This window comes from Mucilaginibacter sp. 5C4 (assembly GCF_034345625.1).
Classification (GTDB): Bacteria; Bacteroidota; Bacteroidia; order Sphingobacteriales; family Sphingobacteriaceae; genus Mucilaginibacter; species Mucilaginibacter aurantiaciroseus.
Map to the genome: position 1 here is coordinate 3,797,212 of NZ_CP133775.1, position 461,373 is coordinate 4,258,584.

Below are 461,373 nucleotides of genomic sequence, written 5' to 3' on the forward strand. Positions count from 1 at the left end.
GCAATACATACCGAAAGCTATCAGCAGGATAAAACAACGCAAAAAAAGCAGATAATTAATCGATGAAAATCGTATGTTAACATGTTATTATTTTAGCTGGGGTTCTGTTATATCTATTAGAATAATAACAGGGCAAAAACTTTACCGTTTTGGCTATTATTATAATAATAGCCCCTTCAGGTTATCTATACGGCAATTATGTGGAAATGATTACGCGAATGTTAAATTTGTAAGCGGGGAAATATTGATATAATTGGGAAATTTTGGCACCCGGCTTACTCTTCCACAACCAGCTGGGCTATCATCAAAATGGTTAGTATAACACTGGCCACCCAACTAATTGAGGCCTTTGCCGACCATGCCTGTAACTCGGGCACACGGCCACTACCTAAAAACAATTTATATTTGCTACGGCTGTATATACCATAAAAAAGACTGCACAAAGCAAATATTGCCAGTGCACAAATTATAATGATCCTAAAATTGCGATTTAACATTGATTTAATATTACCTGAATTGTATAAACGGATTTTGCCGGTAAAAAGATTTGTGAGCGGCTGCCATAATACATAAAAAATCACACACAAACAAGCTATAAATATTATCCGAAGAGCCGGAGGATCGGCTAAAGTATAATAAACCTTTATTAATCAATCATAAAAGGAACTATAGCGGCAAGTATTAAAAAAAAGGTACCTATCCAGCTTATAGTAGATTTCATGGCCCAAGTTTCAACATCAGTTAATCGGCCTTTGGTTGCAGAAGCCAGTGCCCTGTTATGGCAATAAACGGCATAAACCGCCAACATAACAATAAAAGTAGCGGCAGAAAAAATTAGAACTAATTGAAAACTGCTTGTAAACATAAACTGGGGATTTTCTTAATGTTTATTTAACATGCGCGACAAAAAAAGGTTTTCTGGATTTATTTATTTGCTTAATAATTACCGTAATTAACAAATTTGTTACATTACGATTGCAATCCCGGGTTAATACAGCGCTTTTAGGAATAACTGCTTAACAAACGCCGCTATTTAAAACACGCCGCCCTTAACGTTGTTGCATATATATGAAAGTGTTACTTGCAGGTGCTAACGGATACATTGGCACACGCCTTATCCCGGTTTTATTGGAAAAAGGCCATACCGTGGTTTGCCTTGTACGCGATAAACGCCGCTTTCATGAACAAAATGATTACAGCGAACGGGTAACATTGCTAACCGGCGACCTGCTGAAAGAGGAAAGTATTGAAACCATACCCTTAGATATTGATGCCGCCTATTACCTGGTACACTCCATGGCCCAGGCCGATGACTTTGCCATGCTGGAGGAGCTGTCCGCGCATAACTTTGTTGTGGCACTCAATAAAACAAAATGCCGCCAGCTTATTTATCTGAGCGGTATTACCAACGCCGACAACCTCTCCAACCATTTGCTATCGCGACGCCATGTGGAAGATGTTTTAAGGGAAAGCACAGCAGCGCTAACGGTGTTACGTGCAGCTATTATTATTGGTTCGGGCAGTTCATCATTCGAGATCATCCGCGACCTTACCGAGAAACTCCCCGTTATGACCGTACCGCGCTGGGTAAACACCAAATGCCAGCCTATTGCTATCCGTGATGTATTGGGTTATTTGGAAGGGGTTCTAATGAATGAGTCATCATTCCACAAAACTTTTGATATTGGCGGGCCGGATGTGCTCACATTTAAAGAAATGATGCTTACATACGCCAAAGTGCGTAAGCTTGATCGCTACATTGTTACCCTACCGTTCCTGTCGCCCAAGATCTCGTCGTACTGGCTATACTTTGTAACATCAACCAGCTACTCGCTTGCCCAAAGCCTGGTAGATAGCATGAAGAACGAAACCATCATGAAAAACCATGATATTGATAGCGTGGTAAGACGCGACTGCATTACCTACGAGGAAGCGTTGGAACTGGCATTCAATAAAATAGAACAAAACTCCATTGTAAGCAGCTGGAAGGACGCCCTGAACAACGGCTACCTTACCTCCGGCTTTATGGACCAGATAAAAGTACCTCAAAACGGCACGCTGGAGTATAAAGTAAAGCAGCCTTTTAACCGCGCCAGTGCAGAGGTGCTTAAGAACATTATGGCTATTGGCGGTAACCGCGGCTGGTATTACTGGGATTGGATCTGGAGCATACGCGGTTTTCTGGACAAGCTGTTTGGCGGCGTAGGCAGCAGGCGTGGGCGTACCAGTAACGTAAGCGTTTCGCCGGGCGATGTCATAGATTTTTGGCGGGTATTACTGGCCGATAAAACCAACAACCGCCTGTTACTTTATGCCGAAATGAAACTCCCCGGCGAGGCCTGGCTAGAATTTAAAATTATTGAGCGCCACAACCAAACTTTTTTGAGCCAGGTTGCTACCTTTAGGCCCAAGGGCCTTTGGGGCAGGTTATACTGGTATATGATGTGGCCTTTTCACCTTTTTATATTTAAGGGAATGGCAAAAAGGATAACAGATTTTAAGGAGGGGGAATAGTTGATTCATAATTGATGGTTGATAATACTGAACTTCTCATCTTAACTTCAACCATTAATTCCTCACCATGAACTATGATCTATTAACTATGGACAACTACGAACTACAACAAATGAGTAAAAACATCCTCATCACAGGCGGCTCGGGTTTATTGGGCAGGGAATTAACAAAAGCGCTTTTAGCGCTTGGCCACGCGGTGAGCCACTTAAGCCGCAGCGCGGGTAAAAACCCGCAGGTAAAAACATTTTTGTGGGATGTGAATAAAGGGCAGATCGATCCGCATTGCGTAGACGGGGTTGATACCATTATCCACCTGGCGGGTGCAGGCATTGCAGATAAACGGTGGACGGATGAGCGCAAGCGCGAAATTTTGGACAGCCGCACAAAATCCATCGGCTTAATTTACGGGCTCATGAAAAGCAAGGCGCACAAAGTGCACACGGTGATATCGGCATCGGGCATTAATTATTATGGCAACCGTGGTGATGAACTGCTTACCGAAGATAGCACCCCCGCCAATGATTTTATTGGCAACTGTTGTGTTGAATGGGAAAAGGCGGTTGATGAAGGCAAACAGTTTGACCTGCGGATCCTGAAATTCCGTACCGGTGTTGTTTTAACCACCGGGGGTGGCGCGTTACCACAACTGGCCTTGCCTGTAAAACTGGCTATAGGGTCGCCATTAGGCACGGGCATGCAATGGGTACCATGGATTCATCACCAGGATGCTATTGGCATGTACCTGCATGGCCTGGTTAACGAGCACCTTACAGGCGTTTATAATATGGTTGCGCCGTTACCGGTTACCAATAAAGATTTGACCACAGCTGTGGCTAAACAATTACACCGGCCGCTTTGGGCACCCAATGTACCGGCCTTTTTAATAAAACTGTTATTTGGCGAAATGGCAAGTTTGGTACTGGGCAGTACAAAAGCATCGGCACAAAAAATTGAGGAAGCGGGTTTTAAATTTAAATACCCCAACGTAGCTTTGGCTTTAAAAGAAATTTATGGATAAAGATACCCCTATAAGTATTTTTTGGTTTCGCCGCGATCTTCGGGTGGAAGATAACGCGGGCCTGTACCATGCCCTAAAAAGCGGCAACCCCGTACTACCCGTCTTTATTTTTGACAAAGAGATATTGGATAAACTGGAAGATAAAGACGATGCCCGTGTAAGTTTCATTTATAAAGCAATTGAAGAAATCAACAAAGAATGCCAAAAACACCATAGTAGCCTATTGGTAGTTTATGACAAGCCTGAACATGCCTGGAAACAACTCATCAAAGAATATAACGTTGCCGCTGTTTACACCAATCATGATTATGAGCCTGCTTACGCTAAAGACCGCGATGGTGATATTAAAGAGTTACTCGCCAAACACAACATCGAATTTAAAACCTATAAAGACCAGGTAATTTTCGAAAAGGATGAAGTGACCAAAGACGACGGCAAACCCTACACCGTTTATACGCCCTATAAAAACAAGTGGTATCAAAAGCTGAAGCCCTTTTATTTGAAGGCTTATCCATCTGAAAAACACCTGACAAACCTGCGCAAATTTAAAGCCGCGGCAATACCCACTTTAAATGAAATGGGTTTTGTTAAAAGTGAAATAGATTACCCGGAAAAAGAATACGACAGTGTTATTGCAGATTACGCTAAAAACCGCGATTTCCCGGCAATAACGGGCACTTCGCACGTTGGGGTACACCTTCGTTTTGGTACGGTAAGCATCAGGCGTTGCGCGATGGATGCCCACAAAGCACACGAAAAAACCTGGCTTAACGAATTGATATGGCGCGAGTTTTATATGATGATATTGCACCATTTCCCGCAAACCATGGACCACGCCTTTCGCCCGGAGTACGACCGCATTAAATGGATAAACGACGAAGAGCAATTTGAGGCCTGGTGCAAAGGCGAAACCGGTTTCCCGATGGTAGATGCAGGTATGCGCGAACTGAACGCTACAGGCTACATGCACAACCGTGTGCGCATGGTGGTTGCCAGCTTTTTAACTAAAGATTTGCTGATAGACTGGCGCTGGGGCGAGCGTTACTTTGCCCGCCAGTTATTAGATTATGAAATGGCAAGTAATGTTGGCGGCTGGCAGTGGGCTGCCGGTAGTGGTACCGATGCCGCGCCATACTTCAGAATATTTAACCCCGATAGCCAGCTGAAAAAGTTTGACCCGAAATTAGCATACGTAAAAAAATGGGTTCCGGAATATGCCGACTTCAGCAAGTATCCAAAACCCATTGTAGACCACGCTTTTGCGCGCGATAGATGTTTAAAAGTTTTTAAAGAGGCTTTAAGCAAATAATATTATTCAACCTTAGTTACCTGAAACTCGAACCTAAGCGGCGAGTTGGCAGGTATTGTGCTTCGTGGAGCTGTACCATAACCTAATACCGATGGTATAAACAAGGATATAGATGTACCCGTTACCGCATGTTTTATAAGTCCATCCTTTACGCCCTCAATTAAACTAAACGGGGTTAAGGTAGTGGCAGTTGTTTTAGCCGATTCGTCAAAAGCTACGCCATTTAATAAATTGCCGGTATAAGTAGTTGTAACGGTAGAAAATTCGCTGATCTCTCCGGCTGCACCTGTACCACCGGTAGTAACCTTGTACCAGTAATGCCCCTTAACAGAAGCATCTGCCGAGTCTTTTAGATAGCCGGTTAAGTTATTAGCCGCCATGTAATTTTTAATAACCAGGTCGTCGTAAGCATTTTGGTCGCCAATTACATGTACATAATAATCAAGGCTTTGGTTACCTGCAATACGGGTATTTACGTTGGTAATACTACCAGAGCCAAACCCGTTTACGCCGTACGCTAAACGCGATGGTATCAGCAAACGCATACTGCCGCCTTTATATTTAAGCAGGTTATGGATAGCTAATTGTAAACCTTTGGGCAAATTATTGGCAGTTAAGTGTCCTAAAAAATCGTTCATGTGATTATTGATAGTATCAGATGATACGTACTTACCGTCGAAAGATTTCAGGGTATAAACCAATGATACCTTATCGGCATATTTTAAGGTATCGCCACTGCCTGGGGTTAATACTTTATAGTACATACCGGTTGTGCCGGTGCCATCTTTAGTGGTATCAGCTTTAAAATCACTTAAGCCGTTCGCGCTTATATAAGCTTCTATCTGCTGATTATCATACGCCCTGATATCCGGTTGGTTATCCAGTTTTTTGCAAGCTGTTAAGCCTGCGGCAGCTATCAATAAAAAAGTAAAGATCTTTTGTTTCATCTAAAATTAGTTCGTTACATCTAAAAGTTCAATATCAAAATCAACCACGCTATTTGCAGGTAATTTTATCTCGGGCTGGTCATATGGCCCATATGCATAGCGCGATGCCGCTATGATACGGAACCTACCGCCTTTTTTCATATTTGGGATCCCCAGCTTCCAGGCCCTTAACACTTCGCCCAAAGTAAACGATGGGTGGAAGTTATTGCTTTGTGCAAATACTTCTCCTGTTGTAAGTATCTTGCTGGTATAATCTATCGTTATCCGGGTCGAGTTTGTAAATATCGCATTCCCTGTTCCGGCTTTTTCTTCAACGTAATAAACACCGGTTTTAATTCCCACACTGTCAACCTGCTTAATCTTAGCGCTTAAACCGGGTGTAGCGGCAATATAATCCTCAATTACTTTTTGATCAATATCAGCCTGTATTCTTTCTTCGGCAATAGAATCGTAACCCTTTTTGCAAGATGAGAAACAAATTATACTCAAAAATAATATCAACAGTACCCTGTTCATTCAGTTTTCAAAAGGCAAATTTATTGTTTTATATGGCAATTACAGCAGCTTAACACTTTTTAACAATTAGCGGTTGCTAAAAGCTAACGTTCAGGGTTTGTAATTAAGTGTAAGCTGATTGATTTTTTTAAGCATATCTGTTAAATACTGCTTATCTGCATCGCTTATGTGGGCGTTTAGGTAGTTATTAAACTGTTTTACAACGGTTTTAGCCAACTGGCGTTTTTCTTTGCCCAGGTCTGTCAAATATATTTTAACTGATCGCTTGTCGCCTTTGTTTGATTCGCGGTAGATGAGGCCCGTTTGCTCCAGCTGGTTAAGCATGCGCGATAAACTGGTAGATTTTAAGCCAAGCAATGCCGCCGCCTGCGATACGGTTGTACCCTCCTCTTCAATATTGATAAGCAGGTAACCTATAGACTGTGTAATACCAAAATCGGTAACTAACTGGTTGTACCGGTTAGCAACGGTTTGCCAAACGATCTTTAAAAAGTAATCAATTGTTTCCTGGTGTTTTACACTGCTTCGCATAAGTAGACAAACATAACATTTTTTAGTTGATGGTTGATAGATAATGGTTCATAGTAGCTACTACGAACTTTAATCTTCGGCTATAAACCATCAACTATGACCTATGAACCAATCTCAATACCCCACCTTCGTATCATCTCCTCTTGGATCGGCGCCGCCTTCGTAGCCGGTTTTGGTTTTTAAAATACCGTCTACCCGGCCAATGGCTCCGCTCTTGGTTAATGTATATCCTTTTTTAGCAAGCTTATCTTTTACAGGGTCGCTTAGAGCACCGTCCTCGCTTTTGATATCATCTGGCAGCCACTGGTGATGAAAACGCCTGGCAGCCACCGCTTGTTGCATATCCATATCAAATTCTATCACATTTAACAACGTCTGGAAAACCGAGGTGATAATAGTTGAGCCACCGGGCGTGCCAACAACCATAAAAAGCTTGTTATCCTTTTCTACAATGGTAGGCGTCATGCATGACAGCATGCGTTTGCCCGGCTGTATACTGTTGGCCTTGCCCCCTAATAAACCGTACATATTAGGCACGCCGGGTTTCGAGCTAAAATCGTCCATCTCATTATTCAGCAAAAATCCCGCACCTGATACAAATATTTTGGAGCCAAAGCTGTCATTCAACGTGGTGGTAATTGATACGGCGTTGCCATCCCTATCAACTATGGAGTAGTGGGTGGTCTGGTCGCTTTCGTACCCTACAAAAGTACCGGGTTGTATGGTGGTGCTTGGTGTGGCTGCATCCCAGTTAAAATTTCGCATACGGCTATCGATGTATTTTGGCTTTAACAAACTATCTACCGGTACTTTGTAAAAATCGGGGTCGCCCAGGTATTTGGAGCGGTCGGCATAAACGCGGCGCTCTGCTTCGGTAATTAATTGTACTGTGCTGTCGCTGTTAAAGCCATAACGGTGCAATGGATATTTCTGTACCGAGCGCAGTAATTGTAACAAAGCTATCCCCCCGCTTGATGGGGGCGGCATGGTGATGATATTGTAGCTTTTGTATTTACCGGTGACAGGCTTACGCCATACCGAGTGATAATTTTTAAGGTCGGCTTTAGTGAGGATGCCTTTGCCCGCCTGCATTTCGGCAACAATCAGGTCGGCAACCGGGCCTTCGTAAAACCCTGCGCGTCCCCTATCGCGAATGGCAGCCAGCGTTTTGCCAAGATCTTCCTGTATCAATATATCACCTTCTTTATAACCGCCCTCTTTAATTAAGTAACTCTTTCCCGGGTTAAGGCTTTTAAAAACCGAATCATTGCGGTTTATACCTGCTGCCAGGCGTTTGGTCATCTTAAACCCTTTGAAAGCCAGGTTTATTGCAGGCTGCACCAATGTAGCCCATTTTAATTCACCATACTTTTTATGTGCCTGTACCATCCCGTCAACAGAGCCGGGCACGCCAGATGCCTGGTGGGTGTACAGGCTCATTTTAGGGATCACATTGCCTGCTGCATCCAGGTACATATCAGCGCTTGCTTTTGCGGGTGCCTTCTCCCTAAAATCTAACGTATTTGCCTTGCCATTTGCCGGGCGATAAACCATAAAACCACCGCCGCCAATATTACCCGCCTGCGGGTGGGTAACCGCAAGCGCAAATTGTACCGCAATGGCAGCATCAACCGCGGTACCACCTTTTTTCAGGATCTCGAGCCCGGCTTTGGATGCATCGGGATAAGCGCAAACAACCATCCCGCTTTTGTATTTGGGGTTGGTGGCAGGCAGATCTTGCGCGCAGGCTACGTGCCCAAAAGCTATTATAAAAAGGCTTATTTTAAAAGATAGCCGCGGATTTAAACTCATTTTAGCAGGTGTAAATATTTGGCAATTTAACCTATTTTAATATACAATTACAAGCTATCAGCATTCATAATTTTGCGGTTGTTTATCAATGGACTGATAACTTTCTGCATCAATAATTTTGTTAAAAGAGCATAAAAAGGCATTTTCGCCGTTTATAACGCGAAACCAACATTTACACATGGGCAGGCACGGGCGGAATTTCCGTCATAAGATCTACCCCAAAAACACTACCCCGTATGAAAAAATTTACCCTTATTGCAGTATTACTTACTTCGTTTTTATTCATTAGCAAACGCTCTGCCGCGCAGGATTATAACACCGCTGTCGGCTTAAAATTTGGCGGTTACGAGAACGGCCTTTCTGTTAAATACTTCATGAACAGTACCACCGCGATTGAAGGTATAGTAGGCATCCGCAGCCACGGCGCGGTATTAACCGGCTTATACGAATTACATCAGCCTGCCTTTAACACGCCGCTATTGAAATTTTATTACGGCTTTGGCGCGCACGCCGGCTCGGTAGGTAAAGGTGTTTATAAGCGCTTTGGCAGCGACGATAACGTTTACAACGATAACCACATATTACTTGGTGCCGATGGCGTTTTGGGCCTGGAATATAAATTGAAAGACTCGCCAATAGCTTTCAGCCTTGACCTTAACCCCCGTTTAGAACTTGCTACCGGCCCTTTCTTTGACCTTGCACCGGGATTAGGGTTGAAATACGCGTTTTAACGCCGGGCATCCTACAACAAAAAAACCTGCGCTAATAGCGCAGGTTTTTTTGTTAATTCACAATAATTATTTTTTTGGAATATACTTTATCGTTAAGGTTTACTTTTAACACGTAAGTACCGGGCAGGCGGTCTGTAGTATTTATAACTGTACTAAAGTTACCCGCGGCGGCTACTTTTTGGGCTGACCGGTAAACAACCCGCCCTGCTGTGTTCACCAGCGATATTTCTAAATTACCCGCGGCTTTAACTTCAAACACCACATTAAAATAAGTTGTAGCCGGCACCGGGAATACAGTTAAACCAATATCGGTAGACCTATCCGGGTTTTTAGCGACTATGGCATACGCAAATTGATCGGAAATAGCCACACAACCATTAGCAAGCGTAACCTGCACCTGGTAATTACCGCTAACCAACGGCGTATAAGTTGCGCTTGTAGCACCTTCTATCGGCTTGCTATTCAACAGCCATTGGTTGCCTGTGGTTATGTTTGATGTTAATACAGCTACGTTTTGGGTAACCGTTGGCTTGGTAATGGTTACCGGCACACGTGTTACCGATGCGCAACCCAGGCTGCGTACCTGCATATCATAAAAATAGTAGTAGTAAATTTCGGGATCGGGGGTGGCTGTATTGCCGGTAATAGAGAACAGGCCACCCGTGGTGAACGGATAACCTGTAACACCATCCTTATTACGGTATAGGGTTGCACCGTTTTCATAAGTTGGCGTTATAGTATAATTACCAGCAGCAGGTAATGTCAAATTCAGGGCGTAAACTTTGCCCTGGTCGGCAATATCATTAGGCTGGTCGCCGGGTAGGGCTTTGCTGCGGGTAGCCGTAACATTAAGGGTTACTGATGATACCACTTCGCCATTATCATTTGTTGCCGTAAACGTCATTCGGCCCGGGTTACCAATGTATAGCCTTGCACTTTCTATAACCACCGGTATTTTGGTAGTTACATTTACATCTGTTGTAAACTGATTGTAACTACCTGTTGGGAATACATTTTTATTTACAGGGCCAACCTTGCCGCTAAAGTCATTTAAGCCTGCGTAAAAAGTATTATTTACCGGGGCAGCCGTAATTGTAGCCGGCGAACCATAACCAATCGGTACAACATCTGTAAGCGACTTATACCAGAACAATTCACCATCGCCATTGCCGCCCAATAAATAAGCATTGCTGTTTGTACAGAAATAAGCCGATAAGTTGCTAACCTCCGGCGGGAAGCCAATGGATATAGCGCCGGTAGCCTTGTTGTTCGCCGCAAGCGGATCCGCAGTTAGTTTGGTTTCTGCAGTTACCATGTAGGTTGCCCCTGGTGTGGTATTGAACTTTCCGCTCAGGGTAAAATCTGTTTCTTCTTCGGGGTTAAGCGTACTGGTATAGGTTTCGTTAAAGGTGGTTAGCGTATTATTGTTTATGGCAACTGTTACCGTAACCGGGATATTACTAACAGCAGCCCTGCCGAAGTTTTTAAGCCGTACCGTAACAGCAACAGCAGTAGCACAGGTAACACCCACATCAGAATTTGTTATCGCGACAGCACCCACATCAATGGCGGGTTTTAAATATTGTACGCTGTAATCCTGCGTTTCGCCTTTAGCGTAGGTGCCGCACGCTGTAATTGCCGATGCATCATTAGTTTCGTTCAACACAATACGCAACAAGCTAATGTTACCCGGCGAAACCGTAACAGGAACAGCTATATTACCGCTGATGGTGCCCGTAGCACTTACAATTGCGGTGGTTGCGGCAAGTTCATCGGCATCAAATGTCCCGTTACCATTCCAGTCGATAAATATTTTTGCTGCTTTATTAAAGTTTGCGCCGCAGGTACCCAGCGCCAGGCTAAACGGATAGGTTTTACCCGCTTCTAATTGGATAGAAAGCGCGGTGTTATTGGTATACCCGGTACAGCCTGCAGGTGCGGTGTAACTGATGTTTGATAACGAGAAACTATTGATCTTAGAATCGTTGGTAGATGTTGGGGCAGATGCGCAATACGGATTGCCGCCTACACCCGTAACAATAACCGAATAAGCCTGGCTGCCCGATCTTAAAGTACCCTTATGCGATATGGTAATGGTATATTCCTTCCCCGGCACGGCATCCGCAATGTAAACCTGTTCTATATTATCCCTTACATTATCCCCGTTTGTGGCCGGTGCAGACGGATTATCGGGCGTAAGCACCCAGGGCATTGTGGTATTAGCACCATCGCTAACCCTCACATCAAGGTCATTCACCAATTTTGGGGTACGGTCGTTTATGGTTGTGCCGTTGGTTGGGGTACCTTCAGGGTCTGTCCATGATATGGTAACCGCCAGCGGCCCAACGCCCGAAGCGGTCACTTTAATTGTACGGGTTTGCCCCTGCGTTAAAGTAGCCTGGTTAAGGATGCTTTTTGTGCCGTTATCTGTTATTGCCTGCGCGGCTTTGTGCATATCCAGTAATCCCCAGCCGTAAATATAATCGGGCCCAACGTTGCCGGCATCAAACGCGGTATGGCAGGCAAGCCCTTTTAAAGTAGCGGCACGCATAAAATTGCCGTTATTTTTTTGCGCGTAATACTCCTGCAACAGGTATAACGATCCTGTAACGTTTGGCGCCGCCATTGAGGTGCCAGACAAAGTCAGGTACGAACTTGTGCCCTGTACCCCGGTGGATAACACCTGCTCGCCATCGCCAACAATATCGGGCTTTATGCGGCCGTCATCTGTTGGGCCCCAGCTGCTAAAGTATGATATGGCAACATCTGTACGGTTAACCGGCCCGTTTGGCAGCGGCCCTACCGAGCCTACCGTTAGTATATTTTTCGCATTACCGGTGGTGGTGATAATATCGTACCCATTATTACTACTGATGTTTGCCGGCCTTGCCCCCTTATTTACAAAAGCTGGGTTGGTACGGCTTTCAAACCCATAGTATGTATCCCCTAACGCGGGCCCGTTACTAGAGCGGCTGTTACCTGCCGACTCCACAATTAAATAGTACGGCGCGTTATAAGCAACCTGGTCAAACGATTGCACGCGCGAATCGTAAAAGCCAAAATTATAATCTTCGTTATCGCCGGGCAGGCCGTACCATTCCCATCGGGTGTCGGCACTGTTATAATCCCAGCCACCAACATCACCATAAGAGTGGTTGGAAAGCAATAGACCGGAGGCCGCGGCGCTCATTTCAGATACATCGTTATCAAAATCCCAGGCGGATAGTGTGGCGGCACCGTAGGCCATCCCTTTTGCAGGCGCGTACACGCCTTTGGCTATCATGGTGCCGGCCACGTGGGTGGAGTGATCCAGGATGGCGGTATTGTCTTTCGCGGTGATAGTTTTGCCCTCAAACTCGCGGTGCGCCTGGTAAACCTGGCCGCCATCCCAGATACCAAGCTTGTTGTTTAAAAAAGTACTGCTGCCGGTAAGGTTTAAACCCAAAGTGCCGCCGGGTTGTACGGTATTGGTACCGGTGGTAGCGGCAGCTGTGGTATTGTTATGGGTGATCAGATAAACAGGGAAACCGTGGCTGTTAACCCCTTGCAAGGCAACTAGGTTACCGGCTTTGGTGACGCGGCGGACCGCCCAGCCGTTTTGAGGGGCCAATGCTAAAGCCTTTTGATACCCTGTAGTGAAGTTTGCCCGAGAGCTGATCGCCAACGCATCCAGCCGGCTTTTCTTAACCGCGTCAACCGGGATCTGCTGCTGGGCAATGGCCGGGGAAATGCAGCAAAAAAGTAAAATGCTTAAAAGTATTGCTGAATAAAATTTCCTCATAATTTTCAAGCGAAGTATTTACAAGTTTCCGTATTAAATGGCGTATTAAAAAATAATACGGAGCGATTTTTGAACAAATTAATTTATAAAGCAGTATAAATTTATGCGCCAAATCTGTTTAAACATATAATAGTGTTTTTATTCATATTGCTTAGCTAATAAATATTTTTGTTTGTGGACTTACTTGCCCATTTTGGGCATCTTAATACACAAGGACTATTTGCATGTATTTGATTTATTGCACTTTTTTTGCAAAATCTATTTGATTAATTTTCACGTGTATACTGTTGTTTTAAACATTACAAGAATAACAGGCTGATATTAATTATCTAGTACAATTTTTCAATAAATACCTAATATTTTAATCCGTTGAAAAAACTATTATTTAAATGTCTTTTGTGCATAATTTTTACACTTAATATAAGTGTGATTTACGCTCAGGAATATAGCGATAATGCAACTTACTATTACAATAATTTTGAAACTGCGACGGCTGGCAACACAGCGTCTTTAGGTGCCGCGGGTGTTAGTAGCGCCACACGTACAAGTGCTAATGTTACTATCGACGCTTCTACTACATCACCGCTTGAAGGCTTGGTAAGCCTGGCATCTACAAACCTTAGTGCTGTTAGCGCTATTCGCTGGGATTTCTTAGGCAATGGAACTTCGGGTATTAATCTTAATTCAACAGACTACGAATGGAACTTTCTTTATAAAAACACAAGTACCTCAGCAAATGATGACCCGGACGTAATAACTGCCGGCACCAACTCCTGGCGGTATTGGCTTATCGCAAACGGATTTGCCACCAACGGCAACGACATCATGGGCTTTTACATTACACATGTTGCCGGCAATCTAATATTACGGTACCGTTACGATGCGCTCGCCGGTACCGGGCGTTATAATCAAATATTATCTACCCCGTTAGCAAATGATCAAACCGCCTATATGATCAAAGTACAAAGAATGAAGGCCGGGACATGGGCTATATATATGGATAAGTACGTTACCGGTATGACCACTGCTAAAACACTTGTAACTATAAGCAACGGCACAACAGGTAGCACATATAGCACATATTATTATTCATACTTGCAAGCCACCAGCACTACTACAAATCGTTTTCAGTGGGATAAATTTGATATGTACACCCGAGTTTTAAAATTTGTTGGCACAAATGCAAACAGCGCAGCTAATGGCATTACACAACCCCCCTACAGCGAAAACCAAACTGTAATATTTTATGGCTTACAAGTACAAAGCAGAGGCAACTTTCCTATTGCTACCCAAATGTATCTTAATACCAGTGGTGTGGCACTAAATGCCTACTTCGGCCAAAATTCCGGTGGATTATACAAGTCCTTTAATTCATTTTATTCTACAACTAATGATCGCGCACTTAGTACAACTGTACAGTTAGGCGGACCCGGTAATGGCGCTATATACGCCTCTAATATAGCAGACACAATAGCATCAAGTGGCCAAACTGATGGTACGTTATCTACACCGCAATATTATTTTTTTACTGGCACAACAAGCGCTTCCTTAAACTATGGCAGCGCGCCAACAGGAACTATCACCGTTAACGGTGTAAACGACTTTTACGAGCGTCCATATAATACTTCTACAGGTTTAAGTTACACAAACACAAGTGCAACAAGCAACCCTATTACCTTTGGGCGGGGCTACGATTGGAAAGGTAGCTCAGCAGACTTAGTTACTGGCTTATATTATTGGTCTAATAATTTAAATTGGGTCCAGGGCGCGGCACCGGGATCGAGTGATGTTGCCCGGTTTGGGGTTGGGAGTAACACTTTTACTACACAACCTATGCTCACAATTAGCCCAACTGTAAGTAAAATCACTGTTGGGCCAAACACTATAAGCAGCATAAATAATAGCACAAAAATTTCATTAGGTGTGCTAAATTTAACTGCAACTAATGGTATAACAATAGAAGCCGGAGGTAATTTACAATTATCGGGCATAATTGGTTTAACCAAGGGCACTTTAACACTTGGACCATCAAGCTCCACAGTAATAAATTCCACAGGAACATTATCAGCTTCCTCTACAGATATAAATAATGGCGGTACCCTAACATTACTTTCTGATGCCACCGGCTCGGGATCAATAGGGGCATTAGTTGGCTCCACTTTAACAAGCGCGGCTGCAAAAACATTTGTACAGCGGTATGTTTCGGCAGTAAGGGGGGTTCGTTTATTTTCATCGCCGGTAAATACAAGCAGTACAAATTATTCTTTGGCTTATTTAAAAAATAATGCATGGATCACAGGTACAACAGGCACCGGTGGTGGTTTTGACAAAACCGGTAACCCCACCATACATTTCTTTCGCGAAAATATGGCGCCTTCACAATTATCTTTTACCAGCGGAAATTTCAGGGGGGTAAATAGTTTCCCAACACCAAAATATGCTTTTGATGGCGAGGGAAGCACGTATGATATCCCCGTGGGTAATGGCTTTTTATTCTTTTTCAGGGGCGATAGATCGATTTCGACAGTACTTGGAGCCACTATATCATCATACCTCCCTACTGAAACAATTTTTACAGCTACCGGTGCAATAAATACAGGTAGCTATACCGTTACACCATGGTATACACCAGGTAACGCCTTTTTGGGTTATAGCACAGCCACTGCCAATACAGCAATACGCGGATATAACTTGGTTGGTAACCCATACCCATCAACCATTAATTGGGAAAAATACAACCGTAATGGCGCCAATTCATCAATATATGGTAGTAATAACCTCCCTGCAACCATATATATTTATAATACTAATAGTAAACAATACGCCCCTTATCAGCAAAACACCAATATTATAAGTTCTATTGCTGACACTACCACCACAATTAAACCAGGTAATGCGATTTCAAGCGATGGTGTAGTAAATAATATGATAGCCAGCGGGCAGGGTTTTTTTATAATTGCTAATAATACCACACAGGCGCTCACCTTTCACGAAACAGCTAAAACATCAACGTTACCGGCAACTGCCAGTATAGCTAAAATAATGAGCCTGCCATTAAAAAAATTGATGGGTACGCCTGTAGCTACCACAACCGCGAACGATCCTGTTTTTAGAATTAAACTTGCTAAAGATGATATTAATACAGATGCTGTAACCTTTGTTTTAAATAATAAAAATGATACTAAGTTCTCTTTTGACGAAGACGCGTTAGACATTGGTGGCAATGGTGCCAAGGTGAGCTTGTCGGCACGATCATCTGACAATTTTTTATTGAGTATAAACAGGTTACCGCTGCCTAAATTAACTCCGCAGGTTTTACCTTTAACAGTAGATGCCACAGCTACAGGCTTATATACATTAAAAATGGATGCCCTTGAAAACATGCCTGCCTTATACCAGGTTTTTCTGAAAGACGCGTTTAAAGCAGATTCATTAGATATGCGTGCGCATGATACCTATAATTTCAATATAGATAAAGGTAATTCTAACACATATGGCGAAAAGCGTTTTACGATAGTTATCCGCCAAAATCCCGCGCTTGCTTTAAAACTACTTGATTTTAATGGCGTTAAAGTTACAGCCGGCGTTAAACTTAACTGGATTAGCGAAAATGAAAGCAACTACACAAACTTTACTGTAGAGCGCAGCATTGATGGCGGCAAAACTTTTGACATTATTGGCGGCCTGCATGCCGGTAACAATGGCACATATGCTTTAGTAGATGCCAAACCCGTAAAAGGTTTAAACCAATATCGCTTAAAACAAGATGACATTAACGGTACCATCAGTTATTCTAAAACGGTAAATATTATGTACGCTGATGTTGAAGGGGTTACTATCAACGCGTTTAATGTGTACCCTAACCCGGTTAGCAACACTGTAAACGTTAGCGTTATAAACCCGGCAGCTACTGCAACTACCTACAGTATTAAAATATCTGACGGTAGCGGGGCGTTAATAAAAAACGCGGTATCAACCCAGGCTACCTGGCAAGCTAACGTAGGTAATTTATTACCCGGAACGTATTTTGTACAGGTTATTAATAACACTACCAAAGCCGTAATAGGTAATGGTAAATTTGTAAAACTATAATACTTTTGCGGTATTAAGATAAATGATAATGATAAAAAAGATATTTGCCCTGTTTACTCTGCTTACTATTCATACTATCTCATACGCTCAATTGATCAACCCCTGTGGTGGCACTGATGATGACGAACCCTGCCCACTTGACACCTGGGTTTACGTTTTAGTATTTGCCTTTGTTATTTTTGGTGCTTACAAAATGCATCAGAAACAAAAAAACATTTCATTGCTGGACAGTTAAATAACACACAGTTTCTATTGAAGAAATTTATGAAATTTCTAATTAACAATTGGCGAAATATTAACTGTTGCTAAATATCCATTTCGTCGATAAATAAAACTAAACTTTAACTCATTTTCTTCGTATAAATAACAGACTTAAAGCCACATAGTACATCTAATAGTTGTATTTTCGCGACATAATACCTGTAATTTGAAGACACGTTTACACACCCTCCTTTTTATAGTCGCTTTATTATGTATGGGCGGCGGTTTGTTTGCGCAAGCCCCCAGTATTACTTACACTACTCCTCAAAATTTAATAATAAATACCGCGGTAACAATTAACCCCAGCAACAGCGGTGGGCCGGTAACTACAAACCCCGCATATACAGCAACTACCTTTGCAGGCAACGTATCTTCAGGCACTACTGACGGTACAGGTATAGCTGCCCGGTTCAACAACCCCGTAGGAATTGCCCAGGACGCCTCCGGGAACTTTTATATAGCGGATGTAAGCAACAACACGATCCGTAAAATAACCCCGGCGGGTGTGGTAACTACTTTTGCAGGCAGCGGTGTAGCTGGCTTAGCAGATGGCACAGGCACAGGCGCTACTTTCTACTCACCTTTTGATATTACCATCGCGCCATCGGGCAATTTATATGTTGCCGACTATACCAATAACAGGATCAGGAAAATAACCCCTGCGGGCGTAGTAACTACCTTTGCAACTGTTACAGCGCCGGCAGGCATTACATACAACTCGGTAACAGGCACCTTATTCGCCACCAGTTTTACCAGTCATATTATTGTACAAATCACGGCCACCGGTGCGGTTAGTACTTTTGCGGGCGGCTCCCAGGGCTCGGCCAATGGTACCGGAACAGCTGCTATGTTTTTTAACCCTATCGGCATAACTGATGATGGTAACGGCAATATGTTTGTAGCCGACGCGGGAAACAATCTGATCAGGAAGATAACCGCAGGCGCTGTAGTAAGTACCTATGCCGGTAGCGGAACTGCAGGATCGGTTGACGGTACAGGTACGGCGGCCAGCTTTAACCGGCCGGTAAGCGTTTCTATGAGTAATGGAAATATCTATGTAAGCGTTGTTAACGGCAATAGAATAAGAATGATAACTATCCCAGGAGCTGTAGTCACTACTATAGCGGGCACGGGGGCGTCATCGCCGTTAACCAATGGCAGTGCGTTAAGTGCTACCTTTAACGGGCCATGGGGTATTGAGGGAGACGCAAACGGCAATTTATTTATAGCAGATAGGTACAACAACCAGATCAGAAAACTTGCACCTACCAGCGGCTATACTGTAAACACACCTTTACCGGTCGGGTTAAGCCTCAATAATATTACCGGCGTAATAAGCGGTACTCCAACAGTGACAATAGCCACTGCAAACTATATTATTACGGCCACTAACCCCTCTGGCAGCACTACTGCGACTATAGCTATTGGTGTAGGGCTGGCAGTTACAACCCCTACCGCGTTGTGCGGGGCGGGTACAGTTTCTATAACAGCATCCGGCGGTTCGCCTACCGGCGGAACCTACAATTGGTACACCGCCACTACAGGTGGCACGCTTGTTGCCACAGGCGCAACTTATGCCCCTACTTTGGGTGCTACCACAACGTTTTACGTTGATTACACCTACGGCACGTCTGTAAGTACGCGTACTGCTGTTACTGCTACGGTTAATCCAATTGTATCATCGCCTTTAACAAGCGCATACATATCATACCCGTTTAATGGCGATGCCAGAGATGTTTCGGGCAATAGCAATGATGGTATACTACAAAACGCCCCTACATTAACTACCGATAGATATGGCGCCGCTAATAGTGCCTACAATTTTACAGGTACCAGCAATCAATATATACAAACCACTAAATCTGTATTTAATCCACAGCTTTTTACATTAAGCGTTTGGTTTAAAACTAATACTACTACAGGCGGCAGGCTTATTGGATACTCACAAACCCAAGTTGGTGGGGGTGCTTTCGACAGGCATATATGGATGTCTAATAATGGTTCATTAAATTTTGGGGTTTACTCCGGCGCTACTAATATTATAAATTCGGGCACAACAACTTACAACGATGGTAACTGGCACCATGCGGTTGCAACACTATCATCAAACGGTACAAAACTATATGTGGATAATGTTTTAAAAGCATCAAATGCAGCCTATACCACGGCAGAAACCCAAGGCAACGGATATTGGGAAGTTGGTGGTACCAATATGAACAACTGGGGATCCGGGACACCAACCAGTTATTATTTTACAGGCACAATAGATGATGTTTCTATATACAATACAGAACTCTCTGCCGCCAATATCGCTACCCTTGACGACCTTAACCTCATTGGCGCAGCTACAACCTGTACAGGCGCGCCTTTAACACTTTATTCGCCTGCAATTACCGGGGCTACCTACAGCTGGGCAGACCCGAACGGCTTTATACAAAGCGGCACCAGCAACACCGCCACTTTCCCGGCTGCAGTAGCGGGTACTTATGTACTTACCGTAACCGGGGGGCCGGGCGCGTGTGCATCAACAGCAAATTATGTCCCTACTTTATACGCCGCGCCTACCGCACCGGTAATAACTTCACCGGCTACGGCTACACCGGGCACTGCTGTCGCCTTTAGCGCTCCCGTTACCGCCGGTATAGCATACACCTGGACAGTGGATGGCGGCACACCATCTTCTACTACGGCGGCCGCTATAACTATAAACTGGGCTACAGCAGGCTTAAAAACGGTTACCCTTACCGCAACAAATACCAGTGGCTGTTTCACAACTACAACAAAAACAATAATAATTAGTAAAACTTTTGTTGCCGGTAACTATGCATTTAGCCAGCCTATAAGCATGGCGGCGCTTGGTAATACGGGCACTCTTTCTTACTTCCCTATGTTGGTTTATATAAAAGAGGATGCATTAAAATCGGGTACAAATTGTACAAACAATGTACAGTACCCCGGCGGATCGGCCCCAAATGGCTACGATTTTGCATTTACCCAAACAGGTACCACTACCGAGTTATTTTACCAGGTAGAGAGCTTTGATGCCACTAATGGAATTTTAATTGCCTGGGTACAGGTGCCATCGGTAACTAATGCAGCTACACCGCTTACATTCTACTTTGGGTCTACAGCGCCGGCACATGATGCCACTTTTGCTTATGGTACCTGGAGCAGCGATTACCTTGCAGTTTACCACCTTAACGAAACCAGCGGTACGGTGGTAGATGCTACAAGCAACCAACGGTCTGCAACAGCAACAAGCATTACAGCTACAACAGCCGGTAAAATAACGTCGGCGTATGCGTTTAACGGTACAAGCTCACAGGTTATATCTACTATAGCGGCAGATGCTACGGGCAACTTTACACTATCGGGCTGGGCTTATGTTACCGATTTTGCTACCAGTATAGATCAAAAAATTATAACTAATGAAACCAGTTCCGCTACAGGTGGCTACAAACTGGGCTTTTACGGTGGCTCTACCACAACGGTTAAGGCAGAGGTTGAAACCCGTGCATCTAACGGCACCGCTACTTTAAACAGGGCCGAAACCGGTGGTACAAATGTTACAACCGGCCAATGGCACTATGTGCAAGGCGTGTATAATGGTACAAACTTTATTACTTACTATGATGGTGCAACTGACAGAAGCACCACTACCGGGGTGGCAGCCGCCACAGGTGGCCCTATCAATATAGGGTCCGACTTTGGGGCCGCCAACTTCTTTAAAGGGAGCATGGATGAGATAAGGGTTTCTAATACAGTAAAAACGCTTGATTGGATAAAGGCCGAATATAACAACCAAAATAACTATTTAACCTATACAACAACCAATACGGCAATTACGGCTACATCCGCTGATGCGGTATCGGCAGTAGGTGGTGGCATACCCTTCACCTGGAAAACCACTGCCGCCAGTACAGATCCTGCCGCTGCCGCCAACTGGACTTCATCATCCGGCAGTATACCGTCAGTAGCGTCACTTGCACCACCATTAGATGGTACAGCAACACTTACTATCCCTAATACCACTACAACCAACTATCCAAAATTAACAGCTAATGCTATAATATCGGGCCTTACGCTTTCTGCCGCTACTTCAACTTTAGACCTTAACGGCTTTACTTTAAGTGTTGGCTGTAATATATACAATAGCAGCGGTGGTAAAATTACCAGCACAAACACTGCATCCGGCCTATTATGGGCAGGTGCTGTTACGGCGCAAACCTACGCGGGTTCTGCAACCGCAAGCACAGCCAAACTTGGCAACATGACCCTTAACAACTCGGTTAACGGAACAGTTACCGTAAGTGGCGGCCCTGTAGATATTTATACTTCGCTCACTTTTACAAAAGGCAGCCTAACCATAGATCCAACAACAACATTCACATTAAAATCTGATGCTACCGCGACTGCTTTTGTTGGCCCTGTACCTACAGCATCTATCATAACAGGCTTATTTAGTGTAGAACGTTATGTATCCGGAAGCACTGCAAGCCTTGCAAGAAGGGGCTATCGTTTAATCTCGTCGCCTGTTTACGCTGCTACAGTATCGGGCAATAACGTGTACGATCTTAATTTCCTCAAAAATTCCTCTATCGTTACCGGTATCAATGGTTCAGGCAATGGCTTTACAACGGGCACAAGCACTACCGCAAACCCGAGTATTTATCTTTTCAGAGATGATATTGTGCCTAACAATACCACTTTTGCCGCAGGTAATTTTAAAGGGATTACGCAATTAAACAAAACCCCATCATACAGTTTTGGTATAAATGCAGTTGGTACCAAAACAAACACAAACGACTCGCAAACCTATTTACCTGTAGGTAACGGGTTCTTATTCTTCTTTAGAGGAAGTAGTGTACTTGATAACGGCACGCAGGGTGGCACTAAAACTACGTCGCCTTATGATTTCCCTGAAAATGTTACGTTTACGCAAGCAGGTACGTTAAACAGTGGAACAATAGTAGTGAAGCCATGGGCAAGCAGTAGCACAGCTTTATTGTATACAACTACTATCGCTAATAATGTGGCGCCTAATAACATACGGGGCTATAACCTGGTGGGTAACCCTTATGCGGCAACCATCAACTGGGAAAAATTCAATCGTAATGGCACCAATTCGTCTATTTACGGCGGCACAACGCCTGCAGCCACGCCTATTTCAAGCACCATTTATCAATTTAATTCAACATCTAAACAATACGCCAGCTATCAGCAAAAAACTACTGTAACTGCAATAGCCGATACTACATCAACCATTAACACCGGTGCAACTTTTTCAAGTGATGGTGTGGTTAGTAATATGATATCAAGCGGCCAGGGTTTCTTTGTAATCGCTAACGCGCCAAGCCAAACCCTTACCTTCCGCGAATCGGCCAAAACCACTACACAGGCCGCTGCAGCAAACGTTATAACGCTTATGAGCACTTCGTTACCGCCATCCGGCGATCAGTCAGAAGCTTCTATGAGGATAAAACTTGTTAAGGATGACGTAAATTCCGATGCTTTCTCTATTGTATTAAACAACAGGAACCATACAAAATATGTGCTTGATGAGGACGCCATAGACTTTGGTGGCAATGGCGCCCAGGTTAGTTTAACGGCCTATTCTTCAGACGATGTACCACTGAGTATAAACAGGTTACCACTACCCAAATTAACGCCACAGGTTGTACCTGTTTCGGTTTATGCTACAACAAATGGTTTATATGCTTTAAAAATAGAAGCCTTAAGCGGCTTATCTTCTATTTACCAGGTTTGGTTAATGGATAGCTATAAAAAAGATTCGCTTGATATGCGTGCGCACGACACGTATAATTTCAATATCGACAGATCTGTAGCAGAAAGTTTTGGTAAAGCAAGGTTTAAACTGGTTATATGCCAAAATGCAGCCATCTGTTTAAAACTGCTTGATTTTAACGGTACTAAATTAATAGATGGCAACAAGCTGAGGTGGATTGTAGAGAACGAAGCCAACTACACCAACTTTACAGTTGAGCGCAGCACAGATGTCGGCAAAACTTTTGAAGTAGTTGGCGGCTTTATTTCTACCGGCAAGGGCACGTATACTTTAATTGATAAAAACCTGCCAAAAAGCACCGCCCAATATCGTTTAAAACAAGATGATATTAACGGAGCGATCAGCTACTCGAAGGTTATTACCATTATGTACGCAAACACCACTAACCTTACCGACAAAACATTTAACGTTTACCCTAACCCGGTTAGCGATATGGTTAACGTATCGGTTACTAATCCCAACCAAAATCAAGAGGCAACCTTTACAATTAAAATAACTAACGGAAGCGGTATAGTTGTACGTTCAACTAAATCTGCAAAAGCCAACTGGCAGGATAATGTTGGTAACTTTTACCCGGGCACCTATTTTGTGCAGGTGATAAACAACAACACCAAAAAAGTGATTGGGAACGGAAAATTTGTAAAATTATAATTAAAAAAGGTAAGAGAACAAATGAAGAAGACTTTAGTGTTATTTACACTACTAATTATAAATACAGTATCGTACGCGCAGATAATTAACCTGTGCCTTGGCGTCGATAACGAGGAAACCTGCCCCCTTGATACCTGGGTATATTTATTAGTACTTGCCTTCATTATATTCGGCGTTTATAAGATTCAGCAAAAACAAAAGAAACTGAGCGTTTAAAGGGCGTTTTAAAACGTTACAGGGGCGTAACATGCTTTATAATGTTCACCTAAACTACTAATAACTTATTATTAGTAGTAACCATCTGATTATCAGATTATTAATAACTGCTTGTGGTGTGTTCATTGCGTGAACATGAACACTAAAGGCCTTAAATACGGTAACCAAAAAGGGGATGCAAATTGCATCCCCTTTTTGGTTATATAAAATCCTTTTATGATTTACGCATCGGCGGGGTTAACTCCAGCTGTTTCATAATACCTTCTACCACCTTAGGGATATCGCGCATGGTTTGTTTTGGGTTATGCAATTCGCCAACGCCATAACCTCGCCATACTACCTGTTGGGTTTTGCTATCAATCAGGTCAATAATAATCGTACCTTCTTTATAATGTACTTTCTCGGCAAAAGTTGGCCCTCCCCAGCCGCCGTAGCCCCAGGGGCCTCCCCAGCCAAAGCCGTATCCCCATGGGCGGTACCAGCCACCACCAAAACCGCCGTAAAAGCCACCACCGTAGTAAGGTGAGTAAAACTCTGTTTTAGTACCACGGCCGCTAACCGTTAAATAACGCACCAGCAAGTCGGGATTTTGGTTTTGAAGTACAAGGCCTTTGCCAACCAGTGCTTGCCTTGTAGCTTCTTGTACTTTGCCGCTTCCAATCTCGTTGAGTGGGCGCCACTGCTTGTTTGGGTTAGTTTGCTGTGCTGCCCATGCAAAGGTTTTGTAGGTTGATAAGTTTGTTTTGTTTTGGGCAGCTGTGTAGTAATTGTAGCTGCTACAGGCCGATAGTAGCGATACGACAGCCACAGTCAGCGTTAAATAGATATTTTTTTTCATTGCCTCACCAGTTATAAATTGTGTATTAGACTAATTACTTCGCAAAGGTTTAATCTGTTTTATCAAAAATTAAACTATTTTTTATGTTAGGTATTTCCCTACTATTGGCATACGCCTGCCCATTCCAAAGGCTTTAGGCGATACGCGGAGTATTGGCGGAGTTTGATAGCGTTTATGCTCGGCCATATTAACCAGGCGCAGTACTTTGTGCACTACGGCGTCCTCAAAACCTTGTTTAATGATCTCGGCAGATGAACGGCGGTGTTCTACATATTGCGACAATATCGCATCTAAAATATCATATTCGGGCAGCGAGTCGGTGTCTTTTTGGTCGGGACGTAGTTCTGCAGATGGTGGTTTAACAATGGTGTTTTCGGGGATGATCTCGCGGTCGCGGTTAATATGGCGTGCCAGTTCAAAAACCTGTGTTTTAAACACATCGCCAATAACCGAGATACCGCCACACATATCGCCATAAAGCGTACCATAACCTACGGCAGCCTCGCTTTTGTTTGATGTATTGAGCAGGATATAGCCAAACTTATTGCACATGGCCATCAGCAATACAGCCCTGCTGCGCGATTGGATATTCTCTTCGGCAATATTAAAAGGCAGGTTATTGAATTGTGGATGTAACGAACTTTCAAAAGCATCGGTTATTTTTTCGATAGCGATAGTTTCTGATTTACAACCCAGGTTGGTCACCAGGTCTTCGGCATCTTTAAGGGAATGGTCGCTGGAGAATTTTGACGGCAGCAGTACCGCCATCACATTCTCTGCACCCAGTGCCTCGGCAGCCAGGGCACATACCACGGCAGAGTCTATCCCACCCGATAACCCTAATATTGCCTGCTTAAAGCCCGATTTATAAAAGTAGTCCCGTATCCCCAATATCAGCCCCTGGTGAATCTGATCTATATCACTTGGGCGATCTGTTTTTTGGGTGGTTTGATGCTCAAAGGTAATACTCGCATCATCCTGCAAAGTATAGTAAGCGGTATTCTCGGTAAAGTAAGGCAGCTCATCGGCTATCTCACCGGTATTGCCAAACACCAAAGATCCACCATCGAATATCAATTCGGTTTGCGCGCCTACATGGTTCACGTAAAAGAGCGGCAGGTTATACCTGCGGGCGTTATCGCTTAAAATAGCAATCCGCTCCTCATCATGGTTATAAGCAAATGGTGATGCCGCGATGTTGATCATCACATCAGGTTTTTCCTGGATCAATATATCCATAGGGCGGGTAACATACAGCGGGTTCTCAATGGTGTTCCACAAGTCCTCGCAGATGGTTAGCGCTATGCGTTTACCCTTAAAATCAATACAGCTAAACTGGGTCGACGGTTCAAAATACCGGTATTCATCAAAAATATCATAATTGGGCAGCAGGGCTTTATTTACCACCGCTTTTACTTCACCGTTCTCTATAAAATATGCAGAGTTATTCAGGTCCTTACCCTCCGGATTGTTGTTTGAGGTTGGTAAGCCGATAATACACGCGATGCCGATACACTCGGCTGCTATTTTTTTAGCAGCATCACCACAAAGACTGATAAATTCGTTAAACTCCAGGAAATCACGCGCGGGGTAACCGCAAACACATAACTCGGCAAAAACCACCAGGTCGGCCCCGTTTTGTTTTGCTTCGCGGATGCCGGTTATGATCTTATTTGTATTAGATTCGAAGTTACCGATGTGATAATTAAGCTGGGCTAATGCTATCTTCATGTTATTTTGAGTGGTAATTGGTTATTTGACAAGTGGTTAATAAGCTTATAATGAAACAAAACCATTCACTACTCACCACTTAACTACTCACTAATCCCCCTAATGCAAATAAAAAAATTATTTTTGCTAAAACGCTATTAATGATGTCTAATTCATGTAAAACAACGCTTATTTATACAAGTTTCTTTTTGTGCCTGGCTTTTACGGCCTGCAAGCGCAATAAAAAGGTTGATGTAAGCAATATACCTGTTGATGTTAAGATTGAACGCTTCGACAAGGATTTTGATTTGCTGCATACAAAACCACTTAACCCGCAGATAGCTGCCTTGCAAAGCAAGTACCGCGTATTTTACCAAGATTTTATTGAACGCGTTTTAAAGATAGGTAGTACTGCCGATACAAACTATTACAAAAACCTGCGCGATGTTTTTGCCGGCAAGGCATATACCGATCTTAAACATGATGTGGATGCTGCTTACCCCAATACCGATAAGCAGGATGCAGAACTAACGGATGCCTTCCGCAGGATAAAATATTTTTACCCGCAAAAGAAGCTGCCAAAAGTATACGCTTACTTCTCAGGCTTCCAGGCGCAAACTACTATTGGGGATGGTTACTTTGGTATCGGGCTTGATCTTTTTTTGGGTGCCGATTCTAAATTTTACCCGGCGTTGGTAGAGAGCTTTCCGCATTACCTGTCGCGCAGGTTTACTTCCGATAATATTGCCCCACGCGTGGTAGAAGGTTTAGCCCGCGAGGATATGTTCCCCGAAGATGACCGCGATAATTCATTACTTGCCAAAATGATATACAACGGCAAGATACTATTCTTTATGGACCAAACCCTGCCCGATGTGCCCGATTCTACCAAAATAGGCTACACGGCGCAACAACTAAAATGGTGCGAAGACTTTAAAGGTAATATCTGGGGATTTTTCCTGGAGGAGAACCTGCTTTACGAAACCGATTTCCAAAAGATCCAAAAATACCTTAACGAGGCGCCCTTCACCCCCGGCCTTGGCGATAAAAATGAATCGGCACCAAAGCTTGGCGTTTGGACGGGCTGGCAAATTGTTAAGCAATATATGGATAAGCATCCCAACGTTACCCTGCAACAGTTGATGAACGACAGGGATGCTCAAAAGATCCTCAATGAAGCTAAATATCGGCCGAAGAATGTCAAAGAATAAAGACCCAACACTTCATGTCTTTGAAAATTGCAATAAATTGCGAAGTATCACATCTACACAAAAATTTAAACAACAAAAAAAGCGCTGCCGAAACCGGTAGCGCTTTTTAATTATTGTTATAATTACTTACTTCAGGATGCCGAAAACTGCTCTAAGACAAATGATAGCAGCAAATAATAATATGATGTTAGATACTAATGTAGCGTGTGGAAAATCTACAAAACGTAAGTATACACCTACTAAACCGATCATTACGGTAATAACTAAAAACGTATAGTGACTTACTGAATTGGCGTTCTCTGTTGAATTTTGCATTTGCTTTTTTATTTGCCACAAAAGTATAAATGTTTACCGAAAAAGCGATAATTTTTTTTACGAATTAAACGGCTTTTCTTTCTTGCTCCAACCCTGTGGCAGGTTCTCCTCTATCTCGATATTCTCAAACTCGGCACTGGCGCGTGAGCCAACCACTTTTGCCCAGGCAGCCATCTTGGCAATACCTTCTTCGAGGCTTACGTTTTTGCTGTTACCAAATACGCCGGCAGCCTTAGAATGATCGCTGTGCGCGTGCAATACTTCTTTACGGGCCTCCAGGTGGGTAACTTTGGGTTGTACGCCAAGTTCTTTGGCAACTACCTGTACCAGTTCGTTAACGGTGTAAGGCCTATCGGCACCTACGTTAAATACCTGATTATATGATGCCGGTACGTTAACACAATTTGCAATGTGCGGGGCAACATCATCAATATAACTGAACGCGCGGGTTTGCTCGCCATCTCCAAAAATGGTCATTGGTTTTTCCTGCATGATCTGGTTCATAAAAATACCGATCACGTTACGGTATTTATCGCCAATATTCTGATTTTCACCATAAACATTATGCGGGCGGAAGATAACCGAGTTTAAGCCAAACATATGTTTAGCGGCCTTTAAGTCCATCTCTACAGCATATTTAGCTACACCGTACGGGTCTTCGGGCTGTGGCACCATACTCTCTAACATTGGCAGCTGGCCTGCGCCATACACCGCGATAGACGAGGTGAACACAAAACATTTTACTTTATATAATATAGCAAGGTTGATCAAATTAACAGAACCTATAAGGTTGTTGTTGTAATTAAACCTGCGGATAAAGTGCGATAAACCTTCGGCAGCGTAAGCGGCCAGGTGGTATACGTAATCAAACTTGTGTTTTTCAAACAAACCTTCTAAAAGCACAACATCATTAATAGAGCCTATTATAAACTCAACACCTTCGGGAACGTGGTCTTCAAAACCGCCGCTCAGGTCATCCAATACAACAACTTTATGCCCAAGGCTTAAACAATGTTTTGCTACGTGCGAGCCAATGAAGCCGGCGCCGCCGGTTACTAATGAAATGATCATAATTGTATAAGTAATCTGTTTAGTTTAAATTATTGCTCCGTCACAAATCCATCTGTTCTCAAAGTTAGTTTAATAAATATTCCGTGTAGATATTTACTTACCTCTTTCTGGTTGTGCTGTTGCAGCAACAGCTTGCAAAAACCAGGCCGCGTGCGGAATCCATTGCTCCGTCCATCGCCACTCGTCGCCTTTTGCTTCGGTTTTAAAATCAATGCCCGATCCATCTGCGCTCCCATCTTTGCCCGTAATACCGTTAGAAATGCCCCCACGCTGGCTTCCGTGCCCAAAACTGGATGACATATACGACACATTATTTTTACCGAAACCATAAATAAAGCAGCGATTGTAGGGGTTGCCGCCCATTATCCACGAGAGTTGCTGTGAAGCATATGCACCAAGTGTTGCCTTAATTCCCCAATTACCAGCAGCCGGGTAAACCAAACGGCCACCTATAACCGCCGCTGTTGCCAGTGAGCCAAGCCTTGCGTTTTCGCCCTGCCACCACCAGCCTGTTTCATTTTCATGGGGGATAAAAAAACCATCTTTCACATTGCCTTTAAAAATAAAACTCTGGCGGGCATAGCCAAATGGGTTAGCCACCCTGTTGGTTACAGCTACATTATAATCTAAAGCTTGCTTAATAGTTTTTAATGCTGCTGCGCGATGGGTTTCATCTTTCTCCACATCCAGATAGCGCGATAATGCCACAATAGGCAACCCCGCATCAGATGCATGCCAGTACGGGCGACCGGCATCATTCGCCAAAAAGTAACCGGTTGTGGTTATTCGTTTATTCAAATTATAGGCGCGTTTACGAGCCTCGTCACGGTAAAGATTTTCTTTTGTGGCTATCCAAAGTTCGGTAGCGGCCATCAGGGCGCAGTAATCATCAATGATGTTCTCTTTACCGTCGTCATCGTATTTCGTGTTATTAGCTAAAAGATGGGCGAATGCACGTTTAGCGGCATCTAAATATTGCTGCGAAGTATACTCGCCATGTTTTTGCCATTGCGATGCACGGGCCAAAGCAGCGATCGCCATCCCCCCACCCTCGCGGAAAGCGCATTCATACTGGTTAGTGGTAACACTGTTTGCCAGCAGGCCAACAATGCGGCGGGCGGCAGGGTCTTTATCAAAATAGCTAAACACCGTCATATAAAAATAGCCCTCAGGCGATAGATCGCGCATAATGTAGTCTGCACCGTAAAGCGCTTCGGTGTCTAAAGAATCTTTTAGCTTCCATTTATTAAGCAGGCCAGGGATCTTTTCTGATGTGCTAAGCATGGACCAGGTAACCAGCGGGATCTGCTGGGGCGACATATAATTGGCATAGGCCAGGTGCGAAAAGTATTTGCTTACATCGCCCGAGGCATCGCACCAGCCGCCACGGATGTCAACCGTTTTATCACTGCCGAAAAGTTTCATGTGGGCATCGGCACCTAACTCCTGCGGGGTATTGGCGCGTTGCTTATTATAATAGTGGATAATGGCTGATACCGTTTGTTTAGCCAAAGCGTTCTCCCCGATCTCAAACTGGTATGATGTAAAAACCGTGCTACCTGCCTTAACCTGCAATTTGTATTTACCCGTTTTGTTGTAGGTTGAAAAATCCACTTTGTAAAACACCTTACCCGGGAACCATTCGGTTATTATCTGCGGAGCGGCGGCGAAACCTATAAAGACTATTTTACCGTTAGCATCAATCAAGTTAAAAGAAAGTTTACCTGCAGCCTTGCTATCCAATTCAATCACCGCTGTTTTCGGCGCGTTGCTATCAAAAGCTATTTGGTTTACATAGATAACAGGTTTGGCAAATGCAGCGTATGAGCCTATTAAAAAGCTTATGCATAATATCGCCCGGAAGAAATTTTTCATTTTTTGTGAGATTGATGTTAGCAGCAAAAAAGGCCGCGATACTTTTGGTACCGCGGCCTAAAAATAAGCTATTTTGCCAAGCAATCAATTTTTTACTGCCCATACCGATACAGAGCCGGGGCGTACAAAAAATTCGGCCCAGCCATCGTCGCCAATGGTTATCTCGGCATCGTGCTTGCCCAGGTAGTCTACAAAGGTTTTGCCCGCATGGCGCTGTCCTATTTTCATCTTTTTGTTGCGTTCTTCGCCGTTTGAGATCACGATAGCGCAGCCCGAGTTTTCATGCTCATCGTCGCCTTCACGTGTCCAGCCTATACAGTTGGGGTGGTCAAAGTAATCGCGCTGCTGGCCGTAAGCAATATGCTTGCGGGTGTGCAGCAGGCTTTCCAGTTCGGCAACCGGGGCTAACGTAATTTCGTGGTCGTTACCATCTTCGCCTTTATCGGTATATTTTGAGCCGTACAGGTCGGGGTAAAAAACGCAAGGGTAGCCACTTTTGCGCAGCAAAATAAGGGCGTAGCCAATTGGCTTAAACCAAAAATCTACTGGTTGGGTAAGCGATTGTAACGGTTGGGTGTCGTGGTTTTCCACCAATGTTACCGCCCTATCCGGGTTAGCTGCTACCAGCGAGTTATCGAAGATAGTGGTCAAATCATAATCACTACCCTGCACCGATGCTTCGTGCAGGTTGTTATGCAAAGGCGCGTCAAAAAGCGATATGCGGCCTGCGGTGGCTTCGATATACTCCTGCAGCAAACCTACTTCGTAACTCCAGTATTCACCAACGGTGAACAGTTCCTGCCCGGTTTCGTTGCGCATGTGGTCCAGCCAGTCGTTATAAAAATCGAACGAGATGTGTTTAATGGCGTCAAGGCGCATCCCGCTAAAGCCTACCGTATCGTAATACCATTTGCCCCAGCGTTTCAGCTCATCGCGCACAGCGGGGTTGCGGGTATCAATATCATCAAGCATCAGGTAATCAAAATTGCCGTTCTCGGTACCTACAACATCTTCCCAGGCCTCGCCATATTGGTTTTGGATGCTAAAGATGGCGTTCTCGCCTGTGGCGTTATCATGGTCTACCCCGCTAAAGCATTGCCAATCCCACACAAATTGCGAGTGCTGCCCCTGCCTGCCGGGGAATGTAAACTTGGTAAACGATTCTATCTCGAACGGTTCGCTGATAAATTCGTTGCGGTTATCGGGGTTAACTTTGCGCACGGTAAACTTTTCCACCTCGTCGCCGCCGCCCATGTGGTTTAGCACCACATCAACGTAAACGTTCAATCCGGCTTCTTTGGCAGCGTTAACCGCATCAAGTAATTGCTGTTTTGTACCGTATTTGGTACGTACCGATCCTTTTTGATCGAACTCGCCAAGGTCATATATATCGTAAACATCGTACCCCACCGAATATCCGCCAGCCGCGCCCTTTTGAGCCGGTGGCAGCCATACCGCATCTATGCCTATACCCTTCAACCGCCCCGATTCATTCTTCAAATGCTCCCACAGGCTTCCGTCGCCGGGGTAATACCATTCAAAAAACTGCAGCATTGTAAAATTTTCCATTCCGTATAATTTATCACCGTACAACTTTATAAATAGATTTTAGTTTTGGCAATTATAAAAAGAGCATTGCAACACCTTAAACGCCCTTTACCAGGCCCAAAACCGACCAAAATGTTCACGTTCACGATTGCGGACACACACTAATGTTTATAAAAACCTAATAATCAATAGTTTCAAAATTTGAGTACTGACAAAATGGTGCCACCACGGCTATCAACTATTTTAATATACATATCCCCTGTAACAACGCCCGGCCTTTGGCATCATACTTGTAATTAAACTTAAAAATACATTTACTTAAATTATAATACTATGGGCTTATTAAAATTTATAGCGGTAGGTGCCGCCATTGGATACGGAATAAACTACGTTACTAAAAAAGGACCTGACGGCCGCTCTATCCTGGATGATATTACCGAAGATGCACCGGAGTGGTTTGAAAAAGCAAAAAACTACGCTACTGAAAAAGTTGAACAAGTAGCACAACAAGCCAGGCCCGATACAGGCTACCACGGCGGTCAATAGCAGATCAACAAATATTCATAAGAAAGCCCGTCTGTTAATTGCCAAAATACCTACAAGCCAGTATACTGTTCATTTTGTTCATTGATTTCGAATTGATAAAACAGCTGTTTGAATTTATTAATTTGGCTCAACTTTGGGCTTGTAGCGTTACACTTTAACAATTTGAAGCACACACTTCAACAACTATACATACCCCAAAATTAATCAGAAGTATTATTGTAATTTTTTAACACTTTAAACCTAACCCGTATGCCACTTACTGATCCAGATGGTACCATCCCCGTAGCAACCGCTAAAGAATGGGCCACAAACTGGCGCGATTATCTCCTAACTGCCGACTCTGATTTTATCACACGTTCGTTTGAGATCCCCATTGTAGATTTTCAGAACATTTTACTTTACAACCCTACTGCCCAATCTGTTAAAGCTTTTATAGGCCTTAAAGATATTGGCGCCCCTTTAACCGCACAATTAATGCTGGTGCCTGTTGTTGCAGGCCAGGAGGCGCATACCCTGCAACTTGTAGGCGGCCCGGTTGGCGATACGCAAAGCAATATTTATGATATGACTACGGCCTGCCCGCCAACTTGTTCAACAATTGTAGGCGACACTTTAGACAATTAAAATTTTGTAAGTATTACCCGTTATGTTTATAAGCTTTATATATATTTAAAGCTTATGAACATAACGGCCTTTAGTATTTATGCAATGTATATAGTGCCGCCTACTGTGCTGATACCCATTGTATTTGCATTACTTAACTTTAACCATTTAACAAAACCTTTAAAAATAATTTTTTGGTATTTAATATTTTCGGGGTTGTTTAACCTGGTGGCTTTGGTTTTAATTTCTATGCACCAGACCACCACATGGACGTTACACCTCTATGCTATTATCGAATTTATAGTCCATTCGCTTTTTTACAGCATGTTTTTTAGTAAAAAAAAGCGAAATATATTTATAGTTTTAATGGTTGGGTTTACAACATTGTGCGTTATTAATTACTTTTTTATTCAAAATAAAATTGAGTTTAACACTTACACAAGGCCTTTGGGAGCTATAATTATTATTGCTTATAGCCTGTTATTTATACTTAAAAACCAAAACGACGAGGAAAGCTGGGGCGATAATATTTACAACTGGATAAATGCAGGCATACTTTTATATTTTGCAAGTTGCCTGTTCATGTTCATTTTTTCTAATTATTTACTTGAAAGCCCGGATATTAGCCGGTTGGTTTGGGCCATACATGATACCGTGTTGATATTTGAATACACTTTATTCGCCGTAGGATTTTATAAATGCAGAGCACAACAGACAATATCTTCATATTAGTAGCCCTAGGGATGGCGGGGACCTTTTTATTGGTCGTGTCGTTCATACTCTTTTCTATCCGTAACCAAAACAGGCTATTGAAACAGCGGCAGCAATTTCAACAGGCCCAAATTACGCATCAAAAAGAATTGCTAAAGGCGGTTATCGAATCGCAGGAGGCCGAGCGGAAACGTATTGGGCAGGACCTGCATGACGATGTTGGCACAACTATATCCGGCCTGCGCCTATTGATAGAGATGTTTAAACCCAGTAGTGGCGATGATAAAAACTACCAGAACTTTGCGCAAAGCACCAAAACCATTATTGATAAAATAGTGAAGGATGTACGCAATATATCACACAACCTATCGCCCACAACTTTAAGTTATTACGGGCTTGCAGCAGCCGTTAACGAACATTGCACCATTATCAATCAATCGGGCAAGTTAGAGATAACCCTTAACAACAATGCCGAAAAATTTTTAGAAAACCTGCCCATAACTACCTCTACAGCAATTTACAGGGTAATGGAAGAATTATTGAACAATACCATAAAACACTCGGGCGCAAGCAAGGCCGGTATTGATTTTAAGGTTGATGCAGGGCTTATTATGATAGCCTATACCGATAATGGCAAGGGCTTACCGGCAGATATTGAAACGGCAAAAAAAGGCATGGGTATGCAAAATATAGAAAGCCGCTTGCTAAACATTAATGCAACTTATAAATTGGAGCCTTACGCCGGTAAGGGTTTTCAAATTAAAATTGAATGCCCAATAGTTAACGCATAACCATGGCAGAGATAAGCATAGCTATAGTAGATGATCAAAACCTGTTTAGGCAAAGCCTGGCATTACTGGTAAACTCTATAGAAAACTTTACATTGGTTGCTGAGTGCACGGGCGGGCAAGCATTTATTGATACGCTTAAAACTTTTAAAATAAAGCCCGATATAGCCATTATAGATATGGATATGCCCGGCATAAATGGTATCGGGCTTAATAAATACCTACATGTGCATCACCCGGCTATTAAGGTGATCATATTAACCGTACACGCTAACGAAACACTCATAACCCAAATGATAGATGGCGGCGCAGCATCATACCTGGTAAAAAACTGCGATAAGGATGAATTATTGCTTACTATTAATACCGTATATAAAAACGGTTTTTATTTTAATGCCGATGTAATAAAAGCCTTGCGCAATAGTGCAAACCACCGCTCAAACTCGCAGGATATATTAAACGGTATGCCAATTATGCTATCAAAACGCGAGGGGCAGGTACTTAACCTAATTTGTAAAGAGTTTAATAACACCGAAATTGCTGCCGAACTGTACTTAAGTGTACGCACTGTAGAAGGGCACCGCATTGCTTTGATTAATAAAATTAAGTGCCGAAACACAGCCGGATTAGTGCTTTTTGCGTTAAAACACAGGCTTGTAGATATTGCCCTTTAAAACCACGTACAAACACGCGATTTTAAAAATGCGTATTTGTACTATAACCCCAAATTTCGGACACTATTGATTAGCTTATTGCCCAAAACGTAAATACCATTGCCAAACAATCGTTTATTTATATATTTTTACTCAATAATTAACAATACCATTTTTTATAAAACTCTAAGAAATTTTTTAGTCAAAGTAATGTTTATATTTACGTATAAATTAAAACATTCTGAAAAGTTTTAGCAGATGGATATAGTTTTTATTAGTAACCAGATCAAGTACGATATATTAAATATTTGCGGTTTACCGGTTGATCAGTCTTATAATTTATTGACTAACACCCCTTTAAAATCGATAGGTTATGACAAGGATCAGGAACTATGCAGGCAGCTTGAAGAAAAGCTGCGCATAGTTGCAGAAGAGTATAATACAGGAAAAAGGGTTGAGAAGGGGGATGTATCACAAAACTTAACCGTACGCGAATGTATTCAACTTGTTATAGCATAAGAATCACTAACAAGAAAAGTAGATTAATAATTGCAGTGTATGACTTCATTATTACCTCAATACTACGAAGTACTAAAAACATCCGTTTTAATAACATCGGGGTTTATTACTATTACCCCTTGTGATTGTAAGGTAATATCTAACCAGATATTGGCACAAACTAAGCAAAGTATAAGCGAAACCACGCTAAAACGCGTATATGGCTTTGCTTACAGTAAATTTAAACCTTCCCTTTTTACCATTGATGTGATGGCCAAATTTTGTAGCTACCAGGGCTGGGATGATTTTTGCCAAAAACAAAATAATACATTAGTTAAACAGCCCGATAGCGCCGGCAAAAGTTGGGATAGCCTTAAAATTAACGCGGGCAAAATAACCAACTTTACATTACAGGTGCTGCGCAATAAATCGGGCATCCCGTATGGTCAAACCATCAAACGGAAATTTCTTGATGACCACTTCGAAGAATTTTTAGCAGGCGATTATACAGCTACTGTAGTAGCAGCCCAGGCAGGCTACGGTAAAACTATTGGCCTGTGCCATTGGGTAGAAGAACGGATAGAGCTGAATACACAGGGCAAATCAAACGACATTATCCTGTTTTTTAGCACCAACGCGCTAATGAATGTTTTTTTAAGCGGCCGCGATCTTAACCATTGGCTATTGGTGTTGTTAGGCTACTCGCCGGATGAGGATATATCCGCCCTGGTAGATACGCAGCAACAAAAAGGCGGCAATTTCTTTTTGGTGATAGACGATTTTGATGAACACTTTTACAAACCCGAGCAGTTTAAATTGCTGCTTAATCAACTGATAGACATCTTTTCGTTATACCAAACGGCGCCATGGTTCAAACTAATACTAACCATGCGATCGGCAACCTGGATAAATAATAAGCATGAGCTGGATAACGGCAACTGCAAATGGTTTAAAGGGTTCTTAAACGATGTTAACTGGGCTACCAATGTGCCGCTTTTTAACGTGAACGAAATAAAAGAGCTTTGCCTAAAAATCAACCCGGCAATTAAAACCTTTATAGCGGTTGATATGGCCAATGAATTTAACCACCCGCTATATTTCCAGTTCTATTACAAACAACACAAGGATGATTTTTCGCTAACCGATATAAACTATGTTTGCGCCTATGAATTGATATCTACCTTTATATTAAACAAGGTTTACCTTGGCCACTACTCTGCAGAAAAAGTTTTGTTGCTTAAAGGCCTTGTTGAGCAAATGGATTTTGAAAACGATAAATTTGATGTCGTAAAAACCAGAGTAAATGGCCTTATAAAGCAATCCGCAGCTGCTTATAACGAGTTGATAAGCATTGGTTTCATCCGCGAGTTAAACAACAGTACCCATCTGCATTACCATACCAATATCCAGTTCGTAAATGATAATTTTTTGGAGTATACCATTGCAAAAACCATCCTCCACAAAAACAACTTTATATTTGACCTGGTATTGATCAAAGACCTTAACAACAGGTTTGCAAATAGCATACATAAGTTACCCATTTTAAAATGGTGTGTGATATATGCTATAAAAACAGGACAGCAAAAAAGTTTCGAAATGCTTTCGCAAACGCAGCTAAACTTAAATGAAAAATCGGACCTGATCATTTTCATGGGCGATTTGCTAGATAAAGAATGTGCTGCAGCCAACAAATCAGAATCGCTCATTCAGTACTTTAAGCAAGATTGCAGCCCACAGTTGTTTAATTACTTTTTTGGCCTTGAGTTTATTAAAACAGGCTATAAAAAAACGCTTTACAGCCTGCTTAAGTTTGAGTTATCAAACCGCAAACGTATATTGGTGTATGCCATGTTGGCAAGCTCGGCGGTAATGCGCTTAGATATGGATGACCTGGCTTTATACATAGATAAGCTAAAAAAAATCCCGGCAGAAGATTATCACAATTTTGCCATAAACCCGCTTAAATGTCTCGACGCGTTATACTCCTTCTTCAAACACAACGAAATTAAGAAAGAGGTATTTGCAGACGTAACCAGGTTTTATTTTAACCCATCAAGCGACGGCAACTACTTTGAAGATAACGCCTCAAATGATTTAATATATCTTTTGGCAGCAGATACCCTATTGTTAACACAAACGCATCAAAAAACGCTTCGGTTTGTAAATGCTTTAGAAAAGCATTACAAAAAAAACGATTTGGACACTATTAACAGTTATAGCTACTTTTTAAATGTTGTTATAGCCGATTGTAATTACAGGTTAGGTAATACCGGTGAATTAACAAGAATTTATGAAGCCTTTTCGGCCTGTTATAAAAAGGACACCAGCGCTTTTACCAACTACATGAAAAACATGTTTTACGCGCTAAGGATAAAGAATAATTTACACCTGAAAAAATACAGCCATATTATTGAGGATGTTAAAACACATACACAGGTTGCAGGCGAACACAGGCTGTCAAAACTATTTTTATTAGCGCTTATTTTAAAAGATGAAAATATAGCAGCATTATACCCGCAATTTTATAAAAAATGCCAATACGATGATAATAAGCTGCTTCGCGATTGCGGTTTATTAACCAACCCGATGCTAAATAATGCACCGGTGCACAATACCTAATACCAAACCTAATCAAAATGCAAGGCGGCGTTACTACGGTAACGCCGTTTTTGTTTTATGCGCATCACATGTACCTGTAACATCGCCGAATGTTCGCATGGTTATGTAGCAATCTTTCATCTATAAAAAACACCAGCTTGCCTCATGGTAGTTCCTAAAAGAATCATGGCATACGTACTTTTCCTAAAAGCTTCGCATATAGTTTTTAAATTTCGCCTTATCATGGTGATAAAAAGTTGTTTACACCATTCGGAAATGACTTTTTATCGAAAAAATTTAAAATTTTAAAATAAATCCTATTTTTAGCAAAAAAAATGAACCAAAAAAACGCTTTAAGAGTGTATTGTTATAAAATAAGACTCATTTTGAATTTTTTTAAAAAAACAAAGCCGTCATAAACACAATTATTTAATAATTTAACATTGATTTAAACATTTGTTAACCAAATTGTTGTATTGTTGCAAATGCAATAATTTATTTGGAGTATCTGTAAAAATGTTACAAAAAAATTACAAAAAAACTCTTTGCATATAAAAACTTAGTGTTAATTTTACACTATTAAAAATAACAAAAAAGTCTTCTCATAATTTAGGTTTATAATTGGTTAGTAAAGGCCCCTGCCCATCAGGGGCTTTACTTTTTTAAAAGATTTTTTAAACCTGATAAGATAAAAATCACAACAAGCATTTGACGTTTCACAAATTTTGCTACTTTTGCCATCCCAACACACGGGGGATTAGCTCAGCTGGCTAGAGCGCTTGCATGGCATGCAAGAGGTCATCGGTTCGACTCCGATATTCTCCACACATAATAAAACCCTCTAAAATTGGCTTTTTAGGGGGTTTTTAGTTTGAAAATGGGGCGATAACCGGGGGATTTCAGCACGAAATTAGCACTCGAAAGTCTGATAAAAATGGCGTTTTTACTATCGTTTTAGCACTTTTTTATACAGTTTCTTTTGGTTTCATTGCTCATTTGCTTTGCTAACAACTCAACTTGTTGTGGTCTGGTGAGATTTTCGGGTGCTTTTTCGGGTCAATCAATTCCTTAACCACTTCTGCTACCAATACTTTTACATCTGAGCCTGCCGATGCCTTACACCAATCATGCTGGTACTTAACCATGTCATATCGTTTAAAATTTGGTGAAAGCATCTGAATATGAGCAAGGGTTTTGTAAACTGATATCAGGTACGTGTAGCTATCAAGTATAGATGCCAATAGGGCACGGCCTTTATTGATAATTATAGAGGGCTTTCTTTTATTCAGTTTTGCACTCAGTATATCCAACGTTTCCATTTCCTCCACAACGTTGCTATTCTTAAAAACTATTTGGTACTGGTCAAGTATGCACATCCCAATAATCAAATCTTGTTGTAAATCCGTTTGAATTGATGTTGAAATCTATTTCCAGGTAATGTAAAAGCGTGCAAAGTCATCTTTATACTGTTCAGATACGTTATATGTACCTGTTCCTATACTCACCGAATTTTTGGTTACAGAAGTTACTTTGTCAAGCGATATTATAGTTGATCTATGTATCCGCATAAATTTTTCTTTTGGTAGTTTGTCTTCGATGGCTTTTAACGTAATTAAAGAAAGAACCGGCTTCTCCGAATCTATTAGATAAATTTTCGCATAGTCCTTCAGCCCTTCAATATGGCTAATATTGTCGCATGCTATTTTCACTATTTGAAATTCTACTTTGAGATAGATATAATCGTCTAAGCTTGACGATACCTCTTCTGGCTTAGTTGTCATTTCGGCGAATTTCATTGCCTTAGTTGCCGCACGGACAAAGTCTTCATAACCGAATGGTTTCAGCAGGTAGTCAATCACATTGAGCTTGTAGCCCTCTACTGCGAATTGGTCAAATGCGGTAGTAAATATGATAGCAGGGGCATCCTGCATATTTCTATTGCTTAGTATACGGGCAAGTTCGATGCCGCTTAGATCAGGCATTTGAATGTCCAGAAAGATGAGGTCAACCGGGTTTTTACCAATGAAACTTAATGCCTCGATAGCATTATCAAAACTTTCAGTAAGCTTCAAAAAAGGCGTTTGGCCTATAAACCGGCGTATCAGATCAAGTGCGGGCGGTTCATCATCTACGGCTATACAGTTTAATATCATATCAGTAGCTTTAATTTGGCTTCGTATTCATTCTCAGTTACCATACCCATGCTAAGCGTATATTTATCCGGATATAACAGTTCCAGCCTGCGGTTTGTGTTTCTAATACCGATGCCATTACTTTCATCTTCGTTTGCACGACGGCTTTTATAAACCGTGTTTCTTACAATTAATTCAACGTTCCCGTTGTTTTGTAAAATATGTATTGAGATATAACCTTCCTGGATTCCGCTAACACCATGTTTGAAAGCATTCTCTACAAAAGGCAAAAACACCATTGGCGCGATCATCATGTCACCTGCCTCTTCCGGCACTTCCAAATGTACCGTTGTTTTTCTACCGGTGCGAAGCTTCATCAGTTCAACATATTCCCTGATAAAATTAAATTCTTTGGTTAACGGCGTATGTTTTCCTGCTGCGTCATATAAAACATAGCGCATCATCTTGGAAAGATTTGTTATAGCGGTTCTCGCAATTTCGCCGTCAGACAATGTGTAAGAATAGATGGTGTTCAATGTATTAAAAAAGAAGTGCGGGTTAATCTGCGCCTTGAGAAACGTTAGCTCTGAACTTACCTTTTCCTGTTCTAGTTGCTGGCGCAAATTAACCTCTGCCTGCCACTTCCTGATGAAACTAATAGTGATGGATAGCCCGGTTGTAAGAAGTATCATACCCGGCACAAAAGTATTCCAATGCCCGCCACGACCCTGCCGAAAAGGTATTTCGTTCAAATCAAAAGCTTCGTTGATAACGCTCTTCAGTAGGGTAAATACACCAATAAGCACAATAGTAATTACTACGTATATCAATACCGACCGCTGAATAAGCAAGCGAGGAATCAGCACATAATAATTCAAATAAAAGGTTACGATCAAAATTACAAGTAGCACGCTTTGCTTAATCAGGAAAACCTTAGGTATCTGGTCGCCCCAATCTGCCGGACGAGTATACAGAAACCCAAATCCTAAGATCAGCCAACAGAAAACATGAAGTAGGATGAATATATTATTTCGTTTGAAAACGTTCATGAAGACATTACTATAACACAATGATAAAGATAGTAACTGGAAGACAACCGAAAGATCGCCTATTTTGAGCTAATAATCGACCATTTTGCTGTTTTTAACGATATCCTGTTTTTTCGATGCAGCAGAAGCACTTTTTACCAGCATTTGCCAGGCATGTCGATTAGTTTGCCAGTATGGTCTATCGCAGTTTTTTTAAGCCGCGAGTTTCCTTTCATTTGCTGACAGATAAACAAAACATGAAAAAAATATATCTACTTTTACTACTGGTATCGTTTTTAGCATTAACGGCTAATTCAAAAGACATTTTCTTGTCAACCAAGATACCAAATGTTATTGACGTGGCAATTACCGGCACCATTATCGATTCTGTAAGCGGGAAACCTGTCGATTACGCTACCATAGCCGTTTTCGAACAAGGCACAGGAAAGATAGTATCCGGTTCCATGGCTGACGCCGGTGGCAAATTTACGGTTGACAATTTAGTAGCCGGTACCTATAAGTTAAAAATTACTTTTATTGGCTATGCAGATAAAACGGTTTCAAATATACAGATTACTGAGGGTGGCAGTTTAAAATTAGGTAAGATATTGCTCAGTCCAAGTGCAACTGCGCTAAAGGAAGTACAAGTCACGGCGAAAAAAGCATTGATCGAAGAAAAGATTGACCGCACTGTTTATAATGCCGAAAATGATCTGACAGCCCGCGGTGGAGATGCCACAGATGTGATGAAACGCGTGCCAATGGTGTCGGTAGATATGGATGGTAATGTAAGTGTCAGGGGTAGCTCTAATATAAAAGTCTTGATTAACGGCAAACCATCCGCCATGATGTCGGCAAGCGTTTCTGATGCCTTAAAGCAAATCCCGGCAGACCTGATTAAAAGTGTAGAGGTGATCACATCGCCGTCTGCTAAATACGATGCAGAGGGCTCCGGAGGTATTTTGAATATCGTGCTGAAACAAAATACGCTCCAAGGCTTGTCGCTCAATATTAATACAGGCCTAGGTACACGCGGATCCGATCTTGGCCTGAACGGCGGATACAAAGTGGGAAAATTTAATTTTTCACTGGGCGGATTTGGCCGAAGCATTTACAATACGCCGGGCGAGTTTAACAACAGCCAAACGATTACCAGTCTTACTACAAGTGATGTTAGGTTAACGACACAGTCTGCAACCACGAAAAATAAAGGCCTTTTCGGTCGATATAATTTTGGCGTTGATTATGACATCAACAAACAAAGTTCTTTAAGCCTGGGCATTGTAGTTGGTGCAAACAACCGTCCTATCAATCAGAACAACCTGTTTACCCAGAGCTACCTTAACAATATGCTCAGCAGCTCTACGCTGCAAAACAACAATATCACGAACAGTTCAAATCAGTTTGATGCTACGCTGACCTATACATTGAGCGGTAAAAAGCCGGAACGTGAATTCAGCTTGCTTGCCGGATACAGCCAAAATAACAGGGACAATAATTTTGAAAGCATATTTCTTGATCAAAGCAACCTGGTTACCAATGGGTTAAAAAACATTAATAACAGTTTGAACAAAGAGTTTACGCTTGAAGCGGATTACCAAACGCCAACTTTCAAAAATCAGTTGCTTGAGTTTGGCGTCAAGAATATTTTACGCAAGGTAAATAGCGACTATTCTTCTTTTTCAGCTGATGACGCGACGCTTAATTACCTGCCGCTTTCTTCAGTTAGTCTGTCTAATGCCTTCAATTATCAACAAAACGTAACAGCAGGTTATTTGTCATATACACTCGCGCTTCCAAAAAACTATACAGTTAAGGCAGGCGCGCGTTATGAATACACCAGCATCAATGCAAATTTTCAAACAGGTTCGGCAGTTAGTATACCCAATTATAGCGTTTTGGTGCCCAGCTTTAATATTGCCAGGAAGTTTGATGGCGGTGATATGATCAAGCTGGGTTACAATCGCCGTATACAGCGGCCATCACTGGAGTTCTTAAATCCAAATATCCAGTCGTCAAACCCTTTGAATATTACGGTGGGCAACCCGTCACTTCAACCGGAATTCACTAACAATTTTGAGTTGGCTTACAGCACGCACATCAAAAACAATAGTCTCAATGTATCTGCATTTATGCGTAATACTAATGATGCAATACAAACCATCAGGACAAGCAGCGGCGATACCGTCAGAACAAGCTATCAAAATTTGGGCAGGCAAAATGCCTATGGTATGAGTTTATCTGTTAATATATCACCAATCAACAAATTAAGCATTAATGGTGGTATTGACTTTTACCACATAAGCCTCGACAACCAGGATCCTGATCCAGTTTTCCATGCTTCAAACAGCGGCTGGGTTGCCAATTACCGTTTGTTTGGCAGTTATGACCTGTCCGATAAATATTCGTTGCAGGCATTTGCTTTCCGCCGCTCCAATCAGGTCCAGTTACAAGGCTATCAAGGTGGTTTCGGCGTTTACGCCCTGAGTATTAACCGGTACTTTAACGGTAAAAAGGGGAGTATTGGCATCGGTGCAGATAATTTCCTGACTAATGGCTTTCATATACCTACGGTTGTTAATTCCGGTAACATCAGCCAAAACGCAGTTAACGTAAATTACAACCGCAGTTTCGAAATTAAGTTTAGTTACAAATTTGGTGGTTTGACCAACAAGCCTAAAAAGCCTAAGAAGACCATCAATAATGATGACCTGAAGCAGGACAACAATGGCGGTAATAATTAACAACGGGAATTTCGTCTAAATTTCTATGATAAAATCTTAATTTGTATAGTGGTCTAACAGGCTTGAATATTCTTGTCAAATTAATACTCTGTAATAACTTGATCCTAAAAAGAATATCGTGTCACTGAAAAAATCACGTCGATCACAAAAAACTCAGTTTTCATTGGTAAGTCCATGTTTCCCGTATCGGATCATTTCAAGGATAAATTTAATAGGATTGTAGGTACCTCGCGATGATTGCTATGCAAAGAAAAAAGGTATATCATTTTTACTGGCGACTCCTTAGTGGCTTATCAATCAGATTTTTAGTCTTACGTCGTTAAAAACCAGCCACACGTCTATTATATTATAATTTAGGTCGACTTTAAAACAAACTGATTTCAAGTTTAGATACCTTAGCATAACCAGTAACCACTTATATCATCGAATTTAATCTAAGAATTTACAAACAATTTTTTATTATGAAAACATTCAAATTAATAGCATTATTTACCCTTTTGATTTCGACTAGAGCCTTTGCTCAACAAAAATCCGTGTTCAAAATTTCCGATATTTTTCATATCAAAAGCGGCGGAGATTACGATTATCTTACTGTCGATAGTGCATCCAATAGGCTTTACATATCCCATGGGAACAAAATAAATGTCATCAATAAATTTACAGGCGATTCGATTGCCATAATTTCCTCCAAAAAAGATGTCCATGGTATAGCCCTGGTTCATGAATTTGGGAAAGGCTATATATCCAACGGATCTGCAAAAAGTGTTTTGGTCTTTGATCTGAAAACACTTAAAGTATTGGGGCATGTGCCCGCCGGTGACTTTTCTGACGGTATTTTCTACGATGATTTTTCAAAAAAAGTCATTTGTTGTAATGGGAAAAGTAAAAATTTGACGGTGATAGATCCTCGAACTGACAAAGCTGTGGCAAATATTCAACTAACTGGCTGGCCTGAAACGGCAGTAAGTGACGGTAAGGGAAAAATATATGTTAATAATTCAGAAAAGGCAGAAGTTGATGTTATAAATGCAAGCACTTACAAGGTAATTCATAGGTGGCCTAATAGGCCAGCAAAAGCGGCCGCGGGTTTGGCTATTGACCGAAAAAACATGCTTCTTTTTGCAGGGTGCGACGAAAAAAAATTGATTGTTATAAACGCCCGGAACGGAAAGACCATTGCAACCTTGCCAATTGGGGATGAATCGGATGCAATCGGTTTTGATGAAAAGTCGAAACTCATATATTCTTCTAATGGTGAGGGAACATTGACCGTTATAAAAGAAATATCGCCAATCAAATTTGCTGTTGCCCAAACTTTAAAAACTAAAAAAGGTGCAAGGACTTTAACTGTAGATCAGGTTACGCATAAAATATATTCGACAACGGGCGCTCCTGCACCAAAGAAAAAGGGGGAATTCAGACCTTCTGTAATACCTGGAACTTTTGAAGTGTTAGTTATCAATAGATAAGCTCCCAACCGGTTCCCATTGTATGCATTCAGGACTCATTCAGTTTAAAAAACCCAATCTATTAAAGTGGATAACAAAACAATTCCGCAGGCTATAGCGAAAGTAGTAGCGTTTAAGTATTAAAAAAATGAAAAAAAAAATTTTAGCGATAGTATTGTGTGCCAGCTTTTATGGCTTTTCAAGCGCTGATTTGCCGTCGGACAAAAATGAACACCTTTTTGTTGACGACTATGAAAATGTTCTTGGAACCTCCCTGGAGATAAAAATTGCCGCTGCGGACGATGGGCAAGCCGCAAAAGGGGAAATTACTGCTTTGGATGAAATTGAACGGTTGAATAAGGTTTTAAGCGGTTATGATCTTAACAGCGAATTCAGACGCTGGATGAACGCCCCAAAGGCCCCGCTGAAAATATCACGGGAGCTCTTTGACGTTCTTTCTTTATTTGAAGACTGGCGTATCAAAAGCGGCGGAGCACTTGACGCGTCGGCAGAAACGATTAACAGCGTTTGGCGGAATGCTGCAAAACACAACAGAATTCCTTCTGCTACCGAAATTTCAACTGCACTTTCATTAGTTCGTGAACGACATTATATCCTCAACGCTGAAAATCAGACAGCCTTTCGCACTAGCGATGCTCCGCTAATGCTCAACTCCTTTACCAAAAGCTATATCATGAACAAGGCCACGAATGCAGCACTGGCAATTTCCGGTGTTTACGGGATTGTACTGAACATTGGCGGCGATATTGTTATACGCGGTAAACATACCGAAGAGGTTGATGTGAGTAATCCAAAGGCGGACGCCGAAAATGACCCTCCAATGTCAAGACTTCAGCTCCAAAACAAGACGATTGCGACCAGCGGCAATTACCGGAGAGGCGAATTGATCGGCGGCAAATGGTATTCCCATATTGTTGACCCCCGTACCGGTAAACCGGCTGGCAGCGTGATCAGCGCAACGGTTATTACTAATAACTCTGTAGACGCTGGCGCACTGGCAACCGCGTTGAATGTGCTATCGCCTGAAGAAGGTAAAAGATTGGTTTCCACTGTCCCGAATGCCGAGTTTATGCTGATCACTGCTGACGGAAAACGGATAGAAAGTGACGGCTGGAAAAAGTATGAGATAGGTAATGTTAATCAAAAGGCGGATTTGGCGACTACAGTCAAAAGCGATAAATTATGGGATCCCGCTTATGAGTTGGCTATTAATCTTGAACTTGCAACTTTAGAAGGCATGCGAGTGCATAGGCCATTTGTCGCTGTTTGGGTAGTTGATGCTAACAAGAAGCCCATTAAGCAGATCGCGTTGTGGTACAGTAAACCCCGGTGGCTGGACGAAATGGCAGCATGGTATGCAACTTATTATGACACATTCGCTTCGGGGAAAAATAGTATCAGTTCAACCACGAGCGCAACAAGGTCCGCCGGAAAATACACGTTGAAATGGGACGGGAAAGACGACAAGGGCAATTACGTAAAGCAGGGCGCATATACTATTTATATAGAAGCTGCGCGAGAACATGGTAGCCACCAACTTATGACCCAGGAGATCGATGTAAAAAAGATGCAGCATATAAATATTCAAGGGAACCCGGAAGTTGCATCAGCATCACTTGACTACCGTAAAAAATCAGATGGAAACTAACAACGTAAAAAACAAACAAGCAAACGGAAATAACAAGGACTTGAAGCGGCGTACAGCCGTTTTTTCACGTTGGTTGCATATTTATCTCTCCATGCTGAGCTTTCTTGTAGTTCTATTTTTTTCAGTGACTGGACTTACCCTTAACCATGCAGACTGGTTTGACGGCAAACAAGTTGAACAGAAATACAAAGGAAAACTTTCACCTGCATGGGTAACGATGAAAGACACAGTCAAGATAAGGAAACTTGAAATTGTCGAATTTCTGCGCAAGAATTACAATATTAAAGGATTTGTGAGCGATTTCCTGATACAGGATGACCAATGTACGGTCTCATTCAAGGGGCCAGGCTACAGCGCAGATGCATTCATCAGCCGCAAAGATGGAAACTTTTATCTAAGAGAGGTAAAACTGGGCATGGTCGCGGTACTGAATGATTTACATAAGGGACGCGATAGCGGTAAGCCGTGGGGATGGCTAATTGATATTTCTGCAATATTTTTAACACTAGTTTCCTTAAGCGGACTTGTAATGCTTTTTTTTATTAAAAAAAAGAGAGTAAACGGATTAATACTATTAGGTATTGGAATGGCAATTTGCTGGCTTGTTTATGTGTTCTATGTAGGCTAGTCCCGCTAAAAACACTTTGGCATGCCCTTAATTGGATAAGTTATTTAAATGAAATATTCTTAGCTTCATATGCTTGATCGACAACCTTGTTCGTTATAACTCAAAAAAACCTTCTCCGATAACTTGCCCAAATTCACCTTGCCAATCAATTTAGTTGAGGGAATTGGGGAGTTCCTGATATAATGCTCCAAGCCAAGCATGGCTTTGTAAGCGTCCGGCTCTAGGTCTTCAATTGATATTCTGTCCATCTGTCGTTATTCAATCCCTCCAATGCTGAATATGGGTTGGATCTTGACAGCGAATGAGTAGCATCAACTATAATGGATTTGAATCGGATAATGCCCTTCTCAATGGCTATAGAGACCGTTTTGCCTATCAACAGGTTCAACGGGTCAGCACCCTTCAATCGCAGCTTCCGGAATTTTGTCAATGAACCGGGGCTATTACTTCCTGCTCAGGGGGCATTTCTAAAGGACTTTTTCAGTGACCTCCTAATTAGTCGGCCTTTTTTGTTTTTATTTGATTATACGAGCCTATTCGCTACCTGCCGCTATGGTAAACAGCGCTAATACGTTCCGGGGAAATCGGGATTAACTATTATGCTGCAATGGCTTTATATAATGCCGATAGCTTTTCTACCGTGTAATCAATTTCTTCGCCAGTATTAAATTTGCTGAAAGAGAACCTGACGGTGTTTCTTGACAGATCTGCACCTATGGCTTTTAGCACATGTGATGCCGTACCTGTTGAACATGCGCTGCCTCCCGATACCGAGATATTATTCTGATCAAGGTAAGTCAACAGATTGCCGGCTACGTGGTTATCAGGCAAGCTTGCACTTAGTACAGTATAAAGGCTTTTATCTGCAATGGCCGAATTGCCGTTGAAATATACATCCCCTATTTGTTCCTGCAGTTTAGTTATCATCCTGTTTTTTAATTTTTGGATATAAACATGGTGCTCGTCAATATCTCGGTAAGCAACTTCTAAAGCTTTTGCCAGGCCTATTATACCGTGGATATTTTCGGTACCGGCACGTAGCTTGCGTTCTTGTGTACCGCCGTGTAATAATTGTGATAACTGCACACCATCACGGCAGTAAATAAACCCTACCCCTTTGGGCCCGTGAAATTTATGTGCCGATGCCGCTATAAAATGCGTGTTTAGTTTCGACAGATCGTGCCTGTAGTGACCCATGGTCTGTACCGTGTCTGAGTGAAAAAGTGTGCCCCTGCTTTTACAGACCTGGCCAATCAGTTCGATGTTGTTAAGATTACCAATTTCGTTATTGGCATGCATTACCGATACCAGCGAGCGGCTACTGCTTCTTAACAAAGCATCCAGGTGGTTAATATCCAGGTTACCGTGGCTATCGGTATTGATGAAGCTTAGTTTTATTTCGCCGTTATTTTTCAATACTTCTAAAGTATGCAGCACGGCATGGTGCTCAAACGGGGTGGTAATAACATGTTTTATTTGATGGGAGCGCACGCTCGACAGGATGGCGGTATTATCAGCCTCGGTGCCGCCGCTGGTGAATACAATTTCGTTTGGCGATGCATTCAACATGTCGGCTATAGTAGCACGCGCACCTTCAATAGCTTGCTTCACCTCGCGGCCATGCTCGTGGTGTGACGACGGGTTACCGTAATACTCTAATAAATATGGGGTGATGGCTTTAAATACTTCGTTATCCAATTGGGTAGTGGCTGCGTTATCCAAATAAATTCTCATCGTGTCTGTTTTTAAAAATGTTACCGGCGTTGCTTTAGTAACTTATCTCAAAAAAAAGAGGACACAAAGGATAAAGCTATTAACTTTTAATGTATGGTCATCTTATCTCTCTCCCAATTGTTCGGAGCAGGAATTAGCACCTTTTACACACTTGTTAAAGCGGTACAGGTTGCTAAGACGTCGTAGGGCCTTTCCCTCTGTCTTTCTGGATAAGTTATTAAAAGAACGAATTAATGATGCAAATATATAATATATTCTATAATGCCCATGGTTTTAATAGAATTAATTTGAAATATTTTAATTTGGAGCTTAATTAGCCAATTATCGGATACCCTTCCGAACAACCCAAAATTTAAAAACGGACACTTATTTGGCCATTAAACGACGTGTTGACTATTCTTTACAACAGCGTGTACTGCTTTTGCATACACCTTTGCTAAATACTGTTTTAATATTCGGTCTAAAACTTACGTTTCTGCACATTTTTGGTTTTAATGTAAAAATATATCGTACCTGATGTCATTTTTTTTCATTGTGATGAAAAGTTTGGCATTAGTTTGGAATAGTATATATAAAACGGAGATAAATTATGATCGACGAAACAACTGAAAACCCGGACGAAGAGAAAGAGTGGGAAAACCCTAAAGCTCCTGAAAATACATCTGACGAGCGGGACGAAGAGCAAATAGCAAGGCAATACAAAGAAGCTAAACGCAGACATGATAACCTTAGCGAAAACCAGGACAAAGAGAACAACGAAGAACAAACTAAAAACTAAAAAAACTTTAAAATATTGAATTATGAAAACTCACCAAAAACCATCTACCAGCAAATTAGTTAACCGTTTCGATAAAGAGTTAATGAACATTTTGATGAAAGACCTTAAAAAATTAAAAATTGCAAGCCGCATAGCTGCATAGTTAATCAAACAAAACTTAACTCATACACAACTATCTACTATTAAAGCTCAATACAAACCTGCAACAAGTAAATTAGTTACCCGTTTTGATAACGAATTAAAAAACTTATTAATGGAAGACCTTAAGGCTTTCAGAGAGAGAAATCAGTTTATATCAAGCAACAAACAGAAAGTTGCACAACAACAGTTGGAGCCGCCTGATCAATCATATAATCTACAACATCTATTTACAACATTCCTTTAAGAAAATAAAGCCTTGCTATTTTAGCAAGGCTTTATTGTTTTGGGCGTATTTTACAATAAGTTTAGCCGTTTTGGCCGAGGCGCCGGGCGCGCCCATCCGCTCATCAAGCACATCATAATCGGCTAGCATTTGTTGGCGATGGTGGGCGTTGTGCAGCAGGTTATTCAGTTCTTCAGTAATATTCAATGAGGTACAATCTTTCTGGATCAGTTCTGCCACCACTAGCTTGTCCATAATAAGGTTTACCAGCGATATGAATTTTATCTTAATTAGCATACGGGCAATGCCAATGGTGAGCGCGTTGCCCCTGTAAACCACTACCTGCGGCACATTAAATAAAGCGGCTTCTAATGTTGCTGTGCCAGATGCTACAACCGCGGCTTCTGCATTGGCGAGTATATCATAAGTGGCATTAAATATCACGGGGATATTTTTATCGCCAAGGTATTGTTTATAGTATTCGGCATTGAACGACGGCGCGCCTGCCACCACAAATTGGTGATGGGGGAATTTTTCTAATGCGCCCAGCATTTCGGACAGTAAGCGGCTTATCTCCTGCTTGCGGCTGCCGGGTAAAAGGGCAACTATTTTTTTACCGGTAAGGTTATTATCTACAATGAAATTAGGATTGGGTTTAAAAGCATCAACAGCATCCAAAAGGGGGTTGCCTACGTAATCGATCTCCATCCCCCAACTCTTGTAAAATTCCACCTCAAACGGCAGGATGCAGAACATGTGGTCGACAACCTTTTTAATCTTCAATACACGTTTCTGGTTCCAGGCCCAAACTTTTGGGGAGATGTAATAATACACTTCAATTCCCTGCGCTTTGGCAAACTCAGCTATCTTCAAATTAAAACCTGGGAAATCTATCAGTACCAAAACATCCGGTTTGTAAGCCATGATATCCGCTTTGCATTTCTTTAAATTTTTGAGGATCGTATTCAAATTGATAACCACCTCTACAAAACCCATAAAGGCCATATCGGCGTAATGCTTTACGAGGGTACCACCTTCGGTCTTCATCAGGTCGCCGCCAAAAAAGCGGAAATCGGCCTGCTCGTCTAGCTCTTTTAAAGCTTTCATCAGGTTCGCGCCGTGCAAATCGCCGGATGCCTCGCCGGCTACCAGGTAGTACTTCATTTATCGGTATACTTTTAAGATGAATATCAACAGCGTGCACACAAAGGTAGCTATCATTATCCCGGTTGAAGTTTTATCCAGGTAGGCCCTTGCAGAAAACCGCAGCATCACCAAATTTATCCCAATGGCTATAAGATACGGCATAGCTGGCTTATCCATTATCACAGCGTCATTCTTCAACAACACCACGAATATCACCCATGCAAGCACTGGTGGTATCATGCCATATAATATACCTACAAAAAGATTATTCTTTGGCGAGAACTTTAAAGTCTCCTCTTTCGGGAGAGATTTAGAGGTGGTTGAAAGGTTATTCTTTTTAAACATTAAACGTCCAGGTATTTAAAACGGGTATAGCGTGGTGCGCGGTCATATCAAATTGCACGGGCACAACAGACGCGTAATTATGGTCGAGTGCCCAAACATCGGTATCCTCGCCGTGGTCGTTATTCTGGAACACACCCGTTAACCAATAATAAGGGCGTTTGTAGGGATCCATCCGCATATCAAATTCTTCAGCCCATTTGGCGTTGGCCTGGCGGCAAATTTTAATGCCCTTTATCTTATCCCTGGCCGGGAAATTCACATTAAGCACTGTACCCACAGGCAGGCCGTTGGCCAGCACCTGCTGCGCTATCTCTTTCACATATTTTTGGGAAGGCTCAAAATCGGCCTGCATAGAGTAATCGTCTAAAGAAAAACCAATAGACGGGATGCTTTCTATAGCACCCTCAACAGCCGCCGACATGGTACCAGAGTACAATACATTGATGGAATTATTAAGTCCGTGATTAATCCCCGACACACAAAGATCGGGCTTTACGCCATTGAATACTTTGGTTACGGCAAGTTTAACACAATCTACCGGTGTACCGCTGCAACGATACATTTCTATGCCTTCGTAAATATCAACCTCATCTAAACGGAGCGGTTTACCAATGGTAATGGCATGCCCCATGCCCGATTGCGGACTATCGGGCGCAACAACCACAACCCTGCCAAGCTCTTTCATGGTGTGCATCAGAGCTTTTATGCCCGGCGCGGTTATACCATCATCGTTTACTACAAGTATCGTGGGTTGTTTAGACTTAGCCATGCGGCAAAAATAACTATAATTGAATTAAGCTTTGGGTAGATGTTTATTAAATTATTCTGTTCACAACCGCTGTTTTATTAGTTGGGTGAAAATATGAGGCCAAAAAAAAGCCCCGAAGAATCGGGGCTCATATACTATAAACTTTTCAACCAGTCTATCAGATCTTCGCGGCTTTTGCCTGTTTTTTGTTGCAGGCGGCCAAGTGTTTCATCGTCCTTACCCTCTTCGTGCGCCAAGTCATCGTCGGTTAAATCGCCGTATGCTTGCTTTATTTTACCTTTTAGCTCGTTCCAGCCGCCTTTTAATTCTAACTTATCCATTATTTGTTTCTCCTTAATTTAGATGTATAAGAATAACAGGTGGGGGTTAGTTTGGTTTTCAAATAAGCAAAAGATGAGGGATTAGAATAAATTATACCCCCAAAATCTCTTTTACCACTACCCGCTCAAACGCTTCAAAACATTCCACATGCGGGAAATGGGCGGCATCGGGAAATGCATAAAATCGCTTTTGCGGTGCGGTCAGTTTTTCGAAGTAGTTTTTCGCGCCCTCATAATACGTATGGTGGTCATGTTCACCGTGGAAAAAATAAACGGGTATTTGGTAGTTAGTTATGTTATCGCTGATGTGGGTAGTGATAATACCATCCCAAAGTTTATCTAAACTCAGAGATGCGCCCTTCATGTAGTTAAGCTTATCTTTTAGAGAATATTCTTTAAAAATAATTAGTTTCCATATCGCAAATAAAAAGATGTTTTTCTTGCGCATGCTACCGCTATAAACCGCCACATACCATCGCTGGAAATTCAGATATGCCGACCATGCCTTGATCCCGGCATCCCTCGCAGGAACAGGGTATTTATTCAGCTTACCAAGCACACTTTTATCCTTACGGATAGCTGCTTGCTCTTTTACAAATTCGTAAGATTCCAGTTCGGATCGATACTGATCTGTCACCTGCCCAACGCTTAAATAGGCGTGAAACAGTTCCGGGTGGCGGTTCACCAGTTGCGACCCAAGAAACGTACCCCATGATTGACCTAAAACATAAATCTTACTTTGTCCAAATTTATCTGCCAGGTAGCGGGTAACCACTTCAGCATCCAAAATCATCTGCTCAAGTGTTAGCGAGTTCTTATCCTGAAGTGTTGCATAAGACCGGCCTGCGCCCCGCTGCTCCCAATAACAAATGGTGAATAGTTTTTCTAATGGCTTGAGCGTATCCCGTACAAAAAAGAAATCCGGTGTCCCCGGCCCGCCATGCAGGTACAGTAACACCGGATTATCGTGGCTTTCGCCGCTAATAAAAATATATTGTTTATTGCCATTGATGATGGGGGTATCGGTCATGTTCAAGGCCGTTCTTTTTCAGTTCCTGTTAATAATGAAACCGCAACTGAGCGATAAATAAAGTATCGTTTTCTACCTTATATACTAAACGATGCTCGCTTGTTATCCGCCTCGACCAATATCCTGTCCAGTTATGTTTTAAGGCTTCCGGTTTACCTGTCCCTTCAAATGGAGTTATTTGTATCTGTTCTATCAGCAGTTTTATTTTTTCAATAGCTTTTTTATTTCCGCTTTTCTTCCAATACTGTAGTTGCTCTAAAGCATCGGCAGAGAAAACTATTTCCATAAATCTTCTAAAGAGACTTTAATTCCTTTTCCAGCTTCTAATTCATCTATACTTTTATCTAATGCCTTGACATTAGCCTCAGTTGACATTAAGTATTCTGTTTCGTTAAGTTCTTTTTCATACTTCACGCTAAACGCATCGAAAATAGCTTTAAGCGCATTTTCTTGCTGTTCGTTCTTTGGATGTACTGTTAAAGTCGACATAGTATTTTGTTTGGTACAACAAATTTACGCTATTCAAATTAAAGAAAAAAGCATAGCATATTTATCTAACACCTCCTTACAAAGCCCCTTCCTTTATCTCCTCCACAATCGCAGGGTCAAGCAAGGTGCTGGTATCGCCTAAGTTGGAGGTATCACCTTCTGCTATCTTCCTTAAGATACGGCGCATAATTTTGCCGGAGCGTGTTTTTGGCAGGCCGCTTACAAACTGGATCTTATCCGGCCTGGCAATGGCACCAATTATACGAGATACGGTCATCATGATATCTTTCTTCGTCAGTTCCGCATCGTCGTGCAGGTTGGGGCATACCACAAAGGCATAAACACCCTGCCCTTTAATATCGTGCGGATAACCCACAACAGCACTTTCTACCACGGTACTGTGCATGTTAATGGCATTCTCCACCTCGGCAGTACCAATACGGTGGCCGGATACATTCAGCACGTCATCTACACGGCCGGTAATGCGGTAATAACCATCCTCATCGCGTAAGCAACCATCACCCGTAAAATACAAGTTGGGATAGGTAGCAAAATAAGTGGTTCGGCAACGCTCGTGGTCGCCGTAGGTGGTACGCAGCATCCCCGGCCACGGGAACTTGATACAAAGATTTCCGCTCACACCGTTTCCGTCTATCTCCTTGCCGTTCTCATCAACCAGCACAGGTTGCACGCCCGGCAATGGCAAAGTAGCGTAGCCCGGCTTTAAAGGCGTAACGTTGGCAATTGGCGAGATCATGAAACCACCTGTTTCGGTTTGCCACCAGGTGTCTACAATAGGGCAGTTACCTTTACCTATCTTTTCATCAAACCAATGCCAGGCTTCCTCGTTAAGCGGTTCGCCTACCGAGCCCAGCTTTTTCAACGAGCTAAAATCTTTTCCTTTCACCACATCGTCACCAAAACTCATTAACGAGCGTATGGCGGTTGGCGCGGTATATAATATGTTAACTTTATGTTTTTCTACAATGTCCCAAAGGCGGCCTGCATCCGGCCAGGTCGGGATGCCCTCGAACATTACCGAGGTTGCGCCCTGTGTAAGCGGACCATAAGCAATATACGAGTGACCGGTGATCCAGCCGATATCGGCCGTACAAAAATAAACTTCGCCCGGCTGGTATTGGAACGCGGTACTAAAAGTATAGCCCGTGTAAACCATATAACCACCACAAGTATGCACCACACCCTTCGGTTTACCGGTCGAGCCTGATGTATACAGGATAAAAAGCATATCCTCGGCATCCATTTCTTCGGCGGGGCAATCCGGATTGCCCTGGGTCTCTACTTTTTTAACTTCATCTTCCCACCAAACATCACGGCCCTTTATCATAGATACCGGCGTATGACTGCGGGTAAGCACAATTACTTTTTTAATTGACGGGCATTGTACCAGCGCATCATCTATAATAGATTTCAGCGGCACCTCTTTAGTCCCGCGGAAACTACCATCAGCAGTTATCACGATGTTACATTCAGCATCCTTGATCCTATCCGCAATAGATTGTGCCGAAAAGCCCCCAAACACCACAGAGTGGATAGCGCCGATACGGGCACAAGCCAAAACGGCTATGGCCAGCTCCGGTACCATAGGCATATAAATACAAATGCGGTCGCCTTTTTTGGCGCCATTGTTCTTAAGCACATTGGCAAACTGGCACACTTTATCGTGCAGTTGTTTGTAGCTCAGTATGCGATGATCTTCCGCAGGGTCATTTGGTTCCCAAATAATAGCGGGGGTGTCACCGTTCTTTTCTAAATGACGGTCAAGGCAGTTTTCGGTGATATTTAGTTTGGCACCTTTAAACCATTCTATTTTTGGTTCGGTAAAGTTCCAGTCTAAAACCTTGTCCCACTTCTTTTTCCATAAAAAATTATCGGCTATTTCCGCCCAAAATTGCTCGGGTTGGTCTACACTTTTTTTGTAAACCTGCTGGTACTCTTCAAATGATTTAACTTGCATGGTGGTATATAATGGTGGCGTAAATTAGTTATTTTTAACAATATAGTTACACCGAATTAAAATCTTTTTAAAAAAATTTAAAAAGTATTATGATAATAGATTTAGCTTGCTAAAAGGTTTTACTAACGCTAATATGCGGATTTATTCTAATTTTAGTTTAAATTATGCAATTCAACATACAGGTAATATAATTAAGGCAAACGTTTGCGCCATTTTATATTCGTTTTGAAACAATAATATTTTCAAATTATAATATCCCATTAGTATTCAATATTGATTTGTGTTAATTATGCCAAGCATTAAAAATCCTCTTAATTTATTTTTCTGGTTATCGATGACAATAATCTTAAGTAGTTCTTGTAATCAAAAGAATACAACGGCAAAAACTTGGTATTACAACGAGGGATATGATGGTCGGCCTTTCTTTGAGAAATTAGATGGCAGAATAAAACGCTTATCTATAAGCTATAGCCGTGCTATGAAAGGCGATTACAATGTAACTGATTTTGATGAGCAGGGTAATATGTCTTTTTCGATAATGAAATCAACGGATATCGCCTCATTAGGAGGCAAAACCGATACCACAGTGCAAACGACGAAAGCGTCCTATAAAACCCTTTACAAAAACAACCAAGTTGTTGGATTAATGCAAACATTATTTAATCGGTATAATTTCTTTCATTATCCAGACCTTTCTAAAAATTATACCGATACCGTGCAATTGAGATATGAAATTTACAAATTAATTAAGTCAGACACTATCAGTTTTCCTGACCAGCACAGAGAGCCGGATATTTATACATTCAAGTATGATAGTAGCAAACGTATTATAGAAGAAAATTTGTTTGAGACTGGTAGAGATTTACCATTATCTAAAAACACCTATACCTATTCAAATTTCGATTATAATGGTAATTGGCAGAATATGATCTTACGCAGGCATAGTTACCCCCCTTTAGTACAAGGCACTTTTATAGATACCGTCACCCGCAAAATCATCTATTATTAGCTATCTAAATCTTTTTTGAAATATTTTAAAAACACCGTTGTTTATTTCAGTTAAAAAGCTGATATTTGCAAACTCTTTTTAGGAAAAGAACGAGAATTAAAAAATATTTGTCATGTCAAGAATTTGTGATTTAACAGGAAAAGGCTACATGAATGGCTTTAACGTTTCTAACTCAAACGTTAAAACTAAACGCAAGTTTTATCCAAACTTAAAACTTAAAAGGTTTTATATCCCTGAAGAAGATAAATGGATCACTCTAAAAGTATCTACTTCAGCACTTAAAACTATCACCAAAAATGGTATTACTGCTTGTATCAACAAGTTTGTAAAAAAAGGCTCTATTTAATATTAATAGATTGTTGGGGCTACGGTAAAGATGTGATATCTTAACGATTGGCAGGCAACTCAAAACATAAAAGAAAATGGCTAAGAAAGGCAACAGGGTTCAGGTAATTTTAGAATGCACAGAGCATAAAACCAGCGGCATGCCGGGTATGTCTCGTTACATTACCACCAAAAACAAAAAGAATACAACTGAAAGACTGGAAATGAAAAAATTCAACCCGGTTTTAAGGAAAGTAACTGTACATAAAGAGATTAAATAATCTAAGTTTATTTGCTGTAGATAGCGGGTTGATTTTTTAACCTGTAATTGTAAGCACAACTTATAAAAACATAAAAACATGGCTAAGAAAGTAGTTGCAACCCTAAAAGTACAGGGTAAAGGTAAAGAGTTTTCAAAAGTGATCACGATGAACAAATCAGCACGTACCGGTGCTTACTCATTCAAAGAGCAGATCGTTCCAAACGATAACATCAAAGATGCTATTACTGGTAAACAGTAATCACTTTTAGTAAAAACATAAAAGCCGTCTTGTTCATAACGAGAGGGCTTTTTTTATTATGAATGGACGTTTGACGGAAAGTTGCACGAATATGTTTATCCGGCATCAAACATCCCGCTCCGAATTGTTAATTTGCAAATCTGCACATTTAAAATCTGCACATCTGACTTATGGGACTATTTGATTTTTTCAAGAAAAAGGAAACCACGCAGCAGGAACAGCAGGCGCTTGATACCGGCTTGGAAAAAACCAAGGACAATTTCTTCTCCAAGATAACCAAAGTAATTGCCGGTAAAAGTACCGTTGATGATGATGTGCTTGATGACCTGGAAGAAGTACTGGTAACATCTGATGTTGGCGTAAGCACCACGTTAAAGATCATCGAACGCATCCAGGCGCGTGTTGCAAAAGACAAATACGTTAATACCTCCGAACTTAACAACCTGTTAAAGGACGAAATTCAAAACCTGCTTGCCGAAAACAACAGTAACGATTTCCACACTTTTGAGTACGGCTCGCAAAAGCCATACGTAATAATGGTGGTCGGTGTTAATGGCGTAGGCAAAACTACTACCATTGGCAAGCTGGCCCACAAGCTAAAACAAGCCGGCAATCAGGTAGTATTAGGTGCTGCAGACACCTTCCGCGCGGCGGCGGTTGACCAGATAAAGCTTTGGGGCGAACGTGTTGATGTTAAAGTGGTAGCACAAGCCATGGGCAGCGACCCTGCCTCTGTAGCATATGATACGTTGCGTTCGGCAGTTGCCAATGGCGACGATGTGGCAATTATTGACACCGCAGGCCGTTTACATAATAAAGTAGGTTTGATGAACGAGCTTACCAAGATCAAAAATGTGATGCAAAAGGTAGTCCCCGGCGCACCGCATGAGATACTGCTTGTACTGGATGCATCAACCGGGCAAAACGCCATTGAGCAATGTAAACAGTTTACCGAAGCTACTGCTGTTAACGCCCTTGCCCTAACTAAGCTTGACGGAACGGCAAAAGGGGGTGTGGTGATAGGCATTTCGGATCAGTTTAAGATCCCGGTAAAATATATAGGCGTAGGCGAAGGTGTTGAACATTTGCAGTTGTTTGACAGGAATGAATTCGTAAACAGTCTGTTCAAGTAAGAAATAAATGAGCGCCTAAGCGCTAATAAAATAAAAGCGTCATTGCGCGGTATGAAGCAATCTCTACAGAGGACAAGCCGCCCCTGTAAAGCAAAGAGATTACTTCATACCTCGCAATAACAGCGTGGGAATAGAGCAATGAGAACAAAAGAAATTACAAAGCCGATACTTAAAAAGAAGCCCCGTGTAAACGTGGTTACTTTGGGCTGTTCAAAAAACATATACGATAGTGAGGTACTTATGGGCCAGCTTAAGGGCAGTGCCTATGATGTGGTTCACGAGTCTGATAAAATGCGAAGCGATGATATCATCGTCATCAATACCTGTGGCTTTATAGATAATGCCAAGCAGGAATCTATAGATACCATCCTGCAATACAGCGAGCTTAAAGAGCAGGGCAAGGTTGGCAAAGTGATCGTTACCGGTTGCTTAAGCGAGCGCTACAAGCCCGAATTAGAGGCCGAGATCACCAATGTTGACGCTTATTTCGGCACAAATGACCTTCAAAACATACTGCAAAGCATCGGCGCCGACTACAAACACGAATTAATTGGCGAGCGTTTATTAACCACGCCATCGCACTTTGCTTACTTTAAAATTGCTGAAGGTTGTAACCGCCCATGCTCTTTCTGCGCTATCCCATTGATGCGCGGCAAACACGTTAGCACACCGATGGATCAATTGGTTAAAAACGCCGAGAGCCTGGTAAAAAATGGCACAAAAGAATTGATCCTGATAGCACAGGACCTTACCTACTACGGCCTCGACCTATATGGCAAACGTAACCTGGATGAACTGCTGCGCCGCCTTAGCGACGTTAATGGTGTGGAGTGGATCAGGATGCAGTACGCTTATCCTTCGGGTTTCCCTATGGAAGTTTTGGATGTGATGAACGAACGCGATAACATTTGCAAATACCTGGATATGCCGCTACAGCACATTACAGATAACATGCTAAAATCAATGCGCCGTGGGTTGACCAAGCAAAAAACCATTGATGTGGTGAACGAGATCCGCGACCGGGTGCCCAACATCGCCATGCGTACCACACTGATCACTGGTTACCCCGGCGAAACGCAACACGATTTTGAAGAAATGGCACAATGGGTAGCAGATACTAAGTTTGATCGTTTGGGCTGTTTCACTTACTCTCACGAGGAAAAAACACATGCCCATAGCTTGGTTGATGATGTTCCTGAAGAAGTAAAACAGGAACGCGCCGATGCCATTATGGAAATTCAGCAAGGCATTTCTTTCGACAAAAACCAAGAGAAGATCGGCACCACTTATAAGGTGCTTATCGATAAAAAAGATGGTGGTTATTTTGTTGGCCGTACCGAATTTGATTCGCCCGAGGTTGATAATGAAGTTTTGATCGACGCGTCTATAGATTACGCGGCAGTTGGCACTTTTGTTAACGTAAAGATCGACACCGCCGAGGACTTTGACCTTTATGGACAAATTGTAAAATAAAACCAATTTTACAGGCCACGTGTTGCTATTAAAATATTAAAATCTAATTTCGACATTCATTTTTAGATATCTGATTTTGGTTAAATCCGAAATCGAACATCCGAAATCCGAAATTCACAAACAATGGACGCAGCCTGTATTGACTATAAAGACACGGGGTATTTTTCCCAAACGGTTATCGATTATCTGGAGAATGTTCCGGAGTTAAGGTCATTTTACGGCGAGCGCCCTACTCTTGAAGGTTTCGCGAAGTTTTTTGAGCACAAAAAAGTTATTGCCAACCGCGACCTGCTTGCCGAAGTTTTATTGGAACAATACTTTAGCAACTCGCAAAATGGCGAGCCGGAATTGGAATCTGCCGATTTTATCCGCAAACGCATCGAACTACTTAAACACAACGATACATACACCGTTACCACAGGTCACCAGCTTAATATATTCACAGGGCCACTCTACTTCATTTACAAAATAGTTACCGCCATCAAACTGTGCAGGCAACTAAAAGAAGCCCATCCCGATAAGAATTTTGTCCCGGTTTACTGGATGGCATCTGAGGATCATGATTTTGCCGAAATAAACTATACCAATATTGGTGGTAAAAAAGTGCATTGGTGGTACGAGGCTTCGGGCGCTACAGGGCGTATCAATCCCGATACCATGCGCCAGGCACTAAACCAGTACAAGGGTGTGCTTGGAATAGACGGACACTCGTCTGAACTGGGCGAAATGGTAGAAACCGCTTACACCAAGTTCGATCACCTTGCCGATGCTACCCGCTACCTGGTGAATGCTCTTTTTGGCCGCTACGGCTTGGTTATTATCGATGCTGATGATCATCGCCTTAAAGAGTCCTTTGCTCCTATTATCGAGCAGGACATCATCCAGCAAAACAGCTTTAAAAATATTACCGCCGTTAACGAGCAATTGCAAAAGCTTGGCGTGCATATCCAGGTAAACCCGCGCGAGATCAACTTCTTTTACCTGAAAGATAACCTGCGCGAACGCCTTGTTTTTGAGAACGACCGTTACAACGTAATGAATACGGACATCAGCTTTACCGAGGCGGAGTTGAAACAGGAAATTAAGACAGCGCCTGAAAGGTTTAGTCCGAATGTGGTGATGCGCCCCTTGTATCAGGAATGCATCCTGCCAAATATAGCCTACGTAGGTGGTGGTGCCGAGGTAATTTACTGGCTGGAGCTAAAATCAAACTTCGCCCATTATAAGGTTGATTTCCCAATATTGATCCTGCGTAATTCAGGCCTGGTTATCCGCAAGGAAACCGCTGCCAAAATAAAAAGCATGGAACTTGCCCCTGCCGAGATCTTTAAAAGTGCAGATGAAATTAAAAACGGCTGGGTAAAAGCACATAGTAACCACGACCTTACCCTTGCCGAGGAATGGCGCGAGTTGGAACGTGTTTTCGAAAAAATAAAATCACGGTCGCACAAGATAGATCCTACCCTCGAGCCATCTGCCGGTGCGGTACAGGCACGGCTGAAACATGCTATTGATAACCTGCAAAAGAAAATGGTAAAAGCCGAAAAACGCAACTACCATACCCGCCTGGAACAAATAGAATCCATCAAAGCGGATATCTTCCCAAACAACAGCCTGCAGGAACGTTCAGAGAATTTTGGCTTAAGCTACGTAAAATGGGGCCAGCTTTTCATTGACGAACTTATCCGCAATTTTGAACCGTTAGATTTTAAGTTTACGGTGCTGACGGAGTAGGTCTCTTATTTACAAGCGTCATTGCTGTGAGGCACGAAGCAATCTCTACATAGGCAGAGCCGCTCGGTATAGCAAAAAGATTGCTTCGTACCGCGCAATGACGGATTTTTATTCCGTTTCCTAAAAACTAAAACTCGTATCCGAATCCGGCGCGTCAAGCTTGGTGCTTTTGCGGTTGCCGCCAATAGTTACATGCAGCATGTTGATCTGTTCGGGGTGCAGGGTGTTTAACAGATCGTCGTGGATGTCTATCTTTTTTACAGACGAAATGCCTTTTACTTCAAAATAAGCCCAGGCGCCATCTTCCTGTATTTCGTAACCCACATAGCTCAGGTTTAATACCTTGCCATCCGCACGGATGCTGAGGTGCCTTTTAACGTACTCGTTTATGAAACGATTAAGCTGGGCTTTATCTTTAGGCTTTACAATATCCAGCGCAACTTTGTTATCTTTTTCGAGTGCATGCTCCAGGTCGTCATAAAACATGCGGCAGCTTACCTCAACGGCTTGCGTTTTGGGGTTGTGTTTAATCTCGGTGACGCTCACATAAAAGGGGTGCATAAATCCGAACCAAAGAATGAATAAAGCCTGCATATTGCTTGTAAAATATATCTTTACGCAAAAAACGCTATTTTTATTGTTAAACGCTAATTAATATCCATGCAGGATTTTGGCTTATACTTTCAGCTTGGCTGGCAACACATTTGCGACTGGCAGGGCTACGACCATATACTTTTCGTTACCGTGCTTTGCGGCACCTACCTCCTTGCCGACTGGCGCAAAGTGCTGGTATTAGTAACCGCCTTCACCATTGGCCATTCCATCACTCTTGCCCTAAGCGTGTTAAACGTGGTGAGGGTAAACACATCCCTTATAGAGTTTCTCATCCCGGTAACCATTGTGCTTACCAGTTTGGTGAACATCCTCAATAAAGAACGCTCTGCCAAAACCGTCCGCTTCAGCTATTTTTTAGCGCTGATATTTGGGTTGATTCACGGGTTGGGCTTTTCTAATTATCTAAAAAGCCTGCTGGGTACCAGCACCAATATTACGGCGGAGTTATTCGCTTTTAACGTGGGATTAGAGTTTGGGCAGGTATTAATTGTACTTACGGTACTTATTTTAGCCCATGTAATCATAAAATTACTAAAAACGCCCCGCAGGGATTGGGTGTTGTTCCTTTCATCAGCTATATTTGGGGTAGCTTTCATTATGTGCATCGAGCGCTTTGTATTAATCAAATTCAGATGAAGAAAATTTACTACGTCCTTTCACTTTGTCTTTTCGCCTCTGCACCCGCGGTAGCGCAAAACGAAAACAACCCCGGCTCCAACCACGGCAACAAATTTGAACAACTGGGCACCATGATAACCGACCCCAACGAGTACCGCTCGGCATCGGGCGCGCCGGGGCCAAAATACTGGCAGCAAAAGGCCGATTACGAAATAACCGCCAAACTGGATGATGACAAGCAACGCCTTGACGGTGTGGAAACCATCACCTACACCAATAACTCGCCCGACCCGCTTACCTACCTTTGGTTACAACTGGACGAGAACGAACATAAAAAAGATGCTGAGAACCTGAAGTTCGACGAAAGTAAAATGCAAAGCAAAATGAGCCTCCTCCAGTTGCAGGGCATCATGGGCCACAACCTGGACTTGGGTAACCATATCGTGAGCATTAAAGATATTAACGGCAACCCACTTACCTACACTATTAACCAAACAATGATGCGTGTAGAGCTGCCTGCTACTTTGCAGCCGGGCCAGAAATTTAAGTTTAAAGTTGTATGGTGGTATAACATCAGCGACCGCTTAACCATAGGTGGCCGTGGTGGGTACGAGTTCTTCCCCGAGGATGGCAATTACCTGTACACAATGGCGCAATGGTACCCAAGGATGGCTGTTTACAGCGATTTTCAAGGGTGGCAAAATAAACAATTTACCGGCCGTGGTGAATTTGCCCTAACGTTTGGTGATTTTAAAGTAAACATTAACGTACCTGCCGACCATCTTGTTGGTGGTACAGGCCAGTGCAGCAACTACGCGCAAACGTTAACCGCGGCACAGCTAAAACGCTGGAACGACGCGCAAAACGCTACCCAACCTATTGAAGTAGTAAACCTGAACGAGGTTAAACAACTGATGAAAGGCCACTCAACCGCCCGCAAAACCTGGACCTTCCACGCAGAGAACGTAAGAGATTTTGCATGGGTAAGCTCGCGCAGGATCGTTTGGGACGCCATGTCGACCCAAATTGATGGCGGTAAAAAAGTAATGGCGATGTCGTACTACGGCCCCGAGGCCTATGCTTTGTACCGCCGTTACTCAACCAAGGTTGTTGCGCATACTCTGCGTACTTATTCAAAACATACGTTCCCTTACCCGTACCCGGTGGCTATTTCTGTCGAGGCATCAAACGGTATGGAATATCCGATGATCTGCTTTAACTACGGGCGTACCGAAAAGGACGGTACCTACAGCGAGGCTACCAAAAACGGCATGATCGGTGTGATCATCCACGAAGTTGGGCATAACTTTTTCCCGATGATCGTAAACTCTGATGAGCGCCAGTGGACATGGATGGATGAAGGCTTAAACACCTTTTGCCAGTACCTGACTGAACAGGCCTGGGACCCTAACTACCCATCGCAGCGCGGTCCGGCTTATAAGATCGTTGATTACATGAAGCTGCCAAAGAACGAGTTGGAGCCCATCATGACCAACTCGGAAAACATCACCCGTTTTGGCCCTAATGCTTATGCTAAACCGGCAACGGCATTAAATATCCTGCGCGAAACCGTTATGGGCCGCGAACTGTTTGATTACGCCTTTAAAACTTACGCGCACCGCTGGGCGTTTAAACACCCTACCCCTGCCGACCTGTTCCGTACCATGGAAGATGCATCGGCGGTTGACCTGGATTGGTTTTGGCGCGGCTGGTTCTACGGGACCGACCCTGTTGACATATCCCTGGATAGCGTAAAATATTACCGCATCAACACCAAAAACCCGGCTAACGAAGCTACATTCGACCGCGCACAGTTCGACCGCAATATGGAGAACATCAGCAACAAACGTAACAAAGCCGCGGGCGATAAATTTACGGTGGAGGCCGACACCGCCCTGCAAGATTTTTACAGCAAGTGGGACAGATTTGCCGCTACGCCGATGACCACCCAAAGCTATCAGGCTATGTACAACGGCTTAAGTGCGGACGAGAAGAAAATGTACGACACCAAAAACTTCTTTTACGAGCTTAGCTTGACCAACCGTGGAGGCTGTGTATCGCCATTAATTATAGAGTGGACGTATGCTGATGGCAGTAAAGAAACCGAAAAGATCTCGGCCTACATATGGCGCCATAACGAACAAAAAATAACCAAGGTATTCGCTAAAAACAAAGAGGTGCGCTCCATCAAACTCGACCCTGAACGCGAAACCGCCGACATTGACGAAGGCAACAACAGTTGGCCAAAGGAGTTTGCACCAACACGTTTCGAACTGTTTAAACAGCAAACCCTGCCACGTGGTGCTACAAGCGGCGCCAACCCAATGCAGGAATCAAGAAAAGTTACGCAATAACAAAAAGCCTCCCGGGAATATTTCGGGAGGCTTTTATATCGGTTTCTGTAGCTAATCGCTACACCGTTTATTAGCTATCAAGCGTTATATTAAACTTACCGTTGGTAATTGCTCTGTCACCAAAAACCGGATTCTGACTATCCAACGAGCCGGTAAGGGTGCCGTTAAAAGTGCCTTGGGTGTTATTTGACTTCGCGATTGAAACTGCAACTTTTACTATGTTCGAAATATCTCCGTTATTGGTTAGATAGGCCGATCCGTTTGCAGTTGTATATTTTACAACAGGCTTATCCGCATCATTAGCGGCGTTAGATGCAAATATTTTATCGGCATTTACCTCACCTGTTAATTTTATCATTAATGTATTACCCTTGTCATCGGTAGCTTGTATAGATGTGTAGCTACTTCCGTTTAAAGAACCGGTAACACCTGAAACGTTTTGTCAAAAGTTGTTAATGTACCATCGATATTGGTAGTAATTGTCGCAGATGCTGCAACATTATTGTCATCATCTTTAGTACAGGAACTAAATGCTACAGTACCAAGTGCTACTACTGATAGCATCAATGTTTTGAAAAGTTTCATAGTGTGTAAATGTTTTAATTAAAAGTATGCGTATATATTCTTAAACGCTACACACAAATTAAGCCATAAAGGCAACATTTACAAAGCAGCAGAGCACAGAGGTTAACTAAATCTCACAAAAGAAACCACCCATGCCCTCTGCTATATTTTTAGAATGGTGGAGGGCCGCACGGGCCACCACCCATTGGGCTGCTTACTGTATAAAGATGTACGCTTTGTTGCCGTACTCTTCGTACACGTGCAGTTGTTTGGTTATAGTAGTATTGTTGTTGTTAATGGTTACGGTGTAGTTACCATTCTCTAATTCAGACAGGTTGTAGGCCTTCTCAACCGATTTACCTCTACCTAAATTATCAGCTAATATTACATTGTTGTTTTTATCGATAATTGTAACGGTAGCTTTCGCCGGGTTTTGGATACTAACGCCGAAACCTAAAGCGGTGCGCATGGCCTGGATAAGCACGGTGCCGTTTTCATCGCCCTCGTTTTTAAATGTTTTGGCAGGTGATGCTGCGAATAAACCGGTGCTTAATACTAATAATAATGCTGCTAATGTAAATGACTTTTTCATGATGTTTCTTTTTTAAATTATGTTTCTTTAAATTTTGTTATTGACTTTCAATACCCAAAGAAACAGCGGTTTATGCGAATAAAAAAACGCGATAGACCGGCAGCAAAAAGAAGTAGACGAAGGGCGGATTTTGGTCTTTAAAAGTCGGTTTGTGGTGATAAATAACGCCTGGATTACCTACAACGGTTAAAAATAGGTGCCCGTCGATAAACTTTACCCGCCTGTAGATTTCAATTGGCATTATGGCTATATCCTTTGTAATATTGTGATATCCTGTTAATTATAAACCCAAGGGAAATGATAGTTCAAAAATCTAAAAGCAAGCTGGTAAGCATCCTTATCCAAACCTTAATATGGGTGGTGCTGGGCATTGTATTGCTGTTTAATCAACCCATTGGCTGGGGTATTGAGGTACCTCACGAATTTTGGGTAAAGCAGAATTACACTTTTGGGCTATTGGTCGCAGCATACTATTTAAATGCTTACTACCTCGTTCCCAAGTTTTTACTCAAGAACCACATGGGTTTTTATTTCCTATCGGCTATACTGGTTGTAGCTGTAATCATGATCACCACCAGTTGGTTAGACAGATATTTAGAACTACCGCGCCTTTTCCGCGAAGCCTTTATGAAAATGGGGCCACCCAAAGGTGGCGAACGCAAGCATCACGGTTACGATATACTTACCCTGGCAATTTCTGCATTGGTGATAGGCATCAGCACCAGTATCACCACCACACAGATCTGGCAGAAGGACAAGCAGCGCCACCAGGAGATGGAGCAGGAAAAAATAAGCTCGGAACTGTCATTCCTTAAAGCGCAGATCAATCCACATTTCTTTTTCAACACCCTAAATAACATCTACGCCCTTACGGTGGTTAATGTAGAGACATCGCGCACCGCTATTCACCAACTATCCCGAATGATGCGTTATGTACTTTATGATACCCAAAACAGTACCGCCCTGCTTAGCCAGGAAATTGCCTTTATAAAAGATTATATCAGCCTGATGCAGCTGCGGTTGACCGAAAGGGTAACCGTAAATTTCATCACCCCAAACCCTTTAAAGGATTTTGCCATAGCGCCAATGCTGTTCCTGACTTTTGTAGAGAATGCCTTTAAACACGGGGTAAGCGACACCCAGCCCAGCACCATTGAGGTAATTATCGAACAGAATGACAACAAAGTAAACCTGATGGTGAAAAACGGTATTTTTAAAACCCAGGGCACCAATATCGAAGAGAACCAGGGCATCGGTTTAAATAATACCATCCGCAGGTTAGACCTGCTATACCCCGGCCAATATACTTTAAAGGTAGCTAAGAGCATCGATGATAATACGTATCTTGTTAACTTAACCATCAACCTGTAAGCACCATGACCATAAATTGCATCGCCGTTGATGACGAACCTTTAGCCCTTGGGCTCATATCCGCTTTTATTGAGCAAACACCTTTCCTTAACCTGGTTGGCCGCTACGGCAGCGCCGTGGAGGCTTTGGGTGGATTGCAGGACCACAAGGTCGACTTGATATTTTTAGACATCCAGATGCCCAACTTAAACGGGATAGAGCTTGCCCGGGTGCTGGATAGCCGCGGCCCAAACAAGCCGCGCATCATTTTCACTACTGCATATAACCAATTCGCTTTGGAGGGCTATAAAGTAGATGCGCTTGATTACCTGCTTAAACCTTTTAACTACGAGGAGTTTTTGCATGCTGCAAACAAGGCCCTCGCTTATGTTGAATTAGTGCATAAATCAAATGCTACGCCTACAGTTGTAGAAACTCCAGCAGCTGCACCCGAGCGTGTGGAAGACGATTACTTATTTGTAAAAGTGGAGTATCAGTTGATACGAATAGCCCTCAGCGATATTTTATATATGGAAAGCCTGAAAGATTACGTAAAGATATTTTTGAAAGATACCGAAAAGGCCATCCTCACCCTCAGCAGCCTGAAAGCGCTGGAAGAAAAGCTACCTGCCAAACGTTTTATGCGGGTGCACCGCTCCTACATCGTATCGTTAGATAAGATCAACTCTATCACCCGTAACGCCCTGCACATCGGCAAGATCAATATCGCCGTTGGCGACCAATATAAGGATGAGTTCAGTAAGTTTTTGAGTAAGTGGGTATAAGCCGCCATCGGGACACAAAAAATAAAACACAACGAAAATCATTCAAATATTATTTGCTTTTAAACACAGTTCATTTCGAAACGATAGTGAGAAATCTTGTTATTCTATGCAAGTCGTCCACTTGTCTATCTAACAAGATTTATCTATGATGAGCTCCCTACGGTCGGTTCTCCTCGTACCTCGTTCGAAATGAACTGTGTTTATTTCTATATAAACCAAAGCCCTCATATCACCGTTTATCATACAATGAACATTCAGAAAATAACATTTGCCAACGGTTGCTTTTGGTGTACCGAGGCTATCTTTCAACATATAAAAGGTGTAATATCGGTAGCATCGGGCTATACGGGCGGGCATACTGTAAACCCAACCTACATGGAAATCAGCAATGGTAAAACCGGCCATACTGAAGCGATTGAGGTTGAATATGATGCCGATGAACTTTCATTTGATGAGCTGCTGCTGATCTTCTTTAAAACGCACAACCCCACACTACTAAACCGACAGGGCGGCGATGTGGGCACGCAATACCGCTCGGCCATATTCTACAATACAGAAGAGCAAAAACAGCAAGCCGACGCCATAATCAAGAAATTGACCAACGAACAGGTTTTTGACAGACCCATTGTAACCGAAGTTAGCCCTTTAAGCGAATTTTATAAGGCCGAAGATCATCTTCAAAATTATTACAATGATAACAACCTGAAGCCTTACTGCGCCTTGGTGATCCAGCCCAAATTAAATAAGTTTGTGAAGGAATTTACCGATAAAATAAAGCCAGAGCTTTTGTAACCGGTTAAACGCATTTACATGAAAAGATCACTAACCGCCCTGATGGCCGGCACTATTTTATTAGCCGCCTGTTCAACCCCAAAGAAAACCGAAAGTACCGCTTACATCGCCAACAATGGCAAAGTTTGGGCCTCGGTATGGCAGCAGCGTGCGGCGGAGTATAAAGCACTTTGTTTCCAGGCTTACAACACCGCCAAATGGCGCTTGGATGAAGCGCTAAAAAACCCGGGAAGCAAGCCATTAGCTGTAGTTACCGATATTGATGAGACCGTTTTAGATAATAGTCCGTATGATGCCATGCGCGCTGCCAATAATCAGGAATATAGCCTTGCCACATGGAAAGTATGGACGGCCAAAGCTGAGGCTGATACCGTGCCAGGCGCACCCGCGTTTTTTAAATACGCGGCATCAAAAGGTGTAGCCGTATTTTACATTACCAACCGCGATGAGGACGAACGCGCGGGAACCATTAAAAACCTGCAACGTTATAATATGCCAAATACTGATAATGAGCATGCGCTGTTAAGACAAACCGCATCCAGTAAAGAAACCCGCCGCCAACAGGTGCTGAAGAATTATAATATCGTACTCCTTTGCGGCGATAACCTGCCCGATTTTGATGCCCTTTACGATAATAAACCCGATGAAATGAACCGGTCTGCTGCTACCGGGCAATTAAAAAAAGAGTTTGGCAATAAATACATTGTGATACCTAATCCGTCATACGGCGATTTTGAAGGTTCGCTTTTCAATTACAACTATAAGCTAAGCGGCGCGCAAAAGGATTCGATTATTAGGGCAAAGGTAAAGGTGGATAGACAGTAGCCATATTAAGTTTTTGTTAAGCCCTCTTCATTTACCAAGGCGTTACGTACTTTTGGGTACACAGCCTTGATATGAAACAGCTATTTTTACTTTGGATCCTTACTTTTACCTTAACGGTTACCGCATCAGCACAAAACAAACCCGGTAAACAGCCAACCGGCCAGGTACTTTTGCCTAACGGGTGGAAACTTAGTCCGGCAGGCCGCTCGCTGCCCTTGGGTGATCTGCCGCTTAACATTCAATTATCTGCTTCGGGCAAATTACTTGCCGTAACCAACAACGGCCAAAGCACACAATCGTTACAATTGATAGATCCGCGAAGCGAGACATTGCTGGATCAGCAGGAATTAAAAAAATCCTGGTATGGCATCGTGTTTAGCAGCAATGAAAAAAAGCTCTATGCATCCGGCGGTAACGATAACTGCATCTTAACGTTTAACATCAATAACAATAAGTTAGGGATACCCGATACCATTAAACTTGGCGCCCCCTGGCCAAAAAACAAAATATGCCCAACAGGTATAGCCGTAAATAAAGCAAATACCCGCCTGTATACGGTTACTAAAGAAGATAGCTCACTTTATGTGATCGACCCCGGCAACAATTATGTCATCAATAAGGTAAAGCTGCCTGCCGAAGCCTATAGCTGCGTTTTATCGCCCGATGGCAAAACACTGTACATATCATTATGGGGAGGTGATAAAGTAGCCTTTTATAATACTGTTGAGCAAAAGCTAAGCTTTATTAAAACCGGCAGCCACCCTAACGAGCTGTTGCTAAATAAAAAGGGTTCGCTCCTTTTTGTAGCCAACGCTAACGACAACTCGGTTTCGGTGATCAGCACAGCTACACGCAAAGTTTTAGAAACGGTTGCCACATCCTTATACCCTACGCATTTAACAGGCTCTACAACTAATGGCTTCGCGTTATCTGCAAACGAAAAAACAATTTACATAGCCAATGCCGATAACAATTGCCTGGCTGTTTTTGATGTAGCTAACCCGGGCAACAGTAAAAGCCTGGGCTTTATCCCCGTAGGCTGGTACCCTACCAATGTTAAGGTTTTAAATAAAAAGATACTGGTTTCTAACGGAAAAGGTTTTACCTCAATGGCCAATCCGCAAGGCCCGCAGCCGGTTAAAAAGGTTGATAACAGCGGCTACCAAACCGGGGCTACCAACAGCCGCGACCAATATATTGGTGGGCTATTTAAAGGCACACTATCATTTATTGACGCGCCAAACGACATTCAGCTTAAAGCATATACCAAACAGGTTTACGCCAACACACCTTTCAACACCAAAACTACCGCGAAAGCAAATGGCGAAAATGGCAATCCAATACCGCGCCGAAAAGGCGAAAAATCGCCCATTAAACACGTTTTTTATATCATCAAAGAAAACCGCACATATGACCAGGTGATGGGCGATGTTACAGCCGGTAACGGTGATACCTCCCTATGTATTTTTGGCAAACAAGTAACCCCAAACCATCACGCTATAGCAAATGATTTTGTGCTAATGGACAACTTTTATGTAGATGCAGAGGTTAGCGCCGATGGCCACAACTGGAGCATGGCAGCATACGCTACCGATTATACTGAAAAAACATGGCCAACCAGCTACGGTGGCCGCGGCGGAACTTACGATTACGAGGGTACCCGCAAAATAGCATACCCGCGTGATGGCTACATTTGGGATTATTGCAAGCGTGCCGGGGTAAGCTACAGAACGTATGGCGAGTTTGTTACCGATGGCGAACCTTCAAAAGCCAGCCTAAAATCGCTTGAGGGGCATTATTGCAAGCAGTCGCCGGGCTTTGATATGGATGTAAAAGACGTTACCCGTGTAGCTATCTGGAAGCACGATTTCGACTCGTTATTAACCATTAATGCTGTGCCACAATTTAACAGCATCCGTATTTCTAACGATCATACCAGCGGGCAAAAAGAAGGTGCTTTTACACCTATCGCCTGTGTTGCCGATAATGACCTTGCCATCGGTCAATTTTTAGAACATTTATCTAAAAGCAGTATCTGGAAAGAATCGGTTGTGTTCATATTGGAAGATGACGCCCAAAACGGCCCCGACCACATAGATGCGCACCGCTCGCCGGTTTTTGTTGCCGGGCCGTATGTTAAACGCAATATGGTTAACCATAACATGTATTCTACATCCGGCGTACTGCGCACCATCGAACTTATTTTGGGCCTGCCGCCTATGAGCCAGTATGATGCCGCCGCCGTACCATTGTACGATTGCTTTACAGCTACCCCAAACCTGCAGCCCTACACCGCTAAACCTGCGGAGGTCGACCTGGAAAAACGCAACATAGCCGTTAATAAAAGCAGTGCCAAGTCGGCAGCGTTTAATTTAAAAGAAGCCGATGCAGCACCCGACCTTGACCTGAACGAGGTAGTGTGGAAATCTGTTAAAGGCGAAGATGCCGTAATGCCGGCCCCTAAGCGCAGTGCCTTTGTAATTTTGGAGAAAAAGAAACATGACGACGATTAAATTGTTAAGTTAGCCTAAACCAAAAAAATACGTAATGACTATCCTTGAGAATGAATTTTTAAAGGTTACCATAGACAGCAAGGGCGCACAATTAAGCTCGTTATTAAATAAGGAAACCTGTGTTGAACAAATGTGGCAGGCCAACCCTGATGTTTGGGGCTACCACGCGCCAAACCTGTTCCCTATTGTAGGCGGATTGCTGAACAACGAACTGCATGTAGATGGACAAACCCATCCTATGAGCAGGCATGGCTTTGCACGTACTTCGGAGTTTATTGTTTTGGAGAGCGATGACGTGCATGCAGGCTTATCGCTGCCATATTCGGAAAAAACACTGGCGGTGTACCCCTATAAATTCGATTTTCAGGTGCTGTACACGCTGATAGATAACGCACTTAGGATCACTTATAAACTCATTAATCGCGATAAAAAACCTGTTTACTTTTCGGTGGGTGGGCACCCCGCGTTTAACGTACCTTTTAACGCGGGCGAAAAATATGAGGATTATTATATTGAGTTTGAAACGCAGGAAAACCTGCAAAGCCACGAGCTTAATAAAGACGGCCTTTTTAACGGCGAAACGCATCCCGTACCCACTCCAAACAAGCAGCTTGCCCTAACCCGCGACCTGTTTGCCGCAGACGCACTGGTGTTTAAAAACCTAAAATCGCGAATGGTGACTATAAAAAGCACCAAACACGATCAATCACTTTCGGTAGACTTCCCACATTTTAACTACCTGGGCTTGTGGTCTAAACCGGGTGCCGATTTTTTATGTATCGAGCCATGGCTGGGCTGCGCCGATAGCGCCGGTGAACCAAAGGATATTACCGTTAAGGAGAATATACAAAAAGTGGTTGCAGGCCATGTTTTTGAGGCATCTTTTTATATAAGTGTATAAAAACTTAACATTTTTTTAGCTTTTTTAAAACATTTGATTTGTTTTTAAGCTTATCTGTAAAATAACAACTTACAACATTACAACTATGAAAAAGAAAATCTATTTAATTGCCATGACGATGCTACTGACTGTAGCTGCCTTTAACAGTAATGCTGCTACAATTAACGACAAGAAAGACGTTTACAAAGAAGCTGCTGCCAACATGACCAAAGAGCAGAAAGAAGCTCGTGTTGAAGAAATAAAGCTACGTGTTAACGAGATCAAATCAATGGATAAATCTCAGTTAAACAAAGCTGAAAAGAAAGAATTAAAATCTGAATTGAAAGAACTAAAATCAGAAGCCCAGGCTATGGGTAGCGGTGGCGTTTACCTTTCAGTTGGTGCAATTATCATCATCATATTAGTGTTGATCCTGATCTTGTAATCATCCAAGACATTTACAAACAAAAAAGGGCGTCAAAATGGTGCCCTTTTTTGTTTGCTTATAACTTCGTGTTATTCTTTAACAACCTGGTTTAATACGGAATGGTCAAGTGTCGACAATTCGGTATGGCCGCCTTTTAGCTGGTCAAACAAAACCACTTCGTTAACTCCCTTTTTTAACCATGCGGCAGGTACATATAAAGTTTGCTGCGGGCCTATGTTCCAATATTTGCCCAGGTTATGCCCGTTGATAAATACAAACCCTTTACCAAAGCTTTTCATGTCCAGATAAGTATCAACTACTCCGCGAAGCGAGAATGTTCCGCGATACAAGGCCGGTTGTAATTCCGTTTGATTTTGCACAGACAGATATTTAAACCCTGCCGTTGTAGTGAACGGGAACTTGTACATTTTCCAGCCAAGCAGTTCCTGGCCGTTTAAAGTTACTTTTTCGGTGATTCCCTGGCGGTTATCGGTCAAATACGGGCCGTAATTAATACGTCCATTGTTCTCTACCAAAATATCCAGTACGCTGTTTGGTGTGGTACTGTTCAATTGCAGCGAATCCAGCCTTAAACGGCGGTCTAATACGCTGATGCGTTTGCCGTTCAGATAAACGGTTGCATAATCTCTTAGTTCTTTGATTTTCAACAAACCGCTTGCTGCATTTTTTAATGTGGTACGGTAAAGTACAAAGCCGTATCCCTGGTCAATGTCCTCAAAGCTCATAGGCTTTTCGGCTTCTACAGACTTCCCCAAATTGCTGAACAGGTTTGCCACACCGCTAAATTTGATCACCTCTAACCCAAAAGTGCGGTGCTTGCGCTCGGGTACATCAGGCAGGGTTTGTCCTGCGGGTAAATGTTTAGCAATTACCGCCCTTAACTTGTAATATTTTGGCGTGGGGTTGCCCGCTTCATCAAGTGGAGCATCATAATCGTAGCTTGATGTCTGGGGCGCGTAGGCTTCCGTACGGCTCATGTTTGCACCATTCATAAAATCGCGTGTGGTACCGCCGTGGAACATATACATATTGATAGAGATACCTGCCGATAAAACCTCATCCAGTTTTTTGGAGTCTTCATCGGCATTGCTGCCAGTGTGCGGCTTGCCCCAGCTATCAAACCATCCCGGGTACCATTCGGCTATATAATAAGGGCCTTTACCGTTATGATACTTATTGATCAGCTCTTTTACCTTGGCAGGGTTGTCCTCGCCGTTTACAGCCGGTAAAAAGCCCGGCAAATAACCCGCAGGCATTTGGGTTGCACCATCGCAGGTAAATAACAGGCCGTCAAATCCCGCCTCGCGGAAAATCTTTTCGTTTTGAGCCAGGTACTCCTTATCGTTACTGAACGAGCCATACTCGTTCTCTATCTGCACCATCAGGATGTTACCGCCATGGTTTACCTGCAGCGGTGCCAGTTGCTTGCCAACCTCCATCATATAATTACGATAGGCGTTGATAAAGGCGGGCTCTTTACTGCGCACCTTTAGGGTTTTATCTTTCAACAGCCACCATGGGTAACCGCCAAATTCCCATTCGGCGCAAACGTAAGGGCTTGGGCGCATTACTACCCACATTCCTTCTTCTTTGGCTATGCGTACAAATTCGGCTATATCATTATTTCCTGTAAAATCGTACTTACCCTGCACAGGCTCGTGCGCGTTCCAGAAAACGTAGGTACCAATCGTATTTAAGCCCATAGCTTTGGCCATCTTAATACGCTCGCGCCACGATTCGCGGGGGATGCGGGTATAGTGCATCTCGCCCGAGATCATTTGCAGGGGGTTTCCATCCAGCAAAAAATCGTTATCGCCAAAGGCGAAAGTATGGCTTACCTCCTGTGCATTAACCGCTATAACGCCGCTAAACAACAGGGCGCAATAAACTAATATTCTCTTCAACATAGTTTTTTCGTATTAAAACAATCCCAACTGTCCTTTATCGTCTATATCAATATCATCCGGGTTGGTTATTTCGAAATCTATTTTTTTGGGTGATTCCACCGATTTTATTTCTGGTGATTTCAACGATTCCTCTGATGGCACTTCTGGCTTTATTGCTGCAGTTTCAGTCGGTTTTTCCTGCTCTATAACGAGATTTTTTGGCTCAGATTGCGGGGCCGCTACTATGGGTGATACCGATGCAGTATCTGTAACTTCCTTATCCTCGCCGGTGATGGTGATCTCGGTATCCTCAACAGAATCTGGTGCCGGGTCTGGTACATCGGCTTCATCATCGTGTTCGGCTAACAGCTCCACACTTTTTATTTGGTGGACGGATAAGCGGTTACCCATGGCCTTCATACCTTTTACATCTATCAAATCGGTAAGGTTAAGGTCGGCCTCTTCAGGGATCAGCGTTTTGCCTTTTAGCTGTTCTATTTTTACAATAGGCTGTGTCGCGCCCGAAATCAATACTAATTTAGAGCCGCTTTCGTCGCTGATGATGCTGGTTTGTTTACCAATAACCGTATTCTCGAACACAAAGCGTTTCACCATGTAGTTCTTCGATTTGCCATCGTAATGCACCACGGCAAATATTTTAGCAGCATCATATTTTTCGATGATGATCATCTTATCATCAAAGTGATTGTTAAGGTCAAAGCTGGTTAACTCGTAATTACCGTTACTTAATACATTCAAGATGCGGTCGTCACCGTCAAATTCACCCAGGTATTTACCACGTCCATCGGCATTAAGGCGCTTCAGGATCTCGTCGTACCAGATCTTACGGCCGGCCAATGTAGATATCCCCTTACTTTTCAGTATCACCTTTTTAACCGGGTATTTGGTAACTATGTTACCTATAGACGCACGGCCTTTTATAGCAATTGCCGCGAAGTCCTCATCAAACTGTAGTTTCTTTAACTTTTGGTGCGGTTTCAGTTGCACATTAATTATCTCGGCCTCGCCGTTAGGGTTAGCGGTAAAATATAGCGTTTTAGAGCCCTTGCTGCCCTTGGTCAAATCGTATTCCTTATCGCGGGTTACGCCCGTTACCGAAAAACGTTTGATATAGCTCACGCCGCTTTGCCCGTCTTTATAGATCATGTTATAAACGGTGCGCTCGTCGTTCTTTTTAAACACGGCAACGTGCTCAATATCCTTACCTACAAATACCTTGTCCTGCACCTTGGTCACCACAAATTTACCATCGCCACGGAACACGATGATCTCATCGATATCCGAACAATCGCACACAAACTCGTCTTTCTTTAAGCCCGATCCGATGAAACCGTCCTCGCGGTTCACATAAAGTTTCACATTTGCCAAAGCAACCTGCGAGGCTTCCACCCTGTCAAATGTGCGTAGCTCGGTTTTACGACCACGGTCCTTTCCGTACTTTTCACGTAGTTTCTCAAACCAGGCAATGGTGTAATCGGTAAGGTGTTTTAAGTGGTTTTTAACCACTTTTATTTCGGCCTCTAAAGCCTTTATCTGCTCATCCGTTTTCTTCACGTCGAAACGGGTGATGCTGCTCATCGGTTTATCTATAAGCTTCTTGTAATCTTCCGGCAGGATGGTACGGTAAAACTGCGGAAAGAATAGCTCGAACAACCTGTTCAAAACCACTAATACGCCTTCAAAATCTGATGATTGCTCATAGTCGGGGTGTTTGTACATCCCTTCCTGGATAAATATCTTCAGTAACGAACTGAAAAAGATCTTCTCCATTAACTCTTTCAGCTTTATTTCCAGCTCCTGCTTTAACAATTCTTTGGTGAAGAAAGTACTTTCGGTAAGCATATCGTTCACGCTCATAAAGCGCGGCTTATCGCTCTGGATCACACAGGTATTTGGCGATATGGATACCTCACAATCGGTAAATGCATAAAGCGCATCTATAGTAACATCGGGAGAGATGCCTGGCGCCAGATGGATCACAATCTCTACATCCTGCGCGGTGTTGTCCTCAATCTTTTTTATCTTAATCTTACCCTTATCATTAGCAGATATCACGCTATCGATAAGGCTGCCTGTAGTGGTGGTAAAAGGAACCTCAGTAATGGCAAGGGTTTTCTTGTCGCGCTCTACAATTTTAGCACGCACACGCACTTTGCCGCCACGCTGGCCTTCGTTATATGCCGAAGCATCTGCCATACCCCCTGTCGGAAAATCGGGCAATAAATTCGGCCTTACGCCGGTTAGTGCAGCAATGGATGCATCTATCAGTTCAATAAAATTATGCGGTAGTATCTTGGTAGCCAAACCTACAGCAATACCTTCGGCACCTTGTGCAAGTAACAGCGGGAACTTAACCGGCAGCGTTATCGGCTCGCGGTTACGGCCATCGTAACTGGCCTGCCAAACAGTTGTATCGGCATTAAAAACAACATCCAACGCAAATTTAGAAAGGCGTGCTTCGATGTAACGCGGGGCTGCTGCCGAGTCGCCGGTTATAGGGTCGCCCCAGTTACCCTGGCAATCAATCAGCAGGTTTTTCTGGCCTATTTGCACCATGGCATCGCCAATAGAAGCATCCCCATGCGGGTGATATTTCATGGTGTTACCAATAACGTTGGCGGCTTTGTTAAATCGCCCGTCGTCCATTTCCTTAAGCGAGTGCAGGATGCGGCGTTGTACAGGTTTTAAACCATCATTTAAGTGAGGAACGGCACGGTCAAGTATTACATAAGATGCATAATCCAGGAACCAGTTTTCGTACAGGCCGTCAAGAGAAGTAACTTTATTGAGTTTATTTTCGTCGTTATTACTTTCAGGGATATCAGGAGTGTTCAGATCGTCGCTCATTCTGTAGCTAAAAAATTATGGATTGGTAAAGATAGGCAAATGCGCAGAAAACAGGGTGTGCTAAAAGGTTGTTTTTATACACAAAACCGACTATTTTAACACTGTGAAAAAGGAATCTCAACACAATGCCAAAGTCACCAGGTTCAGGAAAATAGTAGAGAAACTTAAACCTGTAAAAAACTTAATGTATGATAAACACATCTACTATTCCCACAAGGTTAAAATATCGGACGTGGAAATGGAAGGTATAAAAGCCGGCCTCAAATACATAGAAGAAAGCAGAATTTTCACCCATGAAGAAGTGACTAATAGAATAGCAATTCAAAAGCTTTGGTTTGACCGACTAATCTTTACAAAAGACACCAATCAATAACTTCCTAAACATTTTATTATCAGTATCTTAATTTCATTTTGTACATTAGGTCAAATTAAGCTCAAACCCTTCGCAATATGAAAAAGATCTATTTTCTGTTTTTTGTGCCCATAATATTTGCGGCATGCCAAAGTAAACCCGCTGCTAATATCGCCGAAGTAAAAAAGGACACGTTTACTTATCCCTTCGGTGTTAAAACGCCCGACCAGTGGGATATGAACCACGATACCAAAAATTCGTTGCTGGCCCTTAACCTGCTAAAGGCATTTGAAAGCAACGATACTGCCAAACTAAGAAACTACTTTGCGGATAGCGTTGAACTTTGGTACGATGGCGGCCAGTTTAACGGCAAGGTAGGCCAACTGAATAAAATGATAAAAGAAGAGCTTGCCCCATACAGCGAAGTAAAACTGAGAATAGTTGATGTAGAATCTGTTAAAGGCAAAAAAGCACCTAATGACGAGTGGGTATCTATCTGGTACATCCAAAAAACTAAAGACAAAGCGGGCAGGGCAGATTCTGTCGCCCTTGTAAATGATATGCTGATCAAAAATAATAGGGTGACCAAACTACATGAATATGCAAGGCACTTTAGTATGAAGAAATAATAAACTGAAAAACACAAAAGCCCGGCCCTGCCGGGTTTTTTATTCTCTTAACTTTTTCTGTTCGCGCAGTATAGCGCCGTAGTCCATTCGCCTTATGGCGGCGTTGATGGTTTTGGCAATGCGATTAGCGCGGGTATCCTCGGTTTTGGCATCGGTTATCCATTTTATAAAATAGCCCTGGTGCGATTTTGCCAGGCTATTAAAGTACTCAAACGCTTCGGATTGCTCATAATCGAAGCAATCTTTCAGGTCATCGGGCATTTCTATCTTAAAATCTATGTCGTGCTCCAACTGTACCCGCAGAGTTGCGCCCTTAGTTTTGCGGATGCCCTTACGGATATCCTCGCGCAACGACATAAAGAAGTTGCCGCTCCCCACCGGCATTAAGGCCATCCCGGCTATCTCGAAATTATCCAGTTTACCACGCACCCTGAACGATTTTTTATTGCCCGGTAATAACTGCTGCGCAACATCGGCAGGGACTTCAATATAAGTCCAGCCCATTCTGTCGCCTTGCTCGGCTACCTGTAGTATAATGGTGGTAAAATCAACCATAGCCAAATATAAAATCATTAAGGCCTAAATATTAAATGTTTGTTAAAAGCCGCTTTTAACATTTCGAGGTGTAACTATTCGATAACCGCTTTCATCTTATATACAGAAATTAACTGATAGGTTTCAAACATAAAAAACACAAATCATTTGCAATTTTAATTTACATCATCATGAAAACCTTCCAATCAGTTAAACTTACATTAGCCCTTTTAATTACCTGCAGCTTCGCAAAAGCTAAAGGTGTACCATCAGAAAACTTAACAAAAACCCACGCCATTAATACCTACATAGACGCCATGACCCGAGGCCGTGTAAGCAACCTGAGCCAGGTGATAGACCAGTCGGCAAAGTTTGATATACAACGCGGCAATACCGTGTTAGCTACAATAAAAAAGAAATGACCGACTTTTTAAAAGCCGGCAAAAACGTTGAGCAGGCCTGCACTACCAGCACACTGTAGTAGAGAACAACGCGTATATGGCCGTAGTAAAAAGCAGATATATAGTTTGACCAATTTACCCGCAGCAACTACGCAACCTTAGCCAAAACCGGCAACGGCTGGAAGATCACCAACGTGTACAGCGTTTATAAATAATATATAGTTTGTGTTTGAGTGTGACGGGTTCCCCAGTATATTGGGGGGCCTTTCTAATTAAAAAGAATATCGAATAATGAATTTCGAATGTCCAATATCGAAGTTTTTCTATTTCATCATTCGAAATTCAACATTCGATGTTCGATATTGATTTTACTTTACATAAGGGAGTAACACTGCCTGCCATTTATCATAGCCTTTACTGTTCAGGTGCAGCATATCGCTTTCGAAAAGGCTGGTATCAGGCGTTTTGGTGGTTGGATCTAATATCACCGAAGCCACATCAACGTAGTGGGTTTTCTTACGGGTTTTAATGAAATTACGCACCATTTCGTTGGCGATCCTAACTTCCGAAAAATATTTAGCGCGGCTTGGGCTTTGCTTGATGGCCATATAATAGATCTCTGCATTAGGTAGGTTTTGTTTGACCATAGCCCAAAGGGTATAAAACTGACGGGCGGTAAATTTACCCGTTTTACCTGCGGCGATATCGTTCTCGCCGGCGTAGATAAAGATTTTACGCGGATGGTAAGGGTACAAGATGTAAGGTGTATAATAGCTTACCAACTGCTCTATTGTGCAACCGCCAACACCACGGCGAATAATGGGCTTATCGCTAAAGCGTTGCTCCAGGTCAGTCCATTTGCGGATGGATGAACTACCGATGAACAGGATGCCATTTTTGGCGGGCATTTTCAGGCTGTCCTGGTGTTTAAAATCGCGGATCTCGTTATCAAACGGGAAACCTGTTTGCGCGTGGGCAGCTAAACCAAAGGTTGCTAAAACTAAAAGTAATATTATCCTTATCTTCATACCGGTTGTACTAAACGTTCTTCAAAAAACATAAAAGGCATCATGCTTTTTACATCATCAATAACCCACACGGGGCCATCTATGCAATACAACAACACCCTTAACGGACTGTTTTGCCTTTTCTCAACTTCAGCCATTACCTGCAGGCACGCGCCGCATGAAGTAACGGGTTTCAATAAAGCAAAATCGTCGGTATGCGCGGTTACCGCCATGCTCACAATCGGATCATCGGCATGGCTTGCCCCCCAATGAAACAGCGCTACCCGCTCAGCACAAAGCCCCGATGGGTAAGCCACATTCTCCTGGTTACTGGCATGGATAATTTTACCGCTTTGCAATTGCAGCGCCGCCCCCACCCTAAATTTCGAATACGGCGAATGCGAAGTTGCCATCGCTTTTACAGCTTCTGCACAAAGGGCCTGGTCTGTGGTATAAAGTTCGGTAATGGTATCGTATTCTTTAAAAGATACTTTTATATCGTGTTCTGTCATGGTAGCCTCACCCTGCCCTTTCCAAAGGAGAGGGTTCTTTATAATTTATGAAATAAAAATCCCCAATCTTAAACAGATTGGGGGATACAAGTTAAGGCTTATTTCTTTAATATCAAACTACACCGCTACCGGCAATTCCACCTCATCCAAATTTTCGGCTATTAACGGATTTACGCTTTCGTCGTCTTTTTCTACGCGCAGGTTATTTACAATATGTTGCTGGCGGGTTGGCGTATTTTTACCCATAAAATATTCCAGCAGGGCTTTGATGTTGGCATCTTTCAGGAACACAGGGTCTAACCTGATATCCTTACCTATGAACAAACCAAACTCATCGGGCGAGATCTCTCCCAAACCCTTAAATCGGGTTATCTCGGGTTTAACACCCAGGCTGGCAATGGCATTACGGCGCTCTTCGTCGCTGTAACAGTATATGGTTTGCTTTTTATTACGCACCCTAAACAGCGGCGTTTGCAGAATATGCACGTGCCCGGCCTTCACCAGATCTGGGAAGAATTGCAGGAAGAAGGTCATTAGCAGCAAACGGATGTGCATACCATCCACATCGGCATCCGTGGCAATTACAATATTGTTATAACGCAGTCCATCAATGCCGTCTTCGATATTGAGCGCGTGTTGCAGCAGGTTAAATTCTTCGTTTTCGTAAACCACTTTTTTGGTAAGGCCAAAACAGTTTAGTGGCTTACCCTTTAAGCTGAATACCGCCTGGGTTTGCACATCCCGCGATTTGGTGATAGACCCGCTGGCCGAATCACCCTCGGTAATAAACAGGGTTGTTTCCTGCTTACGTTCGTGGTTATCGTCAAAATGCAGCTTACAATCGCGTAGCTTACGGTTATGTAACGATGCTTTTTTGGCGCGGTCGTTAGCCAGCTTTTTAATGCCCGCAATGTCTTTACGCTCACGTTCTGACTGTAGGATACGTTTTAATAATGCATCGGCAGCAGCCGGGTTTTTATGCAAATAGTTATCCAGTTCCTTTTTCAGGAAATCGTTAATAAAACCACGTACCGAAGGGCCTTCCGGACCAACGTTTTGAGAACCCAGTTTGGTTTTGGTTTGCGATTCAAAAACAGGCTCCTGTACCTTTATCGCGATAGCAGCCACGATGGATGCGCGGATATCCGAAGCATCAAATTCCTTTTTATAAAACTCGCGGATAGTTTTCACCACCGCCTCGCGGAAGGCAGCCTGGTGTGTCCCACCTTGGGTAGTGTGCTGGCCATTCACGAATGAGTAATATTCTTCACCGTATGATTGCCCGTGCGTCATGGCTAGTTCTATATCCTCGCCTTTTAGGTGAATGATAGGGTAGCGCAGGTTTTCGGCATCGGCGTTGCGTACCAGCAGGTCGTACAGGCCACGTTCCGACAGGTATTTTTTCCCGTTAAAGCTTAGTGTTAACCCGGCATTCAGGAACACATAGTTCCAGATCATGTTCTCTACAAACTCGGGTATAAAGCGGTAATGGCGAAAGATGCTATCATCAGGGATAAAATTGATAGCCGTACCATTACGCTGCGAGGTTTCCTTTTCAGGTTCGTCACGGATCAGTTCGCCTTTTTCAAATTCGGCAATTTTGGTTCGCCCGTCGCGGTATGATTGCACGGTGAACGAGTTTGACAAAGCGTTAACCGCCTTGGTACCCACACCATTTAACCCTACCGATTTTTGGAACGCCTTACTATCGTATTTACCACCGGTATTTATTTTAGATACACAATCTATCACTTTACCCAACGGGATGCCACGGCCATAATCACGTACAGAAACTTTATGATCGCTCATGGTGACTTCAATGGTACGGCCAGAACCCATTACAAACTCATCTATCGAGTTATCAACGATCTCTTTAAGCAACACGTATACGCCGTCGTCATAAGCAGAGCCATCGCCCAGTTTACCAATGTACATACCCGGCCTTAAGCGAATGTGTTCCTTCCAGTCTAACGACCGGATACTATCATCATCATAGTTTACTGTTTCTGCCATGTTAAGATCAAATGTTTTTGGTGCTGATTTAGCCCGATACGCAAAAATAAAGTTATGCCACTTAAATTAGTATTTAAATGTGCCAACTTATTAACATTTGCAGGGCTATTGTTTAAATTTAATGCAGCTGCTGGCCTTATCAATGTCCTTGAAAAACTCGGGGCCTTTTTCGTTACTAAAGCAAACCGCCAGTATGGTACCGGTGTGGTCTTTTTGCAGGGTTAACAACAATGCGTATTTATAGTGCTTTGTTACCTGTTCATCAGGCAGGTTTAGCAGGTATGTTCTACCCGCATCTCCATTATACTTCGCCAGGTATTTTGGCGGTATATTACGCATCAAATAATTATTGTCACCGGTAAAGGCCTGTGCCTGTGCGGTGCCCATACCTATGTATAACGAATCGGGGTTGGCCTGTGCTGTATTCTTGTTACCGATAGAGTTCTGGTAACTGGCGTAATTCTCTTTTTGTGATTTTACCTGGAACCAGATCTCGAATTCCTTGCCCGGTATTTCCATAGCATAGTCGAAAGAAAGGTCCTCATTATCGGGGGCTTTTATCTCTCTGAAACCCTTCGGGAATATAAAATTAACGTTAGCCGCCGCCGTTAATGCCAGGAAATTTTTAAGTTGTAGACTGATGGGTGCCGCTGGTTTTTCGGTCGGTTTAGATGTAATTGTATGTTTAATACTTACTGATTTTTGGCGAACAGACTTCCTTTTTACCTGCGCAAACAGTGCAGGTGTAATACAAAACAACAATATCCCCGTAAGTAATATTTGTTTAAATTGCTTCAAATTGTAAGTTCGGCTAATTAGGGTAACTAAATCAATGAACGAATTTAAATGATTTAGAACATTAAATAAAAATTAAATTATAATATAAATTTAAAAAATAAACGCACAGGTAAATATGAGTATACAACCCCGCCTTAACCGCTTCGACCTCAGTATGATAGTTATCAGTTTGGTGATTGGTATGGGCATATTTGGCACGCCCAGCGATGTAGCGGTTAAAGCCGGTAGTGCGCCTATATTCTTTGGCGCATGGATCTTTGGGGGCATTGTTACCCTTTGCGGCGCGCTCACCTTTGCCGAAATTGGCGCACGCTACCCAACTACCGGTGGCTTTTACAAAGTGTTTTCTTTTTGTTTCCACCCGGCCTTCGCCTTCATGATCAACTGGGTGTTGGTGATCAGCAATGCCGCATCGGTGGCAGCAGTGGCGCTTTTAGGTGCCGAATACATTAACCCGATATTACTACCGCAAAACCTGCAAAACAGCACCGGCACCAGGCTAACCACCATTGCAACCGTGCTGGCTTTATATGGTATTAACTTTTTAGGTATAAAACTGAGCGCCCAAACACAAAATGTGCTCACAATATTTAAAGTGGTGATGATCCTGCTGCTTTGCACCGTAGTTTTTAAAAGTGATGCGCATGCAGTAAACCCTGTTGCTGCAATTCCGCATACAGGCAGTGGGATCACCGCTTTTGGCTTAAGTTTGGTGGCCGTGTTCTTTACTTATACAGGCTATGCTCAAACCATTAATTTTGGCGGAGACATTATTAATGCTAAAAAGAACATCCCCAAAGCTATATTTTTTGGAATGGCGGTGATCATCAGCCTTTACCTGGCTATCAACTACGCTTACTATTATGTTTTAGGCATTGGCGGCCTGCAGCAAAACCATACGCTGGCGGCAACACTGGCCGGGATTATATTCGGCACTACCGGTTATAAGATCACTTCCATCCTGATGTTCGTATCGGTAGTGGCCTATGTAAATGTAAACATCATGTCGAGCCCGAGGGTATATTACGCCATGGCCGAGGATGGCATCCTGCCGCCGATATTTAAAAGAATAAACCCAAAAACACAGGTGCAGGAATTTGGCATGAGCTTTTTTGTAGTGGCTATCCTCATCATCTTATTTTTTGTAGGCTCGTTCAGCGATATGCTGAAATACGTAATGTTCTTTGAACTCATCGGCATATCCTTAGCTGCCATCGCCATTTTTATCCTTCGCAAAAAAACGAAGTATTTAGATGTTTCGGATATTTATACCATTAAATGGTTCCCGCTTATTCCCATTGTATTTATTCTGGCTTACTGGTTTGTAACCATTAACATCTTCATCACCTTTAAAGAAAACCCCTTCGCGGCCTTTTGGTGCCTTGCGGCTTATGCCCTTGGGCTTACCATTTATTATATTGGTAAACGTAAACAAGCCCCTCTGTTGCCCGATAACTAAAATGGCTCATCCTTCAATTTAATCTTTTTAAATTATTTTAATAAGTATTTTGATTTTATGATTTATCTTTATTAAGTTTGTATCGATAATGAAAGAAAGATCATTAAAATATGCATACTTTTTATCTCTTCTGGAGGGGATAAATTTTATAGTTAATTGGTTGGTAAATCCTCGCTTCGGTGAGGATTTTTTTTGTACCGATTTTTTGAAAAGATAAAACTGAATACAGCAATATATTAACCTGATTATGGCAAGATTAAATTTATTAGAAGAAACACGTTACGAGAAACTGCCCGTTACGGTATATCCCGACCAGCGCGCCGCATCGTTAGCGGTAGCCGGAAGGATCGCGGCACTCATCCGCAAGAAACAAGCGGCAAGCGAGCCAACCGTTTTAGGTTTGGCAACAGGTGTTACACCCATACAGGTTTACGCCGAACTGATCCGCCTGCATAAAGAAGATGGGCTTTCTTTTAAAGGCGTTATCACGTTTAACCTCGATGAATATTACCCCATGAAACCCAACGCAGCCCAAAGCTATGTTACTTTCATGAACGAGAATTTGTTCGACCATATAGACATTGATAAAAACTTAGTACACATACCTAACGGTACCCTTCCACAAGATGAGGTAGCCGCTTTTTGCCTGGAATACGAAAGGCAGATAGAGGAACTGGGCGGACTTGACCTACAGATCTTGGGTATCGGCCGTACTGGCCACATCGGGTTTAACGAACCGGGCTCGGCACCAAACTCGGGCACACGTTTGGTTACGCTGGATGACCTTACCCGTAACGATGCATCGCGTGATTTTGGGGGTAAACAAAACGTGCCTACAAAAGCCATTACCATGGGTGTGGGTACTATTTTTAAAGCCCGCGAAATTATCCTGATGGCCTGGAGTGCAAAGAAAGCGCCAATTGTTCGCAAAGCGGTAGAAGGCGAGATCTCAGGTGAAGTACCTGCTACCTTCCTGCAGTTATCAGATAATGTGGAGTTTGTTTTAGATGTTGACGCCGCATCGGGCCTTACCCGTTTTGATACCCCTTGGTTAGTATCTGACTGTGTTTGGGATAACAACCTGAAGAAAAAAGCGATTATATGGCTTTCAGGCTCGGTTGGTAAACCCATACTGAAACTTACTGAAGAAGATTATAACAACAACGGTATGGCGCAACTTGCGGTAGAGCAAGGCCCCGTTTACCAGATCAACATTGATATTTTCAACCAGGTGCAGCACACCATTACCGGGTGGCCGGGAGGCAAACCAGGGGCTGATGACAGCCAGCGCCCGGAACGTGCCGAGCCTGCCCGCAAGCGATCTATCGTATTCTCTCCGCATCCCGATGATGATGTTATCTCAATGGGTGGTACATTCATCCGCTTAGTTGACCAGGGTCATGATGTACACGTGGCCTACCAAACATCGGGCAACACCGCTGTGTGGGATGATGACGTGCTGCGATACATGGAGTTCGCTATCGACTTTAAAGCCAGTGTAGGCGAGGATACCGTCAAACTACAAGGCATTTATGAAGACATGCGCAAGTTCATCGATCAAAAACTACCTAACCAGGTAGATACTATCGAGATCCGCGATGTAAAAGGTTTCATTCGTAAAACAGAGGCTATCTCGGGTGCACGCTTCGCGGGTTTGCCGGATAGCAATATCCACTTCCAGGCCCTGCCATTTTATGAATCGGGCAAAACCAAGAAAAATTCGGTTGGCGAAGAAGACATCAGGCTAACTATGGAGCTATTACAAAGAGTAAAACCACAACAGGTGTTTACCGCTGGAGACTTTGCCGATCCGCATGGTACACACGTAGTATGTTTCAATATTATTATAGAATCGTTACAGCGCCTTCGTAAAACAGAAAGTTGGGTAAATGATTGCTGGGTGTGGATGTACCGCGGTGCATGGCACGAGTTTGCCACCCACGAAATTGAAATGGCCGTACCGCTTTCGCCAGCCGAAGTGCTGCGTAAACGGAACGCCATCTTTAAACACCAGTCGCAAAAGGACCGCCCTGTTTTCCCCGGCGATGATGCACGCGAGTTTTGGGTACGTGCCGAAGACCGCAACCGAGAAAGCGCCCAAAATTACGACCGCTTAGGCATGGCAGAATATGCCGCTATGGAAGCGTTTGTAAGGTTTAATTACTAATTTAACTAAACCAATATAATGCAAAGAGCCGCGACGATATCACGGCTCTTTTTGTTGTTTTATCCTACCGCTGTGTCATTTCGAACGAGGTACGAGGAGAAATCTTGTTAGACATGACAAGTTTGCGACCTGTAAGAAATAACAAGATTTCTCCTCGCTATCGCTCGTTCGAAATGACATTTTTTTATGTTTATAATTTATTCTATCTTCTCATTAACCAAAGCAATTATCTCCGCCTCGGCAGCGATAGTTTTTTGCTCTATCGCTTCACCGCGCTTTAAAACATCATCCACAAATGCTTTATCCTTATAGCCTGATGCGTTGATCTTCACATTCATAAAAGCACCCATCACAGCCGAACGTACACAAAGTGCTGCCACACCGGCGTCTGTTACCGAATTTGGGTTACCACTTTCTACCATTGCCCGTATAAGCGTTAAACTTTCATAAGCGGTTTCCATTACCTTGAACGGGATATCGATAGCATATTTGGTAGCATCCTGAATGGCTTGGTCGCGGGTTGCTTTTTCCTGCTCGTTGCCTTTTGGCAAGCTAAACGCTTCCATTATTTTATTAAAAGCAGTGGTATCTACATCAACTAATCGCAGTAATTCATCTTTTAAAGCCTGCCCTTGCTCGGCCCAATTGCTAAACTCTTCCCAACGATTATCCCAGCCTTTTTTGTGTGATGACAGGTTAGCCACCATGGTAGCCAGCGATACTCCCAATGCACCCATATAGGCAGATATAGAGCCACCGCCAGGCGCAGGGCTTTCGCTCGCGGTCTCGTCGGCAAAGGCGGTTAAGGTCATGCCTACTAACTTGCCAGCGCTTGCATCGCGGAGCAGATACTCAACAATACGCTCATCCGGGTTAAACGGACCAAGCTCATCCAACCCCATCGATTTAATGGCGATCTTGATAATTTCCGCTTCGCTCACTCCTACCGAACGCTGTTGTTTTTTCAGGAAATATTTACCCGCATCCAACATCGCTTTCAGCGGGATCAATCCAACCAGTTCGCTACCCGTTACACGGATGCCACGCTCGGCCGCTCTTTTGCAAACCTCATCAAAAGCTACATGTATCGGGGTCAGTTCGATATTGGTCAGATTCATCGAGATCTGGGCAACGCCGTATTCTTCAATATACCAGCCTATCGCCTTTACACTTTTTAGCGTGCCGGGAATAGACTTTGGTTTATCGTTCTCGTCATTAATAATCTTGCCGTTCACCGGGTCGCCTTCGCGCATTACACGACCAGCTTCGCGCACATCAAACGCAATGGCATTTGCCCTGCGGGTTGATGTGGTGTTGAGGTTGATATTATAGGCGATCAAAAAATCGCGCGCACCAATAACCGTTGCACCACGTTTCGCATCCATTTCTGCAGGGCCAAAATCGGGTTTCCATTTTGGCTCCTTTATCTTTTTAAAGAAACTTTCGTACTCTCCTGCTCTAATAACAGATAAATTATCACGGGTCTTATCTGCCTGCGCATGTTGGTACAGATATGCAGGGATGCCCAGTTCCTCGCCAACCCGTTTAGCCAGTTGCTTAGCGTACTCAGCAGTTTCATCCATGCTGATATTAGCGATAGGTATCAGCGGACAAACATCGGTTGCGCCCATCCTTGGATGCTCGCCTTTGTGCTTGCTCATATCAATCAGTTCTCCGGCCTTTTTTATCGCCAAAAAAGCCGCTTCAATCACCTGCTTCGGCTCACCCACAAAAGTCACTACTGTACGGTTTGTGGCCTTACCGGGGTCAACATTCAGCAGGCGAACACCTTCTACAGTTTCAACCTCATCCGTTATTTGTTTAATGATAAGCAGGTTTACACCTTCGCTAAAATTAGGCACACATTCTATTAGTTGGTTCATTTCTTAGATTTGAGATGTTAGACATGAGAGTTTCCTGCAACCCAAACGTGGTTGGGCTTCAATTTTCCCTGGTAATATAATATTTCGCGGTAATCGGCACATGGGTAGGCCTGCATATCGGCGGCCATCCCGGGGCCTAATATACCACATTCAATTTTTAATGCCGATGCCGCACGGAAGGTTAACCCCGCAAAAACTTCGGCAGCAGATAACTTTTCTGACGCGCTCATTACCGCGGCTTGCATTAGTAAATCGCCCATGGGTGCCGAGCCTGGGTTCCAGTCGCTGGCAATTGCAAAGCATGCACCGGCATCAAGCAGTTTGCGGGCGGGTGCATAAGGCATACCCAAGCCTAAAGATGCACCCGGTAGTGTCACCGCAACAGTATTCGATTTAGCCAAAAGGCCAATTTCTTTTTCACCGCTTGCCTCCAGATGGTCGGCAGATACCGCACCAACCTCAACGGCAACAGCGCTTCCACTTGTTGTAAACTGGTCGGCATGTACGGTTATATCAAAGCCTAATTGGTTTGCTTTGTTGAGGTAAACCAAAGCATTTTTAGTATCTATAGCACTTTGTTCAATAAATATATCTACGCGGTTAGTTAGGTTCTCCTGTTTGATAATAGGCAGCAGATCATTCACCACATACGCCAGATATTCAGCTTGCGATCCGTTAAAATCTTTTGGCACCATGTGGGCTGCAAGGCAGGTAGGTATCAGTCTTGCTTTGGTTTGTGCCGATGCATTCTTTATCGCACGAAGCTGTTTTAGTTCCTCCTCAACACTTAAGCCATAACCGCTTTTCACTTCAATGGTAGTTACGCCGTCGGCTAAATGTCGGTTGGCACGTTGCATCAATGATTGCACAAGCGCTGCCTCATCAGCCGCGCGTGTTTGTGTAACAGTATCCCAAATACCACCTCCGGCTTTAGCAATTTCCAGATAGGTTTTGCCCGCGATCCGCATGGCGTAATCCTTAGCACGGTTGCCGCCGAAACAGATATGCGTATGGCAATCTATAAAGCCTGGCAGCAACACCTGCGGACTTGTAATTTCTTCTATTTGTACCGATGGATTGGTTTTTCTTAATTTATCAAAATCGCCAACCGCTAAAATCAGTCCACCCTCAACCAACACACCACCGTTGGGGATAATGTGCAGTTGCTCATCCTTCAGAGCGCCTTTTAAGGGTAGCCCTGTTAAGGGTGCTATTTGTATGAATGGACCTATTAGTTTTTTCATTTATTAATTTCTTTATTGTCATCCTAAACTTGTTTCAGGATCCCTCTTGCAAAGTCGCCATCTGTCCTGTGGGATACCGAACAAGTTCGGCATGACGGTTTGGTTTTGAATTTCAACTACTCACCAATAAAACATTCTCTACTCACCATCCAGCTACCACACCTTCAATCCAAACCTATCCGCCCAATCCTGCGCTTTGTCATAACCTGCATCCGCATGGCGGAAGATACCCATGGCAGGGTCGTTGTGCAGTACGCGTTTAAGGCAGGTTGCAGCGCGTTCGGTACCATCTGCAACTACTACCATACCCGCGTGTTGCGAGTATCCCATTCCTACACCACCACCGTGGTGGAATGACACCCATGTTGCACCACCAGAGGTATTAGCCATAAGGTTTAACAATGGCCAGTCGGATACTGCATCCGAGCCATCTTTCATGGATTCGGTTTCGCGGTTTGGCGATGCTACCGAGCCGCAGTCCAAATGATCTCGACCTATCACTATAGGTGCTTTTACTTTGCCGCTTGCTACCAGTTCGTTAAATATCAGGCCAGCCTTTTCACGCTCGCCCATGCCCAGCCAGCAAATGCGTGCAGGCAGGCCCTGGAATGCAATTTGTTTTTGCGCTTTTTCAAGCCAGTTGATTAGTGGTTTATTTTCGGGGAAAGCCTCCATTAACGCCCTGTCGGTTGTATAAATATCTTCAGGATCGCCGGATAGGGCTACCCACCTGAACGGCCCTTTCCCCTCGCAAAACAACGGACGGATAAACGCCGGTGTAAAGCCGGGGAAATCATACGCATTTTGTTCGCCGCCTTGTTTCGCAAACTCGCGCAGGTTATTACCATAATCGAAAGTTACCGAGCCAAGCTTTTGCAACTGCAGCATAAATCCCACGTGGCGGGCCATGCTTTTTAGCGAAAGGTGCTTGTATTGTTCAGGATCAGCCTTTCGCAGATCGAGCGCTTCTTCCAACCTTAACCCGTTAGGGATATATCCGTTCAGCGGGTCGTGTGCAGAGGTTTGATCGGTCACGATATCAGGTACAATGCCATCGGCAATTAATCGTTCCAGCATATCCCCTGCATCACTTACCAACCCTACCGACAGGGTTTCGCCTTTGTTCATGGCATCCTGCACCCAGCTAATTGCTTCCTCGTACGAGTGGGTTAGCCTGTCGATATATTTACTGTCGATACGTTTTTGGATCCGGGTAACGTCTACATCGGCTCCTAAAAATACACCGCCTGCCATTGTCGCAGCCAATGGTTGCGCGCCACCCATGCCGCCAATACCGGCGCTGACAATCAGTTTACTTGTAAGGTCATTATTAAAATGCTGTCGGCCTGCCTCCACAAAGGTTTCGTAGGTTCCTTGTAAAATACCCTGCGTGCCTATATAGATCCAGCTGCCCGCGGTCATTTGCCCGTACATCATCAGGCCATCGGCGCGCAGCTTGTTAAAATGCTCCCAGGTTGCCCATGCAGGAACCAGGTTACTATTGGCTATTAAAACCCTTGGCGCCTGCGGATGACTACGTATGATCCCTACTGGTTTGCCGGATTGCACCAACAACGAATGGTCGTTATCGAGTTCCAGCAAAAGTTCTATGATCTTCCTCAGCGATTCCGGGTTACGGGCGGCCTGACCGATTCCGCCGTAAACCACCAATTCGTCGGGATTTTCGGCAACCTGCCCGTTAAGGTTATTTAACAGCATGCGCAAGGGCGCCTCTGTTTGCCAGCTTTTGGCGTGCAGTTGGTTGCCAACCGGCGCGTAATAAACCGGGTGGTTGGCGTATGTATTAATAAATTCCGAATTCGTCATCGTCGTTTATATTGATGTTGTTTTTTTGAGCGGTTTCGTTGGCAACCGACTGGAACTGCCCACTAATAATTAATTGATGTAAGGCGTTGATATCATCTGCAAAGATCCTGTCCTCTTTAATAAAGGGCACATGCTGCCTTACCAATTGGTGCAGGGTTTCTATCACCGAGGTACTTTGCAAAGGCCTCCTAAAATCTAATGCCTGCGAGGCATAAAGCAATTCAATAGCCTGGATATATTCGATATTATCCAACACCATGTGCAGCTTGCGCCCGCTGATAGATCCCATAGAAACATGATCTTCCTGTCCAAGTGAAGTAGGTATGCTATCGGCACTTGCCGGGAAACACAATGTTTTATTTTCGGTAACCAAGGCTGCTGTGGTGTATTGTGGGATCATCAAGCCCGAATTGAGGCCGGCATCATCCGTCAATAACTTTGGCAAACCATAACGGCCTTCGCTCATGAGGTAGCAGCGGCGGTCGGCAATGTTGCCCAACTCGGCGGCGGCTACGGTGGCATAATCTAAAGGCAAAGCCAGCGGTTGTCCGTGGAAGTTACCACCACTTATGGTATCATCGGCATTAAAAATTACGGGGTTATCGGTAACAGAATTTAATTCTATCTCCGTAAGCTCTTTTAAATGCAACCACGCATTGCGTGATGCACCATGCACCTGCGGCATGCAACGTAACGAGTATGGATCCTGCACCCTATCACAATCCACATGCGAACTGCCGATAGATGAACCTTCCAGTAATGTAGCCAAGCGTTTAGCAACCAGTTTAGATCCTTTGTACGGGCGAATGGCATGTAACCGCGCAACAAAAGGGCGGGCGGAGCCCATAAGGCCTTCTAAAGATATGGCGCCTATCAGGTCGGCAACGTTAAGGGCATTATTTAAACGCTCTACCGCTTTTATCGCGAAAGCCAATATAAACTGGGTACCATTGATTAATGCAAGCCCTTCTTTGGGGCCTAATACCAACGGCTGCAAACTATGCTGTTTCAGGATTTCTCCCGCAGGATGTTTTTCATCACCAATATTCACATACCCCAAACCAATTAAAGGCAAAAACAGGTGCGAAAGCGGCGCCAGATCGCCCGATGCGCCAACAGAGCCTTTCTCGGGCACAACCGGGGTAACATCATTATCGATATGCCAGATGATCCGCTCTAATGTTGCAGCTGCAATACCCGAGTAGCCCTGCGCCAAAGCATGTACTTTGGTTATCAGCATCAGCTTGGCAATTTCCTTTGGGATGGGATTACCCACACCTACGCTATGGCTTTTTAAAATATTGCTTTGCAATAGGCTGGTATCTTTCTCAGAGATGCGGGTATCGCAAAGCGGACCAAAACCTGTATTGATGCCGTACACCGGCAAATGCGCGTGCACAATCTTTTCAACTTCTTTCCAGGAAGTATGGATGCAAGTGGCAGCAGCCTCATTTATAACACCTTTAACCTTACCCGCTGCAATATCTATGCTAAGGCCTATGGTTAGGTGCTCAATACCGTAATTAAAGTTTTTCATTGGGTATTGGATTTAGTTTTTCGCCAACCTTACCGGATAGGTTGTAAGCGCGGAATGTATTTTCTAATGCGGAAATGGCAGGCAATATCTCAGCGATTTTAGCGTCGCTTGCTTCCAGCTCGTTCATGCCCGCAGTAATGGCTTCCCAAACGGGTAGTATCTGTTTTAGCAGTTCGCGACCCTTGTCGGTAAACTGCACCATTTGCCTGCGGCCATCATCGGCATGCGTTGTAGTTTCTACCAATTTGCGGTTTTTCAGGTTGGTTATTAGCTGGCTTGCCGCCGGGTGTGATACCTCGGTTTGTTCACTTAATTCTTTGATGGAAAGCGAATCGTTATTTGATAGCAAATAGAACACCGGGAACCAGCTGGCATCAAACTCGATGCCTTCGTTCTGGTATATGCGGTTTATTTCGGCAAGGAAGGTTTCGCTCATCCGCCTTAAGCGACTTCCCAATACCAGGTAACCTAAACTTTGATACAAATTCATGAATGCAATTTATATAAGTACTTATATAAATGCAAATTTTATTTTATTAATAATTGGTAATCAATCATCTTCTTGTCCCGATTGGCCTTTTATCTTGTCGCATCCACACCCCCATGCGGTATCTATTTAACGCCCATATTGTATTATAAACTTAGCAATCATGAAAGAGCAATTTAAGATCGTCATTAACTCGCCACATAAAAAAAATTTGGGAAACACTTTGGGGCGATGAAACTTACCCGAAATGGACTGCCCCATTCTGCGAAGGCTCAAAAGCTGTAACAAATTGGCAAGAAGGCAGTAAGGTTTTATTTACAGACCATGAGGACCGGGGCATGATCTCATTAATAGTACGGAACACCCCGTACGAACATATGTCGTTTAAAATGTTGGGGCAACTTGTTAATGGTGTTGAGGATTTCACGAGTGAAAATGCAAAGAAAATTGCAGGTGCCTTTGAAAATTACACATTAACGCCAGATGGTGATAAAACCTTGCTGGTAGTTGACCTGAACGGGCTAAATATGGACAAAGATATAATGGATTATTTTACGGCAACATGGCCAAAAGCACTGGACGCCTTAAACGCGATTTCTGAACAATAGCATTGTATCAGCCTTTTTACGGATAAAATGCCCGTAATTGCTCATTAAAGTTATTTTTGATTTATGAAAAAATTAGCATTGGTACTTTTAACCAGCTTAATATGCGGAGTAAGCTTTGCTTCCGGGCCTGATACCATAAAACGTAACGGCTACACGCTGATTGTACATGGTAACGACGAGTATTTTGATAAAGCTATTACTGATAAATTGATTAGCACGTTTTTTATCGTTTATCCAAAAATCGTGAACGAGTACAATAAGAAAAGCCTTAAACAGGTTGAGTTTTTTATTGATACCGCTTACAAAGGTGTTGCAGCTACAGATAACGGCCGCGTGGTTTTTAGTCCGGCTTATATGACCAAGCACCGTAATGATATTGATGTGGTTACACACGAGGTGATGCACATTGCCCAAGATTACGGCAGTTTTGACGGGCCCGGATGGTTAACGGAAGGCATTGCCGATTACGTTCGTAACGAGCAAGGCGTAGCCAACAAAGCCGCGAAATGGAAACTACCCGATTTTAAACCCACTCAAAATTACGATAACGCTTACCGTGTAACCGCCCGCTTTTTAGTTTGGATAGAAACCAAGGTTAAAAAAGGCACCGTTAAAAAATTGGACAGCCAAATGCGCAACCATACTTACACCGCTGAGTCATGGAATAAACTTACAGGCAAATCGGTTGATGACCTGTGGAAGGATTACGCGGCTAACCCAGCATTATAATAAACAACAGTCATTGCCAGGTACGAATCAATCGCTATATAAGCAAAGCCCTTATGCAGGGTGTATAATTATCCTAAAGAGATTGCTTCGTATCGCAATGACGCGTGGAGTACAAATAAGAAAGGCTTTCCAATATGGAAAGCCTTTCTTATTTGTATGTCTTCGGCTAACTCAAACTGACAATCGTTGTCATAGTGAACCTGTCGAACTAATCAACCACCTAATGCTGCTGCACCACTCACGATCTCGGTAAGCTCGGTAGTGATGGCGGCTTGGCGCGCCTGGTTGTATGAAAGCTTAAGAGCTTTCAACATGTCGCCTGCGTTTTCGGTTGCTTTATCCATCGCGGTCATACGTGCGCCATGCTCAGATGCATTCGAATCTAAAACGGCACGGTACAACTGTATTTTAATATTTTTAGGAATCAATTGCTCTACTATATCTTCCTGCGAAGGCTCTAAGATATAGTTAACCTGCGTTTCAATAACAGCATCCTTTGTTTTAAAGGTTTCTTCTTTAGGTTTAGCTTCAGCCATTGGTACAGGCAATAATTGCTCTGCAACCTGAAACTGTACAGCAGCGTTACGGAAATGGTTATAAACCAATTCAACACGGTCGTAATCGCCATTAATAAAGCCTTGCATAATGCCTTCGGTAATTTTTGAAGCATTTATGAAGTTCAGGTCAAGGTATAAATCGTTATTGTTACCAATAACGTTAAACTTACGACGCTGAAAAAACTCCTGGCTCTTTTTACCAATAGCAACAATAGAAACGTTACCAGCCCTTAACTGCTCGCTGTATTTCTCGGCGATTAAATTATTGGCAGTTTTAATAACGTTGGTATTAAAAGCACCTGCTAAACCACGGTTTGATGATACAACAATAACCAATACACGTACCGGTTCGCGCTGTTGCAGGTATGGCGATGCACCATCCTCTAAACTTGCCGATAAGTTTGACAAAAGGTCTTTCAACTTATTAGCGTACGGGCGTAATTGAACAATAGCATTGGTTGCCCTTTTCAGCTTTGCTGCCGAAACCATTTTCATGGCCTTGGTGATCTGCTGTGTTGAGCTTACGGATGCTATCCTGTTTCTTACTTCTTTTAAATTAGCCATTCTTTTGTTTTAGTATCAAGTACCGAGTATCATGTTTCTGTCTTGATACTCGCTACTAATTACTTACTACTAATTAATATTTACCTGCCAGTTCTTTAGCTACTGTTTCCAGTACGCCGGTTAACTGGTCATCAAATTTACCTGCTTTAAGGGCTGCCAACACTTCAGGGTGGCGTTGCTCTAACTGGCTGGTATATTCTGCTTCAAACTCACGGATCTTGTTAATAGGTACGTTACGCATTAAGTTTTTAGTACCTAAGTAGATGATAGCCACCTGCTTTTCTACCGTTACCGGCGAAAACTGGCCTTGCTTTAACACTTCTACGTTACGTGCACCTTTGTCAATAACGTTTTTGGTTGATGCATCTAAGTCCGAACCGAATTTAGAGAATGCCTCAAGCTCGCGGTATTGTGCCTGGTCAAGTTTAAGTGTACCGGCAACTTTCTTCATAGATTTGATCTGAGCGTTACCACCCACACGTGATACCGAGATACCTACGTTAATTGCGGGGCGGATACCTGCTAAGAACAAGTTAGACTCCAGGAAGATCTGACCATCGGTAATCGAAATTACGTTGGTTGGTATGTATGCAGATACGTCACCAGCCTGGGTTTCGATAATTGGAAGAGCGGTTAATGAACCACCACCTTTAACGATATGTCTGATAGACTCCGGCAAATCGTTCATTTGCTGCGCGATGTTATCATTGCTGTTAACTTTAGCGGCACGCTCTAATAAACGGCTGTGAAGATAGAACACATCACCTGGGTAAGCCTCACGGCCCGGTGGGCGGCGTAGTAACAACGATACCTCACGGTAAGCAACCGCCTGCTTAGAAAGATCATCATAAACGATTAACGCAGGGCGACCTGTATCACGGAAGTACTCGCCAATTGCAGCACCTGCAAACGGAGCAAAGAACTGCATGGTAGCAGAGTCTGAAGCATTAGCCGCAACAACGATAGAGAAAGGCATAGCACCGTTCTCTTCTAATGTGCGTACAATGTTTGCAACGGTTGAAGCCTTTTGGCCACAAGCTACATATATACAATATACCGGCGCGCCGGCATCGTAAAATTCTTTTTGGTTGATAATGGTATCGATACAAACGGCAGTTTTACCTGTTTGGCGGTCACCAATAACCAACTCACGCTGGCCACGGCCAATCGGGATCATCGCGTCGATAGCTTTGATACCTGTTTGTAATGGCTCAGTTACCGGCTGGCGATAGATAACACCCGGTGCTTTACGCTCCAAGGGCATTTCGTAAGTTTCGCCTAATATTGGGCCTTTACCGTCAATTGGTGTACCTAAAGTGTCTACAACACGGCCAAGCATGCCTTCGCCAACGTTGATAGAAGCGATGCGGTTGGTACGTTTCACATTGTCACCTTCCTTGATATCGTCAGACCTACCCAACAATACCACACCCACGTTATCTTCTTCAAGGTTTAATACAATACCTTGTAAACCGTTATCAAATTCAACCAGCTCACCTGATTGTACTTTAGTTAGTCCGTAAACACGTGCAATACCGTCACCCACCTGGAGTACGGTACCCACTTCTTCTAATTCAGATTCTGACTTGAAGCCGGCTAATTGCTGACGCAAAATTGCTGATACTTCGTCTGGTCTTACCTCTACCATTTTTGAATTTATTTTAGAGTTTTAATTTAATACTATTTAATTGCAGCCTGTGCAAATTCCTTTTTTATTCGTTTTAAACTGCTGGCAATGCTGGTATCAACCTGCCTGTCGCCTACAGTTAGTACAAAACCACCAATTAACGATGGGTCTACTTTATCAGCCAGCTTAATAGTACCGCCAATTGCTTTCTGTACATCGTCAAGCATTTTTTGCTTGTTCTCGGCAGATAGCGGTGATGCTGTTACCACTTTAGCATTGGTGATGTGGTTCTTAATATCGTACAAGCCAATAAACTCATTGGCGGTGGTAAATAATACTTCGCCACGGCCTTTATTAACCATGATGTTTAAGAACGCTATAGTAACCTTGCTTACTTTGTTTCCAAAAATGTCGGCAAGTATGTTTACTTTTTTGCTGTGCGATATTATAGGATTGCCTAAAACAGCTGCCAACTCTGCGCTACCTTTTACAGTATTCAGAAAAAGCTCCATATCAGTCTTAACCGCTTCAAGGGCATTTTGCTCTTGGGCAAGGTCAATTAGTGCTTTCGCGTATCTTAATGCTACTGTTATTTCTGACATCGTTCTTGAGATTTGAGATGTGAGATGTGAGATGTGAGACTATTGTATTTTGTCTCATGTTTCAAATCTAATATCTCATGTCTATTATTATAATTTCACTTCTTTCAACAACTCTGCAACTAATGCATCCTGTTTGCCCTGGTCTTCAAATTGCTTGCGTAATACTTTCTCAGCAATTTCTATTGATAAAGCAGCAACCTGGTTTTTAACATCTGCCATAGCAATTGTTTTTTGGTTGTGGATATCAATACGGGCAAGCTCGATCTGGCGTGCACCCTCTTTATGTGCAGCATCTTTAGCATCAGCTATGATCTGGTCTTTAACCTTTTTAGCTTCCTGCAAAATCGCGTCACGCTCTATACGGGCTTGTTTTAAAAGAACTTCGTTCTCGTTTGTTAAACGAGACATTTCTTCTTTAGCTGCCTCGGCTTTTGAAAGCGCATCTTCTATAAAACGCTCGCGGTCGTCAAGGGCTCCCATAATAGGTTTCCAGGCAAATTTGGCAAGTAAGAAAAACAGTACTGCAAATGATACCGTTGTCCAAAACACTAAACCAATCTCGGGGGTAACTAATGGATTCATTATTATATGATAATATATTTTAAAAAATCAATTTAATAACCGTGCCCACAGCCAATCGCTGCGGGAACGGTTAATTTTTAAATCCTCTTAAAGGGATGAAATATTATTTCAAGCCTAAGAAAGATACAACCACAGCAAACAAAGCAACACCTTCAACAAGTGCAGCAGCGATGATCATTGCAGTTTGGATCTTTGAAGCAGCTTCTGGCTGACGGGCGATACCTTCGCAGGCTTTACCACCAATTTGACCGATACCGATACCGGCACCAATTACTGCTAAACCTGCACCAAGTGCAGCGATACTTCCAATCATTGTTTTAAATTTAAAGTGAATATATAGTACATAATTATTTACAAATATTAATGGTGGTGCTCCTCAATAGCTGTACCGATAAACAAAGCGGTTAACAACGTAAAGATGAAAGCCTGCAATGCCGCTACCAGCAATTCCAATACATCCATAAACACCACAAAAGCAACTGATACCGGTGCAATAGCAAAAGACTTGAACACAAATATCAATGATATTAAACTAAGCACAATAATGTGCCCTGCCGTAATGTTGGCAAACAAACGTATCATCAAGGCGAAAGGCTTTGATATGATACCTACCAGCTCGATAACCCACCACAAAGGCCAGATCCAAACGGGTACATCACCCGGCACAAAAACGTGTTGCCAGTAATGTTTGTTACCGTTAAGGTTAACCACTAATAAGGTGATAATCGAAAGCACCAGCGTAACCGCTATATTACCCGTTAAGTTTGAACCACCGGGGAAGAAAGGCACCAGGCCTATCATGTTATTTATCCAGATAAAAAAGAACACGGTTAACAAGAACGGCATAAAGCGCTGATATTTGTAACCGATGTTTGGGCGGGCAATATCATCCCTTACAAAAAGAATGATAGGCTCCATAAAAGATTGTAAGCCTTTTGGTGCTTTACCCTGTCGTTTCTTATAGGCTGATGATACACTAAGGAATACAATTAAAAGCACAACGATAGACATCCACATACTTACCACGTTACGGGTAATAGAGAAATCATAAAGTTTGCTTGAGGCAGCCTCATCAACTTCGCCGGCTTCGTTAACTATTTTAACTTTATCGCTAACCAGCTTATAGTTATAGTTGCCTTTATATATGCCTGCAGCTTCCGCTTCGTGTCCGCCTGCTTCATGAGCAAATTTGGCCGATGAGAACATCTCTAAACCCTTATCGGTATAAATAATAACCGGCAAAGGCAAATGGGTATGACCAATAATATGCAGTGAATGAGAGTCGGCAATGTGCTCTAAAATAACCTCGCTTGGCTCAAACTTTTTTTCAGCGCCTTCGGCATGTTCTGCGTGCTCATCTTGCGAAAACGCCGGTATTGAAAATGCGGTTAGTGTTAAAAAAACGGCACAAATTCGTAAAAGTGTAAAAATTTTTGATTTCAAAATTGAGCTTTTATATATCTAAATAAAGTTTTTTACTTTGAATTTTGGTTGCGCAAGTTACGTAATAACACGTAAACTTCAAAGGCCGTATTTAAGAAATATAAGTAAAAGAAATTGCCTGCAAAAACGCCCTTTTCTACCTTGTTTTTCAGCAAAAATATTACCATAAATGCCAGGCAGGCCAATATTTTAAAAGTGGTTCCGGCCAAAAAAACCTGGGCGTAGTTTTCGGGGTTTATTTTTTGGGTAAATAATATTGCTATAACTATTAAAAAAGTAAGGCCTGTAATGTAGGCGAACATCCCCCAAAAATAAGGCATTAGTAAATTAGTATGCCCGGCAAAAGCAAGGGCTAAAGGCAGCGATGCCAGTGCCGCTACAAAAATGGCGAAGGCAATAAGCGTTGGTTGGAGTTTCAATTTTTTACAGATCTGATAACGATGAACAATGATATAAACACCCCGGCAAGCGACAGTGCTGCTGTTACCCACATGGTATGGTGTTGGTAGGCCTTATCTATTTTATAACCGGCGAATGCAAAGATGCCAATAATAGCTATCATCTGGAACGCCATACCTGTATATTTGGCGTAAGCATTTACCGCTTTGCCCCCATCATTGGGTTGTTTTTGTTCATTTTGTGCCATGCGGCAAATTTATTAAACCTATTGCATAATCTTTAGTATTTTAGCAATGCATTTATAAACCTTAGTAAGATCATTTAGGATACCAATAATGGAAACGGTGGTTAACATTATTAAGCAGGATGAAGAAGAAATGCTTTATATAGAGCATTGGTTAAAACAACCTGTTATTGAACGTTTAAGGGAAGTAACACGCCTTAGACATAATTACTATAAGTGGCTTAATAAATTGTTTCCCGGTAAAATTGAAAAGGTTGTAAATAGGGGATTATTACAATATCAAACCGGATCTACATCTGATTAAAGCAGATAAAATCGCTAACAAGCCATTATAAATATTAACCTATACCCCATTGAGGCATACGTCTACCCTTTCTGTACCAAAGTTATTGTTGCTCGCCATTATACTGGTTATTGCCGGCTGCTCGCTTGAGAAAAAGAGCGGCCTTAACCGTGGCCTGCAAAACCTTACTGCCAAATATAATATACTGTTCAATGCCAAAGAGATCCTTCGCCAAAAACAGGAAGGTTATGAGGCCGGGTACGTTGACGATTACAGCGAATTGCTAAGCGTTTACCGAGATACCGTTACCAAAAGTGACGTGCCCGATAAAGACCTTGACCTGGTTAAGGAAAAAGCCAATACCATCATCAGCGTTAAAGAACAAAGCCATTACCTGGGCGATGCCTACTTTTTGTTAAGCAAAGCCAATTACCTGGATGGTAATTATTTTGACGCGGTAGAATATGCCAACTATGTGATTCGCTCGTTTGGCAAAAACACCGAATTGAAACAGGAAGCGCTTGTTTATAAAGCACGTTCTTTATTATACATCAATCAGCCTAATGATGCCAAGGCTGCTTTAGACAGCGCTTTTTCTGATATCAACCCAAAAAAGAATATCACCGGCGATGTTTACGCCACAAAATTGCAGTATGATATAAACATACAGGATTATGTGGATGCCGAGGCCATGGCTAAACTGGCGGTAGAGAATGCGCACGGTAAAGAACGTGAATTACGCTGGACATTCATCCTGGCCCAATTGCAGGAGATGAACCACAAGCCTGCTGATGCCGTTGCTAATTATGATCGCGTGAGCAAAAGCAATGTAATATTTGACATGGCCTTTAATGCCAACCTTAACCGCATCCGCATAGAAGATATGCAGAATGGTGTAAAGGTTAGTCGGCTTACACGACTGCGCTCGTTGCTAAAAAACTCAAATAATAAAGACTTTACCGACCAAGTATATTTCCAGATAGCGCAGATCCAATATAATGATGGCGAGATTGAAAACGCTTTGAAAAGCTACAGGCAGTCCATCAACTACAGCACAAAAAACCAGAGCCAAAAGGGCCTGTCTTATCTGCGTATGGCCGATGTTTATTTTAAAAACAAAGCGGACTATACCGGCGCCAAAAACTTTTACGATAGCGCGCTGGTGAGTTTATCGCCAAATTACCCTAACTACCAGGTTATTAAAAAGAAGGCCGAGAACCTGCAGGTGCTGGCCGATAGGTTGCAAATTATAGACCGCGAAGACACCCTGCAAATGCTTGCCAAGCTTGATGAGCCAACCCGCCTTACCCGTATCGATAAGATGGTGGAGGCCAAAATACTAAGATCACAACCGACACAAGTAAGCAACGCGCAGGCAAGTGGCGCCGTCAACGTAAACCAGCCGGCGCAAGAAAGTTTACCCAACGGAAATAACTTTTATTTTAGCAATGCCAACGCGGTAAGCCAGGGCTTTAGCAGTTTTAAAAAGGTTTGGGGTAACCGCCGTTTAGAGGACAACTGGCGCAGGGCCAACCGCGCCGGCAGCGACATCACACAAAATAACTCTGTAGCCATACAAGCCACCGACCCGGATGGTGGCGCTAACGACCTTTTAAGCAACGTTAATAAAGTGAATGCCGGCAATTACAGGCAGGAGTTGTTACAAAATTTGCCGCTTACCCCCGGCCTGTTGGCGCAATCTAATAAACGCATGTACGATGCTTATTTAGATATAGCCAATTTTTACCGCGATGTATTGGACGATAAAAAGGAAGCTATTGCAGCCTATGAATTGATTTTAAAACACTTCCCTAATAACGATAATACCGCGGCTATCTATTATAACCTATACCGTTTGTACAGCGATACAGATCCGGCATCGTCAAACAGGTATAAAGATCTGCTGGTGAAAAATTATCCGCAAACGCCTTTCGCCAGAATCATCCTCGACCCGGAATACAGCAAACACATTAATGATGAGGACAACGGTTTTAGCATCTTATATAATAATATATACGACCTATATGCTACCCACCAATATTCAAGGGTGATCACTGCATCTGATGCCCTGCTGGCGCAGTATCCGAATAACAGGTTTGCATCACAGATCTACTACCTGCGTACTTTCGCGGCCGGCCACCTGGAGCCACTTACTGCTTTTATTACCGACTTGCAAAGCATAGCCACCAAATATCCCGATGATAAGTTGATCACCCCTTTGGTTAATCAGCATGTGGCCTACATAATTGCAAATCAATCAGAACTGGCGTTACGCAAGGTTATAATATCTGACCGCGAAACGAATGACCCGCAGTTTACCCTGCCCATCGTTTACCAAAAAGAAACAGAATTTAGGGTGCCTGCCGAAAAATACATACCCGGACCCGACGTTCGCAAGCCCGAGCCAAAGCCGGTTACGCCACCATTAAAGGCGGAAGACAAAGCATCGGCCATAACAGCTACATCTGTGGAGGTAAAAAAACCAGCTGAAGTTGCCACAGTTAAAGAAGCTTTAAAAGAAGAAAAACCGGTTGAAACCAAAACCGATATTTTGCCTCTGGTAACGCAATCGGCACAGGTTGCGGCACCAATTACCGCGGCATCAACAGTAGCGCCGGTAAAACAAGCGCCATCCATATTTAGCATGCGCGATAGCACCAACTATTACCTGGTGATAAATGTAAGCAGCGGTGCAATCAATTTATCATCGTCGCGTTTTGGTATTGGGCAATTTAACAGGGTTAGTTATAATAGCGCAGGTATAAAACACCAGCTTAAAGCCGTTGGTTATGATAACCAGCTGATTTACATTGGCCGCTTTAATAACCTTGCCGGGGTTAAGGATTATGCCCGCAAAATTTTACCGCTGATGCCCGATATAATGAAGGTGCCAAAGGATAAATACAGCTTTTTTATCATAACACAAGAAAATCTGGATAAATTAGCCGACCGAAAAAAACTAGATAGTTATACAGACTATTATCAACAAAACTACTAAACAGAGATGATCAATAAAGTTCCGCAACAGGATATAAAACGTTACAACTGGTATATATGGCGTTTTGTAATTGCCTGTTTTTCGTTTTTCGTAATTATGATATTGCTCATAGCCTTCCAGGTGTTTGGCCCGCTGCCATCTTTCCGCGAGCTGGAGAACCCAAAGAGCGATCAGGCATCAGAGATCATCTCATCCGACAAAGAGATCATAGGTAAATATTACATCAAAAACCGTTCGAGCGTTCCTTATAAGCAGATCTCGCCAAATGTTATCAATGCGTTGATAGCTACCGAGGATACCCGCTTTTACCAACACTCGGGGATTGATTTTCAGCGTACTTTCAGTATAGTTTTGTATAACCTTATAGGTAAAAAGCAGGGTGGCAGTACCATTACGCAGCAACTGGCACTTAACCTGTTCTCGGAGCGGTCGCACAACCCTTTTAAGCGTATTATCCAAAAATTACAGGAATGGATCACAGCAGTTAAGATAGAACGCAACTACACCAAAGAAGAGATCCTTACCCTGTACCTAAATACCATTGATTTTGGAGCATATAATACTTATGGTATCAGCTCGGCGTCGCGTACTTATTTTAACAGCACCCCCGATAAACTTACACCGGACCAGGCCGCGCTATTGATCGGCATGATAAACGGGCCGGGTATTTACTCGCCCATAAACCACCCCGAAAACGCCAAAAACCGCCGTAATTTCGTCCTGCGACGTATGGATGAAGAGGGCTTTTTAAGCTCGGGACAGGCCGATGAATATAAAGCGAAACCACTGGGTTTAACGTTTAGTCCGATAGATCATAACGAGGGTATCGCCACCTACTTTAGGGCAGTCCTAAAAAAACAGGTACAAAAGATCTTAGTTGATAAATCGATCCTAAAACCTGACGGCACCACCCCTTATGACCTTGACCGTGATGGCCTGAAAATATATACCACCATTGATGCCACCATGCAAAAATATGCCGAGGACGCGCAGAAAGAATACATGCGCATCCTTCAGGCACAATTTAACGCGCACTGGAAAGGCATCAGTCTTTGGAAAAGCATCCCGACATTCAAAAGCCTGCTTGATAAGGGCATGTATAGGTCTGACAGGTACATCGCCCTAAAATCGCAGGGAGCATCCGAAGAAGAGATCCGTGCCGATTTTAACAAGCCCGCTAAAATGAATTTGTTTACCTGGCGAGGCGATATCGATACGGTGATGAGGCCTATCGATTCGATAGTATATTGTAAAATGATGTTGCGCAATTCGTTGATGAGTATGGACCCTACTACCGGCTACATCAAAGCATGGGTGGGCGGCATAAACTTCGAGCATTTTAAATACGATCAGGTAAAAATGGGTACACGCCAGGTGGGCTCTACAGCTAAGCCATTTACTTATGCCGTGGCTATCGACGATGGGATATCTCCTTGTCAGCAAGTAGCCAACGAGCCTATCACCATTACCGGTTATGGCGCCGACTGGACACCACGTTCATCGCCAGGCGAAACTGTGCCGGGTGTTATTACACTGCGCACTGCTCTGGCACGTTCGCAAAACTGGGTCACCGCGTATGTTATGAACGAGGTAAAACCAACGCCCGTTATGGAATTGATCAAAAAGATGGGTATCACCAGTAATGTACCGCCATACCCCTCTATCTGCCTGGGCACGTTTGACGCTTCGGTATTTGATATGACGGGGGCTTACTCGGCATTTGCCAACCAGGGCGTTTGGACGGAGCCTACCTATTTGTTACGTATCGAAGACAAAAACGGTAACGTATTATACAACAACTCGCCGCGCATTGTGCAAGCTATGAACGAGCAAACCGCTTACGTAATGACCTATATGCTTAAAGGCGTTATCGACGAAGGCACAGGCTATCGCTTACGCGGCAAATACGGCTTAACAAACCCTATTGGTGGCAAAACGGGCACCACGCAAGATAACTCCGATGGTTGGTTTATGGGCATTACCCCACAACTGGTTACCGGCGTGTGGACAGGCTGCGAGGATCGCGATATCCACTTCCGATCTACCCGCCTTGGCGAAGGTGCAAACACCGCCCTGCCTATTTTCGCAGGGTTTATGAAGCGGGTTTACGCCAATACATCCCTCGGCATAAAAAAGAACGTAGACTTTGTACCGCCAAAATCCGGCGTATCCATCACGCTCGATTGTGGTGCCTACAGCCAACAGCAAAAAGGCACTAACGAGGTGGATAAGAAACTTGATTTTTAGACATTTGTTGTAAAGTTTAAATGTTGTAAGGTTTAAAGGTTGTTTTTATCTATTGGCTCAACATTACAACTTTAAAACATTGCAACATTCTAACACCAGATGGAGAAATTCGATTACAAGGAAGCTTTAAAAAATATACCGCACAAACCGGGTGTATATCAGTATTGGGATAGCGAGAAACAGCTGATCTATATTGGTAAGGCAAAGGACCTGCGTAACCGTGTGGGCTCTTACTTTAACAAAGATACGCAAATTAATGCTAAAACGCGGGTACTGGTATCCAAGATCCGCAACATCACGTTCACTATTGTAGATACCGAGGTGGATGCCTGGCTGCTGGAAAACAGCATGATAAAGAAGCACCAGCCGCGCTACAATGTGATGCTGAAGGATGATAAAACCTACCCGTGGATCATCATCAAAAACGAAAATTACCCCCGCATTTTTTGGACGCGCCGCATCATTAAGGATGGCTCTAAATACCTTGGTCCCTACGCTTCCGTAAGTATGATGCACACTATTTTGGGGCTGATCAAAGAAACCTATTCCCTGCGTACCTGCAACCTTAACCTTACCCGCGAGAATATCGAAAAAGGCAAGTTTAAGGTTTGCCTGGAGTACCAGTTGGGTAACTGCAAAGGCCCTTGCCAGGATTACCAGTCAGAAGCCGACTATGACAATAATATTGGCGAGATAACAGATGTACTCAATGGCAAGATAGGAAACGTTGTACGCGGCTTAAAAAGCGACCTTGACAAAGCTGTTGGTGACCTCAACTTCGAACTGGCCCACCGCATAAAACGGAAACAAGACCTGCTGGAGAACTACCAGAGTAAATCTACCGTAGTAAACTCTTCTATTACTGATGTAGATGTGTTCAGCATTGCATCCGAAGAAAAATACGCCTTCGTAAACTTCCTGAAAGTGATGAACGGTACCATCACCCAAACACAAACCATCGAGCTTAAGAAACGCCTCGACGAAACCGACGAGGAGTTGCTAAGCATCGCCATAACCGAATTTAGGACCAGGTATAACAGTACCTCTAAAGAGATCATCGTACCGTTTAATATCGACGTAGAGGATGAGAAGCTAAAGTTTACTGTACCCAAGCTAGGCGAGAAACGTAAGCTGTTGGATCTGTCGCAAAAGAATGTGATGTTCTTTAAAAAGGAAAAGATAGACCAGTACGAAAAGCTGAACCCGGACGTGCGGATAGATCGCCTGCTTACGCTAATGATGAAGGACCTGCGCATGAATACCCTGCCACGCCACATCGAATGTTTTGATAACTCCAACTTCCAGGGCGCGTACCCGGTATCTGCCATCGTGGTGTTTAAGGATGCCAAGCCATCTAAGAAGGATTACCGCTTTTTTAACGTAAAAACGGTTGTCGGCCCGGATGACTTTGCCACTATGGAAGAGGCCGTGCACCGCCGTTACCGCCGCATGCTGGATGAAGGCACCGAGTTGCCGCAACTCATCATCATTGACGGTGGTAAAGGGCAGCTATCATCAGCCATGAAAAGTTTAAGGCTATTGGGGATAGAAAAGAAAGTAACTATCATCGGCATCGCTAAACGCCTGGAAGAATTATATTACCCCGGCGACCAGTACCCGCTGTACCTGGACAAACGATCTGAAACACTTAAAGTGATCCAGCAGCTGCGCGATGAGGCCCACCGTTTCGGTATCACCGCTCACCGTAAAAAACGCGACAAGGGCACTTTAGCAACGGAATTGGAATTGATCCCCGGTATCGGCAAAACCACCGCCGAGAAGCTTTTAAAATACTTCAAATCCGTGAAAAAGATCCGCGAAGCAACCGAAACCGAGTTGCAGGAAGTAGTGAACTTAAAGCAAGCGAAAGCTATTATCCAATACTTCAATCCGGCGGTAAGTGATGTTACGGGGTTGCAGTAGATCCTAATAATCACAGCATATTTTTCTGCGCGTCATTGCGAGGTACGAAGCAATCTCTTTAGGACAATTATACACCTTGCTTGCCGGACTTGCTTAAAGAGATTGCTTCGTACCTCGCAATGACGCTATGGCAACAAAAAAGCCCGTATGCTTACGCAAACGGGCTTCAATATTTTAAGCGGACTAATTATTCGCCGTATTTCCAAAGGTTAAGCTCGTAATCCAGGATCGTTTTTTTGATCCTTTCAGATTCGTATAGCTTATCAATACCTTGCGCGTAATCGCGGATGCGTTCGTCTTTATCGTTAGATTGTTTAACAATGTAACTGGTAAATATGCGTTTCACAAAACAATCATCAAAGCTTAGCCCTGTTGCATCGTTGTTACGGCTAACCGCTTCTTTAACGGCCAAAACCTTGCGTGCTTCATCAAAATAGATCCAAAACGCCGGTTGATAATCCAGGTCCATACCTGCTGCCTTGGGTTTGTAAAGCGGGGCTATACCGATGATGCGTGGTTCGAAAACCGAACGCTGTTTGTCAAAATACCAATCTTCTTTAATACGGAATTTAACAACGCTATCCGGGTTAAACTCGCCGGCCTGCACCCTTGATCCTATCTTGTTACCATCCTTATCAAACTGATCTACAACAGCACTATCTGCCATACGGGCACGTGCCTGTCCTGTAGCAAGCGGCCTGCTAAATCCATCACCGTTAGGGTCATCTTTAGTAGGCGCCGGGTCGTAAGCGGTAAGCTCACCCAAATCAATAGCTGCCATTAATACATCAATTAACCTGCCTTTTGGCGAACCCAAGTATTGGTTCATTTTTTCGCGAAGGTCTATCTCGCGCCAAACACGTTTAGCAAACATTACGTCGGCTTCGCGCAGGTTGGCGTAAGGGGTTACCTTAGCGCTAAGGATATTATTTTTCCTGTAATAACCGTCCATAGGGCGGTCAAAAGGCTTTTTCCTAGTGGTATCAACACGTGATAAACCCGCGTTTGCGGCACCGGAAACCTGTTTATTCGGGTTTACACCCGAAGCAACAGAGGCCTGTGTTTTTGCCCTCGTACCAGCTTTTTTGGTTGCCTTTTTTTTGGTTTGCGCGAATGAAGCGCTGCAAGCCAGACAAAGTACAATGATCAAAAATCTTGTTTTCATAATCTTCTTAATTAGCCTGTAATACTATACCGTCAAGTCCGCGCTGTGTGCCATCAGGGCCAACAGCTATAATATCCTGGAATACTACGGTTGTACCCGGTGTAACACTACCCATAGCAGCACGCATAGGGCCCGATAGTTCGCCACTTGTCGCGGTGTAGCTAACAGCATCCTGGCGTGGTTTTATGATGACCAGGCTAAACCTGGTAACGTTAAATTTAGCGTCAAACTCAAATCCGTCCAATTTGGCAAAAAGCCTGTCTTGCGCGCGGATGTTGGCTGCACTGGTTTTACCACCGCTTTTGCCGGCAAACATCGCTTTAGGATCCGGGATCCGTTTAACACGGAATTCCGAAGCACCCAATACCATGCCTTTATCGCCCAATACTGTTACCTTCGCGGTACCTATGGTAGTTACATTTGCAGTATAATGGCCGCCTGAACCGCTTACCGAGCCACCGCTCATGCTTACTTTTATACTTTCTTTAGGTACACCCGGTGCCGAAATTGACAAAGGGTTTGGTACACCAATGTATAATACGTTCATTTTATCCGGCGATACTACTGCCGATGGTCTTGCAACCATGTAGCTACCATCAACCGTGTAAGGTTTTGCCGGGCCATCTACCTGTTTAACTAATAACGAGGCTGTCCATTTGTGCATCCCTTCACCACTTGCTGTTGTGGTATATGTACCAATACCATTGGCAATTGGTACTGGCGAACCACCGACGGTAATAACGGGGTTAGATTTATCGTCATATGCGGTTAAATAGATGTCGGCTTTGTATTGCTGGCCTGATAATACATAACCGGTGGGTGCAACGATAACAGCCCGAAATTGATTAAGGGTTACCTGCGCCTGGTCAACTTTGCCTAATATTTTTTTAACTACTTCGTTCTCGGCATTTTTATTATCAGCCTGTATTTTAGCCAATGTGGTTAAAGCCGCTCCCAATGGGATGCCTTCGCCAAAATAACCTGTCTGGAAGGTTTTACCGGGATAACCCGGGCGCATGGGCGGGTCGTTAGCGTTTAATGAAAAATTAACACCCGCTGCGTCTTTACCCAAAAGAGAGATCAGTTTCGCTTTAGTAGCCTCGATCTTTTCTTTTAACACATCGGCCTTTTTATCGTTTATCATCACCTCTGATGATATATCAAGGCTTTCTCTTGCATTAACATCATTGATCTCGGGGTTTATGCCGCCACCTTTTTCAACAAGTTCCTTTTTAAGTTCTTCGATATACGCGTTAAGCTCGCCAGATGTTTTAGTGGCTTCTTTTGCATTAGCTAATAATTTACCTGCTTTTTCGGGCTGCTCTCTTAGTTTAGTAGCCTCGAAAGCTGAATACGTATTATCTAAACCAGTAGTAACGTTTACACGTGATTGATCTAAGCTGTTTGTGATATTTTTGAATGAGTCCAATAGGCTGTCCGGAACGTTTAGCGCTATAAGCCCTAAAAGTACCAGGTACAGTATACCTATCATCCGCTGTCTTGGGGTTTCTTTACCTCCGGCCATGCTTTATATATTCTGTGTTGGTATACTTAAATATGTTAGTTAACCCTTGGCTGGTTCATTGCTGTAAGCATGTTACCATAAACTGAATTTAACGAAGCAAGGTTTTTAGCTAAACGGCCAACCTCCTCTTTAAACTGTTTCGAATCATCTAACGATTCGTTAAAGTTATTCATCGTTAACGACAGATTTTTGTAGAAGCTGTTCATCGCTTTCAAATGCGCGCTTGAATCCTGTAACTCCAGTTCGTATACCGCGTTTAATGACGATAGGTTTTTAGCCAAATTGTTAACCTGGTCATGGTAAGCCTTTGAATCGATATTGGTGTTTGCCATTTCGTTAAGGTTGGCAGATGCTTTTTCAAATGCCGCGCTTAAACCATCGTAGCTTGCAGTTGCCTGTTTTACTTTGTTTGTAAAAGCGACAGTAGCGTCGCCTGCGTCAGTTACCCTTGATATAGCGTTAACCTTATCACCAAAGGTGCGAAGACCATCGCCTAAGCTGCCGATAAGCTCGGGGCCAATTTTAGCATCAGACAGCATTTTGTCTAAAGCGGCCGTGTTTGAAAAATTATCGCCGCCTGATATTGCCGGCCTTGAAGATGATTTTGGCAATTCGCCCGAAAAGTCTTCATTCAATTCTGGATATACACGTACCCAGTCCACTTCTTTGTCTTCGCGTTGTAAACCGAGGATAAAGAACAATATAGCTTCAGTACCTAATCCAAGTGTTATAAATTCAGAAGCGAATTTCCAGTGTTGAATTTTAAACAGCAACCCAATTATAACAACTGTTGCTCCAATTGATATAATATTCCCAATTCCGAAAGGTTTCTTTTTCCCAGCCATAAACTTTTGTAAAGATGATTTTGTATTATTTTAGTTTGATTTGTTTAGCGTTTGTCCTTGATATCGCGGCCAAGGAATGGTGTTACACAACGGAAACCGATGTATGATTTCGCGGTATCCTGGTACTCGAAAGTACGGGTAGAGTTTTGAAGAAAGTAACCGATATCCTTCCATGAGCCGCCGCGTACAACTTTACGTTTCAGTACTTCGGGGTCATTTCTTTTTGCTTCGTAATCGAATGTTGGCGATAAGTCATGCACGAATGTTGATGCAGATTCATCATATGCAGATGATGTCCACTCGGCAACGTTACCGGCCATATTGTACAAGCCATAATCGTTAGGGAAATATGATCTTACATTTACTGTGTATGCGCCACCATCATCGGTATAATTACCACGGCCGGGTTTAAAGTTGGCCATTAAACATCCTTTCGCATTTTTAATATACGGACCGCCCCAGGGGTAATCGGTACCTATACGGCCACCACGTGCGGCGTACTCAAATTCAGCATCGTTTGGTAATGCATAAGGTTGATTGTGCGGGATATGGCGTTTGTCTTTAGCACCATCGCTTAAACGTGTGCGCCATGCGGTAAATGCACGGGCCTGGCGCCAGGTAACACCTACAACAGGGTAGTTACGGTATGCCGGGTGAGAGAAGTAACCCTCAACCATTGGCTCGTTAGCAGCGTAAGAGAAATCGTTAAGCCAAACCAGTGTATCCGGATAAACCCCTACAGTATCACGTAAAATAAAATCCGAACGTTTTTTTGTTTTATCGTTACGATAGTTTGATGCATCGCGCAGTGTAAATAAAGCGTAGTTGTATTTTAATAACTTAACGTCAATTTCGTTACGGTCAAATACCCGGTCATCGCCCTGGTAGTATAATCCCTGTAGTTTTTGTTGGTTTGCTGATGCATTTTTACCACGTGTGCTAAACACCGGGTTATTCTCAACATATCCCCAGTTGATGTATTTCCTGCCGTTTGGATCCGCCGCAGCGCCTTTTTTAGGCTGGTAATAATACTTTGTGTCGTTTAGGTAGTTGGTGATGGCAATAGAATCGCGCACCCAAAATACAAACTGCTTATATTTTGTGTTGGAGATCTCCGTATCGTCCATAAAAAACGGAGGTACCGTTACCTGTTTTGTTTGAGCTGTTTGGGCAAAGGTTACATCCTGGTCTGTTTGGCCCATTAAAAATGTACCCCCTTTAATATAAACCATGTTTAAGGGGGTTGTTGCCCTGAAAGATCGTTGCCTTACCCCTATAACCTCGCCACTTGAAGCGCCGCCGCCGCCGCCTATGCCGCAGCCTGTTAATATAGTACCGGCCAAAACTATTATTAAAAAGTATACTTGTTTCATTTTGTATCCAAAATCAGTAATATCTATTAATCCTATTTAACAGAACGCACCCCCGAATATATCACTTTTACACTAACCAAACAGAAAAAAATGTTTTTATATATAACAGTTGCTATTATTAGTTATAATAAATCGCCTTCTATATTGGTAAAAAAGCAAAGAGTACGATAAAAATATTTCGTTATTGCATAAATATTTTCACCGTTATACGGGGTTTTTCTGAAGAATGTTGCAGTATTACAACTGTTAAAATTTATTTATTTGTTGGCTTGCTTAACATATTGGTCAATTGCCATGGTCATAGAAGGTGCAGCAGGTGTTGGCGCAGGGATATCCAGGATCAATCCGGCTTCTAAAACTGCTTTGTGGGTTGTGGCACCAAAAGCCGCTATACGGGTATTATTCTGCTGAAAATTGGGAAAGTTTTTATATAACGACTGGATGCTAGACGGGCTAAAGAATGCGATAACGTCATAAAACACCTCGGCAAGGTCGCTCAGGTCGCTACATACGGTGCGGAAAAGAACTGCAGGTGTAAAATCGTAACCGTTATCTAACAAGAATTTTTGGGTTTCCTCGGCAGCTACGTCAGAACAAGGACATAGGAATTTTTCGGCAGAGTGTTTTTTCAAAACCTCGGCCAGGTCGGCAGCGGTTTGTTTGCCAAAAAATATCTTCCGCTTACGGTATTGAATGTATTTTTGAAGATACAGGGCGATAGTTTCTGAAAGGCAGAAGTATTTCATTTCTACCGGTACCTCAAAACGCATCTCCTCGCAAATACGGAAGAAATGGTCTGCAGAGTTACGGCTGGTGAAGATCACTGCGGTAAAATCGGCCAGGTTAATTTTTTCCTTACGGAAATCCTTAGCAGGCACCCCCTCTACGTGAATAAACGACCTAAAGTCAATTTTTAAATTAAGCTTTTTGGCCAATTCAGCATAAGGATTTTTATCATTCTCAGGTTTTGGAAGCGTAACTAATATGCTTTTAACCTTTTTCTTTCTATCTTCCAATGCCATATGTATCTACCTAAATCCTATATTAAGTGCCTTGATCAATATCAATATGGGGCAAATTTCAAGGGCACAAAGATAGATAAATAAATAAAATTTATGAAATCGAAAATTTGAAATAATACTTACGCTGCTGCGCAGGTATTGCCATATAAATATCACTACTACAAACAGTAATGTTAACACCAGTAAAAAGGGGATGAACTTATCTGAGATGAGGCTGAAACATAGCGCTACAGGCAAAAAAACAAAGGTTATATTAAAATAGGTAAGTGATAGTGCCGATATATAATCGGTCACCAGCTTATTAATATCAAACACAAAACCTAAGAACTTTAATACCAGGAACTTACTGGCAAACAACGCGATGATAACTAAGGACAGCGTCGCAAAAAGCTGGAAACCGGCAATTGTATAATAAACTTTATAGTAACCTGTAGTTAATAAGTACAGGAACAAACCGCAGGTAAAACCAAATAGCAGGAACAAACCCACAAACGTCCAAAAGTTGATGGGGCTATCCTCCTTCCCTGCCTGGGCGCTGCTTTTACGGTTGTAAAACGACTGGAAAACATTGCTCATATCCTTACTGGAGAATATGTTCAATCCCGATGTAAATAGCAATAAAATGATGATAATGGCAATAACCCAAATATCGCGAGATGGACGCGTATGACCGTAACCCTGCTTTATCCGCGCTTTGGTGGAGAGGCTAAAGTAGTGGTCGCCTTTGTAGGCATTGGCCTTTAAGATACTATCCACAAACATATTAGGGCGATTAGGATCGGGGGCCTGAACGTATAGCATCGCCAGCGAGTCCGACTCGAATTTTTCGCGTACTGCTGTTGCCTGTGCTACCGAATCCAGGAAAGGCAGTGGCCCTTTAAACCTTGGCCGGGCGCGGATACTATCTATGGGTTTCTGTACAGAATCTGCCTGTGCATACGCGGCAGTGCATCCTGTAACAACCATAAATAAAAAGCAAATAAACCAGCGCATGTATATAAACCCTTGTAATAGGCGCAAATTTAGGCAAATAAAAGCGGTTAGGCTAAAGCATGCGTAATTTCATTTACTTACCAAAATTGCCTTAGGTGATGGTCGGTGTGTTTATATTTAGCGGCATTATAAAGTTCAGTCAAACAAGTAATTCTTAACTTCGGAACATGAAATTAGATCTGTTCCAGATTGACAGTTTTACAAGGGAAACCTTTAAAGGCAACCCGGCTTGTGTTGTGCCGTTAGATTTTTGGCTTAGCGACGATGTGTTAATGAATATCGCAAAAGAGAACGCCGTAGCCGAAACGGCATTTTTTATCATCGAAAAAGACCACGTACACCTAAAATGGTTTACCCCCGAAATTGAAATGGACCTATGTGGCCACGCCACTTTAGCTGCGGCACACGTACTTAAAACATGTTTGCATTACCCGGAGAAAGACATCCTGTTTAAAACCCTAAGCGGCGATCTGTTAGTGTCGGAGCGCGATGGCTTATATACCTTAGATTTCCCCTCCAGGAAACCTGTTTTAAGTGAGTTGCCCGAGATTATCAAGAAAGCATTAAATATACAACCTGCAATTGTGCTTAAATCGCGCGATTATGTGCTGATTTACAATAGCGAAAAAGAGGTAAGGGATATTCAGATTGACCGCCAGCTGTTTGACCAGATCAACCTTGATCCCGGTGGTGTGGTGGTTACGGCAAAAGGTGATGTATATGATTTTGTTTCAAGGTATTTCACCTCGCAATCGAGCATCTTAGAAGACCCGGTAACCGGCTCATCGCACTGCTCTTTAATACCCTATTGGGCAGAGCGGCTTCAAAAAAAAGAAATGAAGGCCATCCAGTTATCCGACCGGACGGGCGAACTATATTGCGTTGATAAAGGAGACCGGGTACTAATTTCAGGCTATGCCAAAACTTATGCTATCGGGGTGCTTTGGACCGAATAATAAAATCAATAATCCGGGCAATTCTATTAGATACTAATTTGGTTAAACGCTTACCTTTGCCCCATGGCAGGTATTTACATCCACATCCCTTTTTGCAAGCAAGCCTGCCATTACTGCGATTTCCATTTCAGCACATCACCTAAGTATAAGGATGAGATGGTGGCGGCCATCCTGAAAGAGATAACCCTGCAAAAAAACTATCTCACCAACGAAACTATCGAAACCATTTATTTTGGTGGCGGTACCCCGTCGGTACTTTCGGCAGACGAGATCATCCGCATTATTAATACCATTACAGAGCTACATACCGTTAGTGCCGATGCCGAGATAACGCTGGAGGCTAACCCGGACGACCTGGACCATCATAAAATAAACGCTTTCCGCCACACGCCGGTAAACCGTTTCAGTATAGGCATCCAGTCGTTTTTTGATGAGGACCTGCAATGGATGAACCGCGTGCATCGCGCCAGCGAAGCCGAAGCATCTGTAAAACGCGCGCAGGATGCAGGCTTTGAGAATATAACTGTCGACCTTATTTATGGCTATCCTTTACTCACAGATATTAAGTGGAAGCATAACCTCCAAAAAGTTTTTGAACTGGGCATCCCCCACGTATCCGCTTACAGCATGACGGTTGAACCGCAAACCGCGCTGGCAACCTTCATCAGCAAAAAAAAGCAGCAGCCCATGAGCGAGGCCCAAAGCGCCGAACAATTTAACATGATGCTGGAGGCTATGCAAACCAACGGTTTTGAGCAGTACGAGATCTCTAACTTTTGCAAGCAGGGCCATTACTCGCGCCATAACTCTAATTATTGGAAGGGTGTAAAATATCTGGGCATCGGCCCATCGGCACATTCCTTTAATGGCGATACCCGCCAATGGAATATTGCTAATAATACTAATTACATAAAAAGTTTAGCAGAAAACACTATCCCGGCCGAAATTGAGATCCTGACAGAAACCAACCGTTTGAACGAATACATCATGACCTCGCTCCGCACCAGCTGGGGCATGGACCTTGACAAACTTGACAGCATTGCATCCGGCGCTAAAAACGATGTTTTAAAAGCTGCCAGGCCATATTTTGATGATGGCAGCCTTACCCGAACGGGCAATATTTTAACCCTTACCCCCCACGGCAAGCTCTACGCAGATAATATTGCGGCGAATTTGTTTTTTTAACTTTTCATTACTTTCTCATTTATACTTTCACGGCGATCTTATTCTTTTATTTCATTACCGTCCCTTAAAAGGGACGGGATAGCAATTAATTTAAATGGCTTTAGCCAAATATTACTGTCCTGTTTCGGCTAGAGCCGGGCACGCTTACTTGTTATCCGTTGGCTAAAGCCAACGGCAATAATATTCTGTTTACCCTCTTTCCGCGCAGCGAAGGTCGGCGAGTTTGTTGCGATAGCTATTGGTATTGGGGTGAGTAAATATATTATAGCGAATGGTTGTTAGAAATATATTAACCAATTAAAAACCGCCTGCAATTTTACTGCGTATCTTCTTACAAATAAATTCACCCAAAAAACATGAAAAAATTAATCATCGCGGCCTTTGCTTTAGCAGCTATAGCAATAGCCCCAAAAGCAAATGCACAAACTAAAATGGTTGGTGGCGCAGCAATGTACCCAACAAAAAACATTGTAGAAAACGCAGTAAATTCTAAAGACCACACCACATTGGTTGCTGCTGTTAAAGCTGCAGGTTTAGTAGAAACTTTATCATCTGCAGGCCCGTTCACCGTGTTTGCACCAACTAACGAAGCTTTTAACAAATTGCCAAAAGGCACTGTTGAAACTTTGGTAAAACCAGAGAACAAAGCAACACTTACCAAAATTTTAACTTATCACGTTGTAGCAGGTAAAGTTAGCGCTAAAGACCTAATTGCTAAAATCAAAGCGGGCAAAGGTACTGCCGAATTAACTACCGTTAGCGGTGGCGTACTAAAAGCGAAAATGGCCCACAAAAAAATATACATTGTTGACGAAAAAGGTGGCAAAAGCTGGGTAACCATTGCTGATGTTAACCAAAGCAACGGTGTTATCCACGTAGTGAATGCTGTGTTGATGCCGAAATAAAAGTGGCAGTAGCGGCTGCACTTAATACTGCCACTGCAACTACTTAATACTACCTATCAAGCCCGGTTGCAAAAGCGCCGGGCTTATTTTTTTGTCAAAAAACATCACAAATGGCGTTTCAAATGTTATGCCTATGTTAAATAATTAATTTTGTATCGTTTTTTAGTATAGCATAGCATATGAGCTTGTCCCTTACCCCTATAGACAGCGTTGATAATATCAGCAAAGAAGATTTTATCAATAATTATTTAAAGCCACGCAAGCCGCTGGTTATCCGCAAGGCTACCCAAAACTGGCCTGCCCTGCAAAAGTGGACCTTTGATTATTTAAAGGAAACTGTTGGCAACCAAATGGTGCCGCTTTACGACAGCTCGAAAGCCGATCCGTCTAAACCCATCAACGCGTCTGCTGCCGAAATGAAGTTTGGCGATTACATCGACCTGATCCAAAAAGAGCCTACCGATCTGCGCATCTTTTTATTTGACCCCATAAAGCACGCGCCGGGTTTGCTGGATGATTACCGCTCCCCTACCAACTTGATGGGTGGTTTTTTAGATAAATACCCTAACATGTTTTTTGGCGGGAAAGGCTCCGTTACATTTTTACATTACGATATAGACCTGGCGCACATCTTCCATACGCACTTTAATGGCCGCAAGCACGTGATATTGTTTGATAATAAATGGAGCGAGCGACTGTATAAGATTCCCTTTGCTACTTATGCATTGGAGAATTATGATATTGAGCATCCCGATTTTAAAAAGTTCCCGGCGCTGGATGGCATAGAAGGGCATAAAACTATTTTAGAACACGGAGACACTCTATTTATGCCCACCGGTTTTTGGCATTGGATGAAGTACCTGGATGGGTCGTTCTCTATTTCGTTACGTGCATGGGATAGTTCCTGGGTTATCAAGGCAAAAAGCCTTTACAACCTTACTATACAGCGCAAGTTTGATGATATCATGAAAAAGAATTTCAGGATAGGGTATATGGACTGGAAAGAAAGGCTGGCCGTTAAACGTGCAGATAAAGCTTTGGCTGCGGGTAAACCGTAAAACAGTTTTCGTAGAGACGCGATACTTCGCGTCATTTTGCGTTTATAAATGCCCATAACATATTCTTAATATCTCTATCTGCTTTTTATTTTGTTATTTTGATAACTTTCGGGCAATAGTTACGTCCTAAAAGTAACTATTTGTAAAATCCGATACGTTAGCGATATGAGCTTTATACTGCACCCGATTGATACTGTTGAGAACATAAGCCCCGAAGATTTCAAGAAAAACTACCTTGACCCACGCCGCCCGCTGGTTATTAAAGGCCTGACCAAAAGCTGGCCCGCCCGCGATAAATGGACGCCCGAATACCTAAAAGAGGTAGTAGGCAAAAAGGTGGTGCCGTTGTACGATAACTCTAAGGCCGACCCGTCCAAGCCCATCAACTCATCGGCGGCAGAAATGCCTTTTGATGATTATATCGACCTGATCAAATCGCAGCCAACAGAACTACGTATCTTCTTCTTTAATATATTTAAACAAGCGCCGCAACTGCTGGATGATATCGTTTTCCCTAAAGATCTGATGGGTGGCTTTATCGAAAGCATGCCATCTATGTTTTTTGGCGGTTCAAACTCGGTTACGTTTTTACATTACGACATCGATCTTCCGCACATTTTCCATACCCATTTTGGTGGGCGCAAGCACGTAATATTGTTCGAGAATAAATGGAAACGCCGCTTATATTGTATCCCTAATGCTACTTATGCTTTAGAGGATTATGATGTACAAAACCCCGACATTAAAAAATTCCCTGCCCTTGAAGGAGTAGAAGGCACAGAGGTGTTCATGGAACATGGCGACACCCTGTTTATGCCCACCGGCTACTGGCACTGGATGAAGTATATCGATGGCTCGTACTCGCTTAGCCTGCGCGCATGGGACGCTTCCATCACCCGCAAAGCTGCCAGTATTTATAACCTGGCAATAAAAGGCGGTGTGGATAGCCTGCTGAAAATGGCCTTTAAAGAAAAATACGCTAAATACCGCGAACACATCGCCATTAAATGGGCCGAGCAGGAACTGGCTGCCGGCAAACCATATTAAGGGAGATTTGATTACATATTAATAAAAGAGAAGTCCAGGCTACGTATATAAACCGGAACTTCTCTTTTTTCTCTTCAAGCTAATTACATTACCAGTTCGCCAAGGGCTTCTTTGGTGAAACCTTTAAGCTCACCGGTGCGACCTTCGCGGATCTTTTGAGTCCAGAATGGGTCTGCCAATAAAGGCCTGCCCACTCCAACCAGGTCAAAATCGCCACGGTCAAACCTTCTTAATAATTCATCAAGCGAGCTTGGTTGTGAACTTTCACCTGCAAAAGCGGCCAAAAATTCGCCCGTTAAACCTACCGAACCAACGGTTATGGTGGTTTTACCACTTACCTTTTTGGCCCAGCCGGCAAAGTTTAGGTCGCTGCCTTCAAATTCGGGTTCCCAAAAACGGCGTTGCGAGCAATGGAAAATATCTATACCGGCATCGGCCAATGGGTTTATCCAGGCTTCCATTTCCTGCGGAGTTTTAGCCAGTTTGGTATCGTATGCGGATGGTTTAAACTGTGACAGACGGATGATCACAGCAAAATCTTCACCCACGCGTTTGCGTACTTCCTTAATAACCTCAATGGCAAAACGGCTGCGCTCGGCAAGGGTTTTACCACCGTAAATATCAGTACGCTGGTTGGTAGCGTCCCAAAAGAACTGGTCTATCAAATAATCGTGAGCGCCGTGGATCTCTACGGTATCAAAACCTAAAGCTTTGGCATCTGCCGCTGCCTGGCCATAAGCCGCGATGGTATCGGCAATATCTTTCTCGGTCATGGTTTTACCGTTACTGTTGCCCGGCCTGTTTAAACCCGACGGGCCTTCGAACGGTTCTGATGGAACCCAGCCTGAAGCGTGGTTATCCATAATACCCATGTGCCATATTTGCGGGCCCATAGCGCCACTTTCGGCGTGCACGCCATCGATCACATTTTTCCATCCGGCCAAAGCATCGGCACCATAAAAATGCGGAATGTTGGCATCGTTTGATGATGCTACGCGGTTGATAACCGTACCTTCCGACAAGATCAAACCCACCTCGCCTTCGGCACGTTTACGGTAATAAGCGGCAACATCCGCCGTTGGTACACCGTTTGGCGAAAATGAGCGCGTCATAGGCGCCATAACGATGCGGTTTTTGATGTTTAATGATTTCAGGCTGAACGGCCTGAATAAGCTATCTGTGTTCATAATATATATATTCTTGTTGATTAAATTTCTGATTGAATAAGCCGGCTTAAAGCGGCAAACGTTTCTTCGTTACGCTTATAGTAGGTCCACTGCCCGGCACGGGTAGCCGTTACCAAACCGGCACGCTGCAGGCTGGTTAAATATTCGGACACGGTAGATTGGGTAAGCCCGGATTTTTGGTGGATTTGCCCCACGCAAACGCCGTTTTCAAAACCATTTTCCTTTTGCTCGGGGAAATGCAATTCGGGGTCTTTTAGCCAGTTGAGTATCTGTAGCCTGGTCTTATTAGAGAGTGCCTTAAAAATTTCTACCTGATCCATGCCACAAAGATATATCGGCTTTTCCCGATATACCAATTAATATGTAGGATATGACAGTGGGTTGATAATAGAAAAGTCAGCTATCCATTCAGGCTGTGGTCATATTATCACCTCACCAACCAACTCAATACTTCTTCATAATCTTCACCAGCATATAGGCTATGATGCGATGCCCAGCCTGATGGGTGCAGGCCATTGTAGGTAATGTTCATGGGTTCTACAATGTAAGGGTATTCATCTGTTTTTGCCTGTTCGAGCGTCCACGCTGTTTATTAGGTGTGGACGCTTTAACAGACTGCATTTGTCATTAGTCAATTACTATGCTATCAATCGCTTTTTGCATAGCGTGTTCCTTTACGCCCGGCACTTTTAATCCTTCTCCACGGAACACCTTAAGATCTGTCATCCCCAAAAAGCCAAGAAAGGCTTTCAGATAAGGGGCAACAAAATCATTCGCTTTGCCCGGCCCTTCACTGTAAACACCGCCCGACGACATGGCCACATAAACTTTTTTGCCGGTTACCATCCCAACCGGGCCGTTTTCGCCATAGCCAAAAGTTATCCCGGGGCGGGTAATATGATCTATCCAGGCCTTTAATGCCGAGTGAATGGTAAAGTTGATCAGCGGCGCACCAATCACGATAATGTCTGCAGCAAACAATTGCCTGATCAATTCATCAGAAAGATGCGTGAGCCCCTTTTTATCTGCCGGGAGTTGGTCGCCTGGCGTGAACATCGCTATAAGGACATTGGGCGTAAGATGCGGTATCTCACTATCCACAACATCTAATTCTTCTACTTTGCTTCCCGGATATTTATCCTGAATTTTCCCGACGATGGCGTTACCTAGTTGAAGGCTGTATGATGTTTTACCTTGGATGCTCGATTTTAAATGAAGGATGTGTTTCATAATTTTACTTGCTTATTTCAATGCAAAACTATGGTTACCAACTCTTAAAAAGTCAGTAGTTACCTAAAGGAAAGCGGTTACATGGAGGTAAGTGGTTATCTTTGCAGCTATGAAAGTGATTAAAAATGAGGCCCTTCCAAATAAAGCAGAATGCGCGGGATCGCTCAGGAATATCCTTGATGCCTTGTATGTACTTAACGGAAAATGGAAGCTTGCTTTGATCCTTTCGCTGGTGCAGTCATCAAAACGTTTTAACCAAATTCAGACTGAGGTATCCGGTATATCCCCCAGGGTATTGGCTAAAGAATTGAAAGATCTGGAGCTGAATGACTTTATTGCACGCAAAGTTTACCCCACCACCCCGGTAACTATTATTTATGAAGCAACGGAATACAGCCGTACTTTAAAAAACGTAATAGGCGAACTAGGCGCCTGGGGCGAACAGCACCGCGAAAAGATTAAGCAAAGCATGCGCAAACAATCTTAGCACAGGAAGACAGCAAGCAACTGTAAGATCAATACTTCTTCATGATCTTTACGAGCATATCGGCTATAATGCGGTGCCCTTTGTCTGATGGGTGCAGGCCGTCGTAAGTCATGTTCATGGCTTCTATTGGGTATGGGTAATCATCGGTAGCAGTATTGTAAGATATGATATTAAGCGGTGATTTAATATTCGTCATATTCCCTAACTCGTATGGTCGCAAACTATTTTCCACTCACCGTTTATCTTTCTAAACCATAAGGTAAAGTATCCGCCGGGTGCGTCCTTTTCGCGGGCGAGGCTCCAGGCGCCCATCACAAAGGCGTCGGCTTTGCTGAGGAGTTGTACCTTATCTATCCTGAAGGTAAGCTTGCCCATAGCGGCTTTATCGGGATAACCTTTCTTGTAACCATCCAGCGTTTGCTGCCAGCCATAAGTTGGGCCACGCTTCCCTATGAACATCAGCGAATCCGATTTCCAATAACCTTGCATAAAGCCATCCAGGTCGCCGTTGCTCCAGGCAATTTGCTGGTTGTGCATCAGTTTGATAATGGCTTCCCTGTCTTGTGCCTTAATAACAAAGCAGGTGATAAGCAGCAGGAAACAGGATAAGATAAGCTTTTTCATAGGGATAAATATAATTGTTTTGAACCATGATTTACTTGATTAATTGATGACATGATTTATCTAATAACAACATAATTGGAATCAAGCTGATCCAGAAATCCTTCAATCATGGTTCAGAAACTGAAATCTAAACCTAAGGGTATTCAACCCCATTGTTAAACAATTGTTAACAAATGATACAAGCTATTATTACAAATTTAACATGGTTTACCATAAATCCTTTTTAGCTTTGCGGCCTTACTGTTCCACTATATATGAAAAACAGGGTACTGTGTTTTGGTGAAGTTTTATGGGATGCCTTTGGCGATGAAAAAAAAGCCGGCGGCGCGCCAATGAATGTTGCAAGGCACCTGGTGCAGCAGCATGTGGATGTTAAGTTTGCCAGTCGCGTTGGCAGCGATGCTTCGGGCGATGAACTGGTAACATTCCTTAAAGGCAATGGCCTGTACTCGCCTATGATCCAAAGGGATAATACCCTGCCAACCTGCGAGGTTACCGTGAAGCTCGACGATAAAAACCAAGCCACCTATATTATACCCGAGCCTGTTTCATGGGACAATATCCAGCTGGATAACAACCTTAAAGAGGGCGGAAAAGGTGCTTCTATCATTGTTTTCGGCAGCCTTGCCTGCCGCGAAAAAATCACGCACTATACCCTGCTTAACCTGCTGGACGAAACCGACGCTATTAAAATATTCGACGTAAACCTGCGCCATCCGCATTATACACTGGCAACTATAGAGACCCTTGCCGCCCGTGCCAGCGTTATAAAAATGAACGAAGAAGAGGCCGACCTGCTTATTGGCGGCGGCAGTGGCGATTTAAAAGGCAAAATAAAAGAGTTCCAGAAAAAGTACCACACCAAAACCATTTGCGTAACCCGTGGCGAGAACGGCGCCATCATCTGGCACGATCACGAGTTTTTTGAACACCCCGGTTTTACGGTTGATGTTGTTGATACTGTTGGTGCCGGCGATGCCTTCCTGGCTACTTTTATCGCAGGTATAATTGACAATAAACCCTTCCCTAAAATATTACTGAATGCCTGCGCTATTGGTGCATACGTTACTAGCCAGCGCGGTGCAAACCCGGTTTATGTACAGGACGAGATTGTGAGGATCAAAAAAAGTTAAACCGTTAAGCGTTTCGGCCCCCTATTGTCATGCTTAGTTAACAATTGCGCTAAATTGGCGCGGGTTCAAACTTTTCAATCAAATAATTCGTTACTTTATACTCATACGAAAGGGTAACATATGCGTGGTTTTGGATTTTCACAGTTTAAACCAAACCAGATCCCCAAAGGCGGATTTGAAGAATTACTAAAACTATTCCTGGAATTATTGAACTATACCGCCGGTGATGCCGGGGAGGCTTTGGCGTGGCTAAATGAGTTGGATAAGCAATACAACATCACCAATGACGAGTATGGCATGGGCGATTTTATTGACGAGCTAAAGCAAAAAGGTTACCTGAACGAGGATAACCAAAGTGGCGATTTTAGCATCACGGCCAAAACGGAACAAAGCATCCGTACTTCGGCTTTAGAAGAGATCTTTGGGAAACTAAAAAAATCGGGCAAGGGCAACCACCGTTCGCCGCAAAGCGGGCAGGGCGATGAAAAAAATGCCGAACGCCGCGAGTTTGAGTTTGGCGACAGCCTGGACCAGATAGACATGACGCAATCCATCCAGAACGCGCAGGTTAACCACGGTATAGGCGGCGATTTTATGATGACCGAGCGCGATTTGGAAGTGGAGGAAATGGATTATAAAACCCTCACCTCTACTGTGCTGATGATAGATATATCGCACTCCATGATCCTTTATGGTGAGGATAGGATAACCCCTGCCAAAAAAGTAGCGATGGCCTTGGCCGAACTGATCCGCACCAAGTACCCTAAGGATACTTTGGATATAGTGGTGTTTGGTAATGATGCATGGCCTATTAAGTTACAGGATCTGCCTTATTTGCAAGTCGGGCCGTACCATACTAACACTTATGCGGGGCTTGAACTGGCTACCGATCTGCTTCGTCGCCGTAAAACGCACAACAAGCAAATTTTTATGATAACCGATGGTAAACCAACCTGTTTAAAGGAAGGCACCAAGTATTATAAAAACAGCATCGGGCTGGATAGAAAAGTGGTGAACAAAACGCTGAACATGGCTGCGCAGTGTAAGAGGCTTAAAATACCTATCACTACATTTATGATAGCAAAAGACCCCTACCTGCAGCAGTTTGTACGCCAGTTTACAGAAACCAATGGCGGCAAGGCGTTCTACAGTTCGTTAAACAATCTTGGCGAATACATTTTTGAGGATTACGCCAAGAACAGAAGGAAAAACGTAAGATAATTTGACGATTTGAAAATTGGTTAATTTGAAAATTATCCATATTCATACATCTTCAAATTCTCAAATCATCAAATTTTCAAATTTATAACATGAGCAAACAATTAGATATAAAAACCCTTGGCGAACTTAAGAAAAGCGGTTACAAAAGCCGTTCTGTTAAGGATGAGTTAAGGGCTAACTTAATTAAACAATTACAGCAAAAAGAAGGTGGGTTTGAAGGTATCATCGGTTTTGAGGATACCGTTATTCCCGATCTGCAGACTGCTATCTTATCTCGCCATAACATTTTATTGTTAGGCTTACGCGGACAGGCAAAAACCCGTATCGCGCGTTTGCTGGTAAACCTTTTAGATGAATATGTACCTTACATCGAAGGATCAGAATTATTTGATGACCCGTTGGCACCCATCAGCTGGTTTGGGCACAGCACGGTAGAAAGCAAGGGCGATGATACACCAATCGGCTGGATTCACCGCAGCGAACGTTACACCGAAAAACTGGCTACGCCCGATGTCACCGTTGCCGACTTAATTGGTGATGTTGACCCGATAAAGGCAGCTACTATGAAGCTAACTTACTCCGATGAGCGTGTTATCCACTTCGGTTTGATCCCGCGTGCACACCGAGGCATCTTTGTGATAAACGAATTGCCCGATCTGCAGGCACGTATCCAGGTATCATTATTTAACATTTTACAAGAGCGCGATATCCAGATCCGTGGATTTAAACTGCGTTTGCCTTTGGATATCCAGTTTGTATTTACCGCCAACCCGGAAGATTATACCAACCGTGGTTCGATAGTTACGCCACTTAAAGACCGTATAGAAAGTCAGATTTTGACCCACTACCCGCGCACGGTAGAGATCTCTCGTAAAATCACCCAGCAGGAAGCGTTGTTAACTGATGAGCAGCGCAGCACTATTGAGGCTGATGGTTTGGTGAAGGATATGGTAGAGCAAATTGCGTTTGAGGCGCGTAACTCCGAATATATCGACAAAAAATCTGGCGTATCTGCCCGTTTAACCATATCATCATACGAAAACCTGATCAGCAACGCCGAGCGCCGTATGATCATCAATGGCGAGAAAAGTACGTTCGTCAGAATCTCCGATTTCCTGGGTGTTATCCCGGCCATAACCGGTAAAATTGAACTGGTTTACGAAGGCGAACTGGAAGGCCCAGGTAAAGTGGCTAACATCCTGATAGGTAAAGCCATCAAAACATTGCTGCTACAATTCTTCCCCGATCCGGAGAAAACCAAGAAAGCCAAAACGCCGAACCCGTATGCTGAGATCATCAATTGGTTTAGCGATGGTAATACGCTATCGTTGGTGGATGATTTATCGTTAGTGGATTACAAAAAAGGCCTGAACGCTGTACCGGGGTTGAAAGATGTTGTTAAAAAATTCCATCCAAAACTAAGCGAGAATCAAACACTACTATTAATGGAGTTCATATTGCACGGGTTGGCCGAGTTTTCGCAGCTGAATAAAGGATTTTTAGATAATGGGTTTGCTTTTTCGGATATGTTTAACAGCTTGTTTAACTTAGAGCCGGACGAAGATGACCTTGACCGCGACGACCGCTACTAATCTTTTTATTCATCAGTTTTAATATGTAATGCAGGGAAACACCCTATACTTTGTAATTGTACCGCTTGTACTTATCATCATAGACTACTACATTTTACGGGGCATCCAAACCGCTTTTATTAAACGGCAGTTTACCCGTAAAAAGTGGTTTTTAAGCCTGTATTGGTTTGGTTCGCTATTCCTGATCACTATTTTGCTGCTGAGTATTTACAGCAAAATGTCTGTTGGGGCACGCGGTGCGTTCCTGTTCCTGTTCTTTATTACGTTTCTTTTCAAGATCTTTTACGTACTGTTCATCGCGGTTGATGATTTGCGCAGGTTTATCATCTACCTCATCCATAAAAACAAAACCGCGCCCGATCCTGAAAAGGATAACGGCTTTAAATCTATCCCGAGGTCGGAGTTTTTGATGAAGGCGGGGATACTCGCCGGTGCTGTTCCGCTGTATCTGATCAAACACAACATGTCTAAAGGGTTGTATGATTACCATGTGATCAATGTAGAACTTTATCTGCCCAACCTGCCAAAAGCATTTGATGGCATGCGCATTGGGCAAATTTCCGACATCCACTCGGGCAGTTTCCATAGCGTGCATAACATGCAGGGCGGCGTGCAAATGCTGCTTAACCAAAAAACAGATGTTATATTTTTTACCGGCGATTTGGTTAACGGCCAAACATCAGAAGTGAACCGTGTTATTGATGTATTTAAAAAAGTGAAAGCCCCATTAGGTGTTTACGCTATATTGGGCAACCACGATTATGGCGATTATCTCAACTGGCCTACCCCGGCCGCGAAAGCTAAAAACCTGCAGGACATGCACCAGGCACATAAAACTTTGGGCTGGGACCTGTTGACCGATGAACATCGCCGTCTAAAAATTGATGGCCAGGAACTGGGCATTTTAGGCATAGGTAACTGGGGCGAAATGAGCCGCTTCCCTAAATATGGCAATATGGAAGAGGCCATAAAAGGCACGGATGACCTGCCGGTAAAACTCCTGCTCTCGCATGATCCATCGCACTGGCGCGCCGAGGTAATCCCTAAATATCCGCAGATTGATGTAATGTTTAGCGGCCATACCCATGGGATGCAGTTTGGTGTCCGCACACCGGATTTCCAATGGAGCCCAATCGAATACGTATACTCGGAATGGGCGGGAATGTATCGCGAAAAGCACCAGCAAATTTACGTGAACGTAGGCTACGGCTTTTTAGGCTACCCGGGCAGGATAGGTATGTTACCCGAAATTACGGTGTTTACCCTTAAAGCTGGTGAAGACCCTGTCTTAAAAGCTTAAGACCTATTTTTTGTTCGCGCAGGATCTCACATCGTGGGCCCTGCGTTGATTTGCCTAAGTACGCAGGGTCTCTTTCAGAAGACTCTACGAGGACGTTTTAAATAATTGTTCCTTTTTAACCTGCATTGCCGTATTTTAGCAAAACCGATGAAAAAAGCCTTCCAAAGCGCGTTTGATTTTTTGCTATTCAGTAACATCTTCATGTCGTTGTGCGCGGTGGCGCAGGCTTTGGTTACGTTTCATCTTATCGATTCCAAACCGGTTTATGCCATATTAGCGCTGCTATTCACTTCCACCCTCGGCATCTATAACTTTAGCATTTTATTAAGCAAACCAAAGCACCCCGAGCGGTCGCCATACAAGCGTGTACGCTGGTTTTTTGCGCATTACAGGTTGATGATAACGTTCACCATCATCTCGCTACTATCACTTATTCCGCTGTTCTTTTTACTGTCGATGGAATCGCGGATCCTGCTGGTGTTTTCAGCTATATTAGCTTTCAGCTATAGTTTGCCCCTGTTTACCGTGGGTGAGCAAAAGTTTGGCCTACGCAATATCCCCGGGCTAAAAACCTTTTTAATAAGCCTGGTTTGGACATTAAGCTCGGTACTATTACCAGTGTTGGAAGCAAAAGACCTGCACATGGCAGATATAACTACAAGGGATATCACCATTATGATGGCGAAGCGCTTCCTGCTGATATTTGCTTTGGCTATCCCCTTCGACATCCGCGACCTTTTCAGCGACCGCCAGGCAGGTCTTAAAACCATCCCTGTTGCCTGGGGCGAAAAAAACGCGTACCTGTTTTGCCAGTTTCTGCTGGCCGGTTATATTGTACTGCTTTTCTTATTCAGGAATAATGGCTTCAATGTTGATTTTTTCGCGCTTACTACTACAGCTGTTTTAATGGGTTGGCTTATTTTCAAATCTAAACGGGAGAAGAATGAGTATTACTATTTTTTCTACATGGATGGCGTACTGATCCTACAGTATGTGATCTTAATAGGTTTTAGTTTGATGTATGGACACTATGCCGGCTAATTACGATAACTCGGCAAGTTTTTATGACCGCTTGTCGCGGTTGTTTTTTGGTAAAGCTTTGATAAACGCCCAAGTTTACCTGTTACCACACATCCCGCAAAATTCAACGATCCTCATTGTTGGCGGCGGTACCGGCTGGATATTGGAAGAGATTAGCAAAATACATCCCTCCGGCTTAAGCATTACTTATGTGGAGATTTCGGCCAATATGATGGCTTTATCGCGTAAGCGAAATATTGGCGGCAATAATGTTATTTATATTAACCAGGCCGTAGAACAAGCCCATCTTGTACAGGACTTTGATGTGGTTATTACCCCCTTCCTGTTCGATAATTTTACGGAAGCAAACCTGCTTCTAATTTTTACTCACATCCATCAAACCCTAAAACCCGGCGGGCTTTGGCTTAATACCGATTTCCAGCTAACGGGCAAATGGTGGCAATACGCCATGCTGAAAAGCATGCTGTTATTCTTTAAAATACTCTGCGGGGTAGAATCCTGGCACTTGCCGGATGTGGCGAGGGAGTTTAATGCGACTGGCTATAAGGTGTTGGAAGAAAAAAACTTTTTCGGGGATTTTGTGGTGACGAAAGTTTGTAAAAAACTTATTTAAACCTGTCATCGCGAGCGATAGCGTGGCAATCTCATCATATCCGCTTGTCCTCTAAGATTGCCACGTCGCTATGCTCCTACAGCAATGACATAGTGAAATATTAATAAACAAACTTATACCCTATACCCCTTACCGTTTGCAGGTAGGTTGGCGAATCGGGGTTGTTCTCTATCTTTTTGCGAAGGCGCACAATGTGCATATCAAGTGTACGGGTGTTAACATCGGCGTTGTAGCCCCACACTTCCATCATCAGTTCTTCGCGGTTTATTACCTTATTTTTGCTTTTTAAGAAATACAGCAGGATGCGATTCTCTAAAATGGTCAGCTCTGTTTTACGGCCATCGCGAATAAGCAAATGGGTGTTTGGCAGGTGCTCCATATTGCCAAACTTGTGAGATTCGGCTTTCTCATTATTCAGCGAGAATTTGATCTTACTGTCTATCATAGCCACCAAAACATCCATATTAAATGGCTTGGTAATGTAATCGCTTACGCCAAAGTTATAGGCGCCTATCTTGTCGATATCTTGTGCCTTAGCCGTCATCATGATGATCAGCTTATCAAAACCTTTTTCGCGCAGGCTGGCGCATACCTCGCTGCCCTGTTTGCCGGGAAGCATCCAGTCAAGCAAAACAATATCGGGTTGCTCGGCAACTATCATAGCTTCGGCTTCTTCGCCGTTACCGCTTTCTAAAACTTTATATCCTTCGCTTTGCAGGCGTTCAGATACTAAAAACCTAAGGTTCTCATCATCTTCAACCAGCGCTATTTTAATTTCTTTATTCATTTTTAATGATTGTCTAATTGTCTAACGGTAACGTTACTATAAACGCCGAACCCACATTAAGTTTGCTTGTAACGTCAATTTCTCCGTTCATAAAGTTAACCAGTTCTTTGCAAAAAGCAAGCCCCAGGCCAACACTCCCGTTTTGGTTGTATTGGTTCTCTATCCGGTAAAATTTTTTAAATACATCGCCCTGTTCATAACGGGCCATGCCAATGCCTTTGTCAGTGAATGACAATACAATATTGCGCTTTTCGGGCTTAATATTTATAAATAATTCCTTTTTGCCGGGGTGCGAATATTTGTAGGCATTCTCCATTAAATTCTGGAATACGCTACCCAGTAACACAGGGTCGCTGTGGAACTTTGTTACACCTTCAATATTAAACTCCAGCTTAAAATCGGGGTATTTTATTTTAAAGGTTTCGATGTATCCTTGTACAAAATCTTTAAGGACAATTTCCTCGCGCTTAACGGTTATCGATTTATTCTCCAATTGCGTAAACGACAGTAGCTTGTTCATCAGCTCGTTCAGCTTATCCGCTTCCTCATCCAATATCTTACCGTAATGCCTGCGCTGGCGCTCGCTCAGTTCGGCATCGCCCTTAAGGTTAGATCCCGCGATCTTGATCACGCTAACCGGCGTCTTAAACTCGTGTGTAAAGTTGTTGATGAAATCGTACTGGAGCTTAAACACTTTTAAGTTGACATTTAAGTTTCGATAGATCAACCAGCTTATCAGTACCAAAAAGAAATAGATGAGCAGTACAATGGCCCCTATTGGCAAAAAGCGACGGTCAATCTCGCGGCTAAGGTGTTCATCCGTTGATATAAAGTACAGCTTAAAGTTGGAGAACGCGCCTGTAAGCGCAGCCTCCGTTACTTTGCGGCCTTCTTCCACATCAAGTGGGTCGTACACCACGGGTTGTATGGTAACCTGCTGGTACAGTTCCGGGTGGGTGTTTTTTACTTTTAACTGGTGCGCATCCAGCAAAAAGGTCATCATGTTTTGTTTGTAAAATGCCTTGATGTTCTCGTTCTTCAATAACGATTTATAGATGCGGATATCCTCGCGTCGGGGGATGTTCAGGTAACTGATCTTATCGGGCGTTACATTATAAAACGTACGGAAGATCTCGTCCTGCGTAGGCAACCTCGAGGTATCGGCCACGCTGATAAACTCACTCAGCTTTAAAGCCATCTGCCTAAAGTCGTCGGTATTGGACCATGCCATATCTTTAACCCCCCTTACTTTGCCCCGTTTGGGCTTGTATTGATAGATGGCTTTTACCGATATCCCCGCGTTATTACTAAATTTCGTTTTTGATGTGGGGTTACCAATCTGCATATCGTAAAACAAAACACGGCGCACAAACGGGTAGCTTTTAAACACCGTAGCCGAATAATTTGCCGCGGATGACGAATCTAAAAAGCCCTGGTAAGACGTTATCTCTGGGATTTTTATCTGGAAGAAATCATAGTAAGGTTTGATAGTTTGGTCGAGCACCTCTATTTTTTTGGAGGCAAACTCGTTCTCTACATACTTGGCGGTAAGGTTATAGGAAATGATGACCGCTATAACAAGGCTCACGGTTATCAGCACCAGGAAAGCGGTTATCAGCGAAAAATTTTTGCGATATATATTTTTCTGCCCTTTCATAACAGGTTAGGGTTTAACCTGCATGTTGGTGTTCAGGAATGTCTCTATTTCGGCATACATCTCCATACGGTTATGCTCGCTTTTAAAGTAGGCACGTTCATTTTCCTTTAAGCGGTAAATTACCGGCACGTTACGTTTATTCAGCTCGCGCACAAACTGGTTAAGCTCGCTGATGTTGGCCCTCGGGTCTTTTGCCCCCTGGAATATTAATAGCGGACTTTTGATCTTATCGGTATGAAAGACCGGCGATATAGCCCTTAGTTGCTCGGCGTCCGTTTCGGGGTTGCCAACCATTTCGTAGGTCATTTTTAAGAAGGGCTTAAAAAATGGCGGCGCATCTTTTAAATAGGTAAAAAAGTTGATCAACCCGTATTTTACAATAGCACAATTATATAGTTCCGGGTGGAAGGATACGCCATACAAGGCCGAGAACCCGCCAAAACTACCACCAAATATGGCTATCTTTTTAGGATTAGCAATTTTATTCGCAATTAGCCATTTTACGCCGTCGGTAATATCCTGCTGTATTTTGCCGCCTACCTGCTTAAAGCCCGCGGTACGGAAAGCCTTACCATACCCTGCCGAGCCCCTAAAGTTTACCTGGAAAACCGCGTAACCACGGTTAGCCAAAAACTGCACCTCAGCATTATAATCCCACGAGTTACGGCCCCAGATCCCGTCATGTGGCATCACCACCACCGGCAGGTTCTTACGTTCTTTCCCTTTGGGGATAGTTAGGTAACCGTTGATCATAAGGCCATCGCTTGCCTTAAATGATATGGGTTGCATATCCGATAACTCGGCCGAGTTTATCTCCGGGTTAATGTCCGCCAGCTTGGTTAGCTTATTCAAATTACGTTCGTATAAAAAGTACGATCCCGGGTTTTTATCGTTAGAACCCGATATAATAAATTTATTCTCTGCGCTATCGCGGTCAACTATGTCTAACTGGTTGCCTTTGATCTTATTAGACAGATCGGTGTAAATCTTTTCAATACCCTTATCTAAAAAATATTTTTGGGATTTAGCTTCCTCCCATGATACCAGCTCGATGCGGCGTTTGATCTTGGAATAACCAACATCCAAAATATCAGCCTTATCGCTGGCGTAGATCACTTTATTCTCTTTACCGGTTTTGGCGTTGATCTCAACCAAGGCTGTTTTATCGCGGTTAACGTTTGATAACGCGTAAAAATTATCGCTGTCGCCGGTAAAGGCAATGGGCTCCACCCTATCATTAAAGTTACTTTTGATGATAGATTTAAACGACGCGTTGACGTCCGCGCGGTAAAGGATGCTCTCGTTCACCCCGTCAGATACTTTTACCAAACGGATGTTACCATTCGGGTCCGGGTACCATTTGGTGATGTTGCCGGGGTTAAGCAGGTATGGTTTTAGTTCGCCGGTTTTAACGTTAAGGCGGTACACATCAAAGTTGACCGGGTCGCGCTTATTCATAGCCACGGTGATAACATCGGGCTGCTGGCGGTTGCGGTTAAGGATGCGAATGCGGGCCTTATCAAGGTTTAAAAGATTCTTAAATTTAAGCGTAGCCACATCCAGCGTGTAGATCCTGAACTCATCTACCGCGATGATATCCTGCGTAAATACGATCTGATTATTGTACGTCCAGGTGTAATCGCGTACCGAGTAATCGGTAAAGGTGGTAGCCATTTGTTCGGTGCCATCTGCTAAAGACCGGATGTATATATTTTGTTTATCTTTATAAGGCTTTAAATAGGAGATGTATTTACCATCAGGCGAGATCTTGAAAAAGCTTTTTTCGGGGGTCTTAAAAAAATCATTAACAGGGATCTGCCTTACGTTGTTTTGTTTACAGGCGCAGGCAAATAGTAGTACGGTAACAAATAATAATGATCTTAAACGACCCAGCATTTGGTTTATCCTAATTGTAAAGAGTGGTCAAATTAGTTATTTTAGTTAACCTTTATACAAATGTCACTACAATTTTACCCGCTTTTTACGTTACATAACCTATATGCCGGCCCTGCTAAACTATAAAGAAATAATGAAGCGACTGTATGTACTAATGCTATTACTATTTATTGGCAGCACAAAGCTTTTTGCCCAAAATAACGACCCGCTATTGGCCCGCCAGTATACAGCGAATGGCGAGCAGCAAAAAGCGCTTGATATATACCAGAAGCTGTTTAAACAGGACGGCGAAACTTACTTTCAGCAATATTTTAATACGCTGTTGAACTTTAAGAAATATGACGATGCCGAAACCATCGCCAAAAAAATGCTGCGTAAATATCCCGGTAATAATGAGTACACTATTGCGCTGGGTTCGGCTTATACGCAACAGGGTAATACCGCTAAAGCGGATGCCTTGTACAACGACCTGATCAAAAACCTGCCTACCGATCAAAATGCCATTGCGGGCATCGCTTCCCAGTTTTACCAGAGCGCCAATGCAGATTATGCCATCAAGATCTTCCTGCAAGGCCGCAAACTTCTCCATAACGAATCTGCTTTTGCATTTGAGCTGATCACCCTTTACCGTTACAAACGCGATAAAGAAGAACTGACCAAAGAATACCTCAACTTTTTGCCAACCAACCCGGTATTCATCAGCCAGGCCGAAAGCACCCTGGCCGGCGTTTACGAAGGTCCCGAGGATTACGAAATGCTGAAAGTGGCCTTGCTAAAACGCATCCAGAAAGACCCGCAGCAGATTATTTACCCTAACCTGCTTACCTGGCAATACCTGCATCAAAAAGAGTATGATATGGCGCTTAACCAGTCGCTGGCTTTAAGCCGCCGCCAAAACGATGATGGTTCGGCAATATTTGAGTTATGCCGCACGCTGGTAGCTAACGAGGCCTACGATGCCGCCATCCGTGGTTACGAGTACATTATTGGTAAAGGCGGCGATAAGGGCAATCAAAACTACATCCAGGCCAAAGTAGAACTCATCAATACTAAAAACCTAAAAGTAACATCGGGTAAATACGTACAGGCAGATCTGGTAAGCCTGGAGAAAGATTACATCAGCCTTTTGGACGAGGTTGGCCGCAACCACAGTACCGTTTTCGCGATGGAAAAGCTGGCGAACCTACAGGCCTTTAAACTGCATAAATTAAAAGATGCGCAGGCACTATTGGAGAGTGCCATTGCCATACAAGGCGTTAGGCCCGCGCTTATAGCCGCTTGTAAACTTGATCTTGGGGATGTTTACCTGCTTAACAACCAACCCTGGGATGCTACTTTATTATATAGCCAGGTAGAAAAAGATAACCCCAACAGCAACATCGCCCAGGAAGCCCTGTTGCGCAACGCCAAAATGGCCTACTACACCGGCGACTTTAACTGGGCACGCCGCCAGCTGGATATTTTAAAAGCCGCGACTACACAACTGATCGCTAACGACGCGCTTAATTTATCCTTATTAATATCTGATAACCTGCATGCCGATAGTAGCGGCAATGCCCTAAAGATCTACTCACGTGCCGACCTGCTGATATTTGCCGAACAGCCCGAAAAAGCGGTGATCACCCTGGATAGCATCGACAAAAAATATCCGGGCAATGCTTTAGAGGCCGATATATTGATGGCAAAAGCCCGCATCCTGATCCAGCAGAAGGATTTTACCAATGCCGTTATCGTTTTAAAAACCATCGCCGAAAAACACACCGACGACCTTTGGGCCGATGATGCCGTGTACATGCTTGGCGATATTTACGAAACCAAATTGAACGATGCCAACATTGCCAAAACCTACTACCAAAAAATAATTACCGACTATCCCGCCAGCCTTTGGATAAACGATGCACGCAAACGGTTCAGGTTGCTGAGGGGCGATAAGAATGATGCGAGTTAATAGTGATTAGAGGCTGGTGATTGGCGATTAGTTAAAAAAGTATGTCATTTCGATGCGATAGTGAGGAGAACCGACCGAAGGGAGCTCATCGCAGATAAATCTTGTTAGATATGCACAGCCGCTTGCAGAGTTCGCTTATCTGATCTAACAAGATTTCTCGCTATCGCACCGAAATGACATAGGGTAATTGTAATCCCAAACCCAAATTGTAGCTTTGCAGCATGATCGTATATAATGACACCGTAATTTTAGATGATACCGTTGAGCAGGAATGGCTGGACTGGATGAAGAACGTACACATCCCGTTGGTAATGTCTACCGGTTACTTTAGCTCGTACCGTTTGTTAACCATTGTAGATTCGCCTAACGATGGCATCACTTACTGTGTACAGTTTAACGCGGATACTATTGAGCAGTTCCAGGAATATTACACCAAGCATTTGTTTAAGCATCAGGATTTACACCAGGCGCAGTTTAACGAGCGTTTTGTATTGTTCAATACTTTAATGAAAACGGTAGACTAACCATGGGCTTTACCGAAACCATCATACCCGGCGTATTCCTGTTCGAGCCAAAAGTATTTAGCGACGACCGTGGCTACTTTTATGAAAGCTACAGCAAACGTGCTTTCACAGAGGCGGGTATCGATGCAGATTTCGTGCAGGATAATCAATCCTTATCCCAAAAAAACACCATCCGCGGTTTGCACGCGCAGGCACCGCCGTATGCCCAGGGCAAACTGGTACGGGTGCTGCAAGGCGCCGTGTTAGATGTTGCGGTTGATGCCCGCGAGGGCTCGCCCACTTACGGCAGGCATGTGGCGGTAGAGCTTAGTGCCGATAATAAATTACAGCTATGGGTCCCTCCCGGCTGTGTGCATGGTTTTTTAACCCTGCAGGATAATACCCTATTTGTTTACAAGGTTAGCGGCGGCCTGTACAACAAAGAATCGGAGATCGGCCTGGCCTGGAACGACCCCGAACTGGCCATTGGCTGGGGCATTGCCGAAAAGGATGCCCTGCTATCGGCAAAAGACCAGGAACAACCCGCTTTCGCTACTTTCGACAGCCCGTTTACTTATTAAAATTTACCGCAAAAACCTCCATTAGCCGTCAATACTACATTTCTTAATAATTAACTCAATTAATTTAGGGTTAATTGGCGCCTGCTGCTGCCTTAATATTGACTATTAAACTGCCTCACAGCAATAGTGTTTATTTTTCAAGGAAAAAAAATAATTATTTGTTAACTCAAATGAAACTTTGTTATATTGCTTTCGTATACAATACATAGCTGGCCGGCTACACTGCGTCTATAATTAAAACTTATCAAACACTAAACAACTTTCAAACACATGAAAACAAGATTATTATTCAAAACCGGCGTTATCGCTGCGTTTGGCGCAACCGTTTTATTTGCCTGTACAAAAGACAACAAATCTACTAAAGAAGTAACCGCTGTTTCAAAAACAGAGGTATCTGCTGCCGTATTAAAAAATATTAACGACCTTGGTTTTAGTACAGACCAGGTACGTAAAGTGAATAATGGCTACCTGGTAGAGGGCGACATTTTATTGACCGAATCCAACCTGACCGAGGCAAGCACCAGCCCGAATGTTCGTATTGCAGAAACTGAGCAGTACCGAACAACCAATGTGGTAAAAAACCTGCCGCGTACGGTTACGGTATCAATATCTAACCTGCCAACGGTGTATGGTACGGCTACACAAAATGCAATTGCACGTTACAACGCGCTTAACTTAACCCTAAAATTCCAGTTTGTAAGCAGCGGCGGCCAAATCCAGATCATTGGGTTTAACCAAGGCCCAAGCGGGGGGTACATCACTTTAGGCTCATCAGGCTTCCCAACAAGTTCTGGCAACCCATATAACGAGATCCAGATGAATACCAATGCAGCGGCTTACGGCAGTAACCCGGATGTTAATTACTTAACCTCTGTTTTACAGCACGAAATGGGCCATTGCATTGGTTTCCGCCATACCGATTATTACAACCGCGCTTACAGCTGTGGTGGTACCGCGGTTAATGAGGGCGCATCAAACATTGGCGCAGTACGTATCCCGGGCACACCATCTACTGCTGATGCTGCTTCCTGGATGCTTGCCTGCTCTAACGGCGGCGACCGCACCTTTAACGCGAATGATAAAATAGCGCTTAACTATTTGTACTAAGCCATATCGCTTTTGAGATCAACTAAATAGTGTTACTTTAAGGGGGAGTTTTACCGGCTCCCCCTTGTTTTGTATAAATATGATAAGAAAGACCGCCTGCCTTTTTCTTTTTATTGCCAGCTTCAACATATCATATGCCCAAAAAACACTCAGCGATCAATCGGTAACGCAGATGTATGCCTCGCCTAAGGTGGAAACACTTAAAACCGACAACCTACATTACTATCTTATTAAAGTAAACCAGCCATCCCAGCTTAAAAACTTAAACCTTTTAAAAAGGGTATCGTATAATTACTACATCGCTTCATCGCGAAGCAACATCACCCCAACCGAAAATATCATCAGCGCTGTACCATCAAACGCTTTATGGAAGGCCGACGATAACCTGGCGCGTTTAAACGCCAGCCATCCCAATACCACTAAAGTGGTTAACCTGGTGCTTAAAAAGCATAGCACAGCCACACTTGCCGCAATCACAAAATACGGCACCATTGTTTCCACTAATGGGAACATCATTAACCTGAAAATAAAACTAAACCAACTGCCGGCGCTGTTACAGCAGCCGGATATTGCCTTTGCCGGGCTGGACAGGAAACCCCACCCCGAGCTGGTTATTGACGACCTTGACCTTGGCGCGAACAATATATCGGCAGTGGCCGATAATTTTACAGATCTAACCGGCAGCGACATTAACGTAAGCGTTAAAGAGGAACGCTATGATGAGGATGACCTGGACCTGCTTGGCCGTTCGTTCACCTCCATTACCCCTGCCGAAAACAATTCCGGCCATGCTACCATTATGGCTACGCTGATAGGCGGCAACGGCAATTCATTTATAAAAGGTAAAGGTGCTGCCCCGGCGGCAAAATTCACCTCGTCAGATTTCGCCAGGCTTTTGCCCGATACCATTACCGCTTTTAAAACCTTTAACATCAAACTGCAAAACCACTCGTACGGTACGGGCATCGAAAATTATTACGGCATCGAGGCCGAAGCTTACGACAGACAGGTTTACGGCAACGATGATATTGTCCACGTATTCTCATCCGGCAATATCGGCACAACCGCGCCTGCTACGGGCGTATATAGCGGCATAGCCAATATGGCTAACCTGTCCGGAACTTTTAAGCAGGCCAAAAACGTGCTGGTTGTGGGTGGTACAGGCCGCACAGCTATACCCGAAGCATTAAGCTCTGCAGGGCCGGCCTACGATGGCCGTATAAAGCCCGAATTGGTGGCCGATGGAGAAGACGGCACATCGGGCGCGGCGGCGCTTACATCGGGCGCTGTGGCCTTATTACAGCAAGCCTACAAAAAGCAAAACAACGCGCTGCCATCATCAGCATTAATAAAAGCCATATTAATAAACAGTGCCGATGATATTGGCACAGCCGCGGTAGATTATAAAACGGGATACGGTAAATTAAACGCGTTGGAGGCTGTCCGTACCATAGCCGACGCTCGTTTTAAAACAGGCACCGTTGCCAATAAAGCGCAAACCAGTTACCAGGTAATTGTACCCGCTAATTGTAACGCACTAAAAATTTCTTTGGCATGGAATGATGCGCCGGCGCAGCTTAACGCGCCCTATGCTTTAATAAATGATCTGGACCTGTCGGTTACTACGCCGACAGGCGCTACCCTGCTACCATGGATGCTAAGCACCTACCCGCTTATCGATTCGTTATTAAGCCCGGCTAAAAGGCAACGCGATACGTTAAACAACACCGAGCAGGTAACCTTGCAAAACCCTCCCGCGGGGGTTTACACTATCAATATAAAGGGCAGCAGGGTAACACAAGGGCCGCAGGCTTTTTACATCGCCTATCAAAGCAAACTCAATAACCAGTTTGAGTGGACGGCCCCATCAGGCAAGAATGAGTTTTTGGCGAATGAAGATAACTACCTGCGCTGGCAAAGCACTTTTAGCAACACTACAGGCAACTTAAGTGTGAGTTACGATCATGGGGCTACCTGGCAGATGCTGGCGAACGGGATCTCGCTAAGTGCCAATACCTATGAATGGGCTACGCCCGATAAATTTACGCAGGCGATGTTAAAAATGCACATTGGTACGCAAGATTATATTAGTAAAAAGTTTACCATATCCCAACCCTTAACTATGCAGGTGGGCTATAACTGCACCAGCGGCACTTTACTGCATTGGAACCCGCAACCCGGCGCAACAGGATATGTGATCTATACCATCAAAGATAACCTCCTGCAAAAACTGACCACATCTACCGATACCTCTATTGTTATCCCTGCGGATGTGCAATCTTCCAAATACTTTGCGGTGAGTGCACAAGGCGATGGTTTTGAGTGTGTAAAAAGCTTCACCATTGATTTTACCACCCAGGGTGTGGGCTGCTATATCCGTACGCTATTGGCAGAGGTTAAGGATAACAAAACCATCGGGCTGAGTTTGCAGGTAGGCAGTACCCTCAATTTAAAAACCATCACGTGGGAAAAGTTGACGGGCACAAACCAATACACCGCCTTCGGCACTAGCAATGTTGTTAATGGCGTGTTAGCTTATCAATTTACCGATGCTTCACCCAAAAAAGGCATCAACTATTACCGCGCAAAGCTTACTACTGTAGATGGTACCAACGTTAATTCAGACCTGGCAAGCGCCATACTTTTACAAAGCAACCAGTTTACCTTGTACCCAAACCCGGTGAACGCCCAACTCACTATTTTAAGCGGCGAGGCTAACGATTATGAATTAAAGCTTTATGATGCCATGGGGAAGCTGAGCCTTACAAAAACCTTTAACGGGTTACAAAACACAGTCCCCATCAATGTATATCCGGGTGTTTATACAAGCGTCATCACCCAAAAGGGGGAAATAATTTACAGTACAAAAATTGTGAAGGCACCGTAACAATTATGTTACTGATATGCGATAAACGCAGATTTAACACTTTTTAACAACAAAGGCCTTTCTATTACTAAGGTTTTAGTTATATCTTAGTAGTTCATTAAACCTGTTATGAAATTCACAATTACGGCGCTCGTGTTATGCTGCGTGTGCTCCCTATCTGCGCTTGCGCAAACCAACTATTTGGTAAAAGGCGTATCTGTTGATAGCATTGCTCATGTAAAATTGGCCAATACTTCCATCAGCGTATTAAACGCTAAAGACTCTACACTTCGTAAATTTACAAGGGCTTCGTCCACTGGGTCGTTCAGTTTAACAAACCTTAACAAAGGCAAGTTCATCCTGCTGGTAACCTACCCCGGGTATGCCGACTATGTAGAAAACTTTACGCTTGATTCTGCCAAAACCACTTTTAACGTTGGCAGCATCGCCATGAACCTTAAATCGAGGTTATTGAACGAGGTGCTGATAAAAGGCACCATTGCCGCCATTAAGATCAAGGGTGATACGACCGAATTTAACGCGAAGGCTTACACCATTCAGCCAAATTCCAAGGTAGAAGACCTGCTGAAACAGCTACCCGGCATACAGGTTGATAAGGATGGCAAGATAACCGCCCAAGGCCAAACCGTACAAAAAGTATTGGTAGATGGCGAAGAGTTTTTTGGCGATGACCCCACCCTGGTTACCAAAAACATCCGTGGCGATATGGTAGATAAAGTACAACTTTACGACAAGAAAAGCGACCAGGCTACCTTTACGGGGATTGACGACGGGCAGAAAACCAAAACCATTAACATCAAGCTAAAAGAAGATAAAAAGAACGGCTACTTTGGTAAGGTGGATGCCGGTATTGGTACCGACGGTTATTACCAGGCGCAAGGCCTTTACAATAAATTTAAGGGCAAAAAGAAGTTTAGCGTTTACGGTGTTGGTGCCAACACCGGTAAAATAGGCCTTAGCTGGCAGGACAATAACAAGTTGGGTACCAGTGACGGGATGCAATTTAGCGATGACGGCGGTATGTATTTTAGCAGCGGTGGCAACGATGAGCTGGATTCGTTTGATGGCCGCTACAACAACCAGGGTATCCCTAAGGCATACACAGGTGGTGTGCACTACGATGATAAATGGAAAAACGACAAATACGCGCTAAACACCAATTACAAAGCAGGCTCGTTAGAGGTTGATGGTACCCGCAACAACAAATCACAACAAAACTTACCGGAAAACCCTGCCGACCCAACAGCTAACCGGGTGATAAAAACAGCATCTGACAATACCTTCAACAATAGCATTTTCAGGCAAAAGCTGGATGCAACTTATTCGGTTAAGCTGGATACCACATCAAACCTAAAGATCTCTATGGATGCTACGCTTAAAAATAGCGATACCCACACCAGGGATACCTCTACCAGCAGGCGCGAGAACGAAACACTGCTGAATACCAACCGAAAACGGATAGATAACAGCGTTGATCAGCAATTATATAATGCCTCTGTCTTCTACAATAAAAAATTTAAGAAACCGGGCCGTACCATTTCATTAAACGTAACAGCAGGCCGTACCGAAAACAAGGCAAACGGTTTCCTGAGATCGGAGATTGATTACTTTGACCTTACCAGCGCTCCAACTACGCAGGAGATCATCGATCAGCGTAAAACGGATAATACTAAAACATCCAGATTAAATACCAATTTAACGTACACCGAGCCTATCACCAAAGCTTTGGCGGTAGTGTTTAATTATGGTTTCGGTTTAAATAACAGCGATGCGGATAGAAAATCCTTCGATAGATCGGCAGGCGGCGAGTATGATCTTTTAAATACATCGTTAAGTAACCACTACATATTTAACCAAACATCAAACCAGGGAGGCATCAACTTCAATTACAAAAAAGGCAAAAGCACCCTGCGTTTTGGCACACGCGTTACCAATGTAGATTATAAGCAGGAGAACGAGATCACCAATACATCTATAGGCCGTAATTTTACCAACTGGGCGCCACAGGCAAACTACTCGTACAAGTTTTCTACCTACAGCAATTTAAACCTGGGCTATTATGGTAGCCAAACCCAGCCAACAATAGATCAGTTACAACCCGTTTTAGTGAATACAGATCCGTTGAACATTACCATTGGTAACCCTAACTTAAAACCATCATTCACCAATAGCTTTTATGGCTATTACAACATGTACAAGGTATTAAGCGACCAATCGGTATGGTTAAACGGTAACTATAGCTTTACCACAAACCCCATCGTTAACAACGTAACTACCGATAAAACCTTAGGTAAAAGTACCACCCAGGCGGTTAACCTGCCGGGCCAAAAACCCTACAACTTTAGTTTTGACCTGCAAATGAGCCGCAAACTTGGTTTTGCCGGCATAAGCTTAAACGCCAGGTTAAATACGAATGGTAACACCTACTTTAGTATGCAGGATAACGCGCTGAATAAAACCAAATCAAACACCTATGGTGGTACTTTAGGCCTGTCGAAAAATAAAGAGAAAAAGTACTCGATATATTTAAGCGGTGGCCCTACTTACACCGTTGCGCAATCGTCACTTAACCAGGACGTGAACAACAACGGCCGTGGTTTTAGTGCCAATTACTGGGTACAGGTTTACCTGCCATGGAAGATAGAAGTGAGCAGCGATGGCCAGTACCAGTACACTGCGGCAACGCAATCCTTCGCTACCGATTTCCGCCAGACCATCATCAACGCACGTTTGAGCAAGGCGTTCCTGAAAGGCGATGGTTTAAAACTAACCCTAAGCGGTAACGACTTACTGAACCAAAACGCGGGCTTTACCCGTAGCGCATCAAGCACCTACATTACCGAGAACCGTTACACCACCATCCGCAGGTATTACATGGTATCGTTAAGCTGGGATTTTAGCGGCATGGGCGGCGGTACACCGGCAAAAAAATAAGTTAAGGGAACTATAACACAGAAAATATATAGCAATGAAAAAGCACCTATTACTACTACTAACCTGCCTCATTAGCGGCAGCGCTTTATTTGCACAGAACGCGCATTTCACCACATCGGGCACTATCGAGTTCGAGAAAAGGGTGAACATGTACGGTGTAATAAAAGCCGTAATTAACAAGGATAACGAAAGCTGGTACGCCCCCGCCTTCGAGCAGTACAAAAAAAGCAACCCGCAGTTTAAGGTGCTGAAAAGCACGCTTACCTTTGGCAGCAACAAAACGCTTTACGCCCCCGTTGCAGACAACGCCACGGCATCAAACAGCTGGTTTAGCGATATGCCCCTGGCACAGCAAATAAACACCACGTATACCGACCTCAACACCAACCTGAGCGCCACCAACAAAAAGATATTCGAGGAAACGTTTCTGGTAAAGGATACCGCCCGCAAGATTAACTGGAAGATCACCGATGAAACCCGCGAGATTGCCGGCTACATGTGCCGCCGCGCCAACGCCATCGTGATGGATTCCATTTACGTGGTAGCTTTTTACAGCGATGAGATCCCCCTATCGGGCGGACCCGAATCGTTCAGCGGTTTGCCGGGGATGATATTGGGCCTTGCCCTGCCGCATGAGAACGTTACCTGGTTTGCCACCAAAGTTACCGACGTGCCCGTTGCCGAAACCAGCCTGCGTGCCCCTGTAAAAGGCAAGGTAACTACCTCCGCCGCCCTCAAAACCACCCTCACCAAAGCCATGGAAGGTTGGGGCGAATACGGTAAACGCTTCTTTAAAATATATTTATTGTAGGGATTCAGGCAGTAAGAGACAAGACAAAATAAAAATCCTCTCCTTTGGAGAGGATTTAGGTGAGGCGTAACCCCTTCAAATACCCCATATTCTTCCGCGCGCTTTGCAGCGGGGTTTCGTGGTAGAAGCGGCTTTGCTCTACAAAAAAGTATTGCATGCCGGTATCCTGCCCGGTGGTAATAAACTTTTTAAAGTTGATGATCCCCTCGCCCATGTCACAGGCAGATTCCTCTTTGCTATCCGCAGGGAGGCGCTTCTTCAGCACATCGCGCAGGTGGGCGAGTTTAAAGCGGCCCTTATGGTTGCGCATGTAGGCGTATGGGTCGGCGCCCTCTGTTACGGTGTAGTACACATCCATCTCAAAATCTACCAGTGCCTTATCCGTACCGGCCAGCAGTACATCAATAGGCAGTTGCCCGTCTACCGGTTTGTAGGGGTAATCGTGCGGGTGGTAGCCGAAGCGCAGGCCATGCTTTTTGCAAATAGCGCCACGCTTGTTAAAATCATCGGCAAAGGTTTTAAACGCGTTGATGGTTTTTTGCGGGCCAAGCCAGGGGCATATGAGGTACTTCATACCTATCTCGGCACCCTGCGCGGCAAGCTTGTCAAACTCCTCTAAAGTGCAGGGGTTGTAGTGGGTACTCACCAGGTTAAGGCCATAGCCGCCGGCAATCTTTTTAAACTCCGTGTTGGTTTTGCCCCAAAAAATACCCTTGTCGCTGCCGTAGCTTTCTATTTGGGTGTAACCCATGGCGCCCAGTTGTTTAAGCGTGCCTATAGGGTCGCGCTCCATATCTTCTTTTACCATGTAAAGCTGAATACCACGGGCAGGTTTTGTGCGCCCGATTAGCGGTGCCCCCATCGCAGACGAGGCCGACAGTGCCGCCAGCATCCCGCTGCTGTATATAAAGTTTCTTCTGTTCATATTGATTATTGGTTCTCCCGATAGCTATCGGGATGTTCATTAGTTTATTGTCCTTATTCAAAATCCGTCATTGCTGAGCGATAGCGTGGCAATCTCTTTACTTTACAGAGCCGCCTATTAGTTCTTCGTTAGGTGCGGTAGCGAGTTTCCATCAGCCTGTGGATGTTCATTTTCTTTGCCTTAGCCGCAAAGAAAACGAACCAAAAGAAAAGGCCAAGTCAAAGCGACGCTTCCGCCCGCCCTGCCGGTTCTTAACGCTTTCTCCCGCATGCGCGAGTTCGAAAGCTAAACCGTCATTCCCGCCATACTCCCGGCCCGCCCGCTTTGACGTTTGGGCCAACGCTTTTCAAAACCCTCCCTTACAGCAATAACACGCGGTGAATGGTTGTTAAAGACGCGATACCCGCCATGCAAGCCCTTTGCGTTAGGGATTGCAGTGGAAAGCCCACAGCGTGTGGGGGCCTGTGTGACCGGGCAGGCGAGGACTTGCAACGGAAAGCCCGGCCCGCAGGGAACGCCATAATTGGTGAATGGTTCTTGTATGCGGTAAACGATATATAACTACTAACCATTTAACTACCCTCCACTCACCAATTACAACCACCCACCACTTAACTACTCCCCACTCACCAAACTACACATCCCTCACCACTACCTCCCCGCTTGTTTTATCTTTCAATATCAGTTTGCGCTCGCCGTGGGGCAATATTTCTTCTTTTATTAAATAGTATTGGTCGTTAAAACTGGCAAAGTCTGTTGCTATTTGGGTGTTGGTGCTGCCGCGCCAATCGTCGATCTTCACGGGTTCCCAGGCGCCGGTTTTGGCCGATGCGTAGGCCGCGTCGATAATGGCATTAACGATGTAGCCGTCGTAAAATGTTTCGGCCGGGGGGCGGTTTTGGTCAATGGCGTCAAACATATCGGTAAACATGTGGTTGTAGCCCAGCTCGTTCACCTCGTCGCCCACGGGGAAGAGCCAGCCGCTGCTGCTCTCGGCCTTTTCGGCAACGTAGCCGCCGCCGCCCTTGCCGGTGCTAAACATATCAAACCCGGTGCGCATAAAGTTGTTGATCCAGATGGTGCCCTCGGTGCCCATTACCTCGTCGCGAAGGTCCATACCGCCGCGGAAGCACCAGCTTACCTCAAACTGCCCAATGGCGCCGTTGGCGTACTTTACCATGCCAATGGCGTTGTCTTCGGCATCAATAGGGTGTACCTGCGTGGCCGCCCAACACATCACCTCCACCGGGCGAATGTGCTTACCGATATAGTTCCGGGCTATTTCGATACAGTGGCAGCCCAAGTCTACAATGGCGCCGCCGCCACTTTGCTCCTTATCCCAAAACCAGTTGCTGTGGGGGCCGGGGTGCGCCTCGCGGCTTTTGGCCCACAGTATGCGGCCCAGCGCGCCCGCCTTTACGCTGGCCAGGCTTTTATTAAACTTGGGGGTGTAACACAAATCTTCCAGGTAGCCGCCCATTACGCCCGCCTGCTCTACCATATCCAGCATTTGTTTGGCCTCGGCAGCTGTTCGACCAAGCGGTTTGGTACACAGCACGTGCTTACCCGCTTTGGCGCAGGCGGCAACGGCGGCAAGGTGCAAATCGTTTGGGAGCGAGATCACCACCACATCCACCTCGGGGTTGTTCACCACCTCGTGCATGTTGTCGCTGTATACAGGCAGCTTATAGTCGGTAGCAAATTGTTTGGCCTTATCTATATTACGGCTGTACACGGCATGCAGCGCATCCAGCCTGCGGTGCCCTATCAGCGAATCGGCATAGAAACGCGCTATAAAGCCCGAGCCAAGCATAGCAATTTTCATAACGGTAAAATTTATTGTTTTAGGATTATACCGATGAAGATAGGGTTACATGTGCAGATATGCAAATGTGCGGATGTGCAGATGTGCAGATATGTTTTAGATGGGAAGATATGCGGATGTGCAGATGGGAAGATAGGTAGTAGATGTGTAGTTGGCCAGGCACTAATGAACAAGTGAACCGGTGAACCACAAGAAAATGTGCTGCAGTGCTACGTACGGATGCCGCAGCCCCGCTATCTGTACAAGCTTTGCCACTAACGCGCAGGCCAACGCAGCAAAGGCTTTCCCGCCTATCGGGTTTAGGGATGAGGAGGTTGTACTACTATGTTTATTATATTGAGCCTGTCGAAGATGTTCATGGTAAGCCTGTAGAACCACTCGTCGCCCACATAGGTCTTCGACAAGCTCAGACTGACAGATTGGTTTGTCATGGTGAGCCTGTCGAACCACACTCTAACCCCGCCCGGTCATTTAAAAATTAAATGCCTGCATTGCTTTACTACACAGGCTGGATGCTTTGGGGATGCTTTTTACATAATACCCGGTAGCCAGCACTTCGGTGCAATATTCGTCTACAGCCTTTTTAAACTCGGCTAAGTTAACGTAGGTAAGTGGTTGGTCGTTGTTATCCACGGCCTCAAACAAGTAACTACATTGAGGTATAAACGAACCATTTTCTTCGTAAATGGTAGCCTCTAACAGGGCTGTGTTTTCGCCCTGTACAGCTCCCTTATCCTTTGTTACCCTCAATTTAAAAGGCTGTGTATTGCCTTCTAAAACCGCCCGCTCATCTGCTATTGCTCCCCTGCTTATCATACTATCAAAATTAATTACTACAAATTTATACTAAAAATATTAGCAATTACAATGCCTGTTACCTAATTTTGAAAAAAAGAAATGCACATGGATGAGATAAAGGAAATAAGCGCGCAACGCCTCGAAATGCTTTTAGAAGCCATGGAAATGCTGCATGATCTACGCGGCCACATGGCTATGTTCCGCAACCAGCGGTACAACAAATTAAGGAGCCGGGTAACCCTGCATACCAGCCAAACTGAAGTGGTAAAAATGGACGACGAGCAAATTTAACCCTGGCAAAGGGCGTAAGAAAAGTGTACGTGGTGATAGCGGATAACCACATATTTAATCTATCAAATTATTAATCTGTAGACATCTACCGCGAAAAAGAAGATGCCGAACGTATTTGCAAACTAAAGCAGGAGAAAGCAAAAGACGATGCACGATTGATGTGGAACGTAAACAAACCCATCCCGCAATATAAGGTACATGGCTTTTATTTAATGCACGAGGCGTTGTTTGGTGGTAAATGACTTTTGCGCCCGTTAGTATGCCGTAGTTTAGAAACCCAAACTCCATCTTTCCAACCTGTCATTCGAATGAAGTACGAGGATAATTCTTATTAGAGAGATAGTTGATAAACCTAACTATAGTAATACCTTGTCTTAAATCAATATTTTTCTTAATCGCAATGATACATATTGTATGTTGATCGCTGCATACAATATGTATACTATTGTTTTGTGATCAATAAGTTTTTGTTAAAGGAATTTGGTGACCGCCTAAAAGCATTAAGAGCCAAGAAAAACATTAGCCAAGAATCTCTTGCGAATTTAACCGGCTTCCACCGTACTTATATAGGTATGATTGAAAGAGGGGAACGCAATATCTCATTGATTAACATTGCTGTGTTTGCCAAGATATTTGAAATATCGATTTCAGAATTATTGGATTTAAGTCAGGTAAACCGTTCTCATTCTTATAAGAATTATGAGAGTAAATCTGATTTCGATGTCTAGAGCGCACTCCTTTGTTATTACCATTTCCAATAATCTTACCGAAAAAGAAGGTATTAATTATTTGATTGAAAACCACACCGGTTTTTTCAAAATTGATAGGGCGTTTAAGAAGGAATTGCTTGATGCATTGGATTTAAGTCACAAGTTTCTCCAGGCTTTTGACATGATTTATATCCCGGAGTATGTCGGAAAACATATTACAGATGGATTCATTGTGGCCAATTTGGAAAACATCGTTCTTATCGAATTAAAAACGACGAAAAAATATTTGCCGCAAAACCCAAAGGGATTTTTCTTTGGCGCTACAGAAAATGAATTTAAGTTTGGCGAGGCCCTTGGCCCGAAATTCCGATTTTGCTTTGTATGTCTTAATGAAAAATCACCATCCTTTTCGTTAATGACTATCCAAGAACTTGAGGACATAATTAGAAATAGACGTATACAGTTTCAAATTAACTTATAATCTCCTCTATTTTCCAATTGCAAATATTATATTCAATTACAAATTCTTCCTTTGTGTAACCATTTGCTGAACTAAAGAGAAAAGCATCTCCCATACTAAACAGATAAATTAGCGATTTGCGAATGTAAATTGCTTTAGTTGAATTCATAATCCCTACTCCATTGGAAATTTGCAATCCGTTAGGATATACATATTCTAACTCATCAATCAACCGTTTTGTAGAAATCATCTCAAGTAAATTAACGCTAAACCTACATAAATAAGCACAGAACAAATACTCTATTAATTCGATGTAGATGATATTTCCTATTTTTCCAATAACTTAGTACACGTTTATGAATGAGTTAAAAGATTTACAGAAAAAACTTATCGATTTTAGGGATAAGCGTGATTGGAATCAATTTCATAATGCTAAAGATTTAGCATTGGCTCTCTCCATCGAGGTGGCTGAGTTAAACGAATTATTCCTTTGGAAAAAATCAGAAGAGGCTAATGTCGAAAAAATTAAAGATGAACTTGCTGATGTATTTGGATATGCACTACTTCTTGCAGAGAAATACAATTTTGACATCGTTGAAATTGTTAATAACAAAATAACTAAAAACAATGAGAAATATCCGGTAGATAAGGCAAAGGGCAATGCTAAAAAATACACCGAATTATGATTCCAGCAGCTTCATTTGAAATAAAAAGATACGATTTCACACCAAATTTATTCAACGATTTTCAAAACGCCCACTTCGCTAAAGACTTATGGCCAATAGTTTACATTTTAAGTGACGGCGTGGTCAAGGAAGCATATGTAGGCGAAACTACAGATACTTTCGCGAGAATGGCTTCGCATTTGAAAAGCAATAACAAAAGCGTTCTTTCTACAGTACATTTGATAAGTAGCGAAAAGTTCAACAAATCTGCAACGCTAGATATTGAATCAAATCTTATAAAGTATATTTCTGGTGATGGCGAGTACAAATTACTTAATGGAAACATTGGTTTAGCTAATCATAACTATTATCAAAAAAAAGAAGTCTACTGGGATATTTTCAAATCTGTCTGGAATAAGTTAAGAACCGAGGGTATAACAAAACACTCAATTGAGTATATTAATAATTCTGACTTATTTAAATATTCCCCTTACAAGACATTAAGTATTGAACAAAAAGAAGGGTTGATGACAATTATCACGGCCCTACTAAACGACAGCTTTAAAAATATTATTGTTGAAGGAGGAGCCGGGACAGGAAAAACAATACTAGCAATATTCTTATTCAAACTTATCCATTCAAAATTGGAGGATTTTAATTATAAAGAATTTGGCGATGATGAGAGTCAATTCACTAACGCTATAATTGAATTAAAAAGAAGGTTTCCAAATCCTAAAATAGCTCTTGTAGTTCCTATGGCATCATTTAGAGATACTTTAAAAAAGGTATTTAAAAACATTAAGGGTCTAAGCGCCAATATGGTAATTGGGCCAGCAGATTTAAAGGATAATCATTTTGATATACTTGTTGTTGATGAGTCCCATAGGTTGAGAAGAAGAGTAAATTTAGGCGCTTATTTCCACGCTTTTGATGTAGCATGCGAAAAATTGGGTTTTGATAGGAATGCATGCAGTGAGTTGGATTGGATAACTAAACAATCAAACAAAGCAATATTATTTTACGATGAGGGGCAATCTATTAAGCCGTCTGATGCAAAAAAAGAGGACTTCGACAAGCTTAAGTTCTCATCATCAACTAAGGTAAAGTTTCTAAAGTCTCAATTTCGCGTAAAAGGTGGAAATGGGTATGTAAGACACATTGATAATCTTTTAAAATGCTCAATTGATTTGGGAAAGGAAGTATATCATCCAAAGAACTATGAATTTACTCTTTTTGATTCTATCGAAACGATGGTGAAAGAAATAAAATTGAGAAATGAAGAAAGCGGATTATCACGATTAATTGCCGGGTTCTCCTGGCCATGGATTTCGAAAACTGACAAAACACTATATGACATTGAAATAGACGGATATAAGTTGCAATGGAATAGTGTAGCGATAGATTTTATAAATTCAGCTAATGCTATAAATGAGGTTGGATGTATCCACACAACTCAAGGTTATGATCTTAATTACTCCGGGATAATATTTGGAAATGAAATTAGTTATGATAAAATAAAAAAAGAAATAGTGATTTTGAAAGAAAACTATTTTGATAAAAACGGGAAACAATCCATTAGCGATCCTTCTGAATTAAAAAATTTTATCCTAAACATTTACAAGACTATAATGCTTCGAGCTATCAAAGGCACTTACGTATATGTTTGTGATAAAAATTTACGAGAATACTTTTCGAAGCACATGGAACTTGCTGCTACAAACAGAAAAGCAACTTTCTTGAACTCGTCTAATGTAATACCGTTCGTAAATTCAATTCCACTCGTTAGTTTAAAAGCGGCAGCCGGCGGATTTAGCGAATTGCAAATGGCTAGTGACAACGTTGAAGATTTCGATTGGGTGGAAATACCTTCACGATACAAACCATCTAAAGACTTGTTTGCTTGTCAAGTTGTTGGCGAGTCCATGAATAAAGTAATACCAAATGGTGCTTTATGTTTATTTAGAAAAGATGGCGGCGGCTCCAGAAATGGAAAGATTGTTTTAGTTGCATCTACCAACATTCAAGATAAAGATTTTGGCTCTAATTATACTGTTAAAGAATATTTAAGTTCAAAAAGTATTAACAATGACCAATGGCATCATCAATCTATAATTTTGAAGCCGCTTTCATATGATCCTAAATTTGAAAATATAGTAATTCCAGAAGATGACCTTATTGATTTCAAAGTACTTGGAATTTTCGAGTGTGTTTTATAAATATTCTACATTGACTGTATCTTTATGATTGAATATTATCTCACTTTTTCATCAACTTATTAACCAATCCCACAGCAATACCCAATTCATTCCCTATTTGGCGCTGGTTGTAACCGGCGGCGGCCAGTTGGGCTACCTTTGGGGCTAATACCTGTTGGTTTATTAAGCGGGTACGCAGGTGCAGGTATTCGTGGCTTTGGCCTTCAAATTGCATTTGCAAAAAGTTACCGGGTTTAGCAATGCGGCAAAGGCATACATTATCTTCACCATAGATCTGCGCGGTGTTACGCTGTTTAATTTGTTTCAAGTAACGCAGGTGTGGGTCGGCCGCGCTGGTGCCCAGGGCAAAGGCGCTGTCGGCAAAGTTCATCAGTAGTTTGCTGCCATGCAGGTCATCGGCCGAGAGCGGTATACCCGGGTTGCGCCGTTTAGGTGTATGGGCCAGCACCAAAATGGATAGGTTGTAATCGTTTTTTAACCCCTTCAGGTTTTTCATAAGGCTTAGCGCCACAGCAGCACTTTCGGTACCACCGCGCAGGCAGCTAATGTTATCAATAATCAATACCGTGGGCTTTAACTGTTGTATCCTATACTCAATGCCGGCAATCAGATGGTCATCATAGTTGCTATCGCCGCCGGCGAGGCCGGTATTTTGGTTAAACTGAGCGCGTATAAACCTATCGGTAAAACTGTAGCTGCCCTGCGCATCGGTATAACGCGTGTAAAATTGCATCAGGCCAAGTTCAAAATCAATGTATAGTACTTTGGCAGGTTCGGCCTGCAGGGCAAAGGGCGCAATGGGCTTGCCTTCGGCTATGCTGTTGCCAATTTGTACGGCCAGTACGCTTTTGCCAACATTGGTATCGGCAAACAAAATAGCGAGTTCGCCCTGGTACCAAAGCTCACCAAAAAGCATTTGGGGTATGGGTTCGCGTTCGCCAAGGTCCATCCAGCGGTTGCCGGTAGCAACGTTAAACAGGTATCGGCATTCCTCAGGGTCGGGAGGCGGCGCGGCCGCTTTTTTCCTTTTAGCCGGGCGGTATGCTACGCCCCGGGCTTCGGCGCGCAGTTGTTCAATAAAGGCAGGTCTTTCTGCGGAGTGGTTTTGGGTCATTTAGGGGCGGTATTTAGGTGGGTTTAAGCAAGATACCGGACGGATCTTACCCCCAAATATACCGGTTATAACAACAGGCCGTGGTGGCACGATACTGTCAGTAGTGTAATTTTGGAAGCATTGATTTTGAGCGCTTTACAAACATGCGCGTGTGTTCACCAGCGTGAACGTGAACATTTGGCTTGTTGGAAATGCGTGGCCGGGCAGGCTCACCATGGCAAACAGGAAAAGGTTTTAAACAAAGAAACCCCTCAACTTTTGGTTGAAGGGTTCTCGTTTAGTCCGTTTACTAACGGATTAAGATTGGGCACCGACCTACTCTCCCACATTTTACTGCAGTACCATCGGCTCTGGCGGGCTTAACTTCTCTGTTCGGAATGGGAAGAGGTGGACACCGCCGATATAGGCACCTGAATATTTTTAAGGTGAAAGCGAAAAGCATAAAGCTTAAGGCTAGTCCTTTTATAATTCGGTATTTGTTTTCACTTTCGGCTTCAGACTTGCGTCTATCAGCTTTCGGCTAAACTTAAACATAATTGAAAGAAGTAAGTATCAGAGAAAACAACAGCTTTGTTTTGCTCGATGATAGAGGCAAGAGATCGGATATGGGAACCTGGATTGCTCCTGGTTCTTACTTCTTACGGTCTTGGTTCTCTACCACCATTCATTACCTGCTATGAGAAAGCTTCGGATTATTAGTATTACTCGACTATGATGTCACCACCTTTATATCTGTAACCTATCAACGTAGTAGTCTGCTACGATCCTCAATGGAAGTCTCATCTTGTGGCTAGTTTCGCACTTAGATGCTTTCAGCGCTTATCTATTCCCAACGTAGCTACTCTGCAGTACACCTGGCGGCATAACAGATTCACCAGAGGTTAGTCCAACCCGGTCCTCTCGTACTAAGGTCAGCCCCACTCAAACTTCCAACGCCCACAACAGATAGGGACCGAACTGTCTCGCGACGTTCTGAACCCAGCTCGCGTGCCACTTTAATGAGCGAACAGCTCAACCCTTGGGACCTTCTCCAGCCCCAGGATGTGACGAGCCGACATCGAGGTGCCAAACCTCCCCGTCGATATGAGCTCTTGGGGGAGATCAGCCTGTTATCCCCAGCGTACCTTTTATCCTTTGAGCGATGGCCCTTCCATGCAGAACCACCGGATCACTATATCCGTCTTTCGACCCTGCTCGGCTTGTCTGCCTCACAGTCAAGCAAGCTTATGCTATTGCACTCCACGTACGGTTACCAAGCGTACTGAGCTTACCTTTGAAAGCCTCCGTTACCTTTTTGGAGGCGACCACCCCAGTCAAACTACCCGCCAAACAATGTTCTCGACATAATCGAGTTAGACACCAAATACAAAAAGGGTGGTATTTCAACGTTGACTAACATACTCCTAGCGAAGCATGATCACAGTCTCCCACCTATCCTACACATCCTGTATCCGATATCAATGTTAAGTTGTAGTGAAGGTGCATGGGGTCTTTCCGTCCCGTTGCGGGTAACCGGCGTCTTCACCGATACCACAATTTCACCGAGCTCATGGCTGAGACAGCGCCCAGATCGTTACACCATTCGTGCAGGTCGGAACTTACCCGACAAGGAATTTCGCTACCTTAGGACCGTTATAGTTACGGCCGCCGTTTACCGGGGCTTCGATTCAATGCTTCTCCTTGCGAATAACATCCCCTCTTAACCTTCCGGCACCGGGCAGGTGTCAGGCCTTATACGTCATCTTTCGATTTTGCAAAGCCATGTGTTTTTGTTAAACAGTCGCCTGGGCCTTTTCACTGCGGCTGATATTGCTACCAGCGCCCCTTCTCCCGAAGTTACAGGGCCATTTTGCCGAGTTCCTTAGCCATGATTCACTCGAGCACCTTAGGATTCTCTCCTCGACTACCTGTGTCGGTTTACGGTACGGGTTTTTATAACCTGAAGCTTAGCGGGTTTTCTTGGAAGTCTGATTACCTGAACTATCACCTTACCCGAAGGCTCAGTGTACTATCAGCTTTCAGCAAATCTGGCGTACTTAACTACCAAACCTATACCTACGGCCTTTAACGAACTATTCCGTCAGTTCGCGTCAGTGTCACTACTCCGTCACCGCATCGCAGTTATAAAAAGTACTGGAATATTAACCAGTTGTCCATCGGCTACGCCCTTCGGCTTCACCTTAGGCCCCGACTAACCCTGATCCGATTAGCGTTGATCAGGAAACCTTAGTCTTTCGGTGGGCGGGTTTCTCTCCCGCCTTATCGTTACTTATGCCTACATTTGCTTTTCTAATTCCTCCACAGTCAATTGTCTTTCCTGCTTCACCGGCAATTAGAATGCTCCCCTACCAGTATATACATAGTATATAATCCATAGCTTCGGTATAACGCTTAATGCCCGTTTATTATCCATGCCCGATCGCTCGACTAGTGAGCTGTTACGCACTCTTTAAATGAATGGCTGCTTCCAAGCCAACATCCTAGCTGTCTATGCAATCGGACCTCGTTAGTTCAACTTAGCGTTAATTTGGGGACCTTAGCTGATGGTCTGGGTTCTTTCCCTCTCGGCCATGGACCTTAGCACCCATAGCCTCACTGCAGTGTATATTATATAGCATTCGGAGTTTGTCTGGATTTGGTAGGATTTGACTCCCCCGCACCCAATCAGTAGCTCTACCTCTATATAACTTAACCACCACGCTGTTCCTAAAAACATTTCGGGGAGTACGAGCTATTTCCCAGTTTGATTAGCCTTTCACCCCTACCCACAGATCATCCGGAAACTTTTCAACGTTTATCGGTTCGGTCCTCCAGTACCTGTTACGGCACCTTCAACCTGTCCATGGGTAGATCACAAGGTTTCGCGTCTACCCCCTCTGACTATACGCCCTATTCAGACTCGCTTTCGCTTCGGATCCGTGTCTTAAACACTTAACCTTGCCAGAGAGGAGTAACTCGTAGGCTCATTATGCAAAAGGCACGCCGTCACACCACGAAGGTGCTCCGACCGCTTGTAAGTACACGGTTTCAGGTTCTATTTCACTCCCCTGTTCGGGGTTCTTTTCACCTTTCCCTCACGGTACTGGTTCACTATCGGTCTCTCAGGAGTATTTAGCCTTACCGGATGGTGCCGGCAGATTCCCACAAGGCGTCTCCGACCTCGCGGTACTCAGGATACCACTATCCTATCATTACTTACCCGTACGCAGCTCTCATGCTCTATGGCGGGGTTTCCCACCCCCTTCCGGTTCATTTTGATATTCATGTTGTGGTCCTACAACCCCAGCTATGCCGTAACATATCTGGTTTGGGCTTCTTCCCTTTCGCTCGCCACTACTCAGGAAATCATTATTATTTTCTCTTCCTCTGCTTACTTAGATGTTTCAGTTCAGCAGGTTTGCGCATATATGCAACTAGTCTTCAACTAGTTAGGTTTCCCCATTCGGAAATCTGCGGATCAATTCATATTTGCTAATCCCCGCAGCTTATCGCAGCTTATCACGTCCTTCATCGCCTCTGAGAGCCAAGGCATCCCCCGTGTACCCTTTCTTACTTTCTTCTATACTTGTACTGCTTTTGCTCAGTACTGTATGCTTTTTGATATGTTGCTCGTTTAGATGCAAGATGTCATGAACCAGGAACCAAGATTTATTGCCGAAGCTTTCTATCTTTTATCTTGTCTCTTATTTCTTGTAACTAAAGCCAAACAACGTCTCTACTGTTGTTTTCTCTTTTTAATTACTTCTTCCAATATGTCAAAGAACTTTACCCTATATCATACAACGTGCATGATAACTTGCATTATATCCTATCCTGTTAAGGAAACGGAGGGTGTAGTGGAGAATAACGGATTCGAACCGATAAACCTCCCGATGTAAATCGGGTTGCTCCAGCCCCTTTCGGCTGATTTCCTTTACTTTATTTCAAAGTGTTAATGTTTGCATCGCGCAAACTTGGTGGAGAATAACGGATTCGAACCGTTGACCCCCTGCGTGCAAGGCAGGTGCTCTAGCCAGCTGAGCTAATCCCCCTTTCAGATGTTTGTTAATACCAAGTCATTCTGGTATCTTCACCTCGTAGTCCCGAGCAGATTTGAACTGCTGACCCCTACATTATCAGTGTAGTGCTCTAACCAAACTGAGCTACAGGACTGTTTGTTTATCTTTACAATCTTGCCACTATTATGGCTGCACCACAACCGATGGCTTCATCTTCCGGGTTGTTTTTTTTAGAGAATAAATAAGAAAATAATCATGCAGGTAACAGTTAAACTGTCATTTGCGTACTCAGGTAATTTTTGGATAATGCTCCAGAAAGGAGGTATTCCAGCCACACCTTCCGGTACGGCTACCTTGTTACGACTTAGCCCCAGTTACCGACTTTACCCTAGGACGCTCCTTACGGTTACGCACTTCAGGCACTTCCAGCTTCCATGGCTTGACGGGCGGTGTGTACAAGGCCCGGGAACGTATTCACCGCATCATTGCTGATATGCGATTACTAGCGAATCCAACTTCACGGGGTCGAGTTGCAGACCCCGATCCGAACTGTGAATGGCTTTACGAGATTGGCATCCTGTTGCCAGGTAGCTGCCCGCTGTACCATCCATTGTAGCACGTGTGTAGCCCCGGACGTAAGGGCCATGATGACTTGACGTCGTCCCCTCCTTCCTCTCTATTTGCATAGGCAGTCTGAATAGAGTCCCCACCATTACGTGCTGGCAACTATTCACAGGGGTTGCGCTCGTTGCGGGACTTAACCCAACACCTCACGGCACGAGCTGACGACAGCCATGCAGCACCTAGTTTCGTGTCCCGAAGGACTGATTCGTCTCTGAATCATTCACTAACTTTCAAGCCCGGGTAAGGTTCCTCGCGTATCATCGAATTAAACCACATGCTCCTCCGCTTGTGCGGGCCCCCGTCAATTCCTTTGAGTTTCACCCTTGCGGGCGTACTCCCCAGGTGGAATACTTAACGCTTTCGCTTAGACGCTGACCGTATATCGCCAACATCGAGTATTCATCGTTTAGGGCGTGGACTACCAGGGTATCTAATCCTGTTTGATCCCCACGCTTTCGTGCCTCAGCGTCAATGACACTTTAGTAAGCTGCCTTCGCAATTGGTGTTCTGTGACATATCTATGCATTTCACCGCTACTTGTCACATTCCGCCTACCTCAAGTGTATTCAAGTTCTTCAGTATCAAAGGCACTGCGATAGTTAAGCTACCGTCTTTCACCCCTGACTTAAAGAACCGCCTACGCACCCTTTAAACCCAATAAATCCGGATAACGCTTGGATCCTCCGTATTACCGCGGCTGCTGGCACGGAGTTAGCCGATCCTTATTCTTACCGTACATTCAGCTTCTCACACGTGAAAAGGTTTATTCCGGTACAAAAGCAGTTTACAACCCGTAGGGCCGTCTTCCTGCACGCGGCATGGCTGGTTCAGGCTTGCGCCCATTGACCAATATTCCTTACTGCTGCCTCCCGTAGGAGTCTGGTCCGTGTCTCAGTACCAGTGTGGGGGGTCATCCTCTCAGATCCCCTAAACATCGTAGCCTTGGTAAGCCATTACCTTACCAACTAGCTAATGTTCCGCATGCCCATCTTAATCCTATAAATATTTGATTACCAGAAAATGCTGTCCGGTAATGTTATGCGGTGTTAATCTCTCTTTCGAGAGGCTATCCCCCAGATTAAGGTAGGTTACATACGTGTTACGCACCCGTGCGCCACTCTCATGAAAAGCAAGCTTCTCAATCCCGTTCGACTTGCATGTATTAGGCCTGCCGCTAGCGTTCATCCTGAGCCAGGATCAAACTCTCCATTGTATAATGTGTTTGTTCAAATCCAGACCCTATTAACTCAATCAATAGAAATCTGTAAAAAAAAATATTCTCTTACATTATCCCATTCCCTTAAGTTCGCTTTGATAACAATCAACCTCATCTTTCGATTCCGCTGCCGTTACGCTGCATAATTTATTCTCTATCTCTTTTAAGAACTTTGCGCCTAACCATCTCGGCTCGGCTTTTATGTCGTCGATCATTGCGATCTAAACTCTCAATCTTGTGTAGCTTTCGAATTGCTCTAAGCTTAACGTTTTTTTAAAAACCGTTTCCGATTTTTTCCCTTCGTTTTGGGATTGCAAAGGTAAAAACCTTTTCTGAATTTGCAAACTTTATTTTTTAATAATTTCGCTTGCTTTTTTCAACGTACAAACCGCAAATTGTTTCCTCTTTAGCGGGCTGCAAAGGTATTAACCTTTGTTGATTTTGCAAACTTTATTTTTTAATATTTTAAAGTTGCTTTTCAATGTACAACCGCAATTTCGTTTCCTCTTTTGCGGGCTGCAAAGGTATTAACCTTTGTTGATTTTGCAAACTTTATTTTCAAATAAATGTTGTGCTATACTTTCAGAGAACGTCCCGCTATTTCGTTTGCGGGTTGCAAAGGTACGCACTAATTTTACTTACGCAAATGGTTTGATGCTTTTATTGATAGTGTAGTTTTAACACACTGTAAATGAAGCAGAAAAAATGCAGTGTATTTAAAAAAATACGCCTTTGGATGCAGCGAGGGGTGTTTTAAATGGATTTTTGAGCTTAAAAACAATTTTTGAGAAATATTAATTTTGGCTGGTACAGTGCATTCTATAGCTGCTAGGTGCTTAAATGATCATTTACATACCCAATCGCAACAAACTTATATGTAGTAGTAAGTTTAAAAAACCATCGCTTGTTTGGCATTTAGTCGTTATAAGGTTTCAGAATGCTGAGGATAGCAGCCTTTACTCATAATAGATTGCTTCCCTCTTGTAGCAATGATGGAAAGAAAGTGATTACTGTACTATCCGTAAATATGGATACCGTCCGTTGGCTAACGGATAAGGCCTGCGAAGTATGATCCGTTGGCTAACGGACCGGACCGCTTCTATCAGCGGCAACGCCATAATATAAAAACAAAAGCACCGGCAAAAGCTATGCCTATATACTATATAATATAAGCCCCACAATGCATACCTATATATACTATATAAACGCATTACTATATAGTATATATAAGCAGCTGTTATCCGGCTATAGATTTCATGCCACGGGCATACCTCACCGTGCCTAACGTTAAAAGATGTTAAATACTTACCTTATATATATAAGGAGCGGTTTTGTCGTTATATATTCGTCCTCTAAATAAATAATTGACTGATTTATAATATTCAACTATCTTTGCAAAATGTTTAAAAAACAACTACTCATATTTTCGGGCGTAATGTTCCTGCTTATTGTTACGCTTGGCAGTTGTAAAAGCAAGTACGAAAAGTTAAAAGCAAGTAACGATAACGCTAAAAAATACCAGGAGGCCGTTAAGTTTTACAATAAAAAGGACTACACAAAAGCCCTTGGCTTATTTGAAGACCTGGTAACTCGTTACCGTGGCCGTGCCGAGGCTGAGGATCTGTTTTACTATTATGCATATACTAACTATAAGCTTAAGGATTATACATCGGCAAGGTTCCACTTTAAAACGTTTGCAGATACTTACCCATCGAGCCCGCGTGCCGAGGAGTGCCGCTTTATTGCTGCTTACTGTTTTTACCTCGATTCGCCTATCTACTCGTTAGACCAGGAGAACACTACCAAGGCTATTGAATCGTTACAGTTGTTTATTAACCTTTACCCTAAAAGCGACCGTGTTACCGAGGCGAGCAAGCTGATCCAAAACTTACGCGATAAGCTGGAGCAAAAATCATACGCTAACTCTAAGTTATATTTAACCATTGGCGATTATCAATCGGCAGCTATTGCGTTTGGTAATACCCTGCGCGATTACCCGGATACGAAGTATGCCGAAGAACTTGAGTTTTTGACCATACGTGCGCAATATGAATTTGCTAAGGTTAGTTTTGAGCGTAAGCAACCTGAACGTTACGACCTAGCGATAAGCTATGCCGATCAGTTTATTGAAAAATACCCGGCAAGCAAGTTTTTACCGGATGCTAATAATTACAAGAAGAACAGCCAGGCAGGCATAGAAAGAGCTAAACGCGTATTGGCCGAAGCAAGCATCGACTATAAAGCGGCCGAGAAATTAGCTAAAAAAGATACGACCACTAAGGCCGGCCAACCTACGTCAATTAAGGACAGACATAATCAGAAAATACCATATTAATAACAGATAAAAGACATGAACGTTAACAACCCAACTAACAAGCCAGCTGTAGCAAGCAGTACAGTTACCCGTGACCTGCGTGAACTGGATGTGAAAACCGACAATATATACGAGTCGTTGGTAATTATGTCAAAAAGGGCAAACCAGATCTCAAACAACATAAAAGAAGAGTTGCACCAAAAACTTTCTGAGTTTGCATCAGCTAACGATAACCTTGAAGAGGTGTTTGAAAACCGCGAGCAAATTGAGATATCTAAATACTACGAAAAATTACCTAAACCTACTTTGGTAGCTATACAGGAATTTTTAGATAACAAAATTTACTACCGCAACCCGGCTAAAGAAGCTAGGGATTTGTAGATATATCCCTACGGGATTACACATATTAAGCCTCTGTCATATCGATGGGGGCTTTATTTGTTTAATAACGTTGGCTAATTTATATATTTGGTTTTTATTTCCCCTTTAGGGGGATGGGGAGTTATATGCTTGAAGGTAAAAAGATTGTTTTAGGAGTTTGCGGGAGTATTGCGGCATACAAATCGGCAACGCTGGTGAGGCTGCTGGTTAAGGCCGGTGCGCAGGTGCAGGTAGTGATGACGCCCGATGCCACTAACTTTATTACCCCGCTTACGCTGTCTACCCTATCTAAACGCCCGGTATATTCCGACTATTTTAAAGCCGAGACCGGCGAGTGGAACAACCACGTAGAGCTTGGGCTTTGGGGCGATGCTATGATATTAGCGCCGGCAAGTGCCAATACTATGGCCAAAATGGCTACGGGCTTGGTTGATAACTTGCTTACCGCGGTGTACCTATCGGCTAAATGCCCGGTGTACTTTGCCCCTGCGATGGACCTGGATATGTGGAAGCACAATGCTACACAGCATAACATTACCGAACTGCAAGGCTTTGGCAATATCCTGATCCCACCGGGAAGCGGGGAACTGGCAAGTGGCCTGCACGGCGAAGGCCGCATGGCCGAGCCGGAAGAGATAGTAGCTTTCCTGGCGGAGAACATCAAAAAAAAACTCCCCTTATTTGGTAAACATATCCTGGTTACAGCCGGCCCTACTTACGAAGCTATAGATCCGGTACGTTTTATAGGCAACCATTCATCAGGTAAAATGGGTTTCGCTTTGGCAGATGAACTGGCTTTGCTTGGCGCGGATGTTACTTTAGTAGCCGGGCCAACCGCGCAAGCAAGCAAATACCAAAGCATTAAACGGATAAACGTAACCAGCGCGGCAGATATGCTTCAGGAGTGCTTAGCCTATTTCCCGGCAGCTAACGCCTGCGTAATGTGTGCCGCCGTGGCAGACTATACGCCTGTTACTGTTGCAGAACAAAAGATAAAAAAACACGACGATGGCCTTAACATCGAACTAAAAAAAACGACGGATATACTAAAAACGCTTGGCGCGCAAAAGTGCGAAGGGCAAATATTGGTAGGTTTTGCTTTGGAAACCGAGCATGAAGAAGAGTATGCCATTGGTAAGCTGCAAAAGAAAAACCTGGATCTTATTGTGCTAAATTCATTAAATGATGCCGGGGCGGGCTTTAAAAGCGATACTAATAAAATAACTTTGATAGACCGCGACCTCAATAAAACCATCTATGATCTTAAAAACAAGGGCGACGTGGCCTATGATATTTGCGTTAAGCTTACCCAACTGCTAAAAAAATGAAGATATATATAACCCTTGCCGTGTTATTTTTTACCTGCTGCGCTGCACATGCCCAGGATTTGAACGCTCGTGTAAAGGTTGTTGCCCCCAAAATACAGGTTACCAACAAGCGCGCCTTGCAAACCCTGCAAACCGCCATGAAAGATTTCCTGAACGGCCGTAAGTGGAGCGCCGATGAAATTGCCCCGCAAGAACGTATAGACTGCAATTTTGTATTGAATATTACCGCCTGGGATGGCAGCAGCACCTTTAGCGGCGAGCTGCAGGTACAATCGTCAAGGCCGGTATTTAATTCTACTTACACCGCTACGCTTGTTAATATTAATGACAAGGACTTTGATTTTACCTATACCGAAGGCCAGACCATTGACTATAGCGATCAGAATTTTCAGAGTAACTTAAGCTCGGTAATGGCGTTTTACGCATACATTATTGTGGGGATGGATTACGATTCGTTCTCTAAATACGGAGGTACACAGTACTTTGCCAATGCCCAAACCATTGCCATTAACGCGCAAACAACATCTTTTAAAGGCTGGAAAGCGTTCGACAATAACCTTAACCGCTATTGGCTGGTAGAGAACCTGAACAACAAAATATATAGCAATCTGCGCGAGTTTATCTATAACTATCACCGAAACGGGCTGGATATTATGGCAGATAATGCCAGTAAAGGCCGCAAATACATCGGCAGTATATTACCGGTACTAAGCCAGGTAGATCGTAAGCGGTTAGGCTCCTACTTCCCGCTGGCTTTTTTTACAGCTAAAAATGCAGAGTTTGTTTCCATATTCAGCAATGGTTCACCGCAGGAAAGGATGCAGGCCATGAATATCCTTTCCCTTGCCGACCCGGCTAATGGCGGTAAATATCAAAGTTTAAAAGCAAGGTAAATACCAGACAGTATGTTATGCTAATTGCTTAAGGTAGTTTTTAAACTCCTGCAAAAATATGTTATAACACGATGACCCCATAGCTTTACCCATATTACGGATGCCGCTGTAACCGGCCACTACAAAGCAGGCCACGTACTCCGGGTTAACATCCTGGCGGATCTGTTTTAACGCTTTGCCCTGGTTAATGCTTTCTTTGATCGCATCCTGCCAATGGTCCGTAAGTTTTAAAAGTCCTTTTTTAAAATCCTCGTTAAGGGGCGACATTTCTTCTATTAAATTCACCGCTGGGCAACCGTACTTGGCACGCAGGAACGGAACTTTCAATAACACCACCCGCATCATTTCGTGGATATCATTTATTGGATCTTTAGCATCAAGCAGTGGTTTTACCAATGAAACATACATCCCAGGATAAATTATCTCGTTGATCATCGCCAACCCCATTTCATCTTTATTTTTAAAATGGTAAAAGAACGCCCCCTTTGTAACTTTAGTTGTCGCTAAAATATTATCAATACTCGTAGCTTGGTACCCCTGCTTATAAATAAGCTCAAAGGATTTGGTCAGAATCATAGTACGTGTATTGGCAGCTTTAGACATTTTAAATACCGATTAGTATGTAACACAAACATACCGGTTAGTTATGTAGCTTCCTAATTTATTTTACATTGTCTGAACTCGAATTAAAGAATTTATAGAATTACCAGGCAACTTATACCCAAACTTCAAAAAATTCGTTAATTCTCGAAATTCGGGTTCAGACGAATTAACTATCTTTACTCTTTTTAAGCGACAGATTATTTATGACTAAACGTTGGGTGTTAAAAGATACGGCAGATGCGGTTACAGTAAAGGAACTTGCTGCCGGGCTTAACATAAACCCGGTTTTGTCGGCCCTGTTGGCACAACGTGGCATCAGCAATTTTGATGAGGCCAAATACTTCTTCCGCCCTACTGAGCTGCACCTGCATGATCCTTTCCTGATGCAGGATATGGAAAAAGCCATCGAACGGATAGAGCAAGCCATCTCCTCAAACGAAAAAATTTTAGTTTATGGCGATTATGATGTGGATGGCACAACAGCCGTTGCACTTACCTATAGCTTTTTCGAGAAAATCCATAAAAATATAGAATACTATATTCCCGATAGGTACAAAGAAGGTTATGGCATCTCAACAATGGGTATTGATTATGCTGCCGAGAATGGCTTCAGTTTAATTATCGCGCTGGATTGTGGCATTAAGTCTGTAGATAAAATTGCTTACGCAAATACCTTAGGTGTTGATTTTATAATTTGTGATCACCACTTGCCCGGCGCGGAATTACCTGCGGCTGTAGCAGTGCTTGATCCTAAACGGTCTGATTGCGGTTATCCTTATAAAGAATTATCCGGCGCAGGCATAGGCTTTAAGCTGATCCAGGCCTGGACGGAAAAGAACGACCTGCCATTTGAGGGCGTTGCCGAATACCTCGACCTTGTAGCCATCAGCATCGCCTGCGATATTGTGCATGTTACCGGCGAGAACCGCGTACTTGCATATTTGGGGTTGAAAAAGATCAACGAAAACCCATGCATCGGTGTAAAAACCTTAATGCAGGTTGCAGGCCGTGGCAGTACATATACAATCAGCGATGTGGTATTTTTATTAGGCCCGCGCATCAACGCTGCCGGCCGGATAGATGATGCCAAGCACGCGGTTGAACTGTTGATAGCCTGCCACGAAGATGCCGCCAAAGAAAAAGGCGATATGATCAACATCCGCAATACCGAACGCAAAGGCCACGACCAACAAATTACCGACGAGGCGCTGAGCATGATAGATAACGACGAGGTGATGATAGCCCGAAAATCTACCGTGGTATTTAATGAGGCCTGGCACAAAGGCGTTATTGGTATCGTTGCATCGCGCCTTACAGAAAAATATTACCGCCCAACTGTAGTACTTACCCGCTCCAACGGGCATGTGGCAGGTTCGGCACGTTCTGTTTTGGGGTATGACCTATACGAGGCGCTTTGCGGATGCAGCGATCTACTTATTCAGTTTGGCGGACATAAGTATGCGGCGGGGTTAACCATGCACCCCGAAAATGTACCGGCCTTTATCGAAAAGTTTGAAGAAGTGGTTGGCTCGACCATTACCGACGAGCAACTGATACAACAGATAAGCATCGATGCCGAGATAGAATTAAAGGATATCGACTCTAAATTCTTCAGGATCCTTAGCCAGTTTGCGCCCTTTGGGCCGGAGAATATGTCGCCGGTGTTCCTCAGTAAAAATGTGTATGTTAGCGGTAATGCGGGTTTAGTTGGCAGTGCACACGTTAAAATGTTTGTGATGCAACCAGGCTCGGCAGCATTTAGCAGCATCGCCTTTAACCAGGGCGAGTTGCTTCCTCAATTAAAACCGGGCGTACCTTTTGACATTTGTTACAGCATAGAAAAGAACGTATGGCGCGAGCAACGCACCATACAATTAAATATAAAGGGGATTATACCCACCCAACCCTCCCCGGCAGGGAGGGCTTTGAAAAGCAATATTAAGTCTCCCCTGCCGGGAGAGATTAGAGAGGGCTTATGATACTTAGAGCAGAGAACTTAATAAAAAAATATAAGCAGCGCGCTGTTGTAAACGACGTTACCTTTAACGTTGCGCAGGGCGAAATTGTGGGTTTACTCGGGCCAAATGGTGCCGGTAAAACCACATCGTTTTACATGATCGTGGGTTTGATAAAACCTAACGAGGGCAAGATCTTCCTGGATGACCAGGACATAACTACCGACCCGATGTACCGCCGCGCGCAAAAGGGTATTGGTTACCTCGCGCAGGAAGCCTCCATTTTCCGCAAGCTTTCTGTAGAAGACAATATTAAGGCCGTGTTGGAGATGGGTAAAATGCCCAAGGATAAACAACAGGATAAGCTGGAGGAGCTGATAGACGAGTTCAGTCTTCATAAGGTACGCCGTAATCGTGGCGATCTGCTATCTGGTGGTGAACGCCGCCGTACCGAGATTGCCCGTGCCCTTGCTGCCGAGCCAAACTTTATCCTGCTGGATGAGCCATTTGCAGGGGTTGACCCTATAGCGGTTGAAGAGATCCAGGCGATGGTTGCCAAGTTGAGGCATCGCAACATCGGCATCCTGATCACTGACCACAATGTGCAGGAAACGCTGTCTATTACTGATCGTGCTTACCTGCTTTTTGAAGGCAAGATCTTAGAATCTGGAGTACCGGAAGTATTGGCCGAGAACGAGATGGTGCGTAAGGTTTACCTGGGCGCCAACTTTGTATTGAAAAGAAAAACATTCCCGCAGTAATTGATTATTTTAGAAGTTCATAGTTGATGATTCATAGATCATAGTAGGACTATTGCTATGAACTATCAACCATGATCTATTAGCCAAAAACTTATGACCATTTTTAACTCTGTATTTACCTGGTTCATGAAAAAGCGTATCCACCAGATAGAGCTTTTTATGAAATACCCTAACGAGGTACAGGAAGAATGGTTTGAGCAGCTTATTGCCGGTGCCGAAAATACCGAATGGGGCAAGCAGTATGGCTACAAAAGCATCGAAAACCTGGCTCAATTTAAGGAGCGCGTCCCTATCCAAAACTACGATACTTTAAAGCCATACATCGAGCGGATGCTTAAAGGTGAGCAAAATGTGCTATGGCCGTCAGAGATCCGCTGGTTCGCCAAATCATCGGGCACCACCAGCGATAGGAGTAAATTTATTCCCGTTAGCGAGGAATCGTTAGAGGAATGCCACTTTAAGGGCGGTAAGGATATGCTTACGCTTTACTTTAACAACCGCCCAAATGCTCGCATATTTACAGGTAAAAGTTTAACATTGGGCGGCAGCCATCAAATCGGTCAGCTTAATTCTGATACCTTTTTTGGTGACCTATCGGCTGTGATCATGAAGAACCTACCCCTTTGGGCCGAGTTTTACCGTACACCGCATCTGGATATAGCCTTACTCGAAAACTTTGAAGAAAAAATCGAGAAGATGGCTTATGCCACTAAAGATGTAAACGTTACAAGCATAAGCGGCGTGCCTACATGGAACATTTTATTGTTTAAACGCATCCTGGAAATTACCGGTAAAAACAACCTTCTGGAAGTTTGGCCAAATTTGGAGCTATATTTCCACGGCGCGGTAAACTTTACGCCCTACCGCGAGCAGTTCAAAAAACTGATCCCGAACGATGATATGTACTACCTGGAAACCTATAACGCATCTGAAGGGTTCTTTGGCATACAAGATCTGGAAGAACCCGGCGACTTGTTACTAATGCTTGACTATGGCATCTTTTACGAGTTTTTACCAATAGAGAACCTACACCAGGAAAATCCTAAAACATTAACCTTAGATGAGGTTGAACTTGATAAAAACTATGCGCTTATCATCACTACCAACGCCGGCCTTTGGCGCTATATGATTGGGGATACCGTGCGTTTTACCTCTTTAGTACCTTACCGCATACAGATAACCGGCCGCACCAAGCATTTTATTAATGCCTTTGGTGAGGAACTGATTATTGATAATGCCGAGCGCGCCCTTGCCGAGGCCTGCTCACAAACGGGTGCCATTATCCGCGATTACACCGCTGCCCCTATTTACTTTAATGATAAAGAGTGCGGCGCGCACGAATGGCTTATAGAATTTGAAAAACGCCCTGCCGAATTTGAACGCTTTGTAGATCTGCTCGATGAAACCCTGCGCCGCGTGAACTCCGATTACGACGCCAAACGTTTTAAAGATATGGCTTTACGCCGCCCACAGGTAAAGGTTGTCGCCCAAAACACCTTTTTTAACTGGATGAAAGAGAAAGGCAAAATTGGCGGACAGCATAAGGTACCTCGTTTGGCAAATAACCGCGAGTATGTGGACTCCATTCTGAAGATGACGGAGTTTATCAGTAATTAAACTCTGCTTATCGCACTACCAATTATTTAACATAGCTTCATTATCATTTAACATACAGCATGTTAGACTGTAGGGCAATCAGCCGTAATAGTTATATAAACTTAACAGATGAAAAAAGCTTTATTAATGATTTCGCTAATTGCCTGCCTTGCATCTTGCAAAAAAGACAACCCGGTTATACCTACCCTGAACGGTAAATGGGAACTACATTCCGTAACAGGTGGCTTTGGCCCTGGCCAAGCTATAAATACATTAGGATAAAGAAGTAACTGCTGCATATATTTTCACCGCTTCAACAGCCTCTTTAACATCGTGTACACGCAGGATGCTGGCACCTTTCATTAAGGCGATGGTATTCAGCGCGGTTGTACCATTAAGTCCATGTTCAGCAGTGATATTCAACAAACCATAGATCATTTTTTTGCGGGAGACCCCCGCGAGCACAGGCAATTGAAGGCTATCAAACTGATTCATCTTGCTCATCAGCGCATAGCTATGCTCCGCTTTTTTGGCAAAACCAAAGCCGGGATCAAGGATAATATCATACAAGCCTAATTGCTTTAGCTGGTAGATCCTTTGTACGAAGTAGTCGTATACCTCAGCAAAAACATCTTCATAATCAGCCAGTTGCTGCATGGTTTGCGGGGTGCCTTTCATATGCATTAAAATATATGGCACCTGCAGCCGGGCAACGGTTGCAAACATATTTTCATCAAGGCTGCCTCCGGATATATCATTGATAATATGCGCACCTGCTTTGATAGCCGCTTCGGCAACACTTGCGCGAAAGGTATCTATAGAAATAATAGCTTCGGGATGGTTGGATACAATGGTCTCCACTGCGGGTAACAGGCGGTCGGTTTCTTCCTGAACTGAAATATCAACAGCGCCGGGGCGCGACGAATAGGCGCCCAGATCAAGAAAATCAGCACCCTCATTTAACATTTTTTCGGCCTGAAAACGCACATCGTTCGCCCCTGTTTTACGGCTTTCGGCATAAAAAGAATCTGGGGTGATATTGATGATGCCCATCACTTTTGGGGTAGACATATCTATCAATTTACCGCCCGCATTTATGGTTGCCTTTTTCTGAAAAAATGTATCTTTAGCCACTTTGTGTTGTTGAAAAGTTAAACGGTTTGAATGTTGTAAAGTTAACGCAACTTTATTCAAATCTTTCTATCTAGCAACAGCAACATTACAACTTTGTAACATTAAAACATTACAACAAAAATTGAGCAACACAGCAGCAGAATACGAAGCGATAATAAATATTTGCAAAGGTCTTTTCATTAAAAAAACTCGCGATTACGGCACCGCGTGGCGCATCCTCAGGCCGGAATCTATCACCGACCAGATCTTTATCAAGGCCCAGCGTATCCGCACACTCGAAGAAAAAAAGGTTTCTAAAGTTGATGAGGACATCACCGGCGAATACATCGGCATTGTAAATTATTGCATTATTGCCATGATGCAGCTGGATTGCGGCCCCGAGACACCTAACGAACTGAATGCTGCCGAAGTAGAAATGATTTTCGATGGCAAGGTTGCCGAAACCCGCGACCTGATGTTTGCCAAAAACCACGATTACGGCGAAGCCTGGCGCGATATGCGTATCAGCTCGCTTACCGATCTGATACTGATGAAGATCCTTCGCGTAAAACAAATTGAAGATAACAAAGGCCAAACCCTGGCATCCGAAGGTGTAAAAGCCAACTACCAGGACATGCTAAACTACGCGGTGTTCGCGCTGATAAAACTGGGCGTATAATGAAAAACAAACTGATCTGGTTTTGCAGGATAGCCGTTGGCCTGCTGTTCATATTCTCCGGGCTTATAAAAGCCAATGACCCGCTGGGTTTCTCCTATAAACTGGAAGAGTACTTTGAGGTATTCCACACCACGTGGCTTAATGGATTTGCGCTAAGCTTATCCATACTATTATGCGCACTCGAAATGATATTGGGCTTCGCCCTGCTTGTTGGCGCACGCGCTATACAGGTAATATGGGGGTTACTGTTGCTAATTATCTTTTTCGCGTTCCTTACGTTTTACTCGGCATACTTTAAAGTGGTGCAAACCTGCGGCTGCTTTGGCGATGCCATCCCGCTTACACCGTGGCAATCGTTTACAAAGGATCTGATATTACTGCTGTTAGTGCTGGTATTGTTTGTCAATCGTAAAACGGTTAAATCATTAACCAATGCCAAAACCAGCGATAAGCTTTTAATTGGCGCTACCATCGTTTCGATAGGTTTTGGGCTGTACACTTATAACTTTTTACCCGTGATGGATTTTCTACCTTATAAAGTTGGCGCCAACATCCTGCAGGAAATGAAAACGCCGCCGGGTGGCGCGGCAGACGAGTTTGAGGTTACTTACGTGCTGAAGAACAAAAACACGCAAGACACCAAAACCATGTCGGACAAGGAATACCTTAAATCGGGCATTTGGAAGGACACCACCTGGGCGGTACAGGGCAGACCCGAAAGCAAGCTGATCAAAAAAGGCTTTGAGCCAAAGATCCGCGACTTGAATATACAAGATGCGCAGGCGAATAATTATAACCAGGAATTACTTTCCAGTCCGTTTTACAGCCTTTGGATAGTGGCTTACAATCTGGATGACACCAACCCGGAAGCAGTTAACCGCATTAATGCGCTTGCTGCAAACCTCACCCAGAACTATAACACCCGTACCATATTATTAACCTCAAACGCCCCCGAGAATGCTCAAAAATTCGCCAAAGATCATAAGCTGGTGAGCGAGCTATTTTACGCTGATGGTGTGCCGTTGAAAAGTATGGTACGCGCTAACCCGGGCATCATACTGATCAAGAACGGCACCGTGATCAATAAATGGCATTTCCATAATATGCCAAAGTACGAGGATATTGTTAAAAAATACCTGAGCAAATAATAATGGGGCTGATATTTTTAGTTGGATTTATGGGTTGCGGCAAAACATCCTGGGGCCGCAAACTCGCAGCCGGGCTGGGTTATGATTTTATCGACCTTGACCATGCGCTCGAAGCCCACGTTGGTTCCACCGTGGCGGAATATTTCGCATCGCACGGCGAAGAGTCGTTCCGCAAACTGGAGTCTGAGATCTTAAAAACAACCGATTATCCGGTAAATACCATTGTATCAACCGGCGGTGGCCTGCCCTGTTTTTTTGACAATATGGATTGGATGAACAGCCATGGGCAAACGCTTTATATCCAACTATCGCCCAAAGCACTGGCAAACCGATTAGAAAATGCTAAAACGCCCCGCCCCGTGCTGCAAGGCAAAAAAGGCGACGAACTCGTAGCATTCATCGAACACAAATTAGCAGAACGCGAAGATTTCTATTTAAAGGCTACCCACACCATTAGCGGGATAGATATGAGTGTAGAGGGGCTGGTGGAAGTTGTAGGACTTAAGGCCATTTAGAATAATCCATCCGGTTATCTATAATGGCTATAACCGATATTTTGCATTCATAAGCTCGGTAGAAAATCGACAATTGCTTACTCAAAACAGCACGATGTATCTTATTATTTCTGGCACTTATCGGATACAGTTCGGGAAATATTGAAACAACCTTCTCGAAACTTTGCAACATACTATAAAACCTATCCACTTCTCTTTGTGTGAAATGTTTCAGTAAATATTCTTTTATCCCTATTAAACCCGAAACAGCCCTATTGGTGTATAAGACAGGCAGAATTTGAGGATCAGGCATCTTTCAATTTCTTCCACATTTCTTCTGAAGAAATCACCCGGCCGTTATCTGCATCTGCAATGCCATCATTAATATGTCGAATTTGATCTGGCGTAAGCGAATCCCACCAATCTGTTTCGGTTTTAGAATCCTTTAAACTTTCTAAGAAAACAAGCATATTACTATCCGATAGCTGTTCTATCCAGGCTATCAGTCCTAACTTCGCTTGTTTTATCTCAGCTATCGACATATACAAATTTACGAATTTTACCTCAAATAAACAGCATCTTCCTGTCCATCAACATCAATTACCACATCAACATGTTCTTTTATAACGGTTGAAAGGGCGACGCCGGCATAATCTGTAGTTACCGGGAAATTCTTGTGGTTACGGTCGATCAATACAACCGTACGGAGTTTTTTAAGGGGAACATCCAAAAATACCCCGAAACCATAGGCAAGGGTTTTGCCGCTGTTAAGTACATCATCCACCAAAACAATCACCTTATCGCTGCATTCCTGCACATCAAAATTTGTTTTGGCATGTAGCTGGCTGCTTTGCTTGTCCAGTTCTATAGTTAATAAGCGGCTGGTAAATGGTGCTATTTTATCTAAAATGGTTTTTAAACGTTGGGCAATGTGGTTGCCACGTGGCAGAATACCCGCAATCAGGATTTCCTTCTCGTCAAAATTATCTTCCAAGATCTGGTAAGCAATACGATCTATCTTTTGCTGTATTTGCTGCTGGTTTAATATCAGGATCTTTTTATCAGGCATGTAGAGATTGTTGTAACGTTGGAATGTTTAAAAGTTGGAATGTTTGATACGGTTTAAAGTTAAAAATAACTTTACAACATTTCAACCTTATAACTTTTCAACTTAACTTTTAACGTATGGATAATACACAAAATTAGCGCCCTCGGGTACCACCACAAACAGGCACATAAAATCGTTAGGGTTTTTATAAGTGGTGAGGAAGCGTTCTTTCAGTTCGGCTTTGATGATGCCGCGCTCTGTAAATTCTTCGATGGTTGATGCGTGGATACTCCATTGGGTGTTTAGCTCTATCCTGTCCAGGATCAGTTCGCCCAGTTTTATTTCGTGCTGATGGGCTATGAAGATCGGGTGTAATGAAAGCCCTTCCGCCATGATCTCCACCGCCACTTCGCGGATAGATTCGTTAAAGAATTTAAGGTCGCGCTCTAAACTAACCAGCGGACTATCCTTTTTCGGCTCTTCTTTCCCACCTGTTCTTTCGTTCAATAATTCTTCGGCATCCATATCAGTAGTATATAATATTATTCTTCGGGTGGTGTTTGTGGTTTGGTTGTTTTGGCATTAAACCTTGGCTTAAAGCCAACTTTAGATGCGGCCGGTGCTTCTTCAGCGGCAGGTTTTTCTTTTTCTGCAGGTTCTTCCGCTTTTACATCTTCCGTTTCAGTTGGTTTGGCTGCCATCGTTTTCATATTAAAGCGAGGTTTAAAGCCCGGTTTTGGTGCTGTAGTTTCTGCGGATGGTGTTGGCTCTGCTTCTTCTTTTGCAGGATCTACTTCCAATTTTGCTTCTTCTGCTTCAGCAGGTTTCGGCGCGGCTATCGTTTTCATATTGAAACGAGGTTTAAAGCCCGGCTTTGGCGCTGTAGTTTCTGCGGATATTGTTGGTTCGGCTTCTTCTTTAGCAGGTTCCGCAACCGATTTTACCTCATCCGTTTCAACAGATTTCGGCGCTACCATTTTCGGGTTAAAACGTGGCTTAAATGCAGGTTTTGGCGCTGTGCCTTCAGTCGATGGTGTTTCAGCTTCCGGTTGTGTTTCGGTTGCAGGAATATCTTTTTGTTCTTCTGCCGGTTTGCTCACCATTCCCGGTTTAAACCTTGGCTTAAAGCCTGTAGTTGGCGCGGGGATACTATCCGTAAGCGTTTCAACAATGGTTTGCTCGGCCAGTTGGTTTTCCTGATGCATTTTCTCGGGCTTAAGCTCGGGTGCCAGGTGGTATTGCAGCCTCAGTTTATTGAACCAGTATTTTTTGGTATGGTCGAAGCTTTTTTCGCCCATTTGTGTAAAGTGTTTTTCAAATTCGGCAAACAGGCCCGGCTCTGCTGCCTTTAAGGCAATCAGGTCTATCCGCTTCTTGTTAAAGAACTCTTCGAAAGTCATTTAGATAATTTGAAAATCTGTTGATTTGAAAATTTGAAAATTGATATTCATTTTCAAATTGCCGCATCTTCAAATTGATTAATTACAAAGCAACATCCACATCCAGCGCGTTAAAGTGGATGCCGGTTGCGGTTTGTTTCCAGTCTGCGCGTTCCTCTTCGGTAGCGTTCATCAGTTTAGGGAACCACTCCAGCGGGAAAGCCTGTTGCTTACCATCTGCACGTTCCACAAAAAGCAAACCGTTTGCAAAGGTTACCTTAACTTCTTTTTTATGCTTGCTTGATGAGAATAGTGGCATATTTGGCCCCCTCTAAATCTCCCCCGGTAGGGGAGACTTTGTTTTAAAAGTTTTGAAAGCCCTCCCTACCGGAGAGGGTTTGGGTGGGGCGGGTTACTCCGCCATATTATGGTAAACGGCCTGCACGTCGTCATCTTCTTCTAAACGGTCGATGACCTTGAATACGTCCACAGATTGCTCTTCGGTTACCGATATATTTGATTGTGCAACGCGCTCTAACTTGGCCGATCTGGTTTCGATACCAATCTCTTCCAGTGCTTTTTGCATTTTGCCAAAGTTTTCAAATGCTGTGTGTAACACAGCAATATCGTTTCCTTCTTCGTCGGCCTCTACAAAAAGGTCTTCCAACCCGGCGTCTATCAGTTCAAACTCCAGCTCTTCCAGGTCGCGGTCGCCGGGGTCAAACGTAAATACCGATTTACGACTGAAAATAAAATCAAGCGAACCTGTTTTACCTAATGTGCCACCATATTTAGTGAAATAGCTACGCACATTGGCAACGGTACGGTTAAGATTATCGGTAGCGGTTTCTACCAAGATTGCAACGCCGTGTTGCGCATAACCTTCGTATACAATTTCTTCGTAATCTTTCTCATCACGGCTTGTCGCACGTTTAATAGCGGCCTCTACCCTGTCTTTAGGCATGTTAACCGCCTTAGAGTTTTGGATAGCCGTGCGCAGGCGCGAGTTGGTATTAGGGTCGCCGCCATTGGCTTTAACAGCCATCACAATCTCTTTACCCAAACGGGTAAACTGCACGGCCATTTTGGCCCAACGCTTAAATTTTCTTTCTTTACGGAATTCGAATGCTCTTCCCATATTTATTAGTTTGTCCATGGTCCATGGACTATAGACCATGGACACAGCGAATATAATATTGTTTTCTTAAATAATCTTTTTCAGGTTGGTTAGCATATCCTCCGTGATCTTAGCCAGGTCGTAATCTAACTGCCAGCCCCAATCCTGCTGTGCCTGCGTATCATCTATCGATTTTGGCCAGCTATCGGCAATGGCCTGCCGCGGGTCTTTATCGGCATAGCTCATTTCAAATTCGGGGATGTGCTTTTTAATTTCTTCGGCCAGTTGCTCGGGTGTAAAGCTGATGCCCGCCAAATTGTAGCTCGAGCGGATGCTCAGGTTCTCGGCAGGCGCATCCATCAAATTAATGGTAGCACGGATGGCATCGTCCATATACATCATCGGCAACCCCGTTTGTGATGATAAAAAGCCCTGGTACTTGCCTGTCTTTAATGCCTCGTGGAAAATGTGCACTGCGTAATCAGTTGTGCCGCCTCCCGGGTTTGCACGCCAGCCAATAAGGCCGGGGTAACGGATGCTGCGTACATCTACACCATATTTGGTAAAGTAATACTCGCACCAGCGCTCGCCGGCCAGTTTACTAAAGCCATAAACCGTGTTAGGGTCCATTACACAATATTGCGGCGTGTTGTGCTGGGGCGAGTGCGGGCCAAAAACAGCTATAGAGCTTGGCCAGAATATTTTTGAAGTTTTAAACTCAACGGCAAAATCGAGTACGTAAAGCAGGCCGGTCATGTTAAGGTCCCAGGCCATTTTTGGTTTTTGTTCGCCTACGGCAGATAGTATGGCGGCCAGTAAATACACTTGCGTTGGCTGGTGTTTTTCAAACAAGTGGTGCAGGTTATCTTTATCGAGCACGTTGGCAAACTCGAACGGGCCAGTATTGCGCAGGGCGTAGTTTGGGCTATTTATATCAGAGGCGATGATGTTTTCGGCACCGTGTATACTCCTTAATGCAGTTACCAGTTCGGTACCTATTTGGCCATTGGCGCCAATCACTAAAATCTTTTCGCTCATGCAGTCACAGGTTTGGGTACAAAGGTAAATTTTTTTGGCTGAACCCGAATTTTGTCTGAACCCGAATTGATGGAATTTAACGTATTTTACTGTATTATTTCAGTTAGAAGCAGGCCGCTGCAGCTATTCCTTCCAAAAATTCACCTAATTCTTAAAATTCAGGTTCAGACATTTTGCATACTAAAATGGTAGACTTTCGGCAAAAAAATTGCATATTTGAAGTTTAGTTAACATACACATATAATTTAAAACAGAATGAAAGTCGCAGTTATTGGTGCCACAGGATTAGTAGGCACTAAAATGTTGCAGGTGCTTGCCGAACGCAACTTCCCCGTTACAGAATTAATTCCCGTAGCATCCGCAAAAAGTATTGGTAAAGAGATCACTTTTAAGGGTATGCAATTTAAGGTGGTTTCTGTTGAGGATGCGATAAAGCAAAAGCCGGACGTTGCGCTTTTTAGTGCCGGTGGCAATATTTCTTTAGAGCAGGCACCCCTATTTGCGGCAGCAGGCATAACCGTTATTGATAATTCATCAGCCTGGCGTATGGATCCAACCAAAAAATTGGTTGTGCCCGAAGTGAACGCGGATGTTTTAACCGCTGATGATAAGATCATCGCAAACCCAAATTGCTCAACCATACAAATGGTAGTGGCCTTAAAACCACTGCACGATAAATATAAAATTAAACGCGTGGTAGTATCAACCTATCAATCGGTAACCGGTACCGGCGTAAAAGCGGTTGACCAGCTTTTTAACGAGCGTAAAGGCATCGACGGGCCGAAGGTTTATCCTTACACCATCGACCTTAACGTGATCCCTCAAATTGATGTGTTTACCGAGAACGGCTACACCAAAGAGGAGATGAAAATGATCTTGGAGACCAAAAAGATCATGGGCGACGACAGCATTAAGGTTACCGCAACTACGGTGCGTATCCCGGTTATGGGCGGCCACTCGGAGTCGGTTAATATCGAGTTTTTGCACGATTTTGACCTGAGCGAAGTACGCACCTTACTGGCAAATTCGCCGGGCATTGTGGTAGTGGACGATACTGCTAACCTGAAATATCCAATGCCGCTTGACGCGCACGATAAAGACGATGTATTTATCGGCCGCCTTCGCCGCGACGAAAGTCAGCACAATACGCTTAACTGCTGGATAGTATCAGACAACCTGCGCAAAGGTGCCGCTACAAACGCCGTGCAAATTGCCGAGTATTTAGCCGAAAAGCACTTAATTGGGCAGGCCGTAGCTGTTTAGAGATTAGAGATTGGCTTCTTCACCGTAACAAATACAATTTTAATAGGGATGATCTGATGATTATCCCTATTTTTATTTACGACTGATGTATAAGCATGTGTCAATTGCGAGCGATAGCGTGGCAATCTCAGCATATCCGCTTGTCCTCTGAGATTGCCACGTCGCTACGCTTCTCGAAATGAACTGTTTTTGTACCATTAGGGCGCTTTATCTTATCTTTACCCCATGCCTCAACAAAAAGCTGTAATTATTGGTGCCGGAATCGCGGGGATAGCCTCGGCTATCCGTTTAGCGGTTAAGGGTTACGCGGTTGAGTTTTACGAGGCTAATAGTTATCCCGGTGGTAAGCTCTCCGAGATTGAGCAAGACGGTTACCGTTTTGATGCGGGGCCGAGCCTATTTACCATGCCGCAATATGTGGATGAACTTTTTAAATTGGCCGGTAAAAACCCCGCCGACTATTTCACTTACCAAAAGCTGGAGGTAGTTTGCAAATATTTCTACGAGGACGGCACCCAACTAAGCGCTTACGCCGATACCCAACAATTTGCCGAAGAGATAGAAAACAAAACCGGTGAGCCTGCTGCATCCGTCATAAAACATTTGGCTAATAGTAGCGACATCTACAGCATTACTAATCATGTATTTTTGGAGCGGTCGCTGCATAGGTTAAAGACTTTTTTGCGTTGGGATACAATCAGGTCAATATTAAGATTCCCGAAAATAGATCCATTCAGGACTTTGCACAAGGCGAATTCATCGGGTTTTAAAGACGCCCGGGTTGTACAATTTTTTGACCGTTATGCTACCTATAATGGCTCTGATCCGTACCAGGCACCGGCCACGCTGAATGTTATCCCGCATCTCGAACACCATTTCGGCGCCTACTTCCCGGATGGTGGCATGTACAGCATTACCCAAAGCCTGGTGAAACTGGCCGAAGAGTTGGGTGTAAAATTCAACTATCATTATAAGGTGGATGAGATCGTTGTCATAAATGGCGTAGCAAAAGGCATCCGTGCCAAAGGCGAAAATATTCTGGCTGACTTGGTGGTCTCCAACATGGACGTTTGGTTTACCTACAAGCGCTTACTTGGCAAATATCCCAAATTACATCCGCAGAAAATATTAAGCCAGGAACGCAGCAGTTCGGCATTGATATTTTACTGGGGGATAAAAAAGCAGTTCCCGGAATTGAACCTGCACAACATCTTCTTTAGTGCCGATTATAAAGCCGAGTTCGACCATATCTGGAAACAGCAGAATATTTACAACGACCCTACCGTATACCTCAACATCAGTTCGAAATACAAAACTGATGATGCCCCTGCAGGTTGCGAAAATTGGTTTGTAATGATCAACGTACCCGCCAATAACGGGCAGGATTGGGATAAACTGATCACGGATGCGAAGCAAAATATCATCAGCAAACTTTCTAAAATATTGGACGAGGATATCAGCCAGCTTATCGTATCAGAAAGCATTCTTGATCCCCGAAGCATCGAAAGTAAAACATCATCTTATAAGGGCTCCATATACGGCACAAGCTCCAATAACCAGTTCGCGGCCTTTTTAAGGCATGCCAATCAATCATCAAAAGTGGCCGGGCTATATTTTTGCGGAGGCAGTGTGCACCCGGGTGGTGGGATACCGTTGTGTTTGTTATCGGCGAAGATTGTGAGTGAGATGATGATATAACGTTCATAAAAACCGTGTCATTTCGAGCGAGCAGTGGGATGGATAGCGAGGTGGGGCGACGAGAAATCCTGTTCGTTAGGTAAGTCTGCTACATATCTTATCTAACAAGATTTCTCCTCGTACCTCGTTCGAAATGATGGCCTTTTTTTGTCTTGATTCCTGAATCTAAAAATCCTGGCTCCCTTAACTAATCATTCCCGCCAACGCTTCTATCCACTTTGGAGAATCATTCAGGCTCTCTACCAATTGCACATGCTCGCCTCCGAGGGCTTTAAATTCGTCGCCATACTCGTGGGTTACTTCAAAAACGGTTTCCAGGCAGTCGGCTACAAAGGCCGGGCACAGTACAAGCAGGCGTTTTTTACCTTCTTTAGCCAACCGGGCAATTATTTCGCTGGTGTAAGGCTGTACCCATGGGTCGCTGCCCAGGCGCGATTGAAAACAAACGGTGTACCTATCTTTCGGCAAATTCATTTTGCCGGCAATTAAGCGGGCTGTATCATGCGATTGCGCCGAATAGCACAATTTATTGGTATCGTTGAAGGTATTGCAACAGCCATCAACCTGCAGGCAGTAGCTGTGGGTATGATCACATTTTTTTAACTGGCGTTGCGGCAAGCCGTGGAAGCTGAAGAGAATATGGTCGTACGTTTCGGACTGATACTTTTTTGCGTTATCGGCAAAGGTTTCTATCATTAGCTCGTTATCATGGAACGAGTTCAGGAACGAAATGGTAGGGATAGTTTGCCAATCCTTAACCAGGTTCATCACTTTTTCTTGTACCGAGCCTGTACTTGCCGATGCATATTGCGGGAACAACGGGATCACCTGGATGTCGCTTATCAAGGCATCTTTCAAGCGCTGCAAGGCAGATTCGATAGAAGGGCTTTGGTATCGCATGGCGAGTTCAACCACGTAGCCATCGCCAAGGCGTTGCTGTAAAGCGGCTTGTTGTAATAAACTATAATGTAATAAAGGGGAGCCGGTTTCTTTATCCCAAATGGCCTGGTAAAGCTTTGCAGATTTTGGCGCCCTGAAAGGAACAATAATCCCTTTAACCAAAACGGTGCGCAATACTGCGTTAACGTCAATAACACGCCCATCCATCAAAAATTCGTTCAGATACTTACGTACATCCGCTGTCGACGGACTATCTGGTGTACCTAAGTTTACCAGTAAAACTCCCTTTTTTGCCATAATATGCAAAAATAAAATAAGTATTTGTGATTGTAGGGGTCAAATATCAGGCTAATGTTAATTTAGAAAGATAACTAACAACGGCTATGGATTATTTCTTCACCTGCCACAATTTCCACCAGGGTGTCCAGGGGGTATCGTGATGTTCGTAATGGTAACCAAAAAAGTAACAGCTAAAAAATGCCAGGAAATGGTTGCGCTGTAAACTGCGCGACTGGTGCTTATTATCGTGTTCGCCTTTGTGGGGTTGGTAGGTGCCAAAGTAGAATAGCTGCAAAGTGCTCAGTAAAGATGGCGCTACCCAGAATAGTAGAAGATTAGGTTGCGGGATCCAGATCTTCAATACGTTAAATAAAACCGCCATGATCACAATTTGCCAGATAGACAGGTAGTTGCGGATGAATTGCACATACCACCTAAAAAATGTACCGTTATGGTAATCGGGGTCGGCATCTGTATGTACGTGGTTGTGGTGCTGGTGATGTTTGGTGTATAGTTTAGGGTACCAAAACGAAGCATAAAGGAAGGTGCAGATAAATCCAATACCGTTATTTAAAGCTTTGTTGTGGACTACTGTACCGTGCATGGAATCGTGCGCGGTAATAAAAAGGCCGGTATAAAGATGCATTTGCACCAGGATCATAAGGTATAACAGCGGATTTTTAAAATCCACCTGTAACTGCATCAGTAAAATAGTGGATGTTATCCAGCTACCCAGCACAAGCAGGGCAATAAATAAACCGATATATGATGGTGATTTTTGCAAGATGAGCAACCCCTCCAAACCATCCCCGTAAGGATGGCTTTAAATAACGTAATTGTTTAATAGCTTTCCAGTTCGGCTTTTACCTGTTGCATTAGCCACATAGGTGTTGATGTTGCGCCCGCAATGCCTATGGTATCGCCCGGGGCAAACATATCTGTGTTCAGTTCACTAATGGATGATACAAAATAAGTGTTTGGGTTATGCTTGCGGCAAACCTCATAAAGCACTTTGCCATTTGATGATTTTTTGCCTGATACAAATACAACTTTATCAAACTTTACCGCAAAAGCAGGCAGGTCCTTATCGCGGTTGCTAACCTGGCGGCAAATGGTATCGTTGGCCTTCACCTCGTACCCGCGCGAAAGTAGTTGCTCTTTAACACTGTAAAACTTGTCCATGCTTTTGGTGGTCTGGCTATATAGCGTAAAGCTGGCGGGCAGGTCGGCATCTTCAAGCTCGGTAATATCCTGGAAAACCAGCGCATCACCATTAGTTTGCCCTTGCAGGCCTACCACTTCAGCATGGCCGTGCTTCCCAAATATCAGGATCTTCTCGTTATTATCGTACGATGTTTTGATTCGGTTCTGCAGTTTTAAAACCACAGGGCACGATGCATCTATCAGCGTAATATTATTCTCTAAAGCTATTTTGTATGTTTCCGGCGCTTCGCCATGCGCGCGGATCAGGACCTTTTCATCGCGGAGATTTGCCAGTTCGGCATGCTCAATAATGCGCAGGCCTATAGCTTTCAGGCGAAGCACTTCCGCGTCGTTATGCACAATATCGCCCAGGCAGTACAGGTAACCATCTTCGGCCAAAATCTCTTCGGCCATATCAATAGCGTAAACCACCCCAAAGCAAAAGCCGGAGTCCTGATCGATAGTAACTTGTAGCTGATAATTACCCATTGTGGTACAAAAATAACTATTTAAAAAGTTAAAGGCGTAAGGTTAACGGTAAAAGGTTAGTCATTGTTTTAAACCGGGATTAAGCGGATTTTTAGGATTGCTGGGATTACAAAAGTATCACCACTAAATTCAACAACCCAAAAAACACAAACTCCGTTACCAGCAATGCCGGGGCTGCAATACTTTGCTTTTTAAACCGGAACTGCTCAAAGATGTATAACATCACCATGCTTACTAAAAACCAGCAGATGTAATTTTCAAGCGGGATGCGGGGGCTGTTCCAATGCCAGTAATCAAATTTGATGGCTATGGGTTCTATCAAAAGATCCAGCAATACCAAAACCGCGGCACCGGTTATTACCCTAAAGAACGGGCTTTTTAAACGGCTGCGCTGCATAGCTACGCCGGTGGCATAAATGAGCAGGAACCAGTTTACGCCTATCATGAGCGGGATGCCGGATAGCTTTACGCCGAGCGTAGTATCATAAGCATAACTCCCAAAAAGCCAGCCTTTGTTTACCCCAATCCACTCGGCTAAAAAGCCAAGCCAAAATATGAGCAATATAAAGATGCCAAAACTGCTGTTCAGTTTATGGTGACTAAATACGATCACGCCCAGCATCAGTAATAAATGAAACGGCACGATCTGTAAAAACAGGGGTTTGGTTGCGGGCAATGACAAGCCTACCAGCCCCACGATATGGAACAGGATAATAATGCCAATGGCTATCCGTGGCGGGATGTTCATATCTTCCGCCCCTTCCATACGGTGGTTTTGGTGAGATGCCTTTGTATCGAGGTAATGCCGATCAGCAATAAACTAAACATTTGTACCGGGTGCAGAAACAGGTTAAGTAAAGCGTTTTGCCCTGATGATAATGAGATCATGATGCGGGTAAGGCCGATCAAACCAATCATCATGAGTATAAAGTTAAGGTTCATGGTCATGATCACAATAGCAGGGCCACCGATGATAAGCAACAAGTATATTAAAAAGCCAATGATATTATAATTAAACGCTGCCAAAAAGTTTTTGCCGAAACCGTTAATGGCCTCATCATAACCTTTATACATGCGGCAGCTGATCATGCCGTTGGCCAACAGGGCCTCGCCGTTCAACTTGGACGCTTTCACCAGTCTCATGATCTCTACATCCTCAACTACCTTATTTTTAACTAATTGGTGCCATTGGTATTGGCGGTATTCAGCAGCAGTAAACAGCATAAATTGCCCGCTTGCTGCCGCTACCGATGCACTTTTAACCAGGTAAACCAGTCGCAAAGGCAACAAATTCAACAATATATAATGCATTAGCGGTACTACCATCATTTCGCCGGAGGTTATCATGGTTTGGTTGGTAAACAGACTCAGCAAACTTAACCCGCGCAAATTAACACGGTGGACTGAACTATTTATTAAGCCATTGTAAACCTTTTCGTCGGCATCTAAAAACAGATAGTAATCGCCGGTTGCTTGTTGGGCCAATTGGTGGCAGGCATAGTTTTTACCCAGCCAATGTGTGGGTAATTCACCGCCTTTTATCACCTTAAACCGCTTGTTTTTCGCCCCGAAAACATCACAAAGTGTATAGGTGTTATCCGTGGAATTATCATCCAAAATAATCACTTCATAATTCTGATAATCCTGCTCAACAATAGATTGTAAGAGGGCGATTATATCCTGCTCCTCGTTGCGGGCAGGGATCAGGATCGAAACCTTATCCTCGTAATGTTTGCCGATGCGCGGGAGTTTAGGGTTCGACATAAAATTGAACAGCGTAACCGTAAAGCGCAGGATCAGGAATATGAATGTTACTAATAGGGCGATGATCACTATACTACTGTTTTGGTTTGCTGCTGCTTGGCGTTATTGTAATGCTTCTGATAGGCGCTTTGTATATCAGCTAATTCGTTCTCGGTTTTTAAATAAACGTTAACCGTTGGTTTTTTATATTGCAGGTTCTCAATAAATGTTGCGGCCATTATGGCTTGGAATTTCCCCGCTGCGGCCTGCATGATTTTCGACAAGCCTTTCTGAAAATCAACCTCATCAACAAAGTTGGAATATAGCTTTCCCTGGGGGAATATCAGCACCAGGTTTTTAGGGTCGTTCAGCAATTGCGCGGCATAATCCAGCGAGGCCAGCATCTCGCGGGAATTTTTACTTACCGAGAAAGCCCCCATATATTTAAAGAAGGATACCTTTTGCACCGTCTCTTCTATCACCATTACATGGAAACTTTTCTTAAAGACTTTCTCATTCAGGTAATACATTAAAAAACCATCCCACCAGCTAAAGTGATTGGCTAATAGCAGTACCGACTTATCCTGCTCCACTCCTACCCTATCAAATTTCACTTCGTGAAAATTTCCCTTTACTATCCGCAGGATGTAACTATGGAAGAACCAGGTGATAATTTTATTTTTCTGCGGATAGGTCATTTTTGATTTTAGATTTCGGATTTTCGTCCCGATATCTATCGGGATTAGCGTTTAGAATTTTCACTTAATGTTCCACATCTATCTGCGCTTTTAACGCTTGTTGATGAAAGGTATTTATCCGGGTTATCAGTTCATCAAACGGCACTTCGCCGGCTATCCCACAATCGTACAGGTGAAAAAATACCGATGGTTTAAGGCTTTCAAAATAATCTATCAGGGCGCAGTTATAAACGATCTGGCAGGGGCCTTTTATATTTTTGATGAGGCGTTCTATACCTTTCTCTACTTTAATTTCTGTGGTATGGTTGGAGATCAGTTCGCCTTGCGGGAACACAACAACCAGGTTCTCCGGGTCATTCAGCAAACCGGCAGCGTACTGCAATGATTTGATCATCTCGCGCGACGACCTGTTTATCGAAAACCCGCCAAACAGATTTAGCAGCATACGCTTCTTAAGGTGGTCTTCCTGCATCATAATGTACAGCTTCCTGTCCAGGTGCCAGTAGGCCAGATAGTTGCCCCAAAGGCCATCCCACCAGCTAAAGTGGTTACAAAGCAGCAAAACAGAGTGCCCGGGCTTCGGCGTAAACGGCGTTACCACCAACCTGTTAAAGGCTTTGCGCATGCGGAAACGCATGTACACGGCAAACCAGTTACTGAAAAGTTTTACTCGGCGGGCGGGTATCATTGCGGTAAATTTACTAAATACTCATCCAATTGTTTGGTAACCAGCCAATGGCCCATGTTCACTTCGTGCACTTCGGCATTTGGCAACTTATCAATAAAAGGCTTTGCCGCCTTCATCGGGAACAAATTATCGTGCCTGCCAAATATCAGCCTGCATTTAATATGGTGCTGATTAATAAGCTGCGCGATCTTATGAGTGTCGGGTTTTAACAAACGGATGAGGTTTAGGGTATAATAAACATCTTGCCGTTTTTGTTCGGTATCAATTTCATTATAGGCAATATGGTACAGGCTCTCGTCAATAAACTTTACTTTTTTAAGGTTCCTGAGCAGTGTTGGTGCCAGCCATTTACTTTTGGTAACGTGCTTAAACAGGTACTTTCCTACAGGTTTATGCGTCAAAAAATGAAAGCCTTTATAAACCGATAACCCGTCCGGCGCCATCAATATCACTTCATCAATCAGCCCGGCGTATTCTTCAATCAATATCAGCGCAATGTTGGCACCAATAGAGTAGCCCATTACCGAGAAACGCTGCCTGCCGTATACTTTAAACCATTCTTCCATGTAGGCCCTTACCATTAGTTTGGGCATACCCGCTATGATCTGCTGCTCGGCCCAGTCGCCCAGTTTGCTTTCGCCATGAAAAAAGTGGTCGAAGCCGTAAACGTGGTATTGTTTAAGGATGGAGTTTTCGAGCACGTGGAATTGCCTGCCCGTCATGCCATAACCGTGAAAGGCCAGCAGGGGTTTAATGCCGCTGCCGTATTGGTGATAGTGTGCCTTACCTAAGCCGGGGATGTCCAAAAAGCCCATAGCGGCAATATTAAGAAAAAATGAACCGGGATGAAACGGATTTTTATGATTTAGGGATTGAATGCTGTATTATTTAACCACAAAGGGCACGAAGTTTTTCACAAAGTACACTGAGTTTTTCCTTTGTGTCCTCTGTGATTTTTTCTTTGTGCTCTCTGTGGTTAAAACCAATCAGTGTCTCTCTTTAATATATTTCCTTATCTCATCCGTCGCCCCAATATTTTGCTCCACATAATTCTTCGCGATAACAGCCGAGGTATGTCGCGCGGCTTCATCATTCATCAATAAACCTGCAACAGTATTTAATTCATCCTGCGAGTTAATACTAAACCCTGCTTTTAACTCCACCAAATCTTTAGCCTCTTTAAACTTATCATACTTAGGGCCAAATATCACCGGCATCCCAAAAGCTGCGGCCTCTAAAGTATTATGGATACCTGCGCCAAAACCACCGCCGATGTAGGCGATATCTGCATATTGATATAGGGAGGAGAGCATGCCGATGTTATCTATAATGAGACATGAGATTTGAGATGTTAGATTTGAGATGTTAGAAAATCTGATCGTGCTCTCATTCGGCAGCAAGCTCATCAACCCATTTATTTTATCCTCCCCTATCTCATGCGGGGCGATGATGAATTTCCAACCGGGGTGTTGAGTAATTAATTCTGCTATCAGTTTTTCATCTGCAGGCCAGGTGCTGCCGGCTATGAATAATTTTTGCCTGTTTTTAAAGGCCGCTACCTGCGGTAACTCTTTAGTTTGTTGCGCATTAGCCCATACCCTGTCAAACCGGGTATCGCTGCTGATGGTTACATTGGTGATGCCGGCATCGTGCAGTAAATGTTTGGAGGGGATGTCCTGCACAAAAAACCAGGTTACCAGTTTCAGCATTTTGCGGTGCAGGCCGCCATACCATTTAAAAAATACCTGCCCGGGCCTGAAAATGCCCGATATAATGTAGAGCGGCACATGCTGCTTGTGCAATTCGTTAAAAAAATGGTACCAGTACTCGTACTTTGTAAAAATAGCCATCACCGGCTTTATGGTGCCGATGAATTTTCGGGCATTGGCAGCCCTGTCAAGGGGCAAATAATACACAGCATAGGCAAGCGGGGTGTTCTTACGCGCCTCGTATCCCGAAGGAGAAAAAAAAGTTATTACAATTTTGTGTTGTGGGTAGTCGGCTTTTAGGGCTTCTAAAACCGGCCTGCCCTGTTCAAATTCGCCTAAGGAGGCAAAGTGGAACCAAATACTTGATTTTAACTGTTGTACTTGCTGCTTTTTGCGGCCCTTTATCCACAGTTTGGCTTTATTTTTATAAAGTGAAACCATATACACAAGTGTGTAGTATAAAGTGATACCGATGTTGTATAGTACAAGCATTTTTAAATTTGTATTCCTATCTTCGTTCGGCATAAAAGTAATAACATTAATAACAAAAAGTATTTATGAAAATAGCTGTTGTTGGAACAGGTTATGTTGGCCTGGTAACAGGTACATGTTTAGCAGAAACAGGTAACCAGGTTACCTGTGTTGATATTAATGAGCAAAAGGTAAAAATGATGCAGGAAGGTAAGCTTCCCATCTACGAGCCCGGTTTAGAATTACTTTTTCACCGTAACATCAACCAAAAAAGGTTATTATTTACCAACAACCTGGCCGAGGCAATTGCCGATGCGCAGATCATTTTCCTGGCCCTGCCAACCCCCCCGGGTGGCGATGGTTCTGCTGACCTTAGCTACGTTTTAGGCGCCGCTAAAGACATTGCCAAATTAATTACCGACTATAAAGTTATCGTTACAAAAAGCACCGTGCCGGTTGGTACTGCCGATAAGGTTACCGCGGTAATGAACGAAAACACCAGTGTTGAATTTGCAGTGGTATCAAACCCCGAGTTTTTACGCGAAGGTGTAGCTGTAGAAGATTTTATGAAGCCAGATCGTGTGGTTGTTGGTACTACCGACGAACGCGCACGCAAGTTAATGGCCGAGCTTTATGCACCATATGTACGCCAGGGTAATCCGGTGATATTTATGGACGAGCGCTCGTCTGAATTAACAAAATATGCTGCCAATTCTTTCCTGGCTACCAAAATATCGTTCATGAACGAGGTTGCCAACCTTTGCGAACTGGTTGGTGCCGATGTGGATATGGTGCGCCGTGGTATTGGTGCAGATAACCGCATAGGTAACCGCTTCCTTTTCTCGGGTATTGGTTACGGCGGTAGCTGTTTCCCTAAAGATGTGCAGGCTTTGGCAAAATCTGCCGAAGAGAATAAATACGATTTCAAGATCCTTAACTCGGTAATGGAAGTTAACGAGATCCAGAAAAAAGTACTTGTTCAAAAACTGAAAAAATATTACAATGGTAATCTTAAGGGCATACACTTTGCCATGTGGGGCCTTGCCTTTAAACCGGAAACGGACGATATCCGCGAAGCACCTGCTTTGTACATTATTGATGAACTGTTGAAAGAAGGCGCTACCATCAGCGTGTTCGACCCTGAAGGGATGAAGAATGTTAAAGCTTTGGTGGGCGATAAAATTACTTACGGCACCGATGCTTACGGAATTTTAGATGATGCCGACGCGCTGCTGATCGTTACCGAATGGTCGGCTTTCCGCACACCAGATTTTGAACAGATAACCGAACGCTTAAAAAACAAGGTTATATTTGACGGCCGTAACCTTTACGATCTTCAAAAAATGGTCGATCTTGGTTTCTATTATAACAGTATCGGCAGAAAAATAATCAGCTAACATGGCAGAACGCAAAAGAATATTAATAACCGGCGCAGCCGGTTTTTTAGGCTCGCACCTTTGCGACAGGTTTATTAAGGAAGATTACCATGTTATTGGCATGGATAACCTCATCACCGGCGACCTGCGCAATATTGAACATTTGTTTAAGCTTGAAAACTTTGAGTTTTACAACCACGATGTTTCCAAGTTTGTGCATGTATCGGGCGATCTGAACTACATCCTGCATTTTGCATCACCTGCAAGCCCTATAGATTATTTGAAGATCCCTATCCAAACTTTAAAAGTTGGATCGTTAGGTACACATAACCTGTTAGGTTTGGCACGCAGCAAAGGCGCAAGGATGCTTATTGCCTCTACATCTGAAGTGTACGGCGACCCTAACGTTAACCCGCAGCCCGAAGAATACTGGGGCAACGTTAACCCTGTTGGCCCGCGTGGAGTATATGACGAGGCTAAACGTTTCCAGGAAGCTATCACTATGGCTTACCATACCTTCCACGGTTTAGAAACGCGGATCATCCGTATCTTTAATACTTACGGCCCGCGTATGCGCCTTAATGACGGGCGTGTATTGCCTGCCTTTATTGGCCAGGCCCTGCGCGGCGAACCATTAACCATGTTTGGCGATGGTTCACAAACCCGTTCGTTTTGCTATGTTGATGATTTGATTGAAGGCATTTACCGTTTGCTGCACAGCGATTACGCGCAGCCGATGAATATTGGTAACCCCGATGAAATTACCATCCGCGAGTTTGGTGAGGAGATCATTAAACTTACCGGTACCGACCAGGAAATGATAAGCCTGCCTTTACCAACAGACGACCCTAAGCAGCGCCGCCCGGATATTACCAAGGCACGTGCAATTTTGGGTTGGGAGCCAAAAGTATCGCGCAGCGAAGGCTTAAAAATTACTTACGAGTACTTTAAATCGCTGCCCGAGAAAGAAATACTGCATAAAGATTTCACGTACTTCAATAAACAATAGTATTTTCGGCATTTCATAGGGCGCGTACCGCAAGGTATGCGCCTATCCTTAAATCTATTAAAAATATCCCTATGAAAATTTTAGTAACGGGCGGCTTAGGTTTTATTGGCACACATACCGTTGTTGAGTTGGTTAAAGCGGGTTACGACCCGATCATCATCGACGACCTGTCAAACTCCAGTGTAAAAATGCTCGACCAACTGGCCCGCATTATTGGATACAAGCCCGCCTTTTACGAATTTAACTTATGTGATGAAGCCGCTGTAAAAGATTTTGCAGCAAAACAGCCCGATGTGGCAGGTATTATCCATTTCGCCGCCTCCAAAGCGGTTGGCGAATCGGTAGAGAACCCGCTAAAATATTACTACAACAACTTCTTTTCGCTTATCAATTTGCTTAACGCCTACAATGGTAAAGCATTAAACTTTGTGTTCTCGTCAAGCTGTACCGTTTACGGCCAGCCCGATATTTTACCCGTAACCGAAGACGCGCCAGTTAAACCGGCCGAATCGCCATACGGTAACACCAAGCAAATAGCCGAAGAAATCCTGAAAGATACAGTTGCCGCCGGCACTAACTACAAAGTTATTGCCTTACGTTACTTTAACCCGGTTGGCGCACATGATAGCGCTTTAATTGGCGAGCTGCCAATCGGTGTTCCACAAAACTTAATCCCGTTCATCACCCAAACGGCCATTGGCAAACGCGAAAAAATTACTGTGTTTGGCGATAAATACGATACCCCGGATGGTAGCTGTATCCGCGATTACATCCACGTGGTTGACCTGGCTAAAGCACACGTTGCCGCGCTTAAATCAATGGAGAAAGATACTTTTACCGGTTACGATGTGTTTAACATAGGTACTGGCAATGGCTCAACCGTTTTAGAGGTGATCCATGCTTTTGAAGATGCTACCGGCGTTAAACTAAACTACCAGATAGGTGCCCCGCGTGCCGGCGACATCGAGAAAGTTTGGGGCAACATAACCAAATCTACCGAGCAACTGAACTGGACGGCAGAACTTAACCTAAGCACCATGATGTCATCGGCATGGGCATGGGAAAAATACATTGCCGAAAACCCGTTATAATAACATAGCGCTATGAAAAAGATAATTATTACAGGTGGTGCCGGTTTTATTGGGTCGCACGTGGTGCGCCGGTTTGTAACCAACTATCCTGACTATACCATTATCAACCTGGATAAGCTTACTTATGCGGGCAACCTGGCCAACCTTAAAGATATTGAGGACCAACCCAACTACCGCTTTGTAAAAGGTGATATTGTTGACCTTGAATTTATAAATAACCTATTTGAAACAGAACAGCCCGATGCGGTGATCCATTTGGCGGCCGAGTCGCACGTGGACCGCTCTATTACCAACCCGCTGGAGTTTGTGATGACCAATGTAGTGGGCACGGTAAATTTGTTGAACGCCGCCAAAAACCTTTGGAAAGGCCAGTATGATAAAAAACGTTTCTACCATGTATCAACCGATGAGGTTTACGGTACCCTGGGCGATACGGGTATGTTTACCGAAGAAACCGCTTACGACCCGCACTCGCCGTACTCGGCATCAAAAGCAAGCTCGGACCATTTTGTGCGTGCTTATTATGATACCTACGGTTTGGGTACGGTGATCTCCAACTGTTCAAACAACTATGGCTCTTACCACTTCCCCGAGAAGCTGATCCCGCTGGCTATCCATAACATCAAGCAAAATAAAGCTGTGCCTGTATACGGCAAAGGCGAGAACGTGCGCGACTGGCTTTGGGTGGAAGACCATGCGAGAGCTATAGATGTAATATTCCATAAAGCAGCGGTAGGTACCACCTACAATATTGGCGGCCATAACGAGTGGAAAAACATAGACCTGATTAAACTGTTGTGTACTATACTGGATAAGAAACTGGGGCGTGCAGCAGGTGAATCGGCAAAACTGATCACCTATGTAACAGACCGCGCCGGCCACGATCTAAGATATGCGATAGATGCCACCAAGCTTAAAAATGAGTTAGATTGGGAACCATCCATCACATTTGAAGAAGGCTTGGAAAAAACGGTAGACTGGTACCTTGCAAACGAAGGCTGGCTAAACGATGTTACCAGCGGCCACTACCAGGCCTATTATAAAGGCCAGTATAACAATCGCTAAAGAAAAAAATGTTCGGACTATTTAAGAAGAATGAAGCTAAACGGGTTGTGAATTTTGATTACAGCAACGTTATAACAGATATGCACTCGCACGTATTGCCCGGCATAGATGATGGCGCACAAAATGTGGAGGAATCTATCTTCCTGATTAAAAAAATGATGTCGCTGGGGATCAAAAAAATTATTGCCACCCCGCACGTGATGATAGACTACTACCGCAATGATGCTACCAGCATAGGTAACGCCCTTGCCCTGCTTAAAGCGGAATTGGTTGCCCAAAACATCGATATAGACATCTCTGCAGCTGCCGAGCATTACTTTGACGAGACCTTTGAAAAACGCGTTGAGGATGGCAATCTTTTTACTATGGGCGATAACTTTGTGTTATTCGAGCTATCGTTCATCAACCAGCCGCCAAATGTAATATCGGTTATCCAAAAAATGAAGGATAAAGGTTACAAGCCCATCCTTGCCCACCCGGAAAGATATGGCTATATGGATATAGCACAAATGAAAATCATCCGCAGCTGGGGCTGCGATATGCAATTAAACACCATATCACTATCCGGCTACTACGGCAAACACAGCAAAAAGATAGCCGAGGAAATGATAGATAACGAAATGGTTGATTTTATATCAAGCGACATGCACCATCCACGCCATGCTGCCGCTTTTGAGAGCACACTGGCAATGCCTTACCTGAAGAAACTATTGTTTGATTATCCGCTGAAGAATGTAATGCTGTAATCAAAAAATCAAAATGTAAGAATCAAGAAATAAGAAAAGGCTTAGATAGTATCTCAGCCCTTTTCCTTTTAATAATATTTTAGTCTTGATTCCTGATTCTAAAATTCTTGCCTCTCTACCTACTCGTATCTCAACGCCTCTACCGGGTCAAGTTTGGATGCTTTTTTAGCGGGATAGAACCCTGATGAAAGGCCTATAAAGGTACAAAGCACTAATGCAGCCATTAGCCAAAACCACGGCACCACAAACGTGCCGCTAATTTGCACGGCAATAAGGTTACCAATAGCCATACCTAATATAATGCCCATAACGCCACCGATAAGGCAAATTACGATAGCCTCTATCAAAAACTGTTTACGGATCACCGATGGCGTTGCGCCGATGGCTTTACGTAACCCAATTTCGCGGGTACGCTCAGTTACCGACACCAGCATAATATTCATTAAACCTATGGCAGCGCCAATAAGAGTTATTGCACCGATAGCAAAACCAGCCGCGGTAATACCCGCTAATTGGCCTGATAATTCCTGCTGAATGGAATCGCTACGCGAGATCTCAAAATTTTCGGGCTGCCCTATGCGGATGCCGCGGATGTTACGCATTAAAGATGTGGCTTCGCCGATGCTGGCATCAAGCACATCAGGGCTGTTAACGTTTACCGTTACCCCGAAAGATGGTTTAGAAGTAGCCGCAATTTGTCTTGCCTTTTGTACCGGGATGATACAAAATTTATCGCCACCAAAGCTATTGCTGCCTTTTGCAGCAATCACACCAATTATCCTGAACTTACTACTCCCTAATAATATCGATTTGTTGATCGGGTCTTCGCTTTTAAACAATTTCAGTTTAAGCTCGTCACCAATAATAACCACATTGGCGCCATGCTCCAACTCTGATGCCGAGAAGTTACGGCCGAGTGCCAATTTATGCCCTTTTATAGCCAGGTAATTTTCGTTACTGCCGGTTACAGATATATTGGGGTTGGTTTTAATGCTGTTGTATTTGGCGATGGCCGTGCCGGTAACACTTAAGTCGATGCTAATGCGGGCTGGTAGTTTAAAAAGCTTGGCGAAACGCTCTGCCTGGTCGTAGTTAATGGCAGGGTATATTTTACGGTGGCCGCCGTTACCAAAGTTGATACCGCTGCCCCGGTTTTGTATGGTAAATGAGTTTGCGCCGAGGCCTGCAAAGGCATCGTTAGTATATTGTTTAACCCCTTCAATAGCCGTTAAAATACCCACGAGGGCCATAATACCTATGGCAATAATTAACGCGGTAAGCGATGTACGCAACCGGTTACCACTTATGGATTGCAACGCGATGGCTATATTTTCTTTGTAGGTGGTTTTTACCGGCATGCCTTAAATATAAAAAACTCGGCTGTATGACTATGAGATGCGGGGGTTTGTTACAGGCAAACTGTTAATTTATTTGCGGGTATTATTATTTGTTTGCCAACAAAAAAGCCCTCGTTATAACGAGGGCCCTTATAATATATATCAAGTTCTGATTATACCGAGAACGACGTACCGCAACCGCAGGTGCTTGCCGCGTTAGGGTTATTGAAAGTAAATCCACGCGCGTTTAAGCCATCCTGGAAATCAATCATCATACCGGCAAGGTATAAACCGTGTGCTTTGTGCATGTAGGTTTTAATCCCGTCGATCATAAATTCCTGGTCGCCGTCTTTCTTTTGGTCGAAGCCTAAAACGTAACTCATACCAGAGCAGCCGCCGCCTTCCACGCCAATGCGCAGGCCAAAATCATCGCCTAATTCTTGCTGGTCTCTTAATTTAAAAAGTTCTTTAACGGCACCTTCAGAAAAAGTTACCGGGGCAGTTAGGGTATCAACAATCGCGCTCATCTTATTTTTAATTAACTACACAAATATAAGGTAAAATGCGGATTTTTGCACCGACCGATTTATTTATGACCTCCGCATAACATTAACAAAAATGCAACTATACAGTTTACTATTAGATGTTTTAAAATATACCGTTGCCGGGATAGGCGTTGTATACATCGCTTTTTACCTGTTTAAGCCCTACCTCGATAAAACATCAAACCTGCAGGTGCTGGAGTTTAAAAAAGCCATGACCACCCAAACCCTGCCCCTGCGTTTACAGGCTTATGAGCGTTTGGTATTATTTGCAGACAGGATAAACCCGTCAAACCTGCTTATCCGCCTCAATGGCAACAGCTATTCGGCTGCCGAACTGCACAGCATTATATTAAACGAAGTACGTACCGAGTACCAGCATAATGTTACCCAGCAAATTTATGTAAGCCCGCAGGCATGGGCAGTTATCAGGCGTGTAAAAGATGATACTTTAAACCTGGTTACCAACGCCGTAAAAGGCATGCCCGAAAATGCTACCGGATTAGACTTGGGCAAAGTGGTTTTAACACACCTGAGTAAATTAGAAGATAACCCTTATGATATTGCCATAGATATGATAAGGAAAGACCTTGAACATTTATTTTAACCGCCATGGCCGATAAAAAATTCATCACAATTTCGGGCATCGAGCTTAAGGAGGTTTATACCGAGCCATCGGGCATGACGGAACTGCCCGGGCAATTCCCTTACACCCGCGGCATTCAGAAAAACATGTACCGCGGCAAACCGTGGACCATGCGCCAGTACGCCGGCTTTTCTACCGCCGAAGAAAGCAATAAGCGTTACCATTATTTATTAAGCCAGGGCACCATGGGCCTTTCCGTTGCCTTTGATTTGCCTACCCAGATAGGTTACGATAGTGACCACGAACTATCCGAAGGTGAAGTTGGCAAGGTTGGCGTAGCGATAGATTCATTAAAGGACATCGAGATCTTGTTCGATGGAATCCAGCTAAAGAATATCACCACCAGCATGACTATCAACGCTACAGCGAGCATACTGTTAGCGATGTACATCGCATTAGCAAAAAAACAAGGGGCCGATCTGAAGCAGATCTCGGGCACCATACAAAACGATATATTAAAGGAGTACGCGGCAAGGGGCACCTATATCTACCCGCCTACCCCATCCATGCGTTTGATTACCGATATTTTTGAATACTGCAGTAAAGAAGTGCCCAAGTGGAACACCATATCTATCTCGGGTTACCACATCCGCGAGGCAGGTTCAACCGCCGTGCAGGAACTGGCCTTCACTTTAGCTAACGGCAAAACCTATTTAAAGGCAGCGTTAGAAAAAGGGCTGGATATAAATGTATTCGCCAAACGCCTGTCGTTCTTCTTTAACTGCCATAATAATTTCTTTGAGGAGATAGCGAAGTTCCGTGCGGCACGCCGTATGTGGGCACATATCACTAAAGAACTTGGCGCTACTGACCCGGGTGCGCAAAAACTGCGTTTTCACACCCAAACGGGGGGCTCTACGCTAACGGCGCAGCAACCTATGAATAATATAGTGCGCGTAAGCATGCAGGCCCTGGCCGCGGTGCTGGGTGGCACGCAATCGCTACATACCAATGGTTACGATGAGGCATTATCACTGCCTACTGAGGCCGCTGCTAAGATAGCCCTGCGTACCCAGCAGATCATCGCGTTCGAGAGCGGTGTTACCGATACGGTTGACCCACTTGCAGGATCTTTCTTTATAGAAGCACTAACCGACGAACTGGAAGCAGCTGCGCAATTATATATAGATAAGATAGACGCGATGGGTGGCTCGGTAAAAGCTATTGAGCAAGATTACATTCAGCAGGAGATTGCCGCTGCTGCCTACCAATACCAAAACGACATAGAAAGCGGCGATCAGACACTGGTTGGCGTAAACAAATTTACGCAAGCCGAAGAGGTGAACCCAAATGTGTTTAGGGTTGATGATGCCATCCGCAGGCAACAAATAGACAAGCTTGTTCGTTTAAAAGAGGAACGAAACAACGATGCAGTGGCAAAAGCGCTGCAAAATTTAACAGTTGCAGCCCGCGGAACCGACAACCTGATGCCTTATATTTTAAATGCGGTTGAGTGCTATGCAACCCTTGGAGAGATCGCCGATACCCTACGAAATATTTTTGGTGAATATTAATGAAGATTATCTTACTAATTAAGAAAATTTGAAAACATCCCGCCAAAAACTAATCCACATTTTTGGCGCTACCAATGTTTAAACTTTTAAAACCGCATTCCTGCAAAACTGGTGCATAAAACAGCCTTCTGCATGCGAAATATAATGTTAATAACTTTAATATTCGCAATCAAAAGGCATAATTTTTATAAATATATTTCTTAAAATTTATTTTTTTATCCGCTTTTTTTTAGAATATTCGATGTTCCGAAACGGCACAAAAACACGGCGCTTCGGAGACTGTAAATCAGGATATTACTTAATACTTATATGGAAAAAACTTGTACTAACGTTTGGAATAGCTGCCTTCAGATAATAAAAGACAACATACCGGCACAAAGCTTTAAAACTTGGTTCGAGCCAATAAAAGCATTGCGTATGGAAGGTAGCGTTTTGACGATACAGGTACCAAGTTTATTCTTTTATGAGTGGTTGGAAGAACACTATGTAGGCTTGCTGCGCAAAACAATAAAGAAACAATTAGGCGACGAAGGCCGTTTAGAATATAACATTGTTGTAGAGCAGTCCACAAGCAAACCGTATACGACCAACATGCCCTCGAATGGAAATGGTGCTGAATCAAAAAATCAGTCTATGCCGATACCAATTTCGATAAATAAAGACATTAAGAACCCGTTTGTAATACCGGGCCTTAAAAAGCTGAATGTAGACCCGCAGCTAAACCGCAACTACACCTTCGAGAATTTTGTTGAAGGCGATTGCAACCGTTTGGCGCGTTCTGCAGGTTATGCTGTTGCTGCCAAACCGGGCGGCACATCATTTAACCCGCTAATGATATATGGTGGCGTAGGCCTTGGCAAAACCCACCTGGCACAAGCCATTGGTAACGAAATTAAACGTACCCTGCCGGATAAGCTTGTACTTTACGTAAGCTGCGAGAAATTTACCCAACAATTTGTTGACGCGCTTAAACACAATAATATAAACGATTTTGTGAACTTTTACCAGGCCATTGATGTACTGATCATGGATGACGTGCACAACTTTGCCGGTAAAGAAAAAACACAGGATTTCTTCTTCCATATCTTCAACCACCTGCACCAAAGCGGCAAACAACTGATCATCACATCAGATAAAGCACCAAAGGATCTTGCTGGATTAGAAGAACGTTTGCTATCTCGTTTCAAATGGGGACTTTCTGCAGATCTGCAGATTCCTGACCTGGAAACCCGTATGGCTATCCTGAAGAACAAAATTTATCAGGACGGTATCGAGCTTTCAAATGATGTGGTTGAGTATGTTGCCCACAACATTGATAACAACGTACGTGAGCTGGAAGGTGCAATGGTATCCTTATTAGCACAAAGCACCTTAAATCGTAAAGAAATTGATTTGAACCTGGCTAAGCAGATGCTTAAGAATTTTGTAAAAAATTCGGCCAAGGAGATTTCAATGGAATACATCCAGAGCCTTGTTTGCGAGTACTTTGAAGTACCTATCGAAATGGTAAAGTCACAAACCCGCAAACGCGAAATTGTACAGGCCCGCCAGATCTCGATGTACCTTGCAAAGGCACACACTAAAAGCTCGTTAAAATCAATTGGCAGCTTCTTTGGCGGCCGCGACCACTCTACCGTTATTTACGCCTGCCAAACCGTTGAAGACCTGATCGATACCGATAAAAAATTCAAAGGTTATGTAGCCGATATCCAAAAGAAACTAAAAATGTCATAGTTGAATTATTAGATATTAGAAAGCCCTGCGGAGATGTAGGGCTTTTTTGGTTTAGAATAGTTTGTCATCCTGAGCGATAGCGAAGCATTTAATGTACACCATATCAGTCGGAAATTAGATGCTTCGCTATCGCTCAGCATGACAAATTTAATGGATTTTTATTTAAATTTCCCCAACCAAACAGCACAATTATGAAAAAACTATTCCTTGCAACCTTACTAATGGCATCAACAACAAACTCTTTTTGCCAAACCGCTAAAGACGATATCAAGAAAGTAATTACCACCATGTTTGATGGGATGCGAAAAGGCGATACTACTATATTGCGCTCCGCATTTCATAAAGACATGGTGCTACAGAGTGTTTTAAATAAAAAAGATGGCTCTACCGCCCTGGTTACCGAAAAGGCCGATGATTTTGTAAAACAGGTTGGCACCCCCCACAAAGAAATTTACGACGAGCGAATCACCTGGGGCGACATCAAAATTGACGGCGACCTTGCCAGTGTTTGGACACCCTACAAATTTTACGTAGGCAGCCAGTTTAGCCATTGCGGTGTAGATTTTTACCAGCTAATGAAAACCGCCACCGGCTGGAAGGTTATTTATATTGTAGATACCAGGCGTAAGGATAATTGCCCGGGGTAAGGAACACAATATGATGTTATTACCAGAAGCGTAGCGACGTGGCAATCTCATAGGACAATCGGATATACTGAGATTGCCGCGCTATCGCTCGCAATGACATGGTTTTTATTTTTGCTCTTCTCTCCTGCTTCCTGCATCCCACTATCCGCATCTCTCATTGTAACATTCTGGATATCAAAATTTGATGGGTTACTATTGGTTTCTGGTTGGTATAAATACCAAACCAAAAATCAACAATTATGAAAACAAGAATTTTTATCGCGATAGCAGCCATAGCGCTGTTCGCGGCTTGCAAAGGCAGGAATGGCAGTTACGAAATTGCAAACAATGGTAATAGCAGCAATGCAGACACAGCAAGTAGCTCGGCCGACACTGTCGCCACAGCCAAACTGGTTAAAACTGCCGACATGAGCTTCAAAGTTAAAAACGTACAGCAAACCGGCGACTCCATTTCCCGCATCACCGCTAAACTTAGCGGTATGGTTACGCATTATCAAATGGGTTCATCCATCGAACGCAGCGAGGATATCAGGTTAAGTACAGATTCCGTTATGCGGGTATCCGCCTTTAATACCACTGCCGATATGACGGTGAAGATCCCGTCAGAAAAGCTGGAAGACTTTATGAACTATGTTAGCCATATGGGCATCTACGTAACCTCGCGCAAGATGGATATCGAAAACAAATCGTTGGATTACCTATCGGCGAAGCTCAAATTAAAGAACCGCCGCGAAATGGTAGCCCAGCAAAAAACAGGTAAAATAAAGATCAAAGACCCTGCCGCGGTGCTTTGGTTAAAAGATGACATGATAGATGGACAAATAAATAATCAGCGAATAGATGAAGCCGTGAATTACAGCGTAGTAAGCCTAAATTTTTACCGGAGCAATACTATTTATAAAGAACGTATCGCTAACGACGATCCGTCGGCTTACAAAATGCCTTTTGGTAATAGATTACTGATGGCACTAAGTAATGGCTGGTATTTGTTTGCTGAGCTGATACTGGGGCTTGCTAACCTTTGGGTATTGATACTTGTAGGGGCTGGGTTATGGATAGCTTTTAAAACTTATAAAAGAAAGTTTTCGGCATTGAAAGTTTAGTTACTCTCATGAAGTATAAAAAACAAAGCCAGGCTGTGTATGGACTGCCCCCAATTAGTGTCTAACTTTTTGGGGGCAGTCTAAAATGCAACCGGGCTTTTCTATTCTTATATCTTGACTATTACAGTCTTGAATCTGATTGTTTTATGTCTTGGTTCTTGACTCTTGTAGTCTTGAATCTAATTAGCAATATTGCTCAAACGCGCCAATAAGGTTATCTGCTATCATTTGTGCAGGGCGGCCTTCAATTTGGTGGCGCTCTATAATGTGCACCAATTTACCATCTTTAAACAAAGCCATTGATGGCGATGACGGGGGGTAAGGCAGCATCAGGTTACGGGCAGCATTAACCGCCTCGGTTTCCATACCGGCAAAAACAGTAACCAAACGGTCGGGGTGTTTTTCGTTAGCGGCAGCGGCACGTGCAGCAGGGCGCGCGTTAGCAGCAGCACAGCCACAAACAGAATTTACCATTACAAATACAGTTCCTTCGCCTTTAATAGCCGCGTTAACTGCATCAGCATCTTTTAACTCTTCGAAACCAACTTTGGTTAATTCTTCCCTCATTGGGGCAACTAAATATTCTGGGTACATAATTTTTACTTCGCTTATTTTCGGCACAAAAATACCAATTTCAAAATAAAAACAACCCTCAATCAGAATAATCCGTAATAATTGACGTTTCGGTTATAATAGCAAAAGGGAGTAGGCGAGCAGGATTTATAATGGAGATTGCTATATTGCATTCCAAATGTTTTAACCCTAATTAAAACTATATAATGAACTTAAAATTTAAGATTTAGGTATGGGAATTATTACGAAAAAAAATAACGCCCAACCGCGTATTGTACAAGTAAAAGCCAGGCACTTTAATTCGTTAAAAGTAACCGTAGCGGCAGTATTGATCATCGTGATGGCATTGATGACGGCCATAGCGCGCTTAAGCACACAAACTTTAGCGCAAAGGCAGGAAAACAGCAGGCTGCAATCGCAGGTGGCTGCATTACAAGGACAGATAGACAAGGAATCGCAGGATGCTTTACTGGTAAATGCCGAAAAAGAAGGCAACCGCAGCAAAGCAGTATCCTACATTCAGGATATCCAGGCAAAACTTAAAACGATTAACAACTACATGAGCAAACGCGGGTTGCGCGGTTTGCCGTTCAGGAACCTTAATGTTGGCGAGAAGCCAAAAAGCGATACCAAACTATATTCGGATTTTAGTAACTACCTGGATAAACTGGTAAACAATATCGCTTATGTACCCATGGGCTACCCAAGGCTAAGCTCATTCACCTCATTCTTTGGATCGCGCGGTAATCCGTTTGATTTTGGCGGGCACGAATTCCATCCGGGTATAGATTTTTCGGGCCACCAAGGCGACCCGGTTAAATGTACCGCAAGTGGCAAAGTAGTATTTGCAGGCAAAGCAGGCGGTTATGGCAATTGTATTAAAATACGCCATGCTAATAATATCGAAACATGGTATGGGCACTTATCCAAAATTAATGTGAAAGAAGGCCAACGCGTAACCGTGGGCGACCTGATAGGCAAAGTTGGCTCAACGGGCCGCTCAACCGGCCCGCACCTGCATTACGAGATCCGCAGGAACGGGCAACCCGTTAACCCAAAACAGTATTTAAGTTTAAATATGTAGTATGTTTTGCCAGGTAATTATAGGCTTGTATCTCTTTTATAATAAATACTTTAAGTGTGAATAAACATTTTGGCATTTTTTTTGTATTAGTTATAAATTCTTATATTAGCTAAACAAATCTAATTCTACTAACATGGAAAATTATTTAAAAAACCAAACTGCAAACGAAGTTCAAAACGGTCGTTTATCACGAGAAGCAATGAAACAAATTAAGGGTGGCTTATCTGATCTGACCCCGCAACAACTTTGTGAGGCTGACCATGCCGGCCGTTGCGGCAGCTGCGATAATGGAGGCCACTTTACTCCTTGCGGATAATGAAGATAGCTTTGCTTTGTTTTTGGATAGTAATAACCCGCATTGGTTACTACTTTTTGATACAAGGCAGCCACAGTGGGCTATACTATATCCAAATGAGCAACCTGAAGGATATTTGCCAGTACTTATGCTTTGCAGGGTTTTTACTTTTACTTTATGATAAGCAACAGTTTAAACGGTTAAGGCACTTAATTATTTTCGTTATAGCCTATTGCCTGTCTTTTTCCATTTTAATGTTGTACCCATTTCTCGGTAGCGATGACCGGGATTACAGCGATCAATTATTACTTGCCTTTAACCTGTTTTGGACGGCTGCTATGGCAATAATGTTTTTGTTCCTCGTGTTCAGTACCGATCAATTCTCCACTAAAAAGATCAGCCTTTAGGTAAGTGCCCCAAAGCTTTTTTACATGGTACGTAATATTGCTGGTAGTTGTGTAATTATCCGGTAATGTTATCGCTTCCAATTTCTTTAAAATATTTATATTCACTACTTTTGTACTTCAATAAAAGCAATAATATGTCGACTGTAGAAACTGCATACGTGAAAAGTAAAGTGAAGGATACTTCACTGGCCGAATGGGGCCGCAAGGAGATTGAATTGGCCGAGGCAGAAATGCCGGGTTTAATGGCACTGCGTAAAGAGTACGGCCCGTCTAAAATACTAAAGGGCGCACGTATTGCAGGCTGTTTACACATGACCATCCAAACTGCTGTTTTAATTGAAACATTGATAGAGCTGGGTGCGGAAGTTACCTGGTCGTCATGTAATATATTCTCAACACAAGATCATGCTGCTGCTGCTATTGCTGCCGCGGGTACTTCTGTTTACGCCTGGAAAGGTATGAACGAAGAAGAATTTGACTGGTGTATAGAGCAAACCTTATTCTTTGGTGAAGACCGCAAACCATTAAACATGATATTGGATGATGGCGGCGATTTAACCAATATGGTTTTAGACCGCTACCCTGAACTTATCGGCGAGATAAAAGGTTTGTCTGAAGAAACCACTACAGGTGTACACCGCTTATACGAGCGTATGAAAGCCGGTACTTTACCAATGCCAGCTATCAACGTAAACGACTCTGTTACTAAATCAAAATTTGATAACAAATATGGTTGCCGCGAATCATTGGTTGACGCCATCCGCCGTGCTACTGATGTGATGATGGCCGGTAAGGTTGCTGTTGTTTGTGGTTATGGCGATGTTGGTAAAGGTTCTGCAGATTCGCTTCGTAACTCTGGTGTACGTGTTATTGTTACCGAAATTGATCCTATCTGTGCTTTACAGGCAGCTATGGAAGGTTTCGAAGTAAAGAAACTGGGTACCGCTATTAAAGAAGCCGACATTGTAGTTACCGCTACAGGTAACAAAAACATAGTTCGCGAAGAGCACTTCCGCGCGTTGAAAGACAAGGCTATTGTTTGTAACATCGGCCACTTTGATAACGAGATTGACATGGCCTGGTTAAACGGTGCTTATGGCAACAACAAAATTGAAATTAAACCACAGGTTGATAAATACACTATCGACGGTAAAGATGTTATTGTATTAGCAGAAGGCCGCTTGGTAAACTTGGGTTGTGCTACAGGCCACCCAAGCTTTGTAATGAGCGCGTCGTTCACCAACCAAACTTTGGCCCAAATTGAGCTTTGGACAAACGGTGCTGCTTACAAAAACGAAGTTTACACCCTGCCTAAAATGCTTGATGAAAAAGTTGCCCGTTTACACTTAGAAAAAATTGGTGTTGAACTGGAAGTTTTAGACCATGGCCAGGCAGAGTACATCGGCGTAACGGTTGAAGGTCCGTTTAAACCGGAGTACTACCGTTACTAAGAAAAGAGCCAAGACTATTAGAGTCAGGAACCAAGATAAAAGAAAAGGGATATGGTGTGAGCCATTTCCCTTTTTTGTTTATCCATTTTGTCATAGGTAGCTATAGCGAAGCATCTAATCGCCGACGTGCATTACCGTCCTGCATAGCATATAGATCCTTCGCTATTGCTCAGGATGACAAACTGGCTTTTCACAACAACTCATACGCCCCCCTTATCCATGCAAATAACTGCGGTCACAGATCATTTATAGTACTTAGCCTGACGTGGTTCTCAAAATGCTTGGACCGAGAAACGATGCTTTTGGTAACAGGTGGCTCTTCCATTTTGGTTTTTGAGTAAAACTTAAGGTCCAGCACCTTTTGCATGGGGCGGATCACAAAGAAGGTTTGCTTATGCACAAAGGTTATGCAATTTGGGGTAACGCCTATCAGTACATCGGGCCATTCGGCAACCTTTGCAAGGAGTTTATCAAAGGTTAGTACCAGCTCGTCGGATTTTCCTTTGAACAGGTCGTTAAGATCTACCCGGGCGCAGTGGTGCCACTGGCTTTCGCGGGTTAGTTCACGGTCGCATTTTGGTCAGATGTAGGTCATTAAAAAACGATGGTAAACTTTGTGCCAACATTGGGCTTGCTTTCTACACTTATTTTTCCGCCAAAGGTTTCTATCTGGGTTTTGGTCATGAACAGACCAATGCCTTTACTATCATGCCCGGCGTGGAAAACGCTGTTCAGCTTAAACATATCCTTGCCGTGTCGTTCCAGGTCTATGCCCAGGCCGTTATCGCTAAAGGTTAGGGTAACATGGGCGTTTATTAATGCTGATACAATGTTGATTACAGGTGGCACTCCGGGCTTGCTGTATTTAAGCGAGTTGCTCACCATATTATAAAATATACTCTCGAGGTACATTTTTGGGAACTGCATGCTGGTTACGCCGAAGTCGGTGGTGATCTTAGCTTTTTCCTCCATCATCTGGCCCTTTAGCATGGCAGCGGTCACTTTTATCATCTCCTGCAGGTCGCAGGTGTCATAAGCAATGTTTTTGCTGTTGCGTACTTCCAGCAAGCGCATTAGTTCATTCAGTGTTTCGTTTAGTGTTTCGCTGCTTTGGTTAAGCATCCGGAATAACTCCGCTTTTTCCTGTTCGTCGCTTGCATCATTTATCATGGTCAATATCATGCGGATACTGCCCGATGGCCCGCGCAGGTTATGCGCCACAATTCGGTTAAAATCTTCGTACTGGCTAATGCGGTTCTCTAGGTCAAGCGCGCGTTTGTACTCGTCAATATCATAGCACGATCCAAACCACTTCAGTATGCTGCCATCTGCTGCCAGCATAGGTTGCGCCATAGATTTGTGCCATTTGTAAACCCCATCCCCCCCCTGCGGAAACGCCGTTCCGAACTGTAAGGCGCGCCGGTAGCTAACGAGTGGTGCCAGTCCGCATAATCTTTTGGCACGTCTTCGGGGTGTATAACGGGTTCCCAGCCGTAATATAGGGTGTCTTCGGGGCTTAAACCGGTATAGTCAAACCAATGTTTGTTGTAGTAAACCATGGTGCCATCCGGGTTGGATGTCCAGATGATCTGCGGGATAGAATCTGCCAGGAATTTAAACTCCTGGATCTTTTCGATGGTTTTATCCTGCTCCTTAACCAACGCTACCTGTTTCATTAGTGCAAGGTTAAGGGCCTCCTGTGTTTCTATCGATCTTTTGAGGGCAAGTTCGGCCGATTTAGATCCTGAAATATCCTGGAACGTACCGTACAACCTTGTGCAAGCGCCATCTTTAAACTCGGTGTTACCCAGGGCGCGCACCCAAATTTCTTTCCCTTCGGCATTAATTATCTGCAGTTCTTCATTCCATGATGCGCCGTCTGCAATAGCTTTATTAATTGCTTTTGTGATGCGGTCGCGGCTGTCGCCTTCCTTATAAAAGTTGATACCGGTATTTAACGACGGCTCATAATCAGCCGATACGCCGTGGATCTGTTTGGTAACAGGTGTCCAGTAAACTTTTTGTTGTATAACATCAAGTTCCCAGCCACCAACGCGGGCAACCTGGTTGGTTTGCTCCAGCATTTCGGTAGTGCGTTCCAGCTCTTTCTCCAACAGGTAGCGTTCTGTTATATCAATGGCATTACCTTTTACATAGGTGCCCTCTCGCGGTGAAGTTTGCAGCGTGTTATTATATAGTAAAACCTTTAAGCTGCCATTTTTATGCCGCGTAAGCATTTGCCCCTGCGATTTACCTTTCGATGTAATTTCTTCTAAATATGCTCTTAAAAAACCATGGAGTTCTTCGGGAACAATATCAAAAAGGCTTAGTTGTACAATTTCATCAGGGGCATATCCCAGGATACCGGCACCGGCAGAATTAACCGACAGGAACTTACCATTAACATCGTGCGTGCACATCAACCCCTGCGAATTCTCAAAAAACACACGCAGTTTCTCCTCGCTTTCGGCAAGGAGTTTATCTTTTAAAACAATGGCAGATACATCGCGCCCAATACCAAAAATATTGCCAGTTAAGGTCTCGTGTGTCGAGGTCCATTCAATGGTTTTATAATTGCCATTAATGGTTTTCATCCGCTGCAAAAAGTTGGTGGTATCGCCACCGTTCAACATATTTTTTAACTGCGCTTCGGTTTTTATAATATCATCAGGGTGGATAAGGTCAAACGATGAGGTAGTAAGCATATGCTTTTCGCTCCAACCCAAAACCTTGGTAAAAGCAGGGTTAACGCGTTTAAAAAGACCATCCATCCGGCCCACAAAAACCAGATCGTTTGAGGTTTGGAAAAGTTTCTCAAAATTTTTAAGATCCTGCTTTTTACGGCGCTCTACTATAAGTGCAATGGCTTCGTCGGCAAGTAATTGTAAGGCCCGCTTTTGATGAACGGAAAGCGTACGAGGAGTGCTGTCTGCAACGCATAGCGTGCCCAAGGCATAGCCATTCGGGTCAATAAGCGGGTAACCAGCATAAAAGCGCACATTAGGGTCGCCGGTTACCATCGGGTTGTGCATAAAGCGGACATCCTTGGTAGCATCTTTAACCTCTATATACCGTGCATCGGCAATGGTATGGCGACAAAAAGTAAACTCGCGCGGCACTTCCTTTGCATCAAACCCAATGGCCGATTTAAACCATTGGCGATGCTCGTCAATTAACGATATGATAGAAATGGGTACATCGCAAATAATAGCTGCCAGTTCAGTAATGCGGTCAAACTCGTGCTCGCTCAACGAATCTAAGATATCGTAGTCGTCGAGCGCTTTTAAGCGTTCCAATTCGTTGGACGGTTTAGGTGAGCTGCTCAAATTTTTGCTGTTACTACTTTGTACGTATATATTGAATAATTGTTTTATAATATGCAGGTTATAAGCAAATTTAACTACTGACGTTAACTAATAGTAGCTCTACACCAACTAATAATATGGTGATCACGGTTGAACCGGGGATCTACATACCTACCGGCAGCAAGTGCGATAAAAATGGTGGAACATCGGTGTACGTATCGAAGATGATGTGGTTATCGGTAAAGATAAAGGCATCATTTTATCATTAGATGCACCAAGAAAATGGCAGGATGTGGAGAAAATGGCTGCCGAAAAAAGTATCCCTGACGGTGCGAAATTCCCGCCGCTTAAATAGGATTACTTATTATATTAGGAAGCCCCGATGCAAATCGGGGCTTCCTTGTTTTTATGGAAATGGGTGTCAGTCTGAGCTTGTCGAAGACTTTTGCGCCTCGCTAATGGTTCGACAGGCTCACCATGACACAATTACTTCTCTTCCGCTTCCTTTTCAACCGTTTCTCTTAAATCGTAAAGCAGCCATTGTTTGTTGGCGATGGATGATGCTTTAGATTGGAGCAGCTTTATAAAATCATTAACGCCCACAGGCTCGTTACCATTCCCGTGGATCAACACAATACTGCCTGCCTGCGGTTGTTGGCCTTTAGCCAGCCATGCATCGGTACCAATGGGGATCAACCCAAAATCGGTGATCTTATAAACCAGTTGTTGATCTGACACCAGCCCCGGAAACCTGAAAAATACCGAAGGCAGCAAGCCATCCGCAAGCATCAATTTTTCGGTTTCCAGTACTTCGTATTTAATATCGGTACCCGGCTCCAGCAAAAAGTTTGTTTTAAGCGGGCTGGTTTTGCTAACGCGATGGTTGTAAGAGTGATTGATCCAGGTGATGTAAATTTGGTGATTGGCCTGCAATTGTTTTAACCATGCAAGGTCCTGCACATGGTGCTTAATCCATAAACCACTTACCGACAGGGCAATTGGCACAGGCGTTTCCACTTGTTTAAACCCGGTAATAATGTCGGTAAATATGCGCCTGTCCAGCGGGCGGTGCGATGGGCAAAGATCTGCCGTTAGGCTGATGCCTGTTTCTTTAGGGATGCCACGCTCAATTCCAGCATCCTGTATGGCTACCGACTGGCTTTCGGCTTTGCTTAATGCTTTCTGATAGGGTGTACTGCTAAAAAACTTACGGGCATCGGCCATGCTCATGGGTTTTATTTGATAGAAGCCGGCATCATTTACTTTGGTTTCCAGCGTTTGAGGATTTACCATGAGCAGGTAGGGTTTGCCGTTGTTCTCAAACCTGCGCAGTATCATCCAGTCCTGCGGGTAGTGTTTGGCCCATCCGTAGTAAACTTCGTAGTTCGTTATTTTGGTATAGTTTGCCTGCGCGTTAGCCATGGCTGCAAAGCAGGATAGTATTAAAAATGTAAAAAGCGCTTTCATCATTACTACAAATAAACACAATCATAAATATGTTTTTATTGTTAATGATGGAATAATGATATTTGCCTAAACATCGATACTATGGCCCGCTTATCTGTCAACATTAACAAAATAGCTACTCTGCGTAATTCTCGCGGTGGCGATAACCCAAATTTGGTACAAGTTGCTAAAGATTGCGAGCGCTTTGGCGCCGAGGGTATCACCGTGCACCCAAGGCCCGATGAAAGGCATATCCGTTACCAGGATGTTTTCGACCTTAAAAAGATCGTGACCACAGAGTTTAACATTGAAGGCAACTGCCAGGAGCAAAAATTTATTGACCTGGTACTGGCCAGTAAACCCGAGCAGGTTACCCTGGTGCCCGATGTTTTGGGGCAGATCACCTCCAACCATGGCTGGGATACTATTGCAAATCAGCAATACCTGAAAGATATTATCAAGGTGTTTAAAGATGCCGGTATCCGTGTATCCATATTTGTTGACCCCGTTACCGAGATGGTAGAAGCCGCCGCAACAACCGGAACCGACCGCATAGAACTTTATACCGAAGGCTACGCACACAATTACCCAACAAACAAAGAAGAAGCTATAGCGCGTTATGTAAAGGCTGCCGATGTAGCCCACAAGCTTGGCCTGGGTATAAATGCAGGGCACGATCTCGATCTGCAGAACCTGCAATACTTCGCCAAAAACATCCCCGCGCTGGACGAGGTGAGCATAGGCCACGCGCTGATCAGCGATGCTTTGTACTACGGGTTAGAAAATACTATCCAGATGTACCTGCGCCAACTGGCCTAACGCAAAATGGTAACGTTGCCTGATAGTAACTCACAGCCTGTGTTAAGGTTTATGATATAGTAATAAACGCCGGCAGCCAGTAGCTTCCCGCTTTGTTTGCCCACAAATGGTGTGGCGTAATCTTTAGACTCGAACACCTTTTGGCCGCCACGGGTAAATACCTGCACCACCGTTCCCGGGAATTTTTGCAAGCCTTCTATTTTCCAATAGTCGTTAATTCCATCTTCATTTGGGCTAAACACATTTGGGAATTTTACATCAACCAAAATCACTTCTACGTGCACTTTGCTGCGTGGGCTTTCGCATGTGCCAATATTGTACGATACATAATAATCGCTGCTTTCATTCACCTGTACACTAAACTGCCCTGTCGCGCTTTTTTGTATAGGGTCCTGCGAGGTTTCGTTTTTATACAGATTATAATTACCGATAATTGTGTTAAGCACTTTTAGCGTTACCTTTTCGGGTACACATATCTTTCTGTCGGCTAATATGGGTGCAGTAGGTATAAACTGGATGTTATCTACCGTAACATCCCAGGTAAGAGGGATAGCGCATGGGGTTGCATCGGTAACTACTAAGCTATAATCGCCTTTGCCAATATTTGTCAAATCGGCGGTATTGTCGCCTGCGGGCTGGCCGGTATTTTTATTAGTCCATTTGTAATTGTAAGGAGGTACGCCACCCGTTACCAGCACACCATCTATATGCCCTAAATTTTGATTGCATTGGTCGGCGGTACCAAAAGGATTGTTAGCTGTTGCAAATACCAGTAAAGGTGTTTTCTTCACCTCGAACGTAGCGAGGGGATTTTGGCAGCCATATTTATCAATTGTTAAAAGGCTGTAAAAACCCGGCTCGAGGCCTGTTATTTGGTTGCTGCCGCCCCTTGGTGTATTATTTGCATCAACCCATATTAACGATTGTGGTATGTTATTAACATTAAATTGCACGCTTATGCTGCCGTTATTTAAATCGCAGGTTGCGTGGTTAATATTATAAGTGTAATTGAAAACCTCGGGTTGCAACCTTAACACTGTAAACGACCTGCTATTATCACAGCCGGTTAATGTGTTTTTTGCATATAGGGTGTAAACTCCATCGGCCAGGGGGCTTAAACCATGGTAATTTGTGGGGGCAGTAGGTATAGGGCCGTTGGGGCCTGTCCATTGGAAGAAATCGGCATTGCTAACATCAACATTACTAATAGCACCATTATTTAAGCCACAGGTAGCATGTTTTATAAACGCGTCTGAAATATTTACCGAGTTAGTTTCCTGGATCCCAATGTAAGGCGTGGAATAAGGGCTACACTGGCTTTGGTCCCTTAATTCCAGCCGGTAAGAGCCGCCTTTAACGTTTGTCAGATCTTTATTGGTCTTACCCGGCAATGGGTTATTATTGCTATCATACCACTGGTAACTTAATGTGCCAATACCCACGTAAGTAGTTATATCTTTAATAGAGCCTTCGGCAATGCCGCAACGGGCGGTTGCAACATTCATGGTGCTCAGGTCATAATCCGGGCCGGGTTTAGCCGTTATGGTAAACGCTGCGGATGTAACCGCGCAGCCTGCATCGTCAGAAATGGTTAGCGTATAAGTGCCGGCAGGCACAACGCCATTTTTATCGGTAGATTTTACCTCACCCGCTGCGTTTTTCCACTCAAACCTCACATTCCCTGTACCCCCCTGGAAATTAACATCCACCGGGAAGAATTTTTGACGGCACTCCGGCGTGGGTGGCAGTATATTCTGGATCTTTACCCTCTGGTCTTTTATCTCGAACAGTTTGGTGCTTTTTTGGCAGCCACCGGGGTATTGTACGGTAAGCTGGTAAGTGCCCGGCTGCAGGTTGGTTAAATTTTTAGTGTCACCTTTTGAGGTCAAAGTACCATTTAGTTCTTTTTTATCCCAATGGAATTCGAGCCCGCTAAAATCAGGCGTAATGGTAATACTACCTGTGTAGGCGCAGGTAAGTTGTTTAATAACAATGTCGTTATCCTGTATCACTAATGATGAAAAAGGCGATGTGTTGTTATTACCATCTGTGGCGGTTGCAATAACCGGGCTGCTTATAGCGCCGGTATACGTCCATGCCCCGCTTCCGTCTGCATTTACGGTAGTAATGTAGGCTTTGCCCTGGCAGTTAACAAAGCCGCAAACATCAGCAAAAAACAACTCAATTTTTGAATTAGGCGTGGCTACACCCGATACTTTGGTGGCGCCAAAGCTAAGAACCTTTACAAATGGCGGCTGGTAATAATTAGTGGCTACGCTAATGCCGTAATCTTTGTTACAGAACATGCTGTTGCGGGTAATTAGTGCATGCGCATTGTTTAGCGCCTCGATGCCATAATTATTATAGGCGATAATGTTTTTGGCCATAGCCGCCGCGCCGCCAATATTGCCCGCCGCATTAACCCCTACACGGATGCCTTCGCCGTTGCCAAGGTCGGCAGTTCCTACTTTATCGGTACCTATATTATTGCCTTCTATCTCAAAAGTGGCGTTATCGATATATATCCCGCAGTAGCGCTGCCCAGAAACGATGTTGTTAGTGATTTTAGCGATAATGCCGCTGCCGTTTATGAAGATGCCAAAAGTTTGAATGAACGCGCTAAGCTGGAAAAGCGGGATGTTTTTAAAATCGGCATTACCCGAAAAATTAGTACCTATTTTATTGTTTTGGATTGTAATTGAATTGTTTGCCGCGAAATTATAGCCGCGTGTAACGCTTACGTTGGTAACATTGGCGGCAACAACATTACCCATGTTAGCATTTGCGCCACCAATGAGTGCGTTTTTATCGATACTAAGATTAATACCATACATGTTTGTATTTGCGGTAAACCCGTCAGCAAGCAAGCCAATAATGTTGCTTTGTATCACTATTTGGTCGGCACCGGTATAGTAAGTGTAATTTGAGTTTACAATGCCATTGATGTTGCCGCAGATAACGTTGCCTTTACCCGGCGCACCAATAGTGATAAAAGATGCATCGCCGGTAAGCACAATGCCCGATCCCTGGCTGTTATCAGGAGTAGCTACGTTGGTTATTTTGGCGAAATTGCGGATATACAAACCATATATTTCAATGTTTTTTGCAGCAGTACCGTTGTTGTTTACATCGCCATAAATATTTAGCGCGTTAAAATTAGCCGGCGATGTTTCAGGTTCAATAACAACCCTGGCGTCCGAAACACCAAAAACAATACCCGGTTGTGTGGTGCCATCAATAATTAGGTTTGATGAAACATTGGGTAATTGGGTTTTTAACCGGATGATACGATCAGATTCAAGCGGACCAGGCAAATTAAAGCTAATAACATCTTGAGTTAAGATGCCATTTGCAGCCGCATTGGCCAAAGCTTCGCGTAAAGTACCGGGCCCGGCATCAGCATTACTGGTGACAGTGAAGGTAGCTGCTAAGCTTAGGTGAGCTATAAGAAATAAAAAAGCAATTAACAGTAAAAGTTTTTTAACAAGCATAAGATTTTCGGTAACATAAAGGTAAAAAATTTCCTTGTAAAACCAATGTCAAATCTTATTACCCAATTGTTATTCAGCGGCTAAATTGTACCTTTGCACTAAATTTAAGGGATACCCATTTCAATGAAGCTGAACATAGATTACCAGGAAAAATTCCAGCAAAGGCACATAGCGCCAAACCAGGCAGATACCGATAAAATGCTAAAAACTATCGGCGTAAATTCGCTTGATGAACTGATAGACGAAACCGTGCCGGCAAAAATAAGGTTGAAAAACCCGCTGAACCTGCCGCCTGCCAAAAGCGAGTTCGATTACCTAAATACACTCAAGCAAACAGCTTCAAAAAACAAGGTGTTTAAATCGTACATCGGCCAGGGTTATTATGATGTAATTGTACCGGGTGTAATTCAGCGTAACATCCTCGAAAATCCCGGATGGTATACCCAATACACGCCTTACCAGGCAGAGATTGCACAGGGCCGTTTACAGGCTTTGTTAAACTTCCAAACCATGGTTGTTGATTTAACCGGAATGGAAATTGCCAACGCATCGCTACTGGACGAAGGTACTGCCGCTGCCGAGGCAATGTTTATGCAATACAGCCTGCGTAAGAATACTGCCGCAAATGTTTTCTTTGTGAGCGAAGAGGTATTCCCACAAACTATTGATATTTTAAAAACCCGCAGCGAACCATTCGGCATTAAATTGCAAATTGGCAACCACGCCACCACCGAGCTAACCGACGATATGTTCGGCGCCATGGTACAATACCCTGCAGGCAACGGCGCGGTTTATAATTACACCGATTTTGCCAACGCGTTACACGCTAAAAATATTAAGCTAACAGTTGTAGCCGATATTATGAGCCTTGTACTGTTAACCCCTCCGGGTGAGTGGGGCGCGGATATTGTTGTTGGCAGCACCCAACGTTTTGGTGTACCCATGGGCTTTGGTGGCCCGCACGCCGCGTTTTTTGCGACTAAAGACGAATATAAACGCTCTATCCCCGGCCGTATCATTGGTGTAACCATTGATGCCGCAGGTAATTATGCTTTGCGTATGGCACTGCAAACCCGCGAGCAGCACATCCGAAGGGATAAAGCGACCTCAAATATTTGTACCGCGCAAGCTTTACTGGCTATTATGGCCGGTATGTATGCCGTGTACCATGGCCCGCAAGGCTTAAAATTAATTGCCCAACGTATTCACGGTTTAACCGTGTTGCTTGCCAACTCGTTAACCGAACTTGGTTACGAGCAACTGAACGATACTTATTTTGATACCCTTAAAGTTGAACTTGGCGCATTGGCCGGCCCGGTAAAATCTGAGGCATTAAATAACGAGCTTAACCTGAACTATAAAGGTACGGTAGCTACCATTGCTATAGATGAAACCACATCGCCGGAAGATATCAAAACTATCATACGTTTCTTCGCCAAGGTTAAAGGCAAAAACTTTGCTGATTCTAACTACGAAACGCTTAAGAAAAACGTTGAAGGGGTTATCCCAACCGAACTGCAACGTACTTCGGCATACTTAACTCACGGTTTGTTTAATTTGCACCACTCAGAGCACGAGATGCTGCGTTACATCAAATCGTTAGAAGCAAAAGATCTTTCGCTTTGCCACTCGATGATCGCATTAGGTTCATGTACCATGAAACTGAACGCTACTACCGAAATGGTACCCGTTACCTGGGCAGAGTTCAGCAAAATGCACCCCTTTGCACCAACCGACCAAACTGGTGGTTACATGCAATTATTTGATGAGCTAAACCGCTGGTTAAGCGAAATTACCGGCTTTGCAGCCATGAGCTTACAGCCAAACGCAGGCGCGCAAGGCGAGTACACAGGTTTAATGGTGATACGCGCTTATCATAACGATAGGGGCGATAGCCACCGTAACATCGCTTTAATTCCTTCATCGGCACACGGTACCAACCCTGCATCTGCAGCTATGGCCGGGATGAAAATTGTTGTGGTTAAATGTGATGACAACGGCAACATCGATGTTGCCGATATGAAAGCCAAAGCCGAGCAATACAAAAACGAGCTATCGTGCTTAATGGTAACTTATCCATCTACCCACGGTGTGTTCGAGGAAAGAATCATCGAGATATGTGAGACAATCCACCAAAATGGCGGCCAGGTTTACATGGATGGCGCCAACATGAACGCCCAGGTAGGCCTAACAAGTCCGGCTAATATTGGTGCTGATGTTTGTCACTTGAATTTACACAAAACCTTCTGCATCCCACACGGTGGCGGTGGCCCGGGCATGGGCCCAATTGGTGTAGCCAAGCACTTAGTGCCTTACTTACCAGGCCACGCGGTTGTTGATATTGATAATGGCAAAGCCATCCACGCGGTATCTGCCGCGCCCTGGGGTTCTGCATCTATCCTGATCATATCTCACGCATACATCGCCATGATGGGCGGTGACGGTTTAACCAACGCTACCCGTTACGCTATCCTGAATGCTAACTATATTAAAACCCGCTTAAAAGACCATTACAGCGTATTGTACGCCGGCGCCAAAGGCCGTTGTGCACATGAGATGATCCTGGATTGCCGCTCGTTTAAAACGTATGGCGTTGAAGTGGTAGATATTGCAAAACGTTTGATGGATTATGGTTTCCACGCGCCAACAGTATCGTTCCCGGTTGCGGGTACGGTAATGATAGAGCCGACAGAATCTGAACCCAAGCATGAGCTTGATCGTTTCTGCGATGCCATGATCTCTATCCGTGGTGAAATTGAAGATGTAGAAAAAGGAGTATCTGATAAATTAGATAATCCGTTGAAAAACGCGCCACACACCGCTGCTGTAATTACCGACAACGAGTGGGAGCACCCATACACCCGCCAAAAAGCGGCTTATCCACTACCTTATGTGGCGCAATTTAAATTCTGGCCGTCGGTTGGCCGTGTAAACGATACCTATGGCGACAGGACTTTAATTTGTTCATGCCCGCCGTTAAGCGATTACGAGTTTGAAGAAAGTGAAGTAACCACACCGGAATACGGAACGTGAGATTAGATGTGTCCCGACAGGTATCGGGATGCAGATGTGCAGATAAAATAATGAAAGCGATGGACAGTAATGTTCATCGCTTTTTTTGTTGAAAATAAAAACATCCGCACATTTAAAGATTTGTACCAATCTGCAAACACAACATATACGTATGTGTGTACATATACCTTTACAGCACCTTAAACTATTGTTAAACTCTGCAAATGGGAGTAAATTTTTTTAACAGTTGTGTTACGATAACATAGTAAAATTTGCAACGTTCAACTTAAAGGAATATAACCTTTTAATTTGCATTTCCGTATAAAAGAACATATGAGCCCTAATAGCGACAAAACAGTAAGTGTTTTATTGGTTGACGATGACGAAATAAATAACTTTATCTCTATAAAATTGATAAAAAAGGCTTTGACCAATACGGATATTATGGCTTGCCTTAATGGTAAATACGCGATAGATCAACTGGCTGAAATTCAACAAAAAGACCCTGCTAAGCTGCCGGATTATATCCTGTTGGATATCAACATGCCTATTATGAACGGTTGGGAGTTTTTGGATGAGTACAAGCGCTTAAACCTTGATCCGTTAGGTAAATGCAAGATCTATATTATCTCTTCTTCGGTGTTTAGTAATGATATTAACAAAGCGCGTTCGTATCCGCTGGTTAAGGATTTTATCTCGAAACCGCTTAACGTAGAAAAAATTAAAGAGCTATTCGGCGTATCGTCAAACTAAGCCGGGATAATCGAAAAAGTTTCATTCTCGTATTTAACCGTGCCAATGGCTGTTGCCCTTGCGTGATAAAACAAGCATATATCGCCTTCTCCCGCCGCCTTTTTACCGTATTGGATGCGTAACTCTGCCGCGCGGTGCCCATCGTAATCATACTTCGCTACAAACTTCCTGATCAATTGCTCGGGTTCCGGCAATTCATCGCCACCAAAAAATACTTTCTTATTTTCTATATGTATCCAAAACACCTGGTGAAACTTACTGTGTCCGCCGGATAGTTCATAATTGATGCCCGGCTTATACTGGCCGCTACCTTCTACAAAATCTATTTTAGCGCTGTTTTGCAAAGCTTCGAAGATCTCGACATGGTATGAGCTTGATTTACCACTTAACCCAAACTCAAATTCATCTTTTTGGATCACGTGAGTTGCCTGCGGAAAGCTTGGTTCCAGTTGCCCATTGCGTTCTACCACCAATCCGCCAGAATGGTCATAATGCAAATGCGACATCAATACCAGCGATACATCCTCCGGATCGAAGCCCGCATTGCGGATGTGTTGGTGAAGCAGTAGTTCGTCGCGGGTATCTTTATAACCAAGGCCGGCATCTAATAGGATCAGGTCGTCGGCAGTTTTGATGAGGAAGGGATTTACATGGATGAAGAGGGAGCCCGGGCGATCGCGTTTGTTATCAGTTTCGGGGTTAAAGGGGATAAACTTTTTAGTAACATCAACCGAATACGAGCCCTCGCCCAAAGCAAAAATTTCCATTAGCGTAGTGTTTGTGCAAATATAAGCTGTAACGATTTATAATCTGCATCGTCTATTAACTAACCACTTTGCCTACGACAATTGTTGCATAAATAACACAAAAATAGACCTTTTTACTTTGTGGGCTTTGTGATTTTATCTTTGTGTCCTCTGTGGTTAAAACTAATTTTTTGAAAAATAATTTAAATAAATTTTGATATACGAAAACTATCGTACATATTTGTACGAAGAAATTCGTATAACTTTATAACAATGGATCTGAAACCGACAGAAAGCGAGCTGGAAATATTACAGGTGATTTGGAAAAGTGGGCAATGCAGCGTACGCGATGTGCACGAGGAATTGACAAAAAGCAAAGATGCAGGCTACACCACAACTCTAAAACTAATGCAGATAATGCACGAAAAAGGTTTGGTAGAACGCGATACGGCAGCGAAAACGCACTTGTATAAAGCACTTATCAGCCGCGAACAAGCACAGCAGGGCGCGCTCGACAAAATTATATCAACCGTATTTAAAGGGTCCACATCCGATTTGGTGATACAGGCCCTTGGCCAGCACCGCGCCTCAAAAGATGAGATTGACGCGATCAAGAACTTTTTAGATCAGTTTGAGAAAAGAGATTAGAGGTCAGTGGATTTGCCTCATTGGAATTTAGAGTTTAGTATTTAGAATTTTTGACATTATGGAAAACATACTGTACAACATCAGCCAGGTTTTGGGGATCACCATCATCCACTCATTATGGCAGGGGCTGCTTATTTATTTCCTGTTAAGGGTGATTTTGTTGTTGGCAACAGGGCTTTCATCGTCAAAAAAACATTTGTTTGCAGTAAGTAGTCTGCTGGCTATTACCGGCTGGTTTGCTTATACGCTAATTACCGAGATGCAACTTTACGACTGGCTGGCCAAACCCGCCGATCTTAAAAATATGCCGCTATTGGCAGGTTTCCCGCAAAACATCCAGCAGTTTGGTAATCTGGGCATCAGGTACTATTACAGTATAGAACGCTACCTGCCTTATGTAACCGCCATATACGTTTTAGGCTTGCTATTGAATATGGCAAGAGTGTTATTGGCACATCGCAAGATCCAAACCATTAAACGTGCTATGAGCCTTGGCGTGCAATTGCAGCAGCAAATAAGCGCCTTCGCTAAAAAACTAAATATAACCCAAACGGTAAAAGTTGGCTTTAGCCAGATGGTTGATGTGCCTTGCATAGTAGGCTACTTTAAACCGGTTATCTTATTGCCTTTTACCCTGTCAACCTACCTTGGATCCGAAGAAATTGAAGCCATATTAATGCACGAATTGGCTCATATTAAACGTAACGACTACCTTATTAACCTGCTGCAGCAAGTTGTAACCACGTTGTTATTCTTTAATCCGTGCGTGTTACTTATCAATAAAATAATAGGCGAAGAACGCGAGAACAGCTGCGACGACATGGTTGTAGACGCTACGCAAAACCCTGTTATTTATGCCAAAGCTTTATTTAAATTAGAGCAAAACCGGCAAAATGAGTTACAGTTAGCGCTGGCTGTAACCGGCAAAAAGTATCATTTATTAAACCGAATCGAAAGAATCATGAAAACAAAAAAACAAATTCCAAGCTTGCGGCCAACATTAATGGCCATGCTTATATTAACCTTAAGTGTTGGCAGCTTAGCGTTGCTAAACCCCGAAATTGCGCAAGGTAAAATATCAGTAAAAAAGATTACCCCCGAAGCGATAAAGGATATACTTGCCGATACCATCCCCGCAAACAAAGCGGTTAAATTCCAGGCAAAGGCTACTAAAGCTGCAACCAAAAAGGGAAAGGCCGAAGCTAAGTTTAGTGCAAAATCAAATGTAGACCACAATTTGCGTGTTAACTACGGTGGTATTTACAACAATGGAATCAACGACCCTGAACTGGAGCGTTTAAGCAAACAAGTTGAGAAGCACGGCGATGCGGTAGGCAAATATTATGATAGCCCTGCGTTTAAAGCCCAAATAGAATTAATACAACAAAAAAGCAAAGCTATTGAAGAATATTATAACCGCCCCGAGATTAGAAAGATTTACGACCAACAACAACTAATAAGTAAAGAGTACGAAGTAAACTCAGGTAAAACAGAAAAACTAAGTAAGCAAATGGAAAATAGCAGTAATGTTGTAACAAACTATTACAGAAGTTCTGCTTACAAAGCATTGGCGACAAAGCTCGAAAAAAAGTATCACATTCCGTATCAAAATATGGTAAGTCGCGACTCTCCGGATTGGAGTGAAAATTACAAAAGTTATAGAGCTGAAATTTTCAAAAGTATGCCAGAGGATGTTAGGCGTAATCGTAAGATATTAGCTCAGGTAGGGTCTGAAATGAGTAAATTATACAATACGCCGGAGTATTTAGAAAGAGGCAAAAAAATGACTGCCTTAAATGATAGCTTGATTTCTGTAAGGCAAGGATTAAATATCCAAGAAAAACAACTTGAAATTGGTCAATTAAGTCAAAAAATAAATTCATTCCAAAAAAGCCCCGAAATAGCAAAAGAGAAAAAATTACTGCAAGAGGCATCCGAGAAACTAAAGGCTTACACCAAATCGCTCGAGTTTAAAAAGAAGGTTGCCGAGTACAGGAAAAATCATCCGGAAAGTGCATATAACTGGAACGATAATAATAACGACAACAACAACGAGAAACCAGACAAACCTGAGAAACCAGAAAAGACGGAGAAGCCGGAAAACCGGAACCTGTCGAAAGTAATTAAGATATAGTGAGTGGTTGATTGAGTAAATAATTTTTGGTAACTACTCACTACTTAACTTAATCAACCAATACAATTCCTATTAAAATTAGTAATTTAGTATCCTCAAAAAAGGGGATACTTTTTTTATGCTTCAAAGGCTAACCATACAAAATTACGCGCTGATAGATAACCTCGAAATCAATTTTGATAAGGGGCTGAACATCCTTACCGGCGAGACCGGCGCGGGTAAATCAATCATTTTAGGAGCGCTATCGCTGATATTGGGCCAGCGTGCCGAAAGCCGTTACTTTTTTAATCAGCAAAAAAAATGTGTGATAGAAGGCGGTTTCAAAATAGCGGGCTTCCACCTCAATACTTTTTTTGAAGATAACGACCTGGATTACGACGGCGAAACAGTATTGCGCCGAGAGATTTCTGCCGATGGTAAATCGCGCGCTTTTGTGAACGATACACCTGTTAACCTGACTACCTTAAAACAACTTGGCGAAAAGCTGATAGATATTCATTCGCAGCACGCCACTTATGAAATTAACGACCCCGATTTTCAACTTCTGGTTGTTGACGGGGTATCTGGTCACCACGACCTGTTAGGCGGCTATCAAACCAAATTTCGCACCTATAAAAAATCGCTTAAGCATTTGGATGAACTGATAGCGCAAAATGACAAGGCCAAGGCTGATCTTGATTACTACCAGTTTCAGTTTGATGAACTGCAAAAAACCGCTATTGCAGCCGATGAGCAGGATGGGTTGGAGAAAGAACTGGCTACGCTGTCTAATGCTGAAGAGATTAAACGTAATCTAAGTGGTGCGTATTATTTAATGCACGAGGGCGAAACATCAGCTATTATTCAGCTTCGTGAAGCCGGACAACAGCTGTCAACTATAGAACAATATAACCCCGAGGTAGAAGACCTGCACGAGCGCTTAAAAAGTACCCTGATAGAACTTAAAGATATTGCCGCTGAGCTGGATACTATAGAACAACGCACTTTTACCAACGAGGCCCGTGCGGAAGAGATAAATACGCGCCTAAGCATGCTTTATAACCTGCAGAAAAAGCATCGGGTTAACAGCAATCAGGAATTGCTGGAGATCCAAAACGACTTGTCGGACAAGATTCAACAGGCTGTATTTGGCGACGAAGCGGTAGAGAAATTACAAAAGCAAATTGCTACAGATAAACTGGAACTGGAGGGTATAGCTACCACGCTATCTGCCAATCGTAAAAAAGCCATCCCGGTAATACAGGATAAAGTGCTGGCTAACCTTACCGAAATGGGGATGCCTAATTCGGTGTTACATATCGATCAAACGGCGCTGGGTGAACTTGCAAAAAATGGTAATGATGCCATCCGCTTTATGTTTTCAGCGAATAAGGGCCATGCACTGGCAGATATGAGCAAGGTAGCATCGGGCGGGGAGTTGAGCAGGCTGATGCTGAGTATCAAATCCATCATTGCCGAATACACCGCGCTGCCAACCATTATTTTTGACGAGATAGATACCGGCGTAAGCGGCGAAGTTGCCAACAAGGTGGGGCAGGTGATGGAACGCTTGTCGCACAACTTACAGGTAATTACCATAACCCACCTACCGCAAATTGCAGGTAAGGGCGAAAGCCATTACTTTGTTTATAAGGACGATTCCGAATCTGTCACCAAAACACGCATCAAAAAACTTAGCGATAGCGAACGTGTGCTTGAAATTGCCAAAATGCTGAGCGGTGACAATCCCGGCGAGAGCGCTTTGCAAAATGCAAGGGAATTGCTGGCGGGGTAAAATATTAAACAATGTCATTGCAAGCAATAGCGTGGACAACCGACCATAGGGAGCTCATTAATTCCTTATAGAAAAATCAAACGCATTAATAATCTCAGCATGTCCGCATGTCCTATGAGATTCCAACGTCGCTACGCTTCTCGCAATTGTAAAGGTCAACTAATTCGGTAACAGAATTAGTTGACCCTTACAGCAATGACATGACGGTGTTACCTTCTCAATCTAAAATCGTAATTCTTCAATCGTAAATAAAAAATATAACTTTACCCCACTCATAAAACTAAAAACAATGGCTTACAATTTATTAAAAGGTAAAAAAGGAATTATTTTTGGTGCGCTTAACGAGCAATCAATAGCCTGGAAAGTGGCGCAACGTTGCCACGAAGAAGGTGCCGAAATCGTTTTAACCAACTCACCGCTAGCACTACGCATGGGCGAACTGAATAAACTTGCAGAGGAATGTAATGCCCCTGTTATCCCGGCGGATGTTACCAGTAACGAGGACGTTACTAACCTGATCACCAAAAGCATGGAGCATTTTGGCGGCGGTGTAGATTTTGTGCTGCACTCGATAGGTATGAGCGTTAACGTTCGTAAAAACATCCACTATACCGAAAACAACTACGATTTTACTCACAAGGGTTTAGATATATCTGCATTAAGCTTTCACCGTATATTGCAAACAGCCATGAAGCTTGATGCTATAAACGAATGGGGGTCAGTTGTGGCGCTTACTTACATTGCTGCCCAGCGTGTATTTCCTGACTATAATGATATGGCGGACAATAAAGCATACCTGGAAAGCATCGCCCGTAACTTTGGTTACCAGTATGGCGTTAAAAAACACGTGCGTATCAACACGGTATCACAATCGCCAACCCGCACTACTGCAGGCAACGGCGTAAAAGGTTTTGATGGCTTTGTAAACTATGCCGAAAAAATGAGCCCGCTTGGTAATGCCGATGCTAACCAATGTGCCGATTACTGTGTAAGCTTGTTTAGCGACCTAACCAAAATGGTTACCATGCAAAACCTCTTTCACGACGGTGGTTTCTCTTTCACCGGCGTTACTGCTGCCGTGATAGAGCAAATGGAGAAATAGTTAGACTGACAGAATATTATAAATGCAAAAGGCCTTCGGATATCCGAAGGCCTTTTTTGTTTCTTTTGATCTGCTTAATTGATATTAGAGTCGATCATTACGATTTTTATATCATAAGCACCTGGTTTTATTGGAGTACCGGAGCCAGAGGGGTTTTGGGCATATATAGAAACCCTGCCTACATCGTGTGTGAAACTAAATGCACGGCCATCAAATACTTCAGGAATTTGTTCCCATTCGGTGCCTCCAGGCTGAGTAATGTATACCAGCACGGCACCGTTTTCGCTATAAGTTTTGTCTAATTCAGGAATACTTAAATCCATAACATAAGAGCCACCGCCATCATTAACTAATTGCCAGTTAGATACGTTTGTTTTGTAACGTGTGAGATTAGTGTTACCGCCCTGAACTACGGTTTCTTTTTTACATGATGCGGCTGTCAACACAACGATAGACAGGCAAATAATAGATAATAATTTTTTCATATTGAGATTTTTGTTTTTTAGTTATAAAAACAGCTATGACAACTATCATAACGCTTTTATAACATGATTTATATACATAAGAACAAAAATATAGGAAAAGGTTTAAACAACTAATAAATTAGTTATACATTTATTTTATGAAGAATTTATTGTTGGCGTTTTTACTGTTGCCTGTTACGTGCCTTGCTCAAATAAGCATAACAGGTAAATTAACTAATAACGCGGATAAAACGCCCGTGGCAGACGCGAGTGTGTTCTTGAGTAATGCAACGGTAGGCAACAGATCTGCTAATGACGGCGCTTTTATATTACGTGGCGTAAAACCCGGCCAATACGAGCTGGTAGTTACCGTAATTGGGTACGAAACTTATCGCCAAACAGTGTTAGCAACCGGCGAAAGCATTACCCTGCCGGATATTAAGCTTACGCCCAAAACCACCATTTTAAACGAAGTAAGCATCCGGCCTGATCCTGATTGGGCGCGTAAGTACGATATTTTTAAAAGGGAGTTCCTGGGGTCGTCAGATATGGCGGCTAACTGTAAAATACTTAACCCCGGGGAGGTGAGCCTGCAGTATGATAAAGCATCCCGTAAATTAACGGGCTCGTCTTACGATTTTTTGGAGATAGAGAACAAAGCCTTGGGCTATCGGGTAAAATACCTGTTAGGCCGGTTTTTAAAAGACACCAAAATTAACCTGGTCTATTTTGAAGGGTCGGCTTTGTACGAGGAAATGAAAGGATCTGCCAAGGATAGGAAACGATGGCTGAAGAACCGCAGACTTGCTTACGAGGGTTCGTCAATGCAGTTTTTACGTGGGCTTGTTGGAAACGATATAGATGGATATGGCTTTAAGGTGTTAAGGCTGATCCGGAAACCTAACCCTGATTTTAATGGCTTAAATGATAAATACTTTCAAACGCTGGTGAATGTGCCGTTAGCCATTGCCGATTTTACGGCACTTACTGATCAGAAAGGGGTATACGCTTTAAAATATACCGATTGCCTGTACGTGATGTACACCAAAAAGCGCGATGATGATAAGGATAACAAAATATTTCGCTCGTTAACCATGCCCAATTACTTAACCACCATAGTGTCTTTTGAAGACCCTTACGCGCTATTTGATAGCAACGGCATCATCATCAACCCATCGGCCATAAATTTTGAAGGTAATTGGGCAAAAAGCCGTGTTGCAGAAATGCTGCCTGTTGATTATACACCCGAAGGGAAGTAACATGTGCTTAATATTATGAATACAAAAAAGCCCCGCTTGCAAATGCAAACAGGGCTTCAGTTTATCCTTAATCTAAACGTCTACTTCTTTTCCTCTTCCTCGGGTTTGGCTTCGTTCTTTTTGTCGATAACCTTAATTTCGTCAGCTTCTTTGTCGTAGTCAACCATCAGGGTATCGCCTTCGGTCATTTCACCTTTCAGGATCTCTTCGGCAATTGGGTCTTCCAAATATTTCTGGATGGCGCGTTTAAGCGGCCTTGCACCAAACTGCGAGTCGTAACCTTTTTCGGCAATAAACTCTTTGGCAGCCAAAGTAAGCTCTATCTTGTAACCAAGGCTGTTTACACGGCCAAATAAGAAACCAAGTTCGATATCGATAATTTTGAAGATCTCGTCTTTACCTAATGAGTTAAACACGATCACGTCATCGATACGGTTTAAAAACTCGGGGGCAAAAGCGCGTTTCAAAGCGTTCTCTATCACACCACGGGAGTGCGAATCTGCCTGTGTTGTTTTCGCGGCTGTGCTGAAACCTACACCCTGACCAAAATCTTTCAACTGGCGTGCGCCGATGTTAGAGGTCATGATAATAACAGTGTTCCTGAAATCAACTTTTCGGCCTAATGAATCAGTCAGTTGGCCTTCATCCAATACCTGTAGTAATATGTTAAATACATCTGGGTGAGCTTTCTCGATCTCATCCAGCAATACTACAGCGTATGGTTTACGGCGTACCTTTTCGGTAAGCTGTCCGCCTTCTTCATAACCCACATAGCCCGGAGGCGCACCCACTAAACGAGATACCGCGAATTTTTCCATGTACTCGCTCATATCAATTTGAATCAGCGCGTCTTCAGTATCAAACATAAAACGTGCAAGCTCTTTAGCCAGTTCAGTTTTACCCACACCCGTAGGGCCCAGGAATATGAACGAACCGATAGGCTTTTTAGGGTCTTTTAATCCCGCACGTGTACGTTGTATGGCACGGGTCAGCTTTTTAATAGCCTCATCCTGGCCAATAATTTTGCTTGCAATGGTATCGCCCATAGCTAATAGCTTGGCGCTATCTGCCTGGCCAACACGTTGTACCGGGATACCGGTCATCATGCTTACCACTTCGGCAACGTTATCTTCGGTTACGGTATAACGTTTAGATTTTGTTTCAGCTTCCCAAACGGCTTTAGCCTGTTCAAGTTCTTCCAGCAAATTTTTCTCCGTATCGCGTAATTTGGCCGCTTCCTCGTATTTCTGGCTGCGTACAACTTTGTTCTTCTCTAATTTTATCTGCTCAATTTTTTGTTCGATATCCAAAATTTCCTGCGGAACATGGATATTGGTCAAGTGTACACGAGAGCCCGATTCGTCCAAAGCATCAATAGCCTTATCCGGCAAAAACCTGTCGGTAATGTAGCGGGTGGTTAACGATACACAAGCGTTGATAGCCTCGTCGGTATAAGTTACTCCATGGTGCTCTTCGTATTTTTCTTTAATGCGGTTCAATATCTCAACCGTTTCGGCAGGGGTGGCAGGTTCTACCATTACCTTTTGGAAACGACGATCTAAAGCGCCATCTTTCTCGATGTACTGGCGGTACTCGTCAAGTGTGGTCGCGCCAATGCACTGGATTTCGCCACGTGCCAGGGCAGGTTTAAACATGTTTGATGCATCAAGCGAACCCGATGCGCCACCTGCGCCAACTATGGTGTGAATCTCATCGATAAATAAGATAACATCCGGAGATTTTTCAAGCTCGTTCATCACGGCTTTCATACGCTCCTCAAACTGGCCGCGGTATTTTGTACCGGCCACTAACGAGGCAAGGTCTAAAGTAACCACGCGTTTGTTAAACAGCACACGCGATACTTTACGCTGCACAATGCGCAGGGCTAAACCTTCGGCAATGGCACTTTTACCAACGCCAGGCTCGCCTATCAGGATAGGGTTGTTCTTTTTACGGCGGGATAATATCTGCGATACGCGTTCAATTTCCTTTTCGCGGCCTACTATAGGGTCAAGCTTACCATCTTCGGCAGCTTTGGTAAGGTCGCGGCCAAAATTGTCAAGTACCGGTGTTTTTGATTTGATGTCAGAAACTTTTTTAGGCTGGCTAAATGAATCGTCTTCTTTGAAGTCGTCATCGCCACCTGTTGATGAACCCGGCATTTCATCAGTTACATCATTTTTGTTTGATTCAACTTCGCTTTTAAATACTTCGTAGTTTACATTAAACTGCGTCAGTATCTGCGAAGCAATATTATCCTCATCGCGCAGGATAGACAAAAGCAGGTGCTCGGTGCCTATCACATCACTTTTAAAAATTTTTGCTTCAAGGTAAGTTATCTTCAAAACCTTTTCGGCCTGTTTGGTTAACGGGATACTGCCAATATGTACATTAGTGCCAATTGTACCTTTAACAGCATCTTCAACGGCGCGGCGTAATTTAGCGGTATCAACGGTTAGCCCCTTTAATAGTTTAATTGCCACCCCATCGCCATCGCGAATAAGGCCAAGCAAAAGGTGCTCTGTACCAATATAATCATGCCCAAGGCGTAACGCCTCTTCCCTGCTGTACTGTATCACATCCTTAACCCGTGGCGAAAATTTAGCTTCCATATATACCTTTCTGATTATTGATCGTCCTAATCTATAAATTTGTTTTTATCTGTCAAGACTATTGTTGTAACATTTATCAACAATATTGCCAACTTTTTAGCTTTATGGTAAACAGACAATTTAATGATATAAGGCCTGCTAAAATAAAATTGAAAGAGCCGGAATTTCGCTTCTTAAACCCACAAAACGCCTGATTACTAATATTAAACGGGTAAAACTTTATTATTTGATAAGCCGGTTCTTAAATGGTTTAACCCAATTGCGAATTATATATAAATGCCAGCGTTTAGCAAGGCAAATAGTCATTGTTTATGACAATACGGCATACGCTGTAGAAAGGGTTGCCTGTTATAAACGCACTTTTAACAAAAAAAGTAATTTACAATGGAAATATACAAATTATAAGATGAATTTGTGGAGAAAATTACGCACACTATGTTAATTACGCTTTTTTGCTATAACGGCCAGCCCTGTACGTAAATCTTGCCCGCACTCTTTAGGCGGTCAGTTATAAATGCTTCGTCTTTAATGTATAGCGTATTGTGTTCGGTTTTGCGGGTGGCATCAGCCAGTTCCCTTTGAAACGGCAGGTAGCCCACAACTTTAAAGCCATGCGATAGCAGTAGCTTGTGTATATTATCTTCATCAAAACCAAAGTTATTGCCCGCGCCATTCAATTCAATAATTATCGCCTTTAACCCGGGTGATGTTAAAGTATTTGCAGCGCCGTTCAAAACTTCGGTTTCAAAGCCCTCAACGTCAATTTTTAACAGTAACGGCGTTTTGCCTTCAAGGATGTTGTCAATTGTGTCTACATTAACCCCTATTGTCTCTGCATCATCATTAGTAGCCACATGGTTACCCGTGTCATGTGTTTTGGTAAATTTTAAAACATCTTTTTTACTCCCCATACCAATATTTAATGCAGTTACTCTATTGCCGATGTTATTAAGCGCGATGTTTTTTGTAAGATTTTCAAACGTTTGCGGAATTGGTTCTACAGCAATTGTTTTTGCGCCTGCCTCGGCCGAGGCCAGCATGGTGTAACTGCCAATATTGGCACCTATATCTATAAACAGGTCATTGGGCCGTAATAAGTGTAGTAAAAAGGCCATATCTTCAAAATCGTGCAGGCCGCAATAGATATTTCCGGTAGCGCCTGTAAGCCCTTTCCAAACCCAAAGCTTACTGTTTTTTGTGAACTGATGAACAACTGGCTGTTTGCGTAGCCGCGATAATAGCTGCCATTTAAAAAGCCTTGCCAACGAGATTAAGCGGTGCCCTTTTGTAAATGGATGGTTTAAAACAAACTGTATTGTTCTTTGCATAGCGCAAAATAAAAATTAATAGCCGTATTATGGAATTGGCCTTGTTAACGCATCAATAAACCATAAGCAAATGAAAACAACCCTGGCCGCTTTATTAATACTTATGCCTTTTATAAGTTACTCGCAACCCGGAATCTTAAGCCCCCCACGCAAAATATTTTAAGCGCCCTGAATTATTTATTGACTCTATCCGTATGGATTCAATAAATAATTACCTCGCATACATTGATGCTAAAGAAATAGCCGATATAAAGGTTACGGATAATAGCGTATACCCTAATAGGGCGATGTTTATAAAATTAAAAGACCACCAGGTATTAAAACAGTTAATGGATGCTAAACAATTATCCCTGTTGGATATTTTTAAAGCCCATGCAGACCACAAAGAGTTTGCAATGCCCGTTATTTATATTTTGAATGCTTACCGGTAAGCAGGGTATACACAGTTACGCTGACAAGGGCCGCTGAAACGGAATATTTTAAAACGACATTCCCGGGAGTGCTTATTATGACAATTTCTACTAAGCCGCCGGTTATTTATATCCGCGGTAGTGCCGCGCCGTTTATAGATGAAGACCCCAGGAAAATACTGCGATTTAAGGATGTTAATTAATCAATTTCCATCCTATATTTGTCTCCTCTAAAATTATAACCAACAATGGCAGACGAAAAGATCATATTTTCAATGGCAGGGGTAAGCAAAGTTTACCCTCCTCAAAAAACAGTACTAAAAAACATTTACCTGTCGTTTTTCTATGGCGCTAAAATTGGCGTTATCGGTTTAAACGGTTCTGGTAAGTCATCATTGTTGAAAATTATTGCCGGTATCGATAAGACAAATATTGGCGAAGTAGTGTTTTCGCCGGGTTACACTGTTGGCTACCTGAGCCAGGAGCCCGAGCTTGACCCCGACAAAACCGTTAAGGAAATTGTTGAGGAAGGCGTTGCTGCTACTACCGCGCTTTTAAAAGAATACGAAGACATCAACGAAAAATTTGGCCTGGAAGAATATTATGGCGACGCCGATAAAATGGATAAGCTGATGGCCCGCCAGGGCGAGTTGCAGGATCAGATTGATGCGGTGAACGCCTGGGAGCTTGATGTGAAACTGGAGCGCGCTATGGATGCCCTGCGTTGCCCAGAGCCGGACACCAAAATTTCGGTACTATCGGGTGGTGAGCGCCGCCGCGTGGCTTTGTGCCGCCTGCTTTTGCAGGAACCGGATGTGTTATTATTAGATGAGCCTACTAACCACTTGGATGCCGAATCTATAGATTGGTTGGAGCAACATCTTAAACAATATAAAGGAACTGTTATTGCCGTAACGCACGACAGGTACTTCCTGGATAACGTTGCCGGCTGGATACTGGAGCTTGACCGCGGCGAAGGTTTGCCTTGGAAGGGTAATTACTCGTCATGGTTAGATCAAAAATCTAAACGTTTAGCGCAGGAAGAGAAAAGCGAAAGCAAACGCCAGAAAACTTTGGAGCGCGAACTGGAATGGGTACGCATGGGGGCGAAAGGCCGCCACGCCAAATCAAAAGCCCGTTTATCAAACTACGACAAATTAGCATCCGAAGAAACAAAAGAAAGGGAAGAAAAACTGGAGTTGTTTATCCCGCCGGGCCCGCGTTTGGGTAATATAGTTATCGAAGCAAATGGTGTTACCAAGGCCTACGGCGATAAAGTATTATTCGAGAATCTTAACTTCTCGTTGCCGCCTGCAGGTATTGTTGGTATTATTGGCCCCAATGGTGCGGGTAAAACTACACTGTTCCGTTTAATAACCGGGCAGGACCAGCCTGATAAAGGTACTTTCCGTGTAGGTGATACCGTTGAATTGGGTTATGTTGACCAGATGCATGATGACCTTGATCCTAACAAATCTGTTTGGGAGAACGTTACCGACGGATTGGATAACATAATGGTAGGTAACCGCCCGCTAAACTCGCGCGCCTATGTATCTAAATTTAACTTTAACGGTGCCGATCAGCAGAAGAAAGTTGGCGTACTATCAGGTGGTGAGCGTAACCGTGTCCACTTGGCTATCACACTTAAGAAAGGATCGAACGTTCTATTACTGGATGAGCCTACGAATGATATTGACGTGAATACTTTACGGTCATTAGAAGAAGCACTGGAAAACTTTGGTGGTTGCGCGGTAATCATTAGTCACGACAGGTGGTTCCTGGATAGGGTTTGTACCCACATACTTGCATTTGAAGGTAACTCCGAGGTTTACTTTTTTGAAGGTAACTACAGCGATTACGAAGAAAATCATAAAAAACGTGTTGGCGATGTGGCACCTAAACGTATAAGGTATAAAAAACTGACGGTTTAAGTCTAAATCAGAATTTACAGGATTTTAAAATTTACAAAAAACAAAGCCCGGTTGCATTAGACTGCCCCCAAAAAGTTGGACACTTATTGGGGGCAGTCCATATTGCATCGGGCTTTTCTGTGTTTAATGACGATTCGGTCTTGATTCTTGTATATTGATTCTTGACTTCTTGGCTCTTCCTAATTCGCGTCGGTTATTTTCAGATTCTTCCAATCGCCGGGCGAGCCATTGCCAACCCAGTAGCCAATTTTGGTGCCGCCGGTTTTTACTAATGGCTCAACTATCAGCATCGCCTTTTGTATCCCGTTAACATAAACATTTACATTTTTTGTGCTGATGGTAATACGTACATGGAACCATCCGTTAGGATTCGGCGCGGGCACAACCGCTTGCTCATATTTGTTAGGGAATTTCTCTCGCAATACGGGCCAATCGTATTTTGGCGAGGCGATGTATTGTACGCCGTGGCTTCTCCTTACTGCGTCGTCGGCCTTAAAATTAAACGGCCTAAAGTACACGCATTCGTAAGTGCTGTCGTTTAACCCATGGTAAGCTATCCCCACAAAGCTACCCTGTAATTTATCGTTTCCTTTAACATCCAACTCAATAGTGCCACTCTTGAACTGCTTGTTATTGATCCAAGCGAAACCGGCATTATCAGCCTCATCAAGATTCAGGCTGCCATCAGTACTAAAACTTAACTTGCGGTTAACGATAGTTAGGTCGCTCGTTTTTGGCGGTGCCAATTGGGCAAAGCAGTTTACTGTAAACAAACACGTTGCTGCTAAAAATAATGTTTTAGATAGGCTCATATTCAATTATTCTATTTTTTTTGCATCGTGCGCTCCACCCTGGTAGATCCGGCAGGTTATTACTTGCCTTTTATCATTCTTAATAAATTCTATTTCAACCGGAACCGTTTTTAAAAAGAATTTATTCTGCGCTTCGGCAAACAAATCAAGTTTGCCCTGCCCCGTGGCCTGTCCGAATAACTTGTTCCCTTCGCGGGATATAGCGAGGATCCGGCCCGGATTCATTTCATATTTCCCTACGTAACTTTGCAAAACTGTACTGTCAACAGCAACCTCTTTATAAACTATAGAATGGTATAAACCTTTAAAATTGTAAATTTTAGCTACGCTGTTTATGATCTCGTTTATGATAGCGCCATCATCAGAATTAACCATCACTACAACACCATTACCACCATCTAAACTGCCAAAATACTGGCACCTGTAACCTTCATTTGCGCCGCCATGTTCAAAATACTTTGTACCATCAAAATCGTTTATAAAAACGCCAAGCGCTGCTGATTTATCCATATAAGGTGTAAGCCTTAGTTTGGTATTAGCCTGGTTTAGCACTTTTGCAGATTTCCCCTGCAAAGCCAACTGAGTTTCTATGATGTATTTAGACAGATCGGTAGGGTTTGTCCACAAGCCGGCAGCGGCCTGCTCCGGGTAAATATTGTATTTACTCTTCATCGTACTGCCATCGCCGCGATAGCCGGTAGCGAGTAGGTCGGGCTTTGTATTAACAGGTGGCTGCGCGTAGGTGCTGCTGGTCATCCCCAGCGGTTTAAGCACATTCTGGTACATGAACTTGTCGTATGGTTGGCGGGTAATATCCATCAGCATCAATTGCGATACGGTGATGCCCCCGCCCGAATATTCTGACCGTAAGCCCGATACAAACATCGACCGAATTGGGTCAGAATTGGCAGGCTTGGTGCCGTTCAGGACCTGTACAATAGTTGGCACGCTATCTTTGTTGGTATAACCTTCAAAACCATGCACGGTTATCCCCGCGGTATGGCTAAGCAGGTTTTTTGTATTGATGGTTTTCCCTTTGGCAACGGTATCATACGGGAACTTCCAGGTAGTTAAATACTGGTTGATGTCCTTATCCGGGTCCAGCTTACCATCCTGTACCAGTTTTAAAATACCAACCCCGTTTAACGATTTACTTATTGATGCTGCCTGGAAAAGCGTGCTGTTAGTAACCGGTATTTTTGCAGCCGCATCAGCCAAACCATAGCCTTTTGCCCACTCCATTTTATAGTTACGGATAACCGCGATGGTAACACCATTAACCTTATAATGCGCCATTCGTTCCTTTAACGTCCAAGGTGCCTGGCCTTCAGTCTGGATCAAACCCGACAGGTTACTTTCCACAGCCCTGATCTTTTTCTGAAGCGTATCAGTAGCAGATGCTTGGGCACTTACATTTAAACAGGCGGCTAATAATAGCAGCAGTAAAACACATCCTGTTTTCTTCATGATGCAAATATATTACTCCGTTTTCAAACTTTTAACCGGGTTGGCTATAGCTGCTTTTACCGCCCTAAAGCTTATTGTTGTTAAAGCTATTAATAATACCGCCAACATGGGCAATACAAAAAACCATACACTAAATTGAATCCTGAACTGGTAATTTCGCAACCATTGGTAACTGCCCCAATAAGCCAGTGGCAGTGCTATAAGGTTGGCAATAACTATTAGCCCAACAAAATCTTTTGTTATCAGCATTAAAATATTGGGGACAGATGCGCCCAGGATCTTGCGGATACCAATCTCTTTTACCCGTTGCGATATCGTAATAAGCGTTAAGCCAAACAACCCCAAACACGCTACAAAAACTGCGAACCCGGAGAAAAGGCTAAACACTTGCCCAAAACTTTTCTCTGTTTTGTATTGCTGGTTAAAAAACTCATCCAAAAAAAAGTAGTCAAAGGCAGCATCGGTAAAAACCCCTTTGTAAGTTTTTTGTACCTGCGCAATAGTGGCTCCCATATCGGCACTGTTTACCTTTAGTTCGTAATAGGTAATGCTCGATGGGTCTATCTGCCTGAAAACAATTGGTGTAAACGCGTCTTTTAACGAGGTTTGATGAAAGTTTTTAACCACACCCACAACTTCATTCTCAAAAACGCGGCCCCTGCCATTTTTTGTTTGCAAAATTTTTCCTATTGCATCCTGCGGGTTTTTAAACCCTAAAGATATCAGCGCGGCCTCGTTAAGCATCATAGGTTGCCTGCTGGCCATGTAGTCAAACTTAAAATTATCACCAGCAATTACTTTTACTTTAAACTGGCTGATAAATTTACCACCGATCTCAAATGTTGGTAGCCGTACCGCTTTTTCTTCGGCACCTATTGCGGGGCGACTGTAAGACATTACGTAATCAATATTTTGTCCCGGTATGCTGGATGACGAGGTAGCACTTTGGATGCGCGGATTACGCAAAAGCTCTGCCTGAAAAACGCTGTCCTTAGAAGCGTATTTAATAGCGGCAGCAGCAGCAGCCCTTACATTTTGCGGCGCTAACACAATTAAGGTTTGTTTCATATCCATGCCCTGGTTGGCATTTTTCATAAAGTTAACCTGCCGGTAAACTACAAGTGTACCTATCATAAAGGTTATGGTGGCAGCAAATTGAAACACTACCAATGATTTGCGCAGGGTAACATTGCCAGCCATATTAGGAAACTTTCCTTTTAAGATCTGTACCGGTTTATAATTAGACAGTACAAGCGCCGGGTATAATGCCGATAGGACGATGCCGGCCAATATAACCCCGGTAAAGCCCAATACAAATAGAGGTTCTTTCCAAAGTGTAAATTGCATTTGCACACCGCATAGATCACTAAACCACGGCATAGTTACAATCACCACAAACACCGCTACTACGATACTGAAGACATTGATCAGTGCCGATTCAAACAAAAATTGGATAACAAGTTGAATGCGCTGCGAACCCAATACCTTACGGATGCCCACCTCTTTAGCCCTCTCTATTACTTTAGCAGTAGAAAGGTTAATATAATTAACGTAAGCAATAAGCAGTATAAGCGCTGCTATTAACCCCAGGTACCACACCATTTTACCATTGCCGCCTGCAGTTATATCTTGCGTAAGATTAGAGTATAAATGGATGTCCTTTAAGGGCTGCAACGAAAGACGAATGTTATCTAAATTGGTTTTTCCCAAAGTAAAACTGGAGTTTCTACCACCATCCTTAATATGTTTTTGTATAAAGGCCGGCAACTGTACCTCAAATGCCTGCCGATTTGTGTTTGGCGATAATAAAACGTAAGTATAAAAATCGGGGTATAGCCAATCGCCTGCACCAAGGTCTTGCGATACCAGGAAATCAAATTGCAGGTGCGAATTTGCAGGCGCATCCAAGCATATGCCCGTAACTGCCGCGGTAATATTGGTACCCGAGCCCTGTTGCTGTATCCTAATAGTTTTGCCTATGGCATCTTGGTTAGGAAAATATTTTTTTGCGGATGTTGCTGTAAGTACAACAGAATTTGGATTATTCAGTGCGGCTGCTGTTCCTTTTAACATCGGGAAAGTAAACACTTTTAAAAAGGATGCGTCTACCATATAAAGGCGGCGTTCGTTAAATACAGTCACTTCGCCACCGGGTTGTTGCGTACTTACCTGGCCCTCCAGTTTTGATACCCTTGTCACGTCTTTTACCTCCGGGAAATCAGCCTTTAACGCCGGGCCAACAGCCGAATAGGTTTTGGCAAAGTTCTCGGTTAAATTACCATCAGTATAAGCCTGGTGTTTTACGCGGTAAACAGAACCTTCATTTTTTTGAAAATTATCATAACTAAGCTCAAAACTGATGTACTGCACTATAAGCATGCAAGCCACTAATCCAATAGCCAGCCCTAATACATTGATCAGCGAAAACACTTTTTGGTGCATTAATATCCGCCAGGCTATCTTCAAATGATTTTTAATCATGATATTCTAAATGTTTAGTTATTACTGTTTTGATCCTTATTATTCCGTTTTCAAACTTTTAACCGGGTTGGTAAGCGCGGCTTTTATGCTTTGGTAACTTACTGTTAGCACCGTTATGCCGATGGCCCCAACAGCGGTCAGCACAAAGATCCACCAGGAAAGTTCGGTACGGTATTTATAATCCTGCAGCCAGCCGTGCATAAAGTAATAGGCCGTCGGGATGGCTATTAGCAGGGAAATGCTTACCAGGATGATGAAATCTGTCGACATCAATCTCCAAAGGCTAAATACTGATGCACCAAGCACTTTACGAACGCCAATCTCTTTAATGCGCTGCTCGGCCATAAAGGATGCCATACCGAACAAGCCCATACAGCTGATAAAGATAGCCAGCAGGGTAAAGAAACCGGCCAGTTTGCCAACACGCTCTTCATTCGCGAATTTCTTGTTGTACTCGTCATCGGTAAATTTATAATCGAATGGGCTTCCGGGATCGTATCTTTTAAATACGCTTTCAATCTTAACCAGCGCGTCGCGGGTGCTTACGCTTGCTTTTAAGCGGATATCAACTGCACCACCCTCTAACCTCTTGCTTATTGTAAATATGCTTGGCTTTACCGGCTCGTACGGCGACGACATCACCATATCTTTTACCACACCTATCACTTTGTATTTTTCGCCCCAGTCGATAATTTCACCTACCGGATGTTTAAAGTTCATGAATTTTGCGGCCGATTCGTTCAGGATCATTGCGTTAGAATCACTTACAAACGCTCTTGAAAAATCGCGACCGTCTACAACTTTCCATTTAGCCACTTTACCAAATTCGTGCGTTACGCCGATGGTGCCAAAATCGTCCTGCAGATCGGGCGCTTTGCCGCGCCAGTTAAGGCCGCTGCTGTTAGAATATACGCCCGTTAGCGGGCTGCCCGATTCGGCCATCTCATCAATAACACCGCTTTGCAAAAGATCATTACGAACGGCAGCGAAATTTTTATGGATATCGTCCGATTTCATGTTCATCTGCAATAACCCTGTTCGCTCGTAACCTACTACCCGGTTCTTGGTGTGCTGCACCTGTAAGAAAACCACAATAGTACCGATGATCAACGTAACCGAAACCGCAAATTGGAGTACTACCAGCACCTTGCGTGGTAACGCTGCGAAGCGGCCTGCCTTAAACGTGCCCTTCAAAACTTTTACCGGCTGGAACGACGACAGGTAAAACGCCGGGTAACTCCCTGCAATGATCCCTTTAAGCAGGCTAAAGCCTAAACCCATTAGCCAGAACACCGGGTTTGCCCAAAGCACGCTCATGGTTTTATCGGCCACCTGGTTAAACCATGGTAATATCAGCAGCACCAATATAATGGATAAGATGAATGCAAAGGCTACGATCATTAACGACTCGCTGAAGAACTGGGCAATCAGCTGGCTGCGTAACGAGCCTACGGTTTTGCGGATGCCTACTTCCTTGGCGCGTTTCTCTGACCGGGCGGTGCTCAGGTTCATGAAATTGATACAAGCCAGCAGTAGCACAAACGTGCCGATGATGCCAAACATCCAGATGAATTGAATAGCGCCGCCGGTGTTTACACCGTCCTTAAATTCGCTGCGCAGGTGCCATTTATCCATTGGGTGTAAAAACACCACCGGTTTAAATGAAGCGCCAACCTTGTCGCCTGCCATAGCAATATTCTTTTGTTTTAACCCTGCGATGCGGGCATTAACCTTGTTAATATCAGCTTTATCATTAAGCTGCGCAAAGATCTGGAACGAGTTATTGCCCCACTGTGTTGAGGCCCTTTTAAGCCAGGCCTGAGTAGTCACGTAAAGGTCCCATGGGAGAATAATAGATAATTCGTTAAGGGAAGAGTTATGCGGGATATCTTCATAAACCCCGGTAACTTTTATCAGTTCCTTATTATCAAGCTTAAGTGTTTTGTTCAGCGGGTCTTCCGTTCCGAATATGGCTTTAGCCACTTTTTCGGATAGCATGATAGATGATGGATCTGACAAGCCTGCACGCGTACCTTTCAGCATCTTTAGCGAAAGCAGCTCCGGCGCTTCGGCCTGCATATAACTACCTTTTTGGGTGATTTTTTTATCGCCTAAAGCTAAAATATGCTCAAAATTCCAACTGGAGAGCACCGTGTATTTAAAATCTTTATCCTTACCGGTATAGTCATCCCTCAGCATTTTTCCTAACGGAATGGGCATAGCTGTTTGGCTACTTACTTTACCGTTGAAGGTTTGATGCTGCCATACCTGTACAATTTTAGCGTGGTTTTGGAAGTTTTTATCGTAGGACAGTTCGTCCCAGATCCATAAACCAATAAGTATAGCCACCGCCATACCAACAGACAGGCCGGTTACATTTATAAAAGTATGTGCCTTATTTTTAGTAAGGTTGCGCCAAGAGATCTTTAGGTAGTTTCTGAACATGACAGTTTAAGTTTAGTTGGCAATGCTTAGCAAGCAAGCTTGCTAAGCATTATATATCATAACATACGTGCCAACTTCACAAAAAACTGATTGTCAGATATTTAATAAGATTTAACTTCGCAAAATCGTTCGTAAACGGACGGTGGGGTGTTCGGTTATAAGCAGTTAATTATAACCCATTAACAATACCATGGTGAGCATTAATTTTGTTCGACAGTTTGACTACTGACATAGTATCGTCACCATTTAAGATCAGGATAACCGCTACCTTAGTTCCTTTATTTTTACATTCCGGTAATCCACATCAAAGCCGTGGTCCTGCAGCAGGATGTGGCCTTGTTTGGCCTCGCCAAATTCTTTCCAAACCTTGTACTTGCTAATGGCTACCTGGGCGCGGTACTCTTTAGACCCACGATCGTACTCCAAAACCTTCACGCCGTTCAAATAATGGGTTACATGGTTGTTTGGCGACACCACTATCCGTCCAATATTCCATGCACCTATAGGATGGACGAACCGAGGCTGTTTTTTGGACGGAATTAGGTCATATAAGGACGCTAATGTACGGTCGCCATCCCTGCCTAATTTGGCATCGGGGTGTACGGCATCATCCAAAACCTGGTACTCCAAACCAATAGCCGAGCCAACAGTTTTCTCTGATAAGGTCACAAAATACTTAACCCCGCTGTTGGCCCCCTTGCTCATTCTAAACTCAAACGACATGTCAAAAGCTGCGTATTGGCCGTCGGTAATAATGTCACCTCCGTTGGCAGCCTCACCGCCGTTAGCACCTATAACCGATAGCATACCGCCCTCAACTTTCCAGCCTTTACCCGGGAACACCATGGATGACGCACTGCGCCATCCATGGTGTGTTTTGCCATCGAAAAGTAGTTTCCAGCCATCTTGTTTCTCGTAGGCTGATAGTATGTTTTGTTGCAGATTTACCACATACACATCTTTGGCAAATACTTCGGGTTGTAGGTTAGTAGTCTTAATTTGAATATCTTTAAAGAAGATCTTTTTACCCGCTTGTTGCTCATTATCAATGGCGTGTACTTGTAAACCAATGAAGCCTTTGGTATCCACCGTATCAACCACATAAGCGGTAGCCACGCCGTTTATCCAGGTTTTGGTGGTGCTGCCGATGCATTCAATTTTGATGTGGTTAAACTCGCCATTCTTCCAGGCAGACTGTGCTTTGGCGTTTAAATCCATTGGGTACAGCCAGTCGCGGCGGCCTTCGTCATAAATGCCGCCGGTCCATTTACGGTCGCTGGGGTCTATTTCGCATTGGCGGCCATAAACCAGGCCTTTACCTTCGTGCCCTGCGGGGTTGTAATGGCTGCGTGTTTGGATGCCAGAGTTGGTTAACGTGCTTTCTGTTTTAGCATCCAGCTCTAATATAAAGTCGCCGTATTCCTTTTTAGTCACTAAAAAGGTATTGCCGCTGTTGAGCACCGCCGTACCGGTAATACCGCCGTTCTCTACCTTGTATTCGGCTTTGCCGGCCAGTATTTTCCATCCGGTTAGGTCTTTGCCGTTAAACAAATTGGTATAACCGGCTTTATTTTGTGCCGATGCGCTTTGCAGGCCGGCAGCAAGTGTCAAGGCCAACAGATAAATTTTTAAGTTCTTCATAATATGTATCAGGCTGATGTGTTAAACTTTTAAATTCCATCCGGGTTCGTACTCGCGGCCCCAAAGTTTAGTGGCGTCCGCATCATGCAGGATGTGTCCGTTTGATGGATCGAGGTTAAGCACCCTGCCTACCCTTTGGGCAATGTTACCCAATTGCGGTATCAGTGTAGAACGGTGTCCGTTGATGATCGTCTGGTTCAGCTTTTCATCGCCACGGATGGCGTTCACAAAGTTTTGCAGATGCACACGATCAAGCATTTCCGTAGGGCTAACCTTATTTGATGCATCTATCGGGGTTTCGTCCTTTATTTCTTTTACCAGTTTGTTATCGTAATCAAAAACTTGGTAACCATTACCGCCGCCATAGTTTATGGTACCATGGTCGCCGTAAAAAACTACACCTCGGCCAACCCCTTCCGAGTTAAAACCGTTGCAGCTGCGACCCTCCCAGGATAGCGCCGTGTTATTGGGGAAGTTTGCCAATATGGTTTGCGTGTCGGGGGTTTCCCAATCATCTTTAAAAGCAAAACGCCCGCCCGATGAGGTTATCCTATTCGGAAAATCGACACCCAGGCCCCATCGCATTACATCAATCTCGTGCGTGCCGTTGTTCAATGCCTCGCCTGTTCCCCAGTTCCAATGCCAGTGCCAATTATAGTGGATCAGGTTATCAACATAAGGCCTGCGCGGGGCATAGCCCTGCCATAAATCATAATTTAAGTTTGAAGGAACGGGTACGTGTTTGCCAATGCCGATGCTTTTACGGTTGTTTACATACCAGCCGCGTGCAAAATACGCCCGACCAATAATGCCGCTGTGCAGCTCGTTCACCATTTTTTGTACATTATCGAACGAGCGGCGCTGGCTGCCCATTTGTACCAATCGGTTATACTTAGCGGCGGCGGCTATCGCCATTTCGCCTTCGTGCGGGTTATGGCTGCAGGGTTTTTCTACGTATACGTGTTTACCTGCCTGGCAGGCAAGGATAGTTGCGGGCGCGTGCCAATGGTCGGGCGCGGCAATTACCAGGGCATCCAAGTCTTTTTTTTCTAAAAGCTTACGCACATCCGTAATTCCCTGCGGCTTTTTGCCGGTTATTTTTTCAATTTCGGCGATGCATTTATTCATGGCGTTGCTGTCCACATCGCATATATAGCCAATCTCCACATCGGCCAAAGCGGCCAATTTCTGGGCAAGGAAGGCTCCCCGGCTATTAACGCCCATTACCCCTAACACTACTTTTTTGGCGGGCGATCCTTTATAAATGCCGGCCACGGCCAGGTTAGAGCCTATTAAAAAACTGGTGCCGGTGAGGGCCACATTTTGGATAAATTTTCTGCGTTGCATAACAAATAGGTATTTGGTGATGTAAAAGCGCAATAATTGGTAATGGCTAATTTAGGAGTTTAATCTAACTTTGAGCTTAGTAACAACTTTATTACCCGAATTTCATCCCTCATCATCGCAATTGCATTTGGTAGAGGTCGCAGTTTTCTCCTTTAAAAGGGAAGGCAGAGGCAGTGCCGGAGCAATTGCGTAAAAAAGGGATACTTACCTGTAACATTAATATTAGTTAGCCGTCTTAAATCAAATAAAAAACTAATATTTTAGCTTTTATTATGCACGCATATCAATCAAACTAAATTCATATGAAAACTCTTTACGCTGCCGTACTTATCGGTAGTATCAGCGCTTGTGCCCTTAGCACTGCTGTAGCGCAAACTGCAGCCCCGGCAGCAGACCCGGCCCTAAGTATCTACCGCGAAACCACGCCGAAATATAACGACCTGGTGCACACAAAACTTGATGTGCGTTTCGATTACAAAAAACGCTTTATGTATGGTAAAGAGTGGGCAACCTTAAAACCACACTTTTACCCAACAGATTCGCTGCGTTTAGATGCGCAGGGCATGGATATCAAAAACGTATCTATTGTTAAAGCCGGTAAAAACACCCCGCTTAAATTTACTTACGATAGCCTGACCATTAATATCCAGTTAGACAGGACCTACCGTAACAACGAGAACTACACCGTTTACATCGATTATACCTCTAAACCAAACCTGCTTAAAGCACAAGGTAGCGCGGCTATTACCGATGCTAAAGGTTTATACTTTATTAACCCGGATGGTACCGAGAAGGATAAGCCAACCCAGATCTGGACACAGGGCGAAACCCAGAGTTCGTCTGCCTGGTTCCCAACTATTGATAAGCCAAACCAAAAAACTACCGACGAGATCATCATGACCGTTCCGGCTAAGTATGTTACGCTATCAAACGGCCGTTTAGCTTCACAAAAAGTTAATGGCGATGGTACCCGTACCGATACCTGGAAACAGGAATTACCACACTCGCCATACTTGTTTATGATGGCTGTTGGTGATTTTAAAATTGTAAAAGATACCTGGAAAGGCAAAGAAGTTAGCTACTATCTGGAGCCTAAGTACGCCCCTTATGCAAGGGATATTTTCGGTTTTACACCAGAGGTGATCGATTTCTATTCAAAAACTTTGGGTGTTGATTACCCATGGAATAAATACTCGCAGATTGTAGTTCGCGATTACGTGAGCGGCGCGATGGAAAATACCAGCGCTACCCTGCACGGCGAATACGTACAGGCTACTAAACGCGAACTGATCGACGCTTATTACAGCCAGGGCCGCAGTACCATCGTTCACGAATTGTTCCACCAATGGTTTGGCGATTACGTTACTGCAGAAAGCTGGAGCAACCTAACCGTTAACGAATCGTTCGCTGATTTTAGCGAAACCCTTTGGGCCGAGCATAAATACGGCAAAGATGCCGGTGACGCGCACATTAATGACGACAGGGAGAACTACCTGAGCCAGCCAAACCTTAAAACAAAGGACCTGGTTCGTTTCCATTACAAAGACAAAGAGGAGATATTTGACGCCGTTACCTACCAAAAAGGTGGCAGCATTTTATACATGATGCGCAACTACCTTGGTAACGCCGCATTCTACAAAGGATTGAACATCTATCTCAAAACAAATGCATTTAAAAATGGCGAAGCCCACCAATTGCGTTTAGCGATGGAAGAAGCCAGCGGCCGCGATATGAACTGGTTCTTTAACCAATGGTATTTTGGCGCAGGCCACCCAATATTAAACATCACCTACAAATGGGATGATGCAACCAAAACGCAAACGGTTTACATGAACCAAACGCAGGATGGTAACGCCTTTATTTTACCTATTGCTATTGACGTTTATGCCGGTGGTAAAATGGACCGAAAAAAATTCTGGATCCGCAATAAGGTTGATAGCTTAGTATTCCACTCGAGTGTAAAACCAAGTTTGGTGAATGTTGATGCTGATAAAATGCTGTTGGTTAAAAAAACAGATAGTAAATCAATCGATGAGTTTACCTTCCAGTACTTTAACGCGCCTTTATATTTAGACCGTTCTGAAGCGATCACCGCTGCTGCTAAACAACAAAGTAATGCAGGTGCGCGTAAAGTAGTTATTGCTGCGCTGAACGATAAATACTACGAGCTGCAGATAAAAGCCATCCGTGGTGCAGATATGACCAATGACGATGTGCGTAATGCTGCACAGCCAATCCTTATCAAGTTAGTACAAACCGACCCAAACACTTTGGTTAGGGCTGCCGCTATTACGGTATTAGGCAAGTTAAAAGCATCGGGCAATACAAACTTGTTTAAAGATGTCTTAAAGAGCCAATCATACGCGGTACAGGGCGCTGCTTTAACCGCGCTTAGCTTGTTAAACCCTGCCGATGCCTTAACCCTGGCTAAAACTTACGAGAATGACAGCGAAGGTGCTTTAACCCTAGCCATCTTAAACGTGTACGCAACCAGCGGTACCGATGCACAGTACGACTACGTTTACAAAGCATTCATCGCAGGCCAGCCACAAACCCAGTTTGGCATCATGAAAAAGTTTGCTGATTTTACCGGCCGTGTTAAAAGCAACGAGCAGGCTTTAAAAGGAACAAACGCCATGATAGACTTTGGGATGAAATATAAAAAATATGGTGTTGCCCCACCAGTGGTAGGCATATTAGCAGGTGTTAAAACCGACCGTGCTAAACTAAACGATACAGCTACTGTTGCTGCTATTGATAAAGCTACTGTTGAGCTAAACAAAACTGAATAATTTTTATTCTAATAAACGAAGCCCCTCCAATGGACTGCCCCCAATAATTGTCTAACTTTTCGGGGGCAGTCCACAATCCGGAGGGGCTTTTTTGTGTATTCCGTTTTGCCATCCTGAGCATCGCGAAGGATCTATTAACGAATATACAAGTGGGCGACATGGCGGCGATTAGATGCTTCACTATAGCTCAGCAGCAAAAAAGGTTATTAAATCGCCTCAAAATGTTAAAAAACATTATTTAACATTTATGTATTTTATAATAAAAAAAGGATTTGCTAACTTTTTACTAACTAAAACTGCTATGAAAAAATCACTACTATTTATAGCGCTGTTTTTCTGCGCAAGTCAACTCATGGCTCAAAAAGCAACCATAGCTCCGTTTGACAGTACTTTTGGCAGTAAGGTATTACAACCGTTTAAAGTGGATAGCACATGGCGTGTTAAACCACCCGCATTATCTACCGATCAGTTTTTCAAACAGGAAGATGTTGATGTAAGCAAACTTAAACTGGAAAATCAAAAGCCTTTGCTTATTGCGGCTGAGGGTTATAATATGCCGATACTTAATTTGAATAATATCTCTAAAACGCCGATTGTGGTGTTAGAGGGATATTCTAAGATGCCTGTTGCAGGTAAAGGAATGACCAAAGCTCAAAAGACAACTTTGGTACATCCGTAGTTAAAAATCCTTATTCAGTAACTTTTCCAATTCAGCGAAGCTGATATCCATTTTGATACGGCCTTGTTTGGCGTACGAGATCTCGCCGGTTTCTTCTGATACGATGATGGCCGTAGCATCATTAGCTTCGGTAACACCAATACCTGCGCGGTGGCGTAAGCCAAATTGAGCGGGCAGGTCGGACTTTTCGGTCACCGGTAATATACAACTGGCCGATTTGATTTTATTCTCTGAGATCACCACAGCGCCATCATGCAGGGGGCTATTCTTTTGAAAGATACTTTCCAGCACCCGTTTAGAAATCCTGGCATCCAGCACTTCGCAGCTATTTTGGTAAAACTGCTCGTCGTAATATTTAGCGAAAACAATCAGCGCGCCCGTGCGGGTTTGTTTCATGCTTTTGCAGGCATCAATAATAGGTTTGATACGGGCGTAGTTGTTTTTCTCTGTTTCGGTTTTGCCAAAAAAGTATAGCCACCATGCTTTGTTACGCTGTAGTGATGCATTCTTCCCCATTAGCAATAAAAACCTGCGGATCTCTTGCTGAAACAACACGATAACGGCGATAATACCTACGTCGGCTACTTTTTTAAGAATGCCGGCAAGCAATGGCATCCTGCTTTCGGGAACAATAAAATATAGCGCATAAATGATGGCCAACCCTATAAAAATATTGGCCGCGATGGTACCCCTTATGAGGTTGTATAGCTGATAAATGATTATTGCCAACAGCAATATATCCAGTATGGCAAATGGCGTTATTTTAAAGCTGCTAAAGTCAAACGAAGGCATGTCACGAAGTTAACAAGTTTCTGCTAACATCATTATTTGAAGATTGTAATTATTAAGATGATTATTTACTCCGCTCGGTAGTAAAACGTACCAATTGTTCCAGGCCGGTTTTGGCCTCACCATCGGGGAAAGTGTTGAGGATGGCAAAGGCTTCGTCCTGGTATTTTTTCATTTGGGTTTCAGAATATTCCAGTCCACCTTTTTGTTTAACAAAATTGATGATCTCGGTTATCTTCTTGGAGTCGTCGTTATGGTTTTTAACCAGTTGGATCATGCGTTTTTTCTCGCTGCTGTCGCTGTTGTTAAGCGCGTAGATCAGTGGCAGCGTAACTTTCTTTTCTTTGATATCGATGCCGAGCGGTTTGCCTACATCATCGGTACCAAAATCAAACATATCATCTTTGATCTGGAAGGCGATCCCTATCTTCTCGCCAAACAGGCGCATTTTTTCGATGGTCTCTTCATCCGCATTTGCTGATGCTGCACCACAAGCGCAGCACGATGCAATAAGTGAAGCCGTTTTCTGGCGGATAACGTCATAATAAACGGCCTCGCTAATGTCCATGCGGCGCACCTTTTCTATCTGCAGCAATTCACCCTCGCTCATTTGCTTAACCGCTTCAGATACTATCTTAAGCAGTTTAAAATCGCCATTATCTATGGATAGTAACAGACCTTTGCTCAGCAGGTAATCGCCCACTAAAACGGCTATCTTATTTTTCCATAAAGCGTTGATAGAGAAAAAGCCACGGCGCTGGTAAGAATTATCAACAACATCATCGTGCACCAGGGTGGCGGTATGCAGCAGTTCTACCAATGCAGCCCCACGGTGTGTGGATTCGTTAATACCTCCGCAAATGGTGGCCGAGAAAAACACGAACATGGGCCTGATCTGCTTGCCTTTGCGCTTTACAATGTAATGGGTAATACGATCCAGCAACGGCACAGAGCTTTGCATTGAGGTTTTGAACTTCTCTTCAAAAACATCAATCTCGGCAGCAATAGGTTTTTTAATTTCGTTGATGTTTAGCATTGAAACAAAACACGCTTTTTTATGCAATTACCTTACCTGGCAATCCGCAGCAAACATAAGCTTAAAAAAATATATATACATAAACCACAAATACTTTTACGCTGATTAAACCTTCGCCCTTTTTTACCCTCTATTATAATAGTTAGTAATAACTACATATAAGTTTAGTTTTTGTGAGTTAAAGTTTTCATTTTAAAAGTGGAGCCCAAAAGGTTCCGCTTTTTTATTGCCGTTTATTTTTACATTTGCAATCCTTTAAAAAAAACGGAGAGGTGTCTGAGTGGTCGAAAGAGCACGCCTGGAAAGTGTGTATACCTCAAAAGGGTATCGAGGGTTCGAATCCCTCCCTCTCCGCCATAGGATATCTCAAATAATTCAAAACGCCTTAAATGATGCATTTAAGGCGTTTCTTATTTTTAGACCGACCCAAAAATATTCAATAAATCGCATTGTTCTGGTAACCTTTTGGTGACCTTTTGGTGACCTGGCAGGCACCTGACACAATGGGTCATAAAAGATTATAAGTAACTATAAATTTGAGGTAGTAACTTAACTTGGTATAACTTATACTTAATACAGGTTTTATTCCTGAAAGTTACCAGATTACTACGTTTATAAGTTCTTTAACGGGCAATTAATAAAGTGAATAGTATGAACAAAAAGAACGAGGCCATTTTATTTAAAAAACGGCCTCGTTCTTAAACTGATATAGATACTAATAGTTGCTTCTTTAGTAAATTCCCTGTAAACTACTTTAGTACTGTTTTAATCGCATCGCCTACCTCGTGGCCGGCGTTTGCTTTAAAGTCGAACCCAAGCAATTGTGCCATGGTTTGCGCCAGTTGTTTATGGTAGGTGGTTGTTGGGGTTGATACGACACCTGTCGCCGGCGTATCGGGGCCAATTACAGCAAACCAGGTATTTTCAGCCCCTTTAACATCGGCACCATGGTCGCGCCATTTGTCCATGGGCTCGTTACCGCGGCCGTGGTCGGTGGTTATCAATAGCGTAGTGTTGTTTTTATAAAATGGATCTGCCTGGATCATATTCCACAAAGCCTTGATGTAGCCATCTTCCTGCTTTGCCCTGTCAAGGTAAAAACGATAGTTGCCTTCGTGTGCCATATCGTCGGTTTCGTCAAATCCCATGTACAATACACGTGGTTTGTATTGCTTGATATATTCTTTACTGAACTCGTAAGTAATAAAATCTAAACGAGTTGAGTCACCTAGGTAAGCCGGAACATTATGCTGTAATTCATTTAGATATTTTAAACGGATATTGGCATCTGCATTTTTAAGATCGGCATAGCCCGAATATACAGGCAGACCAGAGCGGTTCGCGTTCAGGATCTGCGGGAATCGCTCCCATGATGAAAATGCTACAACCTTACCCTCAAATCCCTTTTGCTTGTTAATGTATTCCAGTACGTTCATATTAGGGTTAGTTATCGGGTCGTTAGTGTTCATCCGCACATCCGGAAAACCTGTAAATATCTCGTTATAGCCGGGGTACGAAAATCGGTATGGGTTAGCAAGCTCATCTTTATTCCCTGCATCGCGGTTACCGTAAAGCTGCCCTTGTTTACTTATTACCGACCATAAGAACGGGAACAGGATCTCCCTACGTTCTTCAGCTGTCGCAGCCAAGTATTTTTTCCGAACATCGTTTTGATCAGTAGTGTATTTGGAATTGATCATGGCCGAATCGGCACCACGATAAACCTCCTGCCAGCGCATCCCATCAAGCGTTACAACAATAAGGTTTTTGGTTTTATGCTGCGCGAATGTTTGACCGATAGCCAAGGCACAAACAATTGTAATTAATAACTTTTTCATATCTGTTGTATTAAACAAAGCAGGGCCCTTAAGGCCCTGCTTTGTCATTTTGTATTATTTCAGTATCCACATAACACCATTGATGTCATCATTGCCACCAAACTGGTTGGCAAGGGCATCCTGATAGTTTTTAGCGTTTGAAGTACGCTCGGCCGATGGATATTTAAAGCGCAAAGCTATACGGCTGCCGTTACCCGTACCAGTACCGGTTGTAAAAGTTGGTATGCCTGTACGGCGATAGGTAAAGTACGATTCTAAACCCGAGTGCCTGAACAATGCCAGGTACTTTTGTTGCAAAATATGAGTGATGCCTGCAGCATCTGCAGTATATTTAACAACTGCCTGGTTGTAGTAGGTAGTAAAGTTTGCTGTAACACTGTAATCATCGTAGTTGGCAGCGATTTTTACATCGGTTGATCCCGGGCGATAAAAGTGAGCAAGGAAAATGCCGGTTTCGGGAATACCGTAAGTAGCCATAGATGCTTTAATACCAGCCTGGTAGTAAGTTTCGGCATTGGCACCAGGTGCCCAACCACGGCTAATACCTTCGGCAATGTTAAACATCAATTCGGGATAACCAATTTGTACACTTGGCTCACCGGTGTAGGTTGAGTAAAAATACTTGCGGTTAATAAACGAGTATTTTTGTAAACCAGCGTTGTTATACATTATACCAAGGTCAAGGCCTGCATCGGCACCAACAAATGATGCAAAGTCGGTAGGGCTTTGTTTGGCTCTATCAACCAGGTCGCGAGATGGTTCGGCGGTAACAAATACCCGTGGATCTTTAAACTGGGTAAGCAAGCTTATGTAAGTTGCAGACGAATTTTTCCTTGATCCGCTTTGGCCAAAATTGTTTGGGTTTTGAGGATAATAATTGTTTGGTGCTACAAAAGTGTATTGTAGATTATCCGATGAGCCGGCCATTAACGGGTATTTAGCTGGTGTGTTAATGATATTTGCGAAACGGGTAGTTACTTTAAGGTCTGCATCAGCGGTTTTTTTACTTAATTGGATCAATAAGCGTATCTGCAATGCATTAACCGCTTTTTGCCATTTGGTTAAATCGTTGTCAAAGTAAATATCATTATTTAAAATAGCACCCGCGCCTGTACCAAAGTCGTTTGGTTTTTTAATTAGCTGATCAAGGTCATTATTGGCACTTTCCAGCCATTCTAACGATTGCAGCATTACCGCTTTTTGGGTGTCGTATTTAGGCTCTAAGTTAACAAGTCCTTTTAAAGCCTCGGTCATCGGGATGTCGCCCATCTCCAAACTCATTTTACTAAATAAGTAAGCCTTAAAAAATTTACCTAAAGCTTCATATGGGTTAATGGCAGCTCCACCTGTTTCAGAAGCTTTTTTCTCCATATCTACAACGTTTTTAAGTGTGGCGTAGTAATCGTCGCCACCATCAAAATCGTAACGGTTGTTACCGTAATAATCGTAGTTGTAAATGTAATACTGGCTGTAAATTTCTTTTTGACCATCCGGCAGTTCGGCCATACTGTTCAAAATGCCGTTAAACAATAACGATGCAGGTACATTGTTAGGTTTATTATTATTTACCGTGAGTTCGTCAAAGCTTTTTTTACAACCCGTTGCCAACATTAGCATAACTACCGGGAGTACATATATTTTAAATATCTTTTTCATGATTATTTCTGCTTATCAAATGTTAGAATGATACGTTTAAGTTAAGGCCGTAGCTGCGTACGGTTGGCGATTGCAAACCTGTAGAAGCGGTAGCGTAGTTGTATTGGTCAAGGTCAACATCCTTAAAGCGTTTATCCTTATAAAAATACAACAGGTTACGGCCGTAAATAGAAACCGAAGCTTTTTGGATAAAGGTTTTTTGAAGCATTGTTTTCGGGAATTCGAAACCAAATGTTACCTCACGAAGCTTAGTAAAGGTTTTGCTCATTAGGTTGGCCTCGGCAACGCCGTAATATTTACTTACGTAATCCTGCACGAAAGCAACCTGTGTATTTGGCGCGTATTGTAGTTGATTGTAGTTTAATACCGCACCGGTATTTGAGTCGTAGTTGATAGCAGTACCGTTAGATACAACTACACCTTCGCCAACAAACGAGCCATTATAATTGGCGTTACCAAAGTTACTCCAGTCTTTGAAACGGGCATCGCCAAGGGCGCCTTCAGCAGTTTCTGCATTAGCACCACCACGCATGGTTTTGTTGTGCATATAATCAACAATAACACCACCTACAGAACCATCTAACTGTACACCAAGGCTAAAACTTTTGTACTGAAATTTATTGTAGATGCTCCAGCTGTATTTAGCGATTTCGTTACCTAAGAACTTTAATACCGGGCTACTTAAAGGTTTACCAGCCGCATCGTTAATTATTTTACCATCAGGTGTTCTTACAAAAGCAGAACCGTATAGTTTATCGGTACGGTCGCCTACTTTAAAAAAGGTAGCATAAACACTTTGGCCTGCAGGTAATTCTTTATACACTTCTTTAAAGGTTGATATATTTACTAATATATTCCAGTTAAAGCCTTGCGGGTTTTGCAATATAGCACCACTTAAAGATCCTTCATAGCCCGTCTTTTTTGTTTTAAGAGCATTAATAAATTCAATAGTATAACCTGTGCCTGTTGATATAGCGTTTGGCAAGATTCTTGGCCCATCGATATATTGGAAAGCGGTACCACTAAAGCCTAAGCGATTTTGTAAAAATTTAATATCAAAGCCCTCTTCATAATTAACACGGGTTGATGTTTTGATACCGTTTTGAAACAAGTAATCTGATGAGTAACCTGCTGCCTGGCTGTTGTAAGGCTTGCTGGTGTTGTAGGTTGAATTTAATGAATAATCCGGACCGTTGTATGGCGATGCATAAGTTGTACCATAATCAAGCGGGTTGTTAAACAATGACGCGCCTGTACCACCGCCAAACACTGTGATTGAGCTAAACGGAGCAGGGCCAATTGTTGTAGAAGTGGCGTCTGAACGGATGCTTGAAAATGATGCCCTGCCTTTTAAGAAGGTTATAAAATCCGGCATTTTAATGTAATCGGATATTACTGTTGCTACGGATAAACTTGGGTAATAATAAGTAGTAGGTGCCTTAAATGCTGACGATTTATCTATACGCCCTGTACTTGAAACAGTAGCGTACTTACCAAAGGTAGCATCTAAAGAGTAGTATGCACTTAACACGCGCATATCCGCATTAAAGCTGGTGGCCTGTATAGCATTTTTAGAGTTACTAAAAGAGTATACTTCAGGTACACTTAAATAGTCAGTAGACGTCCAGTTTGATTTGTATGATAGGTTACGCATGTTACCACCTACTACGCCAGAGAGATTCAGGAATTTTTTAATGGTATAGTCATAATTAACCATTAACTCGGTGTTGTTGTCAAACAGGTCGCGCCTGTCTTCACGGTAATCGCCTTCGTTACCTTCGCGGCCATAAGGGTGGGCAGAGAAAGGCATTTTTTCGGTACGCAATATGTTGTAAGTGTCAATCTGCGAACGAAAAGTAGCGTTTAAGTTACTGTTGATCTTAAAGTTGGTTGATAAATAACCATATACATCATTTTTGTAATGTCCACGGGTCCACTCTTTAACCATAAACCAGGGGTTATGGTAACGCGTGTATTCGGCAAACTGCGATTGGACACCAACCTTACCCGGCTGCCAAATAGCTTTAATATCAGGTGCGTTAACATCCCAGTCAGCACCGGTCCAAACAGCTAAATTATATATTAGGCTGTTTGGTCCATATTGCACATCGGGGAAGTTATCGGTAGTTTGGCGATTAAAGTTTACGTTACCTTCAAATTTCCAACGCGGGTTTGGGTTAAATGAAGCATAAATGTTCGCGTTAGCAATATCTAAATATTGCTCTGGAATGTAACTGTTTTGGTGTTGCTGCGAAGCAGAAAAACGTACGTTATAAGTATCGCCATTACCACTTAAAGCTACGTTATTGTTGGTTTGGTAACCGGTGCGCAAAAAGTTATTTAAGTTATTTGCACCACGTGCGGTATATGGTGTTGCCTGGCGAACGCCGTTAATAACCGGGCTATCATATTGTTTTATTAGCTGACCATTAAAGTACGGGCCCCAAACATCGTAATCGGCATCTACACCACCTGGTGCACCGCCTTTACCATCAACAAATTCATAAAAAGTGTTTTCACCGGCACCATATTTATGCTGCACACGCGGGAAAGCCAAAAAGCCTTTGTTTATAATAGTACTGCTGTTGATATCAACAGTTAGGCCTTTTTTGCCTTTGTTTCCTTTTTTTGTGGTAATTAAAATAGCACCATACGATGCACGGTTACCGTATAATGCCGCTGCTGCCGGGCCTTTTAATACAGTGTACGATTCAATATCATCCGGGCTGATGTTATAAGTATCGGTGTTAATGGGAAAACCATCTACTACATATAACGAGATAGTGTTACCACGTATTGCTACGTTTGGTGCACCAAGTAACTCTGCCGATGGGCCTACCGATAAACCGGCCACTTTACCAATTAAACCGGTAATAGGGTTGGGGTCGCGGGCAAGGGTAAGGTCTTCACCCCTAACGGTTGATACGGCATAACCAATGCGGCGGGTTTCTTTTTTAATACCCAATGCGGTTACAACTACCTCATTAAGTATTTTGTTATCGCCCGTAAGATTTACTATCATAGTACTACTGTTACCAACGGTAGCCTCTTGCTGTGCAAACCCTAAAAACTTAAATATCAGCACCTGGCCCGGGCTTGCTGTGATAATAAAACGGCCGTAGGCATCAGAAGTGGTGCCTTGGCTTGTTCCTTTTAGCATTACGCTAACGCCCGGTAAAGGCTGTTTGGTTTCGTCGTTTACGGTTCCTGCTATCTTTGTTTGGGCAAACAAAATAATAGGCGACAGGCAGCACACTATGATGAGTGCGAGCCTTTTAAAGTTGGGGTAAATTTGTTTCATTGCTGCTGAATAACGTTTGTGAGAAATTATACGACAATACTAAACTTTGTTTATTATTTGTAAACTAAGTTTAGGTTAAGTAAACTTTAAACCTTTATTGATTTTAAATTAAGGGGCAACATAATTGGTAACAAACTCGATACATCTTAATTAAATTAACTTAACATAGGCTATAAAACAGCTATAAATTACATGAAATATGCTTTACAGCTATTTGCTTTAAATAGCCAATATTATTAATAGGCATATTTTGCAGTTTCGCTTCATCGTCCCAATAACGCATGCGGATGATCAGGTCGGCATCCAGATTGGCCTCAAATTCGGCGGCTTCATCAGCACTCATTACCCCGCCTTGAAAGTTTAGCGTTGCCCGGCTGGCAGGCGATAATTTTTTAAAATATTCGGGATGCTTATAAGTAAGGTATCGTTTGGCAATAACATGCCCGTTAACCAGGTTGGCAAGTCGGGGTGAAAAGCCACGGTCTAATAAATAATCTGCACCAAGTTTTTCGTGATCAATATTGCCCATCCCGTCCATACTGCCTACCTCGGTACCGGCGGCGCACAGGTGTCCAATATCATGAAAGAATGCGGCCAGTATAACTTCATCATCGTAACCCTCGGCTTGGGCAAGCGCAGCGGCTTGCGACATATGTTCTATCTGTGATACCGGCTCGCCGATGTAATCTTCGTCGCCGTGTTGCTCATATAAAGCAAACACGTCGTTCACAATTTCTTCGGGGGTAGACGCAAGTGGGGTCATAATAATAGTATTTATGGCAAATGACGCATCCTTATATTACCCTAAAATTAAATTTGCATCATCTAATTTGTTAGTTGTTAAATAAAACTAAATGCCTTGCCGCGTTTAAATTTATTATCTACTTTGCCGCCGTTCAACAAATGTTAAATATTAATGGAAGATGATGTACTGATCCAGATCAGTAACCGGATCAAAGAAAAGCGTCGCGAAAAAAACATAACTGTACAGGAACTGGCTTCGCGTGCAAACGTAAGCAAGGGCCTTATTTCGCAGATAGAGAATAGCCGCACCATACCATCCCTTATTGTGCTAATAGATATTATTAAAGCCTTAGAAATTGACCTTAATGTATTCTTTAAAGATATAGATGCCGGTAAAAACTTCCCTTTGATCATCCGCAGGCAATCAGAATATCATCATTTCGAAAAGGAGCACGCCGAAGGTTTTCATTATCAGAGGATTTTTACCCAATCCATTAAAAACTCTACCGTTGATATCGTAATATTAGAACTTGAACCCGATGCCTACCGCCCGCAGGTAGAAACCGAGGCTTACGAATATAAATACATTCTTAATGGTACTATCGAATATCAATTGGGCGATGATACTTACACCCTAAGCCAGGGCGACTCTATGCTGTTCGATGGTCGCATACCCCATACCCCGAAAAATAAGGGAACAGAAAAAGCCAGCATGCTGGTTGTATATTTCTTCGAGATCCCAAACTAAACTTAAACATATCTTAACACTGCGTTAGTTTATAATTAATAAACAAAGTTTACTATTGCTAAACAAAATACCATTTAGCAATGCCTATAAAACTTGTTGTTTTTGATATGGCCGGTACCACGGTCAGGGATGAGAATAAAGTAGCCGACACTTTTAGCGCGGCTATGCAAAAATACGGTTATAGCGTAACCGTGGCCGATGTTAACCCGCTCATGGGTTACGAAAAAAGTGTAGCCATCACCAAAATGCTGCAACAGCACGAGCTTGATACAAGCAAAATAACACCCAAGCTCATCCATAATATTCACCAGGAATTTATAAACCTGATGATAAGCTATTACCGCACTACACCTGTTTTGGAAGCCCTGCCACACGCCGAGGCCACGCTTGCGGCATTAAAATATTCGGGAGTTAAAATTGGCATCAATACCGGTTTTTCTAAAGACATTGCCGAAACTATAATTCAGCGCCTGCAATGGTGCGAAAAAGGGTTAATAGATTACCTTATTGGGTCGGACGAGGTCGTTGAAGGCCGCCCAAATCCTGCCATGATCAATCGTATGATGGCTCTTGCCGGCGTTACCAACGCACAGGAAGTTGCCAAAATTGGGGATACCGAAGTTGACATTCGCGAAGGGCAAAACGCAGGTTGCAAGTATGTAATTGCAGTTACTACAGGTGCCTTTACCCGTGCCGAGCTGGAACCATATAACCCCACCCATATTATTGATGATATCGCGGACGTGATCAGCATCATCAGCTAAACCCAATGGCTTTAATTCATAAAATAAGAGCAAGGGCAGAAACATTGCCGTACGCTGTAATATCTGTATTGGCAGCTATATCGGCTTTTGGCGCGTACACTTCTATGTATGCTTTCCGCAAGGCTTTCGCAGCGGGCACATACCCAGGCCAGCAGTTTTTGCATATAGATTATAAAGTATGGCTGGTTATTGCCCAGATAGTTGGCTATACCCTAAGCAAGTTTTACGGTATCCGCTTTATTGCCGAGGTTAAAGGTGCCAAACGTGGGATAACTATTTTAACACTTATTGGTATTTCATGGCTGGCCTTGTTGGGCTTTGCGCTGGTACCTGCGCCTTATAATATTGCGTTTTTATTTATTAACGGATTCCCGCTTGGATTAATATGGGGGCTGGTTTTTGGTTACCTGGAAGGGCGACGCTCTACCGAATTTATGGCTGCGGTGCTATCTATCAGCCTGATCTTTGGATCGGGATTTGTGAAAACAATAGGCCAAACATTGATACATGTTTACCATGTAAGCGAGTATAATATGCCTTTTTTAACCGGCGCATTATTTGCTATCCCGCTAATGCTTTTCGTATTTATACTGGAAGTGATGCCCCCACAAACCGCGCAGGATAAAGCCCTGCGTACCGAACGCTTACCCATGAATGCAGAAGAGCGCAAACATTTCATCATCCGTTTTTTACCGGGCATTATCTTAACGCTTATCATCTACGTGCTGCTCACTATTATGCGCGATATCCGCGATAATTTTGAGGTAGAGATCTGGAATAGCCTTGGCATTAAAGACCGTACCATCTACACAAAAATAGACACCAAAATATCCATCATAGTATTGGTTGCTATGAGCCTGCTGATCCTCATCCGTAAAAACCTGCGGGCATTTAGTATTATCCATTTAATGATCATTGGAGGCTGTGTTTTGGTTGGCGCATCAACCATAATGTATTCCTTAAAAATGATTGACCCTGTAAGCTGGATGACCATGGCCGGGCTTGGGCTGTACCTTGGTTATGTACCCTACAACGCCATATTTTTTGAGCGGATGATAGCTACTTTCCATTACAAAAGCAATGTCGGTTTTGTAATGTATGTTGCCGACTCCATGGGCTACCTGGGCAGCGTAAGCATTTTGTTGATAAAAGAACTTGGCCACCCTAATATTAGCTGGGGTAACTTTTTTAAAGAAGGCGTAATGATAGTAGCCATTGTAGGTGGTATCTGTGGCATTTTGTCGCTGATATACTTCTTACAATCGGCCCGCAAAAGTAAAGAGACAAAGCCTCAACTTAATTTTTCTACTGTATGAGCAAACCATCGGCCATTGTAATTGGCGCAGGCATTGTTGGGCTGGCAACAGCCCGGGCCCTGGCAATCCGCGGTTACCAGGTAACCATTTTTGAACGTAACGAACGTGCCGTGGGTGCATCCATCCGAAACTTTGGGATGGTTTGGCCTATCGGGCAGCCTACCGGCCCGTTGTTTGAACGCGCCATGCTATCGCGCAGCATCTGGAAACAAACCTGTAAAGAAGCCGGCATCTGGCATGACGAAGTTGGCTCCTTGCACCTTGCTTATCATGACGATGAACTGGAGGTGATTGAGCAATATGCTAACATCAATAAATCACACCGCGAATGCGCGTTGCTTACCCCGCAGCAGGCCTTAAATAAGGCTGCAAGTGTAAACCCCGACGGGCTTAAAGGTGCCCTTTGGAGCAGCACGGAGATGATCGTTGAAGCACGCGAAGCAATTGCTGCGGTTGCCAAATATTTAGCAGAGCAGCAGGGCGTTATATTCTATTGGAATACAGCCATTAGCCAGGTTACTACCAACACCGTTACATCGGGCACAAAGCAATACCATGCCGATGAGATCTTTATTTGCAGCGGTGTAGAGTTTGAAACGCTTTACCCCGAGCTATTTGCATCGTTTGAGATCACTAAATGTAAGCTGCAAATGATGCGCCTTGCCGCGCAGCCGAACAACTGGCGTATTGGCCCTGCACTTTGCGGTAGTTTAAGTATGATCCATTACCCGGGTTTCCAGGCGGCACCTGCCTTGCCCACGTTGCGTAAACGTTACGAAAAAGAATATGCCGAATACCTGACATGGGGCATCCACGTAATGGCGGCGCAAAACCATACCGGCGAAATTACCGTTGGCGATTCGCACGAGTACGGTTTGGTGCACGACCCTTTTGATAAAGATTTCATTAACCAGATGATCCTGAAATACCTGCAAACGTTTACCAGCTTTAAAGATACCCGCGTTATACAAACCTGGAATGGTACCTACGCAAAAATGACCACTGGCCAAACTGAACTGGTTGTAGATGCAGAGCCGGGCGTAACCATCATAAACGGCCTCGGCGGCAATGGTATGACTTTATCATTTGGCCTTTGCGAGCAAATTATAGCAGCAAAGTTTAATTAGCCCTAATAACAAACTCATATAAAAAATAAGGCCACAGGATAAAATCCCGTGGCCTTTCTGATATTGATTTAGGGTGTATTATTTTTTAACCTCGGGCGTAATCCACCTGTTTGCAGTATTGTACTTTCCCTCAACCACTACCTTATAAAATGTAGAAGGCATGTCTTTAACAGATACTAGCGCATGCCCGGCATCGGCATCAAATTCGCCTACAAGCTTATAATCATCAGGTTTGCCTTCTTTAAAGTTATTAGTTGCCGTTACCCAGATCTTAACCTTTTCGCCTTTGTTAAGGGCCTTCCAGCTTACATCTATATTCCCTTGTATTAAATTAGCTTTAAGTTCGGCTATTGACACGGGGCCGGTAAGTGGTGTGCCGTCCAGTTCTTGTTTATATTTTGCCGGGATGGTGATGTTCATGAATCGGGCAATGGTTGGGGTAATATCAACGATACCCGGATAATAGTATTTAGCATAGCTGTTCAACCCTTTTGCATTGGTTACCATCCAGGTGGAGCGTTGCCTTACCGATTGCCCACCGTGGTTTTTGCCGGTACGTTCGTCGCGGCCATGGTCGGTAGTGATAAAGATCTGCCAGTCCTCGTTGAAATTTTTTTCGCGGTATTCTATCGCTGCCCAAATTTTACCAATCTGTTTATCCATCATCTCGATAGCGGTGTAATACTGCGGACCATCACCATAACGGTGGCCCATATCATCAGTGTATTCCAGGTAAACCCATGAGAGGTCGGGCGCATTTTTTTTGATACTTGCCGAAGCCTCCTCTATCACCTTTTCATCAATTCGGTGCATGTAGGCGCTATCGTGTTTAAAGTTGATGGTATCCAGTTCAAAACCATCGGCATGGTAATCTACATGGATCTTATTGGTCTGGTTTAATCCATCACCAACCAACTTGGTACGGTTATCCAACCAGCTTGAAAATACAGCTATCTTTTTATTGGGGTACTGATCTTTTAACAGCCTAAAAATGGTTGGATAGCTATAATTAGGATCTTTGATGTCATTATCGGGCACATTATGTTTGTTAAACCAGGTGCCGGTAAGCAAGCTGTTATAACCTACGGCAGATATAGTTGGCGTTTGGTTGTATGCATCCTTATCGCCGCCAACATGGGCACGCAGGTATGCACCCTGTTTGGCTATTGCATTTAGGTTTGGCGTTGGTAACTTTTCAATAACATCCGCAGGTATGCCATCGGCAATTATAAACAAGGCCTTTTTAACCTTTTGCTGGGCAAATACACTTGTACCTATTAACAATAACAGTAAAACTGATTTAGAAATCTTAGCAACCATAGAAATCATAACTTTTTAGGCTAAATTAAAAAACCAAAAGGTTATTGAAGTTACGGGATTGTTATTTTATTAAAAGCCAGCATGCGGATATCAGTTTTTATATGGCTTCATGGAAGTCACCTATTCGGTCTCAAATAAAACAAAAAGCGCTTTAATTTTCATTTAAAGCGCTTTTTGTTTTTAGATCCACTCAAGAAATTAAACTGATAATATTGAATTAGTTAGTTGCTTCCATTCACTACCTTTTTTGGAACATTCCACCCACTTACTTCAATTCTTACAGTTTTTTGTTTAATTACTCCGACCGGGGCCGACACCAAGATCCTTGCACTTTCATTCGGCGCAAGTGTAACATAATTCGCACTCCAATAACTTGGCGCTACCTCCGCGTTACCTACCATTAATTGCGGGCGCACAAAAAATGCTATTTTATTACTGTTATTAGTTAGCAGTAAAGCCCAACTAACTTGTTCCCTATCAGTGCTTTTGCTTAACATCTGAGCTGCTACTTGTGTAACAGGTATAGTATTTAACGCTTTATAATCATTTCCGGGTGCCATCCAATAAGCGTTATGCGATACAAGCTTGCCCTGATTATCTTTCACGTTCAATACTACAAAGCTTAGTGCTTTTTGCTGCTGCAAAACAGTTGCTAATTGCAATACAGATTTAACACCTTCATCAGTTAAACTGACACTTACCTGCTGGCGGCTAATCGGCTTACTGTTCGCATCATAAACATCTGCCTGTAGGCTTAATAGACCTGTGCTATGGTGGGTACGGTTCAATACTGTAATTGTCGAGTCGTTTTGATTGAACTGCGCATGTATGGGTTCAACCGCGTTTTGCATAAAGTAATAGCCGGCGTTTGGCTGCAGGTACCAGTCATAAATTTGCCAAACTACGCTTGGGAAAGCCGCGTTCAGTTTCCACAACATTACACCCCCGGTTTCAGTCAGCTTATGCCCGGCAGCTTCAAATATCGCCTGGTAACCGGTGGCATTCATCAGCTGCATTTTATTGGAGAAATCTTCGCGCGTTACGGGTTGCCCGTAGCGGCTTACCATGTCTTTATAATACTCATCATATTTACCTGCACCCGTTGCTGCATCATGATATCCCCACATATTATTAAGAGGAAAGGGCAGTTTCTTGTCCCACGTAGTATCCGGAATGTTTTTAGCCAGGGTATTGTAAGGTGGTTGCGATGGCAGGCCTGTTTCGTCTTTAAAAACCCAGTCGCGGCCCGCGGCAGCTAATTTAAAATACACTTTAGGATCTTGCCAGGCATAAGGCCCGCTACTGTAAACACCGGTCGGCTTGTTATCCGGCCAGGCGCCATCCCAACCCGAAGGCAGTTTTGCAAAACCTGATGAGCTTGGGATATATGGCCGTGTGCCATCTAAGGTTATAATGCTATGGCGCATCACATCGTAAAGTTCTTTACGGGCATGGCCCTCGTTTCCGCCCGTCCAAACCAAAAGGCTTGGGTGATTACGGATGCGGTATATAGTGCTTTTTACATTATTGATAAATACGTTGCTTTCCAATGGCCAATCTGGTGAGCCTTTAAATTCACCTTGGGTATCTCCCGTGATCCAAAAGTCCGACCAAACCATCAAACCATATTTATCACAATCGTTCCAAAACTGGTCGGGAGGTGTAATACCGCCGCCCCAGATGCGTACCAGGTTTACATTTGCAGTTTTACAAAGATGTAATTCGTGATCATACCTTGCCGAATCTCGGTTAACCATCAGGTCGGGCACCCATGCGCCGCCATTAAGATGCACCCGCTTGCCGTTTACAAAAAATTCGCGGCGGGTAAAGCCTTTCACATCAGTTGCAGTAGAACTTACGGTACGGATACCAAAAACAAAGGTTGTATCATCAGTAACCTTATCCTGGTTTACATATTGTAAGCGGATGCGATACAAATTAGCGCGACCATAACCGTTAGGCCACCATAGTTTTGGATTGTTAATGGATAAAGCCCGTACCTGTTTAGCATCTAAACTTACAATTTTAGCCTCGCCGGCAATTACTGTAAAAGGTTTAGAAAATTGGATAGCATTACCCTTAAAATTCTCGGGTTTGATACTCACCCGTAACTCGCCTTTCGTGGTGTGTTTGGTATAGTTTGATAGTGTTAATGCTAAAGAAAGAGATGCTTTGCTTGTATCTGGCAGAGCTGGTAAAGCAGTAACCAATTTTGGCCTGCCGATAGTTACCGCACCGGTGGTACGCAGGTAAACCGGCTGCCAAATCCCCATATTACGGTCTCGTACGGGGGGCATCCAATCCCATCCGGCAGAACATAACATAGTTACATTTTTACCGATATCACCTGTCGGCCCGCCATTTTCATAAAACGGACCAAGTGCTGCCAGCTGTTCTTTTGCCGGGAGGCCGGGATAATCTAAAGGATATATTTTTACAGCTAAGTTGTTGTTACCTCCTGCGGTGACCTGCCCGCTAATATTTAAATTATGCTCTGCGAACATCCCCACCATTTGCGAACTATCCGCAATGCGTTTCCCATTCAGCCAAACCTCTGCGCGATAGTTTATGCCTTTAAATATCAATTGAAATACTTTGCCTTGATCTACTTTTGGAACTGTAAAATTTGTACGGTACCAATACGGTTTTTTCCAAGGGTTGCTAACACCGGGGATATGGCTATACTTTTCGAGCTGATATTGTTTATTAAACTCATCTGATGCATCGGGTATCAACATGTTATTTAAACCCTGGTAGGGGCTTGGGTAAACCTTGTTGGCAACCAAGCCGGTTAGTACGGTAGAAGGTACAGTGACGGGATACCATTTAACCTTTGATGAATATGACGCGGCCGAAAGTTGCTTCCCGCCTAATTGGACCAACTCTGATGATTGTAGCTGGAAATATTTTAATTGCACCTGCTTAACACCGACCGATTGCGCGAAAAGTTGTTGCGTACTTAATGATAGTAGCAAAAGCAGTAAAAATATTGCAAGTCGTTTATTAGGGGTAATTGACATTTTTTAAATATTGATTTTTAAATTATTGAACAGGCATGTACTTGCCATACAAAGCAAGCGGCGTTACATTTTTTTGAAACAGCGTTTTGGAAGCAAATTCTTTAAAATCAGCCTCGCTTACCTGCCCGGGGTAAGGGGCGTAAAAATGACCGGGATTATCGTTGCGCCAAGCCATTACATATGATGTTTTGTATTTCGATAGCGTTTTTAGCAATACGTTCGTCCACCAGTCTGCTTGCGGAACGCGTTCATACCCAGTTTCTGGCAGGCAGGCAACCTTATGGTTTTTTGCGGCTATAATATCTAAGAGTGCCAAGCGCTTATCGAGGTTTTGCTGATAACGGTCAACGCTTTTAACACAGTAATTATCAAAGCCAACAAAATCTACGTAATCATTTCCGGGGTATCGGGTCATAAAGTCGGCCTCGGTATCAAAGTCGGCTACAGAATACACGACAAGCAGGTTATGCAGTTTTTTATTATTGCGGATGTAGCCGATGGTAAACTGCCAAAGACTTTTAAACTCATCGGGAGTGCAGGTATTAGCGCACCACCAAAACCAATTGCCCGTAAGCTCGTGAAACGGCCTGAATAATATAGGGATCGGTTCGCCCTCAGAGCCTTTCATACTGCCGAGGTAAGCCGCGGCTTTGTCAAGGTATTTCTTATATTGATTGTGAGCAACCCCACCCGGCAGGATGTCCTTAACTGTTCGCTGCGTGGTATCCCAAGCCGATCTACCGTTCACAGGGTTATCCATATGCCAGCAGAAGGTGTTTATGCCGCCCCGCTGGTAAGCTTCTTTTACAAGTTCTTTTTGACGTTTAAACGTGATGTTATTGATGTCTTTTGTACTATCATGCTCAATTTTAGCAAGATCCCAGCCGTACATGGCCGGGTAACTACCTGCTGTGCTTTTAACATCTGAACGGCCGACATCCAGCCGCCAACCAACACCGTAAGCGGTATCATCATGGTGACCAAAGATCACCCCGGCACCTACGAGGCGTTGCATGCTATAAAACAGTTCGCGTGTTTCTGTGGTGGCCTGCCTATCTGCCGGTGCATATAGTTGGGCCTTTGCAACAGTTGCTGTACAGATGATCAAAACTGCTATGAAAACGAGGTTAAAATATATTTTAGATCTCTTCATGCTTATTTCCCTTCTGCAACCAAAAACACCACGCCCAGTGCCGGCACATTAACGGTTATGCCACCCGCAATATCGCTGGTTTTAGCAGCAACATCCATAAAGTTTAGTGGCCCGCCGGATACACCCGCAGGGCCTGATCCGTTCACGAATACCTTGCGCGAAAACGGCGCGTTATCCGTCCCCCCGTTTAAGGTATGGTAGTAGTATTTGGTACCCGGCACAAAATTTTTGATTTTGATCATTACAGCCTGATCCTTACTGCCTTTATTTACCAATACTACGCCTGCATGCCCGGATGTGTAAGATGAGCCATAACTTACAATATCGCCACTACCCGCCACACTCGAGTTCACCATACGGTCGCCAAAATAACGTTGGAAAAAATACATGTAGTAATAAGCCGGCCTCGGGTTCCATTTATCAGCCCCAGGTTCATCGCCTTTGTTAAATAAACCGTGGTCGTTACCATCGTCCCAGCCGTTTGCCAGGTCCCATCGGCTTGCCATGCTAAACTGGTTCTTTAAAACTTCGCCCAAAACCATTGCCGCGTGGAGGCCTGCAACATTTGATACCATCTGCTGTGACCCTGTTGCAAAAATATTCCACTCGTCTAAAGCAACCGGCTTTTGAGTAACCCCTGCCGCTGATGCCGAGGTTTTTACCCAATCCATGGTAGATTTGGTTACGCTTGATGCCGTAGCCAGGATCTCTGCCGGGGTAGAGTTTTTAAAGTATGGGGTATAGTAATTATGCACTACATAAAAATCTGCAGCTGTCCCTGCCTGCCTTAACACATCAGCATTCCAGGCGGGGGTAATAACGGATGGGTTCAGATGCTCATCAGCCTCTGTTATTACCATTCCAATTTTAATACCCGTGTTACCTACTTCCGCGGCGGCTTTGCGCATCGAATCTGCAAAAAGCTTGAAATGGGTGCCATATATCAAACCGGTAAGTATTTGTGGCTGCCCATCTTTATTATCAGCCAGATCAATGTGGTAACCAGCTTCCCAGTTGCCCCAATTCTCGTTACCTATTTCCCAGTATTTGGTTCGGCCTTTATCGTATCGCACCCAATCTGCAGCCAAATGAGCTGCTGTTTGATCGGGATGCGGCCCTTTACCATAACGTGCATAACCATAATTTACAGTTATGATACCCGCGCTATTGGTTTGCTGCAGTACCTTATAATAATTGTCAAGTGTAAACGCGTTACCCCCGGGGCTGTTGCCATACCAGTAATTGGCATTTGTAACAACGCCTTTAGCATCCTGTAGTGTAGCCGGGACATCGGCGGGCGGTGTGTTATCTCCCTTGTTCCAAAAGTAAACATCAGATAAACTGCCACCCGGAAAACGTAATATGTTTGGCTCCAGTTTGGTTAAATAGTTCATCAATATAGGGTCGGTAATATACGGGCCCATATATGGGTTTGTATTATTACCGTATATTTTTTTTGATGCTTTGGTAAGCACCTGTGCAACATCTACCGTTGCAATAATATTGCCCGCGGCAGGCTTGGTGGCTTTTACAATATTGTTAGATAATGTAAACTGTTTAGGCTGCCAGCCATCAAGGAAAAAACCTTGTGTAGCGCCCACGGCAGGGTCTACAGGCTCCTTTATCACTACCGTATTGTTACCTGTGGTATCGGCTTTATTTACGCCCGAAACTGTGGCTCCATCTTTTTTACAAGCCACAAGGGCAATAAAAGTTGCTAAAGTTACAGCTGTCCCCTTTATCATCATTTTCATTAGATCCTTTTATTTTAGAACATAAAAAAGCTACCACCGGTAAGCCAAAGGCCTGTAACCGATGATAGCGTGATTTAATTATAACCAGTACTAAATAAACCCAAGGTCATCAACATAGAAGGTGCCGGGTGCGGCAACGCCTAATGTTTGGAAAGTTATTTCGCTAATTGTTGCGGGGTCGCCCAGGTCACTCAGCTTAATGGTATAATCCGTATAAGCACCTACGGTTACTTCTACCGGGTAAGCCTTACCATAGTTACCATTTATTACAACCTGTACCCTGTCGCCTGCTTTGAAACCTGCGCCACCGTAGATAGAGAATTTAAGAGATTTTAGCCCTGCTGTGGTAACGTTTAACGTAGCGCCACCGTAACCTAATTGTAAAGCTCCATAGCCGTTATCAACTGTTACTGCAATGGCATTAGCGCCGCGTTTAGGGTGCTCGGTGCTGTTATATTTTCTAGTACTGCCATAGCCGTCGTAACCACCGCTTCCCTGGCCGCCCCATCCTGCTGATAGTACATCGTCATAAATAATGTATTTAAACCCAAATGAAGATACCGATTTAGCTGTACCACCCGGTGTGGTAACATAAATATACGACTGCACCACACCCGCAGGAACCTTAACCCGGATCTGGGTATTTGTTGGAGTGCCAACGATCTCGGCAGGCACGTCATCAAATTTCACACCTGTAACACCGTTAAATATTTTACCATTAATGGTTACAATATCACCCGAACCCGCCGCAAGCGGATTAAAATTGGTAACGGATGGCGGTGGCTGCTGGATGCTAAAATCGAAATCAACCTTGCCATATTTGGTAACAACGGTTAATTTATTGCTTTGGCTTGGGCCAAATGGCGTACCATCAGGTATGGTGATGATAATCACTTTATCGGTAATCAGCGCGGGGTTAAAATAAACCGATGCACCGTTGAATAATACCGCGTTAGTGGTTAGCAGGTTTTCGCCAAGGATGGCGTATTGATTGTTTAATTTCCCGTTAGTAACGGTCGAATCGGATGCAACAACTGTATGATCATCATAAACGCTGCTCGAATCGAGCGTTATGCGGTGCTCAACACCGACTATCGTATCCGCTTTGCTTACAGTACGTACCCTGGTGATTACCGGCGCGCCTTTACCACCCTGCTCCTGACTATCTTTTTTACAGGATGCAATACCAATTATCATTAGTACAGCCAATATCCCATAATATATTTTTGAATTTTTCATCTTCTTTTAAATCTGGTTTTTTATTTAAACGTGTATGGTACCGGTGTTTCGTTCAGTTTCGGATTAGCCGCAACCTCTGTAGTTGGGTACGGGAACAGGAAACCACTTGAACTGATCGGTATCTTTTGGGAATACACTACCGGTGGCGTATCGTTACTGTAGGTTCCACGTTCCTGTTTGCCAATTATAACAGCAGCCAGCGGATGCGATGCAACATTAAAGCCATCTAAACGGCCCAAATCAAACCAATAATCGCCCTCGATAGCAAATTCTATACGTCGTTCGTGATAGATATCATTTTTAGTTACAGCAGGTAAAGGGTTAAGCCCTGCACGTGCCCTTACTTTATTAAACGGAACCAACGCAGCCGGGTCGCTTGTAGTTGTTGCACCGGCCAGTACGGCTTCTGCCTCAATTAACAAAACATCGGCATAACGCATAATGTAAGTGTTGTTACCTGTAGACTGCGAGGCACCTTTACCGCCATTATCAGCCGGTGTACCGGTAACATATTTTTTAATGCCCGCTTTGGTGCCTTGTGCATTAACATCTGCAGGTACGGTAAAGCCACCGGCAGCCTGGTTTAGTTCAGGATACTTATCCCCCGCTAACATGATCGTACCGTGTTTCCTAATATCACCCGGCTCATAGGCATTCTGAAGATCTATAGTGGGGCCAATTACAGAATATCCATCACCCGTACCGGTTATGATAGAATTGATAGCGAAATATGCCTGCAAAGAGTTACCGTGACCATATGGAGCACCGGCAGCCCATTGTAATGCAGCAACAGACTCCTCGTTATTGTTGTTAGCGGTAACAAACAGGTTGTTATAGGTTTTGCCGGCAATGTCCAATCCGTATAATTTAAACTCGCCGCTGCTAATCACCTTTTCGGCTGATGCGCGTGCATCAGCATACTTTTGTTCATACAGGTAAACTTTTGAAAGCATTGCCGTTGCCGAACCGCTTGACACGTGGCCTTGCGCTACAGATGATCCACTTCTTACCATTGGAGTGCAATTCGCTTCAGCAAATTTCAGGTCATTCTCAATAAACTTGTATACATCTACAACGGTGTTAGTGTTGATCTGGAAATTATTCACATAATCCAAGCTGTTCTCGATAATTGGAACCGGGCCAAATAACCTAACCAAATAGAAATAGGCAGCTGCGCGCATAAAGTGTGCTTCGCCAAGCGCATTGTTAGTTGTTGCTGATGGTACAGATGCCGGCACTTTCGATGGCAGATTATTGATGAGTGCATTTGACTGCGCAATTACGGTGAACAAAGATGTCCACGCGTTAGAGATCTCGGTATTATCACCCGTTGCAGAGAAGTTGCCGAAAGCCACAACATCACTTGAATAAGACCGCGCGTTGCCGCTTGCAATTTCTGTTATTGCCCATGATGCTTTATTATTCCAGCTGAACCAAACATTATTGTACAAACCATTAGTGCTTGACTGCACCTGCTCTGCTGTTTGATAAAAGTTATCCAGCGTTATCGCATCTTCGGGTGCCTTATTAAAAAAATCTTTTTTGCAGCTTGTTGCAGTAACTAACATCATTACCACTACGCCTGCTATATATTTTATATGTCTTTTCATTTTATTCTTATTTATAGGTTAAAACTGGGCGTTAATACCAAACGTGATGGTGCGGGCAGATGGGTACCTACCGATGTCAACGTTAGCTAATAGCGGGTTTTGGTTTTGTAGGCCGATCTCCGGGTCGTAACCGTTGTACTTGGTAAATGTGTACAGGTTTTGGCCGCTGGCATACACTTTTAAACGTGCAAGCTTAACATGCTTGATCAGGCTAACCGGGAAATTGTAACCTATGCTCACATTCTGGATCCTTAGGTAAGAAGCACTATGGATAAACCTGTCTGAAATTTGAAGGTTAGCATTATCTGTACCCGCCCTTGGTGCTGGGATGTCAGACGTTGGGTTTGTAGGGCTCCAGAAATTCGCCTGTGATGCGTACTGGTTCTGGTAAAGGTTTGCCAGGCCGCCTAAGGTGCGGTCAAGCAGGTTCAGGATCTGCCCGCCTTGCGAACCCTGCAAAAATATGCCCAGGTCAAAAGCTTTGTAACTGAAATTGTTTGTAAAACCATAAGTAAACGTAGGCTGCGGACTACCCAACGAAGTTTGATCCTTAGCATCAATAACGTTATCACCATTAAGGTCTTGATACTGCACATCGCCTAACCATGTCCTTTTATTACCAAGGTTTGGGTCGTTAGATACCGGGTAGCCAAATTGCACGGGCGCGTTCCTTAACTGTTCATCAGTTTTAAATACGCCTTTAACCTTGTAGCCGTAAAACTCTCCAAGAGGGCCGCCCACTACTGTGCGGGTAATTGGCAAGCTTAAGAACCCGTTGGTTACACTTTGAACAAGCTGTTGCAAACCATTAGCTAAAGACGTTACCCTGTTTTTATAATGAGAGAATATAAAAGTACTGCTCCATTTAAAATCCTTTGATACGATATTACGGGTGTTGATAGTAATATCGAAACCTGTATTAGTGATACCCCCTGAGTTAATAAATGGCGAGGCGACGCCGCCCAAATAATCCGGGCCGCCTACTACGTAAGCTGGCAACGGCAACTGAAACAGGAACTTACTTGCTTTACGCTGAAAATAATCGAATGAACCTTCAATACGGTAATTGAACAAGCTAAAATCAATACCTGCGTTGTACTCTATCTGGTGCTGCCAGGTAAGATCAGCATTGGGGATCCTTGCCACCAAAAAGCCTGTACCTAAACCCGTAATGGTTGGGTTTAGCTGCGAACCGAATGAATAAGGCGGGATGGCCTCGTTACCCAGCTGACCGTAACCTAAACGGATCTTCACGTTATCGGCAACACTTTTAATGGGTTTGAAAAAGTCCTCATCAGATAAACGCCATGATGCCGCGAATGATGGGAAATAACCGCGTTGATGGCCCGGCGCAAAGTTGGATGACACATCTGTACGCAAGGTAGCTGTAAGACTATACCTGTTGTTGAACGTATAAATAGCACGCCCAAATACCGACTCCAGGTTATGCGGCGCACTTTTGCGCTCATCTATCACAGCGGTTGTAGCAGTACCTAAATTCTCTGTAGGTACATTACTGCCCAACGAGTTGGTTAGGAAACCCGAAATACTTTGCTGCGTGTAGCCCCATCTTGATGATGATACCTCGTAACCTAATAACGCGGTTAAGCTGTGCTTTTGCGCGAAAGTATGATTATATGTCAGGTACTCTTTATAATTGTAATAGCTATTGGTGTTCTGTTGCTTGCGAAGGGTAGCCGTAGGATTGATGAACCTACCATACGAGTAACTTGGTGTGAAAATATTATTGTTAGAAAACCCAAAGTCCCCACCTATCTCTGTTCTCAGGGTAAGGTCCTTTATAAATCTAATATCCGCATAAAGGTTTCCGTTTAGGTTGCTACGGTTAAGGATATTAGAAATACTTGTTGCCTGCTGAACAGGGTTTAAGATACCAGCAACAGCATCCGGTGTATTTGGCGGGCCTGCAAATGTGCCATCGGCGTTGTATATGGCCACATCAGGTGCCTGTAACAATGCATTGTAGATGATACCGCCGTTATCGCTGTATATGATATTTTCGTTCGATTTGCTGCCCGATACGGTTAAGCCAACCTTAAACCAGTTGTTTACCTGCGCGTCTACATTACTACGGAACGAGTAACGTTTAAAGTTTGAACCGATGGCGATGCCATCCTGATCAAAATATCCGCCGGACAGGTAATATGTTAGCCCGTCTTTCCCGCCAGAGATTGACAACTGATGGCTTTGCTGATAAGCAGTACGGAAAATAGCGCGTTGCCAGTCGGTACCTTTACCCAACAGGCTTGGGTCGGCAAATTCGCCGCGGCGGCCTGTACCATAAGCATCAGCCAATGAATTTTGCAGGTTCGCATATTGCGGCAAATTCATCAACTTCAAAAATTTTTGTGGCTGCTGAAAACCTGCATAACCATCATAATTTATCCGGGCAGTACCACTACGGCCTTTTTTTGTAGTAATGATAATTACACCATTAGCCGCCCTGTTACCATAAATAGCTGCTGCGGATGCATCTTTCAATATATCTAATGACTCGATATCGTTAGGATTAAGCAATGCAAGCGGGCTTGGCGAATTTGCACCATTATTAGCATTTAGCGCGGTACCGCCATTGGCGTTGGCAGCGCCGGAGATAGGTACACCATCAATAACGTATAAAGGCTCGCCCGAATTGAATGTAGAAATACCCCGGATATGTACTGAAGTTTGGCTACCCGGCGCACCCGTATTTTGTGTCACGGTAACACCTGCGGCTTTACCCTGCAATAACTGATCGATACTGGCTTGTGGTATGTTAGCAATATCTGCCGCTTTTACAGATGATATAGCGCCATTTACATCCTGCCTGCGCTGCGAACCGTAACCAATAGCAACCACATTAACATCTGTTAAAGCGGTTGTAGACGACTGCAACTGTACGTTAACCTGTGTTTGGCCGCCTATAGTAATTTCCCGGCGTTGCATACCTATAAAACTGAATACAAGTATCCGGCCTTGTTGTGGCACAGTTATACTATACTTACCATCTACATTGGTAAGCGCACTAACCTGTCCATCTTTAACAGATACCGTAACTCCCGGCAGGGTTACCCCTTTTTCATCTGTTACTGTTCCTTTTATTACCACACCCCCTGTTTGCGCCATGGTAGTTACGCAAATAAAAAAGGAGGCAAAAAGTAATACTGATCGTAGAATTTTTCCCATAATGATTTTGTTGGTTTATAATTTTATATTGGTTTTGATTGGTTCTTTGCAGCATATTCAAAAAATTGCACGGCTATGCCAGGATCACGCTGACCTCTGCACTTGCTGTTTAACAGTTTCGAATGTGTTTACAATAAATTGGTTAAAATTGGTAATGTGGTCACAAAGGCAAAAGAATACCGGTGCGCCGCCATTTGGTTCGGAGATAAAATTATGGTGTATTTATTATCCTGTTGTGGATAAATAGGGGCACAAATGTCAACCAGAATTTAAAAGACTGGTTTATAGTTAGTTATAATAGATGTGCGGAGTTTATTAATACAAAATATTGACGGACCTATCCCCGGAATTTACAAATGCACCCGATATTAATATGCAAATCAAATTATTGTTGATGTGTTTCAGCATACCTGGATGGCACCATATCATATTCGGCCTTAAAGGTTTTAACAAAATATTTTTGGCTTTTAAACCCAACCTTATTACAGATCTGTGAAATAGTTAAATGGCCGGTTTCTAACAACTGCGCTGCGCGTTTTAACCGCATTTGCCTAACCAGTTCATTTGGTGTTTTACCGGTCATCTGCAGTATTTTTTTGTACAGCGTATAACGGCTCACAAACATTTCGTTGCTTAGCTCCTCTACAGAAAAATTGGGGTTAGCGATGTTATTGTCTATCAACATTAATACCTTTTTTATAAACCCATCGTCTGGTGAATCCACTATTACCTCAGTAGGGTTCGCTTCAACCTGTTTCTGGTAAGTTTTACGCATATGCTCCTGCTGCAATAAAATATTGCGGATCTTAGAAAGCAGGATCTCAAAATTGAAAGGTTTGGTCATGTAATCTGTAGCACCTGTTCCTAAACCTTTTAATTGTTGCTCTTCGCCCGCTACAGCGGTAAGCAATATCACCGGGATATGTGATGTACGCTTATCATTTTTTATCTTGATACAAAGGTCAATCCCGTTCATCTCCGGCATTGTAATGTCGCTCACTATCAAATTTGGGTGCTGTGCAAGCGCTTTTTGCCAACCCCGCTTCCCGTTTTCAGCTTCGATGATATGGAAAGAGTCTTTAAGGTTGTCTTTGATGTAGAACCTGAAATCATCATTATCTTCAACCAAAAGCACAACCGGTTTTTTACCGTCCCGGTTATCCCTCAATTGGATTTCCCTGTTGTTGATTATCGATATATTTTCGTCGGAATGCTGTAGATGAACAGATTTATCTGTAAATAAATTTTTGTTTAACTCCTGTAAAGGGGTCATTACTGTAAAACAACTCCCCTGGTTCAATTCACTTTCTACAGTTAATTCGCCGGCATGCAAGCGGACAAACTCCTTTACAATTGACAGGCCGATACCGCTGCCCTGGTTTAGCATTGTGCCCGGGATATCATTTTGAAAGAACGGTTCGAAGATCTTTTCCTGTTTATCCGGGTGGATACCAATGCCCGTATCAATTACCCTGATCTCAAATTGGTTTTCCCCGCCAGCCGTGTAGCTTTTTAAATTTAACAATACGCTTACCTGCCCGCCTGCATGCGTAAATTTATAAGCGTTTGATAACAAGTTGAACAGAATACGCTCTATCTTTTCATGGTCGAAACTGGTGTAGTATTCTTCTATTTCGCTATCAAATACAAATCTTATTTGTTTCTGCTCGGCAACATCGGTAAACGAGTAAGATAGGTCGCGAATAAATTCAACAATGTCTCCCGGTGTTTTGTGGAGCTTTGACTCCTGGTACTCCATTTTCCTAAAATCGAGCAGTTGGTTTACCAGGTTTAATAAACGCTTGGCGTTACGGTTCACCAAAAGCAACTGCTTTTTTATACCCGGTTCGGCAATTTGCTTAACAATGTTATCTACCGGTGCAATAATTAACGACAATGGCGTGCGGAATTCATGGCTTACATTGGTAAAAAACCTGATCTTCATCAGGTCAAGATCATGCATCCGCTGTGCTTCTTCGCGCTCCTTCTCTAAAAGAAATTCGAGCCTTAGTTTGCGGATCCCCCTGCTACGGATAAATAATAAAATACCTATAAATAGTAAGGCATATAAAATATACGCAACCGTTGTTTTCCAAAATGGGGGCAGTATTTTAATGTATAGTGTGAGTTCTTTACTTTTCCAAAACCCGGGGTTAGCAGCGCGTACTTTAAAGGTATAATCGCCTGCATCTAAGTTGGTATAAGTAGCTTTACGGGTAAGGTTATCGGCACTGATCCAGTTTTTATTGAACCCCTGCATCATGTACTCATATTTTACTTTATCCGCGTCAAAATAATTGAGGGCGGCAAATTCAACCGAAAAAACGTTCTCATTATATTTCAGTTCAACGGTATCGCTATGTGATATGGCTTTTGGCAAAATCACATTCCCGAAGATCTTTTCACCAGCCTTTACGCTTTTGTTAAACACCTGAAAATCGGTAAAGGCCAGTTTTGGGGCATTTGTACTGTTACGCAAACTGGCTGGTTTAAAAATATTAAAGCCATTACCACCACCAAATATCAGTTCACCTTCCCGCGTTTTAAAAGAGGAATTAGCTGTAAACTCCCTACCCTGTAGGCCATCCTTTTCGTTATAGTTGATAAAGTGCAAAGGCAGTCCTGCACTTTTACGGTCAACAATAATGTTCGAAAGGCCGTTGGGTGTGCTTGCCCAAATATTGTGGGCGTCATCTTCCCGCAGGTCAATTACGGTATTATCCGGCAATCCATCCTGCTTAGTAATATTTTTAAACTTACCTGTAGCAGTATTTAATATACTGATGCCCTCGCGCGTACTTATCCATATAAGCCCGCTACTGTCTTCTAATATATTATTGGTGTTGTTATTTACTAAACTGTTGGGGTCCTTGTCATCATGCACATAATGCATAAATTGTTCGGTACGCCGGTTAAGCACATCAACGCCATAGGATGTTACAATCCAAAGGTTTTTGTGCCGATCATCAAGCAAGGCGGCGACATAGCTGGAATGCATTGAATTAGATGACCCTACCATCATCTTATAATGCTTAAATGAATTGGTACTTCGGTTAAAGAGGTTTAGCCCGCCGGCAAGGGTCCCCACCCATAAATTATTATCCCGATCTTCGATGATAGACCAGATCCTGTCTTCAGAAATACTTCCGGGGTCGTTATCGCGGTGGCGGTAATGCGTAAAGGTTTTACCGTCAAATTTGTCAAGCCCGCCAAAATAGGTACCTATCCAAAGTTTCTGTTCATGATCCAGGTACATGTTTACAATAACATTATTGGTGAGGCTGTTACTGTTTGCCGCATCATGCATATAGCGTTTAAAACTGCCGTCCTTACGGTTAAAATAAACTAAACCCCCGCCGTTAGTACCTAACCACAGGTTACCCTTATCATCTTCGATAAACTTGTTTACATCGCTAAAACTCAAACTTCCCGGGTCAGACAAATGATGCGTATACAACGGGAACTTGATAATACTCTCGTGGTAATAACTAATGCCGCGCTTGTACGTACCTGCCCAAATAATACCTGTGTTATCCTTATAAAGTGTTGTTAAGCTATTTTGCCCGAGGGTTTTTTCATCGTCTTCACGGTTAAGCAGGTACCTGATCTTAAAATCTGCTTTGTTAAGTAAATTGATCCCTCCATGGTCGGTAGCTATCCAAATCCTGTTATGATCATCTTGTACCACCGCGGCAATTACATTGGTATTGAGGCCTGAGGGCGTGCCGTCTTTATCCAAATGCCTAAAAGTAGTTGTATTTGAATTTAAGTAATAAACACCGGATGAATAACTTGGCACATAAGCCCAAACATCGTCTTGCCTGTCAATAAAAACCTTGTAAGAGGTATTTAGCCCGGTTGGCAGTTCGCTCAGTTGCCTGCGATAATTGACCTTGTGTGTCAACGGATCGAGGCGCTCCAAAATCCCTTTATTATAAATCAGCCAGATATTGCCTTTTGCATCTACAGACAAGTCGGCGACAGCATTGCTATAAATGGAAGTTTTACCGCCGGGTTTATAGCTGATGTGTTCGGTTTTTTTTGTAAGGGGATTATATTTATAAATGCCGCTAAATGAGTTGAGGAACCAAAAGTTACCTGCCTTGTCCTTTTTTAGCGCTGTGAAATTTTGGGATGGTACACCAAACGCTTTGAGTGCGCCTGCAATGTTATGGCTAAAAATTTCTTTAAGCGGATCATAAATATTAAATCCATTTCTTGTTTCCACCCACAAATTATTGTCGGGGTCTTCGGTTAAGCCTACTATAAAATCATCACTCAGGCTCGCCGTATCACTTTCTTCGTGCTTAAATATTTTAAATTTATATCCGTCGTACTTACTCAAGCCCGACAAGGTACCAAACCACATAAAGCCACTATGATCTTTTAAAATACAATTGACCTGGTTGTGCGACAGGCCTTCACCGATATCTAATTTAGAGAATTGAAATTCGTTGCTTTGCCCAAACACCACGCAAGAGTAAAAAACAAAAAAAATCGTAAAAAACCTTTTCATGCGTATAAAATGGACAGGGATTACTGACTTATTATTGGTAACCTAAGTTAACAATAATAATCTTTAGAGATAGTATTCGTAAATAGTAAATAAAACTCAGCGATAAGAGCAGTCTTTTGTTCATATTGTAATTAAATTACAATATGAACAAAATGAGACCAAATAAACAATTGCTGTTAACGCTGATGGCTTGCTGTAACTATCTGATATCCATTGCCCAAACAAATTCGTCAGCGCAAAAAATCCGTTTAAATCAAGTTGGTTTCTATCCGGATGCCGAAAAAAAAGCGATAGTAACAAGCGCCGATACGGGTAAATTTTATTTACAAACCAGTCTGGGGCAATCTGTTTTTACCGGCCGGTTAGTATTAGACACACAACCTGCATTTTCTGGAAAGCAAATGGCTGTGGCTAATTTTACTAAATTTGTTACGCCTGGCACTTATCGCATTTTCATTCCTTTGATGGGATATTCTTATCCGTTTAATATCAAGCCATCTATTCATAAAAGTGTTGCAGATGCTACCATTAAAGCATTTTACTACCAACGCGCATCATTACCGTTAGCTGAAAAATATGCAGGGAAATGGCACAGAGCGGCTGGCCATCCCGACAATAAAGTTCTTATCCATGCCTCTGCCGCTAACAACAAAAGGCCCGAAGGTACGATAATATCAAGCCGGAGAGGATGGTATGACGCCGGCGATTATAACAAATACATCGTAAACAGCGGCATCAGTACTGCAACCTTACTTTCATTATACGAGGATTTTCCTGGTTACATGAACACTGTAAAACTTAATATACCGGAAAGCAACAACCAGCTACCGGATATACTGGATGAAGTTATATGGAACCTTCGCTGGATGCTTACTATGCAAGACCCTAATGACGGAGGTGTTTATCATAAATTGACTAACACCAAATTTGATGCGATGATCATGCCAGATAAAGCTGTAAAGCCGCGTTATGTTGTTCAAAAAGGCACAGCTGCGACGCTTGATTTTGCCGCTGTAACCGCACAGGCGGCCCGCATCTTAAAAAAATTCCATCATCAGTTACCTGGTCTTGCAGATTCTTGTTTAAAAGCGTCTTTACAAGCTTACTCCTGGGCGCTAAAAAATCCAAACGTGATATATGACCAGGACCTGATGAACAAAAAATTTAAACCCGAAATAACAACGGGGGCTTACGGTGATAAATACTTTGCAGATGAACTGATTTGGGCTGCATCAGAACTATATGTAACTACAGGCAAAGAAGAATATTTAAAAACCGTTATAGCCGGCGATGATCCTAAAATGTTGTTACCTGCATGGGGTAATGTAAAATTACTGGGCTATTACTCCTTAATAAAAAAACAACCTCATACCCATCCTTTGTTGGAAATTGAAGCAAGGGTATTAAATTTCGCAAGAGATCTGTCGTTTAACGCAGATAAAAATGCCTATCAAACAGTAATGGGCAAATCAGCTAATAACTTCAATTGGGGCAGCAACAGCAATGCGGCTAATCAAGGTATATTGCTTATTAAAGCATATCAGCTAACGCACGATAAAAGATATCTAAATTGCGCATTAGCTAACCTCGACTATCTTTTAGGGCGTAACGGGTCGGGCTATTCCTATATAACAGGTTACGGAAGCAAAAGCACGATGAACCCACACCACAGACCATCTACAGCTGATGGAATAGTTGAGCCTATCCCCGGGTTAATGGCAGGCGGCCCTAACCCCGGCATGCAAGACGGCGTTAAAGTACCATCGATAGCCCCGGATGAAGCGTATGTAGACGATGACCGTGCATATGCTGTCAATGAAGTAGCCATTAATTGGAATGCACCCGTAGCCTATTTGGCTAACGCTATTGAAGCACTGCAGAAAGATTTTGGACGTCGATAATAATAATAAATTCCACATTTAAACTTATATGAAGCTTCTATACTGCGTTCTATTTTTAATTGTTCTGTTTAGCATGAGTACTGCCCGTGCAAATAATGGCAAAGCCGACACCCTCGCTGCAAATAAGCTAAACCCTTATGGAAGATATTACTACAACAGCGAAAAAGAACTGGAACTCATTAGCTCGGCAGTGCATTTCGGGTTTAGCTTTAAAGGGACTGTTTGTAAGATTTATTTATCCCTAAAAGACAAGGGAGCTCACAATTATTTGCAGTACGAACTGGATGGCGTTTACCAAAAACGTATAAGAGTGGAAGCAAATTCAACATTGCCCATTATTATAACTGCACCCAAAGAGGGCAATCACAAAATATGGATCTATAAATGTACAGAGGCGACGAGTGGCGACATTTTGATCAGTAAAATAACCGGCAACCATGTAAAATCCATCAAAGTAAAAAAGACACCATCGATTGAATTTATTGGCAACAGCATTACTTGCGGCGCAGCAGCCGACACCAGTGAAACACCATGCGGCAAAGGTGATTATATAGACCACCACAACGCGTACATGGCTTACGGCCCGAGGCTGGCGCGTGCCCTTGGTGCAAACTATATGCTCAGCAGCGTAAGTGGTATTGGCGTTTATCGCAATTGGAACAGCGATGTGCCTACCATGCCACAGGTTTATGAAAATATAGACCTACAATACAACAATCCGGTTAAGTGGGATTTTAAAACCTATAGCCCAAAAGTAGTAAGCATTGCGCTTGGCACAAATGATTTTAGTAATGGCGACGGTATAAAGCCGCGCAAGCCTTTCGACCCCGAAAAGTTTATTGCTACTTACGTGAATTTTGTAAAACTGGTGAAATCAAAATATCCTAAAGCCCGCATAGCCTTATTGAGTAGTCCCATGGTAAAATTAGCAAATGGCAAAATATTGGAAGATTGCATCACCGCCGTAAAAAACCAGATCAATGCCGAATACCCTGGTAAAAAACCTGTTGAGATATTCTTCTTCCCACCCATGGAGGCGCACGGTTGCGGCGGCCACCCCAGTGTGGAAGACCACGCTATTATGGCCCAACAGGCGGCACCATTTTTTAAAATGTTGATTAAGTAACGTTTTAATTTCCTGATGGCGTTAAATAAATTGATTAGGTAGGCTGTTGCAGGAACATAAGCTTGCTCGTATCGATCAATTGCTGCATGATTAAGGACTAATATTTACTCAGCATTTCTCCAACTTTAAGTATTAATTTTATATTGTGAAGATACTGATAGTAGAAGATGAGACCGGCTTACGCGATAGCATAGAAGCCTACTTTACCGGCGGCGACAGCATTTGCGAAACCGCGAACGACTTTACATCGGCCCTGGCAAAAGTTAGTGTGTACCGTTACGATTGCGTGATTCTTGATTTAACCCTACCGTATGGAAACGGACTGAACATTGTTAAACACTTAAAAGAGAATGGGCATAACGATGGTGTGCTCATCATATCAGCTAAAAACTCCCTAGATGACCGCCTTACCGGGCTTGACTTAGGTGCCGATGATTATCTTACCAAACCTTTCCATTTGTCTGAATTAAAGTCGCGGGTTACGGCCATTGTAAGGCGAAGGTCTTTTAACGGCAGCAGCATTCTTAAATTTAACGAGATCAATATCGACTTGGACGCAAAAACGGTAAAAGTAAATGACCTGGTTGTGAAATTTACCCGTAAAGAATATTCGCTTTTACTATATTTTATCGCAAATAAAGGCAAAGTAGTTTCTAAAAGTGCCATTGCAGAACATCTTTGGGGCGATAGCATTGATATTGCCGATAACTTCGATTTCATCTATTCACATATTAAAAACATCCGCAAAAAACTGGTTGAGGCCGGCGCTAACGATTACATACAAGCGGCTTATGGCATGGGCTATAAATTTACCGATGCATGAAACTGTTTGACAAGTACAACCGCATTAACATAGGCGTAACCATTATAATCATGCTGGTTACCGGTATTGTTTATTACTATACCATCAGCCATATTTTAACCGGGCAAATAGATAAAGACCTGGTGCTTGAAGAGAATGAGGCATTTAGCTACGTAAGCAAAAACCATCGCCTGCCCGATGTTTATGAAAGCAACCATCAGCAAATAGTTTTTGCCCCACTTGGCCAACAAAGCGTTCAACGCCGCTTTTTAGATACCGTTTACCGGGATTACGATGAAAAAGACTTAGAAGCGGCACGCGCGCTTATCAGTTCGGTAAAGGTATCGGGGCAGAACTATAGTATAGTTGTAACACAGTCAAAAGTAGAAATCGAGGACCTGATCCAGATCATCTTCCTGATAACTATTGGCGTGATTATAACCTTGCTTGCCATTCTGATAATCCTGAACCGGGTAATACTAAAAAGCATCTGGAAACCTTTTTATAAAGTATTATTTCAACTAAAGGAATTTAGTTTAGCCAGTAATCCTATTGTTAGTAGCACACTATCTACTATTGATGAATTTACCGAGTTGAACCAGGCGGTTATCAGCATGGCCGACAGGGTGAAAAGCGATTATCAAAACCTGAAAGGATTTACCGAAAATGCCTCGCACGAGTTGATGACACCGATCTCTATCATCAATTCAAAACTGGATACACTGCTGCAAACTGATGAATTTACAGATAAGCAAAGCAAACTATTGAATGATATTTACGGCACAGTAACCCGCCTTACAAGGCTAAATAAATCTATGCTGTTACTTGCCAAAATAGAAAATGGCTTGATAAAAGACATCCACGATGTTGACATTAAAGAAGTGTTGGAAGAATGCCTTTATCAGCACGAGGAGATGATCCAGCAATTGAATATTAAACTGGCTTCCGATCTTCATGATAAAAAGATCCATGCTAATAAATCGCTTATCGAGATCTTGCTTAACAACCTGCTGAGTAACGCCATCAGGCATAATTATCATAATGGCCAATTATCTGTTATACTGGATGCACAAAAGCTTACCATTACCAATACAGGCAAGGGTAGTTTTAATTTTGACCAAGTGCTGAAACGTTTTCATAAGTCGGATGGATCTGAAGGAATTGGCCTTGGTTTAACTCTTTGTAAACAGATCTGCGATAATTATGGGTTTACGCTCGGGTACGAACAGGATGATAAAATGCATACTTTCTCCGTTATATTTTAATTATCCCAATTCCCTACAGTTTTATTCCAAATTGAGTACAGATTGGGTTGATAGTTTAGTGTAAAAAATACTAAACATGAAATTTATTAAAACAACAGCGGCTATTTTAATAGCAACAAGTTTGGGTGTAACAGTTATGGCCCAAAAACTTAATTCGGCAAAGGTGCCGGCAGCGGTAAAAACATCTTTTGAAAAAGCTTATCCCGGCATAAAAGCCGTTAAATGGGAAAAAGAAAAAGGTAATTTTGAAGCAGGCTTTAAACAGGGCAATAATGAAATGTCCGCAGTGTTTAAGGCTGATGGCACGCAGGTAGAATCTGAACTGGAAATAAATGCAGCTACCCTGCCTGCAACCGTAATTGTATACTTAAAACAACATTACAAAGGCGCAATTATAAAAGAAGCCGCCAAAATCACCAAAGCAAACGGCGAAATAAATTACGAGGCCGAAGTAAAAGGTAAAGACCTGCTTTTTGATAGCACGGGCAAATTCATTAAAATAGCCCAGGATTAATATTAAATTCAAGCCATTCATCGAGGAATTGTGGCTGTTCATAAGCCGGGGATAAAGCCATCCCCGGCTTATTTTATATCTCCATATCCCACAAAATGTTTACAGAATTAGATGAGAGATTTACAATTGAAAAATTTAACTTAACAGCCAATACTTTACGCACTAGATGAAATATTTTATCAACCTGTTTTTGCTTTTTTTATTCAGCACAACCTGCTTTGGCCAAAGTAAAACTTTGGACGATTACCTGCAGCAGGCGGTAAAAAACAGTCCGCTGATTAAAGATCTTAACAACCAGATCCTGTCGGCCCAATTGGATAGTGTGCGCATCCTTGCCGGGTTTAAACCACAGGTTACGGCCAGCAGCACGGGCTTGTACGCGCCGGTAATACGCGGATACGGTTACTCATCGGCCATTACCAACGGGCAATCGTTAAGCGGCTTGCTAACCGTTAGTAAAGCATTTATTGGTAAGGGTTATTTAAACGCACAGTTTGCGTCATTAGGCATCCAAAACGATTCGTTACGTAACAGTATTAAATTGTCTGAACAGGATCTTCGGCGCACCATCATCGGCCAATATATTACCGCATACGGCAGCCTTCAACAGCAACGCTTTAACCAGGAAGTGGTTGAATTGCTAAGTAAAGAAGAAGGCCTGCTGAAACGCCTTACCCGCAGCAACGTTTACCGCCAAAGCGATTACCTTACCTTTTTGGTTACCTTAAAGCAGGCGCAGTTGCAGCTATCACAAACACGTTTACAATACAAAACAGATTACGCTACGCTCAATTATTTATCCGGGGTAGCCGATACCAGTATTTTTGAGATAACCAAACCCGAACTGAAAAAGGCTATAAATACTGCAGACCGAAACGCCAGCATTTTTTTTAAGCAGTACCAGTTAGATAGCATCAGGCTAAATAATAGCCGCAAGCTAATTGATTATAGCTACCGCCCCAGGTTAAGTGTTTTTGCCGATGGTGGTTACAATTCTAATTTAACCGCGCAGTATTACAAAAACTTTGGCACCAGCGTGGGCTTTAGTGTAAGTATGCCTTTATATGATGGCGGGCAGCGCAAACTGCTTTACAAAAAGCTTTCGCTTGATCAGGAAACCAGCCGCAGTTACAAAGCTTTTTTTAACAACCAATACACCCAGCAGATTAACCAGCTTAATCAGCAGATTGGCGAGTACGATAAACTAATTGCCGAAATAAACGACCAGTTCAAATACTCCGAAAGCCTGATCAAGGTAGATACTAAACTGCTGCAAACCGGCGACCTTAAAATTGCCGACCTGATATTAGCCGTTAACAACTACCTCACAATAAAAAACCTGCTCACCCAAAACACCATCAGCAGGCTGCAACTCATTAATCAACTTAACTACTGGAGCCGATAATATGAACCAATATTACAAGCCATTCACCATATTTTCTGCCTGTTTAGTAACGGCGGTACTTTATTCATGCGGGGGCGTTAAGCCTGCCCACGAAGAGACCGCCTCAGCATCGCAAACACCTATAACTGTTACCACTATTGGTAACAGTGCCCTGGCAGATACCATTGAGTTAAACGCTACCTCATCGTTCCTTCAAAAGAATTATGTAAGCGCTAATGCAATCGGTTACATCCAAAAGGTAAATGTACAGCCGGGCCACTATGTAGAAAAAGGCCAGCTGATGTTCACCCTAAAAACCAAGGAGGCACAAAGCATTGGCAATACCATTAACGTTTTGGATACCACCTTCAAGTTCTCGGGCGTTATCAATATCCGCGCATCACGCAGTGGCTTTGTAACCCGGTTATTGCACCAGGTTGGCGATTATGTGCAGGATGGCGAGCAACTGGCCATCATTAGCGACCGCGAGAGTTTCGCCTTTGTTTTGCAGCTACCCTACGAGTTAAGGAGCGTTATTGCCAACAACCAAAACATGACCCTCACCCTGCCCGATGGCGAAAAGCTGAACGGCCACATTGCCTCACTAATGCCATCGGTAGATACCCTGTCGCAAACGCAGGGCATTGTAATAAAAGTGAACAACAGCCACTCTATTCCCGAAAATTTGGTGGCTAAAGCACTTATTATTAAAACAGCAAAAAGCAGCGCTCCATCCTTGCCAAAATCTGCCGTTTTATCAAATGAAACACAAAACGAGTTTTGGGTAATGAAACTGATAAACGATAGCACAGCGGTTAAAACCCCTGTTAAAAAAGGCATCGAATCGGGCGGAAAGATTGAGATACTATCGCCCGCCTTTAAAGCGACCGACCGTATAGCGTTAACCGGTAATTATGGTTTGGCAGATACCGCAAAGGTTAAAATTTTAAAATAATGGACAGCCTAAATAACTTTTTCATCACTCATAAAAAGCCTATCAGCCTAATGCTTTTTATTATACTTCTGGGTGGCGGGTTCGCCTACTCCAGGCTGCAAACGTCTCTTTTCCCTGAGATCACTTTCCCTAAAATAAAGATCATTGCCGATGCAGGCTTACAGCCGGTGAACAAGATGATGGTAACGGTTACCAAACCGTTAGAAAATGCCGTTAAACAAGTACCCGACTTGCATTACGTGCGCAGTATTACCAGCCGCGGTAGCTGCGAGATTTCGGCCTATATGAACTGGGATGCCGATATTGATCTGAGCCAGCAGCGGATAGAATCGCGCATAGCGCAAATAAAAAACATACTACCACCTGAGGTTAATGTAACGGTGGAGAAGATGAACCCCTCAATCTTGGCTGTTAGCGGGTATACCTTGGAGAGCCATAACCTGTCGCCTATCGAGTTAAAGCAACTGGCTACTTACACCGTAAAACCATTCCTCTCGCAGGTGAATGGCGTTTCGGAGATCCGGGTCATCGGTGGTAAAACCAAAGAGTACTGGCTGGTGCTAAACCGCCAAAAAATGAGCACTTTAGGCTTAACGCCTGATATGATCACCAACACTTTAGCGCAAACGGCGTTCATCAAATCCAACGGCTATCTGTCAGATTTTAAGATGCTGTACCTAACCGTTACCGATGCCAGCGTTAACACCAGCGAGCAACTTCAAAACCTGGTAGTGAGTAATAATCGCAAACGTGTTATCCAGTTAAAAGACGTTGCCGAGATTCAGATAAATCCCGGCATCGAATACACCAAGATAAACGCCAATGGCCACGAAGGTGTGCTGATAGCAGTTATCAAACAGCCCAACTCAAACCTGGTCGACCTGTCAGCAGCCATGACTAACAAAGTGGCCGAACTGCAAAAGGTACTACCCAAAGGAGTATCTATAAAACCATATTATGTACAGGCCGATTTTGTAAATGAGTCTGTAAAAAGTGTAAGCGATAGTTTATGGATAGGTTTGGCACTGGCCATTATTGTGGCTATCATTTTCCTAAGATCTTTAAAGGCAAGTGCAACAATTTTGATCACCATACCGGTTACATTAGGGTTGACGCTCATCATTTTATATGCCGCTGGTTATACCATAAACATCATGACACTGGGGGCTATTGCAGCGGCCATAGGTTTGATAATTGATGATGCCATTGTGGTGGTTGAGCAAATTCACCGCACGCATGAGGAGCATCCCGAAGAGCCTACGGTTAACCTTCTGGAAAAAGCTATCAACTACCTGTTCCCGGCTATGGTGGGCTCATCTGTAAGTACCATCGTTATATTCATCCCGTTTTTGCTGATGACGGGGGTTGCAGGTGCTTACTTTAAAGTGATGACAGATACCATGATCATCACCCTGGTGTCGTCTTTTTTTGTGACATGGATAGGGTTGCCTGTTATTTACTTGCTACTTACTAAAAATTCGGAAGTAAATACGCTTGGTAAAAAGGAAGTGGCACATGAAGTAAAAAGGCAACGTTGGGTTTCGTTCTTCATCCTGCGGCCGTTCATGAGCATTATTTTGATTCTGGGGCTGGTGGCGGTTATTATAGTCATTCCGGGCCGTTTAGAGACCGGTTTCCTACCGGATATGGACGAAGGCAGTATCGTTTTAGATTACACCTCCCCTCCCGGCACATCCCTTGAAGAAACCGACCGCATGCTGCGCGAGATAGAAAAAGTAATTATCAAGGAGCCTGATGTTGCGGCATATTCGCGCCGTACAGGTACGCAAATGGGCTTCTTTATCACCGAACCCAATACCGGCGATTACCTGATCCAGTTAAAAAAAGGCCACAGCAAAACCTCCGAAGAGGTTATTAGCGACCTGCGTTCGCACATAGAATCTACCCAACCGGCCCTACGGGTTGATTTTGGGCAGGTTATAGGCGATATGCTGGGCGACCTGATGACATCTACCCAACCCATCGAAATAAAAGTTTTTGGCGACGATCAGGCTAAATTGCATGCGTTATCCAAACAGGTAGCCGCCATAGTAACCGATGTAAAAGGTACTGCGGATGTGTTTGATGGCATTGTAATAGCCGGGCCATCGGTTGATATAGTGCCCGATTATACCAAGCTGGCGCAATACAATATTACCCCGGCGGCTTTGCAAACACAGGTGCAATCGGCATTAGAGGGTAACGTGATCGGCAACCTGTTCGAGCGGGAGCAACAGTCGCCCATCCGCATGGTTTACCCGGGTAACCGCATGCAGGATGTAGCAGGCATCAAACGCCTCAACTTGTTTTTACCCGATGGCAAGCTGATACCCATTACCCAGTTAGCCAATGTAAACCTGCGCGCCGGCGATGCCGAAGTAGAACGCGAAAATCTTCAGGCAATGGGTGTCATAAGCGCTCGTTTAGAGAACAGTGATTTGGGCAGCGTTATACCCGCCATTCAAAAAGGCATAGCTGAAAAAGTAAACCTGCCGCCCGGCTACCACGTGGAATACGGCGGCGCCTATGCCGAGCAGCAGCAAAGTTTTAAAGAGCTTTTGATGATACTGGTTACCGCAAGCCTGTTGGTTTTTGGAGTGATCTTGTTCCTTTTTAAACAATTCAGGATAGCGTTCCTGATATTGGTGATAGCGGTTTTAGGTATCGGCGGCAGTTTGCTGGCCTTGTTTGTCACCAATACACCACTAAACGTAGGTAGCTATACGGGATTGATCATGATAGTTGGTATTATTGGCGAGAATGCCATCTTCACCTTTTGGCAGTTCCGCGAAAGCGCAAGGACAAGTAGTGTGGACGATGCCATTGTATATTCCATATCAACCCGCCTTCGCCCTAAATTAATGACCGCGTTAGGTGCTATTATAGCGCTAATGCCACTGGCACTGGGCATTGGTGCAGGTGCTCAATTGCACCAGCCTTTGGCTATTGCTGTTATCGGCGGATTTTTAGCCGCACTGCCTTTACTGTTAATTGTACTGCCAAGCATGCTGCGGATCTTTTACCGTAATCATGTTTTCGTCAAGAAATAAGGTAAAATTAAAACTGCATCGAAAACTGCAAACCTAGGTTGCCCTGGTTATATGATGGCAGCAGGATAGAGCTTGTTTTAGGTTCTTTTTTCAACTCAGCAGGCAAATCCCTGTTGTTTTCCTTTTCGCGGCCGGCCTTAAACAGGCGGTTGCGGATATAAGGATAAAGCAAGTATGCCGCCTTGGTAGATAAGATACCAAAACCTGCCCCGGCAACAACATCGCTAAACCAATGGTCGCGGTTGTACATACGGAGTATGCCCGTGGCGGTGGCAAAACTATAACCCACGGCGCTGTACGCTATAGATTTATCGCCCAGTTCCTGTGCCATAAACTCGGCACCCAAAAAAGCATTTGCCGTATGGCCGGATGGGAAGGAGTAATAGTTAGAACCATCCGGGCGAAGCCTGTGGCTTATCTTTTTTATCCCAAACGTTGTTAAACCCATCATACCCTCGGCCATTGCAAAAATAAGGGTGCGATCAATAAAAGTATTTTTGCCATGTACGCCTACCAGGTTTAGCCCGTAAACCAAGGCTACCGGCGCAAATTGAAAAAAGTTTTCGGGGTGATGGCGGAAGTTTGGGGCATTCTCCATAATATCGTTATTAATGCTTACATCCAACCTCCTTACCGGTTTGAAAAAAAAATTACTTGCCCCGTAGGCAATCAAAACCGACGGAGGCACTAATGCCCAGGCTTTACCACGTAAATGCTTAACCGTATCCGGCGCGGTAAAAAGGTCCTTTTTTAAGGTATCTGCAATATTTACTTTCTTAGCTGTATCGGTTACCTGCCCCGAGGCGTTAAATCCCGCAAGGCAAAGTATCAGGTAGATGACTTTCTTCAATGTACAAGTGTTAGGGGTATTATTTACCTATTTCAATAATGTGGAATGAACCGGCTATCATGTGTGGGCGCGGGTGGGCATTCTCTGCCGTTGGCGGTGTTGCTTCCATTTGCGCGGCAGGTAAAAATAAATGATGAGTAATTAAGTCGATACCAATAGTGCGCGCGCTTTTTTCGGTAGTGATGTTCTCTACAAATACAAATTTATTGGCATTCACCTCTTTAATAACCGACATGTTGCCATCGCCATTTGATGAGTACGCCATCTTTAGGGCAGGGTCAAAAGCAACGCCATCACAATCACCAATCTTAAATTTGGCCAGATTTTTACCATTTGTGGCGTCCATCACAACCATGGTAGCATTGCCGCCGCAGCCGATGAATAAGCGGTTAGTCGCCCTGTCTATGGCCAAGCCTGAGGGCTCATCGCCATCATTTATTTTATATCGTTTGATAACTTTGTAGGTATTGGCATCAATTACCACAACCTCATTAGTGGTTTCGGAGTTTACAAAAACTTTCCCTTTACCGTCAGACACGCCGGTTTCCGGTTTACCGCCAAGCGGGATGGTTGCAACAACCTTATCTGTAGCCGGGTCAATTACGGTAGCATCGCTGCTGCGGCCGTTAAATGTGTAAACTTTTTTAGAAAACTCGTCATAAAATATAGCATCAGGATTTGTGCCGACGGTTATTTTGCCGATCTCTGCATTCGTTTTCAGGTCGAAAACGGTACAGCTGTTATCGCGCCCGTTACTGGTATAACCCTTGCCTAAAGTTTTAACCAATGCAATACCATGCACACCGTTTGTGTTAGGGATAACACCAATAGAATCGCCCGTAACCGTGCTTAAAATATTAACCTGCGTACCGTGCGATACGTAGATCTTTTTTTCGGCAGCATCTACCGTAATATAATCCCAGCCGCCGCTACTTTTTATAGCATGCTTTTTAAGAATATGTAAGCCGGTTTTAGTTTGGGCCGAAGCATTTAAAGATACAAGCGCAACGCCAATAATGGTAAACGCTTTTATTATACTAGATTTTGGCATGATGGTTAATTTTAATGCTATTTACTATCCTATTCTGTAGGAATGTTGGATAATATTTTTAACACGTCACTTATAATTTAATTAATAATTTGTGATAGAGAAATCAGAAAAAAGTGCCTCCTGATTGCTATCACCCTTAAAGTGCAGTCCTGCCCTTGGGCTTCGATCCCATTGTGGTAAAAAATCAGCCTTCAACGGAGTTTCGGATGTAAGTTCTTTCCATTCCATTTTTCCCTGCATGTAATAAAACTTGCATGTATTGTTGGTTGTTAATTCTAATTTAAGTTGCACAGCAGTTTGTGGATTCAAGGTTGACTGCGCTAAAGCAGAAAATTTATTGTCTTTAACCCGCCATAATATTATCTCGTTATTTTGGGTACCGATACCTAAAGCCACATTAGCATCCCCATAAAAAGTGAGGCCTTTAAGTGCTGTATTATTGTTAAGCACGGTTGCTACCATTGCAAAATTCCCGGAAACAGGCCTTGCAGTTAACACAATGCCGGTTTGATTAGCAAGCTTAACAGTTCCGGATAAATGCAATACACTTTTTTGTTGTTTTACAACTGGTGACGAGTTGCGAAAATCCCATTGCCAATATTTAGCTATGGATGGTGATGCGAATTTGTCATGAATGTCCGATGCAGCAACGCTCCATATATTTTGCGCCTTAAATACGGGCCAGCCATTTTTTTGCGGCCATACTAATTCGGATATAAGCCCTTGCCTGCCCGTAAATACTGTACTTTGCTTATTGTAGGCGTGGTGCAAATAAAGATCGGTACCGCCCGGCCCTTTAACAAAAGTGCCATGCCCCATGCATTTCCACTTTTCGTTTTCATATAAAATAGGGTTGGCCGAATACATTTCGTAAGGCCCTGCAAATTTTTTTGCACGAGCTATGCTCACATTATAACTACATTGCGCCCCGCAACAATTACCTGCCGAATAAAAAAGGTAATAATAACCGTCCTTTTTAAGGATGCTTTGCCCTTCCATACCTAAACGTTGTTCATCTTTTAGTAATGAAAATGGTTCGCCTTTTAACCTAAGGCCGTCTGCGGATAATTTACTACCCAATATTTCTATAGGGCGCTTATCGAGGCCATAGGCTTTAAAGGTGATGTACAATTGCCCGCCATCATTAAAAACAAACGCATCTATAGCTTCTTTCCCAAATGCTATGATCACGCCATGGTCGGTAAAACCTCTATCAGGAAACCTGGATGTGGCTACGCCGATGTAAGATGTATTATCAGCCTTGCGCCGTGCCGTGTAATAGATGTAATAGGTGTCCTTTATCTTATAATATTCGGGCGCCCAAAACGACCCCGATGCCCATTCGGGTGTTTTGTTAAATACATAACCGGTTTGATGCCAGTTTTTAAGATCGGTAGACTGGTAAATTGGGAAGTGCGGGGCCCACTCGGATGATGTGCCCACTGCAAAATATTTATTATTAACTTTTATAATGGATGGGTCGGCAAAATCGCCCGGAATAACGGCACCGTCATTCCGTTGGGCAAGTAATGTAACCGGCAAAACTATTATCAATAAGATATATAAAGTAAGTACTTTAATAGTTTGCATAGCAGTTAAGTTGAATTACAATGGTTGATGTTGAGTGAAGCAAATTACTGAAATAGGCTAACTAATAGCCGGATATTCTCACAAAACTAAAAGCCACCCCAGTATGGCTTTTAGTTTTAATTATGCCGCTATAAGTTTATAGCACCGGTAGTAATCGTATTATACTTCACGAACCAAAACCGATTAACGGCTTATGTCAAATTCTCTGTAAAGAAATCGATGGTTCGTTTCCAGGCCAGTTCTGCAGCGGCTTTATCATACCTTGGTGTTGTATCGTTATGGAAACCGTGGTTTACGTTCTCGTAAATAAATGCCTGGTATTTTTTGCCGTTCTCTTTTAATGCAGCTTCATACGCAGGCCAGCCGCCGGTAATACGAGTGTCCAGCGATGCATAGTGCAGCATTAGCGGTGCTTTAATTTTCGGCACATCTGCAGCTGCCGGCTGGGCGCCATAAAAAGGTACTGCTGCTGCCAGTTCGGGCACGCGTACGGCCATCATGTTGGCTATACCTCCTCCATAACAAAATCCCACAACACCAATTTTACCGTTACAATCTTTATGGTTTTTAAGGTATTCGTATGCTGCTATAAAATCTTCCTGCATTTCTTTTGGGTCTCGTTTGCTTTGCAGTTCGCGGCCGGCATCATCATTACCGGGGTAACCACCAAGTGGTGTAAGCGCATCAGGCGCCAGCGAAATAAAGCCAGCGAGTGCCGCCCTCCTGCCCACATCCTCAATGTATGGGTTTAAGCCGCGGTTCTCGTGCACTACAATCACACCGCCAAGTTTCTTTTTAGCACCCTTTGGTTTGGATAGCAAACCTTTTATACTGCCACCACCTTTTGGCGAAGCATAATTGATATACCCCGAATCCAATCGCGGATCATCTGCCTTAACCTGAATTTTATTCTTGTAATCGGGCATCAGGAAACTCATCAGGGCGGGCACGGTTAAACCGCCAACCGCATAAAGCGATAGTTTCTCTAAAAATACCCGGCGGTCCAGGCGGTTGTGTGCGTAATCATCATACAGGTCAAACACTTCCTGCTTAACATCTTCTTTTTTGATCTCACTCATGGCAAAAGGCTTTTTCAAATTTAATAATTAGCGGCAATGGCTTGCTAAACAAACATCAACACTCTTGCTACCCAGATAGTTTTGATATTTGTTTGAATAGATGAATCGTCCTAAAATAAGTTGACGGATTTATATACTTCCTCTTCTTTAAGCGATTGCATATCGATCACATAACGGAAGCGTACCTCCTCATCCAGCATCTTATCATACGCCTTGTTAATATCCTGGATCTTGACCAACTCGGTATTGGGCAAAATGCCATGCTCGGCACAAAAATCAAGCACTTCCTGTGTTTCGGCAATGCCACCGATTGCAGAGCCGGCAACCGAGCGACGGTGCATAGCTACTTCCTTGTTGTTAGTAGGTGCCTTGTATTGTGCCAACACCCCTACTGCCACAATAGTACCATCGCGTTTTAGCAGGTTGATGTCGTATGGGTCGGGAATGGTGTTCAATATAAAATCGAACTTTAACTCATGCGCAGCCATCTCATTCTCTGATATGATCACAGCTTTTGCGCCTAAAGTTTGGGCGGCTTCACGCTTTTCCTCCGTGCGGGTAATAGCAGTTACTTCGGCACCCATTGCTGCTGCAATTTGCACACCCATGTGGCCTAAACCGCCGATGCCTACAACACCAACTTTATCGCCTGGCTTTATGCCCCAGTGCTTTAATGGCGAGTACGTAGTGATACCCGCGCAAAGGATGGGCGCTGCTGCGGCAATATCCAAAGCATCCGGTATACTTAATACAAACGATTCCTTTACTACCAGATTAGTTGAATATCCACCGTAAGTATTAAAGTCGCTACCATCAGGCTTCATATAACCGTTATAAGTCGCGGTCCAGCTTACAGGGCCTTCGCAATAATTTTCCAGTTGTTCCTGGCAGGCCGGGCATACGCCGCAAGAATCTATCATACAGCCCACACCCACGGTATCGCCCACTTTAAATTTGGTTACGCCACTGCCTGCCGCGGTTACCTTGCCAATAATTTCATGACCGGGCACGCATGGGTAAATGGTATTCTTCCAGTCGTTTTTTACCTGGTGCACATCCGAGTGGCAAACACCGCAGTATAAAATATCTATCAGTACCTCATCTTCTTTTGGCGCTTTACGCTCAAATTCCATTATCGAGAGTCTGTTAAAAATCGAGCCTGATGCCCCGTAGCCTTTTGCTTTTATATTTTCCATAGTTTTAGTTTGTATATGATGTTATAATAACCGCATTAACAAACTATATTTTTAGAATAATTTATAAACTTAAAAGAAACCACACTCCGGTTATATGTAACAATCATTATACTTATTATACCTTATAAAATTGTTAAAATGCTTTACCTTGGTATCTTCAAATGTTATTACTGACTAACTGATAAATAATGAACAAATACTTACTAACGGTAACGGCTTTCGCGATGGCTTTGGGTGCCAACGCACAGCAAAATGCCCCCATAACCGCTAAGGATTATGAGCGTGCCGAGGCCTTTTTAGGCTACAATACTTCCCATTTGGTTGACAGGGCAAACGTTTCCCCTAACTGGCTCCCGGGCGATAAATTCTGGTATAGCGTATCAACCGCGCAAGGCAACGAATTTATACTGGTTGACCCCGCTAAAAAAACACGTACCACCGCTTTCGATTCACAGAAACTTGCCGCAGCTTTATCAACAGCATCCGGCAAAACTTATGATGCTAACAAATTGCCGTTTCAAAGCATTGGTTATTCTGCCGATGGCAAATCTGTTTTATTTTCTGCGGATGCTGAAAAATGGGCATATAACCCGGCAACTAACCAGGTGACCGCCGATACTTCAAAACCTGTTGCGGGTAAAACGGCTGCTTTAACAGGCCGTGCCGCACGTGGTGGTGGCAACGAGGTGATGTCGCCCGATCGTAGCAAAGCCGTTTTTATAAAAGACTATAACCTTTGGGTGCGTGATGTCGCCAGCGGCAAACAAACCCAACTGACTACCGATGGCGTAAAAGATTTTGGCTATGCTACCGACAACGCCGGTTGGACCATGAGCGACAGGCCGATTGTATCGTGGTCGCCTGACTCTAAGAAAGTGGCAACCTTTCAGCAGGACCAGCGAAAGGTGAGCGACATGTACCTGGTTACTACCAACGTGGGTAAACCAACCTTAATGTCCTGGAAATATCCATTGCCGGGAGAAAAAGATATTGTTACTATCCAACGGGTTATTATTGATGTAGAGAACCCAAAAATTATCCGCTTTAATATCGCGCCCGATCCGCACCGTGCTACGCTGAGCGATGATATAGCCAGCAGCGGCAGCTTTGATGATGCCGACTGGAAAGCCGATGGCAGCGAGTTTGCATTTGTATCAACCTCTCGCGACCATAAGAATGAGAAATTCCGAATAGCGAATGCCACTACCGGTGCCGTACGCGAGGTATTTGAAGAAACCGTTAAAACTCAATATGAATCGGGTTGGGGCGCCATCAACTGGCGTTACCTGCCTACATCTAAAGAGATCATATGGTTCTCGGAACGCGACAACTGGGGGCACCTGTACCTTTACGATGCCACAACCGGCAAACTAAAGAACCAGATCACTAAAGGCGATTTTGCAGTTACTAAACTGCTAAAAGTTGATGAAAAAACCCGTACCCTATACTTTGCTGCAGGTGGCCGCGAGCCGGGCAACCCATATTTTTCGCACTTTTATAAAATTGGTTTCAATGGTAAAGGTTTAACCTTGCTTACGCCAGAGACTGGCAACCACAATGTTAACTTCTCGCCAAATGAAAATTACTTTGTGGATAGCTACTCACAGCCCGATGTACCTCCAGTTACCGTACTGCGCGATATGAAAGGCAACTTGTTAGCCACTTTAGAAAAAACGGACGTATCGAGGCTTGCCGCTACAGGCTGGAAAGCGCCTGCTCCTGTTAAACTAAAAGCACATGATGGCACAACCGATATTTATGGCCTGGTATTTACGCCAACCAAAATGGAAGCAGGTAAAAAATATCCGGTTATAGATTATATTTACCCCGGCCCGCAAGGTGGTGGTGTAGGCAGCTGGTCATTCATCGCATCGCGTGGCGACCACCAGGCACTTGCTGAACTGGGCTTTATTGTTGTAGTGATAGAAGGCACCAGCAACCCGCTGCGTTCAAAAAGCTTCCATGATATGAGCTATGGTAATATGGGCGACAACACCCTGCCGGATCAGATCACAGGCATTAAGCAGTTAGCTGCCAAATACCCTATAGATACTACTAAAGTGGGTATCTGGGGGCACTCTGGTGGTGGTTTTGCTACTGCTACCGCGATGTTTAAATACCCTGATTTTTTTAAGGTAGGGATCTCAGAATCTGGCAACCACGAGAACCGCAACTACGAGGATGATTGGGGCGAACGCTACAATGGTTTAGTAGAAAACTCAAACTACGATGCACAGGCAAACCAAAACTTCGCTAAAAATCTGAAGGGTAAACTGATGCTTGCCCACGGTATGATGGATAACAACGTGCCACCATACAACACCCTGTTAGTTGCCGAAGCATTGGAGAAAGCCAACAAAAGCTTTGACCTGGTGATATTCCCTAACAGCGCGCATGGATACGGCCAGTATTCATACTACATGATGCGCCGCCGCTGGGATTATTTTGTGAAGAACCTGTTAGGTGCCGAGCCACCTTACGATTACGTTCTTGGGCCAAAATCGACCAAACGATAAATCAGCGAAAAATAATTTATAGTAAAGCCCCGATCACTCGGGGCTTTTTTATAAATTATTGTACCGATGGCGGAGGCGTTTTTGTACCCCAATTGGTATTTGGCTGGCTGCCCATCACAAAGGTTAGCTTGCCGCCTTTCATTAATTCATCGCGGTATAGCCAGCAATTATCAAGCGGCGCGCCATTAAACTCTGCCGATTGGATGTATACATTGTCCTTACCGTTGTTTTTGGTTTCGATAATTAGGATTTTGCCATCGCCCAGTGTGATAGTTGCTTTGTCAAATATCGGGCTGCCTAATTCAATTATCGGGCGCAGGTCTGTAAAACCTTTCACATCAAACAGGCCCAAAGCATTTATTACATACCAGGAACCAAGTTGCCCCTGGTCTTCGTCCTGCCCGTAACCATAACCGTGGATAGGTTCGGTACCGTAAAACTCCTGACCTATAAGCCTTGCCCATTTTTGCGTTAGCCATGGTTTGCCCGAGAAATTGAATAACCAGCTCAGTTGTTCTGCCTGCTCTAATGTAACACTAATAATTATTTGATTAGTTGAGTACTAAGAACAACAATCGCTTAACTAATGTTTAATTATTTAACTCATTATGGGTGTAAGTAACATCCGTTTTAAAATAAGAAATAAGAAAAACGCTCAACTTAACAGATATTAATATCTAAATATTATTCACAGGAAATATTTGCGTATTACTTTATATAACCGCCCTGGTTATCAAGTTCTTCTAAAAACTTTTCGGCATTCGCCAGATGTTTATCACGCTTTTCGGCAGCCATTTTATCGAAGGTTTTAACGAGCATGCCCAGCCTTGGGTTTTGCAGAAAAAAGTTGCGGTGCACATGCATAAAGCGCCAAAACAGGCCGTCCCAGGTTTCCTGCCAGTCGCCTTTTGGCCAGTCGCCCATTTTCAAGAGGTAGTTGCTACCGCTGATATAGGGCTTGGTCGTCATCAGCCCGCCATCGGCAAACTGCGTCATACTATAGGTATTGGGCACCATTACCCAGTCGTAGGCATCAATATACATCTCCATAAACCATTGGTAAACCTGATCGGGGTCAAACTCGCAAAGCAGCATAAAGTTGCCCATTACCATCAGCCGTTCTATGTGGTGACTGTAGCCTGTATGCAAAACCTTTTTAACAACCACATCTACCGGCACAATCCCGGTTTCTCCTTTCCAGAATGAGGCGGGGATCTTCCTTTTAAAGCCCCAGTAGTTTTTGGTACGTTGTTTTATCCCTTCGCGCTCGTAAACAATATGGATAAACTCGCGCCAGCCCATAATTTGGCGAATAAAACCCTCGAGTGAGTTTAGCGGGATGCTATTCTCTGCGGCAAAATCAAGCGCCCCATCAATCACCTGCTGCGGGTTTAGCAGGCCAATGTTAAGCATCGGCGTAAGCACCGAATGATATAGGAAACTTTGCTGCGACACCATGGCATCTTCATAGATCCCGAAGTGATGGAAACGCTGTTTTAGGAAGTTTTGTAGCCATTGCTCAGCCTCCTGATAATTAACCGGGTAAAAGCCACCAAGGTTACTAAATGGCGATGCGGTGCTTCCGTAATTATCCGGATACTGTTTATCAATCCATTGCTGCGCATCGGTTACGTACTTGTTTTCGGCAGGTACATCTAACACGGGCACCGCTTCATTTTTTGGAAACTTCAACCTATTCTCGCCGTCGTAGGTCCATTTGCCACCTATGGGTTTGTCGTTGGCTTCAAGCAGTATTTTTCTTTCTTTCCGCTGCGCAATGTAAAAATCGGTTTGGAAATAGGTTTTGCGTCCATCAAAATAATCGGCCACCTCATCGGCGCTGTTGAGGTAATTGGGGCTGCGATATTTTGCTAACGCGATGTTATGTTTAGCACAGCCGCTATCTAAACGTTTCTCCAGCCAATAGTCAGCAACATCGGCATAGTGGATCTTCTCCACCCCTTGTTTAGCCAGGTGCGGAATGAGTTTACGTACATCACAAAGCTTTTCCGTAGCTTCAATATACTCTACGTTGAAGCCTTTATCCCGCAGAAAATCAGCATAAAACTGCATGGATGCGCGGTGGAGCACCAGTTTCTTTTTATGAAAAGTATATTGGTTAAAATAAAGTTCCTCTTCTATCATATAAACCAAACGCTCATCTTTCACGGCCGGATGTTTCTCAAACAACTGGTGCGGAAAAATGAGCGTGATACTTGTTGCATGCATAGTTTCAGAACATGCTGTACAGGCAAATTGTTCTACTTACCGAACCTTGAAAGCACATTATATGCCGCGCCGGGCATTTTTACTTTATAACGGAAACCACCGGGGAAAACATCTTCCTCCTTTATAAACTCGTGGCCTTTTTATTGATCCAAAATGTTTCGGTGGCGTGCTGGCCTTTGTAATCGCTTTCATTAAAAGTTTCCAGCAATCAACCTTTTGGTTATCCATGGTCATCATCACTTCGCTGCCAATTACTTTGTAAATAATATAATCGGGCTTACCCAGGCCTGCGTCGTAAAAGTTAATGGCAAAGGTTTTACCGGCAGCCAATGGCAGCATCTGGAAGGTTTCCATATCCAGATTCCAATTAAAGTTGTGCGAGGTAAAATCCAGCGAAAAATCTTTGGCTGTATTGCTTGCAACCGTATCTGCACCTTTAATTTTATCGGCACCTTAATTGTACGCGCGGTTTTTACCGGCATGGTATATCGGCGCGAAATCGCTCATGCGGTTTACCGAGTAAACCGTGCGGTAGCTGGTGCTATCGCTGCCATACCAATGCGGGCTGGTTACCAATACCTGCTGATTAGCCCGCGTTTCTACTTTGGTATCGCGCAGCCAGATAGTTACGCTTTCCAAACTATCGACTACCTGTTAAAACCTATTACATTAAAACGTTTCCTGTCGGCCACCCAAAAAATTGAGGCTGCATTTGGTAAACAGCCGGTAGCAGAAAGCAAACCCGATGAGGGTTACTTCTTTGTAAAAACAGGCAAAACCCTACGCAAGATCCTGCTGGATGAGGTGCTTTATTTTGAAGGAGAAAAAGAATACGTACGCATGGTTACCGGTGCCGAGGTGTTATTGATCTATCGCCGTTTAAAAGATATTGAAGAGCAGCTATCGTCACCTTTTGTGCGGGTGCATAACTCTTATATCGTCAACACCAAATTGCTCAGTAAAATACAGGATAACCATATTTACATTGGCGATAAACAGATCCCGGTTAGTGAAAAGTTTAGAGATGGTTTTATGGCGGTGATAAAGGAGAGGATGTTTTAGGAGCCTTACTAAAACACACGTCATTGCGAGCGATAGCGTGGCAATCCCCTACTTACAGAGTCGCAGACAAATCTACCGAAGATTGCCACGTTGTTATCGTTCAGCAATGACGCATTTTTTGAGCATGTGGGTTACCTACGATTCCGTCAATTCTCCCCTTAGATCCTTTTCCAAACATCGTTTTACCTCTTTAGGGTCATCAAGTTCGCCAAGCAGGTACATCATTTTGGTGACGGCTGCTTCATAGGTCATATCGTAACCGTTGGCTACGCCGATGTCTTTAAGCTGTTTGCTGGTTTCGTAACGGCCAAGCTCAACGGTACCCACTTTACATTGCGAAATATCAAGGATCACTTTGCCGTTATCGATAGCGTTTTTTAGCAGGTCGATAAACCATTGGTCGGTAGTGGTGTTACCGGCGCCGAAGGTTTCCATTACAATACCGCGTACATCGGCACCTAAAATGGTTTCCACAACCTTAGGACTAATACCGGGATAAAGTTTCAGTACCGCTACATCGTTAACCAACGTGTTATGAATTTTCAACGGACCTGTTCCAGGTTCGCGGATGTCGTTCACGCTGAAACGCAGGTGAACGCCAGACTCGGCCAGTATTGGGTAATTTGGCGAGCGGAATGCTTCGAATTTTGATGAATTATATTTGAACGCGCGGTTACCACGAAACAGTTTATAATCAAAATAGATACAAACCTCGGGCACACGCGATTTATCGTTCTTTTTAGCTTTCGCTATCTCTATCGCAGTCATCAGGTTTTCCTTTGCATCGGTACGTACCGCGCTGATGGGTAACTGCGACCCGGTGAAAATCACCGGCTTGTCCAGATTTTGCAGCATAAAGCTTAGCGCTGATGCAGTGAAAGCCATCGTATCCGATCCGTGTAATATCACAAAGCCATCCACCTCGTCGTAATTGGCTTCTATAAGCGCGGCAAGTTCGGCCCAAACTTCGGGGTTCATGTTCGATGAATCGATGATATGCTCAAACGAGTGCACCTTAATTTTACAATTAAGCTTTTCCAGTTCGGGAACGTTATCCATTATCTGTTCAAAGTTGATGGGTACCAACGTTTTTGTAACAGGGTCGCTCATCATACCAATTGTCCCTCCGGTATAGATGATCAATATCTGGCTCATTTAGGTCAGGTTTATACTGTAAAATAATATATACTATATACCAAATATTATTTTTGAATTTTGGGTGGTGATAGCTGCCACCTCTTCAATAGATACTTGATATAGCTCCGCCACTTTTTGGGCTACGTAAGTTAAATAAGAGCTTTCGTTAGGTTTACCACGATACGGAACGGGTGTAAGGTACGGAGAATCAGTTTCTAAAACCACATGCTTTAAGTCAATTTGTGGTAATATCTTGTCCAGGCCCCCATTTTTGTAAGTAACTACACCGCCTATTCCCAAATAAAAGCCCATTTCAGTAATTTTGTTGGCTTGCTCCAGCGTACCGGTAAAACAATGGAAAATGCCGCGCAGGTTCTCATCTTTACTATCCTGCAAAACCTGGTAAACCTCGTCGAACGCATCGCGGCAGTGGATCACTATGGGCATTTTCATGCTTTTTGCCCAATCTATCTGTAATTTAAACGCCTGGATCTGCTCGGTTAAAAAGGTTTTGTCCCAGTACAAGTCTATACCAATTTCGCCAACGGCATACAACGGGTATTTATGTAACGATGCTACAATAAGCGATAGCTCGTGTTCCCAATCCTCTTTTACCGAACATGGGTGCAGGCCCAGCATGGCGTAACAGTTATCGGGATAAGCAGCCAGCAGATCAAACATCAGCGGTACCGATGCGGCATCAACATTGGGCAAAAACAAACGGCTTACGTTACTATCCAGGCAACGCTGCATTAAAGCCGTACGCTTATCTGCCTCCGTTTCGTAATATAAATGGGTATGTGTGTCTGTAAATACCATGGCACAAAAGTAAGAAAGGGGCTTTCTATATTAATTTTTCTTTTTAGCTGAATTTCGCTTTTTTAACGGCGCTTTTTTCTTTAACGGCGCTTTAGCTGCAGGTTTCACAGCATCGTGTTTAACCCTCACCACTTTTACCAGTTCTACATCAAATAGTAGTGTTGAGTATGGTTTGATATCAGCACCTGCACCACGCTCGCCATAAGCTAACGCCGATGGGATAATGAACGTTGCCTTAGAGCCTTCGTTAAGCAGGGCCAAACCTTCGTCCCAGCCTTTTATTACACGGCCGGCACCTAAAGCAAAGCTAATAGGCTCGTACGTGCGGCCCGGCTGGTTTAAGCCACCGGCTTTTGCATCAGCCTCTACACTGCTATCAAACATTTTACCCTCTAATGTGCGGCCGGTATAGTTTACATATACGGTATCGCCATTAAGCGGTTTGGGTTTAATGCCTGCAGATCTAACCACGTAATGCAAACCAGACGGTGTAGTTTTAGCAACAAGGCCTTTGGTTTTAATGTAGTTAGCCAAAGTTGCCATTTCAGTCGCTTTAACTTTTTCGCCTTCGGCTTTAACCTTTTCCATAGCGGTATTACGCTCGGCCATGGCTTGTTCTAAAGTTTGCGAGCTAATGATTTTTAATTTAAAAACAATGTTGCCACCTTTTTTAAACATCGGGGGCATCTCGGTTTCGTGGCCTTTAAAAACCGAATCAACCGGCACTTTCACTATCGCGCTATCGTTAACCGACATCAGTGGGAAAATATCCATCAGGTCGGCAACATTGGTTGACGGGTGGATCTGCGTTTTTATTGGCTGCCCCTGTTTGTAGGTACTAAACAATACCGAATCGGCATCGGTTGCCTGGATAGCGTTAAACGTAATAACATTGTTCTGCTTTAGTTTTGCACCCGGGCTGCTGCTGATTATTTGATACTGCACACCCTTTGCGGTACGCTGAAACTGCGCGCTGGCCTTAAAGCCAAACAGGCAAAGTATTAAACCTAAAAAAATAGTACTCTTCATAATAAAAAAAGCCTCCCGGGTATTCTCCGGAAGGCTGTATAAGTTTTATAAATTATCTTGCTTGCGGTGGCATTGCCGGTTGTTGTAACGGTTTTGGCGCGTTAGGGTTAGCTTTGATGATCTGCACTACTTCTATATTGAAAGTTAGCGGTGCAAATGAACCAATACGTGGCGGGTAGCCCTGCTCGCCGTAACCAATGGCTGATGGCACTACAAAAGTTGCTTTAGCACCTTTGTTTAACAATAGCAAACCTTCTTCCCATGCGCTAATTACGCGGCCTTCGCCAATAGGGATCTTAATAGGCTCGTATTTGCGGCGGGCATCGTAAATTTTAGGGTCGGTTTTGGCATCCTCTTTAACACTTGTGTCAAACAGTTTACCATTTAACAACCTGCCTGTGTAATTAACAATAGCAGTATCGCCTTTAACGATGTTAGCACCACTACCCGGGGTATTAATTACGTATTGCAAGCCAGATGCTGTAACAGTAGTTTTAAGTTTTTTATCGTCTACATACTTCTTGATCTTAGCCGGCTCTTGTTTTTTAATGATCTCGCTTTGTGCTTTAAAGTAATCGGTAACATGTGCCTGGAAAACCGGCTCTGTTTGGTTACCTCTTGGAATCACCTTTTCAACTTTGATCTCGTAAATAAGGTATTTACCTTTTATGCCCGGAGGCCTTGGAGCGCCTTTTTTAAACATCGAATCGATAGCTAACTTAACAGTCGCGCTATCACCTTCGCTTAGTAACGCGAATGCAGCAGAAACATCCCCTTTACGAGGTTCTTTTTCCATTATCTGCGGTAAAGGGCGGCCTAATTCGTAGGTACTGCCTAATACAGAATCGCCATCTGTTTTTAAGATAAGGTTAAGGCTGATAAAATCGCCTGATTTAATGGTTGCGCCAGATTTATCTGTACGGATATTGTACAACATGCCACCTGCACCTTGTTTAAAACCACCTTTGCAACTTGCAAGCCCTAATGCTGCAACTGCTATGATCATTAAGTTTTTTCTCATTTTTTTTTGTTAGTTCTTATTGTAATAATAGTGTTTTATACTCGGGTAATATTGATTTAAATTTTGCTACGGTAGCCTCCAGCGATTCGTCAGACTGGCCGCCTGCCGCATTGCGGTGGCCGCCCCCCTGGAAATACTTTTTACATATCTCGTTCGCCGGGAACTCATTTTTTGAACGTAAGGATAATTTAACCTTATCGTTGCGCTCTACTATAAAGGCCGCCAAATGTACGGTGGCAATTGAAAGTGCATAGTTAACAATTCCTTCGGTATCGCCGGTGTTTACATCAAATTTGGCAATATCGGTTTTACTAACGGCCATTATGGCTGTATTGTATTCGGGCAGTATCTCTAAACAGTTTGCAAGGCAATGGCCTAAAAAGCGCAAACGGTTTTCTGATGAACTGCTGTATATTAATTCGTGGATGCGTGAGTTATTGGCGCCTGCATCAATTAAGTGGGCCGCAATACGGTGCACGGTTGATGTTGTGTTTGGCAACCGGAATGATGCGGAATCTGTCATGATGCCTGTATATAAACAGGTAGCCACATCTTTATTAATAAGCTCGGCGTGTTGCAGCTGATCTGCTATAAAGGTGTAAACCAATTGCGCGGCAGCACAGGCGTTGATATCCCAGTGGCGGTAATCGTCAAAATCCTCAGGTTCCAGGTGATGGTCTATCATCACTTTGTAGGCATTGCTTTGGCCAACCAGCGGGCCCATATCATTAATACGGCTCAGTGCGTTAAAATCGAGGCAAAAGATGATCTCTGCATCGGCAATTAATTTGGCAGAAAGGTCGCGGTTTTCGGTAAAAATGATCACCTCCCCGTTGCCCGGCATCCAGTTTAAAAATTCGGGATAATCTGTAGGGGCAATTACTTTAGCGTGGTGCCCTTGCTGTATAAGGTAATTATACATCCCTAATGACGAGCCCATAGCGTCACCATCGGGTTTATGATGGGTGGTAATTACTATTTTACGGGGCTGACTTAAAAGTTCAGTAAGCGAAGCTAAATCTAACATCAATTTTAAAAGAGTTGCAAAGCTAAGTAAATTAATTAAATACGTGTAGCATATTTATGGCAAAAGCTTTAAGTTTCAGTTATAAAACGCTACTTTTGCGCCTCTTTAATAATAAAAAGAACATCATACAATGGCAAATAACAGAACTTTTACAATGATAAAGCCCGATGCAGTTGCAAACGGCCACATTGGCGCTATTTTAGACCAGATAACCAAAGCAGGTTTTAAAATTGTAGCATTAAAATACACATCACTTAGCGCAGAAAAAGCAGGCGAATTTTACGCGGTACATGCTGAGCGTGGTTTCTTTGCAGATCTTGTTGGCTTTATGTCATCAGGGCCTATCGTAGCAGCTATCTTAGAAAAAGATAACGCTATCGAAGATTTCCGTAAACTGATCGGCGCTACAGACCCATCTAAGGCTGATAAAGGCACCATCCGTAACCTATTTGCAAAATCTATTGATGCAAACGCGGTACACGGTTCAGATTCTGACGACAATGCAGCAATAGAAGGCAACTTCTTCTTCTCGGCGTTCGAGCGTTTCTAAGCTACTGACAGTCAATAAAAAAGCGCCTTGTAAATATTTTTTACAAAGCGCTTTTTTATTGGTGCTTTTCTTGCAAATTAACTATTTATATGTATCTTTACATATCCGGGCGACCAAACGCCCGTATTTAAACGTAAGTATCATGAAGTCGCTTATTAAATACCTTATCTATTCTGTAGTTATTATAGGTATTATTGTAACTTCTATGAGTATTTTCAGGGATCATCCCGAGGCTCAGTTCGCGTTTATATTTCCGGGGATCTTTATGCTTGCGTTTTCGCAGATCATGGACGATAGCTTCCGTAATGTAAGCCACCGCTTACGTTTAACCCGCGGTAGGTAGTTATCCAATTTTAGATAAATACGATATCGGCAACCAGTTCGGTTTTAACAAAATCATTTATTTTTTGAATTATTTGTTCTCGCATCATTACAAGCTCGTGCTTAATAACTGATGATTCTATCCGCAAAAACAATTTCTTATCTTTTATAAATAACTCCTTGGTACGGTTAGCTACCGATTTACCTACAATGTCTGGCCATAGGGTTACGATGGCAGTCTCATCAAACTTCCGTTTTATTTTATAAACGTTAAGCATCTGCTCAATGGCTTCCTTAAGCGATTTATCGTTTGCCTTACGCATTTACATTCCCCTCCGTTACTTTAAATAATTTCACCTCCACATTTATTTTCTCGAAGATCCCCTCTACCCTCGCGCTGCTGGTATCGGTGATAAATACCTGCCCAAAATCGTTGTTAGATACCATCTGCATCAGTTTGGTAACGCGGTTATCGTCCAGCTTGTCAAAAATATCATCCAGCAAAAGCAGGGGTTTAAATCCATTCTTCTGTGTAAGAAAAGTATATTGCGCCAGCTTCAACGCTATCAGAAAAGATTTTTGCTGCCCCTGCGACCCAAACTTTTTCATTGGCATACCATGTATGTTAAATTGCAGGTCGTCCTTGTGGATGCCCATAGTAGTACGCTCCAATATCCGGTCGCGTTCCATGCTCTTCTTCAACAGGGCGGCAAAATCATCATTCAGCAATTGCGACTCATAATTTAACTCCACCTGTTCGGCATCTTCGCTAATGAACTGGTAGTGCCGGTTAAAGATGCCGGTAAATGCTTCCATAAACGCCTTGCGCTTTTCAAAGATGCGCTTGCCCGATGCGATCAGTTGCTCATCAAAAACAGAAAGCAGTTCAGGGTCGTAACGGCCTGTATCGGCAATTTGCTTTAACAGCGCGTTGCGATTAGCTAATACCTTATTATATACTATCAGTTCGTCCAGGTAATTATGGTCGGTTTGCGAGATAACGTTATCAATGAATTTGCGGCGCTCCTCGCTGCCTTCTATAATAATACTGATATCGTACGGGGAGATCATCACCAGTGGCAACAGCCCGATATGGTCGGCCAGGCGCTGGTAGTCCTTTTTATTACGCTTGAATTGCTTTTTTTGGTTACGCTTAACGCCGCAGGCCACCACCTCTTTGTTCCCGTTTTTTTGGAACACACCGTTGATCATGAAGAAATCGGCCCCCTGCTTTATTTGCTGGGTATCTATCGGGTTAAAATAGCTCTTGCAAAGCGACAGATAATGAACCGCATCCAGCAGGTTGGTTTTACCCGCGCCGTTATTACCAACAAAGACATTCACCCCCTCGGAAAGCGAAATTTCGGCCTCGGTGTAGTTTTTAAAGTTGATGAATGAGAGTTGCTGCAAATACATAAGCGGGGAGCAAATTTAGTGTTTTTTGGTTGGTTTATTAGTTCAATGGTGCATTAGTTTAGAGACGCGATACTTCGCATCTCCCGGTGCAAGAGTATTAATTATCAATTCAACGGGACATTAGTTTGTTGTGAGCATTTCTGTGATCGATATATTCTGAGACGCGAAGTATCGCGTTTCTACGGGCAGCAACAATGTAGAGACGCGACATTTCGTATTTCTTTGCAGAAAGGCAATTTACACTCCATTACCCACTAATAACAAACCCTTTACCCATATCACAACTATCCAAAATTTAAATTTGCTAAAAGGATTGAAAACCGTATTTTTGCAAACTTAATTTTTAAATACAGATGTCAGTACCCGAGGTGAATACAAAAACTACAGCAGATAAAACAAGTGTTGTAAAGAGCGGTAGTTTTGTTCAGGAGAACCAAAAAAGCTTATTATTTATTGCAGCAGCTATTGTTGTAATGATTTTTATTTACATAGCATACCTTAAACTTTACCTTGCACCAAGGGAAGTTACCGCTGCAAACCAAATGCACGTAGCGCAAGATTTTTGGGCTAAAAAAGATTGGGACAAAGCTATTAATGGCGATGCCGGTTACCCTGGTTTCAAAAAAATTATAACAGATTACAGCAACACTAAAGTTGCTAACCTTGCTTACTTTTACTTAGGCACTGCTTACTTAAATAAAGGCGAATACCGCCAGGCAATTGATAACCTTACTAATTACCGTGGCGATGATAATATGGTTGCTGCCGAGGCTTTAGGGAGCACGGGTGATGCCTATGTTGAATTGAAAGATTTAGATAAAGCCGAAACCTATTTCAAAAAAGCTGCTGATAAAGCAAGCAATAAATTCCTTACCCCGTTTTACCTTAAAAAACTGGGCCTGGTTTACGAAGCTAAAAAAGACAACAAAGCGGCTGCCGACACTTACAAAAAAATCAAGACTGATTACTTTGACAGCGCCGAAGCACAAAATATTGACGAGTACATTGCACGTGTTGACACGAAATAATTAACACGACATTATAAAGCATATTAATGCCTGCCTAAAAAGCAGGCATTATTTATTTAAACCAATTTCTATCTTTACGGTACTTATGGCTACTCAATTAAAAAACCTGTCAGATTTTTCAACCGCGAGCGAGATCCCATCGGCCGAAGGCTATAGCTTTGGTATTGTAGTTGCCGAGTGGAATGCCGAAATAACCAACGCATTGTACCAAGGTGCTTACGATAGCCTGGTAAAATATGGCGCCAGGCCCGAGAATATCCATTCGTTCCCGGTACCCGGCAGCTTCGAGTTAACCAGCGGTGCCGAGCTTTTGCTTAAAAACAAAAAGCTTGATGCTGTGATAACCTTAGGCTGTGTGATACAGGGCGAAACACGCCATTTTGATTTTATTTGCGCCGCGGTTGCAAATGGGGTAACTAATGTTGCCATAAAATATTCAAAACCTGTTATATTTGGTGTGTTAACTACTGATAATCAGCAGCAGGCAATTGACCGCAGTGGCGGCAAACATGGCAACAAAGGCGACGAAGCCGCTGTAACCGCCATTAAAATGGCCAAACTGAACGAAACTTTAATTGGGTAAACCCGTATAAATACTAAGTTGAACAAGCACATGAAAAAAATTTTATACATAGCACTTTTCGCACTGGCTTTAGGCAGCATGGCTTCATGCTCTAACAAATTATGCCCTGCATACGGTTCGTACCCTAACCACCGCTAACACACCCATTTATCATTTTATTCCCTTTAGCCTAAAACTAAAAGTAGTTTTACATTATTTTTACGATTGAACAGGCACTATATATTACCTTTGTTTTATGGAATGGATATCGTTGGACACGGCAGATCAGATAGATAATATTAAACAGCAAGCGGGCTACAGCTTAATTTTTAAACACAGCACCCGTTGCTCTATCAGCATGATGGCTAAAAGGCGTTTTGAGATGGACTGGGAGAACCTGCCATCAGACATGCCGCTATACTTTTTAGACCTGATCAAACACCGCGACCTATCGGCCAAAGTAGCACAGGATTTTTCTGTTTACCACGAATCGCCGCAAATGTTGCTGATAAAAGATGGCGAATGCCTGCTCGATCAATCACACGGCTCTATCTCGGTTGACGAGGCCATGAGTGTGGTTTCTTAAGGGAATAAAGATTTTTAGAATCAGGAATCAAGACTGAAAATATAAAAAATCCGCAGGAGTTATCCTGCGGATTTTTTATGGCCTCCCCCTACTTCAAAACCGCGCGGCGTCATTGGAGGAGCGATAGCGACCTGGCAATCTTCGATAGACTTGTCTGCGGCTCTGTAAGTAGGGGATTGCCACGCTATCGCTTACAGCAATTACGGGATCTAATAAAGCAATGACGGTCGGGGTAGATGCACCCCATCCCCTTATTATCCTTTCTGCGTAATATTCGTTTACATACGGGGTGCACCTAATTGCTTTTTACCTATTTTTGTAGCATGATAGATTTGCCAGTAGTACCCGCCAACCAGCCGCAGCGCAAGCCCGATTGGTTAAGGGTTAGGCTTCCGGTAGGGAAGGAATACGCCCACGTACGTGGTTTGGTTGACGAACATAAGCTGCACACCATTTGCGAAAGCGGTAATTGCCCTAATATGGGCGAGTGCTGGGGAGCCGGTACAGCTACGTTTATGATACTGGGTAATATTTGTACCCGCTCGTGCTCTTTCTGCGCGGTAGCAACCGGCAGGCCCCTTGCTGTGGATACTGACGAGCCAAACCGTGTAGCCAATTCGGTAAAACTGATGCAGGTTAAACATTGCGTTATTACTTCGGTAGACCGCGATGATATTAAAGACGGTGGTTCTATCATCTGGGCCGAAACTATCAACGCAATCCGTCGCGAAAGCCCGGATACCACTCTTGAAACTTTACTGCCCGATTTCCGTGGCATTTGGGATAATCTTGACCGTGTTTTAGAAACCCGCCCCGAAGTTGTATCACATAATTTAGAAACCGTACGCCGCCTAACCCGCGAAGTACGTATCCAGGCAAAATATGACCGTAGCCTTGAGGCACTGAAACGCACATCGGCTACCGGCCTGCGCACCAAATCGGGCATTATGCTTGGCCTGGGCGAAAAAGAAGCGGATGTACTGGAAGCAATGGACGATCTGCTGGAAGCTGGCGTACACATCCTTACTTTAGGCCAGTACCTGCAGCCAACCCGTAACCATCACCCGGTAATTGATTGGATCCACCCGGACCAATTTGCCAGTTACAAGGAATGGGGATTGAAAAAAGGTTTCAGGTATGTAGAAAGCGGCCCGCTGGTGCGCTCATCTTACCATGCCGAAAAACATTTGTTTGAAATGTAAGTTATCCTTTATATCTTCATCAAGTTGAGCCCCAAACGTAAAATATCATTATCCGAAGAGGAATTAGTCCTTGCATTGCGCAACCGTGAAAAGATTGCGGTTGAGGCATTGTACGATATGTATTCCGCATCATTATTCGGTGTTATCTCACGCATCATCACAGATGAGGCCATCGCCGAAGATGTTTTACAAGAAACTTTCGTAAAAATCTGGCACTCGTTTTCGGGCTATAGCGCCGAAAAAGGGCGCTTATTTACCTGGATGGTAAATATCGCACGCAATTTAGCTATAGATAAGGTTAGATCGAAGGATTTTAAAAACCAGAGCAAAAACCATGAGCTTGAAAATAACGTAACTTTTATTGACGAACAAAGAAATACAGTTTATAAGCCTGAGTTGTTGGGCATCAGGGAATTAGTATCTACCCTAAAACCCGAGCAAAAGTCTATCCTCGACCTTGTGTATTTTAAAGGTTACACCCACGTGGAAGCCGCCGAAGAACTTGGCGTACCGCTGGGCACCATTAAAACAAGATTAAGGATGGGCATACTCCAACTCAGAAAACATTTTAATGAATAGTGGAAAACGTTAAGGAATATATCGAATCAGGCACCTTAGAACTTTATGTTTTGGGTGACATCAGCGCTACTGAAAAAGCGCAGGTGGAGGAGATGGCTACGAAATATCCGGAGATAAGGGCTGAGATCATAGAAATAGAAAGATCAATGGAGTTTTATGCCGAAGAGCATGCCGTTGAGCCATCAGAAAACTTACGCGCCAAAGTATTGAACAGCTTGCTGGTTAACCTGGGCGATGACAATACCTTCTCAAAAGCAAGAACACACCAGGACGATGACAACGTACGTAGCTTACCTGCCGCACGTGTAACCAGTTTTTATAAATACGCCTTTGCTGCCTGCCTTACCTTATTTTTAATAAGTGTTTATGGCCTGGTGAACTTGTACAGCAAATTGCAGGAATCAAATACCCAGCTTAGCGCGTTACAAACAGATAAGATTCGTATAGCCAACCAGGTTAGCCTGCGCGACAACGAATTACAGGTTTACCGTGATACCGCTTTTAAAGTTTTAAAACTTAAAGGCACTGCCAAAGCCCCTACAGCCGCAATGGTTTTAGCATGGAACTCGGTTAGTAAAAAGGTTATGGTAGCTGTAGCAAGCGTGAAGCTGCCACAGCACGATGAGAAACACCAGTACCAACTATGGGCGCTTGTAAATGGCAAACCTGTAGATATGGGCGTGTTCGACCAGCCAAAGGCAGATACCGTAGGTGTAAAGGAAATGAAAGCCATTGCATCAGCACAGGGCTTTGCTGTAACGCTTGAACCAAACGGTGGTAGCATTAACCCAAGCATGGATCAAATGGTGGTTATCGGCACATTTTAACGAGATTTTAAGATATTTTAAAAGCCGCTTTGCAATGTGCAGAGCGGCTTTTTTGTTAAAGTTTTGTTAAAAAGCAGGCTTTTTATATAACAATTGAATATTTAGCGTTGTTAATGTAACTAATGTATGGCTTGCACGTCATATGTACAGTTAGTTAGAAGTATATAGTTCTTTATAAGATCAGTTAATAGTTTAAAAAGCGAGTGTTTGATACTGACACTCGCTTTTTTTATGCCTTTAATTTTGCCATTGTAACCGGCAAATGGGTAATAATTTTGGTAGGTAATACCACATTTAACCTGTTGGGCAAAGCTAACTCATCGCCCGCCTTACCATGAATATACACGCCTAATGTACACGCATCCTTTGGCGAATATTTTTGCGCTAACAGTGATGTGATGATTCCTGTAAGCACATCTCCCATCCCACCCGTAGCCATAGCCGCGTTCCCTGTCGAATTAAAATATAGTTTGTCATCCGGCGTAGCCGTAATGGTATAATCGTTTTTAAGGATGATGTAAATGCCTAACTCTTTTGCTTTAGCTTTAGCCGTTTGCAGGCGTTGCCACCAGTTGGTATGTTTCCCAAACAGGCGGTCAAACTCTTTCATGTGCGGGGTAATGATACTCCCGGCAGGGATCTTTTTTAACAAGCTCTGATTTTCTGACAGCACGTTCAGCGCATCCGCATCGATCACAACGGGTTTATTGTAATTTTTAAATATAGCTTTCAGCAGTTTTAAAGTACTAGGTTCCTGGCCCAAACCCGGGCCAATACCAATGGTACTAAATTTATCCCATTCGATTTCCGGTAGCTTAATTTCAGAACGCACCAAAGCCATCACTTCGGGCATAGAACTATTCAAGGCAACCAATCCGCTTTGCGGGATGCACGCTGTAGTTAGCCCCGCCCCCGCATGCGCACAGGCAGATGCTGAGAGCAATGCCGCACCCATGGTTTCATACTTACCGGCTATGATCAGCGCATGTCCATATGTGCCTTTATTACTAAAGCGATGGCGTGGTTTGATGAGTTGCTTTGCATCCTTTTCTTCTACGAGAAAGTAAGGCGTATCAACCGAGTTGATAAAATCCTCATCTAAACCGATCTTCACTACTTCGCAGCAATTGATATACGGGCCGCTCTCGGGCAGCAGGAAATTAAGTTTTGGTTGCTGAAAGGTGATCACCAGGTCGGCCTTTAAAACGGTGGCATCTTTGGGGATCTCGCCATCGGCGTAAAAACCGGTGGGCACATCAACGGCTACCATGGTTTTGCCACGGCTGTTAAGGTAGTCGGTCAAAGTTTTGTAATCGCCGGCGAGGGGTTTATTAAGCCCACTCCCCAGCATGGCGTCAATAATTATCTCGGCTTGTTCTAAGGGCGTTTTAGAGCCGTTTTTAAGCTCTTTTATGGTGATTTTTGTCGCTTTTAAACGCTTAAAATTTACGTTAAAATCGTCGCTGGCCTTATCGCTAAACCGGCAAATTTTCACATCAATATTGCAGTAACCATGGTCGCACAAAATGCGGGCAATGGCTAAACCGTCACCGCCATTATTGCCCGTGCCACAGTAAACCGCAATGGTTTGTTTTTTATCCTGGAAATGATTGATGAACCAACCCACAAAGGCTTTACCGGCCCGCTCCATCAGATCGACAGAGCTAATAGGCTCATTAGCTATAGTATAAGCGTCAGCTTCGCGAATTTGCTTGGATACGAGTAATGGCAGCATATATCCTAAAGATAGGATTTATGGTTTTGTTTTGGGGGAAGAAAATAATGATATCTGCATTGCAATATCACGACCGTTGCCTACGGTAAAAAGCTCTTCACTATGTTTATTTAGCCGTCACTCCGACAATCACTCCGAAGTTTCCATCCAATTGCACCCAACCATTCTCGGGCAGATAAGCCCGGGAAATAAACCCATCCAGGTACAGCGCATTTTTGCAACCCTGCTTTTTAAAGTAGTTGGCAAAATCATAAAAGTTGATGGCTTGTTTGGATAGCACAAATAGTATGCTGCCATCAGGTAAAATACCTACACCGTTGCGGACATTCTTGTTACTTGAGCCTTCTTTAAAAGAGGGGTGAATTTGTCCATCAATAAGTAACATTGGGCCAGATTGGGTAGCATATTTTATTTTACCGTTGTCCTTGAAATTTGGTGTAGTACGGATGGCTGCTGTGTTGTCCGTAGTTAGGTAAAACACGCCATTGGGCTTGAGGTAAAAATTCCCGTTAGCCGTTGCAGTATCTAACGGCGACAGGGTTATTTTATTTTGAATGTATAAACCCTGAGGTGGACCACCTGGCTTATACATTCCTCCGTTCATGGCAAAGAGAAGTTGCTTTTTATTTTTTGCGAGAGCTTGTTTTAAGTTCTGAATGCTGCCGAAGTTTTGATTGTGCTCGTCCTGCCAGTACAGTTTTACATCCAGTTCTTTCGGGTTGACCCGATAGGCAAGGAAAATAGCATCATCCTGTATAAAAGCAAAAGCAACTACCCCTACTAACAAGAGCGCAATTGCGGACAGGAAAATTTTGGTTTGCTTCATTCAATCCACAATATACCGCTATTTTTACTTCACTCCCATTTCCTTTTTCAAGAACTGACCGGTAAAGCTATCCTTCACTTTGCACAAGCCCTCCGGTGTGCCGCTGAACAGGATCTTACCACCGCCCGAGCCTCCTTCGGGGCCAAGGTCAATAACGTGGTCTACCACCTTAATCACGTCCAGGTTATGCTCGATAACCAATACCGAGTTGCCCTTATCTACCAGTTGGTTAATTACCCCAAGCAATACGTTAATATCCTCGAAATGCAGGCCTGTGGTTGGTTCATCTAATATATAGAAAGTGTTACCGGTATCTTTTTTACTTAGTTCTGTTGCCAGTTTTACACGTTGTGCCTCACCGCCGGATAGGGTTGTTGATGACTGCCCTAAGGTGATATAACCCAAACCAACATCAAACAAGGTTTTAACCTTACGGTAAATAGACGGGATGTGCTCAAAGAACGGCGTTGCATCCTCAATACTCATATCCAGCACATCGCTAATGGATTTACCTCGGTAGCGTACTTCCAGTGTTTCGCGGTTGTAGCGGCGGCCGCCACATTCTTCGCAGGGCACCTGTACATCCGGCAGGAAATTCATTTCTATCACCTTTTGGCCTGCACCCTGGCAGGTTTCGCAACGGCCACCCTTTACATTGAACGAGAAACGGCCCGGTTTGTACCCGCGAATCCTCGACTCGGGCAGCGCCACAAACAGGTTACGGATGTCCGAGAACACCCCAGTATAAGTAGCCGGGTTTGAACGCGGCGTACGGCCAATTGGCGTTTGGTCTATCTCTATTACTTTATCAATATGTTCAAGTCCCTCTATCTTATCGTAAGGCAAAGGCACCTTTTTAGCACGGAAGAAGTGATGGTTTAATATCGGGTACAAGGTTTCGGTGATCAGGCTTGATTTACCACTACCTGACACACCCGTTACCCCAATCAGTTTACCCAATGGAAAATCGACAGAAACTTTTTTAAGGTTATGTCCTGTAGCCTTTTTAAGCGACAAGGTTTTACCATTTCCCTCGCGGCGTTTTTCGGGGATGGCAATTTCACGCTCGCCGTTGATGTATGATGTGGTAAGCGTATGGTGTGCCATTAGCTCAGCAGGGGTTCCCTGTGCTACGATTGTACCACCGTGTACACCGGCAGCCGGGCCCATGTCAATCACGTGGTCGGCTTCCAGTATCATATCCTTATCGTGCTCCACAACTAAAACGGTATTACCCAGATCGCGCAGGTTTTTAAGGGCATTAATCAGTCGTTCGTTATCACGTTGGTGCAGGCCGATGCTTGGCTCATCCAGAATGTACATTACATTCATCAACTGCGAACCTATTTGTGTAGCCAGCCTAATGCGCTGCGCCTCGCCACCCGAAAGGGTTTTGGCGGTACGGTCTAAAGTCAAATAACTTAAACCCACATCCAGCAAAAAGCCAATACGTGCGCGAATCTCTTTCAAGATTTCTTTGGCAATTACATTCTGGCGTTCGTTCAGCCTGTCTTCCAGGCCGGTGTACCACTTATTAAGTGTGGTGATATCCATACAGGCCAGTTCGAAGATGTTCTTCCCGTCGACCTTAAAGTGCAGCGATTCTTTCTTTAAACGTGCGCCATCACAAACCGGGCAGGTACGCAATACACGATAGTTTTCCATATCGTCCATACCTTCGTCGTTGCGGCGTTCCTGCTGCTCTTCCAGCATCCTTATGATACCATCAAACGTAACCTGGTAGTTTTGCACGTTCCATTTATTGTATTCCACGGCAACGGTTATCATATCCGGCGTGCCGTTCAATATCATATCCAGCTGTTCGCGGGTAAGTTTATCTATTGGGGTAGATAGCGAGAACTCATACTTTTTAGCCAGTGCCTTCAACACCTGGAAGATCCAGGTTTCGCGGTACTCACCAATAGGTGCAAGTCCGCCGTTTAGGATGCTCAGCTTAGGGTTTGGCACTACCGATGCTTCATCAACCTCGAAGATATACCCTAAACCATTACACTTTCCGCAAGCGCCATATGGCGAGTTAAACGAAAAAGTATTTGGCTGAGGCTCATCATACGAAATACCCGAAACCGGGTCCATCAGGTATTTACTAAAGTAGGCTACGTTATTGTCCTTATCGCCAATACGGATAATACCCTTGGCAATTTTTAATGCCGATTGTACCGAGGTATATAACCTTTTGCTATCGGCCTCGCTCACCACTAAACGGTCAACCACAATATCAATATCGTGGATCTTGTAACGGTCTACCTGCATTTTAGCTTCCACATCGGCAATGGCGCCATCAATGTAAACCTTTAGGTAGCCCTGCTTGCGGATCTGCTCAAAAAGTTCGCGGTAATGGCCTTTGCGGGCCTTTACCACGGGTGCCAAAATATTAATCGGCTGCCCGTCAAACTTATCAAAAATGGTTTTCAGGATCTGCTCCTCGCTCATGCGTTCCATCTTTTCGCCGGTAGTGTAGCTGTAGGCATCCCCTGCGCGGGCAAAAAGCAAACGCATAAAATCGTAGATCTCGGTAATAGTACCAACGGTACTGCGTGGGTTTTTACTGGTAGTTTTTTGCTCGATTGCAATTACCGGGCTCAGGCCCGATACTTTGTCAACATCAGGCCGTTCCATCCCACCCATAAACTGGCGCGAGTAGGCCGAAAATGTTTCCATATATCGGCGCTGCCCCTCGGCATAAATGGTATCGAAAGCTAATGATGACTTGCCGCTGCCACTCAATCCGGTTATAACAACCAGCTTGTTGCGCGGGAAAGAAACATCTATATTTTTTAAATTATGTACCCGGGCACCATAAACTTCAACTTCACTTTGCTCGCCCAGGTCTAATGTTTTTTCGCTCATATATTCTTCCAGAAAACAAGACAGATACGGCTTGGTTTTAATTGGCCGCGTTATTACTAAAAAAGTTCGCAAATATACGCAAAACCGACGTCGGTTTATAGGCCTCACCCAGATATGAAGTACTTACTAATGTAAAATTTTAGCCTCACCATCAAGCCGTTGCCACCTCCGCCAAACATGCAATCGCCAATGTACAACCCTACAAAGGCCGCTGTAGCCAACTCGGTAGTGTTACGTATATTAACTTATGAAATTGCTACCGGCAAAACCAAGCAATATGCATACACTATGAAAAACACCACGCTTACCGGTTGCAGCGAGATCATGGCGGTTAACGCCACTACTTTCTTAACCATAGAGCGAGATGGCCTTTATGGCGGCAACCCAACTAACCCGGCTACTTTTAAAAAGATCTTTAAAATAGATGTAAGCAACGCTACCGATATTTCTGACGCCACAAACAGCGCGACAGGTAAGCTTTACAACGGCAAAACGATAGAGGAATTAAATGACGCGGCAGGCTTACAGGCAGCCGGCATTACCCCGGTGACCAAAACCCTGCAGCTGGATCTGTTAAAAGACCTGCCAACCATTTACCCGCATGATAAAGCCGAAGGTATCACCCTGTTAAAAGGTAACATCCTGGTTATATCAAACGATGATGATTTTGGTGTGGTAGATAACGGCGCAAGCGGTTTCGCTCAAAAAATACTGCCATCTACAAAAACCATAGACCATAACAGGTTATACTTTGTAAAACTGAAGTTGTAAAAATTTCTTTTACTTGAGATTACTTATACAGCCCCCTCTTTGCACGGAGGGGGCTTTTGTTATTTTTAAGAAAAGGTACTGTAGTGGCTTTTTCGTTAATATAGCCCCGCTTTCTGTACGAGCTTTGCCCCTAATCGTCACCCTAACGCTGCAAAGCTTTTCCGCCATTCGAGTTTATGTGAAAAGAGGCATATTAATAGTTTGATTTCACATTAGAATTCATTAATAGATATCCATGATTAACATCAAAATAGATATTGATTTATAATCCCTGAAACCAAATTTAAAAACTCACACAAATTTCCCTTCCGTAATTTTTAAAAAGTTTAAAAATCTAATCTCTTGATTGTAGATAAAAAACAGTAATTTTCGGTAACCAAATCACAAACTGTGGCAAAATACTCTTCAAAACCCCAAACCATTCAATCGAATTCATTTGATGCTTATAAAGCCCTTGATCTTATCGATTTCGGAGACATTGATGGCTTGTACGATCCCAATATTTCAGAGTACTTTATTGATGATAATTACTGGGAACAATTGGTGGAAGGAAGGAAATTCTTTGTCATTGGTCGTAAAGGTACTGGCAAATCAGCGATTTATAATTGGATTCATGCACAACAGGGAGATAAAGGAACTTTAGTTTCAAATTTATCATTCAAGACTTTTCCTTTTGAAAAATTTTTACAACTAACGGATGACGATTTTTCGAGGCCTAATCAATATCAAAGTATTTGGCGAAATATTATTTTATCTGAAATTGCAAAACACATTATTATAGATGAAAAGTCTTCTATAAATGACGACTATATACAAATTAGAAGTTATGTTGGATATAAATTTGGAACTGATTTAAATGACTTGCATAAAAAAGTCACTAAACAAACAACTAAAACCACATCTGGATTATTTTTACAAGGGTCGGGTATAGGATATACATCTGAAACGGCAAAGGATTTGGGAGATGAGTTAACAAATATCACACTAATTAATGCCCAACTTGAGCAGTTAATCAAAGGATATTTGAAAACCAGTTCAACATCATCATATATAATTCAATTTGATCAATTAGATGACAACTATACAACCTATATTAAAAATGACCATTACTTTCAATCTATCATTAGTCTTTTTAAAGTGGTGTATGATTTAAATCAGACATTTCATCAAATTAGTGTACCAGTTAAAATAATATGCTATCTAAGATCTGACATATTTTATGAAATAAATAATTATGACGCAGAAAGCGCAAGATGGGATCAGTTTAAACTACAATTAAATTGGGCAATTATTAACAGATCAGACTGGGATAATCCAGCTTTATTAAAACTTCTAAATAGTCGTATTAAACGAAGTTTGGTTGACATCAAAGATCAGAACCCATTTTTTAAAATCTTTAATCCGACAAATATTTCTTTGCTAAATAATAATAGCTCTAAACAAAGTGTATTTGCTTACATGGTCAAAAAATCTTTACATAGACCAAGAGACATAGTTCAGTTTTGCATAAAAATTCAAGAAGACGCAAGAAAATGGAAAAAATTAAATGTGAAAAATATATTAGATGCGGAGAAAGAATATTCGTCTTGGTTATTAGGTGAATTAGCGAATGAATTTGGGCCTCTTGTACTTGATAAATCAAAGCTTTATGAATTTCTTAGAAACCTTGGAGAAAGTCATATTTCATTCAATGTTTTCCGATCAAAGTATGCTCCTTACGAAAATAAAATTGGACTTGATGCTGAACAACTTTTAAAACTATTATATAGATTGGGAATTATATTTAATGTAAACAAGACCCTAAAACATACTGAATATTTCTCTGTTATACGCAATGAAAAATCTTCATATAATAGTAGTTTAAATATATTATTACACCCTGGCTTTAATAAGGGACTTCATACCTTCAGGGAATGATAATTAAGGTAACTACCAAATGTTAATATTTATCCGAAGTTTTCCCTATATCCAAAATACAGCCGTTATATCATCCTGAATGGATGGCGGCAAGGCGGTGTCTATAACTTCTACTTGCACATCATCGCCGGTGCCGGTGATGGCTACACAGTCGGTGATCTTTAGGCGATTTCCGGTAAAATAATCTTTGTTTTTTTTCTCGACGGCATACAAATACCTTAAAGCGTGCTCCCTGTTACTCATAGCATCTCAATTTAATTTTTTAGAAATGTTTATACAGCCGACAAGGCCTCAAGTTAATCAGGGGGAAAATAGAGGATCGGTTCGGTCTACTCTATTTACGGATATTACCGTGGGGTTGGATTTCGGGACGATCAAGTTTTTTTTATTGTTCGTCAAATCCAAAACATAGCATCGATATCATCTTTAATATGTTGTGGCAATGTGGCGTTAGTAACACTCACACCCATAGCGTTACCGACGCCTGTTATAGCTACGCAGTCGGCTATTTTTAGGCGATGTTCGGTAAAGTAACCCTTGTTTTTTTTCTGAACGGCAAGTAAATACCGTATTGCATGCTCCATGTTTCTCATAGCAAATATAAATTAGCATCGATAAAAATTTGGAGTCTCCGGAGCAGTAGGTCAACTGCTGCTTAAGGGCGGGGCATTGTAGTACGGGTTACACTCAGTTTTAGTATTACTACATAAATATAACGTATTTTTTTCTATAAAAATGTATTTATACTTTATTTTAAGGTATTTATAACAAAAAAAGCCACCCCAACAGGGATGGCTTTTTGAATGTGCTCCGTAATATTAAATTACTTTAATTGTTGTGTGCCACTAAAAACGGCATTGGCTTTTGCATATAGCTATAAAAGTTTTTATAACCATATTTCGCAGGCTTATTGATGATCTCTTTCATTGCAACAAGCTTGTAAACGTACGAACCGGTTTCGCGGTTAAGCGTCATGCGGAAATAGTTATCCTCATTTTGCTTGTTCATGGCGCGTTCCAGTTTAATAGAACCGTTATTGTAAGCAGCAGCGGCCAATGTCCAGCTGTTAAACTCACCGTACAGCTCCTTAATGTACTTGCAGGCTGCTATGGTAGATTTACGCAGGTTTAAGCGGTCATCTTTACCCTTGCCAACCTTTAAACCATAGGTGCGTGCGGTGCCAGGCATAAACTGCCATACGCCACGTGCGCCTTTAGGTGATGTACCTTCGCATAAGCCCGATTCCACTAACGGTACGTACTTAAAATCTTCGGGGATCCCGTAGGCTTTTAAGATAGGTTCTATGATAGGGAACATCTTGTCGGCTTTTGCATGTAAAACGTTCGATTGAACTGTTTTATACCCGTGCTTTGCTATTGATTTTTTTAATTTAAAATCTACTCTTTTGTCGTTTACAGGCAGTGCTTCGTTTGCAAAATTATACGCCACTTCGGCATCATTAACAGCGTGGTTAAAAATGTAATTTGAATGTGTATTAACGATGATTTTCGGGGTAAAAACGGGTTCTGTACTGTAAATGTTAAGTCTGGAAATGATAACCAGCACCAGGATTACGGAGCACGTAATTAAGTGTTTTTTAGTCATTTCAATTTTACTCATTAATTATACTTTTTGGTATGATATAGTGCAAAGGTATGTTATATTAATCAGATTGTCAAACACTTACTAATTACTTAGTGTTTCGAGAATTTTAAAACAGTGCCAAAATCGTGGTTTAAAACGGTTTAAACGTACTTTTTGAGCCCGATTAAAAAGTTGCTTTTTTGGTTAAAAAGTTGTACTTTTGACCCTCACGCTGCGAAAGCGCAAAACAAAAAATTATGGTATTTAAACGACCAGCAGGTAGTCGCGACGACAGGCCGAACAACTCTCAAAACCGCTCGAAAAGTGGTGGCGAAAACGGCAAAAGGCCATCATCATCCTCTACAGGAAAATCATTTGGCGCAGGCCGCACAGATGGCAAAAAAAACTTCTCGGTAGATAAACGCGAATCTACCTACTCAAAACCCAAAACCGGTAAACCAGATGCTGAAGGCACCGACAGGCCTAAAAAAGCCTATGGCCAGTCCTCATCATTTAGCGGTGGCGATAAAAAAGCATTTGTACCAAAAGGCCGCCCATATACCGGCAGGCCCGCAGATAACGACCGCCCTAAACGCAGCTTCGGCGGCGATGCACCACAAGGCGACCGTAAAAGTTTTACCCCGCGCGATAAGCCTTATAGCGGCCGCACACCGGGTGGCGACAGCGAAGGTGGCAGCACTTTCCGCAAACCAGGCTTAGGCCCCGCATCGTACGGCCCACGCAAAAACCCTGTTGCCGGTGATAAACCATTTAACAGACGCCCCGCCGGTACCGATGGCTCAGGCGGACCAAAGAAAAGCTTTGGTGAGAAAAAATTTAACAATACCCGTGGTGGCGTAAAAGATTTTCCGAGTACTTCAACAGGTTTCCGCAAACGCGAAGGTGATGATGCCCCGGCAAAACCTACTATGCGTGGCCGTAAAAACCCGGTTGTTAAAACTAAAGACGACGGCCTGATACGCCTTAACCGTTATATTGCCAATGCAGGTATCTGTAGTCGCCGTAAGGCCGATGAACTGATCGCTGCAGGTGTGGTATCGGTAAACGGCGAGGTGATCTCGGAACTGGGCCACAAGGTTGACCCGCTTAAAGACCTGGTACGTTACAACGGCGAGGCTTTAAAACGCGAAAAAAACGTTTACGTACTGCTTAATAAACCAAAAGACTACATTACTACTACGGATGATCCTCAGGAGCGCCGTACCGTTATGCACCTGGTAGAAAAAGCCAGCCGCGAACGCATTTACCCTGTTGGCCGCCTTGACCGTAACACAACCGGTTTAATATTAATGACCAACGATGGCGACCTTGCCGATAAACTTTCTCACCCCCGTAACAGTGTTACTAAACTTTACCTGGTAGAGCTTAACAAAGCACTTAGCCAGGGCGATCTAAACAAGATTGAATTTGGTGTAGAGCTTGAAGATGGTGTGATTAAACCTGACAGCGTATCGTATGTAACGGGTGGTACAAAAAAAGAGATCGGCATCCAGATCCATAGCGGTAAAAACCGTGTTGTGCGCCGCATCTTCGAATCGCTTGGTTACGATGTTGTAAAACTCGACCGCTCGGTTTATGCCAACCTTACCAAAAAAGATCTTCCGCGTGGCCGCTGGAGATACCTTGATGAGAAGGAAGTGATACAATTGAAGCATTTGATAAAATAAGATCAGAATATACAGAATATTAAAAGGCGCCTTACGGCGCCTTTTTTGTTTAGCTTGGTTCCACGAATTTTATAATGTGGAGACGCGATACTTCCCGCCTCCCTGCTTACGGGCTCCCACACAAATATTATTAAATATTTTCCGCTCATTATTATTGGCTTAAGTGTTTATTATCCCCTTATTAAAACATCAAAGCGCGTTACGGGTTACTAATTTATATTTATTAGGTGTTGCAGATTAAACTTTCGGCACGTAATTAACTCTACATTATACAAATATTAGAAAGACACAAAACATGAAAAAATTATTCTTAATAGCCACTCTTGTTGCTACCACCTTTGGGGCATTCGCACAAAACGCAGACCTGCGCCGTAAAATTGAAGTTACCGGCATTGCCGAGCAGGAGGTTACGCCCGATATTATCAACGTATCTATCTCTTTAAAAGAGTACATGAACGGTAAAACCAAAGTGACCATTTCTACCCTGGAAAAACAATTAGAAAAAGCGGTTGCCGAAGCCGGTATTGCCAAAGAGGATTTTACCATCAACAGCCTATCATCATGGAATTACCAGACCGAGAAAAAGAAAAACCCGGACTTTTTAGCCAGCAAACAATACGGCATCAAATTCCGCGATCTGAATAAATTTGACCAGATCTTGAGCCAGGTTGATGCTAAAGGCATCCAGAGCACTAACATCGATAGCTACGATTACTCTAAGATCAACGATATTAAAAACGCCCTTAAACTGAAAGCTTTGATAGCTGCCCGCGATAAAGCAGCGTTTTTAGTGAACGGACTTGGCGATAAATTGGGCAGCGCGCTAAACATTACAGAAAGCGATAACAGCAGTTTCCCGCAGCCACGTAACGTAATGTTTATGTCAAAAGCCGCAAGCGCTGATGTAGCGCCGGTTTCTGACATCGATGTGCGTAAGATCAAACTGAGCTTCCAGATCAACGCCATTTTCGAGATAAAATAATTAACCCTGTATATTAAAGCGGCCCTGAGTAATCGGGGCCGCTTTTGTTTTGGGGCTACGGCAAACATTTATTTTACAGGCATGTTATTATAAAAAGTAAATTGACCCTTATGAAAACGTTAAAATATTTTGCCATCGTTATTTTATTATCAGCATCGGTAACTGCTTGTAAAGATAGCGGCAGCAAGGCTGTAGGCGGCTCGGCAGATACCGTAGCCAAGGTGGGAACCGGCGATCCAAACGATACCCGGGCGGCCGATTCAACAAAAGCGGACAGCCTTAACAAAGGCAATGCCGACCCAAGCGGCCGCGGCGCAAGCGATACCCTAAACGCGCGACCAATTCATTAACAGTTGCTTATAACTAAAATATTGCTTGTAGTTTGTTAATATAGAATATACATTTTATATTCGTGTCCCCTAACTGTTTGAGCATGATACGTACACGTTCTAAAAGAGTACTTTTGGTTGCCCCGCAAGCTTTCCCCGACCAGCTACTGGCCGAGTACGATAACGTGAAACATATTTTTGCCATTACCGCGATATTCCCGGAGATACACGAAACAAAGCCCGATGTGATCCTGTTTGACCATGCGCACATGGCAGGCAACCTGGAACGCATATTACGCCGCCTGAAAACCAACCCTTTTTATAAGCACATTAAAATTTGCTGCTACAAGTGTAACGAAAGTATCACTGCCGATGCCACGCTTAAAGTTTTGGGTGTAGATCATATGATCTATCATGCCGATCTGCAAAAAACTTCCAAAAGTAATGCCGCGCTAAACGCTATCAACAATCTGGTGAACGCTTCGTTATTGAAGCTGATGGCCGGGGTGGTGTAAGTGTTCATTAGTTCACTGGTTCATTAGTTGATTGGGGCATTGGCGTTGTACTCTGCAATTCTCAACCTTCCGTATTTTCAACCTTCTTGAATTTTGACTTGTGAATTTTTACTTACATCTCCCCTATCAATCATTTTACATACGGGTAACACTTTTACAACAAATTGCTGTTAAACTTGTATGCTCATTATCAGTGCAAAAAATATAACATTGGTGAGGGCTTAAAGCGTATCACACAAAATGAAAATAGGAATAGTTTGTTATCCCACCTTCGGCGGAAGCGGGGTTGTTGCTACAGAGTTAGGTAAAGCCCTTGCAGACCGCGGGCACCAAATTCACTTTGTTACCTACAACCAACCTGCGCGCCTCGATTTTTTCTCCGAAAACCTTTTTTACCACGAAGTATCGGTATCGCAATACCCATTGTTTGATTACCCACCGTATGAACTGGCCCTTGCCAGCCGCCTGGTAGATGTGGTAAGGTTTGAGAAACTGGACCTGCTGCACGTACACTACGCTATCCCCCATGCGTCTGCAGCATTTATGGCAAAGCAGATCCTGGCTACTTACGGCATTTCTATTCCGTTCATCACTACGCTGCACGGTACCGATATTACTTTAGTTGGGCAGGATAGCACCTATAAACCGGTGGTTACCTTCTCCATTAACCAAAGCGATGGCGTAACCGCGGTATCCGAGCATTTAAAGAACGACACCTACAAATATTTTAAGATAGAGAAGGACATTAAGGTGATCCCCAATTTTATCGACCTTACCCGTTTTAGCCTTAAACCGAAGGATCACTTTAAAAAAGCCATCGCCCCTAATGGCGAAAAGGTTTTGGTGCATACTTCTAACTTCCGTAAGGTAAAACGTACCGAAGATGTGGTGAAGATGTTTGCCAAAGTGATAGAGAAGATCCCGGCTAAATTATTAATGGTTGGCGATGGCGGCGAACGCTCTTTATGTGAACGCCTGTGTCGCGACCTGGGCATTAGCGAGCATGTACGCTTTTTAGGCAAACAGGATGCTATTGAAGAGATTCTGTCGGTAGCCGACCTGTTCCTGATGCCGTCACAGTCCGAAAGTTTTGGTTTGGCAGCATTAGAAGCTATGGCCTGCAAAGTTCCTGTTATCAGCAGTAACGCGGGCGGGTTGCCCGAGCTAAACATAGAAGGTGTTACCGGCTTTTTACTGGATATTGGCGATGTTGACGGCATGGCCGAGAAAGCAATCTATATTTTAGAGGACGAGGACAGGCTTAACCAATTTAAAGAAAACGCCCTTAAACGAGCTAAAGAACTGGAGCTTGCCAACATTATGCCACTGTACGAAAACTTCTACAAAGAAGTGATAGAGAAGAACAAACTGGAAGTTGCTAAATGCAGCAATAAATAGTGTAACATAATTATAACCTTTTGGCCTGATTTGTGTTTATACACCAATCAACATATATTATAATAAGATATAACATGAAAAAGATATTCCAAACAACCATTGCCATTTTAGCCGTTGCGTTTATTTTCTCGGCCTGTTCAACACCGCAGCAAACAAACGCGGGTACTACAACATCTTCAAATGTGTCTCGCGGTAAATTTACCGGCACCTGGACGCTTACTAACGTAAGCTATGACGGCCTTGTACCAGGCGCTGTACAAAACGTATTTGACCAGGCATCGCCAAAGGATTTTGTAGGCAGCACCTGGAAATTTACTAATAGCGGTAACGGTATTTATACCTTACAAAACGGCGCGTCGCAACCCATATTCTGGTCGGTGTTTAACGGTGGCAGCACCGGTACGCAGTTCCAGTTCAAAAAACTTTACCAGGGCGATAAAGCTAAAAACGTAGCCGAAGGTTACCGTTTAGATATTGGCAATATAGACAATGCAAACATGACCTTACGCTCACCTGTACCAATTGGTAACAGCGGCAAAGGTTACATCGTTTACTCGTTTACCAAAGCCCAGTAGATAAAGTAAAAATTCAAAATCTTTACCTAATAAATACAAGGAGCCGAAAGTGTATGACACTTTCGGCTCCTCTATTTTTGAATTTTGAATTTTGAATTTCCTCCTACATCGCTGATGCAAACTTCACACAAACCGGGTTGCCAACTTCTACACGGCTAACGGCCTGCCCAATTTTGCCGGTATTCTCATCTATTTTGTACACAATGATGCTATCGCTGGTTTGATGCGCGATAACGATAAACCTACCCGATGGATCGATAGCAAAGTTACGCGGGCCTTTGCCACCTGTAGGCTTACGCTCGATAAAGGTAAGCTCGCCATTTTCCTGGTTGATTGAAAATACAGATATATCATTAGCATCGCCACGGTTAGTGGCGTACAGGAACTTTCCGTTTGGTGTGATGTGGATATCCGCAGCACCTGTAGCGCCTTTGAAACCATCAGCCAATAAAGTAATGTCTTGTTTCAATTTAGGTTTGCCGTTGTTATAGTCGTACACTAAAACCGCGCTTCCCATTTCCATAATGGCGTACAGGTATTTTTTATCGTTAGAGAAAGCCAAATGGCGTGGGCCGTAACCCGGGGTTACACTTACAAATGCCGGTTTAGCAGGCACTATCGGGTTCTCTTTACCGCCTTTGTATTTGGTGATGTTTATTTTATCGGTACCCAGGTCGGTGTACAGCACATATTTTTCATCGGGCGATAGAACTGCCGTGTGCACGTGTGCTTTCTCCTGGCGCTCTTTATTTACGCCATGGCCTTCATCCTTAATGGTTTGCACCGCAGCGCCAATAGACCCATCTACATTAATAGGTAACACCGCGATATTACCACCCGAGTAATTGGCTACAAACAGGTTCTTCTGTTCTTTATCAACCGATACATAACAAGGCGAACCACCCAATGTCGATACTTTATTGATGAAAGTTAAGGCGCCTGTTTTACCGTCAAATTTAAATGAGCTAACCTCGCCGTTATCATTCTCGTTTACCGCGTATACAAATTTATTATTGGCCGATACCGCCACATACGATGGGTTGCTTATATCATCGATACGGTTAAGATAAGCTATGCGGCCGCTTTCAGTATAAAAACGATAAACGGATAACCCGCTGCTTTTACCGCTTGTATAAGCGCCAACAACAATATCATAGCTTTTTGGGAAAAGGGACTTTTTGGGCTTTTGCTGCGCGGTGCCTAAAAATGGGGATAACATAGAGATCAATATCAGGAATTTTTTCATCAGGAATTTTTGGTTTATAAGTGCAAGTTAATAAAATATGTCTGAACCAGAATTTGCCGAATTTATGAATTGACAGAATTTTTAAAAGTAATTGCTTTATCAGACTTCTTTACGAACAATTGGTTTAGTTGTATCGTTAGGGCGTTCCCTGCGGGCGGGCTTTACGCTCATACGCCTACAGGCATTAGGCGCGAGGCCGGTATCCGCTACAATCCCTAACGCACCTTTTGAATGCAAAGAGACGCGAAGTATCGCGTCTCTACAGCCAAGTCGTCATTGCTGTAACGAAGTAATGAAGGTTTACTAATTGTCTTGAAGCGGGATTAAACGGATTTATACGATTCATTTGATTTTTTATCTGAACCGGGATTTTTCAAATTATTATATTTTGGGGCGTTCAAGAAAGCTTCGCCGTTTTCCGAATTAAGGAATTTTCAGAACGAGTTTGAAGAACCTAACAGCTACTCTCCTACTGCGGCCTTAGCGCGTTGCGGATAGCACAGGCATTGCCTTACCACCCTTTAACATCAAAGCGGTACAGCCGCGTGTTTTTTCTTTGGTTCGTTTCTTTTTTGCGACAAAAAAGAACGGCATAGCCCTCTTGAGCACCAAAACAAAAATAAACACACTACGAAAAAATGAACATCCACAGGCGAAAATACGCTTCACCCACTCCTAACTAAGAACTAATTGTAGATTTTTCTATCGAAGATTGCCACGCTATCGCTCGCAATGACGCGCAGAGATGGAACAGCGTCTACCTGTCTTATCTAACAAGATTTCTCCTCGTACCTTGTTCGAAATGAACTGTGCTTTTATAAATAAAAAGCCCTCTCAACTACCGTTGAGAGGGCTTTAAAATATTACGAATTTTGAGGCTTTACTCTTCTACCATTTCACTATTGGGGCTGCTTACCTCGGGCTCTTCCTGTTTAAAGTAGCGCTTTTGGTTTAATAGTATCATGATGACACCTACTGATATGGCAGCATCAGCCAGGTTAAATACCGGGCGGAAGAAGATATACTCCTCGCCTCCCCAGATGGGCACCCATGCCGGGAACACGCCCGTTAACAGCGGGAAATAAAACATATCTACTACACGGCCGTGGAAGATCCCGGCATAATTGTAGATGACCCCGTAAAAGGTAGAATCGATAATATTACCCAGCGCACCGGCTAATATTAAGGCTACCATCATCACAAGGCCGCGGTGGTATTTATGTTTTACCAGGAAAACCAAAGCGTAACCAATACCACAAACCGCGACGATGCGGAATAGCGTTAAAGCCAGTTTACCAAGCTCGCCGCCCAATTCCATGCCAAAGGCCATGCCGTTGTTTTCGGTATAGTGCAGCATCCCCCTGTTGCCCAGGAAATGAATTTCTTCGCCCAGGAACATGTGTTTTCTCACCCAGATCTTGATAATCTGATCGAGCAGGATAATTAAAGCAGCAGTAAAAAAAGGTTTTGTATAAGCAGCCTTCATTTATTGCTTCAGTTTAGCTTCCATAGTTAGCGTTGTGTGCGGTACCGCACGCAGGCGTTCTTTAGGAATAAGCTTACCGGTTTCGCGGCAAATACCGTAGGTTTTGTTTTCGATACGTATCAAAGCAGCCTCTAACTGCTCAATAAATTTCTTTTGGCGGGCAGCTAACTGGTTAATTTGTTCTTTTTCCAACGTTGCAGATCCATCCTCCAATGTTTTGTAAGTACCTGCAGTATCATCTGTACCATTCGCATTTGGCGAACTTAACGAAGTAGCTAATGCATTTAGCTCTTCTTTGGAGCTGCGCAATTTTTCTAATAGTAGGTCCTTAAATTCTACTAATTCCGAATCAGAGTACCTTGTTTTTTGGTTTTCCATTTAAGTTTTAATTATAGCAATCAAAATTTCATATTCGTCAATAACGGCCTTTTCGCCTTCAGTTAGCTGATTATCAAGCACAAGGCTATCAGCTAAAATTTCGGCGCAAATATAGGCTAAATTATTTTCCAATGCGTTCCAGATCTCGGGGCCACAATTCACGACAACATTTATCCTATCGGTAACTTCAAAATATTTGTTCTTACGTTCAGTTTGAACTCGGTTTACAAATTCGCGGGCATAACCCTCTTCTTTCAGCTCGTCGGTTATCGTAACATCTAAAGCCACGGTTAGTTTGCCTAAATTTGCAACCTGCCAGCCCGGAACATCTTCTGCGATAATTTCCACATCCGATAACAGGATATCGTATTTGCCATCAAGCACCGCAATTGTGCCTGTAGTTTCTAATTCCGAGATCTGTTCCTGGCCAAACGCATTGATAGCCGCGGCTACATCTTTCATATCTTTACCAACCTTAGCGCCCAGGGCCTTAAAATTTGGTTTTATCTTCTTTTTAATGAAACCGGCGGCATCGGTAATGTACTCAATATCCTTGATGTTCGTTTCAGAAAGGATCAGTTCTTTAACCTTCTCAATCTGCTCCTTAAAGGTCTTGTCCAATATCGGCAATAATATTTTGCTTAACGGGCGGCGAACCGGGATCTCTATTTTTTTACGAAGCGATAATACCAGCGATGAGATATCCTGCGCCATTTGCATCCGCTCTTCAAGGGCGGTATCTACCAGGTCGTTATGATATTCCGGGTAGTAAGCAAGGTGTACCGATTCAAACTCCTCTTTACCGGTAACGCTGTTCAGATCAGTATATAAACGCTCTGCAAAGAATGGCGCAATGGGCGACATCTGCTTGCTAATAGTTATTAAACAAGTATAAAGCGTTTGGTACGCCGATAGCTTATCTTCCGAATTATCCGACCTCCAGAAACGGCGGCGGCTTAAGCGGATGTACCAGTTGCTAAAGTGCGCGTCAACAAATTCCTGTATGGCGCGGGCAGCTTTGGTTGGTTCAAAATCGGCATAAAAACCATCAACCTCTCTGCTCAGGGTATTTAGTAATGATATGATCCAGCGGTCAAGTTCCGGGCGTTTATCTAAAGCTATCTCGGCCTCTTCATATTTAAACTTATCGATGTTGGCATACAGCACAAAAAACGAGTACGTGTTGTACAACGTACCGAAGAACTTACGGCGAACCTCATCAATACCATCGATATTGAATTTAAGGTTATCCCATGGCGACGCGTTGCTGATCATGTACCAGCGGGCGGCATCGGCACCAAATTGCTCGATAGTTTCAAACGGATCGATACCATTGCCTAAACGTTTAGACATTTTGTTACCGTTCTTATCCAGCACCAAACCGTTTGATACCACGTTTTTAAACGCTACACCTTTATTGCCAACTAATTCGTTTACGGCTTTTACCTCGTCGCTGGCTTCGCTCAGCATCACCGCAATGGCGTGCAGGGTAAAGAACCAGCCGCGGGTTTGGTCAACACCCTCAGCAATAAAATCGGCCGGGTAAGCAGCAGCAAACTCTTCTTTATTCTCAAAAGGGAAATGCCATTGCGCGTAAGGCATAGCGCCGCTATCAAACCAAACGTCAATCAGGTCTGCCTCGCGTAACATGCGGTTACCGGTTGATGAGGTCAGGATCACATCATCCACATAAGGGCGGTGCATATCCTCCAGTTTAAAGCCCACGGGCATTAAACCGGCCGCGATAGATTTTTCTATCTCGGCATTCAGCTCGGCAATCGAGCCGATACATTTTTCTTCCTTGCCATCTTCCTCGCGCCAGATAGGCAGCGGGGTACCCCAGTAGCGCGAACGCGACAGGTTCCAGTCTACCAGGTTCTCCAGCCAGTTGCCAAAACGGCCTGTGCCGGTACTTTCGGGTTTCCAGTTAATGGTTTTATTTAACGCAACCATTTTATCCTTCACCGCAGTAGTACGGATGAACCAGCTATCCAACGGATAGTATAGTATCGGCTCATCAGAACGCCACGAGTGCGGGTAGCTGTGCTCGTATTTTTTAACGTCGAACGCGCGGTTCTCGGTTTTTAATTTGATGGAGATCAATACATCAGTCGGTTTAAAACCTTCTGCGGCACGGTCTGCATCGGTGTAATATTCTTCTTTAACGTAACGGCCGGCAAAATCGGTAACCTCATCTACAAAGCGGCCCTGCTTATCAACCAAAGGCACATCTTTACCGTTCTCGTCTTTTATCAGTACCGATGGTACGTTGTTTTCCTTACATGCCCTAAAGTCATCCGCACCAAAAATAGACGCGGTGTGTACAATGCCGGTACCATCCTCGGTAGTCACAAAATCTGCCGGGATAACACGGAAGGCATTTTTCTCCAGGTCGGCATTGGTTACGTACGGCATTAACTGCTCGTAATGGATGCCCAACAGGTCGGTGCCTTTAAACTCGCGGGTTAAGGTCCAGGGGATAATTTTATCGCCGCCTTTGTAATCTTCAAAAGACGCGTTCTCGCCTTCAGCCTTGAAATATTTTTTCACCAGGTCCTTAGCCAATACAACGCTGATGGGGTCGTAGGTGTAAGGGTTAAAGGTATTTATTTGTACATAGTTGATGCCCTCGCCAACTGCCAAAGCACAGTTTGAAGGCAGTGTCCATGGGGTGGTCGTCCAGGCAAGAATGAATACATCGCTGTTTACTCCGTTAAATAAAAAGGCCGAATCTTTATCGTTCTTTACTTTAAACTGGGCGACAATGGTGGTATCCTTCACCATTTTGTAGGTGCCCGGCTGGTTCAGCTCGTGCGAGCTAAGGCCCGTTCCCGATTTTGGCGAATAAGGCTGTACGGTGTAACCTTTGTACAACATGTCCTTATCGTAAAGTTGTTTCAGGATCCACCAAAGGCTTTCGATATATTCGTTCTCGTAGGTAACGTACGGGTTGTCAAGATCTACCCAGTAGCCCATTTTTAGGGTAAGGTCGTTCCAAACATCGGTATAGCGCATTACCTCCTTGCGGCAGGCATCGTTGTATTCTTTAACGGTTATCTTTTTACCGATATCATCTTTAGTAATGCCTAACGATTTTTCGACAGCTAACTCGATAGGTAAACCATGGGTATCCCAGCCGCCTTTACGCTTTACCTGGTAACCTTTTAGGGTTTTATAACGGCAAAAAATATCCTTGATACTCCGCCCCATAACGTGGTGGATACCGGGCATACCATTAGCGCTGGGCGGGCCTTCATAAAAGGTGTACGGCTTGCTTGCCGGCCTGCTGCTGATACTTTTTTCGAATATGCCGTTCTGTTTCCAGAAATCCAGCACGTCTTTACCTGTTTGGGATAGATTTAACTGCTTATATTCCTTGTACATCAATGTGTTCGCGTCGAATTTTAAAGGTTGCAAAAATAGCGAATTTTATTATTAAATGATAGTTAAATAGGGAATTATGACGGAGAGATTTCAGCCTCTCCCCGGCCCTCTCCTTCGGAGAGGGAGGAAAAACATGCTAATTCAATTATACTAATTCATTGTCGTCCCGTTTAAGGGATGGAATACCAAACTGTACAAATTGGCTTTAGCCAAAACTGCATATTCATTTTGGCTAAAGCCGGGTATTTATTATTGATTATCCGTTGGCTAAAGCCAACGGCAATGAAATTTCTTACCCTCTTTCCGCAAAGCGGAGAGAGGGTCGACAAGCGAAGCGATGTCGGGGTGATGTCGGGGTGAGAAAATCGCCCACATCAAACAATATCTTTCTTTCCTATATTTGACTAACAAACTCATCAAACCCATGAAATTAAACTTCATAAGCGTTTTAGCCGCTGCCGCCCTTTTAGCCGGGTGCGCCGGTAACGAAAAGAAAACGACTACCACCACTACGCCCGACACCGGGATGGCGGCAGATATAAGGCAACATATTGCCGTTTTAGCTAACGACAGCCTGCTTGGCCGCAAGCCATTTACCAAAGGCGAGGATAAAACCATCGCCTACATAGCCGGCGAATTTAAAAAGCTGGGACTTGAGCCGGGCAACAAGGGGAGTTATTTCCAGGAAGTGCCGCTAGTAGAAATTACTTCTGCCGCGCAGGATATGAACATTAGCGGCGCGGCTACCGTAGCACTTAAACCGGGTGTCGATTTTGTGGCTGCTACGCGACGTGAGGTGGATAGCCTGAGCCTGAAAAACTCGCCGTTAGTATTCGCGGGCTTTGGTGTGGTTGCACCCGAATACGGTTGGAACGATTATAAAGGACTTGATGTAAAAGGCAAAACCGTGATCGTTTTAGTAAACGACCCTGGCTTTAAAGCGGGCGAAAAATTATTTAAAGGCGATACCATGAGCTACTATGGCCGCTGGACCTACAAATATGAAGAAGCTGCGCGGCAAGGTGCCGCGGGTGTAATTATCGTACACCAAACCGAGCCGGCAAGCTATGGCTGGCAAGTGATCCAAAACAGCTTTAGCGGGGCAAAACTTTACCTGCAACAGGCCGATAAGCACATGAACCGCTGCCAGGTTGAGGGCTGGATGAGCGAAGAAGCTGCCACCAAATTGCTCTCATCGGCAGGTATAACGGGCGATATCCGCGCGTATGCCCGCAAGAAAGATTTTAAGGCTGTGGAGTTGAATAGCACCGTGTCCTTATCTTTAAAAAACACACTTAAATATTCAAAATCGCATAACGTAATTGCCACTCTTAAAGGCACGGCCAAGCCGGACGAAACCATCTTATACACCGCGCATTGGGACCACTTTGGCGTGGGCAAACCCGATGCAAAAGGCGATAGTATCTACAACGGCGCCATAGATAATGCAAGCGGTGTTGCCGCGATTTTAGCGGTGGCTAAAAAGTTCACCCAGCAAAAAGATAAACCAAAACGCAGCATTGTTTTTTTAGCCGTTACTGCCGAAGAACAGGGCCTTTTAGGATCGGAATATTACGCTACGCACCCTGTTTATCCGCTTAACAAAACGGTGGCCAACTTAAATATTGATGCGTTATCTGACTTTGGCGAAACCAGTAATTTCTCTATCACCGGTAAAGGACAAAACGACCTGGACGACTACGTAATAGCCCTAACCAAACCAAAAGGCTGGGATGTGGTGGGTGATGAAACACCTGGCTCGGGCAGCTACTATCGCTCCGACCATTTCAACTTTGCCAAGGTTGGCGTACCTGCATTAGACTTGCACAACGGGTCAAAAAGCATCCAGCGCGGCGAAGAATTTGGCAAGACGCAGGCTAAAGAATATAACGAGAAACATTACCACCAACCATCAGACGAGTACAGCGAAGCGATGGATACCAAAGGCATGGCCCAAACCGCCAACCTCATGTACCAGCTTGGCGTTAAGTTAAGCGGCGAAACCACTTTTCCGGGTTGGAAAAAAGGCTCAGAGTTTAAGGCAATCAGGGATAAAGCGATGGCGAAATAATGATGCGGTGGTAATGCGGGAAACTTGTATGCAAGGAGACGCGAAGTATTGCGTCTCTACATTACAAATCCCACGCGTTATTGCGAGGTACTAAGCAATCTCTTTAAGCAAATCGGTTATGCATGGTGTATAACTGTCCTAAAGAGATTGCTTCGCACCTCGCAATAACGTTCTTTTTTGATATTCCTTACTTACACCTTATCAATCCTAATCCATTGCATGCCTGCAGCTTCTGCGGCTTGTACGCCGGGTTCGCCGTCTTCAAATACCAGGCAGTATTTTGGGTCTACGCCAAGTTTTTTAGCAGCGGCCAGGAATGGGTCTGCGTAGGGTTTACCGTGTTTAGTTTCGCCTGCGCAGATCAGTACTTCCACTTTATCAAGGATGCCTAAAATCTCTAAAGTTTTCTCAACGGATGTACGGCTGCCGCCGGATACCACACCTATGCGTACTTTGCCCGCGTGGTTTATCAAATGGTTCACCACATAGTCAATAGGTTGGGTTTTCTCAATGTATTCACTAAAAAACACCTTGTATTTACGTGCGGCAAAATCAACCGGGTCAAAGGTGGTATGGTAGCGTTTGTTTATCTCGTCAACCACGTTCAGTATCGGCAGGCCTGCAAATTCATCAATAATATCTCCTTCAATAACGTAACCATCATCGGCAGCTACGCGGATATAGCTTTCCTTATGTGCGCCCATGTTATCGGCAAGGGTGCCGTCGCAATCGTATAAAAACGCTTGAAAATCCCCGGCGGATAGCTTATTTAAAGCTTTATATTTTTGAGTTGAAGTTGCCTGTTCCATAATGGCTGCAAGTATATATAAACCCGCAAACATTATTGTAATGATTAAGTAAGCAGGTTGTTAACGCAGTGTTAATCTTTTTTTAATACCTTGCATCACCAATTATAATCCTTTCATGAAAAAAGCCTTACTTACCTGTGTTTACTGTTATTGGTTTATGGCTGTAAAAAAGATAGCACTATTACACCACCTGTAGATACGCCACCTGTTGTGGTGGATAACACCCCGCCCATTACGCTAACCGCTGAGGTAAAAAACAACAGCAAAATTTTTACCAACATTACGCTTACCCAGGAAGGTGACATCTTAAAAGGTTACACCGCCGGCCCGGCGAGCATCAGCCGCCAATTGGTTTTAACTTTTAAGCTTAAGGATGCCGCATCGGTAGTAAAAGTTAAAGATGTGGTACAGGCAAGCGGCGTTACCTTAAATGATTTTACAAAACCTGTTGTATATACCGTAACCGATAGTAAAGGCGCAAGTAAGGATTACACCGTAGGCATTTACAATTTTACCGGCCTACCTATTTTTAACATTACCACAGCGGCACCCGTAGTATCAAAAGGAGATTACGTTGCGGGTAATGTAGATTACAGCGATACCACCCGTCCTGATGGCTGGTGGGTAAAAACGGCTCCTGGTTTAAGCGCTTGTTTCAGGATCCTGCTTTTTTGACCAAGGTACGTACCCGATGGCAATTCCTTAAGGCTAACGGCATCCCCGCCATGTATAAAAGCATTGATGATTCGCAGGCATATTTGACCTTGCCTGCCCAGGAGAACTTAACCAAGTAGGATATCCTAAACAAATATGTATGGCCTAACCCTGTTGTTTTGGGCACTTACTCAAGAGAAGTTGCACAGCTTAAATATTGGCTTACCCAGCGTGTAGCGTGGATAGATAGTAATTTGTAATTTTGCAGGATGAATTTTAAGATCTACCTGGTAATATTTGTGGGCGTGCTTATTATCCTGTTCGCCATGTACAGCCTTTATGCCGTTGGCACACAAGGCGAGCAATGGGGCAGCGTACTATTGGGTGCTGCCGTTGGCTGCATGCTTGCCATTGGTTTCCGCGTGGCAAAAAAGAAAAGGCTGGAAAATAAAAAACCTCAATAAATATTACGTCCTGCCCCACCATCAACCTGTATAGTTTGCCCGCTGATGTAGGCGGCCTGTTCTGACGCCAGAAAGGTTACCAGCGCGGCCAGTTCCTCGGGTTTGCCAATGCGGCCAAGGGGAATGGTTTTAGCTTTTTGTGCGATGGCCTCGTCGGGATCAACATCTTTTGGCATAGTATGTTTAATACGGTCTGTAAGGATCAATCCCGGCGCTACGTTATTTACGGTGATGTTATAAGGGCCAAATTCATCGGCCATTAGTTTGGCCATCCCCACAACGCCCATCCGCATAGCGGTAGATAATACCGAACCACCCAATACCGATTTTACCGAACCGCTTATGATATTTATAATGCGCCCGCTGCCTGTTTTTTGCAGATGGGGCAACACCAGCCGGCTGGTGCGCGCCATGCTTAGCAGGTTAAGGTCGAACGCTTGCTGCCATTGCGCGTCATCAAAATTCTCAAACTTATTAAAGGGCGGGCCGCCGGCATTGTTCAGCAAAATATCTATCCGGCCAAAGGCATCAGCCGCCTTGCTAATAAATTCGGTTACCTGCGCGGCGTTAGCTACATCAACCGGTATGGCGATAACTTCGTTACCGGTGGCTTGCTTTATTTCTTCAGCGGTTTTGTTTAGCGTTTCTTCATCGCGCGAGCCAATGATCACTTTCGCCCCTTCGGCAGATAACGCCATCGCGATAGCTTTGCCCAAACCCTTGCTTGCCGCCAGTACAATGGCTACTTTGTTAGTTAGTTTTAAATCCATTTGAATTACACATGTTGTTTAATAACACACCCCTGTTAATGTTGCTGCTGTTTGGCAATACCTTACAAATCCCCTCTCGAGAGGGAACCACAGCAGCGGCAACCGGCACTGCCATTCATGGGGTGTGTTTATGTTTATTGCAAAAACCCATTAACCGTTGCTAACATAAATAAAATATATTTGTACTAAGCTTAAGGGCTTACTCATCATTGATAATTTTATATGAAAAACCAGGTTGCCCGTACATACTTATTGCTGGGCATAGCACTTATACTATTTGCCTGCGCGGCACTGTTTGTACCATCGGGTAAAATTCAGGACCTAATGAACGGCGGCTCGGCAGGTTTCGCGCTTGCAGGCTGCATCAGCTTTGTGCTGATGCTGGTAGATCATTTTAAAAAACGCTCATGAAAAAGTTTATCCGGAGTGTTGGTTTCGCGCTTAAAGGCATCAGGCATGCCTTTGCAACACAGCTAAACTTCAGGATCCAAACATCTGTAGCGTTGCTTGCTATTGCGATGGGTTTATATTTTGACATCAGCGCGAGCGAATGGCACTGGGTAACGCTCTGCATCGCTTTGGTGCTGATGATGGAACTATTCAATACCGGTATCGAAGCCCTGGTAGACCTGGTATCGCCGGGTTACAACGAACTGGCAGGGCGTGTTAAAGATGTAAGCGCAGCAGCGGTTTTGATAATAGCCATATTTACATTGGTTACCGGCGTTATTATTTTTTTACCGAAAATACTATTGCTTTTCCATGCTGCATAAAACCCGTGGCATTGTGTTTAAAACTACCGACTACAGCGAGAGTAGTGTAGTGGTGCAGATCTTTACCGAAAAGTTCGGCCTGCAATCGTACATCATTAACGGGGCTAAAAAGCCAAAGGCCAAAATTGGTAGCAATATGCTACAGCCCCTGCATTTGGTTGATATGGTGGTTTACCATAAAAGCAACGGCAACGTGCAGCGCATAGCCGAACTGAAGAACGCGCCCACCCTACTAACCATCCCTTACGATGTGATTAAAAGCTGCATAGCCATGTTCCTGAACGAGGTGCTGTACAAAGCCGTTAAACAGCAAACACCGGACGAGAACATATTTGATTTCATTTTTAACGCCATTGAACTGCTGGACCACAAAACCCGCGGGCTTGCAAACTTCCACCTGTTGTTTTTAGTACAGCTAACACGATACCTGGGCTTTTATCCGCATGGCGGACTAATGTCTGAAGCTGATTTTTTTGATATGAAGGATGGCGTGTTCAGTAATTATAAACCCGATAGTGTCTCATATCTGTCACCACCGCATACCAAAAATTTTTATACCTTGCTTAAAAGCAGTTTCGCCAATATCGACGACGTAAAACTAAGTAACGACGAAAGGCGTTACCTCATCAATAAGCTTTTGGAGTACTACGCCATGCATATAGAAGGTTTCGGGAATATTCGCTCGCACGAGGTACTGGAAGAGGTGTTGGGGTAAAAATTTAACAGATAATTACTAAATTGAGCACGTGAATAAGCATCTACAAATAAGTTTACTGATTTCGGGGTTTATAGCTTTGACGCTCGCAGGTTGCGGCCCACGCAAACCTGCGAAATCAAAAATATCTTTTAAAAGTGTTGAGGGCATTACCTTTCTGGAGGTATCGCGGAAGCAAAATAATGGGTTGTCGTATAATGAGTACGGTTTCCATTTGATACCCGATTGGAAGCTGCGCTTTGTATCGGCAGATTCGGCGGCGCTTTACAGCCCTCAAAAAGGCAAGTTCTTCAACTTCCCGCTGGCTTTGGGTACCGATTCGGTTTTCAATATCGCCCATGCGTTTTTGAAGATGAAGGTACTGAGCAAGGATAGCCTGGTATTCCAGTTACTGGAGGCAGAGGGCGATTCAATCAACCTGAACAAGTCGCGTGTAACCATGAGGTTGTTCTCTGAAGATTATATCAAAAATAAGCTGCACACCGATGTGTCTGTTTTAAAGCGCGCCACCAGGCAGGATACCCTTTATGTACGTGGTTTAGTAGCCAAGGCCAATGCCGACATCAAAAAAGCATTTGCGGCATCGCAGCCGGTGCAGCTCATCAGCACAAACCCAAACGTAGCGGTTGAAAAACGAAAAGCAACCCCCAGCCTGTTAGATAACAAATACAGCACCGATGATGATTACCTTAGCCCGGTTTATGATATTGTGATCCATAAAGCCTACCAGGATTTCGACTACTTATTTGAGGCTACCATAGATGCTGCCGGCACGTGGCATTATAACAAACCTTTAATTGGCTTTTTAGACGACAAGGTAGCCGAAGCCGCGGCCATCCGCGCAACAACCGGTATTATGAATACCTATCTGAAACTTTTTTTAACCACCATATCCGGCCAAACTTTGGGCATGAAACATGCCAGTATTATTTCGGTAAGAGTTAAGGGATTTGTGGCGGCGAAATAAGGATTAAATCAAGTTCGAAAAATGATCAATTAATGGCGTTTCAAAGTCGATTTGGGGACGGAAAAAAGTCATTTAAAGTCTACTTTTTTTTCTTAAAAAGCCTGTAAAAAAATCATAGAAAACCATAAAGGGCGAGTAATTTTTTTAGCGATATCAACATTAACAGATATTTCAATCGCTGCACCCTGCGCCCTTTGTGAAACTTGTTGATCAGGCCGGTTAGCCCAGTATGCGTTTCTTGATGTAATCTATAGCAGATTCTGCCAGCTCGTTACCACCGGTTTGTATAACGTTGCCATCATGTTGGATGGTCAACTCGGCCTCTATGTTATCTTCTATATGTACTATAAGTTTGTCTTGTACCTTTTCTACACGGCAAGGTACTTCGCGGCCCGAGTAATATAACGCAAACTCGTATTTGCCGTCTTTATCTGCGGGGGTGATGTCTTTCTCTTCAATCATGGTTTAGTTCTTTTGATATTGGGTATAACACCAAAGAGCTTACCAATGTTTCACAAACAAAAAAGAGAAAACTTTTTGGGTTCTCTCTTTTTGTGTTTTTACTGACCTCATTATATTATAAAGAACAATTGGTTGGGTAGAATATATAATAATTGACCAAATATAATATCTATATACTTAGTAGACAATATTAAAATGATATATTTTTATCAACAACTGAATAAAATTTGGCCAAATGTTAATAAACTACTTTTTAAGAGGCAGCGATTTAATCATCAGCTGTTTAGCGAGGCGTAATCCCCGCTGTAAAAGGCTGCCTTTTCGGTTCTTCAGAAAGTATTTTATGGCTTCGTAAGCCTGCTTATTTTCCTGTAATATTTCTGGATAATATTTAACGGGCTGCTGTGCTACCTGCACGCCGTACATGTTTTCTATATTGGAATGTACCCCGGTGCCATCGTGCCCAATGTTATGGATGAGCGACCGGCTTGGATTAAGCGTAAGCCCTTCATTCAAAAAAACCGAGGCATACCACCGGATAGCCCACGAATTGTTCTTACGGGCCTTAAAATCCTGCATCTGCTTCCAGAAGTTCATGGTACCTTGTATCGAAAATTGATTAATTTCCTCTTCATCAAAAGCCGCCATCAGTTTATCAATATCAGGCTCAAAGTTTTTCCAGGCGCTTGCCCAGGTAGCCCAGCCCCAGCTAAATGCCGCACGAAAAAAGAACGTTTCGGGTAAGGCTTCATCCTGCAACGGGAACATATACGCGCTTATGTGCATTACTTTCTCTTCATCCGCGTAGCGAGCCAAGGCATCGTTAAAATACTGCAAGGTATAGGGAGATGATACTAAATCATCCTCAAATACAATTACATTGCCATATTCATTCACCAATTGCGTAACGCCTGCAATAATGGAATTAGCCAATCCCATATTTTGCTCGCGGGCTATCACCTGTACCGATCTAAATCCGGTGGCTTTAGCAGCAATCTGCCTTACTTCCTCAACTGCAATCCTATCGGCATCCGTTTTTGCACCGTCAGAAAATATGAACAGATCGGATTCCGCCGCCTGCAAATTTTTTTGCAAATAGCTTAGCGTTTGGCCGGTATGGCCAGGCCGGTTATATACAAATAGCGCTATAGGTGCAGTAGAACTCAATTATTGATTGATTGTCCCGATAGTTATCGGGATAGTGATTGATTTTTCTTAGAAGATATCGGCTTGCTTGTCTGTTTTAGTGCATAATACGGTGTAAGCGTTTGCAAAGCGTTCTTTTAGTTTGTCGCTAAGCTCAACCAGCGTATTCTTCACTGCAAACTGTGCCAATATTTTAAACTTATTAATAAAGTTATCAGGCTTTTTTTGGTTGATAAACGTATTGAAACGGGTAACCTCCGGGCCAATGATAGAGGTAAGATCTTTTTTAACTTCAAACCCTTCGGTTTGCAGCAAGTACCTAAGCGAGGTAGGCGTGTACATATTGATGTGCCCATACGCCAGGAAATGCTTTATACGCTTATCTACGTTAGTTTTATAGTCGATGGGTACTTCTATCACAAAATGCTTGCTTACACGCTTTATTTCTCGTAGCAGCAAGCGCTCGTGCTCCACATGCTCTAACACGTGCGACAGGATGATGAGGTCAAAACTATCATCCTCAAAGGGCAGCTTATACCCGTCAAACTCCTGTACCGAAACTACGTTCTTTATATTACGAGTTTTAATGTGCTCTACCCCACTATCCGAGATCTCGACCGCGTGATACTCGGTCGCAAAATTATAATCAGATAGCTTTTGCAGTATACTGCCATCGCCCGCACCAACTTCCAATACTTTTTTAAACGATTGCCCTTTGCAAACATCAATAATATGATACGCCTTGTACTTGGCACCCAGCATACGCCAAGCCTCATCATGAGTTTTGTAAAAATCGTCGTACGCGGTTTTTACGTTTTCGCTTATAATTTCTTTTGCCATAATTAGATATCCAGGCAGTTATCAGCTTTGTAAAACACCGAGGTTGATTTACGGTAGAAAAGGCCCGGCGAAATACCGCTAAGCAGTAAATGCTTAAAACCATTACTTAGTAAAAATTCTACTCCTTCTTTGTACACTTCGCGTTCCGAATCATCTAACACTACAACGCCGTTTGGCGTTAACGCTTCAACGGCTTGTTTGCAGCAGTTTACACGGTCGCGGCCATCTACAATAATAATATCAAACTTTTCTGCAAGTTTAACAGGCTTGCGGCAGTAGTCACCATCGCGTACCAGTTCGCAAAATATCAGTTCGGAGTTATCAGGCTTCTTGCCCGATTTTTCTATTTTATCAAACCATTCCTTATCATGCTCTACCGAAACCACTTTACCTGCATATTTTGCATAAAAGTAGGTGGAATTGCCAGATCCAAACTCAAAAACGGAATGCTGTTTGGTAAGCCGTGTTTTAATGAAATCTATAAACGAGTAAGTAACCCAGGGAATGGGATTGCCATCCCTATCAACGGGTGACCTGGTATCAAAAGCTTTAAACCAGCCAATATCATCCAAATAACCTTTTTTATCGAAAGATAGCAACGCACGCAAATGCGACGGATTAGTTAATACTTTTATTAATGATGAAAATGTACTCAACGTTTTATGATTTTTTGAAACAGTGAAATTAAAAATAATGATTTTAACATCATAACGCCCTGCCTGCTTACTTTTGGTATTAGTAAAACAAAAAAGGCCGAACTTGCATAAGCTATCAGCGTTGCAATAGCTGCACCCATCATACCCATCTTCGGGATCAGGAAAAGGTTAAGTACAATATTTACTATCGCCCCAAAACCTGTGCGCCAAAAGGTAAGCTTTACATAACCTTCGGCAATCAAGTACTGACTGTTAGCCGCACCCAAAAATACAAACACACCCGACCAAATATGCACCGATAACACAGGCGCGGCATAAGCATACTCCGGGGTATAAATTTTATATATTAAATGTGATGTAAAAGTGATGATAACAGCCGCGGGCAAACTCAGGTAAACCATCAGGTCGTACAGGTTTTGGATGCGCTTTTTGTAGCGTTCCAGGTCGTCCCTGCGGGCATTTAATATGGCCGGGAACAGCGTGGTTACAATAACAGTAGGTATAAAATTCCATGCTTCGCTTAGCGACGCTACCGTAGCATATGCCCCTGCTTCTTTTGTGCCCGATATGTTTTGAATCATTAACTGATCTATTTTCATATACAAGGAAACCATTATACCCGATATAATTAATGGCCACGAAAGCTGCAGCAACTTTTTTGCCAATTGGCTATTATATACCCAGTTAAATATATTACGCCCATTACGCTGATAGGTGAAATAATATCCAATTGCCAGCAGGAAAAAATCAAATGAATAGGCGTACACAAATGCAATAAGCGGCATTTTTAAGTAAATAAGAACCAGTTTTATTGCTGCAGATAACAGGTTGCCCGTAACCTGTACCTGCATAATATATTTGGATTGTACCTCCGACTGGAAATAGGAATCTATAACATTAAAGGCCTGCACAATACCTATCACAGAAAAAATAAGTACATAGGTGTATGGGGTCCCTTTAGCAGGGTACACCTGGTAGCATAGCCATATCAACGGAATACAGGCAATGCCTGCACCAACCTTCATCCAAAATGATGTACCTAATATGCTATCGCGATTTTTGGGGAATTGGTGAAGCTCTTTAACAATAAACTGATCGAGCCCTAAGGTAGCAATGGCCGAAAACAAGTAGATATAAGTAATGCCGCCCGTGATGATTCCCAGCCTGTCTTTACTTAAGTAGCGCGCTACGGCTATGTTTACAATAAGTTTAATAAGTAGGCTTCCCACCTTTCCAATAAAGGTCATCCCCGTATTTTTAAAATACTTTTCTAAAGCCTGCTGGTCAAATCCGGGAATGCTTGGTATGCGCATAATTTATATGCAAATATATAAAAAGCAAAGAGCCCTCTGTAATTAAACCGAGGGCTCTTTGTAGTATCAGAAAAGCTAAAGATTACTGTGAAGTAAATTTCTTAGCGTTAATTCTTCTTTCGTTCTCGTTCAGGTAGATCTTACGTAAACGGATGCTTTGCGGGGTTACCTCAATGTATTCATCAGCCTGGATGTACTCCATAGATTCCTCTAATGAGAATTTAATAGCAGGTGCGATACGCACGTTGGTATCGCTACCAGATGCACGCATGTTGGTTAACTGCTTACCTTTGGTTAAGTTAATAACCAAATCGTTATCGCGGATGTGCTCGCCTAAAACCTGGCCTTCGTAAACATCAACTCCCGGATCGATGTGGAAACGACCACGATCCTGTAATTTATCTATAGCGAATGCTGTAGTTTTACCAGTATCCATAGATACCAATACACCATTTAAACGACCAGGGATAACACCTTTCCAGGGCTCGTATGCTTTAAAACGGTGGGCCATAATAGCCTCGCCACCGGTTGCGGTTAATACGTTGTTACGTAAACCAATAATACCACGTGCAGGGATATCAAACTCTAAGTGTTGTAAGTCGCCTTTAGGCTCCATTACCAACAGGTCGCCTTTGCGCTGTGTTACCAGCTCAATTACTTTACCTGCAACTTCGCCTGGTACATCAACTATTAAGGTTTCAACCGGCTCACATTTAACACCATCAATTTCTTTTACAATAACCTGTGGCTGGCCTACCTGTAACTCGTATCCTTCGCGACGCATGGTCTCGATCAATACTGATAAGTGGAGGATACCACGGCCGTATACTAAGTATGAATCCGGAGATTCTGTCTCAACAACTTTAAGCGCAAGGTTTTTCTCCATCTCTTTGTACAAACGGTCACGTAAGTGGCGCGATGTTACAAATTTACCCTCTTTACCAAAAAATGGTGAAGTGTTGATGGTGAATAACATGTTCATGGTAGGCTCGTCAATATGGATAACTTCCAATTGCTCCGGTTTTTCGAAATCGGCAATGGTATCGCCAATGTCAAAACCTTCTATACCTACAACAGCACAAATATCGCCCGAGCTAACAGATGTAGCTTTAACTTTACCCAAACCTTCGAAAGTGTAAAGTTCTTTTATGCGTGTTTTTTGGATAGTACCATCGCGTTTTACCAACGAAACCGGCATATTCTCTTTTACAGTACCACGTGCAACACGGCCAATTGCAATACGGCCAACGAAAGATGAATAATCTAACGAAGTGATCTGCATTTGCAATGTACCTTCTTCTATAGGTGCAGGTGGGATATTAGCTAATATAGCATCCATCAACGGGAAAATATCCTCGGTAGGTTGTTTCCAGTCGGTGCTCATCCAGCCTTGTTTTGATGAACCGTAGATAACCGGGAAATCCAGTTGGTCTTCAGTAGCTTCAAGGTTGAAGAATAATTCAAAAATTTGTTCGTAAACTTCTTCAGGGCGGCAGTTCTCTTTATCTACCTTATTTACAACCACAATTGGTTTTAAGCCTAAAGCCAAAGCCTTTTGGGTTACAAAACGTGTTTGGGGCATAGCGCCTTCAAACGCGTCACAAAGTAAAAGAACGCCGTCAGCCATTTTCAATACACGCTCTACCTCACCACCAAAATCGGCGTGACCAGGGGTATCAATAATGTTGATCTTAACATCTTTATACATTACCGAAACGTTTTTTGACACGATGGTAATACCACGCTCACGTTCCAGGTCATTGTTATCCAAGATTAATTCACCAGTCTCCTGTCCATCACGGAAGATAGCGCAAGCGTGTAAAATTTTGTCGACCAAAGTGGTTTTACCGTGGTCAACGTGTGCGATAATCGCGATATTTCTTATTTTTTGCATGTACTGCGGCCTCTAAATTTTGCGCAAAGATACGGTTTAGAAATGGCATTTGAAAGGCCGCGAAGCATTTTACAATTATCTGATTATTACTTAATTGTTGCTTAACATGGGGGAGCGATGGAATTGTGTGCTGCCTTTCTGTAAAGAGACGCGAAGTATCGCGTCTCTTTACTTCGCGTCTTGTGCTATTATCCTACTTCCCAAACGCCCACTGTAAAAACTTAGGCATGGCTTTACCCCAGGTTTCGGTATCGTGGGTGCCGCCTAATACTTCAAGATATTGGATATCGGCGGGGCGTTCGTAGCCTTTGGCAAGCAGTTCTTTGATCACATCGATGGTATCGTCGATAGAATCAATAATGCCGTTCTTATTACGATCGGCAGTTTCATCTTTGGTACCGGTTTGCAGCCAAAATTTCAGTTCGGGTTTGCCTATAGTGCTTTTCAGCATGCTGTGCATCAGGCGGTCATCATTGGTGTAGCCTTTGGTAAGGTCCTTACTCCGCCACCAGAACGAGGCCGAGAACGCGCCAACTTTATCAAACAGTTCCGGGTTGTTCCAGGCAATGTCCATAGCGGTTAAACCGCCAAGCGAAAATCCCGCGAAAGCGGTAGTTTCAAAATGCTCTATACCGGTATGTTCGGTAATAAAGGGCAGTAATTCTATTATGATAAATTGGGTATAAAGGTCGGCCTTGGCACCGCGCTTTTTAAAGTCGGGTTTGCCGGCTATGCCGTATTCCTGTATGCGGTCTTCCCCGGCGTGGATAGCCACGGTAAGCAGTGGTTTTATACAGTTACGTTCGTATAGGTCCTCCAGGGTGTCAACCATTTTCAGATTTTCCAGTTCCTGGCCATCGTTCAATAAAAGTAAGTTAAGAAGCTCTGCTACAGCACCATATTCGGGCATCAGTAGGGTGCAGGTAACGTCGCGTTCAAGTATGGTTGAGGTTATGATAAGTTCCTGCAGGGCTATCTTCATTTCAAAATCTGTACTGTAGTACATTGTAGTAAAAATTATTAAGGGAACAAAAATTAGCCTCACCTAATCCTCTCCAAAAGAGAGGACTTAACAACCTCTTTTAGAACCCTCTCTGTTTGAGAGGGCAGGGTGAGGCCCTATTAAGGGGACAAAAATACCGTTATAGTTTTTAAAAACTACCTAAAACATAATTATTTGGCACGTTGTTGACATTTATACACAATCCTGCTATCTTACCATCTTAAAACCAACATTTTGACTGAACAATATCATCGCTGGCATTCCCCAAATTTAAACCTCGACCTGGAAATGCTGGTATTTGGCGACCGCGGTTTCCCGGTTATCCTTTTCCCAACTACCAAAGGCCGCTACCATCAAAATAAAGATTTTGGTTTGATTGACAGCGTAAAATGGTTTGTGGACGAAGGCCTGGTGAAGATCTATTGCCCGGACACAATCGATGCACTTAGCTGGTATGACAAGGGCATCAACCCTGCCGACCGTGCCCGTAATTACGCCTGGTACAATAAAATGCTGGTTGAAGAACTTGCACCCCGGGCTATGCACGAAACCGGCGTTGGCAAAGTGGCCGTTGCAGGTTGCAGCTTTGGCGGCTACCATGCGGCAAACTTCGCATTCAAACACCCCGAAATGGTGGCGCATCTGTTCACCATGGGCGGCGCTTTCGATATAAAAATGTTTACCGACGGCTTTTATAACGACGATATATTTTACAATAACCCGGTAGATTTTTTACCCGGCAGTAATAAGCCCGATCTGTGGAATATGAACATTATCCTCGGCACGTCTGATCACGATATGTGTAAGGATTATAACATCACCATGTCGAACATATTGAATGCAAAAAACATAAACCACTGGCTGGATATCCGTCCCTTTGCTAACCACGACTGGCCGATATGGAAGGAAATGTTCCCGCATTATTTATCAACAATAAAATAGAAACAAGAAGTCAAGAGTTAGGAATCAAGACAAATAATAAGACATAAACCAACTACACTATAAAACATCTAACATGGAAAAGAAAATAGGGATCTTATTCGGACAGGAAAATTCATTCCCGCAGGCATTTGTTGACAGGATAAACGATAAGGCTGAAAAAAACATTAAAGCCGAATTTGTACGCATTGATAAAATGATGCAGGGCGAGCCTTTGGGCTACTCGGTAATTGTAGATCGCATTTCGCAGGATGTGCCGTTTTACCGCGCATCACTAAAAAATGCAGCCATCACCGGCACCGCGGTTATCAACAATCCATTCTGGTGGAGCGCTGACGAGAAATTTTTTAACAACGCTTTAGCCGTAAAGCTGGGTATACCTGTGCCTAAAACGGCATTACTTCCATCAAAAGATCACCCGGATAGCACAACCGACCGCTCATTTCGTAACCTGGCGTTCCCTTTGAATTGGGATGCTATATTTGATTACGTAGGTTTCCCGGCATATATGAAACCGTTTGACGGTGGCGGCTGGCGCGATGTTTACAAGATTAGCGACAAAGACGACCTTTGGGAGAAATTTGCAGAGACCAAGCAGTTGGTGATGTTGTTGCAGGAGGAGATCATTTTTGATGATTACTTCCGTTGTTACTGCATTGGCGGCAAACACGTTCGCATTATGCAGTACGAGCCACGCAACCCGCACCACCTGCGTTACGAGCATGGCAAAGCCCCGGCATCTAAAAAAATGCTGGATACCATTACCAAATATGTATTGCAATTAAATCAGTATTTAGGCTACGATTTTAACACGGTTGAATTTGCAGTGCGCGATGGTATACCTTACGCGATAGATTTTTGTAACCCTGCACCCGATGCCGAAGTTACCAGCGTTGGGCAAGACAATTTTGAGTGGGTTGTAGAAACCGCTGCATCTTACGCAATAGAACGCGCAAAAGCACAAAAAGACAACAAGGACAATCTTACCTGGGGCGAATATGTACGCACGGGTGTAAACGGCAAACCATTGGTAGCAACAGCAAAAACAGCCAAAGCCGATGTAACCACTGCCAAAGTTGACCATACTATAGCCGATGAAGCAAAACCAAAGAAGAAAGCAGCAGCGCCGAAGAAGGTGGCTAAGAAATAAAACCCATCGCTATTAAAATACAAGTCATATTGAACTTGTTTCAGCACCTCACAAGCAGGATAGCCACTTTGCAAGTAAGATCCCGAAATAAATTCGGGATGACAAATAGATAAGTACCAATAACCCCTAACCAATTATGAACGAGTTCACCTTAGGTGTTGAAGAAGAGTTTATGGTGATTGACCCCGTAACCAGGGAGTTAAAATCGCATGAACAAAAAATTGTGGATAGCGCGCAAAAGATCCACGAAGACCAGGTAAAGGCCGAAATGCACCAGGCCGTTGTGGAGGTGGGTACCCACATTTGCCGCAATACCGAAGAAGCGCGTAAAGAAGTTGGCAAGCTGCGTACAACCGTAGCCCAACTGGCAGGTGATATTGGCCTGCGCATTGGCGCTGCCGGCACGCACCCGTTTTCGCACTGGCAACACCAACTGATAACGGACCATCCGAGATATTTTGAGATAGTAGACGAATTGCAGGAAGCCGCGCGTTCTAACCTTATTTTCGGGCTGCATGTGCACGTAGGCATCCAGAATAGGGATATGGCTATCCATATTGCCAACCAGGCCAGGTATTTTTTGCCGCACGTTTACGCGCTATCAACCAACTCTCCTTTTTGGGAAGGCAGGAACACGGGTTATAAATCGTTTCGTACCAAGGTATTCGATAAATTCCCAAGGACGGGCATTCCCGATTATTTTGACAGCATTGAAGATTATGACAGGTACATCAGGCTGTTAGTAAAAACCAATTGTATCGATAACGCCAAAAAGATTTGGTGGGATCTGCGGGTACACCCCTTCTTCGAAACTATCGAGTTCCGCGTGTGCGATTGCCCGATGCTGATAGATGAGACAATGACCTTTGTAGCACTGTTCCAATGTATCTGTGCCAAATTGTACAAGTTGCGATTGAGCAACATGAAGTTTATCACCTATAACCGGGCTTTGATCAACGAGAACAAATGGCGCGCCGCCCGTTATGGCATTGACGGTAAAATGATAGATTTTGGCAAGGAGCTTGAGGTAAATACCCGTGCACTGATTCTAGAACTATTGGACTTCATAGATGATGTAGTTGATGACCTTGGCTGCCGCGACGACCTGCAATACGTGCACAAAATATTAGAGAACGGTACAGGTGCAGATAGGCAATTGGCTATTTACAACCAAAACAATAACTTTGCAGATGTGGTGGACTACATTACATCGCAAACTTTAAAAGGAATATAGGCCCCCTCTAAATCTCCCCCGGTAGGGGAGACTTAAGATTATGGGCAAATTAATAACTAAAAAATAAAAGTCCTCCCTGCCGGGGAGGATGTAGGAGGGGCTAATGAACACAGATAAACCGGAAGTGAGAGTAGCCGTATTAGACCTTTATGAAGGTGTGGCCAACGAAGGGATGCGTGGTTTCCGGGATATACTGGAGCGTTACAAGGGGCAGCACAACCTTGATTTAACCTACCAAATTTTCGATGTGCGCCTAAAAGGCCAGGTACCCGATACCAGCTTTGATGTGTACATTTCAAGCGGCGGGCCGGGCAGTCCGCTGAATAGTGAGGGTACCGAGTGGGAAAAAAAATACTTTCGACTGATAGATAAACTGGAAGCACATAACAAGCAGGAAGGCACACAGAAAAAACACGTATTTTTCGTTTGCCACTCGTTCCAGTTAATGTGCCGCAGGTATAATTTGGGCGATATCGCGTTAAGGCGCTCGCCATCATTTGGTGTGCTACCGGTACATTTAACCGAAGCAGGCCGTAACGAGCAAGTTTTTGAAGGACTTAGTGATCCGTTCTACACGGTAGATTCGCGCAGCTGGCAGGTCATAAAACCGGATATGGACCGTATTGAAAAGTTGGGCATGAAGATATTGGCGTTAGAAAAAGAGCGCCCGCATGTTAAGCTTCCGCAGGCATTAATGGCTATCCGTTTTAACGAATACTTTTTCGCAACCCAGTTTCACCCCGAGGCAGATGCCCACGGTATGAGTGTGATGTTGCAACGCGAGGATAAGAAAGATGAAGTGATTAACGAGCATGGCGAAGCCAAGTATAAAGAAATGCTGGAGCGACTAGAAGATCCCGACAAGATAGTACACACCCAAAAAACCATCATCCCTAATTTTTTGGATGAAGCGATATTGAGTTTTTGTCATGCTGAACGATAGTGAAGCATCTATTGTACGCCAAGTAACGAACCTGATATATGAGACAACACAATTACTACACATATATCTTAACTAATTACAACAAAACGGTATTATACACCTGCGTTACTAATGATATTGAGAAGCGCCTTTATGAACATTATTTCGGCCTCAACCAGGAAAGTAGCTTTACATAAAATACAAATACTTCTATTTAGTTTGGGATGAGCGACATCAATATGTTAATCATGCTATCGAGTGCGAAAAAGAAGTTAAGGGTTGGAGAAGGGCAAAAAAAATAAATTTATTAGAACAAGAAAACCCAAGTTGGACTTTTTTAAATAATGACATTATGGAATGGCCGCCAATAAACACGCATACTGAGCAGGGTGGTACATTAGTCGGCAAATAGATTCTTCGCTATCGCTCAGGATAACAATAGGAAAAAAACATCATTATGAACCCATCAGCCAGAGAAACATTCAACCAAAACTTCAGTGAAGAAAAGTATGCTGATTTTTTGGTGGACCTTAACGCCGGGCTTAAAAAACCGATAGAGTTTCGCATTGCAGAAACCCCTGTTTTTTTAACGGATGATTTTAGGGACAAGCTTTTGCTGGCTGGTGAAGAAATAGTGGCAACCATCCTAAAACCAGATTTTAAGGAACTGAGCGAACGTGCCATCCCCGAAAGGTGGCGGGTAGCAAACGAGAACGGCCACTCACATTTCATCGCTTTGGATTTTGGCGTTTGTAAGGATGATACGGGTAACATCGTACCAAAACTAATAGAGATGCAGGGCTTCCCATCGCTATATGGGTTCCAGTTGCATTTGGCAGAAAATTATCGGCATGCATTTAACATCCCCGGTAACCAAACCATCTTTTTTAACGGCTTAAGTAAAAGCAGTTACCTGGATCTACTTCGTAAAACCATCATAGGCTCTTACGAGCCGGATGAAGTGGTGCTAATGGATATTGATGCCCCCAACCAAAAAACCGCGGTCGATTTTTATATCACCGAAGGCTACATCGGCACACCGGTAGTTTCCCTTGCCGATCTGATCCAGGAGGGCAACCAGCTATTTTACAAAACCGCATCAGGCGAAAAGAAACGCATCCGCAGAATTTATAACCGTTTGATCTTCGACGAGATAGAAAGCAAGCCGGCCATCTTCAATAAAGTGGTTGATATCCGCCAGCCGCTTGATGTGGAATGGATAGCCCACCCCAACTGGTTCTATCGCATCAGTAAGTTCACGATGCCTTTTTTGGAGGGCGAGTATATCCCAAAAACACAGTTTTTGCACGAGGTGAAGCAGATACCCCAAGATTTGCAAAACTACGTTTTAAAACCACTGTTCAGCTTTGCAGGGCAGGGGGTCATTATCGATATCATAGATGGCGATATCGATAAAATAAAAGACCCCAAAAACTGGATCCTGCAGGAAAAAGTGATCTATGAACCTGTACTGCAATCGCCAGACGATGGGGTGAAGATAGAGATCCGCCTGCTATATTTATGGCCCGATGGTGATGCTAAACCTACGCTTGCCATAAACCTTGCAAGGCTTAGCCGCGGTAAAATGATAGGTGTTAGGTACAATAAAGATTTCGACTGGGTAGGCGCCACAGTAGCCTTTATGCACAAATAAACTTTATACTATTTTTGCAGTCTATACGTATATAAATAAATTATTAATTTTGTGACATGAACATACAGGCAATTATTATCATTGTATTATTTATTGCAGCAGTTTTTTACGTTTGCCGTTTACTGTATAAAAGCTTGTTCTCTAAAAAAACCTGCGGCAGCAATTGCAAATGCGGGGTTGATTTTTCGGGCGTTGACGCCGTTAAACAAACTAAATAATTTCGTTGTTATTATTGTTATCTTGTCGCTAAATCTCACAGTTTTAAATCCCCTTCATGTCTTCTAATAAGCAGATATTTCAGGCCGATAATCCCGGCAGGTGGAACCGTTTTAAATGGCTTAGCCGTGTCTTGATAATAGTTTTTGTTACTGGCGTTGTAGCAGCTGTTATTACAGTAACCTCAACCGAATACCCCGTTCTCCCTAATTTTGATCCCGTTCCTAAAAAGATCTCTAAAGAGGAGATGGACGCGCTAAAGAAATCAAAAAAATACAAAGATTTTAAGATAGAAAAAGCCGAGATCGAGGTACTTGCCAAAGCCAGGCGCTTACACCAGCTAAAGCACCCCAATAACGATAACCGTATAAATGCCGGCTTTTACAAAGCATGGGAGGCACAGGCATATAACTCATTGGTTGACCATATGCCCCGGCTGGACATGGTTGTTACTGAGGGTTTCTCGTTCTCGCCAAATGCCGATACCATTAAAGTTAGTATAGATACCGGGCTTATCAACCTCAACAAAAAATACAAAAAGCAAATACTGGTTACCTTATCCAATTATGTTAACTACGATAACGTACGTGGTGGGTATGATAGTAAAGATGTAGAACGCATCTTCAAAAATAAAAAGCTGCGTACTGTTTTTATTAACAGCATGGTGGCCAAGTTGCAGTTTTACAAGTTCAACGGTGTTAACATTGATATTGACGATATTAAAAATCGCAATTCAAAAGAGTATATCGCTTTTCAAAACGATCTTTACCGAATTTTCAAAGCCAACAACCTACTGGTTACTCAAAACGTTATCCCCAACGATGATGAGTACGACCTGAAGCGCCTGCAGCATGTAAACGACTTTCTGTTTGTGATGGCTATAGACCAGCATTACGATGGCAGCAATGCCGGCGATATATCTAACCAGCATTGGGTTGAAGAAATTTTGGACAAGGTATGTACAACCATCCCAAGCGAAAAGGTTATCCTAACCGTTGCGGGTGGTGGTTTCGACTGGCCCGAAAATAGCATAGGCTCACCTGTAGGCTATCCTGGCGCTATTAGTACTGCCCAGCAAAAAAAGAGCACCATAACCTATGATCCGCTATCGGCCAACCTGCACTACAATTACCTGGGTAGCGACGGGCTTAACCATATTGTATACTTTACGGACGCGGCTACCAACTTTAACATCATCCGCATGGCAGATGATTGGGCTACGGGCGGTGTTGCCCTTTGGCGATTAGGTGCCGAAGACCCGCGCCTGTGGACATTCTTCCAAAAAAATCTTTCTATTGATTCTTTGAGAAAAACCGGGGTTGATATTAAACGTTTAACCACCGTTGGTTTAAATAATAAAATAGATTACGCGGGCGAAGGCGGCGAGGTTTTAGACCTTGTCACTGTGCCAAAAACAGGTAAAATTGATGTAAGCCTCGATACGGCCAGCTATACTATCACCAATCAAAAATACATCGAGCTACCCACCAAATATGTTATACGCAGGTACGGCTACAAACCCGGTAAAGTAGTTTTAACATTTGATGACGGGCCCGATCCTGATTTTACCCCGCGAATTTTAGATATCCTGAAAAAAGAAAAAGTACCGGCCTCGTTCTTTGTGGTTGGGTCGATGGTGGAAAAGAACATCCCGCTTCTGAAGCGTATTTATGATGAAGGCTACGAAATTGGTAACCACACCTATTTACACCCCGATATTTCTACCATCAGTATAGAACGTGTAAATCTGGAGCTGAACGCAACCCGTAAACTGATAGAATCGGTTACCGGTCGCAGCACTATACTCTTCCGCCCGCCATTTAATGCCGATGCAGAGCCACAAACCCTTGCCGAGGTTATCCCCGTGGCAGAAAGCCGCAGGCAAAACTACATTACCATTGGCGAGTCTATCGACCCATGGGATTGGCAGCCGGGCGTAACTGCCGATAGTATTGTGGCACGCACCATTCGCCAAAGAGGCAATGGCAGTATGATATTGCTACACGATGCCGGCGGCGATACCCGCGAGGAAACGGTTAAGGCCCTACCCGAGATCATCCATTATTTTAAAAAGAATGGTTACGAGTTTACGACCATTGCCGACATACTTGGTAAAAGTAAAGACGACCTGATGCCAATGCCTACCAGCGATGACAAAACCTTTTGGGGTCGTTTTTATGATGTAGTGGTAGTGGGCTTTTTCATCGGTAACCGGTTTATATTTTACTTGTTCCTATCGGCTATATTTTTGGCGATGGGGCGTATTATATTGATAGGTATCCTGGCGTCAAGGCAGTTTGCCATGAATAAAAAGATAGAGCACTTGCCGCACACGCAGCCGCCGGTAAGTATCATCGTTCCTGCCTACAACGAAGAGATAACTGCCATTCGTACTATTGATAGCTTGCTAAAGACAGAATATCCCAACTTCAACATTATTTTTGTGGATGATGGATCGAAAGACAAAACCTACCAGATGGTTGCTGAGGCTTATGCGAATAACCCATTAGTAAAGGTGTTTACCAAGCCAAACGGCGGTAAGGCATCCGCACTAAACTTTGGTATTACCCACGCCGAGCACGACTACGTGGTTTGTATTGATGCCGATACACAGCTAAAAACCGACGCGATTTTCCACCTGATGGCCTATTTTACCGATGAGGAAATTGGTGCCGTTGCAGGTACTGTTAAAGTAGGTAACGAAACCAATATCATCACCAAATGGCAGTCGATAGAGTACATAACCGCCCAAAACATGGATCGCCGCGCTTTTGATATTATCAATAGTATCACGGTAGTGCCGGGTGCTATCGGGGCGTTCCGCAAGTCGGCGATATTTAGGGCAGGAGGCTTTACTTACGATACCTTGGCTGAGGATTGCGACTTAACCATGCGTATCCTGAAACAGGGCTATGTGATAAAAAACTGTGCCGAGGCCGTTGCTTATACCGAGGCACCTGAGACATTGAACATGCTGATGAAACAGCGTTTCCGCTGGAGTTTTGGGGTGATCCAAAGTTTCTGGAAAAACCGAGACGCGCTGTTCAACAAAAAATACAGCTACTTTGGTATGGTGGGGATGCCAAATATCCTCATCTTCCAGATCATACTACCGCTGTTTTCTCCCCTGGCGGATCTTATCATGATCCTTGGTCTGTTTGGCAGCCATCCGGAGAAAATGTTAGTGTTTTATGTAGCGTTTTTATTGGTCGATTTCCTGGTGGGCGTAGTAGCCTTCCGTATGGAAAAAGAGAAATACTATAAGCTGGTATACCTTATACCACAACGTTTCATCTGGCGCCAACTGATGTATTACATATTGTTCAAATCCATTCGTAAAGCGCTAAAAGGCGAGCTAAACACCTGGGGCGTACTAAAACGTACCGGTAATGTTAAGATGAAGAAGAGCGAATTGCAGGGGGACGAGCAGCCGGAGAAATAATGTGCAAATATGCAGATGCTTGGATGTGCAGATAAAATCATTTGCATATCTCCACATCTGCACATTAACTAACCTTTTCTATCAAACAAACCGCGTAAGCTACAACGCCTTCTTCGCGGCCTATAAAGCCAAGTTGCTCGTTGGTGGTGGCTTTAATGGAAATGTCTTCAATATCGATGCCTGCGGCTTTGGCTATGTTGGCCTGCATGGCGGGTATGTGCGGATTGATCTTTGGCGCTTCCAGGCAAACCATGGCATCTATGTTGCTTATTTGCCAGTTCTTTTCAGCAAGCAGCGCTACCACGTGTTGTAGTAATACCAGGCTGCTGATGCCTTTCCAGCGGTCGTCCGTATTAGAGAAATGAAAACCAATATCGCGCAGGTTGGCTGCACCTAAAAGGGCATCGCAAATAGCGTGCAGCATTACATCGGCATCAGAGTGGCCAAACGCGCCGCTGGTATGTTCAAGGTTTACGCCACCCAAAACAAATGGATGGTTTTGCTTTAGCTGATGTACATCAAACCCAAAGCCTACTTTAATTTTAGCCATTATTTTTTTGAAGCATTTTTAACCCCGCCAAAGCTTGCTGATAGGGTAAAACGGAGTGTATTAGCCAACGGGCTGTTTTGCTGGGAAGCTATCAGGTACGAGAAATCGAACTTATAATCCTTATACTTTAAGCCAAAGCCGGTAGTAGCATAATGCCTGCCGCCTTTATCCGGGTTCTCATAAAAGTACCCGGCGCGTATCGCGAAAAGATCGTTATACATATATTCCATACCCGGCGAAAAGCTAAGTTCTTTTAACTCCTCGCTAAAGCCGCCCGGTGCATCACCAAACGACCGGAAGATCCCTGCAGGTACGGATACGTTATCGTCGCTGCCACTAATGATGTTGCCGCTTGCATCACGCAATGGTGGTGTTGGCACCAATAATTTGTTTACATCGAAAGCAACGGTAAACTTGCTTAACTCATCAAGCTGCCAGGTATTGGCAACACCCAGCTTTAAGTTGGCCGGTAAAAAGTAGCTTGGCCCGGTGCTGGTGTAACTTATCTTATTACCAATATTGGAGATGTTGGCGCCAAACGCAAAGTTTGAGCCATCGCCGTAAGGCTTATTGTAATACATAGATACCCCTGCCGATACCGCGTTACCCGCTTTGTTCTGCTGGCCTGAGCCGGTCACGAATGAGCCATTGCTAAAGTTTGAGTAGATATAACGCATTGTTAAACCTAATGAAAGGTTTGCACCAAACTTACGCGCGAATGATGCATCAATAGAAAACTCGCTTGGTTTGTAAACACCCTGCTCGGTTTGGTTGGCATCTATCAGCTGGATAGAACCCAGGTTAAAATAACGTAACGATGCGCCAAAGGTATTACGGTCGTCAATTTTATGCGCATAAGCCAAGTAAGCCAAATTAACATCGGGTACCAAATGCCTAAGCCAGGGGCTGTATGATAATGATATATCATTATCGTTCTCCAGGAACGCCAGTTTTGCAGGGTTCCAGTAATTAGCGTTAACATCGGGAGAGATGGCTACACCCGCGTCGCCCATTGCACCCGAGCGCGAATCTGGCGAGATATTTAAAAATGGTACCGCCGTTGGTATGGCATTGGTACTGCTACCACTTGTAGTAGTTGTACTTTGCGCCACTGCAAAAGCAGGCAAGGCAAGTAAAATATATACGGTAAGGTTTTTAGTACTCAAAAACTTCATTGGGCGCAATTTAGTTTTATTATTTAAAAATAATAAAAATTACCACGGTTATTATCCATGTTAAATATTCGGGCGATCGCAATTAAACCGTAAGTAGCGTAAATTATTGTAACTCCGTTGATAATTTATACGTTTAAATAAGCCTGTAGGTTTATACTTGTTGTAAACACATATAAATAACACAATTTTATAATTGATTTTTTTTAAATTTACCTCCAAATATATTTTGCAAAACATGAAAGTACTTACTAATACTGCTTTAGTGATGTTGGGGATAGTTGTTACGCTTAGCAGCTGTAGTAATAAAAAACAGCAATCGCAAAAGACGGGCCTAAGCTATAACGATCCTAAAAACGGCGGGTACTTAAGGTATCAGCAAAGCCACCCTACCCCGGGGCCAGGCCTTGTACCTATAGAGGGTGGTACCTTTGTTTTAGGCGGTAGTGCCGACCAAGACGTTACCTACGAGTACAATAATGTGCGCCGCAGGGTAACTGTGCCTTCATTTTACATGGATGAGACTGAGGTTTCTAACCAGGACTGGCTGGATTACCTGCACTGGATAAACATTACATTCCCTAACGATAATGAGCTTTATTACAATGCCCTGCCGGATACACTGGTATGGCGTAAACCATTATCATACAACGAGCCTTATGTAGATAACTACCTGCGCCACCCTGCATTCCAGGATTACCCGGTGGTAGGTGTTACCTGGGAACAGGCACAAGAATACTGTGTATGGCGTACCGACCGTACCAATGAAAACATTTTACGTGAGCGTGGTAACCTGGTAACCTGGAAAGACCAGGCTAAAGGTGGTGCAGGCGGCCGTGGTGCCAATGGTGGCGCAGCAGCAGCTGGCGCAGCAGCAGCTGGCGGTGCAGCTACCGCTTCAAACCAACCTTTTAATACTGATATTTATTTGAACGGACAGTATAAAGGCCAGGGTGTTGACGGTAAAAAAATGATTCGTGATCTTAACCCTAACGCACAGGCTGGTACCGGCAAAAACGCTGCCCGCAGGCCCGTACGTTTAGAGGATGGTATCCTGAAACAAGGTTACCGCTTGCCATCAGAAGCTGAGTGGGAATACGCTGCTTTGGCACTTGCCGGCAACACACAGTTTGAAAACATTAACGATGGCCGCGTTTACCCATGGGATGGCCTTGGGGTACGTTCGCCAAACCGCAAAACACGTGGTTTAATTTTAGCCAACTTTAAACGTGGCTTGGGCGATAACGCCGGTGTTGGTGGTGGCCTAAATGATAAAGCTATTATTACCGCCCCTGTTCGTACTTATGCACCAAACGATTTTGGTTTGTATAATATGGCAGGTAACGTAAACGAATGGGTTGCCGATACCTATCGCCAAACCTCGTTCGAAGAGGTTGACGACCTGAACCCCTTCCGTGGTAACGAGTTTAGTAACAAACGCCTTGCCAACCCAACCAAAGGCTTATACGCTAAAGACAAATACGGCCGCCCTATTAAAGACGCCGCAACTTCTAACAAAAAATTGAAGTACGCCGATATGATAGCACAGCAACAAGCACAGGTTGCTAAAAATGCTAATCCTACGGCAAATAGCGCTGCGCCGGGCGCAACAACTGCAGCCGTAAAAGACCCCTTAGCAGGTAAAGCCTATACGCCGGATTACCGCGACTTTAATGATACCGTGAGTACTGCTTTATACGGTAATACCACATTGGTTAACAATCACTCTAAAGTATACAAAGGTGGTTCGTGGAACGATATGGCCTACTGGTTAAACCCGGCAACACGCCGCTTTGCCGACCAGGAAAGCGCCAGTGCCGAAATTGGTTTCCGCTGCGCGATGACCATGGTTGGTGCACCGGAGATAAACACACAGGGTAAACCACACCTGCCGGTTAAAAAGGCTAAAAATTACAAAGCCAAGTAAAAACCGATCACAAATATATTATTAAAGCCGCTCCTGAAAAGGAAGCGGCTTTTTTTATGGCCGATTCATACTCGCCTTACCTTATCGCGTTATTGCAAGAAGCAATAGGACGTGGACAACCGACCGTAGGGAGCTCATTAATTCCATAAAAATTATACCCATTAATAATCTTCGATAAGCTTGTCGCCTACTGGTCTATCGAAGGTTGCCACGCTATGCAATGACGCGTGGGGAATAAATTACATAACCTGTTAATATTCAATTAAATGTTAACAAATAAATTACCGTACATTAACGTTTATAAAATAGTTAATCGCTTATTTTTATAGACCTATAAAACGGGTCAGCGAAAAATTCACTTAAAACAATTTTTATGACCTGGAGAAAATTTAGCGGTGAGGTTATCCAAACCCCCATACTTGAAGAGGTTGAAGCTGCCATTGAACGGGAAACTGCCTTGGGTAATAAATTAAAAGTTTGTATCGGTACAGATTCGCAGGTGAAGGGAACGGTCACCGATTTCGCCACCGTAATTGTGTTTATCCGCGAGCAGCGCGGCGCGTTCATGTTCATCCACCAGGAGCGCACCTCCCAAAAAATGACCATTAAAGAGCGGATGCTGCACGAAGTTCAGAAATCTATTGACATTGCCTACAAACTTTGCGACCTGCTTGACCTTTACGAGGTAGAACTTGAAGTACACGCCGACATTAACACCAACCCCATGTTTAAAAGCAACGCGGCCCTGCACGAGGCTATGGGTTACATCATGAGCATGGGCTTTGTGTTTAAAGCCAAGCCCGAAGCTTTTGCAAGTTCATGCTGTGCTAATAAAATGGTGCAATAGTTGTTTAGTAATTAGTTGATTTGAGATTGGTGATTGGTGAATAGATAATCGCTGTTTTTATTTGTGATGGGCTTTTTCTAACTTGCCTGCATTGTATGTGAGATTGGTTCGGCGATAAATCCCAACTACTCTCCACTCACTAATAACTAATCACCAACAACCATGTCCCCACTAATTGAAATTACCGACCCACGGGTATTTGACCCGGCAACCATATTAATTGATGTACGTGCGGGTGCAAACGCGTGTGAGCGATACCTTGCAGGCCACCTGCCCAATGCTATTTTAGCTACGCTGGATGATGACCTTGCCCAACATCCGGAAGACGCAGCGAAGGGCGGCCGCCACCCCCTACCCGCTTTAAAAGATTTTGCGGCTACACTTGGCCGCTGGGGCATAACGCCGGAAAGCCATGTGGTAGTTTATGATGATAGAAATGCCGCGATGGGTGGTGCACGCCTTTGGTGGATGCTGCGCTCGATAGGGCATACCAACGTACAGGTGCTAAACGGCGGCTTAAAGGCCGCTACCGACGAAGGGCTTGAACTAAGTACCGATGCTTACCAACCTACCGCTACAAGCCCCTATCCCATCCCTGAGCAGTACAGCCATACTGTAGATATTGAAGAAGTTAAAAAAGCTGCAAAAGCAGATGACCGCGTAGTGATAGATGTGCGCGAAGGAGCCCGTTACCTTGGCCATACCGAACCTTTAGACCTTGTTGCGGGTCACATACCCGGCGCGGTAAATTTGTTCTACAGCAACAGCCTGTCGCCCGAAGGGAAATACCTTACCTCGCAGGCGTTGGCAACCCTTTATAAAGACGCTATTGGCGATATTAAACCCGAAGACGTGATAGTGCATTGCGGGTCGGGTGTAACAGCCTGCCACACTTTGCTTGGCATGGAGCATGCGGGTATCAAAGGGCCAAAACTTTATGTAGGATCTTGGAGTGAATGGAGCCGTAACAATCTGCCTATTGCAACGGAAGCTAACGGACTTTAATTCACACATTTAAAACAGCTGGCCCTTAAGCCTGTTATATCTTTGTGAAAACATACGCCCTAAAATTTAAACAGAACATCCCGATAAGCCTTAATGAGGCCTGGGATTTTTTTCGTCGCCACTAAACCTGGCTAAAATAACGCCTGCTGATATGCGTTTTGTGGTAACGTCGGATTATACCGCGCAAACCAAAATGTACGCCGGTATGATCATTACCTACAAGATCTCGCCCCTGCTCGGCATCAAAATGAATTGGATGACCGAGATTACCCAAGTTGTAGACGGCAAGTATTTTGTTGATGAACAGCGTTTTGGCCCCTACGCCCTTTGGCACCACCAGCATCATTTTAAAGAGATACCGGGCGGTGTAGAGATGACGGATATTTTGCATTACGCCATCCCTTATAGCGTGCTTGGTACTATTGCCAACAATGTATTCGTGGGTAAAAAAGTGAAGCAAGTATTCGAGTACCGTATAAAAGCGGTTGAGGATCTGTTTGGGAAAATGTAGTTTTAACCCTCCTTTTTAAAACCATGTCAGTACGAGAAACGAAGTGACGTGGCAATTTCAGCAGCACAACGGCTATGCTGAGATCGCCGCGCTATCGCTCGCAATGAACATATTAAATAGAATTACTTACAATACAACTTAGCCGCAGCTTCCGCGTCTTTTGAGCCTAAGGCAATTGCCTGCTTAAAATCTGTGCAGGCATTAGTCACATCTTTGTTGTTAACGCGTGCCTGTCCTCGTAAGTAGTAGATCTCGGGGCTCTTAGGTTCTATCTTTACAGCGTAGTTAAAATCGAGGTTACTGCGCTCTTTATCGCCCACATACGCACGTGCCAATCCTCTCCATGCATAAGCGACTGTGTTATCTAAATTGATGAACGTTACGCTGTTAAAATCATCAACAGCACCCTGGTAGTTCTTCATAGCAAAGCGAATTTGCCCGCGGATAAAGTAGGCATCTTCCTGCCCGTCGTTTATCTTAATACCTTTGGCAATATCAGCCAAAGCACCGGTATAATCCTTTTGATCGAACCTTGCGCTGCCACGGTTAAAGTAGGCTAATGACGATGTAGTATCAAGTTGTATGGCAGTACCATAATCTGCTAAAGCACCCTGGAAGTTTTCGGTGTGTTGTTTTGCTACACCACGGCCTACGTAAAAATTAGCGTTTTTACCATTGGCTGTTATCAGCGTGTTAAATATCGGCAAAGCCTCCGTATAAAACTTAGCCCTGATGATAGATTTTACAAACCTGTCGCGCTGGTTATCATCATTTTTATTGATGGTGGCTATGCGTTTGTAATCTGCCAGCGCACCTACACGGTCATTTACTTTCAGGCGCGTTTCCGCGCGTTTTAGGAGCGTTTCAGAGTCGCCAGGGCTGTAGCTAAGGGCTTTGTCGTAATAGCCAAGTGCGCTATCGTATCTGTGTTTACTAGCCTCTATGTTACCTAATAGCACGTAAGAGGAATCATTAGCCGGGTTTATTTTAATGCTTTGATTCAAATCGGCAAGTGCAGCGGTAGTATCTTTTAATTCCAAATTAGCACGTGCACGGCTCACATAGGCATAGGCGTTTTTGCTATCTAACTTAATGGCTTCGTCTGCATCATCTTTAGCATCATCAAAATTACGCGAGCTGAGTTTCAAATCTGCGCGGTTTTGATAGGCATCAGAGCTTGGTTTCAATTCTATCGATTTATCAAAATCGGCCAGTGCGCCTTCATTATCATTCAGGTTGTATTTTACTAAGCCATCGTACAGGTAAAGCTCAGCGTTATTTGGGTCTTGTTTAATGGCCTGGGCGAAGTAGTCAAGTGCCGTTTTTTTATCACCCACGTTGCCTAATGCATTCGCCAGGTACTTGTACAGGTTTGGCATTTTAGGGTTAAGCCTTATGGTAGTTTTATAATCGGCAATGGCTGCGTTATAATTCTTTAGGTTACCGTATGCGTTACCGCGATAAAACACCGCTTCAGTATTTTTAGGGTTAAGCGCAAGGGCTGCGTTGTAATCGGCAATGGCACCTTTATAGTCCCCAAGGTTACCTTTCGCGTTACCACGATAATAGATCAGGTCGGAGTTTTTAGGGTCGAGCGCTATCGCTTTGTTGTAATCTTCAACAGCACCGTCGTTATCCTTCAAATTACTTTTGGCAACACCCCGGTATTCGTAAAGGGATGCATCCTTGGGGTTTAAAGCAATAGCTTTGGTGAAATCTTCCACCGTACCGGCATGGTCGCCAAGGCTGGCTTTAGCGTTCGCACGATAGTGGTACATATCGGCACGTGGGGCTAATTCTATCGCCCGGGTAAAATCGATAATCGCGTCAGCAAACTTGCCGGTTTCGTTATTAATATTACCCCTGTAAAAGTATGCATAGGTGCTTTTAGGATCAAAATGAATGGCCTTGCTGTAATCTGCGAAGGCATTAGCCTGCTCTTTTAAGTTATTATAGGCGTTACCACGATAAAAATAAGCGTGGGCGTTATTTGGCTCTAACTGTATAGCCTTGGTAAAATCTTCAATAGCACCTCTATAATTTTTGATATTGGCTTCGGTATTACCCACACCAATATAGGTTTCGGCACTTTGCGCGAAGCAGCAAAAAGGTAACAGTAAAAATATGATGAGTAATTTGGCCATGAGTGTTATGTACTATCTAAAAGGCTTAAATAAAAGGGATACGTTTGCCGTTGCACCATCGCCGGTATTGCGGCCGTTGATGAAATGCCCTGCCGACAAAAAAGTGGAGAACCGCCTGCTAAACGTGTACCCATAGGTTAACGAAACCTGGTTAAACGCGAAGTTTTTGTTAATGGCCTGTATTGGCGAGAATGCTTTAAAGCTACTGGTAGAATAAAATCCGCTCAATGATACTGATACCTGATGGCGAAACTTCCTATCTAACGTTAAACCAAATGTACCGTTATACCTGTCCTGAAAAGGGCCATCGGGGCCAAAGTATTGGCGAAAACCGTTCTCTGCTGTGATATAATAGTTTTTGCCAAGCACCTTACCGCTACCGGCAAATGAAAATTTCACCTCAGCACCCTGTTGTTTGTAACCCAATGCCAAATCGTTATATAAAGGGGTAATAAATGTGCCTTGTACAGTAAAGTAGTATATGTAATTGATATTAGCCAGATAATAGCGCACACCAATCTCCAGGTCGGTTAAACCACTGCTTACGGTTTTGGCTGTATTATCCTCGTAAGTATTTTTCACATACGGCAGCAAGGCAACCAGGGTAAACCTGCGGCTTAAACCATACTCTACATATAATGATACACCTAACGACTCGAACTGCCCGCCATTGGCAAACAGACTTTTACGACGCAGCGAATCCCACCCCCTATCAGCATAAAAATAACTGAACGATGGTGAAAGCAACAGCCTTTTTGGCCTTACGGGGAAACCCCCTGCATGGCTGCTGGTTGGTACCAGCAGTACGCAGCCTATAGCCATTAGTATGTATTTTAAGTAGGTATTAGATATCTTCATGGTCAACTGTTAAAATAGTGCGAATGCATCACGCATCCATCTGCGCTCAAAATCTTTGTACGATTGGGAGATCTCGTGCCCAAGGTCCTTAAATACCATTAAGCGCTTTTTACCCGGTATCGTGTTAAAAGTAGCATATTCGTTTGCAGGTGGCGCGTAAGGGTCTAATAACCCTATACCCATTATCATGTTAGTATTTACACCTGCAGCAAAATTCTTTCCGTCGTAATAATTCAGGTTGCTTAGTACCTTATCAAAGCTAAGCCCCGGTTGTGTTTTAATGTATTTCTTGATATCATTTATTGGCCAGGTAACCTCGCCATCTAAATTATTTACATCGCAAAGAATAGGGTTTTGTGCCGAGCACAGGTTAACCCTTTTATCCAGGCTTGCTGTTGCCAATGCTAAGTACCCGCCCATACTACCGCCAGATACTAAAATATTATCGTGCTTTAAGTTTGGCTGCGCGTACACAAAATCTACCACACGGATACAATCCATTATAACCCCACGCATCACGTAGTTATCCTTATCTTCTATCCTATAAAAAATGAACTCATTCCTTCGGGTATCAATCGGGCCGCGACTGTTACCCTGCCCCCTTACGTTTAGGGTGATGATAGCCAGGTCCTCATCCAAACCGATAATAGGCGCCAAGTTAACCTGGTAACCCGGCAAACCAAGTAATACGGAAAACTTACGGTCTTTGTTTTTATTGATAGGCACCGTCATCCAGCCCTTAATAAGGTAGTTATCCAACGATCTCATCTCAATGGCGAAAACCTTACGGTTATCGGTATTCATTTTGGGCATTGGGGTAACCTTAAATTGCGGCGCTACCTTAGCCAGCTCGTCTTTAGCTTTTTGCCAAAAGGCATCAAAATCGGTAGGTTTGGCGTACTTAGATTGTATAGCCGCCGGCTGTATGCCGAATACACGGCGAATGGTATCATCATAATCAGATACGTTTACCATAAAGGCCACCTTGTAAAAACCCGATTTAAGGGCAGGCAGGTCAAAGCTGTATTTCTCTGAACCCTTTTTGCCGATGTTTGCTTTTTGCTTACCGGCGCTGATCTTTTTACCATGCTGGGTTATCTCGTAAGCTACCGTACCTGTTTGCAGGGCATCGGTAGGGTTTTTAACCTCGAAAGTGTAGCTTGCCTTACTGTCGAAAATAGCATTCTTGTTACCCGGTGTAAGTACGGTTGAGATGCCGTCCTCGTCATTCTGAGCAAGGGCGGGAATGTACTGCAGGCACCATACTGCTATGGTGCAGCACAGTATAAAAAATATCTTATTTGATCTCTTCATTGTCAATTACTTATTGGCTATGCCTTAATAGCTTCTGAATTATTCTCGGGGTTACGGGGCTTATTTTTGATCAAAAAATTCGACCTACGAATATAATGATTTAAAGGTTCCTCTATCGTTTTAAACAGCAATATGGATATGGCGTTCAGTAGGATAAAGGCATATAAAACGTTCAGGGCATCGTACTGGAAAGGCGAGATCCAGTCCTTGCCCCATTTATCATATAGTTCAAAAATATCGTCGTTCCATTTGTTAAAGTAGTTGTGCATAAAATCGTACATGTACCCAAGGTGTATCAGGTAAAATATATACGAACTTTTGCCCAGCAGTTCAATAAAAGGGTTTGACAAGATCTTTTTGAGTACTGTAGTTTCGGTAAGCAATCCATAGAAAAATAAAGCTATAGATGATGCCAGCAGATAGTTATTGGTAATAATCCCGAATGGATGATGCAAACCTGCAACCTCGCCTTTGGGTATCGGCAGCACACTCATGATACCCACACAAACAAATATGAGCAGAAAACCTAAATAGGTATAATTGCTCTTGCTCTGTCCATCCAGGTTTTTCTTGCGTACAATAAGTGCCAGCTGGATGCCCGCGAAAAACTCGAAGCAGCGGCCCAAAAACGTGTACAGCATCATAAAGGTAAAGTTGCCGAAGAAACCATACCAATCAACGTGGCTAAATATCAATACCAGCGTAGCGCCCGCAAGCGTTATTACTACCGGCTGAATGTAAAACCTGCGGTATTTTTGCGCGAAGTAGAAGATAAAAGGCGCCGAAAAGTAAAAGCATTCTTCTACCGTTAAGCTCCAGCCCTGGGCTATGCCGGTAAACTTTAGCTGGTCGAAAAAGCCCCTAACGAAAGTAATATGCATAAAGAATAACCCGATAGGGCTTGCAAAGCCGTTGGTTATCTTTTGGTCGTGTGTAAAGTAGTAGGATACAAATGCCCCAAGTGTGAGCAGGAAGTACATGGGATAAATACGCGCCACCCTGTTTTTAAGGTATTGCCTAAACCAATCGCCGGTTAATTTAAAGCTATCGAAATAGCGGAAGGCGATTAAAAAGCCCGACAAAACAAAGAAAATGGTTACCCCGATATGGAACTCGCTAAGAAAACGTTGCACAGCACGGGGAAAAATTTCATCAAACGCGTACGCATAATGCGATATAAACACCAGGTACGCCGCAAAAGCGCGCACACCGGTAAGCGCCGGAATATAGTTTTGTAAAGGTTTTTGCACCAAAACAGTTATTTAAGTTTGTGTTTTACGAATAAATGTACGCATAGATTATGCAAACTAAGTACCAGTATCCTTTATCAGCTACGCATCAGAACCTTTGAATTAAGAAATTTACAGGATTTTTGTTTAGAAAGATTTAAAACTTTGGGGAATGAAGCCTCGCCCCGGCCCTCTCCTTCGGAGAGGTAGTAAAAAGCGCGCTTGGTTTTAAAGCCCCTCCTACCGGGGAGAGATTTAGAGGGGGCTTCTTACAAAGCACTTCCCTGCACCACGCCCCTGCTCAGTATCCTTTGGTCGATATAGTATTGGATCTCTGATTTTTTGAGGCCCCAGTTGGGTGCTATCAGCAGTTCGCGGTCGCTAAGGCCGAAGAGGCGTTGGATCACAATATCGGGGCGTACCCTTGGCAGTAGCTCGCACAAAAAGTTGGCGTACTCATCAATGCCGAATAGCTTGAATGGCTCGCGCTTATATTTAACGCCCATTACGCTGCCCTCCACAATGTGCAGGTGGTGGAACTTTACAAATTTTATTTGTTCGTGGCGATTGATCTCATCAGCGTATTTAAGCATCATATCGTGCGTTTCCCAGGGGAAACCAAATATGGTGTGCACACAAACATCCAGTTTGGTGTTTTCGGTAAGTTTAAGGGCTTTTATTAATTCATCGTGGCTGCACCCACGGTTTATCTGGTTCAGTGTTTCATCGTAGATGCTTTCCATGCCCATTTCCAGGTCAACGTCAAAGCGGTCGGAGTAGCTTTCCAGCAGGGCTATCTTTTCGGCGTCTATACAATCGGGGCGGGTACCTACGCTAAGGCCAACAATGTCTTCGGTGCCGTAGCTTAGGGCTTCGTCATACATCATTTTAAGGTAATGCACGGGCGCGTAGGTATTGGTGTTGGGCTGAAAATAAATAATAAACTTATCTGCCTTGTTACCCTTGCGGGCACGCTCCATGCCCTCCATTACCTGTTGCTTAACGGTGGGGGCGTTACGGCTAACACTCGGCGTAAACGAATCTACATTGCAGTATGTACACCCGCCGAAGCCCTTGCTGCCATCGCGGTTGGGGCAGGTAAAGCCACCATCAACAATTACTTTAAACACGCGGTGGCCGGGGTATTTTTGCTTTAGCCACGGGCCATAGTTATTATAGCCCTTCTCCCACTGTACCCCTGCCTGGTTAGTTAACATCATGATTGCCGCAAAGATAGCTTTTTTTGATTTAGGGGATTTAGCCGATTAGAAATAGGTGCCGGTGTGGGTGGCGGGTGCGGGAAGAAGGCTTGCACTGACAGGGGGGCAAACCATGGCAAACGCGCCGAACTGTAACCCCAAATGTTCACGTTCACGCTTGCGAACACATGGCGGATATCATGAACGAGTTAATAACCAACGCATTAACAATTTAAGTACTGACAAAATTACGCCACCTGAATTGTTTAAAAAATACAGGTGTTTTTGCGCCCCGGAATCACTTTTTACCGCCCTGCTTTCGCCGGGGAATGGGCTATTTGGCGGGCAAAACGGGGTAGTATGGGGCACAATATTTCTGCGCCCTTGAATGACTTTTTAAGTGTTGGTTAGGTGAGGAAAGGTATGTATAAAGCCAAAAGGAGGATGCATGCCGTAGGGAATTATTAGGTATTAGTTAATTGAAAAACAGGTATTTATACGTGTAGGAAGTACACTTTTAAAACCTAACCTTTACTCAACCAAAACTTAATTATTATGTCAGCACAAAAAGTATTAAACGAAGATTGGTCAGAGTATGACAATCGCAAGAAGAAATGGGAAGATCGTTTGTTCTTTTCATGCGAGGAAAGCTGGGAAGTAGATTACTTGGTAAGGCAAATGAAAAAACATTTTCCGTATACCAGTGAACAAACTATTAGAAATGCCATCGCCTCGTGTTGCCAAACTGTTAAAGCCCCAAGGCCAAGGAAAGAATTTGTAGAGTGTGTTTCATCAAAACTCTAATAAAATCTGCCCGGCACTTTCTCGGAAACTTAGCCGCGTCTTAAATAGATGCGGCTTTTTTGTTAAGCTCGCCCGTTTCATCAACTGAAACTACAACAAACAGAATAAAATAATTTATATTCCTTTATTTAATAAAGATATTTCTTAATTGTTTATAAAAACAATTCACTTGTACGGGCTACAGCCATGCCTTTTAAGTGAACACCCAATGAATACTATGAACGTGTTAATAACCAACGCATTAACAATTTAAGTACTGACAAAATTGCGCCACCACGTGGTATGTAAAATTACAGGAGTTTTTGCGCCCCGAAATTACTTTTTACCGCCCTGCTTTCGCCGGGGAATGAGCTATTTGGTGGGCAAAAAAGTTAATATTAGGACTTGCTCTTTCTAAAACTTTGAAATCACTTTTGGGGGTTGGTTTGGGTGGGGAATGATTTGCGTAAAGCCACAAGCGGGAAGGGAGAGACGCAGACGAAAGGAAAGATTATTCTAAAATTGAGCCGTCTGCCGTACCGGAATTATGTTCAGATACTGATATTTTTCTTCTCAATCCTATCGACGTATTGTCTCTCCCCGTACCATTTAAAATATCGAAATTGCTTTTATCAAGGGTAAATCGCCATTCGTTTTCTATTGCTCCAACTCCTGTCGGATGCATACTTAATTGAACTATCAAGTTAGAATAATTACATACTCTATTTACAATGTAATACTCCATCATACTTTGGTTTTCTTTTCGCATTTTTAGATGACCGTTTTTTATCGTGCCAAAATATTCAGACGTTGAATTGTGGGCAATACCCGCATTTATGGTTTCTTTTGATATTTTAAGAAACCACTCCCCATCTAATACCTCTATAGAATTAACACGTTGCCAGTCTTTTAATTTATTAGTTAATTGATCAAGTTGAGCGGTATTAAAATTCTCTTTTTTATCAAATTCATTTGTTTTGTGCAACAGAGCAGATTGCAACGTAACTATTTCGTTAGTAGATGCGAGTAATTGTTCATCAAAAATCTTCTTATCGTTTACGTATTTAGTTATTTTGTCAATTGTTTCTTCATATTTTGTCCTGTACTCCAAATATTTTTCGGAAGAAACCATCTTGGTTTTAGAAATTTTTAGATTTACGTTTCCTCCCCATCTATCGTTAAACGCTCCAAATACCAAAATTCCATTTCTAAACACAGGAAAATAAATGTGTATATACTCGCGGAGATCAATGGCAAAGACAAAAAATGCCACGTGCTGCTATTCTTTTCTATCAAATCCAAAAATGAATTATACCCATCAACTTTCAATTCAGCAGTCTTATAAAATAACAGTTCCACTACTATTTTATAGTTCCAAACACACCATCCTAAAATATAGGATATGATGAAAGGATTTGAAATTCGTTCTTTTAAATCAGAGAAGAAATCGGATAATTTTTCCATAACAAGGATTGGTAGACTAATATAAAAAATTAATAGTTAGCTAAGTTGTTTTTCTTCCATAGTCGAATGTCACTTATTTCTTTAACAAGATTTTTCCTCGTGCCGATTTAAAATAAAATTATGAATAAAGGTGTGTTATTTACATGTGTCCTGATTGTGGTAGTGGACAAGTGAGCCGATGGTTACACCATAAAATCTTAGCAGCAGGTAGTATTAGCTAATAGTTAAGTGAAAAACAGGTATTTATACGTATTGCAAAACTAAAGACTTAATGCGATATTTATTTTTACCTAAACAGCATAAAAAATGGTAGACAAAATTTTGCATCGCGCTTTCTTCACTATTAATATCAAATTAAGAAAAGAAAACAATAACAGAGATGCAACACGTGAAGAATATATTCATTTGATTAGAAAAGTTTATTCTCGAAAAATACACAAACCATCATCAAGTGGTAAACATTGTATCATTAAGTATTTATTGGATCACAAAGAAAACGACGTTTTGCAGTTTCTACACGGGAAAGTTGCCCAATTTACGTACTTCGAAAATAAAAGCTGGTTTGATATTGGAACTTTAGATATTGACGCACAATTTCACCTAAGAGATGGGCTATTTCCTGATGCAGTAGAAACAGATTTTATTTTTGATCCGGACAAACACAAATTTTCCTTTATAACTAAATCATCTATCGCTATTTCTCCCTATCCATTGCGAACTTTTTGGGAAGAGGCATTAAATTCGGTCAAGGAAAAAGATGAATATATTCACGTTGATGTTGTGACCAGTCAAGACTTTTCAGAGAAATTATATAAAGCGCGAGTTATTAAAAGACTTGAGATCGATTTAAATTATTCTAACTCAGGTATTGGATCCATATCAAAAGAAGTAATCGATACCGATTTTAAAAAAACAAACGCCAAAAATGCAACTATTATAATGGTTGCAAAAAAAAGTGAAACTTTAAACATTAATGATAGTGAAATTATAAAAGGAGCACTTGAACTATCCGAGGAGGATGGCGAAGCAAAAGCCAAAATAGTTGACGAAGCCGGAAACTTAGTTGATATTAGTACCAGACAGTTCCCTAAAAAAGATTTTTTTGATTCGAATGAAATTCACTTCCTATCAAACTTTTTTGCTAAGATTAGAAATATATGGCCCTTAAACTAACACTATAATGGACTTCGGATGGAAACAAATTTGGAAACTATATGGTTGGAAAAAACTATTTAGTTGGAATAATCGACTATTCTATTTTACGGTTATAGTTACTTTATTATTGTTTTGCTCCATATTAATTTTAAATGAAAAGAATTTAGCTTACACCTTGGTTAAAAAAATATTAGATGTTGACATCTCAATTTTACCAACCTTATTGGGTTTTAATTTAGGGGCTTATGCTTTAATAATAGGATTCCTTTCTAATAAAAATTTGTTAGAAGCTTTAACAGATAAACACGGGACTAATTCTGCAACATCGATTGAAGAAATAAGTGGAGTATTTGCTATAAATATAATAACCCAAGCATTCACTTTATTGCTTGCTTTTTTATCACAAACTATTTTAGTATTTATAGAAAATATTAACTTAAGTGAAAAATGGCTTGATATATTATATTCAGATATGTATACTAATAGTGTAAATGACATTTATTTTCTCTTAATTACATTTTTTACCTTGTACTCAATTGCTCTTGTAATACAAAACGCAATTAACATTTTTGATTTTAATCAATTATTTACATATTTTTCATTCAAAAAACAGGAGGATGAATGATAACTACCTTTTTGTCAAACTTTAATCTATCAATAGATTAAAGTTATTACCACTAAACCAGATAGCAGCGATACCGGCCTCTATTAATAGTAGAAGTTGCGATGGCAGTAGCAGCACCACCAATAGTGTGGCTAAGGCCTCGTGCAGTATGAGCGGATAGCGGGGCTGCCGCATCCGAAGCACTACTGCTATTGTTTTACGGATTATTAGTCCATAGTCCATGGGAGCGCATTGGCCCGCAGTATACGGTCATAGCGACGCATTAGTCTATGGTCCATTTAACTGCGGATCCATCTATGCACTATCGACTATGGTCTATCAGCTACTTCCTACTTTGCGGCGGAAGAGGTAGCGGGAGCTATCGTCGGCGCCGTAGCGCAGGGTGTTTACAAACAGCCAGCCTGGTTGGGCCAGGTAGTTAAAGGCTTGTGCCAGGGTGTTAAATTTCAGCTTCTTGCCGTTACTGTCGCGCAGGGTGGTATCGTCGTCGGGTTCGTTGGTTTTGCCGTAGTCTACATCCAGGCTCACCGTTTCCCCAAAAATAAGGCGCGTTGGGGTAACCACACAATAGGTTTCGGCGGGGGTGTAAGCGGCGGTATCGGCAGGTGTGGGGTTAACAGCCTGCGCCTTAGCAAGGCAGGGCAGCAGGCCAATGGCTACAAGGAGCAGTAATTTTTTCATGATGGTTTATGGTACGCGGGTTTAGTAGCGCTACGGGTTAGAGTGGGGTTTACGGGGTTGGGTTTAACGGGATTTGAAATAATGTATTGGTTCATTAGTTCATGGTTTTGTAGCGCGGTGAACCCTGCCTGCCTTTACGGGCTGGGCGGCGCGCCAATTCGTGAAGAGGGAATTAAACCTTTGCAAACGAGCCTGACAAACGGAACGATAACCTACTAAATGCGGCATAGTGTAACAGACGGGTGGCACCGCAACTGATACAGCACTGCCTTACACTGGGTGTTACCAAGCCGCGACTTTTCTTTGGTTCGTTTCTTTTGGGAGAAAAGAAATGAACATCCACAGGCGATTCATATTGCTCACCAACCAGCTCCTAACAGGGCACTGCAATTGATTTTAAAGCGTGCTCATTACCATTCCTAACAGGGCACTCCGATTGATTTTAAAGTGTGCTCATTGCCGCTCCTAACAGGCACTGCGATTGATTTTAAAGTGCGCTCATTGCCGCTCCTAACAGGGCCACTAACAGCAGTGCTTTTTAATGAACGTTAGCCCGCTCATTGCCGCGGAGGGCTATTACTTTTTGCTTGATCAAAAAGTAACAAAAAATCAAGTAATAGCGATGCTTCCCCGCTCCCTGCCGGTTCTTAACGCTTTTCGCCGCATGCGCGGTCTTCAAAGCTAAACCGCCATTCCCGCCATACGCCCGGCCCGCCGCTATGACGTACCCCAAGCTTTTTAGAATTTGGGTTCGCAGTCACGATTTTGTCGTCCATACGCTGTTCGATACCTTTCCACCTGGATAACACACACCTAACCCCTTTGGTGAGGGGGACTATGGCGCGCTCATTTATTATGCTTGCATAGCTTTGGCTTATTTAAAAATTGGTTAATTTTACCGTTGATACAAACCAATTACGCCCGCATGGAAAGCATCGCTCCTTATAAATCTCAGTACAAGATTCGCTTTGTTACGGCTGCCTCGTTGTTTGACGGGCACGACGCTACCATTAACATTATGCGCCGCATTTTGCAAAGCACCGGTGCCGAGGTGATACACCTGGGCCACAACCGCAGTGTGGACGAGATCGTAAATTGTGCTATACAGGAGGATGTGCAGGGCATTGCCCTCACCAGCTACCAGGGCGGCCACGTGGAGTATTTTAAATACATGCATGATTTGCTTGCCGAGCGCGGCGCGGGCCATATCAAGATTTTTGGCGGCGGCGGCGGGGTGTTCCTTCCGCAAGAAATTGCCGAGCTGCAGGCCTACGGCATCAGCAAGATCTACTCGCCCGATGATGGCCGCACCATGGGCCTGCAAGGGATGATCAACGATATGATGAGGCAGTGTGACTTTTTGACGCCGGGCCCCACCCAAACCCTTTCGGGAGGAGGCCTCACCCCAGCCCTCTCCAAAGGAGGGGGAGTTGAGAAGAGGATGATGATGGATAAGGGGGATATTGCGAGGTTGATAACGGCTGCCGAGCAAGGTAACTATTCACCAATCTCTAATCACCAATCTCTACAGGCAGCGCCTGTATTAGGCATCACCGGCACGGGTGGCTCGGGGAAATCGAGTTTGGTGGATGAGATCGTAAGGCGTTATTTGATGGAGACGGATAAGACGCTGGCCATTATTTCGGTAGACCCCAGCAAACGTAAAACAGGCGGCGCGCTGCTTGGCGACCGCATCCGCATGAATTCCATTAACAGCCCGAGGGTGTATATGCGATCATTGGCTACACGGCAGGCTAACCTTGCCCTTAGCAAGCACGTGCAGGAGGCTATTGATATTTGCAAGGCGGCAGGGTATGATATGGTTATTGTGGAGACGAGCGGCATTGGCCAATCGGACACGATGATAACTGATTATTGCGATTTGTCGCTTTACGTGATGACGCCCGAGTTTGGCGCGGCTACCCAGTTGGAGAAGATAGACATGCTGGATTTTGCCGACCTGGTAGCCCTTAATAAATTTGATAAACGCGGCGCTTTAGACGCCATACGCGATGTGCGCAAGCAGTACAAGCGCAACCATATGTTGTTCGACGCCAAAGACGAGGACCTGCCCGTGTACGGCACCATGGCTTCCCAATTTAATGACCCGGGGATGAACACCCTGTTTACAGCGCTCATGAAAACGGTGAAAGATAAGACGGGAATTGATTTGATTGGAGCGGGGAGCGGAGTGGCCAGGCCGGAGCAAGGCGAATCGGAAAAGATCTATATTATTCCGCCGGATAGGATAAGATACCTGGCAGAGATTGCCGAAAACAGCGCCGCCTATACCGATTGGGTGAACGAGCAGTGTAAGATAGCGCAGCAGATGTTTAATGTGAGGGGGAGCCTCACGCTGGCCCTCTCCAGCCAAACCCCATCCCTATCCAGCCTCACCCCGGCCCTCTCCAAAGGAGAGGGAGTAGGAAAGATGATGGATAGCCTATCCAGCCAAACCCCGGTCCTCTCCAAAGGAGGCCTCACCCCAACCCTCTCCAAAGGAGAGGGAGCAGGAAAGAAAGTTTCTTCGATTTCTGCTGAGGATTTAGGTGAGGCTCTACAGGATATGTATAACCACCTTGAAGACCACCTGCACGCCGATTGTAAACGCCTGCTGAAAGAGTGGCCGGAAACGGTTGCCAAATACAAGGCAGATAACTTTATATATAAGGTGCGGGATAAGGAGATCAAACAGCCTTTGTACTATACTTCGTTGTCGCAGTTGAAGGTACCTAAGATCTCGTTACCAAAATATGAAGCATGGGGCGATATACTGCGCTGGTTACTTACCGAGAACGTACCGGGCGAGTTCCCGTATGCCGCAGGGGTGTTCCCGCTGAAGCGCGAGGGTGAAGACCCAACCCGCATGTTTGCCGGAGAGGGCGGCCCCGAACGGACGAACAAACGCTTCCATTATGTATCGCTTGGTCAGCCGGCGCACAGGTTATCTACCGCGTTTGATTCGGTAACCCTATATGGCGAAGACCCGCACGAGCGGCCGGACATCTACGGCAAAATAGGCAACTCGGGCGTTAGCATCGCCACGCTGGATGATGCCAAAAAACTATATTCGGGGTTTGATCTTTGTCATGCCTCAACCTCCGTAAGCATGACTATCAACGGCCCCGCCCCTATGCTGCTGGGTTTCTTCATGAACGCCGCTATTGACCAGCAATGCGAGAAGTATATTACCGAGCATGAGTTAGCGCATTTGGTGGAGGATGCGTATAAGAGGGTTTATGATGAGAAGGGGTTGGAACGGCCGAGGTACCAGTTAGCGTTGAAGCCTCACCCTGCCCTCTCCAAAGGAGGCCTCACCCCAACCCTCTCCAAAGGAGAGGGAGTTGAAAATAGCCTCACCCCTGCCCTCTCCAAAGGAGAGGGAGTTGAAAAGGAGGGGCGTAAAAGACTGGGGTTTGAAACTGCGGATTTGAGGATTTGGGAATTATTAAAAGGTAATTCTAAAGATAACAGGCAAAATTCAACAGAAACAGAGAGTTTACTTTGGCAGCTTTTAAGAAATAATCAAATTGGTTATAAGATAAGACGACAACATGCTATAGATGGTTATATCGCCGATTTTGTTTGCTTGCCAAAAGGGTTAGTTATTGAGATCGATGGTGGGTATCATAACTATACAACAGAGCAGGATGAAATAAGAACCCGGGTTTTAAAAGACGAGGGATTTGACGTTATTCGTTTTACAAACGATGAAGTATTAAAAAATACTCAGGAAGTAATAAGAGCAATAACGGATAAATTAAATAATCAGCCAGACAGGAAAGTCCTCTCCTTTGGCGAGGATTTAGGCGAGGCTTCTACGACAGAGGGGGCTTCTTTGCCCCCCGGCAACAGTGGCCTCGGCCTCATGCTTCTCGGCTTAACCGGCGACCAGGTTTTGCCTGCGGATGTTTATGAGCAGATCCGCGCGTATGCCATTGCTACGGTTAGGGGAACCGTGCAGGCCGATATTTTAAAGGAAGACCAGGCACAGAACACCTGTATATTTTCGACAGAGTTTGCCTTGCGGATGATGGGCGATATCCAACAGTATTTTATTCAGCAAAAGGTTAGGAATTTTTATTCGGTATCTATTTCGGGCTACCACATTGCCGAGGCGGGTGCCAACCCTATTACCCAGCTGGCCTTTACACTCAGCAACGGCTTTACGTATGTAGAGTATTATCTGAGCCGTGGGATGCACATCGATGATTTCGCGCCCAACCTATCCTTCTTCTTCAGTAATGGTATAGATCCTGAATACTCGGTGATAGGCCGTGTGGCAAGGCGCATCTGGGCTAAGGCTATCAAGAACAAGTACAGGGGGAACGACAGGTCGCAGAAATTGAAATACCATATCCAAACCAGTGGGCGCTCGCTGCATGCGCAGGAGATCGACTTTAACGATATCCGCACTACGCTGCAGGCTTTGTACGCTATTTATGATAACTGTAATTCGCTGCACACCAATGCGTACGACGAGGCCATCACCACCCCAACCGAAGAATCGGTACGTAGGGCAATGGCTATACAGCTCATCATTAATCGTGAGCTTGGCCTTGCCAAAAACGAGAACCCGATACAAGGCGCCTTCATTATAGAAGAATTAACCGACCTGGTGGAGCAAGCCGTACTCACCGAGTTTAAGGCCATTAACGACCGTGGCGGCGTGCTGGGCGCTATGGAAACCATGTACCAGCGCAGCAAGATCCAGGAGGAATCGCTTTACTACGAAACCCTTAAACATACCGGCGAGTACCCTATTATCGGGGTAAATACGTTCCTGAATAAAAAGGGATCGCCAACCATTGTGCCGTCGGAAGTTATCCGCGCTACCGAAGAGGAGAAGCAGTTCCAGATAGCGGCCCTGCACCTGTTTCAGCAACGGAACCGGGAGCATGCCCCAGCCCTGTTAAAAGAGCTGCAGCAACGCGCCATAGCCGGCGATAACATCTTCGAGGCACTGATGCAGGCCTGTAAGTATTGCTCCTTAGGGCAGATCAGCAATGCGCTGTATGCCGTTGGCGGGCAGTATAGGCGGAATATGTAGGTGAAGAGACTTTTAGAATCAAGAGCCAAGAAACAAGACATAAGACATAAGAAACCTTGTCATTGCTGTGGAACGTAGTGACCCGGCAATCTCAGCATATCCAACTGCCTCTGAGATTGCCACGCTATCGCAGCATTGACATAGTGGTAATCCGTCCGCTTTGTGTCCAAACTGTCTCGTACTTCTAAACGGACGGACACCTTTAAGTTAACCCAACCTACCTTATTTCCATCTGCGTGTAACATTGGTGTTGATTAGTCAGTCAAACAGCCATACAACCACTATATGGCCTTATCTATAACCAACCTTAGCAAGCAATATAACAATCAAAAAACCGCTTTAAGTAGCTTTTCCATCAATATTAATAAGGGGATACTGGGTTTGCTTGGGCCAAATGGCGCGGGGAAATCCACCTTAATGAAACTCATCGCCACCATCAGCAAACCTACTACAGGCACACTGCTTTTAGATGGTATCGATATTGTGCAGCATCCGGATGCTATCCGCAAGGTATTGGGTTACCTGCCGCAGGATTTTGGCGTGTACCCCAACCTTAACGCTTACGAATTTTTAGAATACATTGCCGCCATGAAAGGCGTTGGCGGTAAAGGCCTGCGCAAGCGTATCGACATATTGCTGGAGGGTGTTAACCTTACGGCAGATGCCAAAAGGCCTATCGGCACCTACTCGGGTGGCATGAAACAGCGCATAGGCATTGCCCAGGCACTGCTTAACGACCCTAAAGTGTTAATTTTTGACGAACCAACCGTTGGCCTCGACCCCGAAGAGCGCATGCGGTTTAGGCAGCTGATCGCCGATCTGGCGCAGGATTGTGTCATCATCCTGTCGTCGCACATTGTGTCTGATATCGAAACCATTGCCGATGAGGTTGCCATTATGCAGGGCGGCAAACTGATTACCAAAGGCTATCAACAGGATATTATTAAACAAGCCGACGGCCGTATTTTTGAAACGTTTTTAGATAACGCCGCCCTTACCGAATTTAAAGGCCGCTACAAAGTAATAGACACCGCCCGCCAAAACGACCGTATTAAAACGCGTTACATTAGCACACAGGCAGATGCCGCCCCGTCATCCGCACCAATCAAGGCCACTTTAGAGGATGCTTACTTGTTTTTAACCCAAAACAACGCTTAAGCATATGCCGTACATTTACAATATTATTAAGGCAGATTATTTGCAGCGTACCCGCAGCTACTCGTTTTTAATAACGCTGGCCATTACGGTTTATGCCGCCTATTCGTTTGTACCGCCGGATACGGCCAATTATACCACCTTAAGTGCATCCGGGTACCGGGGCGTTTACAATTCGGCATGGGTTGGGTATGTATCCGCCATCATGACGACCGTAATGCTATCCTTCTACGGCTTTCTGCTGGTTAACAGCGGCATTAAAAAAGATATCGATACCGAAGTAGGGCTAATTATCGCTACCACCCCTATCAGCAATTTTAAATACCTTTTATGTAAACAGCTAAGCAATTACCTGGTGCTAATAACCATTGCGGGCTGCACGTTTTCGGTAAGCCTGGTACTGTTTTTTATCCGCGGGGAGGGGCACCCGTTTATCATCTCTGACTTTATTTTGCCCTACCTGTTCTTTGCCGTACCTGCATTATTTATGGTGGCAGCGCTGGCTGTAGTGGCCGAGGTTTTTTTGGGCAAGCGCAGCATCTTGCAATACATCATTTACTTTTTTTTGTGTGGAATTGTGATGTCCACCATCACCCAAAGCGGCAAAAATACTACCGGCGCTTTTGACCCATTCGGCTTAAGTCTGGTCACTAAAAGCATTACCGCCCAAATCAACACGCAGTTTCACGAAAGTGTAAAAAATGTATCCTTCGGCTTTATTTTTAACGGGCACCGTAAATACAAACCCTTTGTATGGGCTGGCATCAGCTGGTCGGCGGTATTTGTGTTTAGTCGTGCGTTGTGGATGGCGTTTGGTTTAGGACTTGTGTACTGCTCCTCGCTGTTTTTTCATAGGTTCGATTTTAAACAGGCATCAGCCAAAAAGAAAATTAAGGCAGCAAAGCAACCTACAGAAGCCAATAAACTAACCATTAACCCCGCAGGCATAACCCGCGAAGCCATGCCATCGCTGGTTTTCAACTACGGCATTTTCCCGTTCATCAAAACCGAATTACTATTATTGGTAAGGCAGGGCAACAAATGGCTGTGGCTGCTAAATGCAGGGCTATGGGTAGCTATGTTTATAGCGCCTTTGCCAATCGCATATAGCTACCTGCTACCCATACTGCTATTTTTACAGGTAACCCGCTGGAGCGATTTGGTAACCAAAGAGAAAACCAACCGGGTGCATTACTTCGCCTACGCATCCTATAACCCATTATTACGCATGCTGCCCGCGCAGATCTTAGCCGGGGTGGTTTTAGCGCTTGCATTGGCGCTACCGGTGATAATGCGCAATGCTTTGCTGTTAAACAGCGCTTCCATTCTAAATATCATAAACGGTTGTGTGTTGATTGTTCTATTGGCAGCAACCCTGGGCATTTTAAGCGGCGGCAAAAAGCTTTTCGAGGTAGTGTTTTTTATGCTGACTTATGCCGTTATTAATAAATTAGACATTACAGATTACCTAGGCAGCATGCCACACAGCAGCATGTATTTAGCTGTTGTATTGTCTATTAATATAGCACTTGTGTGTACTGGCTTTATAGTGAGGAACTACCAGGTAAAGCATTTATAGGGGTGTAAATTGCTCCTCCCCTTTAACAAGTGAAGATTTAGACATACAATACCTTTAATTCTGTGTTCTGTAGGAACTACCGCTTTGTAGCAAAATCGCTCAGCATATCTTTGCTCCATAGGTGCAATCCATGGGTAACCCCTACCGGGCAAAAGACATTTACAATAGCGCGCTACAAAGCGGTAGTTCCAACGGAACATTTGTTTTTGTCCGTCTTTTTCCAATCCATTTTTATCCTCTAAACTGACGGACAGCACTAACTATGGCAATGTCTAAATTTATTGTACCTTTCTTGCAATAACCTAAGCACATGCCAGACATAATTATAACCAGCCCTTTTAACAAAGTAAGTTTTATTAATAATCATAAAAAACTTTGGGCTAACGCCAATAAGAAAGCACTAAAAAGCTATTTAAAAAATTCTGCTTTTGCTATTGTTATGCTGCTTGTTTGCATTTTCACTCATAAAGAACAAGGATTTCCCTTTGCTATAGCGCTTACAAGTGGTTTCTGCTTTTATGTATTAATGAAATGGTTAGAATTTTTTGAAAGGCGGTACAATTATTTCAAGCTGATAAAAAAGCAGGCCCAGGCGTATGATCAAATGAATATGGCTTGCACCTGCGTACTATCTGACGATTGGTTTGACTACACCGATAATGAAAAAAGTTTTAAATTTCAGTGGCATTTACTAAAGTCCTATCAGCATACCGGCGATACGGTAATTATAGGTTTTAACACCGGCATATATTTCCCTTTTGATAATGAAGGAATAGATAACGATACATTTATAAAAGCCTGTGATTTTTTAAAGGCCAAAGCAGAAATAAATATTATAACTTTATAGTATAAACTCTGTCCGCTTTCTGTCCAAATCGTCCCGCTCCTAAAAACGGACGGAAGGCCATATCCATTTGCATCCCACCCGGCTTTTACCTAAATTTAGTCACCATTTATGAAGAAGCTGCTACTGTTACTTGCCATTACGTTTATTACCCATTTTGCTTTCTCGCAGGATATAACCTCCACTTGCCAAAAAATTAACGAGTTAAATAACCGTGTACTTAACAGCACTATTAAACGTGCGGACGCGGCAAAACAATTTAAAACGTTGCTGGCGAAGATAAAAGGCAATGCCGCACCTGGTAACCCTACATGGGTATTCCCGCTTGCAGGCTACAAAAGCAGCGCCATTGGCGGCACAAATGGCAATGGCTACAGCGATAAGGGTTACAACTACCTCGATGGCAATAAACACAGCGCACATCCGGCCCATGATATTTTTATTAAAGATGTTAACCAGGATGGCATGGACGACAGCACCCTTAAACCCGTTGATGTTTTGGCAGTAGCTGATGGCATTGTGGTAGCCTGTACTAACAATTGGGAACCTACAAGTACTTTGCGTGGCGGCAAATTTATCTGGATCTACCACCCGGCATCAGGCATCTTTAGTTATTACGCACACAACCGCGCCATATTTGTTAAACCGGGCGATGAGCTTAAGGCTGGCGATAAAATTGCTGAGGTTGGCCGTACGGGACTTAACGCTTACAAAAAACGCTCGCCAACGCATTTACACTTTTCGGCATTTAAAATTGTGCGCGGCTTGCCCGTGCCTTTTAACCCCTACCAGCAACTTTTTAGATCAACAAAACGATGAAAAGCATTTTAGCCTTTATATTACTGATAGCACTCGCGGCATTTATCCCTGTAGATAATGTACATACACGCTTTAAGCCATCGGCAGGTTATACACGTGTTGCTGTAGCACCGGGTAGCTTTGGGGCTTACCTGCAAGGCTTGACGCTAAAACCCGCCGGCACCCATACCAAAACCTACACAGGCAGCATTGCCCGTACCGACCCTTACACCGCGGCTGTGGTAGATATGAGCATTGGAGTACAAGACTTGCAGCAATGTGCCGATGCCGTAATGCGCCTGCGAGCCGAATACTTATATAAGAAGAAAAACTATAATGCCATTACTTTTAATTTTACCAGCGGCTTTAAATGCGATTATACCCACTATGCCGATGGCTACCGTTACATTAATGATCGCTGGGCGCTAAAAGGCAAAAAGAATTACAGCTACCAAAACTTTTTACGGTACATGAACCTCGTATTTTCGTACGCAGGCACGCTATCGCTCCAAAAAGAATTAAAGCCCGTTGCCAACCCTAATGATATTAAAGCGGGTGATGTATTCATTAAAGGCGGCTCGCCGGGCCATTGCTTTATAGTGATGGATATTGCCGAAAATGCCGCCCACAAAAAGCAATTCCTGCTGGCGCAAAGCTTTATGCCTGCCCAAAATATCCAGGTACTGCAAAACGGATCGCCTTGGTTCAGCCTTGGCACTGCTGTTGCAACAATCCCTTACGGGGAATTGGTAGATGCGAAGTATTTGAGGCGGTTTTAGACGAGAGAAGCAAGAAGATGAGAGCCAGGAATCAAGACCAAAAGACCTATACCTCTAAAACAAACTAACGGTCAATTTCCATCAAAACGAAATTATTCTACACATCAGGCAATCACCCATGCCTGGCACCGCCATTTAAACAAAAATGTATGCTATAGGGTACACAAAACAACCATAGCGAAATACTAAAGGTATTTTATCTGAGTTTTTATAAAACAGCACATTTTACCTAAGAATATTACCTTTTTTCGCAGTTTCATCTATAAAATTAACCTGTAAGGCACGGCTATTGCCTTACATTGGTTGGACTATTTAATTTGATTATGAGACAATTTTTTTCAGACTCGCTACACCTCTTCATTATATTTATGATGGTGGTGTTTATCATTGGAGCGATATTGGCCCTTACCGGTAACTTTGACCATTGGACAGAACGCTATCGTTTAAAACGCAGGCGCCGCCGTTTAATACGCGATAAAAGCCGGAAACAACCTAAGGCCGATATAGATAAACACGGGACGCCTTATTACTCTACCAGGCCAGATAAAGAAACTACCAGCGGTAAAGGTAAATACGCTTAAAAGTATTTAAATAGTAAGAGCCCTGCACACGCGGGGCTCTTTTTATACCCAATATTTACCTGGTAATTACTTAGGCTTTGTGCTGATATTGATATATTTAGAAAAAATTAAGGTAGCCATGAAAAAATTACTTTTTATAACCTGTATAATTACCCTTGCTTTTTCGGCAAATGCGCAAAACCTTACGAAACCCGTAACTACAGCAGTAAGGCCGGCGGATACCACAAAAAAGGCAGGGCCTAACTTATATAACCCTGCTGCGGATGCCAAAGCGGATATTGCCGCGGCCGTTAAAAAAGCAAATGCCGAACATAAGAACGTATTACTGCAACTTGGCGGTAACTGGTGCATTTGGTGCCTGAGGTTTAACGACCTGGTGACCAAAGATGCCGAACTTAACAAATACATGAATGATAATTATGTAGTGCTGCACGTAAACTACAGTAAAGAGAACATGAACGAAAAAGTACTGGCCAACCTCGGTTATCCGCAGCGTTTTGGTTTCCCGGTGTTTGTAGTGCTTGATGCTAAAGGCACACGCCTGCATACCCAAAACTCCGGCTACCTGGAGGAAGGTAAAGGCCATAGCAAAACCAAAGTAATGAGATTTTTTGAGAACTGGTCGCCAAAGGCACTGGATCCGAAGAGTTATGCGGAGAAGGCGAAGTAGTGATTGGTTAATCAAGCGTCATTGCTGCGAGGTACGAAGCAATGACGGCTTTAAATAAAAAGAGGGTTGCGCATAAGCATAACCCTCTTTTGTCTTGATAAGTGATAAGCAACTAATCTCTAAAAACTACTCAATAACGCTTACTTTAAGCATATTGGTTTTGCCTTGTTTAATAATTGGCACTGCCGCGGTATTGATAACCACATCACCTGCGTTAAGCAATTGCTCAGCTTTCAGGATGTTGTTTACATCGGCAATAGTTTCGTCTGTACTGTCAGATTTATCGTAGTAAAACGCACGTACGCCCCAAACAAGGCTAAGCGCGTTAAGCAACTGCTTGTTAGATGTAAAAATGTAAGTACCTGCTTTAGGGCGGTAGCTCGAGATCTCGAAAGCGGTGTAACCACTAACCGTCATTGATACGATACCCTCTGCTTTGGTATGCTCTGCCAAATAAACAGCCGAACCGCAAAGCGCGTCGCTCAGGTAATTTGCAGATGTTGAATCTGTATTTTCCACTTTAGAAGCGTTGAACGGATAACCAAGGTCTTCCACGTTACGAACGATCTTAGCCATTGTTTCGATAACAATAACCGGGAACTCACCAACAGATGTTTCACCGCTTAGCATCACCGCATCGGCACCATCAAGTACCGAGTTGGCAACGTCATTAACCTCGGCACGTGTTGGGCGCGGGGTTGTGATCATAGATTCCAGCATCTGCGTAGCAACAATAACCGGTTTTGATGCATCGCGGCATTTACGGGCGATCATTTTTTGCAGCAAAGGCACTTCTTCAAGCGGGCACTCCACGCCAAGGTCACCACGGGCAATCATCACACCATCACTAGCGGCGATGATCTCGTCGATGTTTTCGATAGCCTCCGGTTTTTCAACCTTGGCAATTACACGTGCAGCTTTACCACTTTCGCGGATGATGCGTTTAAGGTCTATAATATCCTGTCCGGTACGTACGAAAGAAAGGCCAACCCAATCTACATCCCATTGCAGGGCGTATTGCAGGTTCACCAAATCATCCGGCGTTAAGCTTGGGATTGATACTTTTGTATTTGGCAGGTTTACACCTTTACGTGATGTTAAGATACCACCGTGTACAACCTCGCAAATTACGGTGTCTTTACGGTTGGTCTCAATAACTTTCAGCTGCAGTTTACCATCATCTAATAAAATGATCTCGTTTGCCTGCACATCCTGCGGGAAGGTTTCGTAAGTAATGTAGATCTGGTTATCGTCACCAATACATTCATTGGTAGTGATGTTGATACGGGTACCATTAATCAGGTGGATACCGCCGTCTTTAACCAAACCAATACGAATTTTAGGGCCCTGCAAATCGGCAAGGATACCTACGTTAGTTTTATATTCGTCGTTTATCTCGCGGATAAGGTCAATAAATTTCTTGTGGTCTTCGGGTTTACCGTGCGAAAAATTCAATCGGCACACATTTAAACCGGCGCGGATCATTGATAATAACACTTCTTTTTTTGAGCAGGCCGGGCCCATTGTGGCAACAATCTTAGTACGATTATAGTAAAATTTCATATTTTCAGGTTAAATTCAGGCTATATTACTGTATTGTGTATAAATTACACATCTAAATTTCCGCTAAAATAATAGATTTTCGCGTGATTTTATTTTTTTCGGGTCAATCTTTACCGCCGCAACAATTTCAGGGATCTTATTCAGGCACGAAAGTACGTTTTCAAGGTCGTCATCATCAATATAATTTTTGATCATTATAAAATAATCGGCCTCGCGCATTTCGGGCACCAAATAACCTTCACTCCCCTTATTTCCAATAAAATAGAAATCGGTTTCGGTACTTTCCCAGCTAAAGTGGAACATCGAGAACAGCAGCGGCGCACCGTTAACATTGGTATCCAGCGATAGATCTACTACCCGGGTAAAATTAAAATTTAAACATTTGTTTATATGGTAGCAAATGCGGTAATCTTTCAAAGATGTGGTAACCGCTATCAGCACAAAATCCAGATCGATCTCAAACTTTAAAACTTTCCTGTTCAAAACCATTTACATTTTAAGATGGTAAAAATACAAAACGTAAGCACTTACCATAAATTTTTGTTGATACATTTTTAAATAAAGGGTTGCCGGTTTAAACCACCCTTCATTTGCATCAACTGTATACTAATATAATAGCGCGGCAAGTTTGAAATTTTTTCCGCAAGGCGGATGATAAGCTAAGCCATTTTTAAAGAAAAATTAAGCACCGCTGGGCTTTCAAAGGCCTGCATTTTAAATAAATTTGCTAATTACCGGCCATTTGACAAACTAATTAATTACCTAATAATAAGGCAGATACATTCACTAAATGCAACTTTATCACTATTAATTGGAAATAGATATTAAACTTTAATAGTTCTACTCAAAATCATTACTTTTACGCCGGTTAAAAACGCAAGTCCAAATCTTTTGTCACAATTAATTGTTCAATCAATATTGTCAAAGTTTTTAGATTTGATATTTAACATAATTTATTTTTCTTTGCACTGAATTTATTAATCATTAAACTATAAAGACTATGTCTGATATCGCTTCAAGAGTAAAAGCAATTATCGTGGAAAAACTGGGTGTTGACGAAAGTGAAGTTACACCAGAAGCAAGCTTCACCAACGATCTTGGTGCTGACTCTTTAGACACCGTGGAATTGATCATGGAGTTTGAAAAAGAATTTAACGTTGCAATCCCTGACGATCAGGCCGAAACTATCGGTACTGTTGGCCAGGCTGTTGCTTACTTAGAAAAAAACGTTAAAGCTTAATTTAGAGCTCCCTAAAACTGTTCAATGGAGTTTAAAAGAGTTGTAGTGACCGGGCTTGGAGCGCTTACTCCAATTGGTAATACTGTTCCCGAATATTGGAACAGCCTTATTAATGGGGTAAGCGGCGCTGCCTTTATTAAGAGTTTTGATGTTGAAAAATTCAAAACCAAATTTGCCTGTGAAGTAAAGGGGTTTGACGCTGAAGGTTTTTTGGGCCGTAAAGAGGCTCGTAAGCTCGATCCGTTCGTGCAATACGCTTTATTTTCTACAGAAGAAGCTGTTAAAGATGCGGGATTAGATTTCGACAAACTGGATACCAGCCGCATAGGCGTTATCTGGGGATCCGGCATCGGTGGTTTAAAAACGTTTTTAGATGAGGTTGTAAACTTTGCCAAAGGCGATGGTACACCCAAGTTTAACCCGTTCTTTATCCCTAAAATGATTGCCGACATTGCACCGGGCCATATATCTATTAAATATGGTTTACGCGGGCCAAACTTTACCACGGTTTCCGCATGTGCATCATCAAACAACTCGCTTATTGATGCCTTTAATTACCTGCGCTTGGGTAAAGCAAACATGTTTATTACAGGTGGGTCTGAAGCTATCATCAACGAAGCAGGTATTGGCGGTTTTAACGCTATGCATGCCCTAAGCACCCGTAACGACGACCCTACAACGGCATCACGCCCCTTTGATCTGGATCGTGATGGTTTTGTGGCCGGCGAAGGCGCGGGAACCATAATTTTGGAAGAATTGGAGCACGCCCTTAAACGCGGCGCTAAAATTTATGCCGAAATGGTTGGAGGTGGAATGAGTGCCGATGCTTACCATATGACTGCGCCACACCCGGATGGGTTAGGTGCATCACTGGTAATGAAAGCTGCGTTAGAAGATGCCGGTTTACAACCGTCAGATATCGACTATGTAAACGTACACGGTACATCAACCCCAATTGGCGACCCGCAAGAAGTAAAAGCGATCACCGATGCTTTTGGCGACCATATTTATAATATCAACATCAGTTCAACAAAATCAATGACGGGCCATTTACTTGGTGCTGCCGGCGCTGTTGAAGCAATTGCCTCTATCCTGGCGTTGCAGCATGGTATTGTACCGCCAACCATCAATCACTTTACAGACGACCCGGCCTTTGACCCTAAAATTAACTTTACATTTAACACCGCCCAAAAACGCGAGATAAACATTGTACAAAGCAATGGCTTTGGTTTTGGCGGCCACAATGCTTCAGTTATATTTAAAAAATACCAGCACTAATTTCGCATGGATGCCAATAAGCCGCTTTTATAAGCTATACCTTTCGCCAAATAGAAAATACGTTAAGGTTTTAAAAAATTTGCTCGGTTTTGTACCGGGCAATTTGTCGTTATACAAGTTGGCATTTCGCCACAAGTCGGTAGCGCAAAACATCCGCAAGGGTGTAAAAAACAGTAACGAACGTTTAGAATTTTTGGGCGATGCCGTTTTAGGCAGCGTAGTAGCCGAAGTGCTTTTTAAACTATACCCATACGAAGACGAAGGCTTTTTAACAGAGCTGCGTTCAAAAATTGTAAGCCGCAATAACCTTAACCAGCTTGCCCGCAAGCTTGGTTTTGACAAACTGATAGAGTTTGATACCAAGATCTTAAACTCGGGCAGGCAGGGCTCACTTTTAGGTGATGCCTTTGAAGCCCTGATAGGTGCCGTTTACCTGGATAAGGGGTATGATTTTACCCGTAATTTTCTGGTGAACCACATCATTAAATCGCACATCGACATCCACACGCTGGAGCAAACCGAAACAAACTTTAAGAGTAAACTTATCGAATGGTGCCAACGCCACGGTAAAGACATCAGCTTTGATGTAATAGAGAATCAGGAAGGCGAAAGCGCCAAACTATTCACCGTACAAGCCAGTGTAGATGGCGAGATCATGGGATCGGGCAAAGAGTTCAGCAAGAAAAATGCTGAAAAATTAGCTGCGGAGAAAGCGTGTGCGTCGTTGGGGATATAGTTTTATTTCGGATTTTCGATTTCGGATTTAGAACAACTCGCCAATCAACTACTCACCATCCTTAATACAACTTCTGCAAACTATCCTTACCACCACTTTTCTTAAAGTATTCGTATTGCGCCTTTATTTTTTTGATGAGATCATAATCGCCCCATATTTTCAGGTCTTCAAACGATGGGCGATAATATTCCATAAACTTACGTACAGTGGTACTGTCATTATCGGTTAAACCGGTTGCTCGCATAACTAACGGCTTATTATAGCGGCGATCAACCTCCGTTGCTTCTACTTCGCGTTTGCTAAACGCGGCGAAACGTTTTGCACGGCCGGGTGTTTTACCAAATAGTTCATATAACCCGGTAATAGGCGATGTTAACATTGATAATACTGGTGGGCTACCGTTGTAAAAAGTCCCCTTTTTACGGTAATCGCCCATAATATCGTTAAGCTCCTGCTTTTTGGTTTGGCCCTGTATGCGCACTTCGTTTAGCTGCATTTCGGGCTGCAAGTAAACCACCATACCATAACTTGTAGCCTGTTGCTTTTGGGGCGTGTAGCCGCTTTTGGTAAATAATAATGTATCGCCAACGGCTGCTTCAATACTAAAGCCACCCAACCCATCGCAATAAATAGCCTTATTGGTTTTTAGGTTAGTGATGTAAACCTCGTTAAGCCTGTCTGAAGAGATGCGCTTATAAATAGCTCCCTTTATAGTAACCTGTTGTGCCGAAGCAAGAAAGGCGAAGCAAAACAGATTTATTGTACAGGCAATTATAAACTTCAAGAGCATATTTATTTAACGCCGCAAACTTATAAAATGTATAGCTGCCAAAGTGTGAAAAAGTGTTAAAGTTGGTGGTTATGTTAGTGTCCCGATAGTTATCGGGAGGAGATTTGTTAAATGCAGCGCAAACTCGCATCTCATATCTTACATCTATAATCTAAAAATATTATCTTTGCACATGATAAAATCCATGACAGGGTATGGAATTGCCAGCTATGACTCCGGCAAAACAAAATATACCGTTGAGATAAAATCCCTGAACAGTAAATTTCTTGAACTTTCCCTGCGTTTACCTAAGATCTTCTCCGAAAAAGAGTTCCAGTTACGTAACGATTGCAGCAAGCAGATAGACCGCGGTAAGGTTAACCTTTCTATCAATGTAGAGCAGGCAACCTCAAACGTTAAAGCAGCCGGCATCGACCGCGAATTGCTTAAACATTACTACAACCAGCTAAAAAGCGTAAGCGACGAACTTAACGAACAAGGTGGCAACCTATTGCAACTTGCCCTTGGTTTACCCGAGGTAGTTAAGTACGAAGAAGATACCGTATCTGAAGATGAATGGAAACTGGTTGAAAAAACCTTTCAGCAGGCTATGGCTAATTTCCAGAAGTTTAGGAGCGATGAGGGTAATGTATTGGAGGCTGATGTTAAAATGCGCATCGGCATTATCCTGAAAAATTTGGAGCTTGTTGAGGTTGAAGAGCCAAAACGTGTGCCTGCCATCCGCGAACGCCTGAACCAATTCTTGAGCGAGGCCGTAGGTGCCGAAAGCATCGACAAAAATCGTTTTGAGCAGGAACTGATCTATTACATAGATAAGCTTGACATCACCGAAGAAAAAACCCGCTTAAAAGCACACTGCGACTATTTCATCGAGACCTTGAAAAACGCGGATGCCAACGGTAAAAAACTTGGTTTCATCTCGCAGGAGATCGGCCGCGAAATAAACACCCTGGGCTCTAAAGCTAATGATGCCAACATGCAAAAATTGGTTGTAGGTATGAAAGAAGAGCTTGAAAAAATTAAAGAACAATTATTGAATGTACTATAAGTTCATAGTTGATGGTTCATAGTTAATGGTAAAAGCCAAACTATAACCTACTATGATCCATGAACTATTAACTAATGAGCCAAAACGGTAAACTCATCATATTTTCGGCCCCGTCGGGTGCAGGTAAAACTACCATTGTGCACCACCTGCTTGGCCAGATCCCCAATCTAGAGTTTTCCATTTCTGCAACTACCCGGCCTGCCCGCGGCGATGAGGAGCATGGTAAAGATTACTATTTTATTAGCCTGCCCGAGTTTACCCACCGCATTGCCAAAAAACAATTTGTAGAGTTTGAAGAAGTATATACAGGGACGTTTTATGGTACTTTACGGACGGAAATAGAGCGCATTTGGGCAAAAGGCAAAACCGTTATTTTTGACATTGACGTAGAGGGTGGTATGCACTTAAAACGCAAGTATAAGGAGCAGGCATTGGCTATTTTCGTGCAGCCGCCATCGCTTGATGTTTTAAAAGAACGTTTGGCCGGCCGGGGTACCGATAGCAACGAAAAACTACAGGAACGTTTTGCAAAAGCAGAAAAAGAGCTTAATTACGCCCCCCAGTTTGATATTATCCTTAAAAATTACGATCTTGAAACGGCTTGTAAAGAAGCAAAGGAATTAGTCAATAATTTCATTGATTCATAGATAATGGTTCATAGTTCATAGCCATACACTATTCGTTTTAATAGCCGAAATTAAAATATACACATAGCGAGCACCCTGTTCAATATGATTTGCGAACTATTAACTGCAAACTCATGAAAATTGGTTTACTATTCGGTTCCTTTAATCCAATACATATTGGGCATTTGATTATTGCCAACTACATGGCAAACCATACCGCACTCGATAAGGTGTGGCTGGTAGTATCACCCCAAAACCCACTAAAAAAATATGGCGACCTGATCAATACCTACGACCGTCTGGAAATGGCCAAACTGGCTACCGATAACGCTACCAACATAGCCGTAAGTGATGTAGAACTAAAGCTCCCACAGCCATCATATACCATTGATACCCTTACCCATCTAAAAGAAAAATATCCCGAGCACGAGTTTGCCCTTATCATGGGATCAGACAACCTGGTTACCCTGCATAAGTGGAAAAACTATAAGTTGATATTGCGCGATTATAAGATTTTTGTTTATCCACGCCCTGGTTATGAAAACGCAGAGCTGGCATCGCATCCGGCAGTAACTATCACTATGACGCCGCAGATGGAATTATCCGCAACATTCATACGCAAATCTATCGCCGAAAAAAAGAACATACAATATTTTGTGCCCGATGCGGTTTTAAAATTTATAGAGGATAAAAGTTTGTACAGAGTTTAATTTTCTCTCCGCGCATTATTGCGCGGTACGAAGCAATCTCTTTGCTATACAGAGCCGCTCTGCCTATGTAGAGATTGCTTCGTACCGCGCAATGATGGGCTGTGGTTAAATTCCTTTCGCCTTTCCGCTCCAACAACCTATCTTTGCCTTTGTGAGCGAGAAAACCATCCTTAAACTTCAACTACCTACCGACCCGCTATGGGTGAAAAACGTGGTAGAAAGCAATATTGAAGAACTATTAACCGACCATGCCTATTGCGAGCAAAAGGCGGCCACCAATGCCATTACCCTCATTATCCAAAACCCTAACCTGAGCGATGTGGTGCAGGAAATGATAGCCCTTGCCCAGGAAGAAATGGAGCACTTTAAACTGGTGCACGAGATAATGCTGAAGCGCGGTTTTGTATTGGGTAAAGAACGCCGCGATAACTACGTGAACGAACTGCGCAAATTTATGATAGTGGGCGGTGGCCGCGAACAACAACTGATAGACAGGTTGCTACTATCGGCCATGATTGAGGCCCGCAGTTGCGAACGCTTTAAGGTACTGTCAGAAAATATTAATGACAAAGAGCTTTCCGTATTTTACCACGAGCTGATGATAAGCGAGGCTACCCACTACGCCATGTTTTTAAGGCTTGCCCGCAAACACGCGGTAACAGTTGACGTTGATGCCCGCTGGACGGAGTTTTTGGCCTTCGAGGCGCAGGTGATCCAAAATTACGGCAAGGGCGAAACCATACACGGGTAATTCATCCACACAAAACACTCGCTTACCGATACATTGCGTAAATACAACTTAAATAGTACTTGCTTTGAAAATGTTACGTTTAAAAACCTTTTCGGTAATTATACATATTGCCTGCTGGCTGCTTTTTATGGCCTTCCCTTTGTTGTTTATCAACGGGCGCGATGGCAACACTTCCATGCTTACCATAATTGCATCGCCGCATTATTGGGCGTTCTGCGCTACGTATATTGTCCTTTTTTATGTAAACGCCTATATCCTTTTTCCGAAATTTTTCCTGAAAAAGAAATATATCGGCTACGCCATCATTTGCCTATGTCTGCTAAGCGCTATTTACTTTTTAAAGCCGTATGAGAGGCTTTTGCGCGGTGCTGATACAAACAGATATAACGCAGCAATGCAACAGCAAGGCGGCCCACAATTTGGCCCCCCGCCAAACGTCAACAGGCAAGGCCCGCCACGTGATAGTGCCCGCCGCGGCAATTCACAATTTGCGCCGGGTGTCAATCAGCCTCCGCAGTTTGGACAGCCACGCTGGGGCAACCGGCGCAGGCATTTTGATAGCAGCAGCTTATTTTTATTCCTGATGATAATGGCGTTAAGCACAGCCATAAAAACCGTGCAGCAATGGCAGGTTACCGAGCAACGTGTGATAAGCGCCGAGGCCGAAAAAGCGAGTGCTGAGCTATCTTTCCTGAAAGCACAGATTAACCCACACTTCTTGTTTAATACACTGAATAACATTTATACGCTGGCCATAACCAATAACGAGAACACGGCCGAAAGCATCATGAAGCTATCTAACATTATGCGGTATGTTACCGACGACGTTACGCTTGATTATGTGACGCTGCAAAGTGAAGTAGATTGCATTGAAGACTACATAGCCCTTCAAGGTTTACGAATTGGCGGTAAAACCAATGTGAACTTTAATATCGATGGCACCATCGCCCAGCAAAAAATTGCGCCATTATTGTTGATGACCTTTGTAGAAAATGTGTTTAAATACGGCGTAAGCAAACAACACGAAAGCGTGATAGATATTAACCTATTGATAGCTGCCGATACCGTTACCTTTATGTGTACCAACCCTATATTTGAGCGTAAAGAGCATATTGAACGTACCGGCATCGGCATTACTAATACTAAACAACGCCTGCAGCACATTTACCCCGGCAAGCACACCCTAAACATTACCGACGATAACAACCAGTTTACCGTGGTATTAACTTTGCACACATAAATTATGGTTTTAAAATGTGTTGCCATTGATGACGAACCCCTTGCGCTTGAACTGATCAAAAATTACGTTTCGCGGTTTCCATCCCTACAGTTACTGCAAACCTTTGAAGATGCCGTATCTGGCGCGGAATACTTGCGCAATAATCCCGTAGACTTACTTTTTGTAGATATTAACATGCCCGATATTACGGGGATAGACCTGGTGCGTTCGCTCGAAAGCAAACCTATGGTAATATTTACCACCGCTTATAAGAACTTTGCTTTTGAAGGGTTCGAATTGGAGGCCATTGACTACCTGCTGAAACCAATAGACGTAAAACGCTTTGGCAAAGCCATTGAAAAAGCCGCTGATTATTTACGCTACAAAACAGCCACTACCGTACAGGGCGAAGACGAAAACCTATACGTATACTCGGAATACCGTATGGTTAAAATAGCCCTAAAGGATATAGAGTATATTGAAAGCATGGAGGATTACATCAAGATCCACCTGCAGTTTGATAAAACCGTGCTTACACTGATGCCGCTTAAAAAGGTGTTGGAAAAACTGCCCGAAGATAAATTTCAGCGCATCCACCGCAGCTATATTGTACCGGTGAGCAAAATCATCTCTATCCAAAACCGCAAGGTAAAATTGCCCGCTATTGAACTGCCCATCAGTGATAGTTATGCCAATTTTGCCCGCCGCTGGATGAAATTAAGATGAAAAAAATCGGATAGTCGACACATACCTGCCATTTACCGACACTCCCTTCCGTAGCCTGCCCCCCTGCCCTACATTTACATTAATTATAAAGCGTTCACCCCTTTTAATTTATCATGTCAAAGGCAATTATAAAACTCACTTACAAACAGGTTATCGACGCGGCATCGGGCACCGATTTTGAAAAGAATGTGCTGTTTGCATCCTACCAGGAATTTCTGCTAAAATCGCAGGTATACAACCCGGATAATCGTTTAAAAACGTTCAGCGAGATGAAGAATAACGACGGCCGCGCCAATTCGCTGCATTATAAGCTGAGCTTTGCCATTGGTTATTTTATTGAGATGCTAAAGAACAAGATCCCGGCGCTTAGCGACAACCTGGGCAACAGCATCACCTTTGAGGTACCCAAATTTGAACTGATAGAATCGGACACTACCACCATGGCAGCCCACAAAGTTGCCCTTAACTATATTACCGGCGACCTTACCCTCCTTAACACTTTTGGCGAATACATGGTATTAGGCACCTGCGATAGCGAGGAAACCTTCACTATTAAGCTACAGGATGGCCTGTCCATCAGCAGCTACCGGGAAACAACCGGCACGAAGCTAAACGGCCATAAGGTTTTGGCCAACTAATTTTCAAAAAGCATACACGTGATTTTTTCATAATAGGTTTGTTAAGTGCCCGCGGGTATGAGCGGGGTACTTATTTTATAATTTTCCTGATATATACCGGATAGATAGCTTATGGTGATACGTTGACGAAACTTAAAATAATTTTCATGGAAACTTTAGCATCACAAAAATCTATCCTGATACTGGATAAGGATAACCGCATTTTATCTGTCGTGGACGATATTATGCAACTGGGCAATTACGACATCCATATCACTTTCGATCCAAACGCGGTATTCGATAAGGCCAAAGCGCTTAAGCCCGACCTCGTGATATTGGATTACTTGTTACTGAATAACGAGTGCGCGGATATTTGCCGGGATTTTAAAGATGATGCCGAAATGCACGGCGTACCGTTGATTGTTGTTACTGCCTACAAAACAAAAAAGACCCGAGACGACGCTTATAACTGCGACGCCCTGTTTGTAAAACCTTTAGACATCAGCCTGTTTGCATCAAGCGTAAATTACATGATGGCGTCATAAAAATTCTGTGTTTAGCCCGCCTGTGTGAGTAGCAGTCGATTTTTTTATTTTTGGGCGATGAAGCCGACCACATTACGCAGGTAATTATTCATCATCCCGATATCTACCAGATCATTCATATACCCAATGTGCAAGTCCGGCCGAATGAGCAGGGCTTTGCGCATACCGGGCTTTACCTCAAAAGCTTCAAACACATGCCAGTTGGTATTTGACGGCGGCAGATGGAAAAAGTTGATGCTACCCTGGTAATACTGCGTTATCCATTTGGCAAGGGTGAACAGGTAATCTTCTTTAATCTCGCCAAGGGTAATCAACGTGAAACCAGGTTTGCTGCACCAAGCGTGGATATCGGTTTCGGTCTTTTTCTTCTCGTCGAAGATTTTGAGGTATGGCAGGCGGTCGCCGGCTTTTATTTTGGTATCACGGCTAAGCTGCAGGTTTATTTTACTGTCGCGGTAGCTAATGCCCGTTTGTGATACCCGGCGGAAAAAATATTCGCGCAGCTTCTCATTTTTCCAGAATAATTTGAGCACGTTAGGTACTACATAACGCTTCAACAAACCATTAAACCAGGTACGAGAGGTAATGATATTGAAAATCCTATCAGTACTGTTAAGCAGATCTTTAGCTACCGGCATGCGTTCGATAGCATAGCTGGTGAGTATAGCCTCCTTGATCTGTCCGTTTATTACAGCAGCCAGTTTCCAGCCCAGGTTATAGGCATCCTGCAAACCCGTATTCATCCCCTGGCCGCCAACCGGCGAATGAATATGCGCGGCATCACCAATTAAAAAGCAGCGGCCATCGCTAAACCTATCGGCCATGCGGTGATGCAGTTTGTATATGGTGAACCAGTTTACCTGTTCTATATCAATATCTATCTCCGTTGTCGCTTTCAGATTGGGTAGCACATCTTCAATGTTTAGATCTCCCTTATCTTCTAACCCATCAGGCAAACTGGCAACAATCCTGAACGACCGCTCCTCGGGCATTGGGAAAAATGCAGCGAAACCATTTTTGGCGAGGAACATATTCAGGATGTCATCCGGCATTTCGCTTGCCAACTTCACATCTGCCAGGAAAAATTTGTGCTGATAAGTATCGCCGTTAAACGGAATGGCTAACTGCTTACGCACCACGCTATGCGCGCCATCGGCACCTATAACATAATCGCAGGTTAGGGTATGCGTAGTATCACCGTTTTGCAGGGTGACTTCCACTCCTTCTTTATTTTGTTTTAGGCTGATGAGGGTAGTTTCCCAGTAAACGGGGCAGCATGCGGTGGTTAGATATTCTAAAAGGGTGCGCTCGTTTTTGCTTTGCTGATACAGGTGGATGAAAGGATACAGCGTTTGGGTATTTCCCAGATCCTTTAGCGTAATGGCTGCCAATTGTTCGCCAATCATGTTAAAGGCCATGCCGCCGGCCTGTTTGCCCCCGCTGATCACCTTATCTATAACACCTAACTGGCGATAGATCTCGAGCGAGCGGGCCTGCACCGCCAATGCTTTTGATTGGTTTGTCGGGCCTTGTTTAATATCGATAATGATCGGCTGCACGCCATTTCGCAGTAATTGGGCAGCCATCATCAGGCCCGAAGGCCCTGCGCCTACAATTAGTACATTGGTATGTTGCGGCAGGGTTATCATTTCATTTTAAGCATGGAATAATAAGAAGATGGCCGGGCGCTTACGCAGATCGGGCACTTGTTTTAACCACTCGCTTATAGGTAATGTTTTGATAAATTCTGTTGGGGCGGTAATATCGCAGGCAATACAAAGGCGGGTTGTTGGCTTGCAGCTTTTTAAAACTTCCTGCAGCATGCTATCGTTACGGAACGGTGTTTCGATAAACATTTGTGTTTGGTTGCTCTTCTCTGCAAGGGCTTCCAGTTCTTTGATACGTTTGCTGCGCTCTATCTTATCTATAGGCAGGTAACCATTAAACGTAAAGCTTTGTCCGTTAAATCCGGACGCCATTAGCGCAAGCAGAATAGAGCTCGGGCCAACCAAGGGAACAACCTTGATGCCTTTTTTATGCGCCTCGGCTACAATGTCAGCACCGGGGTCGGCAATACCGGGGCAACCCGCTTCGCTCATTAGGCCAACATCGTTACCGGCTATCAGCCCTTTAAAAAACTCTTTAAGGCCTGCATCGCGGTTGTGTTTGCCATAATCGTGGATCACCAGTTCGCTTTGCGGAGTTTTTAAACCAGCCAGCTTTAAAAAGCGACGGGCGGTTTTCTCGTTCTCTACAATATATTCTTTTACGCTGTTAATGGTATCAACCAAGTAGGGCGTAAATGATTGGGCCGCGGCCTCGTCTGCAAGTGGTACAGGTATTAAAAAGAGGGTTCCGTGAGCCATGTGTTTTTTATTTTAAGTTATGCCCCACCCAACCCTCCCCGGAAGGGAGGGCTTTCCAAGTCTCCCCAACCGGGGGAGATTTGGAGGAGGCGGTTTAATTATTTTAATTTCGCAAGCGCTTCGCGGATGCGTGGAATCATTTGCTGGATATCTTCCAAAGTGCTTGCCCCAACAGATGCCCTGAACCAGGTTACATCATCGCCTGTACCAAAGGCCGAGAATGGCACAAAGGCCACTTTAGCTTCCTTAATAAGGTAAAAGTTTACATCGGTACTGTTATTTAGCACCTGTCCCTCCGGGGTGGTTTTGCCGGTATAATCAACCTTAATGGTCAAGTAAATGGCACCCATGGGCTCGATAGAATCAACAGAAAAACCATCGGCCTTTAATGCCTGGAAACCCTCGTGCAGGGTAGTTAAACTGGCCTGGATGCCGCTTTTCAGTTTATCAAGGTAGGTATCAACGTAAGTTTCGTTCTCCAAATATTCGGCCATGGCAACCTGCTCTGCCTTTGGCGACCATGCACCCATGTGGCCAACAATGGCTTTCATGTTGCTGATAATTTCGGTTGGGCCGAAGCCCCAGCCTACACGTACACCTGTGGCTGCAAAACATTTAGAGCCACCATCGATAAACACGGTGTAATCTTTCAGTTCCGGGCGCAGGGTTACCGGGTCGTAGTGTTTGTATTCGCCAAAGGTTAATTGCGAATAGATCTGATCGTACAGCAAGTACAATGGTTTCTCATCTGCACTGCGGCTTTTATTTTCGGCAATTACCAGGTCGCAAATTTGCTCCAGGTCTTTTTTACCAAACATGGTACCTGTCGGGTTTAGCGGCGAGCATAATGCCAGCATTGTCGCGCCTTTTAAATGAGGTGCAATTTCATCTGCCGTAGGCATAAAATTATTCTCAGGGCGGGTTTCTACCAAAATCGCTTCGGCACAGGTAAGGTCACAATAGTGGTTATTGTTCCATGATGGTGTAGGGAAAACCACCTTATCTCCCGGATCAACCAGAGCTAAATAGGCAGAATATATCAACGGGCGTGAACCACCCGAGATCAATATCTGGTTAGCGGCGTACTCCAAACCCATCCTATTCTTCAGGAATGCCGATACACTTTCGCGCAGGCTAAGCATACCATCGGCAGGTGGGTAGTTGGTTTGGTTATGGTTATAAGCATCAATAATACCGTCCTTAAGTTCGGTTGGGATAGGGTAAATATTAGAATCGAAATCGCCAATGGTTAGGTTGGCAATGTTTTGTCCCTGCTTTTTTAACTCGTTAATTTCACCCGCTATCTTGATGATCTCCGATCCGCTTAAATTTTGCGCTAATACTGATACTTTCATTTGTAGAATTTTACTGAAGGCAAAGATAGCAAAGCCCCCTCTAAATCTCCCCCGAAAGGGGAGACTTTATTATATTATTTGAGATTTATTCCCCTTTCTTTCGGCGAGGGACGTGGAGAGGCGAAACAGAAAAGGCGAAAAGTTTATAACCTTTCGCCTTTTACTTTTAAGCTTTGCGCTTTTATAAATACGCTTTTCTCAACCTGATTATCCTTGCCCAATGCATCAGTTTCATGATGGGGTAAACAGGGTCAATTTCGAACCATTTTGCACCAAAATTGGCGCTATTAGGGCGCTTGTGATGATTGTTCTGAAACAATTCGCCAAGCATCAGAAAATCGAACGGAGTTGTATTTTTTGATTTATCGTTGTTATCGAAATTTGAGTAACCATACTTGTGGCCGCACCAGTTTACAATAGCGCCATGCAGCGGGCCCATTATAAGGTGTATAGGGATCAGTAAAAACATCCACCAATGTGTAGCAAATGCTACATAAAAAGCAATGTATAATAACCCAAATATGATACGTGATACGATAGATGAACCTACGTAATCAAGAAACTTCCACTCAGGGTAGTTGCCCATAAAACGTTCTTCGGGTTCTTTTAACTTTTTTCGTGTTTGCGGTAGCTCACAGCCGTGTAATACATCATCTGGAACACATCTGTAAAGAAGTGTGGAGAGTGCGGGTCCTTCTCTGTATCGCTGTACGCATGATGCTCGCGGTGCATAATTGCATATGCACGCGGGTTTAGGTATGACGAACCCTGGAAAACGTAAGTCATAACGTAAAACGTACGTTCAAAAAACTTATTGGTAGTAAACATTTTATGAGAGGCGTATCTGTGCAGAAAAAATGTTTGAAAGAACAACGACAGAAACCAGTGCCCAAGAAAGAAAATTAATATAATCACAAAATTAGCTTTAACGTGGATGTATTATTTATAATGATTACAAATATACGATTAAAACCTTATTTGGGATTTAAAATTAGTGTTAACAAATCCATTTTATGACAAAAGCCGCCCGCTGGTTAGCGGGCGGCTTTAAAAAAAAGAATTTATTTAGGCTTATACCTGGCTATCTCTTAAAGCTTTGATACGATCATGGCCTTCGTTAATAGCTTGTTGCTGCTGTGCAACAACGTTAGCAAATTGTGGCGCTAAACCATTATCTTCAGATAATGCGTCGCGGTATGCTTTTTTGATGGCATCCTCGCCGCGTTCGCATTCTTCTAAAATGCTTTTACGGTCGTGGCCACTAAATGTAGCTTTAATATCTATCCAAGCGCGGTGAATGGTACCGCTTGCAGTGTTACCTGTTTCAACCTCGCCACCTGCCTGGCCTACTGCCTGGCTTAGTTCCTGTACATTTTTGCGACTATCACTTGCAAACTGGTCAAATACGGCCTTAAGGTCTACGTCTGCTTCGCCTAAATTTTTTGATGCGCGGTCAAAACCGTCAATACGGTCATTATTAATTTCTATTAAGTCGTTTAATACTTCTACTGATTTTTCTGATGTAGTTTCCATGATAGTTATTATATTTTGTTTGGTACTACCAATACAACCACCATGCCACGGTTAATTTGTAATTAAAAAAATTATCAAAAAAATTATAACCAAGGGTTTATAACTTTCTAATAATAAACGGCTCCCCAAATTCTCGGAAGCCGTTTATATTATTATGCGTATTTGTTACTTAATAGTGTAATTGGACAAATAAGTAGAGCTCTTAAAGCCAAACAATTCGGCATCGGTTTGGATCAATCCAACTCCCTTAGCCAGGTAGTAATCATAAGCACCATAATCCCGAAACCCGTCACCCAAGCCAAAATCGTATTGCACAGTCATGTGGGTATGTATCACGTTTTGGTAGGTTTTATCAAGCACCGTTTTGGTAATTCCCGATTCGATGATTTTGCTTACTGTACGGCCGGGAACCCCATTTACTAAACCATCCGGCGACATTTTTGCCGTCCACTTGTCGCCAACTTTAAGGTTATCATCCAACAGAAAAAACTCGACGGTAACTTTTTCCTGCACGGTGGTAGCCATTATCTTATACTTTTTATCTTTTACATAATAGTATTGCAGGGTGTTCTCTTTGCCCTTGGTAGCACTTCTAACTTCGTAATAATTTTGGCCATTAATAGGTGTTATCGCGCCCGAGATATGAGCCTCCGTGCTTTCTACAGTACCGGTTAGTTTGCTTTGATACGTCCAAGAGCTACCTGTTGAAGTTGGCAAATAACTATCGTTAGCGTTGGTATTGGTGCCGGGGGTATTGGTTAAGGTTCCTGAAGCGGTGTATCCTGTATAGTCAACAGCATCTTTTTTACAAGAGCCGAAGCACAAGACAATAACCGGGAGGAGAATAGGTAAATATTTTTTCAAACTTTATAAGTTAGTAGTTAATAGTATTGCTAAAGATAACTAAATCAAGCCACCCCGCAAATTCGAAATATGACTAATGTATTTGATCTTAGTCTAATATAAACTGAAAAGAGACCGCCCTTTCGGGCAGCTTCTTTTCAGTTTAGCCTAACACACCTGCAAAGGTTTTAAGCGTGCCGTATGAAGCAATTTTGTAATGTTCAACCTTTTAGCAGGCTGATATGATACCTGCATCACGTGTGATGCTTCCGTCTTCGGTACTTTCAACAATTTCTTCAGATTCCTTAATAAGGCCGGCCATAGCTTCACATTTTTTTGCTACAGCTTTTTCACCTATTGACTCAAATACCGAATCTAATCGGATAATTTGATTTTCGGTTTGCTTGATGTGTAATTCAATCGCGTTACGCAGTTCATCTGATGTTGCTGCTTGAAAAAAACTATGAACCTTTCTTAGTTTTTAGGCTGCTCATCAGTTGCTCGTATAAGTCATCGCTTTTGGTTACACGTGGTTTAAGCTTTTTGATGGTAGGTCGTTTACCTTTTGCTTTAGCCTTGATGATATTGAGCAACTCATCATTATACTCATCCTTAAACTTAGATACATCAAAATCTTCCGCGTACTGATTTATCAAAGTGAGGCCCACATCCAGTTCCTTTTTGCTTACAGTAACGTCATCAGCTATATTCAAATCCTCGGTACTGCGGATCTCCTGCCCAAAACGGATGCGGGTTATCACCAATACATTATCTACAGGGTGCACAATACAAAGGCTTTCGGTGCTGCGTAATACAAAACGAGCCAGCCCCGCCTTGCCGGATTTTTTTAGTGCCTGGAGTAATAGCGCATAAGCCTTATTGTTTTTGGTATCCGGCTCAGTATAATATGATGTTTCATAGAACATGGGATTAACGTCGGCAATGTCAACAAAGCTTTCTATCTCTACCACCTTACTTTTCTCAGGCGCGGCAGCTTCAAAGTCGGCTTCTTCTACTATCACGTAGTCGTCGTCATTTATTTTATAGCCTTTTATAATTTTATCGTAAGGCACCTCTTTGTTAGTTTTCTCGTTAACACGATGGTATCGGATGCGCTCGTGGTCGCGGGCATCCAGCATATCCAGGTCGATACTGCTGGTTTGCACTGCCGAATATAATTTAACCGGGATGCTTACCAACCCAAACCCTAAAGTACCTTTCCAGATGGACCTCATAACCTTATGATTTAATGCTACTTGGTATAACTAATAAAAGAGCCTACAGTTTTTGAAATGAATTGTGGCACTACAATTAAATATTATTTCAAGCGCTCCTGATCTTAAAAATATGCATCGGCATTTATAGAAACAAAGAATGCAAGCCAATTAAAATGTTAAACCGGCAATACATGCTTCGACTTGTAAATATGACATGCGTATTAGTACGCATTTTAATATACCACTACAAGGAGATTTCCGTAAAGCGCTGATAATATAAACTTTACAACCACAAACTAAACACTAAAATATTATGAAAAAGTTATTACTAAGCGCAGTATTCGCATTAACATTATGCTTTGCTGCAAAAGCACAAGATAAAACTGTAGCCGAAAACCCGGCAAAAATTAAAGACACCAAAGTTTTAACTATCGACGAACTGAAAGCACAGCGTGCCGAGCTGGTTGCAATGCTAAAATCGGAAGATTTCCAAAAAACTTTGGCAAAAACAGATAATCTAAAAGCACTAAAAGAAAATGGGATTGCAGGTGTTGACGCTTTAGCTAACCTGGTTACCACCATGATGACCCAGTTAAAAGAGAACCGCGCTATGTTGCCCCAAATGTACGCAAGCGTAACCGGCCAAACACTTGATGGCCTGCCGGCTACCGAAGTAAAACCTTTAACGCCGGATCAAATGTTAGGCTTTTCTAAACTTTGCCTTACAATGGGTTCGAGCATGTTAAAAGCATCAAAAGACCCGATCACCCTGCCGGGCGAAATTAAAAGCGCCGGTTTAATGAAAGGCATCAAAGGCTTAAGATCATCCATGTACATCAAAAGCAACATTGGCGCCAACAGGCAAGGGATCACCTTTAATTCAAAATTGATTAACAACCTGGTACAAACAAACTGGCTGTAGCCGCAAACACAACTAAATAAAGGCTTCTTTTATTTAGTTTTAAAGAGGGTGCTGCACGGGGGGTGCGGCCACTCTTTTTGTTTTATAAGTAGACAAAATCTGCTTCCTGTTGAAAATGAACACCTAATGTGGATGATTTTCTGGTTGCTGCCTCAATCATTTTTTGCACATTTGCAGCTCAGCATCGCACACCCCAATGGAGCAGTATTTTATAATAGATTTCGACAGCACCTTTACCCAGGTAGAAGCCTTAGACGAGTTAGCCCGCATATCTTTAAAAAACCATCCCGACCGTGAGGCCATCTATAAACAGATAGAAGACCTTACCAATGCTTCTATGGAAGGCCGCTTATCGTTCACCGATAGCCTGGAGCAGCGCGTGAAACTGCTTTGCGCCAACCGCGACCACCTGAAGATGCTGATCACCCATTTAAAGAAAAAGGTATCTACCTCGTTCTCGCGTAACACCGTGTTTTTCAAGAACCACCAGGATGAGGTACTTATCGTATCCGGCGGTTTTAAGGAGTTCATCACACCGGTGGTTACCGAATATCATATTAAAAAAGAGAACATCTACGCCAACACCTTTGTGTTTGATGAAGAGGGCAACATTGTAGGCTACGACCGCCAAAACCCACTATCGCAAGAGGGCGGCAAGGTTAAGCTTTTGAAGGAATTGAACCTGCCGGGAGAGATCTTTGGTATTGGTGATGGATACTCGGATTTCCAGCTGAAGGAATCGGGGATGATCAAAAAATTCTTTGCTTTTACGGAGAACATCGAACGTAAATCCGTTGCCGAAAAAGCAGATCATATTACCCCAAGTTTCGACGAATTTTTATATATCAACAAACTGCCAAGGGCGATATCATACCCAAAAAACCGCATTAAATGTTTGGTTATTGGCGATATTGATGAAGAAGCATTGGGCCAGATGAAACGCGAGGGCTACAACTTCCGCCATCGCGATAGCATAGAAGAAAAATATTTAGACGAGGCCGGTGTTTTATTTTGCGACGAGACAAACCTGCCAAAACCCGAGCAGTTAGAAAATGCGGGGCGCTTAAAAGTAATTGGCTGTTTTGGCCGCGTGAGCCGCAAGCTTGCCGAAGCTGCATGCGAAAAGGGCATCATTATATTCGATGACCCTAAAGCTAACCCCCGCAATACCGATTTTATCCCCCGCAGGGTAATTGCTTTTATGAACGAGGGTAAAACCCACATGAGCTGTAATTTCCCTGATCTGCAACCACCACGCATCAATAATGCCCACAGGTTAATTCACATCCATAAGAATGTACCGGGGATACTGGCGCAGATAAACGAGGTTTTTGCAAACCACAACATTAATATAGTAGGTGAGTTTTTAGTTACCAACCCGCAAATTGGCTACGTAATTACAGATGTTAACACCGGTTACGGCACAGAGGTATTAAACGAGTTGAAAGCGATTGAGCAAACGATAAAATTCCGGTTACTGTATTAGGATAAGCGCAACATGCCATTGCGAGGAACGTGGTGACGCGGCAAACTCAGCACATCCGCTTGTGCTATGAGATTGCAACGCTATCGGTCGCAATTGACATAGTTTTTTACTCCTTTACCAACGGCACCACAAGTACCGGCACCTGCGCATTACGAACAACGCTTTCTGCTACACTGCCCATCAACAGGCGATCTATGCCGCTTCGGCTATGGGTACCTATCACGATCAGGTCTGCTTTAAATTCTTTACTACAGCTTAAAATACCGTCGGCAGTGGAGTCATATTCATTGAAACGGGTAACCTCTAAACCTTTCGCATATTTTTCGATTGTACGTTCTATAATGTTATTCGCCTGCTCTTTCTGGATGCTGAGTATATTTACCTCATTATAATCGGGCGTTTGTATAGGCAAGCCCATAATAGTATTATTCGTGGTATCTGCAATAACAGCAGGCTCTACAATATGAACCAAGCCAACGTGTGCATTAAAGGTATGGGCGATATCAAACCCGTATGATGCGGCATATTCGGCAAACTTGCTGTCGTCTATCCCTATAAGTATCTTGCTAATTTTCATGGCTGTTAGAGTTTTGGTATACCCTTATTAAACAATCAAATACCGATATGTTTTAGTAAAAGATGCAAATGCTACAGTCTGTATTTGCCAAACATCCTTTTCAGATATTTGCTTTTCGCGAGTTCTGCTTTAGACAGAGCCACCTTTTGTGCCGAATAAATGCCGCCATCGCCACTAAAAAAATATGCTGTAAAACATGCTATCGCGAAGAAGATGGCATACTCGCCACCAAAAAGCTCTATCCCCATTAAGGTACAGGCCAGCGGCGTATTGGTAGCCCCGGCAAATACAGCTATAAAACCCAACGCAGCAAACAGGCCGACCGGCGCGTTCATCAGTTCGGCAAGACTATTACCTAATGTCGAACCTATATAAAACAGCGGCGTAACCTCTCCTCCTTTAAAACCTGTGCCTAAAGTTATGGCGGTATAAACCAGTTTCCAGAGCCAGCTGAATGCATCCGCCCCGGCATGCTGAAAGGCCGACACAATAGTTACCGCGCCGGGATATTCGGCATCAACGCCAAGGCTCAGGTAGTCGGGCTTGCCCAAAATATACGTAAGGCCTATTATGGCAAGGCCCCCAACAACAGGTATCACCCAGGTAATTTTGATCCACCTAAGCGAGAAGTTTTTCACCAGGTGCACTGCCTGTGCAAAGGCATAACTAACCCCGCCAAATATGGCAGATGCTAATATCACTTTTGCTAACAGCCAGAAGCTAACAGGTAGGTGAATACCGTAAAATGTTTGCCCGGTGTTTACAATATCAACATGGTAAAGCGTATGGTGGATGCCCCATAAGGATACCGTGATATCGCCTACATACCCCGCAATCAAACAGGCAAAAAAAGCTTTATAAGGTACACGGCCAATAGCAATTACCTCCAGCGCGAAGATGGTACCAGTAAGCGGCGTACCAAATACAGCCCCAAAGCCCGCGGCAACGCCTGCTGATAGGATGATTTTATTATCGGCCTCGTTCAGTTTAAACCAACTGCCAAATAGGTTGGCCAGGCTGCCTCCAATTTGTACGGCCGTACCCTCGCGCCCTGCCGAGCCTCCGAAAAGATGAGTAATAACGGTAGTAACTAAAATAAGCGGTGCCATTCGTTTTGGCACTCCTGCACCGGGTTGATGAATTTCGTCGATAATGAGGTTATTGCCCCGTTCGGCACTTTTGCCATACCATTTATACAGCAGGTGGATAACCACGCCGGCGGCAGGGAGCAGGTACAGTAACCATGTATGCGCAAAGCGGAAATGGATAGCCCAACTTAACAGCCACAGAAAAAAAGCCACTACACTACCAATTGCCGCGGCAACAGGAACAACGATAGCCAACCAGCGGAACAGGTATTTTATAAGCGAAATGGAATTTGAAACAATATTTTTAAACATAACCTACGTGCAAATAAACAAATATTTGGGGTAGGCGTCATCAGCTTTGCAGCGGTTCAAGTAGGCAGAACACCATTGCCTTGTTTGTATAACACAAATGTATTATTATTTTGGAATTATTTTGATTGACCCGAACGACTTTCGACTTTTGACTTAAGACTACTATCTTTGAAGCATGAGCATCTCTCCCGAAATAGAAAAAAGGCTTACCCTGCTGCAGGAAAAATACAACGCCATGGGCCAGGATATGACATCCTACCTGGATGGCCTGCTGCATGCTGATTTCCTTACCTATTGGGATTACATTCACCTGGATACGCTTTTGAGCCTGCAAAGCCCAAAAACACCCTTCCCGGATGAGGAGATCTTTATCATGTATCACCAGATCACCGAGCTGTACTTTAAGCTGAGCCTGCACGAGTGCAAGCAGATATCGGAACATGAAAACCTTACCGTAGATTTCTTCACCGCCCGCATCAAACGCATTAACCGCTATTTTGAAGCGCTTACCAATTCATTCGAAATTATGGTGGATGGGATGGAGAAGGAGCAGTTTCTGCAATTCCGCATGAGTTTGCTACCGGCCAGCGGTTTCCAAAGCGGCCAGTACCGTTTAATAGAAATTTACGCTACCGACTTTATAAACCTTGTAGCGCCAGACCATCGACAGGAATTAGCCGGCGCCCCTGTTGAGGATCAATTTGAACAGATCTACTGGAAGTATGGCGCGACGGAGTTGTCTACCGGTAAAAGAACATTGACATTAAACCAGTTCGAAAAAAAGTACGCCAAAACGTTCATCGAATTGGGCAAACAGGTTAGCAGCACCAATTTCAACTCGTTATTACAGCAGTTTAAATACAAAGGCAAAAGCACCAATACATTAGAAGAGCAGCTAAGGCAGCTTGATGTAAACGTGAATGTGAACTGGCCGCTAAGTCACTACAAATCTGCCGTGCGCTACCTGCACCGCGAGCCTGAAGAAATCAAGGCAACCGGAGGCACCAACTGGCAGAAATACCTGCCTCCGCGTTTCCAGCGCCGCATTTTTTATCCTTCTTTATGGAGTGCCTACGAACTGGAGAACTGGGGCAAAGCCTGGGTAGATAAAGTAGTGAGCCAGTTATAACAATGCCAAATAAAACTATTTCGGCCAGCTTTAAAGAGCATCCTATTGCCATAATACTTTGTGGTATTTACACAATATTGTGGTGCTGGATGGGATACATCGCTTACTACGACTTTACTAATCATGGTGATGGAGAGGCAATAGGTATGTCACTTTACTACTTTGCTTTCATAGTTATTGTGCCCTACTTTCTCACAACAGTTGCGTTCGCGGTGTTCTCCACCAAATCAAAAAAGTTTTACTGGGATATGGTTGGCTTTATCCTCGTTTTTATCCCGGTTGCCGCTTTAATTGGCTTTTTGGTTAACTATGTGAACGGATAGCTATATAGCGGTTGGCTGCAGGTTGTTCGCCTCTGCCGCATCATTAACCAATTTTTCTATCTCATAAAAGCTCTCAAACTTGTTGATGATGGTCAATGAGTTTTTCTTTGGAATTTTATTTACCAAAAATATGTTCGAGCCGCGATGGGTTACTTTTTTGATATCCGCAAGGTTTATGGCTACGTCGGGTTGGTTCAGCGTATGCAACACTATTTTCTCGTAATTAATAGTCAATTTTGTTGCGTCAATACCTTTGAAATATTTTTTCTGCCCGTAAACAAACCCGGCTATCAGCGCCATAAATATGATCGCGAAGGTAATGATATTAGTGGTGCTGCCGCCCCGGTAAAGCAGGTTAAACGCAAAAATGGCAATAATTACAATGTAAGATGCTAAGATGGTGTAGGTCCAGGTTTTTTTGAGTTTTGCGTTTCCTTCGGCACTAAGTTTGTATTCGGGCATGTAGGGTTTTGTTAATTTGCTGTAATATAGCGTTCAAAAGCTTTAAAAATTAAATAATCGCTCAAAAATTTTTAACTTGCCACTTTCAGATTTATTTATTCTACTACCATGACCGACACACTGGACATAAAAATCACCAAAGCCGCTCACTCACGTTTAGCTGAGACGGATTTTAACACCCTGCCCTTTGGCAAGGTTTTCTCTGACCACATGTTTTCTGCAGATTACATCGATGGCGAATGGAAAAATTTCGAGATCCTGCCATACGGCCCAATTCTAATGAGCCCGGCAATTTCTTCGCTGCATTATGGACAGTCGTTTTTTGAAGGCATTAAAGCATACAAACATGCCGATGGCAAGGCTTCTATCTTCCGCCCGGACAAGAACGCCGCTCGCTTTAACAAATCAGCAGAGCGCCTTTGTATGCCTACCCTGCCCGAAGAGCTTTTTGTGCAAACTATTGCCACCCTGGTTGATCTTGACCGCGATTGGATCCCTGCAAAAGCTAACCACGCTTTGTACATTCGCCCGTTCATGTTCGCTACCGACCCCTATTTGGGCGTAACGCCATCGGCTACATATAAATACATGGTTATTGTTGGCCCGGTTGGCCCGTACTTTTCAAAACCGCTTAGGGTTAAAATAGAAACGCATTACACCCGCGCTGCCGAAGGTGGTATGGGTTACGCGAAAGCTGCCGGCAACTACGGTTCATCTATGCTGCCTGCCCGCAAAGCCACCGAAGAAGGTTTTGATCAATTAATTTGGACCGATGCCAAAGAACATAAATACATCGAAGAAATGGGTGCCGCTAACGCGATGTTCCTTTTAGATGGCAAACTGATCACTGCCGAAGCTAAGGACACCATCCTCGACGGCGTAACCCGCGATACGGTTATTGCTTTAGCCAAAAGCTGGGGCATCCCGGTTGAAGAGCGCAAGGTATCTGTTGCCGAATTGATAGAAGGCGCTAAAAACAGTAAACTAACCGATGCTTTTGGTGCCGGTACTGCTGCAACTATTGCATCAGTAGCATCAATAAGCTTTGAAGGTGAGGAATACTTTTTGAGCGACCCTGCAACACGCGAATTTTCTAAACGGGTATTATCAACACTTGATGACATCAAATACGGCCGTACCGAAGATACCAACGGCTGGAATTACATGGTATAATTACAAATTGAATTATATAGATAAGCCCTGCAGAAATGCGGGGCTTATTTGGTTTTTGTTACGTCTAATAATAAACCACGTCATTGCGAGGCACGAGAAAAACGGGTGGCCCTACACCGTCGCCTCCACTACAATATATGGCGAAAGCGCTTTGCTATCCACAGGGATGACCTTGGTGAATACCTTACCTGCCACCCAAATAGCTTTTACAATAGCTTTAGACAGTGATTTCTGTTCTGATTTATTCTCCAGCCATACGGTAAATTTGCCGTGGTAATAGGCTTTAACATCTTTTAGGCCAAGGGCTTTGCAGCTATCGCGCAGCAGGTCGAGGTCCATGCTGTTGATGTTGTGCTTGTCGTAATTGTCTTTATCAAAATTCTTTTGCACCCAGCCGTTAACACTTTTAAAATTGGGCAGGGTAATGAACAACGTTCCGCCGGGCTTTAAAAACTTTAGGTGCTCGTTTATGATGAACTGGGTATCGTTAAAATGTTCTATCAAGCCGAATGAAAGCACCATGTCAAACTTTTCGGCTGGCTTATAAGTGAACAGGTCGGCTTCTACAATATCGATATCGCCGAGCTTAAGATCGTTAGCTGCAAGCAATTTATTAACCAGCTCGGGGTGGATAAAATAATCCAGCAGAGTTGTCTTTAAACCTTTATACTTTTTTAGGTAGATGGAATAATATCCCGGAAATCCACCCAGTTCAATAGCATTATTAATGCCTTTTTCGGCAATCAGTTTGCCTAAAATATCACCAAAAACATAATTAGGCTTTAGTTTAAATATAAGCCCCTTGCGCGATTCCCAAAACGATTTCCAGAAGGAACGGTCGGTTAAATTATTCTCCATTAAATGTTTTCAATACGGGTTGCCGCCTCAGTTTTTTGTTCCAATATCCGCGCCGGGTTGCCCACTGCCACGCTGTTATCGGGTATATCTTTTATAACTACCGCGCCTGCGCCAATAATTACATTATTACCTATAGTAACATCGCCAATAATACAAACGTTGGCACCAACATCCACGTTATTGCCCAAACGCGGGCAAGCGGTAAAAGTGCCGTTAGCCAGTTTTTTGTGGCCTATGGTAACGCTGTTGCGCAATACGCAGTTTTCGCCGATGATAACGCCCTGGTTAACCACCAAAGCCTGCCCGTGGTAAACAATAAGGCCTTTGCCTGCGGTGAGTTTTCGGGGGAGTTCGATACCCAGGTGCCATTCCACAACAATGTGGTACATGATAAGGTGCCAGCAAAACAGTATCTTAAGTAAGGTGTTGCGGTTAATTATTTGCACCGAGCGGAACAAAAACAAAACCAGCTGCCCTTTTATATTGCCCCGGTTGGCACTCCAATCCTGGAATAAATAGGCGAAAAAGTTCATTATTGCTTCGTGGTTTTACCGTTAAACTTCATTTTGATATTAATGAAGCATTCAAAAGTAAAATTTTTAATTTTAGTATCATTATACTTGCCCCGATAAATGAAGGTTGCACTCATCAATACATCAGATTCTGGCGGCGGCGCGGCCGAGGCTTGCATGCGCTTGTTAAAAGCCCTGCAACTGCAACAGGTGGATGTTACCATGGTGGTTCAGCATAAAAAACGTGCGGAAGATGCCGTTTATACCATCGAGCGAAACATCTTTGGCAAACTCAGATCTAATATAAATTTCCTGCTGGAGCGTATTTCTTTCATGCTTTTCCAGGAGCGCGATAAGCAGGTTAGGTTCGCCTTTTCGCCTGCCAACGCGGGTACGGATATTAGTCAATTAAAAGTGATTAAAGAGGCTGATATCATCCATCTACATTGGACCAATTCGGGCTTCCTGTCCATCAACGACGTAAAAAAACTCATCGCCCTTAACAAACCTATTATTTGGACGCTACACGATATGTGGGCCTTTACCGGCGGCTGCCATTATGCAGGCCCGTGTAACCATTTCAAAAACCAATGCGGCAATTGTTATTTTCTGCGGAACCCGGAGGATAACGACCTGTCGCATGCAGGCTGGTTGCATAAAAAAGATGCGCTGAGCATCGCCAAAAACTTATCCATTGTAACCTGCAGCCACTGGCTGGGCGAAGTGGCCATGAAAAGTACCCTGCTCAAAGGGTTTATTATACAGGCCATTCCTAACCCTATCGATATTGAGTTATTCGCGTATAAAGATAAAGCCGCGGCACGTACCAAGTGGGGCGTAAACCCGGCTGCTAAAATTATCTTATTTGGCGCCGCCAATATCAACGACCGGCGCAAAGGCATTAGCTTCTTGGTAGATGCCTTAGCATATTTAAAAGCTGACTATACACAGGATACGCCTGTTGAGATAGTGATCTTCGGCAAAAACAAACATTTTGATACAAGCAGCTTATCTTTCCCGGTTAAGCAGTTAAATACCATAAGTTCACCAGCCGACCTTGCCGAGATCTACAGCATGGCTGATGTTTTTGTATCGCCGGCTATTGAAGATAACCTGCCCAACATGATTATGGAAGCCATGAGTTGCAGCACACCCGTAGTTGCCTTTAATACCGGTGGCATCACCGATCTGATAGACCACCAGGTGAACGGCTACATGGCCGAATTTAAATCTTCAACCGACCTGGCAGCCGGCCTTAACGATGTGCTGAATACCGGCAACCGCGATAAATATGCCGCTGCCGCGCGATACAAAGTAAAACGCATGTTTAATAACGAGAAAGTGGCAAGGCAATATATCGACTTGTATAAGTCAGTTCTAAATTCCCCTGAATAATGAAACCTGTCCTGTCGGTAATTACCATCGTTTATAATAATGCCTGCGATATTGAGCGTACCATGCTTTCGGTGCTCGATCAAACTTACGATACTGTAGAATATATTGTGATTGATGGCGCATCAAACGATGGCACATTAGAGATCATCAAACGCTACGAAAACCGTATTGCCAAACTCATCAACGAAAAAGATAAAGGTATTTACGATGCCATGAATAAAGGCCTTGCCCTTGCCACCGGCGATTATGTGATCTTCATGAACTCGGGCGATGAATTTTATGCTAACGATACCGTTGCCAAAGTTTTTGCCACCGCGACTGATGCCGATATATATTACGGCGAAACCGAAATGGTGAACGACGAGCGCGAAAGCCTTGGCCAGCGCCGCCACAAAGCGCCCAATAAATTTACCTGGCAGGGCTTTAAGTTCGGCATGAGCATAAGCCACCAGGCGATTTACATCAGGCGCTCACTAACCGAGCCTTACGACCCCAAATACCAACTTAGTGCCGATATCGACTGGATCATCCGCGCAGCAAAAAAAGCCACCAAAATTGTTAACGTTGATGGTTATGTAGCTAAATACCTGGTTGGTGGCATGTCTAAAGCCAAACACAAACAAAGCCTTTTAGAACGCTTTGATATTATGAAACACCATTACGGGTTGATACCAACTGTGCTTAACCACGTGGTTATCGCTTTTAATTTGGGTTGGTATCGGTTGAAGAATAAACGGACGAATGATTAAATAATCGCTGTCGCGAATTTAGCGTAGCGTAACTCGTGATACGGCATAGTGTAAGCATTCTGCTTACGTCAGCTGAAAGCTGACCTTGTGCGCATCACGAGCTGAAAGCTCGCGATAGCATTAACAAAAAAGAGCGATAGGTAAACCCCATCGCTCTTTTCATATACTCAAATCCGTAATTATACTTTCGCTAACTCCGGTTGTTTGTTTTTACGTTCGGAGTATACCGCGCCGGCTAATGCTAGTATCAGCAGGATTGAACCTACTAATGAGATATTCTCGCCCAAGTAATATGATGTTGGGTGGAAGATAAACTCAACCTTATGGTTACCAACCGGGATGGTTGCTGCACGCAACAGGTAATCGGCACGGTAGTAGGGTTGCTCTTTGCCATCGATGTACATTGTCCAGCCTTTATCGTAATAGATCTCTGAGAATACCGCAACCTGGTTAGATGTTGAACCGGTTTGGTAAGTCAAATGATCCGGCTTGTAGCTGGTTAATTCGATAGTACCGTTTACCGTAGCACCTATAGGTTTTGCCTCAACAATACTTTTGTACTGCTGGTCTATCATAGCCTCATCTTTAGGCGAAAAACTACTGATAGCCTGCATTTCCTGGTCGGCATCTTTTACATATTTAACGCTTTTTACAAACCACGCGTGGCCGCAAGCGGTGGCGTTGGCATGCATGCTCGGGCTACCTGTTTTAGGATCGGCAGTAATGATGTATTTAGCGTTAAGCATATCCAAAACATCCTGGTTAATACTCTTGGTAAACTGGTTTTGTATAACCTCATCAAAACGCCTTAACCTGGCTGAATGGAAACCGCCCACTGTTTTATAGAAGTAAGATGAACGCGAATCGCGGAACGGATCAGCAAGAGTCAGGTCCATCACCCTAAAATTCGGGTCTTTATCGCGGACGATAAATTCATCGATATCTCGAGGTGTATAAGCTTGCGAATACGTGTCTTTATCAACAAAAGTTTCGTCTTTTAAGTAACGTTTGTCAACGCTCCACATATCAACCAAAACAATTGCCATAAATGCAAGCGAAGCAAATGTTAAACTTATTTTTTGTTTGATGACGATGTAAAGCAAACAAAACGCTAAAGCGATAAAGATGAAGGTACGGATAGCATCGGCACGCTCTAAAGCCTGGCGGTCTTCTATCAGTGCGTTGGCAACCTGGTTAGCCATTTGGGTGTTACCCTGAAAAGCTTGTGTTAAGCCCCCAATTAAGGTTTGATGCTCGCTTGTTTTAAAGCTCAGGAATAAGCCCGGAACCGCGATCATCACCAATGTTAACCCGCCGGTAATGTAAAATGCCAGCTTTACATTTTTAAAGATGTAAGGCTTATCGCGGTTTACAAATACCTCGTTCAACGCCAGGAAGCCCAGTATTGGAAAGCATAATGATGCGATAACTAAGGTAGACTCTACCGCCCGGAACTTATTATAAAGCGGGAAGTAATTAAAGAACAGATCTGACAGGAACGGTAAATTTTTACCGAACGACAAAAATACGCTTAACAGTACTGCTGAAAGCAGCCACCACTTGATCCTGTTTTTGACGATCAATAATCCTAAAACAAACAGAAAAAATACAATCGCCCCGAAATACCATGGCCCATTTGTGCTTGGTTTATTACCCCAATAAACGGGTAACTGGCCGGCAAACTGTTGTGCCTGAGCAGGGTCTACATGATTTTCGGTTAACACTTTTACAACTTTAGAATCCTCGGCTGCAGGGGCACCACTGGCACCACCGTATGCATTAGGAATAAAAAACGTAAATACTTCACTTACGCTTTCACTCCAGTTGTAAGCATAATCTTTATCAAGGCCTGTTGTTACCGCACCCGTTTCGCTTTTCAAGTTAGGTTTACCACGGATGGTGTATTTACTGTATTCGTAAGTTGTCCATAACGACCCAGCGTTAACAATAACCGCCAAAATGGTAGCGGCAGATAAGTAAGCTATAGATTTTAAAAACGGAGCAGTTTGCTTTGCTTTGATGGCATGGTAAAGCTCGATACCTACTAAAATGGCGATAGCCAGTAGCAGGTAAAAGGTCATCTGCACGTGGTTAGAGCGGATCTCCATCGCCAGGAAAAATGCGGTAAGCGCACCACCGGTAATATATTTGCCCCTAAGTGTAAGAATGATACTGGCCACTATTGGTGCAAAGAATGCGATAGCGTAAGCCTGGTTAGCGTGCCCCGCCTCGATATATATAAAGTTATATGACGAGAACGCGAACGCTACAGCGCCCGCTGCTGCCAGCCAGTTATTCAGTTTAAGGGTGCAAAATAAAAAGTATGCGCCAAAAAGGTATAATAAAATGGTATCAACCGGATTAGGAAAAACCGTTTTTAAAGCATCAATAACGTATGTGGTTACGTTTTTGCCGTACTTGGCCCAAATTTGGTAGCTTGGCATCCCGCCAAACATTTGGTTTGTCCATAATGGGGCTTCGCCGGTTGCGGCTTTAACATCCATTATCTCTTTCTGCATGGCTTTGGCCTGCAAAACATCACCCTGGTACATTATTTTACCCTGCATTAAAGGGTTAAAGAAATAGGCAAATGTTAGTACGAAAAATATTGCAGCGACTATAAGATGCCCACTATTCCGCTTGATCCAGTTGTTCATTTAAACTCTTTTAGGGATAATAATTATAATCTTCAAAAATAGAAAATTGAATGAGATTAGAAACGATAAGTTTTTATAAGATATCCACTTAGCAATTATGGGGTTGGTTGCTAAAATAGTAGAACATGAATATCATTAATACGATGCTGACAACATAAACAACAATGTTAAGCTTGTTAAATTCCCCGCGGTTACGGCGAATGTTGTAAACATTGTAAAGCGCAAGGCCTGCAATGGCTACCCAAAAAAAGTTATTAATAGTGTTGCAGCCGGTAAACAACTGCGTTAATAACGCCAACACAATACAGTTGGTAAGTATTAACAGTACGGTTGGCGGGGTATTATTGTGGCCGCGCCTGCGTTTATATAGCCCTTCGGGTAACATTGGTTTATTTAATTTCTTCGTAATCTACAAATTCTCCCTCAGAATCAGGAACAGACCTTTTTGCATCGGGTTTATAATCTACCCGTACGCGGCCATCAGGCTTGGGCTGCTGATAATTTTGCTGTTGGCGAGCCTGCTCCTGCGCTTTATTAATGACGCTATTAAACAGCATAGGCAATAATATCCGCACAAGGCTGCGGATGATGTATAACGAACAAATGGCAATTATTAAAAAACGGATCAAGCCCATCTGGTATTTTATTTTATAGTACAAATATAAGCATATAACGCAAAAAATGTTTCATTATGATATTTAAGCATTATAAAAGAGGGTTGAAAATTAAAAACTATTTACTAAAGCTTTTACTTCCGAAATTGATACCTGGCCGGCCAGGGACACATTAGGTAAGATACAGCTTGTTATGACCAACAATACGAATGTTTACGGCGGCATATCTAGTGCACATACTTTCAGGTATGTCATTATCCCCGGTGGCGTGCATACAACCGCAACCGTCAATTTTAGGAATTATGCCGAGGTGAAGCAGGCCTTCCATTTAGCCAATTAAGGTTGATATAAATTAGCTCAAAATCAGACAGATCTGAACAAAACGCCTGCGCTTGCTTACACAAGCGCAGGCGTTTTTATTACGAGAATTTTTCTTCCATCATTTTTTCCAGCGCAAACATTTCGTCGCGCAGCTTGGCCGCTAACAGGAAGTCCATGTTTTTTGCTGCCGCGACCATGTCCTTGCGGGTGTTGTCGATAGATTTTTTCAGGTCCGGCTTGGTCATGTACTGAACAATTGGGTCTGCGGCAAGGGTCATAGTATCGGTTTCCACGTAGGCTTGTTGTACACCCCCTTTAAAGTCGACCACCGAGGTTTGCTCCATGATCTCTTCTTTAGATTTACCCACCGTACGCGGCGTAATGCCATGTTCGGTATTGTATTTTATCTGCAGATCGCGGCGGCGGTTAGTTTCGTCCATCGTAATCTGCATCGAATTGGTAATTTTATCGGCATACATAATAACCCGGCCCCTGTCGTTACGGGCAGCACGGCCAATGGTTTGGATCAGCGAGCGCTCCGACCGTAAGAAACCTTCCTTATCCGCATCTAAAATAGCCACTAACGATACCTCCGGTAAATCCAGCCCTTCGCGAAGCAAGTTGATCCCTATCAGAACATCAAACTCCCCGAGGCGAAGGCCACGCAGGATTTCCACCCGCTGCAAAGTTTTTACTTCCGAGTGGATGTAACGGCATTTGATACCCAACCTGTCCATATACTTGGCCAATTCTTCGGCCATGCGTTTGGTTAGGGTGGTTACCAATATGCGGTCGCCCATTTTAATGGTTTTGTCCACCTCATCAAGCAGATCATCAACCTGGTTTATCACCGGGCGAATCTCTATTATCGGGTCAAGCAGTCCCGTAGGGCGGATCACCTGTTCCACAACTACACCGCCCGATTTTTCCAGTTCGAAATCAGCAGGCGTTGCGCTTACATATATCGTTTGTGGTGCAAGACGCTCAAACTCCTGAAAGTTTAGCGGCCTGTTATCCATCGCCGCAGGCAAACGGAAACCATAATCAACCAAGGAGATCTTCCTCGACCTATCGCCACCATACATGGCCCTTATTTGCGGCACAGTTACGTGGCTCTCATCAATTACCATCAGGTAATCATCGGGGAAGTAATCCAGCAGGCAGAAGGGGCGCATACCCGGCTCGCGGCCATCAAAAAAGCGCGAGTAATTTTCGATACCGCTACAATAACCCAACTCGCGGATCATCTCCAGGTCGTAATTTACCCTTTCTTCAAGTCGTTTTGCCTCAATGAAGCGGCCATCATCAATAAACTGCTTTTTACGGGTTTCCAGCTCTTCCTGTATGGCCCAAACCGATTGCTGGAAGCGTTCGCGCGGGGCAACGTAAAGGTTGGCGGGGTAAACCACCATGTGCGTCATCTTCTCGATGGTTTTACCTGTGGTGATGTCAAAAGTGCTTAGCTCCTCAATATCATCCCCAAAAAAGCTGATTCGGTAAGCATAATCCATATACGCCGGGAAAATATCCACGGTATCGCCCTTTACACGGAAAGTACCGCGTTTAAAATCGGCGGTGGTGCGGGCATAAAGTATCTCAACAAGTCTATGTAAAAATGCGTTCCTACTAATGCGGGTGCCAACCGCGAATTTGAATACCGAATTGGCAAAATCCTCGGGGTTACCCATACCATAAATACAGGATATAGACGATACCACAATAACATCCCGCCTGCCGCTCATAAGCGACGAGGTAGTGCGCAAACGCAGTTTTTCAATCTCCTCATTTATCTGCAGGTCTTTTTCAATATAGGTATTTGATGAGGGGATGAACGCCTCGGGCTGGTAATAATCGTAATAGGAAACAAAGTAATTTACCGCGTTTTCGGGGAAAAACTGTTTAAACTCGCCATAAAGCTGTGCCGCCAAAGTTTTGTTGTGGCTAAGTATCAGCGTTGGCTTTTGGGTTTGCTCAATTACGTTGGCTATAGTAAACGTTTTACCGGATCCGGTTACCCCCAACAGGGTTTGGAAAGGGTCGGCATTGTTTACCCCATCAACCAGTTGCTTAATAGCGCTGGGCTGGTCGCCGGAGGGTACGTAGTGAGAAGTTATTTTAAAATCCATTACTCAAATGTAGCAATTAGTGGTTAGAGATTTGTGATTAGGCTGTCAAGATTGCTAAGCTTTTTAGTTGCATTATCACTGGTAATATTTACAAATAACATATATGCCCGTGACAGCCCTATGTCAGCATCTTTTTATACAACCAATTTATTTGAATAATGATTGCTTAATTCGGTCTATTTCGCAATCTTTAAGCAAGATTTGAGAAAGTGTTTTATCTCAAGTCTCATAGCTAACGTCTCAGATCTATTCATGCAGCCTTTCATCCTCAATAAAACCAATAGCATTGCCAACCATTTTTTAGCTGAACTGCGCGATGTTACCATTCAGCAGGATAAATATCGTTTCCGCAAAAACCAGGAAAGGCTTGGCGAGATAATGGCTTACGAGATCAGCAAAACCCTTGTTTACGAAAGCACTGATGTACAAACGCCATTAGGCACCGCCAGCATCAACTTAGTTACCGAACAACCTGTTATAGCCACCATATTGCGCGCCGGGCTGCCCTTTCACCAGGGCTTTATTAACTTTTTTGACCGTGCCGATAGTGCCTTTATTACCGCCTGCCGCAAGGTTAAAAAGAGCGGGGCGTTTACCATCCAAATAGACCAGATCTCGGCCCCGAATCTCGAAGGTAAAACATTAATTATGTGCGATACCATGCTGGCCACAGGGCAAAGCACCGTACTGGTTTGTAAAGAGATCATCGCCCAATACAAACTGAAGGCCCTGCACATAGTGGCAGTTATTGCCAGCACCGAGGGCATTGCCCACGTACGCGCCAACCTACCCAACGCCAAAGTTTGGGTATGCGCTGTTGATGAGGAAATGACCAGTAAAGCTTACATAGTCCCGGGCTTGGGTGATGCCGGAGACCTGGCGTTTGGGGAAAAGGTGTAATGATTTACGATGGACGATTTTAGAATTACGATTTGAATATAATAACTTTGCTTTCATGCCACAATCTGATATCGTAAATCGTACATCTAAAATATACCGCCACATTTTTTTCGACCTTGACCATACCATTTGGGATTTTGACAAAAACGCCGAAGAAACCCTGCACGAGCTTTACGGCACTTACAAATTAAAAGAGATCGGCCTGCACTCTGCCGACCTGTTCATAGAAACTTATACCCGCCACAATCACCGCCTTTGGGCAGATTACCACCTGGGCAGGATAAGTAAGGATGAATTGCGCGATGAACGTTTTAAATCGACCTTTATTGAGCTTGGCGTACAGCCCGACCTGATGCCCGCCGATTTTGAGGATGCTTACGTAAACCTCGGCCCAACCAAAACAAACCTGTTCCCCCATGCGCACGAAACGCTGGCTTATCTGCAAAGCAAATACACGCTGCATCTAATCTCTAACGGGTTTAAAGAATCTACCGAGATGAAGGTAGCGGGCACTAAGCTTGCGCCGTATTTTAAAAACATCATCATATCCGAAGTAGTGGGCGTTAACAAGCCTGACCCGCAGATATTTCATCATGCTATTGAACTGGCCGGAGCTACCATCCCCCAAAGTGTGATGATAGGTGACAGCATCGAAGCCGATATCCGCGGCGCCATGGGTGTTGGTATGGATGCCATTTATTTCAACCCTGCCGGCCTCGAAAAGCCCGCCGATGTGGCCGTACAGGTTACTCATTTAAAAGAGTTAACTTTATTACTATGAACATTGCCAAAGAGCGCCGCGCCATTGATACTGCGTTAGATACCTACCGCCAATTGCTGGACGGCTTTTCTGACGAGCACTTTATCCAAACCCCACCTATGGGTGGCTGGAGTTATGCCGAGGTGTACGATCATATCCTTAAATCGAGCCTGGGGTCTACCATCGCGTTGGAGCGTTGCACGCACAACAACTGCCCGCCAACCAAAAAAGGCATGGGCTTTTGGGGACATTATGTAATGGCTACCGGCCTGTTCCCGCCGTTTAAAGTAAAAGTACCTGAGGCTGTGGCTGATAAAATTGCCCCGAAGAAGATCAATATCGAGGATGCCAAAAACCTCATCATAAAAACCCGCAAACGGATAGAGGGCGTTACCTGCCTGATTGCCGATGCCAAAGAAAACGCCCGCTGGCTGCACCCGCGCCTGGGCATGCTTAACGCGGCCCAATGGTTCAAGTTTACCCGCGCACACCTGCAGCATCATATAAAACAGTTGGAGCGCATTAAAAGTAATTTTAAAAAGGGTTAAAACACCCAAAATGTTCACGTTCACGTTTGTGAACACACATGCATGTTTGCAAATAACTCACCATCAACCATTTGTATTTTCGGGTACTGACAAAACAGTGCCACCACTTTATCCAAATTAATTTCACGTCAATTTCATATGAAAAAGGTAACTTAACGTAATAAAAACGCCCGTAAAACGGCCTGTAAAACCTGTTTTCGAATTATTTTTTGTTAACCGTAACCTTTTACATTTAACACAGTCTTAACACTATAATAATTTGATAACTTGATATTTGTAAAAATAAGGAAAGATGAATTTTGAATTTACTTACTTGTTTGTAACAGGATTACTGGTATTGCTTGGTGCATTCTATCTAAGCCCTTACGAACTAAAGGTTAACGAAGACGACGACGAGGAATAAGCCCCCCGCCAACCAAGCCTGCCAGCACATTTAATTTAACGGCTATTTATAGCCCTGCAATTTTTAATGGCAAAACGCGAAGTAGATATAGTTATCATATCTGATGTCCATTTAGGCACATATGGCTGCCACGCCAAAGAACTCCTCAAATATCTTAAAAGTATAAAGCCCAAAATGCTTATCCTCAACGGGGATATCATCGATATTTGGCAATTCAGCAAATCGTACTGGCCCGAGGCACACATGAAGGTGGTGCGCCGCATCCTTAAATTTGTTACCGAAGGCGTGCCCGTTTATTACCTTACCGGCAACCACGACGAGATGCTGCGCAAATTCACCGATTTTAACCTGGGCACTTTTCAACTGCTGGATAAAATTGTGCTGAATATCGACGGCAAAAAAGCCTGGATCTTCCATGGCGATGTGTTTGATGTTACCATGCAGCACTCTAAATGGCTGGCCAAAATGGGCGCCGTGGGGTACGATACGCTGATCATCATCAACAGCATTACCAACTGGTTTTTAACGGCTATAGGCCGCGAGAAAATGAGTTTCTCGCAAAAAATAAAGGCAAAGTTTAAAGATGCTGTGAAGTTCATTAACCAGTTTGAGCAAACCGCTGCCGACCTGGCCGTAGAGAAGGAATACACCTATGTTATTTGCGGGCATATCCACCACGCCGAGATCCGCACCATTCAATCTACCGAACAAACGGGCTCGGTACTGTACCTCAACAGCGGCGACTGGGTAGAAAGCCTTACCGCCTTAGAATACCACAACAACGACTGGACCATATTTAAATACCTCCCCGAAGATTTTAAGCAAGACAACGACGAAGACGACATCACCGACGCCGAAGACCTCGACGCCAAACTGGACGTACGCAGTTTATTAGAGAGATTTAAGCAGGAAACGCAGTAGGGTTGAAAGAGTGCTTATTACTCAAGCTATTGCCCAGTATAAAGATATTATATTTGCAAATTGCACGGTGTGACAAGTAATTGCATTGTTTTGTAAGTCTAAATCTACATTTTCCTTCGTAATACGAAAAGGGAGAGTTTTCTATCTCTCTATAAAGCTATTAATATTCAATAATTTATATTTACTATATTAGCGTTAATTAAAAATTATGCTAATCATATTAGTTGTTGCAGTTATCAATAATGATTAATATTGCACCAAAAAACAGTGCCGGGTCATCAACCAGATACAGTAAAGATTTATCGAATAATTCATATTGATAATATTGAATATTTGCTTAAAAACGGCATGTACCATAGTGAACATATTGAGGCAGACCCGCATTATATCAATATCGGCGATGGTGATTTAATTGCAAAACGTCATGAATATCCTGTTGGTATCAATCCGCCGGGTGGGGCTTTAGGTGAATATATACCGTTTTATTTTGGTCCTTTGTCACCAATGTTATTAAACATAAAAACGGGTTATAGTGGCGTTAAGCAAAGACCGCAAAAAGATATAGTTTATATCGTTTGCAAACTTGACGACATCACTGCAATTTGCGGAAATTGGTGCTTTACTGACGGACATGCGAAAAAACGGATTAGTGCTTTTTACAATAACCTTGATGACCTTAGCGAAGTATCTTGGGATATTGTTGCAGAACGTTATTGGCGAGACACAGAAGATGATTTTGACAGGATGCGTAAAAAGCAGGCTGAGTTTTTAGTTAAAAATCATGTACCGGTAAATTGCATTCTTGGCATTGTTACTTACAATAACGAGACGGCAAAAATCGTTAAAGAGACATTAAACAAACTTAACTTAGATATCCCCATTAGGATTAATCCTAACGAGGCCTATTATTATTAATGAAATATTTAAAGGGAAATCTTTTAACTGCTAATACGCAAGCTTTAGTGAATACCGTCAATACTGTAGGTGTGATGGGTAAAGGTATTGCTTTGCAATTTAAAGATCGGTTTGCCGAAAATTTTAGAATATACGCGGCAGCTTGCAAACGCAAAGATTTTATTATTGGCGATTTGTTGGTTGTAAAAGAAAATACGATTGATGGTGAAAAAATCATTATTAATTTCCCGACAAAGACGGAATGGTTTCGTAAATCTCAATACGAGTATATCGAAAAAGGTTTGCAAAAATTGGCAGAAGTAATTAAGGAATATCAGATTAAGAGTATTGCTATTCCGCCATTAGGCTGCGGAAATGGCGGCTTAAAATGGGATAAAGTAAAACCCATGATAGAAAAACATTTAGGCCATCTTACCAATGTAGATATACAGGTATATGAACCGAATGAAGCAGTAAAAGAATTACTTAAAAAACAGGATTACAGCAAAGATGTAAAACTCACACCTGCAAGAGCAATGTTACTGTATGCAATGTATTATTATGATTCATTAGGAGAAAACACAAGTCTTTTCGTCGCTAATAAACTAGCTTATTTTTTACAACGTTTAGGCGAAACCTCATTTAATAAATTAAAATTTCAGGCGCATCATTACGGGCCATATAGTGTAGGCGTTGAACACGTTTTACACAGCCTAAATGGAAAGTACCTCAAAGGCTTAGAGCAGATGAGTGCTAAAGCCTTTGAACCATTAGAATTGCAATACGAGAAATTGCAAGAAGTAAGGGATTATATAAAAAACGAATTTACCGCGGATCAGAAAGGCCGTCTGACCAATTTAGTTAAGCTTATTAACGGGTTTGAATCAACTTTGTCTTTAGAAATCCTTGCAACAGTGGATTTTGTAAAAAAAGAAAATCCAGGTATTGACAATGATAATATTGTTAAAAAAATCCATGCATGGTCTGATAGAAAACGGAAGCTATTCCAAATGAAATATATCGATATCGCAACCCAGCACCTTGATGAATACAGTAATGATTTTAGTATAAGTTGATGTAATTTAAGCCTATTGTTGGTGCACAAGTATACTTTCACCTCCTATTCATCATTTAATAATCTTGTATACATATTTCTTTACTAAATTGCCCGCAATTCTACGCGTATGAAAATATTGTTCGGTATACAGGGTACAGGGAATGGCCACATTAGTCGTGCCCGGGAAATTGTGCCCCTGTTACAGCAATATGGCGAGGTAGACCTGCTGGTTAGCGGCACCGAAGCCGAGGTGAGCCTGAGCCAGCCGCTTAAATACCGTTTCCATGGCTTTAGCTTTGTTTTCGGTAAAAATGGCGGGGTTGATAATTGGGCCACCTTTAAAATCATGAACCTGCGCCGGCTTTGGAAGGATATGCACAGCATCCCGCTGGAGCAATACGATTTGATCATTAACGATTTTGAACCCGTTAGTGCATGGGCTTGTCGCCTGCAAAAGGTGCCGTCGGTATCGTTAAGTCACCAATGTTCGTTTGTATCGCAAAAAACGCCTCGTCCCAAAAAATGGAACTATGCCGAGTGGCTTTTTAAATATTACTCGCCCACTACGCACCACATAGGTTTCCATTTTGAGCGGTATGATGATTTTATCCATACCCCGGTTATCCGCAGCGACATCCGCCAAATGGCAACCAGCAACCTGGGCCATTATGCCGTTTACCTGCCCGCCTATAGCGATAAAACACTTATAAAGCACCTGAAAGAAACCAATGCCGAGTGGCAGATCTTTAGCAAACGCACCAAAATAGCCTACCGCGAGGGTAACGTAAGCGTGTTCCCGGTAAATAACGAGGCGTTTAACACCAGCCTGGCCAGCTGCGCCGGCCTGCTTACAGGTGGTGGCTTTGAAGGCCCTGCCGAGGCGCTGTTCCTGGGTAAGAAGGTTTTGATGATTCCTATGCGCGGCCAGTACGAGCAGCAGTGTAACGCCCTATCCGCATCTAAACTTGGGGTGGAGGTGGTGCATACCATAGGCCCCGATTTTGTACAGCGCATCAATAACTGGATAGCCGACGACCGCCGCATCACGGTCGATTTCCCGGATGAGACCGCCCGGATTGTGGATGAGATGGTGAAAAAATACGCGAGGAAAAGCGTATAAACGCCTCTTAATCTTTCAGTCTACTGTATAAATCACATCTTTTGGCTGGTTCATTTTCTATAACCCGTAGGGTTTACCGCTTTGTAGCTTATAAAAAGAAAATAACTTTGCTCCGTTAGGAGTTACCCTTTATTAGTTTTTATAGTATAAAAATAGGCAATCCGGCTGGCAAATGGGTAGCCGCTATGCGGCACAAATAGCATTTTACTATTATGCTACAAAGCGGTAAACCCTACGGGTAATTACCTCATTAATTTTTTAATTTATAGGCACACATTAGCATCCTAACGGAATGAATTAATACTGCCCATCCCAACACTCTAAAATTTTGTGCTAATTTTGCAGCCAATAGCCAACCGGTATGATCAGTATTTTTAAGGTATTTAATCCGCTTAACGTATTATGGCTGGTCATTCTGATCTTTGTGCTGCGTATCGGTTATTTAATTGAAGCGCCCGCTAAACTCCAGTTTATTTTTGTGGAGCCCTTTGCCCGCCTGCTCATCCCTGCATCATACGAATACGCCTTTTCGCCCGTTGCCAATGTTTTCCTGGCGGGATTGATGGTGTTAGCGCAGGCATTACTGCTAAATTACCTCGTTAACTATTACAACCTTTTGGGCCGTTCCACTTTTTTACCGGCACTGATGTATGTTACGATAACCGCGTTGTTCGCCCCTTTCATGACTTTGAGCGCACCGCTCATCTGTAATTTCCTGCTCATCTGGATGCTGTTCAAGCTCTTCAGCCTCTACAAAAGCGACGATGCCAAATCCACCGCTTACGATCTGGGGATGATCGTTGCCATCGGCTCCATTATTTATCTGCCCTATATTTACCTGTTCCTGTCTATCTGGATAGCCCTGATAATATTTAAACCCGTTAACTGGCGCGAATGGCTTTCGGGCGTGTTGGGATATGCTACCGTTTTCTTCTTTTTCGCGGTGTTTTATTACCTCAATAATAAGCTGGGTAACTTTTATCACATATGGGCGCCCCTGGGCAGCAAGTTCCCAAACAGTATCAACATCAACTATTACAATTACCTGGTGTTGATACCTGTACTGCTTATTTTGGTGCTTTACTTTTTTAAACTGCAGCAAAACTATTTTAAAAGTTATGTGCAGGTGCGTAAATCGTTCCAGCTATTGTTCGCTATATTTTTAATTAGCGGGCTGTCTTTTTACGTAAAAACGGAGTTTAACCTTAACCATTTTTTACTGTGCGCTGTGCCTGCAGCGGTGTTTTTTTCGTACTATTTTATCAACGCCAATGTGAAGTGGATGTACGAAAGTTTGTATTTATTGCTGCTTATCAGCATCATATATTTTCAGTTTAACACTTTTTAACTTTTACATTCGTTCAAATTTCATAGGTTATATTAGTTTTGTACCATGAAATTTGGTGTAGTAATTTTCCCCGGCTCAAATTGCGATGAGGATATCATCCACGTTCTTCAAAATGTAATGGGCCAGCAGGTGGTGCGTTTGTGGCATAAAGACCATGATTTGCAAGGTGCTGAGTTTATTGTTTTGCCGGGCGGTTTCTCGTTTGGCGACTACCTTCGATCGGGCGCTATTGCCCGCTTCTCGCCTATTATGCAAGAAGTTATACAGTTTGCAGCCAAAGGCGGTAAGGTGTTGGGTATTTGCAATGGCTTCCAGATATTGACCGAGGCAGGCCTTTTACCGGGTGCATTGCTGCACAACAAAAACCGCAAGTTTATTTGCCGCAACATCCACATGAAAGCGCAAACCACAAACTCGTTGGTTACGCAGCTGATAGACCCGCAACGCGCGTTAAAAATACCTTTGGCCCATGGCGAGGGTAATTATTTTGCCGATGCCGATGTATTAAAGGCGATAAATGATAACGACCAGGTATTATTCCGCTATTGCGACGAGGCCGGTAACATTACCGACGATAGCAACCCTAACGGCTCTATCGAAAACATTGCAGGTGTTACCAATGCAGGCCGCAACGTATTTGGCTTTATGCCACACCCCGAGCGTGCTTCAGAGAGCCTGGTAGGCAACGAAGACGGACTGGCTATTTTTGAATCGATATTATCACTGGCGAGAGCTTAAATGCCAAACCTGGTTATTGATATTGGCAACACTTTTACAAAAGTAGCCGTTTTTGAAAATGACGACCTGCTTAAAGTGGAGCAATACCGGCAACCAACCGGGCAAAACATCAATGGCTTTTTAAGCGATTATAAAATTGACGGGGTTATCATATCATCTGTAAAAACAGATAAACAACCCTGGCAAACCGCGCTGGATGAAAATTTTAGCATAATACAATTTAACAGCAGTATAACGGCAGGTATAAATAACCAATACAGATCCCCTAAAACACTTGGTGCCGACAGGCTTGCAGCGGTAATTGGGGCCAGTTATTTATTCCCCAATACCAACAACATCATAATAAGCGGGGGCACCTGCATCACTTATGACTTTGTTGACGCCGGCGCAAATTATTTTGGAGGCAGTATATCACCGGGATTAAATATGCGTTATAAAGCCGTTAACCATTACACCGCGGCCCTGCCTTTGGTAGAAGCCGACGAAACTTTTAACGCTGCGTATGGTGATGACACCACATCGGCCATCATATCTGGTGTGCAAAACGGGGTTAAATATGAGCTGCAAGGCTTCATAAACGAGTACATAAAAACAACACAAGGGTACAACATTATACTAAGCGGGGGCGATAGTATTTTTTTTGATACTCTATTGAAAAATAGCATCTTTGCCCCCTATATTAAAATTGAGCCTTACCTGGTTCTTAAAGGATTAAACGCAGCGATACAAAAGCATAATGACTAAACATATAAGGTTCCTGATAATACTGTTCTTATTTACTGCAACGGCACTTGGCGTAAAGGCGCAATCTACTGCAACTACCAGTTCCCCATATTCGCGTTACGGTATTGGTGATATTAACCCGATGTTGTTGCCGCAAAATTCTGCCATGGGCGGTATTGGGGTTGCAACAAATACCATCAACGGTTTCTTTTCGGTAAACCCGCTTAACCCTGCATCAAACGCAAACATTGGTTTAACAGTAATTGATATTGGTGTAAACGGCTCTTTCAACACGCTTGAAAAATCGGGCCAAACGTCGCAACGCAACGCAAACTTCAGGTTAAGCCATATCGCATTTGGTATCCCCGTGTCAAAACGCTCTGCCATTACCTTCGGCTTAATGCCTTACAGCGAGTTAGGTTACGCCTACAGGCAGGTAAACCCTAACTTCGGTACAGGCGCATCTGCAGATACCAATGCTGTAAATTATATATACAATGGCGATGGTGGTTTATCAAGGTTTTATTTAGGGTATGGTTTTGGCATTGGCAAACACTTATCAGTTGGTGCAAGTGCTTCATATATATTTGGTAATTTAAAAGAAAGCCAGTCTACCGAGATCCCCACCCTGCCCGGTACTTTAAACTCACGTATCGAAGAAAGCAATAGCATAAAAGGTTTCAATTATGATTTTGGTGTGCAATACGGCATCGATTTTTCTGAAAAGAAACGCTTAACATTTGGTTACTCGGCATCGGCCAATACAAAATTAAATACCACAAACAGTTACATAGTTAGCAGCTATTATCGCAATGCTAACGGCGATGAAGGCGTAGCTACAGATAGTTTGGTTAATACCCAGCAACCATCTGCCAAAATACAGTTACCTATGATAAACCGCTTTGGTATAGCATTCCAAAACCAGGGTAAATATTTAGTAGGGGTAGATTATACCATGAGCAATTGGTCTAAATTAACCGTTGCGGGTGTTAATAAAGGGCTTAGCGATAGCCGTACATTAAACATAGGCGGCCAGTTTACACCAAACATAAACTCCCTATCCAACTATTTTGCAGCAGTTGATTATCGCCTCGGTTTTGTATATGATCAAACTTACATTAACGTAAACAGCACCGATATAAAACGATACGCGGCAACGTTTGGGGTTGGTTTACCATTAAGGTCTAACACCACATCAACCTTTTACAAGGTAAACATAGGCGCCGAAGTTGGAAAACGCGGTACAATTGTTAGCGGTTTAGTTAAAGAAAGCTACATTAACTTACACCTGTCGTTCACCCTTAACGATAAGTGGTTCCAGAAATACAAGTTCGATTAATATCCATCGTAATGCAGAGCAGGCTTAAACAACTGAGCATTTATTTACCGGCTGTTTTTATAGCCCTGCTTTTAAGCGCTTGCGAAAACGACCTTAACAAGGTAAAAGCTATTGCCGCCGCCGATGCAACCAAGCCTATCCAGCGCACAACCGGCGTAGATATGATCTTAAGCGACTCCGGGTTTGTTAAGGCACAGCTCACAGCACCCCTGCTTATACAATACGATACCAAAAAAGACCCTTACAGCGTATTGCCCAAGCATGTTAAAGTGGTATTTTACAATGCAGACCTTAAGGAGGCCGGTAACATCGTTGCTGATACCGGCTATTACTATAAAGAGAAGGATCTGATCGTATTCCGCAAGAACGTAGTGGCCACCCGCGCCGATGGCACCATTTATCGCTCGGAGGAATTGATATGGGACCAGGCCAAAAAAAAAACATATTCTAACAAACAAGTGCTGATGACCAAGCCCGACGGCGACCAGATGACGGGCACCAGCTTTGTAAGCGATGATAAGCTGCGAAACCCTGTGTTTCAAAACTCTACCGCCATCATCCATGTTGATGGCAGCCTCGCCCAATAATAGCCTCAATTTTTTTCGCAAAATTTTGTGTTATAGAATTTTAGTAAAAATTGTATCTTGCGCCTCTTTTTGAGAATATAAAACATAGAAAAAATATATGGGCATAATGGGTTTTTTGCGGGAGCGAATGGGAAAGATTCTCGCAATTGTGATTGGTGTAGCACTTTTAGGCTTTATTGCCGAGGAAGTAGTTCGTTCGGGCAGTTCTTTTTTAAAGGGCGATGCAACCACTGTTGGTGAAATAAATGGCGAAAAAATTGGTTACGCCGATTTCAGTACAAAACTGGATCAATCAACACAACAATTTAAACAACAGAGTGGCGGCCAAAGCCTTACTCCGCAAATTAACAGCTACATACAGGAAACTACCTGGAACCAGTTTTTAACAGAAAAATTGCTTGGCAAAGAAATTAGCCGTTTAGGCCTTGTTGTTGGCCCAGATGAAAGACAGGCCATGATAAGCGGTAACAATCCTGACCCGCAGATACAGCGCCAGTTTGTTAACGAGAAAGGCCAGTTTGACCCGGCTAAGCTTAACCAGTTCTTAGCTTACCTGCAATCGCCAAAAGCCGAAAAAACGCAATTAGAGGCGTGGAAAGACTTTATAGTAAATTTAGAAGCCGCTAAAGTACAGCAAAAGTACATGGCCTTAGTTACTAACGGCCTGTACGTGAACTCGCTTGATGCGCAGGACGATTATCTTGCTAAAAACAAACTTGCTAACTTCAAATACACCGTGCTTGACTACGCATCAATACCTGATGCCAACGTTAAGTTAAGCGATGACGATTACAGCACTTACTACAACGAGCACAAAAGCGAGTTCAAAAACGCTAACGAGCTGCGTAGCTTTAAGTACGTAAGTTTTAACGCTGCACCATCTAAAGATGATACCCTTGCCGTAAAAGCACAGGTTGAAAAATTACTACCTGAGTTTAAAGCATCAACAAACGATTCGCTTTTTGTACAGATCAACTCAGAAACAAAAGCACAGCTTGTATACCAGAAAAAAGGCCAGTTAGAGCCTAAACTTGACTCGATCATGTTTGGTGCCGAAAAAGGCTTTACATACGGCCCTTACCTGTCAAACGGCAGCTACAAAATAGCAAAGCTGGTTGATACACGTGTAGGCCCCGATTCTGCACAGGCAAAGCACATTTTATTAAACCCTGCTACCGAAGGCGGTGTTGATAAAGCAATCGCGAAAGCAGATTCACTTAAAAAACTAATTGCCGGCGGTAAATCATTTGCCGAGCTTGCTAAAAACTTTTCTATTGATAAAGCATCAGCAGAAAAAGGTGGCGATGTAGGCATGTTTGGCCGTAACATGATGACGCCGCTATTTGAAGAAATAGCATTTAACGGTAAAGTTGGCGACATCAAAATTGTAACCACGCCGTTTGGTGTTCACTTAATGCAGATCACTGCGCAAAAAGGTTCATCTAAGGTTGTTAAAGTTGCACAGGTTGATAAACCTTTGGTACCAAGCAGCAAAACACAAAACGCTGTTTACAGCAAAGCGCAGGCTTTCTTAAGCTCGCTATCTGCCGATAATTTTGATGCGCAGGCTAAAAAAGCAGGCCTTGCTATTAAAAATGCCGAAGATGTAAGCGGTAATGCAGCTACAGTTTTAGGTTTAGATAACGCGCGCGAAGTTGTTAAGTGGGCATTTAAATCAGACAAAGGCACATTCTCTGACCAGGTTTTTACAATAGGCGACCAATACGTTATTGCACTTGTATCTGCCATTAAACCTGCGGGTTTTTTAGCTTTAGATGCTGTTAAGAAACAAATTGAACCAATGGTTCGCATCGCGGTTAAAGGCAAGCAATTGTCAGATAAATTTAATGCTGCTTTAAACGGTGCATCAACTATTGACCAGGTTGCTCAAAAAGCAGGCAGCAAAGTTGTTCCTTTGCAAAACATCGTATTTGCTAACCCAGTTATCCCGGGCTCGGCAGCAGAGTATAAAGTTATAGGTACTGTATTTGGCTCACAGCCAAACAAGGTATCGAAACCTATCGAGGGCCAGCAAGGCGTTTATGTTATCTCTTTAGATAGCTTTACCAACCCTGCACAGCTTACAAACAACGTTCGCGAGAAAACACAGTTAGGCCAAACGCTTGCACAACGCTCGCAAGGCCAGGTGCTTGATGCCCTGAAAGATAAGGCGAATGTAAAAGATAACAGAGCTAAGTTTTTCTAAGAAAAATTTAAAGTAATTTTGCATCCGGCACCAACGTTATAGTTGCTGCCGGATTTTTTATTTATAAGCGAGTTACTTTCTGCCTACTCATCCCGTATCCGAAGGATGGGTTTTTAAAAGTCTCCCCTACCGGGGGAGATTAGAGGGGGCTTAACGATTTATTTAAGGACACCATGGAAATACAGGAAAACATCATCAATAAAGTTGCGCAAAGCGGCCTAGTCACTTTAGACCCTGCCCAGTTTTACGCCCCCGGCGAGCGCGTGGTTTACGATATTAAGGATAACCTTTTCCATGGCCTGATGCTGCGCGAGAAAGATTTTAGGGAGTTTGTAAAAACGCACGACTGGGCGCAATACCAGGATAAGAACGTAGCCGTTACCTGCACTGCCGATGCTATTGTACCTGCATGGGCCTATATGCTGCTGGCAAACCGTTTGGCACCTTATGCCCGCGCCGTTGTTTTTGGCGATGCCGATGTATTAGAGACCGTACTATTTGTAAAAGAAGTAGCCGCGCTTGATGTGGAGCAATACCGCGACCAGCGCGTTGTAATAAAAGGCTGCGGCGACCTGCCTGTACCGGTATCGGCCTATGTAGAGCTAACGCAAAGGCTTACCCCGGTTGCAAAAAGCCTGATGTTTGGCGAACCATGTTCTACCGTGCCTATTTATAAACGCAAGGACTAAAACAGTCTCACCCTGCCCTCTCCTTTGGAGAGGGTTCAAAAACAAAGGCAGGTTAGCTGCGAACAAGAATTAAACTCTAACAAGGTAACTAAGTCTATATCGCATGTTAGCCGCACGCCGCTCTCTACTTCATAGAAGATTTAAAGAGCGAACAGATTTTAAAGCACTCTCCTTCGGAGAGGATTTAGGTGAGGCTATGTCTATATCAATCAAATGAAGAAATACTATTTAGTCCTTATACTTCTTACCGCCTTTGCCCGTGCTTTTAGCCAGGACGAGGCCACTAAAACCAAAGAGGTTGCTTTTAAAGCGGGCGAGCAAATTACTTATAAACTTAAATACGGCTTTTTTAGCGCCGCCGAGGCTGTAATAAAAATTGAGAATACCCCGCTGAAGTTTAACGGGCACTCCGCACTGCATATTAACGCCGCAGCCCGTACGCTGGGTACTTTTAACCTGCTGTTTAAAACCAAGAACGAATACCACTCTTACATAGACCCGGTAACGCTGCTGCCTTACTATTATTCAGAAAACAGGCAGGAATCTAACTACAGGCACACCGATAAGGTAACGTTTGACAGGGATAAGAATGTGATCACCGCCGATAAAGGCCAGTTCCCGTTTAAAGGAAATGTGTTCGATTTTTTATCGTGCTATTACTTTGCGCGTAACATCGATGTATCGCACCTCAAAATTGGCGAAAAGCTGGATCTGCGTTATTTTTTGGAAGATGGCGTCCACTCATTATCCATTACTTACATGGGTAAAGAACAGGTAAAATGCGGGCTTGGTACCTTTAACTGTTTAAAGTTTAACCCAACAATTATCCCCGGGCGCATCTTCAGAAAAAACAGTATGCTATATTTGTGGATCACTGATGATAAGAACCGCATCCCTGTTAAGGCGCATGTTGAATTGATTGTAGGCAGTTTGGTGATGGACCTTAGCCAGGCCAGCGGATTAAAATACCCGCTAAACCCGGTACAAAAATAAATATTAGAAAATGATTGAAGTAGGAGGCGTGTTACTGCACGAAGATGTAATTAAAAACAATTTTGTTTGCAATTTAAACAAGTGCAAAGGCGCATGCTGCCTTGAGGGCGATTCGGGCGCACCACTAAATCATGATGAATTGGATAAGCTGGACGAGATCTACCCGAAAGTAAAGCCTTACATGACCGCCAAAGGCATTGCCACCATTGAGCGCGAAGGAACCTACGTAACCGATTTTGAAGGTGACTATACCACCCCGTGTGTAGAGGTGAATAAAGAATGCGCCTACGTGATCTGGGAGAATGGCATTACCAAATGCGCTATTGAAAAAGCGTATGAAGAAGGCGCTGTAGACTGGCAAAAACCTATTTCGTGCCACCTGTACCCTATCCGCATTACCGCATACCCCGAGTTTGACGTTTTAAATTATGACCGCTGGAGCATTTGCAGCCCTGCCTGTTCTTTTGGCGACGAGCTACAGGTTAAAGTCCACGAGTTTTTGAAAGGCCCCCTGATCCGCAAATACGGTGAAGACTGGTACCGCGAACTGGAAGATACTGTAGCGGGAATCTGAATTATAAATAATATTGAATATCCAACATCGAAGCTTTCCTTCCATTATTTGTATTTGGCGTTCGGTATTCGATATTAAAATAGATCAACGTTATACAAGCTTTCGTCGTCGAAGGGTTTTATTTCATGTCGTCGCAGGGTCTCACATCGTGGACACTGCGCTGCCTTGCATATGGGCGCAGGGTCTCTTTCAGAACGCCCTGCGGAACATAATATCTAATATTTAAGTCTTCACTTAAACATTAGACATTGGGCATTCAATGTTCGATATTAAAACAACCCCCACCCGATACAAGCTTTTACAATTAATTTAAATAATATTGCATTTTATAATATTTTTTAATGAAAAAGGCTTTAATAACGGGTATAACCGGGCAGGACGGTGCATATTTAGCTGAGTTTTTGCTAAAAAAAGGATACGAGGTACACGGCATAAAACGCAGGTCATCATCTTTTAATACCGACCGGATAGATCACCTTTACCACGATCCGCACGAAAGTGGCGCTAAACTGATACTGCACTACGGCGACCTTACCGACGCCATGAACCTTACCAGGCTTATCCAGGAGATCCAGCCCGATGAGATCTACAACCTTGGTGCCCAAAGCCACGTTAAGGTAAGTTTCGATTCGCCGGAATATACCGCCAATGCCGATGGACTTGGCGTATTACGCATTTTAGAAGCCGTAAGGTTATTAGGCTTCACCAAAAAAACCCGCATTTACCAGGCATCCACATCAGAACTTTATGGTTTAGTGCAGCATGTGCCGCAAAGCGAAACAACACCTTTTTATCCACGCTCGCCTTATGCGGTAGCCAAACTTTACGGCTACTGGATCATCGTTAACTATCGCGAAGCTTACGGCATGTACGCTTGCAACGGCATCTTGTTTAACCACGAGAGCCCGATACGCGGGGAAACTTTTGTTACCCGTAAAATTACCCGGGCTGTTGCCAAGATAGGCTTAGGCCTGCAGAACTGCCTTTATGTAGGCAATTTAAGCGCACAGCGCGACTGGGGCCATGCAAAGGACTATATTGTTGCCATGTGGCTGATGTTGCAGCAGGACAAGGCTGAGGACTATGTAATAGCAACCGGCGTAACCACCACCGTACGCGAGTTTATTAAGATGGCTTTTGGCGAATTAGGTATCGATATTGAATTTAGCGGCAAGGACGAAAACGAACGTGGTGTGATCATCGATATTGACCAGCAAAAGGTAGAAAGCCTTGGCTTAAACCCCGATGGTTTAAAATTTGGGCAAACGGTTGTTAAGGTTGACGCCAAATATTTTAGGCCTACCGAGGTTGACCTGTTAATAGGCGACCCATCTAAAGCCAAAAAACAATTGGGCTGGGAACCGGGTTATAACCTGCAAGCCCTGGTTACCGATATGGTAAACTCCGACCTGCACCTGGCTAAAAAGGACGAACACATGAAAAAAGGCGGTTTTAAAACACAAAACTATTTCGAATAGTTAAACGGCATACTATGAAGAGAATATTTATCAGCCTAACGCTATTACTGGTTACCGCGGGCATCGCCCGTTCGCAATCGGTATATCAGCCCTACTCTTATGATTTTTATCAGAAGTTTAATGCTGATGCCTATTCAACCAAAACACGCCTGCATACTACTATCAAACCGTTCTTTGTTGACGATTCGCTGTTGATGCACCGCTATGATTCTATCATGAATTATGGCGACAATGGCTCAACTAATATCTTATACCGTAAGCTTTTTAACGAGCACTTAATTGATGTTAAAGGCCAAAACAGCACCTTCTACGCTGATCTTTTACCCGATTTTAACATCGGCCGCGATTTCTCTTCCAAACAAAATACCTACCTAAATTCGATAGGGATGCAGTTTGGCGGTACGGTTGGTAAAAAGTTTTACTACAATGTTACCGGCTATTTAAACCGTGCCGAAGTACCCAATTATATTTCTAACTACATTAGGCAGGTAGGCATAGCGCCGGGCATGGCTTATGCAGGCAGTTTCAATAATAAACCAAATGCATACGGTTGGGATTATATTACTGCCGTAGTATCATACACGCCGTTTAAGTATATTAACATCAGCGCGGGGCGCGATAAAACCTTTATTGGCGATGGCTACCGCTCGTTGCTGTTATCAGATTACGCGTCGCCATACCCTTTCTTTAAATTAACAGCCAACCTGGGTAATGTTAAATACATGGCTATGTGGGCCTTTTTGACAGACCCCGCAGGCACCAGTGATCTAAACATCAGCCGCAATAAATTTGGCATATTCCATTATTTAGACTGGAACGTTAACAACCGCCTTTCGTTTGGTTTCTACGATTCGGTTATTTGGGCAGGTACCGATGATGCCGGCCACTCGCGCGGGTTTGATTTTAGCTACATTAGCCCCGTAATATTTTTAAGGCCGATAGAGGCGGCCGGCGGCTCACCGGATAACGCGCTGATAGGCTTCACCACCAAATACAAGTTAACAGATGGCATAACTGCCTATGGCCAGTTCTCGCTTGATGAATTTACGGCTAAAGAGTTTTTCCATAACGCGGGCTATTCCAATAATAAATTTGGTTACCAGTTAGGTATCCGCGGGGCTAACCTATTTGGTGTACAGAACCTTAACTACCTGTTAGAGCATAACACGGTTAGGCCTTATACCTATTCAGAACGATCGAACATACTAAACTACTCGACCAATAGCGAGCCATTGGCACACCCATGGGGGGCTAACTTCCGCGAGGTAGTTGCCTTGTTAAACTACTCTTACAAACGTTTTGACCTGATGGGCGAGGCAAACTACGGCCGTTACGGACTGGATATGAACGGCATCAACTACGGTAAAGACATTTTTCGGCACTACACTACCCCATTGGCACGAGATGGTAACATTATTGGCCAGGGCTTAAAAACCAATATGGTTTACCTGCAGGGCAAAATTGGCTATGTGCTTAACCCTAAATATAACCTAAGGCTGGAGCTTGGCGGCATTTACCGTACCGAAAAGAACAGCGACTTTAACGATAAAACCAGCATGATCACTTTTGGCGTGCGCAGCTCGTTCCGCCAGATCTACACTGATCTGGCCAGTTATAAAACGCATTAAGAATTTTTTAATCTGTATAAAAAAAGGCAATTTCTGTGGTACAGAAGCTGCCTTTTTAGGTATTATTTATGACTTTTTTCCGTCTTTAAACCGTCTTCATTTCGCCGTTTATAGCGCGTAAAAAATCGTTGGCATGTTGCGAGCCGATGATGTAAATCAAACCGTCCCGGTCTGTCAAATGGATGGCATAATTACCGGCGGCGTAAAAGCGGATGGTGCCTTTGGTGTGCAGGTTGTAAACCGGATTGTTAAACAGGTAGCGGCTGTAGGTGCCTTTCTCCACTTTAACAATGCTGTTCAAGTCTATCTTAACGCGGCGGGTGCTCCACAAGCCATCAAGTAAAATACTTTTATTGCTTACCGTGGTGCTAAAGTGCAGCAGGAACCCCATGATGATGGAGATGATGATGATCACAAAACCAACAATGGCAAGCAGATCACCGTTGCGTTCGCGTTCGTCAGTAAAAAAGTAAGCGGCAAAGCAAAATAGGGCTAACACCAGGCGGATGGTGATAGGGATCCACTCCCGGCCCAGATACTGTTTTTCTACAAATACTGATTTATCACTCATAATTTAAACAGTTCGAATATAGTAACTTTTTTAGTGTTATCCTCTACTTTGTATCGTTCATCAAGCCGGTAGCCACCCACCCAAATGATGTTGCCGTTGCCATTAACCAACACGGGTACATCACGCTTTTTATGCAGTGGCACTTTCTGGTGGATGAAAAAGTCGCTCAGCTTTTGCCGTGTTTTCATCCCCAGCGGGTAAAATACATCGCCCTGCTGCCAGGCACGTACGGTTAACGGATAAACCAACAACGCCGCATCAACAGAAACCGCTAATGGATTATTTTTAACAATTAAAGCGCTATCATCATGCAGTAAATTAAGCTTATAGTTTCCATAAACCACATGCGTATCGTTTTGGTTGATGCTTACTTCAACATTCCCCTCCGCATTTTTAGGGCTGATGATGAGCCTGCCCCTGTCAACCCCTAAACTATACCCCGGGCTTTCAAATACCCTGCCTGCATGTTTATCCAAAGCGGTTAGCAGGTCGTCTACCACGGTCTCGATAAAACCAAAACCCTGTAATAGCTTAAACAGCAGCAGGCGTTGTGGCGATAGCTCCTTTATCTTATCGATAGCTATATGCACTTCATCTTCGTGATGTACCAGCAATTCCTTTTTCAGCGCTTCAACTTTATCATTCATTAACACTTCCAGGTCCCTAAAGTTGCGCAGGTTGTTCTCAAAGGTTGCCTCCAGGTTTGGGTTCAGCTCTTTTAACAATGGGACTACCTGATGGCGTATTTTGTTACGCGCATATTTGGTTGACGCGTTTGAGGCATCCTCTACATATTTTAAACCTTCGGCGGTGATGATAGTCTGTATCTCGTCGCGCGTAAGGAACAGCAGCGGGCGAACCAACCGGCCGTTTTTGGGCAAAATACCGTGCAAGCCGGCTATGCCTGTACCACGCGTAAGGTTTAACAATATTGTTTCGATAGTATCGTTCTGATGGTGCGCAAGGGCTATGGTGTCGTAACCATCTGACTGACTGATTTGATTGAACCAATTGTACCGCAGATCGCGCGCGGCCATTTGGATAGAAATTTTGTTATTATTGGTGTACTGTTGGGTATCAAATTTGATGGTATGGAAGCTTACACCAAGTTGTTGTGCAAGCTGGCGGGTAAACTCCTGGTCGGCATCGGCATCGGCACCGCGCAGCATAAAGTTGCAATGCGCAATGCTAAAATTGTACCCGGCGGCTTTTAATAAATACGCCATCAATACCGAATCCATGCCCCCGCTTACCGCTGCCAGTATATTATTGGCGGGTGTAAACAGGCTGTTTTGTTCAATAAAATCAACAAAGCGTTTAACAGGAAGCATACGTCAAAATTAAATATTCGCCTCTCCCTGCCCTCTTCAAAGGAGAGGGTTCAAAAAGAAAAAAAATCTAAGTCCTCTCTTTTGGAGAGAATTTTAGGTGAGGCTAAAATAGTTATCAAAATTATTAATTTAATAACCCCCGCAAAAAACTAATTTTGCCATCGTGATAAAATATATTTTAAGTACACTTTTTATATTGATGACACTGGCGGTTTCGGCACAGAAAAAATCTGTTGTGAAGCTTATACAATCAAAAAGCAGCCAAATTATACAGCTTAACGGCAAAAATGTACTTAAGGTTTACCAAGGTGTTTTTCAGCAGGATTACTCGGTCATGAAATCGGACAGCGCTTACTTTTACGTTGCCGATAACGCTTTTGATGCCTTTAGCAACGTACACATTACCCAGGGCGATACGCTGAACATCTATTCGGACAAGCTAAACTACAACGGTAACACCAAAATTGCCATCCTTACCGATAATGTAAAGCTTATTGACAGGGATGCCACCCTAACCACCAATTACCTTACCTATAATACCGCGACCCGCATAGGCACCTATACCGGCGGTGGTAAACTTGTGAATAAAGACAATACGCTTACCAGCAAAAACGGCTATTACTTTGCCTTCTCGCGCGATTCGTACTTTCGCTACAACGTGGTGCTGGTTACGCCCGATGCTTTGATAAAAACGGATACCCTGCGTTATAACACCGGCAGCCGTATCGCATATTTTTACGGCCCAACTAATATTTACGATACCAAGGATAAAAAAGACACCCTTTACACCGAAAACGGCCTATACAATACGCAAACCGAGCAGGCCTTTTTCGGTAAGAAAAACCTTTATAAACAAGGCACTAAAACCCTTACCGGCGACAGCTTATTTTACGATAAATTGAAAGGTTACGGCCGCGCGGTTAAGCGCGTTACGTTTCATGACAGGGAGCAGAACATCACCCTAAAAGGCGACCTGGCAACTTACTATAAACAAGGCGAGCGTACCGTGGTAACGCAGGACCCTTATGTAATTATTGTTACTGAGGAAAAAGACTCGACCAGGACGGATACCGTACCGGTTACTAAACCCGGTGTAAAAACCGCAAATGCGCTGGCGGTAAAAGCAGGCGTACCGGCAGCAACTATAAAAACAGCTAATGCTTTAGCCATAAAACAGCCCCCTGCCAATACCATCCCTATTAAAACGGGCGGTATACCTATGCAGGTACTTGCAGATACGCTTACTAAAATTGCAAAAGCCAACCCCAATGCTGTTAAAGCAGCAACCGCCATTATTGCCGCCAGGGTTAACGTACCCGGTGCTAAACCATTTAAAGGCGCAACGCCGCTTAAAGGGGCAGGCCTCTCCGCGTTCCCGATGGCGCCAAAGGATACGGTTGTAAAAATTACCGCCCCGGCGAAGAAGGTAAAACGCGATTCGATATATATCTCAGCGGATACGCTGGTTACGCAGATCCTGACTTACAAGGATGTGAAGATAATGCAGGAGAAGCAGCGCCTGTCTACCATCCGTGATACATCTGTAAAAGTAAAAAAACTTACCGCCGCCGAGCAGAAGAAAGCCGATAAGTTTTTAACCTTGAACATGCCACGCTTTAGGCGCGATACAACTAACCGGCACCGAGATTTTTTTGCTAATTACAAGTTTGCGCCAAGGGACATTTCGTTAACCCTACCTGCGAAAGGCAAACCTGCTTTAAGGACCGATGCCGGTGCTTTTAATTCACCTGCTGCAAAAGCAGACAAGGGCGCGTTTGGAACACTTGGCGGCGCAAAAACTGATAAGGGCGCATTTGGCACTTTACCCGCTAATGCATCAAAAGCCAGGGCTGCCGATACCGCCAATATAGACAAAGACCCCATATTTTACACCCCGCCTATTACGCTGAGCGATACGGCAAGGGTGCGTATTATTAAAGCTTACCACAGCGCAAAACTATTTAAATCGGACCTGCAGGCCAAGGCCGATTCGATGTTTTACAGTTATGCCGACTCTACCCTGCGCTGCTACATAGACCCGTTGATATGGACACAGGGCTCGCAATTGTCCGGCGATACCATCACCATCCAAATGAAGAACAAGAAGATGGATAACCTGAACATGTACCCTAAATCGTTTATTGTAAATATTGAAAAGGACGACTCCACCAACTTTAACCAGGTAGCTGCCAAACGCATGAAGGGTTTCTTTAAAAACGGCAAGCTGGATAGGATGTTTATTGTGGGCAACGCCGAAAGCATCGCGTTTACCCGCGATACCATGAAGAGGGTTGATGGTATGCAGCGGTCATTAGCCAGCAAAATGCGCATCTATTTTAAAAACAACAGCGCCAATAACATCTTCTTTATATCTAAACCAGAGCACCGCTACGGCCCTTTAGCCAAGTTTACCGCCGATGAAAAGATCCTGAAAGGTTTTATATGGAAGCCTAAGGAAAGGCCGGTATCTAAAGAATCCATCATCCCATCATACAACAAGAAAATTGCCCGCGCCAAAGCCGCGGCGGATAAAAAGATAGCAGATGCTACTAAGGCCAAATTAACCAAACCGGGCGAAAAAACGGCCAAGGATTCGTTACAGAATAAGCTGATTGTGCCGCCGGGTGTTAAAGGAGGCAAAGATAGCACGGGCGTTAAAAAACCGGCCATTAAAGCCCCTGCTGCCGGCGCAAAAGCGGATAGCGCAGCGGTTAAATCGCCACCGGTAATAAAAGCTGCTGCCGATAAACCAAAACAGGATAAAACAGCGGTTACGCCAACCCCGGTTACTAAAGCTGTGGCAGATACACTGAAGAGCAAACCCGCCGCACTCATTAAAACAAAAAAAGATTCGACCGCTACTAAGCCTTAGGTTGAGCGTTTAAGAAACTGATAAGCAGATCTACCGCACGGCCACGATGGCTGATGCGGTTTTTTTCGTCCATGCCCATTTCGGCAAAGGTGATGTCATAACCATCGGGCTGAAAAATGGGGTCGTAACCAAAACCCGCGGTACCGCAACGCTCGTGGCGGATGGTGCCGTTTACAATGCCGTTAAAAAAATGCTCCTCACCATTGCAGATCAATGATATAACCGTACGGAAACGCGCTTTGCGGTTTGGTTCACCTTTTAGGCTATTCAAAACCTTGTCCATGTTGGCTTCATGGTCGCCATGTTTACCGGCGTAACGCGCGGAGTAGATGCCGGGTTCGTTATTAAGCGCTTCTATCTCCAGCCCGCTATCGTCCCCGAAACAATTGAGGTTATATTTTTGGTAGATGTGCCGGCTTTTGATGGATGCGTTCTCGTTAAAAGTGAAGCCTGTTTCTTCAATATCATCTTGGCAGCCAATATCATTAAGTGTCAATAATTTTATTTGGGTACCGGCTTTGGCTTGTACCTCTTCCAGCTTGTGGGCGTTGTTGGTGGCAAATACTAATTGCTGCATGTTAAAGGGTTTTCATGTGTTCCCAAAATAGTTTTTTGTTATCGTTGCTGCTCATCATTTCATCAAAGCTAAAGCTGTATAGCACGTGGGTTTTTTTGCCCTGTAATGGCTGGTTAAGCGGCAGGTTACCAATACCGGTTGGCAACGAATCTGCCCCCATAATTACAAGCCTGGTTGGCGTAAAATAGGCGGCCAGTGCAGCAAGTTTTACCGGGGCGTATTTGTATACGTTTAATATTGCTACGTCTTCAAGTGTAAGCTCCTTGCGTTTCAGGATACTTTCCAGCGCGCTAAGGTGTGCTGCCGCGATGTGTTCTTCGTTGGCATAGTTTACCAGCACCACAAAGTTTTTATTGTTTTTACCCAGATAATTAAATTCGTTATCAGGCGTTTGTACAGTTGGTTCGGGTGTTTTTGGTGTTGCGGAAACAGGCGTAGGTTGCACTGCCGGTTGTTCTGCAATTACAGTCGCGACAGGTTGCTCAGTCTCGCTAACAGGTATAGTTTCGGCAATAGCTTGTTCATCAGCCCGGGTAGTAGTATACAAGCCTTTATCCTTGTTAAGCAGGTAAATTTCTTCCTGCATAATGTAGGCGAAGGCTTGCGGGTTGTCAACTTTCATATTTAACATAATTTAACCAAAAATACCTATTCCTGTTGAAGCATTATAAGCATATTCGCATTACGGCTTAATTATACATTTATTATTAATAAATTTTACCGAAATTCGCATTTTTAACGGATAAACTATCCGTACTAATTAGTAAAAAGTACATGAGAAAAATCGCACTGTCTATTATAACTTCATTCATATTTCTGTCATTTGCCCAGGCACAGGTACGCACACTTGATAAGATAGCAGCTGTTGTAGGCAGCGGTATAGTTTTACAGTCGGACGTTGAACTGCAATACGCCCAGTACCTGGTGAGCGGCCAGCAGCCAAACCCAAATATCAAATGCTTTATCCTGCAAAACCAGCTTACCCAAAAACTGCTTGCACAACAGGCCGTTATTGACAGCGTACAGGTAAAAGATGAAGAAGTTGATGCCGAGGTTGACCGCCGTATGCGTAGCTTTATACAACGCGCAGGCAGCCAGGACAAGTTAGAAGGCTTTTTAGGCCGTTCTGTGATCCAGTACAAGGATGAACTTCGCCCGGATATTAAGGAATCTCTTATCGCGCAGCGCATGAGGGCGAAGATCACCGAGAAAGTGAATACAACGCCGCAGGACGTAAAAAGGTATTTTGAGTCGCTGCCTAAAGATAGCTTACCATCTTACAACAAAGAGGTAGAGGTAGGCGAGATCGTATTCTCTCCAAAATTGAATAAAGAAGAGAAAGAGTTTTACAAACAAAAGGCAGAAGAACTAAGGGCAAGGGTAAAAAAAGGTGAAGACTTTGGCACATTGGCAAGGCTTTACTCACAAGACCCGGGCTCGGCACCTGAAGGTGGCGATTTAGGCTTTTTTGACCGTACAGCCATGGTTAAAGAGTTTACAGCAATGGCATTTAAACTAAAAACCGGCGAAATATCAAACGTATTTGAAACCGAAAATGGTTTTCACTTTTTACAGGTGATTGAGCGCCGCGGCGAGCAGGTGCATGTACGCCACCTGTTGGTTATCCCGGCTATTACCGAGGCGAGTTTAGGCCGCTCTAAAACCACTGCAGACAGCGTTTATAACGTGATGATGAAGGTAAAGAAATTTGATTTTAGTGCCGCAGCGGCCTTTTATTCTGATGATAAAGAAACTAAGTTTAACGGTGGTATGATGCTAAACGCAGATAACGTTCAAACCCGTTCTACCTACATCCCAACAGATAAGCTTGACCCGCAGATTGCGCTTACTACTGATACCATGAAAGTGGGTTCGGTATCAAAACCTCAGTTGTTTACCGATCAGCAAACCAACAAAAAAGCTTATAAGATATTGTACCTTAAATCGGTTACTAACGCGCACAAAGCTAATTTAGACCAGGATTATTCTAAACTGAAAGAAGCTGCCACCAACAATAAACTTACCCGTACCATTACCCAATGGTTTGATAAGCGCCGTAAAGAAACCTTTATTAAAATTGACCCCGAGTACCAAAGCTGCGCGCCGCTTAAAAGCTGGATAGCCGCAGAGCCAACCGCACAAGCCAAAACGGAATAAGTATGCCATACCGCTCTGATGTTGAGGCTGCCGATGCTTTAAAGATTGCCTATCAGGATATTCGTGCCGAAATAGGCAAGGTTATAGTTGGCCAGGATGAAGTAATTAAGTTTGTGCTTATCTCCATCTTCAGCAACGGGCATTGCCTGCTTGTTGGTGTGCCCGGCCTTGCTAAAACGCTATTGGTGCAAACCGTGGCCCAGGTTTTAGACCTCGACTTTAAGCGCATCCAATTCACGCCCGACCTCATGCCATCTGACATTATTGGTTCAGAAATTTTGGGCGAGGACAGGAATTTTAAATTTATAAAAGGCCCGGTGTTCTCTAATATCATCCTGGCTGATGAGATAAACCGCACACCGCCAAAAACGCAGGCCGCTTTATTAGAGGCCATGCAGGAAAAATCGGTTACTGCGGCGGGCGTTACCCACACCCTTGCAAAGCCATTTTTTGTATTGGCTACACAAAACCCTATTGAGCAGGAAGGCACCTACCCACTGCCCGAAGCACAGTTAGACCGCTTTATGTTTAACGTTGCTTTAGATTACCCTACTTTTAAAGAGGAACTGCAGGTTGTAAAAAACACCACCAGCACGGCTATCGTAACCGTAAACAAAAAGTTAAATGCCGAGCAGATCATTTATTTCCAGCAGTTGGTGAGAAATATCCCGGTGAGCGATAATGTTTTGGAGTATGCAGTTAAGCTTGTTGGTAAAACACGCCCTAACGGCGAGTTTGCAAGCCCGCAGGTGAAACGTTTATTAAACTGGGGCGCAGGCCCGCGCGCATCACAATTTTTGATTCTGGGGGCTAAATGCCATGCTGTGCTTAATGGTAAGTACTCGCCAGACATTGAGGATGTGCAGGCAGTGGCCAAGCCCATACTTAGCCACCGCATAGTGCGCAGTTACCACGCCGAAGCCGAAGGCCTTACAGCCAACGATATTATAGCGCAGTTATTTTAGATTCTGAAAGCGAAACGCGAAATTCTAAATCGGGACGCAAACTTATCCGAAATCGAACTTAGTTTTCTACGGTAGAGAATATTTCCAGCAGCATGTTCCACCTGTGGTTGGCATCAATTTCCCAGATGCGCACATAGTTGTAGTTGTTTACAATATTACCTTTCCTGATACGGGCTGTGCCATAGGTATAAGCCAGATCGTTACTGGTAGACCGGCCAACGTTAACCGTTTCGGCAGATATACTGATGCCTTCATTATCAATAAATTTCAGGATCTTATCGGTACCGGTCATCGGCTCAAAGCCGGGGAAATAGTAACGCGCTTCGGGGCTTAAAAATTCTTTATAAGCAGCCATTGCCGATAATTCTAACGAGTGGTTAAGTGTTTTATCAGTAGCTGTTAAAACGCTCTTGCCTGCAAACGGATCTTTGCTTGCCGCCTTTTGTTTGGTAAGATCGGGCTCTTTAAAATCGGTTATCACTTCCTGCTCAGGCTCGGGGTGCTGGATGCCTAAATTTACAAGCAATTTAAATTTGTTATCAGCATTATCTAATCGCCATATCGACACATAATCGCCATAAACCTTATCATCATCTGTTTTACCATTCTGATAAACGTACGGGCCGGCAGTAAAGCCAAGATCCCCGTTAGCTGATAAGCGCGCGAATTTTGGCTGCGAGCTAAGTTTACCGGGTTGATTTTGTATCCCACTGTAAAAGTCGGTTATTTTAACTGTGTTTGGTTTAAACACAATGCCTTCAGGATCGGCCACTGCCAAAAATCCGTCTTTAATACCTTTACGCTCTACTAATTTATTAAAACTTTCTTCGGCACGCACAACTGAGGCAACCTCAACTTTGGTTTGCGCCATCGCCGAAAGGCTAAATCCTGATAATATAATAGCAGCTAATAATGATCTTCTCATGGTTTACGTAGTATAGATTTGCCCGGGCAATTTAATATCATTTTAATTGATAACATAAAGGCGGCACGGGACTAATTGTTTTAATGGTAGTACTTGTTTTAACGTTTCTTAACAGGATAAGGCTTAAATTCTTACCCAATCGGTTGTGCCCTGTTTATTGTCATTCAGTTGAAAACCAATGTTTTTAAGTCCCTCGCGGATCTTGTCAGATGTGGCGTAGTCTTTATTCGTTTTGGCTTCGTTACGTAATTTAATAACCAGGTTCATCAGGTCGTCGGTATCGGCGTTCTCGTTATCGTCCTGCTTTAAACCTAAAACATCGTAAAAGAAATCGTTATATGTTTTCTTCATCCGTTCAAAAGTTTCTACCGAGATCTCTCCCGAGTTACGGGTGTTAGCCGTGTACGAGTTGATCCACTTGGATAAATTATTCAGAGCATCTAACGTTTTTGGCGAATTAAAATTGTCGTTCATGCTGTGGCAGCAATCATCGCAGATGTCGTTTATCGCTTTATTGGTCTCTTCATCAATGGTGGTCAACTCATTTTGCTGCAACGTAACTAACTTCTTGGCGCTCTCTGCAAGCTTCTTGTAAAAGATCTCGGCCGCCTCAATCGCCTCGTTAGAAAAATCGACCGTGCTGCGGTAGCTGGCCTGCATAAAAAAGAACCTCACCGTCATAGGGCTGTAGCCTTTTTTTAACAAAGGGTGGCCACCGGCAAATAGCTCATGCGGTAAAAAACTGTTCCCTAAAGATTTTGACATCTTTTGCCCGTTCATGGTTAGCATATTGGTATGCAACCAGTACGATGCCGGGTTTTTACCGCAGCAAGCCACGTTCTGCGCTATCTCGTTAGTATGGTGGGTAGGCATCAGATCGATACCGCCACCGTGGATGTCAAACTGGTGGCCCAGGTATTTATTACTCATGGCCGAGCACTCCAGGTGCCAGCCCGGGAAACCCAGTCCCCATGGCGACGGCCATTGCATTAAATGTTCGGGCTTCGCTTTTATCCACAGGGCAAAATCAAGCTTGCCGTGTTTTTCGGTTTGCCCGCCAAGGCTGCGGGTATTGTTCAGCATATCCTCCAGTTTACGGCCGTTTAGGATGCCGTAGTCCTGGCTTTGGTTGTACTTTTCTACATCAAAATAAACAGAACCATCAACTTCATAAGCGTACCCTTTTTCCAGGATGCTTTTTACCAGTTCAATCTGCTCAATAATATGGCCGGTTGCCGTAGGCTCGATGCTTGGCGGCAGGGCGTTAAATGTTTCCATCACCTTATGAAAATCTACAGTGTATTTCTGTACAATTTCCATTGGCTCCAGCTGGGCTATTTTTGCTTTTTTAGATACTTTGTCTTCACCCTCGTCGCTATCGCCCTCCAGGTGGCCGGCATCGGTAATATTACGTACGTAGCGCACTTTGTACCCAAGGTGAAGCAGGTACCTGTAAATAAGGTCGAACGAAATAAAAGTGCGGCAGTTGCCTATATGCACATCGCTATATACAGTAGGGCCACAAACGTACATGCCAACATGGCCCTCGTTCAGCGGCTTAAATTCTTCTTTTTTACGTGTTAAAGTATTGTAAACAAATAATTTTTGTTCCATAAGCGCAAACTTACAATTTTAGGCGTGGAGTTTAATTTTGAAGATGTTATTTTAATACCAGCAATGTGCTTAAAGGATAATGGTCTGACAATTTTTTTTCGATGATCTTGTACTCCATTACATCAAATTGGGGGCTCGCCATCACATAATCTATCTGGTAATTTGGGAAAGCGCCGTTATACGTACGTCCCAAACCCGCTCCCCTCTCTCTGAAAGCATTTTTTAAACCTTTCGCCATTTGGTTAACCGCGAAGGATGATGGTGTATCGTTAAAATCGCCGGAGATAACATACGGATAAGGGCATTTTTTAGCGTGATCTTTAATCACAAATACCTGCTCGGCACGTTTCTGGAAAGCAGTCTTCAGTTTCCAACCCACCCGTTTGGTAGCGCCAATATCGGCTTTCCCTTTTGAGGATAAATTGCCCAGGTATTTATAATCCTGCGGTTCAAACGCTATCGATTGCAAATGCACGCTGTAGATCCTCACCATACTGCTATCTTTCTCCACATCAACATATACACATTGGTTGCCGCTACCCTTTGCTGCCAGCTGCACCAATCCGTATGATTTGATGGGATATTTAGAAAAAATGGCCATTCCCACAGATTCGCCGGCGCTAATCATGGTGGGCTCAAAATAATAATTACCGGCACGCATTACTTTCTTGACAGAGTCTATCATAGCGTATTGCCCTTTTTTACGGGTAAAAAATTCCTGTATGCCTATAACATCCGGCTGCTCCTGCCCTATCAGGTCCAGGATCTCGTGCCGGGTAGAGCTCTCGTTTTTTGCGCCGTACCGTTTAAAATCGTGCACGTTGTAGGTCATCAACCTTAGTTGCTTTTTGGGTGCCGACTGGCTTGCACCGGCCGGCAAGCGGATGCCAATGTTATTGTTCAGCACGTTCCAGCCAATTAAGATGGTAATTAACGACAAGCCAATAAACCAGCTCCTGCGAAAGAGCCAGTAAACTATGATAATTACATTTGCTAAAAGCAAAGGCGGGTAAGCAAGGCCAAAGAACGCGATGGGCCAAAAGGTGCGTGGGTCTACATACGGCGCCAGGTAACCTAAAAGCAGCGAGGCACACAATGCATAGTTTATCCAAAGGAATACGCTATCAATAAAGGGTAAATTTTTGCTTTTAGCCTTCATTATTTTTACTTGCTCAAATTATCGAGGGTTTCTTTCTCCAATTTAGTTAGGCTCTTGTACCCGGTAGCTGTTATTTTATCGAGGATGCGATCTATATCCTCCTCTTGGGGTGCTGTTGATACTTTACGTTGCGGCTCTCTGTAGCTTACTACCTTCATTTTTGGCTTAGGCATAAATAAGCTATTAATGCTTTTTATCCAATCGTACCCACTGTTTAATTGCTTAATAAAAATGAAGCCTATTAAAGCCCCGCCAACCTGTGCTATTTGTGTACCCGGGTTATTCCTGGCACCAATTAAGGCAAGCGCCACATATACTATACAAACCCATTTTAACTTGACACGGCCGATAATTATTAATTGCAATTCATAATTAGGCAATAAAGTTGCCGTTGCCACCATAATACTCATAATACTTACTGATGCGCCTGTAATACCAATTGCAGGTAAGGTTATGTTAAACGCGTTTAAAATATTATAAGTAGCGATGTATAGTGTAGCCCCCACCAATCCGCCAATAATATATAAACCCATGAGGCGCTTATGATTTAAGTATTCCTCAAATACCCTCCCCATCCAATACAGCCAAAGCATATTAAACAGCGTTGGGAAGAACCCTTCGTTCATGAACATATAACTCAATGGCGTCCAAAAATGTCTGAGCAACTCAGGCAAATTAGGAAAGAGCAGTAAGTACTTATTCGTTAAAATACTTGTAAAGGGGATATTAGCCAATAAAAAAACAACAATATTAATGCCTATCAATAGCGTTATCCTGCTATCCGATTTTAGCATTTTGTATTGGAAGTCTTTCCAAATGGTGCTCATAGTATATTTATTTATATGCTATTTAAACAGCTGTTAGTAAAAATTGTTAGGCCGCTTTATTCCCCAAAGTTTTATGAGCAGGAAACCGAATAGCGCGCCGCCTAAGTGGGCAAAATGGGCTACGTTATCACCTGCAAAACGGCCGATCCCGGTAAACAATTCGATAGCAATATAACCTATTACTACGTATTTTGCCTTGATAGGCACAGGGATAAACATGATCATCATTTCCAGGTTGGGGAACAGCATAGCAAACCCTACCAATATCCCAAATATAGCGCCTGATGCACCCAGCATCGGGAAGTTCATAAACCCGTATAATTTTTGCGCGTTTTCGGGTCCGCCATAATTAAAGTATGACGCTTCTATCTCGGGGTGAGGGATACTAAATGAACCTGTTAAAGTGTGAATTTGTACTGCCTGCACAACCATGTACAAAACGTAAGCACCAATACCGGTGATGAAATAGTAGTTAAAAAACTTTTTTGAACCCAGGGTATATTCTAACATCGGCCCAAAAGAGTATAGCGCAAACATGTTAAACAAAATGTGCGTTAAGCCCCCATGCATAAACATGTAGGTAATTATTTGCCATGGCCTAAACGCCGGCGATAGTGGGTAGTATGCCGCGAACAGTGCGTTAAGGTCTATCACTTTTGCTAAGGCATACGTGGCAATAAAGAACAGGATATTTATAACAAGCAGGTTTTTTGTAACCGGCGGCATATTGGCAAATGGTGATTGCATATTGTGTACGTGTAATTATATATATGGTTTAAGCAGGAGGCGCTAAGTATCGCGTCTCTACAATAAATTGTGCATCGTTTTCTTACTTTTCAAATCGTTCTGCTAATTCGTTCAGCGTAAAGGTACTAATTACAGGCTTGCCATTTAGCGCAAGGTTTGGCATTTGGCAGGCAAAAAGCTGGTCAACCAATTGGTTCATTTCTTCCATACTTAGCTTTACCCCTGCTTTTAACGCGGCGTTACGTGCCAGCGAACGTGCCAGGTTGTCGCGCTTATCTAACTTTAATATCGCCAGGTTGTTTTTAAACCCTTCCAGCAATTGCTCCAGCAATTCGTTCTCGCTGGCGTTGGTAATATCTGCCGGGATGCCCTCTACCACAACGGTGTTACGGCCAAACTCACGAATGTCAAAACCAAGCGCGCGGATATCAGGTAATAGTTCTTTCAATAACTCAAAATCGCTGCTGTTTAGTGTGACGGATTGCGGAAATAAACTCTGCTGACTAACCCCGCTGTGGTTCTGCAATTGCTGTAAAAAGCGCTCGTACAAGATCCGTTCATGGGCCGCCTGCTGATTAATAAGCATGAAGCCCGATTTTATCTGCGACAGGATAAACCGGTTGTGCACCTGAAAGAACTGCTTCTCGCTGCTTTTGCTGATCGCCTGTTCATTCACGGGGATACTTGTTTCCTCGTGCATCTCGTGCTGCAG

At 43.5% G+C, this 461,373-nt stretch carries 408 protein-coding genes, 4 tRNA genes, 3 rRNA genes, 2 pseudogenes and 2 riboswitches (1 of these 419 only partly in view); of the genes and pseudogenes, 215 read left to right on the forward strand and 202 right to left on the reverse strand.

Translation table 11 applies throughout. The features are described 5' to 3' along the window. Window positions 1-275 precede the first annotated feature (275 nt). Both RHM67_RS17840 and RHM67_RS17845 read right to left on the reverse strand, forming a co-directional pair. Complete coding sequence (locus RHM67_RS17840) at window positions 276-398, reverse strand: hypothetical protein (RefSeq protein ID WP_322228475.1); 123 nt, start codon at window positions 396-398, stop codon at window positions 276-278. A gap of 248 nt (window positions 399-646) precedes the next feature. After that, entirely contained in the window at window positions 647-865 is a 219-nt protein-coding gene (locus RHM67_RS17845) for a hypothetical protein (RefSeq protein WP_322228477.1), read from the reverse strand. A gap of 203 nt (window positions 866-1,068) precedes the next feature. Here RHM67_RS17845 and RHM67_RS17850 point away from each other — a divergent pair, with 203 nt between their 5' ends. The 3 genes from RHM67_RS17850 (at window position 1,069) to RHM67_RS17860 (ending at window position 4,841) form a co-directional block, all read left to right on the forward strand. After that, window positions 1,069-2,514 carry an SDR family oxidoreductase gene (locus tag RHM67_RS17850; RefSeq protein WP_322228478.1) on the forward strand — a complete coding sequence of 482 codons (1,446 nt, stop codon included), beginning with the start codon at window positions 1,069-1,071 and terminating at the stop codon, window positions 2,512-2,514. A 67-nt stretch (window positions 2,515-2,581) separates the two neighbouring features. After that, window positions 2,582-3,532 (forward strand): TIGR01777 family oxidoreductase, encoded by a 951-nt coding sequence (locus tag RHM67_RS17855; RefSeq protein WP_322228479.1) that lies wholly within the window; start codon window positions 2,582-2,584, stop codon window positions 3,530-3,532. Further along, window positions 3,525-4,841 (forward strand): deoxyribodipyrimidine photo-lyase, encoded by a 1,317-nt coding sequence (locus tag RHM67_RS17860; protein WP_322228480.1) that lies wholly within the window; start codon window positions 3,525-3,527, stop codon window positions 4,839-4,841. Before RHM67_RS17855 ends, RHM67_RS17860 begins: the two co-directional genes overlap by 8 nt. A gap of 2 nt (window positions 4,842-4,843) precedes the next feature. Here RHM67_RS17860 and RHM67_RS17865 read toward each other — a convergent pair whose 3' ends face one another. From RHM67_RS17865 to ggt, 4 genes are all read right to left on the reverse strand, one after another. Further along, window positions 4,844-5,788 carry an FKBP-type peptidyl-prolyl cis-trans isomerase gene (locus RHM67_RS17865; protein ID WP_322228481.1) on the reverse strand — a complete coding sequence of 315 codons (945 nt, stop codon included), beginning with the start codon at window positions 5,786-5,788 and terminating at the stop codon, window positions 4,844-4,846. A gap of 6 nt (window positions 5,789-5,794) precedes the next feature. After that, window positions 5,795-6,304 (reverse strand): FKBP-type peptidyl-prolyl cis-trans isomerase, encoded by a 510-nt coding sequence (locus RHM67_RS17870; protein WP_322228482.1) that lies wholly within the window; start codon window positions 6,302-6,304, stop codon window positions 5,795-5,797. A gap of 90 nt (window positions 6,305-6,394) precedes the next feature. Beyond that, on the reverse strand, window positions 6,395-6,835 hold the full coding sequence (locus RHM67_RS17875; protein WP_252756041.1) for a MarR family winged helix-turn-helix transcriptional regulator: 441 nt from the start codon (window positions 6,833-6,835) through the stop codon (window positions 6,395-6,397). A gap of 114 nt (window positions 6,836-6,949) precedes the next feature. After that, entirely contained in the window at window positions 6,950-8,647 is a 1,698-nt protein-coding gene (gene ggt, locus RHM67_RS17880) for a gamma-glutamyltransferase (protein ID WP_322228483.1), read from the reverse strand. A gap of 236 nt (window positions 8,648-8,883) precedes the next feature. Between ggt and RHM67_RS17885 the strand changes: the two genes are divergently transcribed. Then, entirely contained in the window at window positions 8,884-9,378 is a 495-nt protein-coding gene (locus RHM67_RS17885; protein WP_322228485.1) for a hypothetical protein, read from the forward strand. Window positions 9,379-9,430: 52 nt separating this feature from the next. Here RHM67_RS17885 and RHM67_RS17890 read toward each other — a convergent pair whose 3' ends face one another. Beyond that, on the reverse strand, window positions 9,431-13,159 hold the full coding sequence (locus RHM67_RS17890; protein WP_322228486.1) for a S8 family serine peptidase: 3,729 nt from the start codon (window positions 13,157-13,159) through the stop codon (window positions 9,431-9,433). A gap of 426 nt (window positions 13,160-13,585) precedes the next feature. On the opposite strand from RHM67_RS17890, the gene RHM67_RS17895 reads away from it, so the two are divergent. From RHM67_RS17895 to RHM67_RS17910, 4 genes are all read left to right on the forward strand, one after another. Continuing rightward, window positions 13,586-17,251, forward strand: coding sequence for a T9SS type A sorting domain-containing protein (locus tag RHM67_RS17895; RefSeq protein WP_322228488.1), 3,666 nt, complete (start codon window positions 13,586-13,588; stop codon window positions 17,249-17,251). A 28-nt stretch (window positions 17,252-17,279) separates the two neighbouring features. Then, window positions 17,280-17,486 carry a hypothetical protein gene (locus RHM67_RS17900; protein WP_322228489.1) on the forward strand — a complete coding sequence of 69 codons (207 nt, stop codon included), beginning with the start codon at window positions 17,280-17,282 and terminating at the stop codon, window positions 17,484-17,486. A gap of 192 nt (window positions 17,487-17,678) precedes the next feature. Further along, complete coding sequence (locus tag RHM67_RS17905; RefSeq protein ID WP_322228490.1) at window positions 17,679-23,969, forward strand: LamG-like jellyroll fold domain-containing protein; 6,291 nt, start codon at window positions 17,679-17,681, stop codon at window positions 23,967-23,969. A gap of 21 nt (window positions 23,970-23,990) precedes the next feature. Continuing rightward, window positions 23,991-24,185: a hypothetical protein gene (locus RHM67_RS17910; RefSeq protein WP_322228491.1), complete on the forward strand. Its 195-nt coding sequence runs from the start codon at window positions 23,991-23,993 to the stop codon at window positions 24,183-24,185. A 214-nt stretch (window positions 24,186-24,399) separates the two neighbouring features. On the opposite strand, the gene RHM67_RS17915 is transcribed toward RHM67_RS17910, so the two are convergent. Together RHM67_RS17915 and RHM67_RS17920 are read right to left on the reverse strand one after the other, a co-directional pair. Continuing rightward, complete coding sequence (locus RHM67_RS17915) at window positions 24,400-25,023, reverse strand: DUF4136 domain-containing protein (protein ID WP_322228492.1); 624 nt, start codon at window positions 25,021-25,023, stop codon at window positions 24,400-24,402. Window positions 25,024-25,104: 81 nt separating this feature from the next. Further along, window positions 25,105-26,754, reverse strand: coding sequence for an NAD+ synthase (locus RHM67_RS17920; RefSeq protein WP_322228493.1), 1,650 nt, complete (start codon window positions 26,752-26,754; stop codon window positions 25,105-25,107). 140 nt (window positions 26,755-26,894) lie between these two features. On the opposite strand from RHM67_RS17920, the gene gldB reads away from it, so the two are divergent. Beyond that, window positions 26,895-27,944: a gliding motility lipoprotein GldB gene (gldB, locus tag RHM67_RS17925; RefSeq protein WP_322228494.1), complete on the forward strand. Its 1,050-nt coding sequence runs from the start codon at window positions 26,895-26,897 to the stop codon at window positions 27,942-27,944. A gap of 126 nt (window positions 27,945-28,070) precedes the next feature. On the opposite strand, the gene RHM67_RS17930 is transcribed toward gldB, so the two are convergent. The 4 genes from RHM67_RS17930 to RHM67_RS17945 all read right to left on the reverse strand — a co-directional run bounded on the left by RHM67_RS17930 (window position 28,071) and on the right by RHM67_RS17945 (window position 32,774). After that, the gene (locus tag RHM67_RS17930; RefSeq protein WP_322228496.1) at window positions 28,071-28,259 is read right to left on the reverse strand and encodes a hypothetical protein; all 189 of its coding nucleotides are present in this window, start codon (window positions 28,257-28,259) and stop codon (window positions 28,071-28,073) included. 57 nt (window positions 28,260-28,316) lie between these two features. Beyond that, a complete protein-coding gene (locus RHM67_RS17935) occupies window positions 28,317-29,330 on the reverse strand; it encodes an NAD-dependent epimerase/dehydratase family protein (RefSeq protein ID WP_322228497.1) in 1,014 nt (337 codons plus the stop codon). Between the two features lie 93 nt (window positions 29,331-29,423). Next, window positions 29,424-31,205, reverse strand: coding sequence for a glycoside hydrolase family 9 protein (locus RHM67_RS17940; protein WP_322228499.1), 1,782 nt, complete (start codon window positions 31,203-31,205; stop codon window positions 29,424-29,426). A gap of 84 nt (window positions 31,206-31,289) precedes the next feature. Further along, on the reverse strand, window positions 31,290-32,774 hold the full coding sequence (locus RHM67_RS17945) for an alpha-amylase (RefSeq protein WP_322228501.1): 1,485 nt from the start codon (window positions 32,772-32,774) through the stop codon (window positions 31,290-31,292). A gap of 312 nt (window positions 32,775-33,086) precedes the next feature. Between RHM67_RS17945 and RHM67_RS17950 the strand changes: the two genes are divergently transcribed. The 7 genes from RHM67_RS17950 (at window position 33,087) to RHM67_RS17980 (ending at window position 39,975) form a co-directional block, all read left to right on the forward strand. After that, on the forward strand, window positions 33,087-33,299 hold the full coding sequence (locus RHM67_RS17950) for a YtxH domain-containing protein (protein ID WP_322228503.1): 213 nt from the start codon (window positions 33,087-33,089) through the stop codon (window positions 33,297-33,299). 249 nt (window positions 33,300-33,548) lie between these two features. Then, complete coding sequence (locus RHM67_RS17955; RefSeq protein ID WP_322228504.1) at window positions 33,549-33,923, forward strand: hypothetical protein; 375 nt, start codon at window positions 33,549-33,551, stop codon at window positions 33,921-33,923. 677 nt (window positions 33,924-34,600) lie between these two features. Then, entirely contained in the window at window positions 34,601-35,404 is an 804-nt protein-coding gene (locus tag RHM67_RS17960) for a sensor histidine kinase (protein WP_322228505.1), read from the forward strand. Between the two features lie 2 nt (window positions 35,405-35,406). Beyond that, on the forward strand, window positions 35,407-36,075 hold the full coding sequence (locus RHM67_RS17965; RefSeq protein ID WP_322228506.1) for a response regulator transcription factor: 669 nt from the start codon (window positions 35,407-35,409) through the stop codon (window positions 36,073-36,075). A gap of 237 nt (window positions 36,076-36,312) precedes the next feature. Beyond that, a complete protein-coding gene (locus RHM67_RS17970) occupies window positions 36,313-36,573 on the forward strand; it encodes a hypothetical protein (RefSeq protein WP_322228508.1) in 261 nt (86 codons plus the stop codon). Between the two features lie 39 nt (window positions 36,574-36,612). Continuing rightward, on the forward strand, window positions 36,613-39,171 hold the full coding sequence (locus tag RHM67_RS17975; RefSeq protein WP_322228510.1) for a hypothetical protein: 2,559 nt from the start codon (window positions 36,613-36,615) through the stop codon (window positions 39,169-39,171). Between the two features lie 730 nt (window positions 39,172-39,901). Next, window positions 39,902-39,975 (forward strand) — tRNA-Ala (locus tag RHM67_RS17980). Window positions 39,976-40,154: 179 nt separating this feature from the next. Here RHM67_RS17980 and RHM67_RS17985 read toward each other — a convergent pair. Genes RHM67_RS17985 through RHM67_RS17995 form a run of 3 tightly spaced genes read right to left on the reverse strand, consistent with a single transcriptional unit; the run spans window position 40,155 to window position 42,193 of the window. Beyond that, a complete protein-coding gene (locus tag RHM67_RS17985; RefSeq protein WP_322228511.1) occupies window positions 40,155-40,526 on the reverse strand; it encodes a hypothetical protein in 372 nt (123 codons plus the stop codon). Window positions 40,527-40,574: 48 nt separating this feature from the next. Beyond that, window positions 40,575-41,303, reverse strand: a complete 729-nt coding sequence (locus RHM67_RS17990) for a response regulator transcription factor (protein ID WP_322228513.1) — start codon at window positions 41,301-41,303, stop codon at window positions 40,575-40,577. Further along, complete coding sequence (locus RHM67_RS17995; RefSeq protein WP_322228514.1) at window positions 41,300-42,193, reverse strand: sensor histidine kinase; 894 nt, start codon at window positions 42,191-42,193, stop codon at window positions 41,300-41,302. The genes RHM67_RS17990 and RHM67_RS17995 overlap by 4 nt, the downstream gene beginning before the upstream one ends. A 374-nt stretch (window positions 42,194-42,567) precedes the next feature. Between RHM67_RS17995 and RHM67_RS18000 the strand changes: the two genes are divergently transcribed. From RHM67_RS18000 to RHM67_RS18015, 4 genes are all read left to right on the forward strand, one after another. Next, window positions 42,568-45,054: a TonB-dependent receptor gene (locus RHM67_RS18000; protein ID WP_322228515.1), complete on the forward strand. Its 2,487-nt coding sequence runs from the start codon at window positions 42,568-42,570 to the stop codon at window positions 45,052-45,054. Between the two features lie 461 nt (window positions 45,055-45,515). Continuing rightward, a complete protein-coding gene (locus RHM67_RS18005) occupies window positions 45,516-46,523 on the forward strand; it encodes a hypothetical protein (RefSeq protein WP_322228516.1) in 1,008 nt (335 codons plus the stop codon). Window positions 46,524-46,650: 127 nt separating this feature from the next. Then, window positions 46,651-48,171, forward strand: coding sequence for a DUF2271 domain-containing protein (locus RHM67_RS18010; protein ID WP_322228518.1), 1,521 nt, complete (start codon window positions 46,651-46,653; stop codon window positions 48,169-48,171). Beyond that, entirely contained in the window at window positions 48,161-48,799 is a 639-nt protein-coding gene (locus RHM67_RS18015) for a PepSY-associated TM helix domain-containing protein (RefSeq protein WP_322228520.1), read from the forward strand. The genes RHM67_RS18010 and RHM67_RS18015 overlap by 11 nt, the downstream gene beginning before the upstream one ends. Before the next feature lie 265 nt (window positions 48,800-49,064). Here RHM67_RS18015 and RHM67_RS18020 read toward each other — a convergent pair. Beyond that, window positions 49,065-49,270 (reverse strand): annotated as a pseudogene (locus tag RHM67_RS18020) (IS5/IS1182 family transposase); the annotation flags it as partial. A 126-nt stretch (window positions 49,271-49,396) separates the two neighbouring features. Continuing rightward, the gene (locus RHM67_RS18025; protein ID WP_322228523.1) at window positions 49,397-50,533 is read right to left on the reverse strand and encodes a cysteine desulfurase family protein; all 1,137 of its coding nucleotides are present in this window, start codon (window positions 50,531-50,533) and stop codon (window positions 49,397-49,399) included. A gap of 99 nt (window positions 50,534-50,632) precedes the next feature. After that, window positions 50,633-50,749: riboswitch (SAM riboswitch) on the reverse strand. Between the two features lie 373 nt (window positions 50,750-51,122). Between RHM67_RS18025 and RHM67_RS18030 the strand changes: the two genes are divergently transcribed. Continuing rightward, window positions 51,123-51,311 (forward strand): hypothetical protein, encoded by a 189-nt coding sequence (locus RHM67_RS18030; protein ID WP_322228524.1) that lies wholly within the window; start codon window positions 51,123-51,125, stop codon window positions 51,309-51,311. Between the two features lie 400 nt (window positions 51,312-51,711). Here RHM67_RS18030 and lpxB read toward each other — a convergent pair whose 3' ends face one another. The 8 genes from lpxB to acs form a co-directional block, all read right to left on the reverse strand. Beyond that, entirely contained in the window at window positions 51,712-52,839 is a 1,128-nt protein-coding gene (lpxB, locus tag RHM67_RS18035; RefSeq protein WP_322228526.1) for a lipid-A-disaccharide synthase, read from the reverse strand. Next, entirely contained in the window at window positions 52,840-53,166 is a 327-nt protein-coding gene (locus RHM67_RS18040; RefSeq protein WP_322228527.1) for a hypothetical protein, read from the reverse strand. Then, window positions 53,159-53,935 (reverse strand): 5'/3'-nucleotidase SurE, encoded by a 777-nt coding sequence (surE, locus tag RHM67_RS18045; RefSeq protein ID WP_322228530.1) that lies wholly within the window; start codon window positions 53,933-53,935, stop codon window positions 53,159-53,161. The genes RHM67_RS18040 and surE overlap by 8 nt, the downstream gene beginning before the upstream one ends. Before the next feature lie 134 nt (window positions 53,936-54,069). After that, on the reverse strand, window positions 54,070-54,255 hold the full coding sequence (locus RHM67_RS18050) for a CsbD family protein (protein ID WP_322228532.1): 186 nt from the start codon (window positions 54,253-54,255) through the stop codon (window positions 54,070-54,072). A gap of 91 nt (window positions 54,256-54,346) precedes the next feature. Further along, window positions 54,347-55,285: an alpha/beta hydrolase gene (locus RHM67_RS18055; RefSeq protein WP_322228536.1), complete on the reverse strand. Its 939-nt coding sequence runs from the start codon at window positions 55,283-55,285 to the stop codon at window positions 54,347-54,349. Between the two features lie 28 nt (window positions 55,286-55,313). Continuing rightward, the gene (locus RHM67_RS18060) at window positions 55,314-55,571 is read right to left on the reverse strand and encodes a Txe/YoeB family addiction module toxin (RefSeq protein WP_322228538.1); all 258 of its coding nucleotides are present in this window, start codon (window positions 55,569-55,571) and stop codon (window positions 55,314-55,316) included. Further along, on the reverse strand, window positions 55,562-55,774 hold the full coding sequence (locus tag RHM67_RS18065) for a DUF2683 family protein (RefSeq protein WP_322228540.1): 213 nt from the start codon (window positions 55,772-55,774) through the stop codon (window positions 55,562-55,564). The genes RHM67_RS18060 and RHM67_RS18065 overlap by 10 nt, the downstream gene beginning before the upstream one ends. Before the next feature lie 76 nt (window positions 55,775-55,850). Next, window positions 55,851-57,752, reverse strand: a complete 1,902-nt coding sequence (gene acs / locus RHM67_RS18070) for an acetate--CoA ligase (RefSeq protein ID WP_322228542.1) — start codon at window positions 57,750-57,752, stop codon at window positions 55,851-55,853. A gap of 289 nt (window positions 57,753-58,041) precedes the next feature. Here acs and RHM67_RS18075 point away from each other — a divergent pair, with 289 nt between their 5' ends. The 7 genes from RHM67_RS18075 to bshC all read left to right on the forward strand — a co-directional run bounded on the left by RHM67_RS18075 (window position 58,042) and on the right by bshC (window position 63,946). Beyond that, on the forward strand, window positions 58,042-58,761 hold the full coding sequence (locus RHM67_RS18075; RefSeq protein ID WP_322228544.1) for a hypothetical protein: 720 nt from the start codon (window positions 58,042-58,044) through the stop codon (window positions 58,759-58,761). 112 nt (window positions 58,762-58,873) lie between these two features. Then, window positions 58,874-59,107: a 50S ribosomal protein L28 gene (gene rpmB / locus RHM67_RS18080; protein WP_067063465.1), complete on the forward strand. Its 234-nt coding sequence runs from the start codon at window positions 58,874-58,876 to the stop codon at window positions 59,105-59,107. 76 nt (window positions 59,108-59,183) lie between these two features. Further along, complete coding sequence (rpmG, locus tag RHM67_RS18085; RefSeq protein ID WP_067063463.1) at window positions 59,184-59,366, forward strand: 50S ribosomal protein L33; 183 nt, start codon at window positions 59,184-59,186, stop codon at window positions 59,364-59,366. 78 nt (window positions 59,367-59,444) lie between these two features. Next, on the forward strand, window positions 59,445-59,606 hold the full coding sequence (locus RHM67_RS18090) for a DUF4295 domain-containing protein (RefSeq protein WP_322228549.1): 162 nt from the start codon (window positions 59,445-59,447) through the stop codon (window positions 59,604-59,606). Window positions 59,607-59,776: 170 nt separating this feature from the next. Then, window positions 59,777-60,739, forward strand: coding sequence for a signal recognition particle-docking protein FtsY (ftsY, locus tag RHM67_RS18095; protein WP_252756000.1), 963 nt, complete (start codon window positions 59,777-59,779; stop codon window positions 60,737-60,739). A gap of 138 nt (window positions 60,740-60,877) precedes the next feature. Next, a complete protein-coding gene (gene rimO, locus RHM67_RS18100) occupies window positions 60,878-62,212 on the forward strand; it encodes a 30S ribosomal protein S12 methylthiotransferase RimO (RefSeq protein WP_322228551.1) in 1,335 nt (444 codons plus the stop codon). Window positions 62,213-62,335: 123 nt separating this feature from the next. Further along, window positions 62,336-63,946, forward strand: coding sequence for a bacillithiol biosynthesis cysteine-adding enzyme BshC (gene bshC / locus RHM67_RS18105; RefSeq protein WP_322228552.1), 1,611 nt, complete (start codon window positions 62,336-62,338; stop codon window positions 63,944-63,946). Between the two features lie 120 nt (window positions 63,947-64,066). Here bshC and RHM67_RS18110 read toward each other — a convergent pair whose 3' ends face one another. Beyond that, entirely contained in the window at window positions 64,067-64,540 is a 474-nt protein-coding gene (locus tag RHM67_RS18110; RefSeq protein WP_322228553.1) for a DUF6702 family protein, read from the reverse strand. Window positions 64,541-64,606: 66 nt separating this feature from the next. Between RHM67_RS18110 and RHM67_RS18115 the strand changes: the two genes are divergently transcribed. Further along, complete coding sequence (locus tag RHM67_RS18115; protein ID WP_322228555.1) at window positions 64,607-65,197, forward strand: HupE/UreJ family protein; 591 nt, start codon at window positions 64,607-64,609, stop codon at window positions 65,195-65,197. Next, window positions 65,194-67,533, forward strand: coding sequence for a M1 family metallopeptidase (locus RHM67_RS18120; RefSeq protein WP_322228558.1), 2,340 nt, complete (start codon window positions 65,194-65,196; stop codon window positions 67,531-67,533). Before RHM67_RS18115 ends, RHM67_RS18120 begins: the two co-directional genes overlap by 4 nt. Window positions 67,534-67,603: 70 nt before the next feature. On the opposite strand, the gene RHM67_RS18125 is transcribed toward RHM67_RS18120, so the two are convergent. From RHM67_RS18125 to RHM67_RS18135, 3 genes are all read right to left on the reverse strand, one after another. After that, entirely contained in the window at window positions 67,604-67,891 is a 288-nt protein-coding gene (locus RHM67_RS18125) for a hypothetical protein (RefSeq protein ID WP_322228559.1), read from the reverse strand. Window positions 67,892-67,944: 53 nt separating this feature from the next. Beyond that, window positions 67,945-68,118, reverse strand: coding sequence for a hypothetical protein (locus RHM67_RS18130; RefSeq protein ID WP_322228560.1), 174 nt, complete (start codon window positions 68,116-68,118; stop codon window positions 67,945-67,947). A 193-nt stretch (window positions 68,119-68,311) separates the two neighbouring features. Then, window positions 68,312-68,689, reverse strand: a complete 378-nt coding sequence (locus tag RHM67_RS18135) for a hypothetical protein (protein ID WP_322228562.1) — start codon at window positions 68,687-68,689, stop codon at window positions 68,312-68,314. A 297-nt stretch (window positions 68,690-68,986) separates the two neighbouring features. Between RHM67_RS18135 and RHM67_RS18140 the strand changes: the two genes are divergently transcribed. The 7 genes from RHM67_RS18140 to RHM67_RS18170 all read left to right on the forward strand — a co-directional run bounded on the left by RHM67_RS18140 (window position 68,987) and on the right by RHM67_RS18170 (window position 76,279). Beyond that, window positions 68,987-70,060, forward strand: coding sequence for a sensor histidine kinase (locus RHM67_RS18140; protein ID WP_322228564.1), 1,074 nt, complete (start codon window positions 68,987-68,989; stop codon window positions 70,058-70,060). A gap of 5 nt (window positions 70,061-70,065) precedes the next feature. Next, window positions 70,066-70,824, forward strand: coding sequence for a LytTR family DNA-binding domain-containing protein (locus tag RHM67_RS18145; RefSeq protein WP_322228566.1), 759 nt, complete (start codon window positions 70,066-70,068; stop codon window positions 70,822-70,824). Window positions 70,825-71,070: 246 nt separating this feature from the next. Beyond that, on the forward strand, window positions 71,071-71,616 hold the full coding sequence (msrA, locus tag RHM67_RS18150) for a peptide-methionine (S)-S-oxide reductase MsrA (protein WP_322228567.1): 546 nt from the start codon (window positions 71,071-71,073) through the stop codon (window positions 71,614-71,616). An 18-nt stretch (window positions 71,617-71,634) separates the two neighbouring features. After that, window positions 71,635-72,441: a 5'-nucleotidase, lipoprotein e(P4) family gene (locus RHM67_RS18155; protein ID WP_322228568.1), complete on the forward strand. Its 807-nt coding sequence runs from the start codon at window positions 71,635-71,637 to the stop codon at window positions 72,439-72,441. A gap of 71 nt (window positions 72,442-72,512) precedes the next feature. Beyond that, on the forward strand, window positions 72,513-74,954 hold the full coding sequence (locus tag RHM67_RS18160; RefSeq protein WP_322228571.1) for a bifunctional YncE family protein/alkaline phosphatase family protein: 2,442 nt from the start codon (window positions 72,513-72,515) through the stop codon (window positions 74,952-74,954). Between the two features lie 34 nt (window positions 74,955-74,988). Then, complete coding sequence (locus tag RHM67_RS18165; protein WP_322228574.1) at window positions 74,989-75,855, forward strand: aldose 1-epimerase family protein; 867 nt, start codon at window positions 74,989-74,991, stop codon at window positions 75,853-75,855. A gap of 85 nt (window positions 75,856-75,940) precedes the next feature. Beyond that, window positions 75,941-76,279, forward strand: a complete 339-nt coding sequence (locus RHM67_RS18170; protein ID WP_322228576.1) for a hypothetical protein — start codon at window positions 75,941-75,943, stop codon at window positions 76,277-76,279. A gap of 71 nt (window positions 76,280-76,350) precedes the next feature. Here RHM67_RS18170 and RHM67_RS18175 read toward each other — a convergent pair whose 3' ends face one another. Next, the gene (locus tag RHM67_RS18175; protein WP_322228578.1) at window positions 76,351-78,189 is read right to left on the reverse strand and encodes a beta-galactosidase family protein; all 1,839 of its coding nucleotides are present in this window, start codon (window positions 78,187-78,189) and stop codon (window positions 76,351-76,353) included. A 12-nt stretch (window positions 78,190-78,201) separates the two neighbouring features. After that, on the reverse strand, window positions 78,202-81,036 hold the full coding sequence (locus tag RHM67_RS18180) for a DNA gyrase/topoisomerase IV subunit A (RefSeq protein WP_322228580.1): 2,835 nt from the start codon (window positions 81,034-81,036) through the stop codon (window positions 78,202-78,204). Window positions 81,037-81,139: 103 nt separating this feature from the next. Here RHM67_RS18180 and RHM67_RS18185 point away from each other — a divergent pair, with 103 nt between their 5' ends. Both RHM67_RS18185 and RHM67_RS18190 read left to right on the forward strand, forming a co-directional pair. Continuing rightward, on the forward strand, window positions 81,140-81,409 hold the full coding sequence (locus RHM67_RS18185) for a hypothetical protein (protein ID WP_322228582.1): 270 nt from the start codon (window positions 81,140-81,142) through the stop codon (window positions 81,407-81,409). Between the two features lie 77 nt (window positions 81,410-81,486). Continuing rightward, window positions 81,487-82,017 carry a hypothetical protein gene (locus RHM67_RS18190; protein ID WP_322228585.1) on the forward strand — a complete coding sequence of 177 codons (531 nt, stop codon included), beginning with the start codon at window positions 81,487-81,489 and terminating at the stop codon, window positions 82,015-82,017. A 39-nt stretch (window positions 82,018-82,056) separates the two neighbouring features. Here the strand turns inward: RHM67_RS18190 and RHM67_RS18195 are convergent, their stop codons facing one another. Then, window positions 82,057-82,590 carry a YdeI/OmpD-associated family protein gene (locus tag RHM67_RS18195; protein WP_322228587.1) on the reverse strand — a complete coding sequence of 178 codons (534 nt, stop codon included), beginning with the start codon at window positions 82,588-82,590 and terminating at the stop codon, window positions 82,057-82,059. Window positions 82,591-82,742: 152 nt separating this feature from the next. Here RHM67_RS18195 and RHM67_RS18200 point away from each other — a divergent pair, with 152 nt between their 5' ends. Continuing rightward, window positions 82,743-82,973: a hypothetical protein gene (locus tag RHM67_RS18200; RefSeq protein ID WP_322228589.1), complete on the forward strand. Its 231-nt coding sequence runs from the start codon at window positions 82,743-82,745 to the stop codon at window positions 82,971-82,973. A 347-nt stretch (window positions 82,974-83,320) separates the two neighbouring features. On the opposite strand, the gene RHM67_RS18205 is transcribed toward RHM67_RS18200, so the two are convergent. The 4 genes from RHM67_RS18205 to RHM67_RS18220 all read right to left on the reverse strand — a co-directional run bounded on the left by RHM67_RS18205 (window position 83,321) and on the right by RHM67_RS18220 (window position 87,282). Continuing rightward, a complete protein-coding gene (locus RHM67_RS18205) occupies window positions 83,321-83,980 on the reverse strand; it encodes a GDSL-type esterase/lipase family protein (protein WP_322228590.1) in 660 nt (219 codons plus the stop codon). Then, window positions 83,977-84,471, reverse strand: a complete 495-nt coding sequence (locus tag RHM67_RS18210; protein ID WP_322228592.1) for a cytidine deaminase — start codon at window positions 84,469-84,471, stop codon at window positions 83,977-83,979. The genes RHM67_RS18205 and RHM67_RS18210 overlap by 4 nt, the downstream gene beginning before the upstream one ends. Window positions 84,472-84,588: 117 nt before the next feature. Next, window positions 84,589-86,484 carry a DNA topoisomerase IV subunit B gene (locus tag RHM67_RS18215; protein ID WP_322228595.1) on the reverse strand — a complete coding sequence of 632 codons (1,896 nt, stop codon included), beginning with the start codon at window positions 86,482-86,484 and terminating at the stop codon, window positions 84,589-84,591. 105 nt (window positions 86,485-86,589) lie between these two features. Then, window positions 86,590-87,282: a hypothetical protein gene (locus RHM67_RS18220; protein WP_322228596.1), complete on the reverse strand. Its 693-nt coding sequence runs from the start codon at window positions 87,280-87,282 to the stop codon at window positions 86,590-86,592. A 115-nt stretch (window positions 87,283-87,397) separates the two neighbouring features. On the opposite strand from RHM67_RS18220, the gene RHM67_RS18225 reads away from it, so the two are divergent. Together RHM67_RS18225 and nagB are read left to right on the forward strand one after the other, a co-directional pair. Then, window positions 87,398-88,741 (forward strand): APC family permease, encoded by a 1,344-nt coding sequence (locus tag RHM67_RS18225; RefSeq protein ID WP_322228597.1) that lies wholly within the window; start codon window positions 87,398-87,400, stop codon window positions 88,739-88,741. Window positions 88,742-88,988: 247 nt separating this feature from the next. Then, window positions 88,989-90,908 carry a glucosamine-6-phosphate deaminase gene (gene nagB / locus RHM67_RS18230; protein WP_322228599.1) on the forward strand — a complete coding sequence of 640 codons (1,920 nt, stop codon included), beginning with the start codon at window positions 88,989-88,991 and terminating at the stop codon, window positions 90,906-90,908. Between the two features lie 197 nt (window positions 90,909-91,105). On the opposite strand, the gene ftcD is transcribed toward nagB, so the two are convergent. From ftcD to RHM67_RS18255, 5 genes are all read right to left on the reverse strand, one after another. Next, the gene (gene ftcD / locus RHM67_RS18235; protein WP_322228600.1) at window positions 91,106-92,791 is read right to left on the reverse strand and encodes a glutamate formimidoyltransferase; all 1,686 of its coding nucleotides are present in this window, start codon (window positions 92,789-92,791) and stop codon (window positions 91,106-91,108) included. 17 nt (window positions 92,792-92,808) lie between these two features. Further along, on the reverse strand, window positions 92,809-94,035 hold the full coding sequence (gene hutI / locus RHM67_RS18240; protein WP_322228601.1) for an imidazolonepropionase: 1,227 nt from the start codon (window positions 94,033-94,035) through the stop codon (window positions 92,809-92,811). Between the two features lie 153 nt (window positions 94,036-94,188). Then, window positions 94,189-95,862: a urocanate hydratase gene (gene hutU, locus RHM67_RS18245; protein WP_322228603.1), complete on the reverse strand. Its 1,674-nt coding sequence runs from the start codon at window positions 95,860-95,862 to the stop codon at window positions 94,189-94,191. Then, window positions 95,840-97,399 carry a histidine ammonia-lyase gene (gene hutH, locus RHM67_RS18250; RefSeq protein ID WP_322228605.1) on the reverse strand — a complete coding sequence of 520 codons (1,560 nt, stop codon included), beginning with the start codon at window positions 97,397-97,399 and terminating at the stop codon, window positions 95,840-95,842. Before hutH ends, hutU begins: the two co-directional genes overlap by 23 nt. Beyond that, window positions 97,386-97,889: a helix-turn-helix domain-containing protein gene (locus RHM67_RS18255; protein WP_322228606.1), complete on the reverse strand. Its 504-nt coding sequence runs from the start codon at window positions 97,887-97,889 to the stop codon at window positions 97,386-97,388. The genes hutH and RHM67_RS18255 overlap by 14 nt, the downstream gene beginning before the upstream one ends. 206 nt (window positions 97,890-98,095) lie before the next feature. Here RHM67_RS18255 and RHM67_RS18260 point away from each other — a divergent pair, with 206 nt between their 5' ends. Together RHM67_RS18260 and RHM67_RS18265 are read left to right on the forward strand one after the other, a co-directional pair. Further along, the gene (locus RHM67_RS18260; protein ID WP_322232205.1) at window positions 98,096-98,494 is read left to right on the forward strand and encodes an SRPBCC domain-containing protein; all 399 of its coding nucleotides are present in this window, start codon (window positions 98,096-98,098) and stop codon (window positions 98,492-98,494) included. A gap of 63 nt (window positions 98,495-98,557) precedes the next feature. Next, window positions 98,558-99,223 (forward strand): basic secretory protein-like protein, encoded by a 666-nt coding sequence (locus RHM67_RS18265; protein ID WP_322228610.1) that lies wholly within the window; start codon window positions 98,558-98,560, stop codon window positions 99,221-99,223. Between the two features lie 212 nt (window positions 99,224-99,435). Here RHM67_RS18265 and atpG read toward each other — a convergent pair whose 3' ends face one another. The 8 genes from atpG to RHM67_RS18305 all read right to left on the reverse strand — a co-directional run bounded on the left by atpG (window position 99,436) and on the right by RHM67_RS18305 (window position 105,244). Continuing rightward, window positions 99,436-100,344 (reverse strand): ATP synthase F1 subunit gamma, encoded by a 909-nt coding sequence (gene atpG, locus RHM67_RS18270; protein ID WP_322228611.1) that lies wholly within the window; start codon window positions 100,342-100,344, stop codon window positions 99,436-99,438. Between the two features lie 73 nt (window positions 100,345-100,417). Further along, complete coding sequence (gene atpA / locus RHM67_RS18275; RefSeq protein ID WP_252755967.1) at window positions 100,418-101,992, reverse strand: F0F1 ATP synthase subunit alpha; 1,575 nt, start codon at window positions 101,990-101,992, stop codon at window positions 100,418-100,420. Window positions 101,993-102,024: 32 nt separating this feature from the next. Next, window positions 102,025-102,573, reverse strand: coding sequence for an ATP synthase F1 subunit delta (gene atpH, locus RHM67_RS18280; protein WP_322228613.1), 549 nt, complete (start codon window positions 102,571-102,573; stop codon window positions 102,025-102,027). Between the two features lie 87 nt (window positions 102,574-102,660). After that, a complete protein-coding gene (atpF, locus tag RHM67_RS18285; RefSeq protein ID WP_322228615.1) occupies window positions 102,661-103,155 on the reverse strand; it encodes a F0F1 ATP synthase subunit B in 495 nt (164 codons plus the stop codon). Window positions 103,156-103,258: 103 nt separating this feature from the next. After that, a complete protein-coding gene (gene atpE / locus RHM67_RS18290) occupies window positions 103,259-103,468 on the reverse strand; it encodes an ATP synthase F0 subunit C (protein ID WP_067062340.1) in 210 nt (69 codons plus the stop codon). 47 nt (window positions 103,469-103,515) lie between these two features. After that, complete coding sequence (gene atpB / locus RHM67_RS18295) at window positions 103,516-104,598, reverse strand: F0F1 ATP synthase subunit A (protein WP_322228618.1); 1,083 nt, start codon at window positions 104,596-104,598, stop codon at window positions 103,516-103,518. A gap of 32 nt (window positions 104,599-104,630) precedes the next feature. After that, window positions 104,631-105,017, reverse strand: coding sequence for a hypothetical protein (locus RHM67_RS18300; protein ID WP_322228619.1), 387 nt, complete (start codon window positions 105,015-105,017; stop codon window positions 104,631-104,633). Further along, window positions 105,014-105,244: an AtpZ/AtpI family protein gene (locus RHM67_RS18305; protein ID WP_322228620.1), complete on the reverse strand. Its 231-nt coding sequence runs from the start codon at window positions 105,242-105,244 to the stop codon at window positions 105,014-105,016. The genes RHM67_RS18300 and RHM67_RS18305 overlap by 4 nt, the downstream gene beginning before the upstream one ends. A gap of 88 nt (window positions 105,245-105,332) precedes the next feature. On the opposite strand from RHM67_RS18305, the gene RHM67_RS18310 reads away from it, so the two are divergent. The 4 genes from RHM67_RS18310 (at window position 105,333) to uvrC (ending at window position 112,692) form a co-directional block, all read left to right on the forward strand. Further along, window positions 105,333-105,545 (forward strand): hypothetical protein, encoded by a 213-nt coding sequence (locus RHM67_RS18310; RefSeq protein ID WP_322228622.1) that lies wholly within the window; start codon window positions 105,333-105,335, stop codon window positions 105,543-105,545. A gap of 49 nt (window positions 105,546-105,594) precedes the next feature. Continuing rightward, window positions 105,595-108,522: a tetratricopeptide repeat protein gene (locus RHM67_RS18315; RefSeq protein ID WP_322228623.1), complete on the forward strand. Its 2,928-nt coding sequence runs from the start codon at window positions 105,595-105,597 to the stop codon at window positions 108,520-108,522. Window positions 108,523-108,528: 6 nt separating this feature from the next. Beyond that, window positions 108,529-110,769: a penicillin-binding protein 1A gene (locus RHM67_RS18320; RefSeq protein ID WP_322228625.1), complete on the forward strand. Its 2,241-nt coding sequence runs from the start codon at window positions 108,529-108,531 to the stop codon at window positions 110,767-110,769. A gap of 99 nt (window positions 110,770-110,868) precedes the next feature. Continuing rightward, window positions 110,869-112,692: an excinuclease ABC subunit UvrC gene (gene uvrC / locus RHM67_RS18325; RefSeq protein WP_322228627.1), complete on the forward strand. Its 1,824-nt coding sequence runs from the start codon at window positions 110,869-110,871 to the stop codon at window positions 112,690-112,692. A gap of 187 nt (window positions 112,693-112,879) precedes the next feature. On the opposite strand, the gene gldN is transcribed toward uvrC, so the two are convergent. The 6 genes from gldN to RHM67_RS18355 form a co-directional block, all read right to left on the reverse strand. Continuing rightward, on the reverse strand, window positions 112,880-113,857 hold the full coding sequence (gldN, locus tag RHM67_RS18330; protein ID WP_322228630.1) for a gliding motility protein GldN: 978 nt from the start codon (window positions 113,855-113,857) through the stop codon (window positions 112,880-112,882). Between the two features lie 7 nt (window positions 113,858-113,864). Then, the gene (gldM, locus tag RHM67_RS18335) at window positions 113,865-115,382 is read right to left on the reverse strand and encodes a gliding motility protein GldM (protein WP_322228632.1); all 1,518 of its coding nucleotides are present in this window, start codon (window positions 115,380-115,382) and stop codon (window positions 113,865-113,867) included. A 35-nt stretch (window positions 115,383-115,417) separates the two neighbouring features. Then, window positions 115,418-116,227 carry a gliding motility protein GldL gene (gldL, locus tag RHM67_RS18340; protein WP_322228635.1) on the reverse strand — a complete coding sequence of 270 codons (810 nt, stop codon included), beginning with the start codon at window positions 116,225-116,227 and terminating at the stop codon, window positions 115,418-115,420. A gap of 44 nt (window positions 116,228-116,271) precedes the next feature. Continuing rightward, entirely contained in the window at window positions 116,272-117,600 is a 1,329-nt protein-coding gene (locus RHM67_RS18345; protein WP_322228638.1) for an SUMF1/EgtB/PvdO family nonheme iron enzyme, read from the reverse strand. 257 nt (window positions 117,601-117,857) lie between these two features. Continuing rightward, on the reverse strand, window positions 117,858-118,622 hold the full coding sequence (locus RHM67_RS18350) for a uroporphyrinogen-III synthase (protein ID WP_322228639.1): 765 nt from the start codon (window positions 118,620-118,622) through the stop codon (window positions 117,858-117,860). Window positions 118,623-118,628: 6 nt separating this feature from the next. Next, the gene (locus tag RHM67_RS18355) at window positions 118,629-119,588 is read right to left on the reverse strand and encodes a DUF4271 domain-containing protein (RefSeq protein WP_322228640.1); all 960 of its coding nucleotides are present in this window, start codon (window positions 119,586-119,588) and stop codon (window positions 118,629-118,631) included. Between the two features lie 194 nt (window positions 119,589-119,782). Between RHM67_RS18355 and RHM67_RS18360 the strand changes: the two genes are divergently transcribed. The 5 genes from RHM67_RS18360 to RHM67_RS18380 all read left to right on the forward strand — a co-directional run bounded on the left by RHM67_RS18360 (window position 119,783) and on the right by RHM67_RS18380 (window position 124,766). Continuing rightward, window positions 119,783-120,571, forward strand: coding sequence for a PhzF family phenazine biosynthesis protein (locus RHM67_RS18360; protein WP_322228642.1), 789 nt, complete (start codon window positions 119,783-119,785; stop codon window positions 120,569-120,571). Between the two features lie 63 nt (window positions 120,572-120,634). Next, complete coding sequence (gene hemW, locus RHM67_RS18365) at window positions 120,635-121,756, forward strand: radical SAM family heme chaperone HemW (RefSeq protein ID WP_322228643.1); 1,122 nt, start codon at window positions 120,635-120,637, stop codon at window positions 121,754-121,756. A 356-nt stretch (window positions 121,757-122,112) separates the two neighbouring features. After that, the gene (locus tag RHM67_RS18370) at window positions 122,113-122,661 is read left to right on the forward strand and encodes a fasciclin domain-containing protein (protein WP_322228644.1); all 549 of its coding nucleotides are present in this window, start codon (window positions 122,113-122,115) and stop codon (window positions 122,659-122,661) included. 179 nt (window positions 122,662-122,840) lie between these two features. Beyond that, window positions 122,841-123,719 (forward strand): cupin-like domain-containing protein, encoded by an 879-nt coding sequence (locus RHM67_RS18375; protein WP_322228645.1) that lies wholly within the window; start codon window positions 122,841-122,843, stop codon window positions 123,717-123,719. Between the two features lie 165 nt (window positions 123,720-123,884). Further along, window positions 123,885-124,766 carry a cupin-like domain-containing protein gene (locus RHM67_RS18380; protein WP_322228646.1) on the forward strand — a complete coding sequence of 294 codons (882 nt, stop codon included), beginning with the start codon at window positions 123,885-123,887 and terminating at the stop codon, window positions 124,764-124,766. An 83-nt stretch (window positions 124,767-124,849) separates the two neighbouring features. On the opposite strand, the gene RHM67_RS18385 is transcribed toward RHM67_RS18380, so the two are convergent. The 3 genes from RHM67_RS18385 to RHM67_RS18395 form a co-directional block, all read right to left on the reverse strand. Further along, window positions 124,850-125,953 (reverse strand): NADH:flavin oxidoreductase, encoded by a 1,104-nt coding sequence (locus RHM67_RS18385; protein ID WP_322228647.1) that lies wholly within the window; start codon window positions 125,951-125,953, stop codon window positions 124,850-124,852. Between the two features lie 20 nt (window positions 125,954-125,973). Beyond that, window positions 125,974-126,273, reverse strand: coding sequence for a metalloregulator ArsR/SmtB family transcription factor (locus tag RHM67_RS18390; RefSeq protein WP_322228649.1), 300 nt, complete (start codon window positions 126,271-126,273; stop codon window positions 125,974-125,976). Between the two features lie 307 nt (window positions 126,274-126,580). Then, window positions 126,581-127,183, reverse strand: a complete 603-nt coding sequence (locus RHM67_RS18395) for an FMN-dependent NADH-azoreductase (protein ID WP_322228651.1) — start codon at window positions 127,181-127,183, stop codon at window positions 126,581-126,583. A gap of 109 nt (window positions 127,184-127,292) precedes the next feature. Between RHM67_RS18395 and RHM67_RS18400 the strand changes: the two genes are divergently transcribed. Next, window positions 127,293-127,670 (forward strand): helix-turn-helix domain-containing protein, encoded by a 378-nt coding sequence (locus tag RHM67_RS18400; protein ID WP_322228652.1) that lies wholly within the window; start codon window positions 127,293-127,295, stop codon window positions 127,668-127,670. 28 nt (window positions 127,671-127,698) lie between these two features. Here RHM67_RS18400 and RHM67_RS18405 read toward each other — a convergent pair whose 3' ends face one another. Both RHM67_RS18405 and RHM67_RS18410 read right to left on the reverse strand, forming a co-directional pair. Beyond that, window positions 127,699-127,866: a hypothetical protein gene (locus RHM67_RS18405; RefSeq protein ID WP_322228654.1), complete on the reverse strand. Its 168-nt coding sequence runs from the start codon at window positions 127,864-127,866 to the stop codon at window positions 127,699-127,701. A gap of 5 nt (window positions 127,867-127,871) precedes the next feature. Then, window positions 127,872-128,294: a YybH family protein gene (locus RHM67_RS18410; RefSeq protein WP_322228656.1), complete on the reverse strand. Its 423-nt coding sequence runs from the start codon at window positions 128,292-128,294 to the stop codon at window positions 127,872-127,874. A 254-nt stretch (window positions 128,295-128,548) separates the two neighbouring features. Here RHM67_RS18410 and RHM67_RS18415 point away from each other — a divergent pair, with 254 nt between their 5' ends. From RHM67_RS18415 to RHM67_RS18440, 6 genes are all read left to right on the forward strand, one after another. After that, window positions 128,549-129,427, forward strand: coding sequence for a carbohydrate kinase family protein (locus RHM67_RS18415; protein ID WP_252755945.1), 879 nt, complete (start codon window positions 128,549-128,551; stop codon window positions 129,425-129,427). Between the two features lie 120 nt (window positions 129,428-129,547). Beyond that, window positions 129,548-130,648, forward strand: coding sequence for a vWA domain-containing protein (locus RHM67_RS18420; protein WP_322228657.1), 1,101 nt, complete (start codon window positions 129,548-129,550; stop codon window positions 130,646-130,648). Between the two features lie 89 nt (window positions 130,649-130,737). After that, the gene (locus tag RHM67_RS18425; RefSeq protein WP_322228659.1) at window positions 130,738-132,240 is read left to right on the forward strand and encodes a sigma 54-interacting transcriptional regulator; all 1,503 of its coding nucleotides are present in this window, start codon (window positions 130,738-130,740) and stop codon (window positions 132,238-132,240) included. 28 nt (window positions 132,241-132,268) lie between these two features. After that, window positions 132,269-133,540 carry a metallophosphoesterase gene (locus RHM67_RS18430; RefSeq protein WP_322228661.1) on the forward strand — a complete coding sequence of 424 codons (1,272 nt, stop codon included), beginning with the start codon at window positions 132,269-132,271 and terminating at the stop codon, window positions 133,538-133,540. A 147-nt stretch (window positions 133,541-133,687) separates the two neighbouring features. Then, the gene (locus RHM67_RS18435) at window positions 133,688-134,581 is read left to right on the forward strand and encodes a UbiA family prenyltransferase (protein ID WP_322228662.1); all 894 of its coding nucleotides are present in this window, start codon (window positions 133,688-133,690) and stop codon (window positions 134,579-134,581) included. Further along, complete coding sequence (locus tag RHM67_RS18440) at window positions 134,562-135,194, forward strand: class I SAM-dependent methyltransferase (protein ID WP_322228664.1); 633 nt, start codon at window positions 134,562-134,564, stop codon at window positions 135,192-135,194. Before RHM67_RS18435 ends, RHM67_RS18440 begins: the two co-directional genes overlap by 20 nt. 100 nt (window positions 135,195-135,294) lie before the next feature. On the opposite strand, the gene RHM67_RS18445 is transcribed toward RHM67_RS18440, so the two are convergent. Genes RHM67_RS18445 through RHM67_RS18455 form a run of 3 tightly spaced genes read right to left on the reverse strand, consistent with a single transcriptional unit; the run spans window position 135,295 to window position 139,534 of the window. Further along, window positions 135,295-135,981: a response regulator transcription factor gene (locus RHM67_RS18445; RefSeq protein WP_322228666.1), complete on the reverse strand. Its 687-nt coding sequence runs from the start codon at window positions 135,979-135,981 to the stop codon at window positions 135,295-135,297. A gap of 13 nt (window positions 135,982-135,994) precedes the next feature. Continuing rightward, entirely contained in the window at window positions 135,995-137,638 is a 1,644-nt protein-coding gene (locus RHM67_RS18450) for a HAMP domain-containing sensor histidine kinase (protein WP_322228668.1), read from the reverse strand. A gap of 6 nt (window positions 137,639-137,644) precedes the next feature. Next, a complete protein-coding gene (locus tag RHM67_RS18455) occupies window positions 137,645-139,534 on the reverse strand; it encodes an alpha/beta hydrolase family protein (protein ID WP_322228669.1) in 1,890 nt (629 codons plus the stop codon). Between the two features lie 103 nt (window positions 139,535-139,637). Between RHM67_RS18455 and RHM67_RS18460 the strand changes: the two genes are divergently transcribed. From RHM67_RS18460 to RHM67_RS18490, 7 genes are all read left to right on the forward strand, one after another. Next, the gene (locus RHM67_RS18460) at window positions 139,638-141,482 is read left to right on the forward strand and encodes a tetratricopeptide repeat protein (RefSeq protein WP_322228670.1); all 1,845 of its coding nucleotides are present in this window, start codon (window positions 139,638-139,640) and stop codon (window positions 141,480-141,482) included. A 221-nt stretch (window positions 141,483-141,703) separates the two neighbouring features. Then, window positions 141,704-142,006, forward strand: a complete 303-nt coding sequence (locus tag RHM67_RS18465) for a DUF4286 family protein (RefSeq protein WP_322228671.1) — start codon at window positions 141,704-141,706, stop codon at window positions 142,004-142,006. 2 nt (window positions 142,007-142,008) lie between these two features. Then, window positions 142,009-142,566: a dTDP-4-dehydrorhamnose 3,5-epimerase gene (gene rfbC, locus RHM67_RS18470; protein ID WP_322228673.1), complete on the forward strand. Its 558-nt coding sequence runs from the start codon at window positions 142,009-142,011 to the stop codon at window positions 142,564-142,566. Window positions 142,567-142,836: 270 nt separating this feature from the next. Continuing rightward, entirely contained in the window at window positions 142,837-143,673 is an 837-nt protein-coding gene (locus tag RHM67_RS18475) for a M57 family metalloprotease (RefSeq protein ID WP_322228674.1), read from the forward strand. A gap of 79 nt (window positions 143,674-143,752) precedes the next feature. Then, entirely contained in the window at window positions 143,753-146,560 is a 2,808-nt protein-coding gene (locus RHM67_RS18480) for a S8 family peptidase (protein WP_322228675.1), read from the forward strand. 108 nt (window positions 146,561-146,668) lie between these two features. Beyond that, entirely contained in the window at window positions 146,669-149,494 is a 2,826-nt protein-coding gene (locus RHM67_RS18485; RefSeq protein ID WP_322228676.1) for an outer membrane beta-barrel protein, read from the forward strand. Window positions 149,495-149,528: 34 nt separating this feature from the next. Next, window positions 149,529-150,305: a GLPGLI family protein gene (locus RHM67_RS18490; RefSeq protein ID WP_322228677.1), complete on the forward strand. Its 777-nt coding sequence runs from the start codon at window positions 149,529-149,531 to the stop codon at window positions 150,303-150,305. A 55-nt stretch (window positions 150,306-150,360) separates the two neighbouring features. Here the strand turns inward: RHM67_RS18490 and RHM67_RS18495 are convergent, their stop codons facing one another. From RHM67_RS18495 to RHM67_RS18510, 4 genes are all read right to left on the reverse strand, one after another. Next, on the reverse strand, window positions 150,361-151,230 hold the full coding sequence (locus tag RHM67_RS18495; protein ID WP_322228678.1) for a sugar phosphate isomerase/epimerase: 870 nt from the start codon (window positions 151,228-151,230) through the stop codon (window positions 150,361-150,363). A gap of 634 nt (window positions 151,231-151,864) precedes the next feature. Continuing rightward, on the reverse strand, window positions 151,865-153,055 hold the full coding sequence (locus tag RHM67_RS18500; protein WP_322228679.1) for a Gfo/Idh/MocA family oxidoreductase: 1,191 nt from the start codon (window positions 153,053-153,055) through the stop codon (window positions 151,865-151,867). Window positions 153,056-153,354: 299 nt separating this feature from the next. Beyond that, window positions 153,355-153,486 carry a hypothetical protein gene (locus RHM67_RS18505; RefSeq protein WP_322228681.1) on the reverse strand — a complete coding sequence of 44 codons (132 nt, stop codon included), beginning with the start codon at window positions 153,484-153,486 and terminating at the stop codon, window positions 153,355-153,357. Between the two features lie 40 nt (window positions 153,487-153,526). Then, window positions 153,527-153,871 (reverse strand): hypothetical protein, encoded by a 345-nt coding sequence (locus tag RHM67_RS18510; protein WP_322228683.1) that lies wholly within the window; start codon window positions 153,869-153,871, stop codon window positions 153,527-153,529. Window positions 153,872-153,958: 87 nt separating this feature from the next. On the opposite strand from RHM67_RS18510, the gene RHM67_RS18515 reads away from it, so the two are divergent. The 3 genes from RHM67_RS18515 (at window position 153,959) to RHM67_RS18525 (ending at window position 155,335) form a co-directional block, all read left to right on the forward strand. Beyond that, the gene (locus RHM67_RS18515; RefSeq protein WP_322228684.1) at window positions 153,959-154,144 is read left to right on the forward strand and encodes a hypothetical protein; all 186 of its coding nucleotides are present in this window, start codon (window positions 153,959-153,961) and stop codon (window positions 154,142-154,144) included. 452 nt (window positions 154,145-154,596) lie between these two features. Further along, a complete protein-coding gene (locus tag RHM67_RS18520) occupies window positions 154,597-154,872 on the forward strand; it encodes a helix-turn-helix transcriptional regulator (RefSeq protein ID WP_322228685.1) in 276 nt (91 codons plus the stop codon). Continuing rightward, window positions 154,865-155,335 (forward strand): hypothetical protein, encoded by a 471-nt coding sequence (locus tag RHM67_RS18525; protein ID WP_322228687.1) that lies wholly within the window; start codon window positions 154,865-154,867, stop codon window positions 155,333-155,335. The genes RHM67_RS18520 and RHM67_RS18525 overlap by 8 nt, the downstream gene beginning before the upstream one ends. Here the strand turns inward: RHM67_RS18525 and RHM67_RS18530 are convergent. Then, entirely contained in the window at window positions 155,325-155,564 is a 240-nt protein-coding gene (locus RHM67_RS18530) for a hypothetical protein (protein ID WP_322228688.1), read from the reverse strand. The genes RHM67_RS18525 and RHM67_RS18530 overlap by 11 nt on opposite strands. A 106-nt stretch (window positions 155,565-155,670) precedes the next feature. Here RHM67_RS18530 and RHM67_RS18535 point away from each other — a divergent pair, with 106 nt between their 5' ends. After that, complete coding sequence (locus tag RHM67_RS18535; RefSeq protein ID WP_322228689.1) at window positions 155,671-156,000, forward strand: nucleotide pyrophosphohydrolase; 330 nt, start codon at window positions 155,671-155,673, stop codon at window positions 155,998-156,000. Further along, entirely contained in the window at window positions 155,997-158,195 is a 2,199-nt protein-coding gene (locus RHM67_RS18540) for a DNA/RNA helicase domain-containing protein (RefSeq protein WP_322228690.1), read from the forward strand. The genes RHM67_RS18535 and RHM67_RS18540 overlap by 4 nt, the downstream gene beginning before the upstream one ends. A gap of 40 nt (window positions 158,196-158,235) precedes the next feature. On the opposite strand, the gene RHM67_RS18545 is transcribed toward RHM67_RS18540, so the two are convergent. The 7 genes from RHM67_RS18545 to RHM67_RS18575 form a co-directional block, all read right to left on the reverse strand. After that, entirely contained in the window at window positions 158,236-159,309 is a 1,074-nt protein-coding gene (locus RHM67_RS18545) for an AAA family ATPase (protein ID WP_322228691.1), read from the reverse strand. A 302-nt stretch (window positions 159,310-159,611) separates the two neighbouring features. Continuing rightward, window positions 159,612-159,723 (reverse strand): 5S ribosomal RNA (rrf, locus tag RHM67_RS18550). Between the two features lie 262 nt (window positions 159,724-159,985). Next, a 23S ribosomal RNA gene (locus tag RHM67_RS18555) occupies window positions 159,986-162,868 on the reverse strand. 395 nt (window positions 162,869-163,263) lie between these two features. Then, window positions 163,264-163,340, reverse strand: a tRNA-Ala gene (locus tag RHM67_RS18560). A 46-nt stretch (window positions 163,341-163,386) separates the two neighbouring features. After that, window positions 163,387-163,461: transfer RNA gene (locus RHM67_RS18565), tRNA-Ile, on the reverse strand. Window positions 163,462-163,622: 161 nt separating this feature from the next. Beyond that, window positions 163,623-165,144, reverse strand: a 16S ribosomal RNA gene (locus tag RHM67_RS18570). Together the 16S, 23S and 5S rRNA genes with 2 tRNA genes alongside form the textbook arrangement of a ribosomal RNA operon. A 74-nt stretch (window positions 165,145-165,218) precedes the next feature. Further along, window positions 165,219-165,362: a hypothetical protein gene (locus RHM67_RS18575; protein WP_322228693.1), complete on the reverse strand. Its 144-nt coding sequence runs from the start codon at window positions 165,360-165,362 to the stop codon at window positions 165,219-165,221. 1,184 nt (window positions 165,363-166,546) lie between these two features. On the opposite strand from RHM67_RS18575, the gene RHM67_RS18580 reads away from it, so the two are divergent. The 4 genes from RHM67_RS18580 to RHM67_RS18595 all read left to right on the forward strand — a co-directional run bounded on the left by RHM67_RS18580 (window position 166,547) and on the right by RHM67_RS18595 (window position 170,063). Further along, entirely contained in the window at window positions 166,547-167,482 is a 936-nt protein-coding gene (locus RHM67_RS18580; RefSeq protein WP_322228694.1) for an outer membrane protein assembly factor BamD, read from the forward strand. A 15-nt stretch (window positions 167,483-167,497) separates the two neighbouring features. Continuing rightward, a complete protein-coding gene (locus RHM67_RS18585; protein WP_322228696.1) occupies window positions 167,498-167,842 on the forward strand; it encodes a DNA-directed RNA polymerase subunit omega in 345 nt (114 codons plus the stop codon). Between the two features lie 125 nt (window positions 167,843-167,967). Further along, window positions 167,968-169,170, forward strand: coding sequence for a bifunctional phosphopantothenoylcysteine decarboxylase/phosphopantothenate--cysteine ligase CoaBC (gene coaBC, locus RHM67_RS18590; RefSeq protein WP_322228697.1), 1,203 nt, complete (start codon window positions 167,968-167,970; stop codon window positions 169,168-169,170). After that, window positions 169,167-170,063: a DUF4835 family protein gene (locus RHM67_RS18595; protein ID WP_322228699.1), complete on the forward strand. Its 897-nt coding sequence runs from the start codon at window positions 169,167-169,169 to the stop codon at window positions 170,061-170,063. Before coaBC ends, RHM67_RS18595 begins: the two co-directional genes overlap by 4 nt. Window positions 170,064-170,078: 15 nt before the next feature. On the opposite strand, the gene RHM67_RS18600 is transcribed toward RHM67_RS18595, so the two are convergent. Beyond that, complete coding sequence (locus RHM67_RS18600; RefSeq protein WP_322228701.1) at window positions 170,079-170,666, reverse strand: TetR/AcrR family transcriptional regulator; 588 nt, start codon at window positions 170,664-170,666, stop codon at window positions 170,079-170,081. A gap of 203 nt (window positions 170,667-170,869) precedes the next feature. On the opposite strand from RHM67_RS18600, the gene recJ reads away from it, so the two are divergent. The 4 genes from recJ (at window position 170,870) to RHM67_RS18620 (ending at window position 175,260) form a co-directional block, all read left to right on the forward strand. Further along, entirely contained in the window at window positions 170,870-172,645 is a 1,776-nt protein-coding gene (gene recJ, locus RHM67_RS18605; protein WP_322228702.1) for a single-stranded-DNA-specific exonuclease RecJ, read from the forward strand. Next, window positions 172,642-173,382 carry an LPS export ABC transporter ATP-binding protein gene (gene lptB / locus RHM67_RS18610; RefSeq protein WP_322228704.1) on the forward strand — a complete coding sequence of 247 codons (741 nt, stop codon included), beginning with the start codon at window positions 172,642-172,644 and terminating at the stop codon, window positions 173,380-173,382. The genes recJ and lptB overlap by 4 nt, the downstream gene beginning before the upstream one ends. 93 nt (window positions 173,383-173,475) lie before the next feature. Continuing rightward, window positions 173,476-174,999 (forward strand): GH3 auxin-responsive promoter family protein, encoded by a 1,524-nt coding sequence (locus tag RHM67_RS18615; RefSeq protein ID WP_322228706.1) that lies wholly within the window; start codon window positions 173,476-173,478, stop codon window positions 174,997-174,999. Window positions 175,000-175,107: 108 nt separating this feature from the next. Then, complete coding sequence (locus RHM67_RS18620; protein WP_322228709.1) at window positions 175,108-175,260, forward strand: hypothetical protein; 153 nt, start codon at window positions 175,108-175,110, stop codon at window positions 175,258-175,260. Here the strand turns inward: RHM67_RS18620 and folP are convergent. After that, entirely contained in the window at window positions 175,252-176,112 is an 861-nt protein-coding gene (gene folP / locus RHM67_RS18625) for a dihydropteroate synthase (RefSeq protein ID WP_322228711.1), read from the reverse strand. The two genes, RHM67_RS18620 and folP, sit on opposite strands and share 9 nt — an antisense overlap. A 121-nt stretch (window positions 176,113-176,233) precedes the next feature. Between folP and RHM67_RS18630 the strand changes: the two genes are divergently transcribed. Genes RHM67_RS18630 through RHM67_RS18640 form a run of 3 tightly spaced genes read left to right on the forward strand, consistent with a single transcriptional unit; the run spans window position 176,234 to window position 178,433 of the window. Further along, complete coding sequence (locus RHM67_RS18630) at window positions 176,234-176,770, forward strand: DUF1599 domain-containing protein (RefSeq protein WP_322228712.1); 537 nt, start codon at window positions 176,234-176,236, stop codon at window positions 176,768-176,770. Continuing rightward, a complete protein-coding gene (locus tag RHM67_RS18635; protein ID WP_322228714.1) occupies window positions 176,770-177,918 on the forward strand; it encodes a BT_3928 family protein in 1,149 nt (382 codons plus the stop codon). The genes RHM67_RS18630 and RHM67_RS18635 overlap by 1 nt, the downstream gene beginning before the upstream one ends. Before the next feature lie 2 nt (window positions 177,919-177,920). Further along, window positions 177,921-178,433: a shikimate kinase gene (locus tag RHM67_RS18640; protein WP_322228715.1), complete on the forward strand. Its 513-nt coding sequence runs from the start codon at window positions 177,921-177,923 to the stop codon at window positions 178,431-178,433. Between the two features lie 284 nt (window positions 178,434-178,717). On the opposite strand, the gene RHM67_RS18645 is transcribed toward RHM67_RS18640, so the two are convergent. The 7 genes from RHM67_RS18645 to RHM67_RS18675 form a co-directional block, all read right to left on the reverse strand. Beyond that, window positions 178,718-178,954 (reverse strand): hypothetical protein, encoded by a 237-nt coding sequence (locus RHM67_RS18645; RefSeq protein WP_322228716.1) that lies wholly within the window; start codon window positions 178,952-178,954, stop codon window positions 178,718-178,720. A 17-nt stretch (window positions 178,955-178,971) separates the two neighbouring features. Then, a complete protein-coding gene (locus RHM67_RS18650; protein WP_322228717.1) occupies window positions 178,972-179,481 on the reverse strand; it encodes a phosphoribosyltransferase family protein in 510 nt (169 codons plus the stop codon). A 102-nt stretch (window positions 179,482-179,583) separates the two neighbouring features. Then, window positions 179,584-179,985 carry a hypothetical protein gene (locus tag RHM67_RS18655; protein WP_322228718.1) on the reverse strand — a complete coding sequence of 134 codons (402 nt, stop codon included), beginning with the start codon at window positions 179,983-179,985 and terminating at the stop codon, window positions 179,584-179,586. Window positions 179,986-180,002: 17 nt separating this feature from the next. Next, window positions 180,003-180,860: a hypothetical protein gene (locus RHM67_RS18660; protein ID WP_322228720.1), complete on the reverse strand. Its 858-nt coding sequence runs from the start codon at window positions 180,858-180,860 to the stop codon at window positions 180,003-180,005. 82 nt (window positions 180,861-180,942) lie between these two features. Then, window positions 180,943-181,158: a DUF2442 domain-containing protein gene (locus tag RHM67_RS18665; protein WP_322228722.1), complete on the reverse strand. Its 216-nt coding sequence runs from the start codon at window positions 181,156-181,158 to the stop codon at window positions 180,943-180,945. Window positions 181,159-181,251: 93 nt separating this feature from the next. After that, complete coding sequence (locus RHM67_RS18670; RefSeq protein WP_322228724.1) at window positions 181,252-181,977, reverse strand: YebC/PmpR family DNA-binding transcriptional regulator; 726 nt, start codon at window positions 181,975-181,977, stop codon at window positions 181,252-181,254. A 66-nt stretch (window positions 181,978-182,043) separates the two neighbouring features. Further along, entirely contained in the window at window positions 182,044-182,994 is a 951-nt protein-coding gene (locus tag RHM67_RS18675) for an NAD-dependent epimerase/dehydratase family protein (protein ID WP_322228727.1), read from the reverse strand. A gap of 255 nt (window positions 182,995-183,249) precedes the next feature. Here RHM67_RS18675 and RHM67_RS18680 point away from each other — a divergent pair, with 255 nt between their 5' ends. Then, window positions 183,250-184,257 carry an aspartate-semialdehyde dehydrogenase gene (locus RHM67_RS18680; RefSeq protein ID WP_322228728.1) on the forward strand — a complete coding sequence of 336 codons (1,008 nt, stop codon included), beginning with the start codon at window positions 183,250-183,252 and terminating at the stop codon, window positions 184,255-184,257. A gap of 225 nt (window positions 184,258-184,482) precedes the next feature. Next, window positions 184,483-185,955, forward strand: a complete 1,473-nt coding sequence (gene crtD, locus RHM67_RS18685) for a 1-hydroxycarotenoid 3,4-desaturase CrtD (protein WP_322228730.1) — start codon at window positions 184,483-184,485, stop codon at window positions 185,953-185,955. 183 nt (window positions 185,956-186,138) lie between these two features. Here the strand turns inward: crtD and hemH are convergent, their stop codons facing one another. The 9 genes from hemH to RHM67_RS18730 all read right to left on the reverse strand — a co-directional run bounded on the left by hemH (window position 186,139) and on the right by RHM67_RS18730 (window position 194,156). Continuing rightward, complete coding sequence (gene hemH / locus RHM67_RS18690) at window positions 186,139-187,152, reverse strand: ferrochelatase (protein WP_322228731.1); 1,014 nt, start codon at window positions 187,150-187,152, stop codon at window positions 186,139-186,141. A gap of 91 nt (window positions 187,153-187,243) precedes the next feature. Further along, a complete protein-coding gene (locus RHM67_RS18695) occupies window positions 187,244-187,918 on the reverse strand; it encodes a fatty acid desaturase (RefSeq protein WP_322228734.1) in 675 nt (224 codons plus the stop codon). A 56-nt stretch (window positions 187,919-187,974) separates the two neighbouring features. Then, entirely contained in the window at window positions 187,975-188,826 is an 852-nt protein-coding gene (locus RHM67_RS18700; RefSeq protein WP_322228737.1) for a 4-hydroxy-3-methylbut-2-enyl diphosphate reductase, read from the reverse strand. A gap of 106 nt (window positions 188,827-188,932) precedes the next feature. Continuing rightward, entirely contained in the window at window positions 188,933-189,592 is a 660-nt protein-coding gene (locus RHM67_RS18705) for a carotenoid biosynthesis protein (RefSeq protein ID WP_322228741.1), read from the reverse strand. Further along, window positions 189,571-190,659 carry a glycosyltransferase family 2 protein gene (locus RHM67_RS18710; RefSeq protein ID WP_322228743.1) on the reverse strand — a complete coding sequence of 363 codons (1,089 nt, stop codon included), beginning with the start codon at window positions 190,657-190,659 and terminating at the stop codon, window positions 189,571-189,573. The genes RHM67_RS18705 and RHM67_RS18710 overlap by 22 nt, the downstream gene beginning before the upstream one ends. After that, the gene (locus RHM67_RS18715; RefSeq protein WP_322228745.1) at window positions 190,659-191,267 is read right to left on the reverse strand and encodes a lysophospholipid acyltransferase family protein; all 609 of its coding nucleotides are present in this window, start codon (window positions 191,265-191,267) and stop codon (window positions 190,659-190,661) included. Before RHM67_RS18715 ends, RHM67_RS18710 begins: the two co-directional genes overlap by 1 nt. 64 nt (window positions 191,268-191,331) lie before the next feature. Then, the gene (locus tag RHM67_RS18720) at window positions 191,332-191,955 is read right to left on the reverse strand and encodes a lysophospholipid acyltransferase family protein (RefSeq protein ID WP_322228747.1); all 624 of its coding nucleotides are present in this window, start codon (window positions 191,953-191,955) and stop codon (window positions 191,332-191,334) included. After that, window positions 191,952-192,770 (reverse strand): alpha/beta hydrolase, encoded by an 819-nt coding sequence (locus RHM67_RS18725; protein WP_322228748.1) that lies wholly within the window; start codon window positions 192,768-192,770, stop codon window positions 191,952-191,954. Before RHM67_RS18725 ends, RHM67_RS18720 begins: the two co-directional genes overlap by 4 nt. A 171-nt stretch (window positions 192,771-192,941) precedes the next feature. Continuing rightward, window positions 192,942-194,156 carry a 3-deoxy-D-manno-octulosonic acid transferase gene (locus tag RHM67_RS18730; RefSeq protein WP_322228749.1) on the reverse strand — a complete coding sequence of 405 codons (1,215 nt, stop codon included), beginning with the start codon at window positions 194,154-194,156 and terminating at the stop codon, window positions 192,942-192,944. A 65-nt stretch (window positions 194,157-194,221) separates the two neighbouring features. Between RHM67_RS18730 and RHM67_RS18735 the strand changes: the two genes are divergently transcribed. The 5 genes from RHM67_RS18735 to RHM67_RS18755 all read left to right on the forward strand — a co-directional run bounded on the left by RHM67_RS18735 (window position 194,222) and on the right by RHM67_RS18755 (window position 199,422). Next, entirely contained in the window at window positions 194,222-195,532 is a 1,311-nt protein-coding gene (locus tag RHM67_RS18735) for a UDP-glucose/GDP-mannose dehydrogenase family protein (RefSeq protein ID WP_322228750.1), read from the forward strand. 1 nt (window position 195,533) lies between these two features. Further along, a complete protein-coding gene (locus RHM67_RS18740; RefSeq protein WP_252759049.1) occupies window positions 195,534-196,520 on the forward strand; it encodes a UDP-glucuronic acid decarboxylase family protein in 987 nt (328 codons plus the stop codon). A gap of 71 nt (window positions 196,521-196,591) precedes the next feature. Beyond that, the gene (gene galE / locus RHM67_RS18745; protein WP_322228754.1) at window positions 196,592-197,611 is read left to right on the forward strand and encodes a UDP-glucose 4-epimerase GalE; all 1,020 of its coding nucleotides are present in this window, start codon (window positions 196,592-196,594) and stop codon (window positions 197,609-197,611) included. A gap of 12 nt (window positions 197,612-197,623) precedes the next feature. Beyond that, complete coding sequence (gene rfbB, locus RHM67_RS18750) at window positions 197,624-198,676, forward strand: dTDP-glucose 4,6-dehydratase (protein ID WP_322228755.1); 1,053 nt, start codon at window positions 197,624-197,626, stop codon at window positions 198,674-198,676. A gap of 8 nt (window positions 198,677-198,684) precedes the next feature. Further along, on the forward strand, window positions 198,685-199,422 hold the full coding sequence (locus tag RHM67_RS18755; RefSeq protein WP_322228757.1) for a tyrosine-protein phosphatase: 738 nt from the start codon (window positions 198,685-198,687) through the stop codon (window positions 199,420-199,422). A 119-nt stretch (window positions 199,423-199,541) separates the two neighbouring features. Here RHM67_RS18755 and RHM67_RS18760 read toward each other — a convergent pair whose 3' ends face one another. Together RHM67_RS18760 and RHM67_RS18765 are read right to left on the reverse strand one after the other, a co-directional pair. Continuing rightward, window positions 199,542-200,780 carry an ABC transporter permease gene (locus tag RHM67_RS18760; RefSeq protein ID WP_322228759.1) on the reverse strand — a complete coding sequence of 413 codons (1,239 nt, stop codon included), beginning with the start codon at window positions 200,778-200,780 and terminating at the stop codon, window positions 199,542-199,544. 152 nt (window positions 200,781-200,932) lie between these two features. After that, window positions 200,933-201,286, reverse strand: a complete 354-nt coding sequence (locus RHM67_RS18765; RefSeq protein ID WP_252759054.1) for a HesB/IscA family protein — start codon at window positions 201,284-201,286, stop codon at window positions 200,933-200,935. A gap of 91 nt (window positions 201,287-201,377) precedes the next feature. Between RHM67_RS18765 and RHM67_RS18770 the strand changes: the two genes are divergently transcribed. The 5 genes from RHM67_RS18770 to RHM67_RS18790 all read left to right on the forward strand — a co-directional run bounded on the left by RHM67_RS18770 (window position 201,378) and on the right by RHM67_RS18790 (window position 206,945). Continuing rightward, on the forward strand, window positions 201,378-201,908 hold the full coding sequence (locus RHM67_RS18770) for a hypothetical protein (RefSeq protein WP_322228762.1): 531 nt from the start codon (window positions 201,378-201,380) through the stop codon (window positions 201,906-201,908). Between the two features lie 5 nt (window positions 201,909-201,913). After that, the gene (locus tag RHM67_RS18775; RefSeq protein ID WP_322228764.1) at window positions 201,914-203,461 is read left to right on the forward strand and encodes an acyl-CoA mutase large subunit family protein; all 1,548 of its coding nucleotides are present in this window, start codon (window positions 201,914-201,916) and stop codon (window positions 203,459-203,461) included. A gap of 309 nt (window positions 203,462-203,770) precedes the next feature. Beyond that, window positions 203,771-205,195: a chromosomal replication initiator protein DnaA gene (dnaA, locus tag RHM67_RS18780; protein WP_252759057.1), complete on the forward strand. Its 1,425-nt coding sequence runs from the start codon at window positions 203,771-203,773 to the stop codon at window positions 205,193-205,195. Window positions 205,196-205,386: 191 nt separating this feature from the next. Continuing rightward, a complete protein-coding gene (locus RHM67_RS18785) occupies window positions 205,387-205,842 on the forward strand; it encodes a nuclear transport factor 2 family protein (RefSeq protein ID WP_322228767.1) in 456 nt (151 codons plus the stop codon). 239 nt (window positions 205,843-206,081) lie between these two features. After that, window positions 206,082-206,945 (forward strand): DUF4349 domain-containing protein, encoded by an 864-nt coding sequence (locus RHM67_RS18790; RefSeq protein WP_322228769.1) that lies wholly within the window; start codon window positions 206,082-206,084, stop codon window positions 206,943-206,945. A gap of 183 nt (window positions 206,946-207,128) precedes the next feature. On the opposite strand, the gene RHM67_RS18795 is transcribed toward RHM67_RS18790, so the two are convergent. Then, a complete protein-coding gene (locus RHM67_RS18795) occupies window positions 207,129-207,539 on the reverse strand; it encodes a BrxA/BrxB family bacilliredoxin (protein WP_067055890.1) in 411 nt (136 codons plus the stop codon). 211 nt (window positions 207,540-207,750) lie between these two features. On the opposite strand from RHM67_RS18795, the gene RHM67_RS18800 reads away from it, so the two are divergent. From RHM67_RS18800 to ahcY, 4 genes are all read left to right on the forward strand, one after another. Then, window positions 207,751-208,602 carry a M23 family metallopeptidase gene (locus RHM67_RS18800; protein ID WP_322228773.1) on the forward strand — a complete coding sequence of 284 codons (852 nt, stop codon included), beginning with the start codon at window positions 207,751-207,753 and terminating at the stop codon, window positions 208,600-208,602. Window positions 208,603-208,735: 133 nt separating this feature from the next. Then, complete coding sequence (locus RHM67_RS18805; protein ID WP_322228775.1) at window positions 208,736-208,918, forward strand: hypothetical protein; 183 nt, start codon at window positions 208,736-208,738, stop codon at window positions 208,916-208,918. After that, window positions 208,918-209,304 carry a hypothetical protein gene (locus RHM67_RS18810; protein WP_322228776.1) on the forward strand — a complete coding sequence of 129 codons (387 nt, stop codon included), beginning with the start codon at window positions 208,918-208,920 and terminating at the stop codon, window positions 209,302-209,304. Before RHM67_RS18805 ends, RHM67_RS18810 begins: the two co-directional genes overlap by 1 nt. Before the next feature lie 134 nt (window positions 209,305-209,438). Further along, window positions 209,439-210,755, forward strand: coding sequence for an adenosylhomocysteinase (ahcY, locus tag RHM67_RS18815; protein WP_322228779.1), 1,317 nt, complete (start codon window positions 209,439-209,441; stop codon window positions 210,753-210,755). A 235-nt stretch (window positions 210,756-210,990) separates the two neighbouring features. On the opposite strand, the gene RHM67_RS18820 is transcribed toward ahcY, so the two are convergent. The 3 genes from RHM67_RS18820 to RHM67_RS18830 all read right to left on the reverse strand — a co-directional run bounded on the left by RHM67_RS18820 (window position 210,991) and on the right by RHM67_RS18830 (window position 214,081). Then, window positions 210,991-211,266, reverse strand: a complete 276-nt coding sequence (locus tag RHM67_RS18820) for a DUF5655 domain-containing protein (RefSeq protein ID WP_322232206.1) — start codon at window positions 211,264-211,266, stop codon at window positions 210,991-210,993. An 83-nt stretch (window positions 211,267-211,349) separates the two neighbouring features. Next, window positions 211,350-212,108 carry a HAMP domain-containing sensor histidine kinase gene (locus RHM67_RS18825; protein WP_322228781.1) on the reverse strand — a complete coding sequence of 253 codons (759 nt, stop codon included), beginning with the start codon at window positions 212,106-212,108 and terminating at the stop codon, window positions 211,350-211,352. Beyond that, window positions 212,069-214,081 (reverse strand): PAS domain S-box protein, encoded by a 2,013-nt coding sequence (locus RHM67_RS18830; RefSeq protein WP_322228783.1) that lies wholly within the window; start codon window positions 214,079-214,081, stop codon window positions 212,069-212,071. The genes RHM67_RS18825 and RHM67_RS18830 overlap by 40 nt, the downstream gene beginning before the upstream one ends. A gap of 208 nt (window positions 214,082-214,289) precedes the next feature. On the opposite strand from RHM67_RS18830, the gene RHM67_RS18835 reads away from it, so the two are divergent. Continuing rightward, window positions 214,290-214,415, forward strand: coding sequence for a hypothetical protein (locus tag RHM67_RS18835; protein ID WP_322228786.1), 126 nt, complete (start codon window positions 214,290-214,292; stop codon window positions 214,413-214,415). A 131-nt stretch (window positions 214,416-214,546) separates the two neighbouring features. On the opposite strand, the gene RHM67_RS18840 is transcribed toward RHM67_RS18835, so the two are convergent. Continuing rightward, on the reverse strand, window positions 214,547-215,530 hold the full coding sequence (locus RHM67_RS18840; protein ID WP_322228787.1) for a polysaccharide deacetylase: 984 nt from the start codon (window positions 215,528-215,530) through the stop codon (window positions 214,547-214,549). A 78-nt stretch (window positions 215,531-215,608) separates the two neighbouring features. Here RHM67_RS18840 and RHM67_RS18845 point away from each other — a divergent pair, with 78 nt between their 5' ends. Then, entirely contained in the window at window positions 215,609-216,325 is a 717-nt protein-coding gene (locus tag RHM67_RS18845; RefSeq protein ID WP_322228788.1) for a pyridoxine 5'-phosphate synthase, read from the forward strand. On the opposite strand, the gene RHM67_RS18850 is transcribed toward RHM67_RS18845, so the two are convergent. Then, window positions 216,322-219,816 carry a gliding motility-associated C-terminal domain-containing protein gene (locus tag RHM67_RS18850; RefSeq protein ID WP_322228790.1) on the reverse strand — a complete coding sequence of 1,165 codons (3,495 nt, stop codon included), beginning with the start codon at window positions 219,814-219,816 and terminating at the stop codon, window positions 216,322-216,324. The genes RHM67_RS18845 and RHM67_RS18850 overlap by 4 nt on opposite strands. A gap of 123 nt (window positions 219,817-219,939) precedes the next feature. Here RHM67_RS18850 and gcvP point away from each other — a divergent pair, with 123 nt between their 5' ends. Both gcvP and RHM67_RS18860 read left to right on the forward strand, forming a co-directional pair. Beyond that, a complete protein-coding gene (gene gcvP / locus RHM67_RS18855; protein ID WP_322228792.1) occupies window positions 219,940-222,849 on the forward strand; it encodes an aminomethyl-transferring glycine dehydrogenase in 2,910 nt (969 codons plus the stop codon). Window positions 222,850-223,161: 312 nt separating this feature from the next. Further along, window positions 223,162-223,581: a response regulator gene (locus RHM67_RS18860; protein ID WP_322228793.1), complete on the forward strand. Its 420-nt coding sequence runs from the start codon at window positions 223,162-223,164 to the stop codon at window positions 223,579-223,581. Here the strand turns inward: RHM67_RS18860 and RHM67_RS18865 are convergent. Then, complete coding sequence (locus RHM67_RS18865; protein WP_322228795.1) at window positions 223,578-224,348, reverse strand: MBL fold metallo-hydrolase; 771 nt, start codon at window positions 224,346-224,348, stop codon at window positions 223,578-223,580. The two genes, RHM67_RS18860 and RHM67_RS18865, sit on opposite strands and share 4 nt — an antisense overlap. Window positions 224,349-224,600: 252 nt before the next feature. Here RHM67_RS18865 and RHM67_RS18870 point away from each other — a divergent pair, with 252 nt between their 5' ends. The 4 genes from RHM67_RS18870 to RHM67_RS18885 all read left to right on the forward strand — a co-directional run bounded on the left by RHM67_RS18870 (window position 224,601) and on the right by RHM67_RS18885 (window position 229,985). After that, the gene (locus tag RHM67_RS18870) at window positions 224,601-224,975 is read left to right on the forward strand and encodes a BlaI/MecI/CopY family transcriptional regulator (RefSeq protein ID WP_322228797.1); all 375 of its coding nucleotides are present in this window, start codon (window positions 224,601-224,603) and stop codon (window positions 224,973-224,975) included. 58 nt (window positions 224,976-225,033) lie between these two features. Then, the gene (locus RHM67_RS18875; protein ID WP_322228798.1) at window positions 225,034-227,109 is read left to right on the forward strand and encodes a M56 family metallopeptidase; all 2,076 of its coding nucleotides are present in this window, start codon (window positions 225,034-225,036) and stop codon (window positions 227,107-227,109) included. A gap of 118 nt (window positions 227,110-227,227) precedes the next feature. Then, complete coding sequence (gene recN, locus RHM67_RS18880; protein WP_322228800.1) at window positions 227,228-228,883, forward strand: DNA repair protein RecN; 1,656 nt, start codon at window positions 227,228-227,230, stop codon at window positions 228,881-228,883. A 289-nt stretch (window positions 228,884-229,172) separates the two neighbouring features. Beyond that, a complete protein-coding gene (locus RHM67_RS18885) occupies window positions 229,173-229,985 on the forward strand; it encodes an enoyl-ACP reductase FabI (protein ID WP_322228801.1) in 813 nt (270 codons plus the stop codon). Window positions 229,986-230,059: 74 nt separating this feature from the next. Here the strand turns inward: RHM67_RS18885 and RHM67_RS18890 are convergent, their stop codons facing one another. Next, on the reverse strand, window positions 230,060-230,470 hold the full coding sequence (locus RHM67_RS18890; RefSeq protein WP_322228803.1) for a hypothetical protein: 411 nt from the start codon (window positions 230,468-230,470) through the stop codon (window positions 230,060-230,062). Between the two features lie 137 nt (window positions 230,471-230,607). Here RHM67_RS18890 and RHM67_RS18895 point away from each other — a divergent pair, with 137 nt between their 5' ends. Beyond that, window positions 230,608-231,708 (forward strand): carboxypeptidase-like regulatory domain-containing protein, encoded by a 1,101-nt coding sequence (locus RHM67_RS18895; RefSeq protein WP_322228805.1) that lies wholly within the window; start codon window positions 230,608-230,610, stop codon window positions 231,706-231,708. Between the two features lie 80 nt (window positions 231,709-231,788). Here RHM67_RS18895 and RHM67_RS18900 read toward each other — a convergent pair whose 3' ends face one another. Both RHM67_RS18900 and RHM67_RS18905 read right to left on the reverse strand, forming a co-directional pair. Beyond that, window positions 231,789-234,320 carry an ATP-dependent Clp protease ATP-binding subunit gene (locus RHM67_RS18900; RefSeq protein WP_322228806.1) on the reverse strand — a complete coding sequence of 844 codons (2,532 nt, stop codon included), beginning with the start codon at window positions 234,318-234,320 and terminating at the stop codon, window positions 231,789-231,791. 455 nt (window positions 234,321-234,775) lie between these two features. Further along, window positions 234,776-235,648: an FkbM family methyltransferase gene (locus tag RHM67_RS18905; RefSeq protein ID WP_322228808.1), complete on the reverse strand. Its 873-nt coding sequence runs from the start codon at window positions 235,646-235,648 to the stop codon at window positions 234,776-234,778. A 194-nt stretch (window positions 235,649-235,842) separates the two neighbouring features. Between RHM67_RS18905 and RHM67_RS18910 the strand changes: the two genes are divergently transcribed. Both RHM67_RS18910 and ettA read left to right on the forward strand, forming a co-directional pair. Next, window positions 235,843-236,079: a hypothetical protein gene (locus RHM67_RS18910; RefSeq protein ID WP_322228809.1), complete on the forward strand. Its 237-nt coding sequence runs from the start codon at window positions 235,843-235,845 to the stop codon at window positions 236,077-236,079. Window positions 236,080-236,306: 227 nt separating this feature from the next. Next, window positions 236,307-237,989, forward strand: coding sequence for an energy-dependent translational throttle protein EttA (gene ettA, locus RHM67_RS18915; RefSeq protein ID WP_252759060.1), 1,683 nt, complete (start codon window positions 236,307-236,309; stop codon window positions 237,987-237,989). 179 nt (window positions 237,990-238,168) lie between these two features. On the opposite strand, the gene RHM67_RS18920 is transcribed toward ettA, so the two are convergent. The 6 genes from RHM67_RS18920 to RHM67_RS18945 all read right to left on the reverse strand — a co-directional run bounded on the left by RHM67_RS18920 (window position 238,169) and on the right by RHM67_RS18945 (window position 248,182). Then, complete coding sequence (locus RHM67_RS18920) at window positions 238,169-238,801, reverse strand: family 16 glycoside hydrolase (RefSeq protein ID WP_322228811.1); 633 nt, start codon at window positions 238,799-238,801, stop codon at window positions 238,169-238,171. 6 nt (window positions 238,802-238,807) lie between these two features. Then, window positions 238,808-240,268, reverse strand: a complete 1,461-nt coding sequence (locus RHM67_RS18925; protein ID WP_322228813.1) for a serine hydrolase — start codon at window positions 240,266-240,268, stop codon at window positions 238,808-238,810. Window positions 240,269-240,280: 12 nt separating this feature from the next. Beyond that, the gene (locus RHM67_RS18930; protein ID WP_322228814.1) at window positions 240,281-242,749 is read right to left on the reverse strand and encodes an ABC transporter permease; all 2,469 of its coding nucleotides are present in this window, start codon (window positions 242,747-242,749) and stop codon (window positions 240,281-240,283) included. A 39-nt stretch (window positions 242,750-242,788) separates the two neighbouring features. Then, window positions 242,789-245,194: an ABC transporter permease gene (locus RHM67_RS18935; protein ID WP_322228816.1), complete on the reverse strand. Its 2,406-nt coding sequence runs from the start codon at window positions 245,192-245,194 to the stop codon at window positions 242,789-242,791. Window positions 245,195-245,458: 264 nt separating this feature from the next. Further along, window positions 245,459-246,835, reverse strand: coding sequence for a DUF1080 domain-containing protein (locus RHM67_RS18940; RefSeq protein WP_322228818.1), 1,377 nt, complete (start codon window positions 246,833-246,835; stop codon window positions 245,459-245,461). 21 nt (window positions 246,836-246,856) lie between these two features. Beyond that, complete coding sequence (locus RHM67_RS18945) at window positions 246,857-248,182, reverse strand: Gfo/Idh/MocA family oxidoreductase (protein ID WP_322228820.1); 1,326 nt, start codon at window positions 248,180-248,182, stop codon at window positions 246,857-246,859. Between the two features lie 302 nt (window positions 248,183-248,484). On the opposite strand from RHM67_RS18945, the gene RHM67_RS18950 reads away from it, so the two are divergent. Both RHM67_RS18950 and RHM67_RS18955 read left to right on the forward strand, forming a co-directional pair. Then, the gene (locus RHM67_RS18950) at window positions 248,485-250,974 is read left to right on the forward strand and encodes a M1 family metallopeptidase (RefSeq protein ID WP_322228821.1); all 2,490 of its coding nucleotides are present in this window, start codon (window positions 248,485-248,487) and stop codon (window positions 250,972-250,974) included. 301 nt (window positions 250,975-251,275) lie between these two features. Continuing rightward, window positions 251,276-251,653: a hypothetical protein gene (locus RHM67_RS18955; RefSeq protein WP_322228822.1), complete on the forward strand. Its 378-nt coding sequence runs from the start codon at window positions 251,276-251,278 to the stop codon at window positions 251,651-251,653. Here RHM67_RS18955 and cdaA read toward each other — a convergent pair whose 3' ends face one another. Together cdaA and RHM67_RS18965 are read right to left on the reverse strand one after the other, a co-directional pair. Next, on the reverse strand, window positions 251,654-252,445 hold the full coding sequence (gene cdaA, locus RHM67_RS18960; RefSeq protein ID WP_322228824.1) for a diadenylate cyclase CdaA: 792 nt from the start codon (window positions 252,443-252,445) through the stop codon (window positions 251,654-251,656). It lies immediately after the preceding gene. A 61-nt stretch (window positions 252,446-252,506) separates the two neighbouring features. After that, window positions 252,507-253,478, reverse strand: a complete 972-nt coding sequence (locus RHM67_RS18965) for a polyprenyl synthetase family protein (RefSeq protein WP_322228825.1) — start codon at window positions 253,476-253,478, stop codon at window positions 252,507-252,509. Between the two features lie 266 nt (window positions 253,479-253,744). Between RHM67_RS18965 and RHM67_RS18970 the strand changes: the two genes are divergently transcribed. Further along, window positions 253,745-253,835, forward strand: a tRNA-Ser gene (locus RHM67_RS18970). A gap of 392 nt (window positions 253,836-254,227) precedes the next feature. On the opposite strand, the gene RHM67_RS18975 is transcribed toward RHM67_RS18970, so the two are convergent. From RHM67_RS18975 to RHM67_RS18990, 4 genes are all read right to left on the reverse strand, one after another. Next, the gene (locus RHM67_RS18975) at window positions 254,228-255,316 is read right to left on the reverse strand and encodes a phosphoglyceromutase (RefSeq protein WP_322228826.1); all 1,089 of its coding nucleotides are present in this window, start codon (window positions 255,314-255,316) and stop codon (window positions 254,228-254,230) included. 54 nt (window positions 255,317-255,370) lie between these two features. Then, on the reverse strand, window positions 255,371-256,972 hold the full coding sequence (locus tag RHM67_RS18980) for a SusD/RagB family nutrient-binding outer membrane lipoprotein (RefSeq protein ID WP_322228828.1): 1,602 nt from the start codon (window positions 256,970-256,972) through the stop codon (window positions 255,371-255,373). A gap of 22 nt (window positions 256,973-256,994) precedes the next feature. Next, entirely contained in the window at window positions 256,995-260,273 is a 3,279-nt protein-coding gene (locus RHM67_RS18985) for a SusC/RagA family TonB-linked outer membrane protein (RefSeq protein ID WP_322228830.1), read from the reverse strand. Window positions 260,274-260,454: 181 nt separating this feature from the next. After that, window positions 260,455-261,036 carry an HDIG domain-containing metalloprotein gene (locus RHM67_RS18990; RefSeq protein ID WP_322228832.1) on the reverse strand — a complete coding sequence of 194 codons (582 nt, stop codon included), beginning with the start codon at window positions 261,034-261,036 and terminating at the stop codon, window positions 260,455-260,457. A 153-nt stretch (window positions 261,037-261,189) separates the two neighbouring features. Here RHM67_RS18990 and RHM67_RS18995 point away from each other — a divergent pair, with 153 nt between their 5' ends. The 4 genes from RHM67_RS18995 (at window position 261,190) to RHM67_RS19010 (ending at window position 264,972) form a co-directional block, all read left to right on the forward strand. Next, on the forward strand, window positions 261,190-261,765 hold the full coding sequence (locus RHM67_RS18995; RefSeq protein WP_322228834.1) for an XRE family transcriptional regulator: 576 nt from the start codon (window positions 261,190-261,192) through the stop codon (window positions 261,763-261,765). Window positions 261,766-261,845: 80 nt separating this feature from the next. Beyond that, the gene (locus tag RHM67_RS19000; RefSeq protein WP_322228835.1) at window positions 261,846-262,529 is read left to right on the forward strand and encodes an HAD-IA family hydrolase; all 684 of its coding nucleotides are present in this window, start codon (window positions 261,846-261,848) and stop codon (window positions 262,527-262,529) included. A 5-nt stretch (window positions 262,530-262,534) separates the two neighbouring features. Continuing rightward, window positions 262,535-263,845 (forward strand): DUF5690 family protein, encoded by a 1,311-nt coding sequence (locus RHM67_RS19005; RefSeq protein WP_322228837.1) that lies wholly within the window; start codon window positions 262,535-262,537, stop codon window positions 263,843-263,845. Further along, a complete protein-coding gene (locus RHM67_RS19010; RefSeq protein ID WP_322228839.1) occupies window positions 263,842-264,972 on the forward strand; it encodes a TIGR03364 family FAD-dependent oxidoreductase in 1,131 nt (376 codons plus the stop codon). Before RHM67_RS19005 ends, RHM67_RS19010 begins: the two co-directional genes overlap by 4 nt. Window positions 264,973-265,050: 78 nt before the next feature. On the opposite strand, the gene RHM67_RS19015 is transcribed toward RHM67_RS19010, so the two are convergent. From RHM67_RS19015 to RHM67_RS19050, 8 genes are all read right to left on the reverse strand, one after another. Further along, complete coding sequence (locus tag RHM67_RS19015; RefSeq protein ID WP_322228841.1) at window positions 265,051-266,292, reverse strand: alkaline phosphatase family protein; 1,242 nt, start codon at window positions 266,290-266,292, stop codon at window positions 265,051-265,053. Between the two features lie 221 nt (window positions 266,293-266,513). After that, window positions 266,514-269,312 carry a glycoside hydrolase family 2 protein gene (locus RHM67_RS19020; protein ID WP_322228842.1) on the reverse strand — a complete coding sequence of 933 codons (2,799 nt, stop codon included), beginning with the start codon at window positions 269,310-269,312 and terminating at the stop codon, window positions 266,514-266,516. Window positions 269,313-269,334: 22 nt separating this feature from the next. Continuing rightward, window positions 269,335-270,465 carry a glycoside hydrolase family 26 protein gene (locus RHM67_RS19025; RefSeq protein WP_322228844.1) on the reverse strand — a complete coding sequence of 377 codons (1,131 nt, stop codon included), beginning with the start codon at window positions 270,463-270,465 and terminating at the stop codon, window positions 269,335-269,337. 2 nt (window positions 270,466-270,467) lie between these two features. Further along, complete coding sequence (locus tag RHM67_RS19030) at window positions 270,468-272,219, reverse strand: alpha-L-arabinofuranosidase (RefSeq protein ID WP_322228846.1); 1,752 nt, start codon at window positions 272,217-272,219, stop codon at window positions 270,468-270,470. Window positions 272,220-272,309: 90 nt separating this feature from the next. Beyond that, window positions 272,310-273,458, reverse strand: a complete 1,149-nt coding sequence (locus RHM67_RS19035) for an IPT/TIG domain-containing protein (RefSeq protein WP_322228848.1) — start codon at window positions 273,456-273,458, stop codon at window positions 272,310-272,312. A 20-nt stretch (window positions 273,459-273,478) separates the two neighbouring features. Then, the gene (locus RHM67_RS19040; RefSeq protein ID WP_322228850.1) at window positions 273,479-275,068 is read right to left on the reverse strand and encodes a RagB/SusD family nutrient uptake outer membrane protein; all 1,590 of its coding nucleotides are present in this window, start codon (window positions 275,066-275,068) and stop codon (window positions 273,479-273,481) included. Between the two features lie 18 nt (window positions 275,069-275,086). Further along, complete coding sequence (locus RHM67_RS19045) at window positions 275,087-278,254, reverse strand: TonB-dependent receptor (protein ID WP_322228851.1); 3,168 nt, start codon at window positions 278,252-278,254, stop codon at window positions 275,087-275,089. A 385-nt stretch (window positions 278,255-278,639) separates the two neighbouring features. Continuing rightward, window positions 278,640-282,770 carry a two-component regulator propeller domain-containing protein gene (locus tag RHM67_RS19050; RefSeq protein WP_322228852.1) on the reverse strand — a complete coding sequence of 1,377 codons (4,131 nt, stop codon included), beginning with the start codon at window positions 282,768-282,770 and terminating at the stop codon, window positions 278,640-278,642. 152 nt (window positions 282,771-282,922) lie between these two features. Between RHM67_RS19050 and RHM67_RS19055 the strand changes: the two genes are divergently transcribed. The 8 genes from RHM67_RS19055 (at window position 282,923) to RHM67_RS19090 (ending at window position 293,767) form a co-directional block, all read left to right on the forward strand. Further along, a complete protein-coding gene (locus tag RHM67_RS19055; RefSeq protein ID WP_322228853.1) occupies window positions 282,923-284,671 on the forward strand; it encodes a glycoside hydrolase family 9 protein in 1,749 nt (582 codons plus the stop codon). A gap of 73 nt (window positions 284,672-284,744) precedes the next feature. After that, window positions 284,745-285,797, forward strand: a complete 1,053-nt coding sequence (locus tag RHM67_RS19060) for an SGNH/GDSL hydrolase family protein (protein WP_322228855.1) — start codon at window positions 284,745-284,747, stop codon at window positions 285,795-285,797. Between the two features lie 145 nt (window positions 285,798-285,942). Next, complete coding sequence (locus tag RHM67_RS19065) at window positions 285,943-286,620, forward strand: response regulator transcription factor (protein ID WP_322228856.1); 678 nt, start codon at window positions 285,943-285,945, stop codon at window positions 286,618-286,620. Then, window positions 286,617-287,864 carry a HAMP domain-containing sensor histidine kinase gene (locus RHM67_RS19070; protein WP_322228857.1) on the forward strand — a complete coding sequence of 416 codons (1,248 nt, stop codon included), beginning with the start codon at window positions 286,617-286,619 and terminating at the stop codon, window positions 287,862-287,864. Before RHM67_RS19065 ends, RHM67_RS19070 begins: the two co-directional genes overlap by 4 nt. Window positions 287,865-287,940: 76 nt before the next feature. Next, a complete protein-coding gene (locus RHM67_RS19075; RefSeq protein WP_322228858.1) occupies window positions 287,941-288,378 on the forward strand; it encodes a PepSY-like domain-containing protein in 438 nt (145 codons plus the stop codon). Window positions 288,379-288,544: 166 nt separating this feature from the next. Beyond that, window positions 288,545-289,783 carry a TolC family protein gene (locus RHM67_RS19080; protein ID WP_322228859.1) on the forward strand — a complete coding sequence of 413 codons (1,239 nt, stop codon included), beginning with the start codon at window positions 288,545-288,547 and terminating at the stop codon, window positions 289,781-289,783. A gap of 1 nt (window position 289,784) precedes the next feature. Beyond that, window positions 289,785-290,717, forward strand: coding sequence for an efflux RND transporter periplasmic adaptor subunit (locus tag RHM67_RS19085; RefSeq protein WP_322228860.1), 933 nt, complete (start codon window positions 289,785-289,787; stop codon window positions 290,715-290,717). After that, entirely contained in the window at window positions 290,717-293,767 is a 3,051-nt protein-coding gene (locus tag RHM67_RS19090) for an efflux RND transporter permease subunit (protein WP_322228862.1), read from the forward strand. The genes RHM67_RS19085 and RHM67_RS19090 overlap by 1 nt, the downstream gene beginning before the upstream one ends. Before the next feature lie 7 nt (window positions 293,768-293,774). Here the strand turns inward: RHM67_RS19090 and RHM67_RS19095 are convergent, their stop codons facing one another. From RHM67_RS19095 to RHM67_RS19115, 5 genes are all read right to left on the reverse strand, one after another. Next, window positions 293,775-294,617, reverse strand: coding sequence for a phosphatase PAP2 family protein (locus tag RHM67_RS19095; RefSeq protein ID WP_322228863.1), 843 nt, complete (start codon window positions 294,615-294,617; stop codon window positions 293,775-293,777). Window positions 294,618-294,636: 19 nt separating this feature from the next. Beyond that, window positions 294,637-295,668 carry a YncE family protein gene (locus RHM67_RS19100; RefSeq protein WP_322228864.1) on the reverse strand — a complete coding sequence of 344 codons (1,032 nt, stop codon included), beginning with the start codon at window positions 295,666-295,668 and terminating at the stop codon, window positions 294,637-294,639. A gap of 81 nt (window positions 295,669-295,749) precedes the next feature. Next, on the reverse strand, window positions 295,750-297,258 hold the full coding sequence (locus RHM67_RS19105; protein WP_322228865.1) for a glycoside hydrolase family 43 protein: 1,509 nt from the start codon (window positions 297,256-297,258) through the stop codon (window positions 295,750-295,752). A 191-nt stretch (window positions 297,259-297,449) separates the two neighbouring features. Beyond that, window positions 297,450-298,337, reverse strand: coding sequence for a dienelactone hydrolase family protein (locus tag RHM67_RS19110; RefSeq protein WP_322232207.1), 888 nt, complete (start codon window positions 298,335-298,337; stop codon window positions 297,450-297,452). A 110-nt stretch (window positions 298,338-298,447) separates the two neighbouring features. After that, window positions 298,448-299,533 carry an NAD(P)-dependent alcohol dehydrogenase gene (locus RHM67_RS19115; RefSeq protein WP_322228867.1) on the reverse strand — a complete coding sequence of 362 codons (1,086 nt, stop codon included), beginning with the start codon at window positions 299,531-299,533 and terminating at the stop codon, window positions 298,448-298,450. 188 nt (window positions 299,534-299,721) lie between these two features. On the opposite strand from RHM67_RS19115, the gene RHM67_RS19120 reads away from it, so the two are divergent. Then, entirely contained in the window at window positions 299,722-302,049 is a 2,328-nt protein-coding gene (locus RHM67_RS19120) for a S9 family peptidase (RefSeq protein WP_322228868.1), read from the forward strand. A gap of 55 nt (window positions 302,050-302,104) precedes the next feature. Here RHM67_RS19120 and RHM67_RS19125 read toward each other — a convergent pair whose 3' ends face one another. The 3 genes from RHM67_RS19125 to RHM67_RS19135 form a co-directional block, all read right to left on the reverse strand. Next, window positions 302,105-302,596 (reverse strand): glycoside hydrolase domain-containing protein, encoded by a 492-nt coding sequence (locus RHM67_RS19125; protein ID WP_322232208.1) that lies wholly within the window; start codon window positions 302,594-302,596, stop codon window positions 302,105-302,107. A 161-nt stretch (window positions 302,597-302,757) separates the two neighbouring features. Next, window positions 302,758-304,278 (reverse strand): cryptochrome/photolyase family protein, encoded by a 1,521-nt coding sequence (locus RHM67_RS19130; protein WP_322228870.1) that lies wholly within the window; start codon window positions 304,276-304,278, stop codon window positions 302,758-302,760. Between the two features lie 84 nt (window positions 304,279-304,362). Further along, window positions 304,363-304,632, reverse strand: a complete 270-nt coding sequence (locus RHM67_RS19135; protein WP_322228872.1) for a hypothetical protein — start codon at window positions 304,630-304,632, stop codon at window positions 304,363-304,365. Between the two features lie 126 nt (window positions 304,633-304,758). On the opposite strand from RHM67_RS19135, the gene RHM67_RS19140 reads away from it, so the two are divergent. Continuing rightward, window positions 304,759-305,340, forward strand: coding sequence for a LytTR family DNA-binding domain-containing protein (locus RHM67_RS19140; RefSeq protein WP_322228875.1), 582 nt, complete (start codon window positions 304,759-304,761; stop codon window positions 305,338-305,340). A 135-nt stretch (window positions 305,341-305,475) separates the two neighbouring features. Here RHM67_RS19140 and RHM67_RS19145 read toward each other — a convergent pair whose 3' ends face one another. The 5 genes from RHM67_RS19145 to RHM67_RS19165 are packed head-to-tail and all read right to left on the reverse strand — an operon-like array spanning window position 305,476 to window position 310,373. After that, the gene (locus RHM67_RS19145) at window positions 305,476-306,495 is read right to left on the reverse strand and encodes an asparaginase (RefSeq protein ID WP_322228877.1); all 1,020 of its coding nucleotides are present in this window, start codon (window positions 306,493-306,495) and stop codon (window positions 305,476-305,478) included. Window positions 306,496-306,528: 33 nt separating this feature from the next. Beyond that, window positions 306,529-307,296: a TatD family hydrolase gene (locus RHM67_RS19150; protein ID WP_322228878.1), complete on the reverse strand. Its 768-nt coding sequence runs from the start codon at window positions 307,294-307,296 to the stop codon at window positions 306,529-306,531. Window positions 307,297-307,326: 30 nt separating this feature from the next. After that, window positions 307,327-308,325 (reverse strand): FKBP-type peptidyl-prolyl cis-trans isomerase, encoded by a 999-nt coding sequence (locus tag RHM67_RS19155; RefSeq protein WP_322228880.1) that lies wholly within the window; start codon window positions 308,323-308,325, stop codon window positions 307,327-307,329. A gap of 52 nt (window positions 308,326-308,377) precedes the next feature. Next, complete coding sequence (locus RHM67_RS19160; protein WP_322228882.1) at window positions 308,378-309,346, reverse strand: FKBP-type peptidyl-prolyl cis-trans isomerase; 969 nt, start codon at window positions 309,344-309,346, stop codon at window positions 308,378-308,380. Between the two features lie 16 nt (window positions 309,347-309,362). Further along, on the reverse strand, window positions 309,363-310,373 hold the full coding sequence (locus RHM67_RS19165; RefSeq protein ID WP_322228883.1) for a DHH family phosphoesterase: 1,011 nt from the start codon (window positions 310,371-310,373) through the stop codon (window positions 309,363-309,365). A gap of 130 nt (window positions 310,374-310,503) precedes the next feature. Between RHM67_RS19165 and RHM67_RS19170 the strand changes: the two genes are divergently transcribed. Together RHM67_RS19170 and RHM67_RS19175 are read left to right on the forward strand one after the other, a co-directional pair. Then, a complete protein-coding gene (locus RHM67_RS19170) occupies window positions 310,504-310,923 on the forward strand; it encodes a nucleoside-diphosphate kinase (RefSeq protein WP_322228885.1) in 420 nt (139 codons plus the stop codon). Between the two features lie 142 nt (window positions 310,924-311,065). Continuing rightward, window positions 311,066-311,266, forward strand: coding sequence for a hypothetical protein (locus RHM67_RS19175; RefSeq protein WP_322228887.1), 201 nt, complete (start codon window positions 311,066-311,068; stop codon window positions 311,264-311,266). A 10-nt stretch (window positions 311,267-311,276) separates the two neighbouring features. Here the strand turns inward: RHM67_RS19175 and RHM67_RS19180 are convergent, their stop codons facing one another. Beyond that, window positions 311,277-311,567, reverse strand: coding sequence for a DUF721 domain-containing protein (locus tag RHM67_RS19180; RefSeq protein ID WP_322228889.1), 291 nt, complete (start codon window positions 311,565-311,567; stop codon window positions 311,277-311,279). Beyond that, the gene (gene recF, locus RHM67_RS19185) at window positions 311,560-312,660 is read right to left on the reverse strand and encodes a DNA replication/repair protein RecF (protein ID WP_322228891.1); all 1,101 of its coding nucleotides are present in this window, start codon (window positions 312,658-312,660) and stop codon (window positions 311,560-311,562) included. The genes RHM67_RS19180 and recF overlap by 8 nt, the downstream gene beginning before the upstream one ends. Before the next feature lie 353 nt (window positions 312,661-313,013). Here recF and RHM67_RS19190 point away from each other — a divergent pair, with 353 nt between their 5' ends. The 6 genes from RHM67_RS19190 to RHM67_RS19215 all read left to right on the forward strand — a co-directional run bounded on the left by RHM67_RS19190 (window position 313,014) and on the right by RHM67_RS19215 (window position 317,444). Beyond that, window positions 313,014-313,688: a tetratricopeptide repeat protein gene (locus tag RHM67_RS19190; RefSeq protein WP_322228893.1), complete on the forward strand. Its 675-nt coding sequence runs from the start codon at window positions 313,014-313,016 to the stop codon at window positions 313,686-313,688. 85 nt (window positions 313,689-313,773) lie between these two features. Continuing rightward, window positions 313,774-314,271 (forward strand): 6,7-dimethyl-8-ribityllumazine synthase, encoded by a 498-nt coding sequence (gene ribH / locus RHM67_RS19195; RefSeq protein ID WP_322228894.1) that lies wholly within the window; start codon window positions 313,774-313,776, stop codon window positions 314,269-314,271. A 235-nt stretch (window positions 314,272-314,506) separates the two neighbouring features. Next, a complete protein-coding gene (gene ytxJ, locus RHM67_RS19200; RefSeq protein WP_322228896.1) occupies window positions 314,507-314,836 on the forward strand; it encodes a bacillithiol system redox-active protein YtxJ in 330 nt (109 codons plus the stop codon). 323 nt (window positions 314,837-315,159) lie between these two features. Next, the gene (gene lipA / locus RHM67_RS19205) at window positions 315,160-316,038 is read left to right on the forward strand and encodes a lipoyl synthase (protein WP_322228897.1); all 879 of its coding nucleotides are present in this window, start codon (window positions 315,160-315,162) and stop codon (window positions 316,036-316,038) included. A gap of 24 nt (window positions 316,039-316,062) precedes the next feature. Then, on the forward strand, window positions 316,063-316,617 hold the full coding sequence (locus tag RHM67_RS19210; protein WP_322228899.1) for an RNA polymerase sigma factor: 555 nt from the start codon (window positions 316,063-316,065) through the stop codon (window positions 316,615-316,617). Then, entirely contained in the window at window positions 316,617-317,444 is an 828-nt protein-coding gene (locus tag RHM67_RS19215) for an anti-sigma factor (RefSeq protein ID WP_322228900.1), read from the forward strand. Before RHM67_RS19210 ends, RHM67_RS19215 begins: the two co-directional genes overlap by 1 nt. A gap of 229 nt (window positions 317,445-317,673) precedes the next feature. On the opposite strand, the gene RHM67_RS19220 is transcribed toward RHM67_RS19215, so the two are convergent. The 3 genes from RHM67_RS19220 to uvrA form a co-directional block, all read right to left on the reverse strand. Then, complete coding sequence (locus RHM67_RS19220) at window positions 317,674-319,179, reverse strand: NAD(P)H-hydrate dehydratase (RefSeq protein WP_322228901.1); 1,506 nt, start codon at window positions 319,177-319,179, stop codon at window positions 317,674-317,676. Between the two features lie 106 nt (window positions 319,180-319,285). Further along, window positions 319,286-320,005: a phosphodiester glycosidase family protein gene (locus RHM67_RS19225; RefSeq protein WP_322228902.1), complete on the reverse strand. Its 720-nt coding sequence runs from the start codon at window positions 320,003-320,005 to the stop codon at window positions 319,286-319,288. 24 nt (window positions 320,006-320,029) lie between these two features. Then, a complete protein-coding gene (uvrA, locus tag RHM67_RS19230; protein ID WP_322228903.1) occupies window positions 320,030-322,876 on the reverse strand; it encodes an excinuclease ABC subunit UvrA in 2,847 nt (948 codons plus the stop codon). Between the two features lie 159 nt (window positions 322,877-323,035). Here uvrA and RHM67_RS19235 point away from each other — a divergent pair, with 159 nt between their 5' ends. Both RHM67_RS19235 and RHM67_RS19240 read left to right on the forward strand, forming a co-directional pair. After that, the gene (locus tag RHM67_RS19235; protein WP_322228904.1) at window positions 323,036-323,647 is read left to right on the forward strand and encodes an esterase-like activity of phytase family protein; all 612 of its coding nucleotides are present in this window, start codon (window positions 323,036-323,038) and stop codon (window positions 323,645-323,647) included. A 390-nt stretch (window positions 323,648-324,037) separates the two neighbouring features. Beyond that, complete coding sequence (locus RHM67_RS19240; protein WP_322228906.1) at window positions 324,038-325,564, forward strand: P-loop ATPase, Sll1717 family; 1,527 nt, start codon at window positions 324,038-324,040, stop codon at window positions 325,562-325,564. Window positions 325,565-325,609: 45 nt separating this feature from the next. Here RHM67_RS19240 and RHM67_RS19245 read toward each other — a convergent pair whose 3' ends face one another. From RHM67_RS19245 to RHM67_RS19255, 3 genes are all read right to left on the reverse strand, one after another. Next, window positions 325,610-325,807, reverse strand: coding sequence for a hypothetical protein (locus RHM67_RS19245; protein ID WP_322228907.1), 198 nt, complete (start codon window positions 325,805-325,807; stop codon window positions 325,610-325,612). Between the two features lie 152 nt (window positions 325,808-325,959). Further along, window positions 325,960-326,157, reverse strand: a complete 198-nt coding sequence (locus tag RHM67_RS19250) for a hypothetical protein (protein ID WP_322228909.1) — start codon at window positions 326,155-326,157, stop codon at window positions 325,960-325,962. A gap of 235 nt (window positions 326,158-326,392) precedes the next feature. Next, on the reverse strand, window positions 326,393-327,184 hold the full coding sequence (locus RHM67_RS19255) for a lytic transglycosylase domain-containing protein (protein ID WP_322228910.1): 792 nt from the start codon (window positions 327,182-327,184) through the stop codon (window positions 326,393-326,395). Window positions 327,185-327,405: 221 nt separating this feature from the next. Between RHM67_RS19255 and RHM67_RS19260 the strand changes: the two genes are divergently transcribed. From RHM67_RS19260 to RHM67_RS19285, 6 genes are all read left to right on the forward strand, one after another. Beyond that, a complete protein-coding gene (locus RHM67_RS19260; RefSeq protein ID WP_322228912.1) occupies window positions 327,406-328,836 on the forward strand; it encodes a pseudouridine synthase in 1,431 nt (476 codons plus the stop codon). Window positions 328,837-329,131: 295 nt separating this feature from the next. Then, on the forward strand, window positions 329,132-329,818 hold the full coding sequence (locus RHM67_RS19265; protein WP_322228913.1) for an SIMPL domain-containing protein: 687 nt from the start codon (window positions 329,132-329,134) through the stop codon (window positions 329,816-329,818). A gap of 110 nt (window positions 329,819-329,928) precedes the next feature. Beyond that, on the forward strand, window positions 329,929-330,168 hold the full coding sequence (locus tag RHM67_RS19270; protein WP_322228915.1) for a hypothetical protein: 240 nt from the start codon (window positions 329,929-329,931) through the stop codon (window positions 330,166-330,168). Window positions 330,169-330,251: 83 nt separating this feature from the next. After that, on the forward strand, window positions 330,252-330,662 hold the full coding sequence (locus tag RHM67_RS19275; RefSeq protein WP_322228916.1) for a hypothetical protein: 411 nt from the start codon (window positions 330,252-330,254) through the stop codon (window positions 330,660-330,662). Between the two features lie 240 nt (window positions 330,663-330,902). Beyond that, window positions 330,903-332,060 (forward strand): N-acetyl-alpha-D-glucosaminyl L-malate synthase BshA, encoded by a 1,158-nt coding sequence (gene bshA / locus RHM67_RS19280; protein ID WP_322228917.1) that lies wholly within the window; start codon window positions 330,903-330,905, stop codon window positions 332,058-332,060. A 74-nt stretch (window positions 332,061-332,134) separates the two neighbouring features. Then, window positions 332,135-332,635, forward strand: a complete 501-nt coding sequence (locus tag RHM67_RS19285; protein WP_322228919.1) for a hypothetical protein — start codon at window positions 332,135-332,137, stop codon at window positions 332,633-332,635. A gap of 103 nt (window positions 332,636-332,738) precedes the next feature. Here the strand turns inward: RHM67_RS19285 and RHM67_RS19290 are convergent, their stop codons facing one another. After that, window positions 332,739-333,881, reverse strand: coding sequence for a lactonase family protein (locus RHM67_RS19290; RefSeq protein WP_322228920.1), 1,143 nt, complete (start codon window positions 333,879-333,881; stop codon window positions 332,739-332,741). A gap of 69 nt (window positions 333,882-333,950) precedes the next feature. Here RHM67_RS19290 and RHM67_RS19295 point away from each other — a divergent pair, with 69 nt between their 5' ends. Beyond that, window positions 333,951-334,100 carry a hypothetical protein gene (locus RHM67_RS19295; protein WP_322228922.1) on the forward strand — a complete coding sequence of 50 codons (150 nt, stop codon included), beginning with the start codon at window positions 333,951-333,953 and terminating at the stop codon, window positions 334,098-334,100. Between the two features lie 661 nt (window positions 334,101-334,761). On the opposite strand, the gene RHM67_RS19300 is transcribed toward RHM67_RS19295, so the two are convergent. The 3 genes from RHM67_RS19300 to ileS are packed head-to-tail and all read right to left on the reverse strand — an operon-like array spanning window position 334,762 to window position 339,129. Further along, on the reverse strand, window positions 334,762-335,367 hold the full coding sequence (locus RHM67_RS19300; protein WP_322228923.1) for a lipoprotein signal peptidase: 606 nt from the start codon (window positions 335,365-335,367) through the stop codon (window positions 334,762-334,764). Continuing rightward, window positions 335,368-335,745, reverse strand: coding sequence for a TraR/DksA family transcriptional regulator (locus RHM67_RS19305; protein ID WP_322228925.1), 378 nt, complete (start codon window positions 335,743-335,745; stop codon window positions 335,368-335,370). Beyond that, window positions 335,746-339,129 carry an isoleucine--tRNA ligase gene (gene ileS / locus RHM67_RS19310; RefSeq protein ID WP_322232209.1) on the reverse strand — a complete coding sequence of 1,128 codons (3,384 nt, stop codon included), beginning with the start codon at window positions 339,127-339,129 and terminating at the stop codon, window positions 335,746-335,748. Window positions 339,130-339,553: 424 nt separating this feature from the next. On the opposite strand from ileS, the gene RHM67_RS19315 reads away from it, so the two are divergent. Then, window positions 339,554-341,200 carry a M28 family metallopeptidase gene (locus RHM67_RS19315; protein ID WP_322228926.1) on the forward strand — a complete coding sequence of 549 codons (1,647 nt, stop codon included), beginning with the start codon at window positions 339,554-339,556 and terminating at the stop codon, window positions 341,198-341,200. A gap of 191 nt (window positions 341,201-341,391) precedes the next feature. Here the strand turns inward: RHM67_RS19315 and RHM67_RS19320 are convergent, their stop codons facing one another. Further along, a complete protein-coding gene (locus RHM67_RS19320) occupies window positions 341,392-342,042 on the reverse strand; it encodes an HAD family phosphatase (RefSeq protein ID WP_322228927.1) in 651 nt (216 codons plus the stop codon). A 117-nt stretch (window positions 342,043-342,159) separates the two neighbouring features. On the opposite strand from RHM67_RS19320, the gene RHM67_RS19325 reads away from it, so the two are divergent. The 3 genes from RHM67_RS19325 to RHM67_RS19335 all read left to right on the forward strand — a co-directional run bounded on the left by RHM67_RS19325 (window position 342,160) and on the right by RHM67_RS19335 (window position 343,127). After that, the gene (locus RHM67_RS19325; RefSeq protein WP_322228929.1) at window positions 342,160-342,684 is read left to right on the forward strand and encodes a hypothetical protein; all 525 of its coding nucleotides are present in this window, start codon (window positions 342,160-342,162) and stop codon (window positions 342,682-342,684) included. Beyond that, on the forward strand, window positions 342,681-342,803 hold the full coding sequence (locus RHM67_RS19330; protein WP_322228930.1) for a hypothetical protein: 123 nt from the start codon (window positions 342,681-342,683) through the stop codon (window positions 342,801-342,803). The genes RHM67_RS19325 and RHM67_RS19330 overlap by 4 nt, the downstream gene beginning before the upstream one ends. Window positions 342,804-342,932: 129 nt before the next feature. After that, window positions 342,933-343,127, forward strand: coding sequence for a hypothetical protein (locus tag RHM67_RS19335; RefSeq protein WP_322228932.1), 195 nt, complete (start codon window positions 342,933-342,935; stop codon window positions 343,125-343,127). On the opposite strand, the gene RHM67_RS19340 is transcribed toward RHM67_RS19335, so the two are convergent. Next, window positions 343,121-343,897, reverse strand: coding sequence for an SDR family oxidoreductase (locus RHM67_RS19340; protein WP_322228934.1), 777 nt, complete (start codon window positions 343,895-343,897; stop codon window positions 343,121-343,123). The genes RHM67_RS19335 and RHM67_RS19340 overlap by 7 nt on opposite strands. Window positions 343,898-344,119: 222 nt before the next feature. On the opposite strand from RHM67_RS19340, the gene RHM67_RS19345 reads away from it, so the two are divergent. Genes RHM67_RS19345 through RHM67_RS19360 form a run of 4 tightly spaced genes read left to right on the forward strand, consistent with a single transcriptional unit; the run spans window position 344,120 to window position 346,352 of the window. Next, window positions 344,120-344,308 (forward strand): hypothetical protein, encoded by a 189-nt coding sequence (locus RHM67_RS19345; protein ID WP_322228935.1) that lies wholly within the window; start codon window positions 344,120-344,122, stop codon window positions 344,306-344,308. Then, window positions 344,305-344,670 (forward strand): diacylglycerol kinase family protein, encoded by a 366-nt coding sequence (locus RHM67_RS19350; protein WP_322228936.1) that lies wholly within the window; start codon window positions 344,305-344,307, stop codon window positions 344,668-344,670. Before RHM67_RS19345 ends, RHM67_RS19350 begins: the two co-directional genes overlap by 4 nt. After that, window positions 344,660-345,385, forward strand: a complete 726-nt coding sequence (gene recO, locus RHM67_RS19355) for a DNA repair protein RecO (RefSeq protein WP_252759167.1) — start codon at window positions 344,660-344,662, stop codon at window positions 345,383-345,385. The genes RHM67_RS19350 and recO overlap by 11 nt, the downstream gene beginning before the upstream one ends. A gap of 31 nt (window positions 345,386-345,416) precedes the next feature. Then, window positions 345,417-346,352, forward strand: a complete 936-nt coding sequence (locus RHM67_RS19360; RefSeq protein WP_322228938.1) for a hypothetical protein — start codon at window positions 345,417-345,419, stop codon at window positions 346,350-346,352. Window positions 346,353-346,571: 219 nt separating this feature from the next. On the opposite strand, the gene RHM67_RS19365 is transcribed toward RHM67_RS19360, so the two are convergent. The 7 genes from RHM67_RS19365 to RHM67_RS19395 form a co-directional block, all read right to left on the reverse strand. Then, entirely contained in the window at window positions 346,572-346,814 is a 243-nt protein-coding gene (locus tag RHM67_RS19365; protein WP_322228940.1) for a hypothetical protein, read from the reverse strand. 246 nt (window positions 346,815-347,060) lie between these two features. Then, window positions 347,061-347,981, reverse strand: a complete 921-nt coding sequence (locus RHM67_RS19370; RefSeq protein WP_322228941.1) for a glycosyltransferase — start codon at window positions 347,979-347,981, stop codon at window positions 347,061-347,063. A gap of 48 nt (window positions 347,982-348,029) precedes the next feature. Further along, window positions 348,030-348,800, reverse strand: coding sequence for a class I SAM-dependent methyltransferase (locus tag RHM67_RS19375; protein WP_322228942.1), 771 nt, complete (start codon window positions 348,798-348,800; stop codon window positions 348,030-348,032). A gap of 2 nt (window positions 348,801-348,802) precedes the next feature. Then, a complete protein-coding gene (locus tag RHM67_RS19380; protein WP_322228944.1) occupies window positions 348,803-349,456 on the reverse strand; it encodes an FkbM family methyltransferase in 654 nt (217 codons plus the stop codon). After that, entirely contained in the window at window positions 349,453-350,769 is a 1,317-nt protein-coding gene (locus tag RHM67_RS19385; RefSeq protein ID WP_322228946.1) for a flippase, read from the reverse strand. Before RHM67_RS19385 ends, RHM67_RS19380 begins: the two co-directional genes overlap by 4 nt. A gap of 82 nt (window positions 350,770-350,851) precedes the next feature. Continuing rightward, window positions 350,852-352,663 carry a translational GTPase TypA gene (typA, locus tag RHM67_RS19390; RefSeq protein WP_322228948.1) on the reverse strand — a complete coding sequence of 604 codons (1,812 nt, stop codon included), beginning with the start codon at window positions 352,661-352,663 and terminating at the stop codon, window positions 350,852-350,854. 193 nt (window positions 352,664-352,856) lie between these two features. Continuing rightward, window positions 352,857-353,669: an alpha/beta hydrolase gene (locus tag RHM67_RS19395; RefSeq protein ID WP_322228950.1), complete on the reverse strand. Its 813-nt coding sequence runs from the start codon at window positions 353,667-353,669 to the stop codon at window positions 352,857-352,859. A gap of 231 nt (window positions 353,670-353,900) precedes the next feature. Here RHM67_RS19395 and RHM67_RS19400 point away from each other — a divergent pair, with 231 nt between their 5' ends. The 8 genes from RHM67_RS19400 to RHM67_RS19435 all read left to right on the forward strand — a co-directional run bounded on the left by RHM67_RS19400 (window position 353,901) and on the right by RHM67_RS19435 (window position 363,223). Beyond that, complete coding sequence (locus RHM67_RS19400; protein ID WP_322228952.1) at window positions 353,901-354,608, forward strand: alpha/beta fold hydrolase; 708 nt, start codon at window positions 353,901-353,903, stop codon at window positions 354,606-354,608. 73 nt (window positions 354,609-354,681) lie between these two features. Next, on the forward strand, window positions 354,682-355,755 hold the full coding sequence (locus RHM67_RS19405; RefSeq protein WP_322228953.1) for a hypothetical protein: 1,074 nt from the start codon (window positions 354,682-354,684) through the stop codon (window positions 355,753-355,755). A 136-nt stretch (window positions 355,756-355,891) separates the two neighbouring features. Then, a complete protein-coding gene (locus tag RHM67_RS19410; protein WP_322228954.1) occupies window positions 355,892-356,989 on the forward strand; it encodes a carboxylate-amine ligase in 1,098 nt (365 codons plus the stop codon). A gap of 103 nt (window positions 356,990-357,092) precedes the next feature. Beyond that, window positions 357,093-357,932, forward strand: coding sequence for a type 1 glutamine amidotransferase (locus RHM67_RS19415; protein ID WP_322228955.1), 840 nt, complete (start codon window positions 357,093-357,095; stop codon window positions 357,930-357,932). Between the two features lie 38 nt (window positions 357,933-357,970). Beyond that, entirely contained in the window at window positions 357,971-358,108 is a 138-nt protein-coding gene (locus RHM67_RS19420) for a GIY-YIG nuclease family protein (protein ID WP_322228957.1), read from the forward strand. Window positions 358,109-358,368: 260 nt separating this feature from the next. Beyond that, window positions 358,369-359,565, forward strand: coding sequence for a hypothetical protein (locus tag RHM67_RS19425; protein ID WP_322228958.1), 1,197 nt, complete (start codon window positions 358,369-358,371; stop codon window positions 359,563-359,565). Between the two features lie 56 nt (window positions 359,566-359,621). Further along, on the forward strand, window positions 359,622-359,783 hold the full coding sequence (locus RHM67_RS19430) for a FeoB-associated Cys-rich membrane protein (RefSeq protein ID WP_322228959.1): 162 nt from the start codon (window positions 359,622-359,624) through the stop codon (window positions 359,781-359,783). 56 nt (window positions 359,784-359,839) lie between these two features. Continuing rightward, complete coding sequence (locus RHM67_RS19435) at window positions 359,840-363,223, forward strand: glycosyltransferase (protein ID WP_322228961.1); 3,384 nt, start codon at window positions 359,840-359,842, stop codon at window positions 363,221-363,223. A gap of 64 nt (window positions 363,224-363,287) precedes the next feature. Here the strand turns inward: RHM67_RS19435 and ispF are convergent, their stop codons facing one another. Then, the gene (gene ispF / locus RHM67_RS19440; RefSeq protein ID WP_322228963.1) at window positions 363,288-363,773 is read right to left on the reverse strand and encodes a 2-C-methyl-D-erythritol 2,4-cyclodiphosphate synthase; all 486 of its coding nucleotides are present in this window, start codon (window positions 363,771-363,773) and stop codon (window positions 363,288-363,290) included. Further along, complete coding sequence (porV, locus tag RHM67_RS19445; RefSeq protein WP_322228964.1) at window positions 363,773-364,948, reverse strand: type IX secretion system outer membrane channel protein PorV; 1,176 nt, start codon at window positions 364,946-364,948, stop codon at window positions 363,773-363,775. The genes ispF and porV overlap by 1 nt, the downstream gene beginning before the upstream one ends. A gap of 235 nt (window positions 364,949-365,183) precedes the next feature. Between porV and RHM67_RS19450 the strand changes: the two genes are divergently transcribed. The 4 genes from RHM67_RS19450 (at window position 365,184) to RHM67_RS19465 (ending at window position 369,235) form a co-directional block, all read left to right on the forward strand. Further along, entirely contained in the window at window positions 365,184-366,872 is a 1,689-nt protein-coding gene (locus tag RHM67_RS19450; RefSeq protein ID WP_322228966.1) for an SUMF1/EgtB/PvdO family nonheme iron enzyme, read from the forward strand. A 373-nt stretch (window positions 366,873-367,245) separates the two neighbouring features. Then, on the forward strand, window positions 367,246-367,719 hold the full coding sequence (locus RHM67_RS19455) for a ribonuclease H-like YkuK family protein (protein ID WP_322228967.1): 474 nt from the start codon (window positions 367,246-367,248) through the stop codon (window positions 367,717-367,719). Between the two features lie 162 nt (window positions 367,720-367,881). Continuing rightward, window positions 367,882-368,724, forward strand: coding sequence for a sulfurtransferase (locus RHM67_RS19460; RefSeq protein ID WP_322228969.1), 843 nt, complete (start codon window positions 367,882-367,884; stop codon window positions 368,722-368,724). Window positions 368,725-368,875: 151 nt separating this feature from the next. Next, a complete protein-coding gene (locus RHM67_RS19465; RefSeq protein ID WP_322228971.1) occupies window positions 368,876-369,235 on the forward strand; it encodes an SRPBCC family protein in 360 nt (119 codons plus the stop codon). A 122-nt stretch (window positions 369,236-369,357) separates the two neighbouring features. Here the strand turns inward: RHM67_RS19465 and RHM67_RS19470 are convergent, their stop codons facing one another. From RHM67_RS19470 to RHM67_RS19490, 5 genes are all read right to left on the reverse strand, one after another. Then, window positions 369,358-371,379, reverse strand: coding sequence for a tetratricopeptide repeat protein (locus RHM67_RS19470; protein WP_322228972.1), 2,022 nt, complete (start codon window positions 371,377-371,379; stop codon window positions 369,358-369,360). A gap of 12 nt (window positions 371,380-371,391) precedes the next feature. Further along, window positions 371,392-372,237: a hypothetical protein gene (locus RHM67_RS19475; protein ID WP_322228974.1), complete on the reverse strand. Its 846-nt coding sequence runs from the start codon at window positions 372,235-372,237 to the stop codon at window positions 371,392-371,394. 9 nt (window positions 372,238-372,246) lie between these two features. Further along, a complete protein-coding gene (locus tag RHM67_RS19480) occupies window positions 372,247-373,551 on the reverse strand; it encodes an acetylxylan esterase (RefSeq protein ID WP_322228976.1) in 1,305 nt (434 codons plus the stop codon). Window positions 373,552-373,568: 17 nt separating this feature from the next. Further along, window positions 373,569-374,801 carry an acyltransferase gene (locus RHM67_RS19485; protein ID WP_322228978.1) on the reverse strand — a complete coding sequence of 411 codons (1,233 nt, stop codon included), beginning with the start codon at window positions 374,799-374,801 and terminating at the stop codon, window positions 373,569-373,571. Window positions 374,802-375,049: 248 nt separating this feature from the next. Next, entirely contained in the window at window positions 375,050-376,000 is a 951-nt protein-coding gene (locus RHM67_RS19490) for a TIGR01212 family radical SAM protein (RefSeq protein WP_322228979.1), read from the reverse strand. A 534-nt stretch (window positions 376,001-376,534) separates the two neighbouring features. Between RHM67_RS19490 and RHM67_RS19495 the strand changes: the two genes are divergently transcribed. Next, window positions 376,535-376,783 carry a hypothetical protein gene (locus RHM67_RS19495; protein ID WP_322228980.1) on the forward strand — a complete coding sequence of 83 codons (249 nt, stop codon included), beginning with the start codon at window positions 376,535-376,537 and terminating at the stop codon, window positions 376,781-376,783. Between the two features lie 490 nt (window positions 376,784-377,273). Here RHM67_RS19495 and RHM67_RS19500 read toward each other — a convergent pair whose 3' ends face one another. Beyond that, window positions 377,274-378,035, reverse strand: a complete 762-nt coding sequence (locus tag RHM67_RS19500; RefSeq protein WP_322228982.1) for a hypothetical protein — start codon at window positions 378,033-378,035, stop codon at window positions 377,274-377,276. Window positions 378,036-378,532: 497 nt separating this feature from the next. Here RHM67_RS19500 and RHM67_RS19505 point away from each other — a divergent pair, with 497 nt between their 5' ends. After that, window positions 378,533-379,399, forward strand: coding sequence for a DUF4747 family protein (locus tag RHM67_RS19505; protein WP_322228984.1), 867 nt, complete (start codon window positions 378,533-378,535; stop codon window positions 379,397-379,399). 7 nt (window positions 379,400-379,406) lie between these two features. Further along, complete coding sequence (locus tag RHM67_RS19510; RefSeq protein ID WP_322228986.1) at window positions 379,407-380,006, forward strand: hypothetical protein; 600 nt, start codon at window positions 379,407-379,409, stop codon at window positions 380,004-380,006. A 21-nt stretch (window positions 380,007-380,027) separates the two neighbouring features. Here the strand turns inward: RHM67_RS19510 and RHM67_RS19515 are convergent, their stop codons facing one another. After that, complete coding sequence (locus tag RHM67_RS19515; protein WP_322228987.1) at window positions 380,028-380,228, reverse strand: hypothetical protein; 201 nt, start codon at window positions 380,226-380,228, stop codon at window positions 380,028-380,030. Between the two features lie 96 nt (window positions 380,229-380,324). Then, on the reverse strand, window positions 380,325-380,687 hold the full coding sequence (locus RHM67_RS19520) for a hypothetical protein (RefSeq protein ID WP_322228989.1): 363 nt from the start codon (window positions 380,685-380,687) through the stop codon (window positions 380,325-380,327). A gap of 925 nt (window positions 380,688-381,612) precedes the next feature. On the opposite strand from RHM67_RS19520, the gene RHM67_RS19525 reads away from it, so the two are divergent. Beyond that, the gene (locus RHM67_RS19525; protein ID WP_322228991.1) at window positions 381,613-385,737 is read left to right on the forward strand and encodes a methylmalonyl-CoA mutase family protein; all 4,125 of its coding nucleotides are present in this window, start codon (window positions 381,613-381,615) and stop codon (window positions 385,735-385,737) included. Window positions 385,738-385,796: 59 nt separating this feature from the next. Here RHM67_RS19525 and RHM67_RS20700 read toward each other — a convergent pair whose 3' ends face one another. Then, window positions 385,797-385,982, reverse strand: coding sequence for a hypothetical protein (locus RHM67_RS20700; RefSeq protein WP_369124780.1), 186 nt, complete (start codon window positions 385,980-385,982; stop codon window positions 385,797-385,799). Between the two features lie 40 nt (window positions 385,983-386,022). On the opposite strand from RHM67_RS20700, the gene RHM67_RS19530 reads away from it, so the two are divergent. From RHM67_RS19530 to RHM67_RS19560, 7 genes are all read left to right on the forward strand, one after another. After that, window positions 386,023-386,895 (forward strand): ABC transporter ATP-binding protein, encoded by an 873-nt coding sequence (locus RHM67_RS19530; protein WP_322228993.1) that lies wholly within the window; start codon window positions 386,023-386,025, stop codon window positions 386,893-386,895. A 4-nt stretch (window positions 386,896-386,899) separates the two neighbouring features. Beyond that, complete coding sequence (locus RHM67_RS19535; RefSeq protein ID WP_322228995.1) at window positions 386,900-388,471, forward strand: hypothetical protein; 1,572 nt, start codon at window positions 386,900-386,902, stop codon at window positions 388,469-388,471. Window positions 388,472-388,781: 310 nt separating this feature from the next. After that, window positions 388,782-389,318, forward strand: coding sequence for a hypothetical protein (locus RHM67_RS19540; RefSeq protein WP_322228996.1), 537 nt, complete (start codon window positions 388,782-388,784; stop codon window positions 389,316-389,318). 108 nt (window positions 389,319-389,426) lie between these two features. Beyond that, entirely contained in the window at window positions 389,427-390,134 is a 708-nt protein-coding gene (locus tag RHM67_RS19545; RefSeq protein WP_322228997.1) for a M23 family metallopeptidase, read from the forward strand. Continuing rightward, complete coding sequence (locus RHM67_RS19550; RefSeq protein WP_322228999.1) at window positions 390,131-390,892, forward strand: DUF4846 domain-containing protein; 762 nt, start codon at window positions 390,131-390,133, stop codon at window positions 390,890-390,892. The genes RHM67_RS19545 and RHM67_RS19550 overlap by 4 nt, the downstream gene beginning before the upstream one ends. Before the next feature lie 323 nt (window positions 390,893-391,215). Next, window positions 391,216-391,473, forward strand: coding sequence for a hypothetical protein (locus RHM67_RS19555; protein WP_322229001.1), 258 nt, complete (start codon window positions 391,216-391,218; stop codon window positions 391,471-391,473). 118 nt (window positions 391,474-391,591) lie between these two features. Beyond that, a complete protein-coding gene (locus RHM67_RS19560) occupies window positions 391,592-392,143 on the forward strand; it encodes a thioredoxin family protein (RefSeq protein ID WP_322229002.1) in 552 nt (183 codons plus the stop codon). A gap of 126 nt (window positions 392,144-392,269) precedes the next feature. On the opposite strand, the gene pyk is transcribed toward RHM67_RS19560, so the two are convergent. Next, the gene (gene pyk, locus RHM67_RS19565; protein ID WP_322229004.1) at window positions 392,270-393,706 is read right to left on the reverse strand and encodes a pyruvate kinase; all 1,437 of its coding nucleotides are present in this window, start codon (window positions 393,704-393,706) and stop codon (window positions 392,270-392,272) included. Window positions 393,707-393,769: 63 nt separating this feature from the next. Further along, window positions 393,770-394,195 (reverse strand): IPExxxVDY family protein, encoded by a 426-nt coding sequence (locus tag RHM67_RS19570; protein WP_322229005.1) that lies wholly within the window; start codon window positions 394,193-394,195, stop codon window positions 393,770-393,772. 511 nt (window positions 394,196-394,706) lie between these two features. Here RHM67_RS19570 and RHM67_RS19575 point away from each other — a divergent pair. Genes RHM67_RS19575 through rnc form a run of 3 tightly spaced genes read left to right on the forward strand, consistent with a single transcriptional unit; the run spans window position 394,707 to window position 396,960 of the window. Beyond that, on the forward strand, window positions 394,707-394,946 hold the full coding sequence (locus RHM67_RS19575) for an acyl carrier protein (protein WP_067058906.1): 240 nt from the start codon (window positions 394,707-394,709) through the stop codon (window positions 394,944-394,946). A 24-nt stretch (window positions 394,947-394,970) separates the two neighbouring features. Beyond that, window positions 394,971-396,224 (forward strand): beta-ketoacyl-ACP synthase II, encoded by a 1,254-nt coding sequence (gene fabF / locus RHM67_RS19580; RefSeq protein WP_322229009.1) that lies wholly within the window; start codon window positions 394,971-394,973, stop codon window positions 396,222-396,224. 10 nt (window positions 396,225-396,234) lie between these two features. After that, window positions 396,235-396,960, forward strand: a complete 726-nt coding sequence (gene rnc, locus RHM67_RS19585) for a ribonuclease III (protein ID WP_252759210.1) — start codon at window positions 396,235-396,237, stop codon at window positions 396,958-396,960. Window positions 396,961-397,021: 61 nt separating this feature from the next. Here the strand turns inward: rnc and RHM67_RS19590 are convergent, their stop codons facing one another. After that, a complete protein-coding gene (locus RHM67_RS19590; RefSeq protein ID WP_322229010.1) occupies window positions 397,022-397,744 on the reverse strand; it encodes a hypothetical protein in 723 nt (240 codons plus the stop codon). A gap of 178 nt (window positions 397,745-397,922) precedes the next feature. On the opposite strand from RHM67_RS19590, the gene RHM67_RS19595 reads away from it, so the two are divergent. The 8 genes from RHM67_RS19595 to RHM67_RS19630 all read left to right on the forward strand — a co-directional run bounded on the left by RHM67_RS19595 (window position 397,923) and on the right by RHM67_RS19630 (window position 403,992). Further along, on the forward strand, window positions 397,923-398,798 hold the full coding sequence (locus RHM67_RS19595; protein ID WP_322229011.1) for a YicC/YloC family endoribonuclease: 876 nt from the start codon (window positions 397,923-397,925) through the stop codon (window positions 398,796-398,798). Window positions 398,799-398,872: 74 nt separating this feature from the next. After that, entirely contained in the window at window positions 398,873-399,445 is a 573-nt protein-coding gene (gene gmk, locus RHM67_RS19600) for a guanylate kinase (RefSeq protein WP_322229012.1), read from the forward strand. A gap of 113 nt (window positions 399,446-399,558) precedes the next feature. Further along, on the forward strand, window positions 399,559-400,134 hold the full coding sequence (gene nadD, locus RHM67_RS19605; protein WP_322229014.1) for a nicotinate (nicotinamide) nucleotide adenylyltransferase: 576 nt from the start codon (window positions 399,559-399,561) through the stop codon (window positions 400,132-400,134). A 151-nt stretch (window positions 400,135-400,285) separates the two neighbouring features. Next, a complete protein-coding gene (locus tag RHM67_RS19610) occupies window positions 400,286-400,885 on the forward strand; it encodes a tRNA-(ms[2]io[6]A)-hydroxylase (protein ID WP_322229016.1) in 600 nt (199 codons plus the stop codon). A 70-nt stretch (window positions 400,886-400,955) separates the two neighbouring features. Next, entirely contained in the window at window positions 400,956-402,125 is a 1,170-nt protein-coding gene (locus RHM67_RS19615) for a histidine kinase (RefSeq protein WP_322229017.1), read from the forward strand. A 3-nt stretch (window positions 402,126-402,128) separates the two neighbouring features. Beyond that, window positions 402,129-402,830 carry a LytTR family DNA-binding domain-containing protein gene (locus RHM67_RS19620; RefSeq protein WP_322229018.1) on the forward strand — a complete coding sequence of 234 codons (702 nt, stop codon included), beginning with the start codon at window positions 402,129-402,131 and terminating at the stop codon, window positions 402,828-402,830. 113 nt (window positions 402,831-402,943) lie between these two features. Then, the gene (locus tag RHM67_RS19625; RefSeq protein WP_322229019.1) at window positions 402,944-403,468 is read left to right on the forward strand and encodes a hypothetical protein; all 525 of its coding nucleotides are present in this window, start codon (window positions 402,944-402,946) and stop codon (window positions 403,466-403,468) included. A 146-nt stretch (window positions 403,469-403,614) separates the two neighbouring features. After that, the gene (locus RHM67_RS19630; RefSeq protein ID WP_322229020.1) at window positions 403,615-403,992 is read left to right on the forward strand and encodes a response regulator; all 378 of its coding nucleotides are present in this window, start codon (window positions 403,615-403,617) and stop codon (window positions 403,990-403,992) included. A gap of 44 nt (window positions 403,993-404,036) precedes the next feature. Here the strand turns inward: RHM67_RS19630 and RHM67_RS19635 are convergent, their stop codons facing one another. From RHM67_RS19635 to RHM67_RS19675, 9 genes and pseudogenes are all read right to left on the reverse strand, one after another. Then, window positions 404,037-405,641, reverse strand: a complete 1,605-nt coding sequence (locus tag RHM67_RS19635) for an FAD-dependent monooxygenase (protein ID WP_322229021.1) — start codon at window positions 405,639-405,641, stop codon at window positions 404,037-404,039. Window positions 405,642-405,647: 6 nt separating this feature from the next. Further along, entirely contained in the window at window positions 405,648-406,358 is a 711-nt protein-coding gene (locus RHM67_RS19640; protein ID WP_322229023.1) for an SAM-dependent methyltransferase, read from the reverse strand. A gap of 98 nt (window positions 406,359-406,456) precedes the next feature. After that, window positions 406,457-407,713, reverse strand: a complete 1,257-nt coding sequence (locus RHM67_RS19645; RefSeq protein ID WP_322229025.1) for a pyridoxal phosphate-dependent aminotransferase — start codon at window positions 407,711-407,713, stop codon at window positions 406,457-406,459. A 181-nt stretch (window positions 407,714-407,894) separates the two neighbouring features. Further along, entirely contained in the window at window positions 407,895-408,299 is a 405-nt protein-coding gene (locus RHM67_RS19650; protein ID WP_322229026.1) for a fatty acid desaturase, read from the reverse strand. Window positions 408,300-408,319: 20 nt separating this feature from the next. Further along, complete coding sequence (locus RHM67_RS19655) at window positions 408,320-408,628, reverse strand: fatty acid desaturase (RefSeq protein WP_322229028.1); 309 nt, start codon at window positions 408,626-408,628, stop codon at window positions 408,320-408,322. A gap of 156 nt (window positions 408,629-408,784) precedes the next feature. Further along, a complete protein-coding gene (locus tag RHM67_RS19660) occupies window positions 408,785-409,246 on the reverse strand; it encodes a PA2169 family four-helix-bundle protein (protein ID WP_322229030.1) in 462 nt (153 codons plus the stop codon). A 165-nt stretch (window positions 409,247-409,411) separates the two neighbouring features. After that, entirely contained in the window at window positions 409,412-410,110 is a 699-nt protein-coding gene (locus RHM67_RS19665) for a hypothetical protein (RefSeq protein WP_322229031.1), read from the reverse strand. Between the two features lie 208 nt (window positions 410,111-410,318). Further along, a pseudogene (locus RHM67_RS19670) lies at window positions 410,319-410,534 on the reverse strand (DUF892 family protein); the annotation flags it as partial. Window positions 410,535-410,550: 16 nt separating this feature from the next. Beyond that, a complete protein-coding gene (locus tag RHM67_RS19675) occupies window positions 410,551-411,324 on the reverse strand; it encodes a Ku protein (protein ID WP_322229032.1) in 774 nt (257 codons plus the stop codon). Between the two features lie 295 nt (window positions 411,325-411,619). Here RHM67_RS19675 and RHM67_RS19680 point away from each other — a divergent pair, with 295 nt between their 5' ends. Continuing rightward, complete coding sequence (locus tag RHM67_RS19680) at window positions 411,620-412,228, forward strand: hypothetical protein (RefSeq protein WP_322229033.1); 609 nt, start codon at window positions 411,620-411,622, stop codon at window positions 412,226-412,228. Between the two features lie 196 nt (window positions 412,229-412,424). Next, window positions 412,425-413,714 carry an HAD-IB family phosphatase gene (locus RHM67_RS19685; protein WP_322229035.1) on the forward strand — a complete coding sequence of 430 codons (1,290 nt, stop codon included), beginning with the start codon at window positions 412,425-412,427 and terminating at the stop codon, window positions 413,712-413,714. Between the two features lie 106 nt (window positions 413,715-413,820). Here the strand turns inward: RHM67_RS19685 and RHM67_RS19690 are convergent, their stop codons facing one another. Together RHM67_RS19690 and RHM67_RS19695 are read right to left on the reverse strand one after the other, a co-directional pair. Next, complete coding sequence (locus RHM67_RS19690) at window positions 413,821-414,291, reverse strand: universal stress protein (protein ID WP_322229036.1); 471 nt, start codon at window positions 414,289-414,291, stop codon at window positions 413,821-413,823. Between the two features lie 71 nt (window positions 414,292-414,362). Next, a complete protein-coding gene (locus RHM67_RS19695; protein WP_322229037.1) occupies window positions 414,363-415,691 on the reverse strand; it encodes a voltage-gated chloride channel family protein in 1,329 nt (442 codons plus the stop codon). A gap of 24 nt (window positions 415,692-415,715) precedes the next feature. After that, a riboswitch (Fluoride riboswitch) is annotated at window positions 415,716-415,780 on the reverse strand. 86 nt (window positions 415,781-415,866) lie between these two features. Here RHM67_RS19695 and RHM67_RS19700 point away from each other — a divergent pair. Next, window positions 415,867-416,820 (forward strand): tryptophan 2,3-dioxygenase family protein, encoded by a 954-nt coding sequence (locus RHM67_RS19700; RefSeq protein ID WP_322229039.1) that lies wholly within the window; start codon window positions 415,867-415,869, stop codon window positions 416,818-416,820. Between the two features lie 2 nt (window positions 416,821-416,822). Beyond that, window positions 416,823-417,143 carry a hypothetical protein gene (locus tag RHM67_RS19705; RefSeq protein ID WP_322229040.1) on the forward strand — a complete coding sequence of 107 codons (321 nt, stop codon included), beginning with the start codon at window positions 416,823-416,825 and terminating at the stop codon, window positions 417,141-417,143. Here the strand turns inward: RHM67_RS19705 and RHM67_RS19710 are convergent, their stop codons facing one another. After that, window positions 417,144-417,605, reverse strand: coding sequence for a hypothetical protein (locus RHM67_RS19710; RefSeq protein WP_322229042.1), 462 nt, complete (start codon window positions 417,603-417,605; stop codon window positions 417,144-417,146). Window positions 417,606-417,713: 108 nt separating this feature from the next. Here RHM67_RS19710 and RHM67_RS19715 point away from each other — a divergent pair, with 108 nt between their 5' ends. Further along, a complete protein-coding gene (locus RHM67_RS19715) occupies window positions 417,714-418,778 on the forward strand; it encodes a branched-chain amino acid aminotransferase (RefSeq protein ID WP_322229044.1) in 1,065 nt (354 codons plus the stop codon). Between the two features lie 111 nt (window positions 418,779-418,889). Here RHM67_RS19715 and RHM67_RS19720 read toward each other — a convergent pair whose 3' ends face one another. Both RHM67_RS19720 and RHM67_RS19725 read right to left on the reverse strand, forming a co-directional pair. Beyond that, entirely contained in the window at window positions 418,890-419,636 is a 747-nt protein-coding gene (locus RHM67_RS19720; RefSeq protein ID WP_322229045.1) for a class I SAM-dependent methyltransferase, read from the reverse strand. Then, on the reverse strand, window positions 419,636-420,169 hold the full coding sequence (locus RHM67_RS19725) for a serine acetyltransferase (RefSeq protein ID WP_322229046.1): 534 nt from the start codon (window positions 420,167-420,169) through the stop codon (window positions 419,636-419,638). The genes RHM67_RS19720 and RHM67_RS19725 overlap by 1 nt, the downstream gene beginning before the upstream one ends. A 99-nt stretch (window positions 420,170-420,268) precedes the next feature. Between RHM67_RS19725 and RHM67_RS19730 the strand changes: the two genes are divergently transcribed. Both RHM67_RS19730 and RHM67_RS19735 read left to right on the forward strand, forming a co-directional pair. After that, window positions 420,269-421,543 (forward strand): glycosyltransferase, encoded by a 1,275-nt coding sequence (locus RHM67_RS19730; protein ID WP_322229047.1) that lies wholly within the window; start codon window positions 420,269-420,271, stop codon window positions 421,541-421,543. Continuing rightward, window positions 421,543-422,292, forward strand: a complete 750-nt coding sequence (locus RHM67_RS19735; RefSeq protein ID WP_322229049.1) for a glycosyltransferase family 2 protein — start codon at window positions 421,543-421,545, stop codon at window positions 422,290-422,292. Before RHM67_RS19730 ends, RHM67_RS19735 begins: the two co-directional genes overlap by 1 nt. 179 nt (window positions 422,293-422,471) lie before the next feature. Here the strand turns inward: RHM67_RS19735 and RHM67_RS19740 are convergent, their stop codons facing one another. The 3 genes from RHM67_RS19740 to RHM67_RS19750 form a co-directional block, all read right to left on the reverse strand. Next, window positions 422,472-424,859, reverse strand: a complete 2,388-nt coding sequence (locus RHM67_RS19740) for a YfhO family protein (RefSeq protein ID WP_322229051.1) — start codon at window positions 424,857-424,859, stop codon at window positions 422,472-422,474. A gap of 178 nt (window positions 424,860-425,037) precedes the next feature. Beyond that, the gene (locus RHM67_RS19745) at window positions 425,038-425,334 is read right to left on the reverse strand and encodes a hypothetical protein (protein WP_322229052.1); all 297 of its coding nucleotides are present in this window, start codon (window positions 425,332-425,334) and stop codon (window positions 425,038-425,040) included. A 4-nt stretch (window positions 425,335-425,338) separates the two neighbouring features. After that, a complete protein-coding gene (locus tag RHM67_RS19750; protein WP_322229053.1) occupies window positions 425,339-425,608 on the reverse strand; it encodes a DUF4834 domain-containing protein in 270 nt (89 codons plus the stop codon). 148 nt (window positions 425,609-425,756) lie between these two features. Here RHM67_RS19750 and RHM67_RS19755 point away from each other — a divergent pair, with 148 nt between their 5' ends. Then, window positions 425,757-425,903, forward strand: coding sequence for a hypothetical protein (locus tag RHM67_RS19755; protein WP_322229055.1), 147 nt, complete (start codon window positions 425,757-425,759; stop codon window positions 425,901-425,903). A gap of 79 nt (window positions 425,904-425,982) precedes the next feature. On the opposite strand, the gene uvrB is transcribed toward RHM67_RS19755, so the two are convergent. Next, window positions 425,983-428,010: an excinuclease ABC subunit UvrB gene (uvrB, locus tag RHM67_RS19760; RefSeq protein ID WP_322229057.1), complete on the reverse strand. Its 2,028-nt coding sequence runs from the start codon at window positions 428,008-428,010 to the stop codon at window positions 425,983-425,985. Window positions 428,011-428,262: 252 nt separating this feature from the next. Between uvrB and upp the strand changes: the two genes are divergently transcribed. The 18 genes from upp (at window position 428,263) to RHM67_RS19850 (ending at window position 446,916) form a co-directional block, all read left to right on the forward strand. Next, the gene (upp, locus tag RHM67_RS19765; RefSeq protein WP_322229059.1) at window positions 428,263-428,910 is read left to right on the forward strand and encodes a uracil phosphoribosyltransferase; all 648 of its coding nucleotides are present in this window, start codon (window positions 428,263-428,265) and stop codon (window positions 428,908-428,910) included. A 55-nt stretch (window positions 428,911-428,965) separates the two neighbouring features. Then, a complete protein-coding gene (locus tag RHM67_RS19770) occupies window positions 428,966-429,691 on the forward strand; it encodes a YjjG family noncanonical pyrimidine nucleotidase (RefSeq protein WP_322229060.1) in 726 nt (241 codons plus the stop codon). Next, window positions 429,688-430,218, forward strand: coding sequence for a DinB family protein (locus tag RHM67_RS19775; RefSeq protein WP_322229062.1), 531 nt, complete (start codon window positions 429,688-429,690; stop codon window positions 430,216-430,218). The genes RHM67_RS19770 and RHM67_RS19775 overlap by 4 nt, the downstream gene beginning before the upstream one ends. 469 nt (window positions 430,219-430,687) lie before the next feature. Further along, window positions 430,688-431,542, forward strand: coding sequence for a UDP-2,3-diacylglucosamine diphosphatase (locus tag RHM67_RS19780; RefSeq protein WP_322229064.1), 855 nt, complete (start codon window positions 430,688-430,690; stop codon window positions 431,540-431,542). A 252-nt stretch (window positions 431,543-431,794) separates the two neighbouring features. Next, window positions 431,795-432,457: a DUF4433 domain-containing protein gene (locus RHM67_RS19785; protein WP_322229065.1), complete on the forward strand. Its 663-nt coding sequence runs from the start codon at window positions 431,795-431,797 to the stop codon at window positions 432,455-432,457. Then, window positions 432,457-433,512: a macro domain-containing protein gene (locus RHM67_RS19790; RefSeq protein ID WP_322229067.1), complete on the forward strand. Its 1,056-nt coding sequence runs from the start codon at window positions 432,457-432,459 to the stop codon at window positions 433,510-433,512. Before RHM67_RS19785 ends, RHM67_RS19790 begins: the two co-directional genes overlap by 1 nt. 108 nt (window positions 433,513-433,620) lie before the next feature. Continuing rightward, window positions 433,621-434,613 carry a glycosyltransferase family protein gene (locus tag RHM67_RS19795; protein ID WP_322229069.1) on the forward strand — a complete coding sequence of 331 codons (993 nt, stop codon included), beginning with the start codon at window positions 433,621-433,623 and terminating at the stop codon, window positions 434,611-434,613. 361 nt (window positions 434,614-434,974) lie between these two features. After that, on the forward strand, window positions 434,975-435,961 hold the full coding sequence (locus RHM67_RS19800) for a DUF6427 family protein (protein ID WP_322229070.1): 987 nt from the start codon (window positions 434,975-434,977) through the stop codon (window positions 435,959-435,961). A 45-nt stretch (window positions 435,962-436,006) separates the two neighbouring features. After that, on the forward strand, window positions 436,007-436,699 hold the full coding sequence (gene purQ / locus RHM67_RS19805; RefSeq protein ID WP_252759249.1) for a phosphoribosylformylglycinamidine synthase subunit PurQ: 693 nt from the start codon (window positions 436,007-436,009) through the stop codon (window positions 436,697-436,699). Then, window positions 436,700-437,443 (forward strand): type III pantothenate kinase, encoded by a 744-nt coding sequence (locus tag RHM67_RS19810; protein ID WP_322229071.1) that lies wholly within the window; start codon window positions 436,700-436,702, stop codon window positions 437,441-437,443. After that, window positions 437,436-438,761 (forward strand): hypothetical protein, encoded by a 1,326-nt coding sequence (locus RHM67_RS19815; protein WP_322229073.1) that lies wholly within the window; start codon window positions 437,436-437,438, stop codon window positions 438,759-438,761. Before RHM67_RS19810 ends, RHM67_RS19815 begins: the two co-directional genes overlap by 8 nt. 11 nt (window positions 438,762-438,772) lie before the next feature. Then, the gene (lptC, locus tag RHM67_RS19820; RefSeq protein ID WP_322229075.1) at window positions 438,773-439,348 is read left to right on the forward strand and encodes an LPS export ABC transporter periplasmic protein LptC; all 576 of its coding nucleotides are present in this window, start codon (window positions 438,773-438,775) and stop codon (window positions 439,346-439,348) included. Between the two features lie 106 nt (window positions 439,349-439,454). Then, window positions 439,455-441,554: a peptidylprolyl isomerase gene (locus RHM67_RS19825; protein WP_322229077.1), complete on the forward strand. Its 2,100-nt coding sequence runs from the start codon at window positions 439,455-439,457 to the stop codon at window positions 441,552-441,554. 173 nt (window positions 441,555-441,727) lie between these two features. Further along, entirely contained in the window at window positions 441,728-442,243 is a 516-nt protein-coding gene (locus RHM67_RS19830) for a DUF2480 family protein (RefSeq protein ID WP_322229078.1), read from the forward strand. 213 nt (window positions 442,244-442,456) lie between these two features. After that, entirely contained in the window at window positions 442,457-443,236 is a 780-nt protein-coding gene (locus RHM67_RS19835; protein ID WP_322229079.1) for a DUF3108 domain-containing protein, read from the forward strand. Window positions 443,237-443,246: 10 nt separating this feature from the next. Then, complete coding sequence (locus tag RHM67_RS19840) at window positions 443,247-443,810, forward strand: DUF3109 family protein (RefSeq protein WP_322229081.1); 564 nt, start codon at window positions 443,247-443,249, stop codon at window positions 443,808-443,810. Between the two features lie 341 nt (window positions 443,811-444,151). Next, entirely contained in the window at window positions 444,152-445,288 is a 1,137-nt protein-coding gene (gmd, locus tag RHM67_RS19845; protein WP_322229083.1) for a GDP-mannose 4,6-dehydratase, read from the forward strand. A 14-nt stretch (window positions 445,289-445,302) separates the two neighbouring features. After that, entirely contained in the window at window positions 445,303-446,916 is a 1,614-nt protein-coding gene (locus RHM67_RS19850; protein ID WP_322229085.1) for a gliding motility protein RemB, read from the forward strand. 85 nt (window positions 446,917-447,001) lie between these two features. Here RHM67_RS19850 and RHM67_RS19855 read toward each other — a convergent pair whose 3' ends face one another. Both RHM67_RS19855 and tilS read right to left on the reverse strand, forming a co-directional pair. Then, on the reverse strand, window positions 447,002-447,487 hold the full coding sequence (locus tag RHM67_RS19855) for a hypothetical protein (protein ID WP_322229087.1): 486 nt from the start codon (window positions 447,485-447,487) through the stop codon (window positions 447,002-447,004). Further along, on the reverse strand, window positions 447,484-448,818 hold the full coding sequence (gene tilS, locus RHM67_RS19860) for a tRNA lysidine(34) synthetase TilS (protein ID WP_322229089.1): 1,335 nt from the start codon (window positions 448,816-448,818) through the stop codon (window positions 447,484-447,486). The genes RHM67_RS19855 and tilS overlap by 4 nt, the downstream gene beginning before the upstream one ends. 163 nt (window positions 448,819-448,981) lie before the next feature. On the opposite strand from tilS, the gene RHM67_RS19865 reads away from it, so the two are divergent. Next, window positions 448,982-451,690, forward strand: a complete 2,709-nt coding sequence (locus RHM67_RS19865; RefSeq protein WP_322229091.1) for an OstA-like protein — start codon at window positions 448,982-448,984, stop codon at window positions 451,688-451,690. Here RHM67_RS19865 and RHM67_RS19870 read toward each other — a convergent pair. Further along, the gene (locus RHM67_RS19870) at window positions 451,680-452,267 is read right to left on the reverse strand and encodes a non-canonical purine NTP diphosphatase (protein WP_322229092.1); all 588 of its coding nucleotides are present in this window, start codon (window positions 452,265-452,267) and stop codon (window positions 451,680-451,682) included. The genes RHM67_RS19865 and RHM67_RS19870 overlap by 11 nt on opposite strands. Before the next feature lies 1 nt (window position 452,268). Beyond that, window positions 452,269-452,889, reverse strand: a complete 621-nt coding sequence (locus RHM67_RS19875) for a hypothetical protein (protein ID WP_322229094.1) — start codon at window positions 452,887-452,889, stop codon at window positions 452,269-452,271. 152 nt (window positions 452,890-453,041) lie between these two features. Here RHM67_RS19875 and RHM67_RS19880 point away from each other — a divergent pair, with 152 nt between their 5' ends. Both RHM67_RS19880 and RHM67_RS19885 read left to right on the forward strand, forming a co-directional pair. After that, window positions 453,042-454,424, forward strand: coding sequence for a peptidylprolyl isomerase (locus RHM67_RS19880; protein WP_322229095.1), 1,383 nt, complete (start codon window positions 453,042-453,044; stop codon window positions 454,422-454,424). Between the two features lie 2 nt (window positions 454,425-454,426). Beyond that, a complete protein-coding gene (locus RHM67_RS19885) occupies window positions 454,427-455,389 on the forward strand; it encodes a MoxR family ATPase (protein WP_322229097.1) in 963 nt (320 codons plus the stop codon). A 58-nt stretch (window positions 455,390-455,447) separates the two neighbouring features. Here RHM67_RS19885 and RHM67_RS19890 read toward each other — a convergent pair whose 3' ends face one another. The 6 genes from RHM67_RS19890 to mutL form a co-directional block, all read right to left on the reverse strand. Next, a complete protein-coding gene (locus RHM67_RS19890) occupies window positions 455,448-456,314 on the reverse strand; it encodes a nuclear transport factor 2 family protein (RefSeq protein ID WP_322229099.1) in 867 nt (288 codons plus the stop codon). Between the two features lie 123 nt (window positions 456,315-456,437). Further along, a complete protein-coding gene (gene cysS, locus RHM67_RS19895) occupies window positions 456,438-457,928 on the reverse strand; it encodes a cysteine--tRNA ligase (protein ID WP_322229100.1) in 1,491 nt (496 codons plus the stop codon). Window positions 457,929-457,974: 46 nt separating this feature from the next. Then, entirely contained in the window at window positions 457,975-459,087 is a 1,113-nt protein-coding gene (locus RHM67_RS19900; RefSeq protein WP_322229101.1) for an endonuclease/exonuclease/phosphatase family protein, read from the reverse strand. 5 nt (window positions 459,088-459,092) lie between these two features. Further along, complete coding sequence (locus tag RHM67_RS19905) at window positions 459,093-459,914, reverse strand: rhomboid family intramembrane serine protease (RefSeq protein WP_322229102.1); 822 nt, start codon at window positions 459,912-459,914, stop codon at window positions 459,093-459,095. A 33-nt stretch (window positions 459,915-459,947) separates the two neighbouring features. Continuing rightward, the gene (locus RHM67_RS19910) at window positions 459,948-460,661 is read right to left on the reverse strand and encodes a rhomboid family intramembrane serine protease (RefSeq protein WP_322229104.1); all 714 of its coding nucleotides are present in this window, start codon (window positions 460,659-460,661) and stop codon (window positions 459,948-459,950) included. 82 nt (window positions 460,662-460,743) lie between these two features. Beyond that, a protein-coding gene (mutL, locus tag RHM67_RS19915; RefSeq protein WP_322229106.1) for a DNA mismatch repair endonuclease MutL crosses the window boundary here: on the reverse strand, window positions 460,744-461,373 show its final stretch. 1,227 nt of this gene lie beyond the right edge of the window; the window shows 630 of its 1,857 coding nt (coding positions 1,228-1,857); its start codon lies beyond the right edge, outside the window; its stop codon occupies window positions 460,744-460,746.

Coding starts and splice junctions, on each gene's coding strand:
- RHM67_RS17845 (WP_322228477.1), bottom strand. CDS start 865: ATGTTTACAAGCAGTTTTCAATTAGTTCTAATTTTTTCTGCCGCTACT.
- RHM67_RS17850 (WP_322228478.1), top strand. CDS start 1,069: ATGAAAGTGTTACTTGCAGGTGCTAACGGATACATTGGCACACGCCTT.
- RHM67_RS17855 (WP_322228479.1), top strand. CDS start 2,582: ATGAACTATGATCTATTAACTATGGACAACTACGAACTACAACAAATG.
- RHM67_RS17860 (WP_322228480.1), top strand. CDS start 3,525: ATGGATAAAGATACCCCTATAAGTATTTTTTGGTTTCGCCGCGATCTT.
- RHM67_RS17865 (WP_322228481.1), bottom strand. CDS start 5,788: ATGAAACAAAAGATCTTTACTTTTTTATTGATAGCTGCCGCAGGCTTA.
- RHM67_RS17870 (WP_322228482.1), bottom strand. CDS start 6,304: ATGAACAGGGTACTGTTGATATTATTTTTGAGTATAATTTGTTTCTCA.
- RHM67_RS17875 (WP_252756041.1), bottom strand. CDS start 6,835: ATGCGAAGCAGTGTAAAACACCAGGAAACAATTGATTACTTTTTAAAG.
- ggt (WP_322228483.1), bottom strand. CDS start 8,647: ATGAGTTTAAATCCGCGGCTATCTTTTAAAATAAGCCTTTTTATAATA.
- RHM67_RS17885 (WP_322228485.1), top strand. CDS start 8,884: ATGAAAAAATTTACCCTTATTGCAGTATTACTTACTTCGTTTTTATTC.
- RHM67_RS17890 (WP_322228486.1), bottom strand. CDS start 13,159: ATGAGGAAATTTTATTCAGCAATACTTTTAAGCATTTTACTTTTTTGC.
- RHM67_RS17900 (WP_322228489.1), top strand. CDS start 17,280: ATGATAAAAAAGATATTTGCCCTGTTTACTCTGCTTACTATTCATACT.
- RHM67_RS17910 (WP_322228491.1), top strand. CDS start 23,991: ATGAAGAAGACTTTAGTGTTATTTACACTACTAATTATAAATACAGTA.
- RHM67_RS17915 (WP_322228492.1), bottom strand. CDS start 25,023: ATGAAAAAAAATATCTATTTAACGCTGACTGTGGCTGTCGTATCGCTA.
- RHM67_RS17920 (WP_322228493.1), bottom strand. CDS start 26,754: ATGAAGATAGCATTAGCCCAGCTTAATTATCACATCGGTAACTTCGAA.
- gldB (WP_322228494.1), top strand. CDS start 26,895: ATGATGTCTAATTCATGTAAAACAACGCTTATTTATACAAGTTTCTTT.
- RHM67_RS17930 (WP_322228496.1), bottom strand. CDS start 28,259: ATGCAAAATTCAACAGAGAACGCCAATTCAGTAAGTCACTATACGTTT.
- RHM67_RS17935 (WP_322228497.1), bottom strand. CDS start 29,330: ATGATCATTTCATTAGTAACCGGCGGCGCCGGCTTCATTGGCTCGCAC.
- RHM67_RS17940 (WP_322228499.1), bottom strand. CDS start 31,205: ATGAAAAATTTCTTCCGGGCGATATTATGCATAAGCTTTTTAATAGGC.
- RHM67_RS17945 (WP_322228501.1), bottom strand. CDS start 32,774: ATGGAAAATTTTACAATGCTGCAGTTTTTTGAATGGTATTACCCCGGC.
- RHM67_RS17950 (WP_322228503.1), top strand. CDS start 33,087: ATGGGCTTATTAAAATTTATAGCGGTAGGTGCCGCCATTGGATACGGA.
- RHM67_RS17955 (WP_322228504.1), top strand. CDS start 33,549: ATGCCACTTACTGATCCAGATGGTACCATCCCCGTAGCAACCGCTAAA.
- RHM67_RS17960 (WP_322228505.1), top strand. CDS start 34,601: ATGCAGAGCACAACAGACAATATCTTCATATTAGTAGCCCTAGGGATG.
- RHM67_RS17965 (WP_322228506.1), top strand. CDS start 35,407: ATGGCAGAGATAAGCATAGCTATAGTAGATGATCAAAACCTGTTTAGG.
- RHM67_RS17970 (WP_322228508.1), top strand. CDS start 36,313: ATGGATATAGTTTTTATTAGTAACCAGATCAAGTACGATATATTAAAT.
- RHM67_RS17975 (WP_322228510.1), top strand. CDS start 36,613: ATGACTTCATTATTACCTCAATACTACGAAGTACTAAAAACATCCGTT.
- RHM67_RS17985 (WP_322228511.1), bottom strand. CDS start 40,526: ATGTGCATACTTGACCAGTACCAAATAGTTTTTAAGAATAGCAACGTT.
- RHM67_RS17990 (WP_322228513.1), bottom strand. CDS start 41,303: ATGATATTAAACTGTATAGCCGTAGATGATGAACCGCCCGCACTTGAT.
- RHM67_RS18000 (WP_322228515.1), top strand. CDS start 42,568: ATGAAAAAAATATATCTACTTTTACTACTGGTATCGTTTTTAGCATTA.
- RHM67_RS18005 (WP_322228516.1), top strand. CDS start 45,516: ATGAAAACATTCAAATTAATAGCATTATTTACCCTTTTGATTTCGACT.
- RHM67_RS18010 (WP_322228518.1), top strand. CDS start 46,651: ATGAAAAAAAAAATTTTAGCGATAGTATTGTGTGCCAGCTTTTATGGC.
- RHM67_RS18015 (WP_322228520.1), top strand. CDS start 48,161: ATGGAAACTAACAACGTAAAAAACAAACAAGCAAACGGAAATAACAAG.
- RHM67_RS18025 (WP_322228523.1), bottom strand. CDS start 50,533: ATGAGAATTTATTTGGATAACGCAGCCACTACCCAATTGGATAACGAA.
- RHM67_RS18030 (WP_322228524.1), top strand. CDS start 51,123: ATGATCGACGAAACAACTGAAAACCCGGACGAAGAGAAAGAGTGGGAA.
- lpxB (WP_322228526.1), bottom strand. CDS start 52,839: ATGAAGTACTACCTGGTAGCCGGCGAGGCATCCGGCGATTTGCACGGC.
- RHM67_RS18040 (WP_322228527.1), bottom strand. CDS start 53,166: ATGTTTAAAAAGAATAACCTTTCAACCACCTCTAAATCTCTCCCGAAA.
- surE (WP_322228530.1), bottom strand. CDS start 53,935: ATGGCTAAGTCTAAACAACCCACGATACTTGTAGTAAACGATGATGGT.
- RHM67_RS18050 (WP_322228532.1), bottom strand. CDS start 54,255: ATGGATAAGTTAGAATTAAAAGGCGGCTGGAACGAGCTAAAAGGTAAA.
- RHM67_RS18055 (WP_322228536.1), bottom strand. CDS start 55,285: ATGACCGATACCCCCATCATCAATGGCAATAAACAATATATTTTTATT.
- RHM67_RS18060 (WP_322228538.1), bottom strand. CDS start 55,571: ATGGAAATAGTTTTCTCTGCCGATGCTTTAGAGCAACTACAGTATTGG.
- RHM67_RS18065 (WP_322228540.1), bottom strand. CDS start 55,774: ATGTCGACTTTAACAGTACATCCAAAGAACGAACAGCAAGAAAATGCG.
- acs (WP_322228542.1), bottom strand. CDS start 57,752: ATGCAAGTTAAATCATTTGAAGAGTACCAGCAGGTTTACAAAAAAAGT.
- RHM67_RS18075 (WP_322228544.1), top strand. CDS start 58,042: ATGCCAAGCATTAAAAATCCTCTTAATTTATTTTTCTGGTTATCGATG.
- rpmB (WP_067063465.1), top strand. CDS start 58,874: ATGTCAAGAATTTGTGATTTAACAGGAAAAGGCTACATGAATGGCTTT.
- rpmG (WP_067063463.1), top strand. CDS start 59,184: ATGGCTAAGAAAGGCAACAGGGTTCAGGTAATTTTAGAATGCACAGAG.
- RHM67_RS18090 (WP_322228549.1), top strand. CDS start 59,445: ATGGCTAAGAAAGTAGTTGCAACCCTAAAAGTACAGGGTAAAGGTAAA.
- ftsY (WP_252756000.1), top strand. CDS start 59,777: ATGGGACTATTTGATTTTTTCAAGAAAAAGGAAACCACGCAGCAGGAA.
- rimO (WP_322228551.1), top strand. CDS start 60,878: ATGAGAACAAAAGAAATTACAAAGCCGATACTTAAAAAGAAGCCCCGT.
- bshC (WP_322228552.1), top strand. CDS start 62,336: ATGGACGCAGCCTGTATTGACTATAAAGACACGGGGTATTTTTCCCAA.
- RHM67_RS18110 (WP_322228553.1), bottom strand. CDS start 64,540: ATGCAGGCTTTATTCATTCTTTGGTTCGGATTTATGCACCCCTTTTAT.
- RHM67_RS18115 (WP_322228555.1), top strand. CDS start 64,607: ATGCAGGATTTTGGCTTATACTTTCAGCTTGGCTGGCAACACATTTGC.
- RHM67_RS18120 (WP_322228558.1), top strand. CDS start 65,194: ATGAAGAAAATTTACTACGTCCTTTCACTTTGTCTTTTCGCCTCTGCA.
- RHM67_RS18125 (WP_322228559.1), bottom strand. CDS start 67,891: ATGATAAAATTAACAGGTGAGGTAAATGCCGATAAAATATTTGCATCT.
- RHM67_RS18130 (WP_322228560.1), bottom strand. CDS start 68,118: ATGAAACTTTTCAAAACATTGATGCTATCAGTAGTAGCACTTGGTACT.
- RHM67_RS18135 (WP_322228562.1), bottom strand. CDS start 68,689: ATGAAAAAGTCATTTACATTAGCAGCATTATTATTAGTATTAAGCACC.
- RHM67_RS18140 (WP_322228564.1), top strand. CDS start 68,987: ATGATAGTTCAAAAATCTAAAAGCAAGCTGGTAAGCATCCTTATCCAA.
- RHM67_RS18145 (WP_322228566.1), top strand. CDS start 70,066: ATGACCATAAATTGCATCGCCGTTGATGACGAACCTTTAGCCCTTGGG.
- msrA (WP_322228567.1), top strand. CDS start 71,071: ATGAACATTCAGAAAATAACATTTGCCAACGGTTGCTTTTGGTGTACC.
- RHM67_RS18155 (WP_322228568.1), top strand. CDS start 71,635: ATGAAAAGATCACTAACCGCCCTGATGGCCGGCACTATTTTATTAGCC.
- RHM67_RS18160 (WP_322228571.1), top strand. CDS start 72,513: ATGAAACAGCTATTTTTACTTTGGATCCTTACTTTTACCTTAACGGTT.
- RHM67_RS18165 (WP_322228574.1), top strand. CDS start 74,989: ATGACTATCCTTGAGAATGAATTTTTAAAGGTTACCATAGACAGCAAG.
- RHM67_RS18170 (WP_322228576.1), top strand. CDS start 75,941: ATGAAAAAGAAAATCTATTTAATTGCCATGACGATGCTACTGACTGTA.
- RHM67_RS18175 (WP_322228578.1), bottom strand. CDS start 78,189: ATGTTGAAGAGAATATTAGTTTATTGCGCCCTGTTGTTTAGCGGCGTT.
- RHM67_RS18180 (WP_322228580.1), bottom strand. CDS start 81,036: ATGAGCGACGATCTGAACACTCCTGATATCCCTGAAAGTAATAACGAC.
- RHM67_RS18190 (WP_322228585.1), top strand. CDS start 81,487: ATGAAAAAGATCTATTTTCTGTTTTTTGTGCCCATAATATTTGCGGCA.
- RHM67_RS18195 (WP_322228587.1), bottom strand. CDS start 82,590: ATGATTTTATATTTGGCTATGGTTGATTTTACCACCATTATACTACAG.
- RHM67_RS18200 (WP_322228589.1), top strand. CDS start 82,743: ATGAAAACCTTCCAATCAGTTAAACTTACATTAGCCCTTTTAATTACC.
- RHM67_RS18205 (WP_322228590.1), bottom strand. CDS start 83,980: ATGAAGATAAGGATAATATTACTTTTAGTTTTAGCAACCTTTGGTTTA.
- RHM67_RS18210 (WP_322228592.1), bottom strand. CDS start 84,471: ATGACAGAACACGATATAAAAGTATCTTTTAAAGAATACGATACCATT.
- RHM67_RS18215 (WP_322228595.1), bottom strand. CDS start 86,484: ATGGCAGAAACAGTAAACTATGATGATGATAGTATCCGGTCGTTAGAC.
- RHM67_RS18225 (WP_322228597.1), top strand. CDS start 87,398: ATGAGTATACAACCCCGCCTTAACCGCTTCGACCTCAGTATGATAGTT.
- nagB (WP_322228599.1), top strand. CDS start 88,989: ATGGCAAGATTAAATTTATTAGAAGAAACACGTTACGAGAAACTGCCC.
- ftcD (WP_322228600.1), bottom strand. CDS start 92,791: ATGAACCAACTAATAGAATGTGTGCCTAATTTTAGCGAAGGTGTAAAC.
- hutI (WP_322228601.1), bottom strand. CDS start 94,035: ATGAAAAAACTAATAGGTCCATTCATACAAATAGCACCCTTAACAGGG.
- hutU (WP_322228603.1), bottom strand. CDS start 95,862: ATGACGAATTCGGAATTTATTAATACATACGCCAACCACCCGGTTTAT.
- hutH (WP_322228605.1), bottom strand. CDS start 97,399: ATGAAAAACTTTAATTACGGTATTGAGCACCTAACCATAGGCCTTAGC.
- RHM67_RS18255 (WP_322228606.1), bottom strand. CDS start 97,889: ATGAATTTGTATCAAAGTTTAGGTTACCTGGTATTGGGAAGTCGCTTA.
- RHM67_RS18265 (WP_322228610.1), top strand. CDS start 98,558: ATGAAAAAATTAGCATTGGTACTTTTAACCAGCTTAATATGCGGAGTA.
- atpG (WP_322228611.1), bottom strand. CDS start 100,344: ATGGCTAATTTAAAAGAAGTAAGAAACAGGATAGCATCCGTAAGCTCA.
- atpA (WP_252755967.1), bottom strand. CDS start 101,992: ATGGTAGAGGTAAGACCAGACGAAGTATCAGCAATTTTGCGTCAGCAA.
- atpH (WP_322228613.1), bottom strand. CDS start 102,573: ATGTCAGAAATAACAGTAGCATTAAGATACGCGAAAGCACTAATTGAC.
- atpF (WP_322228615.1), bottom strand. CDS start 103,155: ATGAATCCATTAGTTACCCCCGAGATTGGTTTAGTGTTTTGGACAACG.
- atpE (WP_067062340.1), bottom strand. CDS start 103,468: ATGATTGGAAGTATCGCTGCACTTGGTGCAGGTTTAGCAGTAATTGGT.
- RHM67_RS18305 (WP_322228620.1), bottom strand. CDS start 105,244: ATGGCACAAAATGAACAAAAACAACCCAATGATGGGGGCAAAGCGGTA.
- RHM67_RS18310 (WP_322228622.1), top strand. CDS start 105,333: ATGGAAACGGTGGTTAACATTATTAAGCAGGATGAAGAAGAAATGCTT.
- RHM67_RS18320 (WP_322228625.1), top strand. CDS start 108,529: ATGATCAATAAAGTTCCGCAACAGGATATAAAACGTTACAACTGGTAT.
- uvrC (WP_322228627.1), top strand. CDS start 110,869: ATGGAGAAATTCGATTACAAGGAAGCTTTAAAAAATATACCGCACAAA.
- gldN (WP_322228630.1), bottom strand. CDS start 113,857: ATGAAAACAAGATTTTTGATCATTGTACTTTGTCTGGCTTGCAGCGCT.
- gldM (WP_322228632.1), bottom strand. CDS start 115,382: ATGGCCGGAGGTAAAGAAACCCCAAGACAGCGGATGATAGGTATACTG.
- gldL (WP_322228635.1), bottom strand. CDS start 116,227: ATGGCTGGGAAAAAGAAACCTTTCGGAATTGGGAATATTATATCAATT.
- RHM67_RS18345 (WP_322228638.1), bottom strand. CDS start 117,600: ATGAAACAAGTATACTTTTTAATAATAGTTTTGGCCGGTACTATATTA.
- RHM67_RS18350 (WP_322228639.1), bottom strand. CDS start 118,622: ATGGCATTGGAAGATAGAAAGAAAAAGGTTAAAAGCATATTAGTTACG.
- RHM67_RS18355 (WP_322228640.1), bottom strand. CDS start 119,588: ATGGTTGTTACAGGATGCACTGCCGCGTATGCACAGGCAGATTCTGTA.
- RHM67_RS18360 (WP_322228642.1), top strand. CDS start 119,783: ATGAAATTAGATCTGTTCCAGATTGACAGTTTTACAAGGGAAACCTTT.
- hemW (WP_322228643.1), top strand. CDS start 120,635: ATGGCAGGTATTTACATCCACATCCCTTTTTGCAAGCAAGCCTGCCAT.
- RHM67_RS18370 (WP_322228644.1), top strand. CDS start 122,113: ATGAAAAAATTAATCATCGCGGCCTTTGCTTTAGCAGCTATAGCAATA.
- RHM67_RS18375 (WP_322228645.1), top strand. CDS start 122,841: ATGAGCTTGTCCCTTACCCCTATAGACAGCGTTGATAATATCAGCAAA.
- RHM67_RS18380 (WP_322228646.1), top strand. CDS start 123,885: ATGAGCTTTATACTGCACCCGATTGATACTGTTGAGAACATAAGCCCC.
- RHM67_RS18385 (WP_322228647.1), bottom strand. CDS start 125,953: ATGAACACAGATAGCTTATTCAGGCCGTTCAGCCTGAAATCATTAAAC.
- RHM67_RS18390 (WP_322228649.1), bottom strand. CDS start 126,273: ATGGATCAGGTAGAAATTTTTAAGGCACTCTCTAATAAGACCAGGCTA.
- RHM67_RS18395 (WP_322228651.1), bottom strand. CDS start 127,183: ATGAAACACATCCTTCATTTAAAATCGAGCATCCAAGGTAAAACATCA.
- RHM67_RS18400 (WP_322228652.1), top strand. CDS start 127,293: ATGAAAGTGATTAAAAATGAGGCCCTTCCAAATAAAGCAGAATGCGCG.
- RHM67_RS18405 (WP_322228654.1), bottom strand. CDS start 127,866: ATGACGAATATTAAATCACCGCTTAATATCATATCTTACAATACTGCT.
- RHM67_RS18410 (WP_322228656.1), bottom strand. CDS start 128,294: ATGAAAAAGCTTATCTTATCCTGTTTCCTGCTGCTTATCACCTGCTTT.
- RHM67_RS18415 (WP_252755945.1), top strand. CDS start 128,549: ATGAAAAACAGGGTACTGTGTTTTGGTGAAGTTTTATGGGATGCCTTT.
- RHM67_RS18420 (WP_322228657.1), top strand. CDS start 129,548: ATGCGTGGTTTTGGATTTTCACAGTTTAAACCAAACCAGATCCCCAAA.
- RHM67_RS18425 (WP_322228659.1), top strand. CDS start 130,738: ATGAGCAAACAATTAGATATAAAAACCCTTGGCGAACTTAAGAAAAGC.
- RHM67_RS18430 (WP_322228661.1), top strand. CDS start 132,269: ATGCAGGGAAACACCCTATACTTTGTAATTGTACCGCTTGTACTTATC.
- RHM67_RS18435 (WP_322228662.1), top strand. CDS start 133,688: ATGAAAAAAGCCTTCCAAAGCGCGTTTGATTTTTTGCTATTCAGTAAC.
- RHM67_RS18440 (WP_322228664.1), top strand. CDS start 134,562: ATGGACACTATGCCGGCTAATTACGATAACTCGGCAAGTTTTTATGAC.
- RHM67_RS18445 (WP_322228666.1), bottom strand. CDS start 135,981: ATGAATAAAGAAATTAAAATAGCGCTGGTTGAAGATGATGAGAACCTT.
- RHM67_RS18450 (WP_322228668.1), bottom strand. CDS start 137,638: ATGAAAGGGCAGAAAAATATATATCGCAAAAATTTTTCGCTGATAACC.
- RHM67_RS18455 (WP_322228669.1), bottom strand. CDS start 139,534: ATGCTGGGTCGTTTAAGATCATTATTATTTGTTACCGTACTACTATTT.
- RHM67_RS18460 (WP_322228670.1), top strand. CDS start 139,638: ATGCCGGCCCTGCTAAACTATAAAGAAATAATGAAGCGACTGTATGTA.
- RHM67_RS18465 (WP_322228671.1), top strand. CDS start 141,704: ATGATCGTATATAATGACACCGTAATTTTAGATGATACCGTTGAGCAG.
- rfbC (WP_322228673.1), top strand. CDS start 142,009: ATGGGCTTTACCGAAACCATCATACCCGGCGTATTCCTGTTCGAGCCA.
- RHM67_RS18475 (WP_322228674.1), top strand. CDS start 142,837: ATGAAAACAAGATTATTATTCAAAACCGGCGTTATCGCTGCGTTTGGC.
- RHM67_RS18480 (WP_322228675.1), top strand. CDS start 143,753: ATGATAAGAAAGACCGCCTGCCTTTTTCTTTTTATTGCCAGCTTCAAC.
- RHM67_RS18485 (WP_322228676.1), top strand. CDS start 146,669: ATGAAATTCACAATTACGGCGCTCGTGTTATGCTGCGTGTGCTCCCTA.
- RHM67_RS18490 (WP_322228677.1), top strand. CDS start 149,529: ATGAAAAAGCACCTATTACTACTACTAACCTGCCTCATTAGCGGCAGC.
- RHM67_RS18495 (WP_322228678.1), bottom strand. CDS start 151,230: ATGAACAGAAGAAACTTTATATACAGCAGCGGGATGCTGGCGGCACTG.
- RHM67_RS18500 (WP_322228679.1), bottom strand. CDS start 153,055: ATGAAAATTGCTATGCTTGGCTCGGGCTTTATAGCGCGTTTCTATGCC.
- RHM67_RS18505 (WP_322228681.1), bottom strand. CDS start 153,486: ATGACAAACCAATCTGTCAGTCTGAGCTTGTCGAAGACCTATGTGGGC.
- RHM67_RS18510 (WP_322228683.1), bottom strand. CDS start 153,871: ATGATAAGCAGGGGAGCAATAGCAGATGAGCGGGCGGTTTTAGAAGGC.
- RHM67_RS18515 (WP_322228684.1), top strand. CDS start 153,959: ATGGATGAGATAAAGGAAATAAGCGCGCAACGCCTCGAAATGCTTTTA.
- RHM67_RS18525 (WP_322228687.1), top strand. CDS start 154,865: ATGTCTAGAGCGCACTCCTTTGTTATTACCATTTCCAATAATCTTACC.
- RHM67_RS18530 (WP_322228688.1), bottom strand. CDS start 155,564: ATGATTTCTACAAAACGGTTGATTGATGAGTTAGAATATGTATATCCT.
- RHM67_RS18535 (WP_322228689.1), top strand. CDS start 155,671: ATGAATGAGTTAAAAGATTTACAGAAAAAACTTATCGATTTTAGGGAT.
- RHM67_RS18540 (WP_322228690.1), top strand. CDS start 155,997: ATGATTCCAGCAGCTTCATTTGAAATAAAAAGATACGATTTCACACCA.
- RHM67_RS18545 (WP_322228691.1), bottom strand. CDS start 159,309: ATGACCCAAAACCACTCCGCAGAAAGACCTGCCTTTATTGAACAACTG.
- RHM67_RS18575 (WP_322228693.1), bottom strand. CDS start 165,362: ATGATCGACGACATAAAAGCCGAGCCGAGATGGTTAGGCGCAAAGTTC.
- RHM67_RS18580 (WP_322228694.1), top strand. CDS start 166,547: ATGTTTAAAAAACAACTACTCATATTTTCGGGCGTAATGTTCCTGCTT.
- RHM67_RS18585 (WP_322228696.1), top strand. CDS start 167,498: ATGAACGTTAACAACCCAACTAACAAGCCAGCTGTAGCAAGCAGTACA.
- coaBC (WP_322228697.1), top strand. CDS start 167,968: ATGCTTGAAGGTAAAAAGATTGTTTTAGGAGTTTGCGGGAGTATTGCG.
- RHM67_RS18595 (WP_322228699.1), top strand. CDS start 169,167: ATGAAGATATATATAACCCTTGCCGTGTTATTTTTTACCTGCTGCGCT.
- RHM67_RS18600 (WP_322228701.1), bottom strand. CDS start 170,666: ATGTCTAAAGCTGCCAATACACGTACTATGATTCTGACCAAATCCTTT.
- recJ (WP_322228702.1), top strand. CDS start 170,870: ATGACTAAACGTTGGGTGTTAAAAGATACGGCAGATGCGGTTACAGTA.
- lptB (WP_322228704.1), top strand. CDS start 172,642: ATGATACTTAGAGCAGAGAACTTAATAAAAAAATATAAGCAGCGCGCT.
- RHM67_RS18615 (WP_322228706.1), top strand. CDS start 173,476: ATGACCATTTTTAACTCTGTATTTACCTGGTTCATGAAAAAGCGTATC.
- RHM67_RS18620 (WP_322228709.1), top strand. CDS start 175,108: ATGAAAAAAGCTTTATTAATGATTTCGCTAATTGCCTGCCTTGCATCT.
- RHM67_RS18635 (WP_322228714.1), top strand. CDS start 176,770: ATGAAAAACAAACTGATCTGGTTTTGCAGGATAGCCGTTGGCCTGCTG.
- RHM67_RS18640 (WP_322228715.1), top strand. CDS start 177,921: ATGGGGCTGATATTTTTAGTTGGATTTATGGGTTGCGGCAAAACATCC.
- RHM67_RS18645 (WP_322228716.1), bottom strand. CDS start 178,954: ATGTCGATAGCTGAGATAAAACAAGCGAAGTTAGGACTGATAGCCTGG.
- RHM67_RS18650 (WP_322228717.1), bottom strand. CDS start 179,481: ATGCCTGATAAAAAGATCCTGATATTAAACCAGCAGCAAATACAGCAA.
- RHM67_RS18655 (WP_322228718.1), bottom strand. CDS start 179,985: ATGGATGCCGAAGAATTATTGAACGAAAGAACAGGTGGGAAAGAAGAG.
- RHM67_RS18660 (WP_322228720.1), bottom strand. CDS start 180,860: ATGACTTTCGAAGAGTTCTTTAACAAGAAGCGGATAGACCTGATTGCC.
- RHM67_RS18665 (WP_322228722.1), bottom strand. CDS start 181,158: ATGCCACTATTCTCATCAAGCAAGCATAAAAAAGAAGTTAAGGTAACC.
- RHM67_RS18670 (WP_322228724.1), bottom strand. CDS start 181,977: ATGGGAAGAGCATTCGAATTCCGTAAAGAAAGAAAATTTAAGCGTTGG.
- RHM67_RS18675 (WP_322228727.1), bottom strand. CDS start 182,994: ATGAGCGAAAAGATTTTAGTGATTGGCGCCAATGGCCAAATAGGTACC.
- RHM67_RS18680 (WP_322228728.1), top strand. CDS start 183,250: ATGAAAGTCGCAGTTATTGGTGCCACAGGATTAGTAGGCACTAAAATG.
- crtD (WP_322228730.1), top strand. CDS start 184,483: ATGCCTCAACAAAAAGCTGTAATTATTGGTGCCGGAATCGCGGGGATA.
- hemH (WP_322228731.1), bottom strand. CDS start 187,152: ATGGCAAAAAAGGGAGTTTTACTGGTAAACTTAGGTACACCAGATAGT.
- RHM67_RS18700 (WP_322228737.1), bottom strand. CDS start 188,826: ATGGGTAATTATCAGCTACAAGTTACTATCGATCAGGACTCCGGCTTT.
- RHM67_RS18705 (WP_322228741.1), bottom strand. CDS start 189,592: ATGGAAGGGGCGGAAGATATGAACATCCCGCCACGGATAGCCATTGGC.
- RHM67_RS18715 (WP_322228745.1), bottom strand. CDS start 191,267: ATGACCTATCCGCAGAAAAATAAAATTATCACCTGGTTCTTCCATAGT.
- RHM67_RS18720 (WP_322228747.1), bottom strand. CDS start 191,955: ATGATACCCGCCCGCCGAGTAAAACTTTTCAGTAACTGGTTTGCCGTG.
- RHM67_RS18725 (WP_322228748.1), bottom strand. CDS start 192,770: ATGGGCTTTTTGGACATCCCCGGCTTAGGTAAGGCACACTATCACCAA.
- RHM67_RS18730 (WP_322228749.1), bottom strand. CDS start 194,156: ATGCTTGTACTATACAACATCGGTATCACTTTATACTACACACTTGTG.
- RHM67_RS18735 (WP_322228750.1), top strand. CDS start 194,222: ATGAAAATAGCTGTTGTTGGAACAGGTTATGTTGGCCTGGTAACAGGT.
- RHM67_RS18740 (WP_252759049.1), top strand. CDS start 195,534: ATGGCAGAACGCAAAAGAATATTAATAACCGGCGCAGCCGGTTTTTTA.
- galE (WP_322228754.1), top strand. CDS start 196,592: ATGAAAATTTTAGTAACGGGCGGCTTAGGTTTTATTGGCACACATACC.
- rfbB (WP_322228755.1), top strand. CDS start 197,624: ATGAAAAAGATAATTATTACAGGTGGTGCCGGTTTTATTGGGTCGCAC.
- RHM67_RS18755 (WP_322228757.1), top strand. CDS start 198,685: ATGTTCGGACTATTTAAGAAGAATGAAGCTAAACGGGTTGTGAATTTT.
- RHM67_RS18760 (WP_322228759.1), bottom strand. CDS start 200,780: ATGCCGGTAAAAACCACCTACAAAGAAAATATAGCCATCGCGTTGCAA.
- RHM67_RS18765 (WP_252759054.1), bottom strand. CDS start 201,286: ATGAGCGCGATTGTTGATACCCTAACTGCCCCGGTAACTTTTTCTGAA.
- RHM67_RS18770 (WP_322228762.1), top strand. CDS start 201,378: ATGCAACTATACAGTTTACTATTAGATGTTTTAAAATATACCGTTGCC.
- RHM67_RS18775 (WP_322228764.1), top strand. CDS start 201,914: ATGGCCGATAAAAAATTCATCACAATTTCGGGCATCGAGCTTAAGGAG.
- dnaA (WP_252759057.1), top strand. CDS start 203,771: ATGGAAAAAACTTGTACTAACGTTTGGAATAGCTGCCTTCAGATAATA.
- RHM67_RS18785 (WP_322228767.1), top strand. CDS start 205,387: ATGAAAAAACTATTCCTTGCAACCTTACTAATGGCATCAACAACAAAC.
- RHM67_RS18790 (WP_322228769.1), top strand. CDS start 206,082: ATGAAAACAAGAATTTTTATCGCGATAGCAGCCATAGCGCTGTTCGCG.
- RHM67_RS18795 (WP_067055890.1), bottom strand. CDS start 207,539: ATGTACCCAGAATATTTAGTTGCCCCAATGAGGGAAGAATTAACCAAA.
- RHM67_RS18800 (WP_322228773.1), top strand. CDS start 207,751: ATGGGAATTATTACGAAAAAAAATAACGCCCAACCGCGTATTGTACAA.
- RHM67_RS18805 (WP_322228775.1), top strand. CDS start 208,736: ATGGAAAATTATTTAAAAAACCAAACTGCAAACGAAGTTCAAAACGGT.
- RHM67_RS18810 (WP_322228776.1), top strand. CDS start 208,918: ATGAAGATAGCTTTGCTTTGTTTTTGGATAGTAATAACCCGCATTGGT.
- ahcY (WP_322228779.1), top strand. CDS start 209,439: ATGTCGACTGTAGAAACTGCATACGTGAAAAGTAAAGTGAAGGATACT.
- RHM67_RS18825 (WP_322228781.1), bottom strand. CDS start 212,108: ATGGCGCAACCTATGCTGGCAGCAGATGGCAGCATACTGAAGTGGTTT.
- RHM67_RS18840 (WP_322228787.1), bottom strand. CDS start 215,530: ATGATGAAAGCGCTTTTTACATTTTTAATACTATCCTGCTTTGCAGCC.
- RHM67_RS18845 (WP_322228788.1), top strand. CDS start 215,609: ATGGCCCGCTTATCTGTCAACATTAACAAAATAGCTACTCTGCGTAAT.
- RHM67_RS18850 (WP_322228790.1), bottom strand. CDS start 219,816: ATGCTTGTTAAAAAACTTTTACTGTTAATTGCTTTTTTATTTCTTATA.
- gcvP (WP_322228792.1), top strand. CDS start 219,940: ATGAAGCTGAACATAGATTACCAGGAAAAATTCCAGCAAAGGCACATA.
- RHM67_RS18860 (WP_322228793.1), top strand. CDS start 223,162: ATGAGCCCTAATAGCGACAAAACAGTAAGTGTTTTATTGGTTGACGAT.
- RHM67_RS18865 (WP_322228795.1), bottom strand. CDS start 224,348: ATGGAAATTTTTGCTTTGGGCGAGGGCTCGTATTCGGTTGATGTTACT.
- RHM67_RS18870 (WP_322228797.1), top strand. CDS start 224,601: ATGGATCTGAAACCGACAGAAAGCGAGCTGGAAATATTACAGGTGATT.
- RHM67_RS18875 (WP_322228798.1), top strand. CDS start 225,034: ATGGAAAACATACTGTACAACATCAGCCAGGTTTTGGGGATCACCATC.
- recN (WP_322228800.1), top strand. CDS start 227,228: ATGCTTCAAAGGCTAACCATACAAAATTACGCGCTGATAGATAACCTC.
- RHM67_RS18885 (WP_322228801.1), top strand. CDS start 229,173: ATGGCTTACAATTTATTAAAAGGTAAAAAAGGAATTATTTTTGGTGCG.
- RHM67_RS18890 (WP_322228803.1), bottom strand. CDS start 230,470: ATGAAAAAATTATTATCTATTATTTGCCTGTCTATCGTTGTGTTGACA.
- RHM67_RS18895 (WP_322228805.1), top strand. CDS start 230,608: ATGAAGAATTTATTGTTGGCGTTTTTACTGTTGCCTGTTACGTGCCTT.
- RHM67_RS18900 (WP_322228806.1), bottom strand. CDS start 234,320: ATGGAAGCTAAATTTTCGCCACGGGTTAAGGATGTGATACAGTACAGC.
- RHM67_RS18905 (WP_322228808.1), bottom strand. CDS start 235,648: ATGCAAAGAACAATACAGTTTGTTTTAAACCATCCATTTACAAAAGGG.
- RHM67_RS18910 (WP_322228809.1), top strand. CDS start 235,843: ATGGATTCAATAAATAATTACCTCGCATACATTGATGCTAAAGAAATA.
- ettA (WP_252759060.1), top strand. CDS start 236,307: ATGGCAGACGAAAAGATCATATTTTCAATGGCAGGGGTAAGCAAAGTT.
- RHM67_RS18920 (WP_322228811.1), bottom strand. CDS start 238,801: ATGAGCCTATCTAAAACATTATTTTTAGCAGCAACGTGTTTGTTTACA.
- RHM67_RS18925 (WP_322228813.1), bottom strand. CDS start 240,268: ATGAAGAAAACAGGATGTGTTTTACTGCTGCTATTATTAGCCGCCTGT.
- RHM67_RS18930 (WP_322228814.1), bottom strand. CDS start 242,749: ATGATTAAAAATCATTTGAAGATAGCCTGGCGGATATTAATGCACCAA.
- RHM67_RS18935 (WP_322228816.1), bottom strand. CDS start 245,194: ATGTTCAGAAACTACCTAAAGATCTCTTGGCGCAACCTTACTAAAAAT.
- RHM67_RS18940 (WP_322228818.1), bottom strand. CDS start 246,835: ATGAAGAACTTAAAAATTTATCTGTTGGCCTTGACACTTGCTGCCGGC.
- RHM67_RS18945 (WP_322228820.1), bottom strand. CDS start 248,182: ATGCAACGCAGAAAATTTATCCAAAATGTGGCCCTCACCGGCACCAGT.
- RHM67_RS18950 (WP_322228821.1), top strand. CDS start 248,485: ATGAAAACTCTTTACGCTGCCGTACTTATCGGTAGTATCAGCGCTTGT.
- RHM67_RS18955 (WP_322228822.1), top strand. CDS start 251,276: ATGAAAAAATCACTACTATTTATAGCGCTGTTTTTCTGCGCAAGTCAA.
- cdaA (WP_322228824.1), bottom strand. CDS start 252,445: ATGCCTTCGTTTGACTTTAGCAGCTTTAAAATAACGCCATTTGCCATA.
- RHM67_RS18965 (WP_322228825.1), bottom strand. CDS start 253,478: ATGCTAAACATCAACGAAATTAAAAAACCTATTGCTGCCGAGATTGAT.
- RHM67_RS18975 (WP_322228826.1), bottom strand. CDS start 255,316: ATGAAAAAGTTATTAATTACAATTGTTTGTGCCTTGGCTATCGGTCAA.
- RHM67_RS18980 (WP_322228828.1), bottom strand. CDS start 256,972: ATGAAAAAGATATTTAAAATATATGTACTCCCGGTAGTTATGCTAATG.
- RHM67_RS18985 (WP_322228830.1), bottom strand. CDS start 260,273: ATGAAACAAATTTACCCCAACTTTAAAAGGCTCGCACTCATCATAGTG.
- RHM67_RS18990 (WP_322228832.1), bottom strand. CDS start 261,036: ATGACCCCACTTGCGTCTACCCCCGAAGAAATTGTGAACGACGTGTTT.
- RHM67_RS18995 (WP_322228834.1), top strand. CDS start 261,190: ATGGAAGATGATGTACTGATCCAGATCAGTAACCGGATCAAAGAAAAG.
- RHM67_RS19000 (WP_322228835.1), top strand. CDS start 261,846: ATGCCTATAAAACTTGTTGTTTTTGATATGGCCGGTACCACGGTCAGG.
- RHM67_RS19005 (WP_322228837.1), top strand. CDS start 262,535: ATGGCTTTAATTCATAAAATAAGAGCAAGGGCAGAAACATTGCCGTAC.
- RHM67_RS19010 (WP_322228839.1), top strand. CDS start 263,842: ATGAGCAAACCATCGGCCATTGTAATTGGCGCAGGCATTGTTGGGCTG.
- RHM67_RS19015 (WP_322228841.1), bottom strand. CDS start 266,292: ATGGTTGCTAAGATTTCTAAATCAGTTTTACTGTTATTGTTAATAGGT.
- RHM67_RS19020 (WP_322228842.1), bottom strand. CDS start 269,312: ATGTCAATTACCCCTAATAAACGACTTGCAATATTTTTACTGCTTTTG.
- RHM67_RS19025 (WP_322228844.1), bottom strand. CDS start 270,465: ATGAAGAGATCTAAAATATATTTTAACCTCGTTTTCATAGCAGTTTTG.
- RHM67_RS19030 (WP_322228846.1), bottom strand. CDS start 272,219: ATGAAAATGATGATAAAGGGGACAGCTGTAACTTTAGCAACTTTTATT.
- RHM67_RS19035 (WP_322228848.1), bottom strand. CDS start 273,458: ATGAAAAATTCAAAAATATATTATGGGATATTGGCTGTACTAATGATA.
- RHM67_RS19040 (WP_322228850.1), bottom strand. CDS start 275,068: ATGAAAAGACATATAAAATATATAGCAGGCGTAGTGGTAATGATGTTA.
- RHM67_RS19045 (WP_322228851.1), bottom strand. CDS start 278,254: ATGGGAAAAATTCTACGATCAGTATTACTTTTTGCCTCCTTTTTTATT.
- RHM67_RS19050 (WP_322228852.1), bottom strand. CDS start 282,770: ATGAAAAGGTTTTTTACGATTTTTTTTGTTTTTTACTCTTGCGTGGTG.
- RHM67_RS19055 (WP_322228853.1), top strand. CDS start 282,923: ATGAGACCAAATAAACAATTGCTGTTAACGCTGATGGCTTGCTGTAAC.
- RHM67_RS19060 (WP_322228855.1), top strand. CDS start 284,745: ATGAGTACTGCCCGTGCAAATAATGGCAAAGCCGACACCCTCGCTGCA.
- RHM67_RS19070 (WP_322228857.1), top strand. CDS start 286,617: ATGAAACTGTTTGACAAGTACAACCGCATTAACATAGGCGTAACCATT.
- RHM67_RS19075 (WP_322228858.1), top strand. CDS start 287,941: ATGAAATTTATTAAAACAACAGCGGCTATTTTAATAGCAACAAGTTTG.
- RHM67_RS19080 (WP_322228859.1), top strand. CDS start 288,545: ATGAAATATTTTATCAACCTGTTTTTGCTTTTTTTATTCAGCACAACC.
- RHM67_RS19085 (WP_322228860.1), top strand. CDS start 289,785: ATGAACCAATATTACAAGCCATTCACCATATTTTCTGCCTGTTTAGTA.
- RHM67_RS19090 (WP_322228862.1), top strand. CDS start 290,717: ATGGACAGCCTAAATAACTTTTTCATCACTCATAAAAAGCCTATCAGC.
- RHM67_RS19100 (WP_322228864.1), bottom strand. CDS start 295,668: ATGCCAAAATCTAGTATAATAAAAGCGTTTACCATTATTGGCGTTGCG.
- RHM67_RS19105 (WP_322228865.1), bottom strand. CDS start 297,258: ATGCAAACTATTAAAGTACTTACTTTATATATCTTATTGATAATAGTT.
- RHM67_RS19110 (WP_322232207.1), bottom strand. CDS start 298,337: ATGAGTGAGATCAAAAAAGAAGATGTTAAGCAGGAAGTGTTTGACCTG.
- RHM67_RS19115 (WP_322228867.1), bottom strand. CDS start 299,533: ATGGAAAATATAAAAGCAAAAGGCTACGGGGCATCAGGCTCGATTTTT.
- RHM67_RS19120 (WP_322228868.1), top strand. CDS start 299,722: ATGAACAAATACTTACTAACGGTAACGGCTTTCGCGATGGCTTTGGGT.
- RHM67_RS19130 (WP_322228870.1), bottom strand. CDS start 304,278: ATGCATGCAACAAGTATCACGCTCATTTTTCCGCACCAGTTGTTTGAG.
- RHM67_RS19135 (WP_322228872.1), bottom strand. CDS start 304,632: ATGGAAACCTTCCAGATGCTGCCATTGGCTGCCGGTAAAACCTTTGCC.
- RHM67_RS19140 (WP_322228875.1), top strand. CDS start 304,759: ATGGTATATCGGCGCGAAATCGCTCATGCGGTTTACCGAGTAAACCGT.
- RHM67_RS19145 (WP_322228877.1), bottom strand. CDS start 306,495: ATGAGCCAGATATTGATCATCTATACCGGAGGGACAATTGGTATGATG.
- RHM67_RS19150 (WP_322228878.1), bottom strand. CDS start 307,296: ATGGTATTTACAGACACACATACCCATTTATATTACGAAACGGAGGCA.
- RHM67_RS19155 (WP_322228880.1), bottom strand. CDS start 308,325: ATGAAGAGTACTATTTTTTTAGGTTTAATACTTTGCCTGTTTGGCTTT.
- RHM67_RS19160 (WP_322228882.1), bottom strand. CDS start 309,346: ATGAGAAAAAACTTAATGATCATAGCAGTTGCAGCATTAGGGCTTGCA.
- RHM67_RS19165 (WP_322228883.1), bottom strand. CDS start 310,373: ATGTTAGATTTAGCTTCGCTTACTGAACTTTTAAGTCAGCCCCGTAAA.
- RHM67_RS19170 (WP_322228885.1), top strand. CDS start 310,504: ATGGCAAATAACAGAACTTTTACAATGATAAAGCCCGATGCAGTTGCA.
- RHM67_RS19175 (WP_322228887.1), top strand. CDS start 311,066: ATGAAGTCGCTTATTAAATACCTTATCTATTCTGTAGTTATTATAGGT.
- RHM67_RS19180 (WP_322228889.1), bottom strand. CDS start 311,567: ATGCGTAAGGCAAACGATAAATCGCTTAAGGAAGCCATTGAGCAGATG.
- recF (WP_322228891.1), bottom strand. CDS start 312,660: ATGTATTTGCAGCAACTCTCATTCATCAACTTTAAAAACTACACCGAG.
- RHM67_RS19190 (WP_322228893.1), top strand. CDS start 313,014: ATGTCAGTACCCGAGGTGAATACAAAAACTACAGCAGATAAAACAAGT.
- ribH (WP_322228894.1), top strand. CDS start 313,774: ATGGCTACTCAATTAAAAAACCTGTCAGATTTTTCAACCGCGAGCGAG.
- ytxJ (WP_322228896.1), top strand. CDS start 314,507: ATGGAATGGATATCGTTGGACACGGCAGATCAGATAGATAATATTAAA.
- lipA (WP_322228897.1), top strand. CDS start 315,160: ATGATAGATTTGCCAGTAGTACCCGCCAACCAGCCGCAGCGCAAGCCC.
- RHM67_RS19220 (WP_322228901.1), bottom strand. CDS start 319,179: ATGCTGCCATTACTCGTATCCAAGCAAATTCGCGAAGCTGACGCTTAT.
- RHM67_RS19225 (WP_322228902.1), bottom strand. CDS start 320,005: ATGAAGCAAACCAAAATTTTCCTGTCCGCAATTGCGCTCTTGTTAGTA.
- uvrA (WP_322228903.1), bottom strand. CDS start 322,876: ATGAGCGAAAAAACATTAGACCTGGGCGAGCAAAGTGAAGTTGAAGTT.
- RHM67_RS19245 (WP_322228907.1), bottom strand. CDS start 325,807: ATGAGTAACAGGGAGCACGCTTTAAGGTATTTGTATGCCGTCGAGAAA.
- RHM67_RS19250 (WP_322228909.1), bottom strand. CDS start 326,157: ATGAGAAACATGGAGCATGCAATACGGTATTTACTTGCCGTTCAGAAA.
- RHM67_RS19255 (WP_322228910.1), bottom strand. CDS start 327,184: ATGAGTAAAATTGAAATGACTAAAAAACACTTAATTACGTGCTCCGTA.
- RHM67_RS19260 (WP_322228912.1), top strand. CDS start 327,406: ATGGTATTTAAACGACCAGCAGGTAGTCGCGACGACAGGCCGAACAAC.
- RHM67_RS19265 (WP_322228913.1), top strand. CDS start 329,132: ATGAAAAAATTATTCTTAATAGCCACTCTTGTTGCTACCACCTTTGGG.
- RHM67_RS19270 (WP_322228915.1), top strand. CDS start 329,929: ATGAAAACGTTAAAATATTTTGCCATCGTTATTTTATTATCAGCATCG.
- RHM67_RS19275 (WP_322228916.1), top strand. CDS start 330,252: ATGATACGTACACGTTCTAAAAGAGTACTTTTGGTTGCCCCGCAAGCT.
- bshA (WP_322228917.1), top strand. CDS start 330,903: ATGAAAATAGGAATAGTTTGTTATCCCACCTTCGGCGGAAGCGGGGTT.
- RHM67_RS19285 (WP_322228919.1), top strand. CDS start 332,135: ATGAAAAAGATATTCCAAACAACCATTGCCATTTTAGCCGTTGCGTTT.
- RHM67_RS19290 (WP_322228920.1), bottom strand. CDS start 333,881: ATGAAAAAATTCCTGATATTGATCTCTATGTTATCCCCATTTTTAGGC.
- RHM67_RS19300 (WP_322228923.1), bottom strand. CDS start 335,367: ATGAAGGCTGCTTATACAAAACCTTTTTTTACTGCTGCTTTAATTATC.
- RHM67_RS19305 (WP_322228925.1), bottom strand. CDS start 335,745: ATGGAAAACCAAAAAACAAGGTACTCTGATTCGGAATTAGTAGAATTT.
- ileS (WP_322232209.1), bottom strand. CDS start 339,129: ATGTACAAGGAATATAAGCAGTTAAATCTATCCCAAACAGGTAAAGAC.
- RHM67_RS19315 (WP_322228926.1), top strand. CDS start 339,554: ATGAAATTAAACTTCATAAGCGTTTTAGCCGCTGCCGCCCTTTTAGCC.
- RHM67_RS19320 (WP_322228927.1), bottom strand. CDS start 342,042: ATGTTTGCGGGTTTATATATACTTGCAGCCATTATGGAACAGGCAACT.
- RHM67_RS19335 (WP_322228932.1), top strand. CDS start 342,933: ATGAATTTTAAGATCTACCTGGTAATATTTGTGGGCGTGCTTATTATC.
- RHM67_RS19340 (WP_322228934.1), bottom strand. CDS start 343,897: ATGGATTTAAAACTAACTAACAAAGTAGCCATTGTACTGGCGGCAAGC.
- RHM67_RS19345 (WP_322228935.1), top strand. CDS start 344,120: ATGAAAAACCAGGTTGCCCGTACATACTTATTGCTGGGCATAGCACTT.
- RHM67_RS19350 (WP_322228936.1), top strand. CDS start 344,305: ATGAAAAAGTTTATCCGGAGTGTTGGTTTCGCGCTTAAAGGCATCAGG.
- recO (WP_252759167.1), top strand. CDS start 344,660: ATGCTGCATAAAACCCGTGGCATTGTGTTTAAAACTACCGACTACAGC.
- RHM67_RS19365 (WP_322228940.1), bottom strand. CDS start 346,814: ATGATTGAAGAGAAAGACATCACCCCCGCAGATAAAGACGGCAAATAC.
- RHM67_RS19375 (WP_322228942.1), bottom strand. CDS start 348,800: ATGGCAAAAGAAATTATAAGCGAAAACGTAAAAACCGCGTACGACGAT.
- RHM67_RS19385 (WP_322228946.1), bottom strand. CDS start 350,769: ATGCGCATACCAAGCATTCCCGGATTTGACCAGCAGGCTTTAGAAAAG.
- typA (WP_322228948.1), bottom strand. CDS start 352,663: ATGCAAAAAATAAGAAATATCGCGATTATCGCACACGTTGACCACGGT.
- RHM67_RS19395 (WP_322228950.1), bottom strand. CDS start 353,669: ATGTACTACAGTACAGATTTTGAAATGAAGATAGCCCTGCAGGAACTT.
- RHM67_RS19405 (WP_322228953.1), top strand. CDS start 354,682: ATGGAAAAGAAAATAGGGATCTTATTCGGACAGGAAAATTCATTCCCG.
- RHM67_RS19410 (WP_322228954.1), top strand. CDS start 355,892: ATGAACGAGTTCACCTTAGGTGTTGAAGAAGAGTTTATGGTGATTGAC.
- RHM67_RS19415 (WP_322228955.1), top strand. CDS start 357,093: ATGAACACAGATAAACCGGAAGTGAGAGTAGCCGTATTAGACCTTTAT.
- RHM67_RS19420 (WP_322228957.1), top strand. CDS start 357,971: ATGAGACAACACAATTACTACACATATATCTTAACTAATTACAACAAA.
- RHM67_RS19425 (WP_322228958.1), top strand. CDS start 358,369: ATGAACCCATCAGCCAGAGAAACATTCAACCAAAACTTCAGTGAAGAA.
- RHM67_RS19430 (WP_322228959.1), top strand. CDS start 359,622: ATGAACATACAGGCAATTATTATCATTGTATTATTTATTGCAGCAGTT.
- RHM67_RS19435 (WP_322228961.1), top strand. CDS start 359,840: ATGTCTTCTAATAAGCAGATATTTCAGGCCGATAATCCCGGCAGGTGG.
- ispF (WP_322228963.1), bottom strand. CDS start 363,773: ATGGCTAAAATTAAAGTAGGCTTTGGGTTTGATGTACATCAGCTAAAG.
- porV (WP_322228964.1), bottom strand. CDS start 364,948: ATGAAGTTTTTGAGTACTAAAAACCTTACCGTATATATTTTACTTGCC.
- RHM67_RS19450 (WP_322228966.1), top strand. CDS start 365,184: ATGAAAGTACTTACTAATACTGCTTTAGTGATGTTGGGGATAGTTGTT.
- RHM67_RS19455 (WP_322228967.1), top strand. CDS start 367,246: ATGACCTGGAGAAAATTTAGCGGTGAGGTTATCCAAACCCCCATACTT.
- RHM67_RS19460 (WP_322228969.1), top strand. CDS start 367,882: ATGTCCCCACTAATTGAAATTACCGACCCACGGGTATTTGACCCGGCA.
- RHM67_RS19465 (WP_322228971.1), top strand. CDS start 368,876: ATGCGTTTTGTGGTAACGTCGGATTATACCGCGCAAACCAAAATGTAC.
- RHM67_RS19470 (WP_322228972.1), bottom strand. CDS start 371,379: ATGGCCAAATTACTCATCATATTTTTACTGTTACCTTTTTGCTGCTTC.
- RHM67_RS19475 (WP_322228974.1), bottom strand. CDS start 372,237: ATGAAGATATCTAATACCTACTTAAAATACATACTAATGGCTATAGGC.
- RHM67_RS19480 (WP_322228976.1), bottom strand. CDS start 373,551: ATGAAGAGATCAAATAAGATATTTTTTATACTGTGCTGCACCATAGCA.
- RHM67_RS19490 (WP_322228979.1), bottom strand. CDS start 376,000: ATGATGTTAACTAACCAGGCAGGGGTACAGTGGGAGAAGGGCTATAAT.
- RHM67_RS19495 (WP_322228980.1), top strand. CDS start 376,535: ATGTCAGCACAAAAAGTATTAAACGAAGATTGGTCAGAGTATGACAAT.
- RHM67_RS19505 (WP_322228984.1), top strand. CDS start 378,533: ATGGTAGACAAAATTTTGCATCGCGCTTTCTTCACTATTAATATCAAA.
- RHM67_RS19510 (WP_322228986.1), top strand. CDS start 379,407: ATGGACTTCGGATGGAAACAAATTTGGAAACTATATGGTTGGAAAAAA.
- RHM67_RS19515 (WP_322228987.1), bottom strand. CDS start 380,228: ATGGACTATGGACTAATAATCCGTAAAACAATAGCAGTAGTGCTTCGG.
- RHM67_RS19520 (WP_322228989.1), bottom strand. CDS start 380,687: ATGAAAAAATTACTGCTCCTTGTAGCCATTGGCCTGCTGCCCTGCCTT.
- RHM67_RS19525 (WP_322228991.1), top strand. CDS start 381,613: ATGGAAAGCATCGCTCCTTATAAATCTCAGTACAAGATTCGCTTTGTT.
- RHM67_RS20700 (WP_369124780.1), bottom strand. CDS start 385,982: ATGTTACACGCAGATGGAAATAAGGTAGGTTGGGTTAACTTAAAGGTG.
- RHM67_RS19530 (WP_322228993.1), top strand. CDS start 386,023: ATGGCCTTATCTATAACCAACCTTAGCAAGCAATATAACAATCAAAAA.
- RHM67_RS19535 (WP_322228995.1), top strand. CDS start 386,900: ATGCCGTACATTTACAATATTATTAAGGCAGATTATTTGCAGCGTACC.
- RHM67_RS19540 (WP_322228996.1), top strand. CDS start 388,782: ATGCCAGACATAATTATAACCAGCCCTTTTAACAAAGTAAGTTTTATT.
- RHM67_RS19545 (WP_322228997.1), top strand. CDS start 389,427: ATGAAGAAGCTGCTACTGTTACTTGCCATTACGTTTATTACCCATTTT.
- RHM67_RS19550 (WP_322228999.1), top strand. CDS start 390,131: ATGAAAAGCATTTTAGCCTTTATATTACTGATAGCACTCGCGGCATTT.
- RHM67_RS19555 (WP_322229001.1), top strand. CDS start 391,216: ATGAGACAATTTTTTTCAGACTCGCTACACCTCTTCATTATATTTATG.
- RHM67_RS19560 (WP_322229002.1), top strand. CDS start 391,592: ATGAAAAAATTACTTTTTATAACCTGTATAATTACCCTTGCTTTTTCG.
- pyk (WP_322229004.1), bottom strand. CDS start 393,706: ATGAAATTTTACTATAATCGTACTAAGATTGTTGCCACAATGGGCCCG.
- RHM67_RS19570 (WP_322229005.1), bottom strand. CDS start 394,195: ATGGTTTTGAACAGGAAAGTTTTAAAGTTTGAGATCGATCTGGATTTT.
- RHM67_RS19575 (WP_067058906.1), top strand. CDS start 394,707: ATGTCTGATATCGCTTCAAGAGTAAAAGCAATTATCGTGGAAAAACTG.
- fabF (WP_322229009.1), top strand. CDS start 394,971: ATGGAGTTTAAAAGAGTTGTAGTGACCGGGCTTGGAGCGCTTACTCCA.
- rnc (WP_252759210.1), top strand. CDS start 396,235: ATGCCAATAAGCCGCTTTTATAAGCTATACCTTTCGCCAAATAGAAAA.
- RHM67_RS19595 (WP_322229011.1), top strand. CDS start 397,923: ATGATAAAATCCATGACAGGGTATGGAATTGCCAGCTATGACTCCGGC.
- gmk (WP_322229012.1), top strand. CDS start 398,873: ATGAGCCAAAACGGTAAACTCATCATATTTTCGGCCCCGTCGGGTGCA.
- nadD (WP_322229014.1), top strand. CDS start 399,559: ATGAAAATTGGTTTACTATTCGGTTCCTTTAATCCAATACATATTGGG.
- RHM67_RS19615 (WP_322229017.1), top strand. CDS start 400,956: ATGTTACGTTTAAAAACCTTTTCGGTAATTATACATATTGCCTGCTGG.
- RHM67_RS19620 (WP_322229018.1), top strand. CDS start 402,129: ATGGTTTTAAAATGTGTTGCCATTGATGACGAACCCCTTGCGCTTGAA.
- RHM67_RS19625 (WP_322229019.1), top strand. CDS start 402,944: ATGTCAAAGGCAATTATAAAACTCACTTACAAACAGGTTATCGACGCG.
- RHM67_RS19630 (WP_322229020.1), top strand. CDS start 403,615: ATGGAAACTTTAGCATCACAAAAATCTATCCTGATACTGGATAAGGAT.
- RHM67_RS19635 (WP_322229021.1), bottom strand. CDS start 405,641: ATGATAACCCTGCCGCAACATACCAATGTACTAATTGTAGGCGCAGGG.
- RHM67_RS19640 (WP_322229023.1), bottom strand. CDS start 406,358: ATGGCTCACGGAACCCTCTTTTTAATACCTGTACCACTTGCAGACGAG.
- RHM67_RS19645 (WP_322229025.1), bottom strand. CDS start 407,713: ATGAAAGTATCAGTATTAGCGCAAAATTTAAGCGGATCGGAGATCATC.
- RHM67_RS19650 (WP_322229026.1), bottom strand. CDS start 408,299: ATGGGCAACTACCCTGAGTGGAAGTTTCTTGATTACGTAGGTTCATCT.
- RHM67_RS19660 (WP_322229030.1), bottom strand. CDS start 409,246: ATGGAAACTACATCAGAAAAATCAGTAGAAGTATTAAACGACTTAATA.
- RHM67_RS19675 (WP_322229032.1), bottom strand. CDS start 411,324: ATGAGGTCCATCTGGAAAGGTACTTTAGGGTTTGGGTTGGTAAGCATC.
- RHM67_RS19680 (WP_322229033.1), top strand. CDS start 411,620: ATGAAAAAGTTATTACTAAGCGCAGTATTCGCATTAACATTATGCTTT.
- RHM67_RS19685 (WP_322229035.1), top strand. CDS start 412,425: ATGGAGCAGTATTTTATAATAGATTTCGACAGCACCTTTACCCAGGTA.
- RHM67_RS19690 (WP_322229036.1), bottom strand. CDS start 414,291: ATGAAAATTAGCAAGATACTTATAGGGATAGACGACAGCAAGTTTGCC.
- RHM67_RS19695 (WP_322229037.1), bottom strand. CDS start 415,691: ATGTTTAAAAATATTGTTTCAAATTCCATTTCGCTTATAAAATACCTG.
- RHM67_RS19700 (WP_322229039.1), top strand. CDS start 415,867: ATGAGCATCTCTCCCGAAATAGAAAAAAGGCTTACCCTGCTGCAGGAA.
- RHM67_RS19705 (WP_322229040.1), top strand. CDS start 416,823: ATGCCAAATAAAACTATTTCGGCCAGCTTTAAAGAGCATCCTATTGCC.
- RHM67_RS19710 (WP_322229042.1), bottom strand. CDS start 417,605: ATGCCCGAATACAAACTTAGTGCCGAAGGAAACGCAAAACTCAAAAAA.
- RHM67_RS19715 (WP_322229044.1), top strand. CDS start 417,714: ATGACCGACACACTGGACATAAAAATCACCAAAGCCGCTCACTCACGT.
- RHM67_RS19720 (WP_322229045.1), bottom strand. CDS start 419,636: ATGGAGAATAATTTAACCGACCGTTCCTTCTGGAAATCGTTTTGGGAA.
- RHM67_RS19725 (WP_322229046.1), bottom strand. CDS start 420,169: ATGAACTTTTTCGCCTATTTATTCCAGGATTGGAGTGCCAACCGGGGC.
- RHM67_RS19730 (WP_322229047.1), top strand. CDS start 420,269: ATGAAGGTTGCACTCATCAATACATCAGATTCTGGCGGCGGCGCGGCC.
- RHM67_RS19735 (WP_322229049.1), top strand. CDS start 421,543: ATGAAACCTGTCCTGTCGGTAATTACCATCGTTTATAATAATGCCTGC.
- RHM67_RS19740 (WP_322229051.1), bottom strand. CDS start 424,859: ATGCAGGGTAAAATAATGTACCAGGGTGATGTTTTGCAGGCCAAAGCC.
- RHM67_RS19745 (WP_322229052.1), bottom strand. CDS start 425,334: ATGTTACCCGAAGGGCTATATAAACGCAGGCGCGGCCACAATAATACC.
- RHM67_RS19755 (WP_322229055.1), top strand. CDS start 425,757: ATGACCAACAATACGAATGTTTACGGCGGCATATCTAGTGCACATACT.
- uvrB (WP_322229057.1), bottom strand. CDS start 428,010: ATGGATTTTAAAATAACTTCTCACTACGTACCCTCCGGCGACCAGCCC.
- upp (WP_322229059.1), top strand. CDS start 428,263: ATGCAGCCTTTCATCCTCAATAAAACCAATAGCATTGCCAACCATTTT.
- RHM67_RS19770 (WP_322229060.1), top strand. CDS start 428,966: ATGCCACAATCTGATATCGTAAATCGTACATCTAAAATATACCGCCAC.
- RHM67_RS19775 (WP_322229062.1), top strand. CDS start 429,688: ATGAACATTGCCAAAGAGCGCCGCGCCATTGATACTGCGTTAGATACC.
- RHM67_RS19780 (WP_322229064.1), top strand. CDS start 430,688: ATGGCAAAACGCGAAGTAGATATAGTTATCATATCTGATGTCCATTTA.
- RHM67_RS19790 (WP_322229067.1), top strand. CDS start 432,457: ATGAAATATTTAAAGGGAAATCTTTTAACTGCTAATACGCAAGCTTTA.
- RHM67_RS19795 (WP_322229069.1), top strand. CDS start 433,621: ATGAAAATATTGTTCGGTATACAGGGTACAGGGAATGGCCACATTAGT.
- RHM67_RS19800 (WP_322229070.1), top strand. CDS start 434,975: ATGATCAGTATTTTTAAGGTATTTAATCCGCTTAACGTATTATGGCTG.
- purQ (WP_252759249.1), top strand. CDS start 436,007: ATGAAATTTGGTGTAGTAATTTTCCCCGGCTCAAATTGCGATGAGGAT.
- RHM67_RS19810 (WP_322229071.1), top strand. CDS start 436,700: ATGCCAAACCTGGTTATTGATATTGGCAACACTTTTACAAAAGTAGCC.
- RHM67_RS19815 (WP_322229073.1), top strand. CDS start 437,436: ATGACTAAACATATAAGGTTCCTGATAATACTGTTCTTATTTACTGCA.
- lptC (WP_322229075.1), top strand. CDS start 438,773: ATGCAGAGCAGGCTTAAACAACTGAGCATTTATTTACCGGCTGTTTTT.
- RHM67_RS19825 (WP_322229077.1), top strand. CDS start 439,455: ATGGGTTTTTTGCGGGAGCGAATGGGAAAGATTCTCGCAATTGTGATT.
- RHM67_RS19830 (WP_322229078.1), top strand. CDS start 441,728: ATGGAAATACAGGAAAACATCATCAATAAAGTTGCGCAAAGCGGCCTA.
- RHM67_RS19835 (WP_322229079.1), top strand. CDS start 442,457: ATGAAGAAATACTATTTAGTCCTTATACTTCTTACCGCCTTTGCCCGT.
- RHM67_RS19840 (WP_322229081.1), top strand. CDS start 443,247: ATGATTGAAGTAGGAGGCGTGTTACTGCACGAAGATGTAATTAAAAAC.
- gmd (WP_322229083.1), top strand. CDS start 444,152: ATGAAAAAGGCTTTAATAACGGGTATAACCGGGCAGGACGGTGCATAT.
- RHM67_RS19850 (WP_322229085.1), top strand. CDS start 445,303: ATGAAGAGAATATTTATCAGCCTAACGCTATTACTGGTTACCGCGGGC.
- RHM67_RS19855 (WP_322229087.1), bottom strand. CDS start 447,487: ATGAGTGATAAATCAGTATTTGTAGAAAAACAGTATCTGGGCCGGGAG.
- tilS (WP_322229089.1), bottom strand. CDS start 448,818: ATGCTTCCTGTTAAACGCTTTGTTGATTTTATTGAACAAAACAGCCTG.
- RHM67_RS19870 (WP_322229092.1), bottom strand. CDS start 452,267: ATGCAGCAATTAGTATTTGCCACCAACAACGCCCACAAGCTGGAAGAG.
- RHM67_RS19875 (WP_322229094.1), bottom strand. CDS start 452,889: ATGAAAGTTGACAACCCGCAAGCCTTCGCCTACATTATGCAGGAAGAA.
- RHM67_RS19880 (WP_322229095.1), top strand. CDS start 453,042: ATGAGAAAAATCGCACTGTCTATTATAACTTCATTCATATTTCTGTCA.
- RHM67_RS19885 (WP_322229097.1), top strand. CDS start 454,427: ATGCCATACCGCTCTGATGTTGAGGCTGCCGATGCTTTAAAGATTGCC.
- RHM67_RS19890 (WP_322229099.1), bottom strand. CDS start 456,314: ATGAGAAGATCATTATTAGCTGCTATTATATTATCAGGATTTAGCCTT.
- cysS (WP_322229100.1), bottom strand. CDS start 457,928: ATGGAACAAAAATTATTTGTTTACAATACTTTAACACGTAAAAAAGAA.
- RHM67_RS19900 (WP_322229101.1), bottom strand. CDS start 459,087: ATGAAGGCTAAAAGCAAAAATTTACCCTTTATTGATAGCGTATTCCTT.
- RHM67_RS19905 (WP_322229102.1), bottom strand. CDS start 459,914: ATGAGCACCATTTGGAAAGACTTCCAATACAAAATGCTAAAATCGGAT.
- RHM67_RS19910 (WP_322229104.1), bottom strand. CDS start 460,661: ATGCAATCACCATTTGCCAATATGCCGCCGGTTACAAAAAACCTGCTT.